Source organism: uncultured Desulfobulbus sp. (assembly GCF_963662935.2).
GTDB lineage: Bacteria > Desulfobacterota > Desulfobulbia > Desulfobulbales > Desulfobulbaceae > Desulfobulbus.
Window position 1 is genome coordinate 1,787,659 of the sequence record NZ_CAXXTL010000002.1, and the last position, 461,373, is coordinate 2,249,031.

Annotated in this window: 397 protein-coding genes, 8 tRNA genes, 2 other RNA genes, 7 pseudogenes and 3 riboswitches (2 of these 417 cut by a window edge); of the genes and pseudogenes, 165 read left to right on the plus strand and 249 right to left on the minus strand. The window is 55.3% G+C overall.

Features of this window, described 5'->3' with window-relative positions:
* From folK to ACHZCX_RS12235, 13 genes are all read left to right on the plus strand, one after another.
* Positions 1 to 388 carry the 3' portion of a 2-amino-4-hydroxy-6-hydroxymethyldihydropteridine diphosphokinase gene (gene folK, locus ACHZCX_RS12175; protein WP_319587498.1) on the plus strand. The gene continues 212 nt to the left of window position 1, outside the view, so 388 of the gene's 600 nt are visible here — the last part of the coding sequence; the start codon falls outside the window, past its left edge; its stop codon occupies positions 386 to 388.
* Between the two features lie 115 nt (positions 389 to 503).
* Positions 504 to 770, plus strand: coding sequence for a YHS domain-containing protein (locus ACHZCX_RS12180; protein ID WP_319587499.1), 267 nt, complete (start codon positions 504 to 506; stop codon positions 768 to 770).
* Positions 767 to 1,411 carry a fructose-6-phosphate aldolase gene (gene fsa / locus ACHZCX_RS12185; protein WP_319587500.1) on the plus strand — a complete coding sequence of 215 codons (645 nt, stop codon included), beginning with the start codon at positions 767 to 769 and terminating at the stop codon, positions 1,409 to 1,411. The genes ACHZCX_RS12180 and fsa overlap by 4 nt, the downstream gene beginning before the upstream one ends.
* A 13-nt stretch (positions 1,412 to 1,424) precedes the next feature.
* The gene (locus tag ACHZCX_RS12190) at positions 1,425 to 2,150 is read left to right on the plus strand and encodes a lytic transglycosylase domain-containing protein (protein WP_319587501.1); all 726 of its coding nucleotides are present in this window, start codon (positions 1,425 to 1,427) and stop codon (positions 2,148 to 2,150) included.
* On the plus strand, positions 2,147 to 2,719 hold the full coding sequence (pgsA, locus tag ACHZCX_RS12195) for a CDP-diacylglycerol--glycerol-3-phosphate 3-phosphatidyltransferase (RefSeq protein WP_319587502.1): 573 nt from the start codon (positions 2,147 to 2,149) through the stop codon (positions 2,717 to 2,719). The genes ACHZCX_RS12190 and pgsA overlap by 4 nt, the downstream gene beginning before the upstream one ends.
* Positions 2,720 to 3,347: 628 nt before the next feature.
* Entirely contained in the window at positions 3,348 to 4,394 is a 1,047-nt protein-coding gene (gene pilM, locus ACHZCX_RS12200; protein WP_319587503.1) for a type IV pilus assembly protein PilM, read from the plus strand.
* A gap of 4 nt (positions 4,395 to 4,398) precedes the next feature.
* Complete coding sequence (locus ACHZCX_RS12205) at positions 4,399 to 4,950, plus strand: PilN domain-containing protein (RefSeq protein WP_319587504.1); 552 nt, start codon at positions 4,399 to 4,401, stop codon at positions 4,948 to 4,950.
* A 33-nt stretch (positions 4,951 to 4,983) separates the two neighbouring features.
* Positions 4,984 to 5,607: a type 4a pilus biogenesis protein PilO gene (locus ACHZCX_RS12210; RefSeq protein WP_319587505.1), complete on the plus strand. Its 624-nt coding sequence runs from the start codon at positions 4,984 to 4,986 to the stop codon at positions 5,605 to 5,607.
* A gap of 51 nt (positions 5,608 to 5,658) precedes the next feature.
* On the plus strand, positions 5,659 to 6,162 hold the full coding sequence (locus ACHZCX_RS12215) for a pilus assembly protein PilP (RefSeq protein WP_319587506.1): 504 nt from the start codon (positions 5,659 to 5,661) through the stop codon (positions 6,160 to 6,162).
* Positions 6,162 to 7,760 carry an AMIN domain-containing protein gene (locus tag ACHZCX_RS12220; protein WP_319587507.1) on the plus strand — a complete coding sequence of 533 codons (1,599 nt, stop codon included), beginning with the start codon at positions 6,162 to 6,164 and terminating at the stop codon, positions 7,758 to 7,760. Before ACHZCX_RS12215 ends, ACHZCX_RS12220 begins: the two co-directional genes overlap by 1 nt.
* Before the next feature lie 34 nt (positions 7,761 to 7,794).
* Positions 7,795 to 9,537: a pilus (MSHA type) biogenesis protein MshL gene (gene mshL, locus ACHZCX_RS12225; RefSeq protein ID WP_319587508.1), complete on the plus strand. Its 1,743-nt coding sequence runs from the start codon at positions 7,795 to 7,797 to the stop codon at positions 9,535 to 9,537.
* Positions 9,538 to 9,582: 45 nt separating this feature from the next.
* A complete protein-coding gene (locus tag ACHZCX_RS12230; RefSeq protein ID WP_319587509.1) occupies positions 9,583 to 11,058 on the plus strand; it encodes an OmpA family protein in 1,476 nt (491 codons plus the stop codon).
* 417 nt (positions 11,059 to 11,475) lie between these two features.
* Entirely contained in the window at positions 11,476 to 12,477 is a 1,002-nt protein-coding gene (locus ACHZCX_RS12235; protein WP_319588734.1) for an IS630 family transposase, read from the plus strand.
* A 154-nt stretch (positions 12,478 to 12,631) separates the two neighbouring features.
* Here ACHZCX_RS12235 and ACHZCX_RS12240 read toward each other — a convergent pair whose 3' ends face one another.
* Positions 12,632 to 13,186 carry an integrase core domain-containing protein gene (locus ACHZCX_RS12240; protein ID WP_319587510.1) on the minus strand — a complete coding sequence of 185 codons (555 nt, stop codon included), beginning with the start codon at positions 13,184 to 13,186 and terminating at the stop codon, positions 12,632 to 12,634.
* A gap of 277 nt (positions 13,187 to 13,463) precedes the next feature.
* Between ACHZCX_RS12240 and ACHZCX_RS12245 the strand changes: the two genes are divergently transcribed.
* The 3 genes from ACHZCX_RS12245 to ACHZCX_RS12255 are packed head-to-tail and all read left to right on the plus strand — an operon-like array spanning position 13,464 to position 21,331.
* The gene (locus tag ACHZCX_RS12245) at positions 13,464 to 13,664 is read left to right on the plus strand and encodes a hypothetical protein (RefSeq protein ID WP_319587511.1); all 201 of its coding nucleotides are present in this window, start codon (positions 13,464 to 13,466) and stop codon (positions 13,662 to 13,664) included.
* A 42-nt stretch (positions 13,665 to 13,706) separates the two neighbouring features.
* Positions 13,707 to 14,846 (plus strand): HD domain-containing phosphohydrolase, encoded by a 1,140-nt coding sequence (locus ACHZCX_RS12250; RefSeq protein ID WP_319587512.1) that lies wholly within the window; start codon positions 13,707 to 13,709, stop codon positions 14,844 to 14,846.
* Complete coding sequence (locus ACHZCX_RS12255; protein WP_319587513.1) at positions 14,843 to 21,331, plus strand: PAS domain S-box protein; 6,489 nt, start codon at positions 14,843 to 14,845, stop codon at positions 21,329 to 21,331. Before ACHZCX_RS12250 ends, ACHZCX_RS12255 begins: the two co-directional genes overlap by 4 nt.
* A gap of 47 nt (positions 21,332 to 21,378) precedes the next feature.
* Here the strand turns inward: ACHZCX_RS12255 and ACHZCX_RS12260 are convergent, their stop codons facing one another.
* Together ACHZCX_RS12260 and ACHZCX_RS12265 are read right to left on the minus strand one after the other, a co-directional pair.
* Positions 21,379 to 22,572 carry a response regulator gene (locus ACHZCX_RS12260; protein WP_319587514.1) on the minus strand — a complete coding sequence of 398 codons (1,194 nt, stop codon included), beginning with the start codon at positions 22,570 to 22,572 and terminating at the stop codon, positions 21,379 to 21,381.
* Between the two features lie 136 nt (positions 22,573 to 22,708).
* Entirely contained in the window at positions 22,709 to 22,954 is a 246-nt protein-coding gene (locus ACHZCX_RS12265; protein WP_319587515.1) for a hypothetical protein, read from the minus strand.
* 1,049 nt (positions 22,955 to 24,003) lie between these two features.
* Between ACHZCX_RS12265 and ACHZCX_RS12270 the strand changes: the two genes are divergently transcribed.
* The 5 genes from ACHZCX_RS12270 to ACHZCX_RS12290 all read left to right on the plus strand — a co-directional run bounded on the left by ACHZCX_RS12270 (position 24,004) and on the right by ACHZCX_RS12290 (position 26,569).
* Complete coding sequence (locus ACHZCX_RS12270) at positions 24,004 to 24,228, plus strand: helix-turn-helix transcriptional regulator (protein ID WP_394708830.1); 225 nt, start codon at positions 24,004 to 24,006, stop codon at positions 24,226 to 24,228.
* A 7-nt stretch (positions 24,229 to 24,235) separates the two neighbouring features.
* Positions 24,236 to 25,021 carry a phage replisome organizer N-terminal domain-containing protein gene (locus ACHZCX_RS12275; RefSeq protein ID WP_319587517.1) on the plus strand — a complete coding sequence of 262 codons (786 nt, stop codon included), beginning with the start codon at positions 24,236 to 24,238 and terminating at the stop codon, positions 25,019 to 25,021.
* Complete coding sequence (locus ACHZCX_RS12280) at positions 25,008 to 25,193, plus strand: hypothetical protein (protein WP_319587518.1); 186 nt, start codon at positions 25,008 to 25,010, stop codon at positions 25,191 to 25,193. The genes ACHZCX_RS12275 and ACHZCX_RS12280 overlap by 14 nt, the downstream gene beginning before the upstream one ends.
* 226 nt (positions 25,194 to 25,419) lie before the next feature.
* Entirely contained in the window at positions 25,420 to 25,698 is a 279-nt protein-coding gene (locus ACHZCX_RS12285) for a hypothetical protein (RefSeq protein WP_319587519.1), read from the plus strand.
* Entirely contained in the window at positions 25,664 to 26,569 is a 906-nt protein-coding gene (locus tag ACHZCX_RS12290; protein ID WP_319587520.1) for a hypothetical protein, read from the plus strand. The genes ACHZCX_RS12285 and ACHZCX_RS12290 overlap by 35 nt, the downstream gene beginning before the upstream one ends.
* Positions 26,570 to 27,054: 485 nt before the next feature.
* Here the strand turns inward: ACHZCX_RS12290 and ACHZCX_RS12295 are convergent, their stop codons facing one another.
* From ACHZCX_RS12295 to ACHZCX_RS12340, 10 genes are all read right to left on the minus strand, one after another.
* Complete coding sequence (locus ACHZCX_RS12295) at positions 27,055 to 28,308, minus strand: integrase arm-type DNA-binding domain-containing protein (protein WP_319587521.1); 1,254 nt, start codon at positions 28,306 to 28,308, stop codon at positions 27,055 to 27,057.
* A 275-nt stretch (positions 28,309 to 28,583) separates the two neighbouring features.
* Positions 28,584 to 28,660, minus strand: a tRNA-Met gene (locus ACHZCX_RS12300).
* 194 nt (positions 28,661 to 28,854) lie between these two features.
* The gene (gene groL, locus ACHZCX_RS12305; RefSeq protein ID WP_319587522.1) at positions 28,855 to 30,504 is read right to left on the minus strand and encodes a chaperonin GroEL; all 1,650 of its coding nucleotides are present in this window, start codon (positions 30,502 to 30,504) and stop codon (positions 28,855 to 28,857) included.
* 43 nt (positions 30,505 to 30,547) lie between these two features.
* Complete coding sequence (gene groES, locus ACHZCX_RS12310; RefSeq protein ID WP_319587523.1) at positions 30,548 to 30,838, minus strand: co-chaperone GroES; 291 nt, start codon at positions 30,836 to 30,838, stop codon at positions 30,548 to 30,550.
* A gap of 252 nt (positions 30,839 to 31,090) precedes the next feature.
* Positions 31,091 to 32,176, minus strand: a complete 1,086-nt coding sequence (locus ACHZCX_RS12315) for a branched-chain amino acid aminotransferase (protein WP_319587524.1) — start codon at positions 32,174 to 32,176, stop codon at positions 31,091 to 31,093.
* Positions 32,177 to 32,607: 431 nt separating this feature from the next.
* Complete coding sequence (locus tag ACHZCX_RS12320; protein ID WP_319587525.1) at positions 32,608 to 33,000, minus strand: hypothetical protein; 393 nt, start codon at positions 32,998 to 33,000, stop codon at positions 32,608 to 32,610.
* 96 nt (positions 33,001 to 33,096) lie between these two features.
* Entirely contained in the window at positions 33,097 to 33,786 is a 690-nt protein-coding gene (gene aqpZ, locus ACHZCX_RS12325) for an aquaporin Z (RefSeq protein ID WP_319587526.1), read from the minus strand.
* A 146-nt stretch (positions 33,787 to 33,932) separates the two neighbouring features.
* On the minus strand, positions 33,933 to 34,856 hold the full coding sequence (locus ACHZCX_RS12330; protein ID WP_319587527.1) for a deoxyribonuclease IV: 924 nt from the start codon (positions 34,854 to 34,856) through the stop codon (positions 33,933 to 33,935).
* Positions 34,819 to 35,571: a 5'/3'-nucleotidase SurE gene (gene surE, locus ACHZCX_RS12335; protein WP_319587528.1), complete on the minus strand. Its 753-nt coding sequence runs from the start codon at positions 35,569 to 35,571 to the stop codon at positions 34,819 to 34,821. Before surE ends, ACHZCX_RS12330 begins: the two co-directional genes overlap by 38 nt.
* A 4-nt stretch (positions 35,572 to 35,575) precedes the next feature.
* Positions 35,576 to 36,310, minus strand: coding sequence for a DUF1499 domain-containing protein (locus ACHZCX_RS12340; RefSeq protein WP_319587529.1), 735 nt, complete (start codon positions 36,308 to 36,310; stop codon positions 35,576 to 35,578).
* A gap of 210 nt (positions 36,311 to 36,520) precedes the next feature.
* Here ACHZCX_RS12340 and ACHZCX_RS12345 point away from each other — a divergent pair, with 210 nt between their 5' ends.
* Complete coding sequence (locus ACHZCX_RS12345) at positions 36,521 to 37,783, plus strand: HD domain-containing phosphohydrolase (RefSeq protein WP_319587530.1); 1,263 nt, start codon at positions 36,521 to 36,523, stop codon at positions 37,781 to 37,783.
* A gap of 40 nt (positions 37,784 to 37,823) precedes the next feature.
* Here ACHZCX_RS12345 and ACHZCX_RS12350 read toward each other — a convergent pair whose 3' ends face one another.
* The gene (locus tag ACHZCX_RS12350) at positions 37,824 to 39,632 is read right to left on the minus strand and encodes a M48 family metalloprotease (protein WP_319587531.1); all 1,809 of its coding nucleotides are present in this window, start codon (positions 39,630 to 39,632) and stop codon (positions 37,824 to 37,826) included.
* A 230-nt stretch (positions 39,633 to 39,862) separates the two neighbouring features.
* On the opposite strand from ACHZCX_RS12350, the gene ACHZCX_RS12355 reads away from it, so the two are divergent.
* From ACHZCX_RS12355 to ACHZCX_RS12385, 7 genes are all read left to right on the plus strand, one after another.
* Positions 39,863 to 39,939 (plus strand) — tRNA-Ile (locus ACHZCX_RS12355).
* Between the two features lie 185 nt (positions 39,940 to 40,124).
* Positions 40,125 to 40,928: a Nif3-like dinuclear metal center hexameric protein gene (locus tag ACHZCX_RS12360; RefSeq protein WP_319587532.1), complete on the plus strand. Its 804-nt coding sequence runs from the start codon at positions 40,125 to 40,127 to the stop codon at positions 40,926 to 40,928.
* Positions 40,929 to 41,055: 127 nt separating this feature from the next.
* The gene (locus ACHZCX_RS12365; protein WP_319587533.1) at positions 41,056 to 41,784 is read left to right on the plus strand and encodes a C4-type zinc ribbon domain-containing protein; all 729 of its coding nucleotides are present in this window, start codon (positions 41,056 to 41,058) and stop codon (positions 41,782 to 41,784) included.
* Positions 41,774 to 42,397 carry a ribonuclease HI family protein gene (locus ACHZCX_RS12370; protein ID WP_319587534.1) on the plus strand — a complete coding sequence of 208 codons (624 nt, stop codon included), beginning with the start codon at positions 41,774 to 41,776 and terminating at the stop codon, positions 42,395 to 42,397. Before ACHZCX_RS12365 ends, ACHZCX_RS12370 begins: the two co-directional genes overlap by 11 nt.
* Positions 42,398 to 42,436: 39 nt before the next feature.
* Positions 42,437 to 42,806, plus strand: an RNA gene (rnpB, locus tag ACHZCX_RS12375) — RNase P RNA component class A.
* 12 nt (positions 42,807 to 42,818) lie between these two features.
* Positions 42,819 to 44,024 (plus strand): 2-C-methyl-D-erythritol 4-phosphate cytidylyltransferase, encoded by a 1,206-nt coding sequence (ispD, locus tag ACHZCX_RS12380; protein WP_319587535.1) that lies wholly within the window; start codon positions 42,819 to 42,821, stop codon positions 44,022 to 44,024.
* Positions 44,011 to 45,156, plus strand: coding sequence for a M20/M25/M40 family metallo-hydrolase (locus tag ACHZCX_RS12385; RefSeq protein WP_319587536.1), 1,146 nt, complete (start codon positions 44,011 to 44,013; stop codon positions 45,154 to 45,156). The genes ispD and ACHZCX_RS12385 overlap by 14 nt, the downstream gene beginning before the upstream one ends.
* A gap of 13 nt (positions 45,157 to 45,169) precedes the next feature.
* On the opposite strand, the gene selD is transcribed toward ACHZCX_RS12385, so the two are convergent.
* The gene (gene selD, locus ACHZCX_RS12390) at positions 45,170 to 46,234 is read right to left on the minus strand and encodes a selenide, water dikinase SelD (RefSeq protein ID WP_319587537.1); all 1,065 of its coding nucleotides are present in this window, start codon (positions 46,232 to 46,234) and stop codon (positions 45,170 to 45,172) included.
* A 206-nt stretch (positions 46,235 to 46,440) separates the two neighbouring features.
* Between selD and purF the strand changes: the two genes are divergently transcribed.
* From purF to ACHZCX_RS12415, 5 genes are all read left to right on the plus strand, one after another.
* Complete coding sequence (gene purF / locus ACHZCX_RS12395) at positions 46,441 to 47,871, plus strand: amidophosphoribosyltransferase (RefSeq protein WP_319587538.1); 1,431 nt, start codon at positions 46,441 to 46,443, stop codon at positions 47,869 to 47,871.
* A gap of 21 nt (positions 47,872 to 47,892) precedes the next feature.
* Complete coding sequence (locus tag ACHZCX_RS12400) at positions 47,893 to 48,087, plus strand: ferredoxin (protein WP_319587539.1); 195 nt, start codon at positions 47,893 to 47,895, stop codon at positions 48,085 to 48,087.
* 132 nt (positions 48,088 to 48,219) lie between these two features.
* Positions 48,220 to 49,299 carry a hypothetical protein gene (locus ACHZCX_RS12405; protein ID WP_319587540.1) on the plus strand — a complete coding sequence of 360 codons (1,080 nt, stop codon included), beginning with the start codon at positions 48,220 to 48,222 and terminating at the stop codon, positions 49,297 to 49,299.
* Positions 49,296 to 51,857, plus strand: coding sequence for a cytochrome ubiquinol oxidase subunit I (locus tag ACHZCX_RS12410; protein ID WP_319587541.1), 2,562 nt, complete (start codon positions 49,296 to 49,298; stop codon positions 51,855 to 51,857). Before ACHZCX_RS12405 ends, ACHZCX_RS12410 begins: the two co-directional genes overlap by 4 nt.
* 66 nt (positions 51,858 to 51,923) lie before the next feature.
* Positions 51,924 to 52,517, plus strand: a complete 594-nt coding sequence (locus tag ACHZCX_RS12415; protein WP_319587542.1) for an NnrU family protein — start codon at positions 51,924 to 51,926, stop codon at positions 52,515 to 52,517.
* A gap of 48 nt (positions 52,518 to 52,565) precedes the next feature.
* Here ACHZCX_RS12415 and ACHZCX_RS12420 read toward each other — a convergent pair whose 3' ends face one another.
* The 7 genes from ACHZCX_RS12420 to ACHZCX_RS12450 form a co-directional block, all read right to left on the minus strand.
* The gene (locus tag ACHZCX_RS12420) at positions 52,566 to 53,861 is read right to left on the minus strand and encodes an outer membrane protein transport protein (protein ID WP_319587543.1); all 1,296 of its coding nucleotides are present in this window, start codon (positions 53,859 to 53,861) and stop codon (positions 52,566 to 52,568) included.
* Between the two features lie 648 nt (positions 53,862 to 54,509).
* Positions 54,510 to 54,595: transfer RNA gene (locus ACHZCX_RS12425), tRNA-Leu, on the minus strand.
* A gap of 8 nt (positions 54,596 to 54,603) precedes the next feature.
* Positions 54,604 to 54,978 (minus strand): preprotein translocase subunit SecG, encoded by a 375-nt coding sequence (gene secG / locus ACHZCX_RS12430; RefSeq protein WP_319587544.1) that lies wholly within the window; start codon positions 54,976 to 54,978, stop codon positions 54,604 to 54,606.
* Positions 54,975 to 55,730, minus strand: a complete 756-nt coding sequence (tpiA, locus tag ACHZCX_RS12435; RefSeq protein ID WP_319587545.1) for a triose-phosphate isomerase — start codon at positions 55,728 to 55,730, stop codon at positions 54,975 to 54,977. Before tpiA ends, secG begins: the two co-directional genes overlap by 4 nt.
* Before the next feature lie 63 nt (positions 55,731 to 55,793).
* The gene (locus ACHZCX_RS12440; RefSeq protein WP_319587546.1) at positions 55,794 to 56,969 is read right to left on the minus strand and encodes a phosphoglycerate kinase; all 1,176 of its coding nucleotides are present in this window, start codon (positions 56,967 to 56,969) and stop codon (positions 55,794 to 55,796) included.
* Positions 56,966 to 57,424 (minus strand): ribosomal protein S18-alanine N-acetyltransferase, encoded by a 459-nt coding sequence (gene rimI / locus ACHZCX_RS12445; protein ID WP_319587547.1) that lies wholly within the window; start codon positions 57,422 to 57,424, stop codon positions 56,966 to 56,968. The genes ACHZCX_RS12440 and rimI overlap by 4 nt, the downstream gene beginning before the upstream one ends.
* On the minus strand, positions 57,421 to 58,641 hold the full coding sequence (locus tag ACHZCX_RS12450; RefSeq protein ID WP_319587548.1) for a glyceraldehyde 3-phosphate dehydrogenase NAD-binding domain-containing protein: 1,221 nt from the start codon (positions 58,639 to 58,641) through the stop codon (positions 57,421 to 57,423). Before ACHZCX_RS12450 ends, rimI begins: the two co-directional genes overlap by 4 nt.
* A gap of 302 nt (positions 58,642 to 58,943) precedes the next feature.
* Between ACHZCX_RS12450 and sfsA the strand changes: the two genes are divergently transcribed.
* Entirely contained in the window at positions 58,944 to 59,642 is a 699-nt protein-coding gene (gene sfsA, locus ACHZCX_RS12455) for a DNA/RNA nuclease SfsA (RefSeq protein ID WP_319587549.1), read from the plus strand.
* Positions 59,643 to 59,659: 17 nt separating this feature from the next.
* Positions 59,660 to 60,349, plus strand: a complete 690-nt coding sequence (queC, locus tag ACHZCX_RS12460) for a 7-cyano-7-deazaguanine synthase QueC (RefSeq protein WP_319587550.1) — start codon at positions 59,660 to 59,662, stop codon at positions 60,347 to 60,349.
* A gap of 21 nt (positions 60,350 to 60,370) precedes the next feature.
* Here the strand turns inward: queC and ACHZCX_RS12465 are convergent, their stop codons facing one another.
* Genes ACHZCX_RS12465 through lepB form a run of 3 tightly spaced genes read right to left on the minus strand, consistent with a single transcriptional unit; the run spans position 60,371 to position 63,301 of the window.
* Entirely contained in the window at positions 60,371 to 61,645 is a 1,275-nt protein-coding gene (locus ACHZCX_RS12465; RefSeq protein WP_319587551.1) for a dihydroorotase, read from the minus strand.
* A gap of 58 nt (positions 61,646 to 61,703) precedes the next feature.
* A complete protein-coding gene (locus ACHZCX_RS12470) occupies positions 61,704 to 62,636 on the minus strand; it encodes an aspartate carbamoyltransferase catalytic subunit (protein WP_319587552.1) in 933 nt (310 codons plus the stop codon).
* A gap of 14 nt (positions 62,637 to 62,650) precedes the next feature.
* Positions 62,651 to 63,301 (minus strand): signal peptidase I, encoded by a 651-nt coding sequence (gene lepB, locus ACHZCX_RS12475; protein WP_319587553.1) that lies wholly within the window; start codon positions 63,299 to 63,301, stop codon positions 62,651 to 62,653.
* Positions 63,302 to 63,496: 195 nt separating this feature from the next.
* Here lepB and ACHZCX_RS12480 point away from each other — a divergent pair, with 195 nt between their 5' ends.
* Both ACHZCX_RS12480 and ACHZCX_RS12485 read left to right on the plus strand, forming a co-directional pair.
* Complete coding sequence (locus ACHZCX_RS12480) at positions 63,497 to 65,383, plus strand: 5'-nucleotidase C-terminal domain-containing protein (RefSeq protein ID WP_319587554.1); 1,887 nt, start codon at positions 63,497 to 63,499, stop codon at positions 65,381 to 65,383.
* A 35-nt stretch (positions 65,384 to 65,418) separates the two neighbouring features.
* A complete protein-coding gene (locus ACHZCX_RS12485; RefSeq protein ID WP_319587555.1) occupies positions 65,419 to 66,060 on the plus strand; it encodes a hypothetical protein in 642 nt (213 codons plus the stop codon).
* 40 nt (positions 66,061 to 66,100) lie between these two features.
* On the opposite strand, the gene ACHZCX_RS12490 is transcribed toward ACHZCX_RS12485, so the two are convergent.
* The 19 genes from ACHZCX_RS12490 to ACHZCX_RS12580 all read right to left on the minus strand — a co-directional run bounded on the left by ACHZCX_RS12490 (position 66,101) and on the right by ACHZCX_RS12580 (position 87,997).
* Positions 66,101 to 67,324, minus strand: coding sequence for an EAL domain-containing protein (locus tag ACHZCX_RS12490; protein ID WP_319587556.1), 1,224 nt, complete (start codon positions 67,322 to 67,324; stop codon positions 66,101 to 66,103).
* A gap of 385 nt (positions 67,325 to 67,709) precedes the next feature.
* Positions 67,710 to 68,219: an NADH-quinone oxidoreductase subunit B family protein gene (locus ACHZCX_RS12495; RefSeq protein WP_394708788.1), complete on the minus strand. Its 510-nt coding sequence runs from the start codon at positions 68,217 to 68,219 to the stop codon at positions 67,710 to 67,712.
* Positions 68,220 to 68,344: 125 nt separating this feature from the next.
* Entirely contained in the window at positions 68,345 to 69,952 is a 1,608-nt protein-coding gene (locus ACHZCX_RS12500) for an NADH-quinone oxidoreductase subunit C (RefSeq protein WP_319587558.1), read from the minus strand.
* Complete coding sequence (locus ACHZCX_RS12505) at positions 69,949 to 71,415, minus strand: hydrogenase 4 subunit F (RefSeq protein ID WP_319587559.1); 1,467 nt, start codon at positions 71,413 to 71,415, stop codon at positions 69,949 to 69,951. Before ACHZCX_RS12505 ends, ACHZCX_RS12500 begins: the two co-directional genes overlap by 4 nt.
* Entirely contained in the window at positions 71,412 to 72,089 is a 678-nt protein-coding gene (locus tag ACHZCX_RS12510) for a formate hydrogenlyase (RefSeq protein WP_319587560.1), read from the minus strand. Before ACHZCX_RS12510 ends, ACHZCX_RS12505 begins: the two co-directional genes overlap by 4 nt.
* 1 nt (position 72,090) lies before the next feature.
* A complete protein-coding gene (locus tag ACHZCX_RS12515; RefSeq protein WP_319587561.1) occupies positions 72,091 to 73,035 on the minus strand; it encodes an NADH-quinone oxidoreductase subunit H in 945 nt (314 codons plus the stop codon).
* The gene (hyfB, locus tag ACHZCX_RS12520; protein ID WP_319587562.1) at positions 73,032 to 75,050 is read right to left on the minus strand and encodes a hydrogenase 4 subunit B; all 2,019 of its coding nucleotides are present in this window, start codon (positions 75,048 to 75,050) and stop codon (positions 73,032 to 73,034) included. Before hyfB ends, ACHZCX_RS12515 begins: the two co-directional genes overlap by 4 nt.
* A 695-nt stretch (positions 75,051 to 75,745) precedes the next feature.
* The gene (locus ACHZCX_RS12525; protein ID WP_319587563.1) at positions 75,746 to 75,976 is read right to left on the minus strand and encodes a hypothetical protein; all 231 of its coding nucleotides are present in this window, start codon (positions 75,974 to 75,976) and stop codon (positions 75,746 to 75,748) included.
* A 296-nt stretch (positions 75,977 to 76,272) separates the two neighbouring features.
* Positions 76,273 to 77,679, minus strand: a complete 1,407-nt coding sequence (locus ACHZCX_RS12530; RefSeq protein WP_319587564.1) for a sigma-54 dependent transcriptional regulator — start codon at positions 77,677 to 77,679, stop codon at positions 76,273 to 76,275.
* Positions 77,680 to 78,037: 358 nt separating this feature from the next.
* On the minus strand, positions 78,038 to 79,696 hold the full coding sequence (locus tag ACHZCX_RS12535; protein ID WP_319587565.1) for a DEAD/DEAH box helicase: 1,659 nt from the start codon (positions 79,694 to 79,696) through the stop codon (positions 78,038 to 78,040).
* Between the two features lie 337 nt (positions 79,697 to 80,033).
* Positions 80,034 to 80,801, minus strand: coding sequence for an NAD-dependent deacylase (locus ACHZCX_RS12540; protein WP_319587566.1), 768 nt, complete (start codon positions 80,799 to 80,801; stop codon positions 80,034 to 80,036).
* A 55-nt stretch (positions 80,802 to 80,856) separates the two neighbouring features.
* Positions 80,857 to 81,387, minus strand: coding sequence for a hypothetical protein (locus tag ACHZCX_RS12545; protein ID WP_319587567.1), 531 nt, complete (start codon positions 81,385 to 81,387; stop codon positions 80,857 to 80,859).
* A gap of 171 nt (positions 81,388 to 81,558) precedes the next feature.
* Complete coding sequence (locus ACHZCX_RS12550; RefSeq protein ID WP_319587568.1) at positions 81,559 to 82,437, minus strand: TIGR02285 family protein; 879 nt, start codon at positions 82,435 to 82,437, stop codon at positions 81,559 to 81,561.
* A gap of 208 nt (positions 82,438 to 82,645) precedes the next feature.
* Positions 82,646 to 83,803, minus strand: a complete 1,158-nt coding sequence (locus tag ACHZCX_RS12555) for a hypothetical protein (protein WP_319587569.1) — start codon at positions 83,801 to 83,803, stop codon at positions 82,646 to 82,648.
* Positions 83,804 to 83,807: 4 nt separating this feature from the next.
* Positions 83,808 to 85,205 (minus strand): TIGR01777 family oxidoreductase, encoded by a 1,398-nt coding sequence (locus ACHZCX_RS12560; protein ID WP_319587570.1) that lies wholly within the window; start codon positions 85,203 to 85,205, stop codon positions 83,808 to 83,810.
* Complete coding sequence (locus ACHZCX_RS12565; RefSeq protein WP_319587571.1) at positions 85,198 to 86,100, minus strand: TIGR01777 family oxidoreductase; 903 nt, start codon at positions 86,098 to 86,100, stop codon at positions 85,198 to 85,200. Before ACHZCX_RS12565 ends, ACHZCX_RS12560 begins: the two co-directional genes overlap by 8 nt.
* A gap of 124 nt (positions 86,101 to 86,224) precedes the next feature.
* Positions 86,225 to 86,998: an RMD1 family protein gene (locus ACHZCX_RS12570; RefSeq protein WP_319587572.1), complete on the minus strand. Its 774-nt coding sequence runs from the start codon at positions 86,996 to 86,998 to the stop codon at positions 86,225 to 86,227.
* Between the two features lie 83 nt (positions 86,999 to 87,081).
* Entirely contained in the window at positions 87,082 to 87,516 is a 435-nt protein-coding gene (locus ACHZCX_RS12575; RefSeq protein ID WP_319587573.1) for a hypothetical protein, read from the minus strand.
* Positions 87,517 to 87,751: 235 nt separating this feature from the next.
* A complete protein-coding gene (locus ACHZCX_RS12580) occupies positions 87,752 to 87,997 on the minus strand; it encodes a hypothetical protein (protein WP_319587574.1) in 246 nt (81 codons plus the stop codon).
* Positions 87,998 to 88,226: 229 nt separating this feature from the next.
* On the opposite strand from ACHZCX_RS12580, the gene ACHZCX_RS12585 reads away from it, so the two are divergent.
* Together ACHZCX_RS12585 and panB are read left to right on the plus strand one after the other, a co-directional pair.
* A complete protein-coding gene (locus ACHZCX_RS12585; RefSeq protein ID WP_319587575.1) occupies positions 88,227 to 89,153 on the plus strand; it encodes a 2-dehydropantoate 2-reductase in 927 nt (308 codons plus the stop codon).
* Between the two features lie 35 nt (positions 89,154 to 89,188).
* Entirely contained in the window at positions 89,189 to 90,031 is an 843-nt protein-coding gene (gene panB / locus ACHZCX_RS12590; RefSeq protein WP_319587576.1) for a 3-methyl-2-oxobutanoate hydroxymethyltransferase, read from the plus strand.
* A gap of 91 nt (positions 90,032 to 90,122) precedes the next feature.
* On the opposite strand, the gene ACHZCX_RS12595 is transcribed toward panB, so the two are convergent.
* From ACHZCX_RS12595 to ACHZCX_RS12605, 3 genes are all read right to left on the minus strand, one after another.
* On the minus strand, positions 90,123 to 90,530 hold the full coding sequence (locus ACHZCX_RS12595; protein WP_319587577.1) for a hypothetical protein: 408 nt from the start codon (positions 90,528 to 90,530) through the stop codon (positions 90,123 to 90,125).
* A 260-nt stretch (positions 90,531 to 90,790) separates the two neighbouring features.
* The gene (locus tag ACHZCX_RS12600; protein WP_319587578.1) at positions 90,791 to 91,057 is read right to left on the minus strand and encodes an alpha/beta hydrolase; all 267 of its coding nucleotides are present in this window, start codon (positions 91,055 to 91,057) and stop codon (positions 90,791 to 90,793) included.
* Between the two features lie 170 nt (positions 91,058 to 91,227).
* The gene (locus ACHZCX_RS12605; protein WP_319587579.1) at positions 91,228 to 91,842 is read right to left on the minus strand and encodes a cold shock and DUF1294 domain-containing protein; all 615 of its coding nucleotides are present in this window, start codon (positions 91,840 to 91,842) and stop codon (positions 91,228 to 91,230) included.
* Positions 91,843 to 92,041: 199 nt separating this feature from the next.
* Positions 92,042 to 92,252, plus strand: a riboswitch (cobalamin riboswitch).
* Between the two features lie 91 nt (positions 92,253 to 92,343).
* Between ACHZCX_RS12605 and thiC the strand changes: the two genes are divergently transcribed.
* The 3 genes from thiC to ACHZCX_RS12620 all read left to right on the plus strand — a co-directional run bounded on the left by thiC (position 92,344) and on the right by ACHZCX_RS12620 (position 95,914).
* Positions 92,344 to 93,663, plus strand: coding sequence for a phosphomethylpyrimidine synthase ThiC (thiC, locus tag ACHZCX_RS12610; RefSeq protein ID WP_319587580.1), 1,320 nt, complete (start codon positions 92,344 to 92,346; stop codon positions 93,661 to 93,663).
* Between the two features lie 80 nt (positions 93,664 to 93,743).
* Positions 93,744 to 94,808, plus strand: coding sequence for a nicotinate-nucleotide--dimethylbenzimidazole phosphoribosyltransferase (gene cobT / locus ACHZCX_RS12615; protein WP_319587581.1), 1,065 nt, complete (start codon positions 93,744 to 93,746; stop codon positions 94,806 to 94,808).
* A complete protein-coding gene (locus ACHZCX_RS12620; RefSeq protein ID WP_319587582.1) occupies positions 94,805 to 95,914 on the plus strand; it encodes a methyltransferase in 1,110 nt (369 codons plus the stop codon). The genes cobT and ACHZCX_RS12620 overlap by 4 nt, the downstream gene beginning before the upstream one ends.
* Here ACHZCX_RS12620 and ACHZCX_RS12625 read toward each other — a convergent pair.
* The 3 genes from ACHZCX_RS12625 to ACHZCX_RS12635 form a co-directional block, all read right to left on the minus strand.
* Positions 95,911 to 96,288 (minus strand): cupin domain-containing protein, encoded by a 378-nt coding sequence (locus ACHZCX_RS12625; protein ID WP_319587583.1) that lies wholly within the window; start codon positions 96,286 to 96,288, stop codon positions 95,911 to 95,913. The two genes, ACHZCX_RS12620 and ACHZCX_RS12625, sit on opposite strands and share 4 nt — an antisense overlap.
* 98 nt (positions 96,289 to 96,386) lie before the next feature.
* Positions 96,387 to 96,542 (minus strand): hypothetical protein, encoded by a 156-nt coding sequence (locus ACHZCX_RS12630; RefSeq protein WP_319587584.1) that lies wholly within the window; start codon positions 96,540 to 96,542, stop codon positions 96,387 to 96,389.
* A gap of 19 nt (positions 96,543 to 96,561) precedes the next feature.
* Positions 96,562 to 97,035: a helix-turn-helix domain-containing protein gene (locus ACHZCX_RS12635; protein WP_319587585.1), complete on the minus strand. Its 474-nt coding sequence runs from the start codon at positions 97,033 to 97,035 to the stop codon at positions 96,562 to 96,564.
* Positions 97,036 to 97,552: 517 nt separating this feature from the next.
* On the opposite strand from ACHZCX_RS12635, the gene ACHZCX_RS12640 reads away from it, so the two are divergent.
* Entirely contained in the window at positions 97,553 to 99,997 is a 2,445-nt protein-coding gene (locus tag ACHZCX_RS12640) for a cache domain-containing protein (protein WP_319587586.1), read from the plus strand.
* 18 nt (positions 99,998 to 100,015) lie between these two features.
* Here ACHZCX_RS12640 and ACHZCX_RS12645 read toward each other — a convergent pair whose 3' ends face one another.
* Both ACHZCX_RS12645 and ACHZCX_RS12650 read right to left on the minus strand, forming a co-directional pair.
* A complete protein-coding gene (locus ACHZCX_RS12645) occupies positions 100,016 to 101,845 on the minus strand; it encodes an ATP-binding protein (protein WP_319587587.1) in 1,830 nt (609 codons plus the stop codon).
* Positions 101,846 to 101,930: 85 nt separating this feature from the next.
* Positions 101,931 to 102,626 carry a response regulator transcription factor gene (locus ACHZCX_RS12650; RefSeq protein ID WP_319587588.1) on the minus strand — a complete coding sequence of 232 codons (696 nt, stop codon included), beginning with the start codon at positions 102,624 to 102,626 and terminating at the stop codon, positions 101,931 to 101,933.
* Positions 102,627 to 102,816: 190 nt separating this feature from the next.
* On the opposite strand from ACHZCX_RS12650, the gene phoU reads away from it, so the two are divergent.
* On the plus strand, positions 102,817 to 103,491 hold the full coding sequence (gene phoU, locus ACHZCX_RS12655; protein ID WP_319587589.1) for a phosphate signaling complex protein PhoU: 675 nt from the start codon (positions 102,817 to 102,819) through the stop codon (positions 103,489 to 103,491).
* Positions 103,492 to 103,570: 79 nt separating this feature from the next.
* Here phoU and ACHZCX_RS12660 read toward each other — a convergent pair whose 3' ends face one another.
* The 3 genes from ACHZCX_RS12660 to ACHZCX_RS12670 form a co-directional block, all read right to left on the minus strand.
* Positions 103,571 to 104,701: an ATP-dependent 6-phosphofructokinase gene (locus ACHZCX_RS12660; protein WP_319587590.1), complete on the minus strand. Its 1,131-nt coding sequence runs from the start codon at positions 104,699 to 104,701 to the stop codon at positions 103,571 to 103,573.
* Between the two features lie 124 nt (positions 104,702 to 104,825).
* Positions 104,826 to 106,088 (minus strand): Nramp family divalent metal transporter, encoded by a 1,263-nt coding sequence (locus ACHZCX_RS12665; protein ID WP_319587591.1) that lies wholly within the window; start codon positions 106,086 to 106,088, stop codon positions 104,826 to 104,828.
* Positions 106,089 to 106,204: 116 nt separating this feature from the next.
* Positions 106,205 to 106,342: a hypothetical protein gene (locus ACHZCX_RS12670; RefSeq protein WP_319587592.1), complete on the minus strand. Its 138-nt coding sequence runs from the start codon at positions 106,340 to 106,342 to the stop codon at positions 106,205 to 106,207.
* Between ACHZCX_RS12670 and pstC the strand changes: the two genes are divergently transcribed.
* The 4 genes from pstC to pstB all read left to right on the plus strand — a co-directional run bounded on the left by pstC (position 106,341) and on the right by pstB (position 111,267).
* Entirely contained in the window at positions 106,341 to 107,726 is a 1,386-nt protein-coding gene (gene pstC, locus ACHZCX_RS12675) for a phosphate ABC transporter permease subunit PstC (RefSeq protein ID WP_319587593.1), read from the plus strand. The genes ACHZCX_RS12670 and pstC overlap by 2 nt on opposite strands.
* A gap of 12 nt (positions 107,727 to 107,738) precedes the next feature.
* Positions 107,739 to 109,013 carry a phosphate ABC transporter permease PstA gene (gene pstA, locus ACHZCX_RS12680; RefSeq protein WP_319587594.1) on the plus strand — a complete coding sequence of 425 codons (1,275 nt, stop codon included), beginning with the start codon at positions 107,739 to 107,741 and terminating at the stop codon, positions 109,011 to 109,013.
* 94 nt (positions 109,014 to 109,107) lie between these two features.
* On the plus strand, positions 109,108 to 110,166 hold the full coding sequence (locus ACHZCX_RS12685; protein WP_319587595.1) for a PstS family phosphate ABC transporter substrate-binding protein: 1,059 nt from the start codon (positions 109,108 to 109,110) through the stop codon (positions 110,164 to 110,166).
* Positions 110,167 to 110,418: 252 nt separating this feature from the next.
* A complete protein-coding gene (gene pstB, locus ACHZCX_RS12690) occupies positions 110,419 to 111,267 on the plus strand; it encodes a phosphate ABC transporter ATP-binding protein PstB (protein WP_394708831.1) in 849 nt (282 codons plus the stop codon).
* 110 nt (positions 111,268 to 111,377) lie between these two features.
* Here pstB and ACHZCX_RS12695 read toward each other — a convergent pair whose 3' ends face one another.
* The 5 genes from ACHZCX_RS12695 to ACHZCX_RS12715 form a co-directional block, all read right to left on the minus strand.
* Positions 111,378 to 112,352 (minus strand): hypothetical protein, encoded by a 975-nt coding sequence (locus ACHZCX_RS12695; protein ID WP_319587596.1) that lies wholly within the window; start codon positions 112,350 to 112,352, stop codon positions 111,378 to 111,380.
* Positions 112,353 to 112,431: 79 nt separating this feature from the next.
* Complete coding sequence (cbiB, locus tag ACHZCX_RS12700; RefSeq protein WP_319587597.1) at positions 112,432 to 113,403, minus strand: adenosylcobinamide-phosphate synthase CbiB; 972 nt, start codon at positions 113,401 to 113,403, stop codon at positions 112,432 to 112,434.
* A 1-nt stretch (position 113,404) separates the two neighbouring features.
* Entirely contained in the window at positions 113,405 to 114,487 is a 1,083-nt protein-coding gene (locus ACHZCX_RS12705; protein ID WP_319587598.1) for an aminotransferase class I/II-fold pyridoxal phosphate-dependent enzyme, read from the minus strand.
* Positions 114,484 to 115,995: a cobyric acid synthase gene (locus ACHZCX_RS12710; RefSeq protein WP_319587599.1), complete on the minus strand. Its 1,512-nt coding sequence runs from the start codon at positions 115,993 to 115,995 to the stop codon at positions 114,484 to 114,486. Before ACHZCX_RS12710 ends, ACHZCX_RS12705 begins: the two co-directional genes overlap by 4 nt.
* Positions 115,996 to 116,063: 68 nt before the next feature.
* Entirely contained in the window at positions 116,064 to 116,579 is a 516-nt protein-coding gene (locus ACHZCX_RS12715) for a cob(I)yrinic acid a,c-diamide adenosyltransferase (RefSeq protein ID WP_394708789.1), read from the minus strand.
* A gap of 783 nt (positions 116,580 to 117,362) precedes the next feature.
* On the opposite strand from ACHZCX_RS12715, the gene dnaA reads away from it, so the two are divergent.
* A complete protein-coding gene (gene dnaA / locus ACHZCX_RS12720) occupies positions 117,363 to 118,679 on the plus strand; it encodes a chromosomal replication initiator protein DnaA (RefSeq protein WP_319587600.1) in 1,317 nt (438 codons plus the stop codon).
* A gap of 46 nt (positions 118,680 to 118,725) precedes the next feature.
* Here the strand turns inward: dnaA and hemG are convergent, their stop codons facing one another.
* On the minus strand, positions 118,726 to 120,129 hold the full coding sequence (gene hemG, locus ACHZCX_RS12725; RefSeq protein ID WP_319587601.1) for a protoporphyrinogen oxidase: 1,404 nt from the start codon (positions 120,127 to 120,129) through the stop codon (positions 118,726 to 118,728).
* Between the two features lie 183 nt (positions 120,130 to 120,312).
* Between hemG and htpG the strand changes: the two genes are divergently transcribed.
* From htpG to ssrA, 6 genes are all read left to right on the plus strand, one after another.
* Entirely contained in the window at positions 120,313 to 122,205 is a 1,893-nt protein-coding gene (gene htpG, locus ACHZCX_RS12730) for a molecular chaperone HtpG (protein WP_319587602.1), read from the plus strand.
* Between the two features lie 189 nt (positions 122,206 to 122,394).
* Positions 122,395 to 122,772, plus strand: coding sequence for a hypothetical protein (locus ACHZCX_RS12735; protein WP_319587603.1), 378 nt, complete (start codon positions 122,395 to 122,397; stop codon positions 122,770 to 122,772).
* Between the two features lie 35 nt (positions 122,773 to 122,807).
* On the plus strand, positions 122,808 to 123,422 hold the full coding sequence (locus ACHZCX_RS12740; RefSeq protein ID WP_394708832.1) for a protein-L-isoaspartate(D-aspartate) O-methyltransferase: 615 nt from the start codon (positions 122,808 to 122,810) through the stop codon (positions 123,420 to 123,422).
* A 276-nt stretch (positions 123,423 to 123,698) separates the two neighbouring features.
* On the plus strand, positions 123,699 to 125,525 hold the full coding sequence (locus ACHZCX_RS12745) for a GspE/PulE family protein (RefSeq protein WP_319587605.1): 1,827 nt from the start codon (positions 123,699 to 123,701) through the stop codon (positions 125,523 to 125,525).
* Between the two features lie 74 nt (positions 125,526 to 125,599).
* Positions 125,600 to 126,055, plus strand: coding sequence for an SsrA-binding protein SmpB (smpB, locus tag ACHZCX_RS12750; protein WP_319587606.1), 456 nt, complete (start codon positions 125,600 to 125,602; stop codon positions 126,053 to 126,055).
* 44 nt (positions 126,056 to 126,099) lie between these two features.
* Positions 126,100 to 126,457: a transfer-messenger RNA gene (gene ssrA / locus ACHZCX_RS12755) on the plus strand.
* 10 nt (positions 126,458 to 126,467) lie between these two features.
* Here the strand turns inward: ssrA and ACHZCX_RS12760 are convergent.
* The 13 genes from ACHZCX_RS12760 to ACHZCX_RS12820 form a co-directional block, all read right to left on the minus strand.
* Positions 126,468 to 127,643, minus strand: a complete 1,176-nt coding sequence (locus ACHZCX_RS12760; protein ID WP_394708790.1) for a tyrosine-type recombinase/integrase — start codon at positions 127,641 to 127,643, stop codon at positions 126,468 to 126,470.
* Positions 127,644 to 127,696: 53 nt separating this feature from the next.
* Entirely contained in the window at positions 127,697 to 127,864 is a 168-nt protein-coding gene (locus tag ACHZCX_RS12765; protein ID WP_319587608.1) for a hypothetical protein, read from the minus strand.
* Complete coding sequence (locus ACHZCX_RS12770) at positions 127,861 to 128,121, minus strand: hypothetical protein (RefSeq protein ID WP_319587609.1); 261 nt, start codon at positions 128,119 to 128,121, stop codon at positions 127,861 to 127,863. The genes ACHZCX_RS12765 and ACHZCX_RS12770 overlap by 4 nt, the downstream gene beginning before the upstream one ends.
* A gap of 34 nt (positions 128,122 to 128,155) precedes the next feature.
* Positions 128,156 to 129,610 carry a hypothetical protein gene (locus ACHZCX_RS12775; protein ID WP_319587610.1) on the minus strand — a complete coding sequence of 485 codons (1,455 nt, stop codon included), beginning with the start codon at positions 129,608 to 129,610 and terminating at the stop codon, positions 128,156 to 128,158.
* Positions 129,611 to 130,405: 795 nt separating this feature from the next.
* Positions 130,406 to 131,026 (minus strand): hypothetical protein, encoded by a 621-nt coding sequence (locus tag ACHZCX_RS12780; protein WP_319587611.1) that lies wholly within the window; start codon positions 131,024 to 131,026, stop codon positions 130,406 to 130,408.
* Entirely contained in the window at positions 131,023 to 131,898 is an 876-nt protein-coding gene (locus ACHZCX_RS12785; protein ID WP_319587612.1) for a zonular occludens toxin domain-containing protein, read from the minus strand. The genes ACHZCX_RS12780 and ACHZCX_RS12785 overlap by 4 nt, the downstream gene beginning before the upstream one ends.
* A gap of 2 nt (positions 131,899 to 131,900) precedes the next feature.
* Complete coding sequence (locus ACHZCX_RS12790) at positions 131,901 to 132,236, minus strand: hypothetical protein (protein ID WP_319586006.1); 336 nt, start codon at positions 132,234 to 132,236, stop codon at positions 131,901 to 131,903.
* 2 nt (positions 132,237 to 132,238) lie between these two features.
* On the minus strand, positions 132,239 to 133,615 hold the full coding sequence (locus ACHZCX_RS12795; RefSeq protein ID WP_319586005.1) for a hypothetical protein: 1,377 nt from the start codon (positions 133,613 to 133,615) through the stop codon (positions 132,239 to 132,241).
* Positions 133,612 to 133,965 carry a hypothetical protein gene (locus ACHZCX_RS12800; RefSeq protein ID WP_319586004.1) on the minus strand — a complete coding sequence of 118 codons (354 nt, stop codon included), beginning with the start codon at positions 133,963 to 133,965 and terminating at the stop codon, positions 133,612 to 133,614. Before ACHZCX_RS12800 ends, ACHZCX_RS12795 begins: the two co-directional genes overlap by 4 nt.
* Positions 133,966 to 134,062: 97 nt before the next feature.
* On the minus strand, positions 134,063 to 134,203 hold the full coding sequence (locus ACHZCX_RS12805; RefSeq protein ID WP_319586003.1) for a hypothetical protein: 141 nt from the start codon (positions 134,201 to 134,203) through the stop codon (positions 134,063 to 134,065).
* Positions 134,200 to 134,331, minus strand: coding sequence for a hypothetical protein (locus ACHZCX_RS12810; RefSeq protein ID WP_319586002.1), 132 nt, complete (start codon positions 134,329 to 134,331; stop codon positions 134,200 to 134,202). The genes ACHZCX_RS12805 and ACHZCX_RS12810 overlap by 4 nt, the downstream gene beginning before the upstream one ends.
* 117 nt (positions 134,332 to 134,448) lie before the next feature.
* Positions 134,449 to 134,883, minus strand: coding sequence for a hypothetical protein (locus tag ACHZCX_RS12815; RefSeq protein WP_319586001.1), 435 nt, complete (start codon positions 134,881 to 134,883; stop codon positions 134,449 to 134,451).
* A 47-nt stretch (positions 134,884 to 134,930) separates the two neighbouring features.
* Positions 134,931 to 135,074, minus strand: a complete 144-nt coding sequence (locus ACHZCX_RS12820; protein WP_319586000.1) for a hypothetical protein — start codon at positions 135,072 to 135,074, stop codon at positions 134,931 to 134,933.
* Positions 135,075 to 135,176: 102 nt separating this feature from the next.
* Here ACHZCX_RS12820 and ACHZCX_RS12825 point away from each other — a divergent pair, with 102 nt between their 5' ends.
* Together ACHZCX_RS12825 and ACHZCX_RS12830 are read left to right on the plus strand one after the other, a co-directional pair.
* Complete coding sequence (locus ACHZCX_RS12825; RefSeq protein WP_319585208.1) at positions 135,177 to 135,503, plus strand: transposase; 327 nt, start codon at positions 135,177 to 135,179, stop codon at positions 135,501 to 135,503.
* A 74-nt stretch (positions 135,504 to 135,577) separates the two neighbouring features.
* The gene (locus ACHZCX_RS12830; protein WP_319585350.1) at positions 135,578 to 136,519 is read left to right on the plus strand and encodes an IS3 family transposase; all 942 of its coding nucleotides are present in this window, start codon (positions 135,578 to 135,580) and stop codon (positions 136,517 to 136,519) included.
* A gap of 216 nt (positions 136,520 to 136,735) precedes the next feature.
* Here the strand turns inward: ACHZCX_RS12830 and ACHZCX_RS12835 are convergent, their stop codons facing one another.
* The 4 genes from ACHZCX_RS12835 to ACHZCX_RS12850 all read right to left on the minus strand — a co-directional run bounded on the left by ACHZCX_RS12835 (position 136,736) and on the right by ACHZCX_RS12850 (position 137,960).
* Complete coding sequence (locus tag ACHZCX_RS12835; protein ID WP_319585998.1) at positions 136,736 to 136,876, minus strand: hypothetical protein; 141 nt, start codon at positions 136,874 to 136,876, stop codon at positions 136,736 to 136,738.
* Positions 136,877 to 136,998: 122 nt separating this feature from the next.
* The gene (locus ACHZCX_RS12840; RefSeq protein ID WP_319585997.1) at positions 136,999 to 137,298 is read right to left on the minus strand and encodes a hypothetical protein; all 300 of its coding nucleotides are present in this window, start codon (positions 137,296 to 137,298) and stop codon (positions 136,999 to 137,001) included.
* A gap of 225 nt (positions 137,299 to 137,523) precedes the next feature.
* Positions 137,524 to 137,730 (minus strand): hypothetical protein, encoded by a 207-nt coding sequence (locus ACHZCX_RS12845; protein WP_319587613.1) that lies wholly within the window; start codon positions 137,728 to 137,730, stop codon positions 137,524 to 137,526.
* Positions 137,727 to 137,960 carry a hypothetical protein gene (locus ACHZCX_RS12850; protein ID WP_319587614.1) on the minus strand — a complete coding sequence of 78 codons (234 nt, stop codon included), beginning with the start codon at positions 137,958 to 137,960 and terminating at the stop codon, positions 137,727 to 137,729. Before ACHZCX_RS12850 ends, ACHZCX_RS12845 begins: the two co-directional genes overlap by 4 nt.
* Positions 137,961 to 138,064: 104 nt before the next feature.
* Between ACHZCX_RS12850 and ACHZCX_RS12855 the strand changes: the two genes are divergently transcribed.
* From ACHZCX_RS12855 to ACHZCX_RS12930, 16 genes and pseudogenes are all read left to right on the plus strand, one after another.
* Positions 138,065 to 138,490 carry a helix-turn-helix transcriptional regulator gene (locus tag ACHZCX_RS12855; RefSeq protein ID WP_319587615.1) on the plus strand — a complete coding sequence of 142 codons (426 nt, stop codon included), beginning with the start codon at positions 138,065 to 138,067 and terminating at the stop codon, positions 138,488 to 138,490.
* 92 nt (positions 138,491 to 138,582) lie between these two features.
* A pseudogene (locus tag ACHZCX_RS12860) lies at positions 138,583 to 138,762 on the plus strand (hypothetical protein); the annotation flags it as partial.
* 806 nt (positions 138,763 to 139,568) lie between these two features.
* Positions 139,569 to 139,880 (plus strand): transposase, encoded by a 312-nt coding sequence (locus ACHZCX_RS12865; RefSeq protein ID WP_319587616.1) that lies wholly within the window; start codon positions 139,569 to 139,571, stop codon positions 139,878 to 139,880.
* Positions 139,881 to 140,031: 151 nt separating this feature from the next.
* The gene (locus tag ACHZCX_RS12870; RefSeq protein WP_319587617.1) at positions 140,032 to 141,006 is read left to right on the plus strand and encodes a glycosyltransferase family 2 protein; all 975 of its coding nucleotides are present in this window, start codon (positions 140,032 to 140,034) and stop codon (positions 141,004 to 141,006) included.
* Positions 141,003 to 141,329, plus strand: a complete 327-nt coding sequence (locus ACHZCX_RS12875; protein ID WP_319587618.1) for a hypothetical protein — start codon at positions 141,003 to 141,005, stop codon at positions 141,327 to 141,329. Before ACHZCX_RS12870 ends, ACHZCX_RS12875 begins: the two co-directional genes overlap by 4 nt.
* Positions 141,326 to 142,102, plus strand: coding sequence for a class I SAM-dependent methyltransferase (locus ACHZCX_RS12880; protein WP_319587619.1), 777 nt, complete (start codon positions 141,326 to 141,328; stop codon positions 142,100 to 142,102). Before ACHZCX_RS12875 ends, ACHZCX_RS12880 begins: the two co-directional genes overlap by 4 nt.
* Positions 142,099 to 143,715 carry a hypothetical protein gene (locus tag ACHZCX_RS12885; protein ID WP_319587620.1) on the plus strand — a complete coding sequence of 539 codons (1,617 nt, stop codon included), beginning with the start codon at positions 142,099 to 142,101 and terminating at the stop codon, positions 143,713 to 143,715. The genes ACHZCX_RS12880 and ACHZCX_RS12885 overlap by 4 nt, the downstream gene beginning before the upstream one ends.
* A gap of 629 nt (positions 143,716 to 144,344) precedes the next feature.
* Positions 144,345 to 145,448, plus strand: a complete 1,104-nt coding sequence (locus tag ACHZCX_RS12890; RefSeq protein WP_319587621.1) for a carboxypeptidase-like regulatory domain-containing protein — start codon at positions 144,345 to 144,347, stop codon at positions 145,446 to 145,448.
* 255 nt (positions 145,449 to 145,703) lie between these two features.
* Positions 145,704 to 146,228: an N-acetyltransferase gene (locus tag ACHZCX_RS12895; protein WP_319587622.1), complete on the plus strand. Its 525-nt coding sequence runs from the start codon at positions 145,704 to 145,706 to the stop codon at positions 146,226 to 146,228.
* 48 nt (positions 146,229 to 146,276) lie between these two features.
* Entirely contained in the window at positions 146,277 to 146,789 is a 513-nt protein-coding gene (locus tag ACHZCX_RS12900) for an NAD(P)H-dependent oxidoreductase (RefSeq protein WP_319587623.1), read from the plus strand.
* The gene (locus ACHZCX_RS12905) at positions 146,786 to 147,460 is read left to right on the plus strand and encodes a methyltransferase domain-containing protein (RefSeq protein WP_319587624.1); all 675 of its coding nucleotides are present in this window, start codon (positions 146,786 to 146,788) and stop codon (positions 147,458 to 147,460) included. The genes ACHZCX_RS12900 and ACHZCX_RS12905 overlap by 4 nt, the downstream gene beginning before the upstream one ends.
* Before the next feature lie 278 nt (positions 147,461 to 147,738).
* Positions 147,739 to 148,991 (plus strand): annotated as a pseudogene (locus tag ACHZCX_RS12910) (MFS transporter).
* Between the two features lie 49 nt (positions 148,992 to 149,040).
* Entirely contained in the window at positions 149,041 to 149,733 is a 693-nt protein-coding gene (locus ACHZCX_RS12915; protein ID WP_319587626.1) for a hypothetical protein, read from the plus strand.
* Between the two features lie 11 nt (positions 149,734 to 149,744).
* Entirely contained in the window at positions 149,745 to 150,743 is a 999-nt protein-coding gene (locus ACHZCX_RS12920; RefSeq protein WP_319587627.1) for a GGGtGRT protein, read from the plus strand.
* 51 nt (positions 150,744 to 150,794) lie between these two features.
* Positions 150,795 to 151,343, plus strand: coding sequence for an ankyrin repeat domain-containing protein (locus tag ACHZCX_RS12925; RefSeq protein WP_319587628.1), 549 nt, complete (start codon positions 150,795 to 150,797; stop codon positions 151,341 to 151,343).
* 230 nt (positions 151,344 to 151,573) lie between these two features.
* Complete coding sequence (locus ACHZCX_RS12930) at positions 151,574 to 152,413, plus strand: HDOD domain-containing protein (protein ID WP_319587629.1); 840 nt, start codon at positions 151,574 to 151,576, stop codon at positions 152,411 to 152,413.
* 470 nt (positions 152,414 to 152,883) lie between these two features.
* Here ACHZCX_RS12930 and ACHZCX_RS12935 read toward each other — a convergent pair whose 3' ends face one another.
* The 5 genes from ACHZCX_RS12935 to ACHZCX_RS12955 form a co-directional block, all read right to left on the minus strand.
* The gene (locus tag ACHZCX_RS12935) at positions 152,884 to 153,105 is read right to left on the minus strand and encodes a hypothetical protein (protein WP_394708791.1); all 222 of its coding nucleotides are present in this window, start codon (positions 153,103 to 153,105) and stop codon (positions 152,884 to 152,886) included.
* A 285-nt stretch (positions 153,106 to 153,390) separates the two neighbouring features.
* Positions 153,391 to 154,329, minus strand: coding sequence for a tetratricopeptide repeat protein (locus ACHZCX_RS12940; RefSeq protein ID WP_319587631.1), 939 nt, complete (start codon positions 154,327 to 154,329; stop codon positions 153,391 to 153,393).
* Positions 154,330 to 154,677: 348 nt separating this feature from the next.
* Positions 154,678 to 155,499, minus strand: coding sequence for a polysaccharide deacetylase family protein (locus ACHZCX_RS12945; protein WP_319587632.1), 822 nt, complete (start codon positions 155,497 to 155,499; stop codon positions 154,678 to 154,680).
* The gene (locus ACHZCX_RS12950) at positions 155,496 to 158,567 is read right to left on the minus strand and encodes a methyltransferase domain-containing protein (protein ID WP_319587633.1); all 3,072 of its coding nucleotides are present in this window, start codon (positions 158,565 to 158,567) and stop codon (positions 155,496 to 155,498) included. Before ACHZCX_RS12950 ends, ACHZCX_RS12945 begins: the two co-directional genes overlap by 4 nt.
* Positions 158,564 to 159,301: a hypothetical protein gene (locus ACHZCX_RS12955; protein WP_319587634.1), complete on the minus strand. Its 738-nt coding sequence runs from the start codon at positions 159,299 to 159,301 to the stop codon at positions 158,564 to 158,566. The genes ACHZCX_RS12950 and ACHZCX_RS12955 overlap by 4 nt, the downstream gene beginning before the upstream one ends.
* A 104-nt stretch (positions 159,302 to 159,405) precedes the next feature.
* Here ACHZCX_RS12955 and ACHZCX_RS12960 point away from each other — a divergent pair, with 104 nt between their 5' ends.
* Positions 159,406 to 159,795: a hypothetical protein gene (locus tag ACHZCX_RS12960; protein ID WP_319587635.1), complete on the plus strand. Its 390-nt coding sequence runs from the start codon at positions 159,406 to 159,408 to the stop codon at positions 159,793 to 159,795.
* 614 nt (positions 159,796 to 160,409) lie between these two features.
* Positions 160,410 to 161,639, plus strand: a complete 1,230-nt coding sequence (locus tag ACHZCX_RS12965; RefSeq protein WP_319585207.1) for an ISL3 family transposase — start codon at positions 160,410 to 160,412, stop codon at positions 161,637 to 161,639.
* Between the two features lie 81 nt (positions 161,640 to 161,720).
* Here ACHZCX_RS12965 and ACHZCX_RS12970 read toward each other — a convergent pair whose 3' ends face one another.
* The 11 genes from ACHZCX_RS12970 to ACHZCX_RS13020 form a co-directional block, all read right to left on the minus strand.
* On the minus strand, positions 161,721 to 162,590 hold the full coding sequence (locus tag ACHZCX_RS12970) for a polyketide synthase dehydratase domain-containing protein (protein ID WP_319587636.1): 870 nt from the start codon (positions 162,588 to 162,590) through the stop codon (positions 161,721 to 161,723).
* Positions 162,569 to 163,045 (minus strand): thioesterase family protein, encoded by a 477-nt coding sequence (locus tag ACHZCX_RS12975; RefSeq protein WP_319587637.1) that lies wholly within the window; start codon positions 163,043 to 163,045, stop codon positions 162,569 to 162,571. The genes ACHZCX_RS12970 and ACHZCX_RS12975 overlap by 22 nt, the downstream gene beginning before the upstream one ends.
* Positions 163,045 to 164,310 carry a beta-ketoacyl-[acyl-carrier-protein] synthase family protein gene (locus ACHZCX_RS12980; RefSeq protein ID WP_319587638.1) on the minus strand — a complete coding sequence of 422 codons (1,266 nt, stop codon included), beginning with the start codon at positions 164,308 to 164,310 and terminating at the stop codon, positions 163,045 to 163,047. Before ACHZCX_RS12980 ends, ACHZCX_RS12975 begins: the two co-directional genes overlap by 1 nt.
* 31 nt (positions 164,311 to 164,341) lie before the next feature.
* Positions 164,342 to 165,592, minus strand: a complete 1,251-nt coding sequence (locus ACHZCX_RS12985; RefSeq protein ID WP_319587639.1) for a beta-ketoacyl-[acyl-carrier-protein] synthase family protein — start codon at positions 165,590 to 165,592, stop codon at positions 164,342 to 164,344.
* A gap of 14 nt (positions 165,593 to 165,606) precedes the next feature.
* A complete protein-coding gene (locus ACHZCX_RS12990; protein ID WP_319587640.1) occupies positions 165,607 to 166,605 on the minus strand; it encodes a radical SAM protein in 999 nt (332 codons plus the stop codon).
* Between the two features lie 17 nt (positions 166,606 to 166,622).
* Positions 166,623 to 167,690 carry a radical SAM protein gene (locus tag ACHZCX_RS12995; protein ID WP_319587641.1) on the minus strand — a complete coding sequence of 356 codons (1,068 nt, stop codon included), beginning with the start codon at positions 167,688 to 167,690 and terminating at the stop codon, positions 166,623 to 166,625.
* Positions 167,691 to 167,957: a phosphopantetheine-binding protein gene (locus tag ACHZCX_RS13000; RefSeq protein ID WP_319587642.1), complete on the minus strand. Its 267-nt coding sequence runs from the start codon at positions 167,955 to 167,957 to the stop codon at positions 167,691 to 167,693.
* Positions 167,954 to 168,316: a hypothetical protein gene (locus ACHZCX_RS13005; RefSeq protein ID WP_319587643.1), complete on the minus strand. Its 363-nt coding sequence runs from the start codon at positions 168,314 to 168,316 to the stop codon at positions 167,954 to 167,956. The genes ACHZCX_RS13000 and ACHZCX_RS13005 overlap by 4 nt, the downstream gene beginning before the upstream one ends.
* A gap of 147 nt (positions 168,317 to 168,463) precedes the next feature.
* The gene (locus ACHZCX_RS13010) at positions 168,464 to 169,810 is read right to left on the minus strand and encodes a lipid biosynthesis B12-binding/radical SAM protein (protein WP_319587644.1); all 1,347 of its coding nucleotides are present in this window, start codon (positions 169,808 to 169,810) and stop codon (positions 168,464 to 168,466) included.
* A complete protein-coding gene (locus ACHZCX_RS13015; RefSeq protein ID WP_319587645.1) occupies positions 169,807 to 171,969 on the minus strand; it encodes a beta-ketoacyl synthase N-terminal-like domain-containing protein in 2,163 nt (720 codons plus the stop codon). Before ACHZCX_RS13015 ends, ACHZCX_RS13010 begins: the two co-directional genes overlap by 4 nt.
* Positions 171,966 to 172,232 (minus strand): phosphopantetheine-binding protein, encoded by a 267-nt coding sequence (locus ACHZCX_RS13020; RefSeq protein WP_319587646.1) that lies wholly within the window; start codon positions 172,230 to 172,232, stop codon positions 171,966 to 171,968. The genes ACHZCX_RS13015 and ACHZCX_RS13020 overlap by 4 nt, the downstream gene beginning before the upstream one ends.
* Before the next feature lie 233 nt (positions 172,233 to 172,465).
* On the opposite strand from ACHZCX_RS13020, the gene ACHZCX_RS13025 reads away from it, so the two are divergent.
* The 14 genes from ACHZCX_RS13025 to ACHZCX_RS13090 all read left to right on the plus strand — a co-directional run bounded on the left by ACHZCX_RS13025 (position 172,466) and on the right by ACHZCX_RS13090 (position 185,942).
* Positions 172,466 to 172,900, plus strand: coding sequence for a hypothetical protein (locus ACHZCX_RS13025; RefSeq protein WP_319587647.1), 435 nt, complete (start codon positions 172,466 to 172,468; stop codon positions 172,898 to 172,900).
* A gap of 9 nt (positions 172,901 to 172,909) precedes the next feature.
* Positions 172,910 to 173,653, plus strand: coding sequence for a 3-oxoacyl-ACP reductase FabG (gene fabG / locus ACHZCX_RS13030; protein WP_319587648.1), 744 nt, complete (start codon positions 172,910 to 172,912; stop codon positions 173,651 to 173,653).
* The gene (locus ACHZCX_RS13035; RefSeq protein WP_319587649.1) at positions 173,650 to 174,246 is read left to right on the plus strand and encodes an outer membrane lipoprotein carrier protein LolA; all 597 of its coding nucleotides are present in this window, start codon (positions 173,650 to 173,652) and stop codon (positions 174,244 to 174,246) included. Before fabG ends, ACHZCX_RS13035 begins: the two co-directional genes overlap by 4 nt.
* Positions 174,243 to 174,965 carry a hypothetical protein gene (locus tag ACHZCX_RS13040; RefSeq protein WP_319587650.1) on the plus strand — a complete coding sequence of 241 codons (723 nt, stop codon included), beginning with the start codon at positions 174,243 to 174,245 and terminating at the stop codon, positions 174,963 to 174,965. Before ACHZCX_RS13035 ends, ACHZCX_RS13040 begins: the two co-directional genes overlap by 4 nt.
* A 7-nt stretch (positions 174,966 to 174,972) precedes the next feature.
* The gene (locus ACHZCX_RS13045; protein WP_319587651.1) at positions 174,973 to 176,241 is read left to right on the plus strand and encodes a radical SAM protein; all 1,269 of its coding nucleotides are present in this window, start codon (positions 174,973 to 174,975) and stop codon (positions 176,239 to 176,241) included.
* Positions 176,238 to 177,608 (plus strand): fatty acid--CoA ligase family protein, encoded by a 1,371-nt coding sequence (locus tag ACHZCX_RS13050; protein ID WP_319587652.1) that lies wholly within the window; start codon positions 176,238 to 176,240, stop codon positions 177,606 to 177,608. The genes ACHZCX_RS13045 and ACHZCX_RS13050 overlap by 4 nt, the downstream gene beginning before the upstream one ends.
* The gene (locus ACHZCX_RS13055) at positions 177,605 to 179,317 is read left to right on the plus strand and encodes a DegV family protein (RefSeq protein ID WP_319587653.1); all 1,713 of its coding nucleotides are present in this window, start codon (positions 177,605 to 177,607) and stop codon (positions 179,315 to 179,317) included. The genes ACHZCX_RS13050 and ACHZCX_RS13055 overlap by 4 nt, the downstream gene beginning before the upstream one ends.
* 1 nt (position 179,318) lies before the next feature.
* Positions 179,319 to 180,020: a glycosyltransferase family 2 protein gene (locus ACHZCX_RS13060; protein ID WP_319587654.1), complete on the plus strand. Its 702-nt coding sequence runs from the start codon at positions 179,319 to 179,321 to the stop codon at positions 180,018 to 180,020.
* Entirely contained in the window at positions 180,017 to 180,913 is an 897-nt protein-coding gene (locus tag ACHZCX_RS13065; protein ID WP_319587655.1) for a lysophospholipid acyltransferase family protein, read from the plus strand. The genes ACHZCX_RS13060 and ACHZCX_RS13065 overlap by 4 nt, the downstream gene beginning before the upstream one ends.
* A 132-nt stretch (positions 180,914 to 181,045) precedes the next feature.
* Positions 181,046 to 181,303: a phosphopantetheine-binding protein gene (locus tag ACHZCX_RS13070; protein ID WP_319587656.1), complete on the plus strand. Its 258-nt coding sequence runs from the start codon at positions 181,046 to 181,048 to the stop codon at positions 181,301 to 181,303.
* 16 nt (positions 181,304 to 181,319) lie between these two features.
* Positions 181,320 to 182,564 (plus strand): beta-ketoacyl synthase N-terminal-like domain-containing protein, encoded by a 1,245-nt coding sequence (locus ACHZCX_RS13075; RefSeq protein WP_319587657.1) that lies wholly within the window; start codon positions 181,320 to 181,322, stop codon positions 182,562 to 182,564.
* 27 nt (positions 182,565 to 182,591) lie between these two features.
* Positions 182,592 to 183,389 (plus strand): lysophospholipid acyltransferase family protein, encoded by a 798-nt coding sequence (locus ACHZCX_RS13080; protein ID WP_319587658.1) that lies wholly within the window; start codon positions 182,592 to 182,594, stop codon positions 183,387 to 183,389.
* Positions 183,386 to 184,876, plus strand: a complete 1,491-nt coding sequence (locus ACHZCX_RS13085) for a B12-binding domain-containing radical SAM protein (RefSeq protein WP_319587659.1) — start codon at positions 183,386 to 183,388, stop codon at positions 184,874 to 184,876. The genes ACHZCX_RS13080 and ACHZCX_RS13085 overlap by 4 nt, the downstream gene beginning before the upstream one ends.
* A gap of 4 nt (positions 184,877 to 184,880) precedes the next feature.
* Positions 184,881 to 185,942 (plus strand): radical SAM/SPASM domain-containing protein, encoded by a 1,062-nt coding sequence (locus ACHZCX_RS13090; RefSeq protein WP_319587660.1) that lies wholly within the window; start codon positions 184,881 to 184,883, stop codon positions 185,940 to 185,942.
* Positions 185,943 to 186,112: 170 nt separating this feature from the next.
* Here ACHZCX_RS13090 and ACHZCX_RS13095 read toward each other — a convergent pair whose 3' ends face one another.
* Positions 186,113 to 186,946, minus strand: a complete 834-nt coding sequence (locus ACHZCX_RS13095) for a cytidylate kinase family protein (RefSeq protein WP_319587661.1) — start codon at positions 186,944 to 186,946, stop codon at positions 186,113 to 186,115.
* A 140-nt stretch (positions 186,947 to 187,086) separates the two neighbouring features.
* Between ACHZCX_RS13095 and ACHZCX_RS13100 the strand changes: the two genes are divergently transcribed.
* The 4 genes from ACHZCX_RS13100 to ACHZCX_RS13115 all read left to right on the plus strand — a co-directional run bounded on the left by ACHZCX_RS13100 (position 187,087) and on the right by ACHZCX_RS13115 (position 189,689).
* The gene (locus tag ACHZCX_RS13100; protein WP_319587662.1) at positions 187,087 to 187,359 is read left to right on the plus strand and encodes a hypothetical protein; all 273 of its coding nucleotides are present in this window, start codon (positions 187,087 to 187,089) and stop codon (positions 187,357 to 187,359) included.
* Positions 187,356 to 188,102, plus strand: coding sequence for a DUF6125 family protein (locus ACHZCX_RS13105; RefSeq protein ID WP_319587663.1), 747 nt, complete (start codon positions 187,356 to 187,358; stop codon positions 188,100 to 188,102). Before ACHZCX_RS13100 ends, ACHZCX_RS13105 begins: the two co-directional genes overlap by 4 nt.
* A 297-nt stretch (positions 188,103 to 188,399) precedes the next feature.
* Positions 188,400 to 189,092, plus strand: a complete 693-nt coding sequence (locus ACHZCX_RS13110) for an Abi-alpha family protein (RefSeq protein WP_319587664.1) — start codon at positions 188,400 to 188,402, stop codon at positions 189,090 to 189,092.
* Between the two features lie 402 nt (positions 189,093 to 189,494).
* Positions 189,495 to 189,689: a hypothetical protein gene (locus tag ACHZCX_RS13115; protein ID WP_319585256.1), complete on the plus strand. Its 195-nt coding sequence runs from the start codon at positions 189,495 to 189,497 to the stop codon at positions 189,687 to 189,689.
* Positions 189,690 to 189,714: 25 nt separating this feature from the next.
* Here ACHZCX_RS13115 and ACHZCX_RS13120 read toward each other — a convergent pair whose 3' ends face one another.
* Positions 189,715 to 190,758, minus strand: coding sequence for an IS110 family transposase (locus ACHZCX_RS13120; protein WP_319585255.1), 1,044 nt, complete (start codon positions 190,756 to 190,758; stop codon positions 189,715 to 189,717).
* Positions 190,759 to 190,924: 166 nt separating this feature from the next.
* On the opposite strand from ACHZCX_RS13120, the gene ACHZCX_RS13125 reads away from it, so the two are divergent.
* Both ACHZCX_RS13125 and ACHZCX_RS13130 read left to right on the plus strand, forming a co-directional pair.
* Positions 190,925 to 191,500, plus strand: a complete 576-nt coding sequence (locus ACHZCX_RS13125; protein WP_319587665.1) for a hypothetical protein — start codon at positions 190,925 to 190,927, stop codon at positions 191,498 to 191,500.
* A gap of 188 nt (positions 191,501 to 191,688) precedes the next feature.
* On the plus strand, positions 191,689 to 192,072 hold the full coding sequence (locus tag ACHZCX_RS13130) for a tautomerase family protein (protein ID WP_319587666.1): 384 nt from the start codon (positions 191,689 to 191,691) through the stop codon (positions 192,070 to 192,072).
* A gap of 192 nt (positions 192,073 to 192,264) precedes the next feature.
* On the opposite strand, the gene ACHZCX_RS13135 is transcribed toward ACHZCX_RS13130, so the two are convergent.
* Entirely contained in the window at positions 192,265 to 192,567 is a 303-nt protein-coding gene (locus tag ACHZCX_RS13135) for a hypothetical protein (protein ID WP_319587667.1), read from the minus strand.
* Positions 192,568 to 192,604: 37 nt separating this feature from the next.
* The gene (locus tag ACHZCX_RS13140) at positions 192,605 to 192,802 is read right to left on the minus strand and encodes a hypothetical protein (RefSeq protein ID WP_319587668.1); all 198 of its coding nucleotides are present in this window, start codon (positions 192,800 to 192,802) and stop codon (positions 192,605 to 192,607) included.
* A gap of 66 nt (positions 192,803 to 192,868) precedes the next feature.
* Here ACHZCX_RS13140 and ACHZCX_RS13145 point away from each other — a divergent pair, with 66 nt between their 5' ends.
* Complete coding sequence (locus tag ACHZCX_RS13145; protein ID WP_319587669.1) at positions 192,869 to 193,120, plus strand: hypothetical protein; 252 nt, start codon at positions 192,869 to 192,871, stop codon at positions 193,118 to 193,120.
* Between the two features lie 39 nt (positions 193,121 to 193,159).
* Here ACHZCX_RS13145 and ACHZCX_RS13150 read toward each other — a convergent pair whose 3' ends face one another.
* From ACHZCX_RS13150 to ACHZCX_RS13235, 18 genes are all read right to left on the minus strand, one after another.
* A complete protein-coding gene (locus ACHZCX_RS13150) occupies positions 193,160 to 194,620 on the minus strand; it encodes a hypothetical protein (protein WP_319587670.1) in 1,461 nt (486 codons plus the stop codon).
* A gap of 76 nt (positions 194,621 to 194,696) precedes the next feature.
* Positions 194,697 to 195,950 (minus strand): polysulfide reductase, encoded by a 1,254-nt coding sequence (locus ACHZCX_RS13155; RefSeq protein ID WP_319587671.1) that lies wholly within the window; start codon positions 195,948 to 195,950, stop codon positions 194,697 to 194,699.
* Between the two features lie 3 nt (positions 195,951 to 195,953).
* Positions 195,954 to 196,880 (minus strand): 4Fe-4S dicluster domain-containing protein, encoded by a 927-nt coding sequence (locus ACHZCX_RS13160; RefSeq protein WP_319587672.1) that lies wholly within the window; start codon positions 196,878 to 196,880, stop codon positions 195,954 to 195,956.
* 42 nt (positions 196,881 to 196,922) lie between these two features.
* Positions 196,923 to 197,471 (minus strand): cytochrome c3 family protein, encoded by a 549-nt coding sequence (locus ACHZCX_RS13165; protein ID WP_319587673.1) that lies wholly within the window; start codon positions 197,469 to 197,471, stop codon positions 196,923 to 196,925.
* Positions 197,468 to 199,324 (minus strand): ATP-dependent zinc metalloprotease FtsH, encoded by a 1,857-nt coding sequence (gene ftsH / locus ACHZCX_RS13170; protein ID WP_319587674.1) that lies wholly within the window; start codon positions 199,322 to 199,324, stop codon positions 197,468 to 197,470. The genes ACHZCX_RS13165 and ftsH overlap by 4 nt, the downstream gene beginning before the upstream one ends.
* Positions 199,321 to 200,250, minus strand: coding sequence for a transposase (locus ACHZCX_RS13175; RefSeq protein WP_319587675.1), 930 nt, complete (start codon positions 200,248 to 200,250; stop codon positions 199,321 to 199,323). Before ACHZCX_RS13175 ends, ftsH begins: the two co-directional genes overlap by 4 nt.
* 345 nt (positions 200,251 to 200,595) lie before the next feature.
* Positions 200,596 to 202,401, minus strand: coding sequence for a sigma 54-interacting transcriptional regulator (locus ACHZCX_RS13180; RefSeq protein ID WP_319587676.1), 1,806 nt, complete (start codon positions 202,399 to 202,401; stop codon positions 200,596 to 200,598).
* Entirely contained in the window at positions 202,398 to 203,174 is a 777-nt protein-coding gene (locus ACHZCX_RS13185; protein WP_319587677.1) for a PAS domain-containing protein, read from the minus strand. Before ACHZCX_RS13185 ends, ACHZCX_RS13180 begins: the two co-directional genes overlap by 4 nt.
* Positions 203,175 to 205,190: a PAS domain S-box protein gene (locus ACHZCX_RS13190; protein ID WP_319587678.1), complete on the minus strand. Its 2,016-nt coding sequence runs from the start codon at positions 205,188 to 205,190 to the stop codon at positions 203,175 to 203,177.
* A gap of 225 nt (positions 205,191 to 205,415) precedes the next feature.
* A complete protein-coding gene (tsaA, locus tag ACHZCX_RS13195) occupies positions 205,416 to 205,931 on the minus strand; it encodes a tRNA (N6-threonylcarbamoyladenosine(37)-N6)-methyltransferase TrmO (protein WP_319587679.1) in 516 nt (171 codons plus the stop codon).
* Positions 205,932 to 205,960: 29 nt separating this feature from the next.
* Entirely contained in the window at positions 205,961 to 207,661 is a 1,701-nt protein-coding gene (locus ACHZCX_RS13200) for an FAD-dependent oxidoreductase (RefSeq protein WP_319587680.1), read from the minus strand.
* A gap of 270 nt (positions 207,662 to 207,931) precedes the next feature.
* Positions 207,932 to 208,291: a NifB/NifX family molybdenum-iron cluster-binding protein gene (locus ACHZCX_RS13205; protein ID WP_319587681.1), complete on the minus strand. Its 360-nt coding sequence runs from the start codon at positions 208,289 to 208,291 to the stop codon at positions 207,932 to 207,934.
* Between the two features lie 24 nt (positions 208,292 to 208,315).
* Positions 208,316 to 208,687, minus strand: a complete 372-nt coding sequence (locus ACHZCX_RS13210) for a NifB/NifX family molybdenum-iron cluster-binding protein (protein WP_319587682.1) — start codon at positions 208,685 to 208,687, stop codon at positions 208,316 to 208,318.
* A 14-nt stretch (positions 208,688 to 208,701) separates the two neighbouring features.
* A complete protein-coding gene (locus ACHZCX_RS13215) occupies positions 208,702 to 209,607 on the minus strand; it encodes a 4Fe-4S binding protein (protein WP_319587683.1) in 906 nt (301 codons plus the stop codon).
* Positions 209,595 to 210,458, minus strand: a complete 864-nt coding sequence (locus ACHZCX_RS13220; RefSeq protein WP_319587684.1) for an ATP-binding protein — start codon at positions 210,456 to 210,458, stop codon at positions 209,595 to 209,597. Before ACHZCX_RS13220 ends, ACHZCX_RS13215 begins: the two co-directional genes overlap by 13 nt.
* The gene (locus ACHZCX_RS13225) at positions 210,455 to 210,853 is read right to left on the minus strand and encodes a response regulator (RefSeq protein WP_319587685.1); all 399 of its coding nucleotides are present in this window, start codon (positions 210,851 to 210,853) and stop codon (positions 210,455 to 210,457) included. Before ACHZCX_RS13225 ends, ACHZCX_RS13220 begins: the two co-directional genes overlap by 4 nt.
* 326 nt (positions 210,854 to 211,179) lie before the next feature.
* On the minus strand, positions 211,180 to 211,704 hold the full coding sequence (locus ACHZCX_RS13230; protein WP_319587686.1) for a NifB/NifX family molybdenum-iron cluster-binding protein: 525 nt from the start codon (positions 211,702 to 211,704) through the stop codon (positions 211,180 to 211,182).
* 174 nt (positions 211,705 to 211,878) lie between these two features.
* A complete protein-coding gene (locus ACHZCX_RS13235) occupies positions 211,879 to 213,267 on the minus strand; it encodes a sigma 54-interacting transcriptional regulator (RefSeq protein ID WP_319587687.1) in 1,389 nt (462 codons plus the stop codon).
* Between the two features lie 401 nt (positions 213,268 to 213,668).
* On the opposite strand from ACHZCX_RS13235, the gene ACHZCX_RS13240 reads away from it, so the two are divergent.
* From ACHZCX_RS13240 to ACHZCX_RS13250, 3 genes are all read left to right on the plus strand, one after another.
* Entirely contained in the window at positions 213,669 to 216,410 is a 2,742-nt protein-coding gene (locus ACHZCX_RS13240; RefSeq protein ID WP_319587688.1) for a hypothetical protein, read from the plus strand.
* Positions 216,411 to 216,436: 26 nt separating this feature from the next.
* A complete protein-coding gene (locus tag ACHZCX_RS13245; protein WP_319587689.1) occupies positions 216,437 to 217,648 on the plus strand; it encodes a hypothetical protein in 1,212 nt (403 codons plus the stop codon).
* Between the two features lie 81 nt (positions 217,649 to 217,729).
* A complete protein-coding gene (locus ACHZCX_RS13250) occupies positions 217,730 to 219,211 on the plus strand; it encodes an alpha-amylase family glycosyl hydrolase (protein ID WP_319587690.1) in 1,482 nt (493 codons plus the stop codon).
* 112 nt (positions 219,212 to 219,323) lie between these two features.
* Here the strand turns inward: ACHZCX_RS13250 and ACHZCX_RS13255 are convergent, their stop codons facing one another.
* The 31 genes from ACHZCX_RS13255 to ACHZCX_RS13405 all read right to left on the minus strand — a co-directional run bounded on the left by ACHZCX_RS13255 (position 219,324) and on the right by ACHZCX_RS13405 (position 263,755).
* Positions 219,324 to 220,403 (minus strand): transporter, encoded by a 1,080-nt coding sequence (locus ACHZCX_RS13255; protein ID WP_319587691.1) that lies wholly within the window; start codon positions 220,401 to 220,403, stop codon positions 219,324 to 219,326.
* Positions 220,404 to 220,568: 165 nt separating this feature from the next.
* The gene (gene pta / locus ACHZCX_RS13260) at positions 220,569 to 222,674 is read right to left on the minus strand and encodes a phosphate acetyltransferase (RefSeq protein ID WP_319587692.1); all 2,106 of its coding nucleotides are present in this window, start codon (positions 222,672 to 222,674) and stop codon (positions 220,569 to 220,571) included.
* 35 nt (positions 222,675 to 222,709) lie between these two features.
* On the minus strand, positions 222,710 to 224,035 hold the full coding sequence (locus ACHZCX_RS13265) for a DUF2254 domain-containing protein (RefSeq protein WP_394708833.1): 1,326 nt from the start codon (positions 224,033 to 224,035) through the stop codon (positions 222,710 to 222,712).
* 169 nt (positions 224,036 to 224,204) lie between these two features.
* The gene (locus tag ACHZCX_RS13270) at positions 224,205 to 225,803 is read right to left on the minus strand and encodes a TrkA C-terminal domain-containing protein (RefSeq protein ID WP_319587694.1); all 1,599 of its coding nucleotides are present in this window, start codon (positions 225,801 to 225,803) and stop codon (positions 224,205 to 224,207) included.
* Between the two features lie 115 nt (positions 225,804 to 225,918).
* A complete protein-coding gene (aspA, locus tag ACHZCX_RS13275) occupies positions 225,919 to 227,796 on the minus strand; it encodes an aspartate ammonia-lyase (protein ID WP_319587695.1) in 1,878 nt (625 codons plus the stop codon).
* Positions 227,797 to 227,825: 29 nt separating this feature from the next.
* Complete coding sequence (locus ACHZCX_RS13280) at positions 227,826 to 229,133, minus strand: anaerobic C4-dicarboxylate transporter (RefSeq protein ID WP_319587696.1); 1,308 nt, start codon at positions 229,131 to 229,133, stop codon at positions 227,826 to 227,828.
* A 105-nt stretch (positions 229,134 to 229,238) separates the two neighbouring features.
* Positions 229,239 to 229,760: a hypothetical protein gene (locus ACHZCX_RS13285; protein ID WP_319587697.1), complete on the minus strand. Its 522-nt coding sequence runs from the start codon at positions 229,758 to 229,760 to the stop codon at positions 229,239 to 229,241.
* Positions 229,761 to 229,858: 98 nt separating this feature from the next.
* A complete protein-coding gene (locus ACHZCX_RS13290) occupies positions 229,859 to 231,274 on the minus strand; it encodes a DASS family sodium-coupled anion symporter (protein WP_319587698.1) in 1,416 nt (471 codons plus the stop codon).
* Entirely contained in the window at positions 231,271 to 231,846 is a 576-nt protein-coding gene (locus tag ACHZCX_RS13295; RefSeq protein ID WP_319587699.1) for a hypothetical protein, read from the minus strand. Before ACHZCX_RS13295 ends, ACHZCX_RS13290 begins: the two co-directional genes overlap by 4 nt.
* A gap of 126 nt (positions 231,847 to 231,972) precedes the next feature.
* Positions 231,973 to 232,659 (minus strand): potassium channel family protein, encoded by a 687-nt coding sequence (locus ACHZCX_RS13300; RefSeq protein WP_319587700.1) that lies wholly within the window; start codon positions 232,657 to 232,659, stop codon positions 231,973 to 231,975.
* Between the two features lie 163 nt (positions 232,660 to 232,822).
* On the minus strand, positions 232,823 to 234,514 hold the full coding sequence (locus tag ACHZCX_RS13305; RefSeq protein WP_319587701.1) for a SulP family inorganic anion transporter: 1,692 nt from the start codon (positions 234,512 to 234,514) through the stop codon (positions 232,823 to 232,825).
* Positions 234,515 to 234,680: 166 nt separating this feature from the next.
* The gene (locus ACHZCX_RS13310) at positions 234,681 to 235,682 is read right to left on the minus strand and encodes a hypothetical protein (RefSeq protein WP_319587702.1); all 1,002 of its coding nucleotides are present in this window, start codon (positions 235,680 to 235,682) and stop codon (positions 234,681 to 234,683) included.
* Positions 235,683 to 235,715: 33 nt separating this feature from the next.
* A complete protein-coding gene (locus ACHZCX_RS13315) occupies positions 235,716 to 238,250 on the minus strand; it encodes a glycogen/starch/alpha-glucan phosphorylase (protein ID WP_319587703.1) in 2,535 nt (844 codons plus the stop codon).
* 79 nt (positions 238,251 to 238,329) lie between these two features.
* Entirely contained in the window at positions 238,330 to 239,142 is an 813-nt protein-coding gene (gene ppk2, locus ACHZCX_RS13320; RefSeq protein ID WP_319587704.1) for a polyphosphate kinase 2, read from the minus strand.
* A gap of 66 nt (positions 239,143 to 239,208) precedes the next feature.
* Entirely contained in the window at positions 239,209 to 240,303 is a 1,095-nt protein-coding gene (ydiK, locus tag ACHZCX_RS13325) for an AI-2E family transporter YdiK (RefSeq protein ID WP_319587705.1), read from the minus strand.
* Between the two features lie 101 nt (positions 240,304 to 240,404).
* Positions 240,405 to 240,899 carry a rhodanese-like domain-containing protein gene (locus ACHZCX_RS13330; RefSeq protein ID WP_319587706.1) on the minus strand — a complete coding sequence of 165 codons (495 nt, stop codon included), beginning with the start codon at positions 240,897 to 240,899 and terminating at the stop codon, positions 240,405 to 240,407.
* 47 nt (positions 240,900 to 240,946) lie between these two features.
* Positions 240,947 to 242,371, minus strand: a complete 1,425-nt coding sequence (locus ACHZCX_RS13335; protein ID WP_319587707.1) for an efflux transporter outer membrane subunit — start codon at positions 242,369 to 242,371, stop codon at positions 240,947 to 240,949.
* Entirely contained in the window at positions 242,364 to 245,540 is a 3,177-nt protein-coding gene (locus ACHZCX_RS13340; protein WP_319587708.1) for a multidrug efflux RND transporter permease subunit, read from the minus strand. The genes ACHZCX_RS13335 and ACHZCX_RS13340 overlap by 8 nt, the downstream gene beginning before the upstream one ends.
* Positions 245,541 to 245,546: 6 nt before the next feature.
* Positions 245,547 to 246,752 (minus strand): efflux RND transporter periplasmic adaptor subunit, encoded by a 1,206-nt coding sequence (locus ACHZCX_RS13345; protein ID WP_319587709.1) that lies wholly within the window; start codon positions 246,750 to 246,752, stop codon positions 245,547 to 245,549.
* Between the two features lie 152 nt (positions 246,753 to 246,904).
* A complete protein-coding gene (locus ACHZCX_RS13350; protein ID WP_319587710.1) occupies positions 246,905 to 249,364 on the minus strand; it encodes a hypothetical protein in 2,460 nt (819 codons plus the stop codon).
* 303 nt (positions 249,365 to 249,667) lie between these two features.
* A complete protein-coding gene (locus ACHZCX_RS13355) occupies positions 249,668 to 250,231 on the minus strand; it encodes a hypothetical protein (protein WP_319587711.1) in 564 nt (187 codons plus the stop codon).
* Between the two features lie 259 nt (positions 250,232 to 250,490).
* Positions 250,491 to 253,967, minus strand: coding sequence for a mechanosensitive ion channel domain-containing protein (locus ACHZCX_RS13360; protein WP_319587712.1), 3,477 nt, complete (start codon positions 253,965 to 253,967; stop codon positions 250,491 to 250,493).
* A 78-nt stretch (positions 253,968 to 254,045) separates the two neighbouring features.
* Entirely contained in the window at positions 254,046 to 255,908 is a 1,863-nt protein-coding gene (locus ACHZCX_RS13365) for a hypothetical protein (protein WP_319587713.1), read from the minus strand.
* Positions 255,909 to 256,048: 140 nt separating this feature from the next.
* The gene (locus ACHZCX_RS13370) at positions 256,049 to 256,891 is read right to left on the minus strand and encodes a MipA/OmpV family protein (RefSeq protein ID WP_319587714.1); all 843 of its coding nucleotides are present in this window, start codon (positions 256,889 to 256,891) and stop codon (positions 256,049 to 256,051) included.
* Positions 256,892 to 256,950: 59 nt separating this feature from the next.
* Positions 256,951 to 257,958: a DUF4105 domain-containing protein gene (locus tag ACHZCX_RS13375; RefSeq protein ID WP_319587715.1), complete on the minus strand. Its 1,008-nt coding sequence runs from the start codon at positions 257,956 to 257,958 to the stop codon at positions 256,951 to 256,953.
* A 179-nt stretch (positions 257,959 to 258,137) separates the two neighbouring features.
* On the minus strand, positions 258,138 to 258,812 hold the full coding sequence (locus tag ACHZCX_RS13380) for a DUF3313 domain-containing protein (protein ID WP_319587716.1): 675 nt from the start codon (positions 258,810 to 258,812) through the stop codon (positions 258,138 to 258,140).
* 39 nt (positions 258,813 to 258,851) lie between these two features.
* Complete coding sequence (locus ACHZCX_RS13385; RefSeq protein ID WP_319587717.1) at positions 258,852 to 259,409, minus strand: lipid-binding SYLF domain-containing protein; 558 nt, start codon at positions 259,407 to 259,409, stop codon at positions 258,852 to 258,854.
* A gap of 332 nt (positions 259,410 to 259,741) precedes the next feature.
* Entirely contained in the window at positions 259,742 to 260,089 is a 348-nt protein-coding gene (locus ACHZCX_RS13390; protein WP_319587718.1) for a hypothetical protein, read from the minus strand.
* 129 nt (positions 260,090 to 260,218) lie between these two features.
* Positions 260,219 to 262,273, minus strand: a complete 2,055-nt coding sequence (locus ACHZCX_RS13395) for a sigma 54-interacting transcriptional regulator (protein ID WP_394708792.1) — start codon at positions 262,271 to 262,273, stop codon at positions 260,219 to 260,221.
* Positions 262,274 to 262,535: 262 nt separating this feature from the next.
* Positions 262,536 to 263,114: a hypothetical protein gene (locus ACHZCX_RS13400; RefSeq protein WP_319587720.1), complete on the minus strand. Its 579-nt coding sequence runs from the start codon at positions 263,112 to 263,114 to the stop codon at positions 262,536 to 262,538.
* Between the two features lie 551 nt (positions 263,115 to 263,665).
* Positions 263,666 to 263,755: transfer RNA gene (locus ACHZCX_RS13405), tRNA-Ser, on the minus strand.
* Positions 263,756 to 263,874: 119 nt separating this feature from the next.
* On the opposite strand from ACHZCX_RS13405, the gene ACHZCX_RS13410 reads away from it, so the two are divergent.
* From ACHZCX_RS13410 to ACHZCX_RS13440, 7 genes are all read left to right on the plus strand, one after another.
* Entirely contained in the window at positions 263,875 to 264,393 is a 519-nt protein-coding gene (locus ACHZCX_RS13410; protein WP_319587721.1) for an LEA type 2 family protein, read from the plus strand.
* A gap of 233 nt (positions 264,394 to 264,626) precedes the next feature.
* A complete protein-coding gene (gene amrA / locus ACHZCX_RS13415) occupies positions 264,627 to 265,217 on the plus strand; it encodes an AmmeMemoRadiSam system protein A (RefSeq protein WP_319587722.1) in 591 nt (196 codons plus the stop codon).
* Positions 265,214 to 265,837 carry a hypothetical protein gene (locus tag ACHZCX_RS13420; protein ID WP_319587723.1) on the plus strand — a complete coding sequence of 208 codons (624 nt, stop codon included), beginning with the start codon at positions 265,214 to 265,216 and terminating at the stop codon, positions 265,835 to 265,837. The genes amrA and ACHZCX_RS13420 overlap by 4 nt, the downstream gene beginning before the upstream one ends.
* A 21-nt stretch (positions 265,838 to 265,858) precedes the next feature.
* Positions 265,859 to 266,827: a biotin synthase BioB gene (gene bioB / locus ACHZCX_RS13425; RefSeq protein ID WP_319587724.1), complete on the plus strand. Its 969-nt coding sequence runs from the start codon at positions 265,859 to 265,861 to the stop codon at positions 266,825 to 266,827.
* Between the two features lie 4 nt (positions 266,828 to 266,831).
* Positions 266,832 to 268,115: an adenosylmethionine--8-amino-7-oxononanoate transaminase gene (bioA, locus tag ACHZCX_RS13430; protein ID WP_319587725.1), complete on the plus strand. Its 1,284-nt coding sequence runs from the start codon at positions 266,832 to 266,834 to the stop codon at positions 268,113 to 268,115.
* 95 nt (positions 268,116 to 268,210) lie between these two features.
* Entirely contained in the window at positions 268,211 to 269,425 is a 1,215-nt protein-coding gene (locus ACHZCX_RS13435) for an AI-2E family transporter (RefSeq protein ID WP_319587726.1), read from the plus strand.
* A 134-nt stretch (positions 269,426 to 269,559) separates the two neighbouring features.
* Positions 269,560 to 270,738, plus strand: a complete 1,179-nt coding sequence (locus ACHZCX_RS13440) for a citrate/2-methylcitrate synthase (RefSeq protein WP_319587727.1) — start codon at positions 269,560 to 269,562, stop codon at positions 270,736 to 270,738.
* A 36-nt stretch (positions 270,739 to 270,774) separates the two neighbouring features.
* Here the strand turns inward: ACHZCX_RS13440 and ACHZCX_RS13445 are convergent, their stop codons facing one another.
* Positions 270,775 to 272,496: a cache domain-containing protein gene (locus ACHZCX_RS13445; RefSeq protein ID WP_319587728.1), complete on the minus strand. Its 1,722-nt coding sequence runs from the start codon at positions 272,494 to 272,496 to the stop codon at positions 270,775 to 270,777.
* Between the two features lie 274 nt (positions 272,497 to 272,770).
* Positions 272,771 to 272,951: riboswitch (cobalamin riboswitch) on the plus strand.
* A gap of 421 nt (positions 272,952 to 273,372) precedes the next feature.
* On the opposite strand from ACHZCX_RS13445, the gene ACHZCX_RS13450 reads away from it, so the two are divergent.
* From ACHZCX_RS13450 to ACHZCX_RS13470, 5 genes are all read left to right on the plus strand, one after another.
* The gene (locus ACHZCX_RS13450) at positions 273,373 to 274,272 is read left to right on the plus strand and encodes a sirohydrochlorin cobaltochelatase (RefSeq protein WP_319587729.1); all 900 of its coding nucleotides are present in this window, start codon (positions 273,373 to 273,375) and stop codon (positions 274,270 to 274,272) included.
* Positions 274,273 to 274,501: 229 nt separating this feature from the next.
* Positions 274,502 to 276,562: a serine protein kinase PrkA gene (locus ACHZCX_RS13455; protein WP_394708834.1), complete on the plus strand. Its 2,061-nt coding sequence runs from the start codon at positions 274,502 to 274,504 to the stop codon at positions 276,560 to 276,562.
* 46 nt (positions 276,563 to 276,608) lie between these two features.
* A complete protein-coding gene (locus tag ACHZCX_RS13460) occupies positions 276,609 to 277,997 on the plus strand; it encodes a DUF444 family protein (RefSeq protein WP_319587731.1) in 1,389 nt (462 codons plus the stop codon).
* A 32-nt stretch (positions 277,998 to 278,029) separates the two neighbouring features.
* The gene (locus tag ACHZCX_RS13465; RefSeq protein WP_319587732.1) at positions 278,030 to 279,664 is read left to right on the plus strand and encodes a SpoVR family protein; all 1,635 of its coding nucleotides are present in this window, start codon (positions 278,030 to 278,032) and stop codon (positions 279,662 to 279,664) included.
* A gap of 33 nt (positions 279,665 to 279,697) precedes the next feature.
* The gene (locus ACHZCX_RS13470) at positions 279,698 to 282,007 is read left to right on the plus strand and encodes a serine protein kinase PrkA (protein WP_319587733.1); all 2,310 of its coding nucleotides are present in this window, start codon (positions 279,698 to 279,700) and stop codon (positions 282,005 to 282,007) included.
* A gap of 35 nt (positions 282,008 to 282,042) precedes the next feature.
* On the opposite strand, the gene ACHZCX_RS13475 is transcribed toward ACHZCX_RS13470, so the two are convergent.
* From ACHZCX_RS13475 to ACHZCX_RS13505, 7 genes are all read right to left on the minus strand, one after another.
* Complete coding sequence (locus ACHZCX_RS13475; RefSeq protein WP_319587734.1) at positions 282,043 to 284,520, minus strand: bifunctional aconitate hydratase 2/2-methylisocitrate dehydratase; 2,478 nt, start codon at positions 284,518 to 284,520, stop codon at positions 282,043 to 282,045.
* A 176-nt stretch (positions 284,521 to 284,696) separates the two neighbouring features.
* Entirely contained in the window at positions 284,697 to 285,629 is a 933-nt protein-coding gene (locus ACHZCX_RS13480; protein WP_319587735.1) for a transporter, read from the minus strand.
* An 86-nt stretch (positions 285,630 to 285,715) separates the two neighbouring features.
* A complete protein-coding gene (gene aroA / locus ACHZCX_RS13485; RefSeq protein ID WP_319587736.1) occupies positions 285,716 to 286,993 on the minus strand; it encodes a 3-phosphoshikimate 1-carboxyvinyltransferase in 1,278 nt (425 codons plus the stop codon).
* Positions 286,994 to 287,018: 25 nt separating this feature from the next.
* Complete coding sequence (locus tag ACHZCX_RS13490) at positions 287,019 to 287,852, minus strand: shikimate dehydrogenase (protein ID WP_319587737.1); 834 nt, start codon at positions 287,850 to 287,852, stop codon at positions 287,019 to 287,021.
* Complete coding sequence (aroD, locus tag ACHZCX_RS13495; RefSeq protein WP_319587738.1) at positions 287,849 to 288,544, minus strand: type I 3-dehydroquinate dehydratase; 696 nt, start codon at positions 288,542 to 288,544, stop codon at positions 287,849 to 287,851. The genes ACHZCX_RS13490 and aroD overlap by 4 nt, the downstream gene beginning before the upstream one ends.
* Before the next feature lie 2 nt (positions 288,545 to 288,546).
* Positions 288,547 to 289,488: a dihydroorotate dehydrogenase gene (locus tag ACHZCX_RS13500; protein ID WP_319587739.1), complete on the minus strand. Its 942-nt coding sequence runs from the start codon at positions 289,486 to 289,488 to the stop codon at positions 288,547 to 288,549.
* A complete protein-coding gene (locus ACHZCX_RS13505) occupies positions 289,476 to 290,252 on the minus strand; it encodes a dihydroorotate dehydrogenase electron transfer subunit (protein WP_319587740.1) in 777 nt (258 codons plus the stop codon). Before ACHZCX_RS13505 ends, ACHZCX_RS13500 begins: the two co-directional genes overlap by 13 nt.
* 67 nt (positions 290,253 to 290,319) lie before the next feature.
* On the opposite strand from ACHZCX_RS13505, the gene ACHZCX_RS13510 reads away from it, so the two are divergent.
* Positions 290,320 to 291,105 (plus strand): prepilin peptidase, encoded by a 786-nt coding sequence (locus tag ACHZCX_RS13510; protein WP_319587741.1) that lies wholly within the window; start codon positions 290,320 to 290,322, stop codon positions 291,103 to 291,105.
* A 60-nt stretch (positions 291,106 to 291,165) separates the two neighbouring features.
* Here the strand turns inward: ACHZCX_RS13510 and dsrP are convergent, their stop codons facing one another.
* From dsrP to ACHZCX_RS13655, 29 genes are all read right to left on the minus strand, one after another.
* A complete protein-coding gene (gene dsrP, locus ACHZCX_RS13515; RefSeq protein WP_319587742.1) occupies positions 291,166 to 292,338 on the minus strand; it encodes a sulfate reduction electron transfer complex DsrMKJOP subunit DsrP in 1,173 nt (390 codons plus the stop codon).
* A 7-nt stretch (positions 292,339 to 292,345) separates the two neighbouring features.
* Entirely contained in the window at positions 292,346 to 293,179 is an 834-nt protein-coding gene (gene dsrO, locus ACHZCX_RS13520) for a sulfate reduction electron transfer complex DsrMKJOP subunit DsrO (protein ID WP_319587743.1), read from the minus strand.
* Positions 293,180 to 293,202: 23 nt separating this feature from the next.
* Complete coding sequence (gene dsrJ / locus ACHZCX_RS13525; RefSeq protein ID WP_319587744.1) at positions 293,203 to 293,577, minus strand: sulfate reduction electron transfer complex DsrMKJOP subunit DsrJ; 375 nt, start codon at positions 293,575 to 293,577, stop codon at positions 293,203 to 293,205.
* 27 nt (positions 293,578 to 293,604) lie between these two features.
* A complete protein-coding gene (gene dsrK, locus ACHZCX_RS13530) occupies positions 293,605 to 295,236 on the minus strand; it encodes a sulfate reduction electron transfer complex DsrMKJOP subunit DsrK (protein WP_319587745.1) in 1,632 nt (543 codons plus the stop codon).
* Positions 295,237 to 295,269: 33 nt separating this feature from the next.
* Positions 295,270 to 296,289, minus strand: coding sequence for a sulfate reduction electron transfer complex DsrMKJOP subunit DsrM (gene dsrM / locus ACHZCX_RS13535; protein WP_319587746.1), 1,020 nt, complete (start codon positions 296,287 to 296,289; stop codon positions 295,270 to 295,272).
* A gap of 99 nt (positions 296,290 to 296,388) precedes the next feature.
* Entirely contained in the window at positions 296,389 to 296,934 is a 546-nt protein-coding gene (locus ACHZCX_RS13540; protein WP_319587747.1) for an RsbRD N-terminal domain-containing protein, read from the minus strand.
* 159 nt (positions 296,935 to 297,093) lie between these two features.
* The gene (locus tag ACHZCX_RS13545) at positions 297,094 to 299,238 is read right to left on the minus strand and encodes a carboxy terminal-processing peptidase (RefSeq protein ID WP_319587748.1); all 2,145 of its coding nucleotides are present in this window, start codon (positions 299,236 to 299,238) and stop codon (positions 297,094 to 297,096) included.
* 72 nt (positions 299,239 to 299,310) lie between these two features.
* A complete protein-coding gene (yedF, locus tag ACHZCX_RS13550) occupies positions 299,311 to 299,925 on the minus strand; it encodes a sulfurtransferase-like selenium metabolism protein YedF (protein WP_319587749.1) in 615 nt (204 codons plus the stop codon).
* A 53-nt stretch (positions 299,926 to 299,978) separates the two neighbouring features.
* Complete coding sequence (locus ACHZCX_RS13555; RefSeq protein ID WP_319587750.1) at positions 299,979 to 300,902, minus strand: MBL fold metallo-hydrolase; 924 nt, start codon at positions 300,900 to 300,902, stop codon at positions 299,979 to 299,981.
* Positions 300,903 to 300,939: 37 nt separating this feature from the next.
* Complete coding sequence (locus tag ACHZCX_RS13560; protein ID WP_319587751.1) at positions 300,940 to 301,797, minus strand: HDOD domain-containing protein; 858 nt, start codon at positions 301,795 to 301,797, stop codon at positions 300,940 to 300,942.
* A 116-nt stretch (positions 301,798 to 301,913) separates the two neighbouring features.
* A complete protein-coding gene (locus ACHZCX_RS13565; RefSeq protein WP_319587752.1) occupies positions 301,914 to 302,105 on the minus strand; it encodes a hypothetical protein in 192 nt (63 codons plus the stop codon).
* Positions 302,092 to 302,853 carry a phosphoribosylformimino-5-aminoimidazole carboxamide ribotide isomerase gene (hisA, locus tag ACHZCX_RS13570; protein WP_319587753.1) on the minus strand — a complete coding sequence of 254 codons (762 nt, stop codon included), beginning with the start codon at positions 302,851 to 302,853 and terminating at the stop codon, positions 302,092 to 302,094. The genes ACHZCX_RS13565 and hisA overlap by 14 nt, the downstream gene beginning before the upstream one ends.
* 64 nt (positions 302,854 to 302,917) lie before the next feature.
* Positions 302,918 to 303,613: a hypothetical protein gene (locus ACHZCX_RS13575; RefSeq protein ID WP_319587754.1), complete on the minus strand. Its 696-nt coding sequence runs from the start codon at positions 303,611 to 303,613 to the stop codon at positions 302,918 to 302,920.
* A 60-nt stretch (positions 303,614 to 303,673) separates the two neighbouring features.
* On the minus strand, positions 303,674 to 305,758 hold the full coding sequence (gene fusA / locus ACHZCX_RS13580) for an elongation factor G (RefSeq protein ID WP_319587755.1): 2,085 nt from the start codon (positions 305,756 to 305,758) through the stop codon (positions 303,674 to 303,676).
* Between the two features lie 413 nt (positions 305,759 to 306,171).
* Positions 306,172 to 306,858 (minus strand): carbonic anhydrase, encoded by a 687-nt coding sequence (locus tag ACHZCX_RS13585; protein ID WP_319587756.1) that lies wholly within the window; start codon positions 306,856 to 306,858, stop codon positions 306,172 to 306,174.
* A gap of 92 nt (positions 306,859 to 306,950) precedes the next feature.
* The gene (gene cobJ, locus ACHZCX_RS13590; protein ID WP_319587757.1) at positions 306,951 to 307,721 is read right to left on the minus strand and encodes a precorrin-3B C(17)-methyltransferase; all 771 of its coding nucleotides are present in this window, start codon (positions 307,719 to 307,721) and stop codon (positions 306,951 to 306,953) included.
* A complete protein-coding gene (locus ACHZCX_RS13595; protein ID WP_319587758.1) occupies positions 307,718 to 308,746 on the minus strand; it encodes a cobalamin biosynthesis protein in 1,029 nt (342 codons plus the stop codon). The genes cobJ and ACHZCX_RS13595 overlap by 4 nt, the downstream gene beginning before the upstream one ends.
* Positions 308,746 to 309,525, minus strand: coding sequence for a precorrin-4 C(11)-methyltransferase (gene cobM, locus ACHZCX_RS13600; RefSeq protein WP_319587759.1), 780 nt, complete (start codon positions 309,523 to 309,525; stop codon positions 308,746 to 308,748). Before cobM ends, ACHZCX_RS13595 begins: the two co-directional genes overlap by 1 nt.
* On the minus strand, positions 309,500 to 310,288 hold the full coding sequence (gene cobI, locus ACHZCX_RS13605) for a precorrin-2 C(20)-methyltransferase (protein WP_319587760.1): 789 nt from the start codon (positions 310,286 to 310,288) through the stop codon (positions 309,500 to 309,502). The genes cobM and cobI overlap by 26 nt, the downstream gene beginning before the upstream one ends.
* Positions 310,285 to 311,493, minus strand: a complete 1,209-nt coding sequence (gene cbiE, locus ACHZCX_RS13610) for a precorrin-6y C5,15-methyltransferase (decarboxylating) subunit CbiE (RefSeq protein WP_319587761.1) — start codon at positions 311,491 to 311,493, stop codon at positions 310,285 to 310,287. Before cbiE ends, cobI begins: the two co-directional genes overlap by 4 nt.
* A complete protein-coding gene (locus tag ACHZCX_RS13615) occupies positions 311,480 to 312,574 on the minus strand; it encodes a cobalt-precorrin-5B (C(1))-methyltransferase (protein WP_319587762.1) in 1,095 nt (364 codons plus the stop codon). Before ACHZCX_RS13615 ends, cbiE begins: the two co-directional genes overlap by 14 nt.
* A 7-nt stretch (positions 312,575 to 312,581) precedes the next feature.
* Positions 312,582 to 313,202, minus strand: coding sequence for a precorrin-8X methylmutase (locus ACHZCX_RS13620; protein WP_319587763.1), 621 nt, complete (start codon positions 313,200 to 313,202; stop codon positions 312,582 to 312,584).
* 9 nt (positions 313,203 to 313,211) lie between these two features.
* The gene (locus ACHZCX_RS13625; RefSeq protein ID WP_319587764.1) at positions 313,212 to 314,558 is read right to left on the minus strand and encodes a cobyrinate a,c-diamide synthase; all 1,347 of its coding nucleotides are present in this window, start codon (positions 314,556 to 314,558) and stop codon (positions 313,212 to 313,214) included.
* On the minus strand, positions 314,555 to 315,475 hold the full coding sequence (locus tag ACHZCX_RS13630; protein ID WP_319587765.1) for an ABC transporter substrate-binding protein: 921 nt from the start codon (positions 315,473 to 315,475) through the stop codon (positions 314,555 to 314,557). The genes ACHZCX_RS13625 and ACHZCX_RS13630 overlap by 4 nt, the downstream gene beginning before the upstream one ends.
* A gap of 19 nt (positions 315,476 to 315,494) precedes the next feature.
* Complete coding sequence (locus ACHZCX_RS13635) at positions 315,495 to 316,313, minus strand: heme ABC transporter ATP-binding protein (protein ID WP_319587766.1); 819 nt, start codon at positions 316,311 to 316,313, stop codon at positions 315,495 to 315,497.
* Positions 316,294 to 317,334 (minus strand): iron ABC transporter permease, encoded by a 1,041-nt coding sequence (locus ACHZCX_RS13640; protein WP_319587767.1) that lies wholly within the window; start codon positions 317,332 to 317,334, stop codon positions 316,294 to 316,296. Before ACHZCX_RS13640 ends, ACHZCX_RS13635 begins: the two co-directional genes overlap by 20 nt.
* Positions 317,334 to 318,236, minus strand: a complete 903-nt coding sequence (locus ACHZCX_RS13645; protein WP_319587768.1) for a sirohydrochlorin cobaltochelatase — start codon at positions 318,234 to 318,236, stop codon at positions 317,334 to 317,336. Before ACHZCX_RS13645 ends, ACHZCX_RS13640 begins: the two co-directional genes overlap by 1 nt.
* A 171-nt stretch (positions 318,237 to 318,407) precedes the next feature.
* A riboswitch (cobalamin riboswitch) is annotated at positions 318,408 to 318,596 on the minus strand.
* A gap of 83 nt (positions 318,597 to 318,679) precedes the next feature.
* Positions 318,680 to 319,522, minus strand: a complete 843-nt coding sequence (locus ACHZCX_RS13650) for a hypothetical protein (protein ID WP_319587769.1) — start codon at positions 319,520 to 319,522, stop codon at positions 318,680 to 318,682.
* Complete coding sequence (locus ACHZCX_RS13655) at positions 319,519 to 320,967, minus strand: pyridoxal-dependent decarboxylase (RefSeq protein ID WP_319587770.1); 1,449 nt, start codon at positions 320,965 to 320,967, stop codon at positions 319,519 to 319,521. Before ACHZCX_RS13655 ends, ACHZCX_RS13650 begins: the two co-directional genes overlap by 4 nt.
* A gap of 181 nt (positions 320,968 to 321,148) precedes the next feature.
* Between ACHZCX_RS13655 and ACHZCX_RS13660 the strand changes: the two genes are divergently transcribed.
* A complete protein-coding gene (locus ACHZCX_RS13660; protein WP_319587771.1) occupies positions 321,149 to 321,316 on the plus strand; it encodes a hypothetical protein in 168 nt (55 codons plus the stop codon).
* Positions 321,317 to 321,427: 111 nt separating this feature from the next.
* Here ACHZCX_RS13660 and ACHZCX_RS13665 read toward each other — a convergent pair whose 3' ends face one another.
* From ACHZCX_RS13665 to ACHZCX_RS13680, 4 genes are all read right to left on the minus strand, one after another.
* Positions 321,428 to 322,042: a DUF4388 domain-containing protein gene (locus ACHZCX_RS13665; RefSeq protein WP_319587772.1), complete on the minus strand. Its 615-nt coding sequence runs from the start codon at positions 322,040 to 322,042 to the stop codon at positions 321,428 to 321,430.
* Positions 322,043 to 322,218: 176 nt separating this feature from the next.
* Complete coding sequence (locus ACHZCX_RS13670) at positions 322,219 to 323,412, minus strand: Xaa-Pro peptidase family protein (protein ID WP_319587773.1); 1,194 nt, start codon at positions 323,410 to 323,412, stop codon at positions 322,219 to 322,221.
* 174 nt (positions 323,413 to 323,586) lie between these two features.
* The gene (nspC, locus tag ACHZCX_RS13675; protein WP_319587774.1) at positions 323,587 to 324,771 is read right to left on the minus strand and encodes a carboxynorspermidine decarboxylase; all 1,185 of its coding nucleotides are present in this window, start codon (positions 324,769 to 324,771) and stop codon (positions 323,587 to 323,589) included.
* A complete protein-coding gene (locus ACHZCX_RS13680; RefSeq protein WP_319587775.1) occupies positions 324,768 to 325,958 on the minus strand; it encodes a saccharopine dehydrogenase family protein in 1,191 nt (396 codons plus the stop codon). The genes nspC and ACHZCX_RS13680 overlap by 4 nt, the downstream gene beginning before the upstream one ends.
* Positions 325,959 to 325,971: 13 nt before the next feature.
* Between ACHZCX_RS13680 and ACHZCX_RS13685 the strand changes: the two genes are divergently transcribed.
* Positions 325,972 to 326,103 carry a hypothetical protein gene (locus ACHZCX_RS13685; protein ID WP_319587776.1) on the plus strand — a complete coding sequence of 44 codons (132 nt, stop codon included), beginning with the start codon at positions 325,972 to 325,974 and terminating at the stop codon, positions 326,101 to 326,103.
* Positions 326,104 to 326,127: 24 nt separating this feature from the next.
* Here ACHZCX_RS13685 and ACHZCX_RS13690 read toward each other — a convergent pair whose 3' ends face one another.
* From ACHZCX_RS13690 to ACHZCX_RS13710, 5 genes are all read right to left on the minus strand, one after another.
* Positions 326,128 to 326,448, minus strand: a complete 321-nt coding sequence (locus ACHZCX_RS13690) for a GIY-YIG nuclease family protein (protein WP_319587777.1) — start codon at positions 326,446 to 326,448, stop codon at positions 326,128 to 326,130.
* A 263-nt stretch (positions 326,449 to 326,711) separates the two neighbouring features.
* Positions 326,712 to 327,125 (minus strand): hypothetical protein, encoded by a 414-nt coding sequence (locus ACHZCX_RS13695; protein WP_319587778.1) that lies wholly within the window; start codon positions 327,123 to 327,125, stop codon positions 326,712 to 326,714.
* A gap of 59 nt (positions 327,126 to 327,184) precedes the next feature.
* Positions 327,185 to 329,086 carry a biosynthetic arginine decarboxylase gene (gene speA, locus ACHZCX_RS13700; RefSeq protein ID WP_394708835.1) on the minus strand — a complete coding sequence of 634 codons (1,902 nt, stop codon included), beginning with the start codon at positions 329,084 to 329,086 and terminating at the stop codon, positions 327,185 to 327,187.
* A gap of 117 nt (positions 329,087 to 329,203) precedes the next feature.
* Positions 329,204 to 330,337 carry a DUF2786 domain-containing protein gene (locus ACHZCX_RS13705; protein WP_319587780.1) on the minus strand — a complete coding sequence of 378 codons (1,134 nt, stop codon included), beginning with the start codon at positions 330,335 to 330,337 and terminating at the stop codon, positions 329,204 to 329,206.
* Positions 330,321 to 331,574, minus strand: coding sequence for a M48 family metallopeptidase (locus ACHZCX_RS13710; protein ID WP_319587781.1), 1,254 nt, complete (start codon positions 331,572 to 331,574; stop codon positions 330,321 to 330,323). Before ACHZCX_RS13710 ends, ACHZCX_RS13705 begins: the two co-directional genes overlap by 17 nt.
* Positions 331,575 to 331,831: 257 nt before the next feature.
* On the opposite strand from ACHZCX_RS13710, the gene ACHZCX_RS13715 reads away from it, so the two are divergent.
* Entirely contained in the window at positions 331,832 to 332,515 is a 684-nt protein-coding gene (locus tag ACHZCX_RS13715) for an arginine N-succinyltransferase (RefSeq protein WP_319587782.1), read from the plus strand.
* A 20-nt stretch (positions 332,516 to 332,535) separates the two neighbouring features.
* Here ACHZCX_RS13715 and ACHZCX_RS13720 read toward each other — a convergent pair whose 3' ends face one another.
* The 11 genes from ACHZCX_RS13720 to ACHZCX_RS13770 all read right to left on the minus strand — a co-directional run bounded on the left by ACHZCX_RS13720 (position 332,536) and on the right by ACHZCX_RS13770 (position 344,312).
* Positions 332,536 to 333,384: a DUF1186 domain-containing protein gene (locus ACHZCX_RS13720; RefSeq protein WP_319587783.1), complete on the minus strand. Its 849-nt coding sequence runs from the start codon at positions 333,382 to 333,384 to the stop codon at positions 332,536 to 332,538.
* Between the two features lie 110 nt (positions 333,385 to 333,494).
* Positions 333,495 to 334,160 (minus strand): YkgJ family cysteine cluster protein, encoded by a 666-nt coding sequence (locus ACHZCX_RS13725; protein ID WP_319587784.1) that lies wholly within the window; start codon positions 334,158 to 334,160, stop codon positions 333,495 to 333,497.
* Positions 334,157 to 334,588: an MOSC domain-containing protein gene (locus ACHZCX_RS13730; protein ID WP_319587785.1), complete on the minus strand. Its 432-nt coding sequence runs from the start codon at positions 334,586 to 334,588 to the stop codon at positions 334,157 to 334,159. The genes ACHZCX_RS13725 and ACHZCX_RS13730 overlap by 4 nt, the downstream gene beginning before the upstream one ends.
* 104 nt (positions 334,589 to 334,692) lie before the next feature.
* Positions 334,693 to 335,787, minus strand: coding sequence for a RelA/SpoT domain-containing protein (locus ACHZCX_RS13735; RefSeq protein ID WP_394708793.1), 1,095 nt, complete (start codon positions 335,785 to 335,787; stop codon positions 334,693 to 334,695).
* Positions 335,788 to 335,952: 165 nt separating this feature from the next.
* Positions 335,953 to 336,873, minus strand: a complete 921-nt coding sequence (gene cysK, locus ACHZCX_RS13740; RefSeq protein WP_319587787.1) for a cysteine synthase A — start codon at positions 336,871 to 336,873, stop codon at positions 335,953 to 335,955.
* Positions 336,870 to 337,871 carry a serine acetyltransferase gene (locus tag ACHZCX_RS13745; protein WP_319587788.1) on the minus strand — a complete coding sequence of 334 codons (1,002 nt, stop codon included), beginning with the start codon at positions 337,869 to 337,871 and terminating at the stop codon, positions 336,870 to 336,872. Before ACHZCX_RS13745 ends, cysK begins: the two co-directional genes overlap by 4 nt.
* Positions 337,868 to 338,503, minus strand: coding sequence for a methionine biosynthesis protein MetW (gene metW, locus ACHZCX_RS13750; protein ID WP_319587789.1), 636 nt, complete (start codon positions 338,501 to 338,503; stop codon positions 337,868 to 337,870). The genes ACHZCX_RS13745 and metW overlap by 4 nt, the downstream gene beginning before the upstream one ends.
* Positions 338,487 to 339,641 carry a homoserine O-acetyltransferase gene (locus tag ACHZCX_RS13755; protein WP_319587790.1) on the minus strand — a complete coding sequence of 385 codons (1,155 nt, stop codon included), beginning with the start codon at positions 339,639 to 339,641 and terminating at the stop codon, positions 338,487 to 338,489. The genes metW and ACHZCX_RS13755 overlap by 17 nt, the downstream gene beginning before the upstream one ends.
* Before the next feature lie 177 nt (positions 339,642 to 339,818).
* Positions 339,819 to 341,081, minus strand: coding sequence for a BPSS1780 family membrane protein (locus tag ACHZCX_RS13760; RefSeq protein WP_319587791.1), 1,263 nt, complete (start codon positions 341,079 to 341,081; stop codon positions 339,819 to 339,821).
* 421 nt (positions 341,082 to 341,502) lie between these two features.
* On the minus strand, positions 341,503 to 343,188 hold the full coding sequence (ettA, locus tag ACHZCX_RS13765) for an energy-dependent translational throttle protein EttA (protein ID WP_319587792.1): 1,686 nt from the start codon (positions 343,186 to 343,188) through the stop codon (positions 341,503 to 341,505).
* Between the two features lie 206 nt (positions 343,189 to 343,394).
* The gene (locus tag ACHZCX_RS13770) at positions 343,395 to 344,312 is read right to left on the minus strand and encodes a DMT family transporter (RefSeq protein ID WP_319587793.1); all 918 of its coding nucleotides are present in this window, start codon (positions 344,310 to 344,312) and stop codon (positions 343,395 to 343,397) included.
* Between the two features lie 111 nt (positions 344,313 to 344,423).
* Here ACHZCX_RS13770 and ACHZCX_RS13775 point away from each other — a divergent pair, with 111 nt between their 5' ends.
* The gene (locus tag ACHZCX_RS13775) at positions 344,424 to 344,951 is read left to right on the plus strand and encodes a hypothetical protein (protein WP_319587794.1); all 528 of its coding nucleotides are present in this window, start codon (positions 344,424 to 344,426) and stop codon (positions 344,949 to 344,951) included.
* Between the two features lie 220 nt (positions 344,952 to 345,171).
* On the plus strand, positions 345,172 to 347,442 hold the full coding sequence (locus tag ACHZCX_RS13780; RefSeq protein ID WP_319587795.1) for a hypothetical protein: 2,271 nt from the start codon (positions 345,172 to 345,174) through the stop codon (positions 347,440 to 347,442).
* A gap of 249 nt (positions 347,443 to 347,691) precedes the next feature.
* On the opposite strand, the gene pyk is transcribed toward ACHZCX_RS13780, so the two are convergent.
* Entirely contained in the window at positions 347,692 to 349,482 is a 1,791-nt protein-coding gene (gene pyk, locus ACHZCX_RS13785; protein WP_319587796.1) for a pyruvate kinase, read from the minus strand.
* A 174-nt stretch (positions 349,483 to 349,656) separates the two neighbouring features.
* On the opposite strand from pyk, the gene ACHZCX_RS13790 reads away from it, so the two are divergent.
* Positions 349,657 to 349,956 (plus strand): MTH1187 family thiamine-binding protein, encoded by a 300-nt coding sequence (locus ACHZCX_RS13790; protein ID WP_319587797.1) that lies wholly within the window; start codon positions 349,657 to 349,659, stop codon positions 349,954 to 349,956.
* A 263-nt stretch (positions 349,957 to 350,219) separates the two neighbouring features.
* On the opposite strand, the gene ACHZCX_RS13795 is transcribed toward ACHZCX_RS13790, so the two are convergent.
* Positions 350,220 to 351,350 carry a calcium:proton antiporter gene (locus ACHZCX_RS13795; RefSeq protein ID WP_319587798.1) on the minus strand — a complete coding sequence of 377 codons (1,131 nt, stop codon included), beginning with the start codon at positions 351,348 to 351,350 and terminating at the stop codon, positions 350,220 to 350,222.
* Between the two features lie 22 nt (positions 351,351 to 351,372).
* Positions 351,373 to 352,329: an ATP-binding protein gene (locus tag ACHZCX_RS13800; protein ID WP_319587799.1), complete on the minus strand. Its 957-nt coding sequence runs from the start codon at positions 352,327 to 352,329 to the stop codon at positions 351,373 to 351,375.
* Between the two features lie 189 nt (positions 352,330 to 352,518).
* Here ACHZCX_RS13800 and ACHZCX_RS13805 point away from each other — a divergent pair, with 189 nt between their 5' ends.
* Complete coding sequence (locus ACHZCX_RS13805) at positions 352,519 to 353,013, plus strand: hypothetical protein (RefSeq protein ID WP_319587800.1); 495 nt, start codon at positions 352,519 to 352,521, stop codon at positions 353,011 to 353,013.
* A 32-nt stretch (positions 353,014 to 353,045) separates the two neighbouring features.
* Here the strand turns inward: ACHZCX_RS13805 and ACHZCX_RS13810 are convergent, their stop codons facing one another.
* The 5 genes from ACHZCX_RS13810 to ACHZCX_RS13830 all read right to left on the minus strand — a co-directional run bounded on the left by ACHZCX_RS13810 (position 353,046) and on the right by ACHZCX_RS13830 (position 359,671).
* Positions 353,046 to 353,882 carry an OmpA family protein gene (locus ACHZCX_RS13810; RefSeq protein WP_319587801.1) on the minus strand — a complete coding sequence of 279 codons (837 nt, stop codon included), beginning with the start codon at positions 353,880 to 353,882 and terminating at the stop codon, positions 353,046 to 353,048.
* Positions 353,883 to 354,060: 178 nt separating this feature from the next.
* Positions 354,061 to 355,236, minus strand: a complete 1,176-nt coding sequence (locus tag ACHZCX_RS13815; protein ID WP_319587802.1) for an MltA domain-containing protein — start codon at positions 355,234 to 355,236, stop codon at positions 354,061 to 354,063.
* Positions 355,237 to 355,268: 32 nt separating this feature from the next.
* The gene (locus tag ACHZCX_RS13820) at positions 355,269 to 356,336 is read right to left on the minus strand and encodes a lytic murein transglycosylase (RefSeq protein WP_319587803.1); all 1,068 of its coding nucleotides are present in this window, start codon (positions 356,334 to 356,336) and stop codon (positions 355,269 to 355,271) included.
* On the minus strand, positions 356,333 to 357,319 hold the full coding sequence (locus ACHZCX_RS13825) for an acetyltransferase (RefSeq protein WP_319587804.1): 987 nt from the start codon (positions 357,317 to 357,319) through the stop codon (positions 356,333 to 356,335). The genes ACHZCX_RS13820 and ACHZCX_RS13825 overlap by 4 nt, the downstream gene beginning before the upstream one ends.
* Before the next feature lie 36 nt (positions 357,320 to 357,355).
* Entirely contained in the window at positions 357,356 to 359,671 is a 2,316-nt protein-coding gene (locus ACHZCX_RS13830; protein ID WP_319587805.1) for an LPS assembly protein LptD, read from the minus strand.
* A 319-nt stretch (positions 359,672 to 359,990) separates the two neighbouring features.
* Between ACHZCX_RS13830 and ACHZCX_RS13835 the strand changes: the two genes are divergently transcribed.
* The 3 genes from ACHZCX_RS13835 (at position 359,991) to ACHZCX_RS13845 (ending at position 363,493) form a co-directional block, all read left to right on the plus strand.
* A complete protein-coding gene (locus tag ACHZCX_RS13835; protein WP_319587806.1) occupies positions 359,991 to 360,974 on the plus strand; it encodes a radical SAM protein in 984 nt (327 codons plus the stop codon).
* 92 nt (positions 360,975 to 361,066) lie between these two features.
* Positions 361,067 to 363,289, plus strand: a complete 2,223-nt coding sequence (locus tag ACHZCX_RS13840) for an Rne/Rng family ribonuclease (protein WP_319587807.1) — start codon at positions 361,067 to 361,069, stop codon at positions 363,287 to 363,289.
* Between the two features lie 127 nt (positions 363,290 to 363,416).
* Positions 363,417 to 363,493 (plus strand) — tRNA-Arg (locus ACHZCX_RS13845).
* A 502-nt stretch (positions 363,494 to 363,995) separates the two neighbouring features.
* On the opposite strand, the gene ACHZCX_RS13850 is transcribed toward ACHZCX_RS13845, so the two are convergent.
* The 3 genes from ACHZCX_RS13850 to ACHZCX_RS13860 form a co-directional block, all read right to left on the minus strand.
* A complete protein-coding gene (locus ACHZCX_RS13850; protein ID WP_319585388.1) occupies positions 363,996 to 364,901 on the minus strand; it encodes a tyrosine-type recombinase/integrase in 906 nt (301 codons plus the stop codon).
* Positions 364,828 to 366,009 carry a tyrosine-type recombinase/integrase gene (locus ACHZCX_RS13855; RefSeq protein ID WP_319585389.1) on the minus strand — a complete coding sequence of 394 codons (1,182 nt, stop codon included), beginning with the start codon at positions 366,007 to 366,009 and terminating at the stop codon, positions 364,828 to 364,830. Before ACHZCX_RS13855 ends, ACHZCX_RS13850 begins: the two co-directional genes overlap by 74 nt.
* Before the next feature lie 183 nt (positions 366,010 to 366,192).
* Entirely contained in the window at positions 366,193 to 367,011 is an 819-nt protein-coding gene (locus tag ACHZCX_RS13860; protein WP_319587808.1) for a hypothetical protein, read from the minus strand.
* 179 nt (positions 367,012 to 367,190) lie between these two features.
* On the opposite strand from ACHZCX_RS13860, the gene ACHZCX_RS13865 reads away from it, so the two are divergent.
* The gene (locus ACHZCX_RS13865) at positions 367,191 to 368,234 is read left to right on the plus strand and encodes an IS110 family transposase (RefSeq protein WP_319585255.1); all 1,044 of its coding nucleotides are present in this window, start codon (positions 367,191 to 367,193) and stop codon (positions 368,232 to 368,234) included.
* Positions 368,235 to 368,259: 25 nt separating this feature from the next.
* Here the strand turns inward: ACHZCX_RS13865 and ACHZCX_RS13870 are convergent, their stop codons facing one another.
* The 13 genes and pseudogenes from ACHZCX_RS13870 to ACHZCX_RS13930 all read right to left on the minus strand — a co-directional run bounded on the left by ACHZCX_RS13870 (position 368,260) and on the right by ACHZCX_RS13930 (position 385,330).
* A complete protein-coding gene (locus tag ACHZCX_RS13870) occupies positions 368,260 to 368,454 on the minus strand; it encodes a hypothetical protein (protein WP_319585256.1) in 195 nt (64 codons plus the stop codon).
* A gap of 332 nt (positions 368,455 to 368,786) precedes the next feature.
* Complete coding sequence (locus tag ACHZCX_RS13875) at positions 368,787 to 369,773, minus strand: hypothetical protein (protein ID WP_319587809.1); 987 nt, start codon at positions 369,771 to 369,773, stop codon at positions 368,787 to 368,789.
* Positions 369,774 to 370,072: 299 nt separating this feature from the next.
* Positions 370,073 to 373,301 (minus strand): annotated as a pseudogene (locus tag ACHZCX_RS13880) (type I restriction endonuclease subunit R).
* Positions 373,298 to 374,230 (minus strand): annotated as a pseudogene (locus tag ACHZCX_RS13885) (restriction endonuclease subunit S); the annotation flags it as partial. The pseudogenes ACHZCX_RS13880 and ACHZCX_RS13885, both read right to left, overlap by 4 nt.
* A gap of 80 nt (positions 374,231 to 374,310) precedes the next feature.
* Positions 374,311 to 375,458 (minus strand): IS3 family transposase gene (locus ACHZCX_RS13890; protein ID WP_319585211.1). Its coding sequence is split into 2 segments (ribosomal slippage): positions 374,311 to 375,200 and positions 375,200 to 375,458, totalling 1,149 coding nucleotides; the frame shifts between segments, so codons are not numbered across the junction.
* A gap of 512 nt (positions 375,459 to 375,970) precedes the next feature.
* Entirely contained in the window at positions 375,971 to 377,530 is a 1,560-nt protein-coding gene (locus ACHZCX_RS13895; RefSeq protein ID WP_319587812.1) for a class I SAM-dependent DNA methyltransferase, read from the minus strand.
* A gap of 456 nt (positions 377,531 to 377,986) precedes the next feature.
* Positions 377,987 to 378,337 carry a hypothetical protein gene (locus ACHZCX_RS13900; RefSeq protein WP_319587813.1) on the minus strand — a complete coding sequence of 117 codons (351 nt, stop codon included), beginning with the start codon at positions 378,335 to 378,337 and terminating at the stop codon, positions 377,987 to 377,989.
* 68 nt (positions 378,338 to 378,405) lie between these two features.
* A complete protein-coding gene (locus ACHZCX_RS13905; protein WP_319587814.1) occupies positions 378,406 to 379,449 on the minus strand; it encodes an SEC-C metal-binding domain-containing protein in 1,044 nt (347 codons plus the stop codon).
* On the minus strand, positions 379,427 to 379,630 hold the full coding sequence (locus ACHZCX_RS13910; protein ID WP_319587815.1) for a hypothetical protein: 204 nt from the start codon (positions 379,628 to 379,630) through the stop codon (positions 379,427 to 379,429). Before ACHZCX_RS13910 ends, ACHZCX_RS13905 begins: the two co-directional genes overlap by 23 nt.
* Before the next feature lie 42 nt (positions 379,631 to 379,672).
* Positions 379,673 to 379,960, minus strand: coding sequence for an HU family DNA-binding protein (locus ACHZCX_RS13915; protein WP_319587816.1), 288 nt, complete (start codon positions 379,958 to 379,960; stop codon positions 379,673 to 379,675).
* Positions 379,961 to 380,305: 345 nt separating this feature from the next.
* Positions 380,306 to 382,705 (minus strand): ABC transporter substrate-binding protein, encoded by a 2,400-nt coding sequence (locus ACHZCX_RS13920; RefSeq protein WP_319587817.1) that lies wholly within the window; start codon positions 382,703 to 382,705, stop codon positions 380,306 to 380,308.
* A gap of 6 nt (positions 382,706 to 382,711) precedes the next feature.
* On the minus strand, positions 382,712 to 383,602 hold the full coding sequence (locus tag ACHZCX_RS13925) for a GGDEF domain-containing protein (RefSeq protein WP_319587818.1): 891 nt from the start codon (positions 383,600 to 383,602) through the stop codon (positions 382,712 to 382,714).
* Between the two features lie 591 nt (positions 383,603 to 384,193).
* Entirely contained in the window at positions 384,194 to 385,330 is a 1,137-nt protein-coding gene (locus ACHZCX_RS13930) for an IS4 family transposase (protein ID WP_319587819.1), read from the minus strand.
* A gap of 306 nt (positions 385,331 to 385,636) precedes the next feature.
* On the opposite strand from ACHZCX_RS13930, the gene ACHZCX_RS13935 reads away from it, so the two are divergent.
* The 3 genes and pseudogenes from ACHZCX_RS13935 to ACHZCX_RS13945 all read left to right on the plus strand — a co-directional run bounded on the left by ACHZCX_RS13935 (position 385,637) and on the right by ACHZCX_RS13945 (position 390,677).
* The gene (locus ACHZCX_RS13935) at positions 385,637 to 386,797 is read left to right on the plus strand and encodes a Fic family protein (RefSeq protein WP_319587820.1); all 1,161 of its coding nucleotides are present in this window, start codon (positions 385,637 to 385,639) and stop codon (positions 386,795 to 386,797) included.
* Positions 386,798 to 386,938: 141 nt separating this feature from the next.
* Positions 386,939 to 389,040: pseudogene (locus ACHZCX_RS13940) on the plus strand (DUF262 domain-containing protein).
* Between the two features lie 69 nt (positions 389,041 to 389,109).
* Positions 389,110 to 390,677, plus strand: a pseudogene (locus tag ACHZCX_RS13945) (type I restriction-modification system subunit M).
* Between the two features lie 469 nt (positions 390,678 to 391,146).
* Here the strand turns inward: ACHZCX_RS13945 and ACHZCX_RS13950 are convergent.
* Positions 391,147 to 392,283 (minus strand): IS4 family transposase, encoded by a 1,137-nt coding sequence (locus ACHZCX_RS13950; RefSeq protein ID WP_319587822.1) that lies wholly within the window; start codon positions 392,281 to 392,283, stop codon positions 391,147 to 391,149.
* A 62-nt stretch (positions 392,284 to 392,345) separates the two neighbouring features.
* Between ACHZCX_RS13950 and istA the strand changes: the two are divergent.
* Together istA and istB are read left to right on the plus strand one after the other, a co-directional pair.
* Positions 392,346 to 393,853 (plus strand): annotated as a pseudogene (gene istA, locus ACHZCX_RS13955) (IS21 family transposase).
* A complete protein-coding gene (gene istB / locus ACHZCX_RS13960; RefSeq protein ID WP_319587823.1) occupies positions 393,840 to 394,568 on the plus strand; it encodes an IS21-like element helper ATPase IstB in 729 nt (242 codons plus the stop codon). Before istA ends, istB begins: the two are co-directional and overlap by 14 nt.
* A 464-nt stretch (positions 394,569 to 395,032) precedes the next feature.
* On the opposite strand, the gene ACHZCX_RS13965 is transcribed toward istB, so the two are convergent.
* The 3 genes from ACHZCX_RS13965 to ACHZCX_RS13975 form a co-directional block, all read right to left on the minus strand.
* Positions 395,033 to 395,446, minus strand: coding sequence for an IS3 family transposase (locus ACHZCX_RS13965; RefSeq protein ID WP_319587824.1), 414 nt, complete (start codon positions 395,444 to 395,446; stop codon positions 395,033 to 395,035).
* A complete protein-coding gene (locus tag ACHZCX_RS13970; protein ID WP_319587825.1) occupies positions 395,443 to 395,733 on the minus strand; it encodes a transposase in 291 nt (96 codons plus the stop codon). The genes ACHZCX_RS13965 and ACHZCX_RS13970 overlap by 4 nt, the downstream gene beginning before the upstream one ends.
* Positions 395,734 to 395,892: 159 nt before the next feature.
* The gene (locus ACHZCX_RS13975; protein WP_319587826.1) at positions 395,893 to 397,620 is read right to left on the minus strand and encodes a hypothetical protein; all 1,728 of its coding nucleotides are present in this window, start codon (positions 397,618 to 397,620) and stop codon (positions 395,893 to 395,895) included.
* Positions 397,621 to 398,534: 914 nt separating this feature from the next.
* Between ACHZCX_RS13975 and ACHZCX_RS13980 the strand changes: the two genes are divergently transcribed.
* Positions 398,535 to 398,927 (plus strand): hypothetical protein, encoded by a 393-nt coding sequence (locus ACHZCX_RS13980; protein WP_319587827.1) that lies wholly within the window; start codon positions 398,535 to 398,537, stop codon positions 398,925 to 398,927.
* A 226-nt stretch (positions 398,928 to 399,153) separates the two neighbouring features.
* Positions 399,154 to 399,933 carry an enoyl-CoA hydratase-related protein gene (locus ACHZCX_RS13985; RefSeq protein WP_319587828.1) on the plus strand — a complete coding sequence of 260 codons (780 nt, stop codon included), beginning with the start codon at positions 399,154 to 399,156 and terminating at the stop codon, positions 399,931 to 399,933.
* 37 nt (positions 399,934 to 399,970) lie between these two features.
* Here the strand turns inward: ACHZCX_RS13985 and ACHZCX_RS13990 are convergent, their stop codons facing one another.
* Both ACHZCX_RS13990 and ACHZCX_RS13995 read right to left on the minus strand, forming a co-directional pair.
* Positions 399,971 to 400,207, minus strand: a complete 237-nt coding sequence (locus ACHZCX_RS13990; RefSeq protein ID WP_319587829.1) for a hypothetical protein — start codon at positions 400,205 to 400,207, stop codon at positions 399,971 to 399,973.
* Between the two features lie 73 nt (positions 400,208 to 400,280).
* Positions 400,281 to 400,356 (minus strand) — tRNA-Lys (locus ACHZCX_RS13995).
* A gap of 254 nt (positions 400,357 to 400,610) precedes the next feature.
* Between ACHZCX_RS13995 and ACHZCX_RS14000 the strand changes: the two genes are divergently transcribed.
* From ACHZCX_RS14000 to thpR, 7 genes are all read left to right on the plus strand, one after another.
* A complete protein-coding gene (locus tag ACHZCX_RS14000; RefSeq protein ID WP_319587830.1) occupies positions 400,611 to 401,504 on the plus strand; it encodes a hemolysin family protein in 894 nt (297 codons plus the stop codon).
* Positions 401,488 to 403,080 carry an apolipoprotein N-acyltransferase gene (gene lnt / locus ACHZCX_RS14005; protein ID WP_319587831.1) on the plus strand — a complete coding sequence of 531 codons (1,593 nt, stop codon included), beginning with the start codon at positions 401,488 to 401,490 and terminating at the stop codon, positions 403,078 to 403,080. Before ACHZCX_RS14000 ends, lnt begins: the two co-directional genes overlap by 17 nt.
* A gap of 232 nt (positions 403,081 to 403,312) precedes the next feature.
* Positions 403,313 to 404,423 (plus strand): peptide chain release factor 2 gene (gene prfB / locus ACHZCX_RS14010; protein ID WP_319587832.1). Its coding sequence is split into 2 segments (ribosomal slippage): positions 403,313 to 403,396 and positions 403,398 to 404,423, totalling 1,110 coding nucleotides; the frame shifts between segments, so codons are not numbered across the junction.
* A gap of 21 nt (positions 404,424 to 404,444) precedes the next feature.
* Positions 404,445 to 405,521, plus strand: a complete 1,077-nt coding sequence (locus tag ACHZCX_RS14015; RefSeq protein ID WP_319587833.1) for a deoxyguanosinetriphosphate triphosphohydrolase — start codon at positions 404,445 to 404,447, stop codon at positions 405,519 to 405,521.
* A gap of 55 nt (positions 405,522 to 405,576) precedes the next feature.
* The gene (locus ACHZCX_RS14020; protein ID WP_319587834.1) at positions 405,577 to 408,261 is read left to right on the plus strand and encodes a valine--tRNA ligase; all 2,685 of its coding nucleotides are present in this window, start codon (positions 405,577 to 405,579) and stop codon (positions 408,259 to 408,261) included.
* A gap of 1 nt (position 408,262) precedes the next feature.
* Complete coding sequence (gene nadC / locus ACHZCX_RS14025; protein ID WP_319587835.1) at positions 408,263 to 409,099, plus strand: carboxylating nicotinate-nucleotide diphosphorylase; 837 nt, start codon at positions 408,263 to 408,265, stop codon at positions 409,097 to 409,099.
* 154 nt (positions 409,100 to 409,253) lie between these two features.
* Positions 409,254 to 409,796, plus strand: coding sequence for an RNA 2',3'-cyclic phosphodiesterase (gene thpR / locus ACHZCX_RS14030; protein WP_319587836.1), 543 nt, complete (start codon positions 409,254 to 409,256; stop codon positions 409,794 to 409,796).
* Positions 409,797 to 409,854: 58 nt separating this feature from the next.
* Here the strand turns inward: thpR and ACHZCX_RS14035 are convergent.
* Positions 409,855 to 409,929: transfer RNA gene (locus tag ACHZCX_RS14035), tRNA-Cys, on the minus strand.
* A gap of 56 nt (positions 409,930 to 409,985) precedes the next feature.
* On the opposite strand from ACHZCX_RS14035, the gene rnc reads away from it, so the two are divergent.
* The 16 genes from rnc to ACHZCX_RS14115 all read left to right on the plus strand — a co-directional run bounded on the left by rnc (position 409,986) and on the right by ACHZCX_RS14115 (position 427,680).
* Positions 409,986 to 410,714 carry a ribonuclease III gene (rnc, locus tag ACHZCX_RS14040; protein WP_319587837.1) on the plus strand — a complete coding sequence of 243 codons (729 nt, stop codon included), beginning with the start codon at positions 409,986 to 409,988 and terminating at the stop codon, positions 410,712 to 410,714.
* A gap of 23 nt (positions 410,715 to 410,737) precedes the next feature.
* Positions 410,738 to 411,868 carry a radical SAM protein gene (locus tag ACHZCX_RS14045; RefSeq protein WP_319587838.1) on the plus strand — a complete coding sequence of 377 codons (1,131 nt, stop codon included), beginning with the start codon at positions 410,738 to 410,740 and terminating at the stop codon, positions 411,866 to 411,868.
* A gap of 12 nt (positions 411,869 to 411,880) precedes the next feature.
* On the plus strand, positions 411,881 to 413,875 hold the full coding sequence (locus ACHZCX_RS14050) for an ATP-binding cassette domain-containing protein (protein WP_319587839.1): 1,995 nt from the start codon (positions 411,881 to 411,883) through the stop codon (positions 413,873 to 413,875).
* A gap of 68 nt (positions 413,876 to 413,943) precedes the next feature.
* Complete coding sequence (locus tag ACHZCX_RS14055; RefSeq protein ID WP_319587840.1) at positions 413,944 to 415,665, plus strand: DUF3352 domain-containing protein; 1,722 nt, start codon at positions 413,944 to 413,946, stop codon at positions 415,663 to 415,665.
* A 293-nt stretch (positions 415,666 to 415,958) separates the two neighbouring features.
* Entirely contained in the window at positions 415,959 to 417,770 is a 1,812-nt protein-coding gene (gene iorA, locus ACHZCX_RS14060; protein ID WP_319587841.1) for an indolepyruvate ferredoxin oxidoreductase subunit alpha, read from the plus strand.
* Positions 417,770 to 418,354, plus strand: a complete 585-nt coding sequence (locus ACHZCX_RS14065; protein WP_319587842.1) for an indolepyruvate oxidoreductase subunit beta — start codon at positions 417,770 to 417,772, stop codon at positions 418,352 to 418,354. Before iorA ends, ACHZCX_RS14065 begins: the two co-directional genes overlap by 1 nt.
* A 31-nt stretch (positions 418,355 to 418,385) precedes the next feature.
* Positions 418,386 to 419,687, plus strand: a complete 1,302-nt coding sequence (locus tag ACHZCX_RS14070; RefSeq protein ID WP_319587843.1) for a phenylacetate--CoA ligase — start codon at positions 418,386 to 418,388, stop codon at positions 419,685 to 419,687.
* A 99-nt stretch (positions 419,688 to 419,786) separates the two neighbouring features.
* Positions 419,787 to 420,218 (plus strand): ACT domain-containing protein, encoded by a 432-nt coding sequence (locus ACHZCX_RS14075; RefSeq protein WP_319587844.1) that lies wholly within the window; start codon positions 419,787 to 419,789, stop codon positions 420,216 to 420,218.
* A 94-nt stretch (positions 420,219 to 420,312) separates the two neighbouring features.
* Positions 420,313 to 421,461, plus strand: coding sequence for an ABC transporter substrate-binding protein (locus ACHZCX_RS14080; RefSeq protein WP_319587845.1), 1,149 nt, complete (start codon positions 420,313 to 420,315; stop codon positions 421,459 to 421,461).
* Between the two features lie 50 nt (positions 421,462 to 421,511).
* Complete coding sequence (locus ACHZCX_RS14085; protein ID WP_319587846.1) at positions 421,512 to 422,402, plus strand: branched-chain amino acid ABC transporter permease; 891 nt, start codon at positions 421,512 to 421,514, stop codon at positions 422,400 to 422,402.
* Positions 422,402 to 423,484, plus strand: coding sequence for a branched-chain amino acid ABC transporter permease (locus ACHZCX_RS14090; RefSeq protein WP_319587847.1), 1,083 nt, complete (start codon positions 422,402 to 422,404; stop codon positions 423,482 to 423,484). The genes ACHZCX_RS14085 and ACHZCX_RS14090 overlap by 1 nt, the downstream gene beginning before the upstream one ends.
* 59 nt (positions 423,485 to 423,543) lie before the next feature.
* Positions 423,544 to 424,305, plus strand: a complete 762-nt coding sequence (locus tag ACHZCX_RS14095) for an ABC transporter ATP-binding protein (protein WP_394708836.1) — start codon at positions 423,544 to 423,546, stop codon at positions 424,303 to 424,305.
* A gap of 43 nt (positions 424,306 to 424,348) precedes the next feature.
* Positions 424,349 to 425,074, plus strand: a complete 726-nt coding sequence (locus tag ACHZCX_RS14100) for an ABC transporter ATP-binding protein (RefSeq protein ID WP_319587849.1) — start codon at positions 424,349 to 424,351, stop codon at positions 425,072 to 425,074.
* Between the two features lie 77 nt (positions 425,075 to 425,151).
* Complete coding sequence (locus ACHZCX_RS14105; RefSeq protein ID WP_319587850.1) at positions 425,152 to 426,450, plus strand: phenylacetate--CoA ligase; 1,299 nt, start codon at positions 425,152 to 425,154, stop codon at positions 426,448 to 426,450.
* A gap of 237 nt (positions 426,451 to 426,687) precedes the next feature.
* Entirely contained in the window at positions 426,688 to 427,416 is a 729-nt protein-coding gene (locus tag ACHZCX_RS14110) for an FKBP-type peptidyl-prolyl cis-trans isomerase (RefSeq protein WP_319587851.1), read from the plus strand.
* 111 nt (positions 427,417 to 427,527) lie between these two features.
* Positions 427,528 to 427,680 (plus strand): hypothetical protein, encoded by a 153-nt coding sequence (locus ACHZCX_RS14115; RefSeq protein ID WP_319587852.1) that lies wholly within the window; start codon positions 427,528 to 427,530, stop codon positions 427,678 to 427,680.
* A 69-nt stretch (positions 427,681 to 427,749) separates the two neighbouring features.
* Here ACHZCX_RS14115 and ACHZCX_RS14120 read toward each other — a convergent pair whose 3' ends face one another.
* The 3 genes from ACHZCX_RS14120 to ACHZCX_RS14130 are packed head-to-tail and all read right to left on the minus strand — an operon-like array spanning position 427,750 to position 430,264.
* Positions 427,750 to 428,430 carry an ATPase gene (locus tag ACHZCX_RS14120; protein ID WP_319587853.1) on the minus strand — a complete coding sequence of 227 codons (681 nt, stop codon included), beginning with the start codon at positions 428,428 to 428,430 and terminating at the stop codon, positions 427,750 to 427,752.
* The gene (locus ACHZCX_RS14125) at positions 428,430 to 429,185 is read right to left on the minus strand and encodes a hypothetical protein (RefSeq protein WP_319587854.1); all 756 of its coding nucleotides are present in this window, start codon (positions 429,183 to 429,185) and stop codon (positions 428,430 to 428,432) included. The genes ACHZCX_RS14120 and ACHZCX_RS14125 overlap by 1 nt, the downstream gene beginning before the upstream one ends.
* Positions 429,185 to 430,264: an LptF/LptG family permease gene (locus tag ACHZCX_RS14130; RefSeq protein WP_319587855.1), complete on the minus strand. Its 1,080-nt coding sequence runs from the start codon at positions 430,262 to 430,264 to the stop codon at positions 429,185 to 429,187. The genes ACHZCX_RS14125 and ACHZCX_RS14130 overlap by 1 nt, the downstream gene beginning before the upstream one ends.
* A gap of 437 nt (positions 430,265 to 430,701) precedes the next feature.
* Here ACHZCX_RS14130 and ACHZCX_RS14135 point away from each other — a divergent pair, with 437 nt between their 5' ends.
* From ACHZCX_RS14135 to ACHZCX_RS14155, 5 genes are all read left to right on the plus strand, one after another.
* Complete coding sequence (locus tag ACHZCX_RS14135) at positions 430,702 to 431,733, plus strand: DHH family phosphoesterase (protein ID WP_319587856.1); 1,032 nt, start codon at positions 430,702 to 430,704, stop codon at positions 431,731 to 431,733.
* A gap of 186 nt (positions 431,734 to 431,919) precedes the next feature.
* Positions 431,920 to 433,173 carry a sugar phosphate nucleotidyltransferase gene (locus tag ACHZCX_RS14140; RefSeq protein WP_319587857.1) on the plus strand — a complete coding sequence of 418 codons (1,254 nt, stop codon included), beginning with the start codon at positions 431,920 to 431,922 and terminating at the stop codon, positions 433,171 to 433,173.
* Positions 433,170 to 434,438 carry a sugar phosphate nucleotidyltransferase gene (locus ACHZCX_RS14145; protein ID WP_319587858.1) on the plus strand — a complete coding sequence of 423 codons (1,269 nt, stop codon included), beginning with the start codon at positions 433,170 to 433,172 and terminating at the stop codon, positions 434,436 to 434,438. The genes ACHZCX_RS14140 and ACHZCX_RS14145 overlap by 4 nt, the downstream gene beginning before the upstream one ends.
* 143 nt (positions 434,439 to 434,581) lie before the next feature.
* A tRNA-Arg gene (locus tag ACHZCX_RS14150) sits at positions 434,582 to 434,658 on the plus strand.
* A 137-nt stretch (positions 434,659 to 434,795) separates the two neighbouring features.
* Positions 434,796 to 435,845, plus strand: coding sequence for a site-specific integrase (locus tag ACHZCX_RS14155; protein ID WP_319587859.1), 1,050 nt, complete (start codon positions 434,796 to 434,798; stop codon positions 435,843 to 435,845).
* A 3-nt stretch (positions 435,846 to 435,848) separates the two neighbouring features.
* On the opposite strand, the gene ACHZCX_RS14160 is transcribed toward ACHZCX_RS14155, so the two are convergent.
* From ACHZCX_RS14160 to ACHZCX_RS14185, 6 genes are all read right to left on the minus strand, one after another.
* Positions 435,849 to 436,121 carry an HU family DNA-binding protein gene (locus ACHZCX_RS14160; protein WP_319587860.1) on the minus strand — a complete coding sequence of 91 codons (273 nt, stop codon included), beginning with the start codon at positions 436,119 to 436,121 and terminating at the stop codon, positions 435,849 to 435,851.
* A 96-nt stretch (positions 436,122 to 436,217) separates the two neighbouring features.
* Positions 436,218 to 436,619, minus strand: a complete 402-nt coding sequence (locus ACHZCX_RS14165; protein WP_319587861.1) for a recombinase — start codon at positions 436,617 to 436,619, stop codon at positions 436,218 to 436,220.
* 113 nt (positions 436,620 to 436,732) lie between these two features.
* Positions 436,733 to 437,449, minus strand: a complete 717-nt coding sequence (locus ACHZCX_RS14170) for a hypothetical protein (RefSeq protein WP_319587862.1) — start codon at positions 437,447 to 437,449, stop codon at positions 436,733 to 436,735.
* The gene (locus tag ACHZCX_RS14175) at positions 437,449 to 438,867 is read right to left on the minus strand and encodes an HD domain-containing protein (RefSeq protein WP_319587863.1); all 1,419 of its coding nucleotides are present in this window, start codon (positions 438,865 to 438,867) and stop codon (positions 437,449 to 437,451) included. The genes ACHZCX_RS14170 and ACHZCX_RS14175 overlap by 1 nt, the downstream gene beginning before the upstream one ends.
* Positions 438,867 to 440,237 carry a TraM recognition domain-containing protein gene (locus ACHZCX_RS14180; RefSeq protein ID WP_319587864.1) on the minus strand — a complete coding sequence of 457 codons (1,371 nt, stop codon included), beginning with the start codon at positions 440,235 to 440,237 and terminating at the stop codon, positions 438,867 to 438,869. The genes ACHZCX_RS14175 and ACHZCX_RS14180 overlap by 1 nt, the downstream gene beginning before the upstream one ends.
* Positions 440,234 to 440,974 carry a hypothetical protein gene (locus tag ACHZCX_RS14185; protein ID WP_319587865.1) on the minus strand — a complete coding sequence of 247 codons (741 nt, stop codon included), beginning with the start codon at positions 440,972 to 440,974 and terminating at the stop codon, positions 440,234 to 440,236. The genes ACHZCX_RS14180 and ACHZCX_RS14185 overlap by 4 nt, the downstream gene beginning before the upstream one ends.
* Positions 440,975 to 441,962: 988 nt before the next feature.
* Here ACHZCX_RS14185 and ACHZCX_RS14190 point away from each other — a divergent pair.
* Together ACHZCX_RS14190 and ACHZCX_RS14195 are read left to right on the plus strand one after the other, a co-directional pair.
* Positions 441,963 to 443,414 (plus strand): hypothetical protein, encoded by a 1,452-nt coding sequence (locus ACHZCX_RS14190; RefSeq protein WP_319587866.1) that lies wholly within the window; start codon positions 441,963 to 441,965, stop codon positions 443,412 to 443,414.
* Position 443,415: 1 nt separating this feature from the next.
* On the plus strand, positions 443,416 to 444,171 hold the full coding sequence (locus ACHZCX_RS14195) for a hypothetical protein (RefSeq protein WP_319587867.1): 756 nt from the start codon (positions 443,416 to 443,418) through the stop codon (positions 444,169 to 444,171).
* Positions 444,172 to 444,379: 208 nt separating this feature from the next.
* Here the strand turns inward: ACHZCX_RS14195 and ACHZCX_RS14200 are convergent, their stop codons facing one another.
* The gene (locus tag ACHZCX_RS14200) at positions 444,380 to 448,756 is read right to left on the minus strand and encodes an NACHT domain-containing protein (RefSeq protein ID WP_319587868.1); all 4,377 of its coding nucleotides are present in this window, start codon (positions 448,754 to 448,756) and stop codon (positions 444,380 to 444,382) included.
* Positions 448,757 to 448,954: 198 nt separating this feature from the next.
* Positions 448,955 to 450,010, minus strand: a complete 1,056-nt coding sequence (locus ACHZCX_RS14205; RefSeq protein WP_319587869.1) for a tetratricopeptide repeat protein — start codon at positions 450,008 to 450,010, stop codon at positions 448,955 to 448,957.
* A 562-nt stretch (positions 450,011 to 450,572) separates the two neighbouring features.
* Between ACHZCX_RS14205 and ACHZCX_RS14210 the strand changes: the two genes are divergently transcribed.
* On the plus strand, positions 450,573 to 452,021 hold the full coding sequence (locus tag ACHZCX_RS14210) for an ATP-binding protein (protein ID WP_319587870.1): 1,449 nt from the start codon (positions 450,573 to 450,575) through the stop codon (positions 452,019 to 452,021).
* Between the two features lie 81 nt (positions 452,022 to 452,102).
* Complete coding sequence (locus ACHZCX_RS14215; protein ID WP_319587871.1) at positions 452,103 to 454,331, plus strand: hypothetical protein; 2,229 nt, start codon at positions 452,103 to 452,105, stop codon at positions 454,329 to 454,331.
* A gap of 37 nt (positions 454,332 to 454,368) precedes the next feature.
* On the opposite strand, the gene ACHZCX_RS14220 is transcribed toward ACHZCX_RS14215, so the two are convergent.
* From ACHZCX_RS14220 to ACHZCX_RS14230, 3 genes are all read right to left on the minus strand, one after another.
* A complete protein-coding gene (locus ACHZCX_RS14220) occupies positions 454,369 to 456,336 on the minus strand; it encodes a hypothetical protein (RefSeq protein ID WP_319587872.1) in 1,968 nt (655 codons plus the stop codon).
* Entirely contained in the window at positions 456,333 to 457,964 is a 1,632-nt protein-coding gene (gene csx30, locus ACHZCX_RS14225) for a type III-E CRISPR-associated protein Csx30 (RefSeq protein WP_319587873.1), read from the minus strand. The genes ACHZCX_RS14220 and csx30 overlap by 4 nt, the downstream gene beginning before the upstream one ends.
* A 409-nt stretch (positions 457,965 to 458,373) precedes the next feature.
* Positions 458,374 to 459,582, minus strand: a complete 1,209-nt coding sequence (locus ACHZCX_RS14230; RefSeq protein WP_319587874.1) for a hypothetical protein — start codon at positions 459,580 to 459,582, stop codon at positions 458,374 to 458,376.
* A 613-nt stretch (positions 459,583 to 460,195) separates the two neighbouring features.
* Here ACHZCX_RS14230 and ACHZCX_RS14235 point away from each other — a divergent pair.
* Together ACHZCX_RS14235 and ACHZCX_RS14240 are read left to right on the plus strand one after the other, a co-directional pair.
* Positions 460,196 to 460,426 carry a hypothetical protein gene (locus tag ACHZCX_RS14235; RefSeq protein WP_319587875.1) on the plus strand — a complete coding sequence of 77 codons (231 nt, stop codon included), beginning with the start codon at positions 460,196 to 460,198 and terminating at the stop codon, positions 460,424 to 460,426.
* Positions 460,427 to 460,428: 2 nt separating this feature from the next.
* Positions 460,429 to 461,373: the 5' end (the start) of a hypothetical protein gene (locus tag ACHZCX_RS14240; protein ID WP_319587876.1), read on the plus strand. Its footprint extends 1,575 nt past the window's final position; only the first 945 of its 2,520 coding nucleotides appear in the window; it begins with the start codon at positions 460,429 to 460,431; its stop codon lies beyond the right edge, outside the window.

Sequence of the window (461,373 nt, forward strand, 5' to 3'; positions counted from 1 at the left end):
TCACTGGTTTGTCAATGCGGCTGCTCTTATCCGGACACGATTGACGCCCTATTCTCTGCTGCACCTGTTGCAAGCAATCGAGGCGCGGTACGGTCGTACTCGATTGCCACAAGTTCACGGTTGCCAGGATCGGACCCTTGACCTCGATATCCTCCTCTACGATGAGCTTGTCCTTCATGACGATCATTTGATTATCCCGCACCCGCGAATGGAACGGCGGCTTTTTGTCCTCGCACCTTTGACGGAAATAGCCGGCAATCGAAGCCATCCCCTCAGCAGGAAAACGATGAGCGCACTCTGTGCTGATCTTAAAAAAAATGTTGGGAATCAAATTGTTGAGAAGTTATCTTGGGATAAGTGCCTTCCCGGTGCTTCACCGAAGAAGTGACAAAAAAAGGCACTTGCTCGGAACAATCAATTAGACATTTGTTTTGCCACGTATATAATGACAACATGCTGAGAAGGGATAAGAATTCGCAATCGACGATGGATTTTCAGTACGTATGACTCCATTCCGTCTGTTGATATTAGCCATTCTTTTCTATCTTGGCTGGCGCATGCTTCGTGGGTTGTTTGTAAAAAATCAAAACGAAGCAAGCACAGAAAGCGATTCTGACCCACAGGATGTGTTGGTCGAGGATCCTGTCTGCCATGTACTGATCCCGAAACACCAGGCCCTGCAACTACGAAGGGATGGGGTTACCTACTATTTCTGCAGTGATAAGTGCTGTGATCAATTTGCCGGGAAACCGGAGAAAGGAGAATTATGAAATTTTTTATCGACACCGCCAATATCGACGAAATCAAAAAAGGACTGGCGCTTGGTATGGTCGATGGCGTCACCACCAATCCTTCGCTGGTCGCCAAAGAACCTCGCCCCTTTGTGGAGATCTTGGAAGATATCTGCAAACTGGTCGATGGGCCTGTTAGCGCCGAGGTCATAAGCCTTGACGCGGATGGTATGGTGAAAGAGGCCCGCGAGCTGGTGAAAATCGCCGATAATATCGTCGTTAAGATACCGATGATTGAGGAAGGATTAAAGGCGGTAAAACAACTGACCGCTGAGGGCATCAAGACCAACGTGACCCTGATTTTTTCGGTTTCCCAAGCCCTCCTGGCGGCTAAGGCAGGAGCGACCTACGTCAGCCCTTTTGTCGGCCGTCTCGATGACATTTCGGTAAACGGTCTTGATCTGGTTGCCGATATAATGACTATACTGCGCAACTATGGCTTCGCCACCGAGGTTATTGTCGCCTCGGTTCGTAGCCCCATGCATGTGGTCGAGTCGGCCTTACTCGGGGCGGACATCGCAACTCTCCCGTATAAAGTGATTGCCCAGTTGGCCAAGCATCCGCTGACCGATATTGGTATGCAGCAATTTCTTGCCGATTGGGAAAAACGTCAAAAATAAAACAGGGAATGCTATGCTTTCTCGCCTCCTTCAGATAGGTGTTCTCCTTCTGGCGATTTCACTACCGGTTTCGGCTGGTGCGGCCATGTATGCCTATGTCGATGCCCGGGGAATTTGCCATTACACCAACGTCCCGGGTGACGGGCGGTACAAGCTGAACGAGCGGGCGCCACGACGGCTGGGGTCGCCGGAAGATCAACTGATCAGGACCATTACCCGACGTTCGAGTAGCGGGCTTTCACCAGGGGTAACGAACAGCAGCTATTACCGTGGGGGGTACTCTGCCTTCATGAACGCACCCCAAACTCTTAACCGGTACATCCAGGTGGCAGCCATGAACCACCAAGTTGATCCGCTTCTGATCAAAGCCGTCATTAAGGCGGAATCCAATTTCGACCCTAATGCCATTTCACCGAAAGGTGCCCAGGGATTGATGCAGTTGATGCCGGGAACCGCCAAGGATCTTGCAGTCATCGACCCTTTTGATCCCCTCCAGAACATCAACGGGGGCACCAAGTACCTTAGATATCTACTTGACAATTTTAATGGAAATGTGGAATTAAGCTTGGCGGCATATAATGCCGGTCCGGGCAATGTCGCTCCGTATGGAGTCATCCCCCGTATCCCCGAAACCCAAAATTATGTTGCTAAGGTCATGGAGACTTATCGCTCGTACCGCAGCGGCAGGCCTTCGCTTCCTCCGAATATCAATGTCCGGCAAATGGTAACCGTCAATTGAACCGCAGTTCCAAAATTCTTAATCTACCTAATCTTATCACAGGTAGCCGGTTTATTCTCTCCGGCGGCCTGATGCTACTCCTGCTTCAGGAGCAAACCACCCGTATGAGTTTAATCGCCTGGCTGGTTTTTTCAATTGCAGCCGGGTCTGACTGGATCGATGGCTATTTCGCTCGGAAGTACAAAGCAGTAACCGTCTTGGGTCAATTGATGGATCCTTTGGCCGATAAGGTCTTGGTGACGACAGCGCTGATCATGCTCATCCCCACCGGTAAAATGCCCGCCTGGGTAGCCCTGATCATTCTTTGTCGTGAGATTGTGGTCACGGGGCTGCGCGGCGTCGCCTCCTCGTCAGGTATTGTTGTCGATGCCAGCAGTTTAGGCAAATGGAAATCCACCATCCAGTACATAGGCTTGGGCACCTTGATTTTTCCTCTCGGCGTTCTGCCTATTTCTAATTTACACCAGATGGGCCTCGCCATTGTCTATGTTGCCCTAGTGCTGACTGTTTGGTCCGGTGTCGATTACTTTTACAAACTCCGGCGGATTTTTTTGGAAGACGAATGCTAGTGAGTGTTGTTGACGCCGCAAGTCAACGGGCCCAAGTTTCGATGTCAAGCGGATTGCCCTGCGCGAAACATGAGCATCTGTCTTTTGGAAAGTTTCGAGAGACTGATCTGAGTTTGCCTTGTGAGTATAAAGTCTAGAAAAAATTATAAAGATGTGGCGCGAAAATTTATCAGTGAATTCATGTGGTTGTTCGGATTGCGACTGGCGACAGCTCGTGAGATATTGGCTAGTCATGTGAAAAGCCAATAAAAAATTTGTTCTCAACTTGACAAAGAAAGTGTTTTGTGTGCTTAATACTATGAAGGAATAAAAAATACGTTTAATTCCTGCTAGTAGTCACCTAGCGTATTCATCATTTTGAATGAGTCTTTAGTTGCTTTAAATTTTTACAGGATAAGCAGATTGCAGTACTTGGAGTGATTTGGACGTGAAATGTCCCAATGTCTTGTGGATCCTTTATGGACTAATTTGACATTACCTGCGGTTCCAGGCTGGAATGTCCCTGGCATCAATCGTTTTTAGATTAAATGTTTTTTTAAGTATATTGTTGATTGCAAGCTAAAGTCTCTTGCTCTCCAAAACAAATGGATACGTTTTGGCAAATACCCAACGGTGAACTTGTAGAAAAATGGTTAAGAAAGACAGTTTAATAACAGGCGTTGATATCGGCTCTCACGCAATAAAAGTGTGTCAACTGCAAAAATATGGAACTACGTATAAACTTATAGCAGTTGGATCAGCCGCGTTACCTACAGGAGCTGTGGAAGATGGGGTTCTTCAAGAACCTTTAGAGGTTAGTAAAGTTTTATCTGCTTTGTTAAAAAATCTTAAAATAAAAAATAAAAAAATAGGAATTTCAATTTCTGGTTATTCTGTCATTGTTAAAAAAATTAATTTAGAGGAAATGGAAGATGATGCTTTAGCCAAATATATCAGCGCTGAGGCTGAGCAGTATATTCCATTTGATTTAGATGATGTTTATATCGATTTCCAAAAGCTACCCAGCAAGAAAGAAGGTACTGATAGGTGCGATATAATGTTGGTTGCGGCAAAAAAAGAAGTCGTCAATGACTATCTTGACATGTTGAATGAACTTAAATTGAATACCGTTCTTGTCGATGTCGACGGATTTGCGTTGGAAAATATTTGGGAAACAGTTTCGGGGCGGACTGAAAATGTCGCTTTAGTCGATATTGGAGCTTCAAAAATGAATATCAATATAATTTCTGAAGGGGTATCGGTATTGGCGCGAGATGTCGTTGTCGGGAGTGAGCAGTTGACTGATCAGTTGGCAAATGCTCTCAGTATCGATTATCTCCAGGCAGAAAAAATAAAACTCGGCATTGTATCTTTAGAGGAGCATAAAGAAACTGTCGAAAATATTTTTAATCAAACCTGTACCCAATGGGTCCTGGAAATAAAAAAGGCCATAGATCTTTATTTAGCGAATAATCCCGATCAGCCTTTACAATCCATAATTCTTAGCGGCGGGGGGGCCAAGGTAAATGGCCTAAAAGAGTATATAGCTAAGGAAACAGGGCTAGATGTTATTGCTTTTAACCCATTCACTACGATGATTATTGATAATAAAAAATTGGATGAACATTATCTTGCCACGGTAGCCCCAGAGATGGCTATCGCAACAGGCCTCGCAATTCGATCAGCCTCATTTTGAAATTATGATACATATCAATCTCCTGCCAGTTCGCGAAATCAAGCGACGAAAAAAGGTTAAAAGCGAGATCGTCATTGCGACTTTAGCCTTTCTTTCCCTTTTAGGTATTTTTTTAGTAATCGAGATTTTGCAGTTAAGTGCGATAGAAAAGTTAAAAGATGAAGATAAAAAATTAATTGCAGAGAAACAGCAGTATACTAAAATTATTGATGAAATTAAGAAAATGGAGGAGGAGAAAAAATTACTTCTCACTAGAGTAGAGATAATAAATCAGTTAAAGCAGTCTTCTTCACTCACGGTACATGTCTTAGATGAAATAGCGAATTTGACTCCTCCTGGTAGATTGTGGCTGAAAAGTTTATCTCAAGTAGAAAGTCAACTCGTTTTGACCGGTATGGCTCTCGATGATCAAACAGTCGCCAAGTATATGGATGATTTGGAAGGGTCAGACTACATCCAAAATGTTAGTTTGGCCAGTTCAGCGATGGAGGTTTTCGCCGAACGCAACCTGAAAGTGTTTTCTATCTCCGGGCAAGTGGCTATGCCTAAAAGATAAATCTGGCCATCTTTCCCGTGTTAGGACAATTTTATGAACTATAGTCCCAAAAAAACGAAGTTCGATATTTTTATCGATGAAAAATATTCGTCCATTAGTAATAGGAATAAATTTTTAGGTATTTTTCTGTTTACAGTGGCGTTGATCGGACTTTTTTACCTGCTTCTTTTCAAAGCAAACTATGATGATATTAATAAGCTTACCTCGCAAGTTAATGCCACCAACGAAGATTTGAAAAAAGTGAGAAAAGCAGCTAGGAATTTACCTGTACATCAAAAGGAATTAGAAGAGGCCAGAAGTCAATTCGAAACAACTTCGATATTGTTGCCAAAAAGTCAAGAAATTCCTAATTTATTGAGAAATATATCTGACCTCGGGAGAAACGCAGGACTAGATTTTATCTCTTTCGTTCCCGGTCAAGAAATACCAAAAGATTTTTATGCGGAAATACCGGTTGATATAAAAATAAAGGGCCCATATCACAATCTAGGCTTATTTCTTGATAAAGTCAGTAAATTGGAACGGATAGTGACTGTAAATAATATTAAAACAGAAAAGGTTGAGCAGGATAAGAACGAAATACTTCTTCATTCGAATTGCAGGCTGATAACTTATCGATTTACGAATGTAAAGCTCGAACAGCCAAAAAAGCCCTAACCTTAGGTGAGTAACTTGTTAAAAGATATCTACATTCCAGCGGTGTGAAAAATGGACAAAGCGGGAATCTATAAATGCCTCTTTTTTTCTATAACGTTTACGTTAGTTACTACGTATTCCTTTTCTCAAGAGGTTAAGCCGCAACCTGCAGACAAAAATTCCCTGCAATTGAATGGTGACATTTATTCATATAACGCAGAAGGACGCTTTGATCCTTTTAAACCATTTGTTGCTCCTAAATCTTCCTCGCCAACTCAGCAAGATCCTAACGAAATTATAGATGATGGAAATGAGTTGAATGGAATGCAATTATTCGAACCCGGACAATTAACACTTGTAGGTGTTATGCTTTCATCAAGGGAACCAATTGCCTTGGTTGAGGATCAAACTCGAAAAGGTTATGTCTTGAAATTAGGAAATTTAATTGGGAAAAGAGGCGTTGTTTCTTCAATTGATCCTCGACAAGTGGTAGTCACAGAGACCGCTAGGACACGTTCTGGAAAAGAAATGAAAAGTACAACTACAATGAGAATTAAGAAAGAGGGAGATAAATAATGTTCCTTAAAATTTTCCCATTAATCCGAAAAAATATAATTATTAGTCTATTATTATTCGGATTGTTAATTATTGATTCTCATTTTATTGAGGCAAGCGATAATAAAGCTGAAATATCGTCTGTGTTAATGGAAGAGACCGACAAAAAAATTGAAATTAGCATAACGGGAAAAAGTCAAATTGTCTCAACTGTATACGCTCTCCCTAATCCTGAGAGAATTGTGGTCGATTTGGCAGATGCAGCGGTATCTAAAGATTTCATGAATAAGGTTAATTCTAGCATTGTTCAGCTGCAAACAAAAGTTATTGAAGATGCAAAACCTTCCATACTTAGGCTTGAATTCACATTAAATGATAAACTCTCGTATGAATCTAAGAAAATAGAAAACGATATAAAAATAATTATTAATAAAAAATCAGGCATCGACGACAAGGTAACAGATTCATCCAAAAATAGCAGTAGTGAAAATACAGATAAGAATAGCTCCTCTGCTTCAAAGGATGAAAACAATCTGAATAAATCAAAAGATCAACGCGCTAAAGATAAAATAGGAAACGCTATTGTAGCCCAAAAGAATTTAGAGACGCAATTACCCGATATAAATCCGCTTGCCTCCACATTGTCTCCGAAGGCCAAGGAACTGCAAATGCAGGATGCCTTCAATTTCTCTGGTTACAATAAAGAGAGAATTACCGTTGAATTTCAAAAAATGGACTTGCATAATGTGTTCAATTTCCTTCGTCAAGTCAGCGGGGTTAATATAGTTGTCGATGAATCCGTCCAGGGTTCCCTTACCTTGGTACTTGATGATGTTCCCTGGGACTTCGCCCTTGATATAATATTAAACCTCAAGGATTTAGAGAAAGAAGAAAAATTTAACACTCTAGTTATTTATCCTAAGAACAAAGGTTTTAAATGGCCAGATCAGGCTCAAAATAATCTCAGTTTTCAAGCGGATTCCCAGGTGGTTGAAAAAGAGACTTTGCTCATTAAGCAACTCGACCGACAGCCGGTTGAATCTGCTGAAGCAAGGCAACACATCGTAGCGGCAAAAGAAGCGGAAAAGTCAGAAAATTTTGAAATAGCTGTTCAATTCTACGAAAAAGCACTCGATAAATGGCCGGAAAATAGCAAGTTGGCAAATAAAATATCCTCTATTTACCTAGTTCAATTACGTCAGAATGCTAAGGCGCTATATTATGCAAAAATTTCGTTAGAAAAAGATCATAATAATGCCAATGCATCCCTCAACGCGGCCATAGCCTCAGCGAACATGCAAGATAAACAAAAGGCAGAAGCTTATTTTAATCAATGCACTAAGGCAAAAAAACCTTCCAAGGAAGCCTTGTTGAGTTACGCTATCTTCAAAGAAGAGCAACAAATGTATAATGAATCCCTTCAAATTCTCGAAAGACATGACTCCCTGTATGGTGAAGATTTAAATAGCTTGATATCTGTGGCACGACTCTACGATAAAATGGGCAAACAGCAATTGGCCACGGAGAAATATCAAAAAGTTTTGTTGTCAGGTTTTAACCTTCCCCCAGATTTGGCTAAATACATAAAAGGGCGTGTTGCACTTAAACAGGCGATGTGATTACACGTTTATGACAGTACCTGAGGAATACTCTATGACAAAAACAGCGAATTTCGTGGTGGCCATATTTGCAGCCTTCCTGCTACTCACAATCAGCTCCTGTGGCACAAAGAAGGAGACAAAGGCACATGTTGAATCTGACAAAACAGTTTCGACTGGTGGAGCTTCTGGGGTTCAAACGCCACCTCAACCGGCTCAGCTCCCTGTCCGATATCAAACACCTGGTTATATCACGACGAATGTGTCTAGTGATGATGGTTTGGGCGGAACCACGAGCGAATATCAAATTAAAGTTGGTGCCACTATCAGATCAACAAGTGGCCCTCAACCTTTGTGGGAAGTTATAAAACGGCTTGTTAACTTAAAAGGCATGACCGTGAGTTGGGCCAATGATGTTGATCAAACAACTCCTGTCGATGTTGATATATCCGCTACTGATAATTTCTATGACGCAATCGCCAATCTGCTACGGCAGGCTGATTATTTTCATGAAGTAAAAGATAAAAATATTATTGTCCGGAATAAAGCTACCAAAGTCTACCAATTAGGTATCCCGGCCATGCAAGGGGGGTATACCTCGACGGTAGGCGGCAACTTTTTATCCAATAAAGATGCAGCTTCAGGGACGGAAGGTTCGGTTAAAATTACCAGCGCCGATAATAAATTTGACATTTGGCTAAATGTTGAAGCTAACTTGAAAGTCATCCTTCAAACCCTAGAGGCTGAAAGAAAAGAAAGTGTTGCTCAGGCTACATCAGAATCTAACATTGGCGGGAAACCTACTGAAAATGCTAGCGTTAAGGGTGTGGCTAATAAGGTAGCAGATGTGAAAAATAAAAGTGACGAAAAAGAGAAACCCCAGCGGTCTAACAATACAGCACGAGATGGGTCCACCTTTATTATCGACAAGAGCGTCGGCCTTATAACTGTTACTGCAAAGCCTAATACACTTAAGGCCGTCGATGACTATATTAATAATCTAAAAAAACAACTCTATAAACAGGTAAACATCGAAGCAAAAATCATTGAGGTTTTTCTGCAAGATAATTCTAAAATCGGTCTTGATTGGAGCAGTGTCCTTAAAGATAAATCTGTTCTTGGCACAGTTTCATTTGGAAATGCAGGGCAAGTTTACCCGCATAATAATAACAATCCAACGAACTATGCCAATACCTTTGTCAGTAGGGTCATGATACCTGATATTTCCTTTGAGGTTTTTTTGAATGCCTTGAACGAACAGGGAGATAGCCACGTTTTAGCTAATCCCAAACTTACTGTGCTCAACGGCCAGCCTGCAATTATCAGTGTTGGCAAGGATGTCGCCTACGTCAAACAAGTAACCGCTGAAACAGACTCTGAAACAAACACTGTTACATACTCAGCCGAGGTTGGGAATGTGGTGCAGGGTATTGCCTTAGGTGTGATGGCTACCATACGTGACGATAAAACAGTTGTTTTGCACCTGACACCTATCACCACCGATCTCGAGAATCTCACCGCCGAAGGTGATATACCTGTCACCACTGTTGGCGTAGGACCCGGGGCCGTTCAACTTGGACTTCCCAAAGTAAAGGTTCGTGAAATGTCCACCATGGTTGAAGTGCAGAATGGTGAAATGTTGATTATTGGTGGCCTGATAGACAGTATTGAGGGAAAAACAGGGGCTTTTGCTCCAGGGCTTGGAAGTATCCCTGTGGTTAAATACCTTTTTGGAGTTGAAGAAAAAACTTTGCAGAAACGTGAGCTTGTCATCCTGCTTACCCCGAAAATTATCTAGATTGAGAAACCTTTGATGCCCCTCAGAACAAACAGGAGAAATGGTATGAAATACAGCCGCCATCTGCTCATCGGCTTACTAGCGCTTTTTCTTGGTGGTTGCGGTACTACCGTTCACGAATCACTGAAAGTGCAACACTCTGGCAAGTATACAATCGGGTCAGATAAATCAGTTGTTATCCTTCCTTTCGCCGACTACAGTAATGCTGATAAACTGGAAACTGCCTATCGACGAAATCTATTTGTCAGCGAAAATGTGACTGATCAATTCTCTAAATACGGTTTTCATCTCCCTGTTCAGGAAGATGTCTTTCTTTATTTAGTCGATCAGAAGATTATTAATGTCGTAACTTCTGGTAAGAAAAGGGCCCAATCTCTTGAAGACGAGTTGAACAATGATTGGTCTGACCCAATGAAAAAGATTTTGCAGCATAATATCGACCTCGCCCAAAATACTGGAACTCAAAACAGTGAAAATGATTATCCCGGAACACACGGGTTGACCCAGCAGGAAGTGGTCAAAATCGGGCGGCATTTTTCCGCAGATTACATTGTGCGCGGCCAAATTATTCAATACAAAGACCGCCAAGATCCTACGTGGAATCCACTAAAAAAAGGTCTCCTAACCTTTGTAACTGGCGTAAATAGTAAAATTGCTTTTGGTCAGGCTGAATCCGAGAAATATGATGAGTTGAACAGTACAATCGCAGGCGCTGCGGCAGGAGCTACCATTTCCGCTTTAACAGACGGAGACCTTAACCATGCCATTGGCTGGGGCGCGGCCGGTGCGGTTCTTGGTAATGTGGCGCATCACTCAGGAAGAATTCCTCAGGCAGTTGTTCAATTGCGCGTTTGGGTCCAGGATGCCTACACAGGCAACGTTGTCTGGACGAATCGAGTCGATGTTAAAGTATCGCCGGAATCAGTTTTAGCGGATTACCAATATGACGCTCTTTTTGAGAAAGCCACGGAAAAAGCCATTACTACTTTAATCGATGATTTTGCCCAAGTAGTCTATAATGTCCCCCCGCCAGGGACACTTCCACCAGCAGTTCCAACTACAAATCCCATAACCACCGTAGCGCCCGATACCGACATGGACGGAGTGCCTGACGTCGCCGACCATTGCCCGAATACTCGTGCCGGAGTACCGGTCAACGCACTCGGATGTCCGGTCACAGAAAATCTTATTCTCGAAGGCGTGAACTTCAAGTCAGGTTCAGCCTTGCTCACTCAGGAGTCTCAGCGAACACTGGATAGAACTGCTTCCGCCCTCATCCATGCACCTCATGTCAAGGTCGAGGTGGCCGGTTACACCGATAGCGTCGGTGATGCCAAGAGCAATCAGGATCTCAGCTCTGAGCGTTCACTGGCCGTACTCCATTATTTAACAAGCAAAGGCGTTGCCGCCTCACAACTTACATCGAAGGGATATGGAGAGGAATATCCGATTGCCAGCAATTCCACCCCCGCTGGTCGACAGAAAAACAGAAGAACAGAACTGCATCCAATAACAAAATAAATCGGGTATCTTTCGCTTGATAAATAAAGCCCTGTCACCATTGGTGACGGGGCTTTATTTGTTTGCCTTAGTTCAGCTATTCCCATTATGGCCATCGGTGGAGAAGACACCGTGAAATTGGTCTGTTGCGTTAGGATAATTCAACCATCCAAAGCTAGCTAACGCCATTTTTTGCATATTATATCCTAACTCCCTTCGTCTGTTTTTGCCCCATTTGCTGCACTCTGGGCGCACCTGTCCGTTTCCCTCGTCCGGACAACTCGCGCAAGGGTTTGTTCTTTGATATTTTATCTTGAAGGTCTAGTGTCCTGTGCGGTTAATTGGGCATATTTATCAACTTATGTGTTTTAGTGCGTCATGCCACGCACACATGAAAACTACACAATTAATGAAGACGAGCAGCGGAGCCTCTAAGCCCTGCTGCGTTCACCTAAAACATCGCAAAGCCTTGTATTCCGTGCGGAGATCATCCTGCTGACGGCTTCTGGAAAGACAGTTAAGGAAGTGGCAAGCCAGCTCGGGACCACTGCACTGACTGTCTACCGCTGGAGGAAGCGATTCAAAGACCAAGGCCTCACGGGCCTTCAGGATCGTTTTCGAAGTGGTCAGCCCAAGAAGCTTCCCAAAGAAGAAGTCAAGGAAGTGCTGAGAATGACCGTGGAATGCATTCCTCGAGAGGCGACTCATTGGAGTGTCCGCCTCATGGCGAAAGCGGCTCATGTCACCACCTGGCAAGTGCGGGAAATATGGAAGGCTGCCGACTTAAAACCCCATCGGCTCAAGACATTCAAAATCAGTAATGATCCACACTTTGCTGAAAAGGTTATAGATGTCGTTGGGCTGTACATGAATCCTCCTGAAAATGCGGTTGTTTTATCCGTTGACGAAAAAACTCAAATTCAGGCATTAGATCGAACCCAACCGATGCTCCCGTTGCGGCCAGGCCAAATTGAACGTCGGACACATGATTATAAGCGAAACGGGACCACCAGCCTTTACGCTGCCTATGACATTGTAACCGGTAAGGTTATTGGGAGGACAACGGCACGGCACAGGGCAAAAGAATTTCTCGATTTTCTTCGGCAAATAAAAAAAGCAATGCCGTCAGATGTTGACCTCCACGTTATTCTGGACAACAGCAGTACACACAAAACAGCTGAAGTGAAAAAGTGGCTCAAGACCAATCCCCGCTTCAAAATGCATTTCACCCCAACCAGCGCATCATGGCTTAATGCTGTAGAAGGCTGGTTTGGACAGCTGGAACGCCGTTCTCTTTATCGCGGAGTTTTTACCAGTGTCAAAGAACTGAGAAACGAAATCCACCGTTTCATAAGCCCTCATAATTCAAAGACGGCAAAACCTTTCAAGTGGACAAAAAGCGCCGATGGTATCCTTGATAAAGTGGAAAGAGCAAAATAATCATTAAACAACGAGACTAACCGCACGGGACACTAGCCGGTTGCCTGAATCATTCCTCCAAAGGCACGATGTATCCCGCTCGGCCATAGCCCATCACACGGAAGATCGTCTCCATCGAATCAACCAGTGTTCCGTCTCAGTTAGAAATGGACATTTAGGCTGTTTGCATTAAGGGGGTATAGGTGTTCGTGTTGTCTTCCCTTGGGCTGATTGGCCCGTAGGCACGAAGTCGTTTTTTCTTTCTCAGCTCCCTGGCCTTTTCCAGTTTTTGGTCTCGCTCTTCGAATATTTTCTGGTCTCTGCCATTCAATTTGTCCATCTGCGCGATATAACCGATAGAGCTGTGCAGTCCGACCTTGTTGTAGTGATTGATGAATCCTTCAACCATTCGTCGGGCATCGTCAAGGGAAAGCGGGACACCGGGCCGAATACATTCCCCCTTGATGGTAGCATGGAACCGTTCCAATTTGTCGTTGGACTGGGGATAGTGCGGCGATGCCCGCACACGCGTCATTCCCGAGATGCGGATGAATTCTTTGAAATTTTTGGCAATAAATTGTGGCTCGTTGTCAGAAATGATCCTTGGACGGGCTTCGGGAAATCTCTCCTTGGCGCGTTGCAGGATGATCTCCACATCCATTTCCGTCATCTGTTCCCTGATCTCCCAATGGACAATGAAACGACTGCATCCATCGAGAATGCTGCACAAATAATCAGCAATGTCCGGTAAGATTTTGCAAGGAGGAGCCGGGCAAAAAAAGTTACATAACAAGCTGAATTTTTTTGACAAATCAACGAGGTGCCGTCGCGGCCTGTTTTTATAGATATCCCCTCATTGCAGGGAGTTATGAAAATGGCGCCACGCCCGTTCAAGTCAGGAAAGTTAACCGCTCACAGCTATAAACGCTTCTGCTCTCCATTACATTTGGCCCTGGAGCGCATTCCAAAAATCAAATCCCGGAGTAATAGACCGCTGCAAATGGAATTTGAAGACCAGCGGTCCAGGCCATCAAGTTGGGGGCTGCCTATTCCTGGAAAAACCCTGCCTCGCGGCTCTGCTGCGACAGATACTGGCCCACAACTGCCTCGGCTGCGGACAGCAGACTGAAACCACAACCAAACCGCCGGCCAAACAGACCTTTGCCTATCCCAATCTGGTGGGGAGTCCCCTGCCATGCAGCAACTAAAGGCGCTGATTGTCCGTATCTTCACCCAATGTGAGTCGTATTATGGAAAAAGCGATTGTTTTGATTGTTGATGATGAGCCGATCAATATCGAAGTGCTCGATGGTCTGCTCAACTCTTTTTACAGCGTTCGCGCCTGCAAATCAGGTGAGCAGGTCTTGGGCGCCATGAACCGGGCGCCGTTGCCGGATTTAATTCTGATGGATGTGATGATGCCGGGCATGGATGGTTATTCGGTGCTCAAGCAGTTGCGTCAGAATATGAAAACAGCCGAAATCCCCGTCATGTTCATCACAGCCCGGGGCGAGGAGCATGACGAGGAATACGGCCTTCGCCTTGGCGCGGTGGACTATATCACCAAGCCGATCAAACCCGCCGTGGTTCTTTCGCGGGTGCAAGCGCATCTTGAAGTGAAAAAAAGCAGGGATCGCCTAAAAGACCAGAACGCCTGGCTTGAAACCGAAGTGCAGAAGCGGATGACAGATAATCAACTCATCCAGGATGTCAGTTTGACAGCCATGGCGCAACTGGCGGAAACGCGTGATTCTGATTTAGGCAATCATATCGCCCGAACGCAAGCGTATGTTGAGGCACTGGCGCGCCAGTTGCAAACGCACCCGGTATATGGATTGGAATTGAGTAAAGTGATGCTCAATCGTATCGTAAAAGCCTCCCCCCTCCACGATATTGGCAAAATCGGTATTCCCGACCATATTTTATTGAAGCCAGGCAAGTTCACCGCCGAAGAATGGGCTGTTATGCAAACTCATTGTCGTATCGGGGGCAATGCCCTGGCCAGAGCCATGGAAACCACACTCAGCCGTCATCCCGCAAACTCCACAGCAATCAAACCGGAAGCACTTACCTTTTTGGAGGTGGCGCGTGATATAGCCTATTGCCATCATGAAAAATGGGATGGCACCGGGTATCCCGAAGGCATTGCAGGAACCACTATTCCCCTCGCCGCCCGGCTCATGGCCGTTGCCGATGTCTTTGACGCGCTCACCACGCCTCGTGTGTACAAGGAACCCTGGCCAACGGAAAAAGCTGTCAACCTGATTCACTCACAGCAGGGGACGCACTTCGATCCGGTCGTGGTGGAGGCCTTTGCGGCAGTCCTTGATGATTTTCTCAAGATACAAAAACGCCTCGAAGATCCCCCGCTGCAGGAGCAACAAGCATGAACAGCAGCGCTTCTTCTCCTTGTCCGGCGGATATGGCCGCATATCATCTGTTTTTTGAACAAAATCCCGCTCCGATGTTTCTCTGCGAGTCGGCTGGAGCCACTATCATCGCGGCCAACGCCGCCTTGACCGGTCTTCTAGGTTATAGTGACCAAGAAATCCAGGGCATGCCGGCTTCACGGCTCTTTGTTGATCCCAATTGGCAGCGCTTTGTTGCGCAATCCGGCAGTACCACCGGCCCGGTTTCGTGCCCTGGCGTCTGGCCGCTGCAACGGCGGGATGGCTCGATCGCGCATGTCATGATTCATTCGCAAGACATAGACTATGCAGGTCAAGCATGCCTGCTGGCGGTTCTCAATGATGTCTCCGCTCTGCGCCAGTCCAATAATATTGCCTCGCACCAGGACCAGCTCTTTGACTCACTCTTCGAACTGTTGCCTGATTTTTATTTTATTGTTGATTCACGAGGCGTTCTCCTCAATTACCGGGGGTCTCAGGGCGCCAATCTATATTTGCCACCCGAGCAGTTTCTGCAGAAAAAAATAACCGATGTTCTGCCCCCCGATGTAGCCAGTCTGTTCAGTCAACACCTAACACTGACAAGGGATTCAACAACGCCGGTGAGCTTTGAATACTCCCTGCCCATGCCACAAGGAACCTGCTATTTCGAGGCCCGGATTTGTTCTATCCAGTATACGGATACCTTTCTCATTGTCGTCCGCGATAATACCACGCGGCACCAGGCATTGCGTGCCCTTCAGGAAAGCGAAGCCCGATACCGCCAGCTGTTGGATGGCGCACCCTTTCCGATGGTGATCAGCACCATCCGCAATGGGGAAGTTCGCTATGCCAACCGCCGGGCCCAAGCGCTCCTGGGCTTGACCGGAGAACAGCACGAAGACCGTCGGTCGATCCGTTTTTATCTGCACCCTGAAGACCGGGAACGTCTCATCGCGATGCTGCGTGAAGAGGGCAATGTCCATGACCAGGAGGTGCCGATGCTCGACGGTCAGGGCCGGCCGTATTGGGCCCTGCTGTCGATGTCGTCGCTTGATGATGGAGATGAGCAAATGGCGCTAATTGCCATCAATGACATCACGGAGCGAAAGCAAACAGAAGAAGCGCTGCGCAGAAGCAACCGGGCATTGAATGCCTTTCTAGGCAGCAGCAATGCTGCGGTGAAAGCCTGCGACGAATCTTCATACATCAGCAGCATCTGTCGCATTCTCGTTGAGACCTGCGGCTACGAAATGGCCTGGATCGGGTATGCCCAACCCGATTACCAGGTCCGCCCCGTTGGTCACTGGGGTGACGATGACGGGTACCTTGAGCATATCACGGTCACTTGGGATGACAGCGCCACCGGCCGTGGCCCCACTGGCATGGCCATTCGAACGGGCAAACCCCAAATTGCCCGGTTTGTCGATGAGGGTGAAGAGCTGCAACCCTGGCGGGATTCCGCCATACAGCGCCAGTTTCAGAGCAGCCTGGCCTTGCCTTTGATTGACGGCAACGGCCAGAATTACGGGGCGTTGAATATTTATGCCAAAGAAGAGGATGCCTTTGACCTCAGCGAATTGCAGCTGTTGTCACAATTCAGTCTTGAGCTGGTCTTTGGCATCAAGGCCTTACGCGAACAAGCCCGCCGCAAAGAAATGGAAGAAGCGCTCCGGGGCAGCGAAGAGCGTTTGCGCACCATTGCCGACAACACCTACGACTGGGAATACTGGCGCGCTCCGGATGGCGCGCTGCTTTGGATATCTCCGGCCTGTACTGCCGTTACCGGATATTCCGCGCTGGAATTCCAGAACGATTTCGATGGACTGCTGAGCCGTATCATCCACCCGGAAGATAAACAGCTTTGGCTGGAGCATTATCAGGCCCCCCTAGACATGAGCTCGCAGCACCAGGAGATGGATTTCCGCATGGTGAAGACCAATGGCGAGATTATTTGGGTGTGCCATACCTGTAAGCCGATTTTCAGCGCGGATGGCCGCTATCTTGGGTTGCGGGGCTGCAACCGTGACGTTACCAACCATAAGCTGGCGGAAATGGCCCTGGCGGAAGAACGCTGGAAACTGCAGGAGCGGGTCAAGGAACAGCGTTGTCTGTATGAAATCTTGGTCGCCACCGGCAACACCGATTTACCCATGGATACCCTGCTGGGCAATATCGTTCAGCTCATTCCTTCCGGCTGGCAGTATCCTGAAATTGCGGCAGCGCGGATCGAATGGGATGACCGCTGTTACGATTCACCCGGTTTTCAAGAGACGCCGTGGATATTGCAGGCGGAGCGCCAAACCGAAGACGGCGAGTTGCTTCGTCTCGCCGTAGTCTATCGTGAACAACGTTCGGAGATTGATACTGGCGCCTTTCTTCAAGAAGAACGCGCCCTGATAGACAGCATTCTCGAACGCCTGCTCTTGCTCATTGTCCGTCGCCGTGCCCTGGTAGCGCTCAGTGAACGCGAGGCCCTAGTGGAAACCATGTTCCAGCAGACTACCGATGCCATCGCCTTATTTGATGTTGCCATCGGCCGCTTCATCAGTTTTAATGAGGCCGCCCATCAAGGGCTGGGCTACAATCGCGAAGAGTTCGCGCACCTGTCGATCGAGGCCATCCAAACCGAACACTCGCTCGAAATCATCAAGGCCAATATCGATCAGGTGCTTGCTGGAGCAACGGTGGCTTTTGTAACTACCCATCGGCGTAAAAGCGGCGAACGGCAGGAAGCCGCTGTTACCCTGAAGCAAGTGTACCATAACGGCCGACCGCTGATTTGCAGCACGTGGCGCGACGTGACCGAACAAAAAGCGCATGAGCGAGAGCAGGCCGCCCATACCGAACGGCTCCGGCAGTATAACGATATCATCCGGACAATGAATCAGTCCGAAGCGGGACGAAACGGCAACATTGAACAGTTCTCGCGGGAAATTAACGAACTCGTAGGAGAAACCTTACAAATCAACCGTCTCTCAATCTGGCTTTTTAACGAAGAGGAGACTCTGCTGGTCTGCCAGGATTTGTACGAGTTCAAAGACAAGCGGCACTCCTCCGGGGCGATCTTGGATGAAAAGGAATACGGCCCGGAATTCCAGGCGCTCAAGAGTAATCGCTATGTGGATGCCAACGATGCCCACCGCGATCCACGCACCGCCGGTTATGTGGAAACCTATCTCAAGCCGACTGGAATCACCGCCATGCTCGATTGCGCTATTTTGTCCGGCAGCCGCAATATCGGGACGATCTGCTTTGAATATGTCAATCAGGCGCATACGTGGACCAGCGATGAGATTACCTTTGGCTGCCAGGTTGCTGATCACGTCGCGCTGGCCATTGTCAATGGGCAGCGGGTGGATGGCCTAAAGGCGCTCCGGGAAAGTGAGAATTTTCTCAGCATCCTCATTGAATCCATACCCGTGCCTGTCTTTTATAAAGATACCAAGGGCCGGTATATAAGCTGCAACACCGCGTATGAACTTTTTTACGGGATTGCCAAAGAGGAGCTGATTGGCAAAAGCGTATTTAATATCAGCCCCCCCGAACTGGCTGAAATATACCATGCCAAGGATGTGGAACTCCTGGCAAGCGGCGGGCCCCAGCGCTACGAGGCCCAGGTGCGTACCTGGAACGGCAGCCTGCGCGAGGTCATCTTTCACAAAGCCGCCTATAAGGACCGTAGCGGTGAGATGCTCGGCATTGTTGGTGCTCTTTTGGACATCACCGATCGAAAACAGGCGGAAGACGCTTTGCGGGAAAACGAGGCGCGGTTGCGCAGTATCACCGAAAATGCCCAGGACGCCATTATCATGATGGGGCCGACCGGGGAGGTCACCTTCTGGAACCCGGCAGCCGAACGTATCCTCGGCTATTCAGCGGATGAAGCGTTTGGGCGACCGGTACATACGCTCCTGGCGCCTGCACGGTATCATGGCGCCAAGAGCGAGGCGATGCGTTGGTTCAGCGAAAGCGGTCAAGGCAAGGCGGTGGGAAAAACAGTCCAGCTGCAGGCCCTTCGCAAGGATGGCGAGGAAATTGAAATAGCACTTTCACTCTCTGCCCTTGTCCTCGGCGGCGCCTGGCATTCGGTGGGAATCATGCGCGACATCACCGCCCAGATCGAGACGGAACGGGAGTTGTCGGAATACAGGACGCATCTGGAGAAACTTGTGCAAGTGCGGACAGCCGAACTCGAAGCAGCCAAACTGGCCGCCGAGACGGCCAATACTGCCAAGAGCGCGTTTTTGTCGAATATGAGCCACGAGATTCGTACCCCGATGAACGCGATCATCGGGTATACCCATTTGCTCAAGATGGACTCCCTCACAAAGCGTCAGACGAGCCAGCTGGAACGGTTGTCCACTTCAGCCCAGCACCTCCTGCAAATCATCAACGATATCCTTGATCTTTCAAAAATAGAGGCATGCAAGATCCGTTTGGATGTCCACGATTTCGAACCCGCGCGGGTGATAGACCATGTCTGTTCCACCGTGGCCGATACCGTGCTCCTCAAGGGACTGAATCTGCTGGTCGATCTTGATCATCTGCCTCTGGTGCTGCGCGGCGACAGCCTCCGGCTCACCCAGATTCTACTCAACCTGGTCAGTAACGCGGTCAAGTTTACCGAGAACGGGACCATTCGTCTCCTTGGGCAGATTCTGGAACAGGATGATCAACAAGGGGTATTTCGTTTCGTGGTGCAGGACAGCGGCATCGGCATCTCTCCCGAGCAGATGGAGCGTTTGTTTCATGCCTTCGAACAGGCCGACAGTTCCACCACCCGACGCTTTGGCGGAACGGGCCTAGGGCTTGCTATCAGCAAGAAACTCGCCGAGCTGATGGGAGGCTGCATTGGCGTGGAAAGCCAGATAGGCAGGGGCAGCCGCTTCTGGATCGACCTGCCCTTTGCCATTTCCAAAATGTTGCCAAAATCGGGGGTACCCCGGGAGCCACTGAGGGGCATGCGGGTCTTGGTTATTGATGATTCGGAAGATGCGCGGAATATTCTTGTGAACATGCTTGCCGAACTTGGCTTGCAAGTGCAGGCTGTCAAGTCTGGCGAAGAAGGGGTTGCTGCTGCCTTGGCGGCCAAACAGGCTCAGGCGCCCTATGAGCTGATCGTGGTGGATTGGAAAATGCCTGGTATCGACGGCGTCGAAACCGCAAAAATTCTCCAGGCGGTCCAGAGCGAAAGACCAGCCATATTTCTCATGGTGACTTCCTTCCGCGATCAGATGTCCCAGGTAGAGGCGATACAAGCCGGTATTAGCAAAATCATCAATAAACCCGTTACCCCATCGATCCTTCATGACGCCTTGTCTGAGCTGCTGTATCGCCGGCACGGGCACGGGCACGAGCTGCCAGAACTTCAACCCAGGGTGAATAGCCGGGAGCTGGAAAAACGGCAGGGCGCCCGTATCTTGGTTGTCGAGGATAACGCCATCAACCAGGAAGTGACCTGCCAATTGCTCGAGGCTGTCGGCATGCGGAGCACCGTTGCCGGCAACGGACAACTGGCCGTTGAAATGGCTGATTCAGACGCATTTGACCTTGTGCTTATGGATTTGCAAATGCCCTTGATGGGCGGTATCGAGGCAACCATGCAGATTCGGCAGCTCCCCTCCTGCCAGGAGCTGCCGATTCTGGCCATGACAGCCAACGCCTTCAATGAAGACCGGGAGGCCTGTCTGCAGGCCGGGATGAACGACCATTTGGCCAAGCCGGTTGAACCTGAACAGCTCTATGCGAAATTGGTGCAATGGCTCCCAGTGCTTTGCAGGGTGGATGAAGCCAGTAGAGAAATTAATGAAAAGAATGAAGTTGCAGAAAGAAATGGTGATTTTGAATTGCTCGCCGCCCTGCAGAAGATTGAAGGAGTTGAAACACTCATTATCCTGCGCTCCCTGAATGGAAGCCTTACCCGCTATCTGAACCTGTTGGAACGTTTTGTCGAGGATCACGGCAATGACACCGTGAAAATGGAGCAACAGCTGGCGATTGGCGATTTTGCAGCCATCCGCCAGATCGCCCACTGCCTCAAAGGGGTTGCGGGGACCCTCGGTCTGGTCAAGATTCAACAGCTGGCGGCAGTTTCTGAACAACAAGCGCAGATGAATGATCAAGGCGAGGAGAGTGAGTTTGACCTGACCGCGCTCAGGCAAGAGTTGCCCCAGCTCGCTGCAGCGCTCAAAAGAGTACTGGCTGACCGGGCTGGTGATGTGCAGTCGCCGCCAGAGAAGAAGGCGGTGACTTGGGCGCAGGCGCAAGAGGTCGTGGATAAACTGGAGGTACTGCTTGTCAACGATGACACGGGAGCCATCACCCAATACCGGGAGGCGAAAGAGATGATCACCGGTCTGTTGGGAGAAGATGCGCGCAAACTGGAACGGCAGATTCAGAATTACGATTTCACCGAAGCCCTGGTTACGCTCCAAATAGCCCGTCTCGACGCAACCAAGGAAGCGGCTGACGACAAAGAATCCTGAGCCGGATGTGCCCTCTCGCGCAAAGCTGCACTCCTCCGGCAACAGGGCTATAGCGGCAGTTCATCCATCAGCGAAAAGCTGGACAGATCCTGGCAGGGAACCAGCACTTCCAAAAAGTCTTCAAACTGGCCGGTGGCAGCCGCGCGTTGCAAAGCGCCGACCATTGGTTCGGAAAGTTCAGTTCCGGCGGAGAGGAGCAATTTCCCCATGGTGGAGAGTGCATCTTTGGTGAGAATATAACCAGGCTTGAGCATGTGTGCCGAGATACGACGCCATTCCATGCCCTGGGCATTGGCCTGTAGCCCCTCTTCGAGAGCGGCAACGAGATTCTCGCCATAGGCCCGTTTATTCGCCCTTAACCGACCCAGTGCCAGCTTCGGATCCAGACCGCTGCTTAGTGCGCTGTCGTAGGCCATAACCATCCGGAGAATGCTGGTTCCTTGGCGGATAACATCATGATCCAGCCCCGTTAACTCCAGAGCAGGTGCGTCGCCTTCTGTCTGACTGGCAATAATGGCGGCCACGTTTTCAAGCTGCGGAATACGGGCCACGTATTGGCAAGCCACTTTAGGGTGGGCCGCGATGAGCAGTTGCTCTTCTTCCGGGAGTTGCTCACTCCGTACTGCCTTTTCCAACACCTCCGGTGCAATAGTCAGACACCCTATTTGCGAGAGCATGGCAGCCAGTTGAAATTGCCAGAAATCCTGCTGTTCCAGGCGTGGTTTGAGGAGTTTAACATACAAACTGAGTCGGGTTGCCCTGTTGTAAGCGACGGGATTGGCAAGGCTGAGGAGATCGGTGAGCAGGCTGGTAGTACCGGCCAAGGTTTGCTGCAGGGTCGCGCGCAGCCGCATTTCGGTGGCTTTTAAGCGCAGATGGGTGGCGACCCGGGCTTGAACGATTGGTGGGGAAACGGGTTTGACGATGTAATCCACGCCACCTGCTTCAAAGCCCCGCTGCTCATCAACCTGATCGCCGAGAGCAGTGACAAAGATCACAGGAATCCCCTGAAGCAACGAATGCTCCTTAAGCCGCCGGCACACCTCAAAACCATCCATGCCCGGCATCATCACATCAAGGAGTATCAGATCGGGCGGCGACTCTTCGGCTTTTTTCAGGGCACGCTCCCCGCTTTTAACAGCTAGAACGGCATAATCATATTGTAAAATTTCTGTCAGCAGATGAATATTCGCCGCTTCGTCGTCGACCACCAGGATCGTCGCTTGCCTCTTTTCAATCATAATTTTCTTCCTCCGGTACGAGGCGTACTTTATACAATAACCATGAGCCTGACACCCCCGAAATTATCGCATTCTATTTATGGCAATTCTATTTGTTCAGCGCTTCGGCGGACAATAGTCAAACCCCACTCTCTCACTAAACTCCTCCATAAAGGCTGAGAACTCTTGCACCGCCTTTTGAGCATTGCCCATGAGCTCCAACTTCCTGCTCCGGGATGCCACCAATTTCTTTCCAGTGCGCTTTCAGATGATCGTAGGCCAAGTCGAACTGCACCACCAAATGCAGCATCTGTTTGGCCAGCGGAGAACGGACATCGATGAGCTTGGCGGTGGGGGTTCGCCTGCCGTTCTTTTTGATCACTTTTGCTTGCTTTTGTGCCATGGTAAGAACCTCCAATGGGGTGTGTAGTGTGGATCGTTTGTGCTGCCGGATGGCAAGCGGTATGCAGGGGAGCCGATAGCGTATCGGTTGGGTATCGTTTTGATCTGTCAACGTTAAATGCAATTAACCCTCTTGACAACCAGGCTGGGTACATCTATTTTATGCGCGTATTCCCGATTCCGCCCGAGACGGTGAGACTACAGGCAATCGAATAACAACAGATACTATCACATACGCAGTCCGGAGAACCCTGCCCGGTTCCCGGACGAAGAACCGCTGATCCGTGCCAGGGTAGCACTGCACAGGATCTCCCCCGACCATTGCCGGCGTTGCTCCGCTGGCATCCGGTCGGGACCAGAAATCGGACCCGTTGAGAGCACATCAAGGCAACGATGGTTCGTTCTCGTGGCCTTAGGCCAACTCCACCGCCCCATGCACAGCAGGCGATGGAGGAAGAGAACGCCGGTTGCTCTGCTTGGCAGAGCAACTCAAGTGTTCCGTGAATGCGGGGCACAGGCCACCACCATACGAGAAAATGCCAGGTCACCTGCCCGCATGGAGGCAGCGCATTCCTCAATCGTCCACCCGCACCGCTGACCGCTGCATTGGACATCGAAACCACGATCAGGTCGTCACGGATTCCTTTCCGTTCAGGCTCGGTTTGCCCGCACACCCTCGTGCAACAGGCCGCCAGATGAGCTCCAGGAAAAATTTGCCCTCACGACCGCCATCCATCCAGAGCCAGGAACGTTCAGCACCCTCTTTTTCCTTTTTCCAGGGGTGCTGACATCCAGCAGCTTCATGTAAGAGATTTTTTCGCCCTTTTTGGGCTTTCCACCGCCTCGAGATGAAAACCGGACGGCCGGTTTTCTTACGGAATCCTCATTAGTTATTCAAGAGGAGCAATCCGTTATGGCACGTTCTACAAAAATATTTCGCATGCGCTGCGTGACACCGTTGTGCACGTATCGCCAACACCATGACACCGCCTTCGCGGGGGTGATCCCAGCTTCCTGTTGTCTGACCAAAAGGAGGGCGCCATGGAACTGATGCCAAGGAGCACCCTGCCGGAAACCGGCTTTCTGCGCCTGCCCCAGATTGTCGGTGATTCCAAGGCCCAGCCTCCGGTCCCTGCGCTGATCCCGGTGTCGAGAAGCACCTGGTGGGCCGGGGTCAAATCAGGCCGTTGCCCTCGCCCGGTCAAACTCGGGCCGCGCATCACAGCCTGGCGGGTGGAGGATATCCGTCGGCTCATCCAGGACACCGTGCTGTGAGGTGGCTATGGAATGGGTCAAAGTGAGGTGCGACATCTTTGAACACCGCAAGATCAAACTGATCCGCAAGGGACCCAAGGGTGATACCCTGGTGCTGCTCTGGGTGATGCTGATTGCCGAGGCAGGCAAGTGCAGCCGGGGTGGGGCGCTCATGATCTCCGAGAACAATCCCTATACGACCGAGACCTTGAGCCTGCTGTTGGCGATGCCCGAATCAATCATCGAACAGGGTCTGGACCTGTTTACCCGGTTGGAGATGATCGAGCGGGATGCGGTCATCCGGATTCGCAACTGGCGCAAGTACCAGAGCGAGGACAAGCTGGAGATCCGCAGAGAGAAGGACCGGCTCCGCCAACAGCGGCACCGGGAAAAAGAACCCGAGGTGTCACCATCGGTGTCACGTGACAGTCACGCTTATCCGTCACGTGATGTCACGCCTGAGAACAGAACAGAGAAGAACAGAGTAGAGAAGACAACAACAGAGGGAGTGCGTCTGTTGTTGTCACAGACACCATTGTCAAACATCTCTGATCAGGAACTGGGTGGACTGATGCAACGTCACGGTCCGGGACGTTTACGGCAGGCGGCCGATGTCGCGGCGGAAACCTGGCGACGTGACCGGGGAGAGATCCGCAATCCTGGTGGCTACCTCAACACCCTCTGCGAGTCCTTGGTTATCCCCGACTGGTATGTGCCTCCTGATGAACGGCAAAAACGTGCCCAGGAGACCCGGAGACGGCAGGAAATGCAGACTGCCGGGCTGGGTGGTTCAACAGAAGATGGAAGAGCTTGAGAATAAAGCTCGTGACGAACTGTGGCAGAGCCTGAGTGACACCGAGCGTGACCAGTTTTGCACCGTTGCCAGAGATGAGTATCCTTTCGACACTCATGCCCCGGAGGGTGTGGTCCAGATCCTAGCCAAGATGAAAGCCTGGGAGGCCCGGCAGGTGAGCGGCTGCTCCTGAGAGTGTGGCAACCGTGCCCTGCACGGCTGCAATGCAACAGGCGCGGATATCCCTGATGGTTGCAGCGCTGACCAACAGAAGACTGTTTGTCACCTGCTGCTGCCGGCCACTGTGAAAACCGATGCCCGGATTTCCGCGCTGTGTCAGCAGGCGCCGACACAGCGCGGAACCCGCACCCCAGCACCGCTTTGCCGCGCCGGGCGCGACAAAGCTCGGAGGACGAACCATGGAAACACATGACGAGACATTTGATGCGCAGACCGAGGTCGCGCGCATTCGCAGCCGCCGGGCAGTGGCCAGGCGGAAACACTACCGCAAAAGCCGCCTGGACCGGTACCGGGCAGAACTGGTGGCCATGCGTCGGGCCGGCGCCTCCTGCGCCGATCTGGCCGAGTGGCTGCGCATCCATCGCTGCCGTATCCACCGCAGCTCGATTGACCGCTACCTCAAACGCTTGCCGGAGTTGCACCGTGCCGAGTTTCCGCTCCTCGAAGGCCCAGGCTGAACATGCCGTCTCCCGCAAGATTGCCCTGGGGACCGGCAGGCATGATCACCAGAACGACGGTCGGATTCACAGTCTGGGTACGGCCCGTGGTTATGAGCAGGCCCTCAAGGGCTTTGCCGATTATCTCCGCCAGCATCGGCTGGGGGATCTGCGCAGCGCCAGCGAGGAGGAGGCCCGGCACTATCTGGCCGAGCGCTCCCAATTGGTTGGTCAAAAGACCCTCGACCTGGACCGCCAGGCGATCCAGATTCATCTGGGTCAGAAGTTGGAAATCGTCTGCAGCAGCAAAGAGAGCACCCTCTCCACCCGGAGCTATACCCCGGCCCAGATGGAGCGGATCGCGCATGCCCAGAGCGGGGCCAACAGTCTGGCCACGCGTTTGGCCTATTATGCCGGGTTGCGAGCGAATGAGCTGCTCACCCTGCGGCCGGCTGGTGAACAATCTACCTCCGGTTATCGCCAGTGGAGTACAGAGCGGTTCACCGGCCGGGATGGAGATCGCTACACCGTTGTCGGCAAGGGTGGTTTGGTACGCGAGGTGGTGTTGTCCGGGGAGTTGGTCACGGCCTTGGAAGCCAGGAGGTTGGCGGAGCCTCGCCTGGTGATCGACCGGGGTGTGCACTATAGCCAGCACTACGATATCGGCGGCGGCCGGACCTGGGGTCAGAGTTTCTCTTCTGCCAGCAAACGCGAGTTGGGCTTTTCCAACGGTGGCCATGGTCTGCGCCACAGTTACGCCCAGGAGCGCAAGATCGAATCCCAGCAGCGGGAGCTGTTCAATGCCAGGGCCAAGATGAAGCGGCTTGCGGGAAAACAGAGAAGAAAACCGGTTGACCAGGCACCTTGGCCCGAATACAGTGATGATATGTAGCGCACCGTGGCGCTTTGTCTGATGACACACGGATCGGCCCGCAGGGCCGGACCTCATGTGGCAGATCTGCATCTGACCTGATCGGCGCAGAGGCGCACAGGCCAGCAGCGGTGAACAGTCCCACGCTGAAATCTTGGGAGCGAATCGGGAAGGTGACTTCTCGCGGTGTTTCAGATTATAACCATCGGCCACGGCATCAATTGACCGTTTGGCAATCTAACGCGACGCGGACATTGAGCATGCACAGTGAAAGGCCTCCTCGGGTGGAGGCCTTTGGTGTTTCAGGGCTTAGAGAAAGGCTTCAGGTAGCATGGCTGCGGCAAAGCCGCAAGGCCAAGCCCTGCGGGTGCTCGCTCACTCGCAGCCTTGCCCCTTTCCCCCAGCCACGCTCCACCTCCAGGTGGCGAAGGCGGAGAGGCGCTCACTCCGGCGGGGCCCAGGATGAACAGGCTTATATCACTAAGGTAACTCAACACCACCTATTCTCATCGGATACCCACAATTTCCCCATCTTGGATAATCAAAGGGCGTTTTTCACTCTTGAGAGAGTCAAGATAATCAGCCCATGCCTGCATCATTTTTCGACGATCTTGCAAATACTCCGCATGGTTGTAGACTGCTCTGATTCTATTTCGATCACCGTGGGAGAGTTGTTTTTCAATGAGGTGCGACGGGAAACCCATCTCATGAAGCCGTGTTGAGGCCATATGACGAAAGCCATGGACCGTAATTTCGTCACCGGTATATCCCATTTGGCGCAATGCATTTGTCAATGTGGCATCACTTATTGGACGATCCTTATTTCGCAACCCGGGGAAGAGATAACGACATTGGCCGGTGAGCATCTGTAATTCATTCAATATATCAATCGCCTGCCAACAAAGGGGAACAATATGGGCCACCTCCCCCCGCCTCGCTTCTTTTTCTTGCTGGCTTCGTTTCATACGATCAATGGTAATTCGCCATTCTGCCAGGGCGATATTGAATTCTGACCATTCAGCTTTGCGGAGTTCACCTGGGCGCAGGAATAAGAGTGGTGCAAGTTGCAACGCACAGCGAGTAATGAATGATCCGGGATAACGTTCAATCGCATCCAGCAGATGACCTATTTGCACGGGATCAGTTATTGATGCCATCCGTTTACTGATGGCTGGCGGAATGGCCCCTTTCAGATCAGCTGCACAATTCCTTTCGGCTCTACCCGTTTGAACGGCAAAGCGAAGAACCTGTCCGCATAATTCAAGAGCTCGATGGGCTGTTTCGATGTGTCCTTTTGCCTCAATCTTGCGGATCGCGCCTAAGATCTCAGGGGCAGTGATCTCATGGACTGGTCGTCTTCCAATCCATGAAAATAAATAAAGCTCCAACCTACCAAGCAATTTCTTGCGATGAGACTCGGACCAGGATGGCGAAAAGATAGCATGCCATTCTCGGGCAACCGCCTCAAAACTATCGCCACCCTGCTCTGAAGACTTGGCAGCTTTTCGTGCTTCACCGGGGTCTAGTCCATTGGCCAGTTGCTTTCGAGCTTCAACATGCCGTATTCGTGCCTCTTTCAACGAAATTTCGGGGTAAGCACCAAGCGCGATTTGCTTCTCTTTCCCGCCAAAACGATACTTGTAACGCCAGAGTTTTCCGCCACTGGGTGTGACTTCGAGGTAAAGCCCACCACCATCGAATAATCTCTGGTTCCGTATCCCTGGTTTAATGTTGCGAACACTGATATCTGACAATGGCATGGGGGCATCTCCTTTTATCGTCATAGACAAGATGCCCCCGGGTGTTCAGGAGGGAAGGAACACCACGCAACCTCTGCGATGGTTCAACAACATACTGTATTCTCATCACATTCAGATGAAAAAACTGTCTCCTGGGGGCATCGCCAACAGCAAGAAAGGCCGATGCCCCCAGATGTCAATGGATTTCTCCAGATCTCTATGGACAACAAAAAAACCCGCAATCCTTGCAGAATTGCGGGTTTATATATGTCGCCGGATGTCTCCGGACTTCGAAATGGTGGCGATGCAGGGACTTGAACCCCGGACACCACGGATATGAGCCGTGCGCTCTGACCAACTGAGCTACATCGCCGTATCTGAAAAAGCCGGTAGGCTTGAACCGCACTAATATTCAAAATTTATCGTTGTTTGTCAACAACAATTCTTATGCCTGCCACCGATGCCGCTAGTTTCTCATGCATAAGAAAAGAGCCCTTTCCCTTGAAAAATCGACGGGAAAGGGCTCTAAGGTCCAGCAAAAAATTCAGCGCTGAACAGCAGGTTGGCTTACATCATGCCGCCCATGCCGCCCATGCCGCCCATGCCGCCTGGAGGCATACCGCCACCACCGCCCTTATCTTCATCAGGCATCTCAGCGATCATGCATTCAGTGGTAAGCAACAGGCCGGAAACAGAAGCTGCGTTCTGTAGTGCGTATCGGGTGACTTTGGCTGGATCGATAACACCCGCTTCGATCAAGTCTTCGTATTTCTCAGTGGCAGCGTTGAAACCCATGGGGCCTTCCAAATTCTTGACGTGCTCGACGATGACCGAACCCTCACGGCCCGCATTGGCGGCAATCTGACGTACCGGCTCTTCAAGCGCACGGCGGATAATGTTGATCCCAAGAGCCTGCTCACCTTCGAGCTTGAGGGTATCCAGCACCTTGAGGCAGCGCAGGTAGGCAACGCCGCCGCCGGGGACAACACCCTCTTCAACTGCTGCGCGAGTGGCATTGAGTGCATCCTCAACGCGAGCCTTCTTCTCCTTCATTTCTACTTCAGTCGCGGCACCAACATTGATGACGGCAACACCGCCGATCAGTTTGGCCAAACGCTCCTGCAACTTCTCACGATCGTAATCAGAGGTGGTGTCCTCAACCTGAGCACGGATCTGCTTAACGCGGGCAGCCAGCTTCTCTTTGTCGCCAGCGCCGTCGATGATGGTGGTGTTGTCCTTGTCAATCACGATACGCTTGGCGTTACCGAGATCGTTGACGGTGATGTTCTCCAACTTGATACCAAGGTCTTCGGTGATAACTTGGCCACCGGTGAGAGTGGCGATATCTTCAAGCATCGCCTTGCGACGATCACCAAAACCAGGTGCCTTAACAGCGGCAACATTTAGGGTGCCGCGCAGCTTGTTGACAACCAAGGTTGCCAAAGCCTCACCGTCGACATCTTCGGCGATGATAAACAGCGGCTTGCCCATTTTGGCAACGGACTCGAGGATCGGCAGCAAGTCTTTCATGCTGGAGATCTTCTTTTCGTTGATCAGGATCAGCGGCTCGTCCATGCTGACTTCCATCCGCTCCGGATCGGTCACAAAATAGGGAGAAAGGTAACCGCGGTCAAACTGCATACCTTCAACCACATCCAACGAGGTCTCCATGGATTTTGCTTCTTCCACGGTGATAACACCCTCTTTACCAACCTTGTCCATGGCCTCGGCAATGATATTGCCGATGGTCTCGTCATTGTTGGCGGAGATGGTGCCGACCTGGGCGATTTCCTTCTGCTCCTTAGTAGGGCTGGCGATTTTGCCAAGTTCGGCAACTACGGCGGCCACGGAGGCGTCAATGCCGCGCTTGATCTCCATTGGATTGTTACCGGCGGCAACCAGCTTGGCTCCCTCGGTGTAGATGGCCTGGGCAAGCACGGTGGCGGTGGTGGTACCGTCGCCGGCAACATCAGAGGTCTTGGAAGCAACTTCCTTGACCATCTGGGCGCCCATATTCTCAAACTTGTCCTTCAGCTCGATCTCTTTGGCAACGGTGACGCCATCCTTGGTGATGACGGGTGCACCAAAGGATTTCTCGATCAGAACATTGCGGCCCTTGGGTCCAAGGGTCACTTTGACAGCATTAGCCAAGGTGTTGACACCAGCCAGCATTTTCTCACGGGCCTTATCACCATATTTCAATTCTTTTGAAGCCATTATTTCTATCTCCTAATAAACGAATGGATTGATATCTATTTTTTTACGCCTGAATAACACCAAGGATATCATCCTCGCGCATAATAAGAAAATCTTCGCCGTCCAGTTTTACCTCGGTGCCGCCGTATTTGGAAAATAGCACGCGATCACCGACCGCAACATCCATAGCGACGCGCTCGGCATTGTCATTCAACTTGCCGGGACCAACAGCGACGATCTCGCCCTCAGCCGGTTTTTCTTTGGCTGAGTCGGGGATAATGATGCCGCCAGCGGTTTTTGCCTCTCCTTCCAGTCTCTTGACCAAAATACGGTCATTCAATGGCCGAATTTTCATGGACATTCCTCCTGTCTAATTTTTTTATAGGTAGTAAACGAAAAGCGTTTGAGCCGATGGGGGTAGTTTGCTAGTCCGACGGTCGGCACAAACCGCATTTATTGGACGAAAACGAAGCTTCTGTCTTCAAACTGCGCAAAACAATAGGTTCCCTTCTTGAAAAATCAAGGGCAGGGCGATTGAAAAAAATAATCACCCAACCAGCTGAAATAACAATATTAAGCGGGGAGATGCTGAATTATTTGTTTCCGTTCACCCCACCCGGACACGCCATTTGTGAGCGTCTTCCAGGTAACCGAACTGAATGGCCTGCAACTCTTCAAATAGCCTTTTGGCTAAATCTCCGGTTGCGCCGCCATTGATTTTGAGGTGCTGCTCGCGGTAACACAATTCACCGACAGGAGAGATGACCGCGGCCGTACCGGTGCCAAAACTTTCTGTCAGCGATCCGTCTTTGCCGGCGGCCACCACCTCGTCGATGGTGATGCGGCGTTCACTTACCCGATAGCCCCAGTCGCGCCCCAGTTGCAGGACAGAATCCCTGGTAATACCGGGCAGAATTGAACCTTCCAGCGGCGGGGTGATTAACTCGTTATTAATCAGGAAGAAGATATTGGAGGTGCCGACCTCCTCAACATACCGCCGCTCGACCGCGTCCAGCCACAAAACCTGGGTGTAGCCCTTCTTGTGGGCCTCGACTTGGGCCTTAACGCTGGCCGCATAATTGCCGGCGGTTTTGGCGTTGCCGACGCCGCCCGGCACTGCCCGTACATACTTATCCTCAACATAAATCCTGGTAGGGCTGAAGCCCTCGGCGTAGTAGGCTCCGACCGGACAGCAGATAATGAAAAACAGGTACTCCTCCGCCGGACGAAGGCCCAATGCAGGTTCGGTGGCTATCATGGTAGGCCGGATGTAGAGTGTTGCTCCCGGTGTCTTGGGCACCCATTCTTGATCGAGGTAGACCATGGCGCGCAGAGCCTGGAGAACACGCTCCTGGGGAAAACGGGGCATGCACATCCGCTCGGCGGACTGGTTCATGCGGGTGAAATTATCCTGGGGTCGGAAGAGAAAAATTTGATCGTCCTTGCCGCGATAAGCCTTCATGCCCTCAAAAATAGCCTGACCGTAGTGGAACACCATGGCGGCAGGGTCCATTTCGAAGGACTGGTAGGGCTCGATGGTGGCACCGCGCCAACCATCCTGACGGTTCCAGCGCATGGTGAACATGTGATCGGTAAAAAACTGGCCGAATCCCAATGTGCTCTGGTCCGGTTTTGGTTTCAGTTGATCGGCCGATGCCTTTTGCAGCGTTACTTCAAGATCCTGGTTGAACATCTTTCCACCCTGTTCTCGCCGGTTTCATGCAAACCGGTTTCCATTTATCGTGAGAATATATCTGCAGTGACCCTGCAATGAACGCAAGGCCTAGCTGAGACTTTTCCGGCACACCTTATCTTCAACACCCCCGGATCATCCGGCAATACCGACGCTGTCGCCTACAATGCAAAACACAACAGCTTTGCGAGGATAATATATTGCCCGCCCAGACACAAGCAGTACTCAAAATTTTCAGCGTAAATTTCGGCTGAAGAGGTTGAGTCGCACAAGAGGGAGAGGAGAATCTAACCGGTGGATGTGCAGAGAACAACGAGCAAAAAACTGCTGCAGGGATGTTTTCAGAAATAAAGGAGGGGCGTTGAGGGACCGGGGCAAGGCAGAGTTTGCCTGCCCAAGATCATCAAAAAGACTGCCGCCCGGCCCGTCTCTCAGCGTATTCCTTCGAAAGAAGATTGACCGCCCAGCCACTCGCGTATATCCGCCCGGCTGCTGAAATTTTGCAGATCAATCCCTGCCTGCCCGGCGGCCCGCTCCAGGTACCGCCGTTTTTTCTCCTCGCCCCGGGAAAGAATGAGGATCTGAACATCACGACAAACAGTGGCCTGCCGAAAATTCTCCACCAGACGGTAGAGATTGAACAGAGAAAAACCATGATTCAGTCGGGTAGCCCGCAAATCGATCACAAGCCGGAAAGCCAAACTACTGGTGATGTGCCCCAAGGTGATCTGCATCAGATCGCAGGCCTTATCGTTGCACAGTTCTCCCGTGGCTATAATCTCCAGCACGCCGTTCTCGGGGTAATGCAGGATTTTTGTTTTCATGATCGATCGTGGTGTTGAAAAAGCACCGCCGACGGCAGGCAAGGAGAGAGGCCTTGTGCAGCCTGCCGCCGACGGAACTGGAGCAACCTGTTTACCTTACTCTTCGGTTGCGCCGATGAAGCGATAGATCACCGCACCCAGAACAGCGCCGACCATTGGGGCCACCCAAAACAGCCACAACTGGGCAAGTGCCCAGTCGCCGACATACAAGGCCACGCCCAGACTCCGGGCCGGGTTAACCGAGGTGTTGGTGACCGGAATACTGATCAGATGGATCAAGGTCAGGCAAAGACCAATGGCAATCGGCGCCATGCCCTGCGGCGCCCGCTGATCGGTGGCGCCGAGAATGACCAGGAGAAACATCATGGTCAAGACAACTTCGGTAATCAGGGCGGACAGCAGAGAGTAGCCGCCCGGCGAGTGGGCACCATAGCCATTGGAGGCAAACCCGGCCGCCAGATCAAATCCCGCTTTGCCGCTGGCAATAAGATAGAGAACCCCACCAGCGAGAATACCGCCCACCACTTGGGCGGCGATGTAGGGCAGCAATTGGCTTGCCGGAAATCTGCCGCCAGCCCATAATCCCACCGATACCGCTGGGTTCAGATGGCAACCCGAGATATGGCCGATGGCATATGCCATGGTCAACACGGTGAGGCCAAAAGCCAGGGAAACCCCCAGCAACCCGATGCCGACTTCGGGAAAAGCCGCCGAAAGAACAGCACTGCCGCAACCGCCGAAGACCAACCAAAATGTACCGAAAGTTTCCGCAACATACCTCTTCATACGCTTTTCCTCCTTTCCAAGATGTTCTTGATAATGAAACGAACACAATGTGGCTTAAATAACCAGGAACCATTCGGAAGTACAGTAAATTTACGGTAAACTCTACAAGGAAAATCAGCAAAACGGCTATTCCCAAGGAAGGGCGGTCAGGTCACAAGGCTCCGCAAGCGCTGGAGATTTTCAACATCCTCGGCCAAATCATCGCCCTTATCGGTTTCCAGCGTCATGGGGTGGTTGCAAAAACGGGGATCGGTGAGCAGGCAACGAAAGCCTTCCAACCCGATCTGCCCGGCGCCGATGTGCTCGTGCCGGTCGACCCGGCTGCCGCAGCCTTTTTTGGAATCGTTGAGATGGAAGAAATGGACGCGATCGCAGCCGATGTGCTGTTCCAGTTGAGTAAAGGTCTGCCCATATCCCGCCGCACTGCCCAGGTCATAGCCGGCAGCAAAGATGTGGCAGGTGTCGACACAGACCCCGATATGTTCCGGATACCGGCTTTGCCCCAGCAGCCAACCCAGCTCCTCGAACCGGCTGCCCAGCGAGGTTCCTTGACCCGCCGTGGTTTCCAACAAAATTTTAAGATTGGAATCAAGGGCGCCCGAACGCTCAAGTGCCAGATCCAGATTGCGTGCCACCTCGTCCAGCCCTGCTTCTATCCCGGCGCCGCCATGACTCCCGGGATGAATCACCACAAAGGCAATGCCCAACCGCAGGCAGCGTTGCAGCTCCTCAACAAAGGCCGCCACCGATTTCACTGCCTTTTCCTGTTCCGATGCAGCCAGATTGATCAGATAGGAAGCGTGGGCTGCCACCGGCATCCCGCCGCTCTGCCGCCATTTTTCAGTAAATAACCGAATATCCTCCGCGCCGAGCTGTGGAGCACGCCACTGTCGTTGGTTGGCGGTGAAGATCTGCAGCGCCTCGCCACCGACCTGATTGATCCGGTCAAAGGCCAGGTGCAGGCCGCCGGCTATGGACTGATGGGCGCCAAGCAGCGGCATCACTGAACCCGGCGAGGACGTGCGTTCATCATCACATCTTCCATTGCTGCTCCAGGTATTCCAGGCCATCGTGGTTGGTCAGGTCGAGCTGAATCGGGGTGACCGAAATAAAACCGCTGCGCACCGCCTGCTCGTCGGTGTCGTCGCCGCCGGACCAGTGCACAGTGCCGCCGCCGATCCAGTAATGCTTGCGTCCCCAGGGATCAAAGGTCTCTTGGATAGCGTCCCGATAGAGCCTGCGACCTTGGCAGGTAAAGCGGATGCCCCGAATTTCGCCGGCGGTCAGTTGCGGAATATTGATATTGAGCAGGGATTTGGGCGGCAGATTCATGGTCAGGGCCATGGAGGCCAGTTTCCAGGCAACCGCCGCCGTCACCTCGAAATCGTAGGGCGGCGTCCCACTCAGGGAGAAGGCCAGTGAGGGGATACCGTACATAGTCCCTTCAATGGCCGCCGAAACCGTGCCCGAATAACTGATATCGTCGCCCAAATTGGCGCCGGGGTTGATCCCGGACACCAGCAGATCGGGCTTGCGGCGCAGAATCTTATTGATAGCGATGGTGACGCAGTCGGTGGGAGTGCCGTCTATGGTGTGGATGTGTTCATCCAACTGCACCACCCGCAGCGGCCGGTTCATGGTCAAGGAATGGCTGACCGCCGAGTTGTCTCGTTCGGGGGCAACAATCACCGCCTCACCAAGTGAACTGACCGCCTCGTGCAGCGCCCGGATGCCCGGCGCATAAACGCCGTCGTCGTTGGTGACCAAGATAAGGGGTTTGTGCATACGCTTATTCTTTTGACCGAATGCTGTTGAATGTGCGCCTGAAAGCTCTGATCCGATCGGCATTGACGCCCAGATCGCTGATCCCGGCACGGGAAGCAGAGCGGAGATCGATCCGGCTGCCATTGCCGGTGGGGGCGATACGGATGATGATGTCATCGGTGAAGCCGAATATGAGGGTCTGATCCACCGCCTCGATCAATCCCTGCTCCCTCTCTTGCCCGATAACCCGCCAGCGCAGCTTTTCAGCCGTAGCGAGACTTTGAGCGAAGGTTTCTGCCGGCAGCAGTGGTGTTTCGATTGGTTTGATGTCGGGATAGGCGTGTTGTTGCCGGTCAGCCACCGTTTTACCCGGATAGTCGATGCTGTTGTCTTCGGCCTGGCGCAGTGTTTGGGCTGCACGAAAGACGGGCGGGTTGTCGGTGTCGGTGGTGATGTCGTGGATCAACGGTGCCTTTGCCCCCTGCACGCCCAGCAGCAGGACACTGATCAGGGCCGGCAAGGAAAGAGCAGCGGAGAACAGGCAGTTTTTGCCGCCGCCCCGCCGCCCCGCGCGCAGCAGCACGAACAGCACCAGCAAGCTGAAAAAACCGGTCAGCACCAGGCCGCCCACGGCCGTGGCCACCATCATTATTGCCGGTCGCCAGGGCAGGAGCGAGACCCTGAAGCCGAAAACTGCCGCCAAAGCTATTACTAGCCAGAAAAACTGCACTTTCGGCAGCCAATGGGTCCGGTTCTTCATCAATCATCCCTCTCCGGCCAAACGATTCGTGGCACCACGCACCACCGTCTTCCGTGGCGGGCGGTGCTCGGAAAAAAACGGCCATGCCTTGAACCCAAGGCCGCTTCCACGTATAATTGCCCTGTCGACGTTTCTCGTCGTTGTTTCGAGGGCCATCCTCCGTCGAGATCAAGTGTGGCCCAAACATACTCTTCCCAACAGGCAGCGACTATGAATAATAGCAAAGGTTCACTCATCCTGAAAGCACTTTCCCCCGCCGCCGACGAGGCGCAACTCACTGCTTACCTGGAAAAACGGGCCAAAAGCATTCCTCCGGAGCAAATCCCCGCCCTGCTGAAAAATCTGCCGGTGATCCTGAGCCGCAATGTAGCCGAGGAAACCGGACTACTGGTCATTCGCCGGCTGGAAGAACTGGGGGCTGAGGCCTTGTTCATCCCCACCCAGGATGGAACCAACGACGAAAAGGCCCTTGAAACGCCCACCGAACCTCTCGATATAGCCGCCCTCATGCGAGCCAGGCGGAAGAACTCACGAAAAAGCAAAGGACTCAAACGATCCTTCAAGCAAATCAACAAGGAAATCTGGATCATCCTCTCCATGCTCGGGGTTGCCTGGATGTTTAACTATACCGTCGCTTCGCAGTACCTGCTCCTTGGCTTCTATACTCTGCCAGCAGTCATTTCAGCCTATTTATTCGGTCGCCGGCAGGCGGTGCTGACCGCCTTTGCCAGCATCCTCCTCGTTGGCCTGGTTAGTTATTACAATCCAGGCCGTTTCGAGCAATTCAATCTGGCAGGGGTCGGCGGCGTCAATCAGTGGTATCACATCATTTCCTGGGGCTGCATCCTGCTGGTCACCGCCTATACCATGGGGACCCTGTATGAACGCAATAGAAACAAAATGCGGGAACTGCGGCAAACTTATCGGGGTCTGCTGACCATCCTTCGTCAGCTTATCGCCCAGGATGAAGAGGAGGAAAATCATTGCTTTCGCGTCTCTATCTACGCGACCCGGATAGCCATGTACATGGGGCTGGAAAAGGACGAAATCGAAGATATCCGTTCAGCTGCGCTCATGCACGATCTCGGCAAGTTACAGGTCAGTCGCAGCATCCTCCGCAAGGCGGTTTCGCTCAATCAAGACGATCAATCACTTCCCAGCGGCACAATATCGTATGAACCCCTTCTTCGCGGTCCTTTGGGTGGGGTGCTCCCCATGCTGCTCGGACACCATGAGCAATTTGAAAGCAACGGCGACCTGGCACCCGTTCCCATGGGAGCCCGCATCCTGGCTGTTGCCGATGTCTATGACGACCTTACCGTCGACAGTCCCCACCGAAAGGCGCTCCCGCCCGAGGAGGCAAAAGAAACAATTGCGGCTGGTGCTGGCACCAAATTCGACCCGGAGGTTGTCAAGGCCTTCGTCACCGCATTCAACCGGATGGAAATGGAGTTGCCCAATATCATGCTGTAAAAAATGGCATCCTCGTAGCCTGTCACCTCACAGCCGCGTGTCACTCCTTGTTTTTCCATCGCTGTTCCCTGAACTTCTCCAGTTGCCCCTGATAGTAGGCGCGATTGTCCGGATCAAGGCGCATTGCCCTGAACTCCGTGGCCACAGCCTCCTCGACTAATCCATTGGCCCAGTATGCGTTGGCCAAGGTGTCGAGGATATAACCGCTTTCCTTGAGAAGAATGGCGGTCCGTGCCAGAGTCAGGGCGCGCTCCGGGTTGCGGATGGTCTTTTCCTGGGCGGTGAGCAGCAACCAGGCAAGGTTGTTGTTGACCTCGGCGTTCATTGGCGTGAGCTGCAAAGCCTTTTCATAGGCATCCATCGCCTTTTGCTCCATCTTGCGGCTTTGCAGGAAGTCGCCGAGATATATCAACCAGAGACTGTTTTCCGGTTCCTGCCGGACCTTCTGCAACAGGACTGCCTCGGCATACTTGGTTTCATATCCTTCTGAGAGTGCGCTGGCGTCAATCCGGTGCAAGGCCAGAAGAGAAAGGCCGATGCAGGCACAGTAGAAAAAAAGACTGAATCGCAATGAGCGCTGATGACGTCCGATCAGGCTTCGGTCCTTTTCGCATTGCTTGAGGAAATCGATCCGCTCGCCGATACCAAAATGATGCCAATTTTTCTCGTCCCGGTCGCCGCCGCTGAACAGTGCTATTTTCTCAAACGACCGGATCAAGGGCCAGCTGGTCCCCAAGGCGCGAAAGACGTAGGTATCGGCCTGTCGCTCGAAGTTGCGAATAAAATAACCAAAAACAAAACGGAAATAGACCAGCATCACCAGCAAAAGCGGAGCGGTTGCGAGGACACCCAACACATTCTCCGGCGCAAAGGGCAGGTGGGGCAGGAGGCGGTAAAACAAATCGCTGGAAAGGATCAGATGGGGGAGGGGCCTGGCCACCGCTCCGGCGAGTAGGCTAAAGCCAAGGAACAAAACGACATAGAGCACCAGGTGCAGATGTTTGACATGGCCAATCTCGTGCGCCAGGACGCTGTCTAATTCCTCCTCGGTTAGAGTCTCCAGGAGTGCGGGCGTAACCATCAGGTAGCGCAGCTTCGGGACAATCCCCATGATGCCAGCGGTCAGAACCTGTCCCTCGAAAAGCGGCCAGGAGTAGATTTCGGACCGGAAGCCTTGAGCTTGACAGAACGCTAAAAGCCGATCCCGCACCGGCCCGGGGGGCAGGGGCGTGCAGCCCCAGAGGGAACGAACCAGGGGTGGAAAGGCCAAAATGAGAAAAAAGAGGAAAAAGGCATAAAGGGCAAGGTCGCCCCAGGGGGAACGCAACAGCTTGGACAACCCTGGAAAAGGCAGGGCCTGGAGGCCATCGAACACCAGAGAAAGTGTCAACCAGGGCAGAACAATGGGCAGGTTGGCCTTAAAATTGGAGCGAACAAAGGCAAAGGGAGTATATGGACGCTGAAAAATCTGCTGGTAGCGGCGCCGGGCCACCCACCACATCAGGATCAGCAGGAGGAAAAAAGAACCGAGACCGGCGATGTCGGCCAAGACCGGCAAACGGCCACCAAGGGACAGGGGGGCCAAGTAATATTTCAGATCCAGAAGATAGACAAACCCCACAAACAGCAGCACCGCCAAGATCGACAGCCTTTTCTCCACAGAAAAATAGCTTGTCGGCCCGGAAGCGGACCGGGTGAACATCCGGGAGGCAATTCGGGCGAACCCCCAGGTCATCGCGACAAAAGCAACTAGGGCCCAGAGAGGCGCCAGAACCGGTTTGGTCACGGGGGTGTTGGTGGAGAAAACGAAGATAACCACCAAAAAATAAATGAGATTATTATACAACATAAGAGTACCTGCCCATCATCTTGTTCATGGTCACCGCTTTTTGATGCCGGGAGCCCGTGTGAAGGTGGAATAAATGCATTGCAAACGTATGCACGCCTTTGTCAACGCGCCAGAATCGTTTATGGTTTTGCCTCCTTTTCTTGGCCAGAGCCCCGATTTTCCGGAATATTGCGAAAAATTGTTGACCTTTTTCGATTCCTTGTTAATATATTACGTTTACCGTATCGTCCGGGCCTATAGCTCAGTTGGCTAGAGCCACCGGCTCATAACCGGTCGGTCCCTGGTTCGAGTCCAGGTGGGCCCACCATTTTTCAGGATGGACGGATCGAGTATACCTCGGCCCCCCCCTATCCACTCCAATTGCCTGACATTGAAAACATTGAGCAGTTATCGGCAACCATTGTTGAAGCAACAGCGGGGCATTGAAAAAAATGCCTAAGAAGAGGTACATCTCCCAAAAGATGTGCCTCTTTTTCTTTATTGAGTAACAGCGTGCCTATAGTTCGAGATTTTCTTACAATTCTGCAGCACATTACCCCGGATTACTTAGCCGAGGAGTGGGACAATGTCGGTCTTCTGGTCGGCGATCCGCAACAGCCGGTGCGCCGCGTCCTTATGGCGCTTGATCCCACCTGCGCCCTGATCGATCAGGCCCGCAACGGGCAATACGACTTGATTATCACCCACCACCCCATCATTTTTCGGCCCCTGAAAGCAATCCGTACCGACACCCCAGCGGGCAGATTCATCACCACAGCCGCCTGCGGCCACATGAGTGTTATCGCTTGCCATACCAACCTTGATTCGATCCAAGGGGGCGTCAGCGATCATCTTGCTCAGGCTTTGGGCCTGGTGGATTCTAAACCCCTTGTCCCTTCCCGCAAGGGTTGTGATCTTGATTGCGGCCTCGGCCGTCTCGGCATCTATCCCGCACCGATAACTGCCGATGCTTTTCTTGCCAGAATCCGGCAGACCTGCGCCCCGCCGTGGATATTGGAAGCCGGGCCGCGACCCGACCGGGTGGCGACCGTCGCTGTCTGCGGTGGCTCCTGCTCCGACCTTGCCGAAATCGCCTTTGACCTGGGAGCGGACGTCTATCTTACCGCCGAGGTCAAGCACTCCGTGGCCTGCTGGGCAGCGGACGCTGGCCTATGGCTGCTGGACGCCGGTCATTTTGCCACCGAGAGCCCGGCTATGATTCTTTTCAGAGATACCCTACGACAACAAGCCACCGACCGCGAGTGGAATGTGGTTATCGACACGGCAACCCAGTTACCGCCCCTCCGGCTGACATGAACCGTCCATCGAGACCATCCGCACACGCGCCGATCAAGCCGCAACACCCGGCCCTCAAGCCGACTCTTTGTTATACCCCCCCTCTCACCTTTTTTAACACTAGACATACCGATCGAGGAGCTCATCATTGAAAGAGGAAATACTCAAACTTATCAAGCTGCAGGCAATCGACAGTGAAATTGCCGGGTTCGACCACACCATCGCCAAACATCAGGCGCTTGTTGCCGGTCGCGAACAGGCGATAGCCGAAAAGCAGGAGGCTATTGCCAATTTCCGCACCAAGATCGAGCTGCTCAATCAGAAGCAGGTTGAAACCAAGGCCGAGCACGACGATGCTGGAGCGCGGGTCAAAGACCGGCAGAACAAAATGATGCAGGTCCAGACCAGCCGGGAGCACCAGGCGCTGCTCAAGGAAATTGAGGAAAACAAGCGACTGGTGAAGGAAACGGAAGAGCGTCTTCTCCAGTTCATCGAGCAGATCGAGCTGTTGGAAAAAGAAGTCGATACCTTGGATAATCTCTGCGCCGGTGAGCAACAGTTGCTGGCGGAAGAGATCGAAAACGTCGACAAGGAAATCAAGCGGATCGATGTGGCGAAAAAATCTGTAATCAGCCAACGCGAGGTCGAGGCGTCGTTGCTGCAAGGCCCCTACCTCAAGCGGTACACCATGCTCCTGACCAGACGCGACGGCTTGGCTGTGGTGGCGGTCAACGAAAATGTCTGTCAGGGCTGTTACATGGCTTTACCGCCGCAGCAGGTCATCGAAGTGCGCAAGGCGGAGACATTCAACCTCTGCCCGACCTGCCAACGCATCCTCTATTACAAGGATTCCGAGGAAACCGCTGTTGACAAATAAGCTGCCGACGCGGGATCAGGTCCTGCAGCGGCTGGCGGAACAGCTCGACGATACCACTTTGGAGCGCATCTTTCCCGGTCAGTGTCCCGACAGTATCCGGCAGATCGCTATTGGCACCCCGTCAGGAAAAAATATTGCGATTGATCGTTTCCCGCCGCCTCCTGCTCCAACGCCCCTGGCGAATGCTCAGGAAGGGCCATCGCCGAGCGGCCGGTGCCGCCTCTTCACCGACGGCGCCTCCCGCGGCAATCCCGGTCAAGCCGGGGCTGGCGCAGTGCTTCTGACCGAAAACGGGGAGGAACTGGCGACCCGTTCGGTCTACCTTGGCACCTGCACCAATAATGTCGCCGAATACAAGGCATTGCTCATCGGCCTGGAGGAAGCCCTGCGGCAGGGATGCTCCGAGCTTACCATCGCGCTTGATTCAGAACTGATCGTCCGTCAGATTCAAGGGCGGTACAAGGTGAAAAACGAGGGCCTCTTGCCCCTGTTCCAGCAGGTGCGGGAACGACTGGCACGGTTCGGGAAATGGTCGGTCACCCATGTGCCGCGGGCGCAGAATGCTCGCGCTGACCAGCTGGCCAACCAAGGTATTGATCAGAAAGACCGTTAAAGGGTTGGGCGTGTTCCTTTAACAGGTCGTCACAAGGTAAGGGGTGAATGCATGATCGCTCCGGCGTAAACCGGAGAGGAAAGTCCGAACACCATAGGGCGCGGTGGTTCCTAACGCGAACCTCGGGTAACCGAGGGAAAGTGCCACAGAAAATACACCGCCGATGGGACGCGCAAGCGTTCACAGGTAAGGTTGAAATGGCGAGGTAAGAGCTCACCGCCCCCATGGTGACATGGGGGGCAGGGTAAACCCCACCGGGTGCAAGACCAAATAGGGAGGCGTTTGAGGGCGGTCCGCCTGAAGCCTCCGGGTAGGTTGCACGAGGTACCGGGTGACCGGTATCCCAGTTAAATGATCATGGTCCGTCCTCGGACGGAAACAGAATTCGGCTTATAATTCACCCCTTTTTTCTCACGCACACGTGCCCAGCAATACTCTTCAACTTCCACCGGCCGGGGTCATCATTCCGGCCGGCGGCATCGGCGCCCGCTTCGGCCCGGCCCTGCCTAAGCAATTCCTTGATTTGGCCGGTTTGCCCATCCTTGTTCGTACCTGTCGGGCTTTCCTCGACCTGGAAGCCATCCGCTGCCTGGTGGTGGCCGCTCCCGCCGATTTCGTGCAGCACACCATCGATCTGCTCCACACCCATTTGCCCTCAAGTCAAACGGACCGGCTCCACATCACCACCGGTGGCGCGACCCGTCAGGATTCGGTGCGGGCCGGACTGCGCAAGCTGCCCGCCGAGATTGACTTGGTCCTCGTGCATGACGCCGCCCGACCGCTGGTGGATCGGGCAACCATCCTTCGCTGCCTTCATGGGGCCTCGCAATTCGGGGCGGTGATTGCGGCCGTGCCGGTCAAGGATACCCTGAAAAAGGTTTCTTCTTCCGGAATAATCGAAAAAACCATTGACCGCTCCGGTCTCTGGCAGGCCCAGACGCCGCAGGCCGCGCAAAGGCCGCTCCTGGAGACGGCCTTTGCCGAGGCGGAACGCACACACTTCATCGGCACCGACGAGGCCTCACTGCTCGAGGCCGCCGGGATTCCGGTACGGGTGGTCGAAGGGAGCGAGCGCAATTGCAAGATCACCCGACCCGAAGATTTGCAGGTGTCTTTTGCCCTGCTGACCAAGGAACGAACCATGAAAATAGGACACGGTTTTGATGCCCACCGGTTGGTTGCCGGCCGCAAGTTGATTCTCGGCGGGGTGACCATCGACTTTGAGCAGGGGTTGGACGGTCATTCCGATGCCGATGTTGTGGCCCATGCCCTGACCGACGCCCTGCTCGGCGCACTGGGCGAAGGTGATATCGGCCGCCACTTCCCCGACTCCGACCAGCAATACAAGGGCATCGACAGCCTGCTGCTGCTCACCCAGGTGTGCCAGCTCATGGCAGCGCGACATTATCGCCTGGGCAATGCCGATCTCACCATCGTCTGCCAACGCCCTAAACTGGCACCGCATCTTGCAGCGATGCAGGCCAACCTCGCCCGCTGTTGCCAGGTTGCGCCGGAGGCCATCAACGTCAAAGCCACCACCACCGAAAAAATGGGATACACCGGACGGGGCGAGGGCATCGCCGCCCACGCCGTTGTCCTTGTGAGGTCAGATCATGGAAGTAAATAGAGAACGACTGGCAGCCAATTTCACCGAGCTCTGCGAAATCGACAGCCCTTCCCGCCGGGAAGGCCCCATCTCGCAACGTTTGCAGCAGATTTTCCGCGAACTCGGCGCGCTGGAAATTATTGAAGACGATTCGAACGGCCGCACCGGTTCGGAATGCGGCAACCTGGTTATCCGTTTTGCCGGCGACCTTGACGTCGCGCCGATCTTTTTCAGTTGCCACATGGACACGGTGCAACCAGCCGAGGGCGTCCGGGTCAAACGGATCGGTGATCTTTTCACCAGCGCCGGCGACACCATCCTGGGCAGCGACGACAAATCCGGGATTGCTGCCTGCATCGAGGCGATGCAGCTCCTGCGGGAAACAAAACGGGCCCATCGCCCGGTAGAGTTCGTCATCACCACCTGCGAGGAGATCGGTCTCGTTGGCGCCAAGGCCCTGGACCCGAACCTGGTCCAGGCCAAAGAGGGATATGCCCTTGATTCCAGCGGTTTTGCCCGAGTGATCACCCACGCACCGGCCGCCAACCGATTGACCATCACCGTCAATGGCGTTGCCGCCCATGCCGGACTCCATCCGGAATGGGGTGTGAGCGCCCTCATCCTCGCCGCCCAGGCCCTGGCCAAGGTCCCCAATGGACGCCTCGACGAAGAAACCACCGCCAATTTCGGCACCATCAACGGTGGTGCCGCCTCGAACATCGTTCCGGAAATGGTGGTGATCAAAGGCGAGGTACGCAGTCATTCGATGGAAAAACTGGAGCGCGTCACTGGAGAAATCCGGGAGATCTTCAAGAGTACGGTGGCCGCCTGGACCGACCCAACCGGTTCGGCCAAGGGAATGCCTTCGGTGAGTGTAGAGGTCCGTCAGGATTTCCCGATAATGCAACTCTTTCGGGAAGACCAAGTGCTCCGGCGGGTGGAAGCGGCGGCCCGATCAATCGGCATGGAGTTGACTTATGAAAAGGCGGGGGGGGGGAGTGATGCCAATATTTTCAATGGCCACGGTCTAGCCACGGCGATTATCGCCACCGGCATGACCAATGTTCACTCCACCCGCGAACAGGTGGAGCTGCAAGACATGGTTGATTTGACCCGGCTCTTGATTGCCCTGATGACCGAGGAGTCCTGCTGAGGGCTTTTTGCCCTCAACCGATAAAGAGCAGTCCCGGATCAGCCCTCCGCACCTCGCCGATAATCCGGCACTCCGGCACATAGCCCCGGTGTCCGAGCATTGCGCACAGCTGTTCCGCCACATCCCGCTCCATGGCCAACAGCAGGCCGCCCGAGGTCTGCGGATCGTAGCCGATCATTTCCAGAGAATCCATTTCAGGCAGCCCGGAGCGAACCCACTGACTGTAAAAGCTTCGATTGCGGTAGGCGCCCTCAGGGATGATCCCCATATCGGCAAAATCGCGCACCTCCGGCAGAATCGGCAATTCCGCCTTGTCAACATGGATGGACACACCGGAGGCCTCGGCCATCTCATGGAGGTGGCCAAAGAGACCAAATCCGGTGATGTCGGTGCACCCGTGCACGCCTCCCCGCATCCCCTCGTTCTCGTTGAGAATTTCCATGGGCATCCGGTTGAGGGTCGCCATCAATTCCACCAATTGCCGCTGCATTTCCGCCCCGGCCAGACCGCCTTTGATGGCCGTTGACAAGATACCCGTTCCCAAGGGTTTGGTGAGCAGCAGCACATCACCCGCCCTGGCTCCGCCATTCAGCAGCACCCGGTCCGGATGCACCAACCCGGTCACCGACAGACCGTATTTCAATTCCTGGTCCTCGATGGAATGGCCGCCAACCAGGAGTGCCCCCGCTTCCCGGATCTTTGCCAAGCCGCCTTCCACCACCTGCCGGAACACCGATGAATCCATGGACTTAGCTGGGCAGGCCAGAATATTCATGCACAAGAGCGGCCTGCCGCCCATAGCGTAGACATCCGATAAAGAATTGGCGGCGGCAATCCGCCCGAAATCATGAGGGTCATCGACTATGGGCGTGAAAAAATCCAGGGTCTGGATCAGGGCGGTGGTGTCGTTGAGACGATAAACCCCGGCGTCGTCGCAGGTCTCCGTCCCCACAAGCAGATTGGGATCACGCGGCAGGTCAAGTCCACACAGTATCCGGCCCAGGTCCCCCGGGCCCAATTTGGCGGCTCAGCCCGCAGCCTTGACGGTAGCGGTCAATTTGATGGATGTGGAGTTCACTCTCTTTCGCCTGGAAAAGATGGGTCGGTTGCCCTCGATGCAATATTCTGCGAGAATACCCGATATTTTGTTGAAAAAAAACGTGTAATCTGGTTGTACATAATCTTCTTAAAGATCGCTGGATCGACAAAAGTACAGGCACAAGGAAATGTTCTTTGTGCCTTTCGATTTTTTGGCGCATCCTGACAATATTGTAGGCAAAGGATATGAACACGTACGTACCGGAACAGAAACTCGCGGTAAAACCCAGGCATGAATGTGGTATCTGCGGGGTTTTTGGTCACCAGGATGCCGCCAAGCTCGTGTATTTTGGCCTCTACGCCCTCCAGCACCGCGGCCAGGAAAGCGCCGGCATTGTGGCTGGAGACGGCAAAAAAGTCTTGATCCACAAGGAAATGGGACTGGTTGCCGATGTCTTCAACGAACGCACCCTGCAACGTCTTCCCGGCCATCTGGCCACTGGTCATGTCCGCTATTCCACCACCGGCGAATCGAACATCATCAACACCCAACCCTTTTTAGCCACCCACAAGGGATTGCCGATCAGCGTCGCCCACAACGGCAATCTGGTCAATTCCATTGCCCTGCGGCAGCACCTGGAGCAGCAGGGTTCGATCTTCCAGACCACCATGGATAGCGAAATCGTCATCCATCTGATGGCTCGCCACATGGACCGGGGGCTGCAGGAAGCGATCAAAACCACCTTCTCCTGTATCCAGGGGGCGTACTCGCTTTTACTCATGACCCCGGATACCATGATTGCCGTCCGCGATCCCAACGGCTTCCGGCCGCTCTGCCTCGGCGTACTCGACAACGGCGCCTATGTGGTGGCCTCCGAGACCTGCGCCCTGGATCTGATTGAGGCTGAATATCTGCGAGAGGTCGAACCGGGCGAGGTGCTGATCATCAACGAACAGGGCCTGACCTCTCTTTTCCCCTGGGCCCCGGCGCAGAAAAGTTACTGCATCTTCGAGCATGTGTATTTCGCCCGGCCCGACAGCGATGTCTTTGGCTTCAACGTCTATGCCGCCCGCAAGCGGATGGGTGAGATCCTGGCCACGGAGGCCAAGATCGAGGCTGATTTCGTCATGCCCTTTCCCGATTCCGGTAATTACGCGGCCATCGGCTATTCCAAGGCCTCGGGCATCCCCCTGGAGATGGGGATGATCCGCAACCACTACGTCGGCCGCACTTTCATCCAGCCGACCCAGTCGATGCGCGATTTTTCCGTCCGGGTCAAGCTCAACCCGGTCCGGTCGCTGTTGAAAGGGAAGCGGGTGATTATTGTCGAGGATTCGATCATCCGGGGCACCACCGGCCGCAGCCGGGTCAAGTCGCTCCGCCAGGCTGGAGCAGCGGAGATCCACATGGTGGTCAGTTGTCCGCCCACCCGTCATGCCTGTTACTACGGCATTGACTTCCCGTGCAGCGCCCAGTTAGTCGCTACCGGCAACACCGTTGAGGGCATCCGGGATTATCTGGGGCTGGATTCCCTCACCTATCTCAGCGTCGAGGGGATGGTGGAGGCCACCGGCCTGACCAGCGACCATTTTTGCCTGGCCTGCTTCACCGGCGAATACCCGATTGAGCCGGACAAAAATTTCACCAAGGAAGCTTTTTCCGGGTGCGGCTGCTGAGTTTCTCCCCCACATCCACCGATGAACGCCATCATTATTGACAGCTACCGTTGCAGCGGTTGTGCGACCTGTTGCGAAATGTGTCCCGATGTTTTTCTCCTTGATCCGCTGACCGGCAAGGCCGAATTGATCGACCCCGACCAAGAGATAACTGCGGCTATTCTTCAGGCTGCGGCCTTTTGTCCGGAAAAATGTATTCTTTTCCCTGATGAATAGGAAAAAGCCTCTATAATACGTCGCATTCCATTCTTTCTGCCCTTCATCGTTCCTTCGATCCCGGCGGTCGAGACGCGTACTTCTCTGCCCGGTCCCGAAATCGGTGACTCCTAAGCACCAAAGGAAGCCTGCATGGATCCCGCCGCGCTCATCCCCACCCCGGATGCCATCCCTGTTTCCTGGGGCTGGTTCCAGTGTTTTTTGCTCCTTACCTTTTTCCTTCATATCCTCCTGATGAACGTGATGTTCGGCACTGCCTTCATCGCTTTTGTCAGCCACTTCCGCCATAATGCCCAAACAGCACCCTGCACCGAGGTCGTCTCCGGCAACCTGCCCTTTACCATCGCTTTTGCCGTCAATTTCGGAGTGGCACCGCTGCTTTTTGTTCAGGTCTTGTACGGTCACCTCATCTATGCCAGTTCTATTCTCATGGCGGTCTTCTGGTTGTCGATAATCGCCCTGCTTGCCGGTGCCTATGCTCTGGCCTATGTCTATAAATACCGGTATGCGCATCTGGGGAGCGGTCGACTTCTGGTCTCCGGTCTGATCACCCTCCTGCTGCTGGTTATTGCCTTTTTCTTTGCCAACAACCTCAGCTTGATGCAGACGCCAACGAACTGGAGCCGCTATTTCGACCACCCCCTGGGCCTTCTACTCAGCCTCGACGACCCCATGCTTCTGCCCCGTTATCTCCACTTCATGGTGTCTGCGGTGGCTGTCGGCGGCTTGGCCATCGCCCTCTCTTTTCACTGGAAACAAAAGAAGGGTGATCAGACCGCTGGCCCTTGGGTGGCATACGGTTGCCGCTGGTTCAGTTATGCGACAATGCTCAATCTTGCCGTCGGACTCTGGTTTCTTGCGGCCCTGCCCAAAGAAATACTCACCACCTCAACCACCACCAGCCTGCTCCTGCTGATGACTTTGGGTGGGGGCATCGTGCTTGCCGTGCCGGCTATCATCCTTGGATTGTCCGCCCGTGTCATGCCGGCGATCTCGTGCACTCTGGGTACGATAGCCCTGATGATCCTGGCCCGCAGCCTGCTGCGCACTGCCCTGCTGGCCCCCTGGTTTTCGGTCTCGCAATTGCCTGTCAGTCCAGCGTACTCGCCCCTTTTCTTCTTCCTCTTCTTTCTGGTGGCAGGGCTGGCCTTGATCGCCTGGATGATACGGTTCGTCCGTAGTTCCTGTGCAGAGGGCGATGTGCACCTATGAACTACCCGGTCTGGCAGCTCGACTTTTTCGGCGGCGGATTTTTGGTCGTCCTGATTGCTGTCTTCCACGTCTATATCTCCCATTTCGCAGTGGGCGGCGGACTTTTCCTGGTCCTGGCCGAACGCAAAGCCCATCGGGAAAACAATCCGGACATCCTGGCATATGTCCGCAAACATGCCCGCTTCTTCCTCCTGATCACCATGGTGGCCGGCTCCATGAGCGGTGTGGGCATCTGGTTCATCATCTCCCTGCTCAACCCTGCGGCCACCTCGATCCTGATCCATACCTTTGTCTTCGCCTGGGCCTCGGAATGGGTTTTCTTTCTCATCGAGATCGTGTCCCTCTTTCTCTATTACTACACCTTCGGCCGGATGGACCACCGCCGGCACCAACTGATCGGCTGGATCTATTTTGGCTCGGCCTGGATGTCGCTCTTTCTTATCAACGGCATCATCGGCTTCATGCTCACCCCCGGAAACTGGCTCCAGGATTCCAGCTTCTGGTCGGGATTTTTTAATCCAAGCTTCTGGCCTTCGCTTTTTTTCCGTACTTTTTTTGCCCTGATCATCGCCGGACTATTCGGCCTGGTGACCGCGACCTGGCTTAAGGATGCCCACCTGCGGACCACCATGGTCCGCTTCTGCGCCCGCTGGCTGCTGCTGCCCTTTCTGTTTTTTGTCGCCTCCGGATATTGGTACCGGGCCGCGCTGCCGCCCGAATTGCAAGAAATGATCTTTGCCCGTATGCCTTCGATGCGGCTCTTCGTCGACGGTTTTTTCCTTTGCTCACCGGTCCTGGTGCTTGGCGGCCTGCTGCTGGCCATTCGTTTGCCGGCAGGTTTGAGCAGATCGCTGGCCGTTCTGCTCCTGCTTCTCGGCCAGATCTACATGGGCTGTTTCGAATTCATCCGCGAGGGAGGCCGGCGTCCCTATATCATCCGTGATTTCATGTATTCGACTTCCATCCTCAAAAAAGATGCGACCCGCTACCAATCTGAAGGTCTCTTGAGGACAGCCAAGTGGTCGCGTAACCAGGAAATCACCGAAACCAACAAGCTAGCGTCTGGCCGGGAGCTGTATAATCTGCTCTGTCTGTCCTGCCACGCCATCGACGGGCCCATGCGTGACATCAAAAAACTGACCGCGCCTTATACTCCGAGCGGCCTTGACGCCATGATCAGCGGTCTACATATCTTCCATCCCGCCATGCCACCCTTCAACGGATCGGTCAAGGAACGTGGAGCACTGGCCTCTTTTATCGCTCACGGCCTCAATGGCCGCAGTGATCCCATCCCGGTGCAGCTTGCGGAAAAAAAGGTTGAGATCCCGGCCTTTGATCCCAAGACTGATCAATTTGTCCTCCTTGCCTGGAGTCCCCTTGGCATGCACTCCGTTGCCGAGGTCAAGGGTTTGCTGTCGCTTCTTCCACCAGGCAATACCCTTCAAGCACAATTAATCCAACGGGGCGAGACTCCGGAAATCGTTAATCAAGGCGTCACCCTCAGCTATAAAGTGGAGGATGGGTTTGCTGGTGCAGATGAAAAAACAGCGCTCTCCGGCGTTCTGATGCCGGAAGAGGATGTATTTACAACCGAAGAAAGAGCCCTGCTTTTCATCTCAAAACACGGGTTCGATCCCTACCCGGTGGTCACCATCGAAGCGAGGGACGAAAACGATGTTCTCCTGGCCACAACCAAGGTGGTAGCGCCTGTCCCCATGGAGATGGGCTGCAGCAACTGCCACGGCGGCTCCGGACGGTTGAATGATCAGGCTGGCTTGAGTCGAGAAACGGCACTGAACATTCTCGCGACCCATGACCGTTTCAGTGCCACCGCTCTGCTGTCCGCCGCCCAAAGCGGTAAGGCGATTAGGTGCCAATCCTGCCATGCCGATCCACTGTTCCGAGCCGAAGGCGACAAGGCCAGGCTCAATCTTTCTGCATCGATCCACGGATTTCACGCCAACTATCTCCGGGGGAGAGCGGCTGAGGCCTGCGCTCTCTGTCATCCCTCCTCTCCTACGGTTGCCACCAGCGGCCTGCGCGATATTCATGCCACTGTCGGCTTGGACTGCACCAATTGCCATGGCGGCATCGAAGATCACGCCTTGGGCCTGTTGCGACATGAGCAGCAAGAGGGCAAGGGCCAAGTCAACGCACTCATGGTGCATCTGACACCCAGCATTTCGAAAGGTTTAGACAAAATAGCGCCACGCAAGCCTTGGATCAATCAACCCGACTGCCTTCACTGTCATGTCGATTACCAGCCCCCTGAGACCGACACGGTCACTCACACCTGGACCAAAGATGAGCAGAGTCTCTACAGTCACCGCACCGACGAGAGCGGCCGCCTGTTCTGCGCGGCCTGTCACTCCAGCCCGCATGCGCTCTACCCGGCGGAAAACCCCTACGGCGCACAGCTGAATACCCTGCAGCCTCTCCAGTATCAACAAAACCCCTTGCCCTTGAGTTCAAACCGCAACTGCGCGGTTTGCCATACAGTGGCAATGGAGGATGAAATGCACCACACTAATATTCTGCGGGATTTTCGTAATGAGTAGGCTGGGTGGGTTGAAAAATCGAAAAAAGAACCAGGTGACGAATGCCCCTGGGAGCGAGCAACGGCAATGCTCCTGTTGATGAGTCTTTGGCTGGGTTGGTGCACCTTGCATAGCCTGCTGATCTCCACCTGTGTTAAGCGATGGTTTGATCATCGGGGAGGCCTTTGGCTCGGGCTTTACCGGCTCGGCTATGTCTGCTTTTCTCTTTGCACTCTTCTGCCGCTGCTCTGGTTCACGGCCACCCTGCCGCAACAACCATTCGGCGTGCCCCCCAGTTGGCTGCGAGGCGTTCAATGGATGCTCTTGCTCTATGCCCTGTTGCTGTTCGTTGGCGGTCTGCGTGTCTATGACCTGCAGACCTTCCTCGGCCTCCGCCAGTGGCGCGATTATCGGACCGGCCATACAAGCTTCCCACCGGGATTCAGGAAGACCGGTATCCTCCGCTATGTCCGCCACCCCTGGTACAGTGGCGGCATAGCTCTGCTCTGGTCGTTGCCGGCACTCACCGATGTCACCCTTGTCACGAGGTCTATTCTCTCCGCCTACTTGATCGTTGGCGCCCTGCTCGAAGAGAGGAAACTGCGGAAAAGTTTAGGCGAGCCCTACCTGTCTTACTGCCGGGAGGTGCCGATGCTTTTACCCTGGAAATTCGGGCGCTGAGCAACGCATTGCTTCATCTCAGAAAAGCATCTCGCGAATTGAACTCGATCAAAAGGTGGTAATCACACCAAGGATCAGCGCATGAGCGCCGCCCTCGGTAAACTTGCCGTCAATGCCTGAGGTATTGGCATCAGTATCAGCGCTCACCGAACGGCTGCGAGTACGATGGTACATGTAGGATAAGCCCCATTCCGTCGCAGCCGAAGACCGGTAACGGAGACCTGTGCAATAGATCATCGCGTCAGCATCCGGTAACTCAAAGCCCAAAGTGTTGCCAGGAACCGGTGTCCGGTCATAGGCAAAACCAAAGGTGGTGGTCCAGCGATCATTCCAGTCATAGGTGAGACCGATTCGATAGGCATCGGTATCGTCCCAGTTTTTACTGACAACGTTGTCAAAAACAGCAAATGGCGGGGACTGGAAACTTCGGTCGTAGACGAAATCCAATTCTTTGAAGGAAGACCAAAAAGTTCGATCCCAGGCCAGTTCAACAGTCAGTCGATCAAAGGTGTAAGAAGTCGCTAAACTGAGGACCGCAGGCAACGGTATCCCGACATCGCCGCTGCCTGAATAGGTGGCTACTGGCATGGCCCCAGCCGTAGCCTGAAACTCGCTGTCGCCACTCAGGTCCAGGCTGACTTCAGAACGATAGGTGGCGGCTATAGACCATTGCTTGATCGGCCTTAGAGAAAACGCCAGATTATAGCCAAGTTGTGTGTCGGTTCCTTCCGAAGAACGATGCAGGGTGACGGGTGATGGTGGAACCCCTATTTCGTTTTCCACTTCACCTTTACCGTACACTACTCGTAGCCCACCACCAATACTGAGCCAATCGCTGGTTTCATATGCGAACGAAGGATTTGCTTCTATCGTGAACAAGGAGAATTTTTCAGCGTAAGCCCGAGGGAATGGCTGTTTCCATTGCTTAGACAACCCAAAGGGATAGGTCAGGGAAAACCCGTACCGTAAGTTACCGTAATGTGGGGAAGTCAAGTGGAGCAGCGGCATGTAAAAGAGCTCACGCTCCGAAGTGCCGTTCAGTAGCGCTCCCCGATTATCCTCATATTCAATACTAGGTAATTGTAGGAACGTTAAAGATGTTTCCACCTGCCATTGATTCGGCAGAAAGCTGATGTTGGCGGGGTTATAGTAGCTAGAATCAGGCCCTGGTGTAAACGCTGTGTGCGCCCCGGACAAGCCAACGGCCCCCAGTGATTGATTGGTAATACGGAAACCTGATGCTGCAGTTATTGCTGGTTGCCAGAGGATCAAAAGTATTACAATACTTATAACTGCCCATCTTCTTCGATCCTGCGCTGGGCTACCGTTCGCTGTAATCACCATACCTTCTCTCCTGTCTCTATCAGGTCAGCAATTGGCCCTCTTTACCGATTAATTATATCATCGATAAGAAAAAGAAAGATAGGGCTCAGGGGGGAAATTTTGTTGGCCAGAAGAGAAAGTAGAGTTTGATTAATCCATAGCCAACACGGCAAAATGTGTTCCGCCTCTGTTGGAACGGGGGGGCAGAGTTGTGTGTCACAGCTCACTCGTTTTCGAGGCAGCGATTTCTTTTTACTGTTTAATTTCGACAGCAGAATCAATGCCATTGGGACTTGTTTTCGGGATATGTCTCCATGGCCATTCTTTTTTCGAAACCACTGAACCGATATTTGAAGCGCCAGAGCTTACCGCTGGTTTCCTCTTACCAAGAGCATGAGTCCATCAGTGTCATACAAGGCATAGTTCTTGGCGGCGGGTTTGGCAGTTTTTAACTACTGGTTCAGATAACGGGACAATCCGTTTAGGCAGAATGGCTGGCTCCGTTTTTGGTGATACGCTATTTTGGGGTTTAGGGATATATCCCCCAAAGTATCCCCAAAGGTTGAGGATTTTAGCGTATCAAAACGGATGTGCTCGGACAACAAAAAAAGAAAAAGCCCAGTGAAACTGGGCTTTCAGTACTGCGCCGGACTTATCCGGATATTTATTTGGTGCCGAAGGCGAGACTCGAACTCGCACGACCGTGGGCCGCTACCCCCTCAAGATAGTGTGTCTACCAATTCCACCACTTCGGCACTCAATTTCATTGAGGACTGGATTTTTCTTTCGTCCCCTTGGGTATTTCTTTTTCAGGTACAGGCGAGGTGGGCATCGGCACGGCAACCGGAGGCTGTTGTGTTGGTGCTTGTTGTTCCTGTACCTTGACGTCACTCATGACCGAGCCTGAACTTTTGTGGGCAGAAAGATAGGCCAGGGTAATTGAGGTCCCCATAAAAACAATGGCGGCGAGGGTCGTAATCTTGTTCAGGAGAGGCATGGGGCCCTCGGCGCCGAACAGCGACTGGCTTGAACCACCAAAAGATGCGCCAACGTCCGCACCTTTTCCATGCTGCAACAAAACGATGCAGATGAGAAACAGGCAGACAATGGTATGGGCTACAATAATTAAGGTTATCATCTAAATCGAACGATCCGGTCAAACGATTCGGCTTTCAATGCGGCGCCGCCGACAAGCGCACCGTCTATATCCGGTTGCGCCATCAAGTTGTCAATATTATCAAATTTAACCGAGCCACCATACAGTATTCGAGTGGCATCGGCAATATTTTTCTCGTACAAGTTTGCCAGTAATTGCCGCAGGAATGCATGGACTTCCTGGGCCTGCTCCTTGGAGGCTGTTTTTCCTGTTCCGATGGCCCATACCGGCTCGTAAGCGAGCACTACCTGCGCCATTTGTTCGTTGCTGACCTTGTTCAACCCATGCCGCAACTGTTTTTCCAGAACCGAAAAGGTATTGCCGGCTTCACGGTCGGCCAAGGTCTCGCCGATGCACAGGATGGGCTGAATGCCCCCATTCAAGGCTCCATGCATCCGGCGGTTGATCATGGCGTCGTCCTCGCCGAAGATCTGCCGCCGCTCGGAATGGCCGATTATGGCCAGGTTGACCCCCAGATCCTTGAGCATGACCGGAGATATCTCCCCGGTGTACGCCCCCTCCTTTTCCCAGGCAATATTCTGGGCGCCAATCAGAAGGGGACTTCCTTTGACAGCGGTGCAGACTGAGGCGAGCGAGGTGAAGGCGGGGGCAATCATGACGTCGCGGTCCGGGCAAGCCGCGCAAGATTCAGCAACAGCTTGCGCCAACCGCACGGACTCGGCAAGGGTCAAATGCATTTTCCAGTTTCCTGCTATGAATGGTCGCCTCTTCATGGAAGTCTCCTTGTCGTGCGATGAGGATTGGAGGGATGCTGCTGCATTGTTTCGGCTCCAGGATTATTCCAGGGCCTTGATTCCAGGCAGGATCTTGCCTTCCATCAGTTCCAGGAAGGCGCCGCCGCCTGTCGACATGTAGGAAATATTCTCGGCTTCTCCGGAAAGGGTGATGGCGGCATTGGAGTCGCCGCCGCCGGTAACGCTCAGGGCATGGGAGGCCGCCACCGTATGGGCGAGGGCCATGGTGCCACGGGCAAAGGCGTTCATTTCAAAGGCGCCCATGGGACCGTTCCAGACGATGGTTTTGGCATCGGCCAACACCTCGTTGAAACAGATGACCGAGGCGGGGCCGATGTCAAGGGCCATCCAATTTTCCGGTATATCCTGGATGGTGACCTGCTTGCAGACCGCATCCGGGGCAAAACGGTCGGCGGCAATCACATCGACCGGCAGGTATATTTTGATCTGTTTTTCCTTGGCGCGGTGCAGCAGATCGGCGGCGGTGGTCAGGAGGTCATCCTCCACTTTGGAGGTGCCCACCGCATAGCCCTGGCTTTTCAGAAAGGTGTTGGCCATGGCGCCGCCGATAATCATCTTGTCGACCCGTTCCAGCATGTTCTGCAGGGCCTCCAGCTTTCCCGAAACCTTTGCGCCGCCGACAATGGCCACCAGCGGCCGTTGCGGGTCGTCGAAGGAGCGGTGGAAGTATTCCATTTCTTTTTGCAGGAGAAATCCGGCTGTTTTCTCTTTGACGTACGCGGTGACTCCGACCACCGAAGCATGGGCGCGATGAGATACGGCAAAGGCATCGTTAACGTAGACATCGGCCAGCGCGGCCAGTTGCCGGGAGAACTCGGGATCGTTTTTCTCTTCCTGCGGATGGTAGCGAAGGTTCTCCAGCATTAGGATCTCGCCATCCTTCAGCGACTCAACCGCAGCCGCGACTTCCGGTCCGATGCAGTCGGCGGCAAGCGGCACCGGCTGACCCAGCAGTTTGGCTGTGTAGGCCGCCACCGGCGCCAAAGAATATTTCTCCACCCGCTGCCCTTTCGGCCGTCCCATGTGGGTGCAGAGGATGACCCGTGCCTTTTGTTCCAACAGATATTGCAGAGTCGGGAGAACCGTCTTGATGCGCAGGTCGTCGGTGATATCCCCCGCCTCGTTCATGGGGACGTTAAAATCGACCCGCACCAGTACTCTTTTTCCTGCGAGGGTAATATCCCGTAGTGTTTTCATGATGCATCACGCTCCTTGTCGAGGAAATGTCTGCACATCAGCAGGGCATCCTCAACCGGTTGACTGTAGTAGTGTTTTCGTGTTCCCACGTTGAGGAAACCGGTCTTTTCATAGAGATGGAGCGCCGCCTTGTTGGAGCTTCGCACTTCAAGAAAGCAGGTTGCGTACCCCTGGCGGGAAAAACCGGTAAACGCATGGCTGAGCAGGGCAGCGGCCACACCCTGGCGTCGGCATTCAGGAGTGACGACCAGGTGCAGCAGCTCGCATTCCGGGAGACAGGTTCTGAAAAAGGCGTAGCCGCAGATCTGCTGGTCGCATTCCGCCACCAACGCAACACCGTTGCCAACCTCTGTTTCCGCCCGCAACTGTGCTTCGCTCCAGGGAGCGGGCATGGCCGCTCGCTCGATCCGGAGTACTGTGGGCAGATCGAAATGCTGTAAAGGCCGGACAATCACACCATCCGTTCGGCCACCGAGACCGTCAATTCGCCGAGCATGTTGGTGTAGCTGCCCAACTCATTGTCATACCAGCCGTAAATGACCGCTTGGGTGAGCGGCACCTCGAGGATGGGCGGGGTGGAACCGGCATCAAACTTAAAATTTTTCAGATTTTGCAGGTTGACCCGGATGGAGGCTGTTCGGGTATGGATTTCAGTGGATTCGATCACCACCGCCGCCTTGGGCATGCCGAGGATATCGGAAGAGACATTCTGCTCAGTTGAATAGACCAGATATGGGCTGGTTTTGGCATATTCCTCATAGATCGAATTGAGCAGGGTGCGTTTTATCGGGTTGTCGAGCTCATCCTGCAGGTTGAGCACCAGGACGATCAGAGAGCCGGACGAAGTCGGGATGCGCACCGATTCAGCGATGAAACCGATGGATTTCATCTCCGGAATCACCAGCCCCAGGGCCTTGGCGGCACCGGTGGTGGTGAGGATGATGTTGTTGAGGATGGAGCGATTTTTGCGCAGATCGGCGGCGCCGGCTCCTGGCAAACGATCCAGGACCTGCTGGGAGCCGGTGGCGGCATGCACCGTGACCATGGAGGCGGACAGCATCCGGTCGGCGCCGAAGTGATCGAGCAACGGCTTGATCATATAGGACAGGCAGGTGGTGGTGCAGGAAGCGGCGGAAATGATGCTGTGGCGGGCTGGATCGTAATCGTCGTCGTTGATGCCCATGACCGTGGTCACGGCATCTTCGGGCATGTCCAGACCCTTAGCCTGAATCTTAAAAGGAGCAGACACCAGGACCTTTTCCGCGCCGGCCTGGAGGTGGCCGCGGACCGACCCCTTGCCCTCGGCGGGATCGGCGGTGGGATCCTTGAAGACGCCGGTGGTGTCGACCACCAGCCGCACCTGGTTGGCCTGCCAATCGATATCCTTCGGATTCCGGGCCTTGCGAAGGAAGGTGACCGGTGTGCCGTTGATGGTCATCGAGCCCTTCTCTTCATTGAGGTTTTCGATCACCCGGCCACCCTTGCAGCCGTGGAGGTAGTGGCTGAGCCGGCCGTAGGTGGAGTCCTTCTCGATGGAGGCGGCAATATCCTCAAGCCCCGAACCGACATTTCTGCCCAGATTGACGACGATTTCAGAAAAAAATTGGCGGGAGACCTGATTCCACAACGACAACTTACCGATTCGTCCAAGACCATTCAGTCCGAGTTTCATAAGGCGATTCTCCTTTGCGGTTGGATTATGGGAGAGAACTTGTTATATGCCGAAAAAGATTGGGTCTTGCGCGTCCGGCTGAACGGTCCGGGCAAGATATTTTTTCTTCAAGAAAACCGTCTAAGTATAACAAAAAACGAGGAAGTCGAAAGCATAACCTTGCGGCGGCGCTGAAAGCCCTCTTTTTCTCTGTCGAGCCGTCTGGTGAGCAAAGCTCTCAAGTGCTATAAAATACATGAGTTGCGCAAGAAATACCAGTCTCACACCGCTGTCTTCCAAGTTTTTCCCCCTTTGAATCCGCCATGCTCCTCCCGACTCTCTGTCAAACCGGAATCCTGGTCAAACGGTACCAGCGTTTTCTCGCCGACGTGCTCCTGGAGGACGGGCAAACGCTGACAGTGCATTGTCCCAATTCCGGTTCCATGCGCGGCTGCTCAACGCCGGGCAGCGAGGTGGTGATCAGCCGTTCCGACAACTCCAAACGCAAATATGCTTGGACGCTGGAAATGGTGCGGGAGCAGGGCGTCTGGATCGGCGTCCATACCGGGCGCACCAATCATCTTGTCCGGGAAGGATTGGAGAGCGGGGTGATCGACGATTTCGGCAGCATCCGGATGATCACCCCGGAGGTGGTTGTGTCCGAAAAAAGCCGGCTGGACTTTCTTTTGGAAACCGAGCAGGGCAGGGTCTACCTAGAAGTGAAAAACTGTTCGCTGGTGGAAAACGGCATCGCCTTTTTTCCCGATGCGGTCACCACACGCGGGGCTAAGCACATCCACGAGCTGGTCCGGCTGGCCGAGGCCGGATTCGGGGCGGCCGTACTGTTTTGCGTCCAGCGCGGCGATGCCGACCGGTGTAAGCCGGCAGCCCATATTGACCGGGTCTACGCCGAGACCGTTGCCTGGGCGATGAGTCAAGGAGTGCGGTTTTTAGCCTACCGGGCAGATGTCCAGCCCCAGGCAATCCGCATCAGTCAAAAAATGCCTTTTTCCCTTTTCTGAGGTCCAACGGAGTGATCATGAACGAACAACAAGCAGTGGTGCTCCTCAGCGGCGGCCTTGATTCCACCACGGTCCTGGCCATTGCCCAATCCCAAGGATTTGTCTGCAACTGCCTCAGTTTTCAATACGGTCAACGGCAATCAATTGAGCTGGAGCGTGCCCGGATAATCTGCCGCAACGCCGGGGTTGCCGGCCATCTGGTGCTCCGGGTCGATCTCGATGCCATCGGCGGTTCGGCTCTGACCACGGATATGGCGGTCCCCAAGGATCGGCCGTTCAACGAAATGGAACAGGAGATCCCCGTCACCTATGTCCCCGGCCGCAACATCCTCTTTCTGGCGCATGCCCTTTCCTGGGCCGAGGTGTTGGGGGCCGCCGATATTTTCCTGGGGATTAACGCGGTTGACTACAGCGGCTATCCGGATTGCCGGCCCGAGTTCCTCCGGGCCTTTGAGCAGATGGCTAATCTGGGCACCAAGGCGGGCGTAACCGGTAAGCCTTTTCGCTTTCATGCGCCGCTCATCCATCTGCGCAAGCAAGAGATTATTGTGCAGGGGCTGGCCTTGGGAGTGGACTATGGTTTAACCCACAGTTGCTACGATCCGGTCGGTGAAAAGGCCTGCGGCCGTTGTGATGCCTGCCGACTGCGGCTGCAAGGATTCCGCGAAGCCGGCTTGATTGATCCGGCCCCCTACGTCAACGGGTAATTTTTGAGATTTTAGGAGGATTCAGGCAAGCAGGTTGTGGCGGATGGCGCCGCCAACCATGGTCAGTACGGCTCGGCCTTGCAGGGGCCAGCCCAGGAAGGGGGTGTTGCGGCTTTTGGAGACTACCTGATCGGTGGAATAGAGAAACTCCCGCTCCGGGTCGATCAGGGTGATGTCCGCTGCCCCCCCCGGACTGAGCGTCCCGCCCGGAATGCCGAGGATACCCGCTGGATTGACTGCCATCAGCGCAACCAGCCGTTGTGCGTCGAACACCTTGTCGCGCACCAGGGCAAGCGCCAGGGGCAGGGCGGTTTCGAGGCCAATGATACCGTTGGCCGCTGCGTCGAACTCCAGTTCTTTTTCCAGAATGGAATGGGGGGCATGGTCGGTGGCGATTGCGTCCAGAGTGCCGTCGGCCAGGGCGGCCTTGATCGCTTCCCGGTCCGCCTCCGAGCGCAGGGGCGGATTCATCTTGGTATTGGTGTCGTAGCCAAGTACGGCCTCGTCGGTGAGGGTAAAGTAGTGCGGCGCGGTTTCCGCAGTCACCCGCACTCCCCGGGCTTTTGCCGCCCGGATGAGGTCTATGGCCATGGCTGTACTCACATGGGCGATGTGCACCTTGGTGCCGGTAAATTCGGCCAGGGCAATCTCCCGGTAGACCATGACCGATTCGGCGGCGGTGGGAATGCCTTTGAGCCCAAGCCGGGTCGACACCGGTCCCTCGTTCATAACCCCGGTGCTCAGGGCGGCTTCTTCACTGTGCGAGATCACGGTCAGGCCGAAATCCGAGGCATATTCCAGGGCCCGGCGCATCAACTGACTGTCGCGGACTGGGCGGCCGTCATCGGTGACGGCCACAACCCCGGCTGCTTGCATCTCGCCGAATTCGGCCAACTGGTGACCCTCGCTGCCCTGGCTGATGGCCCCCACCGGATAGACCCGGACAGCGGCTTCAGCTGCCCGGTCAAGGATCAAGGCAGTGACGGCGGCGCAATCGTTCACCGGCTTGGTGTTGGGCATGCAGGCTACGCCGGTGAACCCGCCGCTGGCTGCCGCTCGTGCACCCGAGAGAATATCTTCCTTGTACTCATCGCCCGGTTCACGCAGGTGGACATGCATATCGATCAGACCCGGAACCACCCAGCAGCCTTGGGCGTCGATTTCCTGGGTGTCAGCGGGGATGGGCTGGCCCGGTTCGGCGATGCGGCCGTCGATCACCAGCAGGTCGGCGATGCCATCAATCTTGTTGGCTGGATCGATAATCCGGCCGTTTTTAATGCGCCAGGTCGTGTTCATCGGCAGCGAGCCTCGAAAAAACAGGAAAGAGTGAGCAGCCGGCAGGACGATGTATCCGTCATGCGTTCCCCATGACCAGATACAGCAGGGCCATGCGCACCGCCACCCCGTTGGTCACCTGGTCGAGGATAACGGACTGGGGGCCGTCGGCGACATCGGGATTGAGCTCCACGCCCCGGTTGACCGGGCCGGGATGCATCACCAGGGCGTCCGGTTTGGCCAGCGTCAGCACCGAACGGGAGATGCCGAACCGGCGTGAATATTCGCGCAAGGAGGGCAGCAGGGGATCGTTTTGCCGTTCACGCTGGATACGCAGGGTCATGACCACGTCAGCTTCAGCGACCGCCTCCTCCAGCGAAGTGCAGACCTTGGCGCCCAGGTGTTCGATGCCCTTGGGAATCAGGGTGGCCGGGCCATAGACGTACACCTCGGAGCCCATGCGGGTGAAGCCGACGATATCGGAATGGGCGACCCGGCTGTGAGCGATGTCGCCAATGATGGCGATTTTGAGGCCGCTTAAGGTCCCCCGGTGCTCCTTGACCGTCATCAGATCGAGCAGGCCTTGCGAAGGATGTTCGTGGGCGCCATCACCGGCATTGATCACCGCAGCCTGGACATGATGGCTCAACAAGAGCGGTGCGCCGGAGCAGGCGTGGCGGATGATGATGATGTCCGGATGCATGGCAGAGATGTTGCGGGCGGTGTCGATCAGGGTCTCGCCCTTTGTGGTGCTGCTGGTTGAGGCGTTGATGTTGAAGGTGTCGGCGCTCATTCGCTTGGCGGCGACCTCGAAGGAGAGGCGGGTGCGGGTCGAGGGTTCAAAAAAAAGGTTGATGATGGTGTGGCCGCGCAGGGTGGGCACCTTCTTGATGGGCCGGGCCGAGATCTCCTTAAACGAGTCGGCTGTACTGAGGATATGGGTGATATCCTCGCTGGAGAGTTGTTCCATGCCCAGAATGTGGCGGTGCGCAAAGGTGTTGCCGGTTGCCATGCTGCCTCCGGTGATCAATGAACGAGATCGCCAAGCCGACCCCAGCGGATGGAGCGATACAGGTCCAGGGAGAAAAAAGATTGATGCACATCCCAGGACCAGTAAATGATCCAGGCCTTGCCCCGGACCGCCTTGAGGTCGACAAAGCCCCAGAAACGGCCATCGCTGGAATTGTCCCGGTTATCCCCCATGGCGAAGAACTTGCCTGCAGGCACCGTCACCGGGCCAAAATTGTCGCGGGTATCGACGCTGGCCGGGTGGATCATGGGATCACTGAACACCCCGTGCCGATCTTCAAAGGGCTTGCCGTTGATGAAGATTTTCTTGTCGCGGATCTCGACGATATCGCCTGCGACCGCAATGACCCGTTTGATGTAATCCTGATCCGGGTTTTTGGGATACTGAAAGACGACGATGTCGTTGGGTTTAGGATCGCTGATGGGAATCAGGGTCGCCCCGGTGAACGGCATTTTTACACCGTAGATGAACTTGCTCACCAGGATGTGGTCGCCGATCTGCAGAGTCGGCAGCATCGAGCCGGAGGGGATCTTGAAGGCCTGGATGATGAAGGTGCGAATGACCAGGGCAAGGAGAACGGCGACGATGATCGCCTCGATGTTCTCCCGGATAACGGATTTTTTAGTCTGCTGAAGGGTGTCTGCCACGAAAGTTCCTGTAAGTAGAGGGCAAGGTTAAAAAAAATTAGCCAAGGCTACCCGATGGGCCGGTAAAATTCAAGCAGGTTTTATCGGTCCCCTCCGCTAAATTCCGGTAGGGCTTTGGCTGGATTCAGGTATATACTACCCGTATTTGAAACAAGACCAATATCTTGACTTTATTCTCGTCTCCAGGGAGTGACCATGCGCGTGACCACTAAGGCAGTTGCCCTCGTTCTGACCTTGACCCTTGCTGGCTGCGGCGGCACAAAGCAGCAACAGACTGCTGAAAACGCAACCAACGCCTCGCAACCGATGCAACTGACCCTGCTGCACATCAACGATCACCATTCGCACCTCGATGCGGAGAACATCACCCTGCAGTTGGCCACCGGCAGCGGTAAACGTGAGCCGGTCACGGTGGAGCGGGGCGGTTTTCCCCGGGTGACCGGAGCCATCAAGGCCATGGAAAAAGAGGCCGTTAATGTGATTAAAATCCACAGCGGCGACGCCAGCACCGGCGATCTCTATTATACCCTCAACGAGGGCAAGGCCGATGCTGACCTCATGAATACGGTCTGCTTCGACACCTTCACCCTGGGCAACCATGAATTCGACAACACCGACGCCGGCGTCAAGAAATTCATGGGCTTTCTGCACGCCGGAAGCTGCAAGACGGCAGTGTTGAGCGCCAATGTCCGTTTTGGCCCCAGTTCACCCATGTTCGCCACCAAGGCCCCGGAGACCGTCCTGCCTTCGGTAGTGCTGGAGCGCGGCGGCCAAAAAATAGGGGTAATCGGCCTGACTGTGGCCGGCAAAGCTAAAAATTCCTCTCGGCCCAACAGTGACACCACCTTTATCGACGAGGCCACGGCGGCACAGGCGGAGATCGATCGCCTCCAGGCCCAGGGCATCAACAAGATCATCCTTTCTACCCACATTGGCTACCCGGCAGACCAGGCCCTGGTGAAAAAACTCAGCGGCGTCGATGTGGTGGTGGGCGGCGATTCCCATTCCCTGCTCGGTCCAGCGATTTTGAAAGACTACGGCATCTCGCCCGAAGGTCCTTACCCGACCCGGAGTACCGATAAGGATGGCAAACCGGTCTGCATTACCCAGGCCTGGCAGTACGGTTACGTGGTCGGTGAGACGCGGGTTTCCTTCGATGCCCAAGGTGAGCTCAGCGGTTGCGAGGGCACTCCTTGGGTACTGATTGGCGATGATTTTCGCCGGGACGACAATTCGGCATTACGTCCGGAGGAGATCGCCAACGTGCATGCCGAAATCGCCGCCGGTCAGGTGCTGCGGATCACCACTCCGGATCCTCAGGCTGCAGCCTTGCTGGCACCTTACAAAAAGCAAAAGGAGGCCATGGGAGCCACCGTCGTCGCCACCTCTTCGGACAACCTCTGCCTGCGCCGGGTACCGGGTAGCAAGCGCGACACCTCTCGTTCCTCCTTGGGCGATGTTTGCAACAGCAATGACCGGGTCAATGGGCATGGCGGCGATATCCAGCAGATCGTGGCCGAGGCCTTTCTCCAGCAGGGCAAGGCTTTCTTCGGTGCCGACCTCTCTCTCCAGAATGGTGGTGGTGTCCGGGTCGATCTCGCGGCGGGCAAGATCACGGTGAAAGATGTGTATACGGTTTTGCCGTTTAAAAACACCCTGGTGCAGCTCAATGCGACCGGAGCGGAAATCAAAGCTGCCCTGGAGGATGCGGTTGAAGGCGTGGTCGGACCGACACTCAACACCGGTTGCTACCCCTATGCCGGCGGCCTGCGGTGGTGGCTGGATCTGAATAAACCCAAAGGTTCGCGGCTTTCCCATCTGGAAATTAGAACGGCAAACGGCGCCTACCAACCCTTTGACCTCCGCAAAACCTACAAGGTGGCCACCATCTCTTTTCTTGCCGACGGCAATGACTCCTTCACCGCATTAAAAAATATCACCGGCGAGCGGCGCATCGACGTTGGTCTTGATTATGCCGAAGCTTTTTTGCGGTATATTGAAAAGCTGCCGGGTGAGGACAAGGTGGTCAAGCCCCTGCCGGTCACGGATTACAGCACCCAACGGTTTGTTGATGCCCCATGACGGCTCGCTCCATCCGCTCAATAGGGATGATGTCTGTGTCTAGAAAAATCCGCCGCACCAAACCCGGAGGGGTTCTGTCCGCCGGCAGCCGTCTTGGTTCTTTTTTCTGCACATGGGCGCTTGTGCTGCTGTGGCCTGCTTTTGCGCAGGCCTATCAGGAACGGTTGATCCTTACCGTGACAGAGGGTGATTGTTCGCTGCGGGTTGAAGCGGACGAGCAATCACAGACCTTGCGCCTCCGCCTTCTTCCCGAATCCCCCAGGTGTCACTTCACCAAAACCACCATGCAGAGGATCCTCAAGGAGGTCTTCTCAAAAACAGACCCGCCGAAGTTGGAAGGGGTCTATGTTTCGCTCTTTCTCGGTCGATTGGTGGAATATCCGTGGTTGTCGGAACAGCTTGCGCTCTCAGCCTCCCGCGATCCCCATTGGGATAAAGAAAAGGGGCGGCCTCGATCCCTGAATCCCAATGCTTATGTCAAGGAAAGGCTCTCGAAAAAGGAGGTGACTGATCAGTTCGACGAAACCTTCGGCGAGAGCGGTTATCGGGTGGTGGCGGTGGCGGTGGAAAAGGTGCTGGTCGGCCGTCGTGGCGATGTGCCTGTGCATGCCGGGACAAAGTTTTCGGGAAAAGCGCCTTACGATGCCATGGTCTGGCTGGTCCTTGGGAGGATGTAGCCAGGGAGCCTTTGTGGCAAACACTTCTCCGGCAAAGCCTTTAGGACAGATTGGAGTCGAAAAGATCCGCCCAGGCCAAGGCCTTGAAGTAGCCGTTGATTATGGCTTCCGGGGTAATGCTGAGCACCTTGAGATGCTCGGCGCAGGCTTGAAACTCACCTTTTTCATAGGCGATCACCGCCTGGAGATAAGGCGCAAGCGGACCCTTTCTCTCGTTGAGGGCATTCTTGAGTTCATCGGTGAGGGGCATTTTTTCTGTGAGTTCGGCCATGGGGATGTCGAGCATGGCATCCAGCATGGAAAACAGGCCAAGGAGAAAGAGTTGGGATCCCTCAATCGCGTTGTTGCCGGATTCACCCAGTAGCTGGCACAGTTGCGCCCGGACCATGGACAGGCGCATCAGTTCCGAGGGCTTGCCTTTGGAGATTTCGGAGGTGGCGGCCAGGGAGACAAACTGCCGGGCCCCGTATTCGCCGAGATAGGTCAGGGCGTACCGAACGGAGGTCACCTTACGGACCAGCGAATAGAACACTGAGTTGATGTAGCGCAAGAGTTTGTACGAAAGCGAGACGTCCGGCGCGATCAGACCCTCGATTTTTTTCAGATCAATCTCCGGTCGGCAGACTTCGGCCAACAAATTGAGCAGAACGATTTGCGAGGATTCGATCGTTTTGTTCTTGAGCACTTCCGGCTTATTCAGGAAATAACCCTGGAAATAGTCGAATCCGAGCCCTAGGGCCAGTTGGAACTCCTCGTGATTTTCTATCTTTTCTGCCAGCCAGGCAATCCCGGAATAGTGCTGCATCCGGGCCATATTTTCTGCCAATTTGTTCCGATTAATCGCTTGAAAATCGACCTTGACGATATGGACCCAGGGGATCAACAGTTCGGATTGTTCGTTGAAATCGAAATCGTCTAGGGCCAGCGTATATCCCAGATCTTTCAGTTCCCGGCAGGCGGAAAAAATTTCTGGGGAAGGCAGGGTCGACTCAAGGATTTCAATGATACAGCGTTTCTGCGGCAGTTGAGTGGGCGTTCTCTGGAGGAGGTGGTTCTGGGGGAAGTTGATCAGGGCTTTTTGGCTGCCGGTAATGGTGTCCAGTCCGATATTGAAGAGGACGTGGGCCAGGACGGTATGGGTGGCCTCGTCGCTCCCCATATCCGAGGGGAAGAAATTGTCCATACTGGACCGGTAAAGCACCTCATAGGCAAAGAGGCGCTTCTGTCGGTCCAGTATGGGTTGTCTCGCAATGTAAACATCCATTATTCTGTTCTTTTTTCGTTTTGAAAAAATGTGCAAACAGAAAGATGTGTCCGGGGAGTATTTTCGGACACTCAATGAGATCTTTATCAGGGTATCGCAACCTTACCAAAGGAGAAAGACTTTTTCCCCAAAAGAGAAAATTGTTTGCAATCCCTTGATCAAGGGCGGTCGAAATGGGTGGCTTGCTGCTGGCAGGAACTGCAGCAACACGGGAACAGAGTGATTTTTTTGTGGTGTTAGAGTGCGTGGCGCAGAGCTTCTGATCTTGTAGAAGGCCGGCAGGGCCTACAGGGCGCGTGCAGGGCGGTGGGGGGGCGCCCACCAAGGAACAGGTCACCCCCTGCCGGAGAACAAGCCATTTTCCCAGGTTTGTTCGCTCCCCAGATTAATATCGCTGGAGCACTTCGAGAATACCCAGAAGCAGGTGGAGTGGAGTTGGGGGGCAACCGCGAATGACTGCGTCCACCGGAATCACGTTGGCAACCGCCCCGCAGCTGGCATACGAAACACCAAACTCTCCCCCATCCGCCGCACAATCGCCCATGGCGATAACGATTTTGGGGTCAGGCATGGCATCGTGGGTGCGTTGAAGGGCAGCTTGCATATGGCGCGAGACCGGCCCAGTGACCAGCAGCAGATCTGCGTGACGTGGAGAGGCGACAAAATGGATGCCAAACCGCTCTATGTCGTAAAAACTGTTGTTCACCGCATGCATTTCCAGCTCGCAACCGTTGCAGGAGCCCGCATCCACCATGCGGATCGCCAGGCTTTTGCCAAAGATGCGGGCAATCTCTTGTTGACACGCTGTGCCGAGTTGCACCGTAGTTGTGTCGCGGACAGGAAGTTTCTCTGTCAAACAACCAGTTTTAAAGCTTTTACCAAGAACGCTGAACATTGCAATGTACCTGAAGATCAAACGTGTTGAAGAGACGAAAGGGAAGAGCCACACCCTGGACGCTGCTCTCTTAGCCGTATTTTGATTGCGACCAAAAAGATGACCATATTCTTCTTGGGTGTTTTCTACAGATCATGTCCGGAATAGGAGCCGTTGACTGATTTGTTGCAGAGTGGAAAATCAGGCACTATTTCACCCAGAATCAGGACCTCAAGCGCCGGCCAATTCAGCCAGCTTGGATCGCGGGGAAAATATCTCGAAACAATGCCGCCTTCTTCCAGGCGAACATAGGCAATGATCTCCCCCCGCCAACCTTCAATGCATCCCACCCCACAGCAGGTTGCCGGTATTGGCGGCAAAGCCCTGCAGATGTCCCCTGCCGGTAGATGTGCTAAAAAAGTATCCAACAGGTCCAGGGAAACAAGGATTTCGCCGCCACGAACATGCACCCGGTTGGAGGAGGCTCCTCCGGACGAAAAGGGGACGGCGACCGTCACGTTTTCATAGGGGGCATAGGGAGCATCCCGGCGCAGGTCCCAGCACTCCCCGCTGGCTCGGGCGACAAAGCCAAGAGCGCCCAGGGTTCGAGCCTTGTCGAGGGATAAAATACCTGTTGTGCGCAAACGATCTTGTAATGAAGGGTATTCGTACAGCAAGGGGAGTAAGTCATCCAATTCATGACGTAACTGCTCGTTGGCCTGCTGCAGGAGACTGATTTGCTCGGGTCCGATGTCACGTGTCACACCGCCGGGTATGACGACGTCCATTAACAGACGATGACCAAAGACTGCGGCATTGTGCCTTTGCCAGAGTTCACGGAGACGGCTGAAATGAACGTGGGCAAATGCAAAACCGACATCGTTGCAGCAGGCTCCCATGTCTCCGAGATGATTGGCTACCCGCTCCCTTTCCGCTAAAATGGCTCGAATCACCACAGCCCGCCGGGGCACGGGAAGGCCGATAGCGTGTTCACCGGCTTGGCAGGCCGCCCAAGCATGGGCGACGGTGCTGTCGCCTGAGACTCGGGCGGCCAGGCGGACAAGACCAGCGCTATCCCGGCCTTCGGCACATTTTTCGATGCCTTTATGGACGTAGCCAAGATGCTCTTCAAGGCTGAGAATCGCTTCCCCCATTGCTTGAAAACGAAAATGGCCAGGTTCAATGATCCCGGCATGAACCGGACCAACCGGTATTTCGTAGACACCTTCGCCTTCGGCTGGAATAAAAGGATACTCGCAATCAGGTGGCGTCTGCTCCGGCGCGGTTCCCGCCAGCGGGAAATCCTTGCGCAAGGGATACTGGCCGGCATCCCAGGCCTGGTGACGCATCCAGCGGCGTGGATCAGGATGGTCAGTGAAACGCATGCCGAACATTTCCTGCAGATAGCGTTCAGGTCGGTTGGCGGCGGGAAAAGAAGGGGTTTGCGAAGGAAGCTCTCCCTGGATGTCGGGGATGGTGGTTTGAAGCAGAAGATGTCCATCTTGACCCGCCAGCAGTGCGAAGATGTTGATCTCCGGAGGCCGATGTTCTCCCCAACAGGCACACCAGCGCACATGGTTTGCCGCAGCTACCGCGGCGGCTTTTCCCCAGAAACGGGCCTCAATCGCCAACGCCCGGACCGGGCCTTGTATCTCGGGCAGCTCTCGTACGGGAATACCGGCTTGCTCAAGCAGCAAGGGAAGAGAATCGACCGGAGGGGCTGCGAGTTGTCCCTGGTGGATCGTGGAATTCATAAGACCCCCTTGCCGATGATCATGATGGTTGCCTGATTGAGCCAGTCGGCCAAGACCGTGGGGATCGATATGCCGAGCCAGATGACCAGGGCCAGGTGGAGGACAACCGGCCACATGTTGGCGGTCACAGGTTGCTGGCCAGGCGGAGGTTCGCCAAACACCATGGGCTGAAGATTGCGAAACAATCCGGCAAAGGCGATGGCCAAGCCAATGAGCAGGGGCGGGACCAGCCAGGGGTAGCTTTTAATGGTGGCGGTAAACAGCAGAAATTCACTGGTGAAGACCCCAAAGGGAGGGAAGCCGGCGATCGCACAGGTTCCAATCAGAAAACCCCATCCAACAAAGGGCTGGGTGCGAATCAGGCCACGTATCTGACCTATTGCCTGGGTGCCTGCAATATGAGCAGCATGGCCGACGGTGATAAAAATCGCTGATTTTGTCAGCGAATGAACAATCATATGCAAGAGCGCGCCAAAGGTGGCCAGGGGCCCGCCGATACCAAAGGCAAAGGTCATTAACCCCATATGTTCAATGGAAGAATAACTGAACATCCGCTTGACGTCTGTTTGGCGATGGAGCAAGAGCCCGGCCACGGAAAAGGAGAGCATGCCAAAACCCATCATCAGATTTCCGGCCAGATGATTGCCCAGCGCTGGATCGACCAGCATTTTAAAGCGGACAATGGCATAGAGGGCAATGTTGAGCAGCAAGCCTGAGAGAATAGCTGACATAGGGGTTGGTCCTTCCGAGTGGGCATCGGGCAGCCAGTTGTGCAAGGGAACCAGCCCAACTTTGGTACCATAGCCGACCAGAAGGAAAACAAAGGCCAGGGCCATGACACCCGAATCCATCTGGCTGGCATGTTCCTGCAGCACTGTCCAGAGCAAGCCCTCATTTTTTCCGGGGATAGTCTTTGCCGCGGCAAAATAGACAAGGATCGTGCCAAACAAAGCCTGGGAAATGCCGACACCGCAAATAATGAAATATTTCCATCCGGCTTCAATGGATTCGCGGGTCCGATACAGGCTGACCAAGAGGACTGTTGCCAGGGTTGCCCCTTCAATCGAGACCCAGAGCACCCCGAGATTATTGGTCGACAGGGCTATGAGCATGGTGAAGAGAAAGCCTTGATACATGGAATAATACAGTCGCATCCGGCCGTCATCCACCCGTCCGATCTTCAGCTCATGAGCCATATAGGGCCCTGAGAAAACGGCGGTTGTCATGCCGACAAAGGCATTGAGCACAATGAGATAGACGTTGAACGCGTCAATGTAGAAGAGCTTGCCGGTGGACAGGATCGGGCCATGCTCGAATATAGTAATGGCCAAAAACAAGGCTGCGGCAAAGGTGATGCTGCTGATCACCAGGTTCACTCCTCCGGCACAGCGCCAATGGCCGATGCAGCCCAGCAAAAGAATCCCCACAAGAGGAAAAAGTAAGGTCAAGCCCAGAGCGATCATTTTTCGACCTCTGTCAGACGATTGAGGCGATCGGTATCAAGACTGCCTATTTCTGTGCGAATGTGGAAGAAGAAGACACCAAAGAGGATAGCGGCAACCAACACGTCAAAGGCTATCCCCAGCTCCACGACCATCGGCATACCGTTGGTGGAGACCAAAGCCGCAAAGAACAGGCCGTTTTCCATAGACATGAAGCCAACGACCTGGGTGACCGCCTTGCGCCGGGAAATGACGATCAACATACCGATCAAGACAACCGCCAGGGAAATGGCGATCGTGTTCCGGGTTGCCAAGAGGGACAACGCCCGAATCGGCAAGGCAACATAGTAGCTGAAGAGCACCAGACCAGTGCCGAACAGCATAATCAAAAAAGGGTTGCCCAGGACCTCGACCTCCCGGCGGACATCAAGATCAATGACCAGGCGGCGCAACCGGATGGGAATAAAGAAAACCTTGAGGAATAAGGTCAAAGCGGCAGAGATGAGGAGATGGTATTCCCCGGAAATAACCGCCATGAGCACTGTGGTAAAAAAAAGCAGCAAGCCTTGCATGGCAAAGGTGTTGATCAGACTGTCAAGTCGCACTTGTGCCAGCATGATGAAAGAGGTCAGCAGGATCAAGGCAGCCAGGGTCAAGACCAGCTGTTCCGGGAGTGATAAGGTGTTGATCAGCATTTCAGCGCACCTCGAGGACAATGTGGCTCATCATGCCGAGCAAAGAAAGAATAAACGCCAATCCCAGAAAATGGGGCGCCCGAAAGAGCCGCATTTTGGCTTGCGCAGTTTCGGCAATCGCCAAAAAATATCCCAGCACCAGCAGCTTACAGATGATGCTGTACACACCGAACGCGATTGCCCCTGGCTCAAGGGTCATGGCCACTCCCCACGGCACGATAAAATTAGCAATCAAGACCGCATAGAGGGTGAGCTTGAGCATGGCGGCCCATTCCATCAAGGCCAGATGGCGACCGCTGTATTCAAGAATCATGGCTTCATGGATCATGGTCAATTCAAGATGGGTGGCGGGGTTGTCGATGGGTATGCGGCCAGTTTCAGCAAGCGCCACCAGGATGAAGCCCATCGAGGAAAAGATGAGTGAGGGGTACAAGACAAATTGCGATTGGGCGAGGTGTGAGATGACCGTTGATAAGTTGGTACTGGAAGCGTTCATGGCCAGGGTGAAAAAGGCCATCAGCAGCGCCGGTTCCGCAAGTGATGAAATCGTTACTTCTCGAGACGAGCCCATGCCGCCGAAAGCTGTGCCGACATCCATGCCCGCTAAGGACAGAAAAAAGCGGGTCAGGGCGAGAAACCCGACCAGCACGATGACATCCGCCAGGGCTGCCGTCGGGATTTGGACGGAAAAGACCGGCACAATAGAGGCCGCCACCACCGTGACACTGAAAACTATATAGGGAGCCACCCGAAAAATAGGCGATGCCGACTCTGCCAGGACCACTTGCTTTCTGGAGAGCCGCAGCAGATCTCGATAGGGCTGCCAAGGGGGCGGTCCCTGTCGATTCTGCAGTTTGCATTTGAGCCATTTGACCCAACCCGCCATGAATGGAGCAAATAAAACCACGCAGAGGGTTTGCAGAAGAGCAAATATCCAGCCTGTCATACGATCACCCACAGCAGGAACAGTAAGGTAAAAAAGGAATAGGAGAGATAGACACGAAGATTGCCTCCTTGGAGAAGAGAGGCCCGCTTCGCCAGGTGGAGGATGAGTTTGCCGATGGGGACATAGATGACCAGCCAGGCCCAGTCATGGATCTTCAAAAAGTATCGTGGCCCCTTGCCGTGATGCCCTGGTTCAACCTTTTCATCAATGAACCAGACATACGAAAATATTCGCCGGATCGGCATGGCAAAGGCCGAGGCAGTGTATTGCATCCGAGGGGTCAGGGGCCCGAAGCCGCAATCCCAGGCTGGAGCAATGCGTATCCGATTGTCACGTCGTAGGGGATGCAGGAAAAAATAAACAATCAGCCAACTCGCCAAGAGTCCAAAAAGGATAGCGAGCGCACCGTACGAGGCGGTCTGTTTACCAATTGGAGTCAGCCATAACCAGCCATCGCCAGCAGCCTTGGACAAGCCGGTACCGATAAGATTTTCCGCAATGACATTGATTGCACTGACCGTCCAGGTGGGAAAGATGCCAAAAATCAGGCAACAGAGGGCAAGAATGCCTTGCGCAAACTGCATGCCCAAAGGCGCTTCCTGTGCCTCTGCCGCTTGAGAACTCCGGGGTAGTCCAAGGAAAACAACACCATAGACCTTGACGAAGCAGGCTGTTGCCAGGGCTCCGGTCAGGGCCAGCATAGCCGAGGCGACCGGCAACATTGCGCCAAGAATGCCGCTCCGCAGAATCGGCCCCTGCAGGGCAGCCTGATAGGTCAACCATTCCGAGACAAACCCATTAAAAGGCGGGAGGGCGGAGATGCTGATGCAGCCGACCAGAAAGCAGACAGCCGTCACCGGCATTTTCTTGATCAGCCCGCCCATCTTTTCCATATCGTGCTGATGGCTCTGCTGCAGGACCGCACCGGCGCCGAAAAAGAGTAAACTCTTGAAAAGGGCATGGTTTAAACAATGATAGAGGGCAGCGATCAAAGCGAGAGCGGCAACCTCCATGTGGCCGGTGGCATGGAAGATCATCGAGATGCCAAGGCCTATGTAGATAATCCCGATATTTTCCACGCTGTGGTAGGCCAGCAGACGCTTGAGGTCGTGCTGCATGAGGGCATACAACACCCCCAAGACGGCTGAAGCTGCTCCGATCAGCAAAACCAGGACGCCCCATTGCCAATGCATAACGCCTAACAGATCGTAGACAAAACGAATGAATCCATAGATCGCCACTTTAAGCATCACACCGGACATGAGGGCGGAGATATGTGATGGGGCCACCGGATGAGCTTGCGGAAGCCAGACATGCAAAGGAACGATGCCGGCTTTCATGCCAAAGCCGATAAAGGCCAGCAAGAATGCGATGGTCGCCCAGGTCGGGCTCAATTGAGCCTTCGCCATTGAGGCAAAGCTGAAACTGTCAGAAAATCCGGCAAGGACACCATAGGCAAGCAAAATAAAGGCGCCGCCCACGACCGCCATCAGCAGATAGAGAAAGGCAGCGTTGCGATTCTCAGCTTTGTCATGCTGGTAGGCGACGAGAAAATAACTGGCAACCGACATGATCTCCCAGGCGATCATGAAAGAAAATGCATCCGCCGCCAGCAACACCAGCAACATCCCGCCCACAAAAAGGCCGGTGAACAATGTCAAAGTACCGATTGGATGTGGGCCGCCAATATGTTCCCGGATGTAGGTGGGGCCATAGCAGGCCGCTGTAAAAGTAATGAAGCCGACAATAAAGAAGAAAAAGCCGGAGAGAGGATCGATGCGTAAAAAGATATGCAGCCAAGGGAGGCCGATCGGAAGGACGATCTGCTCAGCATGGTTGGTGAGCAGTGCCATAGCTCCTGCCCAAGCAGATGCAAGGCCTGAAAGGCCAAGCAAAAGAAAGGATATTCTGACAAGGAGATACGGCTGCCGATAAAAGACTAAAGGGACTATTGCTGAAAGAAAAGATAAAAAAATCGCCGATTGAGCAATAGTTAATGACATATTTGAATCCATGGTGATGGGGCTTTGAATGATTCTGTAAGCAGTTCTTTCTTGGAATCGCCGAACAAATGGAAAAGCGGTTTAAGGTTGCCTTCTGGTTTTTGGTTGGTCGAAGTCGATAGTTTGATGAGAGTGTTCATGGTCAAACGGGAGTACTTACAAAATGAAAAATCATACTGCAACAAGTCCATTTTCTTAGGAAATCAAACAAATCGATCTGTCTTCAACGAGGGGTCGACCCGACCGGCAAGGTGTTTTTGTAGCTGGCTGAACAGACGAACCTTCTTGCAAGGGAACGGCTCGGGCACAGCAAAATCTTCGACGGAATAAGAAGAGCAAAACAGAGGGCCGACATTGAATATCCGTCGAAAAGAGCCTGTCAGTTAGGGGGGAATACCGCTCTTCCAGCAATGGTCCAGCCGGAGTCCTGCCAGTGCATGGCATCGCGGAAAACGATGCAAGACGACATGGTTTGCATACAATGGAAAGATAGAGCCATGGTGAAAGGGGACAACAGGCGGGTTAAGCAGAAAAATAAGCTGGCAGATTCAGGGTAACCGGGCCGGAGACCCCCCGGACTCGTCCTGTGGGGGAATGCTGTTCCCAGCACAGGAAAACGAAGCTATGCATCGTTGCGAAACGGTGGGACTAAGGGGCAGGTCGGGGGATGACAGCATCACCTGAGCCCACCGGTTCTCAACAATGCTTCATTTTTCAAAGGAAAAACCGTACCATGGAACCTGGTTGTCCTCGGGACCGGCCGGGTCGACGATTTGACTGTCTCTTATTTTTTCCCGCATGCTTTGTTGCCAGGAGAGGGCCTCTCTCTTGGTGGGAAAAGGACCGACCGCAGTGAGTGGGGCGGCGTGCAGCCCCAAGTTTTCGTAAAGTTTGTCCACCTTATCCTGATGTTGATGGATTCCGATCATAATGGTCATGGAACACTCTTCGTCGTTTGTTAGGGTGTTGGGAGAATTGTGGTTAACCAGACTATTTATGCATTCGACGTGCCAATGCGCCGCTGCTTCCCTGGATGAAAAATCCTGCAGGCAAGGGGAAGAGTGCTCGGGCAAGTCTCTTGAAAAAAGAGTGCGTATCCAGGGTGATACGAAAAGGGTTGTTGTGGGAACCGGTAGGAAAGAGCACTGCTGCTTTTCTTGTTGTTGCTGAGAGAACGAGGTTGTTATTCGGGGCAAGACGCCCCAGTGGGGCATTCTGCCCCGGACGGTAATGACTATGCACCAAAGGGGCCGGGAAACAGGAGTGGCAAAGGAGTCTCTGGATCGTGTTGGTTGTGCAGTTTCCGATAGAGGGTCTTACGATCAACTTGCAGAATCTGGGCGGCAAGGGTCCGGTTTCCCCCAACCATAGCAAGGACATGATGCATGTAGCGGTGCATCATCTCCGCCATGGGAACCAGCTCGCCTGGCCCGGGCATGCCCAGGATCGGTCCGGTTTGATCGGTCTGGAAGGTGAGGATTTTTTCGGGGAGATCGTCTGGAATGATTTTACGATGATTGGTCAATGTGACCGCATGTTCCATGGCGTTGCGTAACTCCCTGACATTGCCGGGCCATCGGTAGGCCAGCAGCTTTTGGGCCGTGGCATTGGTCATGCCGATGATGCTCTTGCCCTGCCGGGAGGCATACAGTTCAATATATTTTTCGGCCAGAAGAAGGATGTCCATGCCCCGGGTCCGCAGGGGAGGCACCTTCACGGTAATGACATTGAGCCTGTAGAGTAGGTCTTCGCGAAAGCTCCCCTCGGCCACGGCTGCCTCGAGATCGCGATTGGTGATGGCGATCACCCTGACATTGAAGGATTTTTCGACACTGCTCCCCACCGGTCTGACACTGTGCTCTTCGAGTACTCTTAGGAGTTTGGGCTGCAGTGAGAGTGGCAGTTCACCTATTTCGTCAAGCAGGATCGTGCCTCCATCCGCTGCCAGAAAGAGGCCTTTGTGCTCCGCGTTGGCACTGGTAAAAGCCCCCTTAACATGGCCGAATAATTCACTTTCCAGCAGGGCCTCAGGCATCGCCGAGCAATTGATCGCAATCAACGGCTGCTTGTCGCGGCGGCTGTATTTGTGAATGGCCCGGGCCGCTAATTCCTTACCCGAACCGCTTTCGCCGGCGAGCAGGACAGAGGCCTCGGAGTCAGCGATCCGCATCAGTTTTGAGAACATGGCCTGCATGACCTGACTCTCGCCGATGAGTTCGTCGAAAGATCGTGTCTGCTCCAGCGCCTGACTGAGTTTTTTGACGCTCTCCTGCAGTCTGCGGTGATTGACTGCGCGGGTTAGGACCAATTCGAGGTGATTGATCTCAAAAGGCTTGGTGATGAAGTCGTAGGCGCCCGCCCGAATCGCGGCAATGGCTGCTTCCATGCTGCCAAAAGCCGTCATGATGACCACCGGAATTTCAGGCCATTGGGTCGATATTTTCCGGCACAGCTCTATGCCGTTGAGGTCGGGCAGGTTGATGGCGGTCAGGATGACGTCGACAGTCTCGCTGGTGGCTGCCGCGAGACCATGGTGGCCGTAGTTGTGCACCGAAACAATGAACCCGAGCCGTGACAGCCGCATCTGCAGCACCTGGGCTAACTCTTGGTCATCTTCGATTATAAGAATTCTTCCATTCATTTCGCAGTGCACTGATTGAATGACAGGATTGTCAATTTTTCAGTTGACCATCCTGTGGCCTTCTGTTCGAGCGCGAGGTGCCAGGCGTATAAAGGGAGCGGCGGCACATTGCATGCTCATTCTGAGGAGCCAATGAAGCGGTATTTTTGCTTTTGGGCATGACAAACAAAGGGGCCGAGAAAAGTGGTTGCTTTCCGCTCGCGAGACGTCGATGTGTCCATGAACGTCTCGCGAGCGGTAAGGCGGTTTCCTGTTGAACGGGGAAAGCCATGTGAAGACGGGATAATCTTTTAGGTCAAAGAGGGCTCATTGTTCCAGAAAAAGAGCGGACTGGTTCGAGATTGGGTCCTCGCCCGGTTCAGGCCCGTTCGAGGTTGAATGTCCGGCGGCCGATCCGGTAGGCGCCGTTTTTTGAGAGCAAGCGGCCGACCAGTTGTTCCGGCACATCGACCAAGGTGTGGTTTGATTCCAGCCGGATCTTGCCCAATTGGCTGGCGGCAACGCCTGAAAAATGGGCCAATGAGGCCACCACATGGTTGACGCTGATGCCGTCGGCCCGGCCGGCGTCGAGCTTGAGCGGCACCATGTCTTTGTCCCGATCCGACCCCCGCCGGGCTCCTTGACTTGGTCCAGCTGGACCACCGCGCCGTGGGAAGCGTTCGGTTTTACGATCCCGCGGGTTAAATTGTTCTTCCTTGATGGGAGTGATGGAATCGATGGGGCGTTTTTTCTCATCCCCTCTCGCCAGTTTCAAGGCAGCAGCGGCAACGTCTTCCGGCGAATGTCCGGTCAATACCAGCATATCCACCACCTCCCGTTCCCGGCGGCAGCGGCCTCGTTTAATCCAGACCTCCAACTGTTCCATCAGCAGGGCCTGACGGTGATTCTCGATCTGCTGGATGGTCGGCAACTCGGCCTGCTTCAACTTAAACCGGGTGTAGTCCTCAATTCGGCGGAGCTGCCAGCGGTCCTTGGGCGACAGCAGAGAGATGGCGATACCCTCCCTTCCAGCCCGGCCGGTTCGGCCGACTCGGTGGACATAAACCTCGGGGTCATCGGGTAGGTCGAAATTGAAGACGTGGGAGATGTCGTCGATGTCCAATCCACGGGCGGCGACATCGGTGGCCACCAGAACCTTGACCTGACCGTTACGGTACCGGGTGAGCACCTGGATGCGGGCATCCTGGCTGAGGTCGCCGTTGAGCGGTTCGGCGGCAAAACCACGTGAGGTCAACTGGTTGGCCAGTTCGCCGGTGCCGAGGCGGGTGCGGACGAAGATCAAGGCGCTGTCGATGGTCTCCATTTCAAACAGCCGGGTCAGGGCGGCGACCTTGTCCTGCTGGTTGACCAGGTAATAGCGCTGCTCAATGGTGGCGCCGGTCAGTTGTTTGGGGGTGATGGAAACGGTTTCGGGATTGCGCAGGTAGCGGGCGGACAGTCCTTGGACCCGCTTGGAGATGGTGGCGGAAAAAAGCATGGTCTGCCGCTCGGTGGGGATGCGGTCGAGGATCAGTTCGATATCCTCGATGAATCCCATGCTCAGCATCTCGTCGGCCTCATCGAGGACCACGGTCTGGACCGTGCCCAGATCGAGAGAGCCCTGCTTGACCAGGTCGAGCAGGCGGCCGGGGGTGCCGACGATCACCTCAACACCCTGGCGCAGGCTGCGGAGCTGTTGCTGATAGGACTGGCCGCCATAAAGGGCAAGCACGGTAATGCCTCGCTGTTGGCCGTAACGGCCAATGGCCGCAGCAACCTGGATGGCCAGTTCGCGGGTAGGGGCGAGAACCAGTGCCTGGACGCCTTTTTGCCGGGGAGTGACCCGTTGCAGCAGCGGCAGGCCAAAGGCGGCGGTTTTGCCGGTACCGGTTTGCGCTTGGCCGATCAGGTCTCGGCCATTGAGCAGCAGGGGAATGGCGGCGAGCTGAATGGGGGTTGGTTCGGTGAATCCGAGTTCGGTTGCGGTCTGCAAGAGATCGGGATGCAGGCCGAATTGGGCGAAGGTCTCTGTTGTCATCAGGCTACTCCTTGAGAGTGGCAATGTCTTGATAATCCTGGGGTGGGTCCTGCCTTGCGGCAATTGTCCCTGTTGTCCGTTAACAGATGACCCCGTCCAGAATGTAAGAGCCTGACTGTCAAACCTGACCAATGCCTGTTCCCGCTGCACAAAGAGCCGGGAAAAGAAGCATGTGGCCGACTACAACAAAAAACGCCTGACCGAAATTGATCAGGCAACCATCTTGGAATGTTCAAAACTTGAGTGGGTAACGCGTTGGTACGTTATCAGGGCAACTTATACAGCATATCGCCGACAAACGCAAGACCTCCTCGGGAATCGGGACAGCAGGGGAGGCTCACCTTTTCCGGCAGGCCTTGGTCAGCATCGGCAGGGTTTGAACGACATCGCCTTGAAAAAAGAAATCGCCGGGCCGGGCGGTTCCGGAGAGGGCCGGTTCCCGGTTGAATTCAAAGATACGGCCACCGTTCTGCCGGACCATCGAGGGGAGGCTGGCCGCCGGAAAAACCTGGGCTGAGGTGCCGATGACCAGCAGCAGGTCGCAACCGGCGATGAAGTGGTTGATCGCATTGATGTCGCGAACCGATTCGCCGAAGAGCACCACATTGGGTTTGAGGGGAAAGCCGCAGTGCTGGCAACGTGGCACCCCCGTGGTCTGCAGGAGGTCTTCAGTGATCGGCTGGAGATCGCCGCATTGCAGGCATTGGAGATGCTGATGGTCGCCGTGGATTTCAAAGACTCGTCTGCTGCCGGCCTGCTGGTGCAAATTGTCGATATTCTGGGTGACGATGCCCTGCAGCTGGCCTTGCCGTTCGAGTTCAGCCAGGGCGCGGTGGGCGGCATTGGGCTGCTTGCCGGTTAAAACCTTGCCGAGTGCCCGAAAGAGTTCCCAGGCTTTGGCCGGATCATGGTAAAAGACCTCAAGGGTGGCATACTCTTCCGGGGAAAAGACGGTCCACAATCCGCCCGGACTGCGAAAATCAGGGATGCCGCTCCCCACCGAGATGCCCGCCCCGGTCAGGGCTGCCGGCTTCTTTGCCGAGCACAAGAGATGGGCCGCCTCGGCATAAGCTTGATCGCTAGTCCCTTGAGCGATGACTCGCATGGTTATTCCATGGCCAGACGAATTCGTTTTCCTGACCCGAAGAGGCGGGTGCTGCTCAGTGGAGAATCGTTGTTCCCGGGTGCGGCTGCTGGCGCGGGAAGGCGTCAACGTCGATGAAGGCCCCGCCGATGCGGCTGCCCCGATCGTAATGGCGGACATTGATGATCCGCTCAATCTCATACGGGGAATCAATATCCGGGCGGTAGCAGACAATGAGCCGGTCGTCCTGCTTGATCGGCACCTCCTCTGCTATCTGCAACAGTATACCACCGGTTGATTGGTCGGCGATGACGCATTGCCGGGCCCGAGCCCTCGGCGTGGAAATAGCGCGGAAGCTTCCGGTAATGCTGGTTTTTTTACGGTAGTCCTGGCGAAATTCAAGGTCAACTTCAAAGGTTTCGGCACAGGCGCAACTCACCTGCAGCGAGTGCTTTTTCCCCTGGAGGCTGGCAACGGAGAAGGTTTCAATCCTGCCGCAGGTCCGGCATCTGATGGTGACCATCTCTTTCCGGTTGACGAAATATTTTTGCTTCTTTTGGGTTTTCATGGACTGGCCGCTTGATTTTTGCTGGATAGGGAGTGTCATCGGGGCGCCCTCAAAAATATTTTTAACGCAATCCTGGCTTGGAAAGCAGAACCTGTCATGTGTAAACAATAGGTCGTTTCTACCTTTTTTGTCGAGATAATTTTGAGGGAAAGAGCCGGTTTCGATCCTCCGGAACTGCCCCAACACGGTTCGGTTCCTTGAGGGAATCGGTTATTGGGTCGTTTCCAGAAAAACGTCCTTGTACACTCTCCGATAATTCTCGATGGAATTGGGGTCGAGCCACCGCTCATAAGCCGTTTGGTAGCGTTCGGTGGGCCGCTGTTTGAGCAGTATATTATTTATTTTGTCGATAATGGCCCTGCCCCAGGCATTTTTCGAGCAACCCACCGAACTCATCCAACCCTCGTAGCCGTTTTGATTTTCTTCGATGGTCAGGGTCATCAGCTGATCTCTGATACCCAACTGCTCCGCCTGGTAGAGCGCTTCCTCGGGCAGGCCAATAATGGCGTCGAGTCGTCCCTTCAGGAGCATCTTGAACAGGTTGAGCGACAGTTCCTGACCTGTACTTTCGAGGATGTTGCCGCTTCCCTTGTGTTTTTTGAGGATGTCATCGGTGGTGGCACCGTAGGAGCGATCTTTGCTCATACCCACCATCAGGTTTTTGTCGTTCAGAATTTCTGTGAGTTGCACACTGGTTCGGTTGCCGAAGCGGGACAGTCCATCCTTTTTAATGATGAGGACCGGTGGCAGGGTGAGAAAACTTGGCATGGAGAAATACATGAATTCTTCTCGTTCCGGAGTCCTGTACAGGCCGACGCTGCAGACTTTTTCGCCCTGTTTGAATTTATAGAAATGACGGGTAATGTTGGTCGTTATGGTGTCGTGCTCGTAGTCGGTCAACCCTTGCTGGATGATGTCGGTGATGATGTCGCCGTACCCTTGATCTTGTTGCCCACCACTTTGGACGAAAAACGGCGGCATGGCGGCCTCCATCCAGGTCACCACTTCCTTGGCCTTTGCTGGCACGGGGACATTCAGGATCAGTAGGGTGAGGACGGCTATGCTGAGCAGGAAGGGGTGAAACAGCATCAGGTAGCTCCAAAACATTGACGAAGAGAGCGGCGTGGTCGATGACCGGGCAAGATTGCCCCCAAACGATCAAAAATAAAGATTGTCTGCTTTCTGTAACGAATTGCCGGGCACCCTGTCAAGGGGATATCGTAAGGCTGAGAGTGCTTGCGGCGCAAGGGTTTAACTACCGTTGCCGCAGGTTGCCGGATTTACCGGAGAACCTTTTTTATAGGGGCTCGGCAGGAGGTGCAACAGGATGCAGGCTGGCGTCCTGGACAGCAGTCAGTTCCTTATCGACCGTACTCTGGTTGAAAAACATCAGGATGAGCAGCCCGGTGTAGGCCACGACGGCAAGTACGGCAAACACAGGCAGGAAATAACCAAGCGGGCAGAGCAGGAGCACCGTCAGCCAGTGGAGCAGGATGATCTTGCTCGAATGGAGCTGGAGGGGAAAGTCGCCGTGGCGGCTGATCACCACCAGGCCGCTGAGATTCCAGCCGTAGAGGGCGGTGAAGGCATGGAGGCGGAGCAAGGGGTGGCTGATTTCAGGGGTGTAATAGCTGGAAAAAGAAAGGAGGATGTAGGCGATGCCGGTGATCGAGGTGATCAGCAGAAAGAGAATGCCCGAGGTGAGAAAGGCCTTCTGCTGCAATTGGATGCCTTCGTGCCAGTACAGAAAGAAGATGAGGGTCACGGTCGCAAACAGCAGGCTGGCAATGGCAACCTGGGAGGCAAAAAGTCCGGCGAGGATGAACAGAAAAAAGACAATCACCCCCAGGTTGATGATCCAGAAGGCTGCCTCCTTGAGCACTGCGGTCAGGCGGATCGACTCCTGTTTCATCAGGGAGAAGATCACCGACATGGAGATCAGCGAGATGGGGAAGGAGAAGCCGAGGAAGAAGGTGTCGAGCCTCAGCTTCTCAAGGGTGAACCACTGGAGATAGACCGAGTTGAGGATCACCGGACAGGAAAAGGTCAGTCCCAGGGAGAGGCACAACAAGGCCGCCTGATGAAATTTGCGGGGGACCGGTTCCCGGAAGGCAAAGAGGGCGTGGGGAAAGCGGCTGCCGAAGTGGTCGATGCGCACCGCCTCGACCAGATGGGCCAGGGCCAGCGGAATCAGCATGGCCGGTACGTACCAATGGAGGAAAGCGCAGAGGGCAAAGGCAATGGCCAGTACCAGAAAGAGCATGCCTCGGCGTGACAGGGTGGTGCCGCCCTCTGTGAAATAAATTAGCAGGGTGCCGCCGCTGCACAGGTTGAAGAGAAAGATGTGCAACCGCTCGAAATTAAGAGTCGCCGGGGGAACCAGGTGATGGAGAAAACCGCAGGCCAGGGCCGTGGTCATCATGACCAGAAGAATCGTTTTGAGTTTCCAGCTCATGCGTTCAACACTCCGGACCGTTGTTTTCAAATCTGCCAAGAAGATGGCGCAAGGCCTGCTCCAAATCGGCATGACGAAAGGTGTAGCCGGATTGTTGCAGCTTATCGGTCGCCACCCGGCACCCGCCCAGTAATACCTCGGAGGCCATCTGGCCATAGAGGGTTTGCAGCAGACTGGCGGGAATCGGGGGCAGGAGAGGGCGGCGCAACACCTGAGCCAGGGTTCGCATCAACTGGCTGTTGGTTGCCGGCTGCGGGGCGGCGATATTAACCGGCCCGGTGAGCGTGTCGCAGGTCAGGGCGTGGAGCACGACGCCGACCATGTCGTTGATCCCGATCCAGCTGATGTATTGATCGCCAGCGCCGAACCGGCTAGAAAAACCGATGGCCGAGGTGGCCAGGAGCCGCTGCAGAGCACCACCCTGGGGACTGAGCACCACGCCGATACGCAGGAAGACGGTGCGGATTCCGGCCTCTTCGGCGGGACGGGCCGAATGTTCCCAGAGGGTGCAGACATCGGAGATGAAATCCGTTCCGGCACGATCCTCCTCGCGCATGCAGCAATCCAGGCAGTTGCCGTAGAAACCGACCGCCGAGGCGCTGAGAAACACCTTGGGCTGCACCGGCAGGCCGGCGAGGGTGCGGGCGATCAGGCCGGTTCCCTGCACCCGGCTGTCGATCACCCGCTTTTTTTTGTCCAAGGTCCAACGGCCGTCGCCGATGTTGTCGCCGGCCAGATGGATGACCCCGTCAAAGGCGGGTAGGCCGGCAAGGTTGAGTTGATCGCGTTCCGGGTTCCAGTAGATTTCCCGCCTGCTTCGATCGGGTGGCCTTCGCACCAGGGTCCAGACCTCGTGGCCGCCGGTGGTCAGCAGAGGGCGAAGCGCCGAGCCGAGCACGCCGCTGGCGCCGCTGATGAGCACCCGCAACGGCCTTGAGCTGCATCGTTGATGTAGGGCGATATCGTCGCGCAGGGTAGCGTGACGGTAGCGGAAAACCCGCGTCAGGGTACGGTCAACCAGACCAGTTGCTAACCCGGGTAGGATGGCCTGGCCGGGCAGGGCATAGTCGATTTGGTCTTCCAGTAGAGCCCCGTTGGGGGTGTCGGCAAAGCGGTGGGTGTGGGTCCAGCGCGCAAAGGGGCCGCGGTCCTGGATATCCCGGAACATCAGGCCTGGAAGGTTTTCGATATGGCGGGCATGCCACTGGTACGGGATGGGACCGGCGTGCATGGCCAGCACCACCCTGCCGCCGGGGTCGATCCCGCCGGAACGCGCTGCCACCCTGGTTTGTTCCCATGGGGGGATTAGGCGTTCCAGGGCGCCAGGCCGACGGTGCCAATCATAGAGTTCGTTGGCTAAACAGGGAAAGAGCGACGAGTAAGTAAACTGCGAATCAGTCACCGACAATCTCCCCCAGGGCCGATTGCAGTTCCGGATAGGTGAACAGGTAACCGCTCTCGGTCAGCGCTTGTGGTATAACCTTCTGGCCCTGGAGCAGGGAGCGGCCGAATTCGCCCAGCACCAGCTTCATGACAAAGGCCGGGGTCGGCAGACAGGCGGGGCGGTGAAGTGCGGCACCCAGCTGGCGGGCAAACTCCTTTTGCCGGACCGGTTGCGGCGCGGTGAAGTTGAAGGCCCCTCGGCATTCTTCGGCGGTGAGGAGAAAGAGGATCGCCCCGACCAGATCGTCGAGGTGAATCCAGGGAAACCACTGGCTGCCGCTGCCGATCGGCCCGCCCAATCCGAACTGGAACGGAGTCTTCATCGTGGCGATCGCGCCCCCCCCCTTGCCTAGGACCACGCCAAACCGCATCAGCACCACGCGGGCCCCTTTTTCAGCAGCCTTGCCGGCCTCGGACTCCCAATCGCGGCAGACCCGGGCCAGGAAATCCTCACCGGGACCGCTGGCTTCGGTTTTTTCGATCTCGCCGCCATCGCCGTAAAAACCGGCGGCCGAGGTGCTCAACAGCACCGCCTCGGTCGTCGCCGGCAGGGCGGCCACCAGGTTTCTGGTGGTGAGGATGCGGCTGTCGTACATGGCTTTTTTGTAATGCTCGGTCCAAAGATTAAAAACCGACCGTCCGGCCAGATTGATCAGGGCGTCCTGTGCCGCCACCCGCTGCTGCCAGTCACCGGGGCGGGTGGTGTCGGCGGCAACATAGGAAAGCTGCGGGTGCGGTGCGAGACGGCAACGGCTGCTGCTGCCAATGACGGTGACCTGATGTCCCATCTCTAAGAGCCGGGTGCTGAGGGCAGAACCGACAAAACCGGTGCCGCCGGTGATCAGAATCTTCATGGGGTCCTCCTATCAAGGGTAGGATGGGGGCTAGCATTATCGTTGTTTACAAAAATAAACATCCCGAGGCAGGAGAGCAAAAGGAACGACCTGGCCACTGTTTCAAGTGTACAGGTTGTTGCCATTATTTGACGAAAAAAAGACCGATCTCGATGGCGATCAGGATGATAATAATCCACTCGAGCATGCTCGAATGGCTGTGTTTTTGCTCATCGGCCATCATCTCCAGCAGTTCCTGGATGACCTCCAGCCGGTTTTTCAGGACCGTGGCCCGGGGGGCGATCTCCAGGTAGCGGGAGAGCGCCAGGTAATAATGTTCCAGCTCCGGATATTCCCAGATGAACTCAGGGGTGTCCAGCAGGTTGAACTGGAGGATGATGTGGGATTTTTCTAGGTAGACCCGGCCCCGTTCCCTGGCCAGCTTGGTCCGGGACAGCGCGATCGATCCCTTCTTTGCCAGTGCTTCGGGGATGTACTTGGTTTTTTTGATCGTTTCCTCGATCGAGGACTCGAAGGAGGCGAGCTTGGTCGACTGCGCCAGGGCGTGGCTGAGCGACAGGCAGGTCAGCTCAGAGATGTCGTCGACATCGATCAGGTCGTTGCGGATGCGGATCCCCCCCTCGCTGCTGGTCCGATACTCCAACTCCTCCTCGACGAAGGTTTCCAGGGGGTTGGTCGCATATTTGAGCACCTGGTCAATGAGGCGTTTCTCCGATTCGTAATCGTACTGGAACAAGACGCAGACCCCGTAATCAAAGAGGAAGGCGCGGACGCCCTCGTCCGGGGTGAGGGCAATAACGTTGCGCATCCGCGTGGCGTGGGTCTGGTGGGAGAGAAACTCGTAGAGGGCATCGAACTGGAATCGTTCGGCCAGGCACAGGGCTCGAATATTATGCATAGTTGCGGCTGTTGGCGACTGTTAGCGATGAGGCCTCGAGAGACTGGCCGGCGGGGGAGAGCCGGCGAGAAGCCGATGAAGGACTACTCCGACCCGTTGCTGAGAGGTTTTTTCTCGCTCTTCAGTTCCGGGTGATATTTTTCGATGCAGTCCGGGCAGATGCCGTGGGTAAACTCGGTTTTGGAGCGTTCCTGGACAAAGTGCTTGATGTCCTTCCAGAACTCCGGGTCCATCCGGATTTTTTTGCACGAAGCGCAGATCGGCAGGATGCTTTCCAGGTAGCTGACCCGCAGAAGTAATTTATAGGTGTGGCGAATGATCAGCGCCCCGACGGCGGCGATGATGATGCTCTCGAATAAGGATTCCCGCCAATTGATCGGGGTTGCGGGCCCGCCCAGGAGGACATAGGGGATGTCGAGGATTTCATCCAGCCAGGAGAGTGCAATGACAAATGATATGGCCATTGTCTCGTACCAGGCGACCTTCTTGGCGATCATGTTTGTTTGGGGCTGTTCCATGGCAAAAACCTCTGTGCGTTTGTCACTCTCGGACGAATTGAACGATGGCCTCTGTGGCCTCAGGTGGCCGATGGCGATTGTTTCGATGGTTCTCTCACTGGCCTTGGAAAAATACCAGCATCATACCGCGTTTAGGTCGCGAGGCACAGGGGAAAAACACCCATGCTTCCCTGGTTTTGCCTGCTCATTTGCCGGGCTTTGAGGAACAGTCTGCACTGCCTCGTGCGGCTCCAGATTATTGAAAATCAACGTGGCTGATGACGATGCGGGATGCATCCAGAGGGATGACCTCGGGTTCGATCCGTTCCAGTTCCTCGACGTTCCAAGCGCCGTTCCGTGCCAAGAGCGTCAGGGCTTTCGCCTTGGACGGCGCCAGCACGGTAACGTCGGCCTGGAGGTAATTTTCTTTGTGGATATGCGGCTCATCGAGCATCGACCAACTGGAAAAGCGCTTGCTGTGACGCCAGATAAAAAGGTGCATCGTCTTTCTCCAAAAGGGGTGGGTGGCGGAACCTTCACCACGGCAATGGCCGAACTGTACCCTTTTGGACCCGTCGGCTCAAGCCCTTGCTTTCTTCCAGACGGGGAAAGCGTTCGGCGTTGACCTTTTTTGTCGATGGTTTATAACTGACGCCAGTGGTTTTCCCCGCAACTGACCGCAGGAAAAGGCCCGGCAGCTCTGCCGGCCAAAAGGAGAGGCAAGTGGTGATATGGAGATACTGATTCTTGGTGCCGGGGCGATGGGCAGTCTGTTCGGGGCCCTGCTGGCGCCGCTTGCGGAGGTGTGCCTCTTCACCACCAATGCGGGTCATGCTCGAGCCATCAACCGGGACGGGTTGACCTTCACCGGCATGGACGGCACGGTGCGCCGCTTCGGGATCAAGGCGCTGACCGATGGCTCGCACTACGGCGGGAAGGCCGACCTGATCCTGTTGTGCACCAAGGCCCGGTCCACTGGCGAGGCGGCTGAAACGGCTCAAAGGCTGGTGGCCGAGGATGGCCTGGTGCTCACCCTGCAAAACGGGCTCGGCAATCTGGAACGGATCGTCGCCGTGGTCGGCGCGCAACGGGCCGCTGCCGGCACCACCGCCCAGGCGGCCACCCTGCTGGCGCCCGGCCATGTCCGCCATGCCGGCCGTGGACCGACTGTTCTGGCAGCCGACCTCGGACAGCTTCCCGCTATCACCGCCATAGCCGAGCTGTTCAACCGGGCTGGCATTGACACGCAGATCGTTGAGGATAGCAATGCCCTCCTTTGGTCCAAACTGATCGTCAATGTCGGCATCAATGCCCTCACCGCCCTGCTGCGGGTGTCCAACGGCGTTCTCGCTCAGGTCCCGGAGTGCGAACGGCTCATGGCTCAGGCCGTGGACGAGGCGGTGGCGGTCGCCCGGGCATTGCGTATTGATCTCCCCTGCGAGACGCAGCAGGAGCGGGTCCGGCAGGTCTGTGCGCAGACCAGCACCAACCGGGCCTCCATGCTCCAGGATATCCTCCGGGGCGCACCCACCGAGATCGATGTCATCAACGGCGCTGTCGTCGCCAAGGGGTTTGAGGCCGGCGTGCCCACCCCGGTCAACCTGCTGCTCACCCAACTGGTCAAGGCCCTGGAGGCCACCGCCTCCCATCGGATTTAACCCTTTCGGCTGCCATCTCTTCCCAAGGAGAACCCATGCAACAGAAAAAAGTGACCATCCCGGACATCAGGAACCGCAAGAACGGCATCCCCCTTTCGGTCATGACCGCCTACGATTATCCCTGGGCCAAGATGGTGGATGCAGCCGGGATTGATATCGTCTTGGTGGGCGACAGTCTGGGCATGGTGGTGCTGGGGCATCCCGATACGGTCTCGGTCACCATGGACGAGATGATTCACCACACCAAGGCAGTGGTGCGCGGCGTCGAACGGGCCTTGGTGGTCACCGACATGCCCTTTGGCTCCTACAACAGCTCGATTCCGGCGGCGATCAACAATGCCACCCGCATCCTCAAGGAGGGCCACGCCGACGCGGTCAAGCTCGAGGGCGGTGTTTCCATGGCCGAGACGGTTGCCGCCATCGTCAGGGCCGGTATTCCGGTGCAGGGCCATATCGGCCTGACTCCGCAGACCGCCACCAGCCTCGGCGGTTTCAAGGTCCAAGGGAAGAGCGCCCAGGCGGCTAAGCAGCTGATCGAGGATGCCCAGGCCCTGGAAGAGGCTGGCTGCTTTTCCATCGTTCTCGAGGCGATTCCGGCACCCCTGGCTGACCACATCACCAGGGAGATCACCATTCCCACCATCGGCATCGGCGCCGGCCCCGGCTGCGACGGCCAGGTCTTGGTGATCCACGACTTGGTCGGACTTTACGATCGTTTCACCCCCAAATTCGTCAAGCAGTATGCCAAGATTAACGAACCCATCGCCGCCGCTCTGGCCCAATACAAGGCCGAGGTCGAGAGCCGTGCCTTCCCCGCCGAAGCCCACAGCTTCACCATGAAATCCGAGGAGATGGATAAACTGCTGCAGTTGTATTGAGTGTCAGGGAAAGAGGGAATGCGATTTCTTCACGCTCCCACCTAGAGCGGTTGGGGGCGTGAAGAAATTAGGGGGAATGAAAAAACGGCGGCTATTGACCGCCTTCCTTGATTGTGGGCTCGATCCCTTCCGCGCGCAACGCCGCGACGATGGCATCGGTGAGTTGCACGTCCAGATCCGGGATCTCCACCCCTTTGAGGCACTGACTTAACGTGAGATTCTGCATTATAGAAATGTGCCAGGCCACCGGCGTCCCCTTGTAGCCCTCGCCCTCCTCGGCTTCGCAACCGCAGCCGATCATGAATTCCGCATCGCCTTCAAGGTATTCGATAAACCAGCCCCAATCTTCACCGGTGGGGTAGCGGGTGGCAAAGCCAGCTTTTGCCAACGCCAGAGACAGCCAACTGGCCAGCTCAAACCCGTACGCGCCGGGATTCACCTGGCACGATTCAGGCAAGTAGGGAAGAAACCGGGTTGACGAAAATTCGATGCGCGACATGGTTACTCCACAAGAGAGGCTGAGGGAATCGGCTCTCACCGGTTGGCGCTGTTGCCCTAACCGACAATGCACCCAATCGGACCGTACTCTCCACTCCTTACCACGACAGCAAGCCGCCCCGCCATGACAAAAGATATCTTGGCGTGCTGCCGGGATAAGACGGATGATCCGGCGAACGCTGGTCAGGTTCAAACAAGGTTGATGTGGATAGCCGCCTGCCCGTGAGGTCCGTTGCAAGGCAAGGGCGGTTTGATATCGACTTAAAGGAGCGAGAGCACTGCTGCCGCAAAGGCGAGCGGCTCTTCCTGGGGCAGATTGTGGCCCGCCACCGGAATCAACCGGCGCTCATAGGCGGATCTAAAAAATCGGTGGTGCTCCTCGGAACCGGCGGCGGGGAGGACGCCGTTTTCACTGCCGTGCAGGACGATGGCCGGCACGGGTATCCGCGGCAGATCGATCAACCGCCGTTCGGTTGCCTCAAAGGCGGGGTCGCCGTTCACCAGGCGGAGAGAAAGCAGGTGGGCCACTCTCCGCATAGGCGATGTTGAGGGAGTCTGTTTTTATGTGCTTGATCATTGTTCCTCCTCCATGCACCGTCAAATTATTGTGCCGGTTGGTTGTCCCGTGACTTCCAGAGCTAGAGAAACAACGGGGACGTCTGACCTAATCAAATCGCTCACATTCGATTTCCGTTGAATTAGAGCCCCAACAGGAGTGAATGAAGGAAATGTTTGCCGGCTGGAGAGAGCAGCGCTGCCAGCATAGTCGCGTTGAGAACGACTGTTGCCCAGAAGATTACTTGGAACGATTGTTTTTTCGATTTGTGGCGCAGAAGTCGTTGCGCAATTATGGCACCAGGCCATCCGCCAAGGATGCTGAGCGTATGTAGACGGATTTCTGAGGTCCTCCAATCATTGAACTCAGCCGCCGACTTGTCAAATCGGTACACGATGAAGGTCAGCAAGCTGGCACAGATATATACGCCCAGAACCGGCAGTAGCAACAAGTCGCGAACAACCAAGCCAGTGATTGCCGTTAAAAAGAGAATTGCCAAGATCACAAGCAGCACGTCTACAACTATCGCGTTCCTTCGCGGATCACTCTCCCCTTGAAAAAGCACATTCTCGGCCCATGTTTTCCCGCCAACCGTCGAAACGATCTCAAAAGTGACGATCTCGCCGACAGTCGGCATTCGGGATCGTTGTGACAGGCCATTTTTATGGACGAAAATATCAGGGCCGCCGCCATTGGGGGTTATGAATCCGAACGCTTTCTCTGCTTTCCACTTTGCTATTTTTCCTTGAATTCGCATGTTGGTTCGCTTGGTTATTATTGGGCGCAACTACTTTGGCTGTCCTGATTTTGCCGGAAGGGAACTTTTAGCCTGATTAGAATAAGCTATTTTAAAACATACTACGACATCCTGATCCATTCAAATGAGAACTCCATCGCACCTCCTCCAGAGGAAGAAAAAAAACCTCGTTTTCGAGATTGTTTTTTTGATCTTGAATATGGTAGTTTGCCGCACCTGTTGAAGCAGGCACAGATACAGACAGTTCTATAAACGGAACACGGTGCAAATCCGTGACGGTCCCGCCGCTGTAACCGGAATAAGGGGTCGCACTCCTTGCGAGGAAGCCACTGATCATCCTTGATGATCGGGAAGGCGCGATCTGGCAGTATCCGGAAGTCAGAAGACGTATAGATCAGTTCGACTTGGGAACGCGATGGCAAAGGGTTTCAAAAGGATACTCCCCTTTTGAAGCCCTTTACTTTTTTCCGCTTACAGACTGTCGCAACGTACGGAGGATACATGAAAACCCAAATTGAGTATGCACGCGAACACACCCTGACCCCGCAGATGAAAACCGTGGCCCGGGATGAAGGCCTGAGCACGGAATACATCCGGGAAAAGGTGGCGGCCGGCGAGATTGTCATCGCCAACAATCCGCGCCGCCCCGGCCAAAAAGTGATCGGCATCGGCACAGGATTGCGGACCAAGGTCAACGCCTCCATCGGCACCTCGTCGGACATCTGCAACCTGGAGGCGGAAATCCGCAAAGCCCAAATTGCCGAGGAAGAGGGGGCCGACACCCTGATGGAACTCTCCGTTGGCGGCGATCTGGACCGCATCCGCCGCGAGGTCCTGGCCCATACCCGCCTGCCGGTGGGCAATGTGCCGCTCTATCAGGCCTTCAAAGAGACCGCCCGCAAGTACAAAGATCCCTGCAAGCTCGATCCGGAATTCCTCTTCGAGCTGATTGAGCGCCAACTGGCTGACGGCCTCAGTTTCATGGCCATCCATTGCGGCATCAACCAATACACCATCGAGCGGTTGCGTAAACAGGGTTTTCGCTACGGTGGGTTGGCCTCCAAGGGCGGCACCTTCATGGTGGCGTGGATGGACGCCACCGGCCAGGAAAACCCACTCTATGCCCAGTTCGACCGGGTCTGCGGCCTGATGAAAAAATACGATGCGGTCCTTTCGCTGGGCAACGGCATCCGCGCCGGGGCCATCCACGATAGCCACGACCGGGCCCAGATGGCGGAGATGATCATCAACTGCGAACTGGCGGAACTTGGCCGGGAGATGGGCTGTCAGATGATGGTCGAAGGGCCGGGCCATGTGCCGCTCGATGAAATCGCCGCCAATATCCAACTGGAAAAACGGATGAGCGGCAATGCCCCCTACTATGTGCTCGGGCCTCTGCCCATGGACAGCGGTGCCGGGTACGATCACATCGTTGCCGCCATCGGTGCGGCCAATTCAGCCCGGCATGGGGCGGATCTGGTCTGCTATATCACCCCGGCCGAACACCTGGCCCTGCCCAATGAGGACGATGTCCGCGAAGGCGTGCGCGCCACTCGGCTGGCGGTCCGCGTCGGCGATATCGCCAAGTATCCGGAGCGGCGCGACAATGAAAAACAGGCCGCCATGGCGCGGCGGGACATGCGCTGGCAGGATTTGGAGAAATATCTGCTGTTCCCGGAAAAAGCCAAGCAAATCAGAGAAGAACGCGCCCCCGAGGCCAACGACACCTGCACCATGTGCGGCGATTTCTGCGCCATGAAAAAGGGGATGGAGGTCTTCCGCCAGGATATCAGCGGCGACAAGATTTCCGTCCCCGGTTGAGCGCGGCTTGAGCGTAGTGCACCCATCGGCCCACACCACCCAATCAAACACCGAATATAATCCACCACCAAGGCATCGATATGCAACTCGTCCAGCAGACCATCAACGCTATCCGTCCTCCGGACACCACCATCCACCAGGCAGCCTTGCAACGGCTCGCCGACCAGGCCCGGCCCCAGGGGAGCCTGGGCATCCTTGAGCCGTTGGCCGCCCGGTTGGCGGGCATTGCCGGCACGCTCGATGTCCGGTTTCGCAAAAAAATGATTGTCACCTGCGCCGGCGATCACGGCGTGGTCGAGGAGGGGGTCAGCCTCTTTCCCCAGGAAGTGACACCGCAGATGGTCTACAATTTTGTCCAGGGCGGCGCTTCGGTGAGTGTCCTCGCCGCCCATTCGGGGGCCGAGGTGCGGGTCGCCGACCTGGGGGTGAACCATGATTTTCCTCCGGACCTGCCTATCTTTCATCGCAAGATCGGCAAGGGGACAGCCAATTTTACCAAGACACCGGCCATGAGCCGGGCTGACGCGATTCGTTCGGTGGCGGCGGGGATTGAGATTGTCAATCAGCTGGTGGACCGGGAATCCCTGGACCTGCTCGGCACCGGCGACATGGGCATCGGCAACACCAGCCCTTCTTCGGCGATCATCGCCGCCTTCTCGGGCCTGCCGGTACGCACCGTCACCGGCCGGGGAACCGGTATCGATGAGGCCATGCTGCAGAATAAGATCGCGGTGATTGAGCGGGCGCTCGCCCTGCATCACCCCGATCCCACCGACGCCTTGGATGTGCTGGCCAAGGTCGGCGGCTTTGAAATCGGCGGTCTGGCCGGGCTGGTGATCGGTGCAGCCGCCCGTGGCATTCCGGTGCTCTGCGATGGGCTGATTTCCACTGCTGGTGCCTTGATCGCCTGCGAACTCGCCCCTGCGGCCAAGGCCTACCTCTTTGCCAGCCACAACTCGGTGGAGATCGGTCACCGCTGCATGCTGGAACGGATGGGCCTCACGCCTCTGCTCAATCTCGATTTTCGGCTGGGCGAGGGCACCGGCGCGGCGGTGGCCATGCATCTGCTCGATGCCGCCACTCGGGTGCTGGCCGACATCAAAACTTTTGCCGAGGTGGGCATCCGCAACGCCCAGGAGGGATGATGCAGGCGGAGGACCGCGGCTCGCCGTTTCTCGCTTTTTCCGATCTGCTGACCGGATACCGGGGCTCCGCTGTTCTGATGCTGGCCCATGAATCTGGACTGTTTGACCTCCTTGCTTCCCAGGGCGGTTTCGCCGAGGAGATCTGCGCCGCTATCGGCTGGGATCTCGAATATGGCCGCCGCTTCCTCGACTGCCTTTGCCAGTTGGGGTTCTTGGGCAAAGAGGAGAACCGCTACGGCCTGAGCCCAGAGGCCAAGCCCTACCTGGAGCGCCATTCACCCCACTCGCTGCGACGGACATTGGACTTTGAACAGCAACTGCGCCTGTCCTGGAGTCAATTGGACGCTACCCTGAAAACAGGCGGCCGGATCTTTGCCGCCGGCGACAAGTCCCCGGAAGAACTGCACCAGGCCCGAATCCGTTATCTCGGAGCCATGGATGAAGCTGCCGGCGTGCGCGCCGCGGAAGTGTGGCAGTGCTGCCCCGGCCTGCCGCCGTCTGGGATAATGCTTGATCTCGGGGCGGGCTCGGGCGCGTTTATCGCCGAGTTCCTGCGGCGCAACCCCGAGTGGTCGGCGATTTTCTGCGACCTGCCGGAGATCATCGCCTCGGAAGAACTCCATCGCCGTTTGACCCCCTGGCGTGAGCGGGTCACCTGGTGCGGCTGCAATCTGCTGGACAAGGAATCCTCGGATTTGGACCGCATCCCGGACCGGGACTGTGACCTGGTGTTGCTTTCCAATGTCCTCCACTGCCAGGGGACAGAGGAGAGCCTCCTAATACTCCGCAAGGCGGTGAGCAAAACCTCAGCCCAGGGGCTGCTGATAGTCCACGATTTCTTTGCCGATACCGATTGGCGCGGGGCGCTGTACGATCTGCACATGATGCTCAATACCTACAACGGCAAAACTCATCGCCAGGACGACATCATTGATGCCGCCAGCCGATGCGGACTGGGTAGCCACCGGACGCGACAGTTGCCGTCGGGATCGACCCTGCTGGCCTTTGCCCGCGCCGAAGAACCGCTGCGCAGATTTGATCCAGCCACAACTCCTGCAAACATGGGCGCTGAACCCCTTGCTATTCACCCCGATTCCAGGGGCTAAGGCCTTTCCGCATTCCCTTGGCGTGTACCAGTTGTTTCCAGGTCACGGTAAGCAGTCAGGGTAAAGCGCGGCGTGCAGACGACCAGAAAAAGCAGATCACGCGATCCGGTGTTGGTAATCCGCTGCCGGCAGCCGGGCGGGATCTGCACCACCTCGCCAGGGAGCACCACCCTCGGCGCCTCGCCACCGATCTCAACCAGACCACTGCCCTCAACCATCACATACCGTTCCTGGATGGCCTCAAGACAATGCCAGCGGGTGGTGTGGCCCGGTTCCACCCGGGCACGGGCCACGGACACCGCCGGATCATCCGCGCTGTTGTGCAGTTCGGTGATGAAACAACCTTCCTCAAAGTAATACTCGCCGTGTGTCATGGTTCTGCTCCAAAGTTTGCTCGTGGCTTTCAGTCAAGGGCCAGGAGAAGGCCGAAGACCGCCAGCATGGCCCCGGCCAATTTTTCGATCCTGAATATTCAGGCGGCCACCCGATAGAGGATCTCTCCCCGTTCGACCGCGCCGATACTGAAGCTGCGATGCATGGGCGGTGTGTAGGTGCGGGTGCTGTCCTGTGAGGTCCGGCATTCGAAAAACGGAAGCCGGGAATCAGTAAAGAAACGTTCCTCGTGCATGGAAGACCCTCCTTCCTGGTTACAGAGGGCGCCCTAAACGCTTTTCGACCTGCCGTCGTTCCCATTGCGGGCCAAGAAAACTTTGGGGTTTGAAGACACGGGCGGCATGCATCAGCAGGCCCAGTCCCCAGCCTCCCATCACCCAATATATCCACATCCGATGGGGGGTCAGAATGAGATTGACGGCCAGCAGTCCCAGAACGATGAAGATGTATCGCAACAGGTGCAGGTAAAACCCCCGAAGTTTTCGCACATAAGCAAAGGCGTCTTCTTCCTGCGTGTCATTGAGGGAATCGGTTGCGGTTGTCATGGTGCGCTCCGGATGAAGGGTTGAAGAATCTACTTCGAAGACGGCGGCCAGACATTTGAGCGATTCGATGCTGGCCGGATTGCCAGCTTCAAGGCGCTGAATGGTTCTGACACTCAATCCGCTGGCGTCGGCAAGTTGCTGCTGCGACCAGTCATGCTGCAAACGCAATTTTTGAATCGACATGTTGCCCTCTTTGTTGTGGTGATGCCCGCACTATGACCTGCACCTTGATAATTTACCACGACAACAAGCCGCCACGCCACGACAAAGACACGCCACGATTCTGCCGCAAGGCATGCAGCTTCTCGGAATTATGCATGAATGTGAAGAGGTGGCGCACGGGAACGAAGAATGTCAAAGCCTGTTCCCCCATGTCCCGGAAATGCAGCTTGGAGGAAAGAATGGACCGCGGGTGGACCAATACAAAGGCCGGTGCACCGCCGATCTCCCTGGTGCTTGAAAACAGGACGTGTTGAGCAGCAGGGGGCAGGAGGATGCGATTTCTTAAGGGTGACAGTCCCTTGAGAGGAACTGCGGTAAAATTCGAGACCAGTCGAAAAAGATTGACGGCGATGCTCTCCGGCCTCTTTAATGGAGAAAGAAAACTGTTATTTTTCCTGATGCATGACCTCTCGGGATCCAACCCAGGAAAGTGCGTCGCCTCTCATCAGTCCAATCGGATCAAACCGCTCTGAGGAGTATGCATCTTTTCAACAATCTTCATAAAACCTTGCTTTGGAGCATGGTCACCGTGGCGTTCCTGTCGGTCGGACTGGTCGCCGCCCTGTCGATTGTGCAGGAATACCGGCGGTTCGAGGTGGAGTCGCGTGAATTAAAAGAGGAGTATCTGGCCGGGCAGAAGGCCTTGGTCAAGCAGGAGGTTGACCGGGTTGTCGACTATATCGAATACCAGCGTTCCACCACCGAACACAGCCTCAAGAAAGAACTCCAGGCTCAGGTCGAGCGCGGCCACGCCATTGCCGATAACATCTACAACCGCTACCAGCAGAGCAAGAGCGAGGAGGAGGTCAAAGGGCTCATCAGGGAGGCCCTGCGTCCGGTTCGCTTTCACGACAACCGCGGCTATTATTTTATATATGACATGCAGGGCAACAATGTCCTTCTGCCCTTGTCACCTCAGCTTGAGGGAAAAAATCTTTGGGACCTGCAGGACAGCCAGGGCCAATACACCATTCGTCGGATGGTGGAGATGGTCCGGGAGCAGGGTGAGGGTTTTCTCGAATGGTACTGGTACAAACCCGGTGAAACCAAGGAGATGGCGAAGAAGATCGGCTACGTCAAGGTTTTTGCCCCTTTCAATTGGTGGATCGGCACCGGTGAATATGTCGAGGATGTAGAACAGGAAATTCAGCAGCAGTCCCTGGCCCGTATCAACACCATCCGCTACGGTAAGGACGGCTACATTTTTGTCTATGATTTCGAGGCCACAACCCTGGCCCATTATAAACCAGAAAATATTGGGTTGAATCAGTGGAACTTCCGCGATCCCAACGGGGTTCCGGTGCTGCAGGAGCTGATCCGGCGCAGTCAAGTAGAAGACGGAGTTTTTCTCGAATACGTCGCTACTATCCGCCCGCAGACCGGAGTGCCGGCGGCCAAGATGACCTATGCCCGGGCGATCAAGGAGTGGCGCTGGATGGTCGGAACCGGCGTTTATATCGACGAGATCAACGAAATTTTGGCGCAGAAAAAGGCCGCCCTTGAAAGCAAGATCGTCCGCAGTCTCGGCTGGATCGTGGGCACCCTGCTGCTCTGCCTGCTGTGCATTGTTGTTCTCTCCCGCTATATTTCCGGCAAGATTGCCGCCAACCTCAAAGGGTTCACCGCCTTCTTCGAACGGGCCGCCACCGGGTCAAGCATGGTCGACGAGCGGGCCATCCATTTTGCCGAATTCAAGGGGCTGGCCCAGGCCGCCAATCAGATGATTGATGAGCGCAACAGGGCGGCCGAGGCCATCGACACGCTCAAGGAACAACTCAACAACAGCCGCAAGATGGAGGCCTTGGGCATGCTTGCTGGGGGCGTGGCCCACGATCTCAACAATGTCCTCTCAGCCATTGTCGGCTACCCGGATCTGATGCTGGCGAGTCTGCCCGCCAATAGTCCGCAACGCCGCTATATCGAGATTATGCGTGATTCCGGCCTTAAGGCCAGCGAAATCGTCCAGGATCTGCTGACTCTGGCCCGTCGAGGGGTAATGCAGCCGGTGGTGCTCAACCTCAATACGCTCATCGAGCGCTACCTGGCTTCCCCCGAACACCTCAAGCTGCGGACCCATAATCCCGATATCAGATTTGAGACAGCCTTTGCTCCTGATCTGCTGCGGATAAAGGGATCCTCGGTGCATCTGCAGAAAACCCTCATGAACCTGGTCATCAATGCCGTCGAGGCCCAACCGGGAGGCGGCGTGATTCGTCTGGCCACGGAAAATCGGTACATCGACCAGCCTTTGCCGGGATGCGAACAGATCAAGGAGGGCGATTATGTGACGCTTGTCGTGGGTGATGAGGGAGTAGGCATCGCCGAGAGCGATCTTGCTCATATTTTCGAGCCCTTCTTCTCAAAAAAGAAGCTGGGACGGAGCGGTACCGGCCTGGGAATGACTGTGGTCTGGGGCACGGTCCAGGATCACGGCGGCCACATCAGCGTCTCTTCGGAGGAGGGTAAGGGAACCCTCTTTGAGCTCTATTTTCCCGCCACCCGTGAGGAGACGGTGGAGGAAGGTCCGGCGGCCGATCCGGCCGAGTATCAGGGCAACGGCGAAACCCTGCTGCTGGTCGATGATGTTCGTGAACAGCGGGAACTGGCCCAGGCCATACTCGATCTGTTGGGCTACCGGGTTGAGACGGCTGCCAGCGGCGAAGAGGCCCTGGCGTATCTGGCCGAACATCCGGTTGATCTCCTTCTGCTTGACATGATCATGGCTCCGGGAATCGACGGTCTGGAAACCTATGAGCGGGCCCTGGCCCTCTCTCCCGGCCAGCGGGCGATTATCGTCAGCGGCTACGCCGAGACCGACCGGGTGCAGAAGGCCATGGAACTGGGGGCCCGGCGCTATGTCAAAAAGCCCTACACCATCCAGTCGTTGGCCAAGGCGGTGCGGGAAGCACTGCAATCCCCCTGAACCATCGCAAGAAGGGGCTCAGTCGGCTCCATCCTCCTGTTGTTCCCGCGGCGCTGCCGGCAGGGTGATGGTGAAGGTCGATCCCTTGCCGGGAACACTTTCCACCTCCACCGTGCCGTTGTGGAGATGGGCGATGTGCTTGACGATTGCCAGTCCGAGGCCGGTGCCGCCTTGGTCACGGCCTCGGGCCTTATCACAGCGGTAAAACCGCTCGAATAGCCGGGGCAGGTGCTCTTTGCCGATACCGGGGCCGTTGTCGATGACGCTGATATGGACAAAGGCCTCGCCGTGCCTGTTCCTGCTGCCGTGGCAGCGCAGGGTGACGAGCGAGCCGCTGGGGCTGTAGGCCAGGGCGTTTTTCAGCAGGTTGATCACCGCCTGCTCCACCAGCGGCAGGTTCATCGGCGCATAGAGCGCATCGTCACAATCCACCTGAACAATAATCTCCTTCTCGTCGGCCAGAACCGCACAGGTCTGAAGCGCGTTCTCCAGGACCGCCCCGGCCTCGCCCGTCATCAGGGTAATCTCCTCTTTTTTTTCCCGGTCCTCGATGCGGGAAAGCGTCAACAGATCATCGACAATTGCATCCAGCCGGTTGGCCTGACGGATGACAATACCGAGGAAGCGGCGGGCATTGTCCTGGTCGTCGAGCGCCCCGTCGAGCAGGGTCTCGACATAACCCTTAATTGCGGTAATCGGCGTCTTCAGTTCATGCGAGACATTGGCGACAAAGTCCTGGCGAATATTCTCCAACCGGTTGAGCTTCGTCAGATCGTTCATCACCAGCAGCATGCCCATGCTTTTGTTGTCCTCGTCGCGCAGGGGCACAGCGTGGGTCTGGAGCAGGATTGGATCGGCGCCGTTGAACAGGGTGACTTTCTGTTCCTGCGGGGCGTTATGGGTCAGGGTGAAATCGATCATTTCCAGGAGGTAGGCGTTGCGGATGACCCCTTCGACCGCCTTGCCCTTGACCACCTCCGAGGGCAGGGTGAACAGCGCTGCGGCCGCCTGATTCATGCGGATGATTCGTTTGTCGGCGTCGATGGCCACCACCGAATCGGCCATGCTGGAAAAAACCGCCTCCAGTTCGTTGCGCTGCTGGATGATGATGCGGATGCGGCGGTTGATCTGCTCGGCCATCTCGTTGATCGAGGCGGCCAGGCCGGCCATTTCCACGGACATGTGCTCGCTGTTGATCTTGACCAGTTGGTCGATGCGGCCCTTGGTTAACTGTTCGGCGCCCCGTTTCATCTCCTCCAGGGGCCGGCTGATCCGGCGGGCGGAATAGAGGGAGAGCAGGACGGCCAGGCCAATGACGGCCAGACAGATTCCGAGCATTTTCTTGTGCAGCAGGGCGAGCATGGTCTCGACCGGAGTGACAGCGATGGCCAGACGCAGGGCACCGCGATGCTCGTCGGCGCCGAGTTTGACCGGTATGGCGGCATAGAGCATGGATTCACCCAAGGTCCGGCTGTGGCGCAGCGCATAACCGGTCTCCCCGGTCAGGGCCGGGGCAACCTCCGGCCGCTGGGCGTGATTGTCCATGAGGGCGTGGTCTTCATTGGAGTCGGCCAGAACCACACCGCCCGCGTCAACGACCGTAATCCGGGTCGCGGCCCGTCTCCCGGTCTGCCGGACGAATTCCTGAAAGGGCCGTTCCTCGCCCCGGCTGAGCACCGCGACGGTCGGTCCGATCAGGAGCGCCCGCTCGCGGATCTCCTCCTTGAGGTGATCGATATAAAAATCGCGGCCGGTGGTGGTTGCCAGCCAGACGACCAGCAGCATGGAGACGAGGGTGATGCCAACGCAGGCAGGAAAGATCTGCCAGAAAAGACGAATGTTTCGCATGGGGTTTCTCGGTCAGGAGTCAGTGATGAGGCCAGTGCTCCCGGAATGGGTGGTTAAAGCGGTTGGGCAGAGCTGATCGGGTGAGCTATTCCCGGATCCGGTAGCCGATGCCCCGCACCGTTTCGATGCAGGCCCCGGCGTCTCCCAGCTTCTTGCGCAGGCCGAAGATCTGCACGTCCACGGCCCTGGGAGTGATGCTGTAGTCGTAGCCCCGGATCTGGTCGATGATCTGCTGGCGGGAAAAGACCCAACCCGGCCGGCCGGCCAACAGCTCTAAAATGGTGAATTCCGAGGCGGTGAGATGGACCTCCTCACCGTCCACCCGCACTTCATGCCGGCCGGGGTGAATGTCCATGCCGTTGCGGCTGATGAGCCCAGCGGTGCTGTCCGGTTCGCTCTCCGGCTCGGGGGTCCGGCGCAGGGCCGCCTCAATGCGGGCGATCAGCACCCGGGGGCTGAAGGGTTTGGTGACGTAGTCATCGGCCCCGCACTCCAGACCGCCGACGATGTCGTCCTCCTCGCTTTTGGCGGTGAGCATGATGATCGGCAACCCCTTGGTCGCTTCCTGGTTGCGCACCGCCCGGCAGACCTCGTTGCCGTCCTTGCCGGGCAGCATCAGGTCGAGCACCATGGCATCGACCGGCTCCCGGCTGAGCAACTGCAAGGCCTCCTCGCCGGTATCGGCGCAGGTGACGTTAAATCCGGACTTGATCAGATTGTAACTGACCAGCTGTTGGATGTCGGTGTCGTCCTCGACAACCAGGATGCGTTGTTTCTTCACTGTGCTCTCCCGCAGTCATGTCTGCATGATGTTTCATGCTACTGTTATGCAGCCCCGCCAGTGTTGCAACAGAAAAGAAAAAAGCTAACGCTATCCTAACGGGTTTCTAATCGAGCGATAATGTGGGAAGGGTATATGTAGGATTGTTGCCTTATCTTCGCACGCCAAGAACACAAACCGGAGGAATCCTGTGAGCAGACATATGTATTTCCATCGCGAGATCGACGATTTGAAAAAGACGATCCTTAAGCTGGGCACCCTGGTGGAGGACCGTCTGCGCCGGGCCTGCTCCATTCTGGAAACCAGAAACGAGGACCAGGCCCAGGCGCTCATAACCGCTGATTGGGAGATCGACGACATGGAGATCCGGGTGGAAGAGGAGTGCCTGAAGATCCTTGCCCTGCATCAGCCGGTGGCCCGCGACTTGCGCCTGATCGTCATGATCATCAAAATAAACAACGAGTTGGAGCGGATCGCCGATATTGCAGTCAACATCGCCAAACGGGTGGTCACCATCAACAAATGCAGCCCGCCTGGTTCTGTGTTTCTCCTCGACTATCAGCCCATGGCCGCCAAGGTCCTGGAGATGATCAAGGCCAGCCTGGACGCCCTGGTAACCGAGGATGCGGCCCTGGCCCGCCAGATTTTCCTCATGGATGACGAGGTCAACAGGTTGCGCGATGCAGCCTATACAGCCGTGATTGCGGAGATCGGCCGTCACGGCGACAACGCCGCCTGCCTGGTCAACATCTACCTGATTGCCCGTCATCTCGAGCGGATCGGCGACCGGGCTATGAATATCGCCGAAGAGATCATCTATCTGGTGGAAGGCGAGATCGTCCGCAGCAGCGAAGATCCGCAGTGAACGATGAGGATGGGCAGGTTGAGGATTTCAGTCTGTTAGACCTCCCACAGCACAGACTGCAGTTTGACCACCTGCACACCTAATAAATATGATTACCCAGGCAGGTGCCGGTTTCCAGGGCAGCCCGGAGCCAGGGGTGATCAAGCGGCACGACCTTGCGTTTGCCGATCACCTCGGCAAGGTCCACGAGTTCCGTTGACTCGCCCTTGACCGCCACCATGCAGCCGAACCGTTGATCGTCGACGGCGGCAGCGCAGGCCGATCCCAACCGGGTGGCGAGGATGCGGTCGGCGGCTGTGGGCGTGCCGCCGCGCTGGAGGTGGCCCAGGATGGTCACCCTGCTTTCCAGGCCAGTGAGCGCCTCCAACTGCGCCGAAAGACGGAGTGTGTTGGTGGCTTGGTGGGCCAGGAACGCCTCCAGGGTTGCAGCAGCCTTTTTTTGTTTTTTCTCTTCCTTGGCCGCCATTTTTTTCTCAGTGAGCCGGGTCAGCTCCAAGGTGTCCTCCTGAGACAGCGCGCCCTCGGAGACGGCGACAATGCTGAAATTTTTGCCCCGGTGCCGACGCCTTCGAATAGCGTCGGCTACCTGATTGACGTCGTAGGGGATCTCGGGGATAAGGATGACGTCGGCGCCGCCGGCCAATCCCGCACCCAGTCCCAGCCAGCCGGTGTTGTGGCCCATGATCTCGACCACAATGATCCGGTGGTGGCTGTGAGCGGTGGAGTGGAGGCGGTCGATGGCGTCGGTGGCGATTGACAGGGCGGTGTCAAAACCGAAGGTGATGTCGGTCATGGCGACATCGTTGTCGATGGTCTTGGGCAGGGTGAGGATGTTCATGCCCGCCTGGGCGAGCCGATAAGCATTTTTCTGGGTGCCGCCGCCGCCGATGCAGATCAGGGCCTCGAGGTTATGGCGTTTATAATTGTCGATCATCACTTCGGTCATGTCCTGCACCTTGGAGCCGACCGGCATTTTGTGCGGCTTGTCCCGGCTGGTGCCGAGGATGGTCCCGCCCAGGGTGAGAATGCCCGACAGCATATCGCCTTCGAGCAGAACGGTGCGGTTCTCCATGAGGCCGCGAAAGCCGTCGCGGAAGCCAATCACCTGCATGTTGTAGGCGTGGAGGGCGCTCTTGCTGATGGCCCGGATGGCCGCATTGAGGCCGGGACTGTCACCGCCCGCAGTCAACACACCGATACATTTTCCCATGTCCTCTCCTGTGAAAGGGTGGAGTTTTTAAGTTGGCCGAGAGCAAGCAACCTCTCTCGCGCCGGCCGTTGTTTGTTCTTGGTTGCATCGTTGATCGAGTCTGGGTGAAACCACAGTTTCCGGATCAAAAGAAGCTGATAAACAGGAGCACATTCAATCCGGAGACCACCGCGGCAATCGTCCACAGCATGATCTTGGTCAACAGCGGGTTGACATGCTTCCCCATCACCTGCGGCGAGGAGGTCAGGTAAATCTGCATGCAGATGGTGAGCGGCAGTTGGATGCTCAACACCATCTGGGAAACAATCAAGGCCTTGAAGGCATTGTTGACCAGCAGCAGCAGCAAAAACGCCCCGATGAGCGAGATGAAGACTCCGAGCCGCGAGTGGGTGTCCTTGATGTCATAGGGTTCATCATAGATTCCGGCAAAAATCGAACCGCCGGCAATGGCGGAAGTCACGGTCGAGGCGCCGCCGGCAAAGAGCAGGGCAACGGCAAAAACCACCGCCGCATTGTTGCCGAGAAGCGGTGTCAGGAGGCTTTGGGCCTGCTGCAGTTCACTGACCGGGGTGTGGGTTGTGAAAAAAGTGGTGGCCGCAAGGAGGATGATGGCGCTGTTGATCGCCCAGCCGACGAGCATGCTCAATAAGGTGTCGAACAACTCATAATCCAGCTGTTTTTTGATCACCGCCTCATTTTCTAGATTCCATTGCCGGCTCTGGATGATTTCGCTGTGGAGAAAAAGATTATGGGGCATGACCACTGCGCCGAGGACACTCATGATGATCATAATGCTGCCCTTGGGGAAACTGGGGGTGATCCAGGCGATGCCGGCGCTGGCCCAATCGATATTGACCAAAGTCAATTCATAGAGAAAGGAGAGACCAATGACGGAAACAAAGCCGATGATAATTTTTTCAACGGCGCGGTACGAGTTGGTGAACAGCATGATGGCCACAAAGCAGACCACGAGAAAAGCCCCGGCCGGCATGGGGATGTTGCACAGCATGTTCAAGGCAATGGCCCCGCCCAGTATTTCCGCCAGCGAAGTGGAGATCGAGGCCAGCATTGCCGAGCCGAGGACGATCCGGCTTATCCATGGCGGTGCGTATTTATTGGTTGCTTCCGAGAGGCAGAGACCGGAAACAATCCCCAGGTGGGCGACGTTATGCTGCAGGACAATCAGCATCACGGTGGAGAGGGTCACCATCCACAGCAATTCGTAACCGTATTCGGCACCGGCGGCAATGTTGGAGGCCCAATTGCCCGGATCGATAAAGCCGACGGTGACCAGCAATCCGGGGCCGATATAGCGGAGGATCTGCAGGGCGCCGTAGGTCGGCTTGTGATGGCGGCGCAGATCAGCCCAAAAAGAGCGCAGATTCAAGGAACACCTCGTGTGATCTTCTGTGGAACGGGTTGTCCCAGTGGCCTCGCTTACGCGATGTTTCAGGGAGAAGTCGCTTGTCCTCCTCTCTCCTAATATTCTTTCTTAATCCTTTCTTAACCATATTGCGCCAACCGGCGCAAGAATCCTAACACAATCCTCATCAAGGCCGAACCGGCCTTTAATATAGCATCGATAACGTAGAGATCCAATGCAGGCGAGATGATCTCGCCGCCAATTTGTGGAGCATCCATGCCGCCTTTGCTGCTTATTTCTGTGGTTCTTGTTCTATCCACGCTTGCCTACTGGCAGGGTCGTCGGCGAGCCTTTGCCCTCGCAACCCAGCCTTCGGCTGGGAAAATGCATTCCCGGCCTGGCTATTACGGCATGCTTGCCGCTCTGTGGTGCGCCCTACCGGCACTTGCCATCGTCGCCGTCTGGCAGATGGCCGCCGATCCTCTGCTCACCCAGATGGCCATCAAGGGCGTTGCGGCGACCAAGGGGAACCTCAGTCCCGATCAGTTGAATCTCCTGGTCAACGACATGCGCAACCTGGTGGGCGGCAATGTGATGGCCCGTGCGGTTGATCCCCTGCTTCAGGCCGCCGCTGACCAGTATACCGGTATGCTCCGGATCAGCAACATCGCCCTGGCGGTGGTGGCCCTGGCAACGGCCCTGGTGGCGGCTTACCTGGTGCTTGCCAAGATCCGGCCGACGCTGCGGGCACGCAACCAGGTCGAACTCGCCATTGAGATTATCCTGACGCTCTGTTCCACCTTCGCGGTTTTTGTAACCATCGGCATTATCCTGTCGGTGCTGTTTGAGTCGATCCGCTTCTTTCAGCAGGTGCCATTTTTCGATTTTCTGTTTGGCCTCAAATGGAGCCCGCAGATGGCGATGCGGGCCGATCAGGTCGGCAGTTCCGGCAGCTTCGGCGCTGTTCCTGTTTTGGCCGGCACCTTTCTCATTTCCGGTATCGCCATGGCCATCGCCGTGCCCTTTGGTCTGATGTCGGCTATCTATCTTTCCGAATACGCCGGACCTAAATTCCGCGCCATTGTCAAACCTCTGTTGGAGATCCTCGCCGGGGTGCCCACCGTGGTCTACGGATTTTTTGCCGCCCTGGTGGTGGCTCCGTTCATCCGCGACATGGGCGCGATGGCCGGTCTGTCGGTCTCTTCCGAGAGTGCCCTGGCCGCCGGTCTGGTCATGGGCATTATGATCATCCCCTTTGTCTCGTCGCTCTCCGACGACGTCATTAATGCCGTCCCCCAATCCATGCGCGACGGCTCCTACGGGTTAGGCGCCACCAAGAGCGAGACGATCAAACTGGTCATCCTGCCCGCCGCTCTGCCGGGCATCGTCGGTTCGATCTTGCTGGCGGTGTCGCGGGCAATTGGTGAAACCATGATTGTGGTCATGGCCGCCGGCATGGCTGCCAACCTGACCGCCAACCCCCTGCAGGCGGTGACCACGGTGACTGTGCAGATCGTTACCCTCCTGGTCGGTGACCAGGAGTTCGACAGTCCCAAGACGCTCGCCGCCTTTGCCCTGGGCATGCTGCTTTTTGTCGTCACCCTGGTGCTCAACGTCATCGCCCTCTATGTGGTGCGCAAATACCGTGAAGAATACGAATAAAGGAAGACCCCAATGAACAAGGAACATAAAATTTCCACCATGGACCGGGTCAACGTCGGCCTGGCCGCGCGTTACCGCAAGGAAAAGCGGTTCCGGCTGTTCGGCCTTTCGGCCATAGTCGTCAGCTTGCTGTTCCTGGTGCTGCTGCTCGGCTCGATTGCTGCCAAGGGCTATACCGCCTTTCGCCAGACTCAGGTTCTGCTTGACATCCATTTTGATCCGGCCGTGCTTGATGTCAACAATCTCGCCACCGCCGACTATGCCGCCTTGGTGCGGAGCGCGATCTTCGCCCTGTTTCCCGAGGTCGACAGTCGTCAGGACAAGCGCCTCCTCGGTAAACTCATCAGTACTGGTGCTGCCTATACGATTCAGGAGATGGTGATGAATAAACCGGAACTGATCGGCTCCACCAAAGCGATCTGGGTCCTGGCCGACGATACAGTCGACATGTTCGTCAAGGGCTACTTTCCCCGTGACGTTCCTGAATCCGAGCGGCAGATCAGCGACAAGCAGATGGTTTGGATCGATCAGCTGACAGCCGCAGGCCGGGTGGCGGGCAAGTTCAACACCACTTTCTTCTTGGCGGGTGACTCGCGCGAACCCGAACTGGCCGGTATCCGGGGCGCGGCCATGGGCTCGATGTTCACCCTGATCGTCACCCTGCTGCTCAGTTTCCCCATCGGTGTAGCGGCGGCGGTCTATCTTGAGGAGTTCGCACCGAAAAACCGTTGGACCGACCTGGTCGAGGTCAACATCAACAACCTGGCCGCCATTCCTTCGATTGTTTTCGGTCTGTTGGGGCTGGCGGTCTTTCTCAACTTCATGAATCTACCCCGTTCGGCCTCCCTGGTTGGTGGCCTGGTGCTGACCCTGATGACGCTGCCTACCATCATTATTGCCAGCCGGGCCTCGCTTAAGTCGGTGCCGCCTTCCATCCGGGAAGCGGCGCTGGGCGTCGGGGCCTCGAAGATGCAGACGATCACCCATCATATCCTGCCGCTGGCCATGCCCGGCATGATGACCGGCACGATCATCGGCATGGCCCGGGCCTTGGGGGAGACCGCGCCGCTGCTGATGATCGGCATGGTGGCCTTCATTGTCGATGTCCCCCATGGGTTTAACGATCCGGCTACCGTCCTGCCGGTGCAGATCTATCTCTGGGCCGATAGCCCGGAACGGGCCTTTGTCGAACGGACCTCGGCGGCAATCATGGTTTTGCTCCTCCTGTTGCTGACCATGAACGCCGCTGCGGTCTTTTTGCGCAACAAGTTTGAACGCCGCTGGTAACGCAATCGGAACGGTTTGCTTACAGAAAGCTAACAGAACGGATGTACTGTTTTTCTCATACACATTCAGATTATTTATTTAAGGAGATTTTCCCATGCAGAAATTAGGATTCACCCTGGCAGCCGCCTCATTGCTGATTGCCGCCGCCACTACCACTCAGGCCGCCGATGGCCGCGATTACATTTCGATTGTCGGCTCCTCCACTGTGTACCCCTTTTCGACTGCCGTCGCCGAGCAGTTCGGTAAAACCACCAAGTTCAAGACCCCCAAAATCGAGTCCACCGGCACCGGCGGCGGTTTCAAGCTGTTCTGCGCCGGTGCGGGTGTCGATAGCCCGGACATCAGCAATGCTTCACGGCAGATCAAAAAAACGGAAATGGAGACCTGCAGCAAAAACGGCGTGACTGAGATTGTTGAGGTAAAAGTCGGATATGACGGCATCGTGCTTGCCAACAGCAAGAAGGCCCCGCAGATAAATATAAGCCGCAAGGAGATCTTCCTGGCCTTGGCCAAGGAAGTCCCGAGCCCGGATGGCGGCGACAAACTGGTCCCCAATCCCTATAAAACATGGAAGGATGTGAACGCCAAGCTGCCCGCGGACAAGATCGAGGTCCTTGGTCCGCCCCCGACCTCCGGTACCCGCGATGCCTTTGTTGAAATGGTGATGGATGAAGGATGCAGCGCGTTTGAGTCGATCAAGGCGATGAAAAAGACGGATGAGAAGAAGTTTAAGGCTGTCTGCGGGACTGTTCGCGAAGACGGCGCTTACATCGAAGCCGGCGAGAATGACAATCTGATCATTCAGAAGCTGGAAGCCAATCCGAAAAGCTTTGGTATCTTCGGCTTCAGCTTCCTGGATCAGAATGGCGACAAGGTGCAGGGCTCGGTCATCGATGGCGAGACCCCCAAATTTGAGACAATCGCCTCCGGCAAATACCCGGTCTCCCGGCCGCTGTTCATTTATGTGAAAAAAGGCCATGTCGGCGTTATCCCCGGTATTGCCGAGTATCTGGCCGAGTTCACCAGCGAGAAGGCTTGGGGTGAAGAAGGGTATCTTGCCGAGAAGGGCCTGATCCCTTCACCGAAGGATGAGCGGAAAACTGTAGCAGCCGATGCCAAAGCCCTGAAGGTTTTGGTGAATAATCAGTTCTAAACAACCCAGACGTCCGCGAGTTCCTGGATAGATCTCAACCACTCCGGACGACGGCACACCGTGTCCGGCTACGGTGCACAGCACAAAAGGGGCAGGCGGGAATGTACCCGACTGCCCCTGTAGGCACTCAGGGCCAGAGGCCTGGAAAGGGAAGAACAATGTCTGTCTGAGCGAGAACAGCAAGGCTCAAGCGGTGGGAGGGGAACGATGGCAACAGCAATGGGCACGGTTTTGGACATGCGGGATGCACTGATGGAGAAAAATGAGGCGGAGGCCACTCCGACGGCCAAGACGCGCAAGGTGGACCGCGATCAACGGACGACCGTGGGGCTTCCCTTTGTCGAAGAACCCCGGATGGTCTGCCGCGAGGTCAACGTCTTCTACGGCGACAAGCACGCCATCAAAAATGTCAGCATTGATGTCGGCAAGAACGAGGTCTTGGCCATGATCGGCCCCTCGGGCTGCGGTAAGTCGACCTTTCTCCGCTGCCTCAACCGGATGAACGATACGGTGGCCAGTTGCCGGGTCACCGGTGAGATCCTCCTGGATGAACTCAATATCTACGATAAAAAAGTGGACGTGGTACCGTTGCGGGCCCAGGTGGGCATGGTCTTTCAAAAACCCAACCCCTTTCCCAAATCGATCTTCGATAACGTCGCCTATGGCCCCAAGATCCACGGCCTAGTCAACAATAAAACCGAACTCCAGGATATTGTGGAGAGTTCACTCAAAAAAGCGGGTTTGTGGAACGAGGTCAACGATCGCCTCGACCAGCCGGGCACCGGTCTTTCCGGAGGTCAGCAGCAGCGGTTGTGCATCGCCCGGGCGATTGCCGTGCGGCCTGAGGTTATCCTCATGGACGAGCCCTGTTCCGCCCTTGATCCCATTGCCACCGCTACCATCGAGGACCTGATCACCGAGCTCAAAGAGCAGTACACCATCGTCATTGTCACCCATAACATGCAGCAGGCGGCGCGGGTTTCCCAGCGCACTGCCTACTTCCATCTGGGTGATCTGGTCGAGGTCGGTTCCACCGACCGCATCTTCACCAACCCCCGCCACCAGTTGACCGAGGATTATATCACGGGCCGATTTGGTTGATCTGAAATTGTCCCCACGTTGTTTTTTGTGCCGATCCCGCCTTTGAGTGAGATCGGCATTTTTTTAGCGAATTGAAGCGGACACCCAGCACCCCTGAAACTATTTCATTGTCAAGGTTTCACCTGACCAATCCGCACATCCCATTTGACCGTGGTGATATAGGGATTTCCCTTGGCGTCTTTGAGGGGGATGTTTTTTGAGCCCGCCAGTTTGGTTGCCTTGGGGTTTTTGTCCCCGGTCGGAATGTCCTGCTGAAAAGGGATCGACTTGATGGTCATCAGTTCCTTAAAGGGCTTGAATGGTTCATCGTCCTTTTTGGGTGGATCGCAACTGCATATCGTTTTCCACAAGGTGTAGAGTTCGGCGTTGACCTCCACATCCTTGACTGTCAGGTGGAGCACCCAGCCACCCGCCTGCCATTCGACCCAGGCACGGCCGTCACTGCCGACCAGGTTCTTTTCGGCCTTGCCTTGCTGGTATCCTCCGTTGACCGTGTAGATCGTGTACTCCCCGGTTCGTGTCACCTCGCCGTCTGTTGGCCCGCTTGGCGTCCTGCAATAGACCGGCTGCCTGGCGTAGCTCTCAGTTGTTTGCGCATACTCATAGTTGAGCGTACCCACCGCGTTGGACTCTCCGTTCCTCTTTTCCGTCGGAACAAGGTTGACCACCGCACGGTAGTCGGTGGATTCCTTGAAGGTTGATCGGGTCAGCCCTTTGCCGGGTCTCGGCAGGGACCAGTTGATGGCGTGCTCGGTTTCCTGCTCTTCCTTGGGAGGGGTGACGACCAATTTCCAGGTCAAGGTCACCTGGCCGGTCCAGTTGATCGGCGGCAGCGATGGCAGGTCCGGTGGGGCATCAGGCTGCAAGGGCGCCAGTTCTGGTGAAGGCTCCGGCGTCAGGGGAGCGAGTTCGGGCTGATCGGCAGCGGGCTTTGGTTGCATGCCTTTCATCGCCTCGGCCCATTTTTGTTGGATGTCGTTATCGGCGTTCCCTTGGACGCCGGCATCTGCTGCCGAGACGAGACTTGCGCCTAGGAAAAAAAGGCAGGCCACCAGGAAAAGCGTTTGCGCCGGATGTTTTGTCATGTCGAGGCTCCCCAGAACTGCAAAAGAGGTGATGGACCGGTTGGCGGGCTTTGCCTTTCCGGAGGAACAGGAAGGGCGTTTACAACAGCGGCCACATCGACGCTATCCAGGCGCCAAGACAACCGAGCAAGGAAGTGAGGGTCATCAGGCGGCAGGCCAGTTTGATGTGGTGGATGCCGACCGTCCCCAAGGCCTTGCCGATGAAGGGTTTGTCGACAAGGACACCGTGGTAGAAGTTGGGGCCGTTTAGGCGCACCCCCAGGGCACCGGCAAAGGCCGCCTCCGGATAGCCGGCATTGGGGCTGGCATGGTGCGACCCTTCGTGCCAGGCCGTGCTCAGGGCGTGCTTGCTGGTAAGGCCCGTCATCAGCCGGGCGGCAAGGGCGATCACCAACACGGACAGCCGGGACGGGAGGAAATTGGCGACGTCGTCGATGCGGGCGGCTGCCCGGCCGAACAGCAGGTAGCGCGGATTCTTGTAGCCGACCATCGAATCGAGGGTGTTGATCATCTTATAGGCGATGGCCAGGGGCGCTCCGCCGATGGCGGCGAAAAAGAGCGGCGACAGGACTCCGTCGACCACGTTTTCGGCCACCGTTTCCACCGTTGCCCGGGCAATGTCGTCGGCCTGATACCGCTCGACATCGCGGCCGACAATCATCGCCACCTGGGCCCGGGCCCGGTCCACCTCGCCCGCCGTCAGGAGTGCGTGGATCTCCATCCCGGCCTGGGCAAGCGATCGGGCGGACAAACAGTAAAAAAGCAGCAGGGTCTCGATGGCAAAGCCACATAGGCCATGGACCTGATAGGCCAGGCGGACGGTGAGGGCGGCAAGCCCCCAACAGCCGAGGATCAGGGACAGGGCAAAGAGCAGTCCGGCCAGCCGCTCGTTGGGTATGCGTGCACGGAAAAAAGGCTCAGCCTTCTCGATGGCGCGGCCCATCCAGCGGACCGGGTGGGGCAGGACACGGGGATCACCAAGCACCGCATCGAGAGCAAAGGCTGCCGGCAGTGCCAGCCAGGGCAGCAGGTCGAGCAAGGCGGAGGGCATGTCAGGCCTCCCCGCCGACGGCGGCCAGCAGGTGGTTGCTCACGGCCTCGTTGGTGGCCCCATCCTTAAGGGCGATGCGGATATACCGCTCACTGAGGCCGTGGAAGTTGGCGCAGTTGCGGATGAGAAAGCGCTGCTCGGCCAGGGCCCGGCAGACACCGGAGGCGGTGCCGCCCTCGGGCAGGCCGATGAGGAAATAGGAGGTCATGCTCGGATACAGGGTCAGGGAGCCGCCATGCAGACGCCGGCAGAGGAGATCGCGTTCCCGATCGAGAAAGGTGCGGGTGTCGGTGATGAAGCGCGCTACCGCCTCCCGGTTGGCCCCGAGAAAGCAGACCGCTTCCTGGGCCAGGCTGTTGACGCACCAGGGCTGCATGTAGCGGCGGAAACGGTCGACAACGGGAGGATTGGCCACCAGGAATCCGGCCCGCAGGCCCGGCATGCCGAAGATCTTCGACACCGACCAGAGAACAACAACATTATCGAGGCTGTTGGTACTCATGCTGTGGTTTCGATCCGCCGGCACAAAGGGCAGGTAGGATTCGTCGATGATGAAGCGGACCTCCGGATGGGTGCGGCAGAGGTGGAGGAGACCGGCATGGGGGATCAACTGGCCGGTGGGATTGTTGGGATTGCAGACAAACACCGTGTCGTAGCCTACAAGCGCCGCTTCCAGCCGTTCCAGGTTGGGGGCAAAGCCGTCAGTTGGTCCGGCCAGGAAAAAATCGGGTTCGATGTTGTGCACCCGGCAGCCGTCGGTATAGTCGGCATAGGTGGGGCCGACGATCAGCACCCGCCGGGAGGCCAGGGCAGCGCAGGCGGTATAGATGAACTGGGTGGTGCCGCCGCCGGCTAGGACCCGCTCCGTCGCAACACCGAGCAGGGCGGCAATGGCCTGAATCGCGGCGCGGCCATCGACCTCGGGCAGAACCCGGATTCGGTCCAACCGTTCCTTGAGATGCTCGATCAATCCGGGCAGGGCACCGAGCGGATTGATGTTGCTGCTCATGTCGATGATCTCCTCCGGTTGGCAGCCCACCTGCTGGGCCACTGCGAAGACGTTGCCCCCGTGCCCCTGGATCATCGCATCTTCTCCCGCAATGCCTGCGGCAGCAGGGCCGTGATGGCATTGATATCGAGATGTTGGGCCGCATGCTCGGCCAACTGCTCGTAGGCCTGGTCGCGGGCCACCGGGCCATGCAGCCGGTCGACGGTGACGCCGTCAAGGCCAATGCCGGCCAGCCAATGGCGGGTGATGGCCGGGGTGTCGAACAGCCCGTGCATATAGGAGCCGATCACCCGGCCGTCGTCGCTGACGCAGCCGTCGGTGTCAACGCAGGCCACGCTGTTGCGGCGCTGGACGGTCACAAGGGTTTGCCCCTGGGGCGGATCGGTCCGGCCCATGTGGATCTCGTAGCCGGTGGCAGCGATGCCATTCCAGGTAAAATCAGTCAAGGTGGTGGTTTTTGGGGCCTTGAGCACGGTTTCCACCGGCAAGAGGCCAAGGCCAGCGGTCGAACCGGGTGCGCCTTCGATGCCATCGGGGTCACGGACCCAGGTGCCGAGCATCTGGTAGCCGCCGCAGATGCCGAGCAGATGACCGCCATCAGCCGCATAGCGCAGCAGATGATCCCGCCAGCCGCTGCTTTCCAGCCATTGCAGATCGGCACAGGTGCTCTTGGAACCTGGCAGGATGACGGCGCTCAGGTGCTTCACGTCCTGGGGCTGTTGGAGATAGACCAGGCGACAGCCGGTCAGCTTGGCCAAGGGATCAAAATCGGTGAAATTGGAGATATGGGGCAGGCGAATGACCCCGATGACCGGTTCGGTGCTGTCTGCCGGGTGCACAGGCCGGGGGCTCTCGATCACCACCGCATCCTCGGCCTCGATATGGAAGTGCTTGTACCAGGGGAGAACACCATAGACCGGCTTGCCGGTCCGCTCCTCAATCCAGTCAATGCCCGGTTGAAAGAGGGTGATGTCGCCGCGGAAGCGGTTGATGACAAAACCCCGAATCTGGGTCTGCTGCACGGGCGACACACAGGCCAGGGTGCCGACGATCTGGGCGAAGACGCCGCCGCGATCGATGTCGGCAACCAGCACCACCGGCGCTTCCGCATAAGCGGCCATCCGCAGGTTAACGATGTCGCTTGCCATCAGGTTGACCTCGGCGCAGGAACCGGCTCCTTCCAAAATAATAAGGTCATGGGCGCTGCGCAGACGGTCAAGCGCCGCACAGCTCTCGCCGAAGAGATACTCTTTTTTGGTGTAATACGCCTGCGAGGAGGCGTCCATCCAGGCGACGCCGTTGAGCACCACCTGGGAGCCGACGTCGCTGACCGGTTTGAGCAGCACCGGATTCATGTCGCAATGGGGAGCGACCCGGGCCGCCTCGGCCTGGACGATCTGGGCCCGGCCCATCTCCGCCCCCTCGGGCGTGACTCCGGAGTTGTTCGACATGTTCTGGGCCTTGAACGGGGCCACCCGGAGTCCCCGGTTGGCAAAAATCCGGCACAGGGCGGTGGCGACAATGGACTTGCCCACATCCGAACCGGTCCCGAGCACGGCCAGACAGGCTGCTTTTTTCGACATAGTTTCCTCCGGAGCCTCTGCTGCCCTGACGTTATTGCAGGGCCTCTTCAGGCTTCCAACAGTGTTCTTCAGCTTTCCATGCCCTTGCGGGCGAGTACGCCTTGGTCGTAATAGTGTTTGATCGCCCGCATCTCGGTGACCAGGTCGGCTCGCGCGATAACCGATGGTGGCGCCCCCCGGCCAGTGAGCACCAGTTCCACCGTTTTCGGCCGCCGCGCCATCAGGGCGAGGAGATCGTCTTCGCTGAGCAGGCCCAAGGCACAGGCCACATTGATTTCATCGGCGATAACTAGATCAAAGGCTCCGGACGCAAGTCTTTCACCGATGGTTGCCAGGGCCTGGCGGGCGGCATCGATGTCGGCTTGGTCGGACGCGCTCAGCAGGCAGCAGCCCTGGCCGAACTGCTCAATGGTGATGTAATCGCTCAGGCGGCGCAGGGTGCGGAGTTCGCTGTAGTCGGCGTTTTTGATGAACTGGCCGATATATACCTTGAGACCAGCACCCGCAGCCCGCAGGGCCAGCCCCAGGGCGGCAGTGGTCTTGCCCTTGCCGTCCCCGGTGTACACCTGCACGAAACCCTGCATTGCTTCTATCTCCCCAACATGGCGTTCAACAACGACAAGAGGCCCTCACGGATAACGCCGCCTCAGGCCGGAGAGAGCACAGGGGAGGCGCGGCCGCGGAACCAGGAGCAAACGTTGACTAATAGATAATCAGAGGGGAACAGTCAACAGCTTTTCACCGATCCGGAGGGGCGCGCAGACGCAATGCTTCGGGCCGACCAGCTGCCCGGTCAATCCTCGCCCATGTTGAACACTCGCCCCGACCCGCCCTTTCTCCAGAGAGAGAAGAAGATAGGCTCCGGGTTTGCGGCGATTAAAAAAATAGGAATCGCTTTCTTGTTGTTTTTATTGATAAAAATAAAGAGGAAAATGTCAAAGATTTTTTATTTTGCTTGGTCTTGGCCGAAACCATGGAGTGAAAAGGGGTTAAAGAGTTCAAGCGCCTGGTAAGATGAAATTAGAGGATAATCGAGATTCGTGGAGTAAAATGGAGTATTTCCGAGTTCGTTGTTTGTTGAGAACCTGTTGATAACTTTTCGATTACGCAACTAACTTATTGATTTAATATAAATTTTTACAATTTCATTCAAAATGAACGCTTTTGTTGAGGGTTGCGTGTATGCCGCCTTGGAAAGTCTAATGGCGGCAAGGGGTTTTTCCCTGTGCATAATCATCTTGTTTGCATCTTGAAATCGACCCAAACCGCTTTTGACCGGCGGCCGGTTTTTCAGTAGATCAAACCCCATTCATCTGGCCGAGCTTTGGCCTTCGAGAAGAAAAGCGTGTCAACCGAGGAAACGTCTTATGATGTGGAATGCGATCAAAACATCCCTGCACACCGCCTTGTCTGAAAGTGAATTTGGTCTGTGGATCAAACCGCTGGAGTGTCGACGGCAGGAAGGACAGGTGCTGGAGCTTGCCGGCCCTGACCGATTTTTTTGCGCTTGGGTTGAAGATCGCTATCTGGACCTCATCCGCCATAAGGCGCAGGAATTGGGTCAGATTGGAGAGGTTCGTCTGAAAGTTGCGGAACATCGGCCGCTGCCTTTTGAAAGCGACAAAACCGGCCAGCTGCGGATTCCCGGCACCGCCTGTGCACCCCGTTTGCGCTCGCTCCATCCCGCCTTCACCTTTGAGCAGTTCATGGTCGGCGAATCGAATCTGTTGGCCCGCTCCGCCTGCAAGGCCCTGGCCACCGGCGATTCTACCTTCGGCAATTGCCTGTTCATGAATAGCACCACCGGACTGGGCAAAAGCCACCTGACCCAGGCCGTGGTCCATCAAGTGCTGCAGTCCGCTCCTTCCACCCGCCTGCACTATCTGACCGCCCAACAGTTTTCCGCGGAGATGGTCAAGAATATTCGAACCAACTCCATGGAGCAGTTTTCGAAAAAATATGTCAACAATTGCGATATGTTGCTGGTGGAGGACGTGCACACCCTGACCGGCAAGAACAAAACCCAGGAGGAGCTCAACACCATTCTCGACTATCTGATCAAGTCGGGACGACGGGTGATCCTGACCTCGGCCGTTGACCCGCGTAAGCTGGCGGGCATTGACGACGACTTTCGCAGCCGCATGACCTCGGGCCTGGTGACCGGCATCGAATCACCCGACCACGAGACCAGGGCCCGGATCATCCGCCATAAAATGCGCCAGCACGGCTTGGCGGCGGACGAGAATCTGGTCGGTTATATCGCGGAGAATCTGCGCGGCGACATCCGGCGGATGGAGAGCGCTGTTATCGGGATCAAGGCTAAATCTTGCCTGTGCAAGACCCCGCCGGATCTTGCCATGGTCCGGGAGGTGATTTTCGGTCTGATCGGCGCCGTGGTCGAGATCACCGGCGAATCCATCCGCGATCTCATCGGCTGCCAGTTCCGGGTCAGTGTCGAAGATCTGCAGTCACGGTCGCGCAAACGGGCCGTTACCTTCCCCCGGCAGGTGGCCATGTACCTCACCCGGAAGTACACCGACAAATCTCTGGCCGACATTGGCAACATGTACAACCGGGACCATTCCACAGTCCTCCACGCCATCAAGACTATCACCCGGGACATGTCCCAGCAGACCTCGGTGCGGGAACAGGTGGAACTGCTCTGCACCAAGATCAAAAAATAAGTCCTCTTCAGCGCGGACCCTTTCCCTCGGCGGAGAGTGCCGTGCTTCAGAAATAGACGCCCTTTACCTCGGGTCCTCCCTGGCCCGCGCTCTGGGTGCAAATCATGCCGGCAATATGCCGGGCTTCCTTAATCATGTCATTGAGACCGATCCCTTTCCAGCCAAAGCCGCAGAGATGGAGATCGGCATGCGCCGCTTGGAGAGTGTGCCGCCAGGCCAACAGCCCGGTGTACCCCTCTTCCAGCTGGGGAATGCCGCACCGGGGCCTGAGGACAGCGGTAAAACTGGGCGGCGGCAGCTCCATCAACCGGCTGAGATCAGCGCAGACCGACTCGATGAGTTGTGCATCGCTCAATTCCAGCCGTTCCGGATGACGGCGGCCGCCGACCAGGGCCTCCAGCAGCTGGTGACCGGCCGGGGCGCGGCCGGGAAACATGTGCGAGGAAAAAAGGGCGCCAAGCGCAAAACGCTGCTCCCGTTCCGGCGCCAGATAGCCAAAGCCAAAAGGGATGCGGGCCCGGTGGTCGAAACCGAGCAGCACCGAGAGGATACGGGCCTCGGGGATGGCGGGCAGCGGCGGCGGCAGGGAAGGCAGCGCCTTGGCCAGGAGGTCCAGGCACCGGTTCACCGGCAGGGCCAGGATCAGGTGGCGGCAGAATCTCTCGTCCTGTTCGCTCCGCACCCTCCAGCCTTCCTCCTCCCGGATCACGCTGTGGACGGGATTGCCGTAAACGACCTCGCCTTTTTCCGCAAAACCAGCCGCCAGCCGTTGGGGCAGCCTGGCCATGCCGCGGTTGAAACTGGTCATGGCCGGCATGCCTTTTTTTCCTACCTTTTTTTCTTTTCCAGACCGCATTGTGTTGAAGACCCCACGGATTACCGATCCGTGCGCTTGCTCTAATTGCCGCACACCCGGCATGACCGCGTCGATCTTCAACCGTTCAATATCACCGGCATAGGTGCCGGTAAACACCGCGTCGGCAAAGGGCAGCAGGGCCGTGCCGAAACGATGGGCCACCCACTGGGCCACCGAGGGCTCACCGCCGAGGGGTTTTTGCCAGAGATCGGCCAATACGCGCAGTTTGGCGCTCCAGGGGATAAGGGGCTCGCGCAGGATCTTCAGCGGTTGTTGCGGGATGCACTGCAGGCGGCCTTCCAGGCAGACATAGCGGACAAATTTTGCCAGCGGCGCAGTGGTCACCTCTCCCTCCAGCCCGGCCAGCCGGATCAGGCGGCGGCTTTCCTCGCAGTTATCGAGAAAACCGTGCGGTCCCCATTCGGCTAGATAGCCGGCTTCGCTGTAGGTGGAGATGGCGCCGCCCGGCTCGGGCGATTGCTCAAGGATGAGGAGGTTCAGTTCCGGTCGCAATTCGCGGAGAAAGGCGGCGGCACTCAGACCGGAGATGCCGGCGCCGACGATGCAGACGTCATGGTAGCTCAATGATTTCATGGGGTTTTGTGAAGGTGTTTGTTGCTTTGCAGCGATCTGGGGTTGTCTTGACAGTCGATCAATCGTGCTTACCATTTTGCCCGGATAAAGGAAAGACCCTTTATCTCCCTGGTATTGTCAGGAAATTTGTAAATTTTTGGATCAGAAAACTCCAACACACCCCCTATTGAGAGGAAGAGCCCCATGACAGAAGCACAGGTTGAAACCAAGCATTTTCAGGCGGAGACCAGAAAGGTCCTGGATATTGTCATCAACTCACTCTACACCGAGCGCGACATTTTTGTCCGTGAGTTGGTTTCCAATGCTGCCGACGCCCTGGAAAAATTTCGCCACCAGAGCCTGATTGAAAAAGTCGAGTTCGATGCCCACGTCCCCCTGGAAATCACCATCGATTGCGACGATAAAAAACATACCCTTACCATTGCCGATACCGGCATCGGTATGACCAAGGAAGAGCTGGAAACCAATCTGGGCACCATCGCCCATTCCGGATCGCAGCATTTCTTTGAGCAGTTGGCCGAGGCCGCCCAAAAAGATGTCAACCTCATCGGCCAGTTCGGCGTCGGTTTCTATTCGGCGTTCATGGCGGCAAAAACCGTGAAAGTGCAGACCCGTTCCTGGAACGGTGGCGACGGTTGGGAATGGGCCTCTGACGGCGGCGGCACCTATACCATCAGCCCCTGTCCCGGATTGCACCGCGGCACCAAGATCATTCTCGAACTGAAAGACGACGCCCAGACCTACGGTTCCAAATTCACCATCGAGCGGATTATCCAGCAGTATTCCACCTTTGTCCCTTTTCCGGTCAAGGTCGAGGGCAAGAAGGTCAATACGGTCCAGGCCATCTGGACCCGGTCCAAGGCTGAAATCACCGAAGAGGAGTACAATGAATTTTACAAGTTCATCGGTACTGCCGCCGACGAGCCGCTGTACCGCCTGCACTTTTCCGCCGATGCGCCGCTGGCCATCAATGCCCTGGTCTATGTGCCCAAGGAGAATTTCGAGGTCCTGGGCATGGGCCGGATGCAGCCCGGCGTCAATCTCTACTGCCAGAAGGTGCTGATCGATCAGCACAGTGAAAATATTCTGCCCGAATGGCTACGCTTTCTCAAGGGAGTGGTCGATTCCGAGGACCTGCCGCTCAACATCTCCCGCCAGTCGTTGCAGGACAACGCCCTGGTGGGCAAGCTGCGCAAGGTGGTCACCAAGAGGGTGATCAAATTCTTCGGCGAGGAGGCGGAACGCGATAGCGACAAATATCTCGAATTCTGGAAGACCTTTGGCATCTTCATCAAAGAAGGCGTGACCTCGGATTACGAACACCGAAACGAATTGGCCAAATTGCTCCGCTTCGAATCCTCGGCCAGCGAACCGGGCACGATGATATCGCTTGATGAATATGTCGGCCGGATGAAAGAGGGACAGGAGAAGATCTACTATATTAATGGCCCGAGCCGGATCGCGGTCGAGTACGGTCCCTATGTCGAGATGTTCAAGAAACGCGGCGTCGAGATTTTTTACACTCTGGAGCCGATCGATGACTTTGTCCTCAACCATCTGGGCGAGTACAGCGGCAAGAAGCTGGTCTCCGCTGACCGCGCCGACCTGAGCCTGCCCGAATCGACCGAGAACGTAAGTGAAACCGAGACCGCGGAGAGCGGCGAGCCTCTTGGGGGTGCGGTGGTGACCTCACTCTGCCGCTGGATGAAGGAGGTGCTCGGTGAGCGCATTCAGGAGGTCAAGGCCTCCAGTCGTCTGGTGGACAGCCCGGCAATGATCGTCAATGTTGACGGCTACATGACCTCCTCCATGGAGCGAATCCTCAAGGCCTCAGGTCAGGCCGAGACCTTCGGTATGGGGTCGAAAAAGGATATGGAGATTAACACCGCCAGTCAACTGATCAAGAAGTTGGCGAATTTACGCGAGAGCGATGCTGACTTTGCCAAGGATGTGGTTGAGCAACTGTACGACAACGCCATGATCCAGGCCGGCCTGCTGGTCGACCCGATGGCGATGGTGCAGCGCAACTACCGTATCCTCGAGCGGGCGGCTGGCGAATCATCAACCGCAGGCTGATCCGGAGCGTCCGCAGTCCCTTTGACCGGCGCAAAGGTCCACCCTCAACAACCGCGTGGCGTCTAACGCGTCGGTTTTTGGTGGGATTTCTGCAGGGGGCGAGAGTCTGATCTTGAAAAAAGGTTGTGTTCACGATATATGAACACAACCTTTTTTTATTTTGCATGGATTGTTCCTGGAGGGAAATTGATGCGTTCAACCCTGTTTGTGCTTTTTCTTGGGCTTTTATTGCTTGGCGGTTGTCACTCCAAGCAGGTACGGCATCTTGCCTCCGACGCCGCTCTGATCAAACCGGGGCAAACAACAGTCAAAGAGGTGCAGAAGTATCTAGGGGAACCTGACGGCCGGCGGGAGGTTGCGCCCGGGGTCAGCGAATTTGTCTATTATCAGGATCGGCCGGGCATGTTCGGCGGTATGCCGGTTCTTGGCTCCATGACCGGGCCGTCCGGATATGAAATGATCGTTGTCACCATCGACAAGGATGTGGTGACTAACTGCGAGTTCCGCAACTTCAGCCAGTCCGATCGCAAGTGGGCAGAGGATTTCACCTGGGAAGAGGTCAAGTGAGCCCACTTTCCACCTTTGATATCAACCGGGAGCGGATGATTGAGGAGCAGTTGGTCGCTCGAGGCATCACCGATCAGCGGGTGCTTGAGGCCATGCGGACCGTTCCCCGGCACCTGTTCGTCGAGGATGCGATCCAGGCCCATGCCTACGGTGATTTTCCTCTGCCAATCGGCAACGGCCAGACAATTTCCCAGCCCTACATCGTTGCCCTGATGACCCAGGCCATGGCGTTGAAAGGAACGGAGAAGGTGCTGGAGATCGGCACCGGCTCGGGGTATCAGGCCGCCCTCCTTTCCCGCCTCTGTGAGCGGGTGTTTACGGTGGAGCGCATCGACGGTTTGGTGGGCCGGGCGCGCAAGGTCTTTGACCGGCTCCGGTGCCATAATATCATCTCGCGCATTGATGACGGAACCGGGGGCTGGCCGTCGGAGGCCCCCTTTGACCGTATCATGGTGACCGCCGGTGGGCCGCGCATCCCTGAGCCTCTGCTGGCCCAGCTTGCCGATCCTGGACGGCTGGTCATGCCGGTGGGCAACCAGGGGGTGCAGGAACTTCAGGTTGTTGATAAAGAAAACGGCGAAATTACCATTCGTACCCTTGAGCAGGTTCGCTTTGTCGATCTTATCGGCGCACACGGCTGGCCCAACTGAACTCGGCGGGTTCAGCCCGTGTCTTGCTGGTCGCGGCCTTGCCGGGCACATTCGGTGTCCCCGTTCAGTCTTGCATCAATTGGTGGTTCAATAGAAAACTCCCTTCTCTTTTTTGTCCTGTTCACCGACGTTTTGCCCTCATTGAACCCCTGTTTTACTGCACCCCCTGTCCTGGTTATTCTGGGGGCAGTGCTCTGTGCTAAATGGGGGGAACGGAAGGCAGGCTCTTTTTGGTAAACGGTCAACTCCACGCCCTGCAGGAGGAATGCTCCAATCATGCCGTTTTTAAATAGTGACGCCTTACTGGATCTGCTCGTTAAGGAGCAGGTGCTGACCGCTGAACAGCGGCAGTTCATTGTTCTTCAGAAAGGAAAACAGCGGCAAAAACTGCTCAAGCAGTTAGGTGGCCGTCGCCAGGACGATGAACAGAAATCAGACAGGGGATTTCCTGACCTGGTGGATGTCATTGTTTCCCTGGAACTGGAGACCAAGCTTGCCAAGGGACCGCTGACCGAAGAGGTGATCATGCGGGCCGTCGGCCGGGGGCTGAAGATCCCCTTCAAAAAGCTCGATCCCCTGGAGCTGGACATGGACACCGTCACCAAGACGATCCCCCGCTCCTTTGCCGTCAACCACCTGATCCTGCCCATCGAGCTGAACAACGGCATCCTCGATGTGGTGACCTATCACCCGGACAATCACCATGTGCTCGAAGATATCGAGCGGGCCAATCAGGTGAAAGTCCGGCCCTATCTGTCAACCCGCACCGATATCAAAAAAATTCTGGCCGAGTTTTTCGGCTTTCAGCGATCGATTACCGCCGCTGAATCCCAGTTTGGTGACAACGGCGTTTCGACCACTGTCGACATCGGCAACCTCGAACAGTATGTGCGTCTGTCTTCAACCAAGGAACTGAGTTCCACCGACCAGCACATCAAGGCGGCGGTCAACCACCTGTTCAGTTACGCCCTAGAGCAGCGGGCCAGCGATATCCATATCGAGCCCAAACGGGATGTGTGTCTGGTGCGGTTCCGTATCGATGGGGTCCTGCACACCATCTACAAGCTGCCCAAGGCGGTTCATTCGGCCATCACCTCACGAATCAAGAGTTTGGGCCGGCTGGATATTGCCGAAAAGCGGCGGCCCCAGGACGGCCGGATCAAGATTGGTCGGAAGGAAGAGGGCCGCGAGGCAGAAGTTCGCGTCTCCACCGTCCCAGTTGCCTTCGGCGAAAAGACGGTCATGCGGATCCTCAATCCGGATGTGATCTTCCAGCAACTGGACAACCTCGGATTTTCTCGGCGGGACCGGGCGGTCTACAATAGCTTCATGACCGCCGCCCATGGCATCGTTCTGGTCACCGGCCCCACCGGCAGCGGCAAATCGACCACGCTCTATTCCACCCTCAAGCAAATCGCCTCGCCGGAAATAAACATCGTCACCGTCGAGGACCCGGTGGAGATGGTGCATGAGGAGTTTAACCAGATCGCGGTGCAATCGCAGATCGATGTCACCTTCTCCACCATCCTGCGCAATATCCTCCGACAGGATCCGGACATCATCATGATCGGTGAGATCCGCGATCTGGAAACCGCCACCCATGCGGTGCAGGCGGCCCTCACCGGACATCTGGTCTTTTCCACCCTGCACACCAACGACGCGGTGTCGACCATCATCCGCCTTGAGGACCTAGGGCTCGAGCCCTTTCTCATCGCCTCAACCATGCTCGGAGCCTTGGCCCAGCGGCTGGTGCGGCGCAACTGCCCCCATTGCATCGAGCCCTATACGGTCGATGCCGCAGGCTTGCGTAAACTCGGCTTTCCAGTCTTGGGCCGCGAAACGGTGGAGCTGAAAAAGGGCAAGGGCTGTCTCCATTGCCGCAACACCGGCTATCTTGGCCGTCTTGGCATCTTTGAGATTTTTCCCATGTCGGAGCAGTTGAAAAAATTGATCGCCGCCAAGGCCAACGACTCGGATTTGCGGCAGGTGGCCATCCGCGAGGGCATGACCACCCTGCGGGAAGATGCCTGGCGTAAGGTCCAGGCTGGGCTGACCACGGTGGAAGAAGCTCTGCGGGTGACCGGAGAAACAGACGCGGGGTGATTTTTCCCCTGGCGTTCCGGCAAACACGACCTATAGTGGCGGCATAACCGGCAACCAGGAGCGACGCGCAGGCAATGGCACAGAAGATTGTCAGTAAAAACAAGAAGGCCTATCACGATTACCATATCGACCAGACCCTCGAGGCGGGCATTGTGCTTAGTGGCCCGGAGGTCAAGTCGCTGCGGGCGGGCAAGGTGAACCTCCGCGACGGCTATGCCCTGCTCAAGGACGGCGAGGTTTTTCTCTTCAATGTTCATATTTCAACCTATTCCTTTGCTACCCACATCAACCAGGAACCGTTGCGGGTGCGCAAACTGCTGCTGCATCGCCGTGAGATCCGTAAGCTGATCGGCAAGTTGCACGAGAAAGGCATTGCGTTGATCCCGCTCAAGATATACTTTATTGAAAACGGGAAAGCCAAGGTGGAACTGGCCCTGGCCCGAGGCAAAAAACTCTACGACAAACGGGCTGCCCTCAAAGAGAAGGATTCCAACCGCGAAATGGAACGGACCATGCGGCGCGATGACTGATTTTTTGAGACAACCTGCTCAACACAACCTTTACACCCAAGTATGGGGGCGAAACGGATTCGACGGGGATATTGAAGCTTAATGTTGCATGCCGAGTTTCTGTCAGCTCGTAAAAATGACGGAACTAAATATAATCGCAGACGATTATAACTACGCACTGGCAGCGTAAGCTGCTGTGCCGTTCCACCGGCCTTCGCCTGTAAGGCCGGATTCGGGGCGTCGACTCAACAGGCTGGTTGTTCGCGCGCGCCTGGGGTGCGGACAATAAGATTCTTCAGGCTGGCATCCGAATATCCCGGTTCCGGGTGAGAAGCGGATGCGAGAAACAATCCTGGAACTAAGCATGTAGAGACATAGGGGGAGAATTTTCGGACCCGGGTTCAACTCCCGGCGCCTCCACCATTTTTTAGTATTAATTTCGATAAGATACGATTTTAGCGGGATGCCTTTTGGTATCCCGCTCGTATCCCGCATCGGTCAGGCTGTATACCTCTATCGCATCCTGGCTATTCCGCTGAAAATACCTTTCAAAAGCCTTATTCGTTGAATGCATAGTGCCGGCCTTAATTTGTTCCGGCGATAGGCGGTCTTTCAAGGCTGTGGCTGAACTATGCCGGGTGCCGCCGTACAAATCGACGCCTTCAATCCCAAGATTATCACAAGCCCTTTTCCACCATTTATATAGATATTTCTCGCCAAAAGGTTGGCCTGGCTGACAACCGGAAACGCCTTTGACATGCCGAAAGAAAGCCAAAGTGGGCAAACCAACGGGAAATTCATTGACCAATTTCCGATCTGTATCGAGCATCGGAACAATTTTTTCTTTACCTTCCTTCGTGTGGCGAACAATGAAAGCACCTATACGGGTGTTGACATCCTGTTCTTGCATTTTCAGCAGTTCCCCAGGGCGAATGGCAATATAGGTGCAAAGCCATTTGATACCTAACCAGACACGCGGATTTATGTGATAGCTGAGTCGGTACACTTCATCAAGAATGGCTATCTGCGTTTCCTTGTCGATAATTTTCCGATATCCGAGGTTGAATTTCACGACCGGGAAATCAGGAAATTGTGCGGCGGTAATAACCTGTCGGTGCAGAAGCCATTTCCAGAAGGTATGGAGACATGATCGAATGTTCGATTTCGTCTTGTTGCTGACCGGACGGGAGAAAAGAAAGTCCTCGATGTCAGCAAAACCGATTTCTTTTATGTTTTTGTTCGACCAGGAAGACATGGCCGAAAGCATGAAACGTTCGAGGCTGTCAAAAGATGACGGTTTGACCTCTTGTTTTTTGATCGGCAACCATTGTTCAGCAAGAGTGGTAAAACCGAGAGGATTACCAGATTGATAATCCCGATGATCATAGGTTCCACGATCAACTTCGTAGCGCAATCCAATCAAAAAGCGTTCTGCATTTTCAAAGGTAGAAAAGCGCCGCCGCACCTTTCTGCCAAATTGAACAACAAATTCGCCATGCGCGCGCTGATCCGGATGAATAGGACAGATTAAACCACCGGATTTGACCGTATATTGAAAGCTGGTCCCGCATAGAGAGCACTTTTGATATGAATAAATTCCGCCACGCATACAAAGCGTGATAGAGGAATTTTTACGAAGTGTCAACAACGGGCCTCAATATTTCAGAAGCCCGGCAAGCGCAGTTGCCGTTTGTCGGTGGGCTGGTCCTGCTCTCGGCAGGCGGCTTTCATGCGCCGGGCGCGTTCGTTCACATGGCGCATATATTCAGCGCCCATGGGCTTATCGCCCAAAATACCGCGCCGGGGTGTTTTGAAAATGGAAGATTTCATAGATCGTCTGTCAGTTCGCGGATATCAGCTTTGCCTTCTTTATAATTATCCATGTATTTTACGCGTACTTCGCAGCTCATGAATTCAGTCGAAAAAGAGAGGATCATGCATCGTCTTCCAACATTCTTTTTTCGATTTTTGTTGAGAGGCGCAATTCTATAGATGCGGCCTAAATGAATCTCAGTTGTTTGGCCGTTTCTTGTTACGACCTTGTGCGTTTCTGCATCAAGAACATGATAAATTTCACGTACTGGCATGTTGACCTCATATTACGTTGAAAAATAGGAAGGACTACCCGGCCAAGGTGGCCCTGAATTCGTTGCGTTTGGTTATCATCTTTTCTTTGAAAGCCTGTTCATCCTCAAAGAGTTGGTGGAGATCTTCTTCGATCAGGTCTTTGCAGAGATGGACGATCTTGTCGATGTCGTCGGGCTCGACTTCCAGGGAGGCGCAAACAGACATGAGGATTCCACGCGCCTGTTTGCGGAGCATGACAATATCTTTGTGTTTCACTGGGTGGGTGCGGACGTAGCCAAACACCCCGGACCAGACCACGGCCTGGACCTTCTCCCAAAATTCAGAGACTTTCGATTTCGATTGGTTGTGGTTCCGGTTGACCGGGTTTTCGGTATGGCGAGTCCATTCAGTGGTGAGATAGCGCCAAAGAGAACTGAGGGTATGCACCAGGTCGAAGACGGTATCAATGCGCTTGCCTTCATCGTTTGCGAAGAGCCGGAGCTTGGGCCGTCTGATTTGATACTCGACGCGGGTCACGGCCTGGGCATCGTAGCGATCCACGCCCCATATTTCGGAGAAAATTTGCTGCTTGTGGGTAGCCCTGGTGCGCTTGAGTTCGGTCACCTTGTCATAGACCCGAAGCATCATGTCACCGCTGCCGATGTTGAGGCCAGAAAACTTGCGGTTGGTATAGTGCCGATCAAAAGCAAGCTCATCCGGCTCGGGCTCTTCATTGCGCTGGCGGACCTTGATGCCGTCATAGTCGCTATCGTTACGTGCAAGGGCGATCCAATTCGTTCGATTGTCAAGCGTGGTTGCTTTAATATCAGTGCCTACAAAATCGGCAGTTAGATGCACCTCGGAGACTCGTTCTTTGACGATGGTACCGCCGTAGCCGGCAAGGAAGGATTTCACTCGCTCATAGATGGAATAGAACCCCGGCGACCAGCAGGAAAGGGAGCCTATTTCCAACCGGCAGTTGGGGATTTGCCCGTCTGACTTGCGTTTGTTGAACATCAGGGTGATGTCACCGGACTTAAGCCGGAAGCTGTACATCTTGGCACCAGCCCGGTAGAGGTTCCAGTCAAAGCCGTTTTCCTTAAACACCGGGATGCAGTCTTTCTCTGTGTCCTGGACTTGCTTTTTCATGAAATCGAGGATACCGAGAAAGCTGGCTATCTGTGGGTTCCATGACACCCAAAAAGACACTTTTAAAAAATCCAGACCCCTAGAAACCCGGTAGGGGGCAGTCTGTACTACTGGCAAACCACTTGTTAATCGGGCTTGTGGATCGAGGCAGGCGGCCAAGTCCTCGGTAGTGCGGACCTGAATACGCCGGGCGTCCTTGTGCAGAAGAAGCGGGTACCGGTGATTGTACCGGTGATCAGCAAAGGGAATGCCGGTCAATGGATCAGGCTCAGCTGGAGGCATGGGTAAATCGAATGTGGTACCCTGGATGATGCTGCGGAGTTTTTGAGACAGAAAGCTGTTGGAGCGACGGGAAGTCATGAGCAGTATTTCTCCATTGGAACATGAAAAGCTGATTGATATTGTTTTGACCTGAAACCCTTCTCGCAGAAGCGAATTCGAGAAAAGTCGTTAATTATCAGGATGATAATGCGATTTAATTACTTGACCGACTAAGCAAAATGTCTAACAATTAGGCAGCTCGTCAATGAGATGCCTCTCCCATTGATCGAGTAAAACCCTTTGTCGCGAAGGTACTCACCGCACGGCAAAGGGTTTTTTCTGAAATAGCCTTGCAGAGCCTTTTTGTCCGACCTATTATTGAAGCAAGACTTCTTTCCATATTGAGTCTCCTTTCCCCTTTGTTGTGCCTACTCCCCCTTGGCACAGCAAAGGGGTTTTCTTTTTTAGAGGGGCGGCGCGGTGCCCCCTCATGTGAAGATCAGACCAGCCGACAGAAACCAGACACACTTGCAAGATGGATGAAAAGGCACGTGCACCCCTGTAGCGCTCTGCTGAAAATCATGTCCAACGTCACAAGCCAGGTTTTAGGTGAAACTATTAAACAACGAGGGGATTTCTGACCGGCACGCGCCGCCCCTGATTTCCGCCTGCGGCGAACAGATCAAGAGCGCGTTCCGCCGCGAACCGGCGAGTCGGTACAGAAGAAGCCCCTAGTGCTCCCCTTGGTTGCTTGTAAGACGACGAAAAAAGGGCCGCTAAGCTTGAGGGCACGCTTCCCCCTTTTTTCGTTTTGCAAGACCAGGTTTTTTCCTGCTTTGCAGAACAACAGGCAACTGCAGCGCGGCTTTCCGGCCGCCGCGTCGCGGCCGTGTCTCAGATCTTGCCATCGGGTTTCCCATCTGTTGAATTGAGCTGGTCAGCCACGGTCTTCGGGATCAGCGCGTACCAGTGGCCGCCATCGTATTTGACCTGATGAGGAAAGGAGTCTTGGGGGTAGATGGTGGAGCCGAGGAGGAAGAAGGTGCCCCGGCTGGAGGTGGCGAAATCCAGTTTGAAGGGAACCCGGATATCTTCGGCCCGTTCGATGGTAAAGACGGTCTTTTCGTCGGTGGTGGATTTCAGCACCAGGTCGGCGGAAGCCAGAGCATGGGCAAAGGAGTCGAACAGCTTCTCGCGGGGGATGTTGTATTCGATCCAGGAAACGGTTTTTTCTCCGGCGCCGTTAAGAATGAACCCCTTTCCGGTCTGGTTGGTGACAAACAGCACCACATCTGAGAGCGGCACCTTGTCAAAATCAACTGAAACCGGACCGTCTTTCTTGGCCACCGGAGGCGCTGGATTGTCCACAGGCTCGGCAGCTTCGGTTTTTGCCGGTTGACTGACCGCTGGTCGAAGCTCTTTTAACGGTTCGGAAGAGCAGCCGGACAAACCAAAGACCAACGCCCCGGCCAGGAGCATGGAGGCAAAGAAGAGAAACGAGGGGAAGGCTTTCATGGAGTCTCCTTTTTCCGGTTGGTGAAAACGACCTGGCCGCCGCGATCCATGGGCATGATCGAATCGAGCCGGACGGCAGCGGGGGAACTTTTTGATGTGCTTGCTACGGGTTGCTTGCCTTTGCGCTGCTCATAGGAGGCCATGGCCTGCTTGGAGCCGAACAGGTCGCCGGTGCCGAGGCTGGACTTGGCAAAGAGCATGTACAGGGTGAAAAAAAGGACAATGGGGATAGCAAAGAACACCGGATGCTTGAGCACGTTGACATGCTGCATGATCCCCAGCTCCTTGACATCACTGGCGACGTAGGACTTATAGCAAAGGAACACCTTGGCGTTATAGGTCCGCACCGACTTCTTGAGCGGAGAACCGTTGGTGTCGCCGCCGCCGTAGGAAGAGCAGAGGTATTTCCGTTGAATCGCACTGCCGAAGAAATTGACCTTGCGATAAACATAGGTCCATTCCAAGAGTGACCGAACGGCGGAATCAATCCGTTCCACCGCCTGAGAGATCAGCACCACATCAAAACCGTTGTGCCGGTGGGTCGAGGCCCAGGAAGCAAAGGCGTTGTTCTTGGCGCTCGCCCATTCCCTGGAACCGAAAACCTTCTGGACTTCATCGAGCACAATTAATGATCCCGGCTGCACATGCATCCAGAAATCAGCCACCTGGTTTTCTTCGAGAAAATGCAGCTGTTTGACCAAGGCAAGATCAGAAAGCCCGCAATAGCTCTTGATCATCTCCAGACATTCCGGATCGGACATGCCGTCGATGTTGGTATAGACCACTCGGCCCCATTGCAGGTTATCGGTGATTTTCTTCACCGCTTCGTAAGTCTTGCCTGAGCCGGGAGTTCCGGCAAATCCGATAATCATGGTTACACCCTGGTTGCCCAACTCGGGATGAGATTAAGAGCCAACCGGATCAGGTAGGCAGCGCCAAGAATGGCAAAGCATTGAGGCAGCCCCACGGCATTGATCAGCCAAATGAGTTGCGTCGGCAGATGGGACCAGGTGGCCGCGTAGTTGAACAGGATCGAAGAGAGATCAACGGCGGCCAGGGCGGTTTCAACCACCGAGAGCAGCCCGTCGAAGATGGTAAAGACCACGAACTGGAGCAGAAGGATGAAGCCATCGAGAATCCAGAGAAACCCGGTTTCCACCCATCCCCAGAACGTCCGCAGCCAACCGATAATGACGCCGAATCCGCTCATATCTACCTCTTCATGATCACGGCCCGGATCGACAGGAAGCCGAAGCAGGCCAGAAGGATGGTCTTAAGAACAGCCAGGCCAGTGGAAAGGGTTTGACTCAGGTCGATGGTATGGTGGCCGTACTGTCCGGCTTCGATTTCGTAGACCGGGGAACCGCCACCGGGCAGGGAGTTGAAGAAGCTGGAAGAGAACGAGAAGAGGCCCGAGGATTTAACGGTGTTGAGGAACGAGGTGAACCGTTCCGGAATGTCAAAGTTGCCGGGATCGTAAGCATCTTCAAAAGCGGCGGAAGTTACGGCGGGAAACGTTTCAGCTTGTGGCACTTCTGTTTCTTCGGCTGGATTTTGAGCAGCATCGGCAGCGGCGGCGGCAGCTTGGGCAGCAGTAACGGCGGCTTGTTGGGCAGCAATCTGGGCGGCTGCATCGGTGGGATTAGCAGCAGCAACAGCTTGAGCGGCAACAGCGGCAGCGTTAGCCACGGCGGCGGTGTTCTGGGCTAAGAGGTCGTTAATTTCGGCCTGCGTGATTTTCGGAGTAGTGGTAGCGGAAACGGCAACAGGTGGAGCCTCTTCAGCGGTGGTGACGTCGTTTATAGAAGCGGCTCGAATAGCAGCTTGAACACCAGATGCAATAGCTGGAGTCGGGGCGGCTAGTACGTTATTTTTAAGATTGGCATAATCAACCGCACCAGCTTCAGGTAAAATAGTGGGCTCGGCTGTAGTTGTTACAAGGTTACAGACGTCAACATAAAAGCGATTATCAGCCCACCAAGGACCAATGCGGTAAAGTTGCGTTGAAGTATATGCGTAATAATAGCCGTCTGAACCGTTAATAACAGGGTGCCCTGTAAAAGCAGCCATTCCAGATAGGGATTCTTTAAAACCAGTACCAACAAAAGTAGTGGCAAGGCGGAAAGACTGATTGCTCAATTCAATAACAGCATCAACATGAAACTGAGTTGATGGGTAGATAGAAGGGCCAGTATTAGCTTCGACAGCGTCTTGCAAAGCAGGTGCAGCACCTGGATTACCACGAACATAATCAATCAGATCACCAACAGAAATCCCAAGAGAAGCATTTTTGCCAAGATAACTGGAAGATATTGAAGGGAAAGAAGCAGCAGTCACAAGAGCCATAGGGCCAACGGCTAGATATGACGGCTGAAAAAGTTTATCGGCGGCAGAAGCAACCGCGCCAGCAGTGGCGGAAACATATTCCGGCATCTGACCAGTTTTGACATAATATTGACCGGTAGAAGCGGCAAGCATAGAGGCACCGACAGCAGCAGCGCCAACAATGGCGAGGGCAGTACCTGCATGGGACCGAGCCGGAAGCATGACAAGCGAACAAATGATAAAGAGCAGGATGAACCGTTTCATTTCCCCGGCTCCCGCTTCTCGGTGTTGCGGTCTGCTGCCTTCACCACCTGTTGCCCAAACGCATCATCGCCGCACTGGCAGCGGTAACGTTGCGACTCGGGGTTGAACCCTTGACCCAGGCAGAGGAAGCGGAACAGGTCGCCCCGGTTGCTGCAGGACTTCTCGCAAACGCTCAGGTATTCGCCGCAGGATTTGGCCGGTTCAATATGCTTGGGGTATTCTGTGCTCCGGATGGTAGGAAAGCCGTTGGTTTGCGCCGGCAGGCCGCCGCCGTGAGCGTTGTTGAGGTGAGTGCCGGTAATAAAAAAAATCAGGTAGACGCCGAGGGCGTAGAAGAGCAGGAGTTTCATAGCAGTATCCTTTTCAAAAGGCCGATGAGGAAACAGAGGCCGATAAAGGCGATCAGTAAGGCCCAGCGCCGGATCAGGGGGAAAGACGGAATCTGGTTCATTGTGGTGCCTTCTTGAGCATTCGGTTGATCAGGAAGCCGCAGGCAATCAGCAAGGCGATCCCGGCAAAGGGTGCGGCCAGTTGCAACAACTCGGAGAACAGGGCAGCGGCATCAAAGCCTTCAGGCAGCTGGATCATTGGTCCCACCTCGTATGCGCGGCAATCACAAAGGCGATGGCGCAGAGCGCCCCCAGGCCAAACGACATGATATCCCCGAGCTGCAGGGTGATATTCTCCAGGATGGTGGTGAGTTCGGCGGCGGTCATCCCAGGTTCCCCACGCCGCGAATAAGCGAAAACACGTAGCTAACCACGAGGCCAGCGATCCAGCCGATCAGCACCAGGCCAAGCCCCATACCGTAGGCGGTAAGATTAAGTGTCATGTCAGCGCCTCATGGCGTTATCAAGTTCCTGGTAACGATCCTCGGACAGTTCCACCCCGTCCCGTTCCCAGGTGTTTTGTTTCTGGTCATAGATGGAGATTTCGCTTTCCGGCAGGCTGTCCGCGCCGCGATAGGCCAGATCAAGCTCATACTGGCGCAAAGGTGAGATTTCGATATCCTGGCGTTCGGATACGGGGCTGTTGTAGACAGTCGGAGCGGCGGGCAGAGATTTGAACCGGATATCGTGGTAGATTTCCCGAGCCCGTTGAGAGGAAGCCACCGGAGAAAGCAAGACATCCTTGAGCAGATCCAAGGCCATGAGGATGAACGAGCAGACCACCATGCCGAGAAACAAGGTCTGCAGATCCGTGATCAAGCCGCCCGTCAAGCGACCGACAGCTTCAATCAGATAGGACATGGGATCGACTTGCGGCATGGTTTTAGTCCAGGAAAATGGGGAGGGGAAACCCCTCCCCGGGTTGATCAGGCGCCTTTACCAGCGTGCATGGTGCGCTTCACATAGGCATAGCCGAGGAAGAGCAGGCCGATGCCGATAAAGCCGATCAGCAGGGTGGAAACGTTGGTGGTAACTCCGGTGATGTTGACTGCGTCGAAAAGTGCTTGCATGGTTTTCTCCTTATGCTTGCGGTTTGACCTTGTTTAGCGGATGACCCTCATTGTCTTGGTTCAACGGGAATAGGACTTTTGAGCTGTTCATGATAAACCATTATGAACGGAGGAAAGTCCATGCGAAAGAAACGTCACAACTACAGCCCTGAAGAGAAGGTAATCATCCTCAAGCGCCACCTGGTTGGCCGGGAAACGGTATCGGATCTCTGCGATGAATACCAACTGCAGCCGAATACATTCTACGGTTGGCAAAAGCAGTTTTTCGAAAAGGGAGCTGCTGCTTTTGCCCTAGAAAACAAAGACTCCAAGAAGGTACAAGAACAACGAATCCATCAGCTTGAAGATAAATTGCGTCGGAAACATGAAGTTCTTTCCGAGTTGCTGGAGGAGCATATCCAGTTAAAAAAAGAACTTGGGGAGCTCTGAATGGTAGCTGGGTTCCTCATGATACACGTGATACCGTTGTTGATTTCAGCAAGCATTGGAGCAAGAAAGCTGAAGTGGCCCTGCAAGAGATCATCGCTTGGCTGGCCGTTTCCAGGAGCAAGTTTTATGCATGGATCAAGCGGTACGGCAAGGCCAACGAACATAATGGGCTGATCCCCCGGGATTTCTGGCTTGAACCTTGGGAACGGGCAGCGATCGTCAATTTTGCTGTCAACAATCCCCTTGAGGGGTATCGGCGGTTGACGTTTATGCTACTGGATCAGGACATCGTTGCCGTCAGCCCCAGCAGCACCTGGCGAGTTCTAGGCCAGGCAGGGTTGCTGCAGAAATGGAACCGGAAGAAAAGCCTCAAGGGCACCGGCTTTGTGCAACCGCTCAGGCCCCATGACCATTGGCATGTGGACATTTCTTATATCAACATCTGCGGCACATTTTATTATTTGTGCAGCATTCTCGATGGATGCAGTCGTTTCATTGTCCACTGGGAGATCAGGGAACAGATGACGGAAATGGATGTGGAGATCATCCTGCAACGCGCCAAGGAGCACTTTCCCGAAGCCCGGCCAAGGATCATTTCAGATAACGGGCCACAATTTATTGCCAAGGATTTCAAAGAATTCATCCGTATCTCGGGAATGACGCATGTGCGGACATCGCCATATTATCCGCAGTCCAACGGCAAATTGGAACGGTTCCACGCAACCATCAAGGGGGAATGTATTCGTCCCGGTGTCCCGCTTTCCCTTGACGATGCCCGAAGAATGGTTGAAGGGTTTATCCATCACTACAACAACGTCAGGTTGCACAGCGCCATCGGATATATCGCGCCGATGGACAAATTGAACGGCAGAGAACAGGAAATATTCAAAGAGCGAGACAAAAAACTGGAAAAAGCCCGGGAACTGAGAAAGAAAAAACGACTTCGTGCCTACGGGCCAATCACCCCAAGGGGAGATAATACGGCTCCCCATAACCCCTTAATGCAAACAGCTTGAATGTCCATTTCCAACTGAGGCGGAACATCATCAGCATGGCAAGGCCGAAAATGATAAGCGCAAGGCCAAGAATACCGCCTACCGAGACGAGCATATCTGCCCTTACACCATCAAAAAATGTGGAACTGATAATCGGTGTCCAAGTCATTATCAGTGCCTCCCAAGGGGTGATTGACAACAAGAGCGAGCACCCCAAAACCCGCTCATTTTTTGTATTCAGTCGCTCAGTACGGGGAACAGGTAATTGCCGATCTCTTGGGCCTGCTCCCTGGTGATTATTCCGGCAGCGACGCACCGGCACAGGCGCTCCCCTCTTTCGCTATACGTCAGGGAAAAAGAGGTGCTTGGTTCATCCATCTGCCCGGAGGCTCCGCAATGAGCGGCGGGGCAATGGCCTTCCATGGAGTTCCGCCCGGCACCGGCAGACGCCGGAAGCCGGTCGGCTCTCCATGGGTTCGAACATTGGGCACGTCTGGTCATCAGACCGCCCACAGGTAATGGGGATAGTGCCAGCGGCCTTTGTTATCCTTCCACGGGCGGCACTGGACCTCGACTTCAATGGACAGATCCTCGTTCGGCATCCCGAGTTTGGACTTAGACATGATGCAGTATTTGATCGGATGGGAATGAGGGTCCGGGGCCGGAGTGGTGAAGATGGTTTCGATGATCGGGAAATTATCCTTATCGGTGCCCACCTGTTGTGACTCCTTGATACGGCCCGAGAGCCAGAGGGTTCCTGGTTTTGCGGTATTTTTGTCGGCTGTTTTTTCTGGTGACATGGTTTGTTTCTCCTTCTTTTTCTTTGGATTTTGGTGAGTTGTTCGTTTATACCTTAGTGGACTGTGGCACTTTCTCGCCGGGGTTCATGTCGTTGCAGTTTGATGCTGCAGAAGCAGGTCCAGCACTGGAGATAGGTCTCGTGTTCGCCTTCCGGTGTTTGGGTCACAGTGACTTCGAACGGCCTGCCGCAGGTGCTACACAGCATATCTGAGATGTCACGGAGTTCAGGGCCGCTTGTTTTCATGGTTGCGCAGTCGGATGGTGAGGTTGCGGTCAGTGGCGCGGAATTTGGATTCAACTAAAATGTAATTTTGACTCTGTATGAGAAGGACAGTCTTTATTTCGAGCTGAGTTATCTTGTTTGAGTTTGCGGTTTTCATTTCAAGGCCTTGGTATTGGTTCGCGTTGCGGTGAGGAGCGGTTTGTTTCATGGGGTTGGGCTCTGCCTGTTTAATGATGCGGCCCAGGTATCTGGGACTAATTCGCACAGCTTGAAGGTGGTGAGAGGGATCAGGGCGAACGCGGATGAGCATTGTTTGCACTCGTAAACAAGCTCGTAGCCTGGTTTGATAGAACGCACAGAAGGCGATGAAAACTCGCCTTGGCATTTCGGGCAGCAGGTGGAGGAGAGGAAATCGTAGGTTTGAGCGATCTTTTTCATGACTCTCCTGGGGTTCCTCGGGTTTGGTTTACGTTTGTGATAGAAGAGATCGAGTTAAAACAGTAAATGTTTGTATGCATACATTAAACAAATTGAATGTTGGCATGTCAACAAAAAATAACGAAAAAATAGCTGAAATTGGAGCAAGAATAAGATTATTCCGAAAAGGAAAAAATCTTACCCTCGTCCAGTTCGCAGATTTGATTGGAATTTCACACGGTTCACTTTCGAGCCTTGAAAATAACAGGTCAAAACCTGCAGCGGAAACACTTTCAAACTTATGTCTGTATACAGACATTGATATTGAATGGTTATTGACTGGCGAGAGCAAGGAGAGGGGGAGTGAAAGAAAAAGTGAAACCTTTTTTTCTCAACTTCAGGATTGGGGAAAAGAAATGGCTGGTTCAGAAAATATCGATTGGATGAAGCGACAGATCGAGGCGCAGTTCCCAGCATTCAAAAAATGGAAGGAAGCAAAGGAAGAATCAGAAAGGGGTGAAGATATCTTTCCATCGTCCAAGGTAGCATGATAAAATTTTAATTAGAAATCAATTAGTTGAATGTGTCCACGTTGTGGCATTTCTTTAAGGTTGAAGGTATTGCAATCATTGGGGTGAGCAAACGTAAGCTGACCAAAACCAAAGGCGCTTTACCGAATCAAGACAGCCTGTTGAAACTGCTCTATATGGGGATTCAGAATGCCAGCAAGAAATGGACGATACCAATCCACAACTGGTCACTGACAATTTCTCAGTTGGCGATATTTTTTGAGGGAAGGTTGGATAAGGAATTGAAACTCTGATAGGTATACTGGCTGTTGAAAAAGATGATTCTTTCAAATCCGCTCCAGCAAAAGCCAACTCCTCCGACGAGCAAGCTTGCAGGACCATTCTCGGAGCTGGCTTCCGCTTCCGCTCTTTTGGGTGGCAGATCGAAAATCGCAAACCCTGACACAGAACTCTGAACACTCCCCGGCTTTCTGGTAAATTGGAATCAAGAGGCAGGGCTATTATTGAGAGACAGTATCTCGCATGCGGGATCGTTTATTGACACTTAGTAAAAGACATTATATATAATGAAGACTTAAAAAGTCTCAATGCCAATATCAAAACTCAATATATTGCAGCAAAATTCACGTTGCGCTACTGCATAAGGTGTATACGCGTTTAGTCTCCGACTTTTTGCGGGACCATCATATATGGTTGTGACAAATAATGATCGGAAATAACTCGGTGCTAGAGTACCCCTTGGTAAGGAGGAAGTCATCAACTCAATCCCGATCGTGGGTTCCAATGCTTAGCATCTAGTTTCTTAATCCCCCATTAATCCACCCCTATCATGTTTGGAGTTATGACTTTGTCATGGCACGAACGTGCAATGGCAGTGCACTGCCATTGCTCAACATCATAAATAAATTACACAAGAGGTGCCTGTGCATCAAGGTGGCCCGGAAGATAATCGCATCCGTTCGCATAGTTAATTAGGGCATCGCAAGCCAGTGCCGCAAGCAATCCGTTCAATGGAATAATATTTTGGCAGTATAAAAAACTTTGAACCTGTCTTGGTTCAACGGGAATAGGACTTTTGAACTGTTTATGATAAACCATCATGAACGGAGGAAAGTCCATGCGAAAGAAGCGTTACAATTACAGTTCTGAAGAGAAGGTGATCATCCTCAAGCGCCACCTGGTTGGCCGTGAAACGGTATCGGATCTTTGCGATGAATATCAACTGCAGCCGAATAGATTCCATGATTGGCAAAAGCAGTTTTTCGAAAAAGGAGCAGCTGCCTTTGCTGCGGAGAACAAAAACTCCAAGAAGGTGGAGGAACAGCGCATCCACCAGCTTGAAGAAGAAATTGCATCGGAAACACAAGGTGTTGACGTTCATGATGCTCGATCAGGACATCGTTGCCGTTAGCCCCAGCAGCACTTGGCGAGTTCTTGGTCAAGCAGGGTTGTTGCAGAAATGGAATTTCCAACTGAGGCGGAACAACAGGTACCAGTAAAAAAACCTGGTAGTTGCCAGGTTAAATCGTAACTAATGCAGTATGATTCAGAGGTTTGCTTTGATGTCTATTGACCCCGCTTTTCCTTGCACAGCACCAGTTCTTGCTATTGTTATTCCTTGTTTCAACGAACAAGAATCTATTCCAGGTACACTGTTGTCTCTTTTGGGAGTTCTGGATAAACTGGTATCAATAGGAAGAATAACGACTGAAAGTTTTCTCTATTTTGTTGATGACGGCAGTACTGATAATACTTGGTATTTGTTGTCCTCAATACACAAGAAAGAGCATCGTGTAAGGTGCCTGAAGCTTTCCAGGAATTTTGGTCATCAGACTGCATTGATAGCCGGTCTCATCTCAGTTAAAAACAAATGCGACATTTCCATATCTATTGATGCAGACCTTCAACAAGATCCGAATGTAATGGATAAGTTTATTGAGTCGTACTTAAATGGTGCTGACATTGTGTTCGGTGTGCGAAACAACAGGGTTGCTGATGGAATTTTCAAAAGAATTACCGCCTTGGCTTTTTATCGGATAATGTCTATCATGGGAGTAACTATTATCAAAAATCATGCAGACTACCGATTGTTGAGCAAACGCGCGCTTGAAGCGTTAACAGCTCACAACGAGCCTAATTTATTTCTTAGAGCTATATGTGTCCAGTTGGGTTTCAAAACTGGAACCGTTTATTTTGACGTTGTTGAGCGCAATGCAGGGGTGAGTAAGTACTCTTTACGGAAAATGCTCAAGCTTGCGGTGAATGGTATAACTTCTTTCAGTATATTTCCTTTGCGAATAATTGCTATACTAGGCGTCCTCATATTTGGACTCACTGCACTGATGGCTATTTATGTTATTTGTCGAACACTTCTAGTTGGCGACACAGTTCCTGGCTGGGCATCCACGACATTGCCTATCTATTTCTTAGGAGGTGTTCAAGTCTTGTGCATTGGAATTATAGGGGAGTATCTGGCGGAGGTAGTAAATGCGGTTAAGCAGCGACCACGTTTCATCATTGAGACAGAGTTATTTTGAAAGCAATCTCCGGTGGTCTTTTATTTTTTGTATATGTTCCTGTTAGTTGTTTTGGACTGTACCTATTGAAGACAGCACTATCTTTGACATCACCCTGTTTCATAACAGGAGCAGCCTTATATGGATTTGGTGCGGTTATCTGGCTATTAATCTTGAAAGTTTATCCCCTTTCCATAGCGTTTCCAATAGCATCAGGTGCGTTAATGATAGGAACAACTTTGATTGGATTTTTCATTCTCAACGAATCCATTTCTTGGCAACATCTGCTTGGAATTGGGTTGATTATCTTGGGCATTGGACTACTTGCAATGAAAATACAATGACGGACTTTGTTGAGCAACAACGCGAACACTTTAATGAAATATCCAAACGCTACGCTGAAGCTAGAAAGCATCCTAATCATCTCCTGTTAAAAGATTTGATGTGGTCTGAATTTTTCAAAAATGTTGAATTTTCAGCGCCTACCGGTATGAAGGTGCTTGAACCAATGTGCGGCATGAGTGAGGGTTTGCAGATAATTAAGCGATATGTTCAAAAGGATATTGAATACTCTGGATTTGATTATAGCGACCAAATGGTCAAAATCGCGAGACGGGAGAATCCTCAATCTTGCATTGAGTTGCGTGACGCCACTTCCTACGATAGTGGAACCGAAAATTTTGACTGGATTATATTAATTGGGGGGCTGCATCATGTTTTTGCTAAGGCAGCTATTGTCGTTCAGAGATTGGCGCTCGCGCTATCTAAAGGAGGCTATTTCTTAAACTTTGAGCCAACGCATAACTGCTTGCTTACACGTCGGGCGAGGGCTCTTGTTTATAACAAGAATACACTTTTCGATCAGGAAACGGAGAAGGGGTTCGAATTAAAAAACCTCGACTTAATATTTGAACAAGCAGGATTTGAAAAAATTAAACAGATGTACCCTGGCTTACTTTCATATATTTTGTACTACAATCCAGATGCCTTTCCGTTATTAAACATAGGTGGAACAGCGTTCATTCATTCAGTGTTCGCTATCGACAAAGTTTTTTGGCGCACTTGGTTGGCAAAAAAACTTTCATTTGCTACCATAACACTATGGCGCCGTAAATGAATTGGTTCTTTGCACAACTTGCACGACATTCGGGTCCTGTTATATGTTACACTGTCGCAATTTTCATCGCCGCTTATAGTTGGTGGCCACTTTTTAGTGCACGATGGTCAATTATTGATGATCATGGAATAGTTTCTGCTATTGGCCCCGGAGACCATTTTTCGTTATCTGATATTCCAACCGCCTTAAGTAAAACGGAATTGTCGTCTTCATCAGAGTTGCCCCGTTTTCGCCCTAGTTATTACACCCTTCATTTTATTGAGACAGCGTTGTGGGGCGCAGTTCCCCAATATTGGTATGCCGCGAGAATTACATTAGCTGTCATTTTTGCAATATCTTTGACTTGGTTTTGCCTTTGCTTCACTGGCCCCGTTCTTACTTTGAATTTTCTGGTGTTTGTGCTATCCCGTCCTTATTGGTCGGACATTTTTGCGCGACTTGGTCCAGCGGAAACATATGCGGTCCTTGGGTTATGTTTAGTTGGGATCGGATTGGTTAAGGGAATTAGGCGAGGTTGGAATGTTTGGGCATGTACCACTTTGGCGCTAGGAATCATTATTGCTGCAGGAAGTAAGGAGAACTTCTTATTTTTGGCTATTTTTCCTTTATGGTTGTTGGGATCAAAAACCACTCAACTCTCTCATATGAAAAAAGGATTATTTGTTGCAGTGCTTTCTTTTATTATATGGATAACCCTTACTGTTTTGAATCGACTTAGTATTACCGGACGAGATGTCTATGCCCAAGATATCTCTTTTGGTTCTCGTAGCGAGTTAATTAAAAATTTTCTAATGAGAACGGATGTTTTGATATGGCTTGGGGTTATTGTTATTATCGGATTTTTCACGATTTTGGTACGGATTTATAATCGAAACAAACTTGACAAACCTCTTATAATATTAAAATTGCAGTTTGATCGTGAGGTACTGGTTCTTTTGGGGTTACTTGCCATCTTTGCTAGTCAGTATATATTCTACGCTGGATTATGGCCTGAAACTAATACTCCCAGGTACCTATTTCCAGGAATTCTTGCCGAGCAGATGGCTATGCTTATAGGTGTAGTGTCATTTGTTAAATTAGTCCGCTTTAGCGATCCAAAGGGTTTCTGGTTGTGGAGGCTGTCCGTACTTGCTACGATCTGTTTTGTTCGAATATTTATTCCAGACATTGAGAGGAACCACCAAACCGCAGAGATAGTAAAGATTGCAACTACTACTTTTACTAACAAGCTGAATGAAGGGGTGTTATTTCTTAATAAAAATCAGTTCGCTGTCGTGGTCCTTAACTCACATAACTTCATCGACTATGAGCCAATCTTTTCCATGCAGAGTTTCCTTCGGGCGGCAGGAATAACAGCGCCTATTTCAATAAAAATGAACAGTTACTCTTCTGCGAGTTATCCCCAAGATTCTCTCGCGGCTAAATTAGCTTGGACTATAGAAGATATGCAAAACGGGAGAAAATATAGGCGTGATGGAAAAGAATATCCAGAGCATATGCGCAACCTTTTCACCCCTTTTCAAAATTTAGATCTATCAAAAGGTTGTTATTCGTTCGGAATGAGTGGTCCCTCTTCTTTAGAATGTAAGCAAGGGGTGGTGATTTACCCTTAATTACTCCATACTTTCTCGGCATCACAGATGGGGAGTTCCGGGGACATGATATCTAATTCTTGATTTCTCAGGTGTCCCGCAAGTATCCCGGTATACGCTGCACGCTTTGAAAACAGATCCAGGTACCGGGTTCAACTCCCGGCGCCGCAATCGATTTCTTCAATGAAGACAGTCGATTGCCGTTTTCTTTTTCCTTGACATTCGATCAGACTATCGAATAGTCCATAAGGTGTCATCGTCCACTCCTTGGAATATTCACAAGGTTCCATAGCTGATTATTTTTGGGTCCCCTCTTCTCCCTCCTCCAACTGCAAGGATGAGTTTTCATGTCGCAAACGGCAATTCATTATCTCTCCTCGCTGTGCTCGTCGAAATGACAGAAAGAGACTTTTTACGAAACCATCAAATTTGGAATCTTGGATATCAATCTTACCTTGAGCTCCAAGAAAAAATTTTTGAATTTATTGATAAAATAGTCCTCAACCTCCGTCCGGACAAAAAAATAAACTTCTACAGGAATGGCAGAAAGCCAATCCTAAGCAAGAAGAAATCTCCTATTCTGATTTTCAAGGCGCGTATATGTCAAAATTGGTTTTTTATTCACTCATGATACAACCGGGCAATTTTAAATGGCTTCCGTAATAGAACAAATAGGCACACCTCTTCAGCTAACGGCCCTGTTCCTTCTGCTTGTCTTCGGCGTGTTACGGCTTTTGGTACGCTCGGGAAAATGGACTCCCTCTGCGTCGACCAATCGTCTCGTCATCAACCGTATCTTCCAAACTGCAATCGTGGCATTAGTCGCTGGTGTGCTCACCTCCACGCTCGGACCATCGTTTGATCGCTGGATGAACGGTGGTGAAATATTCCATGGGGCGGTTCTGTCCACGACGGGCGACCCCATCGCCGGCGCAACCATCAACCTGATAACCATTGCGACTGTTACGACGAATGGCGTTGGTCAATTCGACATTACTGTGCCTCCCGATAGGGTCCTCAAGGAATACAAACTTCAGATCAAGGCGCCCAGCTATGAGACACCGGCTGTCATGACCAAAAGCGCCGCGGACATGAAGAATGTTGAGATACGCTTGACGTCGGCTCCTCCTGAACTAGTCAAGGCCCTCGCGTCGCCCCTGTTCGTTGGTCAATATTTTGGAAATCCTTTCGTTCTGGTGTCATTGCGGGTCGAGAATGCAGGCACATCAATGACAACGATCAATGAAATACGTGGTACCTTAGTGGGCAAGGATGCTTCGTTCGTCTTGTCGCCAGCCTTTTGGACAATTGTTGGTCCGCTTGGCCCGTTTGCCCCTGTAATGGGGCCGTTCCCCATTTCTGCCGGAGCCAAGCTGGATATTCGGGTTGTGATGATGCCGGGTATGAATTTCGCCACTCTCTACAGTATGGTTGGCGCGCTGCCGGAATACAAGCTACAGCCGCCCTGCGTGCAGAAATTCAATGGCTCGGTTGATCCCATGACCGCTGACGCATACGAAAATTCCAAGGCGTTTGCTGACGAACGTTTCGCCTGGCGCGAAGGCGACTGGCATTTGAAGGTTGACGTGGTTGCAGAGAATCAAGCTCGGACTTTTCAGCGCGATTTCAACCTATCTAGTGTCGACGTCGATCATCTTCGTGCGTCCATTGCCCTGCTGAGGCAGTGCTTATCGGCAACTGCGGCTGCGCCGCTGGCGCAAGACAGCGGTATGGCCAATTTTTTGGAAAAATAAAGAGGTGAGTCAATTTTTTTATCAGAAGCAGATGGATTTTGCTTAGGGCTTGAAAAGCCAGGGGCACGATGTCGAATACCAAAGATGAAATCACTTGGGCTGTCTTTCCTGTAAAGAGGCACAGCGATTCAATCGGACATCACCGAAACCAGTAGTGCTCGCTTTCTTCTTGATGCAGAATTGCCCCACTCTGGTATTGGTCACGGGAACTGATCGAAGCGTACACTCGACTCAATGAATGAAAGAGGTGAACGAGTGCAACCTAACATTGTCATCAGAGACGAAGTCGATACCGATGCGGCCGTTATTGCCGAGGTGACTGTCGCTGCCTTCAAGACTCTGGAAATTAGCCGCCATACGGAGCAGTTCATCCTCGATGCCTTGCGCACAGCCAAGGCACTTACCGTATCGCTTGTCGCGGAATTGGAGGGAAAAATTGTCGGCCATGTTGCCTTTTCTCCGGTGACCATCTCGGACAATACGCCGAACTGGTATGGCCTTGGACCTGTCTCTGTGCTCCCGGAGTATCAACGGCAAGGTATAGGCACAGCTTTAATCCGCGAAGGCCTGTCACGACTGAGCAAGCTGAACGCCTCAGGCTGCTGCCTGGTGGGGCATCCGGAGTATTACCGGCGGTTCGGGTTCGAGAACAGAGCAGGGCTGGTCCTTGAGGGTGTTCCGCCGGAGGTCTTTTTCGCCTTGCCTTTGATCGTGCCCCCTCCTCAGGGGTTTGTTCATTTTCATGAGGCCTTCATGGCGGATGGTTCTCAGCAGGCTTGAGCAGCGTGGGTCCACCATGAGCACTCTCAAACATAGAGCCGATTTGCATTGAAGACAAAAAAGAATATCCTGGTCATCTACCACTCACAGAGTGGGACCATGGAACTCATGGCCAATCGATTTGCTCAGAGCGCTGCTCAGGAGGAGGAAGTTGACGTCGTCCTCAAAAAAGCAGGAAACGCCAACCTTGACGATCTGTTGCGCTGCAATGCCATCGCCATAGGTTCTCCTGAATATTTTGGGACCATGGCCGGCATGATCAAAGATTTCTTTGATCGCACTTTTGCATCCGCACAGGACAAGACCATCGGATTACCGTTTGTCCTTTTTGTCTGCGCAGGCAATGACGGGCGAGGTGCCATCACCCAAATCGAAAGAATTGTGGCCGGTTACAAATGGAGAAAGGTTTTGGAACACAGCAGGATCGCCGGAACTCCCACGGAAAGTGATCTCCTGGCAATTGAAGACCTTGGCCATACTTTGGAATTTTCTAAATTGAATACAGAGCTTCTTGTTGCACGTAGCCGCAACGCCTCCTCTCATTTTCCGTCCGAACGATGAAAACCGCTCTCTTTGACACCTGGACAGATAAATATGACGCCTGGTTTGAAACCCCAACAGGCCGGTTTGTCAGGCAATATGAATCAGCCCTTTTGCTGGAATTTTTAAATCCCCTCCCTGATGACAGCATTCTGGACGTGGGATGCGGAACGGGTATTTTCACCCAAGATGTCTTGAGCTGCGGGGCCAAAGTAACTGGCATTGATTTGTCTGTCCCCATGCTGGAAAGAGCTCTGATTCGTGCCGGGAATGCCAGTTATTCCGGTCTCTGTGCTGACATGAACGCATTACCGTTTCCCGACAACTGTTTTGATAAAGTGTACTCCATGACAGCGATTGAATTTGCGGATGACGCTGGACGGGTGCTTGCTGAATGTAATCGCGTCACCAGGAGGGGAGGATGGATAGTTGTAACCACCCTCAACAGTCTGAGCCCTTTGGCAGAACAAAGAACAAAGAAAGCCCAAAACGGCCATGATCTCTTTCAACAGATCTGCTTCAGATCTCCAGATGATATGCGTTTGCTCGTTCCTGAAAAGAGTAGGTGCAAAACTGCGATCCACTTTCAGAAAAATGATCCAGTCTCGCGTATTCCTGAATTAGAAAGAATCGGAAGAGAAAATAACCTGGAAACCGGCGCTTTTCTCGCCGTTCAATGGAACAAGGCTTGAAGCGTCGTTGGAAGTGACGTAGCAGTATTTTAGCCTTCACCTTCAAGCCCGGTCATCTTCGACCGGGCTTTTCTTTTCCAATCGGCAACCTGTCAACCTTGTCTTTTTTGGTTCTTCCTTGGTGGCCTGGGAATCCTTCCGTTGACAGGCTTCTATTTTGTTACGTATAACTCTAAAATATGTTGCCCTATGGGGAGAGTAATAATATTACTCTGAACCCATATAACCTCCCAACTCAACAGATCTTTTTCGATCCTTTCGATCGTTGAGGGGTTAAAATGAATACGCCCATCGAAACCTCCACCGAGACAGCAACCAGGACCCAAGCCGTTCAACCACAAGGTTGGTTGAATCGAACCGTGGTGGGTACCGGAATCGCCAGTGCCCTAGGCGATTTCTGCTATGAAACTACCACGTTCAACCTGCCGGGGATTATTGCCGTCCTCGGCCTGCCGGCGGCGGTGCTGGGGACCATTGAGGGGATTGCCGATGCTGTGGCCAGCTTCACCAAGATGCTCTCCGGTTACATTGCTGACAAGCTTGGGCATCGTAAACTGCTTGTCATTGTCGGGTATAGCCTGACACCCATCGGTCAGATGCTGATCGCCTTAGCAGCTGGCTGGCCTCTGATTCTTTCTGGCCCGATTGTCTCCTGGTTCGGCAAGGGATTACGCGGCCCACTGCGGGATGCAATTGTCATTCAGGCGGTAAGTCCGGAGACCCGGGGGCGGGCCTTTGGCTTTCATAGAGCCATGGACACTATCGGCGCGGTCCTTGGACCGATGCTGGGAGTTGCCCTGTTGGGGTGGGCCCAGGGCTGGAATGGGCATGACACGTCTTTTGCTTTCCGCTTCGTTCTCTGGTTCTTGGTGATCCCCGGTCTGCTTGCGATCCTGTCCTTTTTTATCATGGTGCAGGACCCGGAGCATTCGCCCAATCCGGCACTTAAATTCTTCCATTCCCTGCTTGACCTGCCGTTGTGTTTTAAACGCTACCTCGTCGCAGTGGGACTTTTCAGTGTCGGCGACTTCTCGCACAGCCTGCTGATCCTCGCCGCGTCCATGGGAGTCGTTCAGGCTACCCAGGTAGCTGGTCTGCTGTATGTCTGGCGTAATATAGTGCAGGTGGCGGTATCCTTTCCCATCGGCATGCTGGCTGATCGTTTCGGTCACTTGTCGACGTTGGTCATCGGCTATGCACTGGGTGCGTTCACAGCTGTCCTGACGGCCTTGGCTTGTTTACTTCAAATTGAAAGCGTTTCTTTTATGGGCGTTATCTTTTTCATAGCCGGGCATTACATGGCCGTGCAAGAAGCGCTGGAATCAACGGTCACCGCAGAGATGGTCAGTCAAGACACGCTGACCATGAGTATCGGGGCGCTCGGCACCGTCAACGGCACAGCCAAATTTGTTTCCAGTCAATGGTAGGCGTGCTGTGGACAGTTATTTCGTCGGTATTCAGCTTTGCACTTGCTGCCCTGCTTATGACCGCTGGTACAGTTGTCTTGCTGTGGACTGAGAGAAAAGAGTAGGATTGGTTGTCAAGATGCCAAATGTTTTCAAAAAAAATAGGGAGGCTCTATGTTCTATTCCGCAGAAGTTGACCACATGACCTGTGTGGCCAAAGGGCCAAATCATGGCCCCGCGCCCATCCCCCAGGAAGGGCGGTGGACCCAGGCCAAGGAGATCAAGGATATCGCCGGCCTGACCCACGGTGTGGGCTGGTGTGCGCCCCAGCAGGGAGCCTGCAAGCTCACCCTGAACATCAAGGACGGCATCATCGAGGAGGCCCTGGTCGAGGTGATTGGCTGCTCGGGCATGACCCACTCGGCGGCCATGGCGGCGGAGATCCTGCCCGGGAAAACCATTCTTGAGGCACTCAACACCGATCTGGTGTGCGACGCCATCAACACTGCCATGCGCGAACTGTTTTTGCAGATCGTCTACGGCCGCTCCCAGACCGCCTTTTCCGAGGGCGGGTTGCCCATCGGCGCCGGACTGGAGGATTTGGGCAAGGGGCTGCGCAGCCAGGTAGGCACCATGTACGGTACCAAGGCTAAAGGTGTGCGCTACCTGGAAATGGCGGAAGGGTATGTGACCCGACTCGCCTTGGATGCCAACGACGAGGTCATCGGCTACGAGTTCGTCCATCTCGGCAAGATGATGGAGATGATTCAACAGGGCACCAGCGCCGATGTGGCACTGATCAATGCCACCGGCAGCTATGGCCGCTTTGCCGAGGCGGTCCGGACCATCAATCCCCGGCACGAATAAGGAGACCGATCATGGCCCTTTTTGAAGGATACGAAAGAAGAATAGAGAAAATCAACACGGTACTGGCGCAGTGGGGCATTGCTTCCCTTGAAGAGGCTCGGGCGCTGTGTGAGGCCAAAGGCGTCGATGTCCATTCTATCGTCAAGGACATCCAGCCGATCTGCTTCGAGAACGCCTGCTGGGCGTATACCCTGGGGGCGGCTATAGCCCGTAAAAAAGGAGAGAGCAAGGCGATGGACATCGCCCGTACTCTGGGCGAGGGCCTCCAAGCCTTTTGCATTCCCGGTTCGGTTGCCGAGGAGCGCAAGGTGGGCATCGGGCACGGCAACCTGGCCTCCATGCTGCTTTCCGAGGCAACCAAATGCTTCGCCTTCCTCGCTGGACACGAGTCCTTTGCCGCCGCCGAAGGTGCGATCGGTCTGGCCCGCTCGGCTAACAAGGCCCGTACCGAACCATTGCGGGTGATCCTCAACGGGTTGGGCAAGGATGCCGCTCAGATCATCTCCCGGATCAATGGCTTCACCTATGTGCAAACCCAATTCGATTATGCCACCGGCACGCTGAGTGTTGTTCGCGAAATCGCCTACTCCTCCGAGGAACGGGGCAAGGTGCGCTGTTACGGCGCCGATGACGTTCGTGAAGGGGTGGCTATCAACCACCTTGAGGAGGTAGATGTCTCCATCACCGGCAACTCCACCAATCCGACCCGTTTTCAGCATCCGGTGGCCGGCACGTACAAGAAGGAGTGCATCGAGCGGGGCAAGAAGTACTTTTCCGTGGCTTCCGGCGGCGGTACGGGCCGCACTCTGCATCCCGACAACATGGCCGCCGGCCCGGCCTCCTATGGCATGACTGACACCCTTGGGCGAATGCATTCCGACGCCCAGTTTGCCGGTTCCTCCTCGGTTCCCGCCCATGTGGAAATGATGGGCTTTATCGGTATGGGTAATAATCCCATGGTGGGCGCCTCGGTCGCGGTCGCCGTGGCTTTGGCTGCCGCCTCCGCATGAACAATGCAAAATCAACTGTAGAGAAAAAATTAACCCCACATTGGATGAATTTTGTTCACCATCACCTCATTGAATCCAACTCGTACTATGAAAAATTTCTTGGAGAGATATTTTTTAAAAATTTACAAACAAATAGCATTCCTGATTATTTCGGTTTCTATCGTTTCCTGTTTTCGTCCCGCTACACCTGACGATGATCTGGCGAGCGCAATACTCCTCGGTGATATTGTTGCGGTTCAACAAGCACTGGATCGCGGTGCGAATGTCACGAGGGTCTATCAAGACGGGACGACACCACTGATATCTGCGTGCAGAGAGGTCAAGAATTACCATGGCGAAGCTGGTGCGGAGGTGACTGTTAGTGTGAAAGCGGATCTCAAAAGTTCTCAGACCAGCATGAACGTCAAAGCTCATGATGTCCATGCTTCTCACTCCTCGCAAACAGTGAAAGGCAATCGGGAGATTGTGGAACTCCTCATTGCAAGAGGAGCGGATGTGCATGCAAAGGATAAGGAAGGTCATACGGCTCTTATTCTCGCGATCCGGAATAATATGCCCGAGATCGCAGGAATTCTCCGGAAAGCAGGAGCTAAGGAATAAGCGATTGCAAGTGAAGTTCAGCAGATATGGTCCTTAATTCCAATTTTAAAAACCCTGGCAATTCGTTGTTTTTTCAAAAATTTTCTCTAATCTCATGGGACCTGACAGCTGCTCATATTAGAAGTGGCAGAGTTTATCCTCCAGGTACGCATTTGCCGGATGAGTCATAATTTTTATAGGCGCGGTTGCCTTAGGGGGTGCGCGCCAAAGGTTAAAAGGAAGGGAGCCAGATGAAAAATCAGGAAATATTTTTAAATCGCCTCAATAAACTTCTGGAATCTGATCAAGGCACCTTACCTGTCTTTAGTGCTGTATCCCTGAAGATCCAACTTGAACTCATTAAAGATCACCCTGATCTTAAAGTTATAGAAAAATTCATTATTGAGGATCAATCGCTTTCCAGTACTGTTTTAAGAATAGCTAATTCTGTAAAATACTGCGGATTGATCGAAACAACGACTGTCAAATCGGCCATTGTCAGGCTTGGTATGGCTGAGATCATGCAAATCGTCTGCACTGACATCAATAACAAAATGTTCAGTTCTCAAGATGATGCGATTGATGCCATCATGAGAAGATTGTGGCAACATTCAGTTGGCTGCGCTTTTTCTGCAGGTATTCTAGCAAATACGCTCTCTTGCGGCGTCTTGCAAGACGAGGCTTTTTCCGCAGGGCTTTTTCATGACATTGGTAAATTGTTCATTCTCAAAATTATCGATGATAAAAAAAATAATAAATATTTAGGGGTTGTCGATGATTATATGCTTGAAGTTATAGAATCGCTCCATGCAAAACAGGGCTATCGGCTGATGATTCGAATGAAATTGCCGAGAATGTATGCTGTTGTTGCTCGTGACCATCACCTGCATAAATACGACAGGGACAATCCCCTCCTCGTGTTGGTCAAATTGGCCAACAACATCTGCCATCAACTTGGGATCGGGCTTGTCGCCAACCCTTCTCTTGACATAATGACGACCGAAGAAGCGGCCTTGCTCAACTTGACAGAACCGATTTTGGAAAAATTAAGAAAATTCTTGATGAATAACCCCAATTTTGCGGGCTCATAAGCAATGAGAATGCAAGGATGGAATTGGGGAATGGAAACTGAGGAAACTCGATTCTGCGAGGTGGGCGCGAGTTCAATTGCCTTGGGCAAAAAATAAGGGGGCGAGGGGCTTTTTGGGTGGCGGATCTATGGTGTTTATTCCAGCTTGTCATATAAAGGCCACAGCCGGAAAAATCTGTGGCTGGATGGGAGAGAGTGCTGCACAAGACTGAACCTTGTTCGCCGGCATGGCCGGCTCCTACAAGCAAACTCGATACCCTTGGGGTAGGAGCGGGCCATGCCCGCGATGTGAATCCTGAATTGTTGCGTCTACTTGGGTGTCATTTCGACCGAACGGGAGAAATCCCGAGATTCCTCACATCCGTTCGGATTGACAAATTCAAGGATTGTGACCGCGTGAAAAAGACAAGCTGACTCGAACATCTTCAATGCAACTGCAAATAAAAAAAATCAAAGTCCGAAAGAGCCACTTCACCGGTTACCCTTTTCTTTGATATTCGGCTCCGGTTCGCAGTCAAAATGACCTAAGGGGCGTTTAAAGGTGTACGTTGCCGGAGAGGCGACCAGGCTGTCCCAGGACTCCTGTGTATTGCCGCCAAGCGCTGCAAATGGAGAGGAAACCACAAAAAGAGCGAATCCCGTGACCGTTGCGACCGCTCCAACCGGTCTGGCGAGTGTGGCATCAGCAATCATCAGCCCTCCGTCCTTTTGAGACTTCGTTTCATAATCCCTGGCCCAAACAGGTGTCCCCAAAAAAACAGTGGCAAAAACAGTCAATAAGAAAAATGCTTGGATGCTCTTGCTGCAGTCGTGCATTGAATCTCTCCTCCCTTGAGTTTGAAAAATTCTTTCACACCGCTGGCGTGGTTCAATGCCGGTTGAGTGCTGCTCTAAAATATACTGAGTTGGAGAGAGAAATCGAGACTTTTTAATCGACTGGCTGGAAAGTGCTCTGGCAGCGGTCTCTTTCTTAACGTTTCAGTTTTCCTCATCCGCTTCATTGTCTTCTGTATACGCTTTGCTCTCTTTATAGGCCGCTAATCGCACCTGTGCCCGTCGACTTGCGTCGTGCTTCTCGGCTTCACCCAGTTTCGCATTGGCCTGGAGCATGGAATCGGATTTTGTGGCCGCCTCAATCGCTTTCTCAAATTCATTGTTCCGCGCATACGCAGCAGCCAGTGCCGCCCAGCTTGCGAAATGGTTTGGATCTTTCTCCGTGGCTTTGTGGGCATAGGCGACCGCTTTTTTTCCATCGACATACTGCTTCTCTTGACAGGTGGCATACAGGTAGGCCAGATGAACCCATCCGCTCACATTGCCTTTTTCCGCGGCTTTAGAGTACCAATCGATGGCCTGGCGGTAATCCCTGGAGACCCCTTGGCCGGTTTTATACAGATAGGCAATAGAAGCGGGGGCATAGATGTTTCCAGCCCTGTCCGCCATGTTCAATAATTCTAAGGCTTTGTTGTAATCTTTGGGCACCCCTCGGCCCAGCCGGTAGAGCCGGGCAAGCAAGGTGGCGGCATTCGCATCCCCTTTTGCCAGCGACTTCTCGGCCCATTCGACGGTTTTCGTATACTCTTGCGGAACGCCTATCCCTTTGTAATAGAACCAGGCCAGCATGTATTGGGAACCAGCATATCCCCCTTCAGCTGACTTCAGCATCCATTCCGCCGCCTTGCTGTAATCCTCGGGAACACCATTGCCTTCAAGATACAACTGGGCCAGCTGGCCTTGTGCTTTCGCATCGTGGTTATCAGCTCTTTCGCGCAACATCGGCAGGGCTTCATCGTATTTTTTTTCAGCAATCAGCTGATAGGGCAAGGCTTCCTCCTGTTGCGCTCTGGCATCGGCCGCTTGTGCCGTTGCGGCCGAGCTTCCATCCGGTTGAGCCGCAGCGCCGCCGGATTGCGTCAAGGCGTTCCCGGCGGTCACCATCTGGGCCGCAGAGATGGCATAGGGGACAGCGGCGGTGCACCCATTGAGGGCGCAAGCGGCAACTGCGATCAATAGACACCGGCAAGTGTGAAGAAAGCGTTCCCCCAGCCCTTCATTTATTCTCATGATTTCAATGCTGTAAAAGGGTATTTCAGGATGTGCGGGGTGTTGTTTTCTCATTTGGATATCATCGACTATTTAGAGACGTTGCCTTTCTTGTATTCGGCAGTGTTTTCAGTGAAAGAGAGCAGTCTTGTTCCTGGGCTCGCAGGGGGGGGGGCTGCGCCATGAGCAAGTGTGGGGATGAATATAGCAGGTTTCAGGCGGTCAGTCCGGTTGTTTTTCCCCTGAAATCATCACCGGCTGGTCGATGAGGGTGGCGAGCGGGACCACCTGGTCCGCTTGAGACAAGCGTGCAAAGAGGCGATGAAGTTCTTGGGGCCAGTTGATTTTCGCCTTTTCATCCTGGGGTGGATTGTCGTGGAGCAGCAAAATGTCCCCCGGTTGCAGCTGCCTGAGGACTCTGGAGGCCAAGTTGTGGACATTCCGGTTGCCCCGGTCAAAGATCCGGCAACTGAAGGTGAGAGTTTGCAGCCCCAGAGAAGTAAGAGCCGGTTGGAGCCGGGGACTGGTGATGCCGATTGGCGGCCGGAAAAGCAGTGGGCGGATCCCTAACTTGGCGAGCACCTCCTGGGTAGCCCGGATATCTTCTTCCAGGGCTCTGCAGCTCCGCAGCATGAGCAGGTTGTCATGGCGAAAAGAGTGGTTGCCGATGGTGTGGCCGTGGGCGAGAATGGCCGCAATCAACTCCGGATGGGCGGCGGCCTGCCTGCCGATCACAAAGAAGGTGGCCGGCAGCCGGTATTGGGCCAGCAGCTCCAGCAGTACGGGGGTGGAGGCGGGAAAAGGGCCATCGTCGAAGGTGAGGGCTATCCCCGTGGCGCCTTGCTTCCCCCTGGAAATCACCGGCAGGAAAAAGGACCAGCGGGGAAGAAAGGGTGCGGCCAGGCAAGCGAGGAGAAAGAGAGCCAGGGGCACGGTGGCGATTTGCGGGATGGTGCTGCACCCGAGGAAGCCAGCTGACAAGAAGGCGAGGCAGCCCGTCTTTTCGGCTAAACTGAGACTACGACACCAGGTGAACCCGATCATTGGGCTGTTGCTCCAGCCTTGCGGCCGACCATCCAGAAGAGTTCACTGTTGATTGCGGCGTCCAATCTGAGATCAACAAACCCTGATTCGGCCATCATCTGATTCAGGTCTTCAGGACTGCGGTACCAGGGACGCCTGCCTCTGATCCGAACCCGCCAATCCTCAAGATACCAGCATTTCGAACGTTTTCCCTGCGGCTGGACCACAAAGCGCACAAGCAACATGCCGCCTGCGGCCAGCAGCTCCCGACTGCGCTTCAGGGTGGCCGCCAATTGTTGCTCATCGAGATAATGCGACATATCCAGGAGCAGGACGACATCAACCGGTTGCTCCAGATCGGGTAGATCCGGCGCCGCCCCCACGATCATCTGCCCCCGGTCTCCGGCCGCCCGGCTCGCCACCCGGACCCGATCCGGATCCGGATCGACCCCGATCACCGTGGTTCCCGGCAGGTGTTCCAGACACCAGCAGGCCGGGACGCCGTAGCCGCAGCCGATATCGAGAATCGTCTTGATTGCCGTGCACTCGGCCAACCAGTGCGGCAGCTCGCTGAACAGGGGATCGAATTTGAGCTTGAACCGGGCGAACATCCGGGGATAGGCCTCCAGCAGCCGGTAACGGTGCAGGATGCGTTGCGTTATGGTTCCGGTCGGTACGGCCGTGTTGCTGTCCTGCCGGAAATTGGCGCGTAATAGGGGCGGGAGAAGCAGAAAGGTGCCGAGCAGGGAATAGCCGATGCCGAGCAGCGAGGTGATGCCCACGCTCTTTAAGGTGGCGTGTTGGGCAAAGCAGAGCACACCGAAGCCGATCAAAGTCGAGGCGGCGGCCATGAGCACCGCGCTGCGCACCAGGACATGGCCTGGGTGGTCGATAGTTCCATACCATTGACAACCCCGGACCGTGAAAATAGCATAGTCGTCCCCCATGCCGAGGATGACCACAGAGAGCATCAGGCCTGGGATATCCAAGGGATGGCCGATGAGTTTCAGGGTGCCCAGCGTGCAGATATAGGCAAAAACCAGGGGCGTCAAGGTGATCAGAGTCAACCGCCAGTTGAGGAACTGGACAAACAACAGCAGGGTCACCATGGCCGTGATAATGACCAGCAAGGTGGCGAAGGTGGAAAAAAGAATCTCCCCTAGGCGAGTGGAAAAATAGTTGGCGTCGAACACCTTGTTGCCTTTGCCGTAGGATGCAAGAAAACCGGGGGCATCGTAGTTTTTGCCAGGGGTTACGGTAATGAATTGAATAAGTTGACCGTTTTCCTTGGCGGTGATGCCCAGCAGTTTGCTGTACCTGTCATCAAGAACAGGTGTCGCTTGGGTGAGAGCGGGGTCGATCAGGGCAAAAAAGGGGGCAAAGGCATCGGCCGTAAAGCCGAGGGCTGTTCCTTCCCGGACCAACTCATTTTTTACCTGCGCCACCCGTTCGACTGTCCAGAACTCTCGCCAGGCGGTGAGATTGTCCCGGCTACGGTCCTGTCCGGGAAAAAGCATGGACGGCACAAACACCGATTGAATCCGGCCGAGCTGCACATCCTTTTCCACCTGCGCCAGCAATTGATCGTTGTGCGCTTGCAGGTCCGCCATGGAAGCGGCCGTGGTCATCAGGTAGACCTTGGCGCCGACATCGCCCCAAATCTTGGTGAACACCCGGTCCTCGGCCTGGGTCTTTTCGCTGACCGTGTTCATCTCGCTGAGACTGATACGGAATTCGGGCTTGGCAAAAAACAGCAGCACCAGGGCCAGGACCAGGGCTGCAATCGCCCCGGGCTTGCCGGTGTTGAAGAGCCGGTCGGCAAGCAGATGCAGGGGCAAAACGCGGTTGCCGCCCGCGGGCATGACCGGAAATATTTTTGGAAAAAGAGTGTGGATAAACAGGTAGGTGAATACAAAGCCAAGGGCGGTGAATTGTCCCAGCTCGGTAAACACCGGAAAATCGCTCAGGCTGAGCACCAGAAACGCGCCGATGGTCGTAACCATGGCCATGCCCCCACCAATGGATTTTGCCTCTCTGGCCGCATGCTCGCCTCGGGTTGCATGGGGCCGATCGAGAAACAGCAGGTAGGTGATGCTGTGGTCGTCCATGATCGAGATGAGAGCACCCGAGAAGCCGAGCACCATGATTGAGATGGAGGAGTGGAACAGGGAATAGACGAACAACGCCATCGCGGTTCCAGCCACGGCCGGCAGGAGGGACAGGAGACCGATCAGAGGGCGGGGAAAGGCGAACAGCAGCAGCAGGGCGATGCCGGCCGTGGTGAGACCCAGGGCCAGCTGGACATCGTGGCGGATAATGGCTTCATTGTCCAGGGCGGCCCGAAAGGCGCCGGCCGGGGTGAGGGTGACCTGGATGCCTGAAGGCGCATAGTGCTGAGCAAGTTCAGCGCCGACTGCGGCAAAGAGATCGGCCAGTTTTCGGGCCGTGTCTCCATCGGTTCCGGCGGCGGCCGGGCGGCCGGTGACCAGGAGATGCTGTCCATCCTGAGAAAGGAGGTGGCCCTTGTAGACAGTGGCCTGTTGCGACGGCGCCAGATGGATCAGCTTGGCTAGGACCGGATCCTTGAACCCGAGGGGATCGGGACCGATAAAGGCCGACTGGCCGATGCCGTCCATGCCGGTCATGCCCGCCATCAGGCTCTCCAGCCGTTGCCGGATGGCGCTGCCCTGCAAACGGGGGGCGATCGTGTTCTCCAGCTCCTCGCGGGAAAAGAGCAGGGGCAGTTCACTAACCACCCGGTGCGCCAGTTCCGGTACCAGGGCACCGACATCAGCCATTCCCACCTCGGCAAAAAGATCGCTGGTCCGCATGGCTTCCTGCAGGCGTTCACCGCAGGCCACCAGAATATCCGGGGCTTTCTTGTCGATCATCACATCAACCGCCACCTGATCGTGGATGGGATGGTTGCGAAAGATCTCCAGCGCATCGGTAATGACCTGCTCATGCGCCGGCAGGGTTTTGACCACATCCGTATCGATGTGCAGCCGCTTGAGTCCCATAAAGCCAAAGACGCAGACCGCAACGCCGACAAGGAGGAGGAGGGGGTAGTTGATGGAAGAGGATTTCATTGCCGGGCAAAAAGGAAGAGGGCGATGGCAGTCGCTGCAACCGCGAGGTGCAGGGCTAAGATCAGCCCCTTGTTATTGTGATAGATTTCATTGTATCGTTGGATGATCGAGAGTCCGCCGCACAGAGTACGCAGCTTGTCGAGCCAGACGGTTTTGTTGTCGCTGCTGGTCAGCCTTTGGAAGGCGCACATGGGCCGGAGGGCGAAATACCGCGCATCACAGCTCTGCAGCAGTCCGTCAAAGGGGATGCCTCGCCATTGCTCGCGGACGATCCGTTCGGCAAAGGCGCGGTTGACGGCATAGGCATGGGCGAGACAGCGATACTGCACCTGGACCACGGCTCTCTGGCCGATTTGCCGGCTGCCGTTGGTGAGGCACCCAAGGAAAAAGGCGTCCCAGGCGCTGGTAGCCTGGAGAAAAAGGCAGGCCTGGTGGAGCCGTTCTGCACTGAAGTCGCGAAAGAACACGTCATCCTCAAACACCAGGATATGTCGGGCACCAGCCTCCAGGCCAAGGGACAGGCAGCGCAAGTGCGACTGATAAATTCCCCGTTCCGGATTCGCCTCGTCCTTGATGACCACGATAAATTCCATTCGTTGGTCCAAACCGGCCAGGGCAAACTGATTTTTGGCCTCCCGCATCCTGTCGGGGCGGCTCTCCAGGGTGATGCAGTATATTTTGTCAAAGAAGTTCCAGCCGAGGCGCTGGCTTATCGTATCCCGATCTGCTCCCATGTTGCTTCCCCGGCCCCGGTAGTTTACAATAGACTCCTGTGCCCTGCGGAGAGTCCGAACGGTTGTTCTCTCCTCCCCAAGTTTTAACTATCCAACACGAATACGTGAAACAACTCTGCAAAAAAATTATTTTATATTTTGCGGCAACAGCCTTTGTGCGGACAGCTCTTGCCGAGAAGGCCGATCTGTCTGCCTTTCGGGAAAAGCCCACGCCAATGGTGCTGGCCGGCGTTTTTGCCATCGGCTTCAGCTTTTTGCTCGGCTGGCCGGCCATCGCCGCCTTGGGACTGCTTTCGCTCAAGCTGCAGACCCCGTGGATTGTGGTGATCGGCGGTCCGCTGACCTACGGTCTGTCCCATCTGGTTTTTCTGCTGGGCATGTATCTTTCCGGCGCGGTCTATTCGCTGATTTTCTGCCGCTGGCTTGTCCGGGTGATCATGGAACGCTGCCTGGTCTGGGCTGTGCCGGAGCGGCGTCCCGACCTCTCCCGCTGAGGCGCTTACGCTGCCACCTTTTACCCTCCTGTTAAGTGTGAAGAATTTAATAATGTCATTGTTGACAAGCAGGAAAATAAACAGGGACTTGGTCGCCCTCGCGGTCAGTACGATATTATTATCTTTTTCTTTTGTGTTGTTTTCAGATCTATTTCTGTTTTCAAAATTTGTAACTGTTCCGCAGTGGGTCAACAACTTGCCAAAACCATTTCGTTATTTCGATTTTCCGGGATTCACGAACTCTTTTACATTTACATGCCTGCTACCATCTGTATCCCTCCTAAGAGGGAAATATGACTCATTTAAAATTATATTAAAAGCAGTATTAATGTCGCCATTAATAGTTGTTGCTGTTTATTCAATAAAAATCATTAATGTAATAACCGATCCAAGGGATATTTTAAATATACCTTTTCAATACTTTTTTATAATAATTTTTAATTGTACAATACCAATAATTGCAGTATTTATATTATTGCTTGTATATAATGAATTGAAAGAAATCCGGTTCCCCGCACGAAACGGTGCGTAAAACAGCTTAACAAATTTAAAAGCATGAGTTCTTTTAGGTAGATAAAGGCCGGCCAGCCAATAATCTATCTACAGAGGAACTCATGCTTGTTGAACAGATAATCAAACAGACGGTTGATTTGCAAGGTTTTCGAGTACATACGGTCACCAAAGACTCCGATGGAATAATCGCTGAAATTCGTCCTGATGCCCGCCACAGGGTGCGATGCGGGTCATGCGGACATCCTGCCGTCTACCGGGATCGGCGAGAGGTGCGATTCTTTCGCCACGTGCCTCTGTGGAATATACCTGTCTGGGTCAAATATGTACCTCGTCGGGTGTCTTGTTCTCGATGTGGAGGCGTCCGCACGGAGAAACTTCCCTGGGTGACGGGCAAGCAACGCTTTACTCTTGCCTACAGTTGCTACCTGGCCAAATGGGCCGAGATGCTGCCCTGGTACTCTGTCGCCAAACTGTTCAGTTGTGCCTGGGGTACGGTTGCCACAGCAGTCAAAAGCGTAGTGAAATATGGCATGGAGCATCGCGATCTCAGCGGCATTACGCATATTGGTATTGATGAGATTTCGCGGAAAAAAGGTCATGTCTACCTCACCAATGTGTACGATCTCCGCTCAAAAACCTTGATCTGGAGCGGGGTTGAAAGAACCAAAGATACCTTGCGCAGCTTTTTCAACTACCTCGGGCCAGAGCGGACAAACAAACTCCAGGGCATCTGTTGCGATATGTGGAAGCCCTATGTCGAGGTGATCAAGGAATGTGCTCCGCAGGCAACTCTTGTTTTTGATAAATTTCATATCGTTCGCCACCTGATGGAAGCGGTTGATCAAGTCCGGCGAGATGAGATCCGAGAAAAAGGAAAGGAACACAAGGAGCTCATGAAGGACAGCCGGTATATCTGGCTTAAGAATCCTTGGAACCTTACGCCGAAGCAAAGGATCAGACTCAGCAGCCTTGAGCATATGAATCTGAAGATCAACAGGGCCTATCTCCTCAAAGAGCGCTTTCGAGATTTATGGTCCTATAAGACAAAAACCTGGGCCAGGAAACACTTGAAGCAGTGGTTTTGGTGGGCAACGCATTCTCGCCTGGAACCCTTACGCGAGTTTGCCTGGATGGTCCGACGCCATGAAGAAAACATCCTGACCTGGTTCCACATGCCCATCAGCAACGGCACTGTCGAAGGGCTCAACAATAAAGCCAAAGTCGTCAGCCACAAGGCCTATGGGTTCAGAACAGCTGACCTCTTTATCTGCAACCTCTACCACTGTATGGGCAACTTACCGGCCATACCGCTCATGCACCGTTTCATGTGAGGAACCAGAAATCCTAACAAAAAAGTCAAACTGACTGGAAATAGCCTCGTTCATAAAATGGGCAATTCGTCGGCCGGCAGGTTATTTCACCGTTGGAATTGTCTTGAACCACGCCGGCGGTTTGATCCGGCCGTGGCTCACATCCCGCATCCGCAATCCCTTGACCGTTTCCCGCATCTGTTCCAACTCGTCGAAGATACAGATCTCGTACATCAGTTCATCCTCGGTGCGCGCTTGCAGTCGTGCCTGGATGTGATACCGATCACCCGGCCTGGTCGGTTTGGCGATGTGCCTTTCGGCAAAACCCACCGGAAAGGGGATGAAATCGACCAGCCGCTGGCCATGGACGCAGGCCGCATGCATGGCCCCGTCGAGCGGAAAGGGCGAACCGAGCGGATGGGTTGCTGATTGCTCCAGTTCGGGAGCCCACAGGGTGCCCCAAGCGGACTCGACCTCGAGGAAAAGCCGATCATGCAGGGTACGGTAGGCTGGTCCAAAGGGGACCAGCTCCCGATACACCTCCTCGGCGGATACTTCCATCCCGGCACCGGTGCAAGGGCCCGCCGCCCCTTTCTCCGCTCCCTTGGCGTGCGCTGCCTCGGCGGCAAAGGTCAGTTCGCAGTGGGTAGTCATCCGGGCCAGGGTCTTCAACTGGGTCCGGGTCAGGAGCCGGGCGCAGACCTCTCCCTTTTCTCCCCTCTCCAGCTCAACCACAGCGTCAAGCCTGGCGGCGTCCGGCGGAATTTCGAGCAATTTGGCAAACCGGCCCGCTTGCATGTTCCGGACATCGAGATGCGGATACACGGCCTTGACGGTCGCGGCCAGCAGCTGCATCGCCTCAACCGCAGCCAAAATGACTCGGCCGCCAAAGCAATGATCCTTATACCAGGGCCGGACCGGTATTGAAATCTCGGTGCGCTCGCCGGCCATCAAGTGGGAAACTGGTTCCACAGGGCCACGGTTTTCGCATCGATCTCCACCGGGATATGGTTGGTGTTCACCGCACAATGGCGGGTCATGCCGGTGCAGGCGATTTCACCGTTATCCGCCCTGGTGATCAGGTAATCGAACTGGACTTTGACCAGTTCCAGCCGGGCCAGGCGCGTATGGATATACATCAGGTCGTCGTAGAAAAGCGGCGAGTGGTAATTGAGCTCCGTCTTGATGATCGGGTAGATATAACCGCTTTCTTCAATCTCTTTGTACGGATAGTTGGACTCCCGCATGAGTGAGGCCCGGCCGAACTCAAAATAGCGCAGATAATTGGCGTGATAGACCACCTGGGAACGGTCCGTGTCCACATACAGGGTCCGGAGTTCGCAGCGGTGCCAGACCAGACCGGTTTTCGTGTCACGCACATAGGAGGGTCGGTCAAGGGGTTCCGGGACAAAAGGTTTGGGGCGCATTACAGACCTCTGAAAACGATGCAGCAGTTGGTGCCGCCAAAGCCAAACGAGTTGGAAAGAAAGAATTCGTGGGCATGGCGGCGGCTGTGGTTGGGGACCACATCCAGGTCGGCGAGGGCGGGGTCGGGGAGATGATTGACCGTCGGCAGCACGAGACCCTGGTGCATGGCCTCGATGCCGAGCGCAGCCTCAATGGCGGCCGAGGCGCCGAGGCTGTGGCCGACCTGGGATTTGTTGGCCGATATCGGAATACGCGGCAAGCGGTTGCCGAACACCGCCCGCATGCATGCAGCCTCGGTGGTGTCTCCGGTGGGCGTGGAGGTGCCGTGGGCGTTGATGGCGCCGATATCCTCCGGGGTGATTTCGGCATCCGCAATGGCATCCCGCATGGCTTGGGAGACCGTCAGCTCGTTGGGCCGGGTGAAGTGGTGGGCATCGGAATTCCAGCCAATTCCCGCTACCTCGGCTCGGGGGAGCAGGCCGTGGGCGCGGGCCGCCTCTTCGGCAGCCAGGACCACCACTCCCGCGCCTTCGGCGAGGACAAAACCCTTGCGGTCGATGCTGAACGGCCGGGAGGCCTGGGTGGGATCGGCAAAGGAGCGATCCTTGGGCCCGACCTTGATGGTGGCCAGCATATTGGCAAAGCCGAGGATGATTTCAGGCGTCAGGCAGGTCTCGGCGCCACCGGCCAGGGCAAAGTCGCAATCGCCGTCACGGATCATCCGGGCGCCGATGCCGATGGCATGGTTGCCCGAGGCGCAGGCCCCCTGGGGCGAGAAGATCGGTCCGGTGAAACCGAGCAGCATGCCTGCCTTGCCGGCGGGAAGATTGGCGCAGAGGTTGGGCAGTAGGTAGGGGCTGACCTTGAGCGGTCCGAGCCGGGTGTAATTGTCCATGGCGATCCGGTAAGCGTCCGAACCGTTGAGGGCTGAGCCGATCAGACAGGCGGTGCGCGGCCCGGTCTGCCCGTTGATCTCCAACCCGGCGTGTTCCAAGGCCTGGCGGCAGATTTCCATGGTCAGGAAGACGAAATCCGCATTCCACAGCGAGGCATCTTTGCGGCTCACGTAGGGAAAGCTGCCCGGATCCCAGTCCGGGATCTCGCCGACCACCTGGCTGCGGGTTTCCACCGTGCACCGGGTCAGCCGGCGAAAGCCTGCCTTGCCCGCTGCGGCCCCTTCCCAGGTGGTGGCAAAGGTGTTGCCCAGGGCGGTGGCGGCGCCGTAGCCAAGAACCACGACCTTTCTGTTGAGTGGCGCCTTCATTGCTGCTGGTTATTCTCCCTTTTGGTTGTTCTCAGTTGACTCTTCTGAAGACGGCGCAGGCGTTGCAGCCGCCGAACCCGAAGGCGTTTTTGAGGACATGCTCCTGGACAAGCGTTCGTGCTCCCTCGGCGACGCAATCCAGCGCCATCTCGGGATCGGGCTGATAATTGATGGTCGGCAGGATGATCTCTTCCTCCATGCCGCGCAGGGCCAGGATGGTTTCCAGGGCGCTGGAGGCCCCCATGGCGTGCCCCATCAGGGATTTGTTGGCGCTCACCGGCGGCAGGTCACCGGAAAAAACCGCCTGCAGGGCATCGAATTCGACGCGGTCACCCCCTCGGGTGGAGGTGGCATGGGCGTTGACAGCGGCAATGTCCCCGGCCGCGACGCCAGCATCGCGCAGGGCATCAACCATGCACTGGCGGACGGTGTCCACGGCGGGCATGACAAAATGATGGGCATCCGAGGTCATGCCCCAGCCGGCCAGTTCGACAGTGTAGTGCAGACCGTGGGCAGCGGCAAACTCCCTGGTGGCGAGAATGATCGCCCCGGCCCCCTCGGCAATGACAAAGCCGCGCCGGTCGATGGAGAAAGGGCGGCTGGCCGTGGCTGGTGGCTCGTTCTCCTGGCCTTTTTGGGGATGAAAGGCGCCGTTCATGGTGGCGAATCCAGCAACGATCGGTTCGACCAGGGCGCAGTCCACCGCCCCGCAGATGGCGACATCGGCCCGGTTCTGGGCCATCAGCAAGGCGCCGATCAGGATCGAGGTCAGGCCGGTGGCGCAGGCGGTGATGGTGGAGAGGATCGGGCCCTTGGCCCCGGTCAACATGGCTATCTTGCCGCCGACCATATTGATGCAGGAATTGGGATTGGCGTAGGGGTGGGGCAGGCGGTTCTCCGTCTGCAGCTTCCGGTCCGCTGCCAGAACGGCGTCGAGGCCGCCGACCGCCGAGCTGTAGGTCACCGCCACCCGAGGGGCTAAATCCGCACTGATCTCAATGCCGCTTCGCTTCAGAGCCCGGGCCACCGATAGCATGCCGTATTTGAACACCGGTGAATGCCAGGCTGCCTGGTGGCGGGCAGTGAGAAAGGGGTAGTCTTCCTGATCGATATCCGGCACCTGGCCGGCAATGCGCACCGGAAAGCCGTCGCGCAACGGAAAACGGGTCAAGGGACCGATGCCGCTTTGCCCTGCCAGCGCACGTTGCCATTGCAGACCGAGGTCACTGCCCAACGGCGAAATGGCGTCGTAGCCAACAATGACTGCGTTCTTTCCATCCATGAACGGCAAGCGGGCTACCAGGGGATAAACCGATACAATTTGGCGAACATCTCATAGACCTCGATCCAGTTTTGCAGATCCTCAGGCGTGTTCATGTGGGCCCGCTTGTTGACCATCACCCAGCTCATATGGGCGGCACCGTCCTTGCAGGTCGAGCAGTCGCGCGTCTCGGAGGTGCAGCAGCGGTGCATGGTCTTGAGGTCCGAGGCCCAGCGGATAAAGTTGGTCAACCGTTTGGGGCGCGGATTGCGTTTATCGATCGGTTCGGTGACCGAGGGGCACTCCGTCCAGCCGAAGGTGCGGTCGCACATCCTGCCGGTGGTGATGATCCGGTGATAGTATTTCGAGGAGATCACCGTTGCGGGATAACTGTCCAGCATCTGGTCCATCTCCACCCGGACGGCGATCAATTCGTCGGGCTGCCAGGAAAAACCGTCCACGGCTTCGTCGTTGGAGAGCAGCTGCATGTGGACCTTCAGCCCCACATCCTGAATATTGCGGATGATCGTTGCCATCTTGCCCAACTGTTTGGGGGTGATGGTGTAGAGATAATAGGCGTTGGGATCGCCTGCATAATTGGCGCTGGAGATGCCGAAGGTATCCTTGCCCCGCAGAGTGATTTCGTCAACCGCGTCGCCCCACAGACTTATACCGACCATCAGGTCCGGAAACCGGTCGCGGTCCACCTTGATGATGCCGTTGGTGGCGCAGAAGGTGGGCAGGCGCCGATAAAAGGCCTCGATCCGGTCGGGGCAGAGGGTGGGTTCACCGCCGATGAGGATGGCCAGATTGACACCCCGGGCCATCTCGGCCTCGACAAAGGCGTGCCATTTGGCCACATCCTTTTCTTCGGCTGCGGCCTTGTGCTCGTTTGAGGAAAAGAAGAAGCAGCCCTTGCAGCGCAGGTTACACCGGTCGGTCACATCATAGATGGAGCTGCGGATATTGAGTTTGGAGATTTTTTTGTAGCGTGCGTACCAATGGGCATCAAGCAGGGAACTGACTGTTTTCATGGCGATAGACTTTACCTCTATTGGCCGTCTGGGGGAGGGGCGACGGAATGGTCACAGAGATTGGGCCCTTTTTCATATCCCCGTACCCAGACGGCCAGGTAGGTGTCGACATAGTCGAGCCAGGCGGAAAAGGTCTCCGGGTCGGTGGCGTGCCGATACATCCGAGCCGTCACCACCGCGCTGCCGGCAGCGTAGTGGCGGCAATCGGCGCAATCGGTGTCCGGCACGCAGCAGGCAGCGTCGCGGTCCCACTGCAGATCGGTCCGGTATTGCCGAAACGACCGGCCAAGGCCGATGGCCGTCGACGGGTTCATTCGCGGATAAGGGCAGGAATACAGGGCATGCAGCCCCAGTTCATGGGTGTGGGCGACGATGTTATAAGCGGAGAACAGCACGGACTGGGGATAGCCGGTCAGCAGGCTGGCTATCATCTCCCCCGTTTGGGCCAGGCTCTGCCGCGTGTGGCGCAGGGGGCCGTCATAGCCGACGGGCGCGGAAAACATGTTGAAGGTGATCTGCTGGCCGCTCTCCGCCAGCATGCCGGTCACTTCCGCGGCCTGGGCGATGTTGTCCGGGGTGAAGGTGTAGACAAAAACCGCCCGGGGGTCGCCCTGGTAGTTGGCCATCTGGCGGGCCAGCATGTCGTCGGCCTTCCTAATCGCCCTGCTGGTGGCATCGTTGCCCCAGACCGAGATGTGAATCCGGTAGTCGATCTCGCGGGAAATCGGCTTGAGGCCGTTGGTGGCGATGGCTCCGAGGGGGATGGTCTCGGCGCAGACCCGGCAGAGCTGCGGGACCAGCGACGGCTCGGCGCCGGCTAGGACCGCAAAGGTGATGCCCCGCTCCTTCTCTGATGTCATCAACTGCCGCCAGGCGGATTCGTCCCCGTTTTCGGCTGCAAACTGCTTTTCGCCGTTGAAATAATAACACCCATCGCAGCGGATATTGCAGCGATGGGTCATGTCATAGGTGGATTCCCGGAGGAAGAAATACCGGCGCACCTTCTCCCATCGCTCGCGGATGGCGGGAATGGCAATGATGTCACCGAATTTCCAGCCGCCTTCCCGTATCGCCTGACCACTCATTTATTCGCCGCTGTTCTGCTTCTCGGCAATGTATTCGCCGATGATCCGGATGGTGGTCAGCTTGGGATAATCGTCCTCATCGATCCGGACACCGAATTCGTCGCGAATCACCAGGGCGATGGTGGCCAGGTCCATGCTGTCGATCCCCACCTCGTCCACCAGGTCGAGATCGGCGTCAAAGGTTTCCGGGGTCACATCTTCCAGTTTGAGCTCATTGATGATGATTTCGGCGATGCGGCGAATGGTTTGATCGATATCGTTGGTCATGGGCATTCTATGTGCTGTTGATGGTCAAGGGACATCATGCCGGAGCAGACGTCCTGCGTTTCATGGGTTATGCGAAAAGAGTAGAGGCCGGTGGTGTTGGTGGCTGTGGCGAGGATTTCGAGGTGTTCGCCGGGTTTGACGATCTTCTTGAATTTTACCCTGGTCAAGCGGTTGATCCACAGACTCTCTTGCCGTGCGCGGGCAATGACATCGGCGACCATCTTCAGCTGGGCAATACCCGGCACAATAGGGTGATCGGGAAAATGACCGGAAAACCATGGGGAGTCGTCATTGACGGTCACATGGGCCCGTATGTCATGGGGTGCAGGCATCTCTAAATCAAGGAGCGAATACCACATGTTATCGTTTTCTGTCCAGGTAAAATATTGAGATTGTGTCGTCAGCTGGCTCTGGGAACCGGGAAAAGAGCGAGGTGCAGGTCTGGCGTTTGCTCTTTCTCGGTCCCGCGCATTGTCTTTTGTTGTTGCGCGTAAAAGGCAGCCCGGCTATCGCGCTAAATACTCCCAGAGAGGGCCGGTCAATCCCCGTTGGTGCAGGTTGTGAAGCACCGTTGCGGTGTCCGTCCCGCCCGAACCGATCACCCAGTTGCCCCGCCCGGCGGCCCGGTTCCTGACCAGGGTCGCGATTGCCTCCCGGTCGATGGCGTCGGGCTGATAGAACACCGGTTGCAGCAGGTCGGTCTGGTGATCGATTTTTCCCTCGGCCAGCGCCAAATCATACAGGCCGGTGCCGGGATAGATCCTGATGCCGATGAAAAAAAAGAAGACGGTTTTGTCGAGCTGCTCCATCCGGTCCAGGCTTGCGGCAACGGTCGCTGCCGATTCCCCCGGCCCACCGAGGAGGAAATAATGGGCTACATGGAGACCGGCAGCGCGCGCCTGCCGGTGGGCCATCAGCACATCCGGCGAGCGAAAAGGTTTCCGGTACGCCAGGAGCATCGAATCGGCCAACGATTCGGTGCCGAACTCCACGTGCCGGCAACCGGCCGCCGCCATCGTCTGAAAATAGCCAGGCGGCGGGGTGATTGGGGCAAAAAAAGCCCCCCAGGGGATGGACAGGCCCGCCTCCCGCATGGCCCTGGCGACGGCCAGGCTGTGGTCGACATCTGAATTAAAGGCGGAATCGGTGATAAACAGATATTTGGCCCCGGCAGCCTGCAGCTGCAAGGCTGTTTGGGCCACCTCAGCCGGTTCCGCCAGGCGATGGGCCCTGCCTTCAATGCGTGGATAGGGGCAATAGAGGCAGCGAAACGAGCAGCCGCGCTTGGTTTGCAGGTTGAGCATGCCGCCGTTCTCCACATAATACCTGACCTGCCGGGCATCCTGTGGCAACCGACGGCTCAGTTCCCCCGGCCACGGTGGCGGCGGGGTGGCGGCAGCGCCGGCAACCAGCACCCCCGGAATCCCGGCCGGATCGTGCTGGTGTGCCAGTGCCTCAACCAGCAGGCCGAAACGCTCGCCCTCGCCGATGATTCCATAATCAACTCCCAGTAGGGCGAAAATCTGCTCCGGCATGATGGTAAAGCCGCAGCCGCCGCAGACCAGGACCGCAGAGGAGCGTTGCCGAAGCCAAACCACCAACTCCTGATACCCGGTGAGGAAGAACAGCGGGTCGCCGGCGTCGGTGTTGTCGATATTGCGGCAGGCCAGGCCGATGATCTCGGGGGCAAAATCAGCGAGCAGAGCGGCTAGGGCCGGTCGGTCCACAATCTGCAGGTCCGCGATCCGCACCTCATGCCCGGCGGCAATCGACCCGGCCACGTAATCCAGGCCAAGGGGATAGACCGGATAGGGTGCGGTCAGGGTGTTGGGCGAAATCAGCAGGATTCTCACGGCCGGGAAAACTCAATGGCCGTGAGGCAGGTGCCGGTTCCGAGGACGAGCAGCTTTTCACCCGGTTGCAGGGGAAGGTCGTTGCCGCCGATTAGAGCGCCGGGGATGCAACCAGCCTCGATACAGGAAACGGCTATGACCGCAGCCACGGCTGAGGCTGAGGCGAATTCGCCGGTGAAGGCGCGATAAGGGCAGACCGGCAACTCCTTGCCGATGCGGCCGAGAAAAGTGTCCAGCTGGCTGTTGCCTTGGGCGCGCATGGCGGTCGGTATCCCGGCAAACACGGCGGCGTAGCTCTGGCAAATGGCTGCGGCTCCGCCCAGGGCCTTGATCAGCCGCTCCGGGAGATCATCGCCGGCGCCTCGGCCGTAGAAGGCCATGCGCACCAGGCATCGCGCTCCCTTGGGGTCGCGATTGACGTACAGCGCTCCGCCGCCGTCGGCCAGCGGCCCCCCCTCAATGGACGGGTCCAGCAGGGGCGAGAAGGAGGCATGGCCCTCGTCGGCGCCGAGCAGCAGGGCCGACTGATCGGCCTCGGCCAGCAGTGTTTGCGCGGCCAGCAAGGCCTGCTCAAAGGAGTAATCACCGCCGCTGGCGGTGACGTTGGCGCCGGTGGCCTGGAAAAGGATCGCCACCTGGCTGGCCGGCCCGTTATGAACCGAACCGACAAAATCAATCGGGCTGGGAAATTGTTCGGTGGATTCGGTCAACCGGTGGAGGAAATCCCAGGTTTCCGAGAGCGCTCCCCAGCCGGTCCCCATGAAGATGGCCGAGGGGTGTTCTTTGCCGCAGGTATCGGCATGGGTCTCGCCGGCCAGCAACAGGGCAAGACGGGCCAGCCGCTTGAGCCGGCGGATGAGTTTGGCGGGCAGGCGGCTGGCCAACTTCTCCGGGGTCAACATTCCTGCCACCGGGGCTCCGCAACGCAACTGGTCGATGGTCGCCTGGGTGAGGCCGGCGCCGGTCAGACAGGCGATGCCATGGATGGCGAGCAGGTCGCCTTTTTCTTTGTTCGGAACGCTTACCGCGATATCGGGGCGGGCGATGACCAAGCAGCCGTTGTTGCCGCCAAAGCCGAAGGAGTTGGAGAGCACGGTGGCGACCGCTTGATCGGCGCACACCGCTTGGGGCGTAAGCTTGAGGGCCAGGTCCGGCTGACGGCAGCCGACAGTGCCGGGCACCAGGCCACGGGACACGGCCAGGCAGGAGATCACGGCCTCGAGGGCCCCCGAGGCAGCCAGGCTATGGCCGGTGGCCCCTTTGATCGAGGAAAGCGCGGGCGGTGAGGGGAAGAGCGAGACAATGGCCCTGGCTTCGGCCAGATCGTTGTCGGGAGTGCCGGTGCCATGCAGGCTGATGTAGTCGATGGCCGACGGCGGCAAGCCTGCGTCCTTCAGGGCCGCTGCCATGGCCTGGTGCGCTCCTTTGCCTTCGGGATGGGGCGCTGTCGGGTGATGGGCATCGCAGGAGAGGCCCGCGCCGAGCAGAATGGCCAGGGGCTGGGCGGGCCGTTCGGTGGTCAGCAGGAGCATGCCTGCCCCTTCGGCCACCGCCAAGCCCTGACGGGAGACATCCAGGGGCCGGCAACCATTGCGGTCGACCAGTTGGAGGGAATGAAACCCGAAATAGGTCAGACGGCTGAGCGAATCGACCCCGCCCGCGAGAATGCTTCGCATCCGGCCGCTCCGCAGCAGGTTCAGGGCCAGGGCAATGGCCACCGCCCCTGAGGAGCAGGCGGTGGAGACGGTCAGGGCCGGGCCGGTACAGTGGCAGAGTTCGGCAATATCCTCGGCCACGCTCAACAGACCGTGGCAGCGATACATTGCCTTGTTGCGCTCACCCGCCCGCAGGAGCTGTTCCGTGGTCAGGATGCCGCCGGTGGTGCAGCCGAGAATGATCGCGTCGGGCGGATCCGGGCGACCGACCAAGGCCATTTGCGCCGCTTGGCGTGCCAGCCGGTGCGTCCTCGGCGGCAGCAGGGCGCTGTCCCTGTCCGCGACCTGGCCGACCGGCAGAGAAGCCCCCTGCAGCAGAGGAAAGACCTCCAGAGGACTGAGGGCGGATCGGTTTGCCCGCAGGGCCGCTTCCGTGGCCGCGAGGCCGCTGCCGAGAGGGCTGACAATCCCGGCTGCAGCGATATAGACCGGGCCTTGGATCAACCAGCCCCTCCCGGCCTATTCGCCTGGATATACGCCGCCAGAGAGACCAGGGAAGCAAAAACCTTCTCGCCGACTTCCTGGCTGTTGATCACCACTCCGTAGTCTTTTTCCACCATGACGACCATTTCGAGGACGTCGATGGAATCGATACCGAGATCGCCCCCCACCAGTTGGGCGCTGGCATCGAATTGTTCGGGAGTGACATCGGCCAGGTTGAGCAGGTCAATAAGTTTGCCCTTCAGTTCTTTGATCAATTCGTTCATCGCTGTTCCACGTGTTCAAGCCTTGGTGAACAAAGGTCTTCTGCAGAGAAGAAGGCCGGCGGTTGCTGAAAAATAATGCAAGGAAAGAAAAAACGGCTAGTATAGTCTTTTTTCCGCATTTGTCATTAAGACAGCGTTGCCGATCTCTGGGAAAAGAATGGTTTTTTACCCGTTTTGGCCGCACCGGACAAGGCAAGCCGCCCGCTGCACCCTGTCAAGCCTTCGAAGACTGCATGAGCGCCATTGAACTTGCCCATCTGACCATTGAGGACCTGCTCCCGCACCGGGAGGGGATGCTGCTCATCGGCGAGGTGCTCGAGGTGAGCGTCCTGCATGCCGTGACCCTGAGCACGGTGCGGCCCACCTGGCCCCTGGCCGACGCGTACGGCGTCGAGTCGTTGATCTGTGTCGAACTTGCCGCCCAGACCGCCGGGGTGTGCAACGGCTGGGAGCGAATCCAGACCCAAGGCCGGGACTCCGATCAGATGGGCTGGCTGGTGGCGGTTAAACGGGCGGATTTCTGCATCAGCCACCTGCCCTTGGGGAGCACGATCAAGGCCAGGGCGGAAAACACCCTCATTTTTGATAAATTTCGAGAAGTTACCAGTCAACTCCACCATGACGACCAGCTCATCGCTTCGGTGGTTCTGCAACTGTATCAGGCCTGAGGCACGCACATGACAACCGAAGCGACGGACAAGCAACAGGTGGCGATTGTCACCGGCGGCAGCGGCGGGATCGGCAGAGCCATCTGTACCGAACTGGGCAGGAGCGGCTGTTATCTGGTCGTCAACTACATGCGCAACCGGGAGGGCGCGGAGCAGACCCTGGCCGAGGTGCTGGCTGCCGGCGGCAGCGGCGAGATTTGCCAATTTGACGTCCGTGACCGGGAGACGACGGAAGCGGTTGTCCTGGAGATCGCCAACCGGCTGGGCACCATCGGCATCCTGGTCAACAATGCCGGCACCCTTGCCGACGGGTTGTTCATGATGATGCCGCCGGACAACTGGCACCGGGTGATCGAGACCAGTCTGCACGGTTTTTACAACATGACCCGCCCGGTACTCGAGCAGATGGTGCGGGCCCGGCGGGGATCGATTGTCTCCATCTCGTCGGCAGCCTCCCTGATGCCCAACCGGGGGCAGGCCAACTATGCCGCCGCCAAGGCCGGGCTCAACGCCGCCAGCAAAACGGTGGCCACGGAGGTGGCGCGCCTGGGCATCCGGGTCAATGTGGTGGCGCCGGGATTGATTGAGACCGATATGATCGCCAAGGCTCCCAAGGAACACATCAAGGGGTTGATCCCCATGGCCCGGATCGGCCGGCCGGAAGAGGTGGCCAGCGTGGTGGCTTTTCTCTGTTCCGAGGCCGCCTCCTACGTCACCGGTCAGGTGATCTCGGTCAACGGCGGCATGCTGTGAGAACGCACGCCTTTCTCTGCCTGCTGCTTAGCCTCTTTCTGGGAACGACCCCTGTGTGGGGGAATCCAACCGGAGGCCCTGCCGTCCGTCTGCGCTCGGTGCAGGCCGATTTCACCCAGGAAAAACATCTCAAAATCCTCGCCCGGCCGCTGGTTTCCCAGGGGATATTTGCCTTTCAGACCCCCCAGTCCCTGCGCTGGGAATACCTGCGCCCTCTGCATTCCATTTTGCTGCTCCATGAGGGCCGGATGCGCAAGCTGATTGAGCGCGAGGGCGGGTTCGAGCAGGACAACGGTGCCGGTATCGATGCCATGCGGGTCGTTCTCCAGGATATCGGCAGTTGGCTCGATGGCCGCTTCGCCGACAATCCGCTGTTCCAAGTCACCCGGGCAGGCGAACGCACCGTGGTCCTCACCCCCAAGGAGCAGGGGCTGCAGGCCGTGATCAGCCGAATTGAACTCCAGCTGGGGCCGGAGGAAGGAGTGATGGAACAGGTGACCATCTTCGAGGGCCCGGAATCCTTCACCCGGCTGCGCTTTACCAATACGGTGCTCAACCGGGAGATTCCGGCCGGGACCTTTACCCAACCATGAAGCGCTTGCTGTTCCTCGGTTTGAGCCTTTGTCTCCTTTCCGCCTGTGCCATGGGCAAGAGAGAACTGCTGCCGAAACTGGCACGAGCCCCCGGCGCGTCCGAAGCCCTGCAACGCTGCGCCGCCCTCTTTCCCCAGGGAAGGTGGCAATTCGTCCATGCCATTGCCTTTCGCATGGCCGATGGCACCAGCGGTAATGCCCTGGGGGTTTTGGTCCTCGATGGCCAGGCAATCAAATCCGCCCTGATGACCGTGGAGGGGCTGACGCTGTTTGAGGCTCGTTCATCCGCAGCCGGGGAGTTGGAGGTGCTGCGGGCCCTGCCTCCCTTTGACAACCGGGAGTTCGCGAGCGGGCTGATGCGCGATGTCCGGACTCTTTTCCAACCGCCGCCGGGGCTTGGCCAATACGGAATGCTCGCCGACGGCACCCCGGTCTGCCGCTACAACGGCGGCCAGGTGCTGACCGATATCCTGCCCCAGGCGGACGGGTGCTGGCAACTGCACACCTACAGCGAGCACACCAGCCTGCGCACCGACGGCTGCCAGCCGGCTGATCCCCGCCGCGAACAGCGCCGAACCCGCACTGTCAACGCTGGGTCCTGCGGTCCCGTGGGGTCGGTCGTCCTGCCCCATACCCTTGAACTGACCGGGGCCGGACCCGCCGGTTATACCCTCAATCTGCGCCTGGTCAGCGCCGAGCCCCTGCCTGCTTCCCCCTGAATCCGCCATGAAATTCCGCCTGATCTACCCCAAGTGGCCGAAACTGGCCCGGCAGACCGAATTCCACTTGCCGCCCCACGGCCCAGTGGTCTTTGCCGCCACCCTGCCCGATTACGTCGTGGTGGACTTTATCGACGAGAACCTGGAAACCATCGATTTCGACGAACCGGTTGATTTTGTCGGCATCTCGATGATGCTGACCGTGCAGGTGCAGCGGGGCTGGGAGATCGCCGACCGCTATCGCGCCCAGGGGGTCAAGGTCCTGTTCGGCGGCATCGCCACCATGCTCCATGCCGAGGAAACCATGGCCCACGCCGATGCGGTCTTCCTCGGCGAGGCCGAGGGGAGAATGGAACAGGTCTTTGCCGATTTCCGTCAAGGCGCCCTCCAGCCCTGCTACAATTTTCAGGGCGAGCGGCCCGATATCGCCTTGGTGGGCACGGCCCGCCGCGACATCCTCAACCGCTCGCTCTACAATCACAAGGGCGTGCAGATGGTCGATCTGGTCCATGCCTCGCGCGGCTGCCGCTTCAACTGCTATCCCTGCGCGGTCGCCTATCTGGGAGGGCGGGAATTCCGGCCTCGTCCCATCGACCGGACCATCGCCGAGATGGCGACTATCGACAATAACCGCCTGTTCCTGGTCGATAACTCACTGGCCCAGGACACTGCCTGGGAGATGGAGCTGTTCCGGGAGATGATCCCGCTGAAGAAAAAATGGTGCTGCCACCCCATCGAGGACAAGCCCGAGGTCCTGGATCTCGCGGCCCAGGCCGGGGCCTGGTACGTCTATCAGGCGGTGTTCGACACCTCGGACTACATCCGGGAGCGGATCAAACGGTACCACGACCACGGCATCGGCGTGGAAGGCACGATCCTGCTCGGACTCGATAGCCACACCGAGGATTCGATCAAGCGGCTGATTGATTTTCTGCTGGAGATCGAGCTGGATCTGGCCGAGTTCACGGTCCTTGCCCCCTTTCCCCACACCAAGGCCTTCGACGAACTGCAGCAGCAAAACCGCATCCTCTCCCGCAACTGGGATGACTATTCGGCGGATAAGGTCGTGTTTCAACCCAAGCATATGCGTCCGGAACGGTTGCAGGAATTGCTGGAGTATGCCTGGACAACCTTTTATCAGGACGAGTCGCAGAATATCAAGATGGCCAAACTCTTTCAGCAGGTGGTGCGCAAAGAGATGGCCGACAACACCTTCAAACCGCGCAACCGGGAGTTGGTCCGGCAGACCTTCGGCAGGGAGCAGGCAGGACGATGAAACCAGCCGCTGTCCCCAAGAGTCTGGAGCCGATGGTCGCGGCCCTGCTGAACGCGCCCCCCTTCGCGGCGCAGGAGTTCATCTCCGGAGGGGCAACCTTTGGCGAGGTCCATGGGACGGCTGCCTGGCTACGGCATCGCCTTGCCGGCCTTGGACCTCGGGGGACGGTGTGCCTGGCCACCGACGACCGATCCCTGATCGCCGCCGCCCTGCTGGCCTCGCTGGCTGGGGGGCCGGTGCTGCTGCTGCCCTACAGCTTGTCCATCCAGGCCCTGACCGGGATGCAGCAGGCCACCGGATGCACCGCCGCCCTCACCGATCGTCCCCGTGATTTTCCCGCGAATTTCGAGGTCATCCAGCCCTCATGGGGTGACTCGAATGCCGGGCTGAGCCCCTCAATCGTTCAGCCCGAAGAGGAACTGCTTCGCCTCTATACCGGCGGCTCCACCGGCACCCCGCAGCTCTGGTCCAAAACCGGGACCAACCTTTTTGCCGAGGCCCTTTTCCTGGCCGCCCATTTCGGCGTTTCCCCGCGGGACCGGATCGCGGCGACTATTTCCCCTTCTCACATCTACGGACTGCTCTACTCGGTGCTCTTGCCCCTGGTGTCCGGAGCGACGGTCCTGGCGGCAACGCCCTCTTTCCCCGAGGAGATCAGCCGGATCGTGCGGGACCAGGAGGCGACCATCCTGGTCAGCGTTCCGGCCCATTACCGGGCCCTCCGTGGGAAGGCCTCGTTGGGGGCCTCGCTGCGCCTGGCCTTTTCTTCGGCCGGCATGCTTGATGTCGAGGATAACAGCGAGTTCTGCCACCATAATCAAGCCGGAATAGTTGAGGTCTACGGTTCCACCGAAACCGGCGGCATTGGATTGCGCAACCGTTCTCAAAACGAGGTGGGGTTCACACCGTACCCAACCGTTGATTGGCAGATCAGAGACGAGCGGCTGCATATCCGCTCGCCCTATCTTTCCCCTGGTCTGCCGCGGGATGCGGAGGACTACTTTTGCACCGGTGACCGGGCCGAACCCTGCGGATCAACCGGCTTCCAGCTGAAGGGAAGGGCCGATTCGATCACCAAGGTGGCGGGCAAACGGGTCGACCTCGAGGAGATCCGGGAGCTGATCAAGGCGCAGCCCGGCGTCACCGACTGTTTGGTCCTGGCCCTGGCGGAAACCAGCGGCCGCGAACACCGCATTGTCGCCCTGGTGGAAGGGCGGGCCGTGGATCCAGAGGCAATCCGAAAAACCCTAGCTGTGCGCTTTGAACCCTATGCCCTGCCGCGCGCCATCAAGGTGATTGATCGCCTGCCGCTCAAGGACAACGGCAAGGTCGACCGGGCCGCCATTCTTCGCCTGTTTGCCGCATGAGTACGCTGGCCGAGGGTTTTGCCGCAGGCTACGCATGTTTGAGCGCCTGGGCCGACCTGCTCGACCGGATCAATGTCTTTCCCGTGGCCGACGGCGATACCGGCGCTAATCTCCGCATCAGTCTGGCCCCCCTGCGCATCTGCGGCCAAGACCAGGCCATGACGGCCAGCCAGATGGTCCGCTGTGCCACCGGCAACTCCGGCAACATCGCCGCCGCCTTTTTCAGTGGACTGCTGGCGGCGCAATGTGTTGACGATCTGGCACCTCAGGCGGCCGAGGGCCGGATGAGGGCCCGGCGGGCGGTGGCCGACCCCAAGGACGGCACCATGCTCAGTGTTTTCGACAGCCTGAGTGAGATTTTGGCCTGCTGTGTACCGTTCACCCTCTCCTCCTGCGAGATCATTCTTGCCGACCTGCAACAGACGGTCCTGACAACCGCCCAGACCCTGCCCGATTGCCGCTCGGCCGGGGTTGTCGATGCCGGGGCCTTGGGCATGTATATCTTTTTTGACGGCTTTTTCCGGACTGTGACCGGACAGGGCGGAAAAAGTCCCTCGCTTTTTGCCCTCTTTCCCGGCCGGCTTGCGGTGGTGGCCGATTTTCAACCGCCGACCACTGAGGCCTATTGCGTCGATGCGATCCTCCAATCGGCAGACGGCTCTCTCCTCAGCCAAGCAGCCGTGGCCGAACTGGGCGAGAGCGTGGTCATCGTCCCCGAACACTCACGGCTGAAGATCCATATTCATACCGCTGACCCGCGCCAACTGCGCGTCCGGCTTGCCGACCTGGGTGAGGTGGTCGGCTGGTCGGACGAACCCCTGGCTATCTCTAGCGAGGGCAGGGGGCTTGACCCTGTCCCCAGGGGCTGCCTGCACATCATGACCGATGCGGCCGGTTCCATTCCTCGCGACCTGGCCCGGCACCACCGGATAACCCTGCTGGACAGCTATATCCTCAGCGGCGATATGGCCCGCCCCGAGACGCTCTGCGCCCCGGAGACGATCTATGCGCTGATGCGCCAGGGGCACCGGGTGACCACGGCCCAAGCCTCGCTGGCTGAACGGCATCAACACTATCAGAGCGTCTGCGAGGAGTATGGCCGGACCCTGTATCTCTGCGTCGGTTCGGCCTTTACTGGCAATTTTGGCGCGGCCGTGAGTTGGCAACGGGAACAGGATACCAACAATCTCCTGGAGGTGATCGACACCGGCGCGGCCTCGGGTCGGTTGGCCCTTATTGCTCTGCTCGCCAGCCGCTTGGCAGCACGGACGGAGAATGCGGAGGCGGTCATGACCCTTGCCCGGAATCTGGTCGAGACCTGCCGGGAATACATTTTCATCGATACCCTGCGCTATCTGGTTGCCGGTGGCCGGGTTTCAAAGGCGGGCGGTTTTTTCGGCGATCTGCTGCATCTCAAGCCGGTGATCAGCCCGGCCAGGGAGGGGGTTCGCAGGGTGGGAATGGTCCGCAACCGCGAGGCCCAGTTAGACTTTGCCCTGGATAAAGCGGGCACGGAGATCGAGGTCCCCAGCCGCGCCGTGCTCCTGCTGCAGTATTCCGACAACCAAGCTTGGGTCAGCGAGGTGGCGAGGCCGCAGCTGCTGGCGTTCCTGCCCGACGCGGAGATCCTCGTGGTCCCCCTTTCCCTGACCTCCGGAGTCCACATGGGGCCGGGAGCCTGGTCCCTGGCCTTTGCCGAGGCAGCCTGAGATGCGCGCGGCTGTTCTTATCCCGGTCTACAACCACGAGGCCGGGGTCGGCGAGGTGATCAACACCGCGCGGCACCTCGGGCTGCCGATTTTTGTGGTCGACGACGGCTCCACCGACACCACCCCGGCGGTTCTGGCAACCCAGGCAGGAATCACCGTGCTCCGCCACCCGGTCAACCGGGGCAAGGGCGCGGCCCTGCTCACCGGCTTTGCCGCTGCCGCTTCAACCTGTGACTGGGCCCTGACCATTGATGCCGATGGCCAGCATAATCCGGCGGACGGCCAGGCTTTGCTGGCCATCGCCCGGCAAGGCGAACGGGTGCTGGTGGTGGGAAAACGCCAGGGCATGGTTGGGGAAAACGTGCCCTGGACTAGCCGTTTCGGCCGCGGGTTTTCCAACTTCTGGGTCTGGGCCTCGGGCGGACCCTGGATTGCCGATTCCCAGTCTGGGTTCCGTCTCTATCCCCTGCCCGAAACCCTGGAGTTGGGTGTCCGGGCCCGAAGATATCAGTTCGAGGTCGAGGTTCTGGTTCGGGCCCGGCAGAGCGGCCTCGCCATTGTCGAGGTGCCGGTGTCGGTCGTCTACCAGCCCAAGGGGGTTCGGGTCAGTCATTTCCGCCCCTGGCCCGACTTTCTCCGTAATTCGGCCACCTTTTGCCGGCTGATCTGCTCACGCCTTTTTCGGCGGGATCGCCGGCGATGACCATCGATTACCACGCTATCCTGGTGCGGGCTGCCCGCCTGCTCGGCCCTTGGCTCTTTGCCCTGGTCGCCCGGATCATCGCCACCGGCTATTTCCTCTGTTCCCGCCGGGTCAAGGAAAGCCGCCGTCTGTACGCCGCTCTCTTTCCCCATCGGAGCAGCGGCTATCACCTCTGGTGCACCTTCCTGCAGTATCAGAACTTCACCACTATTCATTTTGACCGGTTTCTTGGCAACCAGGGTCGTGCGCCGGAGTTTGCCTGCCAGGGAGAGGAGGGGTTGCAGACCCGGCTCGACCAGGGCGGAGCCATCCTGCTCATGTCCCACCTGGGGAACTGGGAGATGGCGGCCCGGCTGCTGATGCAGCAGCGCCGGGACCTGCACTTGCTGCTCTACATGGGTGTGAAGGAGAAAGAGGGGGTGGAGCGGACCCAGAAGGAGGAACTGCAACGGGCCGGGGTCAGGATCATCGGCGTCGATCAGGGCCTGGCCTCACCCTTTGCGGCGGTTGAAGGCGTGCGGGTGCTGCAGAGCGGCGGGCTGGTGTCGATGACCGGAGATGTGGTCTGGCGGCCGGATCAGCGCCGGATTGCCGTGACCTTTCTCGGTGGCCTCGCCTTCGTTCCGGAGGCCCCCTTTATCTTTGCCCTGGTGTCCGGCGCCCCGATTTTCGTTTTTTTTGCCTTTCGCACCGGGAACAACCGTTATCAGTTCACCTTTTCCGAGCCGATATGGATCAAATCCGCCGGGAGAAGGGAGCGGCAAGCGGCCCTTGCCGAGGCTGCCCAGCATTATGCCGACCTGCTGGAGGAGGCGCTGCGTGCCCACCCCTTTGAGTGGTACCATTTCAATCGCTTTCTGCATCCTCCTGCTCAGGAGTCGGAAAGGGTATAATCCGCCGGGAAAGGGGCCTTTGGGGGCCGCTTTTGCGCGCAATATTTTCTTTTCCTTTTACCGGAAAGAAGGGTAGTATCTCAAGTTTTTTGAGATCTTAGCTCCCCTGACCCGCTACCACAACGACCTGCCATGACCAGAGATGCACTGCAAGAAAAAATCCTGACCATCCTTGTTCAGGATTTTGAGTTCCAGCAACCAGGCCTGGACGATAATCTCCGCGACGACCACGGCTTTGACAGTATCGATGCCATTGAACTGCTCGGTAAGATTGAACGCATCCTCGGCGTCTCCCTGACCCGGGAGGAGAAGGAAAAGGCCATGGAAATCAGGACGATCAACGATATCCTCGATTACCTGGAAACGATCCAACAGGGTCGCGCCCAGTAACCCGCCCTCAAAACCGATGAAGCGCCGCGTCGTCATTACCGCCTGTTCCGCAATCACCCCTATCGGGTACGGTAAGAAGGACATCGTTGACAGCCTCCAGCAGGGCCGATCAGGAGTCAAACCCCTGCGTGACGACGGTCTCCTGACCGGCCATATCCACTCTCGGGTATTCGGCACCGTCGATTATCCCATTGCCTACGAATTCACCCGCTCGCAGCGCAAAACCATGGGGCCGGTGGCCTATTACGCCTGTCAGGTGGCAAGGGATGTCCTGGCCGAATCCGGTCTTTCCCCGGACTTCATCAGCTCGGGACGGCTCGGGGTGGCCTTTGGTTCCACTCACGGCAGCCCCACGGTGCAGCGGGAGATTTACAAGACCTTTTTCCAAAACCTGGATACGGAATTTTCCTCCATCGGCGCGGTCGATTATCTCCGCTCCATGGTCCACACCACCGCCGTCAACATCACCCGGATGTTCGGCATCACCGGCCGGGTGATCGCCTCTTCCACCGCCTGCACCACCAGCAGTCAGGCCATTGGCTTCGGCTACGAGATGGTCAAGTACGGCATGCAGGACGCCATGCTCTGCGGCGGCGCCGACGAGTACGACACCACCACCGTGGCGGTGTTCGACAATCTGCTGGCCTGCTCGGTCGGCTACAACGACCGGCCCGAATGCACCCCCCGGCCTTTTGACAGAAAACGCGACGGCCTGGTGGTCGGCGAGGGCGGCGGCGCGGTCCTGCTCGAGGAATACGAGGCCGCCAAGAAACGGGGCGCCCCGATTCTGGCCGAGGTTATCGGTTTTGCCTGCAATAACAACGGTGGCGATTTGATCCTGCCCAATCTCCAGGGCATCACATCCACCCTGCGCTTGGCTCTTGCCGATGCGGCGATCAATCCAGAGGCGGTCGAGTACATCTGTGCCCATGCCACGGCCACCAAGATGGGGGACATCATCGAATCCCAGGCCATTGAGGCGGTCTACGGCCTTGGACCCCACGTGACCGGCCTGAAAAGCTACACCGGCCACACCATGGGGACCTGCGGGGTGATCGAGCTGATCATGACCCTCTATATGATGGCGGAAGGGTTTCTGGCCCCCACGCTCAATCTGGAAGAGGTGGATCCCCGCTGCGGCATGGTCCGCCATACCCCAGGAGTGATTGAGGCTAAGACGAAAATTGCCTCGGTCCAGAATTTCGCCTTCGGTGGGGTCAACACCTGCCTGCTGGTCAAAAACGGCCGCGAGGCGCTCTAGGCTGTGCGGGGCAGGGGGGCGGACAGGTTGCTCGATATAGGGGTCACCCTGACCTGCTGGCTCTACTTCACCCTGGGTTTTCTCATCTTTTTTTCCCCTCTCTACATCGTCGCCGCCCTTTTTTCCTCCTCTAAAGAAGAGGCCTTCCAGCGCTACAATCGGGCCTTTTACCGGGGGTTCTTTGCCCTCTTGCGAACCCTTGCCCCCCGGCAGCATTGGGTTATCGACGAGCGCATCCAAGCCCTCCGTTCCTCGGTGATCGTCTGCAACCATCGCTCCTACCTGGACCCGCTGCTGCTGATCGCCCTGCTGCACCGCTCCAAAACCGTGGTCAAATCGATCTTTTTCACCCTGCCCATCTTTGGCTGGGTGATCCGCATTGCCGGCTATCTGCCGGCCACGGCCACGGGCCGGTTCGCCGGGATGATGCTCGCCCAGATGGCTACCATGGAGGCCTATCTCGCCGGCGGCGGCAATCTCTTTGTCTTCCCCGAAGGGACCCGGATCCGGGACGGCAGCATCGGTGCCCTCAATCAGGGGGCCTTGAAAATTGCCCGCCAATGCCGCGCCCCGGTGCATATCCTCTGCCTGCACAATACCGACCGGCTCTTTGCTCCGGGAACCTTTGTTTTTTCCACCCGCGAGCCCAGGGAGATTAGCATCCGTCTGGTCGAGACGATTGCCTCCGGTGAGCCCCAACCCCGTCTGGCCGACCTCAGCCATCGTGTCCGCGAGGTTTTGGAGCGCTGCCGATCGGAGGCCGTGCCAGGCAATGAAACCCATTCGTACCGTTCCCCCAATCATCCGTCGGAGATCGAACAATGAAGGTTCTGCTCATATCCATGCCGGACGTGGTGCCGATCATAATCCATGAAACCGCGGTGCACATGCCCAATCACGGCATCGCCTCGGTCGGCGGCAACATCGACGACGACCACCAGGTCTTTCTGATCGATCTGATCCGCAAGCGCCGTTCGATCAAGAAATACCTCACCAAGATGGTGGGCCGCATCCAGCCGGACCTGATCGGGCTCTCGGCCATGGCCTGGCAGTACGACACCTGCATCAAAATCGCCCATCTGCTCAAGGAGATCCGGCCGCAGGTCAAGATCGTCATCGGCGGCTATCATGCCACCCTGATGGCGGAAGAGATCGCGGAGTCGCCCGAGTCCCAATGGATTGATTTCATTATCCGGGGCGAGGGCGAGGAGTGCTGCCGGCGGTTGGTGAATGCTTTGGCTGGGCGCGATGACCTCACCGCCATACCGGGGCTCTCCTATAAACGGGACGGCATCTTCGTCCACAATCCCCGGGGCGAGAACCTGGATCTCAGCACCCTTAAACTGCCTATCCGCGACCAGCGCCGCCTGACCTGGGGCTACCACATCATCTATTCCAAGATCGAATTGATGGAGACCTCCCGGGGCTGCACCCGCTCCTGCAATTTCTGCAGCATGAAGCACATGTACGGCCGGACCTTCCGCACTTACCCGATCAGCCGGGTGCTGGAAGATCTCGACGATATCTATTTTAAACGCAAGACCAAGTGGGTGTTCATCACCGACGACAACATGGTACTCAATCCCGGCCGGGTGGTGGAACTCTGCGACGCCATTATTGCCCGCAAGTACCAGGGGCTCAATCTGGTGGTGCAGGCGGACTGCATCTCCATGGCCACCAACGAACCCATGGTGGCCAAGATGGCCCAGGCCGGGTTCCGCTCCGTTTTCCTCGGCATTGAAAACGGCTCAAAAAAGAATCTGAGCGACGCCGGCAAGGGCGACATCGTGGCCGCCTCACGAAAGGCAACTGAAAACTGCCATAAATACGGGATGATGGTGATTGGTGGGCTCATCTTCGGTTTTCCCGAGGACGATGCGGACTCGATCCGGGAAAATTATGAGTTTTTTGTCAGCATTGGCGCCGACGCCTCCTACTGCCAGATCCTCACCCCCTATCCCAAAACCGGGATGCGGCAGAATCTCCTGGAGCAAGGCTTGATCGACAATCAGGAAGATTACAAGAAATACAGCGGCCTCTGGGCCAATGTGCGTACCAAGTACCTGACGGCGGCCCAGTTGCAGTACCAGTTCTGGTTGCAACGCCAGGAGGTGCTTGGCTGGTGGAACCCGCCTGCTCCGGCCCGCAAGCAGGGACGGCTCTGGACCTCGATCTGGCGTTTTGCCTTCAAGCCCTTTCTCAAGCTGCACTACTGGCGGATCATGCGCAAAGGGGGATGGGAAGGGCGCTATCAACGGGAGGTGCAGCGCTGGGAACGGATCAACACCTTCAAAGATCTCGCGGGGTATTGACCGGATGCAGCTCTATAATCTGGAATTCACCGAGGAAGAGATCCGGGTGGCGGCAGCGGCCGATCGGTTGCTGTCCATGGAGATCGAATTCAGCCGGGCCTGCAATTTCCGCTGCGCCTACTGCTATCTGGCCGACCGAACGGCCAGCGCGGGCGAACTCTCGCGGGCGGAAATCAAGGATGTCATCCTCCAGGCGAAGGAATTGGGGGCCCGCAAGATTATCATCCTTGGAGGCGAGCCCTCCATATATCCGCATCTGGTGGAGATGCTCCGCTATCTCGGCAGCCTGGGGCTGCAAATCGAGATCTTCACCAACGGCACCGGCGTGACCGAAGAACTGGCCGAGGTGCTGGCCGAGGAAAAGGCGCGGGTGGTGGTCAAGATGAACTCCCTCGATCCGAGCGTCCAGGATCGGCTGGCCGGGAAGAAAGGGGCCTTTGCCATCATCGGCCAGGCACTGGAGCATCTCCGCCGGGCGGGCTATCCCTCGGATGATTTATTTCTCGCTGCCAGCACCATTATTTGCCGCCAGAATCTGGCAGAATTGCCGGATCTGTGGCATTGGTTGCGCACACGCAGCATTGAACCCTATTTTGAGATCCTCACCCCCCAGGCCAATGCCCTGGAAAATACCTGGCTCGGGGTCGAGGCGGCGGAACTCCGCGAGCTCTTTGTCCAGCTTTCCACCATGGACCGCGAACGCTTCGGCCGCATCTGGGAACCGCAGCCCCCGCTGGTGGGCAACCGGTGCATGCGGCATCAGGTTTCCTGCGTGGTTACCGCCAACGGGGAGGTCATGCCCTGTGTGGGCGTCACTATCGCCTTGGAGAACATCCGCAACCAGCGGTTGGCCGATATTCTCAAAAACAGCGAGGTGGTCAGGAATCTGAAGAATTACCGGGAGATGATCAAAGGGGCCTGCGGCAGTTGCGAAAAAAGTGGTGAGTGCTACGGCTGCCGGGGCGCGGCCTACCAGCTGACCGGCGACTATCTGGCCTCCGACCCGACCTGCTGGCGTCACGGTTCGGGCAAGGTGGACGGGTGCGAAGCATGCGACCACCTCTGATGCTTTCAACTCTCCAAGTTCGGTTTAATTATTGTATATTGATGAACTCGTAAAAAGGGAAAACACTCGGTTGTGTCATTTCGAGCGTAGCGAGAAATCTCTAGAATTATCATGAGATTTCTCCTCGCTGTGCTCGTCGAAATGACATGAATCGACTTTTTGCGAAACCATCATATATTGAGAAACGGGTTGATGTGGTCTTGTTTGTCATCTGTTTTTTCGGCAAATTTAATTTCATTCACTCCATCTATTTCTCTTATCAGAGATTCTATTTTTTCCCTGATCGACTTGTCGGTTCGCAAGACTTCCCCGATGTTGGAAAGAGTGACAATGCCATTGCTGACTTCAACCTCTATCAGGAATGAAAAGTTAACAAGCATTGCATGGATTTTGGCACATAACAGTTTGTCGTTGATAATTCTTTGTGATTCAGTCGTTGTTTGGAATGCAGGCATTATAGAGGCTTGGATAATTAATTCGACAGCGTTATCAACGCTCAATCGATCAACAAGAAGAACCATGTCATAAAGGCGGCTGTCCCAGGTGTCGGTGCCATACAGCTTCAATCCCCATCGACGGCGCTCTTCATCGTCTTTTCTTAAAACATCCTGGGCTTCCTTTTGTGAAATTTCATCACGTTTCATGATTTCTTTCACCCGGTCTTCAATATTGGCCAAAATTCTCACCTTGAGAACATGGGGAATATTGCGAAGAAAGTACTGCCCTGCAAGACCATGGTAAATGACATTATCCTTTTGAACGTGCTTCAGGAGCGCATATTGGTAATAGCTGATGTACCGTTCTTTTCCATGTCGAAAACGATCCAGAATAGACGGTGAATCATGGATAGCTCGCACCAGGCTTATTTCGGGAATATTGAACTCCTCTGAAGTTTCGAGGAGGATTTCGCGAGAAACACAGTCATAATTTAGTTTTTCAGCCAGTTTTTCAGCAACTTCTTTCCCTCGGCTGTATGAGCCTCGAGATATAGTAATTATCGGCATACGAAGTAACCCCTTGAAATTTTTGGAATGGAGAGCGTTGGGCACGGGCTGAGTGCTCGCTCGGTTAACGCTGAGCAGGTGCTCAGTTTGTGTCAGTATACACCATTCTCCGGGGAAAGGGCAGTCGATAGAGGCAATAAATGTTGTTTTCACCGGCTGAGCCCATTCAATTCGATCCTGGAAGCCAGTGGGGCGATGGGCTGCTGTTGATCATCCTTGGCCTTCTGTCACTGGCAGGGATTGGCGAGGCGGACTTTCAAAAAGCCTGTCGCGTCGGGCCGGCTAATCTCCCGGTTTTGCCGGAGAAGAGACAGGATGCGGATGCGTTCAACCTGCAAATCCTGTACTATCGTTTTTTGAGTGTAGAGGTGAATGCCAATGGATCGCAAGCAACCAAGGAGGAAAAAAAATGAGCAGTGGCAAAGAGATGCTTGATCAGGCCGATAATGACATGCTGGTCCGAATCGTGATGGACGCCTTCCGCCGGACTATTGTCCATTACGGGGCCTGGTTTGCCGAGGTGGAACATCAGGTTGGACTGGAAAAAGCCCTGGCAGTGGAGGACGATGTCTGGCAGGCGAGTGTGGGCAATCAGGTGGATCGTTTGGGGAAAACGCTCGATTTTCCGACCGAGAACGGCATCCCCGCAGTTCTCAAGACGTTGCCGCGCGAGGTGTTGACCGACCTGATTGAAAAGTTGAGCATCAATTGGCTGGCTAATGACGGCATCTGGTTTCAGGCGGTGGAAAAACGGTTCGGCATGGGCGATGCCAAGCGGTGCAACGATACCTGCTGGACACGCTTCTCCCCTTTCGAGGCGGCCCGGATCAAGAAACTGCTCGACCTGCCCGACAAGGGCGGCATTCCTGCCTTGAAAAAGGCGCTGGCCCTGCGGATGTACGCCTATATCAACGAACAGTCGATTGAAGAGGTCGACGACAACTGCATCATCTTCTACATGAACAACTGCCGCGTCCAGGCGGCTCGCAAGCGCAAGGGGCTGGCCGATTATCCCTGTAAGTCCGCCGGCATGGTGGAGTATCCCACCTTTGCCCAAACCATCGACTCCCGCATCACCACCGAATGCGTCGGCTGTCCGCCCGATGCCCACCCTGAAGAGTGGTTCTGCGCCTGGAAATTTACCCTTAAGGAGTGAGGTTGTCTGAAACAAAAGGGCAATGCAGCCCCGAACTGGTATTCATGCAATCACCGGCGATCAGTGGCGCAGCGACGACTTATTTGAGCAACACATTGGCGGTTGGTGCTGCCGCCGGTTGCCGGGCTACTTCTCAAGATTCCCTTTTGACTTTGTCATATCACCGGAAACTTTGGCCAGTCTTGGATTAACGCTTTGATTGAGCATTGATTTGCGATGTTTTCTCGCTTAAACTTGGCTGGTTATTTTCAACGTATTTTTACCTATCAATACTGTTAGGTCTCTAAAAAGGAAACCATGATGAACGATGACGATAAAAGCATAGATCTGATTGGTTTAGGTAAATTAGCAAAAGCAATACCGGAATCTGTATACACAAAAACAACTGATACAACCATAAAAACATTTGAAAAGATAATTGCACCTATAACTGAAACCACTTCCGGTCTCGGTAGATATATTAAGCAGAAGTTTGATAATATGGTTGAGATTGAAAGGTCGCTCCTTGAGTACTCTCTAGAAAAAGCTAAAAATAAGCTTGAGAGAAAAGGGTTAAAACCGAGTTCGGTTTCTAGCCCTAGATCCACGGTACGAATAGTTGAAGAGTTGTCAAAAGAGACAGATTTTCTACTAAATGAAATGTGGACAAATTTGCTTTGTACTGAAATTACTAGTGGTAAATCTCATCCTTTTTTTATAAATGTGCTATCGTCATTAAGTAAAGACGAAGCAATATTGCTACAAGATCTTAAATCATTTAATGAAATCGGAGAGTTTAAAAACAATATTTTAATGCTACCTAGAAGTATTAGATATTACATTCTTGAAGATGGAGGTGCGGAAAGAGAATGGAATATGCCTAGTGCCTTATTGCTGGAGTATGGTTTGGCAAGCACTATCGTGCCTAAATCACATCAAAAAGGAGGAAAAACGGTTCTATTGTATCGCACTGAATTAGGCGATGAATTTCTAAAAGCTGTTACTGAATAAAATAAATTATTTGACTTAACACTTAGAAGGCCCCCGGTTGTCAACGGATAAAGGTATCCGGGAGCGATGAACTTATCACTCTGTGGTCGGTACAATCCGACCAATTGCCCGATGAAGCGCGCCCTGACTTGGGTTTCATATTCGACGACAGAGTGACTCTGCGCCAAACACTTATCGAGGATCAACCACTTTGCCAGTTAAGACGATGCTGGCAAGAGCAACGAGCGAATGGAACCCGGTCGAGAATGGGCCACTCTCTTGCTCGTCGGAGACCGGGTTCCATTCGCGGGCTCGCCGGGAACGAAGGCCGGGTGATTGCGGCAAGGATTTTGTTGTCGCGTCCTAGAAACAATCGCGTACCCTCGTGCCGTCCCATTCAAAACGGCTTGGTCATGCGGCGGCATGCCAGAGTTAGAGCCGGGCTCGGGTGAGGGGCAGAACCACATCAACAAGCAGATGTTCAACGAGCGGGACGGACGGCCAATCAAGCCTTCTGGCTGCGGTGCAACCGGCAGACCATGGCCCATAATGCTGACGGCAGACGGAGGATATGCTCCGGAGGGCCATGCGGATATGCTCGAAAAAAGCTCCAGTTAGGTGTCGGGCTCGCCCGTCCCCTCGATTAGACGGCCAGGAACGTATGCATGTTGAACCCCTGCCGGTTTTTCAGCATGAAATAGACCGCTCGGCCGAGCTTGTGCGCCAGGATGGAAAGCGCCTTGCCTTTGCCGTGTTTCCGCACCAGCTTGTCGTGGAATTGCCGGCCCGGTTCGTTGCTTTTGAGGAACAGTTGCGCAGCCAAGGAAAAGGCCCAGCGGAGATGGGCGTTGCCGATCTTCTTGCCGCCACTGCCGTATTTCTTGCCGTTGGATTCCTTGGAGCAGGTGACCAGGCGGCAATAGGAGGCGAAATCCTGAACCCTGGGAAAGCGGCTGATGTCCTCGATCTCATAGAGCAGATTGAGGGCATTGATCCGGCCCACGCCGGGGATGCTCTTCAAGAGGGCATAAGCAGTCGGGTCATGCTCCTTTGCGTGGGCAATGATGTCCTGTTCGAGGACGGCCAACACCCGGTCATAGGCGTCGATCATGTCGAGATTGGCGGCCATGGACATGCACACCGAGGGATCGTCGAACCGATCCAGCAAGCCTTCCCGGTTTTGCGGTTTGGCGATCCGGCCCAGAGGCACCTGCAGGTTGTACTGGCTGGCGGTATTCTGGGTGTGGGCAAAGAGCTCGGCCCGCTTGCGCATGAGATGGTTGCGCCGGCGCATCAGGTCCCGAGTGGCACGCATCCGCTGGGGATACACGTAGGCCATGGGAATGAGGCCGCCCCTGAGCAAGGCAGCGATCTTCTGGGAGTCAATCTTGTCGTTCTTGCTTTTGCCGCCGTGGATGGCTCGCATGTAGAGCGCATGACCGAGGATAAAGGGGATGTTTTCCGTGGCGCAGAGATCGGCCAGCCAGTACCAGGAGAACATGCACTCGGCGCACACCACCAGATCGTCCCGATAGGGGGCGATGGTTTTGAGGAAGGTTTCCGGCTCGGTCTTGATGTTGCGATGGAGCAGGATGTCCCCTTCCTGGCTGAGGATGCACAGGTACATTTTGTTGGTGTGCAGGTCGATTCCACAGTAATGCTTGTGTTGCTTGGTGTACAATCGCATGAGAAGGCCTCCTTGCTAAGGGTTGCTGATACCCCCATTATAGCGGAATAGTCCGCCGGGTGCTCAGGGGGCCTTCTCTAGTATCAAGCCAATAAATACGGACCCGCAAACAGCGCGCGGGCCGGTTATCGCAACGTTGAGTTACTCGTCATTTAGGAGACCGCAGATGACTGAAGCGCCATGGAATACTCTTGAGATAGCTAAATTGGCGGTCGGTGTTCTGACGCCAGTCTCGGTCGCGATCCTTGCTTGGTTTTTCAATAGACGAATGAAGAGACTTGACCTGATTCAGTGGTCAAATCAAAAGCTCATTGAGAAGAGAATCGCCGTCTACGACTTGGTTGCGCCCCAGCTAAATCTCCTGTTGTGCTTCTTTACCTGGGTGGGCTACTGGAAAGAAATATCCCCACAAAATGCCATTCAGTCGAAACGCGACCTCGACAAAGCATTCAACATCTATCGGCATCTTTTCGAAGCGGACGTCTATGAAGCATACCAGTCGTATGTACATCTGCTTTTCGAAACCTTTATAGGTCCAGGGCATGATGCTCGTTTGCGTACGAAAGTAAAAGGAGTCGATGGCGACCGACAGTATGATGGAAGCTATGAATGGAAGGCTGAATGGAATGACCAGTTCTCCAACCTCGATACGATCCCATCGAAGAACGAAATCCAAAGAGCATATGGCGCTCTTATGTCCTCCTTAACGCGCGCCCTTGGAATTCAATCCAACGACACTTAATCGGGTGAAGGGGAGAGATGGCAGGCAGATCTTACCCATTGAACAATTCGGGGCGTAACGTTCAGGAGGCCTCCGGTTGAACAGGCAAAGGTGTCCGAGGGCGATGAAATCATCACTTTGCGGCTGCGTTTTCAAAGATGGTTTTTTTTCTCCTTAGATCAGTAATTTATAAATAATTGGGTGTGATTATGCCTTTTGTCCAAATTTCGCTGGTGCGCGGGAAATCCGTGGTGCACATTGCCGCTCTTTCCGAGTCGGTGCATCAGGCGCTGATGGAGGAATTCAACGTGCCGGCGCTTGATAAGTTTCAGGTGGTGCATGAGGTCGAACCGCACCAGCTTGTTTTTCCGTCAAGCTATCTTGAAATTCCCCATACCGAAGACATCGTCTATATCCATATCACCTGTAAAGAGGGTCGCACCGTTGAAATGAAGCGTCGCCTCTATCGCAAGATCGCCTCCCTGATCGCATCAAGGACCGGATTGGCGGAAGATGATGTCGTGATCGTCCTCGCCGAAAATGCGGCGGAGAACTGGTCCTTCGGCCGTGGCAAGGCGCAACTTATTGAATAAAAGGGAAGGTAGTGAAAGTAGGGAGCCCCCCATTTTCCCCTTGAGGCCATAATCTCCCAGGGCGTGGCTGGATCGGGCCTCATGAATGGGTTGCAGCGAATCAAACCACAAAAAAAAAGCCCCCTCCCCGGCAATCCGGGGAGGGGGCTTTCGTGTTTTTCAATGCCGCTGCGCGCCGGGGCGGATATTCCCTTACTTACTCACCGACACCGTTCTCTTCTCCTTGTTGACGTACTTGAAGAAGACCGGGAAGGCGACGAAGAAGGCGACACAGATCAGGTATTCAACACCCTTGATGTGCGAGTAATAGTCGACCAGGGTGTGCAGGGGTTTCATCATGCCGGTGGCCAGCATGTATTGTCGTGCCAGTTCGCCGAACTGCCAGTTGACCTGATGCAGGGCGCCGACAAAGGCGGCTGAAACCCAGAGTCCCACCAGGGCTCCAAACCCCAGCATGATGACCGTTACCCGTTTACTGCTGTTGCTGTTGGACATTGCTGTACTCCTCTTTTTTCTCTATTTATTCAATGGGTTAGAAGCCGATAATGGTGCTGATGTAGCCCTTGATCAAATTGCCGAAGCCGCCGCTGGCCAGACCGCCGATCAGGCAGGCCGTCGCCCAGAGGCCGATCAGGCCGGCCATGGTCATGACAACCCGGATGGTGAATTTGGATGTTTCCTGGGCAACATCGGTCTTGGTCTCGTTCTTGTTGATGATTTGAGTGGTCATGGTGTCCTCCTTATGTGATCTGGTTTACAGAGTTTCCGTTGCTTTGCCTTTGGAGTTGCACCCTTGATGCCAGAGGAGGAACGAAGAGAAAAGAAAGAAGGATTTGTTTCTAATTCATTGATATTCAACGATGTTTTGATCGAAATAGTTTTTGGCGAAGAGGTGGTGCCGCGCCACGAAACCGTGGTGCGGTACCACGGCAACCACAGCTTCGTGGCGCAGGGAGGGCGAAGGTGTGGCGGGTGCGGCACGCTAGTGTTGCGAAGTGTGACGGACAGGTTAAGCGGCGCCCCTGCAGGCAATTGGCAGGTCGGATAGCCGCACCAGTGTGGCGCGTTGTCGAGCGGGAAAGGGGATTCAGGCGACGGAAATGCGGTGCGGCAGGTCAATGAGGAGCCGTTCCCCCTCGGGGGTCGCCTCAATGGCGAGTGCGGCCTGGTGCATCTGCAACAGGTGTGTGCAGAAGGTCCGTGAGGGCCAAACCGATCCGGCGCTGTCTTCGTCCCAGGCGGCGGCGCTGTTAGTGAGCACGAGGCCGAGGCGGCGGGGCTCTCCAGAATGCATCCGGCACTCCACGCTCAACCGCTTTTCGGTCTGTGCGCCGGCGGCTTCGCGGCTGAGGGCACGGCGGCCTTGTTGCAGCAGGGTGAGCAACACCAGCCAAAGATCACCGGCGGCAACCGTTACCTCATGGCGGCATTCGATGGGCAGGCTGAGGACGATGGACTCGGCTCGCAACGGTTTGTCGAGGACCAGCGTCAGCATCCGAAACAGGGAGGCCAAGGAAATGCTTGATCCGCCACGGGCGGGCTGCCACTGACTGATTCGCTGGAGAGCTGCAACCAGTTCGGCGGTCTTCTTTTCTTCTTGAATGAGCGATTGATACAGACCGGCGGCCTGGTGCCTGTTGTCGCCCTGTTCGTCAATATCAATCAGGGTCTGGGTGTAATTGATCACCCCATTGATGCGATTGGTCAGTTCGCTGGCCAGTTCCGCGCCTATACAGCCGGTGACAGCGTACCGGTAACGCAGCGCTTCCCGCTGGAGGAGACCGGGATCGGTGAGATCAGCGTCTCCCTTCCCCTTTTGCGGTCCCCCCGTCCCGTCGAGCAAACCGTTGATCCGCCTGGTCAGGGTTTGCAGGGAACATTCAAGTTCACCCCCCTCCTTGCTTTCGCCTTCCGCTTCGGTCAACCGGCAGAGGTTGAGCATCGGGGTAGCCAAATGACGGTTGAGCAGATACAGCAGGGTGCAGGACAGGACCACGATCAGGCCCAGGGCGCCAACGATAATCCGGTGTAATCCGAGCAGGATGGTCTGGTTGTGGTCACTCAGTGAAAATCGGAACTGCTGGAGACCGATATTGGTGTTGTTCAGGGAGCGGACCAGTTCCGCCGTCTCCTTGGTTTTTTCTTGCCGCTGCTCCTGAATGGCACGCAGTTGGACTTCCAGGCCGACGAGATCGACCCGGGTGGGCAAGGACCCTTTCAACCCTTCGGGGACGAGGATGTTGCCTGTCAACCCCTCCACTTCTTTTTCCAGATGCTGCAGTTCGCCGTTGAAGGCACGCAGGTTGATATCCTTGCCCGCGAGCAACGATTCATTCAGGTGCTCCTTGATCGCAGTGAACTGGAACAGCAGGCGGTCACTGCTGGTCACCGCATCCCGGCACTGGTGATATAACAAGTACTGGCGGACGCCGAGGACGAGGACGAGCGCGAGAAAAACCAGAACCGTGGTGGTGATGGCGGAAAAAAGCCGGTTGAGCGGCCAATGCGACCATCGGGAAAAGGTTGGGCTTTGGGTTCGAACGGTCACTGCTCACCTCCGGGGTGGTTACGGGTTCCGGCGTGGAAAGAGGACGGGGGGGTGCCGGAACCCGCAACCGGACGCATTATTTCTCACCCTGCCACTGATAGAGAATCGGCAGCCGGTAGAGGATAAAGCGGTAAACGATGAAATAGAGGGCAAAGATGGTGATGGTGACCCAGACCTCTTTCCAGTGCGGAATTTCCTGGTAGAGCTGCCAGTTAAAGCAGATCAGGGCGGTGTTGAGCCGATTCCAGACGATGCCGAGCACGCTGATCAGTGCGGCCCACCGGACCATGCCCACCATCCGGTTTTTGACTCCAACCGCAAACATGATCATCGGCAGGACCACCGCCACCGCCATTTCCAGGAGAAAATACTGGCCCCAGCCGGTGAGCAGATGAGCCCAATCGTTGTCATGGGCAACGCCGACCATCTTGATCACCAGATAGGTGATAAGGGCGTAGGCGCAGCCCTTGCCCAGGCCAAGGGTCAGTTCATCGACGCTGTCGAGAAAACGCTTGTCGCAACGCCAGGCCATGTATTTTTTGCACAGGGTGCTGGCCACAATGACCATTGAGAGTCCGGCAAAGATGGCGGAGCAGAAAAAATGGATCCACATAAAGTTAGCGGAAAACCAGAGTGGATGGACTTTGGAAGGCGCATAGGTGAACAACGCCCCCAGGGCGCCCTGATGCAGGGTGGAAAGGATGATGCCGGAGATGGTCAGGCCGACGGCGATGGACTTGATGAACCGTTTGCCCTTGAGCCAGCCGATCCATTCAAAATAGGCCGAAGACACCTCCGCCACCTGCACCGAGAGGTAGGTGGCCACATGCCAGGCAACGAGGAAGAGAACCGCCGCCGGTCCCAGAGAGACAACCATCGGATAGTACAGGCGCCAGGGCATACCCAGGTCGACCTCCAAGTAAACAACGGCAAAGAAGTAGCCCAGCAGTCCGTTGAGTAGGGCCAACCGTTCGATGGGCACGAAATCCTTGCGGCCGAAGATCTCCACCGTGGTGCCGAGCAGGAATCCCGAGGCCGACAGCGGCACCATGCCAAAGAGGCCGAAACCAAGGAACAACCCCCAGGGATAGTCGTTGGAGGCATGGGTCACCGTGGCCAGACCGAAGAAATAGCGCTGGAGGATGATCGGTACGCCAATGGCGAAGATGAAGATCAGGGCCCAATTGACCGGGTTGCGCAGAAATTGGGCCTTGTACTCCTCAAAGCTCAAACCCAGCCACAGTTTTTCCTTGATGCTCCAGGTGCCTCCGCTCGGATTAATATGGGAGGCAATCGGAATTTCTTGCTTGTTGTTGATAAAGGCGTTCATGGTTCAGACCTCCCCCTCGTTCTTTTTCTGTTGTTCCAACTTGTCTTTCCTGGTCGCCAGCAGGTGGAATCCGGCAAACAGGGCCGGCCAGACGGTCAGCACCATGGGGACGATCGACAGGAAATCTTTGACGTAGTTGAGAATCGGTTCCTTGGGCACGCTGGTGTCAAAACCGACCTGCTCAAAGGGTGCGGGTGAAATATACATCCAGGCCGTCCCGCCGGCCTCGTGCTCGCCGTAGATGTGGTCGACATAGGCGCCGGGGTTTTCACGGATGCGTTGTTTACCCACGGCCAACAGGTCGGTGCGGCGGCCGAAGGTCAGGGCCTCCTGCGGGCAGGCCTCGACGCAGGCGGGCGGCAGTCCCTTGGTCAGGCGGGTCTCATGGCAGAAGACGCACTTCATGATCCGGGGATGAAAGGCGCTGGAGTAGCGGAAGGCCGGAATGTAGAAGGGGCAGGCGACCATGCAGGTTCGGCAGCCGACGCAGACGTCAACATTATAGATGACCGCGCCCTCCGGGGTCTTGGTGTAGGCATTGACGAAGCAGGAGGTCAGACAGGCAGGTTCCTGGCAGTGATTGCATTGGATTTTGCGAAACAGCGGGTGCTCCCGGCCGGGGATCTCATAGCGGTTGACGATGGTGTAGCTGGTCTCGTCGGTGCGCCGCTTCTGGCCGTGGTGCATTTCGTCGAACACCGAGAAATCGTTGAAGGGTTTTTCCGGGGCAGGCAGGTTTTGTTCCTTGTTGCAGGCTGCCTCACAGCTGCGGCAGCCGACGCAGCGGGACAGGTCGACCAGCACTCCCATGGAGTCGGGGTACCCTTCAAAGGTCGCGGCCTCTGTTGTTTTTGCCAGGGAGATCGTCGCCGCAGCAGAGGCGGCAAGGCTGCCCTGCAGAAACCCTCTCCGGTTGATCAGTTTCTTCATTATCGTTCACCTTTGTGGTTGATATTCAGGGGATGGGCGCGATCAGCGGGCATGGCTGTCTTTGGTCCCAGCCTTGGCCGGGTTGGCCTTGCCCTCTGCCTGGTCGCCAAGATGGAAAAACTGTTTGCCCGTGTCGGTGAGGGCATGACACCCTTCACAGTTGGAAGGCGCATTTTTTTTCACATGGCAGGGCACGCAGTTGAGATGATAGGCTCCCTTCAAACCGGGTTTGTCGATATGATAGAGATTGGGGTTGCCGGCGGCAGCGGTCACCTGCTCGGGATAAAACTGCTTCTGGGTATGGCAATCCTTGCAAGAAACAGTACTGGCCTCCGGCGAGTTGGCATGGCAACGGATGCAGTTGGGGTCCATGTCTTCCTGTCCGGTGGTGTGGTGATGGCAATCCTTGCACCGGGCGAGCTTTGCATGGTGTTTGTGACTGAATTCGACCGGCTTGTACAGGTTGGTCAAGGTGTTGATGGTCACCGTTTCCGGCGCATCCATCTGGTCCATGGCCAGGCCGGGCGTTGTCAGTGTCCCGACCAGCAGTACGACCGCGGCTGCGAGCGCGGCCTTGGGGTTAATGTTCATGAGAAAACCTCCGTCTGTTCATGAGTGTTGGTGCTGTCATTCTTTCCTCCATTTTCCGTCAATAAGCGTTCAATATCCCGTTCCTTCAGGTACCTGCGATAGACAATGTCGACTTCTTCGGCGTCCATGGTTTCGTTGAGCAGTAGGGCCTCGGCGAATTTATGGAGAAATCGGTTGTGCTTTTTCAAAACATCCGCGGCCTGGTCGTAACAACCACCGATCAGGTGTTTGATTTCGTGATCGATGCGTCGGGCGATCATCTCGCTGTGCGGCTTGACCTTGCCGCTCTCGCCGAGAAATCCCTCGCTGCCTCTGATGTAGGCAATGGGACCGATGGCCGGACTCATCCCCCACTCACAAACCAGCCGGGCGGCAATCTCCGTGGCCTGGAGGATGTCATTGCTCGCGCCGGTGGTCAAACGGTTGAAAACCAGCGTCTCCGCCGCCCGGCCGCCCATGAGGATGGCAATCCGGTTGAGGAGGTATTCGCGGGAATAGGTGTGGCGTTCGTCCAGGGCGACCTGCTGGGTCAGTCCCATGGCTCTTCCTCGAGGGATAATCGTAATCTTGTGCAGGGGGTCGGTTTCCTCAAGCAGCAGGCCGACTATGGCGTGACCCGCTTCATGGTAGGCGGTGAGACGGCGGTCCTTTTCGCTGACCACGATGCTCTTGCGCTCCAGGCCCATGACGATCTTGTCCTTGGCTTCCTCAAAATCGGTCATCTCAACGGCAGCCTTGTTGCGTTTGGCTGCCGTCAGGGCAGCTTCGTTGACCAAGTTGGCGATTTCGGCGCCGCTAAAGCCCGGAATGGAGCGAGCGATGGCAGCGAGATCGATTTCAGGGATGGCGATGATTTTTTTGGCGTGGACCTCCAGGATTTTGAGACGTCCCTTGACGTCGGGCAGGGAGATGGTGATCTGGCGGTCGAATCGGCCGGGACGCAGCAGGGCGGGATCGAGGATGTCGGGCCGGTTGGTCGCGGCGATCATGATGATCGTTTTCTCGGAATCGAAACCGTCCATCTCTACCAGCAGGGCGTTGAGGGTCTGTTCGCGTTCATCGCTGGCGCCACTGTTCTGGCCGCCGGAGCGGCGACCACCGATGGCGTCGATCTCATCAATGAAAATGAGGCAGGGGGCGCTTTTCTTGGCCTCCGCGAACAGCTCGCGTACCCGCGAGGCCCCGACGCCAGCGAAAATCTCGACGAAATCCGAGCCGCCCATGGAGAAAAAGGCCACCGAGGCCTCGCCGGCAATGGCCTTGGCAAGCAGGGTCTTACCGGTTCCGGGTGCGCCCTGCAGCAGGACGCCCTTAGGGATGCGGCCACCCAGACGGCTATGTTTTGCAGGGTTCTTGAGGAATTCGACAATCTCCTGCAGTTCTTCCTTGGCCTCGGTGATCCCGGCTACATCGGCAAAGGTGATGCGTTCGCTTTTGACCGGGGTAAAACGGGAGCCGCGGCCTGCGCCAAAGTTGCCCTGCGAGGGTTTCTTGCTGAAGATGAGCCAACCGCCAAGGATGAGCAGGAAAGGCAACAGGGTCTTGAGTCCATCGGCAACCCCCGAAGTGACCTCGGCCTCACCGGTAATGGCCACCTCTTTTTCCAGGAGCAGGGGCACCAGGGCCCCCACATCCGGAACAAAGGTGCCGAAGGGCCGGCTGGCGCTGTCTTCGCCGGTGAGTGCCTGGCCCCGGAAATGGACCTTGGCGATCGTGCCCTGCCGCAGTTCAGCGAGGAATTCGGTGTAAGCGCGTTGCGGGGGTGTGGTTTCCCGGAGATAGACGTTGTAGCCGAAAACGCCGATGGCAGTGAGGGCCAGCAGCAGCAGGCCGAGTTGAACCGGGTTTCTCATGGCCGCTTCTCCGAAAGTTGCGAGGGTGCAGCTGCTTGCACCGCATGACGGTACTGCTCTATCGATTCGCTCAGCACGCCGCCAACGAGGGCTTTGAACACCGCCAGATGGTCGGGCAGGAGCGAGGCGTTATTGCGAAAACAGAATTCATCAAGGTAGAGCTGGAGGTGCTTGACGGTGACACCGCCTCGGTGCACGGTGTGGAGGCAGCTTTCAAAGCTGCGGTTTAATTCGCTGATGCGTGTGGATTGCCCGGACTGTGCCGGCATGACAGAGTAGCTGCCGCCAGATTCGAGCAGGGTGAGAAGGCGTTGGTCAGCGATGAGCAGGGAGCTGTTTTCCAGGACATTCTCCTGGAGAAAGAGCATCAAGGTTTTTTCATTTAACGCAGCGATATGCCGCATGCGGATTCGGCCGGTGATACCGAGGGCCAGCACAATCTCCGCCGCCGTCAGCACCAGGGCCCGTTCCTTGCGCTCATGAGCCGGCGCCACCGGTCCGCATCCGATTTCCACCACGCGCCGGCACCGGACGACATCCGCCTTGCCCATGGCCAGACGAAGTTTCTGCAGCCAGGTCCAGGCAGTCTGATAACAGGAGACGCCGAGCAGACGCTGCAATTCCTTGGCGCTGACGTCGAAATGAGATGCACTGAACCACCAGATAGCCAGCAGCCATTCCTTGAGCGGCTTCTTGGCGCCGTGCATCAGGGTGCCGGTGGTTAGGGAGCTGCGGTTGCCGCAATGCGGGCAGATAAGATAGCGGCGGGGCGTGAAGTGCGGGTGTCGGGTACGGCAGAAAGGACAGGAAAAGCCCTGGGGCCAGCGCAATGGAAAAAGGAACCCGACACAGGCCTCTTCCGTGGGGAAAAGACGATGGAAGGTGTGCAGGGTGGTGATCTGGTTTTCGGTGCCGGGGTTTTCCATGATTGTTGTCCAAGACCTTAAGGGATGAACTTATCCACTTCGCTACGGACATTTGCATAGGAGGTGCCACACTGCACCGAATCGGTGCGGCATTGTCTGGAATGTAACTATCTCATTGTTTTTAAAGTTAAAATATTTAAGTTGGTCCGTTTTGTTCTAAGACGGTCACCTGGGCGGTGAAGGCGAATATCTGCCGGGTTGATTATTTTTCTTTTTAAAAACAGCTGGTTGTGGTGGCGCGGGCTTGAGGGGTTGGAAAAGAAAGAAAAAAGCGAGTTGGGAGAAGGGGAAACCACGGAATCGTGGCATTACCACAGTTCCGTGGCCACGGAACTGTGGTACGGTTTAAAGGTCGGTCTGGGAGATGTCGAGGCGCAGCTCCCGAATCTTGCGGTACAGGGTGGTCCGGTCGATGCCCAGCAGACGGGCGGCTTTGGCCTTGTTGCCGCCGGCCTTCCGCAGGGCTTGGAAGATACGTTCGGTGGGCGAGAGATCCGGCAGCGGAGCGGCTGGTGAAGGTGGGGCTGCTATTCGAGCCCGTTCGCCGCCCTCGTCAGGGGCTGGCTGAGCCTCCGTCGGACGGTAACCGGAGATCTCCAGCGACAGTTCATCGGTGGCGATGGTTGTCCCCTGACAGAGGACGCAGGCGCGTTCGATGACATGTTCGAGTTCGCGCACATTGCCTGGCCAGGGGTAGGCAAGCAGCAGTTGCCTGGCCTGGTCCGAGATGCCGCCGATATTTTTGCCCACCTTGGGGGCAATTTTGCCGATGAAGTGGTCGGTCAGCAAGAGGATGTCCTCTCCCCGCTCCCTGAGCGGCGGGAGGATGACATCAATCACCCGCAACCGGAAATAGAGGTCCTCGCGAAAGGCGCCGGAGCGGACTTTTTCCTTGAGATTGACGTTGGTGGCCGTGATCACCCGGACATCGACCCGCAACGGCGTATCCTGACCCACGGGATAAAAGGTGCTTTCCTGGAGAAAACGGAGTAGCCGCAACTGCATCATCGGCGAGATGTCGCCGATCTCATCGAGAAACAGGGTGCCGCCGTCGGCCTGGAGGATGCGGCCCATGCGATCACGGTCGGCGCCGGTGAACGAGCCCTTGCGATGGCCAAAGAGTTCGCTCTCCAGCAGGGTTTCGGGGATGGCGGTGCAGTCCACTTTGATCAGCGGCCGGTTTTTGCGGTGGCTCTCCTGATGGAGAGCTTCGGCGGCCAGTTCCTTGCCCGTCCCCGATTCACCGGTGATCAGGACGGTCAGGTCGACCCGGCCGACATTCTCGATCAGGGTATAGACTGCCTGCATGGCGTCGCTGGCGCCGAGAAAGCGGTGGAACCTCTGCCGCCGGTTCGTCTGGCGGGGTTCAGGACTGGTCAGGTCACGCAGCACCATGACTGCTCCTTCCGAGCCACCGGCCCCGTCCTTGAGCGGCGCCGTGCAGACGCTGAGCACCTTTTTCTGCTGGTCAGCCCCCCGGCATTCGAAGAGACGCGGGCTGCTCTCCTGGCCGGTTTTCAGGACCTGAAGCAGATCCTTTTTCAACGGTACAAAGGCCTCCTGCCCACAGAGAGGGATGATGCTCCGCTGCTCGACCAGGCCGGGGTGCAGCTCATTGAACAATAACCGGGCTGCCGGATTCATCTCCATGATGTCCAGATTATGGTCCACAGTGACGATGCCGTCGGTCACGCTCTTGAACACGGTTTCCAGAAAGGCCCGGTAACGTTCCCGTTCCCGCTCCGCCCGCCGCTGCCCCTGTTCCAGTTGATACTGCCGCAGCGCCAGCCGGGCGGCCTTCAGCAGTGCCTCCTTGTCCACCGGCTTGGGAATGTAGTCGAAGGCCCCGAGGCGCACCGCCTCGGCCGCGGTCTCCACCGTTGGATAACCGGTGATCATCACCACCGGACAGGTGAGCCCCAGTTCCCGGACCCGTTTGAGCACATCAATGCCGGTATGGCCGCCGAGAACGATATCACTGATGATCAGATCAAAACGGCGGTCATTGATCTCCTGCAGGGCCTCCTCAAAGGTGGCCGCGGTGATCACCGGCGCATACCCCTGGTTCTGCAGGAAAAACTGGAAAGTGTTGCGCAGACTTTCCTCGTCGTCGATCACCAGGATGGCGGTGCCCTGTTCAAGGTCGTTCACGATGCTTCTCCCGGTGACAGAGGTTGACGAAAGGTGGTCAGGTCGCGGAAAACGACCACCGCGCCGGTGAGACGACGGTTTTCCAGGATAGGGGTGCTGATGTATTCCACCGGAAAACTGGCTCCGTCCCGCTTCCAGAAGACCTCGTCGGCACCGAAATGGACCTTGCCGTCACGATAGGCCTGATGGATCGGGCATTGGCTGACCGGGTAGGGCTCACCGCCGGCGCGGGTGTGATGGATGAGGGCATGATGGGCCTGGCCGACCAGGTCGTCCTGCTCCCACCCAAGCATCAGGGCGGCGGCCTTATTGACAAAGGTCACCTTGCCGTCAATGTCGAGGCCGAAAATGCCCTCGCCGGCGGATTCCAGAATCAGCTCCATCCGCCGTTTAATCCGCTTGGTTTCGGTCTCGGCCTGAATACGCTCGGCAATCTCACGGTTGAGCGAGGCATTGGCCACCGAAATCTCGAAGGTGCGGCGCTCCACCCGCTGTTCAAAATCATCCCTGGCTACGGCGAGTTCGCGGTTGGCCTCGGTCAACTGCCGCTCCAGATCCCCAAGGGCGCGGCTGAGTCCGCTCACCCGAGCATGCACCAGAGCCGCAACCACGAGAAAGAGCCCTGCCATGACCACAAAGGAGAGCAGGGCAAAAGGCCACTGCTTGAGATCCTCGGGCCCGATCAGCATTTGCCGGTCCATGAGGAGCAAGAGAATGGCGGCCACGAGAAAAAGCACCCCCATTTGCCCGATCAGTCTGGTGTGTTCCGGCATTTATTTCGTGCTCCCCTCTGCCACCGGCAGATCGATGGTGACGGTGGTCCATTTGCCCCACTGACTCTGAATGCGAAAATGGCCCTTGTTCTCGCGGACCAGACTGTGGCTGATGCTTAAGCCCAGCCCGGTGCCTTCACCTTTTGATTTGGTGGAAAAGAAGGGGTCCATCAGCCGGTCCATCAGGTCGTGTTCGATGCCGGTGCCGTAGTCGGTAATAGTGGTGCGGACGAACTGCCGTTTGCTGTGGTTGAGAGGGAAGGCCGCGATGGCGATCAATTTATCGATATGGGCCGTGGGGTAGCGCTCGTTGAGGGCGTATCGGGCATTGCTGAAGATATTGAGAAAGACCTGCTGGATCTGCTGCGGATTACAATAGACCGGCGGCAGACCATCGGCGTATTCCTGGGATAGGGTGATCCCGTCGATCACGTATTGATGCTGGATCAATTCGATGCAATGGCGAAACAGGGTGGCCACGTCCACCAGTTCCGGCGACTCTTCCCGTTTGCGCGAAAAGTCGAGCAGATTCTTGGTGATGCCGGCAATTCGCTGCCCCTCCTTAATGATCGAGCGGAGGAACTGGGCGTTGTGCTCGATCTGATTGGAATCGATGAGGATCTGGGCGTAGTTGATGATGCCGTTGATCGGGTTGTTGATCTCATGGGCCACACCGGCGGCGAGTTCACCCACGGCAGCCAGCTGGGCGGCGCGGAAGGCCTCGGCTTTCAAGAGTTGCTCTTCGGTCAAGTCGCGGGCGAGCAGCAGGGCGGCCCCGGATTTACCGTCGTACTGGTGCAGCGGGCTGACCGTGAGTAGAAAATTACCGCGCAAGCCATGCAGCTCGGTCTCAAAGATCCGGCTCTTTTTCTGGCCGAGCAGTACCTCCAAGGGGCAGATGGCCCCCGGCCGGCGGCCGCCATGGAGGATTTCGCAGACGCCATGACCGACGATCTCTTCCCGAGGTTTTCGTGCGGCCACCACGGTTGCCGGGTTGACGTCGAGGATGATCCCCTGTTCAGAGACGATCAGGGCAGGGTCCTGGACCGAGGTGAAAATGTTTTCCCATTTGGCCAGGGCATGGCTGAGCGCCTGGTCGGCCGCCAGTTTGTCGGTGACGTCGATACCGAACAGCACCAGGCCCACCCGGCCCTGCTCGATGTCCGGACGAATGGAACCGTGCCACTCGATGGTCCGCTTGTCGCCGCTCCGGGTCTGCAGTTCGGCCAGGAAATTCATTTCCGACTGGCCGCCCTTGAGTCCACGCGACAGCCTCTTTTGGCATTCGGCCCGCTTGTCCGGGCTGATGAGGACATCAACCCAGTATTTGCCTTTGACCTCGGCTTCGCTGTAGCCGGTGACATCCTGGGCCGTGGGGTTGAAGGAGAGAATTTCGCCGCAATGGGAGAGGGAGATCAAGAGAGCCTGCACCGTCTGCACGATTTCGCAGTTGAAGTCTTGCTCAAGGCGCAGGTGGTGCGAGGTGTGGCGCTGGGAAAGGGCGCGGGAGATAACAGCAACCACATTGGCGATAAAATCGAGTTCGATGCCGGTAAAACCGTCTTCCCGGATGGAGTGGATGGTCAGAACCCCATATTTCTGCCGGTCATGAACCAGGGGCCAGGAACTGTAGGAGCGGCTGCCGGTCACGGTGGAGAGAGGGCTCAGGATCGCCGAATCGCTGTTGGTCGCAAGGCTGGCAATGACCGGCTCGTTCTTGGCCAAGGCAGCGCTCAGGGTGATCGAGGCCTCCTTTACCAGTTGGGCCACCAGTCCCCGGCACTGCCGCACGGGAAGGCCGTCCTCGACCACGGTAGTAACCGGAGTGATCACGCCCCTCTTGTCCTCCCGGCCGACCCAGATCAGGCAGTATTCAGGGTCCTGGAGAAGCAGTCGGCAGCAGCTGGTGAGAAACACGGTCTCGTCAGCGACGGAATCGACCTGCAGCTCGCCGATTTCCCGCAGCAGTTTGTAGCGCTGCACATAGAGTGCTATTCTTTTTGCTTCTTGATCCATGACAGCTGTGTATCGGTTTGCCGTTGCGGTTATTTTTACCACAGTTTCGCGGTATCCAACGGGGAGATGCCACACCAGCACCACATATGTGTGGTGAAAATACAGCAAAAATGTCGTTTCACCTCTCGTTAATGCAACGGTTATGCCGAGGCAGGCCAAAGGGCAGGAATACTTTTCAAAGGGAAAGGGCAGGGGGGACTGTGAGCAGTTGCGGGCCTGATCACATTACCCTCCCGAATCAAGGCTCTCGGCTCGTTTATACTCTCGGCGGCCAAGGTGTTGCGCCGTTTCCTCGTCAACCTGATCCTGCCACCCATTGCTGGAAGTTTCCAGCCGGTCGAATTTAGCCGTGTAGGGCTTGATGTCGATTAACGGGGTGCCGTCAAGGATGTCCACCCCATCGAGGAGGAGCACATTGCCTTCGCGGCCGACGAGTTCAACGATGCTCAGGCCGATGCCATTGGGACGGCATGGTGCCCGGGTCGAAAAAACGCCTCTGGCACAGTCCTGAAGAAACGGCTTGACGATCAGTTGCACCGCTCCTGCCTGGTTGAAATGGAAGATCAGGTAGATGTGCGAAAAACCATCCAGGTCGCGCAGGCCTTCGGCAAATTCCGGAAATATCTCCGCCCGTCCTTTACACCCCTTGGCATACACCGGTTGGATGGGGGTTTGTTGGGCAACCACATGCTCACTGCGAATCACGCCAATTGGAATGAAGGGGATGGTTTCTCTGTTCATGTTCCCTGACCTTTTCTCGTTGCGAGCCCTTATTTTTTGCGTGGATACGGCCAAGCCATGATGCCGCCTTCCATGACTTTGACATTGGTGTAGCCGTAGGCCCGGAGGATGGTTTCCGCTTCGTACCCGCGCAGCGAAATCTTGCAGAAGCAGATGATCTCGGCGTTTTTATCCGCCGGCAGTTCAGCCAGCCGTGAGCGCAGGGCACCTATGGGTATGAGGTGCTCGCCAATGCCGAGATGCATCTCCTCGAATTCGGCCGGACTGCGGCCATCGAGGAAAAAGGGTTTGTCACCGCGCTGGATTTTTTCCCACACCTCGGTGACTGAAATTCCGGTCATCCGCCTCTTGAGCTTATTTTGCATGATATGGGCAGCGGTGATGAAATGATCAATGGCCAGGGAAAAGGGCGGGGCATAGGGGAGATCGGCATTGATCAGATCTTCGACGGTCAGCTTGCCCAGAATGGCCATGGCCGCAGTGGCCACCTGCTTGCTGACATCACCGGGGCCGACGCACTGATAGCCGAGCAACCGTTGGTCCTTGGTGCTGACCAGCATCTTTGACACCAGCAGTTTAGCGCCCATGAATCCCGGTTTGTCGGGGCTGGCGTTGACCACGCTCTGATAGCCGGTCAGGCCCATCCGCTCGGCCGCCTTGATGGAAAGTCCGGTGGATCCGGCGGCAAAATCAAAAATCTTGCAGATGCCGGTATGGTAGGTGCCGGGAAAGGTGACGCAGTTGCCGCTGATCGCATTTTCTCCGGCGACCCGGCCTTCGAGATTGGCCAGATCACCCATGGGCGCAAAGACCGGCTCCCCGCTGATCCGGCTGGGAATCTCAACGCAGTCGCCGGCAGCATAAATATCCGGATCCGAGGTCTGCATGGAGGGGTTGACCGTAATGCCGCCGAATGTACCGGTTGCCAGCCCGGCAGCAGTGGCGAGTGCGCTGTTGGGGCGAACGCCGATCGCCATGACCGCCAGTTCGCAGTCGATCACCGTGTCGTCTGCGAGCTGGACCCCGGTGAGTTTGCCGTCTTTGCCGACGAAGGCTTTGACGCCCTTGCTGGTGAAGATTTTCACCCCTTTGGCCTGCATATGATTTTCAACTAACTTGGCCAAGTCCCAGTCCAGGAAGGTCAGTACCTGGTCGAGCGCTTCCACCACCGTGACTTTGATGCCGGCAAGCTGCAGGGCCTCGCAGGTCTCGACCCCGATCAGGCCGCCGCCGATCACCACCGCCTGTTTGACCTTTTTTTCATCGCAGATCCGGCGCAGGTAATCGGTATCGGCCATGGTCAGGAGGTTGGTGATGCCGTCGAGGTCGATACCGGGGATGGGCGGCATGTTGGGCCGTGCCCCGGTGCTGATGATCAGCTTGTCGTATCCGAGGGTCAGTTCGTTGCCGGTCTTCAGCTCACGGCAGACGACCTTTTTTGCTTGCCGATCAATGGCCACCACCTCGGTTTCCACCAAGGCCTTGATGGCCTTGGCCTTGTCGAAGAAGACCGGGTCACGGACGATCCCTGCAGGGGTGCAGAGCAAGAGGTTGCGGTCATTGAACAGACCGCCGACATAATAGGGATAGCCGCACGAGGCCATGGAGAGATCGGGCGACTTCTGGATAAGGGTAATCTCGGCGAATTCATCGAGCCGTCTGGCCTTGGCGGCTGCCTTGGCGCCTGCCGCCGAACCCCCGATGACAACAATTTTCTTTTTTGGTTCCACGAGTACTCTCCTTAGGGTTGAGCCTTATGCAAAATGAACGGGTACAGAGTGCGTCATTTCGACCGGAGGGAGAAATCTCATTGCCTTGAAGGCTGAGATTTCTCGCTAACGCTCGAAATGACGACATGAATTACCTCAGCCTCCCGAGAAACGTGTGGGAGGTGCGGTGTGATTTTGTCATTTTTAAAAGACTCGGTTGTAAAAAAAAGACAGACCTTGTTGCTGGCCTGTCTCTCCGGACTTCTTCAATGGGCCTGCGGCAATGACGGTTTACCAGTGCGCCTCTTTGTTGGCGGCGGTGGCATAGATCACCTTGCCTTCTTTGAGGGCCCTGACCGCGTCCCGAACCTTGCCGGTGACATCGTTGACCACTTTAACCCCGGCCGCTTCCAAAGTGGTGAAGGCTTTGGGGCCACAGTAACCGGTCATGAGCACGGTCGCCCCCTTATCGCTGACCATGGTGGCCGCCTGGATGCCCGCGCCTTTGAACGCATTGACGTTGTCGCTGTTGTCGACCACTTCAAAGGCCCAGGTGTCGGTGTCGACGATCAGGATATACGGCGCCCGGCCGAAGCGGGGGTCGACTTCACTGTCCAGCAACGTTCCTTTGGATGTGACTGCTACTTTCATGGTGCTCCCCCTCTGTCTGTCCCATTAATGACCGCCGCCGCAGACCTGATCGTTGCTGATTATCTGCAACTTGCCGGCGACAAAATCTTCGACCACCGGCCGGATTTCCTGGCGGACGCCGTCGTGATACACCTCGATGCCGACCTGTTTGAACCCCATCAGGGGTCGCATGCCAATGCCGCCAACCACCAGAGCGTTGACGCCAGCCTCGGCCAGCAGATTGACCGGCACCATGCAGCCGCCCTGAACATGCTCTTTATTGGCCAGGATCGATACCTGCTTGATCTGTCCGTCTTCCACGTCAATGCAGGTAAAGACATCGCAGTGCCCGAAATGGCCTGCCCGCATGCCGTCCAAACCGCCTTTTCCCTCGGAGGGGATCGCTACTCGTACCATTTTTTTCTCCATTATTATTGAATCGTTGCTTTGAAATCCACTATCCCCAGAGGATTCATGGAAGGTGAGGTGATAATTTTGGTCCAGATTTCCCGGACCAGTTGATGGGTCGGGGTTTCTTGGCCAAACTCGAACAGGGTCTTGCCCGCCACCATCGAATGGGTGAAGACAGGATCAAACGGCACCCGGCCAAGCAGGGCGACATTGCGTTGAGCGGCCATCTGTTCAATGGCCTCGGTCATCTCGATGTTGAGATCGAACTTGTTGACGCAGACCATGCCCGGCACCCGGAAATGGGCGGCGAGATCGATCACCCGTTCCATATCGTGGATGCCGGAGACCGTGGGTTCAACCACGATCACCAGGGCCGTAGCCCCGCCGATGGCTGCGATCACCGGACAGCCGATGCCGGGAGGGCCGTCGGTGAGGATCAGATCACTGCCCCGTTCTTCGGCCAGTTGCCGGGCTTCTTTGCGCACCAGGCTGACCAGCTTGCCCGAATTCTCCTCGGCAATGCCCAGGCGGGCATGGACCATGGGGCCAAAACGGGTGTCCGAGAGATACCATTCGCCGCAGCACTGCACCGGAAAGTCAATGGCCTGAACCGGGCAGAAATCGACGCAGACGCCACAGCCTTCGCACCGGATGGGATCGACCTCGTACTGTTCGATGATGGCTCCGAAGCGGCAGAGGGTCCGACAGGTTCCGCATCCGGTGCAAAGCTCTGGCTTGATCTGGGCCTTGCTGCCGCCCATGAAGTCGGTCCGTTTTTGTATCTCCGGCTGCATCAGCAGGTGGAGATCGGCGGCGTCGACGTCGGCGTCGCAGAGCACGCTGTTGTTGGCCAAAGCGGCGAACGCGGCGGTCAGGCTGGTTTTGCCGGTACCGCCCTTGCCGCTGATAATTACTATTTCACGCATACGGCCGCCTTGCTCCCTTGGACGAGGGTTTCGATGGTGCGGTAGAGTTCGATGAACCGCGGCTGCCACTCAGGCAGTTCCTCAACAATCATCTTGCCTCGGGAATAAGCCACGGCAATTCGCCGGTCAAAGGGGATGGTCAGGAGCAGCGGCAAACCCTCGCTTCTGGCATAGGCAAAGACCTGGTCGTCGCCGATGTCGGCCCGGTTGACCACCAGCCCTGCGGGGATGCCGAGCAACTTGACCGCCTCCACCGCCAGTTTGAGATCGTGCAGGCCAAAGGGGGTGGGCTCGGTGACCAGGAGGACAAAATCCGTACCGTTCATGGCGGCGATCACCGGGCAGGAGGTGCCGGGAGGGGCGTCGATGAGGGTAATCCGATCAGGATCCGCAGCCGCCCGCACCCGTTTGATCAGGGGCGGGGACATGGCCTCGCCCACCCGCAACTGGCCATTGATAAAGCCGATGCCGTCGCGGTTGCCAAAGTTGAGCGTTCCCAGTTCGCGGCCGGTCTCGGTGATCGCTCCCTCCGGGCAGACCAGCATGCAGCCGCCGCAGCTGTGGCAGAGTTCAGCAAAGACCAGCACCCGCTTGCCCACCACCGCCAGGGCGTTGAAGCGGCAGATGTCCGAGCATTTTTTGCAGAAGGTGCATTTGCTTTCATCCACCAGCGGGATGGGTGTCTCCACCCGCTCGGTCCGCGTGATCACGGGTTGTAAAAAGAGATGGGCGTTGGGTTCCTCGACGTCGCAGTCAAGCAGTTCCACTCTGTCGCCAAGCGCCATCGCCATGTTGGTGGCCACGGTGGTCTTGCCGGTGCCGCCCTTGCCGCTGGCCACGCTGATCATCATGACGTGGCCTTTGGTGTGGCGGGTTGCAGCAGAAGACTGATCTTGGCCAGTATGGCCAGCAGGGCCTCGGCATCCTTTTTACCCGGATGAGGCGGCAGTTGCATCAAGACCCCCAACCCCTCGGTGGCTTCATGGAAATCCTCGTCCGCCAGCGAGCTGACAATGGTGGTGTTGGCCAGCGGGTTGACCATGACCAGTTGCTTGACAAATTCGATGCCGCTCATATCATCCAGTTGTTCGTCGACGATCACAAGATCAAGACGTTTGTCCTTGAGCTGCTTGAGTCCGGCGTTGCCGGTCGAGACCGGCAACAGTTCAACCTCCTGCTCGCGCCGCAGACGGGCGACCAGGTCGGAAAAACGTGAAAAATCTTTGGCTATAAAGACGATGGTCACAGTGCCTCTCTGAAAAAACCGGCTGCCGTTTCCGGCAGCCGGTGGTGTTGGTTGGTGTGAAAAACGTGGCTTCCTCGGATCGCTTAGCGGTTGCCTTGCCCTCGACCGCCACGTCCGCCCTTACCCATTCCTTGTCCTTTACCCAAGCCTTGCCCCTGGCCTCCACCAGCTGGTTGCTGAGTTTGGTCAATGGTGGTCTCTGTGTTCACACCTTTTTGCCGGCAATTGCCTTGGCCTCTGCCAATCGGTCCGGTTCCAGTGGGACCTTTTCCATCCATTCCAGGCATATGCATACCTCCATTCTTGTCTTATCTTTCCAGCGGTGTTCAGTCCTGCTTCACTACCGCCCCGGACGTTTCCGGAGAGGCGCTCCCGCTTTCGCTTGCTGTGCTATTCTCGCTCATGTCCATCCGGCCAGCCCGGCCTTTGCCCTGGTTGGCAGGGGCAAGACCTATTTCCCGGCCTCGTCGGATCTTGCCGCGACAACAGATGTTCTTGCCGCACCCCGGCATTCTGAATTCAGCGCCGAAGGGTCGCCCCTGGAGATAATGGTCCAGAACCGCCCGGGCATCACCGGCGATGAAAGGAATCAACTCGACCCCGGCGGCTTCGATCATGGCGGCCGGTCCTTCCGAGACCGCACCGCAGATAATCAGCATCACCTGCTGAGTCCGCAGCATCTGCACCAGTTCCAGCAACCGCTCGGGATCAAAGGTGAGCTGCGAGGTGGAGACCAGGGTGTTGCCGTCGGTCTCGGCGATCAACAGGGTTCGCGCCGAGTCGAACACCGGCGAGACCCGATGTCCCCAGAGGGTCACTGCTATTTTTTGCCCCGCACCATGGTGTCTCATGCTTTTGTGACCTGCATGAGCTGTGCCATGATTCAAAGGGGGTGCGCTTTGGTTTGAATATGTTGAAATGATGGGATTATTTTTTGAAAAAAGGCGGGGTGGCTTGGCGGGGAGAGTCGCGGCGATGGGATTGTTGCGACCCTGTGCGACTGAATGGAGGTGCGGTTATGCGACTCAATCGGGCTTGGAACCGGCGCTGCGACCGTCGATTTCGGGCAATTCAATCTTCCATTTCTTCAGCTTGCGAAACAGGGTGCTCTTGTGCATGCCCAGTTCTCGGGCTGTGGCCAGCCGGTTATAGCCGTTCCGTGCCAGGGTGTCGCGGATGGCCTCCGCCTCGGTGGCCCGGTGGAGGCCGCGAAGAGCGGAAGAGGGTGCGGTTGTGGGCGGGACCAGGGTGTTCAGGTGGCCCGGCAGGTGGTGGAGGCCAATTCGCCCCTGGGAACAGAGGATAAAGGCGTGCTCGATGATGTTTTCCAACTCACGGATGTTGCCGGGGTAGTCGTGCGCCATCAACCGCTCCAGGGCTTCGGATTCGATGCCGCTCACCGCCTTGCCCCGCAACCGGTTCATTTTGTCGATGAACCGCTCGACGAGCAGCGGGATATCTTCCTTGCGCTGCCGCAAGGGCGGCAGCAGCAGGCGGACAATGTTGATCCGGTAAAAGAGGTCGCGGCGAAAAGTTTCTTGTTCGAGCAGGGCCTCAAGGTCACGGTTGGTGGCGGCCAGGATGCGGACATTGACCCGCTCTTTTTTGACGCCGCCCAGAGGCTGGAATTCCTGTTTTTCCAGCACCCGCAACAGTTTTACCTGAAAAGCCGGGCTGGTTTCGCCAAGTTCGTCGAGCAGGATGGTGCCGCCGTCGGCCAGGTGGAAATAGCCGGGCTTATCGTGCGCTGCGTTGGTGAAGGCCCCGGCTTTGTATCCGAACAGCTCGGATTCGAGCAGGGTGTCGGGCAGGGCGCCGCAGTTGATAGCGATAAAAGGCTTGTCCCGTCGGGCAGAGAGATCGTGCAGGGACCGGGCCATGATCTCCTTGCCGGTGCCGGTTTCCCCCTCGATCAGCACCGTGGAGTCGCTTTCGGCAATCTGCGGCAGCACCGCAAAAATCTTCTTCATCAAGCGGCTGCGGCTGACCATGTCGCCCTGGCGGAAACTGCCGCTCAGCTCGCGGCGCAGTTCCTCCACCACCGTATTGTCGCGGAAGGTCTCCACGCCGCCGAGAATCTCGCCCGACTCGTTACGCAGCGGTGCGGTGGAGACGCTGATTGGGACGCGCTTCTTGTCGCTGGTAATGATGGAGGTTGAACTGCTGACAAAGGAGCGTCCCTCTTTCATCGTCCGCCGCAGGGCGCAGTCGCCCTCGCACATGTTGGAGCGGAAGACCTCCCAGCAAAAGCGGCCAATGGCCTCCTGGCGGGGGACGCCGGTGATCTCCTCGGCCGCCCGGTTGAACGACATGATCCGCCATTCGTGGTCCACCGTGAACACGCCGTCGGAGATGCTTTCGAGGATGATGTCGGTGACGCCCGCTGTTGGCAGCATCTTTTTTTGTAGAGTCATTTTTTTCCAGAGCTTGTGTTGTCCGAAACCGCAGCATTGTAATGAGTAAGCAGCCGGAAAGCCAATGGCAATCCTGGACTCACCGGTTTCTTCACCCTAAAGGGGACGCAAGACTTGGGGAATGATTGAGCAGACCGGAGAATTACCTTAAGTTAAACCCCAGGCTTTGCAGGTGGTTACTCTTGGAAACGGCAAATAAAATTGTTGCATCATGGCCTCGATAATCGCATTGTTAATTTAGGTAATAAACTTGGAGCGAGTCACTCAGCTCCAACCCCTTCCGTCAGCCACGATACAAAAAAAATCTCTAGATCGCCCCCGAAACAGCACTCGGCAGGTGTGACCCTATTGCATGTTGATTGAGCGAAATAAGTGAAGAATTCCACAAGGAGGAAAAACTTATGGCAAAGTCAAAGAGCATCGACGTCACGGAACAAAAACGGTTGAACGAGGCCCGAGAGGCGGGCATCCCCTGGAAGAAATGGGGGCCCTATCTCAGCGAGCGGCAGTGGGGCACGGTTCGCGAGGACTACAGCCAGGACGGCAATGCTTGGGCCTATTTTTCCCATGATCAGTCGCGCTCACGGGCCTACCGGTGGGGCGAGGATGGCCTGGGCGGCATCAGCGACGACAAGCAGCGGTTATGCTTTGCTCTGGCCCTGTGGAACGAGCGCGACCCCATTCTCAAGGAGCGGCTGTTTGGCCTCACCAACAGTGAGGGCAACCACGGTGAGGATGTCAAGGAGTACTACTTTTACCTCGACAGCACGCCCACCCACTCCTACATGCAGTACCTCTACAAATATCCCCAAAAGGCGTTTCCCTATCAGGACCTGATCGAGAAGAACCGGGCGAGGTCGCGGGAAGAGATGGAGTACGAACTGCTCGACACCGGCATCTTCGACGACGATCGCTACTTTGATGTGTTCGTGGAATACGCCAAGGAAGGCCCGGAGGATGTGTGCATCCGGATCACCGTCCATAATCGTGGCCCGGAAACGGCGCGGCTGCACCTGCTGCCGACTCTCTGGTTCCGCAACAATTGGTCCTGGGGCGAAGACAATCCCAAGCCTTCCCTGCACGAGATTTCTCCGGGCGTCATCCAAACCGCCCACCATGAATTGGGCGAATCTTTTTTGTATTGCGACGGCGCCCCGGAGCTCTTGTTCACCGAGAATGAGAGCAATAGCCAGCGCCTCTGGAGCCAGCCTAACAGTTCATCCTACGTTAAAGATGGATTTCACTCCGCGCTCATCTCGGGACAGGAGGATGCGGTCAATCCCGCCAAAACCGGCACCAAGGCCGCGGCCCATTACGTGCTCGAAGTGGAAGGCGGCGGCAGCCAAACCGTCCGCCTGCGCCTCGCCGCCGCCCCATTGGCAAAGCCCTTCAACGGCTTTGAACGGATCTTCAAGGCCCGGATCGCCGATGCCGACGAGTTCTACCAGCGGATCACGCCGGAGTCGCTCAGCGAAGACCAGCGGCGGGTGCACCGCCAGGCCCTGGCCGGGATGCTCTGGGGTAAGCAGTATTACTATTTTGACCTGGAGCAGTGGTTGATGGAACACAAGAGCCATCCTCTGCTCGAATCGGCCCGCAAGGATGTGCGCAACACCGAGTGGTTCCACATGCTCAACGCCGATGTCATCTCCATGCCCGACAAGTGGGAGTATCCGTGGTATGCGGCTTGGGATCTGGCCTTCCACACGGTGGCCCTGTCGCTGGTGGACTTTGATTTCGCCAAGGAACAGCTGCTGCTGATGCTGCGCAGCCTCTATTTTCACCCCAACGGCCAGATTCCCGCCTACGAGTGGAACTTCAGCGACGTCAATCCGCCGGTGCATGCCTGGGCCACCCTCTGGCTGTACAAATACGAGCAGTCCCTGGGCCGGGCGGACCTGCGGTTTCTGGAGCGCTCCTTTCAGGGGTTGATGCTCAACTTCAACTGGTGGGTGAACCGCAAGGACCCGGCCGGGCGCAATGTCTTTGCCGGCGGCTTTCTCGGTCTGGACAACATCGGCGTCTTCGACCGCAGCGCCCAGTTGCCCACCGGCGGCTCCCTGGAACAGGCGGACGGCACGGCCTGGATGGCGTTCTACTGCCAGAACATGCTCGAGATGGCCCTGATCCTGACCGATTACGACCCGATCTACGAGGAGGTTGCTTTCAAATTCGTCCAACATTTCATGTGGATTGCCTATGCCATGGACCGCATCGGCGAACATCACGATGAGATGTGGGACGAAGAGGACGGATTCTACTATGATCTGCTCCGCTTGCCAGGCGGAGAGGCCATGCGGTTGCAGGTGCGGTCGCTGGTGGGGTTGCTGCCGCTCTGCGCTTCCACGGTGTTTGAGGCGGATTCGGTGACCCGTCATCCGAAATTGATGGAGATGATCGCCCAGTTCCGGCAGCGCCACCCTGAACTGACTTCCCATGTGGCTCCGACCGACCAGGGATTCAGTGGGTACAAAGGCCGAAAGCTGCTGTCGATCCTCAGCAAGAAAAAGCTGGAACGGGTGCTCGGCTACATGCTCGACGAACAGGAATTTCTGGGACCGCATGGCATCCGTTCGCTTTCGCGCCATCATCAGGAGCATCCGTTCAGCTTCTGGGTCGGTCACGAGGAGTACAAGGTGCGGTATCTGCCGGCCGAATCGAACACCGGCATGTTCGGTGGCAACTCCAACTGGCGGGGGCCGGTGTGGATGCCGGTCAATGCGCTGATCATTCGGGCGTTGATCAATCTGTACAATTTTTACGGCGATGCGTTCAAGGTGGAGTGCCCGACCGGGTCCGGCCGGTTCATGAACCTGTTTGAGGTCGCCCAGGAGATCACCCGCCGTCTGACCTCCACCTTCCTGCGCGATGCCAATGGAAAACGGCCAGTCTACGGTGGTTCGGCCAAGTTCCAGGACGATCCGCACTGGCGTGATCTGATCCTGTTCTACGAGTATTTTCACGGCGACAACGGGGCCGGGCTCGGCGCCAGCCACCAAACGGGCTGGACCGGCCTGGTCGCCCCCCTTCTCGATATTTTTGGGCGCCTTGACGCCAAGTCCGCGTTGGAGGTCGACCGGGGGCATATTTTTGAGCGGTTGGTGAAGGAGCAGGTGGGCGGAAAACCGGAAGGAAGTAAGTGACGAAAGCAAGTGACGAGGAGCTGCTCATGAAAAACACCACAAGGCCCAGTGATATTTTGCACCGGGATCATCCGGACTTTTCGCTCGTTTTGGGCGGACCGCTCTTCCAACTCCTGCGGCGGACCCACCTGACCGATGATGCCCTGTTACTGCTGCGCCAACGCATCCTCTTCATTTCGCTCTTTTGCTGGCTGCCCCTTTTGGCGCTCTCTGCTTTGGAAAGCACGATGATGGGAGGGAAGGTGGCCATGCCCTTTCTCTGGGATGTAGAGGTGCATGTCCGTTTATTGGTGGTGGTGCCCCTCTTCATCGCTGCCGAGATGGTGGTGCACCGGCGCATGCGTCCCCTGGTGCACCAATTCCTCGAACGAAACGTTATTCCCGTCGAGGCTATGGAGCAGTTTGATACCGCCATTGTTTCGGCAACGCGGCTGCGCAACTCGGTGCTCGCCGAAGTGCTGCTGATTGTTTTTGTGTATGGGGTAGGCATTCTGTTCATCTGGCGGCATTACATAATGGTTGTCGACACAGCCACCTGGTACGCGCAACCGTCCGGCGAGGGGATGAAATTTTCGTTTGCTGGCATCTGGTATGTCTACGCCAGCATCCCGATCTTCCAGTTCTTGCTGGGGCGCTGGTATTTTCGACTGTTCATCTGGATGCGTTTTCTCTGGCAGGTGTCGCGCATCGAGTTGAGTCTGGTCCCCACCCATCCGGACCGTTTCGGCGGCATTGGATTTCTGGCCAACACGGCTTACGCCTTCATGCCGGTGCTGATGGCCCACGGCGCCTTGCTCGCCGGAAATCTCGCCAACCGCATTTTCCATCTTGGGGCTGCCCTGCCGGATTTCAAGATGGAGATCCTGCTTCTCGTCACACTGCTCCTGGCCATTGTGCTAGGCCCGCTGCTGGTGTTCGCGCCGCAGCTGGCCCAGGCGAAAAGGACAGGAATGCGAGAGTACGGTGCCCTGGCCGAGCGATATGTGCGCGAATTCGACGCCAAATGGCTGCGCGGCGGTGCCCCTGACGATGAGCCGCTGGTGGGCAGTGGTGATATCCAATCCCTGGCCGACCTGGGCAACAGTTACGAGGTCGTCCGCAGTATGCGCATCGTGCCGGTGACCAGGGATACAATTCTCCAACTCGCCGCTGCGACCCTTGTTCCGTTTCTGCCGCTCATGCTGACCATGATGCCATTGGAAGAACTGCTGAAAAAGTTGTTCGGCATCCTCTTTTAAATTTTTTTGGTTAGGGGGCAAGGACCCTGTCCCCCGATATAATAATTCAGAGGAATAATGACCCAAAAGCAAGGAGGGAACATGGCCGCTCATTCTCCATCGCTTTACCAGATCAACACCCGCGTCTGGCTGACGGAACTCTCTCATGCGCTCGGTAGGCGCGCGACCCTGGACGATATTGCGGACGCCGAACTGGATCGCCTTGCCGCACAGGGGTTTGATTGGATCTGGCTGCTGAGCGTCTGGCAGACCGGCCCGCTCGCGCAGGCGATCTCTCGGTCCAATCACCAGTGGGGCCGCGAGTTTGCCGAAACCTTGCCGGATCTCAAGGACGAAGACATCGGCGGCTCCGGGTTTGCCATCCAAGGCTACACTGTGCATCGCGATCTGGGCGGCGACGCGGCGCTGGCCCGTTTGCGGCAGCGGCTGCAGCAACGCGGCCTCAAGCTGATGCTCGACTTCGTCCCCAACCACATGGCTCCGGATCACCCCTGGGTCGACGAACACCCCGAGTATTTTGTCCGGGGCAGTGAGGAGGATCTGGCCCACGCGCCGCACAACTACTGCCGGGTGCAGACCAGCAACGGACCGCTGGTGCTGGCTTACGGCCGGGACCCCTACTTTGACGGCTGGCCCGACACCCTGCAGCTCAACTACGGCAATCCGGATCTGCAGCAGGCGATGATCGGCGAGCTGGAACGTATCGCCGGGCAATGCGACGGTGTGCGCTGCGATATGGCTATGCTGATCCTGCCGGAGGTCTTTGCCCGGACCTGGGGCATCGCGGCCCCGCCCTTCTGGCCGACGGCCACGCAACAGGTCCGTGAGCGGGTTCCAGGCTTCTGCTTCATGGCCGAGGTCTACTGGGATCTGGAATGGGCGCTGCAGCAGCAGGGATTTGATTACACCTACGACAAACGGTTGTACGACCGCCTTCGCGAGGGGCATGTCCGTCCGGTCCGCGAGCATTTTCACGCTGATCTTGATTTTCAGCACAAGTCGGCCCGCTTTCTGGAAAACCACGACGAACCGAGGGCGGCTGCAACCTTTCCGCCCGAAGTCCATGAGGCGGCAGCGGTCATCACCTTTCTCTCACCCGGCCTACGCTTCTTCCATCAGGGGCAATTCGAGGGGCGCACGAAACGCATCTCGCCCCACCTGGTGCGAGGTCCGGAGGAACCGGTCAACCAGCGGATGGCACAGTTCTACAACCGGCTGCTGGCCGTCCTGCGTCAAGCGGTCGTGCGCGAAGGTTGCTGGCAATTGCTCGAATGCAGGCCTGCCTGGGACGGCAACTGGACCTCCGACTGCTTCATCGCCTCTTCCTGGACGGGTAAGGTGGGCGAGAAGTGCCTAATAGCGGTCAACTATTCGGACCATCAGAGCCAGTGTTACCTGACGATGCCGTGGGAGGCACGGGCAGGGCAGTTGTGGCAACTACGCGACCAGATGGGAACGGCTCTTTTTGATCGGAACGGGGATGAGCTGGCCGCACGAGGTCTGTATCTGGACATGCCGGCCTGGGCCTATCATGTTTTTGAAATACACACGATCGGAACTTAAGTCGACATCGGCACGAGAGAGAAGGCGAAGGGTGCTCAGCGCTGGCGAGCAGGTGAAGGGTTGTTGCGTCTATTTTCCGGTTGCGGAAGGAACTTTCGGGCTTCCTCGGCCGTTACAGGCCCTGGCCCCAGCGGTATTGCCAGAGAATGCCAGCCAGGTCGAAATCGCTCCCTGTCTTGGTGGCTACGCCGGTGCTGGCGTACAGTTTGATCGAGTTGTTCCGGTTCACGGGTAAAGCAAGGGTAGCGCCCGCCCGCGAATTGCTTGCCCCATCATCGCTCCGCACCTCGTCAAGAGTCGTCCGCCCACCGTAATCATACGTCCCGCTCAGGGCCGCCCAAATGCCATGGCTAAAGTTGTAGGTTAGGTGGAGTTGGGAGGTGACGAGGGGATCCTGCTCAAGCGTCTTGCCGCCGAAGTACTCCTCATTGGTAGAAAAAAAAGTCACTCCAGTGGAAAGTTCGAGGGCAACTGGCCCCCACGCTTTGGAGATGCCAAGGTCGGGTTTGACAGACCATCGATGATTGCCAAGATTCACCAGTTTGTCATTATCATACTGGCCGAGGGGTGCGGACACCTGAACGCTTGCTCCGATGATGAGATCCTGCTGGTAGTTGGCGAATTCCTGCAGAGACAGAGCCGGGGCTCCGTAGAAATTGACTGAGTAGCGGAAGCGCGGGTCATTGAACCCGGAAACCTTGCGTTCACGCGGTTGATTTGCAACCATCGCGGTTCCTGACAGGTCGGAATACGGTAGGATGACATCAAACTTCCCCGCTTTGCCCCACACGTCTAAGGTCCGCGCATACGCCAGAACGCCAGAATGCATCGTGAGTTGTGCATCCTTGACGGGAGATGAAGCAGCCGTTGACAAACCACCATCCGAATAGACATAGCCAGCAAGCAAAAAATTGATTCCAACCGGCGTGTTGACATAGGCCCTTGGTTCAATTTCGCCCGCTGCTGCTTGTGCGGAAGCGAGCATGATCGCCATCACTGCTGACCATGCGCTGAGACGGGCAATGGTCACCCGAATACAACGGTTTTGGTTTGCCCAGTTTGAACACAGCAAGGCGCCTTGCCGATGAACAGGCAGCGGAATCGTTCCCTGATCCCTTTCTTCCATGGGTCGTACGTGATATCGGTCCGAAAGAATGAATGCCAAAATATCCCGCCACGCGTTGTTTTTCATATAAGTTGCGCTCGTAGCCTCAAGAAGTTGGCAGGGTAGCTTTATCTCAAGTGCCTGTGCACGGTGAGACTTCTTGAAGAGCCTTTCGAAAAAGGGGAGCTTGAGTCGCACGGGTACATTGAGCGCACGAGGGTGTGAATTGAGGAGATTGAGGGTTGAGGGCGTTCAAGTTGTTGCCCCCTCCAAGTCGGCTTGTGCCATGATCGCGGTGACCGCAACCGTGTTGACAATGTCGGTCAGGGTGCAACCGCGACTGAGATCATTGACCGGCTTCCTCAGCCCCTGGAGAACCGGACCAATGGCCACCGCCCCGGCCGAGCGTTGCACGGCTTTGTAGAGGTTGTTGCCGGTGTTAAGGTCAGGGAAGATAAATACTGTGGCTCTGCCGGCAACTTCGCTGTCGGGCATCTTGGTTTTGGCCACCTCGGCATCGACCGCCGCATCGTATTGAATCGGACCCTCTATTTTCAAATCGGGTCGGGCTTTTCTTACCATCTCGGTGGCCTGCCGAACCTTGTCCACGTCTTCACCCGTACCCGAGGTGCCGCTGGAATAGGAACACATGGCCACCAAGGGTTCAATTCCGAAATTGCGCGCTGTTTCGGCTGAACTGATGGCGATGTCGGCCAGTTGCGAGGCGTCCGGATCGGGGTTAACGGCACAATCTCCGTACACCAGCACCCGGTCCGCCAGGCACATCAGAAAAACGCTGGAAACAGTCGCGCATCCTGGCTTGGTTTTGATGATCTGAAGACTCGGCCGGATGGTGTTGGCGGTGGAATGCACCGCTCCGGAGACCATCCCGTCGGCATACCCCTTGAACACCATCATGGTGGCGAAATAGCTGGGGTCAAGCATGGTGTCGCGGGCCATTTCCGCATTGACGCCTTTTTCTTTGCGCAATTGCCAATAGGTTTCGCTGAATTCGTCGAGCCACTGGGAATGGATCGGATCAACAAATCGGGCACCGGTGAGATCCAGACCCAAGATGGCAATCTTCCTTTCGATTTCGGCGGCATCTCCCAGCAGGGTGAGGTCGCAGACCTTACGCCGCAGCAGAATTTCCGAGGCCCTCAGGATGCGCTCCTCCGTGCCTTCAGCCAGAACGATATGCCGCGGCGTGGCCTTGGCCCGCTCGATCAGCTGATACTGGAACATGATTGGCGTCACCTTTTCGGATTTGATCTGCACAATCTGCTCTTCAAGGGCCTTGACGTTGATGTGGGATTCGAAAAGCCCTAACGCCAGAGCGATTTTACGGTCATTGCCCGGGGTGATCACGGGACGCACATTCTGGATCTTCACGGCCGTGGCAAAGGTATCTTCAGCCACGCTCATGACGGGCAGGGACGGCTTGGGCAGCCGTGCAAGCAGCCCCAGAATCTGCGGCGGCGGCTCGACACCGCCGGTGAGCACAAGACCTGCAACCGAGGGACAGTTGGGAAAGTAGGGGGTTGCCAGGCAGCCGATCTGGATGTCGACGCGATCCCCGGGTGTGATCACCAGCGTGCCCTCCCTGATATATTCGAGGAAGAGTGGCAGCTGCATCGCCGCCACCTTGTAGTCGAGCGCCACCCGGTCCAGGCCTTCTCCGTCGCCGCTCAACAGGTGCGCATCAAGGGCCCTGAGAATGTCGCCAACCGTCGGCTTTTCCAGATTCGGGTCGGCCGGCAAAAGAAAAACCTGTTTGTCGCCGGTTTGGCCAGCTGCAAATGCGGCTGCAACGCTTTCCAGCTGTACGGGCTCGATCCGATTGACACAGGTGGCTAACACTGTGCAATTATGTTCTTCAAAGGCACCGCGGGCAACACGCACTACATCTGGAAGCTTAGCTGGAGATTTCCCTTGCCCGTTGATGACAATCATCACCGGAGCACCGAGATTGCTGGCCACATCGGCATTGAAGTCAAACTCCAGGGAACTCGCCACCCCGGAATAATCGGATCCCTCGCACAGCACAAACCGGCATTGACTTTCCAGTCGTTTATATTTGCTGACAATGGTGTCGAGCAGTTCCGTGTACTGCCCCTTGGCGATCATTTCCCGCGCTTGGTCGAGCGTGCAGCCATAGGTGTCGGCATAGGAGAGCGCAGGATTATAGCGGCTCAGGATGAGCTGAATATCGTTGTCGGGCGGATCACTCGCGATGATCACCGGCCGGAAAAATCCGACAGTGCGGATGTGGCGGATGAGTGTTTCCATCACCCCGAGCACCAAAGTGAGCTTGCCGCTTTCCGCTTCCATTGCAGTGATATACAGGTTGTTTGCCATGGCGTTCTCCTTTCAAGTAAGCGTTCAATTCTCTGTTACACTGCTGGCGCATCGGTCACCGCTTGCATGCCTACCGATCCCCCCAATCCTTGCGAATCAGCTATCCGGGCAAGCATCCGGTCCTCGGCAAAGGCATACTGCCCATCTATCGTGCGATCCAGGAACTCCAATTGCCGTTGCAATTCTGCGTGGCGATGCGGTGGCAATGTGTACATGAGATTTTCCAACATCGAGCGCATTCGTCGCATGACCTGGATGCTGCCCGCACCGTAATGCCTTATTTCGGTACAGGAAAGGTGCACAAAGTCTTCCCAGTTAGGGGTCCGGAAAATGAGCCGCAGCTCGCCGGCCGGATCGCGGAGCTCTTCGCGGCTGACATGCCGCAACCCAACCCGCCGAAGCAGCCGATGCAGCTGGTCGATGGCGAGCACTGCTGTCGTCGGATCATTAATGGCCGGTGACAATGCTTTGATCGCGATATCGACCAGAATGCGGAAAGCAAAGGCCGGATCGTGCTCGAGCGTACGCTCGGTGCCAAAGGCGACTGCTGCCTGCAGATGATGGTCGTCGATGGTGTTGGCGCCGCCATGCAAATGAAAAAGAGGCTCGTCCACCGAGACGAAGTCGCCGACTTGGGGTACGAATTCGATAACTCCGCCGGCGCGCTGTGCTTGCGTGACCAGTCCATCAAGATTCACAGCAAGCACGATTCCCGAAGTGCCCTTGTGGGCGATGCTTCGGTGTGGGGGCGCAGTTGGGCAGGACGGGTTGATCGCTTGCGGCCCTTTGGTTGACTCGGGATAGATGGTCTGGATGACCGCGAGCCCGAACATCCCCACCCGATGCACGATGCTGACGGGACGTAGAAAACGAGCGGCATAGTCGATTAGATACAGAAATACCACAATCGAGATCAACCCAAATGCAGCTGCAATGAAGGTGTTGAATTGGTGGACGGTTTCGCTGCCCATTTTGGTCAACGCCCTCAGGGCAAACAGCATGGTGAAGACAAAATAGCCGACGGTAAACCGGATGGCGTTGTCACGGAGCAGCGTAGTTGCAATAATCCGCGGCGTATACTGGCCGCCAGCGACCTGAATCGCGACAAGCAGAGAACCGAATGTGAAGACGAGAAACGAAAGGTTTATTGTGACTATCGTCTCAAGAGTCGTTCGTGCACCTGACATGGATAATGCCAAAAATGCTGTTGTTTCGTCGATCCGTCCGGTCCGTAGCATCCAGCCGCCGATGCCGTGGGTGATACGGCTGGCTACCCAGTACAATAACATGGAGACAAAAGGCACGAACCACAACGAAGCTCTGATATAACTCTTCAAACAGTACCATCGGTTCCATTGCATCTGCTTTCCTCCGTTAATACCTGCAGTCGCCGCATTGAAAATTTTGTCTTTTCCCTTCAGCATGAGGGAAACCATTTAAACTTTGAGCCTCTTTTGCAAGAGGCTCCTTTGATATGTTATTTGATCCTTTTCGGTACTGTTCTGTCCGAAAACGGTGCATCTCATTGTGTCAAGGCAGGGGGACGGAACCGCTGGACATGGCCAACATCACCTGCACCACGATTATTTTTAATATGGTCCCCACTCCGGGAAAGATCATCGCATAGCCGATATCGGCTTTGCCGGTCGGCGCCAATTGACTGGCATAGGCGAGAATAGCCGGGTTGCCGGTTGCGCCGCTGGCGATGCCGAGCACATCGTCAAAATTCATCCCCAACACATAATACCCGATCAGCAACACGGTCAGGACAACAGTCAGGAGGACGACCATGCCGGCAAGCAGCATGTAGAGACCGGAACCGCCGATGTTCTGGACAAAGGGGGCACCGGAGGACAAACCGACGCCGGCAAGAAACAGGGTCAGACCAAGATTGCGTAAAATGATATTGGCAACCACCGGCATCCGCCAGTTTAATGGACCGAGGCGGCCGATATAGCCAAGAATTAGGGACATGACCAGTGGTCCTCCGGCAGCGCCCAGCTTGACACTGCCAATGACCGGGACAGGGATAGGGATCAGCCCGATCAGCCCGCCAGCGACCAGCCCGAGCGCAAGAGAAACAAAACTGAATTCCGTTTCCGCCTTGATCGAGTCTCCAAAAAATCGACTCACAATGCCGCGCTGCGCCGATTCGACAACCACCCCCAGTTGATCACCGTATTCAATCTGCATCTCAGGTTTGGGGAGCAGATCGACATCACCGCGTCGCACCTGAATAACCTTGATTGATACGTCCTTGGGAAAAGGTAGATCAGTGAGCCGCATGCCGATAAAGCCAGGTTTGGAGACGAAAACACGCATGTAATCCAAATGACGACGGTCATCTCGCGCCTCTCCGACTTCTCCTGCCTTAAGTTCTGCCAAGACTTCGGGGAAACCGACAACCGAAAGAAAATCGTCAGCCTGCAATACCATGGTCGGTTCCGGAAGCATATTCATCCCGTTTCGCCGCACCATGAGGAGGTCGACGCCTTCGGGTGCCAGGGCAAGGAGTTCGGCGACCGTTTTACCGGTCAGTCCTCGATCACCGACCCGGGCTTCGGCAGTCACGAGACGGCTGGGGGGTGGCACTTCGATCTTCGGCCGGAACACCAATTTTGCCAGATAAAAACAGAGAATAGGGCCAAAGACACCGAACGGATAGGCGATGGCATAGCCGACAGCCGGATTCTTGCTGCCGGAGGCTTCCATCGCCGCCTGGAGCGTGGCGGTGCTGGTCAGTGATCCGGCGAACATGCCAGCGACAAAGTCGGACCCGAAGTTAAAAAGTCGCGCCATGGCCATAGCCGCCGCGCAGCCCATAAGCACGGCAAAGGTCGCAAGGAGGTTGGCTTTGATTCCCAGCGGGCTCATCAACCCTTTGAAGAAATCCTTGCCGTATTGAATACCAATGCCATAGAGAAAGAGCACCAAGCCAATTGTTCCCACCAGGCCCGGCGGTGCTGCCTTCGGAGCGATCGCTCCAACACCGAGACCGACGAAGAGGACGGCGCCGATGCCCAGCGATAACCCGCCAATTTTAATCTGGCCAACGGCGTAGCCCAGGCCGATGACCAGAAAAAGCGCAATAAACGGCTGGGAATTGAGAAAAATGCCTATGTTTTCCATGGGGTTGCTCCTTGTCGAGTATTCCTTTCTTGTCCCATCACCAATTGAAAGACAAGCGTTAAAATGTTCCTTTATCTTCGGTGGTTTGATGTTCGTCGTCGGATGAACCAGTTTTCTAGTCAGCTTGACTGTTTGGTATTTCTCGAGGATCGGTCATGTTTTCCGGCCGCAGCATGTCATCCAATTGTTCTTGGGAAAGAAGACCTTTTTCAAGCAGAAGAGTATAGACGCTGCCGCCTGTTTTCAGGGCTTCCTTTGCAATAGCGGCGGACTGCTCGTACCCGATGACCGGGACCATGGCGGTCACCAAGCCGATGCTGTTTTCCACATATTTGCGGCAGATGGCGCGATTTGCTTCCAAGCCGGTGATGCAGCGGGAAACAAGGGTGACGCAGGCGTTTTTCAGGATCATCATTCCATGCAGCAGGTCATAGGCGATGATCGGTTCCGCCATACACAACTCCAGTTCGCTGGCCTCGGCGGCCATCGAAACCACCGCATCATACCCCATAACCTGATAGCAGATCTGGTTGACCACTTCAGGGATGACCGGGTTGACTTTACCGGGCATGATGGAGGAGCCGGGTTGCATGGGCGGTAGGTTGATTTCGCCCAGACCGCACCGGGGACCGGAAGACAACCAGCGAAGGTCATTGCATATTTTGGAGATCTGCACGGCAGCCCGTTTCAGCGAAGCGGACATCTGCACAAAGGCGCCGGCGTTCTGGGTCGCTTCCACCAGATTGCGCGCCCGGCGCAGCTCAAACCCGCTGACCTCCACCAATTTTTTGGTGACCAGATCAGCATACCCGGGAGGGCTGTTGATGCCGGTGCCAATCGCTGTGGCCCCCATGTTGATATCCATCAGTTCGTCCGCGCCCCGCTCTACCGCCCGGATGGCGCTGCTGATCATGACGGCATAGGCGCTGAACTCCTGGCCCAGGGTCATGGGGACAGCATCCTGGTTTTCGGTGCGGCCCATTTTCAGCACATCGCTGAACTCTTCGGCTTTCTTTTCCAGTGCCTGTTGCAGTTCCCGCATGGCTCGGGTGAGGTTACGGTTGGCGAGCAACACCGCCAGCTTGATCGCGGTGGGGTAGGCATCGTTGGTCGACTGGGAACAGTTGACATGATCGTTGGGGTGCAAATAGGTATACTCCCCTTTGTTATGGCCCATCAGTTCGAGGCCGCGGTTGGCAATAACCTCGTTGGCGTTCATGTTGGTGGAGGTTCCCGCTCCCCCCTGGAACATGTCGACGGTGAAATGTTCATGCAGCCTGCCTTTAAGCAGTTCGTCGCAAGAATCGCAGATGGCCCACATCTTGGCGTCATCCAGTCGTCCTAATTCATGATTGGCCATGGCCGCGGCCTTTTTCACCATGGCCAACCCTTCTATCAGGTGTTCAAAATTGCGGACAAAAACTCCTGATATCGCAAAGTTTTCCATGGCACGGAGTGTTTGGACGCCATAATAGGCCTGATTGGAAATTTCCCGCTGCCCCAGTGAATCATGCTCCAGGCGAAAGCCGCTTATCTGCCCGGATTCTTCTTTGTTCTGGTACAACTGATCCGAGAGCAGCCGCATCCTCCGGTTGATGTTCACCGCGACCCTGGAAACGATCCGATAATAGATCTCGGGATTTTTGGTGCGATACAAACTCAGCTTGTCCCGGGAAATCTGCCAGACGGTCGCCCCGTTGCGGGTGAAAGCGCCGTTTGCATGGGCATCGTCATCGAGGAACAACCCTTCGCTGATCAGGGAACCCTCCATCATGGTGGCAAGGTGACGCGAGGATCCGTGCAAACCGCGTACGATTTCGATTTCTCCCTCAAGGAGCATGCCGGCCCATTGTCGTGGCGTGGACTCCTGGAAAAGCCACTCGTTGGCTGCGTATTTGTGTTCGGTTCCTTCGGCTAAGAAAGCGCTGAGATCTTCGACGCTGATACCGGAGACTTGGGCGGCCTGTTCAATTTTCTTTCGTTCAATCTGCATAACGGTTCTCCTATGAGAAGGTTGAGGCATTAGAGGACAACGCCGGCAAAGACATAACCAAGAACGACCGCGAAGAAGATGGTCAGCGTTCCAGGGAGCAGGAATGAGTGATCGAAGACATATTTGCCGATCCGGGTTGAACCGGTATCGTCGAATTCAACCGCCGCCAGCAGCGAGGGATAGGTGGGAAGGACGAAAAGAGCACTGACAGCGGGAAAGGCGGCAATCGCCGCACCCGCACTTACCCCGAGGGCCAGGGCCACGGGCATCAGAGCCTTGGTGGTCGCTGCTTGGGAATAGAGCAGCATGGCGGCAAAAAACAGGATGATAGCCAGCATCCACGGCTTGGCGGCCAGGAGACTGCCGGCAAACACATTGATCTCCTCGATGTGGGCGGTGACAAAGGTTGTGCCGAGCCAGGCCACACCCAGGACGCAAATACAGGCGCTCATGCCCGATTTGAAGGTGCCGGCATTGAGGATATTTTTGGCATTTATTTTACACAGTAAGGTGATCAGAGATGCAGCGGCCAACATGAAGCTGATGATGGCGTGATCCCGCGCCAGAACGGGCTGTTTGATCAACCCCAGGGTTGGGCTGATGGCGGTTGCATAGAAGACGACGCAGACAATGGCGATGCAGAAAATGAGCACGGAGCGTTTTGCTCCGGCGGGTAGCGCTTTTTTTTCCGTTGTTTCGTCGGATTGCTTGATCAGCCCCTTGGCCAGCCGTTCCTGATAGACAGGATCATCTTTCAGTTCCTTGCCCATGAAATTGGTGAAGACTGCGGCCAGCATGACGGCAAGAAAACTGCTGGGAATGGCAATGAGCAGGAGCTGGATGTAATCGACCCCCTTTTTTTCCAGCTCGGAGGCAAAAAAGACGACTGCTGCGGAAATGGGGGAGGCGGTAATGGCAATCTGCGAGGCGACCGTGGCGATGGACAGTGGCCGCGAGGGCCGTATTCCCGCTCGTTTGGCAACCTCGGCAATGACCGGCAGCGTCATGAAGGCGGTATGGCCGGTACCGGCAAGCATCGTCATGGCATAAGTGACCATCGGTGCCAGGAAGGTGATGTATTTAGGATTACTTTTCAAGACTTTCTCGGCAAGCTGGACAAGATAGTCCAGGCCTCCCGCCTCCTGCATGGCGGCGATGGCGGCGATAACCCCCATGATAATCAGGATGACGTCAGTCGGAATAGCCCCCGGTTTTATACCGAAAACTAGAGCAAGCACCAGGACGCCGAAGCCGCCGGCAAATCCGATCCCAATGCTGCCCAATCTCGCCCCCAGCCAGATAAAAAACAGAACCACCAGCAACTCAATAATCCACATACCTTTTCTCCTTGCTCAACAGCATGTTTGGGCACAAAGAATCAATGGAATCTTTAAACCTCGACGAGTTCCCTGACACAATAGTTGTGCTTATGCGGGCAGGGTTCATGGGACCTGATACGAGCCCTTGACATCCTGAGAAAAGCCGCCGATGCCGGATTCGTCATCTGCCTGCGCAAACGACATCGAGGACCAGGTGAAATGCAGATATCCGGTGATGCCGTCCAATGACCCGGTGCCCCCGACAATATTGCCGGTGACGCGGCTTCCTTTCTCCATCCGGGTGCCTTGCAGGGTCAGATAGATTTCTTCTCCGTCCAAATTCCGCCAGACACAGCGGATGTCGCTGCCGGTCGAGAAATCGGCAAGGCCGATGCAATTGGCCCAAAAATCCTTCTCCTTGCCGATTTTGTTATCTTTCAGGCTGACATGGCCGGACAGTTTAAAGAGTGCCGTTTCCCTGTTCTTGCCCAGGGGAAGGATCTCTTTCGAGCCATTTGCCACCCAGGAACCGGAAAAGATCCCCTTCTCCCCGGCATGACTGGTCGGAACCAGTGGTTCAGACAGGGGGATCTGCCCGATAAACACTGCGAGCAGGGTAGCGACTATTGTTGCCTTCACATCCATACGGCCTCCCTCTACGAGTCAATTGTGATTCGATGTTGAAAAAGATGCCTCTTGTAAAATTAGGTCAGATCGTTGCGGACAGACTCTATGCGTTGGGCTTATCTGCCGACCCAGAGTATCCACGGCGTTCCGATGAAAAGGAACACCAGCATGCAGAAAAGGGTCGTCAAAAGCCCCATGCGATACAGTTCACCCTGAGTCAGGTAGTTACTGGCAACAAAAATGACGTTCTGGCTGCCGCCCTGCGGAGTCAATGTCGAAAAATAACTGCTGGCAAACAGCAACGCAAACCCCATCAGGTGCACGGGTACACCGGTCTGGACACCGACATCGAGGAAGACGCCGAGCAGCGCAAGGACCTGCGCCGACTGGCTGACAAACATGTAATGCATCGCAATGTAGAGCAGCAGGAGGACGACATAGGCGATCGGCCAGGAAACGCCACCGAGCATCGAGGCCAGCCGTTCCCCGACATAGCCCATGAACCCCATCTCGTTGAGTTGTCCGCTCAGGGTAAAAAGCACCGCCAACCAGAGAAAAGTCGCCAGCGGGCTGCCCTGCAAGTAGATGTCGTCGAGCGTCAGAACCTGGGTTGCCAGCAGGGTGCCGAGACCGGCGATGGCCACTGCGGTGAGGCTCAGATTGAGGGTTCCTGCCAATATCCAGGCCAGGATCATGAGTCCGAAGACCATCGCGGTTATCCACTCGTCGCGCGACAGAGGGCCCATGGTGCGGAGCGCCTCGCGGGCAGCGTGCGGGGCCTCAGGCGTTTCGTTGACGCCCGGCGGAAATGCTCGAAAGAGCATGAGCGGCAACAGGCCAATTGTGATCAGGGTCGGGATGGAGGCATAAAGCAGCCATGAGCCGAAATTGACATGCAGGCCGAATTGTGCCGCCAGCGTGACGCCGATCGGATTGGCCGAGGTGGCTGTCAGCCACAGGGCCGAGGAAACGCTGAGACTGGCCATGCCGCAGAACATCAGGTAACCGCCCAGGCGACGCTTGCTTTCTTCTTCGGGAACCGAACCGCTGCTCTGGGCAAGGGCCAGGATGATCGGGTACAAAACCCCTCCACGGGCCGTGTTGCTCGGGAAGCCGGGTGCAATCAAGGCGTCGGTAATGAAGATGCTGTATGCCAAGCCCAGGGTTGATTTTCCGAACATACTCACCACACGCAGACTGATCCGCTTCCCCAATCCGCACTTGACCACTGCCTGGGCGACGAGAAAAGCGATGATGACCAGAAGCACGCTGGCATTGGCAAAACCACCGAAGGCCTTGGCCGGATCGAGCGTCTCGGTGAGCACCGCAATCGCGCCGGCCAGCAGTGCCGAAGTCAGCAGCGGCAACGCGTTGACAATGACCGCGAAAATTGCGGCAGCAAAAATCGCAAACAGGTGCCACGCTTCACGAGTCAGTCCCTCGGGGATCGGTGCGAACCAGATGCCAAGAGCCAGGACAAAGGGGGCCAACACTCGCACAGTTTGCCGTAATCCTTTCTCAGTCGCGTTCATTGCGGGCCCCCTGTCGCTGGCGGAAGTGTATTCAGCGTGCCCAGGCGAGCCCACCCTTTCAGGTCAACGACCCGTCCACTCGCTTCACCGTCCTCGTTCTCGATCAAGGTCTGCCACCTAAATGAGTATTCGCCGCTCACTCCGGCAAAGCGACCTGTGCCGCCGATAAACCTGCCATCGATCAGCTTGCCGGGGTTGATCGCTTCTCCTCGCAATACGCTGAAGACCTTGTCGCCACGATCGTCTGTCCACACACTGCGCCCCTGCATGCCGCTCTCGCTGTCGGTAAAACCAATCACCTCAGCCTTGAATCCTGTTGTTAGCCGTTGAGGTCCGGTCAGCAGCAGCGAACCGGTGAACTTGAAAATCGCCGCCTGACGCTCCGGGCCGAATTGCAGCGATTGGCGGTTTCCCGTTGCAGACCAAGTGCCGGTGAAATGACGGACCTCCCCGGGGGGCGAGAAAATCGGTGGCGAGGGCGGAGGGTGATCGCAGGCAGTGGCCAATAGCATGACGAGAATTGCCAATCCACGCCAGTAATGACTAAAAGACGGCCATCGTCGACAACGCATATGCATATCTCCTGCGCATAAGGATCTGGAAAACAGGCTTTCCTCTTTTTCACCGGAAGTGGATACGTACGAATGCATTTCAGTAAAAGTACTCTCTCACCCCGGCAATTCGGGGTGGAATTTTTTTTATCCTCTTTCGTGCTCGATTTGCAGAGACACCAGTCGGGCGATCAGAATGGCCGGATACAGGGTGCCGATAACGGCTTCGAGCATGACCAGCGATCGGGCTAAAGGATGCACGGCGGAAATATCACCAAAGCCCACGGTGGTCAGGGTAACGAGGCTGAAATACATGAAGACGTCAGCGAGCTGGTGCCCATGCTGAATCAAGGCTGGATTGGCGGCATGCACGAACGATCCGGGAATCAAAAAGTCGCACAAACGATAGAGGGTGGCAAAAAAGTACCCGATCAATAAATAGGCTGCAATCGCCCCACGGACGCGATGCCCTGACACTGTGCCCTCTTCATAGACCTTTTGCAGGACAACAGCCGTAAAGCATGCGGCAAAACAGATTGCAAGCACGTTGTCGACGACCAGAATCAGAGGAGAGGGCGTAATCAGCACGAGCCAACGGACAGTCAAGGTACCGGCGACCAAGCCTGAGGCGAGCCATCGGGCCAGGCGATGCTGGGTGACGGTCAGAAGTCCTGTCAGGAGGAAGAGCGAACCCACAACCCCGTTCATCATATACAGGAAAAATCGGTCGCTTGTTTCCAAGGGGGCGACAACGAAGATCTGAATAACGAGAAGCACCAAAAAAATACTGAGGCTTTTTTCTTCTGTCCAGAGGGAGAGCATTCGACGCATCATGTGGTGACCGGTTTCCTTGGCAGGTGGTTCTCGATAAGATTGTGTATGGCCCTGGGGCTCTTGCCTCCCCTCACGTTGACCGGGTCAACGAAGGGTTGGTCGCTAATACATCGCAACTATCTACAACGATATCAACAAAAAGGTCTGGCCTAAACAATCCTGATTAGGAGGCGGCACGCTCGGTCGCGCTGCTTGCCCCTGCCTGCAGGGCCTGGAAACGTTCGATCGCGGCGCGAGCGTTGAAGAGCAGACGGTCGCGGCCGAGGCGCTCAGCCAGTCCTGCTTTGCGCACGACCTCGAGTACGCCTGGGTTCAGCGCCGCCAGCCACAGGGTCACCCCGCGCTCAGCAAAACGGGTCTCACCCTCCATGAGCATCTGCAGCGCCGAGTATTCGATATCCGGCACTCTGCTCATATCCAGAGCCACCACCTGCGGCTGATATTGTTCAATCAATGCTTTGATCTGTTCCCCCACATAGGGCGCATTGACAAAATAGATGCGCCCTTCCGGCCGCACGATCAATAGGCCGTCGAAGGTTTCGTCATCCGGGTGCTCCGGCGATAACGGCCGCAGCACGTCAGCCCCGCGCTTCCGGCCGATGATCGAGACACGGGGTTGAGCAGTCTGGCTGGACAGGCCGATCAGGGAGAGAACAATCGCCACCACGATGCCTTTGAGGGTGCCGAAGAGCAAGACCCCGAGACAGGCGGTGATTGCCCAGCGGAACTCCATCGTCCGCACCTTGAGGATGGCGCGAAATTCTGCCGGTTGGATCAAGCCGACCGAGTAGACGATCACCACCGCCGCTAGGGTGGCATGCGGCAGCAGACCGAGCAGAGGGGCGAGCAGGAGCATGGTCGCCGCTGCGGCTCCAGCGGTGATCAGGGAGGCTTTCTGCGACTGCCCACCGGCGGCACGCACTACTGCGGTCTGCGAAGTGCCGCCGCCGGCCGGCATGGCACCGAAGAACGCTCCTCCCAGATTGGCAGCGCCGGTGGCGAGTAACTCACGGTTGGCGTTGATCTGCGGCTCTCCAGGACCGGCAAAGGCACGTCCTGCCGCGATTGATTCGGTGAAGCTCATCAGCGCGATACCGAGCGCGCCTGGCAGCAATTGCTCGACCAGCACTAGGTCGGGCAGGGTCAGGGAGGGGAGTCCCTGCGGGATCAGACCGACAATCGCCACACCCTGCGTTTTCAGGCCAAAAAACCACGAGGCGGCAATGCCGCCGCCCACGGCGACCAGCGGCGCCGGAGAATGCGGCCACAAACGTTCCATCCCGATCAGCACCGCCAGCGTTGCCCCTGCCACCGCCAGCGTGAGCAGGGAAGAGTGAGGCACCTGAGCGGCGACGCTGAGCAAATCGTGGAAAAATCCTTGCTTGACGATATGGACCCCCATCAGTTTCGGCACCTGGTCCAGGACGATCACGATGCCGATCCCAGCTTTAAAACCGGTCAAGACCGGGGTGGAAATGAAATTGGCGACAAACCCAAGCCGCAACAGGGAGGCCAGCAGCAGGATCACGCCCACTAGTCCGGTCAGGGTCGCACCGGCAACCATCAACCGTGCTGGGTCGCCGTCCGGCACCACCACACTGAGTTGCACCCCTGCAAGAATGGCGAGCGTGGTGGTGGAACTGACACTGAGCACACGGGAGGAGCCGAGCAAGGCATAGATCACCATCGGCAGCAAGGCGGTGTAAAGACCGACGGCCACGGGCAGGCCGGCGACGGTGGCGTAGGCCATGGCCTTGGGCAGCACGACTGCAGCCGCAGTCAGACCGGCGATCACGTCGAGTTTGAGTGTTTGGGGAGAGAGAAGGGCCGAGGCGCCAGGCGGATCTTGTTTCATACAGGGTGCCTCCTGAGACCGCACGTTTTCTGGTTGTCGTTAGGGATCATGGCAAGGGGGAGAGATGTTGAGGTTTGCTGGCGAAGCGGCACAACGCTGATCCGCTTTTTTGTGGTTTCAGGTGCCTTTGAGCCAGAGCCTGAAGGGGTACCGGCCAAGTGGTTGGTCAGGAACTGGTTGCCCCGAGAGCAAAGCTCACCAGTACAGCCGAGCGCCGAAATTCCTCCTGCAGCGAAAACTCCGCCAGGGTGATGTCGTTGCCATCACTACCTGGCCCATCGTCGACGCGAACACCCATCCAATTGAGGCGAAAGAACTGATTGTGCACCTCCAGGATGTCACCTGGTTTGCGCATGATAGCTTCCAGGTAGCCGAGTGACTGCTCTGGGGTGGCAATGTGCTCCCGCAGTCGCTCAAGTTCCTCTTCCACTTCAGCCAGAGCTTTTTCAGCCTTGCGCAGCTCCTCCCAGTTCACCGGATCGCGGGAGGCAAACATCTCCCGGACATGGTTTTTGCCGCCGAGGATCTTCTGGATCCCCTTGAGGTATTCCTTTTTTCCCTGTAACTCGGCTTTTCGTGACCGCAGGGTGGTGATCTGTTCCATGGCAACTGTGGCCAGCACTTCAAGCCCCCGATTGACGATGCCGGCCTTGGTCAGGGCGAGATCAGCGGCCGGCGCAACAATCCGATGATCAAAAAAACTGACCGCCTGCTGCCGCACATCCCGGACCAGCATTTCCCCTTCCTGCTGATGACCGAAAATGGTTTTCTCCTGTTGCGTCATGGTCAGCAACGCCACCACCTCGCCTGTCTGCCCCCGTTTGCGCAGGGCATTGACGTCCGGACTCAGGCGAAGCACCTCCTCAAGTTCATCGGGCGAGGCAAAGAGGGCCTTGACCAAGGGGTCGTCATAATACCGATTTTTGTCCAACACCACTGGCCCGGGAATCGCATCGATCAGAGCTTGGCAGTACTCCATGGATCCGGCTATAGGCTCATGGAGCACCTTGCGATAGCCTTTGGCCTGTCGAATAACCGGATCGGCAATCTGGACGACATAATCCGTGATTTGCCGGACGTGACTCTCCTGCTCCCCGCGATCTTGGTAGTGTTGCCAGATATGTCCGAGCCAGCCACCGAGCCGATCCCTGCCGTTTTGCCATTTCATAACTCCTCCATCAGCATGATTGCCGCTTGCTCTCTATTGGGATGATGAGGTCATGAAGGGGGCGCCGTGCTGCGGGAAAACGATGCCCTCCTTGGGCAGACACTCCCACTTGAGGTCAACGGGAGCCCCTTTGACCTGCCATATTTTTTCACAGTATTCTGTAATCGCACGGTCCGAGGAAAACTTGCCCATGCGACTGACATTGAGGATAGACATCCTGGTCCATTGTTCTTGGTCGAGAAAGACCGCCCCCACCCGCTGCTGACAGTCGATGTACGCTTGATAATCGGCAAAAACCATGTAGGGGTCATGGTTGAGGAGAGAATCGACCAAAGGGCGGAACAGTTCCCTGTCGCCATGGGAAAAATGGCCGGTGGCGATCAGGTTAACCGCAGCCCGCAGATTCTCGTTTTCATCAAAGATCGATCGGGGATGGTAGCCAGCATCCCAGAGCGCCTGCACCTCTTCGACATTCATGCCGAAAAGGAAAAAATTCTCGTCGCCGACCTCTTCCCTGATCTCGACGTTGGCGCCGTCCAGGGTGCCGATGGTCAGAGCGCCGTTCATGGAAAACTTCATGTTGCCGGTCCCTGAGGCCTCCTTGCCGGCCAAGGAGATCTGTTCGCTCAGGTCTGCCATGGGATACACAAAGTGACCGATCTGTACGTTGAAATTGGGGACAAACAGGATCTGGAGACGCCCATTGACTTCGGGATCGCCGTTGACCACTTCGGCCACCGAGTTGATCAGCTTGATGATCAACTTGGCCATGAAGTAACCCGGGGCGGCCTTGCCTCCAAAAACAAAAACGCGCGGCGGTATGTCGAGCCTTGGGTTGTTTTTGAGTTGATGGTACAGGGTGATGATGTGCAGTAGATTGAGATGCTGGCGCTTGTATTCGTGGATCCGTTTGACCTGGACGTCAAACATGGCCTCGGGGTTGAACAGGATGCAGGAATCCTGGGCATAAAAGGAACAGACCTTGTGTTTATTGGCCAGTTTAACCTGCCGCCATTGCTCGCGGAAGGCAGGATCGTCAACCAGGGCTTCGAGATCGCGCAGCTGGTCTAAATTGGTGATCCAGCTTTCGCCTATGGCGGAGGCGATCAACTCGCTCAGGCCCGGGTTACTGAGCGCTATCCAACGCCGGGGCGTGACTCCGTTGGTGATGTTCACCAGTTTCTCCGGCCAGAGGCGGTGGAAATCGGTCAGGGTATATTCTTTGAGCAGCCTGGTGTGCAGTTCGGCCACCCCATTGATTTTGTGGCTGCCGATGCAGGCAAGGTTGGCCATGCGCACAGACCGCTCACCGGATTCATCGATGATCGACAGGCGGCGGACGATCTCTTCATCACCCGGGAACTGGCAGCGAACCTGATCAAGGAAGCGGTGGTTGATTTCAAGGATTATTTCCAGATGTCTTGGCAACAGCTCGCCCAGCAGGCTGACCGGCCATTTCTCCATCGCCTCGGGCAGCAGGGTGTGATTGGTATAGGCAAAGGTAGCGGCGGTGATTTTCCAGGCCGGGGTCCAGTCGTAATGATGGACATCAATCAGCAGCCGCATCAGTTCGGGAATGGCGATGGCCGGGTGGGTATCGTTGAGCTGGACCGCAAAATGGCGATGGAAGGTATCGAGATTTGCATTTTGGAGAAGATGAAGCCGTATCATGTCGTGCATGGAACAGGCGACAAAAAAATACTGTTGCCGCAGCCGGAGCACCTTGCCCTGAAACTGTTCGTCATTGGGATACAGGACCTTGGTGATGTTTTCGGCCAGAACCTTCTCTTCCACCGCCCCGAAATAATCGCCGACGTTGAACTCTTTGAAGTCGAAACTCTTGGGAGCCTCGGCACTCCACAGTCTGAGGATATTGACTGTGTTGACCTTGTATCCGGGAATGGGGGTGTCGTAGGGGATACCTTTAACGACCCGCCCCGGATGCCAGTGGACACGGTAACAGCCCCGGTCGTCGGTAGTAGCGGTGGTGTGGCCCCCGAATCCGACTGCCACGGTAAAATCGGCTTTCTTGAACTCCCACGGGTTGCCCGGTTGCAGCCATCGATCGCTCAATTCCTTTTGCCACCCATTCTCGAACGCCTGGTCGAACATGCCGAACTCATAGCGGATGCCGTAGCCTATGGCCGGAATTTCCAGACTGGCCAGGGAATCAAGGTAACAGGCGGCCAGCCGGCCTAGGCCACCATTGCCCAGGCCGGGCTCTTCCTCGTGGTCGATGATCTGTTGCAGATCCAAACCGGTTTCCCCGGTCGCCTGAACAAATGCATCATGCAGACCGAGGTTGATTAGATTGTTGAGCAGATGTGGCCCCATAAGAAATTCGGCCGAGAGATAGCAGATTATTCTGCCCCGGCTTTCGCGAAGCGCCGCCATGGAATTGATGAACAACCGCTGCATCCGGTCACGAAGGGTGTAACTCACCGCCAGATAGTAATCGTTCAGCGAGGCATTGAGCGGAAGCACGCCCTGTTGGAAAAACAGTTTGTAGGCAAAGGCGCGCTTAAGTTTGTCAACGGTTTCACGTTCGATTGCGTTCTTCTTTGGCATGCTGTCCCTCCGAGTATCACTGGACCAGGTTTTTTGAATGCATCCCCTGTGGGCAACACCATATGAATCTGCCAGTCTGTCAGTATTTCTCCGGAATGAATTTAAAGGGATACTCCTTTTCCTGGTATTTTTTGCCAATTTTGCGTTTCGGCAATTCTATCTTTCCTCCTTTCAATTCCTTATATTCGACGGACCCGAGAATATGACTGATGATGTTCAGCCTCGCCCGCTTCTTGTCGTCCGATCGGACTGTCGACCACGGCGCCCAAGGGGTATCGGTTGCGGCAAACATCTCGTCTCGGGCCCGCGTATACTCATCCCACTTGTCATAGGATTTGAGATCCATCGGCGAGAGTTTCCACACCTTCCGGGGGTCGTCGATCCGGGCCGTCAATCGCTTGGTCTGTTCCTCCGGGCTGACCTCCAGCCAATATTTGAGCAGGATAATCCCAGATTCCAGCATCATTTTTTCAAAGGCGGGCACCACCTCCAGAAAACGTTTGGCTTTGTCCTCGGTGCAAAACCCCATCACCCGCTCCACCCCGGCCCGGTTGTACCAGCTGCGGTCAAAAATGACGATTTCACCGGCGGCAGGAAAATGGGGAATATACCGTTGGGCATACATTTGTGATTGTTCTCGTTCCGTTGGAGTGGGAAGGGCGACGACGCGAAAAATCCGCGGACTGACCCGCTCGGTGAGTGCCTTGATGGTGCCGCCCTTGCCCGCGCCATCTCGTCCTTCAAAGACAATGCAGACCTTCAACCCCTTATGCAGAACCCATTGCTGCAGTTTGACCAGTTCCCCGTGCAGCTTGGCCAATTCCTTATCATACATCTTATTGTCGAATTTTTTGCCGCCAATCTCCTGTTCACTCTTTTTTACCTTACTCATCGCTGACCTCCTTTTGGGTTTGATCGATAGGGTGATGATATGGATATAAAATGAACGCTGCTTGAGTTATGGGGACGCCATATTCTCTTGACGGGTATCATCCTCATGCCTTCCCGTCCCATTGATCCAGGCAAGGAGCAAGGTATAGGTTACGGCGAGCACCACTGGACCAATGAAAAGCCCAATGATGCCAAAGGCGACAAGGCCGCCGATGACACCGGTAATAATGAGAATGAGGGGGAGATCGGCCCCTCTCTTGATGAGGAACGGACGCAAAAAATTGTCGCTGATTGCCACCAGGACCGACCAGACCAGGAGAATGGTTGCCCAGGTGTTCTCGCCGCTCCAGTACAGCCAGATCACGGACGGAAAAAGCACCAGACCTGGGCCGACCTGGGCGATGCAGAGCATCATCATCACGGCTATCAGCAGGGTGACGGCCGGGACTCCGGCTACAATAAGGCCCAATCCGCCGAGTGCGGATTGAAAAATTGCGGTGCCGACGATGCCCAAGGCAACGCTGCGAATGGCCGCTGCCGAGAGTACTGCTGCTTCCAGGCCGCGATTACCGGCGAGCCTTTGCGCAAAACGGCAGACCAGATCCGCTGCTTTTTCGCCTTGGGCAAAAAGGACCGCCGAAAGAATGATCATCAAACAGAAATGCAGGACCAGCATGCCGATGGTACCGACTTGGGCCACAAACCATTTTAAGGTCTCATTGATATAGGGCGACAGTTTTGCGTAGAGTTCCTGCGGCCCGATTGCCGCGAGGTGCTGCCAACGCTCAGTCAGGGTCGTGGAAACCAGAGGAATCTTTTCGAACCAGGCGGGGGGCGAGCCGATACGGAGCGTTTTCAAAGAGTCGAACAGGCCAACCACTTCACCTGTTCTCTCCAAAATCGTCAGAATGGCAAACGATAAAGGGAGAACGAGGATCAGGAGCAGAAGCAACGACATGACCAGAACAGCTACCCACCGCCTGTTCCAGCATCTCTTTTGGACCATCAGCATGAAGGGCCAGGTGGCCACCACAATCATGACCGCCCAGCTCAGAGAGAAGAGAAAAGGACGTAAGATCCACAGACTGGAGGCGATGAGCAGGCCAATGAAGAGCACCGCCAAGGTGGATCGGGTTACTTCAGCGGGATGTTTCGTACTCATGTCGCTCCTGACTCGAGATTGTTTTGAGTAAACTCCTCCCGGCGCCAGGGGAACGTTCTTTCGTTGGAATCGCTTTCCCAGGCGTTATCCTCGCTGCCCATCTATCTTTTTGCAGGTATGATGACGACGTCCTCGTCGGTGATGGAGGTCTTGATCGGATATCCTGCCTGCACCCAGGCAACCCCGCCGGTGTTCACTGCAACCGCGTTTTTATAGCCTAATTCATTGAGCAGCTTGGTTGCCAGCGCGGCCCGTGCTCCTGTCTTGCAATAGACGAAGATCTTTTCTTCTTTATTGGGCACAACCGTCCAGATGGAAAATTCCAACAGTCCTCTGGGTACATTGATCGCTTCGGGAATATGGGCTACCTCATACTCGTTGGGTTCACGGACATCGAGAATGACCATCTCTTTCCCGCTGTCAATGGCGTCCTTGAGGTCTTTGATGGTCACCTGCTGGGTGGTTGCGCGTGCCTTGTCAACCCACTCTTTTACCGGTGAGGTCATCCACTTGGGTTGTGGGGCAGTCTCTGCGGCTACACAGGTAGTGGCAATCATGGAAAAAACAAAAACTGCTGCCAGGATACATTTCTTCATGGAGTTCTCCCGTCTGTCAAAAGAGGTTTTTGCGGACTGTCTACGCCTTATGGTTTGACTTTGGGCTGGGCCACTTGTTCGGCTCCCTCGATCCAGCCTCCGCCCATTGCTTTGTAAAGATTGATCAGGGCAAGATAAAGAGCCCCCTGGGTCTGGGTATAGGACAATTCGGCATTGAACAGGCTCCGTTCGGCATCAAGGACCGTCAAAAAGTCGGTATAACCGTTGTCATAGCGCATTCGGGCAATACCCGCATATTGACGCAGGGAATCGACCTGGTTCTTCTGGGCGGCAAGCTGTTTGGCAGTCTGGGCCCGATTGGTCAAGGCATCGTCGACCTCACTGAAGGCGTTCTGGATGGTTTGCTGATAGCTGATGAGCGCCTGCTGCTGAATAGCTTCGGCTTCCCGCACGCTGCCGGCAATCTTGCCGGCGGTAAAAATGGGCATGGTGATGGGAGCACTGTACTGCCAGACTTTTGACGGTCCTTTGAACAGATTGCTCAGGTCACCGCTGGCCGACCCGTAGGCGCCGGTCAGCGAAATAGTCGGGAAATACGCTGCCTTGGCAACACCGATCTGGGCATTGGCGGCGATCAGGGTTTGTTCCGCCTGACGAATGTCAGGGCGCCGTTCCAACAGATCCGAAGGCATTCCGGCAACGATTGCGGGCAGCGACAGGGTGTCAATGGTTTTCCCTCGTAGAACCGGACCCGGGTTGCGGCCAAGGAGGACGCTCAACCCGTTTTCCTGCTGGGTGACCGCCTTTTCCAGGCCAGGAATACTGGCCAGAGCCTCTTCGTACTGGGATCGGTTCTGGCTCAATTCAAGGTCGGAGATAACTCCGCCTTTGAACCGTTCCTGGAATAGATTATAGGATTTCCCCCGGCTTTGAGCAGTCTGTGTGCTGATCTCCAGTTGGCGGTCCAGATCGCGCAGGTTGATATAGGCAGAGGCGACGCTGCTAACCAGGGAGAGAATGACCCCCCGGCGCGCCTCTTCGGTTGCCAGGAGCTGGGCTTGGGCAGACTCGTTACTGCGACGAATCCGGCCCCAGAGATCAATCTCCCAGCTGGCATTCAAAGTGGCCGAATATGTCTCGGTGTCAGTCTGATAGCCGGTTGCGGGTCTGTTGTCCCCAGTTTTCGTGACTTGTTCACGGGTGTATTGGCCAGCCGCGCCCACCTGGGGAAAGAGACCGGAACGGACGATGCCGTAACGACCGGCATATTCCTCAATCCGGGCTGCGGCAATCATGAGATCCTTGTTTTCCCGGAGGGCGGTGGTGATCAGGTTATTGAGTATAGGGTCGTTGAACTGCGCCCACCAGGCAGTTTGGGCCAGGTCCTTTGCTTCTTTTTCACTCAGCCGCCAGCCGGTGGGAACATCAACCGCCGGTCGCTTGTAATCAGGCCCAACCGTACAACTTCCGGCGAGCAAGGCCAACATGATGACGAGAATAACATTACGCATGATGATCGTCCTCCTTCCCTATGGTTTTCAGGGATGACGAGCCGGGGGGGGCGGACGTTGCATGTTTCTTTCCCCCTATTTTTTCGACCACATAAAAGGTGACCGGAATGAGGAAGATAGCGATGAAGGAGGCCGCCAACATCCCGAAGATAACGGTGTACCCCATTACTTGACGGCTGATGGCTCCGGCCCCGCTGGCGATGGCCAGAGGCACGCAGCCGAGGATGAAGGCGAATGAGGTCATGAGGATGGGCCGGAGCCGGAGCCTCGCCCCCTCAAGGGTGGCCTCGACCAGCGGTTTCCCTTTCTCATACTCCATCTTGGCGAACTCAACGATCAGGATGGCGTTCTTGGCTGCCAGACCGATGAGCATGACCAGACCGATTTGAGCGTAGATGTTGTTCTCAAACGAACCGAAGAGTAAGCCAGCAAAGGCGCCTAATATGGCGACAGGGGTGGCGAGGAGGACCGAGAACGGCAGTGACCAGCTCTCGTACTGGGCTGCCAGAATCAGGAAGACGCAGAAGAACGAGAAGGCGAAGATCGCCATCGGCGACACACCCTTCTGGGCCTTCTTTTCCTGGAACGACATCCCGCTGTAATCAAAGCCCATTTCCGACGGCATGGTCTCGGCAAAGACCTCCTCCAAAGCCTGCATGGCTTGCGCCGAACTGAATCCTGAGGCTGCCGTGGCATTGATCTGGACCGAGCGGTAGAGGTTGAAGCGCGTGGTGAATTCCGGGCCGGTGATGCTGCGGACGGAGGTCAGCGCCGAGAGGGGCACTGATTTTCCATCCTTGTTGCGCACATAAAACTGGCCGATGTTGTCGATATTGGTCCGGTACTCCCCTTCCGCCTGGATATACGTCTGCCACTGGCGGCCGTACTTGTTGAAGTAGTTGATGAAACCGCTCCCCATGAAGCTCTGCAGGACCTTGTAGACGTCGCTGATCTCAACACCCTGCTTCAGCACCTTATCCCGGTCCACATCCACGAACAGCTGCGGAACGCTGGGGAGGAAGGTGGTGGTGACCCGGCCCAGTTCAGGCCTTTTTCTGGCCGCTTCGATGAATTTCTGCGTATTCTCGGCCAGGAAGGCGACGTCCTTGCCAGCCTTGTCCTGCAGCATGAAGGTGGCCCCGCCCGAGGTGCCGATACCCATGATGGCGGGTGGCGGGAACGGGAAGCCAATGGCGCCCGGAAGCCCGCCCATCGTTTTCGTCAGAGAGGCCTTGATCGCCTCGTACTGTTCCTCCGGAGCCTTGCGTGCCTTCCATTCCTTCAGGGAAATGAAGAAAAAGGCGCTGTAGGTATTGGAGACCTGGCTGAGCATGCTGTAGCCGACTACCGTTGAGCAGTACTCGACCCCCGGCGTCTTCATGATGATCTCTTCGGCCTGACGAGCCACTTCACTGGTCCGCTGCAGCGAAGCCGAGTTGGGGAGCTGGATTGCGGCGAAGATAAAGCCCTGGTCTTCGTCGGGAAGGAAGCCGGTTGGAATGGACTTGCCCGCCAAACCGGTGAGGATGGTCACGCCGACGAGGAGAAGCAGGCTCGTCTTGCTCTTTCTGACGGCCGCGCCGCAGATTGAAACATAGCCGTCAGTGGCCCGGCCGAAAACCCGGTTAAACCAATCATAGAAATTCTGCAGCGGGCCGGTACCCCTGACTTTTGGCTTGAGCAGCAGTGCGCACAGAGCCGGTGAGAGGGTGAGGGCGTTAAAGGCGGAGATGATGACTGAAACAGCAATGGTTACAGCAAACTGCTGGTAGAGCTGGCCGGTGATGCCAGGTATGAAGGCCGTCGGCACAAAGACCGCCGTCAGAATGATGGCGATGGCGACGACCGGGCCGGAGACCTCCTCCATGGCCCTGAAGGTCGCATCCTTGGGGGACATGCCATGTTCGATATGGTGCTCCACCGCTTCCACCACAACAATGGCGTCATCGACGACCAGGCCGATGGCCAGCACCATCCCGAAGAGAGAGAGGGTATTGATGGAGAAGCCAAGCAGGGGGAAAAGCGCGAAGGTCCCTACCAGCGACACCGGTACTGCCAGGAGCGGGATGAGGGTGGCCCGCCACCCCTGGAGGAAGATGAAGACCACCAGAATGACCAGCACCAGCGCCTCGAAGAAGGTGCTCTTGATTTCCTTGATGCCTTCGGTAACCGCCAGGGTGGTATCCAGCGCCACCGTGTATTCCAGGTCTGGCGGAAAATTCTTGCTCAACTCCGCCATCAGCTTTTTGGCGCCGTTGGCTGATTCAAGGGCGTTGGTCCCCGGCATCTGGTAGAGGGCGACAAGGGCGCAGGGCTTGCCGTTGAGACGCCCTTCCTGTTTGTAGTTCTGCGCCCCAAGTTCGATGCGGGCCACGTCCTTGACCCGGACGAGGGAACCGTCCGGATTGGCGCGCAGCACGATATTGCCGAACTCTTCCTCGCTCTGCAGACGTCCCTGGGCACGAACGGTGTACGTGAACTCCTGCCCATCCGGCACCGGCTGGCTCCCGACCTGTCCGGCAGGGTTGACGGTGTTCTGGGCTTTGACTGCGTTGATGATCTCGGGGATGGTGATGTTGAGCTTGGCCAACTGGTCCGGTCGAACCCAGATGCGCATGGCGTATTGGCCGGCGCCGAAGACCGAAACGCTGGCAATCCCTTTGATGCGGGTCATCTGGTCGTTGATGTTGATGAAGGAGTAGTTGGCCAGGAAGACGTTGTCGTAGGTGCCGTTGGGTGAGGAGAGTGCGAACATCAGCATCGGTGCCGAAGTTGACTTCGCCACGGTGACCCCGTAGTTGTTAACATCGGAAGGCAATTGCGATGAGGCTTGATTCTGGCGCATCTGGGCGAGAATCTGGTCGGTGTTGGCGTCGGTACCCAGTTCGAAGTAGTTGTAGAGAGTCATGGAACCGTCGTTGCCGTTGACGGAGTACATGTACTCCAAATTATCAACGCCAGACATCTGCTGCTCAATGGGGGTAGCCACCGACTGCTCCACGGTAACGGCATCGGCCCCAGTGTAGACGGCATTCACCTGGATCGCCGGCGGGACAATGTTGGGAAACTGGGCGATGGGCAGTCCCAGCATGGCCACAGCGCCAAGGATGACCATGAAGATCGAGATCACCATGGCCACAATAGGGCGATTAATAAAGAATTTTGACATGGTTGGCTACCTCTTCTCTGCTGGCGTGGCTGCCTTTGTGGCCGCTGCCTTTGCGGCCGCTTCCGGATTGAAGGGCTGCGGGTTGACTACCATGGCTGGTTTTACCTTCTGAATCCCCTCGGCAATCACGCTTTCTCCGGGTTTCAGCCCTTCACTGATAATCCAGTCGGAGCCTATCCGCTCTCCGACCTTCACCATGCGTATATCAACCTTGTTGTCGCTTCCCACCACGGCCACCAGGTATTTCCCTTGGACATCCCCCACAGCCCGCTGAGGAATCAAGAGTGCCCCCTTTCTGACCTCCATCAACGCCCGGATCAGGCCAAAACCGCCGGGACGCAGGATGTTTCCTGGATTGGGGAAAAGGGAACCAACCTTGAGGGTGCCGGTGCCGGCATTGATCTGCCGGTCGGCTAGGGCGAACTTACCCTTATCAGGATAGGTACTGCCATCGGCAAGGATCAATTCAAGGGCGATGTTCTCCACCTGCTGAGACTTCTCCCTTAGCCCAAGATACTCCCGCTCACTGATGTTGATGTACGCCTTGATCGGGTTGACAGTGGAAACAGAGGTCAGTTCCTCGCTCATGCTCGGGCCGACCAGATTGCCCAACTGGGTTTTGGCGATGCCGGCAATGCCGTCAACCGGCGAGGTGATTTTAGTGAATTCAAGGTTCAGTTGGGCCTCTTCAATGCTCGCCTGGGCAGCCTCGACAGAGGCCTTGGCGGAAAGCTCCATGCCGACCGCATCATCAAGGTCCTTCTGGCTGACCGCGTTCTTTTCCGCCAAAGGTCGGATGCGCGCCAGGTTGGCCTTGGCGGTATCGTGGCGCGCCTTCTGCTGGGAGAGCAGGGCCTTGGCCTGGTTCAGGGCAGCCTGGAAAGTGCGCGGATCGATCTCGAAAAGGACCTGCCCTTTCTTCACTTGCTCACCTTCACGGTAATTCTGGCTGATCAGGTAGCCAGCGACCTGGGGGCGGATAACCGCATTGATCGAACCATCAAGGATACCGACCCACTCGTTATAGATGGGGATATCCTTCTGCACCACCGCTACCACTTCAACCGTTGGCGTCTGCGGGGCTTTGGCTTTTTCTTCCTTTCGGCACCCTCCTGCAGTCAGCAAGAGAGATCCCATGCCCATCATTACCAAGAGCGCTGCCGCACGCCTGATACGATGCGAAAATTGAACATTTTTTTGTGTGTGCCCCATAACCCCTCCTGTTGAACAAATATGACCCATTAAAAGCAGTCTATTCGCAATTATCTGACAGCACCAGGTACCTTTGGCAAGACTGGTGGTTTTTTCGCTTACTCACAAGCCGATGCAAATCATCGGCTTGTCTCTCCTTTTCCGACAGTTGATTATCTCCTCCCGCCGCCTGACCGGCCGCCGCCGCCACCAGCTCTGCCGCCACCCCCGCCACCGCTAGCTCTGCTGCCGCCAGATCTGCCGCCGCTCATGCTTGGTTGCGCCTGGGCACGGCTGGACTGGTTGAACTGGCCGCCGCCCCGTGAGCCGGACTGCGATCCAAAACTGGATCTTTCTTGGCTCAACTGGTTGCCGCGTGAGCGCGCCTGAGCTTGCGAATCCAGGTCACGTGTACTGGGGCTGAACTGGCTGCTGCGGGACGAAGGCTGGACCTGTGGTCGATTGCTGGGCTGGGAAATATTCGTTCGCGGTTGCGCCTGTGCACGATCGGTTTGCCCTAGGTTTGCCCGCGATTGCGTTTGCGGCTGTACGTTGCTGGCTCTGGACTGCGATCTGTCCACCGACTCCCAGCCCTTCCCGGTATTGGAACTCCAGTCGCCGTTGCTGTCTCTTTTATAGACATTGCCGTCTTTACCAGCATAGACATTGCCGTTTTTTCCTTTGACCACAGCGCCTTGGCTATTTTGGGTATCCCAGGCAACGGCACCTGAGCCCCTGTTGGTCTGCGCCCCGGCAACGGTTCCATAGTCGTTGCTCCGGTAGCCGCCACGTACAGCTGTCCCGGTACTGGGGTTATAGGCTGCCCCTCTGCCGGCCGAGCCATAGGCCGTATCAACGCGGGCGCCAGCGGCCCGAGCGCCTGTGTAAGGATTATAGGCCCTTCCCACCGCAGCGCTGCCGCCGGGGCCACTGACGTAGGCACCCCGGGCATAGGTCCCGGTGTTCGGGTTATAGGCCGTGGCGACCCCTCCGCTTCTGTAAGGACCGTATTGAGGATAGGGCGGTCGGTAATACCCGCCATAGCCATAGCCATATCTGGCGCCATAGCCGTACGAATAGGGCGTGGGGTAATGGTAATCATGATAGTTGTTGCTGATGATCGCGCCCATAACCATGCCGGCGCCGAACATCAGCACCCCGTTTGCCGCCACGTATTCGCCGCTATAGCCGGCGGTCTGGGTATAGACCACCGTGGTCGGCGTGCTGCTTTGCACGGTCACGTAGGTCACGTTGTGCGCGGGGTGCGAGGAGGGAATGGTGTAGATGGCCGCCGGCACATTGGTGCAGTAGGCCCAGGGACCACTGGGGTTGTTGCTGGAATACCAGACCCCCTGCTCGCAACAGTAGTACGCTCCGTTGACGAGAAAGACCGCGTTGGCGGTGTTGGTGGCATACTGGACAGTAGTCGATGGGATGGCCTGAAATTTTGGTTCCCCGTTATAAGCCACCTTCACCTGTGGGGGCGTATTGACGTCGAGAACAGTGTTATTGGGCACGGAGGCCAGCAAAACAGCATCCTTCGCCTCAGTCGTACCCGGTACCGAGGCTTTGACGAAAGCGGCAGGGTCGTTATCCGGTATCTTGGCAAAATCCGCAGGCAGATCAGTACTTGCGCTCGCCCATGGACCTTCCAGGCTGGTGGCGCGGAACCATCGCCCAGCAGTCAGAAAGTACTGCTTGCCATCTCCTGCATTGTAGAACACCACGCTTTCGGTATTGGTCATTCGCAGCAGTGAGGTGCCGGGGATGGGGCTGAATTTGGGCTCACCCTGAGTCAGAATCAGTTCCGCAGGTTCTGTGCTGACCAGGACAACCGGAGGATTTTTCTCCGGCTTGCCAGGTATCCGTTTGCGCACATCGGCCCAGTTGTCGTCGTTGGGCAGGGAAGACATGCCAGCCGGAAGCGTTGTGGTCGAATCCCAAGGCCCCTTGACCAGATCCCTGGTGGTGAGCCAGCTTTCCTGGTTAAGGAGATAATACCGTTGGGTGACGGAATCGTAAAAGATATCCCAGTTGGTGTTGGCGACAAACATCAGATCCTTTTGGTTGGCATCAACAGCTTGCAGCTGTGGTTCGCCCTGCAACAGAACGAGGATGGCGGGCTTGTTGCTGGAAAAGATTTTGGGCGGATCCAGATTCAATTCGACCGCAGGCTGCTGCCGCTGCTGGGCTGGATCGACATAGGCCAGGATGCGGTCCAGCGAGACAGTCATTGCCTGCCCGAAGGGATGAATTTCCTCAACGGCATTGCGCAGAGCCGCCGCTTCCGCATCCGTGGTGTTCGGGAACCGCAGCTCCCGTTTCTTGGGCATGACCGCTACGACCCGGGCGGCCTGATCGACCACGGTCTCCGCATCCCATTCGGCAACACCGAAGGTTTCTTTTTTCGATTTTCCGTCTTTCACGGCAATGGCGAACCGGGCGTGGAGATTTTTATAGTCCTGCCAGGAATCGACCTGGGGTTGATAGATGGTCAGTTCTTTGCCGTTTTTCTTGATGACCCGTGGCCAGCCGGGATCACCTGGGGGCGAAGGAGTCGAGGGAGCGGCCCATGATGCTCCGGCGATCATGAGCAACAGAATCAAAGGGATGAGAATGTTATGCGCTTTCATCTGGTTTCTCCTTGCTGGCTGCTGAAAAAGTGTTGCTCCACCTACAATACGATGAATCGTGATTTGATTCGTACACACTGAGCTCCGAAGGCCTGATGGACGGCTGTCTGGAAGTGGGCCCTTTTCAGACAGTCAACTGTGGGGTCAGGCTCCCAGAAAAAGGCCGATTTCGATAACAGAATCGTCACTCAATAAACAGAGAGGTCACTGTCTCCTCGTAGCCCAGATTCGCCAAGGAGACAGTGACTTGAGAAAACTCTAGCAGACTCCCGTTGCATCAACCACAAGAGTTTTCTTCGTTGTTTATTTTGCTGGCCTGACGGCGATTGCCAGTGCTTCGGTATAGGTGATCACAATTGTGTCGCCGACCTTGACCTTGTCCAGGTTAGCGGGATCCTGCACCTTGACAACCACGACGTCGCCATCGGGCCCCTTGAGCATTGCGGTCTCTTTCACCTTGTCGAGCTCGAGAATGGTGGCGGTCACGGTCGTCTCGGTTCCCTCGACATATCCCGGCTTATTGCCCGGTTTCGCTCTGCCGACCATGCCTTTCACCTCATCCTTGACTTCGCCGGGTTTGGCCATCCGTACCGCCAGGGATTCGTAATAATCCAGCGTCACCTTATCACCCACACGGACCTGGGGCAGATTGACCACCTCCTTGCCGACATGCACCTTGCGAATGTTGCCCTCGGAACCCCGGATGGTGACTATTCGTTTGGTCAGATCGACCTTTTCGACGGTTGCGGTCACTGATGCCACACTGGATCGTTCCACGTTCAGTTCTTTCTTGGGTGCGGTCTCGGCACACGCACAGAGACTTACAGCCACGGCCAGCGCCAGCAATACTCCTTTGCAGTTTTTCATCCTTTTCTCCTTGAAATGTGAATAATTAAAGCCGGTTGTTCCGACATACCTCTGTTATGGCCGCCTTGTTTCTTGGGTAGTTTACTCAATCACTTAAACCGTTGCCCCTTTTTCAAAATGACCAGATCATTGATTTGATCTGGTCATCAAAAAAACAGATGAGATGTTTTTTGTTGTCATTTCGAATGGTAGCGAGAAATCTCGTGCTTTGAAACAAGAAATTTTCCCCGTTGGTCGAAATGACATAGTGCGCAGACGTTCATTTCGCAAGAGGCTCCGTTGTCCCTTCTTCCTTCGCCACTGGCGCAACTGGGTCCACAGCCCCGCCTTCCTCCCGCACCACTCTGATTGCAAGGGGCTTGCTCGCATCGAGATGCACATCACGCTGCGGGAAGGCCATGGAGATCTCCGCTTCCCGGAAAAGCTGGTCGATCACTTGATGAAGGGCGCTTTTGGCCGGAACACGGTCATCCACCGAACCGATGAAGCAGCGCAGGGTCAGCAGCAGGGCATTATCTCCAAAACTGTCAAAGGTGACCACCGGTTTGGGATCATCAAGGATCAGGGAATTATCTTGAGCAGCCTGGAGCATCAAGTTCATGGCCCCTTGGACATCGCTGCCATAGGCAATGCCCACCGGCAGCAGCAGGCGGATCACCGGATCGGAGAGCGACCAGTTGAGCAGGCGGCCGGAAATGAATTCCTTGTTGGGGACGAGCAATTCTTTGCGGTCAAAATCTCGGATGGTGGTGGCACGGATACGGATACGGGTGACTACACCGTCGGTCGTGCCGATGGTGACCACATCGCCCACCCGGATGGGACGCTCGAACAAAATAATGAGACCGCTGATGAAGTTGGCGACGATTTCCTGCAAGCCAAAACCGATACCCACGCCCAGGGCGGCCACTAGCCATTGGATCTGCGACCAGCTGAACCCAAGGAGGCTGACCAGAGCCGAAAAACCAACGCCGCCGATAACATAGCGGGACAGAGTGGTGACAGTGTAGCGGCTGCCGGGTGTCATATCCAGGTGCTGGAGCAGGACAATTTTCAGCAGGGAGGGAAAATGGCGAGTTGCAGTCAAGGTGACGAAGCCGATCAGGATTGCCAAGCCGACATCCGCCACGGTAACGGGGACGATGGTGGCCTGACCGTTGATCTGTGCGGTATATCCCCAGAGGGTGAACTCGTTGAAAATGCGCAGCGCCGGTAACACTTCGGCCCAAACCGCCCATAACCCGGCACAAAAGGCAATGACCGCCACGGTGTTCAGCAGTTTGCGGCTCTCCGCGCTCAGTTCAACCAGATCCTCTGCCGGTTCCTCGATCGGGCCGGATTTTTTATCGCCGGCGAGTTGCTCCTTTTCCTGATCCGCAGTTGCCTGAGAGCGGAGGTTCAAGGCCTTCTGCAGGGCAAGCCGTCGGCTGGACTGGATCAGCCATCGCTCGATGAGCTGATGGCAGACGGCAAGCCCAAAGGTCACCCAAACACTATTGATAAGGCATTTTAACAGGGCGCCCACTGCAAAAACATATCCTGCCAGGACCAATCCGATCATCACCACGGGGATGAGCATGAGGAGATAAAAAATGACCGGATAGAAGCGGACCATGAACCGGTTGGCATGTTCTGCCAAAAAACGTTGCCACACCCCGGTCTTGGGATGGAGCGCACGATAGAAAAAGAAGGCGAGCAGGGCTAGGGAAGCGATAAAGGTGAGTCGCCCCAAGGTATGGCTGCCGCCGGCCCGAAAATTGGCGAAAAAGGCTATTTGGGTGATAAAGATGGCGGGCAAAAAGGTGACCATCAATAATCCCGCCTCTCGGCGCAGTAGACTGAGCGTCGTTTTTTGCCAATGAAAAAAGCCGGCAGCCAACCCTTTCGGCGCCATCAGGATGCGCAGGACCCGCAGGAGATAAAAACGGTAGGATAGGGCGATCAGGCCTATGGCCACAGCCTGGGAAAAATCCGTTGCTTCTTCCTGGATGTTCATCTGCCAACTAAGGGTCATAAGCAGCAGCGGCCCCGGCAGGGCGAGCAGCAAGGATAATCCAAACGCCTGCAGTGGTAGGCTGAAGGTATAGGAGGCTGGATTGCCGGCTAGGTGGACAGCGGTTTCCAGCTGCGCCAGGAGACGGCTTTTGCCCCAGAGCAAGGCAATGGTTATCATGCCCGCCAGGATGAAGATCGGCGATGGCACCACCTGACTGGTCAGCAGTTTGCCGGTGGCCAGCCATGGACCGGGAGCGATGAAAACAGCCGCGTCGTGCGGCAAATTCTGGAGATCCTTGAAATGCATCGACGGCGTGCTCCGCATCCACAGCAGCCGTTCCGCCAGAAAGCTGTCAAAGGCGACCACAGCTTTGAGGAGACTGCGCTGGAAGACTTCGAGCTCGGCAAGCAGGCTCAGGTAAGCCTGATTGGAGGTGATAATCTTGTCGAGGAGGTCCCTTCGGCTGGTGAGGAGCGGGCGCAGTTCGGTGGCAATCGCTTCCAACTCATCCGGCGGTGCGCCGGCTGTGAGTTCTGCCACGTACCCCTCCATATCGTCGAGCTGTTTGCGTTCCTCTCGATATTGCACTTGGAGTAAACCGGTTTCGGCGATGGCCACTTCATTGTTGGCCGTCTTTTTCCGCAGGAGTCGTGCATCAGGTAGCGTCCGCCGCAGTTCGTGCAACAGGAGACCTATGGCTTGGTTTAGGCCAGCCAATTCAATCTTCTGTTTGGTGTTTCTGAAGTTTTCTTCGATTTTTTTCAGGTCTTTTTCGAGCGACTCCTTTTCAGTGCCCGCTTGTTCCAGGGCGGTGGTCACTTTTTGCAGTGCATCGCCCAACACGGTGTTCGCCGCCGCTGCCTGTTGCAGGACGGGAGGGCTGCCCGCTACCTGCCGCATCGCCTCCTTGGCCTGGCCCATGCTCAGGGTCGCTTCATCTTGGCGTTTGCGGTTGACCTTTGCCTCCAGGCGTAGCATTCGGGAGCGGGCTCCCTCCAGACGTCCCGTTGCTGCCTCCCGTTGGGCGTTCGCCAGTTCAACCAGCATGGGCATGCTCACCAGTTCCTGGTTGAGCATGCGGGTTTCGCTATGCAGCGCCTGCATCTGGGTCTGCTGCATCCAGCGCCGTGCTTCCGTTATTTGCGGGGATTCGGCTTCAGGTGCCACTCCTTTGAGGGCCGCGGCCAGATTTCCTTCATATTCCTTAATTTCAGCAAGCCGCTGACCGGCCTTGACCGGTCGTTCGTTCTGGATGGCGAGCTGACGGGTCAGGGTCGCTAGGTCTGCCTCTATCTCAGTGTGGTTGGCTCGGGCCAAAAGGAGTTGCTGCTCGATCTCCTTGAGCGGGACCTTGGCAAGGTCATCCTCCTGTTCTTGCGGTGCAGGCTGATGGGCGAGCTTGTCGATCCCTTCCCGAATTTTTTTGATATCGGCGGGCGCTGTCTCAATGGTTTGGACATACTTGTTGGCCTGGGCTTCCTGGGATGCGGCAGTCTCCAGATTTTCTAGGCTTTTACGGTAGTATTCAAGGAGTTGTTTTTTGGTATTCTCATCGATACCGGTCGCTTTCGTGATTTCCTCGGTTTTGGCTTTGAGAAGTGCAGGGGAAACGGGCAATTGGGTATCCGCGAGCGGTTCGGAAACCTTTACCGCCCATCCCTTCTGCACGGGTGCCAAGAGAAGGAACACCACCAGGGGCAGCTGAGTAAGAAAGCGAAGGAAGTGCCCTGAAATCTTCAAATGGGTTGTATCCTTACAGGCTAGGCCCATAAAGGCCAGACCGAAGAGTGTTGGGAAAAGTTGGCCGGATGAGAACAATCAACGTACCTTCTCCGGTTGTTTTTCATTCTGCTTGAGATGTTCCAGAAGAATGCGGCGAACCTCTTCGATAACCAGGGGATTGCCCTGGCTTGAGTGGCCGGATCGCACCAGAAATTCGGACTCCACATACTCCACATGGGCGCTGGTGTATTTGACCACACCGTCGTCACCTGCCGGCGGTTTATCATCACCATCGATGGCAACGATGGAATGGGCTTTAATCCCTGGGGCGGTGGGGATGTCCGCCAAAGCCTTGATCGTTGGGTTATCGGGCGACATGGCGTCAAGGCTGGTGGTGGCGATGAACTGCTGCGCCTGGACCTCAGAGATGCCCAGGTTGGCAACGGTTTTCACCAGGTTAGCCGTTGATTGGAGCACCCCTTGGGGTAAAGTGATCATTTTAAGGACAAGGGTACGGACCCAGTTCTTGGAGAGAAAACTACCCCGGTGGGGGGTCGAGATGAAGATCACGCGTTTGACAAAGGGCAACGCTGTAAAGACAGCCTCTTTTTCGATACGATCCCGATCTTCGTCCGTCACCTTGAGTTCCGCCAGCGATTTGCCGGTCACCATCCGCACAAAGGCCTCCCCGGTATCGGTGGCAGTCAGCTTGGTGAGCAGCCCCCCCTGGCTGTGGCCGATGACGACCATTCGGTGGAGAGCGGTATTGGTCCCCTCGGGGTCAACTTTCTGCACCTGTGCGCTCAGGGCCTCTCTCAGTTCGTTCGCCGAGATGCCGATCCGTTTGCCGCTGTCGTAAAAAAAATTCCAGATCTGGTAGTTCCGGTTGATGACGGGATCGGCCCGGAGCGTATTGACCATTTCCGCCCAGGCAACAGGACTGCTGAAGGTGCCGTGCACCAGGACGATGGGGATCTTGTCCGGCTCATACGGCTGCATATAGAAGACGCCGGTTTTAATAAAACTCGTCCCGTACAGAAACTCGTTCAAGCCGAGCCCCTGGACATACGGTTGATCGATCGTATAGGCGAGTTGGGCGGTCACATCCCGCTCCAGGGGAATTTTGGTGTCGCCGACCACGATCTCGGTTTGGTCGTAGGCGGAGTACAGTTCCAAGGTGCCGGTGCAGGTCCCTGCCTCAATCTCCTTCAATCGGCAGTTAAACCGCAAAAAGAGGGTTCCGGGGCTGGTTCGGTACATGGGGGCTCCGTCCGGCTTTTTTTCCACCGCAATGATGGGCGCCCCCAGCCCAGCCTCCCGGTTTCTCCGGCTAAGTCCCCTGACCCCGAAGCGGTCCGTGGCGACAAATTTCTCGAAATGGTCCAGCTCCTGGTGGAATTTTTTGGTGTCAAGTGCAAAGCTAAAACGGCCAACCGGCAGTTCCACCTTGGCGGGAGCTACTTGCAGATTGCCGTCGGCATCGGCCAAAGCTTCAGCCAGGGCGCCGTTATACAGGTCACAGGCAATCCGGAATCGCCGTTCAAAGGGGTTGGGAGGTTCCAGCCATTCTTTCCCGAGTAGATAGAAATAGGCATAAATTGCCGAGGCAAAGAAGTGGGGATGCGACTTGTTGATCCCGTCCTGCCGGTAGCGCATGCCGATGAAATAATTGAGTTCAGCCAGGGCAAAGAGCAGGTCGTTGCGGTAATCTTTTTCTGCCTCGTGATGGAGAAAGGTGAGGACCTGCTGGGGGTCCTCGTGAAAGGCCTGGACCAGGTTGAAACGGATCAAGACATCGCGGGAAAACCGGCTGTAGTCGTCGGCGTTGATGGCGCTGACATTGATCTGGGCATAGGATTCGCGGGGGTCGTTTCGGTCTACCCCCACCGTGGTGGCACAGCCGGTCATGCCCAGGGTGATCAGGACGAGCAAGAGAAGCAGGCCGCTTCGGCACAACAAGGATATCCCCTCTTTTTCAGGCCACAATGCACCGGAGACGCACCGTAAACGGTGACTCAGTGGCACGAATAATAAGGAGATACCCTTCATGTTGACTCCTGCAGATGTTTCGTTTGGCGAAGAAGAATTTGGCAGTCAGGTTACCACATAATGTAGCCGACACCGATGCCGCCGACCCACTGGGTCGAATCTCCCCGCTGGTCGACAATCGGGCTGTCTGCGGGGTCACCGGCGATGGAAGAGGCGCGCACGCCCACACTCATCAGCCAGTTTTTACTGAGATAGAAATTGGCTCCCACCAGGGCGTAGTATTCGTTCATCCCGCCGTCAGCGGTAAAAAAAGGCAAGCCGGAGGTGCCCACGTTCTCGGCGTTCACCCCAAAGTAGTGATCGGAGTATTTGTCATCCTGGTAGGCGATGCCAGCGCTGAAATTCAGGTCCACGGGTTTGGCCACCGGCTGCCAATAGCGGGCATTCAGATTGGCGCGGAATCCGTCGCTTTCACCCCCGACATCCTGGTACACTTTGGCTCCGACAATGAACCGCTGGCGTTTGTCACGAGCATTGGTCCAGACAATGTCGGCAAAAGCGCCCAATTCCAGCGTGCCGTCAATTTCCTCCATTTGGCTGACCAGCGGGTCATCGACGTTATCGTCACGGCCGAATCGGTAATTGGCCAAGGGGCCAAAGCGAAACATGTCGTCGTCAAGGATGTTGACGGTCAGTTCGTTGGCGATGAGTTGGACATACCGCTCCTGTCCCTTGAAGGTATAGCGGAAAAAGGGGGCTGCGCCCATGATGTAATCATCGGAGCCAACGTAATCGGGCACCATGCCTACGCCTAGGCCGAAAACGATGGGAGTGTTCTCGAGGTCGAGATCCATGAAATCGGCGGCATCGGCCGGTTGACAAGGAAGGATCGCGGCAGAACCGGCTAGGGCACCCGCCAATGCCAGTGCCTTGATGTTGAATGTTTTTTTCATTGTTTGCTCCTTTTTTTAAGGGTGGAAATGATGTTGGTCGTGGTGCGCAAGTTCTTCTCTTATTGGGTGTTGGTTGGTGGTAACAGGTTCATACCCGGCAGTCCTTCGCGGATGCGCAGGGAAAAATTGGGATTCTGGTCGGCCGCCTTGGCCTTGGGATTGATGATGCTTCGTTGTTTCAGTTCAGCAAAGGGCAGCGAGGTGTCCAGCGTCCCTTTTTCATAGGCCATTTCATCGGCATAGCCGTTGGCCAAAAGCCGCCAATCCCAGGAAACCTTGCGGAAGTAAGGCCGGGTATGGCCGCGCAGCACGGAGGTGCAGTTGGTGAGCAGGGCATTGTACCATTCCGGCCTGTCATGCAACTGGTTGATGGCGCGCAGGTAATCGAGGAATACCTCGCGAAATAAGTGTTTATCGCCCTGGATTCGGTACAGATACGCCGTTTCTCCCTGGCGGTAATTCGTCCGCAGCCGGACCACGTCCCGCTCGTCCGCCACCACATAGGTCAGCTCATACTGCCGAAAAAAGCCTCGGAGGGTGGAGTAGCCCTCGCCCAGTTCTTTCCGGGCCTCGATGGAGATGGCGACATAGTCCTGGTTGTTGAAACCGAAACTGAGCATGGTGTGGACCACACTTCCCAAACCCCAATCCACCAGATAGAGGTCAATACTGGTCAATGCATTGAGGTCAAAGGTTTTATCGTAGTGGTGCACGGTGAAGTCGGTTTCAGCGTGATAGTCACAGTTGCGGATATTGTGGATGGTAACCTTGTCGCCCTCGATGGTGGCCGAGGGCAACAGGGCCAGATCCGGCTGCCATTTGCGATCATTAGAGGGCTTTTGCAGGAGAAAGAAGACTAGGGGGACGGAGAAAAGTGCGGCAAAGAGGATCGCTGCCTTTTTCCAGGTGCGGGCGAGCAGAAAAATCGCAAGCGAGGCCTGGGCAAAACCAGCCGCCGCCACTGTGGGCCAAGGGGCGGGTAGCGGCGAGTAGTACAGGGATGCGCTCCCCCAGGCCACCAGGGGGAGCGCAAAAATCAGGGTAATGAAAGGGTGCCGGTCATGCATTGGGTTTATGCTTCTCACTCATTGAAGAACCGACCATCTGAGAGTGCTGAATGCTTTTTCTCAAAACGGAAAGGTTGCCATTCCGGCAGGCGATAAGCCGGAATCCAGAGAGGAGCCCGCACCATCTGGATTCCCGGTTGTTGTTTTCGGGAGGACAACCCGTTGCATAACTTTATTGGTCATTTACTCTCGCCATGAGCCTTGTCCAAGGTTACCCGCAGCCTTTTGGCCCAAAACTCAAAAGCCTCCTTGGTGGCACCGAGCTTGCTGAAGCCACTCATCTTCGAGCCGTTGAAGGTGTCAATGCCGGCGGCCAGCCGCTCGTTGGTCATGGAATCAAGAAATTCCACTTCCATGCTCGCACCGCCCACTCCCGAATAAGAGCCTGTCGTTGCTTTTTTGGCGACGCTGACCGCCAGTCCGATCGGCAGCACTGTGGTCACACCGTTCATGGCCGGGTTGCTCGTCTCCACATCGGTGATAGCCAGCCGAACCCGCAGGACATCATTTCCCGGCTCGGAAACCAAGGGATAGGCAGTGCCCATGGCCTCGAAGACAGCCTTGTGAAAGGTGTCAGACAATTCCTTCAGTTCACTGGCCTGCAGTCCTTGGCTGGCGGCATCTTTTTTGAGGAAGAACTTTGCCTCGTCCAGCATCACTCTCTTGTATTTTTTTAGATCCATCCCCGGCTTGGTATAGACTTGGTCAATGCCGTCAGACGGTCCGGCTTGGAACTGAGGATTCCCTTGGAGGAAACCAGTGGTGGTGTCCTTGGGTGCAGCAGCGCAGCCCTGAAGGAAAACACCTGCCAGTAAAATCACCAGACCCTTTGTCATGGATTGCATTGTGTTCATCGCGTCTTTTCCTCAAATTTTAGTTGTGATGGAGTCTTCTTACTTATCCGGTGTGATCTGGGTAATTTTGCTGCCCTGGATGCCGAGTCCGGCCATCAGCCCTTTTTGCTGGAAAATGAAGGCGTAAATTCCGGATTTGACCGTAGTGGTAGTGAGTGAACGAGCGACCCCTTCATCGACGACAACAACACTGGGGCCCACACCGATTTCCCATCCCTTGCTGTTTTTGAGGTATTGAATCCCTTCGTTGTCCAGGAAGAACAGGGCATAGCCATAGGACTGCGCCCCTGCCTGCAAGCCGTAGGATGCAGCCACTGTTCTGTAGTAGCCGGTCGTTTTGCCGCCGACCCGGAGCGCGCCCTCGCCGTATTGACCGCCAACGATCAACCCCGCTTTGATAATATCGGGAAACACCAGGACGCCTTTGGCGATCTTGGCCAGGTTTTTTGCAGCCGGGGTGGTCCGGTACAAGGTCTGCAAAGCACTGTCGACGTCACGATTGATTTCTCCGGCCGTGGCGGCTTGCGACGTCCGGGGCAGGGCCAGGACGAAAATTGCCAGCAACAACGACATTGATACCTGCAGTGTTCTCTTCATGATGTCTCCTTCCTTTCGTGATTCCATGTGTCTGCTCCTTTTTGGGTGAGGATAATTGCTTGAATAACCTGTTCCCTGATTCAAACTAAAAAAATGCATATCGACAATCTAAAAGTAGGATAAAAATATAATTTCAAAAGAAAATGACGTAATTTTGATGGTACCTGATTGGGTCTGGGCTTCACCCTGGCTCAGGGTGAGAATTGTCTTCTTTCAAAGAGCTGAGCCGCCCTGGTTGCCCAAGTCTCTCCGGAACTGCGGCGGGGACGATATTTCGTCCATTTCGGCGTGGTCGGCGTGATCAGCCCATAAAGGATGCGGACATCCACACTTCATGGCCATTCGATTGTCTCCGCATTCATCGGATGCAGCCGGACGTTTTCAATCAGATTCAGCCCGCCGATGCCGCTGATTGTATAAAATTCGACCGTCGGCGGTATCCGTGAAAGCTCCATCGCCTCCAGCACCCGGCAGTACAGGTGTGAACGCAGATGCCTGTCCAGAGCTTCGCGTGTACGCCATCGCTCCATATAACAGATTGATTTGCCCATCCCTGCTGTGAAGAGGCAGCCCTGGCAATCGGCGTTGGCTGCGATCAAGCCCTGTATCGAATCCAGCACGTCGATGACCTTGGATTCATTTTCCGGCAAGGGATGTATGGTGATGAGGGAAAGGAGCATGCCGGAACGGCTGCACAAAACGCTCCAGTTTAAGGTTTTGCGGGTGGGTTATTATCCATCTGATTTGATGGTGTTTTTGTTGTCGAAGGGAAGGGGTGGGGCGTTTGTCTTTTGGCTGGGGGCGAAATGTCAACCATTTGAAGGTGAAATATCGACCCTTGGGGCTGTGGGGGTGTAGATGATGTCAAGTTTACGCATACGTGAATACAGCGTGGACGGATTGAGCCCAAGCAGTTCAGCGGCCCCTCCTTTTCCTTTGATTTTGCCATGCGTGGCCACGAGGGTTTGCTGGATGTGCTGACGCTCAACCTCCTCGAGAGTCATGATGGAAGGGGGCTGGGGGCGAGCTGGGGCAAGGTCCAATTGCGAGACATCAAGCGCATTTCCTTGACTGGTAATCATGGCCCGTTCGACAACATTGCGCAGTTCGCGGACGTTTCCCGGCCAGGAGTAGGCCATGAGCATATCCATGTCCCGGCTGGTAATCCGGGTGATCTTCCGGCCCATCTTCTGGTCAAACTCGCTCACAAACTTCCAAACCAACATCGGGATATCCTCCACCCGATCCCGGAGCGGTGGCACCTGGATGGGGAAGACGTTCAGGCGATAAAAAAGATCGCGGCGAAACCGGCCCTGCTCCACTTCTTCGATAAGGTTGCGGTTGGTGGCGGCGATTACCCGCACATCGACCTTGATGCTGAGTGGACTGCCGAGTCGTTCGAATGTCCCTGTCTGCAGCACCCGAAGCAGCTTGGCTTGCGTTTCAAGTGGCATTTCGGCGATCTCGTCGAGTAGCAAGGTGGAGCCATGGGCAAGCTCGAATCGCCCCGCCTGCCGGCTGAGCGCACCGGTAAAGGCGCCCTTCTCCCGACCGAAAAGCTCACTCTCAATGAGCGCCGAGGGCAGGGCGGCACAGTTGACCGTGATCATCAAGCGTTTGTTTCGGTCGCTGAGTTGATGGATGGCCTGGGCAACCAGTTCCTTGCCGGTGCCCGTTTCTCCTTGAATGAGGACCGTGCTGCCGGTTTTGGCGACCAGTTCGATTAGTACCTTGATGCCCTGCATGGCCGCACTGCTGCCGAGTGAACGATGCCTTTCCGCGGAGAGTCCTGCCTCCGATCGCAGCAGGGTGTTCTCCTGTTCGAGCAGTTCGCGCAGGTGATTGATTTCTCGCACCTGTTCGCGCAGTTTTTGCTCCATCTGTTTACGTTCGGTAATCTCCACTGTCACGCCTGCCAACATCTTCGCCGCGCCTGCCCCATTATGCCGCACGCGGCCACGAGATATCAGCCAGCGCATGGCCCCATCGGGTTGGGGGACCCGGTATTCCACCTGTGATTCCAGCCCGAGGCTCTGCGCTCTCCCGACAGCCTCGGTGACTAGGCTGCGGTCCTCGGGGTGGATCCTTTCGAGCAAACTGGAGTAGGTTATTGGTTCCTCATGGGTAAAGTCAAACAGCTCCCTGGCACTGTTGGTTGTCCAGATATTTCCCGTGACCAGGTCAATCTCCCAAAGCCCGGCACCGGCGGAAGCGGCCGCCACATCGAGACGTGCCTGAGAAATTTCCAAGGATTTGAGAATATCGCGTCGCTCCAGGGCGCTGACAAATATCTCCCCCAGGAGCCGCAGCGAGGCAATGAAAGGTTCTGGCCAAAAGCATTCTTCCTTGAGTGAGTGCACGACGATGATGTGGTGCACCCGTTGATCAATAGACAGCGGGATGGCCAGTGCGGACTTGACTCCAAGTTGAATAAATAGGCGTCGATCCGCCTCCGCCTCCGCCGGCATGGAGTCAACACTGTACTTGGCCACTGTTCTGCCGTGAATGACGAGTTGTTGATATGTCCAAGGGGCCAATTCCGCCAAATTAACCTCACGGGAAACCATCTCGACACCTTGATCGTGCCAGGCATAGGAAAGGACAACGTGGCAGTGTTCTTTCGAGACGTGGAGCAGGGCTCCACGCCCCAGTCCTAGCAACTGGAGGATTTCCTGAAGTGAATTCTGGATGACCTCGTCGAGAGTTTCGGATGAAGCTTTCAGGATACGGGCAGAGACGGTGGGAATGAGCGCGTCCAGTTGATGGAAGTCGATTGAGGCCGCATGTGTGTGGTTGGAGCCGTGACTCTCGGGGCCTTTCTGGGTCCCGAGATCAACATCTACGGTCAGCTGGGAATGGTTCAAGGCTTCATTCATAAATATTTTTTATGCGTTTGTGTGCGAGTAGTCTCCTGGTGTGCCAGTCATTTGTATTGTGTGCCACAATGATGTAGTAACAGCAAAAGCACCTGGATTCAAGGGGGACTACGTTACACGCTGCCGGACAACAAAAAACCCGCAATCCTTGAAGGAAAACGAATTTGAAATGAACGGTATGAGATGTTTTTGGTGGAAGAGGTCCTTTGGGCAAGGGGCAATATATCAATGATTTTGCGATTAACAAAAGTTACAAGCCATCTGTCTCGCTCCTCTCCTCTTTTCCAAGATATTGATCGGCAAAATTCTTGTCGAAATAAGATATTGAATGGTCGATAATGCCGGTATTCCCTGATAATTTATGCAGTATAATGGTTTTGTCTTCGCTCCAGTATGATTCTAAAATGAGGTGACCCATTGATATGGCATTGCCATGATACCCCTTTTTTTCTTTATATAATTCATTGATCCATATCACATTTCTTTTGTCTGGTTTTCCATATTTCAAGTCAAGCGACTCGCTTATTCTGTCATAATCGTTTAGATAAACGTTGTTGTTAACATTGTTTGTTGTAAATTTGTATATCCCTATTGTTAGTTTGTTGTCTTTAAATATATAAATTATGTCAACAGGTCTGTTTGCAACTTTACCTCTGAAGGTGATGCTTTCGTTTTTAGTATATAAAGGAAATATTTTTTCTAATGATTCTACTTGTTTTTTAGAAATTCCCCATTCAGCATCTCTGAAATCTGATGCGAAGCATGGCGATATGAATAATGTTGCAATGAATTTTAGTATGATTAATTTAAAAATTGTATTTATTGGCATGAGTTAATTGTGAGATTGGTTAACTTTTTTAGTATTTATTCAAGTGATATGCGTTGAGAAGAAAAATTATTGGACACCTATGTTCGAAATTTCAGATGAATAAGCCCGGATTGTTTTTCCCCAGAGGCGACCTCAACGTTCGGTGATTGAAGTGTTTGCTGACTTTTTAACAAGATAACCACCTTGTTGCCTCATGGGTACCCAGACCTTGATAAGATTAAGTTTTTTGTAAAAAGATTACTGTTTCCCGATCTTGAGCTGGGTTATATGTTCCTGAAAACGGCAGGCTGAAACTCCAAACTTCAGCTTTATATGACAGAAATCGACTTTTTAACCCATTTGACCACTTGACCCTGGTAAGGAGAGAGAGCAGATCCAGAGAAGGATCGCTAAAGGAAAATGGCATTCCAGTGCCAGTCTCACCTCGTGTCTCGAACGGCGTGAGGGTGGGAAATGGGGCAGTTTTTCAGGCTAAAATTGAAGAGCGTAGGCAGAACCTTAAAAAAATAGCCGTAACCATTTGTAATGGTTACGGCTATGATGTTTTGGTATGGCGGAGAAGCAGGGATTCGAACCCTGGGTGGGGTTACCCCCACAACGGTTTTCGAGACCGTCCCGTTCAACCGCTCCGGCACTTCTCCGCGTCGCGGCATTGATACTGTTTTCTGGCGAGAACGTCAACAGTTCCATAGAGCTGTTGACTTTGTCAGGGCCCGTGGTTAAGAATGAGCCAACGTTATTTTCACCGCAAGGAGCGGCCATGCGTATTCCTGGACTGCAGGCAAAAACTCTCGGAGTTCTGTTTCTTTTCTGCACCCTTTTGCTCTTGAACGGCTGTGCGTCGATGTATGGTTTGAAGGAAGATCCCAAGATTTCCATAGCCGACATCCGTATCCAGGATGTCAAGGCAATGGAGGGTGTTTTCCTCATTAAATTGCGGGTGTTGAATCCAAACGATGTTCCCCTTGACCTCCATGGCATCAACTGCGACCTGGAGATCAATAAACGCCATTTCGCCAGCGGCATCGGCGACAGCAACCAGAGCGTTCCGGCCTTTGGCACCGCCGTCATTCCGGTCGAGGTCTACGCCTCGGTGCTCGACATGGTCGCCTCGTTTGCTGACTTGCTCCATTCAGCGGGCAAGAAGCCTTCCAAGGACAATCCAGTTCCCTACATCCTGCAGGGAACTGTTCGGGTCGGCATCCACGGATTCAAAAAGGAAGTGCCCTTCAAATCCTCGGGGGAACTGTCCCTCAAGGGGCTGACCCAGCCCCGGTGATTCCGGGTGCTGTCGGATGTGGTTCCGGTTGCTACCATGAAACCCTTTGGCCATCGCCTGGCTCCGATTTCAGGAGCGCCTCCCTATCCGTTGTTTGACAGGTTGCAGCGGACAGCCTTGCCTGTAGACCGCTTACGCTTGTCATGCCTCTCTTCTGTCACAATAATATTGACAGGATCAAACCGTGCAATAGAGTACACTCCTTTTTCATGACGGAACCAACAGCAAACGCAATGCTTACCCCGCAGCAGGGACAGATACTCGTCCGCCTAGCGCGACAGCAGGTTGAGCAGCATTTAGGGGTCAAGCCGGATCGACCGGTCACGGTTGAGGAACTGGAAGCGGCGGCTTTTCACCACAGGCAAGGTGTTTTCGTTACCTTGCATAAACAGCGTGACTTGCGGGGCTGCATCGGCAGTCTTGCTGCCGTGGAGAGTATCGTTGACGGTATCAAACGCAACGCTCTTAACGCCGCCTTCAACGATTACCGTTTTAAACCGCTGACTGTGGGCGAGTTGCCCGCTCTCCATGTGGAGATCTCGGTGCTGACCGATCCCGAGCCGCTCAATTACGAAAACGCTGAACATTTACTTGAGCTACTCCGTCCTGGAAGAGACGGAGTGATCCTCAAAGGGCCTAGAGGGGAGAGTGCCACCTTTCTCCCCCAGGTGTGGCAACAACTCCCCACGCCCGAGCAGTTTCTCGGGCATCTCTGTCGCAAGGCTGGCCTGGCCGAAGGGGCCTGGCGTTCAGGAACGCTCGAGATCTTGATTTATCAGGTGCAATCCTTTGAAGAATCCCGCTCCGGCGGGAAGGAATTATGAAAGAACTGTTTCTCCCGCCGGAACTCTCCTGTGAGCTCGGCGAAATTTACGACTCCATGGCCACGGCCTACGATGTGGTTGCCCAGGCTATTCCCCTGACCTGCGAGGGGTGCCCGGACAATTGCTGCGACTCCTATTTCCTCCACCACACCTACAGTGAATGGGCCTACCTCTGGGAGGGCATCCGGGCATTGGACGATGCCCGTCTGGACCGGATCATTCAACGGGCCCGGGATTATGTGGCGCAGAGCCGGTTCCTCATCGCCAAGGGGGAACGGCCACAGATCATGTGCCCGCTCAATGAGTCCGGGCTCTGCGGCCTCTATTCCCACCGGTTGATGATCTGCCGGACCCACGGCGTGCCGGCGACCCTGACCCGGCCGGACGGCCAGCTCCTACGTTTCCCCGGCTGTTTTCGCTGCCAGGAGATTGTCCAATCCAGCCATGCCCAGGAAACCGAGGCCCCGGCCATGGACCGGACCATTCTTTACAAACGGCTGGCCCAGTTGGAGTCCCGTTTTCTCGGTGAGCGGCGTGGGCTGCTGCCCAAGATCAAGTTGACCATCGCCGAGATGATCGTGGGCGGGCCACCCAAAGACATCAAAACTAACCGGGGCTAACCCGCCTCTGCTCAAAGAATCATGGATACCATTGTACAGCAAGCGCAACAAAGAATTCTCGCGGGTGAACAGATCGATCGGCCAACGGCTCTGCGGCTGCTTGATGGCGATAAAGAAGAACTCTGGCAGGCGGCAGATGGCATCCGGGGGCACTTCTTGGGTGATCATTTTGACCTCTGCTCGATTATCAACGCCAAAAGCGGTAACTGCACCGAGAATTGCCAGTTCTGCGCCCAGTCGGCCCGGCACCATACCGGCATCGATTCCTACCAGGCAATCGCTGAAGCGGAGGCCCTGGCCCAGGCCAAGGATAACGACGACCATGGTGTCCACCGCATCTCGCTGGTGACTAGCGGCCGCAGTCTGTCGCCGGAGACCTTGGCGGAGCTGACCCGGCTCTACGCAAAAATGGCCGAAACCACCTCGATGCTGTTCTGTGCCTCCGCCGGTTTTCTTAACGATGAAATCGCCACCGACCTGTATGCTGCAGGCGTCCGCCGCTACCACTGCAACTTGGAGGCGAGTAAGAATTTTTTCCCCAAGGTCTGCACCACCCATACCTGGGAGGAAAAGGTCGAAACCCTCAATCTGGCCCGCCGCACCGGCATGTCGCTTTGCTCCGGCGGCATCATTGGCATGGGCGAGTCCATGGAAGACCGCATCGACATGGCCTTCGAGCTGCGCGAACTCGGCGTCAAATCGATTCCAATCAACATCCTCACCGCCATTGCCGGTACGCCGCTGGCCGAGCTGCCCCCCCTCACACGGGACGAGGTCTTGACTACGGTGGCCCTGTTTCGCTTGATCAACCCGGATGCGGTCATCCGCATGGCCGGGGGGCGGCAGCAACTGGGCGATGAGCAGTATCAGTGCTTTGCAGCCGGGGCCAATGGCGCCATTGTCGGTAACTATCTGACCACCACCGGTTCCGGCATCGCCGAGGATCTCCGGCACCTCTCGGCCATGGGCTTCACCTTCGAGCGCGGATAAGCCCATGCCGGCCGACCACCTGCTTCGTTTCGACCGGGACCATCTCTGGCATCCCTACACCTCCACCACCAAACCTCTGCCGGTCTATCCAGTGGCCTCTGCCGCCGGTGTTCGCATCCGGCTGACGGATGGCCGGGAATTGATCGACGGGATGTCGTCCTGGTGGTGCGCCATCCATGGCTACAGTCATCCGGTGCTGAATCAGGCGATCCGCGAGCAAAGCGATCGGATGGCGCATATCATGTTTGGCGGCCTTACCCACGAGCCGGCGGTGGAACTGGCCCGCCTACTGGTGCAACTGACACCTGAGCCACTCGACAAGGTCTTTCTCTGCGATTCCGGGTCGGTGAGCGTCGAGGTGGCCCTGAAAATGGCCCTTCAGTACCAGCAGGCAGCCGGCCGGCCCGAAAAACACCGGCTGTTGACGGTGCGCGGCGGCTACCATGGTGACACCTTTCATGCCATGTCGGTCTGCGACCCGGTCACCGGCATGCACACCCTGTTCGAGCGATCCCTGCCGCAACAGCTCTTTGCCCCCCGGCCCGCCTGCCGGTTTGACGGTGATTGGGATGAGGGCGACTTGGCAGCTATGGAGCAGTTGCTGGCCGACCATCACCAGGAGACGGCGGCGGTGATTATCGAGCCGATCGTCCAGGGTGCGGGGGGCATGTGGTTCTATCACCCCGAGTACATCCGTGGCCTGCGGCGGTTGTGCGATCAATACAATGTTCTCTTGATTTTTGACGAGATCGCCACCGGTTTCGGCCGCACCGGCAGGCTTTTTGCCGCCGAGCATGCCGGGGTTGCTCCGGACATTATGTGTGTCGGCAAAGCAATTACCGGCGGCACCATGACCCTAGCTGCTACCCTGGCCACCACCGAGGTGGCGACCACCATTTCCAGCGCCCCGCCGGGTGTCTTCATGCACGGCCCGACCTTCATGGGCAATCCGCTCGCCTGCCATGTCGCCTGCGCATCGATCCGGCTGCTGCTGGCCACCTCCTGGCAAGAGCGGGTGGCTCGCATTGCTCTCCAGTTGACGGAAGAACTGAAACCGGCACAAGATCTGCCCACCGTTGCCGATGTCCGGGTATTGGGAGCCATCGGCGTGATCGAGACAAAAGAACCGGTGGACATGGCCGTACTCCAGCGATTTTTTGTCGACCAGGGTGTTTGGATCCGCCCCTTTGGCCGTCTGCTCTACCTGATGCCGCCCTTTATCATCGAACCGCCAGAGCTCTCGCATCTGACCTCGGCCCTGGTCCGAGCGGCGGCCCTCGTCCATTGACAGGAAATGACGGTTCTTGAACGCTTGCCTGTTGTCCTGGTGACGGCGAACACAAAAAGCACCCCCACCAGCCCCACCCTCCTCTAGGTAAACCGATGAAACGGGAATTGATCAATAAAAGTGTACTCCTGGTCCTGGTGCTGCTCATCTCGGCCCTTTTCCTCGATATGATCCGGCAGTTTCTCATGCCGATGTTCATGGCCGGCATTTTTTCCGCCATCCTCAGTCCGGCCCACCGCTGGTTGACTGCCAAGATCGGTGGCCGGGATAATCTGGCTTCGATTCTGGTCATCATCGGCATCGTCGTCCTGGTGCTGGCGCCGCTCTCCATCCTGATCGGCGTGGTGGTCGCCCAGGCGATCAGCGTCAGCCAGTCGGTCACGCCCTGGGTCCAATCGTTCATCAACGAGCCGACCGCGATCACCGCCTACATGGAGAAATTTCCCTATTACAAGGAAATCCTGCCCTACCGCGCGGTGATCATCGAAAAGGCCGGTATGGTGGTCGGCAATATTTCCACCTTCCTGATCAACAGCCTCTCCGAAGTGACCATGCTGACCGTCAATGCGGTGTTCAGCAGCGTCATCATGCTTTATGTGATGTTCTATTTTCTCACCATGGGCGAGGTCTTGCTTGTCAAAATTCTCTATTTTCTGCCCCTGCACGACCGTGACGAACGCCGCCTGCTGCACCGTTTCACCTCGGTGACCAAGGCCACCCTCAAGGGTACGCTGATCATCGGAGCGATTCAGGGGTTCATCTGCGGTCTGGCCTTTGCCTTTGCCGGCATTCAGGGGCCGGTGTTCTGGGGCACGGTCATGGCTGTGATGTCGATCATTCCCGCCTTCGGCACGGCCATTGTCTGGGTTCCCGCCCTAATCATCCTGGCGCTCAAAGGGGAGTTTCTCGGCGTGGGCATCCTCGCGGTCCTCTGCGGTGCGGTGGCCGGCAATCTCGACAATATTCTGCGCCCCCGCCTGGTCGGCAAGGACACCGAAATGCACGACCTGTTCGTGCTTTTTGGCACCCTGGGTGGCATTAGTCTGTTCGGTATCCTGGGGATCATCCTTGGCCCGATTGTCGCCGCCTTGTTCATCACCATCTGGGAGATCTATGGCAAGGCCTTCGAGGCTTATCTTCCCGATGTTGGACCTCTGTTTAACCGCGGTAAGCTGGAGGAATCCGAACCAGTTCCCCCCAGAGCTGTCGGCGGATCCGCAGGCGTCCCGGAGAGCGGCTTAACGGCAGTGGACGATCCAACCCAGGAACAGGCACTAAAAAGCGACGACGAAACCGGGAAAATGGGTTGAACTTCCTCATTTTCTTCATTAAGACTCATCACCCTCTCCGAATGGGCCAGGGACGGAAGCCGCTTCCGCCAAAGCCGGAAAGGGCCGGTTTATGATTTTTTAGTCATATGATAACAAATGGTTGGGAGTAAACAATGAGCGAGGAAATCCGTGTGAAAAATACCGGTTTGCGCGGGGTGACCGTGGCCGATTCCGCAGTCAGTTTTATTGATGGTGAAAAAGGGGTGCTGATCTACCGGGGCTATCGCATCGAGGATCTTGCCGACCGCTCCACCTTCATGGAAACCGTCTATCTGCTGCTGTTTGGCATTCTGCCCTCTATCGAGCATCTGGAAGCCTTCACCCAACAGGTCAAGGGCCTGCGGCAGGTGCCCGAGTATGTCTTCGAGTCCATGCGTCATTGGCCGAAGAACGCCCGCCCCATGGATGTGCTGCAGGCCTGTGTGCCGTTGCTTTCGATGAAAGAGACGCACAGCGACGCCATGGACCGCCCGACCTGCATTAACCGCTCCATCGCGCTGATCGCCCAGATGCCGACCCTGGTGGCCGCCTGGCACCGTATCCGTACCAACCAGCCAATCCTGGCACCCGATCCTTCCCTGGATCACGCCGCCAACTTTCTCTGGATGCTGCAGGGGAAAAAGCCCGATGCAGCCACGGCTCGCGACCTTGACGTTTGCTTGATCCTGCACGCTGACCATACCTTCAACGCCTCGACCTTTGCCGCCCGCGAGGTGGTTTCCACTCGGGCCAGTCTCTATGCCGGAGTATCCGCCGCCTTGGGAGCGTTGTCCGGCAGCCTGCATGGCGGTGCCAACGCCAAGGTCATGGAAATGCTGCTGAAGCTGGAAAACGAACCGGATATCGAAGGTTGGGTGACGGCCCAGTTGCAGCGGGGCGAGGTGATCATGGGTATGGGGCATGCCATCTATAAAACCGGCGATCCCCGGGCAGTGTATCTGAAAAAGATGGGGCAGCGGCTAGGCGAGCAGACCGGCGGCAAATGGGCGGCCATTTCGCAAAAAATCGAGGAGACTGCTCTCGCTATCTTCGCCAGCCAAGGCAAGACCACCATCCTGCCCAACGTCGATTTCAACTCCGCCCCGGTGTACTATCTGATGGGTATTCCCATGGATCTGATGACTCCGATTTTTGCCATCTCCCGGGTAGCCGGCTGGTGCGCCCACATCATCGAGGAGCAGTTCGCCGACGTCCAGGGGAAACCGGCGCTCTACCGCCCCCAGGCTCAATATGTGGGTGAATACTGCGGCCTGATGGGCTGTGAATACTCGCCGATGGACAAACGGAAATAAGGGAAAATCCACCGGCTCCCAGAGTCGGCGGAGCGATTACCAGGCGACCGCGCTCAGGTCCACCCTCTTCTCTGCGATCAGGCGCAGACAGGCGTCGACGCTCTCGGCATGATAGAGAACTCCCCGGCCGGAACGGATCTCGTCTTGGGCCGTGTCCAACCCGAGTGAGGGACGGTAAGGCCTGTGGGAACTCATGGCCTCGACCACGTCGGCCACGGTCAGGATCTTGGCCTCCAGCAGGAGTTCTTTGTCGGTGAGCCCCCGGGGATAACCGGATCCGTCGAGATGCTCATGATGCTGATAAACAATCTCAGCCACCGGCCAGGGGAAGGGGATGTTTTTCAGAATATCGTAACCCACCTCGGTATGGCACCTGATAATGGCTCGTTCTTGAGCAGAGAGCCGGGCCGGTTTGGCGAGGTATTCCGAGGGTAGGGAAATCTTGCCGATGTCATGGAGCAGGGCGGCGAAGTGGAGCCCCTCAAGCTGTTTTTCCGGCAACCCCAGTTCCTTGGCAATGGCGCAGGCCAGCATGTCCACCCGCATCTGATGACCGGCGGTGTAGGGATCCCGCTTCTCAGCTGCCATCGCCAGCGATTTGACCGTTTCTTCCAAACTGGTGTGGAGTTCGTCCCTACTCTTCTTGAGGGCTTCAAGGGCGCTTTTGCGCTCGGAAATATCACGGGCGATTCCCCGGTATCCCAGAAATTCACCGCTGTCGCTGAACACCGGCACCCCGTTTTTCTCGATGACCAGCACCCGCCCGTCCCGTGCCTGACAGATGGTTTCAAAGTCGCTGAACGGTTTGTGGGAGTCGATGAGTTTTTTGAAAATCCGGCTGGTTCGCTCCACCTCCTTGATCGCGATCAAATCCACCAGATGCTTGCCGATGATTTCCTCCGGTTCAAAACCGAGCAGGTCACGCACCTTGGGACTGCAATAGGTGTATATCCCCTGGGGATTGATCTCCCAGATCCAGTCGCTGGTGGTTTCCACCAGGGAGCGGAACCGCTCGTTGCTTTCTTCCAGCGCCCTCAGCAGACTTTCCCTTTCCTCCGAGATGATGCGCCGAACCCGATCCGCCAGGACCGTGTGGCGGATGATGTAAAACGCCAGAAAAGAAACAAAGAGAAGGATGACGGTGGCGATGGCATTGAGTTGTTTGGCGATCAGGCCGATCTCTACGTTGACGTCCTCAACGTAGAGGCCGGTGCCGATGATCCAGCCCCAGGGTTCGAAGCCTCTGACATAGGAGAGTTTGGGGACTATTTTGGTGGGGTCGTCCTGCCACTGAAAGCGGTAATCGACATAGCCCGCCCCCTGGGCCTTCACCACCTTGACGAATTCTTCCAGCAGATTTTTTCCTTTGGGATAACGGACGTCGGGGACTGCCTCGCCATGGAGATCGGGCCGGTAGGGATGAACAACGATCAGGGCCTGCATATCGTTGACCCAGAAATAATCTTTGTTCTCCGGCCCGTACCGAAGATCTCGAATAATACCCAGGGCTGTTTGCTGGGCTTTTTCCCGAGTCATCTGGCCGGTCCGTTCCATTTTTTCGTAGGAAGAGACCATGTCCCAGACGATGGTGTTCAACTCCCGCAGCATCTCCCGTTTTTTTGTCAGGAGATTGTCCTTGAGGGAGGGGAGGATGATGACAAAGGTAGCGGTAACGAACAGAGCAATGGTGAGCAGGGCCGGGAGGGCGATCCTGATGGAAATGGCGTGGGCAAATCTTCGTTTTTTAATCTTTTCCATGCACGGTACAGGCTTATGCTCTCATGATTGGCGATAAAAGGGAAGGTGGCGATCGGCGGCCGCTGCGAAAGAATTCTTGCCCCGTTTCGAACGTTGTCTGCACCGGCGGGACCGCATTCAAAATCACCATTTCTTGTAGCACCATAACGATTACCGCTGAGATCAGCAAGGATTCTTGCTCGCTTTTACCCGCAAGCCATTGGCACTTTAGAGCGGCTAAGGCTTCCACTCCCCGTCTGAAAATTCGACTTGACTTTCCCGGTCTGATCAGGTTTTTTAAAGGCAGGTTTCAGGTTCCTTTCGAGGAATAATTGGGAACTCCGTGGAAATCGGAGACGGGCCCGCCGCTGTAACCGGGGACGAACACCGCAAAGATGTCACTGGCCAAGGTCGGGAAGACGCGGTGGGAGGATGAACCGGGAGTCAGAATACCTGCCTGAAACGTGACAGCCTCCCTCCGCGGATCAGGGGGACGGCGCCGATACGTGGATAAACTAGGGCATCCCCGAATCATTGAAGAATGATCCGGGGATTTTTTTTGTCTGCGGTTACGGCTGCAATCCCGGATCAATACGGTGGAAAGCTTGGCAACACTCCCAGAGTGAGGCCTGCCTTTCCTCGGAAGAACGGCTCTTTTTTCTGTTGGTGCAGCTTTTCAGGAGAAGAGGGTCTGACGGTTTGCCATGTCCGGGATGTCCGGCAGTGAGACTGTTTGCCGACGGGATCACTGCCGTATCTCCCCAGCCCCTTGCTTGCTGTCCGGATACTTTCAGGAGGTGCCGGAGTCGTTCGACCCGCCGTCGTTTTCACGGTCAAAAGCCGGGATGGTCCTGGCTGTGCCCATGTTCTTCAGACTTTTCGAGGAGGTCGTCCACAATGTTTCATCGCGCCCAACATCTGCTGCTTATTCTGACATTTATGCTCATCACTCCCTTGGCCTGCTGGGCCGGCGAGGCTGCCCACGGTCCTCAAGCCAAGGCCGGCAAGGGACCAGCCATCCTGCTGGTCACCTTCGGCACCAGCGTTCCCAGTGGCCAAGCGGCTTTTGTCAACATCGAGCAGCAGGTGAAGAAAGCCTACCCTAATACGGAGATCCGTTGGGCCTACACCTCGCAAATTATCCGCAAAAAACTGGCCAAGCAAGGAACAGTCCTCGATTCTCCGGAAATCGCGCTGGCCAAGCTGATGGACCAGGGGTATACCCGGGTCGTGATGCAATCGCTACACATGATTCCAGGTGCCGAGTTCCACGAAATCTATACCAACGGCAAACTCTTTGGTCAGATGGCTGGGGGCTTTGACAAGGTGATGGTGGCCTATCCGCTCTTGTCCAGCGATGAGGCCATGGAAAAGACCTTGCAAATAGTGGCCACCACGATTGTGCCCAAGGAGCGTCAGGCTAATGAGGCTGTGGTGCTCATGGGACACGGCACCCATCATCCCAGTGACGCCATCTACTCGGCCTTGATGCTGAAGGCCCAGAAGATGGACGCCAATATGTATGTCGGCACGGTGGAGGGCCACCCTTCTTTTGACGAGGTTAAAGAGGCATTGGTTAAGAAAGGGATCAAAAAAGCCTACCTTGTCCCCCTGATGACTGTAGCCGGCGATCACGCTATGAACGACATGGCTGGCGACGAACCCGATTCCTGGAAAAGTCAGTTGACCAAAGCGGGCATTGAGAGCGTGCCCGTGCTCAAGGGGTTGGCCGAGTTCGACCCGATCGTTGATCTCTGGCTGGAAAATCTGAAAACAGCCATGCAGCATGTGCAATAGGCACGATTAAGGCATCAAATTCTCTGAGGCAGTCCCATCGTTTCGTTGAACTGCCTCTTTATTTTTCAGTTTTTCAAGGAGACCCGCCGCACTCCTCCGCCCCTTTTTCTCACCGCCGATAAAGCAGTGACAGTTACAATAACTCCTTGAATTTCGTCAAAGTTACAGCGATAATAAAGATATAATCCGCTGTGGCCAACATATCCATACCTCGTCAAGGAGGCGCATGATGACCGACCCCAAGAACAATTCCCTTCATCACCACATTCTTGCTGTCAAAAAAGGTGAGCGTGTCTTTGAAAACGCCTTTCAGAGCGTCAGTCGGATGATTCTGGACAAGGACATTAACAAGGTGACGGTCAATGGGAAGAGTACCTTTGACTTCACCATCTTTCGCGAGGGCAAGAAACACATCATCGGCATGTACGACGAGATCAACTCCTTTGTCTCGTTCGTCAAGGATGCCTCCCAGGGCGGCTCGTCCAAGGAAATGGCCTTTGTTTTAGTGGGAGAGCCCGGCAACGGCAAGACCTTTTTGGTTGAGTACCTGTGCAGCCTATACCGCGATTTCCTCTCCCTGCCGAAAAACAAAAAATATTCTTTCCGTTTCACCAATCTCGACCGGATCGGCACTTACGGCGGCATTAAGGCGATTGAATCGCAGACCTATGAGGATCCGATGGTCCTGGCGCTGAACCTATTTGACACCCGCGCCGAAACCACCAATTACCTGGCCAAGAAATGGAAGGTCAGTGACAAGGTCCTGGCCCAATGGGCCGATAATTATCGGCCGTTGGGCGCCTGCTCCGCTTATATCTGGAACGATATCAGGATGATGACCAATGGCGATATCGAGGAGATGCTCAAATGCATCGAGCTGGTACCGGTGCCGTTGATCGAGAGCCTGGGGACGGTTACCGGCAAGTACCCGGCCAAGGACAAGATCACCTCATCGGCGGTCGACCTCCTGGGCGAAGAATCGATTCAACGGCTGCTGCACATCAGCGATACCAATAACCCCTTTCGTTTCGACCTGCGGCGGGGCGCTCTGGCCCGGGTAGCCGGCGGCGGTATCCATTTCAGCGACGAGATTTACAAGAACAAGAAAGATCTGGTGCAGGTCTATCTCGGCATCATTCAGAACCGGACCATCGAGATTGACGGCTACAAGTGGCCGATCGACACCTTGATCGTCGCCACCAGCAATAATGCCGAATTCAACCGCTTTCTTGCCGAAAAGGAGGAGGCGCCGATCATCGACCGCTGCCGGATCTGTTATGTCTCCCACAACACCAACTACCGCCAGCAGCATGCCCTGACCAGCTACGCCATCGGCAACGAGTCCAAGACCACCCTGACCGGCGACACCATGCACCAGGACCCGAACCTCAACTACGCCGCCTCGGTGGCCGTGGTCCTGACCCGGCTGCCTCGCTCGGAGAAATTGACACCGATCGAGACCATGAAGCTTGCCGCCGGCGAGGTGGCGGGTGAAAAGAGCCTCAAAACGCTCTCTGAGGTGATCGACACCCTCAATCAGGAACACGACATCACCAAACGGTTCGGCCAGAAGGGGCTCGGCCAGCGCAACCTGGGCCGCTCGATGCAATTGATGCTGGAGAGCTCGGAGACCAACGAAGGCCGCTGCATGTTCGCTTACGACGTGTTCACCGCACTTGAGCGGGTGATTCTCGACTATGTCTCCGAGGTTGCCGATCGGGCCAAGTTCCTCGATGATCTCAAGATCGCCAAGGGGCTCTACCGCGAGCGGATTATGACCGAGATGTTCAACGCTTATATGGACGAACCGTTGGCTATCCGCAAGGACGTAATCAACTACGTCAACATGATTATCGGCATCGATGCCGAGAATTTAGGCGCGGACCGAATGTGGAAATATAAAAATCCGCAGACCGGCGAACTCCTGGCCCTCAAGATTGATGAGCGCTACATCGATTCGGTCGAGGCCTGTCTGGGCTTGAAGATCCGCGAGCAGAAGGACTCGTTCCGCACCTCGATCCGCAAAATCTACGGGCAGAAAATCTCGGTTAACCCGGACTATGATTTCATGGATAACCTCGAGCTGGTTAAGGCGGTGACCGATGTCCGGCTCAAGTCCGACATCGCCGGGGCCGGAAGCCTGATCGGGGCCCTAGCCAACCGGACCAACGAAGAAAATCAGAAACTCTACGACCGGATGATCGACACCATGCTGCACAAACTTGGCTACTGCCTCACCTGTGCCCAGAAGACCATCGAATATTTCTGCACCCAGGTTGATGAAAACTGAGGTGCGAGGCTGGGCGGGCTCAACGGATCGAATGGTGGAGACGGCGATGGACAGGTTGCGAGAGCTGTATCACAGGCTTGAGGCCAGAGGGTTGACGGAGACGCAGCGGCGGGTCATCGAACGGGAACTGGCGATGGCAGAGCAGGTTGGCGACCCGAAGCGCGCCCATCTGTTCACCCCACCCCCGGTGACTCGCTCCCTGTACAGCTACAACGATCCGGAAATCTTCGCGCAAGGGCAGCCCTCGCCCGTGCTGTCGATGGTGGCGGCTCAGTCCCTGGATCATCTACTCCAGCGGGACCTGCAGCGGGAAAAGGACGGTTTTCCCCGCAAGATCCGGGTGGGCAAGCTGGTCAAGCCGGGGCGGGACGGTGACGACAAGGTGGTGGTCATCCCGACCACGGTGGAGGAAAAACTGATTCACGACCGGATCTCCGAGGAAGAGGAAGGCGAAGGCGGAGAAGGCCAGGAACCGGGCGAAGGCGGAGTTGGCGAGGGCGAAGAGGGCGAGCTCATCGGCGAGCAGCCGGTGCGCGAAGAGCAGGGCGGCGGCAGCGGCTCCGGACAGGGGCAGGGCGGCACCCATGAGCTGGAATCCACGGTCTACGACCTGGGCCGTATTCTCACCGAGCAGTTTGCCCTGCCCAATCTGCGCGACAAGGGGAAGAAGCGGTCCCTGACCCGCTTTGCCTACGATCTCACCGATAGAAACCGGGGCTTTGGCCAGATTCTGGATAAAAAGGCAACCTTGAAGCGGGTGATCCAAACCAATATTGCCCTGGGGCGCGTGCAGGCTGGGGCCCAGGTTGATACCCGCAACCTCATGGTCTCGCCCCGCGACCGGATCTACCGCATCCTGTCCAAGGAAAAGGACTATGAATCCCAGGCCGTGGTCTTTTTCGTTCGCGACTACTCCGGTTCCATGGCTGGCAAGCCGACCGAGCTGGTGGTCAACCAGCATGTGCTGATCTACGCCTGGCTGAGCTACCAGTACCAGAATCAGGTGGAAACCCGCTTCGTCCTCCATGACACCGAGGCGCGGGAGGTCGAGAATTTCCAGGCCTACTACTCGATGCAGGTCGCCGGCGGTACCCAGGTGGCCTCGGCCTATCGGCTGGTTAACCAGATCGTTGCCGAGGAAGAGCTGGATCGCGACTACTCCATCTATGTCTTTCACGGCACCGATGGCGACGACTGGGACACCTACGGCGAGGAGTCCCTGCCTGAGTTGGAGAAGATGCTGATCTATGCCAGCCGGGTCGGCATCACCATTGCCGAAAACGGTTTGGAGGGGACCCGCCGCAGCGAGGTGGAGAAATATCTCAGCAAATCGGGCCTTCTGGAGAGCAAAAAAGAGCTGCTCCGACTCGATGTGATGGCCAAGGAGAGCACTGAAACGCGGGTCATTGAGGGGATTAAGCGTCTGATTTCTTAACAAGAGGCGGTGCGCCCGCTCCGGTGGGGATTATGGAACTGATCAGTCAGCATGCCAAACGAATCATGGAAGGTTGCAAGGAGCGCGCCCGGCAGGCCGGTCTGCGCTTTGAGGACGAGACCCTGGAGTACATCGTCACCAACCGCGACCTGGTCGAACTGAGCCCGAAAATCATGATTCCCACCTTGTACGACTACTGGGTGCAGGAGGTCGAGGTGCTCGGGGGGCAGGGCCGCTACGAACTCTACCCCAACAACCCCTACGAGACGGTCATCAACACCCGGCCGCCCATCTCCTACTACAACGACAACAATCCCGACTGGCTCAACGTGATGATTTTCTATCACGTGATCGGCCACATTGATTTTTTTCAGAACAACCTCTTTTTTCGCCACACCTGGAACTATGATTTCACCGGCCGGGCCCTGGCCGACAAGCGCCTCTTTGCCAAGCTGCGTTCGGAGAAGGGGCGCTGGGTCGATTATGTGATCGAATTTGCCCGCACCATCGACAATCTGGTGGGCTATTTCGACCTGCTGGCGGAGAGCGGTGAGCACACCGGCGAACGCAGCCTCAGCCTGCTCGATTACTACTTCGACATCTTTCTCCAGCGAGGGCCAAAACCGGCGGTGAGCACCTATTCTCGGGAGATCGACCGTTACAACCGGATGCTGAAGGAACATCCTGAGGACGGGGAGACGCGCTTTCTCAAAAGCGTCACTGAAAAGCACGCTGAACTTGAGGCCCTGTATACCAAAAAAGCGAAGGAGAAAAAGACCGTCGGCCGGACCGATCTCCTCCGCTTCCTCATGGAATATTCGCCTTTCCTCAATCGGGAGGAAAACCGCTGGATGTTGATGGTCCTCGAGGTTATCCGCTCGACCTCGCTCTACTTCCAGCCGCAGATCCGCACCAAAATCCTCAACGAGGGCTGGGCCTCCTACTGGCACGAGACCCTCTTTTTGGGCGATGACCGGATCAAGGGCCATGAGGTCGACTACGCCATCGTCAACGCCAAGGTGACCTCCATGCCTCGGGTCGGTCTCAACCCCTATGCCCTGGGCATGCGCCTTTTCCAGTATCTGGAAGAGCAGGCCGACAAAGGGCGTACCGGGCTGGACTATTACCAGACCGTCGATCGCCGGGAGCGGCAGCACTTCGATCGGGCGACGGGCCAAGGGCGGGACTACATCCGCCACATTCGCGAGAACTACTGCGATTCGATGTTCATCAACAGCTTTATCGACCAGGATTTTATCGACCAGCACCGCTTATTCGTGGTCGGCAAACGCATGAACAAAGAACGGATGACCTGGCAATACTTTGTCCGCAGCCGCAAAGCCGCCGATTACAAACAGATGGTGGCTGACTCCCTCTATCATCCGCCCCGCATCGAGGTGGCGGTGACTGAAAGCAACATTCTCGAGCTCAATCATATCTTTGAAGGCAAGCCTTTGCTGCGCGATTTTATTCAGGGGGTCATGCTCGGGGTGGAATATCTCTGGGGGGGTGAAGTTCATCTGCAGACCAGTGTGCCCGTGCCGATCAAGGCCGGTCGGGATGGAGACGGTCAGGCCAAGGAAGAGACGCCGAAACGGACCATTAACTGGAAACGATTCCGCTACACCATGAAAGACCGGACCCTCTCACGGGCGCTGGTTGAATGATGCCGGGGCAACTCGAGAAGGAGAGGTGAATGGATGGGTGCATTAAGTAAGGCCTTGCAGACCCTCGCACAACACAAGGGAAACCGGAATCGGCAGTCCGAGCTGTCGTTTACCGATTTTTTGGCCGAGGTGGTCCAGCAGCCCGAGCGCAACCTTCGCAATGTCACCCAGGTCTACGCCGACATGGTGCATTACTTTGTTCGCGATGGCTTTGACGAGTACCGGAATGATCCGGAATCGATCAACTATCTGCACTACGATTGCAGTCAGCTCTTTGTCGAGGGTTCGGATCGGCCGTTTTTTGCCGATCGCCTCTTTGCCAACCGGCTGATCCGCCATGTGGAGTCGCTTTCAGTCGGTGATCAGCAGAACAAAATCTATATTTTCGACGGGCCGCACGGCAGCGGTAAGTCCACCTTTCTCAACAACCTGTTGCTCAAATTCGAACAGTATGCCAATACCCCCGAGGGGACCAGGTTCGAGGTAGTCTGGCGGTTAAAGGCCCCCAGCCTGGCCGGCGGGGTCCACAGTGTGGCGACCCTTGCCGGTAAATTGTCTCAGTTGTTGGGCGAAGAAGGGCAAAGCGGTACAGAAGGCGCTGCCATAGCCAGCGTCAAGAACGACATTGAAACGGGATCATGGTTTACTTTGCCCTGCCCCAGCCACGACCATCCCCTGCTCATCATTCCCAAGGAAATTCGCCGGCAGTTTCTCGATGAGCTCCTGGAAAACGACCAGTTTAAAGCCCACCTCTTTCATGAAAAAAAATACGAGTGGGTCTTCCGCGACGAACCCTGCACCATCTGCCTCTCGCTCTACCAGGAATTGCTGCAGAAAGAGGGCGACCCCCTCAAGGTCCTGGAATACATTCTTGCCCGCCCTTTTGTCTTTAACCGGCGGCTGGGAGCCGGCATTTCGGTCTTCAATCCCGGCGATCGTCGCTCGCAACGCAATGTCCACGGGGACGAGGAGGTGCAGCGCACCCTCAACCTCCTGTTTTCACCCGGCAGCAAGGTGCCCTATCTCTATTCCAACTACGCCAAAAGCAACAACGGCATTTATGCCTTGATGGACGTCAAGTCGCACAACACCGAACGGTTGATGGATCTGCACAACATCATCAGCGACGGGGTACACAAGGTCGAGCATGTTGAGGAACGGATCAACTCCCTGTTTTTTGCCCTGATGAATCCGGAGGACAAGAAGGTGCTGACCGATCTGGCGGCCTTCTCCGACCGGATCGAGTATGTGAATATCCCTTATGTTCTCGATATTAAAACTGAAGTTGAAATATATCGAGAGGTCTTTGGTGCCCAGATCAACGACAGCTTTCTCCCCCGGGTCCTGCACAATTTTGCCAGGGTGATCATCGCCACCCGCCTGCGGAGCAAGTCCGACGCCATGCTCGAGTGGATCCAGGATCCCGACAAGTATGAACTCTACTGCGACCGGAATCTGCAGCTCTTGAAGATGGAAATTTTCACCGGGTTTATTCCGGCCTGGCTGGGCGAGGAGGAAGTAGAGCGTTTCACCTCCAAGCGTCGGCTGAAAATTATTGCCGAATCCGAAAAAGATGGCTGGAAAGGACTGTCCGGCCGCGATTCGATCCGGATGTTCAACGAATTCTATTCGATGTACGCCCGGGAAGACAAGCTGATCGACATGTCGATACTCGGTGTCTTTTTTCGCAAATATTGCAAGAAAGACAAGGAAATACTCCCCCTGGGCTTCCTCGACTCCCTGTTGCGGATGTACAACTATGCCGTCCTCCAGTCGGTCAAGGAGTCCTTGTACTATTACAACGAGGAGCAGATCGCCAAGGATATTCAGAATTACATGTTTGCGGTCAATTTTGAACCGGGCACCGTTGAGTCCTGCCGGTTCACTGGGGATCGGCTGGAGATTACCGAAGCCTTCTTCCAGCGGGTTGAGTCCCGGCTGATGGTGTCCGCCGCCGAAGCAGCCAACTTCCGCATCGGCGTCCAGAAGACCTATACCAGCAGCACCCTGACCCAGGAAATCCTCCGCGATAACAAGCTGGTCACCGAAACGGCCCTCTACCTCCACCTCCACGAGCGCTACATCCACAACCTCAAGGAAAAGGTGCTGGAGCCTTTCCTGGAGAACGAGAATTTCCGCCGGGCGATCAAAGAGTTCGATCAGGAATCGTTTAAAACCTACGACAAGAAGATCCAGGGTGATGTCAAATTCATGATGAAGAATCTCCAAAAAAAATTCGGGTACACCCGCCAGGGCGCCAAGGAGATCTGCATCTATGTCATCGACAACAATTTAGCCAAAGTATTCTCCAGCCAACTGACCGTCGGCCAATTGACCCCCTGAAACCGGAACCGGTCAAGGCGCGCGGTCCCTCCCAACTATCTCTCGGAGAGCAGCCCTTTTTTTCCAAGGAACGCAAAATAGTCGGCCACCGTGGGCAATGCGCCTGTCAGGGCGCTGAGCGCCGTCACTTCGGTGGAACCGAGATAGACTTGGGCTCCGTCACCGAGGCGGTTGTTGAAGTTGCGGGTCGAGGTGGACATCACCGTGGCACCCGGCCTGACCCGAGCCTGATTGCCCATGCACAGGCTGCAGCCGGGAATCTCCACCCGGCCGCCGACCTGGGCAAAGACACTCAAGCCCCCTTCTTGCTGAATGACGTCCCGGTCCATGCGGGTCGAAGGCGCGATCCACAGACGGCTGGTTGCATAGGGTTCATCGCGCAGTAATCGGGCTGCCACCTGCAAATGATCGAGATGGGTCATGCAGGAGCCGATAAAGGCCTCGTCAATGGCGGTCCCTGCCACTTCACTCAAGGGGCGGACATCATCGGGATCGTTGGGACAGGCCAGCAGCGGCTCGGTGATGCTGGCCAGATCGATCTCGATCACTGCCTTATACTCCGCCCCTTCGTCCCGGCGGAGCAACTCGGGTTTGGCCAGCCAGGCCTCAAGGGCTGCTATCCTGCGCTCCAGGGCTTCTCGATCCTCGTATCCCTCGGCTATCAAGTCCCGCAGGAGGGCCACATTGCGCTCGACATTGGCCGTCACCGCCCCAACCGACAGCTTGACCGTGCAGGCGGCAGCACTGCGCTCGGCCGAAGCGTCGCTCAACTCAAAGGCCTCCTCCACACTGAGATCGTCCACGCCTTCAATTTCCAGGATCGTCCCAGCAAAGACATTCTTCTTCCCCTTCTTGGCCACGGTCAGCAAACCTTGCTGGATGGCTGCGTAGGGGATGGCATTGACCATATCGCGCACCGTGATGCCCGGTTTTCGTTGGCCATGAAAACGGATCAGCACCGACTCGGGCATCTCCAGGGGCATGAAACCGAGCGCTGCGGCAAAGGCCACCAGACCCGAACCGGCCGGGAAGGAGATGCCCAGGGGGAAACGGGTGTGGGAATCGCCGCCGGTGCCGACAGTGTCGGGAACGAGCATCTTGTTGAGCCAGGAATGGATAACGCCGTCGCCCGGCTTCAGCGCCACCCCGCCGCATTCCGTCGTCGTCTCGGTCATGGTCCGCCAGCGGTCGAGATCCGAGGCCTTGGGGTAGGCGGCGGTATGGCAGAACGACTGCATGAACAAGTCGGCCTTGAACCGCAGGCAGGCCAGCTCATCGATTTCCTGCATGGTCATGGGGCCGGTGGTGTCCTGGGAGCCGACGGTGGTCATGCGGGGTTCGCAGACCGTGCCTGGTGCAACCCCGGTAACATCGCAGGCGCGGCCGACCATCTTCTGGGCCAGGGTGTAGGCTTGGTCGGCCTTGGGTGCGGGATTGGCTGTTTCCTTGAAAATCGTCGGGAAGGGCAGATCCAGGGCCTCGCAGGCCCAGCGGGTGAGGTTGCGGCCGATGATCAGATTGAGGCGGCCGCCGGCACGGTATTCGTCGAGCAGGGTCACCGGCGCCGCTTCCATGGGGATGAGGCTGCCGTTGTGATCATGCAAGGTCCACTCCCGAAGGTTGAGTGCTAGTCGATCGCCGGTATGCAGTCGGGTAACATCGCACTCGATGGCCAGCACTCCGGCATCGCGGGCGGTGGCATAAAAGATGGGGGCAATGGTGCCGCCAAGTACTAGACCGCCCCGGCGTTTGTTGGGGGTGTGGGGGATGTCTTCGCCCAACAGCCAACTTACCGAATTGATCGCCGATTTTCGTGACGAGCCGGTGCCAACCACGTCACCGGCAAAGGCCATGGTCTTCCCCTGCGAGCGGAGCGCGGCAATGGCGCTGATCCCCCCGGGAAAGCGGGTGGTGCCGAAAAAGGCGGCGTGCAGGGGGATGTCGGCGCGGGACTGGGCCTGATTGCCAGGAGAAAAGTCGTCGGTGTTGATCTCGCCTTCGACTTTGTACACGGTGCAGACAATCTGCTCCGGCAACTCCGGGCTGCGGGTGAACCACTCGGCTGCGGCCCAGGATTCGAGCACGCCGCGTGCGGCCGGGTTCTGTTCGGCCAGTTCGACCACCTGATCAAAGGCCTCATAAATTTTCGTCAGCCCTTTCAGGGCCTCGGCTGCTGGTTGAGCCAAGGGGCCGATTTGCAGCAGGCGGAGCAGGGCCGCGACGTTGTAGCCGCCCCCCATCTGGGCCAGCATATCGATGGCCGCCTCGGGGGGGAAATCCTCGACGACGACCTCGCCCTGGGCTACCTGCTCCAGCCATTCGGCCTTGACCGCCGCTGCCTTGCTCACTCCCGGCTCCACCCGATCGGCCAGCAAGGCGAGGAGCGTAGGTCTCTCCGCATCTCCTTGGGTCAACAACTCAGTGAGTTCCTTGGTCTGGCCGGCGGTCAGGGGCAGGGGCGGCACCCCGAGCAGGGTACGTTCGGCGGCATTTGTTCTATACTGTTCCAGCATGGTTTTTCCTTTGGCCAAAATGTGCGTGCAGATGAAAACGCCAGCACTCCCTAAGATAAGGAGCGCTGGCGATGGTCACCATTGAGAAATGGAGTGCAAGGAGGTCAACGATCCCGTTGCCCGGTGTTCTGGTCAGCACGGAAAGAGGGCGAAGCCATTCAACGGAGGCTCCCCTCTTACCAGGATTTGGTCAGGGTGGCGACAAATCGCGAATCTTCCGGACCGTTTTCAACCCCGTATTCCTGCAGGTACCGCAGGTTCACCTGAAACAGCATCGGCAAATAAAAAAGGTTGATTTCGGCGCCGACGGCATGAGCCTGTTTATGCTGGTCCGCCACAATGCCGGCCTGGAGAAGATCGTCACTGTCGTCCGAAATCTGCCAGTAGGATGCGCCGGTCAGGCCGGGGCGGATCATCCAGGTGTTATTGACCTGAAATTCTTTGCCGACGCCGTATTCGGCGACAAACTCGGAACCGGGCGTAACATTGGTATCCTCCTGTTCGCTGTTGATCAGGGTTCGGGTCAGGACGCTGGCAGACCAGGTCTTTTTGTCGTCAAAATAATAGGTGCCCCCCAGGGTCAGCCTGCCGGACCAATACCCCAGTCCCGGTGAAGCGGGTTCGTTGCCTTCAAAGTGGCCGGTGGGGACAATCACCGCCAGGGCAAAGGAGGCATCCCAGCGTGGCTGGTGCCAGGCCAGAGCGAAAGGCTCGATCTCCATGTCACCGACGGTGAACGAGTGGCTGTCCGAGAACGGGCCAAAGGTGAAATCCGTATCGACTAAGGGAACGACAATGTCGTAGAAATAATCGGCGCCGAGAATCTTGATATTGGTTACATGGATGATCCGCTGCACCGAGGCGAAGACGTCGAGATCGAAGTTCCCGGGAACGGTGTTGCCGCTGTTATCTTTGAGTTCGTTGGGGCTGTACCAGAAGTTGTACATCCGGTAGTGCCAGCCCGGAGGTGGAGGCGTTGCCCCCATCACCCCTTCAACGCCATAGGTGTAATGTGATCCCGAGGTAGCCGCGTTGCCAGACGAGAACATCCCCAACAGCAACACCAGACAACCGGCAAGCGCCCCAACCCATTTTCTGTTCCGCAACATCTTTCCCCCCTCTTTTTCGTTTGTCGTATGCGGGCAACGCCTCCCATTGGCGTTGACCGGTAATCTACTCTCGTACAGGCCAACAATCAGATGGTCATCTGCCCGAAACGCTCCCAAAAATCGGGAAAGGATTTGACCACGCATTGCTCCTCGCTGATGGTAACGCCGGGAATACGGAGACCGGCAACCGCAAAACTCATGGCCATGCGGTGATCGTTGTAGGTGGCAATGACAGCGCCGTGCAAATTGCTGCCGCCTTGTTTGCCGTGAATAATCATCCGCGCCGGCTCTTCTTCCACCTCGGCGCCCAGTTTGCGCAGCTCGCTGACCACGGCCGACAGCCGGTCGCATTCCTTGATCCGCAGATGGGCGATGTTGTTGATGATCGTGGTCCCCTCGGCAAAGGCGGCGACCACCGCCAGGGTCGGCGCCACATCGGGCATATCACCCATGTCCAGTTCGATCCCTTCGAGTGTTTCGGGCCCGATCACGGTGATGCCCGCGCCGGTCTGCTCGATCCGGCAGCCCATGCGCGCCAGATAGGGCAGAAGTTTGGCGTCACCCTGCAGGGAGGGAACGGGCACATTGGCGACCGTGACCTGTCCGCCAGTGATGGCGGCGGCTGCCCAGAAATAGGAGGCGCCCGAGGCGTCCCCTTCAATGGCATAGGTGCCGCCCTGGTACTGGCCCTGGGGAATCCGGAACGCGTTCAAGGCAGGCGCGGCTTCGACCCGGATGCCGAAATCGGCCATCACTGCCAGGGTCATCTCGACATAGGGTTTGGAGAAGATGTCACCCCGGACCTCCAACTCCGCCGGTGTTGCGGCATAGGGGGCCACCAGGAGCAGAGAGGACAGGTATTGGCTCGATTTGCCTTCCGGGAGAATGGTGCGGCCACCGGCCAATCCTTTGGCCTCAAGAGTCAGGGGCGGGCAACCGGTGCCGGCATCGCTTTCTATGGCCACCTGCCAGCCGCGCAGGGCCTCCATCAGGGGGAGGATTGGCCGTTGGGCCATGCGCTTGCTGCCGGTGATGTGAAAGCGGCCATGGCCGAGTGCCGCCACTGAGGTGAGAAACCGGGTGGCGGTACCATTGTTGCCCAGGAAAATGTCGCCGGCCGGTTCAGCGATCCGGCCACCGCTGCCTTGCACCAGCCAACAATGGGGATCACTGTCGTCGCAGACCACGCCCATGGCCCGCAGGGCCTCCATGGTGAAATGGGTGTCTTCGCTGGCCAGCGGTCCGAGCAATTGGGAAGGGCCTTCGGCCAAGGCGGCGGCAATCAGGGCTCGCTGGGTCAGGCTCTTGGAACCGGGAACGGTGACAACGGCATTGAGGGTGGCAACAGGGGTAATGGTGATCATAGGGCTCAGCTTTCCGGGGAAACGATTAGGAGGGTCTCGACAGCAATTCGGCCATCAGGGCCTGACGCATGACCGCGTGGGGAGCTGCAAGATTGGTCCAGAGGGTGAACTGGGCCGCCCCCTGGTACTGGAGCATTTGCAGACCATCGATGGTTCTGCATCCTCGGTCGGCGGCCTCGTGCAGCAACCGCGTCCTGAGTGGTGCGTAGACGATATCCATGACCACAGGAAAGCGGGACAGCAGTTCCGGCTGGATCGGTATTCCATCGGCATGGGGAGCCATGCCCACCGAGGTGGTGTTAACCAGGGCGTCGGCATGGACCGTTGCCAGTTCTCCAGGGGCAAGAAAAGGGCAGTTGAGTTGGGCAGCGAGTTCCCGCCCCTTGGCCTCGGTGCGATTGGTGAGCAGTACCCTGGCCCCGGCCTCAATCAGACCAAAACCCACAGCCCGGGCCGCCCCGCCGGCGCCAATGATCAGCACCGTACTCCCGTTAAGGTCGATTTCTTCAGCCAGGGCCTGATTGGATCCCAGCCAGTCGGTATTGAAGCCCTTGCATTGGATCCCCTTGACAGTCCGTTCGAACAGCAAGGTGTTGACGGCGCCGATCTTGCGGGCGACCGAATCAATAGTGTCGAGAAAATCCATGATCGCCACCTTGAAAGGAACGGTAACGGAAACACCGATAAAGCCAAGACTGCGCAGGCCGCGAAAGCCGTCGGCCAAATCGCTTGGCCGCATCGGTACGTAGACGCCATTGACGCCAAGCGCGGCAAAGGCGGCATTGTGCATGGCCGGACTGAGAGAGTGCTCGACCGGATTACCGATGATGCCGAAGAGTTGGGTGTGACCGGTGATCATGGGTTTTGCTCAAGCAGAGAAAGCAGGGTGTAGAGGTTCTGTACCGTTATTTGGCCAGGGGCCGTGGCCTGTTCTGGGGAAAGAGCGGCATAGGTCATGAATCCGCCGAGATAGAGGGTGGCCAGGCGGCTGATGGCGCCGTGAGCGCCCATGGCAAAGGCGCTTAAGGGAAAGTGGGCGGCCATGGCCACTTCCTGCAGGGAGAGAATGCGGAGGGCATCTTCGGGTGATGCGGCGGTGGTCACTATCTTGCCAATGTCAGCGCCGCTGCTGGTCATTTGCTGCAAGGTTGCCCGGAGGTGTTCGGCGTTTGGCGTTCCCTGAAAGTCGTGGTTGGAAATGATTACCTGGGCGCCGTGTTTTTTAGCCTTCCGCTGAATCCTGGCTCGTAAGTCCGGAGCAGCGAGCAGCTCGATATCGACATAACGGGCGCCCCATTGGAGAGCTTGGCAGAGCAGATCGATTCTTTCTTTCTCGCTCCCGGTGAACCGTCCACCTTCCCAGGTGGGCCGATTCGTCACCAGAACGGGTTTCGGGAGGGAAGCGATGCAGCTGGCAATCCGAGGATCGCGCAGGCCGTCGAGCCGGATTTCGATTACATCGGCCAGTGCGGCTACAGATGACACCGCCGCCAGGATATCGGTGCTCTCCCCGGCCATGACCGAGGCGCAAATCAGACCACGGGTGACCATGCTTAAGACCTTAGACGAAGGGAACCGACGATGGCCCGGACCGAAGATTCTCCCTGCTGCCGGAGGTAATCCTCAATCCCGGTCACGATCTGTTCGGTGGCCGCTGGATTGTAGAAATTGGCAGTCCCTACTTGAATGGCTGTGGCACCGGCGATCAAAAATTCAATTGCGTCCTCGGCCGTGCCGATGCCGCCAATACCAATGACGGGAATAGCAACCGCCGAGGCCACCTGCCAGACCATGCGCAGCGCAACCGGCTTGATCGCTGGACCTGAGAGGCCGCCGATAATATTGGCCAGCTTCGGCCGCCGGGTTTTCGCGTCGATGGCCATACCGATAAGGGTGTTGATCAGAGAAATGGCATCGGCCCCGCTTGCTTCTACCGCCCGAGCCATGGTCGCAATATCAGTGACGTTGGGCGACAGCTTGACGATTATCGGCAGGTTGGTTTCCTGCTTCACCGCCCGGGTGACGGCTGCCGCCATCTCCGGCACCGTGCCAAAGGCGACGCCGCCTTTTTTGACATTGGGGCAGGAGATGTTGATTTCCAGGGCGTCTATTCCCGAAACAGCGGACAGTTTGCCAGCAAGAAGGGCATATTCCTCAATGGAATCACCCAGGATGTTAACAACAATTCGGCAGCCGCAGGTTCGCAGGTAGGGCATCTTTTCGGAAATGAACCGTTTGACTCCGACATTTTCGAGGCCAATGGCGTTGAGCATGCCGCAGGGCGTCTCAACAATACGCGGTGGCGGGTTGCCGGGCCGAGGTTCAATGGAAATTCCCTTCACCACTACGGCGCCCAACCGGTTGAGATGGACCAGGTTGGCAAACTCGGCGGCATAACCAAAGGTGCCCGAAGCCGTCATCACCGGATTATCCAGGATAAGTGCACCTATAGAGACAGTTAGATCAATAGGGGTGGTATGATTTAGCGTTTCCATGCCACCTCCTCAGCGTTGAAGACCGGCCCGTGTTTGCAGACATGCTTATAAAGAGTATCTGCCCCATGGATAGTGCACCCGAGGCAGGCACCAAGGCCGCAGGCCATGTGCGCTTCCAGCGAGGCTTCACAGGCCACTTGGGCCGTCTTACATAACTCAGCCACCGTTGCCATCATCGCATGCGGACCACACACATATACTTTTCTAATGTGTGCAAGATGGGGTGCAAGCAGATCGGTGACCAGGCCATGGTGGCCCAGAGAACCGTCGTCGGTGGCTGTTTCTACGCGGCAGCCAAGGGCCTCGAACTCTGAGGCGAGTTGCGTCAGTTCATCCCCGGTCCGAGAACCGAGAAGTATCGTGCAGGCCTGGTCGCTGCGGTGCCATCGATCAGCGAGAAAGAGTAAGGGGGCAATACCGATGCCGCCGCCCACAAAGCAAACCGAATCTGCCAGCACGGGTCCAAATCCTCGACCCAGCGGCCCGATGAGACTGAGTGCCTGTCCCGGACGCAACTCGGAGAGCAGTCTCGTACCCCGGCCGACTACCTTGAACAGCAGTTGAATCTGCTCCGCTCCGATGCGCCGGTGAATGGAAAAAGGACGGCGAAGTAATGGATCAAGGGATGGTCCGCAGGTAACCATGACAAACTGGCCAGGTTTAGCAGCTGCAGCGATCAGGGGGGTATGCAGGGTGAGCCGATGAAAGGAATCGGTCAGCGGCTCGACTGCGTGGACAATGGAATTTTCCTGGTGCTCAGACATAGAAAGCGATACAAAGAATCACAGAGGATGGGAGTTATTTTCTTCAATCAACAGGTGGTTATCAACAATGGAAATGTCTTTGCTCATCTTGGCCGCAGTTTTTGGTGCCGTGGTCGGATCGTTTCTCAACGTGGTTATTTTGCGCCTGCCAAAGGAGGATGCCTCCATCGTTTTCCCGGCCTCGCATTGTCCCCAATGCCTGCAGCCGTTAAACTGGTATGAAAACATTCCACTTCTCAGTTACTTGGCTCTCCGTGGCAAATGCCGAACCTGCAAGGTTGCCATTTCCTGGCAGTATCCGCTGGTTGAGCTCTCGATGGCCGTGCTTTCGGCTTTTTTATACCATCGTTTGGGGCTGGGTTTTGAGCTCTTTTTCTATTTTGCCTTTTTTGCTGCCCTGCTGGTTATCATATTTATCGACATCCATCATCAAATAATTCCCGACTGCATCAGTCTCCCCGGCATTCTTATTGGTTTTGCCGGTTCGTTTTTCAATGGGTTGGTCACCTGGCAGCAATCAGCGTTGGGCCTGTTGTTAGGGGGTGGTTTGTTGTATGCAGTGGCCTATACCTATTATGCGGTGACCAAAAGGGAAGGGATGGGTGGGGGAGATATTAAACTGCTGGCGATGATTGGCGCTTTCCTCGGCTGGCAAAGTTTGCTGTATGTGGTGTTTTCCAGTTCTTTGGCAGGCGCTTTGGTCGGCGTTGTCGTGATGTTCAAACAAGGGAAAAAGGGACAAACCAGAATTCCTTACGGCCCGTTTCTTGCCTTAAGCGCTATGTCCTATCTTCTTTTTCAGCAGCAGATCGATTACCTCTGGCGCCTGTATCTCTCCGCCAGCGGTCTTTAATGTGAAGACAAAAAAAAAACCCCCGATTACTCGGGGGCTTTTTTCAAGGCACGGTATTAATCAGGCTTCTATTTCGTGTTCTACGCCGATGGCAATCTTGTACAGGATGGTCAGGATGAAAAATCCAGTGGCCCAGATACCGATGGTGATGAAGAGTTCGTTAATCGTCGGATAATACTCCACGATTTCTTCGGTCGGGGTCGGGACAAAACCGCCAAGCACAAAGCCGATGCCTTTATCCAACCAGAAGGCGAAGAATATGGAGGCGCAGCCGATACCAAGCCAGAGATCGCTCTGCTTTCTGGTGTACGGATGGATGAGCAAGGATATTCCGACCAAGAAGAGGACGATAAAGCCCCACATGAACGGTACCAGGTTATTATACACATGGCCATGATGCTCCAGGCCGAAGAACAGATACTGCAGGGTGTGCATGTGGCCGGGAATGTTGGAGTAAAAACCAACAAAGAACTCCAGACCGACAAAGAACATGTTGGCAAGAGCCGCATAAATGATGATGGTCACCATTTTATTGATCGCCTCTTTGCCGGCATCGAAATTGGCCACACGCTTCAAGATCATAGCTAAAACTACGATCAGCGCAGGACCGGCGGCAAAGGCTGAGGCGAGAAAGCGGGGTGCAATGATGGCGGACAGCCAAAAGTGCCGACCGGGAAGACCGCAATAGAGCATAGCGGTGACCGTATGAATGGAGAACGCAAAGGGAATGGAGAGATAGACAAAAAAGTAGATCCATTTGGGCGGATGGACGCCTTTGCGTTCAGCCGTCAGGATCACCCAGCCACAGAGGGCGTTGAGGATCAAATAGCCCCAAAGGACACACATATCCCAAAAAAGCATGGAGCCTGGGGTGGGGTAGAGCATGACGTTGAGGCCGCGTAAGGGTTGCCCCAAGTCAGCCATAATGAACATCAGGCACATCAGCAGTGAGGAAATAGCCAGAAATTCACCCAAAATAGTGATGCGACCAAAAGCCTTGTAATTATGGATATAGTAAGGCAGGACCAGCATGACACCTCCGGCGGCCACGCCGACCAAGAAGGTGAATTGGGAAATGTAGAGTCCCCAGGAAACATCACGGCTCATGCCGGTGAGTCCTAATCCATAAAAATACTGTCTAAGGTAACAGACAGCTGCGATGGCAATAAAAAAGCCGAGAAAGGCCAGCCACATCCAGTAATAATTGTTTCCTTTTAATGCTTTTTCAAACATGGCTGCCTCATACAATATAAAAGACTGAAGGAATGGTGCCGAGAGCAGGATTGCGCTGAATCGTATGATTTTCCTTCAGCATTTTTCTGATCTCGGAATTGGGATCGTTAAGATTACCAAAAACAATCGCCTTGCTCTCTCCGCACGCCTCGACACAGGCGGGTTGTTTTCCAGCACCGACCCGCTCATCGCAAAAGTTGCATTTTTCAACGACGCCGCGCATTCTTCGCGGATACACATGGTTGGCGTCTTTTACAAACGCCTCAGGATCACGCCAATTGAAACTGCGGCTTCCGTAGGGACAGGCGGCCATGCAGAAGCGACAGCCGATGCAACGATGGTAATCCATCATGACGATGCCGTCTTTATTCCTAAAAGTCGCTTTGGTGGGGCAGGCCCGCACACAAGGCGGCTTATCGCAATGGTTGCAAAGTATGGGAAGCTGGTGCTTGGCAGTGGCCTCGTCCCTATACAAGTTGGTGTTGGTCGGAAAGGCATTGTCAAAATTGGTCATCCAGATCCATTTGATCTCGTCTTTCTTGTCGGGAAACTGCGGCACGTTATGAACCGAATGACAGGCCGTAACCGCTTTTTCTCCTAGACTGGGATCCTGCTGGAATTTTTTGATGTCAATAATCATGCCGTAGCGGTTCACGCTCGGATCTTGCTGCTCGCCATGTCCTTGCGTGGCCTTGGCCTGATCCACATTATGCCCGGCTTCGGCAGCGGCTTGAGCGAGACTCGCTCCGCCGACCAACCGATCAACGACAGCGGTACCGCCAAGGCCAGCCAGTGTTGAAATACCGGCGACCTTGAGGAAATTTCTTCTATTCTTGTCCATGTCTCTATCTCCTCCTTCGCCGTTCACTCAACAGGAGCTATGTGGCAATCCCAACAATAGGGTTTAACTGATGCATACGTGTGGCAGGTGTCACAAAATTGCTTCTTACTCGTGTGACACTTCATACAGGTCATCATCAGACTTTTCTGATATTTCTTGCCTTCCAGCTCGAAAGTACCACGATCACCGGTCCGCAAGACATCATCCCGCCAAGTGTTCAACAATTTCATGTGCTCGGCGCGAATCTCGGCCGCCGGCAGAACACAGGTTTTGGCATCCTTGGGCAACACGGGTTTTGGTGGTTCAGTCCCAGCGCCGCTGCGGTTGTACCAGATGGGTATGGTAATAAACAGGACGAAAATTATCAGTCCCGGGATTATTTTACCGCTATCATACATCGCTCTTCCTCCCTTCCTGCCGGTCAGTTAAACCAAGGTCCTGAGCCCTTCGGTCAGGTCTTGTCGTTGTTCACCTTCGATCACCAATGCGTTGCCGACAAGTTCACTTAAACCGGCCACCTGCACTTCGGGGACCCAGTAGTTCATGAGAGTTGTCAGGGTCGCCCTGTCGATCGCGCATACACAGCCGAGCGTGTTGACGCCGTGTTTATCATGGACATGCTTCACTGCATTTGCTCGCGGCAAGCCGGAGCGCATCCGGATTTCCATGATCTCGTCGGTATTGAGTGCCGTTCCCGACCCGCAGCAGAAGGTCTTCTCGCGGATGGTGTTTTCAGGCATTTCCACCCAGTTTTCCACCACATGGTCAAGCACATATCGCGGTTCGTCGAGCAATCCCATGGCTCGCGCCGGATTACAGGAATCGTGGAAGGTGGCCTTGATGTGCGCATTTCGGCTCTTGTCGAGCTTGATCTTGTTATTTTTGATCAGATCAGCGGTAAACTCAGAGATATGGACCATTTTGGTGGAACGGGCATTCTCGAAGACGGTGCCGGTGATCGGCGAACGCGGGACTTCAAGGAAGTCTGTCGGGCCGTTCATGGTATCCATGTACTGATGGAGCACCCGCCACATGTGACCGCATTCACCGCCCAAAATCCATTTGACCCCAAGCCGTTTAGCTTCGGCATAGATTTTGCCGTTCAGTTTCTTCATCAGCTCGTTATTGGTGAACAAGCCGAAGTTGCCACCTTCCGAGGCGTAGGTGGACCAGGTATAATCTAATCCGATTGCTTCAAAGAGGAGCAGGTATCCCATGCAGGTGAAGATGCCTGGCTCGGCAAAAACATCGGCGGATGGGGTGACAAAGAGCACTTCTGCACCTTTGCGATTGAAGGTCGGATTGACCCGAATCCCAGTCAGGTTCTCGATATCATCGCAGAGAAATTCGACATTGCCCTTGAAGGCCTGAGGCGTCAGGCCCATGTGGTTACCCGTTCGATTTGAATTCGAAGCCGGCTCCATCGCCCAGTTGATGCCGATACCGACCAGATGCAGCAGTTCGCGCAACATCATGGTGATTTCGGCGGTATCAATACCATACGGACAGAAAACCGAACAACGTCGACATTCTGTACACTGGTAGGCGTACATGAACCATTCCTTCAGTACCCCAACGGTCATTTCACGTCCGCCAACCAATTTGCCGAGGATTTTACCAGCGCGGGTAAAATTCTGACGATAGACGGAGCGTAACAACTCCGCTCGCAGAACCGGCATGTTCTTGGGGTCGCCGGTTCCGAGGAAGAAATGACATTTGTCTGCGCAGGCGCCGCAACGGACGCAGCAATCCATGAAAATTTTCAGAGAGCGGAATTTGTCCAGCCGATCCGCTATACCCTGCAGGATGATATCCTTCCAGTTGTCGGGAAGTTTCCAATCATCGTCCTCGGGGTTCCATTCGCGTGCGTTGGGAAAGCTGAGTCCCTGCTGACTATCCAAATATCTAAGCTTTTCAGGCTTAGTCGGGTAGGCGTAATTTCCAGGCTTGAATACTACAGGAACATCCATCCAATCTTTGGTTGGTATGGAGCCTGTCATCAGCGAAGGTCCTTCGGCAACGCTCCGTGCCAATATATCTACCTTTACTACTGCCATTGCTCTGTCCTTATACTCTTGAATTATCCAGCGTTAGTCATTAGCCTGCGGCGGCAAATCTTTTTCGACGGGAATGCCTTGCTCGATCATGTCCGCGCGGAACTCATCCTCGTAACCCGCATAGGAGTGCGGTCTGATCTCCGGGTTCCAGGGGTTGATGTGGCGGGTCATTCTCGAATCGTTTGCCATGTTTCGGGTCGGACTGAGAAAAACACCGCCCATATGCATGAGCTTGCTGAAAGGAAAGTAGGCAAGCAGAGTGCACACCAAAAAGAGGTGAACATAGAACAGCGAACTGATTTCAGTGACAATGGTCGGCGAAAAGGTAGCCAGGCCGACCGCCAGTTGTTTGATGGCGTTGATGTCCACATTGGTTCGCAGGAAAAAGCGCATCAACACGCCAGTGATCACTATCCCAAGGATGAGGAAGAGCGGGAAGTAATCGTTGACCAGAGAGATGTAGCGCACCTGGGGATTCATCAGACGACGGCCGAAGAGAAAGAGCAGGCCCAGCACGATGGTGACGTCCGTGGTATACATGGTCGGAGCACCGATCTGCAGGAGCGAGTCGCCGGTTTCCACAAGTGAGACAACCCATGGCACTGGATTAAGGAACAGGCGCATGTGGCGGACGACGATCACCAGAAAACTGTAATGGAACAGGATGCCAAAGAGCCACAGCCACTTACTTGACTCGTAGGTCAATTTCGGCCCGTCATAGACGGTGGCCTTAGTGTTGCGCCAGAGGGAGCGAAAGAGAAAGATCTCAAGAAACATCCTGGCCGCAACCTGAGCAGTATTAACCGGGGCCTCGAGTTTGTCATGCTTGATCCAGGGCAGTGAGTAGCCCTGGCCGCAGGTGGTGGGAATTTTAAACGGAACCGGCGATTTGGCCCAATGGATTATCCGGTAACAAAAACCGCCTAAGAACAGCGCCATGGCCAGATAGGGGATAGCAACACCAAAGAGGTATTGCATTCCCGGTATCTGCACCGCAATCAGCGCAATCAACACCAGGGCAATAACTGCCGCCAAAGGGAAGGCGTACTTCATCGATCACTCCTTCACATTCAAGTTTAACTATAACTCTACAAAGTTACGATAAAAGCCGGAATTCTGCTTCGATCTCCTACCTTGAAGCCATCCGGCCGTTCACACGTTCTCAATCTTCTTGCTGCCGCCGTTTTGCATCTCCTGCCGCAGCACCGCAGAGGGGCAAGCCGCATCGGTGAGGATGGAGCTGCCGCTTTTCAATTCGCGGATGCGGTTTTGGTACAACTGCTCCCGGCATTTGCTGTAGACATTGAAGGCGGTCAATGCCATCCGGTCTATTTCACAGTCCAAGCCATTAAGTGCCTGCAGCAGGGGCTGGGTGTTTTTATCGCCGGAAAACACCTGCTTGACCACCCATTTTAATTCAAGGAAGGGGGCCAATGCCTGCGCTGGCGTAAAATCCTGGACTGCTCGAATCCGAACCACCTGATCTAAGGGGCTCGCGAATGCCTGAATCTCTGCCTTGGCGACTAACAACTCAAAGAGGGTCGTCAGCCCGGCGGATATATTGCTGCCCACTGGATTGGCAAACGGATCCTTCGAGCTTTTGAAAAAACCAGGCGAGGCGTAGCTGTCGAGTGTCCGCTCGATCCACAAGGTGAGGATCTCTTTTTTCTTGTTCGCTAGCGCTTCAGTCAATTCCATTGCATGTCGTCTCGGTCAACCTGTAAATCGTCACTTCCTGGTTTTGGCGACCAGCGTAATTCTTTCAGTATATCAACAATCTTTCGCCCATTAAAAATGAATGACGATTCATGCATCGCATGCTCTAGCATGATTGCTGATTTGTTTCAAGATAAAAGTTTATGGCGTACCACCAACCACTCTGCCGCCGGTGCGGCTTTCTTTCATCAGAAACAACGCAACCTGGATGAACGGATCCGTGGCAACCTGTTCGTCAAGTTTCTTTTCCTCGCCGGGGGTAGCCCCGTCATCACCATCCTCTTGCAATAGGCCGGCTGCTTTAGCCTCCTTTCGCGTAGCTTTCACCTCTTCGCGATCCTTCCACATGCCGTCGAGAAAGACCGCTACGTTGGTTTGCTTCGCCCGGATTTTAGCTTTCTGCGTCTCTTCCTTTATTTTTTGAAAAGCAGCATTGTTGTCGACCCATTGTTTTCCCGCCAACCTCACCTGGTCAGTGGAAAAACGATCCCCTCGCCATTTGCTATAGTCGACACGGTCTACCTGATCCCAGGGAAGGGAATAATCCATGTATTTTTCACCGCTCTCCAGGTAATCAAACATTGAGGGGACCACCAGATCTGGTTCAACTCCCTTGTACTGGGTGGACCCCCCATTGACCCTGTAGAATTTTTGGATGGTCAGCTTCAGTGCGCCCAAATCATCATATTTTTGCAGATGGAGGAGGGGCAGATTTTTATTCATATCCATCATCGCCTGGACCGTGCCCTTGCCGTGGGTATGTTCGCCGCCGACAATAAACGCCCGCCCGTAATCTTGCAGAGCTGCGGCAAGAATTTCCGATGCAGATGCGCTGAATTGATTCACCAGGACAATCAGCGGACCGCTATAGGCAACATCGGTATCCTCGTCTTCCAGGACGCGAATTCCCCCCTGGGAATCTTTGACTTGGACGACCGGCCCACCGGGAAGAAAGAGACCCGATATTTGGACCGCATCAGTCAGGGCCCCACCGCCATTATTGCGCAGATCGAGAATGAGGCCGCTGATCTTTTGTTTTTTCAGTTTGACGAGTTCCGCCATGGTGTCGTCACTGACGTTGCGGGTTTCCTTGCCATTGCTCTGCGCGGCGAAATCTCGGTAAAAACTGGGGATACGCAGATAGCCAATGGCGGTTTTACCGTTTTTCACCACCGTGGACTTGACGTAGGTTTCCTCGATCTGCACCACATCGCGAATGATAGGGATGATGCGTTTTAAGCCATCGGGTTTTTGCACAGTCAAGCGCACTTCGGTGCCCTTGGTGCCCCGGATGAGGCTGACTGCTTCACGGATTCGCATTTCCGAAATATCGACCGGCTCGCCGTTCTTCTCGGCAACGGCTAGGATTGTATCCTCGGCCTGCAGCTGTCCCTGCTTCTCTGCCGCACTGCCGGGGATAATCCGAATTACTTTGATCAGGCCATCGTCCTCCCGAAGCAGTGCCCCGATCCCTTCGAGGGAGCCGCTCATCTGGATGTCGAAATCTTCCTTGGAGGTGGGGGGCATGTAGTCGGAGTGCGGGTCAAGAGACCGGGCCACCGCATCAAAATAACGATCATAATGATCCTGCCGGGACTGTTGCTCCAGCCGGTTGAGGGCTCGCCGGGTGCTTTCGCGGACCTTTTTGACGGCCTCCTTTAACTCTGTGGGATGGTTCTTCGGATGGATGTTTTTCAACAAATCCGGCTGCTGTTTGCCCTTGGTCTCGAGGAGGTCAAAATAGGAGTCGAGGACCTGCATTTTTAGGGAGAGTCGCCAGCGCTCCTTCAATTTTTCGGCATTTTCGGCAAATTCTATCTTTTTGGGTTCAACTTCGAGGTATTCTTTGTTGTCAAAATCAAACCCTTGGTCAAGGATCGGATCGATGAATTTTGCGACCTGACTGATCCGGTCGTTGAGCAGGGTCATGCCGGCGTCGGCAAGGACCACCTTGCCCCGGCTCAATTCGTCGTCAATATGGGTGGCAAAGGCATTGAGTTGTTTGACGTCAGCCTGAAGAAGAAATCGTTTTCTTGGGTCAAGTTGGCGGAGATACAGGTCGAAGGCCTTGCGGGAGAGCTTGTCGTCCAGGGGTTCATGGCTGAAATGCTGGGCCGGGAGCTGTTGACTGAGCATCAAAGAAATCAGTTCGTTGCGGTCGGCGTTGAATTCATCGGGAGCTGCCTTTTTGGCGAGGCCATCCGTGGTAAGCAGCAGCAGGAGCAGGATGGAGGCGGCGGTGGCGCAAAAAAGGCGCCGGGCGGAAAAGGGCGTGTGTTGTGTCATAGTGATCGGGGTTCGAGGTCCGGAGGCAAGAAGGCTGTGGTCTGAGGAAAAAGGGAGCCGGGGCAAGGTTTATCAGTAGGGGCTGACGATCTTATCGGCGCTGGCCATTGAGTGCATAATATCGTACATATTAGAGATTTGACCGACCTGAATGGCGGACTTCAATTTGTAAAAGTCCAGGCAGGTGCCACAGGCGAGAATAGAGACCCCTTGATCCTGCAGCTTTCTCAGGGCGTCAAGGGCACCGGAAACGGCGGTCACCAGTTTGACACCACTGTTATAAAAAAGAATTTTTTCAGGTAAGGGGCTGACATCCTTGATGGTCTGGATGTAGGTCTGGAGCAGGGCCCAACCCAGTTCTTCACTGCCCCGGCCCATGGAATCCGACGCGATAACATAGATCATTCTAGGCGTGGCCGGGACATCGCAGCGGTACTCGCTTACGTCAAAGGGATGCTCCTCCGGATGGGCCGTTACTGTTATGGTGACGGCAAAGCAACCGCCGGGACGATCCGTACTCGTCGCTTCATGCCCCTGACTCCGGGCAAACCGGGTGACGTTATTTTTAGAGGCTTCGTTATCGACCAGGATTTCGATATGGCTTGCACCTTGCGCAAGGGCGTCCTTGGTGCGCAGGACCGGCTGGGGACAGGGAAGCCCGATACAGTCAAGGGTGATCTGGGGCATGTTTGACTCCTTTGCCGGCGCACTCGCGGGGCTGCAGACGATGTAACGGGCAGTTAAAGAATGATTTCCTGACCTTCTCGAGCAAAGAAAATCTGCAGGGGGTCACTTTTTTCGGCGGTGCAGTAGATTGTCGCCATCTCGTCAAGCTGATCGTCGCTGCGTTCCGGATCGTGATGGAAAAGGGCTAGTTGTTTCACTCCCGCTTTTTTGGCGGCGGTTATGGCATCCTCAATCGGGGTGTGGCCCCAGCCAATCTTGCCCTTTTCGTATTCTTGCCGGGTGTATTGAGCATCATGCACCAGCAGATCGGCCCCTTTAAAGAAGGTTTCCAGGACCTGATTCTGTTCCTGGGCCGCTTCTTCGCCTTCCAAGGCCATCAGTTCGTCGTAGGAAGGATTGTTGGGGTCGGTGACAAAGAGGTTGCGGAAAGGTTCGGTGTCATAGGATGTGCAAAAAACAGCGCCGCGAAAGCTGAAGCGGTAGCCCAGCGCGGTGATGGGATGATTGATGATTGTGGTCGACAAGGTGATGCCGTCGCCGAGGTCAATCATCGGTTCTTCCTTCAGCCGCTGATAGTCGATGGTGCTGGCCAGTTCACCCATGTTGACGGGAAAATAGCGGTATTTCATCTGTCCACCGACCACCGCCTCCAGTGGCTCTTCCTCATAAGTCACCGGCCCGAAGACTTTGATGCGGGTACCTGGAATATAGACGGGCACAAAAAAGGGAAAGCCCATAATGTGGTCCCAATGGGTGTGGGACAGGTAGATCTCGGTGTGAATGGGGCCCTTGGGGAGATCGTTGGCCAGCATGAAGTTGGCCAGATCGCGAATACCGGAACCTGCGTCAATGATGATATGCCGATTCACTTCCGGGAAACGCAGCTCGATGCAGGCGGTATTGCCACCGTATTTCATGGTTTTGGGCCCCGGACAGGGAATGGACCCGCGCACTCCCCAAAATTTTACTTTGATCATGCGGTTATCCTATGTGGGTTTGAGTTGAGGACATCAATCAGACCTTGAGAAAGATTTCCGCCTTCTTGATTTCCGCATCAACCGCTTCGCTCAGGCTCATAACGGTCTTCCACTGCAGGTCGCACATATCGAGGAGCGAGGCTAATTGGTTCTCGTTGGAAAACCTGTTGCCGGCATAGCCAATATCAAACAAACAGATGTAAAAGTCAGCTAGAGCCACCGTGGCTACCAAGGCCTGATGTTCCGGTTGGGCAAGCTCCGGCGAGTGGTGGTGACAAATGGCGTCGGTGATGACGGCATTGAGCTTCCATTTGGAAGCAATCATCTCTCCAACCTCTTCATGGTCGATTTCCAGGAATTTTTTCTCCAGTATAATCAACGCTTGCTGTTCTATTTTAGCCTGGGTCAGGACCTCGGTGTATTCGTCACCAAAGGGAATCTTGCCGAGATCGTGCAACAGCCCGGCGACAAAATACTCCTCCCGCTCAGCCAGCGGAACGCCGCGTTCGGCGGCCAGGAGTTTGGCCAGAACCCCTACACCGATGGAATGCTCCCAGAAGTCCTTGATGGGCAGGGCCTTGGATTTCTTGGCCTGGCCGACGCAGCGAATGATGGCGGTCGACAGGGCCAGATTTTTGACGGTGTTCAGTCCCAGCATGATGATGGCCCGGGTCAGCGAAGTGACCTTATTCATCAGGGAATAGTAGGCCGAATTAATCAGCTTGAGGACTTGTCCGGTCAAAACCGGGTCAAGAGAAATGACCTTGTTGAGATCGTTGGGAGCAGTGTCCGGCCGGCTGCAGATCTCTAGAACCTTGCCGACCGTCGTGGAGAGGCTCGGCATTTTATCAACAAAAACACGGATTTTGTCCAGTTTTGTTTTTCGATCATTCATCAAGACGACAGAGGGCTCGGTGGGTTGGCAGGAAACGCCGGTTCATTCACAATCCGGCTATAATAAATGAAGGAAGGGGGGAGGTCAAGCAGAGGGTGTGATTTTTCCCGGGTCGATTAACACCCGTGTTTTTTTAAAAAATTGCTGACCACCTCTTCCATGAGTTGCAATTGAGTCTGACCGGTTTCATTGATCCGGATCCACAGGCAGCGCTGAAAGGCCCGGTACAGATCCTCGGGGATCTGTAAGCGTAACTCGATCAGGGACTGAGGAACCGGCTGGTCAGCGGGCTGCTCAGTTTCGGGCATGGTAGGCTACGACGTCCTGGTAACGGAGACCTGAACCGCCAAAGATATCAAGGGCGGAGCCGACGGTCACATCGATGCGCCCTTTGCCGCTGGTGCGGATGCATTCGAGATCGGCCAGCGACGAGACTCCACCGGCATAGGTTGTGGGCACGGGAACGGATGTTGCCAGTAGTTCGAGCAGTCTGGTGTCAATGCCCATGCATTTGCCTTCAACATCAACGGCGTGGATCAGAAACTCATCGCAAAAGGCAGCCAACTCTTCAAGCACTGCCGGGCTGATCCGCAAACTGGTGAATTTTTGCCAGCGATCGGTGACTACATAGTACCCGTCCTCACGCCAGCGGCAACTCAGGTCGAGCACCAACCGCTCCTTGCCGACCAGGAGGGTCAGGTTGTTGAGCCGTTCTTTATCAAGGAGACCGTCATGGAAGACATGGGAGGTGACGATGAGATGGGAAGCCCCTTGGTCCAGCCAGAAGAGGGCGTTGTCTCCGGTAATGCCGCCGCCCACCTGCATCCCACCGGGCCACGCATCGAGCGCTTCACGGGCTGCGGCCTCGTTGCCGGAACCGAGCATGATGATGTGACCGCCGCGGAGATTGTCCTGGCGATACATGTGGGCGTAATGGGAGGGCGGAAGTTCAGAGGAAAAATTCGTTTGCAGAGTGGCTTGATCGCTGGCCAGAGTGGAGCCGACAATCTGTTTCACTCTGCCTTGGTGCAGATCTATGCAGGGCCGGAAACGCATCACGCTCTTTCCAAAAAGAAAAGGGCTGCCGGCGATAGCCGACAGCCCTAAAGACACTGAGGAGTTACATTTCTTTGACCATCATCGTGGTCGGGTCGAGGCGCAATCCCTTGCCGCCTGACACCTGCTCACCGTAGTTGCGGATGATGTCGAGCTGGATGGTGGCATCGGACTCCGGCTTCAGCAGGATGATCATGTCAAAGAGGTCATCGATCTCATGGCAGGGAGCCGGTACGCCGGTCGGCGATACCCGGGGATCGCCGCGGTGGCAGGTGGCCGAGAACCAGGCCTGCATATCCATATTCTCCATGAGATTTTTAATGTCTTCCAGGGATTCGCGGTCCGTCTTTTCAAAATCGAAGCCGTCGACGATCAGGCAATTCGGCCGGAAGATATCCTGCAGCACCAAATCGTTCAACCGTTCTTCCAGTCTGGAGCGAGTAAAGGCCGCGATCTTGAAGGTCATGATCATCCGGTGGCGGGCCACCATGTCGATGAGTTCATGCGGCCGGGTGACACTGTGCTCCTGGAGGATAAACTGGAGGATGTCGTCGTACCAGGTCTTTGTTTTTTCGATGGATTCACCGATGCTGACATGGATGACGCGCTTGCCCCGAAGGATGGAGTCGAGAGCGATCTGCACCAGTAAAGCGGTCTTGCCGAGACCGGCCCTGGCCATGACCAAACCCATCTGATTGTTTTCCCTGCCCATATTCAGAACCCGCAAAGGGTTCTGCTGTACCAGCGGTTCGTATCCCATAATTGTACCTCGTTCCGGTTAATGCTCTCGTTCTGTCCGTTTCAACCGACTGGACGCTGTTCACGCATCTTTTTTGGTCGCGGCAAAAGCCTTGATCAATTCGTCAGCCACGCTTCTTGGCACCTGCTTGTAGGTGGCGAATTCCATGGTGAATTCTGCCTTGCCTTGGGTCAGGGAGCGGAGGGTGGTGGAATAACCGAACATCTCGGCCAGCGGCATCTCGGCCTCGACCACGGTATAATTGCCCTCTTCAAAGGTACCAATGATGACACCTCGGCGCTGATTGAGGCTGCCCATGACCGCACCCTGAAACTCGGAAGGACCTTCCACCGCCACCTTCATGATCGGCTCCATGATCAGCGGAATGGCTTTGGCGTATCCCTGTTTGAAACCGCCGATGGCAGCCAGCTGGAAGGCGATGTCCGAGGAGTCGACCGCATGGTAGCTGCCGTCGGTGATGCCCAGGCGGACACCGGTGATCGGGGATCCGGTCAGGGTGCCTTTCTCCAGGGATTTTTGGAAACCCTTGTCGCACGAGCTGATGAACTCCCGCGGAATCACGCCGCCGACGATCTTGTCGACAAATTCGTATTCACCCTCTTCCAAGGGTTCGATAAAACCTGCCACCCGGCCATACTGACCGGAACCGCCGGTCTGCTTTTTGTGGGTGTAGTCGAACTCGGCTCGCTGGGTAATGGTTTCACGGTAGGCAACCTGCGGTGCCCCGACCTCTACCTCGGCTTTGTACTCCCGCTTCATGCGCTCGATGTAGACTTCAAGGTGCAGCTCGCCCATGCCGGAGATGATGGTTTCGCTGGTCTCGTGATCGACAAATGTCTTGAAGGTGGGGTCTTCTTTCGTGAACCGGTTCAAGGCCTTGGACATATTGATTTGCGCCTTGTTGTCGATCGGTTTGATCGCGAGTGAAATAACCGGGGCCGGGACATGCATCGAGCTCATGGACCAGTTCAGGCCAGGGCTGCAAAAGGTGTCGCCGGAGGCGCAGTCAATGCCGAACAGGGCGACGATATCACCGGAACCGGCACCCTCGATCTCTTCCATCTCGTTGGCATGCATGCGAACCAGACGGCCGACCTTGAATTTTTTGCCGGTGCGGCTGTTAATAATGGTGTCGCCCTTTTGAATCATGCCCTGGTAGGTACGGATGTAGGTCAACTGTCCGTAGCGGCCATCCTCAAGCTTAAAGGCGAGGGCCACCAGCGGGTCCTCTGAATTGTTGCTAACCACTACCTCGTTCTCGTTCTGATCGAGATCCAGGGCGGTGTTCTCAACATCAGTCGGACAGGGCAGGTAGGCGGTGACCGCATCAAGGAGCAATTGCACCCCTTTATTCTTATATGCGGAGCCGATCATCACCGGAGTCAGCTCGAGGCTCAGGGTGCCGCGGCGAATGGCGTCGTGGACCAGGGCCTCGGGAATGTCAGTCTCCTCCAGCATGGCTTCCATCAGCTCGTCGGAGAACATGGACACGGCGTCAAGCAACTCTTCGCGCTTGGCATCGGCCTCATCCTGCAACTCGGCGGGAATCGGTTCGTAACGAATGTTTTCGCCCTGATCGCCGTCAAAATAGACGGCCTTCATGCAGACCAGGTCAATCATGCCCTGTAAGTCACTTTCCAGACCGATGGGGAGCTGGATCATAACCGCGTTCAGGTCCAGCTTGTCACGCAGCTGCTGGGTGACCCGAAAAGGATTGGCGCCGGTACGATCGCATTTGTTGATGAAGGCGATGCGAGGAACCTTGTAGCGGGTCATCTGCCGGTTGACGGTGATGGATTGCGACTGCACGCCGCCCACCGAGCAGAGGATCAACACCGCCCCGTCAAGAACACGCAGGGCGCGTTCAACCTCGATGGTGAAATCGACGTGGCCGGGCGTATCAATGATGTTGATGTCGCTCCCTTTCCAAGAGCAATAGGTGGCAGCGGACTGGATGGTGATACCACGTTCTTTTTCCAGTTCCATGGAGTCCATGGTCGCCCCGACACCGTCTTTGCCACGAACCTCGTGGATGGCATGAATGCGCTGGGTGTAAAACAGAACTCGCTCGGTCAGCGTGGTTTTTCCCGAGTCAATATGGGCGCTGATACCGATATTCCGTACGTTTCCTAAATCTTTTTTCATAACGCGTTCCTCAATTCCCGCTTTCAGGTCGCTCTTGCTCTGGTCTGTTGCGTTCTTATGGGGTTGTTGACATCTGTTCGTAAATAAAAAAAGGAGTTACAGCAGTTCTGCAACTCCATGCTCAATGCGGTGATGGTGTTGGCTGGAAGGTGGGGGAAAAGGATGATTCCTTAACTACTCAGATGAATGTTCACCCGTAAACCTGTGCTTACTGCTCTGCAAGAGATTCGCTTGTACACCTTACTTTAGTAAAGCTGCTTTTTATAACGCAAGGGCAGGTACGAGTCAACCATTTTTTTGGCACTTTTTAAATCGTCAGGCAAGCAAGAGTGTCAATTCAACGTGTAACCATCGAAAAATACCAGTTCGAAAAGCCCCAGGCACCAGCGGCTTTTCGAGCATTTCCCCTTCTGCTAATCTAGCATTACGACTTCGCCATGATCAATATGGTATTTAGCGGCAACGATCAGCAACTTGTCCGAATCGACAAGATGTTTCAGCACCCCGGATTTATTGATAAGGGTGGCTTTGACCAGCGCAATGTTCGTATCGACCACCGCCTCGACGAACTGGGCATTGTCCTTCTCGGAAATTTTCCCTGCGTCCTTAGTTTTTATCAGGGCGGGCTGGATGGCCTGGACAATCGCCCCGATATTCCCTTCGCCTTTTCCTTGTAAATCCACCGTTGCTTTGACTGCGCCGCATTTTTCGTGCCCAAGAATCACAACCAGCGGAGTGCCAAGGTGCTCGGCGGCGTATTCAATGCTGCCCAGGATAATCGGATCAGTGACATTGCCGGCAACCCTGATTACGAATAGCTCTCCGATTCCCGTGTCGAACAGGAGTTCCGGTGGCAGTCTTGAATCGGAACATGTCAGAATGATCGCATACGGCTTCTGGCCAGTAGCAAGCATTTTGACGACCTCCATGCTGTCGCCGGTATGCAGGTGCGCACCGGAAATAAAACGAACATTGCCGGCTTTCAATTTTGCTAGCGCCTCTTGATACGAGATCGAAGGGGCTCCTGTTGAGGCGATCGCTCCCCCGACAGACAGTATGAAGAATGCAACAATGACTGATAATCTCTTGGTGAAATTCATTTCATGCCTCCTGTTTAATTGAATAATCTCAGTGAAAAAGATGGCGAGCACCCGTGTTGTTTACCCCTTAAGCGACCTTGGTAATCTGAGTCTCACAACCCATATTTCTTGCTGTACCCCCGTGGCGTTACCATCTTGTCCCGCCAGACAAAGGTCTGGGAGTTGCCGATGATCACCGTGGTCTGCATGCCGATTTCCTCATCGAGCATGTTCGCAAGTGTGGTCAGGCGGACGGTCTCGTGCTCGCGGGTGGCGCCGCTGACGATACCCACCGGGGTGTCGGAGGAGCGATGCGTGAGCATAATTTCACGAGTGCGAACGATCTGATCGGTCCGCTTTTTGGATCTGGGATTGTAGATCACCACCACGAAATCGGCCGGGGCCACGGCCTCGAGGCGACGCTCGATCATCTCCCAGGGGGTCATCAGGTCGGAGAGGCTGATAGCGGCAAAATCGTGCATCAGGGGGGCGCCGAGGATGGCGGCGCAGGAGTTGAGGGCGGCGATGCCGGGAATGATGTCAATCGGCGCCTTGGCGTTCATGGATTTGGCCAGCTCAAAGACCAGCCCGGCCATGGCGTAGATACCGGGGTCGCCGCCGCAGACCAGCGCCACCCGGCGGCCTTCTTCGGTCAGTTCCAGGGCCTTGCGGCAACGGTCGATCTCCTGCATCATTGACGACGAGATCACCTCGCTGGCCGGGTTGAGACAGTCCCGGACCAGGTCGAGATAGGTGCGATAACCGACCACAATTTCGGCTTGCTCCAGAGCGGTGCGGGCCCGGGGGGCCATGAGATCGATTGCGCCGGGGCCGATCCCCACCACCACCAAAGAACCGTTTCTGTTGTCCTGTCCTGTTGTCATTGTGCTGTTCTTCCTAGTGTTGTGATTGCGAGGGGATCGGCGATCTCCGCAACGGCGGTGGTTACGTCCGTCCATTTCATTTTGGCGACCAGCAGGGTGCTGCCTGGTCCTGCACTGAGGAGGGCCGCCGGTTCGGCCACGCCCTTGGCCCCGGTGGCGCGCTGCACCGCGGCGGAGGCGATGATGCCTTCGACCTGGTTGAGTTGGTCCTTGCTGTAAAAATCGATGGTCCAATTCTGCTGGCGGGCAAAGTCGAGTAAACCTGCTTCATCCTGCTTGAGATCGATCGAGGCTAGGCGGGCAATGGCCTGGGGCGCCAGGTGATGCTGCAGGCAGGTCTTTTCCACGGCGCCAGCGATGGCCGAAGCCGATGTCCCCCGATTACAGCCGATACCAACGACCAGGGCCTGGGGATGCAGCAGGGCTCCACGAGCGGCTCCCTCTATCCGGCTGTCGATGACCAGGTCAGCCGCAGCTCGTTCGGCCACCGGATGGAGATCAGGCGGCAGGTCCGGGAGGAGATATCGGCTCCAGAGGGTGAGTGAGCCGTGATCCACCAGTCGCCCCATAGCCTTGGTGAAAGCGGCCTTGTCGCTGGGCGTCAAATCCCAATCCCGGCACCATAGGTCCAGGGGGGTGCGGCCCAGGACGTCTGAGGCGGTGGTGAGTACGGCCTGTCCGCCGGTTGCGGCAGCCACCAGGTGCGCTAGGTCATTGGCGCCGCCGAGGTGACCGGAGAGCAGGGAAACTGCAAAGCGACCACTCTCATCGCAGACCACGATGGCCGGGTCCCGGTATTTGTCCTGCAGCAGCGGGGCAATGGTGCGGACCACGATGCCGGTGGCCATGATGCAGACGATCTCCCCGTATTCCCGCCAGACCCGGTTCACCACCTCGGTCAGTCGTCCTTTACAGGCAAAGAAGTCAGCGTCCAGCGAAGCAGCCAGCCTCTGGCCTAATACACAGCCTCCACGGCTCAGTGCAAGGACGGCAAAGCGCCGTTTCTCCCCGGACCTCTCCGCCATCAGCGATATTCGTGGCTGAAAGCCGCGTCATAGAGTTTCGAGGCGTTCCGGCTGTCCTCGGCCAGGGCCGGACCGACGATGATCATCGCCGTCTTTTTGATCTGCGAATCGTGGATTTTGGCGGTGATGTCGGCCAGGGTGCCCCGGAGAATCTGCTGATCCGGCCAACTGGCCCGTTCGACCACGGCAATCGGCGTCTGCGGCGGATAGCCGCCGGCGGTCAGATCCTCGACCACCCGGGCCATCATCGACACGCTGAGAAAAATGCACATGGTCGCCTGGGCGCGCGCCAGATTGCGCAGCGATTCCGGCTCCGGAACGGGCGTGCGGCCCGCCTGACGGGTGAAGATCACCGTCTGGGTGACCTCGGGTACGGTCAGCTCTTTTTTCAGAGCAGCGGCGGCGGCAAAGGCGGAGCTGACCCCCGGCACCACCTCGTAGGGAATGTCGAATTGATCCAGCCACTGCATCTGCTCGCGGATCGCCCCGTAGATGGCCGGGTCGCCGGTGTGCAGGCGCACCACCAGCAGGCCGTCGCGGTAGCCCTGGGCGAGTACCTGCATGATGGCTTCGAGATCCATGGCGGCGCTATCGTGGCAGACGGCCGTAATCCCGTCGAGCAGGGCGACGTTGACCAGACTGCCGGCATAGACCACCACATCGGCCGAATCCAGCAGGCGGCGGCCTTTGAGGGTAATCAGTTCCGGGTCGCCGGGTCCGGCGCCGAGGAAGACGACGGGATGGAGGGCTGCCTCAGGCGGCGATTTCGATGGTTCCATTGGACACCTGTACCTTTTTTTTGCGGATCACCATTGTGGAGAAGTAGTGGAGCTTTCGGCCTCTGGCCTCGCGGATGTCCGTGTAGACCCGTTCGCCCGGCATGCCCGAGCGCTCGGTCAGCACCGCGCAGTCGGTGAGCCTCAGTTCCTCGAGGAGGTCGATCAGGGCATCGATTCGCCGGTGGACCTTCATCAGCACCACTGCGTCCAGGTTGGTGAGGATGCCGCGCAGCCGGTCGTCTTCAAAGGCAGCGGGGACCACGGCCAGGACATCGTCGCCCAGGGCCAGGGGGCTGGCCTGGGAGGCGGCGCAGGCGGCCATGGCGGTGATGCCGGGGACCACGGTCACCGGGACCTGCGGCCGCTGTTCCTGAATCATGGCCAGAAGATAAAAGGCGGTGGAGTAGAGCGTGGCGTCGCCCAAGGTCGGAAAGGCCACGTCCTCGCCCCGGTCGAGATGCTTGATCACCTCGTCGGCTGATTTCCGCCAAGCCTGGAGCAACTGGTCGTCGGTTTCCTGGCCAAGAAAGACTTTCTTCATGGGGAAACAGAGCGAAAGGATGGTGCGGTCGTTGTCCGGAACCATCTGGCCGGCGATCTGCTGGGCGCTGCTGAGGCCGTTTTCCTTGGCCGTGGGCACCGCCCAGACCCTGGCTTTGGTCAGGATGCGCACCGCCTTGTAGGTCATGAGTTCCGGGTCACCGGGACCCACACCGACCAGGTAGAGGTGGCCGGGCTGCGATGAGGAATTGTCACTGCTCATTTGTCGCCTGTGATAAGGGTTATGGGGTTGAAGACATGGGGTTCGCCGTCGGGATACTGCCGGCGGGTCACGGTGAGGGTGCTGCTTGCCACCCTCAGGCCCAGCCGTTGCAGGCTGGTCAGGGCAGTGGCCTCGGTTTGGGCCAGCACGGCATTGATCACGATCCGGCCGCCCGCGGCCAATCGACCCACCGCCGCCTCGATGATAGCCTCCAGTTGCTTGCCGCTGCCGCCGATGAAGATGCGGTCAGGGGGGGGCAGGCCGATCAGGGCCTCCGGGGCTTGGCCGCTCACCAGATGGATGGTGTAGGCGCCGTATTGCCGGATATTGGCACGGATGTTCGCCTGTTCCTCGGGTTTCTTTTCGATGGTGTGGATCGACAGTCCCGGACAGAGCCGGGCTGCCTCCAGGGAGACTGAGCCCGAGCCGCCGCCGATATCCCAGAGAACGCCGGTTGCCGGCAGCCGCAGCCGGTGGAGGGTGGCGGCGCGGACCTCGTCTTTGGTGATCAGGCTCCGGGAATGCTGGATCTCGTCTTCCCTGAGGCCGAAGCGGATTCCCAATGGTTGGTCCGGTTGTTCCACCAGCACCATGTTCAGCGGGGAAAAGCGGTCGGCGGCGATTTCGTGCAGGCTGCCGCTGGTCAACCGCTCATCGGCCAAGCCCAGATTCTCCGCCACCCGGATGCGGAGACCGGCAATGCGCTCGTGGTCCTCGCAGGCCTCCAGGGCCGCCAAGAGCCGGGCTGCCACCTGGTCCGGGCTGTTGCGGTTGTCGGTGAACAGGATTGCGCGATGATGGCGGAGCACCCGGCCAGGCATATCGTCGCCGTTTCGGCCATGAAGGCTGACCACGGCTAGGTCGTCCCAGGGGGTATGGAAACGGGCGCAGGCCAGTTGGACAGCGGACAGGGCTGGGTGAATGCGGAGCCGTTCCGGCCCGAAACGGCTGATCAGGGTGCGGCCGATGCCGTAGAACAGGGGGTCGCCGCTGGCGAGGATGGCGACATCGCCGCCGGCAAGGGCTTCTTCCACGGTGTTCAGCATGGCAGCCAGCGGAGCAATATCAATCAGGGGGCAGCTTAACCCCGCCACCAAGGGGCGATAGCGACGGGAGACGGCAATGGCGGCGCAGCGGCGCAGCAGGGGCCATTGCTCGGCGGTTAAGGACCGGCCACTGATGCCGATCAGTTCAATCCGCGACATGCACCACTCCTTTTTCCGATGTGACCAGATACACCTGTACCGGCAGGCCGGACCAACGTTCCGCCTGTTCCCTGGCCTTGCGGCAGACCGCCGCGATCAGATCGTCGCGCTGCATTGTTTTGAGTCGGTCATAAATCTCCCGGGCTGTATTGGCGGTGCGAAATTCGAGGGCTGCTTGTTGCTCCAGGCCGAGATCGGCCAGCAGATCGGCCGCCTGCCGGGTCTCCAGGGCGCCGTTGCGTACATGGGTCTGGGGCACAGCCAAGGCCGCCTTGATCAGTTTGGCCCACATCCCGGCCAGATGGAGATGACTGAACCCCTGCCGCTTGGCGGCCTCCAGGGCATAGAGCAGGTAATCGCCCATCATGACCTGGGCCTCCTCCGGCAGACGGAGCCGGTCCTGCACCGCTGCCTCCGAGGTCCGGCCGGTGGCCAGGATAACCTGGGTCAGCCCGGCGGCTCGGGCCACCTGCATTGAGGCCTCGATGGTGTCGGTCCAGGCCTTGGCCGAGACCGGCCGGACAATGCCGGTGGTGCCGAGGATGGACAGGCCGCCAATCACCCCCAGCCGCCGGTTGAGAGTTTTCTCCGCCAGGGCCTCGCCGTCACGGACAAAAATCTGGACTTCCAAGGCCGCATCACTTCTATCGCCTTCCTCTAGGGCCTCGGCTACTGCTGCCCGGATCATCCGCCGAGGCACCGGATTGATCGCCGGTTCGCCTACGGCCACCGGCAAGCCGGGCTTGGTGACCAAGCCAACACCGGGCCCGTTGACCAGGACAATCTTCTCTTCCCGCCCGCCATCAAGCCAGCGTACCGTGGCCCCGACCTCGGCGCCGTTGGTGACATCCGGATCGTCACCTGCATCCTTGACTACCGTGGCCATGGCCTGTTGAGCGGTGCCGCCGAAACGGCAGAGGGCAAAGCGGTGGCGCGAATCGTCGGGAAAAGGGATCTCGACTGCTCCAGGATTCTCCCGGCCCAGCAGGCAGAGCACCGCCGCCTTGGCTGCAGCTGCCGCGCAGGCCCCGGTGGTGTAGCCGCTGCGCAGGGCTCTTTTTCCCCTTGCTTGCTGCCCCATCGCGTCCTTAGGCCAACCGCAGCAGGGCGTTGACTGCCGCCACGGCGACCGGTGTGCCGCCCTTGCGTCCCAAGGCGGTGATGAAGGGATAGTTTTTTTGCGCCAGCAACTCCTTGGACTCGCTCGCATTGACAAAGCCCACCGGCACGCCGATCACCAGATTCGGGGCAAAGAGTCCCTGCTCGATCAACTCCATCACTTTGAGCAGGGCCGTGGGGGCGTTACCGATGGCAACAATGCCGATGTTGTCGGCAATGCTGCGGGCCATGGCGGCATCGGATCGGGTGGTGCCGTTCTGTTTGGCCATGGCCACGGTGTCCGCCTCCGCCACCCGACAGATCACCCGGCCACCGAAGCGGGTCAGGAGTGCGGCGGAGATGCCGCTGGCCGCCATGTTGACGTCCACCAGGATGTTCTTTCCGGCCCGGATGGCGGCCAGGCCCGTCGTTACGGCCTGGGGGTGGAAGCGCAGGTTCTCGGCGAAACTGAAGTCGCCGGTGGCGTGGATGGTGCGGCGGACCACGGCAAATTCCTCGGGTGAAAATGCGGTGGGCCCGAGTTCGCGCTCGATGATGCGGAAACTTTCTGCTTCTATTTCCTGAGGGGCGATCTGTTGTAAGGTAACCATGATGTGTTCTCAGCGTGGTTGTCGGCAGGTTTGGACAAAACGGACCGCAGCCTCGGGGGTGCGGCCCCAGTGCAGATGGATGTAGCCTGCCAGGGTGTTGTGAAGGAGGTGCCCCTCGTGCCGTCCGTCCTCGAGACGGAAGGCGGATGCAACTTCAGGGTGGCCCTCCTCGATGGTCGAGTAGTGGAATTCGTGGCCGTGGAGCACGGCGCTCTTAGGTGCAAGCAAACAATCCTGTTCCACAAGCGGTTGTCGGTAGCCGAGGCTGTGCAACCGGCTTTGCATCCGCGCTTGAAAGGGGTAGAGGCCGGCCATGGGAAAGGGTTGGCCTTTCAAGTCAATAATCGAGCGGCAGAGATACATGAAGCCACCGCATTCGGCATAAACCGGGCGACCGCATTCGGCAAAGGCGCGGATCTGTTGGAGCATTTTTTTATTACCACTCAACTGGCCGGCATGGAGTTCGGGATAACCGCCGCCGAGATAGAGGCCCTGCAGTTTCTGAGGAAGGTTTTTATCCTCTAGGGGGCTGAAAAAAATCAACTCAGCGCCGGCCGCACGCAGCAGGTCGAGGTTGTCCTCGTAATAAAAACAGAAGGCTGCGTCTCTGGCCACCCCGAGGCGAACCGTTTCGGCCGAGGCCGCCGGGGGGTGGTTCGTGTCTGCCGGGGGCGATTCCCGGTGCTCGCCGGCAATCCGGAGCAACAGGTCAAGGTCAAGGTGTTCTTCCGTCAGCAATGCCAGCTGGTCCAGTCCCTCGCCCCGGAGCGGGTGTTCCTCGCCCATATGCAGGCCGAGGTGGCGGGAGGGGATGCAGACCTCCTCCCGGCGCGGCAGAAAACCGATGATCGGAACCTTGCAGTGGTCCTGGATGGCCTTGATCACCATGGCCCGATGCTTGTCCGAGCCAATCCGGTTGCAGATAACCCCGGACAGGTGCAGTTGGGGATCAAGGGTGGAAAAGCCATGGACCACGGCGGCAACGCTCTCCGCCGCCGAGCGGACGTCGATCACCAGAATGACCGGCAGTTCCAGGGTCTTGGCCAGGGTGGCTGCCGAGCCCTCGCCGCCGTCAAAGAGGCCCATGACCCCTTCGACCACCGCACAGCCGGAGGCTGGGTTGTGACGGGCAAAGGTCTGGCGGACAAAATCGGCCCCGCACATGCGGACATCAAGGTTGCGCGACACCCGGCCGGTCACCATCCGGTGCAGGCTTGGGTCGATGAAGTCCGGGCCGCATTTAAAGGGCTGAACCATGAGCCCTCGCCGGGCCAGGGCGGCCATGATCCCCAGGGTGACCGTGGTCTTGCCGCATCCGGAATGGGTGCCAGCGATGAGCAGGGCGGGCGGGCTCATAGTTGGGTGATACCCTCCTGGCCATAATCCGGATAGAGCAGTGAGCGGACAAAGGCAATGCCGTCGATTAACCCCAGGGTCGGCCGCGAGACCATCTCCTCGTCAACCAGAAAGACCTGGTTTTCGCGTACGGCCTTGATCACCCCAAATCCCGGCTCCTTGACAATATCGTCAACGCTCACCGGATTCATTCGGCCGCTCTGGGCCAGGAAGAGGTCGATCTGGTCGGCCTTGGCCAGGATGCGCTCTTTGCCATAGGCAGCGATATTGGTCTCGCGCACCTGTTCGGCATCACTGGCGATGTTGATGCCGCCGGCCGATTCCAGGGCAAACATGGCAATGGCGTTGGGGGCAAAGGTCTTCATCTGTTTGTGAATCGCCTCAAAGTAGACGTGTTTACGTTTTTCTTTGGGAATCTGTAGCAATGAGGCCGTGATGGCAGCCAACCGTTTGCCGAAGGTTTCGATCATGACCTTGGCTTGCGGTTCCCGGCCGGTGAGTTTGCCCAGGGCCTCCCAGTAGGGGAAGAGTTCATTCGCCTCACTCGGTTGGAGGGAGATGACACGAACGTTGTTCTTTTCCAGGATGCGCACCAGATTGGGGTAGCCCCGGCTGATCATCGGCCGGATCAGGACCAGATCGGGTTTGAGGGCTAGCAACCGTTCGGGGTCATCTTGGAATTGGACGCGGGGCAGGTGGGGCAATTGGGTGTCGCTGGGTCCGCAGGCAATGATTTCCTTGTTCAGCCCGAGTTCGAGCAGATTGGTGGTATGAGCCGGGTACAGGGAGATGATCCTTTGAAAAGGCTGGGAAAAGACCAGGGTCCGTTTCTCGCTGTCGGTGATGGACGCGGCCGAGGCAATGGAGGTAAGCAGGAGAACGAGACACTGGATGAGAAGAAGAACTTTAAGGCGCATGATACCGTATTGCTGGGGTTTAAGGGTGAGCCGGCAGCCTGAAACTCACCTGCCGGCTGTTGGTAAAGGTATTGGTGGTTACTTCGGCCTCGACGCCGTAGACCGCCTCAATATTTTCCGGGGTCAGCACCTCCTCGGTGGGCCCCTGGCAGACCACCTGCCCCTGTTTGAGGAAGACCAGCTGGTCGCAGAAGAAGGAGGCCAGGTTGAGATCGTGCATCACTGCCACCACCTGCATGCCCTGCTGCTCGAAACGGCTGCGGATGAGGTGGAGGATCTCCAGGCTGTGGTGGATGTCGAGGTTGGAGGTGGCCTCGTCGAGCAGGAGGACCGCAGGCTTCTGAGCCAGGGCACGGGCCACGGCCACCCGCTGCTTTTCGCCGCCGGAAAGCCGGGTCACCGGCCGATCGGCCAGGGCAGTAATGCCGGTGATCTCCAACACCTCGTCGATCAGGTCCTGGTCCTCTTTGTTGGGAGTGGCAAAACGATGGAGGTGCGGATGCAGCCCCATTTCCACCACCTCGCGGACCGAAAAACTGAAGCGGACCATGAAGTCCTGGGGCACCAGGGCCAGGAGCCGGGCCAGTTGTTTTTTCGGCCAGGTTTGTACCGGACGGTCCATGAACGCAATCGACCCGGACTGCGGCGTCTGCAGGCCGCCCATCAGATCAAGGAGCGTGGTCTTGCCGCTGCCGTTGGGGCCCAGGATACCGTAGCAGCAGCCCCGGCGGAGTTCAAGATTGACATCGCGCACAACCTGCGTGCCGTTATAGCCAAAGCTGACCTCGGTCAGTGACCAGAGGCGGTCGCTCTGTTGTTCAGAAAGCGCTCTTGCCATCCTGTTGCCGTTTTTTAAAGAGAATGCAGAAGAAGGGGCCGCCCAAAAGCGCGGTGAGTACGCCGATCGGTACCTCGACCGGCAGGACCGCCCGGGTCAGGGTGTCGGCGACCAGCAAGAGCAGGCCGCCGGTAAAAAAGGAGAGCGGGACCAGTAAACGGTTGTCCGGACCGACCAGGTGGCGCAGCATGTGCGGCACGATCAGGCCGACAAAGCCGATGATGCCGGAGACCGAAACCGCAATTGCAGTCATCAGGGTGCTGACCGTGAGCAGGAGAGTGCGCAGCCGGACCGTATTGACGCCGAGCGAGGTGGCGGCCCGATCGCCGGTGGCCATGATGTTGAGGTCGCGGCTGTAAAAAACCGCGGTCATGGTCCCGAAGAGGGCCGTGGGCACCAGCAGGAGAATGTTTTGCCAGGAGGCCCCGGCAAGGCTGCCCATCAGCCAGAAGATGATCAGCCCCACCTGCTCGTCAGCGAGGAATTTGAGAAAACCGATGGCCGCAGACAAGATGGCGGCAACAATGACCCCTGCGAGAATCAGGCTGGTGGAGGAGAGCCGCTTGTCGCCGGAGGCCAGAAAGAGGACCACGGCCAGGGTGCCGACGCCGCCGCCGAAGGCAAAGACCGGAATGGTCACGCCGGACGGCAGGGCCAGGCCGAAAATCTGCAAGACAATCACCAGGGAGGCACCGAAGGCAGCGCCGGTGGAGATCCCCAGGGTGTAGGAGTCGGCCAGGGGATTGAGCAGAATTGCCTGAAAGACCGCGCCGCTCACCCCGAGCAGACCGCCGACCAGGACCGAGGCCAGGATCCGGGGCATACGCACGTCGGCGACCACCGTGGCGGCAACCGGGTCGATGCCCACGGGCAGGGGTTGACTGCTCAGTTTGGCAAAAAGAATGAGAATGACATCGGGGATCGACACCTGGAGGAAGCCCAGGGTGGCCGAAAGGGCCACGGCAAACACCATGGCTCCGCAGAGTGGCAGCAACCAGGTAATGGCGCTCTTGCCGTTCATCAGTCCAGCTCCACTCCCGCATCGGCAGCGGCTTCGGCGGCATGCGCGACAAAAATCTGCACCAGCGGCGTTTCTTCGCCCAAGCCTTTGATCACCGGGATCACCTCGAAACCCTCCCTGGTGAGGATCGATTGCCAGGAGTCTTCCTCCGGGCTGACCAGGTCGCGGGTGGCATGTTCGCCGGCGACGATGAGAAAGGGCTTTAGCATCACCCGGCGTACCCCGTGCAGCCGCAGGCTCTCGACCACCTCATCAAGGCTGGGGAATCCTTCGACCGTGGCAATCAGGGTCAGCACCCCGGGGTAGAACTGCCGCATGCGGGCCGCAAATTCCAGGTAGAGGCCGCCGGAGGGGAAATACTGGTTGCCGTGGCCCATGTAGACCAAGGCCGCATCGTGGCTTTTTGCCAGGGCCGCGTCTTCAGCCAGGGCCTGGGCAACGATGCGGATGTCGTCGGCATAGGCGCGGTGGAGGCTGTAGGCTCCAAGCAGGGGCCGGCCGAGGGCGATTGTTTTAAAGGGCCGCCAACGCGGCTTCATGGTACGGATTGAGGCCAGGCCGCGGACATAGGCCGCCAGATCGTGAAACTCCTCGGCTGGGGCAACGTGGGTTGGCTGGACGATCAGGGTGTCAAACCCTTGATCCTGGAGATTGGCTATGGCGGCGAGGATGCCCTGAATGGCAAGGATATCCTGGGGGATATCGGGATGCGCCTGCAGGTAGGCCGGGTCGGTGGCGCGCTTGCGCCAGATGCGGCGGATCTGGTTGGAGGTGAAGGCCAGGCGCACCGGGGTCTGGGGATACGCAGTTTCCATGGCGGTCTTGATGGTCAGCAGCCCCTTGAGGGCCGCTTCCACCGTGGTTCCGAACATGGCCAGCACAATCGCCTTCCTCTGTTGCACCAACGCCTCCCTCGGTTGACGGAAAAAAGGTTGCCGGGCGATGTGTCCTCGCGCCCCTGTTTTCCCTGGGTTTCCGGTCCGGAAATAAAAAAATCCCGGACCAATGATCTTGATCCAGGATGTCCCTTGTTTACCGCTGGAGTCTGTCGTCCGAGCTTGCAGCCGGCAAGGTCGGGGTCTTACTGTTCAGGCAGGTCTTCTGACTTCCGGATCACTCTCCTTCCGCGCCTTCCCGTTGTCAGCAACAACAGTGGCCATCATGCGGAATTTGTCCCCGGGTACAGCGGTGGGCCCGTTCCGGTCTTGAACCGGATTCCCTTTTCATCCGTTGATACGGACACCTGAACACAGTGCGGCCCATGGTACCTGCCGCTCCCGATGAAGTCAAGCCGTGAATCGCTGTCAATCTGGAAAACACGGGGAACAGCGTTCCCACGGAGGACTCAGGCGTTGTTGCCTTCGGTAAAGTGGCGAGGAGAGCTGTTCACCAAGGCGGGCAACAGGGTTTGCACCTCAAGGGTGGTCCATTCCGGATGACCGGAGAGGGTGGCCACGTTGATCTGATTGAGTCCTCGGGCTATCTCCTCGTAGCTCTTTCCTTTGGACCGCAGCCGCTGGATCGAAGCCGAGAGCTGGTCGCGGCTGAATACCTTTTTTTCCCTACCGAGTTTCTGTAAAGTCTGCTTGTTCTCTGCCGGAGGGGGTGTTTCAGGCATTTCCAGGGTCAGGCCGTTGTGCGGCAATTCAACCGCCTCGTAGAGGTCGAATATCTGATCCTCCGGGAGCGTGTTTTTGTCGTGCGCGCTTTCGGCAGGAGTTGGAATGTCGGCGGTGACAACGGTGGGCATGGGTTTGTATTCCAGTTGCAAGCCGACCATCAGCCGCATGAGGTCGTCGATCTGCCGGTCGCGGCGCGCCAGCTGCTCCCGCATGTCTTCCAGTTGATCGCGGAGCAGTTCGATCTGCTCCTTGTAGGCAAGCAGCAGATCGTTTAAAAAGCCGTCGTGCTGGCTGGTTTGTGCCTGCCGCCCGGCGATTCCGGCTGCTTTGGTCTCGCCCGTAGCCATCTCTTCGCCGTCGCGAGCATAGGTAGCGAGCAGCTGCCTTCCCTGGTCCCACCGTTCCAGGTCGGCGTAACGGAAGCGGACCTCCTGCTTGCCGGTCACCGGGTTAAGGATCAGTTTGTAAGGTAGACCTCTTTTCCGGTACCGGCTGATGGATTTGGTCGATACATTGAGAAAATCGGCCGCTTCTTTCTGGGTTACCATGTAATCATTGTCACTCATGCCTGTCTCGTCGTTGATGGGTGATTCCGGCTGTTGCTCTCGGCCAGCAATTCCCGGCCAGTGGCAATGACCGCCTGGAAAAAGTCGTCGATCTGGGGTTTGCCGATGGTGATGTTGGTGATCAGCAGCCGCAGGACCAGTTGGTTGTTGACGAAACCGGTGCCGACCAGGCTGCGGCCGGTGCGGTGCATGCGCTCCCGCAGCTCCAGGTTGAAGGGTTCGACAGGGATATCGGCGGGGGGACGAAAACGGAAACAAATGTTGAACGATTCGCGGGGCACGACCATCTCAAGTTCGTTCGCCTGATGCACCTGTTCCTCGGCATATTGACACAGTTCCAGATAATTTTCCACCCTTTCGGCCAGCCCGGCCTGACCGTAGAATTTCCAGTCGAGGAACCACTTGAGGCTGTCGACCCGCCGGCCGCATTGCAGGGATTGGGTGCCGAGGTCGCGGATTTCACCGTCCTCGCCTTCGCGGAAGATGTAACTCTCGTCGCCGGCGCTGCAGACCTCTCGGAGAATATCGGGGCGATGGTTGAACAGCAGCACGTTGCACATCAGGGCCGTACCCAGCATTTTGTGAAAATCCAGGGTGAAGGAATCGGCCTGTTCGAGATCTGGCAGGTACTGTTGCCGGAGTCGATCGCTGAAGATCACCGCCCCGCCCCAGGCGCCGTCGACATGCAGCCAGAAATTGTACCGGTCGCGCAGGGTCAGCAGCGGCGGCAAGGGATCGTAGGAGCCTCGCACCGTGGTTCCGGCTGTGGCGGCGACAAAAAAGGGCAGGCCGCCCGAAGCGGTGACCTCGGCGAGCCGTTGCTCCAAGGCGGGTACGATCAACCGGCCATGGTCGTCCACCGGAACTTTGATCAGGTGCTCGGCACCCAGGCCGAGGATATTGGCGGCCCGGTCCATGGAGTAGTGGGCGTCGGCGTTGACAAAGGCAAACAGTTCCTGCCTGCCGAAGAGACCTCGTTGTTTGGCCTCCGGGTACACACTGTTACGGGCGGCCATCATGGCGATCATATTGGCGTTGCTCGAACCGGTTGTCATCTGGCCGGTTCCGTGGTCAAAACCAACCAGCTCCAGCATGGTCCGCAGCAGGTATTTTTCCATGAGGGTCGACACCGGGGCGGTCTCATAGGTGCAGGCCGAGGTGTTGGTGATGGCGGTGATCATCTCGCCGATCACCGAGGGCAGGTTGGCCCCGGACCACATCCGGTTGACGTAACCGGGATGACCGGTTTTGACGGCGTGGGCCAGGTACAGCTCCACCCAGGTGAACAACTCCTCCCAGTTGCCCAGACCCCGATCTTCCTCGAGGTGCAGCACCCGGCGCAAGTCGCTGGGGTCGAGATATTCGACAAACGGACCGGTCTCCCGTTGCTGGTGGTAACGGGTGATGATCTGCAATAACCGCTCGAAGATTTTATCCTGCTCCATACGTCCTGTGAATACTCCCTGTGGTCAGTACAGATTCAAATCAACCGCGGATTGAGAGTGCCCGGTAGGATGATCTGCTGCCGGGAAGAACTCTCGCTCTTTTTGCTTCTCTTGCAAAGCCGTTTCCCGGAAATTCGGCAAGGGGCGACGAGTGCGCTGCTGTTATGCCGGAGATTCGGAAATGGGACAAAATCGTTTGCTCTATACTACAGGGGAGGCGGATAATCGAACAGAAAGTGGTGGGAGGCAGGTAAGAATGGCAGGGGATCGGATGGTCAGCTGGGCAACGGCTTTAAATGTAAGGTTTTTTGTTTTTTTTGAGGGGAGGCTTTCAGCAAAAGAACCCTGATTGTGTTGCCGACAGTGAGTGCGGCTGCCAAAGGCAAGCGGCGCCTTTCATGGTGCCGGGTTCGGCTGATCCCTGGTTGTAAAAGTACACGATACCTGAAGAAATGAGGTCTTATTCCTCCTCATCCTCCCCGCCCAGGGTGGCTTGATCGATGCGCAACATGCCCTCAAGCAGGAGGTGATCGATGCGGGCATATAGCTTCACCGCATCCGCAGCCGGAATCTGATTCGGATAGAACCGGAAGATGCCTTCGTTCCAGGAAAGTGCCTCGAAAAAGGCATCCTTGACCTGGCGCAACAGGGTTTTGTCGAGACCGTCGGGTTTTATGTACTCCTGTTCCAGGAGAATCTGGCCAAACCGCTTGGGTGAGTCGGTCTGCTCGTGCAGGAGCAGGCATTGCTGCAGTTGCTCCTCGGTGATTACCTGTGACTCGACGAGGATCTGGCCGATCTTGCGCTGGTTGACCTGCAGGAGCCCATGGATCAGCACGCCTTTGCGAAAATAAAAGCTGCCGCAATTGGTGGGCGCCTGGATCTCAAGCATGCCACTCAGGGCGGCGAAATCAAAAAGCTGAAAGATGTTTTCGATGGCGATGGCGGCAATATTGCCTTCCAGCGCGGCGAGAGCGACGGAGGGGCCCGAGTCCGCGTGCTTGTCGTGTTGGAGGGGCATCAGGGCGGTTTTTTTGGTTTGCGGTCCAAAAAAAGTGCTGAGAATCAATTTCATGTGCGCGTTTGTAGTGTCTGGGAATGGATACAGTCAGGATAGGTTAAGATTCGCGCAAAACCGGAAAGGAGTCAAGAAGTATTCTCTTTTTCTGCAGACAGCCAGGAACGACAGCACCAAAAAGGGGCGACGAATCCATGGCCGTCGCCCCCAACTTCGGGAATAGAAAAAGAACGTTACACTCCGATGATCTCCTCGGGAGCATGGGTCAGGACCTGCGGCCCGTCTGCCTTGAGCACGTAGGTGTTCTCGATACCGATGGCCCCTTCCGGAAACACGAATTTTGGTTCAAGCGCAAAGGTCATGCCCACTGCCAGCGGCATCTTGACGCCCTTGGCAAAGATCGGATACTCGTCGAGTTCCAGGCCCACCCCGTGACCAATGAAGCGGACCCGGTCGTTGCCGATGCCCATGAAATGCTCCTGCAGGCCGATGGCTTCGGCCAGTTCCGCCGATTTGGTGTAGACATCCTCGCAGATCACGCCCGGCTTGATCATGGCCACGATGGCCTCCTGAATCTTCAGGGCAGCCGCGTGCGCCTGCCTCAATTGTTCCGAGATCTCGCCGATGACGAACATCCGTGCTCCGTCGGCGGTGTAGCCGTTAATCACGCAGGTATAGTCGATGTAGACGACCTCACCCTGGCTGATGGTTTTCCAGCCGGCGCCGTGCGGATTGTTGGCCGGGGTCAGGCCGCACCCGCCCACCGGGCCGTCGAAATAGGAGGGGACCGCGCCGCTGGCGCCGGTAGTCACATTGCCCATGAAGAAGTCCTGATTGAAGGCGCGCATCTTGCTGCAGCCACCGTAGCCGCGCCGCCGCATCCCGGCCTCGAACAGGCTGGCGAGCTCGATTTCGGTCATGCCTTCATGGAGCATGGCGGGCACATCGGCAAAGACCTGATCAAGAACGCCGCAGGCCCTCTGCAGCAGGTCGATCTCGTGTTCCGATTTGATGGTCCGGATTCGCTTGAGCGCATCCGAGATATCGGTGAAGTTGGAATCCTTGAATATTTTGTTATAAAACTGCCAGGTATTATAGGGGATGACGTCCAGTTCCAGGCCGAGCGTGTCCAGGTTGAATCCTTTCTCCTTGAGGATATCGGGGATCATTTTTAGGCTCTTGACATCCATGATCTCCTCAATGGGCGACTCCTTGCAGGCGCGCTCAAAGCTCTTGCGCACCATGAGAATGGGCTTGCCGGAGCGGGGAATGAAGAGATGGCTGCTTTGAGAGGTACCGCTGAGATAGAACAGGTTAGTGTGGTGGATGATCAGGGCGCCATCGATGCCCAGTTGTTCCAGAGTGTTCTGAAAGGTCTGGATGCGTGTGTCAACTTCACTTTTCGGCGTGTAGAGCATATCCGTCATGAATTCCTCCCCTGTGCGTGAGTTTGAAACAAGGTACCGGTTTGACTGCAAAGTTGCCGGCAACCGTATTCAACAAAAAACGATCTGTCAATGGCAAGTCGGCGCGATGGGGAGCTTCGATGGAGAGGGACGGGCGTGGTGGGAGGGGCCGTGCTCCGCAGACCGGCAAGCTGCTCAGCTCAGCCGGTTTTTGAAATCCTCGTAGCCAAACCGGCGCACCAGGGTCAGCACGTCGTTTTCCGGCCGGTAGAGGATGATTGCGGGCAGTTGGACGCCGTTGAAGGTGTTGGTCTTCACCATAGTGTAGATGGCCATGTCGGTGAACACCAGCCGGTCGCCGGCAACCAGCGGCGCATTAAAGGAATACTCGCCGGCAACATCACCGGCCAGGCAGGAGAGACCGCCGATGCGGCAGGTCCAGGCCTTCTCGCCCGGCTCACCCGAGCCGATGATATGCGGCCGGTAGGGCATCTCCAGGACATCGGGCATATGGGCCGGCACTGAGGCATCGATGATCGCCACCGGCAGATCGGCCTGGACGACATCGAGCACCGTGGCCACCAGATAGCCGGTGTTGAGGGCGACGGCTTCGCCCGGTTCCAAGTAGGCTTGCACCCCCCATCGAGATTGGAAGTGGTTGACGATGTCGATGAGCAACTCCAGGTCATAGCCCTCGCGGGTGATGTGATGGCCGCCGCCGAAATTGACGTAGTGCATTTGCGGCAGGACATCGCCAAAGGTCCGCTCCACTGCGGTGACGGTCCGCTCCAGGCAGTCGGCGTCCTGTTCGCAGAGGTTGTGCCAGTGCAGGCCGCTGATGCCCTCGAGCATGTCGGTGCGAAAATCGGCCCGCCGGATGCCCAGCCGGGAACCAGGCGCGCAGGGGTCATAGATGGGGACCGCTCCTTCCGAATGCTCGGGATTAATCCGCAGGCCGAATTCCAGTGTCCGCCCTGCCGCCTTGGCCGTTTTTTCGGCAAGTCCTCGAAACCGTTGCCACTGTGCAAAGGAATTGAACACCAGATGATCACTGGTCGCGGCCAGCTTTTCGATATCCGAGGCCGAATAGGCGGCGGCAAAGCTGTGGACCTCGCGGCCGAATTCTTCGCGGCCCAGCCGCGCCTCATGGGGCGAACTGCAGCAGACCCCGTCCAAGGTCTCCCGCAGCAGCGGAAAGACGCTGAACAGGGCAAAGCATTTCAGGGCCAGCAGGATTTTGCAGCCGGTCTGTTCTTTGACCCTGGCCAAAATGGCGAGGTTGTCGCGCAGCAGTCCCTCGTCGACCACGAAGGCGGGAGTCACCACCTGCGCCGGGTCGAATCGGCAGGCGAAACGGCCGTTGCAGCGAGGTTCGGTCACAGCTCAACGACCTGCCAGGGGAGACCATATTTGTTCAGCGCTTCCATGAAGGGATCGGGATCGAACTCCTCCATGTTCCACACGCCAGCTCGCTTCCACAACCCCTGGAGCATCATCTTGGCGCCGATCATCGCTGGTACGCCCGTGGTGTAGGAGATGGCCTGGGAGCCGACCTCGCGGTAGGCATCTTCGTGGCTGCAGATGTTGTAGATGTAGAGCTGTTTTTCCTTGCCGTCTTTGACGCCCTTGAACACGCAGCCGATACAGGTGCGGCCATGGGTCAGGGGGCCGAGCGAGGCCGGTTCAGGCAGCACCGCCTTGAGGAACTTGAGGGGGACCACTTCGGTGTCGTTGTAGTTGACCGGGTCGATCCGGGTCATGCCGACATTCTCCAGCACCCGCAGGTGGGTGAGGTAGTTCTCGGAAAAAGTCATCCAGAAACGCGCCCGCTTGAGGCCGTGGATGTTCTGCACCAGGGATTCCAGCTCCTCGTGGTACATGAGGAAGCACTTTTTGGGGCCGATGCCCTCGGGGAAATCGTAGTTCATCGACCAGCTGAGCGGATCGGTCTCCACCCACTCGCCGTGTTCCCAGTAGCGGCCGCGCTGGGTGATCTCGCGGATGTTGATCTCTGGATTGAAGTTGGTGGCAAAATGCTGGCCATGGTCGCCGGCGTTGCAGTCGATGATGTCCAGGGTGTGAATCTCGTCGAAATGGTGTTTTTGGGCCCAGGCGCAGAAGACATTGGTGACGCCGGGGTCAAAGCCGGAGCCGAGCAGGGCCATGAGCTTGGCCTTCTCGAACCGCTCCTTATAGGCCCACTGCCATTTGTACTCGAACTTGGCCAGATCCGGCGGCTCGTAGTTGGCGGTGTCAAGGTAATCCACCCCGGTTGCAAGGCAGGCGTCCATCAGCGGCAGATCCTGGTAGGGCAGGGCGACGTTGAGCACCAGGTCCGGCTTGATCCGCTGGATCAGGGCCACGGTCTCTTCCACATTATCGGCATCGACTTTCTCGACGGTCACGGTGACGCTGGTGCGTTCCTTGACCGATTGGGCAATGGCCTCGCATTTCGAGACGGTGCGGCTGGCCAGGGTGATTTTGCTAAACACCTCGCTGGCTTGGGCGCATTTATGAACGACAACGCTGCCGACACCGCCGGCGCCGATGATGAGGACGTGAGACATGGGAGGGCTCCTTATGGTTAAAAAACTTAAAGAACAATTGAACCGTTGCCACGAAGTTGAAAGCGGCTGTTGGCAGTGGATGGCGGAGATTTCTCCCTGCGGTCGAAATGACAGCTATATCCAAGCCAATTTCTCGACAACATGACCATTTTGCCTTCTTCCGAAGGCGTCATTTTTTGTCATCTCGACCGCAGGGAGAGATCTCAAACCACCCATCACTCAAATCTTGCCATGCAGGGTTGACGGCAACAACCAATAGGTTTTTCTTCTCTCTTCGCCACTTCTTGATCTCTTTTTCCCTGGCTATTGCGATGAGAACATCCTGCGTTTCCTCGAAATAGACCAGTCTGTTGACGTTGTATTTCTCGGTAAAACCTGCAACCTGCTTTGTCTTGTGCTCATACACACGTCGTTTGAGATTGTTGGTCATGCCGACGTACATAACCTTGTTGTTTTGGTTCGTTAGCAGGTAGATGTAAAAGCTGGGCATGTCGGTTTAGAGATTTCTCCCTGCGGTCGAAATGACAGCACAAAAAAGGTGCGAGGTAATAAAGGCCAATTCCTAAACCCGCACTTGGCGACCCCCTTTTCGGTCATCTCGACCGCAGGGAGAGATCTCCAAGCCACCCATAGTTCAAATCCTTCCATTCGGGATTGACGCTGGCCTAAATGGAGTGCAACGATACCTCAGCTACTCCCGGATTTCGCTGCGCTTCATCCAGGCTACATGCTGTTTTCCTTAACAAAGCGTGTTCACTGTCCGAGTTGAGATAATCCGAATGTCTTGATTGTCGATGAGCCGTCGCTGTACTTCTCATATATTGTCAGTGAATTACCGCTAGACGTGAAGGTGTCAGATTCATCTTGTGGATCTGTGCGCCACCGCCCGGTGTCCGATGCCCAGATGACTCGGTCTCCCTCGATCTTGCAACGATATGTCCATTTCGAACCATCGTTCTTTCGAATGTAATGAAGATAAGTTACCGCATCTTCGACTTTTGTAATTGTCATTGTCGATGGATCTCGGCCCATTAGGGTGCCAATGGCAGCTTTGCAAATCAGCTGCTGAGAGAATGAAGCTTTCTCCTCAGCGTGGATAGAAAGACTCACATAGTTTATGGGAAGGCATAGGGCAATTGCTGCCACAATTTTATTGAAGAAACGCATGAATTCCTCCTGTGAGAGCTAACATATCTAACAATCTACAGTCTAATCAACCTTTCGTTTTACCTCTCAAAATACGTATACCCCCGCAATCCCGCCTCATAAGCCTCGACGATCTCCCGCCGTTCCTGGGCGCTGATCTTGCCGGAACGCACCGCCTGTTCCGCAGTCTCGCGGAAGCGGACAAAGAGCCGCTTGGGATCGTACTGCACATAGGACAACACCTCGGCCACCGTATCCCCTTCCTGTTCGCTGACGAATTCGTACTCGCCATTCTCCTGGATACGGATGGTGACCACATTGGTATCGCCCAGCAGGTTGTGCAGGTCGCCCAGGGTCTCCTGATAGGCGCCGACCAGGAAGGCGCCGAGGTAGTACTCCTCGTAGGGTTTGAGCTCATGCAGGGGCAGGTAGCGCTTCACCCCCCGCTTGTCGATGAACTGGTCGATTTTGCCGTCGCAGTCGCAGGTGATGTCGGCGAGGATGCCCTTGCGGTGCGGTTCCTCGTTGAGCCGGTGGATCGGCATGATCGGAAACAACTGGCCAATAGCCCAGGCATCGGGCAGGGACTGGAAGACGCTGAAATTGCAGTAATAAAAATCCGACAGTACCCGGTCGAGGTCGATCAGTTCGGTGCTGGGGTTTTTCAGTTCCTTGGAGAGCCGGCTGATCTCGTTGATCGTGGTCCAGAACAGCTGTTCGGCGAGCGACCGTTCGCGCAGGCTGATCTGGCCGTTCTGGAAGAGCCGCCGGGTCTCGTCGCGGTAGAAGATGGCGTCGTTGAACACCTCCTGGATGTTGCGCACGGTCAGATCCTTGAGAGCCTGCGTCATGTATTCCAACTGGGGCGGGCAGCCCTCGGGCAGCTTCTCGGGCAGGGGATCGGCCTGAAACTGGGTAACATCAAGGATGTTGAACAGCAGGATCGAATAGTAGGCGACCAGGGCCCGGCCCGATTCGGTGATGATGATCGGGTGGGGTATGTTTTCAGCTTCCAGCGAGGTCATCACCGCTTCGATGATGTCGGTGCAGTATTCCTTGAGGGTGTAGTTGCGGCTGGAGAGAAAATTGGATTGCGAACCGTCGTAATCCACGGCTAGGCCGCCGCCGAGATCGAGGTATTCGACCTGGGCGCCTTCTTTGACCAGGCCGGCATAGACCCGGCAGGCCTCGTTGACCGCGGTGCGGATCTCGCGGATGTTGGAGATCTGGGAGCCCAGGTGGTAATGGACCAGCTTGAGGCAGTCGAGCATACCCGCTTCGGTCAACAGGTCCACGGCCTGGATGATCTGGCTGGTGTTGAGCCCGAAGATCGAGCGCTCACCGCCGGATTCGGACCAGTGGCCGCCAGCCTGGGCCGAGAGCTTGATCCGGATGCCGAGGATGGGTTTGGCATTCAACGCCTTGGAGCGTTCGATGATCAGCGGCAGCTCGTCGGGCATCTCCACCACCAGGATGCAGGTGAAGCCGATCTTGGTGGCATAGAGGCCGAGATCGATGAATTCTTCGTCCTTGTAGCCGTTGCAGATCAGCGCCGCTTTTTTATCGCGCATCATCCCCATGGCGGCGATCAGTTCCGCCTTGGAACCCGCCTCGAGGCCATGATGGTAACGGGAGCCGAATTGGGTGATCTTTTCAACCACCTGCTTCTGCTGGTTGACCTTGATCGGATACGCCCCCATGAAGGTCCCGGTGTAGCCCAGCTCCTCCATGGCGGAACGGAAGGTCTCATTGAGGCTGGTGATCTGGGCATCGAGGATATTCTCGATCCGCAGCAGCACCGGCATGTCGAAGCCGCGTTCCCGGATGCCGCTGGAAATGGCGGCAATGCTCACCGCCCGGTCGGTCGCGCCGGGCTCAGGCATGACCATCATGTCGCCGTTTTCGGCGATGAAAAAAAAGCCGCCACCCCATTCGGTCACCCCGTAGAGGTCTGACGACTTGTTAATATTCCAGCGTTCCATGGTATAGTTCACCAATACTCTTCCTCCTTCAACAAGATACAGCTCTTCTTATAATAAACGCCGAGTGCCGGGTCAAGGCCACCGGTTCTTCCTCACGCAAATCGAACAATAATGCCCTTAATCCAAGAGGCGGGTGGTTGTGCCGCCGTCCATGGGGCGGTGCAGGGTGATCTCCCGGCCGGTGGCGACCGCCTGGTTATACGCTTCGCCATGCATCATGGTGGACTTGCCGCGCATCTGCCGCAAACGGGGGAAGCGGAAGGCGACAAAATCCTCCAGCCGCTGCTGCGCCCGGAGTGCCGGCAGGTCGGAGGCAGGGGCCGATTTTTGGCTGGGTCGAGCTGTAGCGTTGCGGGAACGCTCCAGGGTTTGCCGGAATCCGGCCAGCAGACCGAGCAGATAGCTTTTTTTGGCGATGCGGCCGTTGACGGTAAAACCGCGCCGGTTTCGTTCCCACAGGGTCTGCAACCGGTTTTCGAGGAAATGGTAACAGTGCTCGGCAATCGCCACCTCTTCCTCGCGCCCGAGGAGCTCGATGGTTTTAAACGATTGGTTGGCCAGCGGATCGTAAAGCGAGGCGCAGATCACCCGCACCCCAAAGCCGGTTTCGAGCAGGGCGCAGATCGACTTGCGATGCACCGGCAAGGTCCGGCCGCCGGTGTTAATAGTCCGGTGCACCAGCCCCAGGTCTTCGGCCAGGGCATCGAAATCGAGCCGGTAGCGGGTCAGCAGTTCTCCCGCCCGCTGCACGGCGAGCGCGGCTTCGTGCTCGTTGTCCGAGCTGCCCAGGGCCAGCAGTTTACGCACCTTGTCGATGATCTGCCGTCCCTGCTCGGTGGCTGTCGATCCCTGCGCTAGGTCGGCGATGCCTTCCTCGAGATCGGCGCTGGCCCGGTGAAAAGGAGCGTCCAGGCCCAGCCGGGTGCAGGCCTCGCGGAAAAGCGGCCCGTGGCCCGCATCCTCCCGGCGATGGATTTCGCTGCAGATCTGATGGGCCATCTCGTGTTTGAGCACCTGGATTGTCAGGTTCCAGGGATGGGCGCTGATCAGAAAATGGCTGAGGCTTAAACGCCGATCAGTCGACGACCAACTGCCCATCTGTTTCCAGTTTCTGCTGATGGCCAGAATCGGCGGCTGGAGGCGGACCCCGTACTGGTAGCAGATGTCGTTATATTCCCGCGCCAACTGGCTTAGCCAGGCGGTATGGAGCCGGCTGTCGAGGAGTTCCATGGTTTCAGTGCCCTGCCGCACCGGTTTCCAGTCGGCGCAGGGCCTCGATCCGGGCAAGAATCGGCGGGTGGCTGTAATTGAGGAAGACATGCAGCGGATGCGGGGTCAGGTTGCTCAGATTGCTGACGCTGAGCTTCTTCAAACCGCTGATCAGCGCCTCGCCATCAGCACCGGTCTGGGCGGCAAAGCGATCGGCCTGGTATTCGTTGCGCCGGGAGAAAGCGTGAAAGCCGATGGCCAGGAGGGTGGAAATCGGGGCGTAGAGGAAACCAAAGAAGACCAGCCCGGCATAGATCGAAAGATGTTCCATGCCAAAGGCCGCGAACAGGCCCTGGTTGCCGAGAAAGAGCGAGAGGATGAAAAACAGCAACCCCATCTGCAGGATGGAAAGCACCATCGTCACCGGGATGTGTTTGAGCTTGTAGTGGCCCATTTCATGGGCGAGCACGGCGACGATCTCGCTGGTGGCCAGTTTGTCCATCAGGGTGTCGAAAAAAACGATGCGGCGGAAGCGGCCGAATCCGGTGAAAAAGGCATTGGCCCGGGTGGAACGCTTGGAGCCGTCCATGGTGTAGATACCCTGGAGGGCAAACCGTTGCGCGGCGGCGTAGCGGGTGATGGCCTCCTTGAGTTCGCCATCGGCCAGGGGGACGAACTTATTGAACAGCGGCATGATCACCACTGGAGCAAGAAATTGCACCACCAGGATGAACGCCACCGCAGCAATCCAGCAATACAGCCAGGCGAGCGGGCCACTGGTCTCAAAAAACCAGAGGATGGCAGCCAGCAAGGGGCCGCCGAGCACTATGGCCAGCAAGAGTGCCTTGAGACCATCAAGGATGAAGGTGGCGACCGTGGTGGTGTTGAAGCCAAAGCGCTGCTCGATGACAAAGGTCGAGTAGACGGAAAAGGGCAGGTTGAGCGCGGTCGAGAGCAGGGCTAGCAGGCCGGTGAAGATGAGCCCGGTGGGAATGGACGAGAGGCCGAAGCTGCGGGCAACGAGATCGATGAGATTGAACCCGCCAGCGAGAATGAACACCAGGGTCAGGCTCAGGCTCACCGTCGACTGGATCAGGGCAAAGCGCGTGGTCACTCGGGTGTATTCCTGGGAGCGGGCGTATTCTTCCTGGCCGTAGACCCCGGTAAACTCGGCTGGCAACTCGGGGCTGAGCGAGCGGAGATTGAGCAGGGCCACCGTCAGATCGATCAGGTAGCCCAGGAGCAGAATGGTCAGAATAAAAAGGAGATATCCGTTCATCGTGATCAGGATTCCATGGGTTGCAAGAGTTTGTGTTTATGGAGTGCGATGCACTTACAGGAGATTGCAAGGCGGTGCAAGTCAATAATGGTGGACGCGCCGTATCGTTTTGTTTTTTTGTTTGTTTGCGGCAAGTTTTGCGCCGATCTGGCATCGTGTTTGCTCGCTCCCCGTTGTCTGCGACCCTGCGAGGTTTGACAGGAGGGGGGAGGTCGCGTATAGAAGATAAAACGGCTTAGATCAGGAGGAAAGGCGTCATGGAAACAAACAAGGAAAAAACAGGGTTGTCCGCTGCCAAAGTGGCTGGCATTGTCGTGGCCGCCATGCTGCTCACCATGGTGGGCACCCTGTTCATTGTCAAGAACTGGCTTTTTCCCAGTCCCTTTGAACCGGTGGTCCTCAGTCAAGCGGAAGAGCAGCGGCTGGAGCGCAAGCTGGAGCGGTTTGAGCAGATCGGCGGCCGGACGCACCGGGTACCTCCTGGCCAACCAGGGGCGATGCCGACCGAGGAGGATCTGAAGCCGGAACCCTACAGCGAGGAAGGCGCTTCCCGCGAGATTCGCCTGAGCGAACGGGAGATCAACGCGATGATCGGCCAGAACATCGATCTGGCGCGCAAAATGGTGGTCGATTTTTCCAACGACCTGGTCAGCGTTAAGTTGTTGATCCCCGTGGATCCGGATTTCCCCATCATGGGCGGCAAGACGCTGAAGGTCAAGGCCGGGGCTGAACTCGCCTTTCGTGGGAGCCGGCCAGTGGTCATCCTGCGCGGCATCTCGGTGATGGGGGTGCCCTTGCCCAACGCCTGGCTCGGCGGCTTGAAAAATATCGACCTGGTTGAGGTCTTTGGCGCCGAACCCGGATTCTGGAAGGGATTTTCCGACGGCGTTGCCGCCATCGAGGTTCGGGATGGGAGCCTGCAGATTGTGCTGAAGGAGTAGCCGACTCAGCCTGTCCGGCCCTATTTTTTCGGCTTTTTCTTGGCTTTGTTCTTGGAACTGCCTGATTTTTTCTTGTCTTTGGGCGTGTTCTTTTTCACCGGGGGCTGCTCGTAGTCTTCGTGATTAAACTCGGCAAACCAGGAGATGTAAGCGTGGACATCAACGGGCATCCGCGCCTTGACCCAGGCCTGGAGCGACTCCATGGCCACTTCCCTGCTCAGATCGTTGGCCACCTCAACATTCCCCAAACCGATAAAAGTGGTCGACACGATGCCGTCTGCAAAGGCCTTGCGGATGATCTCCATCGACTCCCCCGGATGGAGATCGCAAAGCGTTGCCGCCAGGTTGCCCCAGAAATAGGACTCGCGATCAGCCTCTTCGCCGGTGAACAGCCCCTGGAAAAATCCCACCACCTCGTCCCGTCTGGCCGGATCAAAGGCCACCACATACGACAGGGCCTCCATGGCCGCACAGCGCACATATTGATCAATCTCCCGATTAGCGACCAGACCCTTGATTCCCTCAATTTCACCGTTGCAGGTCCGGTAGAGCAGGGTCGGCAGGGTTTCGGTGGTCATGTCGCCCCAGAGGTCGATCAACTGCTCCTCGGCAATGGAGAAAGCGCGGATGAACAGCTGATGGGCGGCTGGCTCGCTAAAGTGCGACAGCAGGGTGGCTGCATAGACATGGCCGTTATGTTCCTCCAAGACCTGGCGCAGCGGGTTTTCGGCAACCGATTCGATGATCTTGAGCAAGTGCGGGGTCAGCGCCTCCTGATGCTTGAGGGCAGCGTCCACCTCGTCACGCAGGTAGATGCTGCTCAACTGGTCGAACTTGGCAAGAAGGGTCTGGATATCGGGAGCACTCATACTGCGTACCTCGGAGAGAAAAAGGGAAGTTGGCCAAAAAGGTGCGGCACTCTATATTTTTTTGCCCCTGCAGTCAATGGAATGCTGCCGGCGGCGGCAACGCGATGGGGCTAACGGCCCTGGACGTTCAGGCGGAGGCCGGACGGGGTTTCGATGGCGTGCAATCCCAGAGGAAGCAGCAGTTGAAAGAGCGGCCGGCCGAAATAGAACAGCTCTTGGGCCAGGGAGAGTTGGAACTCGTCGGCGACCCGGGAACGAAAGGTCAGATCGCGGTTCACGACCGCTTCGAGCTCTAGCAGCAGGGTTGCGGGTGTCTCGGCCCGTTCCAGATCCCGGCTGATGGTTTGCATGTCCGGGCAGGGACACAACTGTTCATGCTGATGTGCCAGCGGCAACAGGGGATCGTCCGGGGCGATGCAGTCAAAACGGGTCAGGAGGTCCTGTCCGGCTATGGCCAGCAGCGGCCCGGTGTCCGTGCAGTCAAGTAAACCGCAGGCCATCGGCCGGTGGGCATACCGCCGGCATCCCTTTGTGATTTCGTCGTAAAAGGCACAGCACCAGGTCCCGTTTTGCCCCTTGAGTTTGAGAAATTCATGGGGGACAGGTTCGGGACGGTCGGCCAGGGGCTGGAAGGCCAACTCGCCCCGGCGTACCGTGATCAGGTCGTCCAGATTGAGCCGGCCCGCCCGGAGGAGTTCCACATCCGGGCCATGCAGGGCCGGGCCGCCCTGTTGGCAGCAGGTGCCGCAGCGTTTGCAGGTCTCGGAATCGCTCACGGCAGGATATCCAGGCTGTCGCCCCGGCGGAGCGTGCCGGGCACGATTACCTTGGTGAAGATGCCCTCGCGCGGCATGATGCAGTCACCGACCTGCTTGAAGATGGCGCAGCCGTGGTGACATTTTTTGCCGATTTGGGTGACTTCGAGCACCACCTGGCCATTGCCCAGTCGGGTGCCGAGGGGCAGTTTGGCCAACTCGAGCCCCTCGGTGGTAATGTTCTCGGCAAAGGCGCCGGGTTCGAGTTCCAGCCCCTTGGCCCGCATGAAATCGATCGATTCCTCGGCCAGCAGACTGACCTGACGGTGCCAGTCACCGGCGTGGGCATCGCCCACCATGCCGTGATCGACCTGCAGTTCAATACTCTCCACCGGTTCCTTGTTGACGCCTTTTTCCCGACTGATATTGAGTGAGATTATTTTTCCCATGTCTATTTGTCTGTAGGTTGTGAGTTTGCTCGTTGTAGTCCGGATGCAGTGCAACGAAATCCGGGGGAATTATCGTGACGTCTTATTGTGCTCCCGGATTACGCTTAGGCCCCATCCGGGCTACTTGCTGGCTTTTTTATGTTCAGAGCTTTCAATACAGCATTTTTTTCTATCATTTTAACGCCTGACATAATTCGACATCCATTTTCTACCAAGCTGATGAAGTCCTGCGCATCAGAGAAATAGTTTTTAAAAGCAAAGCGTACCTCTTCAGATGTATCTGCCTTAACAAGAACAATGTCCTTACCTGGATGCTCTTTTTCTAACTGAAATAATGCTCGAAGAGCCTCAGGTGCGTCACGATATGTTTTTATATCCAACTCACCAGATGGCGAGAATATAAGGATTGAGTTTCGGTTAGTGCTTACAATGGTGTCAGCTGAGTTTAGCCCTTGAAGCGTTTTTAATAACTTCAACTCTTTGTCCAATTCGAGAAAATCTTTCACAACTTCACTGTTGTCTTTTTGTGGAAAGGGCCCATTTTTTTCTTCAAATGCTCTGGCAAGAATTTCACTCGCAAGTGCCATGGCGACTTGATACCGTGTGTCACCTTCTTGAAATTTAGGTTGGCTTTCTGTGATAAATCCAATTACTTCAACTGCTGTGGCCCACGCATGCTGTATCTTTGTCCGATATTGGATCTCTACCATCAGCCCTTTTAGATGACGCCCGTTTATTGAATTCACGTCATAGACATATACGTCATGAATTCCTCGATATCCTGTTGCCTTTGGATTTTTTATATAATCATATTTATCAATTTCATTACGCCTTTCGTGATGAAATCGGGCCTTGTGAAGGTTTTTACGAAAATCGTATAGATCCTGTGTGTCTGAAAAAATTAAACGACAACCGGCCACGTCATCCATTCGTGCCAGTTGCATTGATGGAAATCTGTCCAATTTGTCAAAAATCGTAGACCGCCTTTTGTGCCTTTGAGCAACGACAATGTCTTTCCCACGAGTTCTGGTGCGTAGAATTGCTTGAAACGTATTCAAAACTGCACGATGAGCAGCACGCCATTCTTCGACAACAAGCAAATCATCTGTCGTTATGTTTTCGGAGCGGATATTATTCCCGGCAAGATTCACACGGGATTTGGAACCACCTGGAAAGGTTATATTAATAGACTGATTCAATGTTACGCCTCAGTGTTGCAAGTTGAACTATATTATTTTTTGAATGCAGCTTTTCAAGTGTCTTGCTTATTCTTCTCAGGATATTGGGAAGAATAAGTAAAGTATTAATAAACAGCGATAAATGCCTGTACAGGCATGCTAAAAGTACACAATCCTTCCAACCTGTTAAGCCATCAAATCCGTGCTCAGATACCGCTCACCCGTATCTGGCAGGATGACCACGATCCGTTTTCCTTGAAACTCGGTCCTGACGACAAGCCGCAGGGCTGCCGCTAAGGCCGCTCCGCAGGAGATGCCGCAGAGGATGCCTTCGGTTTTAGCCAGGATTTGTGCCTGCCCGATCGCCTCCTCGTTGTCGACTGTCAGGATCTCATCAATCACTGACCGGTCGAGGTTGTCCGGGACAAAACCGGCGCCGATCCCCTGGATTTTGTGGGGTCCGGGTGTACCACCCGAGAGCACCGGTGAGGCCGTCGGTTCCACGGCCACGATATGCAGCCCCGGATTGTGCTCCTTGAGATAGCCGCCGGCACCGCTGATGGTGCCGCCGGTGCCGACGCCGGCAACAAAGGCGTCGATCCTCCCCTCGCATTGCTGCCAGATCTCCGGACCGGTGGTCCGGCGGTGCATCGCCGGATTGGCCGGATTGGCGAACTGATCCGGCATCCAGGAACCTGGCGTCTGCTGTTGGATCTCCCGTGCCCTGGCGATCGCCCCCTTCATCCCCTCCGCCGCTGGTGTCAGCACCAATTCCGCCCCCAAATGAATCAGCAGTTTGCGCCGTTCGATGCTCATGCTCTCCGGCATGGTCAAGATCAGTTTATACCCTCGGCTGGCACTGACAAAGGCGAGGCCGATGCCGGTGTTGCCGCTGGTGGGTTCAACGATGGTGCCGCCGGGTTGGAGAATGCCTCGCTGTTGGGCGTCGTCGACCATGGCCACGGCCACCCGGTCCTTGATGCTGCCCAAAGGGTTCATCGATTCCACCTTGGCCAGCAGTTCAGCGCCGGTTGCCAATCGCCGCAGGCGAACCAGCGGGGTGGAGCCGATTGCCTGGGTGAAATCGGTGCAGATGGTTGTGTTCATTTCTTTCCTCCTTCTTCCGGGCCAAAATAGACCAGGGGTGGCGGTGCCAGCATCACCCGGGTGTCCGGGCCCACCGATTCGGTCAACCAGACGTTGCCGCCGATGATCGAACGGGCCCCGACCACGGTTTCGCCTCCGAGGATGGTGGCGTTGGCGTAGATAATGACGTCATCCTCGATGGTGGGATGGCGCTTGACGTTGCGCAGCCGTTCACCGGCATCCTTGGGCAGGGACAGGGCGCCAAGGGTGACGCCCTGGTAGAGGCGCACCTGGTTGCCGATGGTGGTGGTGGCGCCGATGACCACGCCAGAGCCGTGATCGATGAAGAAATGGGAGCCGATGGTGGCCTCGGGATTGATGTCGATGGCGGTGCGGTGGTAGGCGTGTTCGCTCATTATTCGGGGAACGAGTGGCACCTCCAGTTCATGGAGCCGATGGGCCAGGCGGTAGATCAAGGTGGCGAAGAGGCCGGGATAACTGAAGATGACTTCATCCGAGTTGGCGGCCGCTGGATCGCCGGTCAGGGTGGCCTCGATGTCGGTCTCCAGCAGATTGCGAATCTCCGGCAGACTATCGATCAGCGCGGCGGCAATTTCGTAACTGCGTTCGCTGCAGAGGGTGCAGGCCTGGTTGTGGCGGAAACAGTCGTGGCGGATGGCCGAGCTGATCTGGCTGGCCAGGTTCTCGTAGAATAGGCTGAGCTGCTGCCCCAGGTGATATTCCAGGTTCTCTGGCCGCAGGATGACCGGCGAGAAAAAACCGGGAAAGAGGATGCGCTGTACCTGCTCGATCAGATCGATCACCTCGCTCTTCGACGGAATCGGCACCGGTTCGATATGGCTGGCCCAGCGCCCGCTTTTGAAGCCATCGGCCAGGGCCGCCACCGCTGCGGGGATCGGATTGCGCACCCGCTCCGCCGTGACCGTCTCAGTTTTGCAACTGCCGGCTAAGACTTCTTTTTTGCCCATAATCAATTCACTTGGTTGCATGAGGTTCATGGTACGCGCTCCAGCATCATGATGCCGTAGGTGGCCCGCAGATTTTTGAAAGTTCGGACAATATTGCCCTTGTAGTCGTGGTGGTGGGTGTTGATCGCCACTTCCCGCACCGTCCGCACCCCGAAGAGTCGCAGGAACCGCTTGAAATCTTTAATGGAAATGACGCGGATATTCGGGGTGTTGTACCATTCATAGGGCAATTGGTCGGTAACCGGGGCCATGCCGGTCAAGAGGATCTGCAACCGGGCCGACCAGTGGGCGAAATTGGGAAAACTGACGATTACCCGCTTGCCGATCCACAGCAGGTCGATGAGTAGTTCCTTGGGATCGCTGATCTGCTGCAGGGTCTGGCTGAGGATAACCACGTCGAAACGTCCTTCCGGGTAGTCGCTGACCTCTTTGCTGAAATCACCCTGGAGCACGGTCAGGCCGCGCTCGATGCAGCGGGCCGCTTTTTCCTCGGAGAATTCAATGCCGGTGCCTTTGATCTGCTTGTGTTGTTTAAGGTATTCAAGGAGATCACCGTTGCCGCAGCCCAGATCCAGCACCCTTGAGCCCGGTTCGATCCAGGAGGCGATGACCTGAAGGTCGAAGCGCATGGTCCCCAAATCCTGGTTATAGACAGTGCTCATGGTACACCCGATCAAGAAAACCGCTGATCAGACCGTCCAGCCGCTTGTTCGGCATGAGGAAGGCGTCGTGGCCCCACTGGGCCTCGATTTCACAGAAACTGACATCGCCGCCGTTTTTCTTCAGGGCGGAGACGATATCCCGCGACTGGTAGGTGGGGTAGAGCCAGTCCGAGGTAAAGGAGACCACCAGGAAGGAAACGTTTTCCAGGGCCTCGTTGATCAGCAGGTTACCGCCGCCCCGTTCCAGGTCAAAATAATCGGCGGCCTTAGTGATGTACAGGAGCGAGTTGGCATCGAAGCGGTTAACGAATTTTTTGCCCTGGTGATGGAGATAACTCTCCACCTGGAAATCACCGGTAAAGTCAAAGGAGAGGGCGCTGCGGTGCAGGCGGCGGCCGAATTTTTCGCGCATCGCCTCATCGGAGAGATAGGTGACATGGCCGATCATTCGCGCCACTGCCAGGCCATGCGTTGGTCCCGGACCATCGTAATAATCGCCGTTGTTCCACTCAGGGTCGGCCATGATCGCCTGCCGGGCCACCTCGTTGAAGGCAATGGCCTGGGCAGAATGCCGGGTGGTGGTGGCCAGAGGGATGGCCGAGATCACCATCTCCGGGTAGTCGGCGCACCAGCGCAGGACCTGCATGCCGCCCACTGAACCGCCGATCAGCGACATCAGCCGGGGGATTCCCAGGTGATCGATCAGCTGTTTCTGGGCATGGACCATGTCCTTGATGGTCACCATGGGAAAGGCGAGGCCGTAGGGCTTGCCGGTCTCCGGATTGATCGACGAGGGCCCGGTGGAGCCGGAGCAGCCGCCGAGGATGTTGGAACAGATGACAAAATAGCGGTTGGTGTCCACCGGTTTGCCCGGCCCGACCATGTTGTCCCACCAGCCGGGCCGCTCGTCGTCCTCTTTGAGATACCCCGCCACATGCGAGTCGCCGGAGAACGCATGGAGGATAAGGATGGCGTTGGTCCGCTCGGCGTTGAGTTCGCCTAGGGTCTCGTAGGTCAGGGTGATCGGGCCCAGGCGGGCGCCGCAGTCCAGCACCATCTCGTGTGGCGGTGGGGCAAAGGTGAAAGACTTGCGCTCAATCAGCAGGGGTTTGGCAGCGATCCCGTCAACGCTGGTCATCGCTGTCTTGCTCCGTATACCTCGCGGTCGGCTGCTGATTTGATCCCACAAAGTGGGAGTGATTCTGGGGGCAGAAAATGCGTTTCATGGGGGCAGTTATAAGCACAGGCAGGGGGATACGCTACAAGAAAGTACGCCGGGACGCAAATGATTGCTCGCGTCCCGGAGGTTGGTGCGTCAGTGGTCCGAGGGGAAGATGTCGCGAAATCCGGTGTAGTAGGAAAGGGTGGTGACGGCCATTGCCGGCAGGCCAGCCAGTGGAATAAGCAGGATGATGAGAAAGATCATAGTCATGCTATTTCCTGAACTGAAAACCCCCACACCACCTGCTACCACCCCAAAGAGTATCGAAGCCACTACCCCGAGCAGGAAAAAAACGAGACTGTACATGAGAAAGGCCGGCCAGTTTTTCAGCGTTGCCCGCAGGCTGAGCTTGAGGCTGTCCCAAGCCGGGAGGTCCTCCAGCGCCACCAAGCAGGGAGCAAACCAGAAAGCCATAATGACCGGTGTAACGAGCAGAAGAAACACGAGGCTTCCGAGCAGCATTGCTGGCAGATTTTGCCCAACCATAGCGGCGGTCTGCTGTGCATCTCTGCCCATCATCGGACCCCAAAACCCTACGCCGACAAAAAGAAACATGAGCGCGCCGAGGAGAAAAAAGAAGAGAAGAGAGAAGAATCCGATCAGAAGCAGCTGATTGCGGTTGCGCGAGAATCCTTGGAAAAGGGTTGTTATTTGAAAATCGTCGTCTTGGCTTTGCAGCTGAGCAGCAATCATCAACCCACCGGTTAAAACAGGGCTAACCAGGCACGAAAGTAGGCTGCCCAAATACGGAATCATGGAAAGAGGGAACAGAACAAGGGCATAGACGAGCAGTATTCCCATCCAACGCCATGGTGCCTGCAGGAACAGGGCGATCGCTGCTTTGATCCACAACCAGCCGTGTGCTGCTGGCACCTGAATCGGTTGGATGGTGTACGAAAACACCTTGGCATTGTCATCGCGCCGGTCGGAACGGGCCGAAGCGGAGGTGCGCTTTTCCTGCTTCTCTTCGGTTCGGCGGGAGCCCATTGCCGGGGTGTTCGAGACAGGTTCTGGAGGTCTGATCTCGGATGGGGGCGGGGGTGGCGGTTGTTCAGGTTCTTGTTGCCTCTCTTGAGTGTTTTTCTCGAGTTCCAATCGGGAGTCATCGATTGTAGGCGGTTCGATCTGGCAAGGCTGCAGCTCAACTGCCACCCCGATGGCAGTCAGCGCGGCCCGGTATTGTTCCCCCACCTCGGGACTGACGCTCTTTTTGACGATCGTCGGCTGGCCTGCATTCAGCAGCAGCTCGACCTTGGCACGGTCCAGGCGGGTCAAGGCCGCCAGTTTCTGGGCAGCCGTCTCAAAATCGGTTCCAGGCAGCAATTTCCCGGTCAGTACGACATTGATGGTTTCCATGCAACACTCCTGCATATTGGTGGATTAGTTGCCGGCGATCACTCCTGATCATTTCTGGGCAATCGGGCAATCGGGCAATCGGGCAACAGGCCACGGGCATAAAAATAGGCCTGCGGAGTCTGGGTAAGCAGGCCAGATGGAAGAATTGTTTGGGTGAAAAAGGTATTGCATCCGTTTCCGGCGAGGCGTATTCGTGCGTCCTGGCCATGAAAGAGGATGTATTTTTGTATGAAATTGACGGGTTAAAGTCAAAGGTTAAGATGCGGTTGCGGCGAGAAGCCTTGCGCCGCAAGGTGTTCGAGGGATTAATTTTTTTTTGTCTTTTGCGGGGAGTTCTATTACGAAGAGGGCCCTGCTTGACCGTGCGGCCTGAATAGGGGTGGACGGTCAAGCAGGGAGGGGTGCGGAGCAGCGTTCTTTCTTATTCCCTGGTCAACTGCCGGTATCGGATGCGGTGCGGCTGGTCGGCGTCGGCACCCTTGCGGCTCTTGTAGTCGCGTTCGTAGTCGGAGTAGTTACCCTCGAACCAGACCACTTCGGAGTTGCCCTCAAAGGCCATGATATGGGTGGCTATGCGGTCGAGGAACCAGCGATCATGGCTGATAATCACGGCGCAGCCGGCGAAGCTTTCCAGGGCCTCTTCCAGGGCGCGCATGGTGTTGATGTCGAGATCGTTGGTTGGCTCGTCGAGCAGCAGCACGTTGCCGCCCTCTTTGAGCATGCGGGCCAGATGCACCCGGTTGCGCTGACCGCCGGAAATCTCGCCTACCCTGTTTTGCTGATCGCTGCCGGTGAAGTTGAATTTAGCCACATAGGCGCGGGCATTGACCTCGCGGGTGCCGAGCCAGATGGTTTCCTGGCCCTCGGAGATGACCTGGAAGATGGTTTGCTTGGGATCAAGCGAATCCCGATTCTGGTCGACATAGGCCAGCTTGACCGTCTCGCCGATGCGGATGGTGCCCGAATCCGGCTGTTCCTGGCCGGTGATCATCCGGAACAGGGTGGTCTTGCCAGCGCCGTTGGGTCCGATAATGCCGATAATGCCGCCGGGCGGCAGCGAGAAGTTGATCTTGTCCATCAGCAAGCGGCCGTCATAGGCCTTGCTCAGGTTGTCGGCCTCGATGACCAGCTTGCCCAGGCGTGGTCCCGGCGGGATATAGATCTCCATGTCACCAGCCGCCTTCTCGCTCTGCTGGCTGAGCAGATTTTCGTAGGCGGTGATGCGGGCCTTGGATTTTGATCTTCGGGCCTTGGGGCTCAGGCGGATCCACTCCAACTCGCGCTGCAGGGTACGCTGCCGCTCGCTCTCCTTCTTTTCCTCCAGGGCCAGCCGTTTTTGCTTCTGCTCCAGCCAGGAAGAATAGTTGCCCTTCCAGGGGATGCCCTGGCCGCGATCGAGCTCAAGAATCCAGCCAGCGACGTTGTCGAGGAAGTAGCGGTCATGGGTGACGGCGATGACGGTGCCCGCATACTTCTGCAGGTGCTGCTCCAGCCAGGAAACCGATTCCGCGTCCAGGTGGTTGGTCGGCTCGTCCAAGAGCAGGATATCTGGGTTTTTCAGCAGGATGCGGCAGAGGGCCACCCGTCGTTTTTCACCACCGGAGAGTACGCCGGTTTTCATTTCCGGGGGCGGGCAGCGCAGTGCCTCCATGGCCATCTCCAGGCGCGAATCGAGGTTCCAGGCATCGGTGGCGTCGAGCTTGTCCTGCACCTGGGCTTGCCGATCCAACAGCGCCTGCATGGCGTCGTCATCCATGGGTTCGGCAAATTTTTCGTTGATGGTGTTGAACTCACCCAGCAAATCAACTGTGGCCTGGGCACCCTCTTCGACGATCTCGCGCACGGTTTTTTCCGGGTCAAGCGTCGGTTCCTGGGGCAGGTAATCAACGGTGAACCCTTCCGAGAGGATGGTCTTGCCGTCGTACTCTGTTTCGATGCCGGCCAGGATACGGAGCAGCGTACTCTTGCCCGAGCCGTTGAGGCCCAGCACCCCGATCTTGGCCCCGTAAAAATAGGACAGGGAGATATCCTTGAGGATCTGCTTCTGGTTGTATTTCTTGCTGACTTTGATCATCGAGTAGATGATCTTGTTCGGTTCGTTGGCCATAGTTTATTGCATCCTCTCTGTGGGCAAATACGGTAAAAACGTCCCGGCCTTGCGCCGGACGTCCGTGGCTGCTGCTCTAGTGTGGCGGTGGCGAGAACGTGCCATCCGGATAGAAATCAACATATAGTACCCGCAAAGAATCGATCCGGCAATTCTTCTCAAGCGGGGAAAGTATGGGTGCCAATGAGCGATGTCAACGCACCTCTTCAGGGTTGGGTGCCGCTCGGGTTCTTCTCCTCGCCCATCAGCATCGGGCACAACTGGGACAGCAGCATGCCTGCGAGCATGAGGCCGCAGCCGGTCAGGGCTCGGCCGGAAAGCATTTCGTCCAGCAGCAGCCAACCCCCGAGGGCGGCAAAGGGCGATTCCAGGCTGAGCAGAATGGCGGCATGCGATGGGTGGGCCTTGCGCTGCACCACCACCTGGAGGGTGTAACCCGCACCCACCGAGCAGACCCCGCCGTAGAGGATCGGCACGGCCGCATCCATGATCGCCTGCAGGGTGATGGTTTCGACCAGGAATCCGGTCAGCAGGCTTAGGGCGCCGCAGACGAAAAATTGGGTCATGGCCAGCCGCACCGGGACAGTCCGGGGCGAAAGAAAGGAGAGCACCAAAACATGCCCGGCCCAGAAGAGGGCGCCGATCAACTCCAGCAGGTCGCCTGGCTCAATCCGGAAATCATCGGTGACGCTGAGCAGATAGAGGCCAACAGCGGCGGCCACGGCGCCGATCCAAGTTCCAGTTGTGGTCCGCTGCCGGAGAAAAAGACCGATCATCGGCACCAGCACGACATAGAGGCCGGTGATGAATCCGGCCTTGCCAGCCGTGGTATATTGCAGACCGACCTGCTGCAGGGTGGCGGCGATAAAGAGGACGACGCCGGCAAGCGATCCGGCCTTGATCAGAGGAATCTGTCGGTTCTTTTGCACCATGGAGACCGAAGTCCGGCGCAGCGCCAGAGGCAGCAAGCAGAGGCCGCCGAGGAGGAAGCGGATGCCGTTGAACGCATAGGGGCCGAGGTGTTCCATGCCGACCCGCTGGGCGACAAAGCCAAGGCCCCAGATGAGGGCAACCAGCAGCAGGAGCAGGTCGGCCTGGCCGCTATGGTGCTTTTCTCCTTGCATTCTTCCTGATGTCCTGTTTTTGTTGAGGAAAACAATTGGTCTTGAGAAAGGAAAAAAGAAGAGCGGTCTTCCCTTCCCCGGGAAAAAAAGAACCTTTTGCGGAGCGTGTAAATGTCGAAAACAGTTCGTTTTATTCTGCTGGCGGCGATTCTGGTCGCCGTCTCGGGTTGCGGCGTCAAGAAGAGTGTCCAAAAGCTTGCCGGCTTAGTCGGCGACGACCCGACCGTGTACAGCGGGGCAATGTATCCGGCCACTAGTAAAATTGCCATTGCTTTTCAACCGGCCCAGGTGGGCAAGTCCTGCCGGGTCTTTGCCCAGTCGCTGGTGCAGTTTCCGGCCAACCAGACGGGCAAGGATATTGAGAGCGCCGTCCTTGCCGAGGCAGGGAAGCGGGGGAGCGATCAGGTGCTGATCGGTCGGACGCGGCAGGGCGAGGATGATGACGGCTTGCAGTTTCTCTACTACGGGCCGGCTCAAGAGTATCTTTGCGCCGATCAATGCGGCGGCTGGAAGTTCGGCTACGGCCTCTGGGAGAAGCAGGGGCAATGGGTGACCGCCGGCTACGCCGAATGGGGCAAGGTCGGCGTTCGCTTTGAAACGCCGTTGGTCATGCAGATAGCCCTATTGCGCTGCCAGTAAATTGCTTTTGTTCTTTTGCCCAAAGTGGGCGTTCCGTCTCCGCAAGATCGGCCCAAGCCCCTGTTCACAAGAATCCTTTTGCGACAGAGGCTTGGGCCGATCCCCCTCGCCGCATCAAAAAGTTTACCGGAAATTTGATGGATTTTCTCTGTCATATCCGGTAACTCTGCACAAAGTGTTATTTTATCGGCCATATCTTTCAGCCAAAGGAGGCTTTCCCATGGAACGTATCGCAAAGGCAGCGCATCGCTGGCGGTTCTGCCGTCTGGGTGGATTTGATCAGGTGCGGCTGGAAACAGCCGAGGACATCCAGCACCTGGCGGAATTGGATCAGAAACTGTGGGCCGCACTCAGCTGCCCGGTCAACGGTCTGGAATTCGATGCCCAAACCCTGGCCATGCTCGACAGCGATGGTGACGGCCGGGTTCGGGTTCAGGAGGTGCTGACCGCGGTTGATTGGACCTGCTCGGTGCTTAACACCCTCGACACCCTGCTGGCCGGTTCCGGCGAATTGCCGCTGCGGACCATCGACGAGAGCCATCCGGAAGGCCAGCAACTGCTGGCTTCGGCCCGGCAACTCCTGGCTTATCTCGGCAAGCCCGAAGCCGAAAGCGTCTCCATGGAGGATGTTGCCGACACCGCCTCGTTGCTCCACGAGTCCGCATTCAATGGTGACGGCATCATTCCTGTGCATGCGGCGGAGGATGAGGAAACCAGGGCACTGATCGAGGAGATCATGGCCTGCGTCGGCAGCGACGAGGACCGCAGTGGCTTTCCCGGTATTTCCCGGGAGCGGATCGCGACTTTTTTTGCAGCGGCCGAGGTGTATGCCCAGTGGTGGGAGCAGGCCAAAAGCGACCCGGCGATCCTGCCCTTTGGCGAGGCGACCCTTGCGGCAGCCTCAGTCTATGGGCTTTTAAAAAACAAGGTCGACGATTATTTCACCCGCTGCGGCCTGGCCGCTTTCGATCCCAAGGCCGAGGAACCCCTCAACCCTTCCATCGCCACCTACGAAACCCTGGCCAGCCAGGATCTGACCGCGGCAACCGTCGAGGTGGAACGCTTTCCCCTGGCGCACATCGCAGCGGGCCGTTCCCTGCCCTTGAAGGAGGGGATCAATCCGGCCTGGGCCGATGCCGTGGAGCAGTTGACGCAACTGGTGGTCAAGCCGCTGTTCGGCGCGGTAGAGTATCTGGACGTGGCCCAGTGGCGACAAATCAAGACAACCTTGGCCCCTTTTGAGGCCTGGCAGGCCGATAAGGCCGGAGGCGAGGTCGAAGCCCTGGGACTGGAACGGATTCAGGCAATTCTTCAGGGGACTGGCCGGGAACGGCTTGAGCAGCTCGTTGACCAGGACCTGCAACTGACTGATCAGGTTGAGACCATCGTCAAGGTGGTCCGGCTGGTCCATTTCAACCGCGATCTGTACCGGTTGCTCAATAACTTTGTCGCTTTCCGCGATTTTTATGCCCAGGGGCGCAAGGCCATCTTTCAGGCCGGTACCCTGTTCATTGACGGCCGGGCCTGTGAACTCTGCGTCCGGGTGGAGAGCGTCGAGGCCCACAGTCCGCTGGCCAATCTGAGCCGGACATACCTGGCCTACTGTGACTGCAAGCGTCGCAGCAGCGGCGAAAGCATGCTCATCGCCGTCGCCTTCACCGGCGGTGATTCCGATAACCTGATGGTTGGGCGCAACGGCGTCTTTTACGACACCAAAGGCAACGATTGGGATGCCACCATCGTCAAGATTATCGACCACCCAATCAGTGTTTCTCAGGCTTTCTGGGCGCCGTACAAACGTATTGCCCGCATGATCGGCCAACAGATTGAGAAGTTTGCCGCTGCTAAAGACAAAGCGGTGGACAGTCACGCCAGCACCGGGGTAGCCGATGCCGGCACCAAGGCCGCCGCCGGGGCGCCGCCAGCGGTTCCTTTTGATGTGGGCAAATTTGCGGGTATCTTCGCCGCGATCGGTCTGGCCATAGGTGCCATCGGCACGGCCATTGCCTCGATCCTCGGCGGATTCATGGGCCTGCCTCTCTGGGAGATGCCCCTGGCCCTTGGCGGCATTATTCTCGCCATTTCCGGCCCTTCCATGCTGATCGCTTTTCTCAAGCTGCGTCAACGCAACCTCGGTCCGATCTTGGATGCCAACGGTTGGGCGGTCAACACCAAGGCCGCCATCAACATCCCGTTTGGTTCAACGCTGACCAAGATGGCCGAGTTGCCCAAAGGCGCGGAGCGAAGTCTGGTCGATCCCTTTGCCGAGAAAAAGACGCCATGGAAACGGTGGGTTTTCCTCCTGGTCTTGCTCACCGCTCTTGGCTTTGCCTGGAATAAGGGCTACATTCAGCATCTGGGCAAGCAGCTGCAACCGCTCCTGACCGGCCAGAAGGACAAGGCCCCGGAACAAGCCCCCGCACCCGAAAAGGGCAAGGCGCCGGAGCAGGCCCCTGCTCCCGAAAAGAAAGCCGAACCAGCCGCCAAATAATGCGGATGAAAATTTTTCGGGCGTGGATATTTCACACGTTCACGGTTTCTCTCTTGGTCATTCCGAACGTATGTGAGGAATCTCGGGATTTCTCCCGTGCGGTCGATGACGGGCCGGGGAGGGGCAACTTGAAAACCGGCAGGGGTACGCCAGGGGAGGAAAAAACAACAACGCCGGATCAGCCATGATCCGGCGTTGTTGTTGGTGGGGAGGGGTGAGGGAAAACGAAGGGCAGGCTGCGGGCTCGCCTCACTCCTTTTCGACCCGGATCACCTGGACCGAGGCCATTTGGCGGACGCCGCGGCGGGTCACCCTAGCACCCTCGACCACGGCGATACTCTCACCGGCATGGATGTAGCCCCGCTCCCTGGCCAGGGCAATGGAGCGCAGGACCATCTCCGCGCGGTCCAGCTCGTCCTTGATGATCAGCGGGATGATATTGTTGTAGAGGCCGGAATGCCGGGCGACATGGAGCGATTTGGTCACCAGCAGGATCGGCACCTTGCGGCTCCACTTGGAGAGGATCGGGTAGATGGTGCCGTCCGGATCGAGCAGCAGGGTCGCGGTGGTCGCGCTGAGATTGGCCACCACCGACAGAGCCGGGTAGACGGCCGCATCCTTCTCTAATTCCCGGAATTGCTCGGCGCTGGGCTGGGTGTGCCGCTCTTCCTCGCAGATGATCGAGGCCATGGTGCGCACGACGTTGACCGGATCGACACCGGTGGCGGTCTCTTGGCTGAGCATCACCGCATCGGTGCCTTCCTTGATCGCCATGCTGACGTCGGTGACCTCGGCGCGGGTCGGCCGGGCGTTGGTGGTCATGGAGTCGAGCATCTGGGTGGCGGTGATCACCGGGGTGTTCAGCTCCCAGCACAACTGGATGATCCGTTCCTGAATGCGGGGCACCCTGGCCGCCGGCAGCTCTACTCCCATGTCGCCGCGGGCAATCATGATGGCATCGGCCACCTCAACGATTTCCCGGATGTTCTGCACCGCCTCCGGTTTCTCGATCTTGGCCACCACCTTGATATTGCGCTTGCCTGCGGCCTTGATGTATTTCTTGATCCGCCAGATATCCTCGGCGCTGCGCACAAACGACAGCGCCACATAATCAATGGAATGGTCGAGGCCCCAATCGAGGTCCTGCCAGTCCTTGTCGGTAATGCTGGGCAGCGACAGGGCGGTCTGCGGCAGGTTGATGCCCTTGCTCGACTTCAGCGTGCCGCCGACAATCACCTCGCAGTGGACCTCGTCCGCCCCCTCCTTGAGTACTCGCAACTCGAGCAGGCCGTCGTCGAGCAGTACCGGTTCGCCGACCTTCAGATCGGCAAGGATGTCCGGGGTGATGGTCGAGATCCGGTCGACGGTGCCCTCCATCGGTTCGGCCTGAATGACCAGCACCTCGCCGGTCAGCAGCCGGATGGCGCCGTCCTGCATCGGGCCGGTGCGGATCTTGGGGCCGCAGAGATCCTGGAGCACGGCCATCGGTTTTTCCCAGGTCTTTTCCGCCTCGCGCACCGCCAGCAGAGTAGCCTCGTGCGCTGCATAGGTGCCATGCGAGAAGTTGAGGCGGGCCACGTCCATCCCGGCAAGAATCATTTTGCCAAGTATTTCCGGCGTGTTGCTTGCCGGGCCGATAGTGCAGACAATCTTGGCTTTTTTGTTGACACTGGTGTGGGTCTGGCGGGGGATGCTGGCCAGTTGCTTGAACAGGGCATCGAAATCAAAGGGTTTGGCGAGCACACCCAGGACATTGGGGTAGTTGTCCAGCCGTTTGAGGACCTCCCGGTCGTCATGCGCTGAGGTGATGATCAGGATGGGCAGGTAAGGGCAGACCACTTCGATGGCCTCGATGAACTTGAAGCCATCCCAGTGCGGCATATTGATGTCGCTGAGGATGATGTCATAGGCATTGGCAGTGGCCAGCTGGAACCCCTGGTGGCCGTTGTCGGCGGTATCGACCGTGAATCCGCCCTGTTCCAGGCGGGATCGCAGCAGGTGCTGGGTGGGTTTGGAATCTTCAAGAACAAGAATACGCATGGCAACCTCGCGGGTGGATTTCCTGGTTGTCTTCGGTGACTCTCTGTAGCATAGTGGAAAAAGGTGAAAAGAGGCAAAGGGAAATCAATAGATTGCATGAGGATGGGCGGATTTCCCAACTTTTTATAATGTTGTCGGCAAGGTTCGATCCTGCCGAATGTTCAGGAAGAATATATGCAAGTGATTCTGGATTTGTGTCTTGTGCCGCTGGGCGTCGGTGTTTCTGTGTCCACCTATGTGGCCGAATGCCACCGGGTGTTGCAAGAGGCTGGGTTGCAATCGCAGCTGCACGCCTACGGCACCAACATCGAGGGTGAGTGGGATGCGGTCATGGCGGCGGTCAAGCGCTGCCACGAGCGGGTCCACGAGATGGGGGCGCCGCGCATCACCACGACGATCAAGCTCGGTACCCGTACCGACCGCGATCAGAGCATGGCCGACAAGGTGCGGAGCGTGGAACAGAAGCTGGGGTGAACATTTGATGACGCCGAGCGTCGAAGGCAGGTTTTAACACTGAGCGTGGGAACAAGAAGAACCCGATCGCAGGGGGAGAGTTCCGTAGCCGGGATGCAGAGCAACGTCATCCGGGGCGCGCCTGATGTCAGCTTGTTTCCTCGGATTACGCTCGCTTCATCCGGGCTACTTGCTATCAGCATGTTTAAGAGAATGGAAGAGGTGCAAGGTCGGGCGAACGGGCAACCCGCTCGCTCCTTCATCCAGAGTAGCCCTTCTTTAGTTTAGTCAAAAATCATCACTAGATAGGCGGCAAAAAGAATCAGATGCACCACACCATGGACGATATTGGTCTTGGTGCATGAAAATGTGACAACAGAGACGCCAAGTGTCGTCAATAACAAGAGTGAATCTACCGGAGAAAGTCCAAGCACAATCTTGTTCCCCGTAACCAGACCAATGCAGAGGACTGCTGGCACGGTCATGCCGATGGTTGCCAAAGCTGAGCCCAAGCATACGTTGACGGAACGCTGCAGGTAATTGTCGCGCGCTGAGCGGATAGCGGCCAGTCCTTCTGGCGCCAGCACCAAAAGGGCGATCAGGACACCGCCAAGAGCAGCCGGCGTCTTGAGCACCGCCACCTGAAAATCGATAATTATAGCCATGCTCTTTGAGAGCAGCACAATGGGCAGCATATTGGCCAGCAGCATGAGGCTGTGATACGGCAGTGAGCGGATGATAAGATCCTCGTGGCCATGATCGCTGTGCGGTGTGTTTTCAGCCGCAATGAAAAAACCTTGGTGGCGCATGGTTTGTATAACCAAAAAAACAACATAGAGCGCAAGGGATGAAGCCACCTGGAAGATCATCTGCATGAACGACAGCGTTCCCGGCTCGGTCGACACCGTGTAGTTTGGCAGCAGTAGATTCAGAATGGCCAGGGGGAGGAGAACAACCAAAAACATATTGGCCCCCTGTAAATTGTGCTCTTGCTCCAGATGAAACAAGCCTCCAACCAGCAATGAGGTACCAATCAGGCCATTAAGCACAATCATCAACACCGCAAACATCATATCTCGCCCGAGGGCTGGGTTGGTGTTCCCTGTCAGCATGACCGCAGAAATCATGATAACCTCAATCGTTATGACGGATAAGGTCAGAATCAACGTGCCGTAGGGCTCACCGAGTTTCACGGCAAGGCAGTCCGCATGGGCCACTACTCTGAAGGAAAGCCAGAGCATGACCGGAAACAGCCAGACGAATAAGGCCAAGGGGGTGAGCCATCCTGACAAATTCGATAGGCAAGTACTCCCTGCGGTTAGGAAAAAAGCAAGCGTCGCAAGCCCAGTGAGAAATCCTGCTTCTTCCTTGAGTAAAACAACCAGGTAGTGTGCATTGGTTCTGAGAGCATTCATCGCTGCGGCGCCTTTGTGGTCATTATTTACTCGATTTCAGGTGGCGAATCACCTGGCCTGTAGTCAATCTGATATTGGACGGCCCACTACGAATGTAGAATTCTTCGTCCTTGTTTACTTTAAGAAAAACCGGATCCAGGGCCTTGCTGCAATGCACCACGACGAGAGTCTGGCCATCAACCTGGTATATACCGAACTGGATATACTTGGAATACTCCGGCCCGATATGTTGATGGATCAGATTTTTGCAATGCAAGAGGCACTTGTCGTCGTTGTGAAAAGAATCTGATGATAATCCTAGGAATTCACCCTTGTCATTCACCCCGATGAGCAAGGTGCCGCCTTGACTGTTTAAAAAGGCCACAATCGCCTTGAGCCAGGAAATCTCTATTTCTTTTCCGGGTTTGCCGGTAGCCAGATTCATGCGCATGGTGGATTTGAATTCCACCTCAGGTCCCTCTCCTTTTTCAACCAATGCTTTGAGCTGATCGGCTGTAGGTCGCGCTCCCGCTGCACTGAATCCACCATGGGTGATATATGGTTTGGTCATCTTCCAGCCGGCAGCGAGGCCGGTGATGAGGATGGCGCCTATCAAAGTAAAAAGCAGCCATTGGCGGTCAGCGGTTGCACCGACAATAGCGCGTTCAGGAATGAGCACGCCAAGGTAGAAAACGGAAATTTTAGTGGCAAGGGGGTGGAACCCCGCCCAAAGGGTTTCTCCGCCATACTGGACGGGAAAGGGTGAATCCACAGCCCACCCCCTTTTTTCCCACTCGCTCAGGGCAAGCGAGATGCTAGCCTTGGGTGAGGCGGCCTGGTCTGGCTCGCCGAGGACGGCAAAGGAATTCTGTTCGCGTTCCAGCAAAAAGACGCGGGCTCCTGGGGCGAGGGCAAGGGCATCGACAAAGGCAATGATATCTTGAAGGAGAATATCAAGGGCGCAAACCATATTGGTTGTCTGGTTCTGCCAGCGAATCATGCCGGTGACTCCCATCTGTCCGGTGTTCCAAAAAGGGTACGGCGCTACCCAGGTTGGAACATTTGCAGGCGTTTGCCAAGCTTCCTGAAACCAGGGCCGCGCCCGTAGGTCATACGCCGAAGTCTCTCGGGTAATTTGTGGAGCAGGATCGGTATCTGACCATTTCCTTGAGCTAACAAGCTTGTCAGGGTGGGGCTGGATAAAAGCGGAGGACACCCAATCCCGACCAGTGTGGTTGAGTTTGTAATACGAGCCTTGCTGGTCGGCTATCAGCAAGGTGTGGAAGGTTGGGAACTCTTCAAGGACAGGGACGAACCAGTTGTCGAGACGTTCATGACTGCCATCGTTCAACGTGTTGTTTTCGGCCCATTTGGTGATGATCCGCAGAACATGTTCTCCGTTTTGGAAAAATCTGACCAGCTCTTTTTCCGCTTTGGTTGCGCCTTGATTAAGAAGCGAGACAGCAACATGTTGGCGCATCATCCAATTAAACCCATAGAAGGCACTCAGGCAGACAGCCAGAATGAACGCAACCAGCAGCGTCAAATTGCGGAAAACGATTCTATGTGCGCGTGTTGTTGGTGTCATTTTGTTCTGGCCTTTGGCGGTCCTTTAGTAAGTACCTTTGGTGTGTCGGCTTGTTTCCCCCGGATTACGTTGTGCTTCGTCCTGGCTCCTTGTTGAGCAGTGTTTCCCGGTGTATGGAACATGTCCGGCTATTGTTTCACCAGTTCAACTCGCCGGTTTTTGGCCCGGCCCTCCTCGTTGTCATTGGAGGCCATCGGCGAGAACAGACCGCAGCCATACGCCTTCAGGCGAGCAGCGGCAATGCCGTGGGTGCGGATCAGTGCCTGGGCCACCGCCTCGGCCCGATCCTGCGAGAGTTTGAGGTTGCCTTCCACGCCGCCGACATTGTCCGTGTGGCCGACCACATATATTTTCAGGTCGGCATCCGCCTTGAGCAGCTTGGCCACTTCCTCGATGGCTTGCGCCGATTCCGGTTTGATAGTGGCTTTAGCGGTGTCGAAATAGATGCCGTAGATCGCTGCATGTCCCGTGGCGCGAATGTCGTTGGCGAACACTTCGGCATTGGCCACCACTTCCTGCTCCATGAGCTTCTTGTCTACGGTTGTCAGCCGGTACATGTTGTTGTAGCTCCTGACCTCGACCCAGGTTTCCTTGCCATCCTTTTGGACCACGATGGTCGAGCATTTGTTGAAGTTATCGTCGAAAACGACAGTGCCGCCGATCTTCTTCAGTGCATCCTGGATATTCCTGCGGATTTTTAACTCTCCGGGCTCAACTGCGCCTTTATTGAGCTTGTATTCGAGGTAATATTTGTGCCCTTCGACGACAACATGCTTTTTCTCCTGGTCGTTGAACCGATAACTGTCGAAATCGTAGTATTTGTAGTCTGTAATGTGGAAGTCGGGCATCCTTGTGAGCAGGGGGTGATCCTTGCTCCCTTTAAAATCGGCCTCAGCCGCCAGAGAGGAAGCGGTACAGGACAGCACCAACAACAGGATGAGAAGGACGATTTTGCCAGGGTTCATAGAATACCTCCGAGTTGTATGGGGTTGATGATTATGCTCCAGTGAGCAGTTCGGTTTCTCCACTTATTGGGCACGGGTGCTCCGTCTTCACCGTCTACGAGTTCAGGGAATATGAAATATGCTTTCAGGCTTGGACAACCAGAAAACTCTACAATTCTCCTTCTTCTTTGGCACTCGATTATTCTCGAATCTCCTCCTTCAGCAACAGTAAGTAAGCCATCCCATCCTCCTTCATCTGCCCTGCTTCCTGTCCCGCCTGTTCTCCCGTCCCCCAAAAAACATCAATCCGTCCGGGCCCAGTCAGGGCAGCGCCGGTATCCTGGACGGTGACCAATCGCCGCATTCGCTTCCATTCTGCCAATTGCCCTTCAATCATGATCGGTCTGCGGCAGTCGAGAAAGACCAGGGAACCCGGAGGGTAGGAGCGCTGATCAGCGGCAATGGAGCGGCCAGGAGTCAACTCCTGACCCAAATTGCCGATTGCCGGCCCTGGCGGGCTCCAGTGGAAGAAGATGAACGAATCGTTCTGGTGGAGGATCAGATCCCGTTCGGCGGGATGCTGGTCGATGTAGTGCCGGATGCTGTCCATGGTGACGTCAGCCAACTGCATCCGTCCGGTATCAACCAGATATTTACCAATGCTGCGGTATTCTCGGCCGTTATTGACGGCATAATGCACCCCGCGCACGGAACCGTCGACCAGGCGGATGATGCCCGACCCCTGGACGTGGAGGATGAAAGCGTCGAAAGGGTCCTTGAGCCAGACCAGTTCCTGGCCGTGCAAAAGTTGCCCCTGCTCGATTTCCTGGCGCGACCAGTAAGGGGCGATTATTCCTTTATCCTTGCGCCCCAGAACCTTTTTCTTGCTGCCTTCCTGGCGGATCAGGAGGTCGTCCGGAATCCGGTAGAGGGGAAACAGGTAGGGTGGTTGCTGCTTGAGGCTGCCGGGGAAAATCGGCTGGTAATACCCGGTGATCAGCATCCGTTTGGGAGCTGCCTCCTGCGGTTTGTTGATCTGTATAATCTCGTAATCCCGGTTGAGCCGCCTGTTAATCTCTTCCGGGGAGGGGTGGGATTGGACAAGCTGTTGCAGGTGGTGGGCTGAGTCGATCAACCGCTGCACCGGCACCATCTGCCCGGCAATTGCATAGCGGTTGCTGGCGGGTACATTGTGCAGATAGGCGAGACTCCTGGTCAAGGCTGCTGCCAGGTTCTGCAGCGCCATGTCATCTTCAAAAAACGGGGTTTCGGCGGGAGAAACAGCGGCGCTGGGGGAGGCTTGAGCGACGACCGCCAGGAGCAGGACAAACCAAGCCCCTACGAAGAGGCGTATCCGGCTCTTCCAGGCGATCATGGCCTTAGTGCGAAAGTTTGGTCATGGGCGGATCAGCGGGCAAAGGCCTCGGCCAGTTCGGTGACAGCCATGGCATAGCGGTTGGAGTGGTTCCATTCGGTGATGTCCTGAAAATTGGGATAACCAGCCACGTAGCGTTTGGTATGCGTGCCGCCGGGCTCGAGTTCCAGGCCGATGATGGTGACTGGTTTGTTCTGTGGCGACATGGGAAGGGAGGGGTTCTGGGCCCGCCGAACGAGATCAAGCGCTATCCGTTCCTTGCGGCCCTTCTGCTCCGCCGCCACCAGCTGCGGATCGTTGAGCGTATTGCCCAATTCGGCATAGACCGGTCCGTCAAGGGTCCAAATGTAGCGTTTCAGATAGTTGGCAATGGAGGCCAGTACATCCGGGACAGAGGCCCAGACATCGCGCTTGTTGTCGCCGTCGAAACTGACCGCGTACTGCCGAAAGGAGGAAGGGATAAACTGGGTTTGGCCAAAGGCACCTGCATAGGAGCCCTTGACGCTTTGGGGATCCATGCCGTTTTCCCGGCAAAGGAGGAGGAAATCGATCAACTGTGTGCGGAAGAAATCGGATCGGCGGGGATAGGCGTCGAACAGGGTGTTGAGCGTCTGGAGGACATTAAAGTTGCCCTGGCGTATCCCGTAGCGGGTCTCCACGCCCCAGATCGCCACCACCACTTCCCGGTCGACACCGAAGGTCACCTCGATCCGATCAAGCAGGGCCTTGTGCTGCTGTAATTTCATCTTGCCGTCCCGGATGTTGTCCGGGGTGAGGAAGAGCGGCGCAAATTGGTAGTAGGGTTTCGCTTCCCACTGTTTATCCATGAGCACGAGGATTTGCCGGTTGATGGTCTGGCCCTGGAAAATAGATTGCAGCTCATCCGGGGTGAACTGATGCTTTTGGGTGAGTTCGGCAAAGAGCAGGCGATATTTTTCTTGCTCGAGATCGATCGCCTGGCCGTCCTGAACGAGATCTGCCGCCAGAGGTCCGGCCGCCGCCGGAGTGGAATGAAGCAGAACAATACCGATCAGCAAATAATAGAGAAGAAGATGTGGAAAGAGAGCGAACAGCTGCCTTGAGAGAAGAGGGGTGTTCATCGGCACGCTGTCGGAGATGTTGCGGGAGTAAAATGGCGGGCAAAGGCGGAGAGAAAGGATTCCAGCTCCTGCTTGGGCAGGTGGTTGATGCCGGCTGCCGCCGCCCGGCCGCCTCCGGTGGAGAATTGACGGCAAAGCGCGTCGGCCCCCTGGCGGGTTGTGAGGGGGGCGCGAACACTGACTAAAAAGCTGCCGTCGGGGTTGGTGAGTAAAGCGGCATGGGCCATCTCGGGCTGATCACGGGAGAGCCGGTTGGCAAAGACACCGACAACCCTCTTGGCCCAGGCGGCTTCCGGCAGCAGGAAAACGCGGCCGCCGGCAAAGGTTCTATCCGGGAGAAGGTTGGCCGCCTTGGTCATGTCGTCCTCGTACCCTTGCCGAAGCTGTACCAGCAGGGGCGAATCGCGATAAAAATCAAAGGGGTCGGTAAACTGGTGGACCTCAACAAATAGGTCGGCGGGGTGGATCAGCAGATCTTTCACCTCCATCCCGTAGCCGTTGTAGTTGAGGAGCATCCCGATTTCCTTGAGGATTTGTTTTTTACTCTCACCCAAACCGATGCTGTCTGCATACTGGACCGCTACCTCGTCCAGATTGTCGCCAAAGGCCCCTGCAATGGCCCATGGACGAAATGCACCCGACAGCAAGCGGTCGATGATGAGAGAAGTGCAGACGAGAGGCGAGGGGTCGATATGTGCCTCGAGCGCCTCGGAGGTGGGGATGGGACCGCTGTAATGGTGATCGGCATAGAAAATGCGGTTGCCCTGGGTCAGCAAGTGTTCCAGCGCGGTCCGGTTCCGGTCGAGCGAAATGTCGAGCACGGTAATCCGGCTCTTTGTAGTGTCGCCGAGCCGGTCAAGGAGAGTGATATCTCGTTTGACGCCGGTGATCAGGCGTGCAGCCGGTTGCGGCTCTCGCAGGCGGAGTTGCTGCAGGGCGCAAATGCCGTCGGCATCGCCGTTGAAAACATCGATACTGTTCATGGCGGATGGGGGGCAGCGGGCCGAGACGGTGCCGTCTTACTTGCCGGGCAGGTCAAAGCCTAGGGGGTTGCCAATGTTGGCAAGGCGAAAGGTAATCATGAAAGTCTGGTCACCTGGAGTGGAATTGGAGGAGAGTTCCACCGACCAGCAGGGCTGATTAAACCGCAGACGGGCGATTTCTTCGATGGTCTCGCTCTGCTCAATGGCTCGTTCCAGGCTGTAGCCGGCGGCAAAATTGTACGGCAGCAGATACCAGAAGGTGCCTCTGACCGAATTGACATCGGTGAGTTCGTTGTAGCGGTAGTCCAGGGAGAATCTGTCGCCCTTGTCGCTGTAATAATCACCGTCGAGGGAATGGAGGAAAGCGCCGTCGCCGTAGATGTCGATATTGGTGGTGTATTTCAGCCGCATTTGCTGGAGGGGGTAGAACCCGGTTTCGACAATAACCGGGGTCAGGGGGGTGTCGCTTTCTTCGCTGCGCAGATCATAGCCTTGTTTGGCCTTGAGGAAGGCGTATTCGCGTTCAAATTCCCGGCCTTTATGTTCGCCAAAGATGGAGAAGAAATTATTGATGCCGTAGTAGACGGTGTTTTCCTCCTCAAGTTCATCGACAATGTCGAACTGGGGGAGAAGTTTTTGGTCCGGTATCGAAGTGTGGACGTAGGAGACAAAAGGACGCAGGGTGTGGCTTAAAGCGTTGACCTCGCCCATGCTGAAGGCGAAATCACGCATCAAGGTGGTGCCGATTTCTCCATTAAGCAGAGAGAGGAAGCGGTTCTCTGAATCGTTATCTTCCCAGTCGGAGGCGCCGTTGTCGTCGATCATGTAGGCGGTGTTGCGAATGCCGCCGGTGATGTTGGCCTCGACATAGGGGCTCACGGGAATGCCGGCGGTCACCGTCGGCATGAGATCAATCCGCTGGGCGTTCACCCCTTTGTCCCGCCAGAAATTGGTGTAGTTGGCATCCCAGGCGAAATCTGGACCGCTGATCGCGGCGATGGGGACCAGGCCCGAGTAGGTCAGAGAGGGTAGGGTCCAGGCGCGCGAAGGGTTGTTGGCGGTATAAATCTGTTCGGTGATGTCGTTGACTGCCAAGGCTTCGCCCAAGAGCGCGGTGCCGTTCTGCCAGGAGCGCAGGGTGACCAGGCTATTCTCGCGATACTTGTTGGTTTTGTCGATGAACCCGCGGCCGAACACCTCGGCGAATTTATCCTGGCTGGCGTTGAATCCGGTGGATCCGGTGTTGAATTCCCTGAGGTAATCGAGGTCGGAAGCGACATCCAGGTCCATCCGGGTGGTCCAGTCCCCGAAGTTTTGGTCGGCCTTGCCACGGATCCAGTAACGCTCCGAATTGGTATGGGTGAATTGGCCGTCCTGATAGTAGTCAACTTCGGAAGGATCGGACAACTTATCGTCCAGATAGTTGCCCATCAGCATGCCCTTGCTTTCCTCGTCGAACACATAGCGGTATTCGGCCCCGGCCATTGTCCCCCGGTTGGCATAGTAACGGGGATAGAGGGTCAGGTCGGTGCTTGGTGAGAGGTTGAGGAAAAAGGGTGTTTCCAGGCTGAAGCCGTCCCGATCGGAAAACGAAAAGGACGGAAAGAGAAAACCGGTCTGGCGCTGCCGTTTTGCCGGCAACAGCATGACTGGGATATACAACACCGGCACATCCTTGATGCGGAAGGTGGCATGCTCAAGATAGGCATAGCCGCCATCGGTGATTTCCACCTCGCTGGCGGCAAAGCTCCAGGGGGCGGTTTCTCCCGGTTGCAGCTTGCAGGTGACGACCCAGCCATCTTGGATATGATAAGTGAGGTCACCGGTTTTCTCGATGACCTTGCCCTCGAAATGCATATCTTTTTGCTGCCGGATAACGGTGGAATTTTCAAAAGAACCGGTGCTCTTTTCCAGGTCGATGCTGCCGGAATCCGCTGTTAATTGATCGGTGCCAATATCGATGAGCAGATGGCCCTTGGCCGTCAGCAGGCCGCGAGTGATGTCGTAGGAAACCCAGTCGGCCTTGACCGTGGTCACGGTTTTTAATTCGGTCGCCGGTTTGGCTGCCGAGCCGCCGTCTGTCTTCTTGGTGGGCTCATCCTCTAGGAGGCCGCTCCATTGCGAGGGTTTGGGAGGTGGGGCGGAAGCAACCGGTTCTTTCTTTTCCAGAACGACATTGCCCTCGGCTATGATAGTGGGCGGATTTTCGTGCCGGGTCAACTTGTCGGCGGTCATTTCCCATTGCCGGGCGTCCACTGAAACAGCGTTTGCCGGATGCGGAAACAGAAGCAGGCCTATGCTCGACAGGAAACACAGTACAAGGATCAGGGAGGATGGAATGGAGGGCTTCACCTCGATCGGCTCCTTCGGGAATATATGAAAACAGGAGTCAAGGTGCGCCGGCGTTCACCGTGGATTCGGTGGAACGGCGCCTCAACTGGTTGGAGCGATTAAAAAAATGGGACACAGCTCATCATCGGCAACAGGCTCGAATGTACGTGTCGACATGGGTTGTGTCAAGCGAAAAGTCGTAGATTTGGCTTGCGCCACCGGGGAAATTAGTTTAAGTATCGCCAGTCGAAATGATACCTAATGACTTGATTTTCCAAAACTTGCCCCAGCTTTCTTTGTTTGAGCTTTTCGCAGCAGCATCAACCGTTCGCAACGCTGTATGAAATGTATCTTCGGCCCGGTGAATTCCAGGCGACTCGGCCGTTCTCTCGGCATCGACCTTTTTTCGAGAAAAATTTGTAATCTCAACTGCGTCTACTGCGAGGTGGGACGGACGGTTAGCCCTGTAAGCCGGCGCGGAGGTTATTCCTCCACCCAGAGCATACTCGAGGAGATCGACGACTATTGTGGCGATGCCCAACGGTTGACGGAAGTTGATGTGCTCACAGTGACCGCCAAGGGCGAACCGACCCTGCACAGCGATCTGGGTGATATTCTCCGTCATATTAAAGGGAGAGTCGAAAAACCGCTGGCTGTTCTCACCAACGGCACTACCCTGATGGACAGTGATGTGCGTCAAGCGCTCATGGCGGCCGATATTGTTGTTCCCTCGCTTGATGCTGCCCGGCGGGAGAGCTTCCTCAAGGTTGACCGGCCGGTCGAAGGCATTGATCTGGAAGAGGTCATCCAGGGACTGACCCTCTTTTCCCACGCGTATGCGGGAAAAATTTGGCTGGAAATTCTTCTGGTTCGGGAGATGAACGATGCGCCCGAAGATATCGATGCCCTGATGACGGTTATCAGGCGAATGCGGATCGATAGAATACAACTCAATACGGTTGTGCGCCCTCCGGCGGAGGATTTTGCCCGACCGTTGAGCAGGGACAGGCTGACTGAAATCGCCTATCTCCTGCACAAAGAATTAGCTCTGCCCGTTGATTTGCCGTTTGCCCCGGCGGATGAACAGACGCAGGCGCAACCCTCCAACATGGCAATGACGACCGATTCGGCGTCGCTGGCCAGGATCATGGACGAAGTAAGACAAATGGTGCAGCGGCGACCGAGTACCGCCGCTGATATAGACCGGACATTCCACCTCGGTGGGCCGGAAAAAGTTGAGCAACTGCTTGAGCCGTTGGTGCTCTCCGGGATCTTGCAACAGCAGGATCACGGGAGCAACCGGTATTACCACCTGGCATCGTGAAGGCGCGGGCGTTTTACGCGTTGTCGCCGGTGCTGGAAGAGTGATCACCAGGAGGCTGAGTTGCTAAAAAAGAATTTACCTAAAGGATACGAATGACTGAAAATGATCAAAACGAAAAAGTAGAAAAAGTGCTGCCCGTGCGCAAGGCTAAAACCGGCGCCTGGTGGAAAAGTGTGCCCCAGGCTGTTGCGGAAGCTCCAGCCGTGCCGGCCGAGCCCCTAGCCACCGGTGTTCCGGTAAAAGCTGAAGAAGGGGCGTCAGAGGATAGTGCTTCTCCTCCTTCCCCTCGCAAGCCCTTGCGAGAAAGGGTACGGGAGACCGCTCCACCAGCGGACGAGCTGCCGGTGGAAGCAGCACCTGCCGCCCAAGAGGAGGCGCAGGTGATTGCAGACGGTGTTGCCACCGATCCGGCGGAAGAACCTGGTCCTCTCAAGAAAAGGCGGTCCCGCAGAGGCGGAAAAAAACGGGCCAAGCCGACGGAAGCCCTTCTGGCCATGGAAGAGGTGCCCACGGATGGAGTCGCCGATCCGCAAGGGGACGATGAAGCTGCCCCGGGGAATGAGGCGCCGGTAGTCGAAAACGGTGTTGCCGCCGATTCGGCAGAAGAGCCTGTTGCACCAAAGAAAAGGCGATCTCGCAGGGGCGGGAAAAAACGCTCCAAACAGTCCGAAACTCCTCTGGCCCAGGACGAGGGGGGAGGGGATGGGGCAACTCCCGCAGAATTGCTTTCTGATACGGAGGATGACGACGATGACGACCAGGTGGTCGACGATACATCGGAGGTCCCGAGCAAGGCGGTAAGCTATAAGCTGCTGATCAACGCCGAGGAGCCGGAGGAGTGCCGGATCGCCCTTGTGGAGGATGGCCGCCTCGAATCCTTCCATGTCACCACCATTGATCGTGAGCCGACCAAAAATAACATCTATAAAGGTCGCATTGTCTCCATTGAGGCCAATCTGCAGGCAGCCTTTGTCGATATTGGCACCGGCCGCAACGGTTTTCTTCCGGTCAACGAGATTCATCCTGAATATTATCGCCAGGATGTCAACGAGCGAACTCGCAATTTGATCGCCCAGCAGCAGTGGAAAAAACTCAAGATTGAAGAGGTGATGCAGAAAGGGCAGGAGGTGCTGGTCCAGGTGGTGAAGGAAGTGACCGGCAACAAAGGGGCTAACATGACCACATTCTTGTCCCTTCCCGGCCGTTGCCTGGTGTTGATGCCAGGAAGCGACAGTGCCGGGATATCCCGGAAAATCGTTGGCGAGGAGCGGCGGGCCAACCTGCGCGAGATCATGAGTGAGTTTGAGATACCCGAGGGCATAGGGTATATTATCAGGACCGCTAGCGCCGAGATCACCCATGCCGTTCTGGAAAAGGACCTGAACACCCAGCTCGAACTCTGGGAGGAGATTAAACGACGCGGCCAGACCATGGAGGCGCCGGCCTTGGTCTATGAGGAGCAGGACACGGTTGTTCGCTTCCTTCGGGACCATTTTTTTCATGAAATCAGCGAGATCACCGTCGATACCGAGGAGTCGCTCAACAACGTCAACGCTTTTATCGAGTTGTTGCCGGCCAAGCAACGGAAGGTGAAGGTGCGGCTGCATAGCGGCACCAAGCCTATCTTCAACCAGTACAACATCGAAGAGCAAATCGAGTCGATTTACAAACCGCAGGTGGCCTTGCCGTCCGGCGGTTCGATTGTGATCGACCCCACCGAGGCCTTGGTGGCCATCGATGTTAACTCCGGCCGCACCTCGAAAAATGCCGATTTTGATGAGACGATTTTTCTCGCCAACATGGAAGCGGCCTCCGAACTGGCCCGGCAGCTCAGGCTGCGGGATCTGGGCGGTCTAATCGTGGTCGATTTCATTGACATGCGAAATAAAAAGCATATCCGGGATGTGGAGCGGCAGGTGAAAATCAGCATGAAGCGTGACAAAGCCAAGGTCGACATCAGCAAGATCTCCCGCTTCGGCCTAATGCAGATCTCGCGGCAAAAGATGGGCGCCCCGATCGAAAAGGGCAGTTATCTGACCTGTGAATATTGTCAGGGGCGGGGAGTGGTGCGATCCGTTGAAACCCTGGCCCTGTATTATCTGCGCCGCATCCAGACCGGCATTAGCCGGAAGAAAGTAGCCCGAGTCGATTGTCGTCTCCCTCTTGATGTCGCCCAGTACCTGCTGAATAAAAAACGGGCCGAGCTGGCGGATCTTGAGGCCAAGCACAAAGCAAAGATCGACATCATTCCTCGAGTCGAGATGAAACCGGCGGATAGTCAGATAGATTTTCTGGAAACAGAATCAGCCCGTTAAGAAATTGCTGGTGTGGAGGGTGTGTTTTTCCCCGCAAAGAGCCGGAAAAAAGGGTGAGGCCATCAAGGCAACAGAAGAAATAACTTGTATACAAGCATGCTTCAGAGTATATGAGGAGACCAATTTTGCGCCTGTAGCTCAGCTGGATAGAGCGTCGGACTACGAATCCGTAGGTCGGGAGTTCGAATCTCTCCAGGCGCACCAGTAAATCAAGGGTTTAGAGACTTTCTCTAAACCCTTTTTTTTCGTTCTCCGGTCGCCCTCCGGTTCGCGCTTGAGATTCCTTTTCCGAACAGGGTTTTTTCTACCCGAATTTTCCCCCCTTATTTCGGCGCACATTTCGAGGCTCGCGCTTGATATGAGTGCTGTATTCAAAACTGACATTACCATGGTGAGGACGAGAGTGTTGTCACTCGGGTCATCCCAAACTCAGCTATGGGCTTCACGAACGAGGGGTAGGGCTTTTGGATTTCCTCAGAGAACGAGTCCGAGCGGCAGCTGAGTTGAGTCATGATTCACAGTCTATATACGTAACAGATCCTATTTTTCCTTTTAGATTAATCTGTTACTTGCGTCTATTCTCTACCCTTCACATATGATCTGTCAAGATTATTTGCCACCTCGATGGTAGCTCTGTCAAAGTCTGATTCCGAGAATGGGCCTCTACTTATTGCTCGTCGGAGGAATTGGGCTTTGGCAGAGCGGATTATGACCTCGAACTCTCTTCTAGCGGATTGCCCAAAGCCCTTTCAGTGATCACTTCCATGGCTGTGAAGTAATCTTGCTGTACTTTCAGATTTGACAACTTACTGTAACGCTGAGTGGTTTTGATCTTAGTATGACCTAGAATTTCCTGAATGCTCACCAAGTCTGCGTCGGCATTGAGAAGCTGTGTTGCCATAGTATGCCGAAACCTGTGACAGGTAACAGGAATCTCACTAATTTTTGCGTAGTATTCTACTCGTTTCTGTATCGCGCGAACCGATATGGGCTTGCCACGACACCGACCTTTTTCAGCCAGGAATATTCGACTTTCCTTTGTCACAGACCTGTGTTGCAAATAGACCGCCAAAGCACTAGCTGCATCGTTACTGATGAAAACTATCCGATCTTTTGCGCCCTTACCATTTCTGACCATTATCCGGCTGCGTCTGTAATCAATGCAATCGAGAGATAAATTCGCAATTTCGTTAACCCGTAAACCACAACGGAGCATCAGCATAAAAATTGCAAAATCCCGCTTATTGGAAACGAATCTAAAAAATCCCTCTACCTCATTATCGGTTAAATATCTGGGAAGCGGTCGTGATTCCTTGAGCAGGAGACCTCCGATAACTGGATTTTCTAGGATGATATTCTCCTCATCTACCAGATAATCATAAAACAGCCGGATACTCGACAGGTGACAGTTGATGGTACGTGGGGCTACACGTTTTTCAAGCAAGTAGTCAATATACAATCTAATCTCCGCCACAGTCGTCAATTCAACAGCCGTTGAAACCCAACTGAAAAATCGCTGCAAGCGGTGAAGATAGTTTTTAATCGTGAGAGGAGAAAAATTTTTTCTCTTCAAATACTGCCTGTAATTCAGGATTGACTCTGTCATATTCATGGCGACCTCCCTGCTCAATAACTGCCATAGCTTTGAAGTAGGCTTCTTCCTGTGTAAAGTTCGATATCCTTGCATATCGCAGTGTCATGTCAATGTTCAGATGCCCCAGAAGTTGCTGTAAAACTTCCACTCGTAATCCAGCATTCAGCATATTAGTTGCGTAGGTATGTCGCAAAGAATGGAGGCTGTACCCTTTGTGTTCAAGTCCGGCTTTGTGAATAACGCTTTTCATCATCTTCCGCGCTCCTGCATAGGACAGTGATTTCCCCTTGTAACCGTAGAAAAGGTATTCATTAGCCGGGTCTCTGATCGACAGCCACGCGTTCAGTGCCTTCTCTGCTGTGTTGCCGTAATAGACAACCCTACCGTGTAAATTTTTCTCGCCGACGTACAATAAAATTTTTCGTTCTGATTGTACGATATCTGGCAACCGGAGGTTGAGGAGCTCGCCTATTCGCATCCCTGTATGAAGGAGTAAAAGGATAAGAGCTCGATCCCTGGTGTTAGTTACAGTTTGGAGAATTTTGTCCACATCTTCTGCTGGAATTGCTTTGGGGAGAATCTCTGGCAGTCGCAACCGGATCTTTTTCAGCAGTATATCTGCGGGAAGTATATCGTTTCTGACCAGATAATTGAGGAAGGAATATACCGTATGCAGGTGCTGACGGACTGAGTTGATCTTTAACCCACGCTCCTGCTCCCGCTCGACGTATTGAGCAATATCTTTCCTGCTGATCTGCTCAATATGGTGCCGTCCTAACCCATTGAAAAACAACAAAAAGGAATAAAGAGTCCTGCCTGTCTGCCTGATCGAGGATATCGAGTGATTACTACGGTATTTGCTGTAAAGATACGAAACGACGTACTCAAAACCAGGGAGGCTACTTGCTTCTAATCTGTCTGCAGCCCTGTTGAGTGCTCTCCGTCTTTCACTGGGTTGGTGAAAATAGAGAGCGCCGGCGCTAGGAAAGGAGAATGTTTGTAATGATTCAGCTTCAAAAATGGGGCTATCCTGAAGCGGAATGAATAAAGAATGGTTGGTTGAGTAAACCGAACTAAGCCATTCAGTGGGGTAATAATTGTTCGAAAAATCGAGTGAATTGGCCATCACATCCTCCTTCTCTCTTCGAAAAAACAGGATTTTGACAACCGTATTTTATCACTTTCTCGGTCTCAATTTTATTACGTATATACTGGAGAAATGTTGACTTCTAACGTATGGATAACCAGCCGGCGTGATAGGGTGCCACCTTTCAGGACACGGCTAATTCCGGTCCGGTTTATTCGCTAGTTAGCCCTTCTTCTTGTCATCTGCGATAGCTTTGTTCGCGACATTCCATATCTGATCAACAATCTCCGGGAATAGGACACCAATTTCTTTCGTGCTCTCTCGGTAGTAGTCGAGTATCGCGTCTGTCTCGTCGGGCAACTGCAAGTCGTTGCGTATTGCGACAATGGCATGTGCGGTCTTCGCAACAAGATCGATGAGCTCCTTGACCGAATCCTTCTGGAGTCGCTGCAAGACCTGATTCTTCAGGTTCTGCTTTCGATCTTGCTCTGGAAACAACTCCTCAAGACGATCCTGATTCAAGCGGAACCGCTGATTGTAAATCGCGAAGCTCTTCCTATCTTCTCCCTGAGCCAGCAGACTCTCCATGTGCCGATTGATCTGCATATTCTCGGCGTTCAGTTGCTCTATAGACTGTGCGAGATACTGCAGGTCCGTCGCGAGGGTGACTTCTTCCACCTTGGTCACCATCAGTCGCGATAGACCGAGCGCCAACTGCTTAGCCGCAGCACCAACTGAAATGATCACTTCCTTGTTGGCGATCAGATCCTTCGCAGACAAAGCACGTTGGGCCTCTTGCGACAAGGTCAGCGAAGACAACTTGTCTGGCGCAGTTTGCGGAACCGCCACGATGAGCGCACTCGCTTCGGTGAAGGCGCCGACGAGCGGTAGGTAGAGCTCCCGCTTCAGTTCCAACTCCCGGGCGAGCTTGCGCTCGACGCGGTCGCGTCGCCACCGCCGCCACTCTCCGAAGTGGGCTGAAAGTAGTCCGACAACGACGCCAGCTAAACCAATCCATGCAGCATCAAGTGGCTCTGCCATGTTTCCTTTCCGGGCTAACGGTGAGATAACCTGCCGGCCGGGGGATTGCCCACCTTTTAAGAACGCGGCTATTTCCGGTCAGGTTTATTGACTTGATACTAGAGAAGGCCCCCTGAGCACCCGGCGGACTATTCCGCTATAATGGGGGTATCAGCAACCCTTAGCAAGGAGGCCTTCTCATGCGATTGTACACCAAGCAACACAAGCATTACTGTGGAATCGACCTGCACACCAACAAAATGTACCTGTGCATCCTCAGCCAGGAAGGGGACATCCTGCTCCATCGCAACATCAAGACCGAGCCGGAAACCTTCCTCAAAACCATCGCCCCCTATCGGGATGATCTGGTGGTGTGCGCCGAGTGCATGTTCTCCTGGTACTGGCTGGCCGATCTCTGCGCCACGGAAAACATCCCCTTTATCCTCGGTCATGCGCTCTACATGCGAGCCATCCACGGCGGCAAAAGCAAGAACGACAAGATTGACTCCCAGAAGATCGCTGCCTTGCTCAGGGGCGGCCTCATTCCCATGGCCTACGTGTATCCCCAGCGGATGCGTGCCACTCGGGACCTGATGCGCCGGCGCAACCATCTCATGCGCAAGCGGGCCGAGCTCTTTGCCCACACCCAGAATACCGCCAGCCAGTACAACCTGCAGGTGCCTCTGGGTCGGATCGCCAAACCGCAAAACCGGGAAGGCTTGCTGGATCGGTTCGACGATCCCTCGGTGTGCATGTCCATGGCCGCCAATCTCGACATGATCGACGCCTATGACCGGGTGTTGGCCGTCCTCGAACAGGACATCATTGCCCACGCAAAGGAGCATGACCCGACTGCTTATGCCCTCTTGAAGAGCATCCCCGGCGTGGGCCGGATCAATGCCCTCAATCTGCTCTATGAGATCGAGGACATCAGCCGCTTTCCCAGGGTTCAGGATTTCGCCTCCTATTGCCGCCTGGTCACCTGCTCCAAGGAATCCAACGGCAAGAAATACGGCAGTGGCGGCAAGAAGATCGGCAACGCCCATCTCCGCTGGGCCTTTTCCTTGGCTGCGCAACTGTTCCTCAAAAGCAACGAACCGGGCCGGCAATTCCACGACAAGCTGGTGCGGAAACACGGCAAAGGCAAGGCGCTTTCCATCCTGGCGCACAAGCTCGGCCGAGCGGTCTATTTCATGCTGAAAAACCGGCAGGGGTTCAACATGCATACGTTCCTGGCCGTCTAATCGAGGGGACGGGCGAGCCCGACACCTAACTGGAGCTTTTTTCGAGCATATCCGCATGGCCCTCCGGAGCATATCCTCCGTCTGCCGTCAGCATTATGGGCCATGGTCTGCCGGTTGCACCGCAGCCAGAAGGCTTGATTGGCCGTCCGTCCCGCTCGTTGAACATCTGCTTGTTGATGTGGTTCTGCCCCTCACCCGAGCCCGGCTCTAACTCTGGCATGCCGCCGCATGACCAAGCCGTTTTGAATGGGACGGCACGAGGGTACGCGATTGTTTCTAGGACGCGACAACAAAATCCTTGCCGCAATCACCCGGCCTTCGTTCCCGGCGAGCCCGCGAATGGAACCCGGTCTCCGACGAGCAAGAGAGTGGCCCATTCTCGACCGGGTTCCATTCGCTCGTTGCTCTTGCCAGCATCGTCTTAACTGGCAAAGTGGTTGATCCTCGATAAGTGTTTGGCGCAGAGTCACTCTGTCGTCGAATATGAAACCCAAGTCAGGGCGCGCTTCATCGGGCAATTGGTCGGATTGTACCGACCACAGAGTGATAAGTTCATCGCTCCCGGATACCTTTATCCGTTGACAACCGGGGGCCTTCTAAGGGTTGGGCATCTTCATATTCTTTCGGCACACCTATTGAAATGCGTCCATTCTCATCCGATTCTATTTTAATCTTATTTCCAATAGTTAACCGTGTTGAGCCGATTGATTCATGTTGACTCAGCAGGTCAAAGAGACCTGAAGCATCCTTTCTAATAGAATTTCTCCTTATTTCTTCAGCCTCGGCTCTTGTTTTTTCAGCTTGTGCCAACAATAGCTCCGCTTCAGCTTCTATCTTTACACACTCAGCCGTTTTCTTTTTCCACTCGGGAATTATGAATATTATTTTTTCAACTAATGTAGTTACATCTTTTAGGTTTGATGCGATCCAAGCGCCGAGAGAACCCACTCGAACTTCGCTAATGCGACCGTCTCTTATAGGGGATATGTTTTGTAGAGCCTCAAGCAAACGTCCTGAAAACTCAAATGCTTTGACGGCATCAAGATTCTTGGAAAAAAGTTCAATAGAGATCGATTCATTTAAGTTTATATATCGTTTGTATGTAGGTGTTAACAGAGACTTTTCCTGCCTTTCAATATACTCAAGAGCTCCAATGAATCGCGCTTTGATTAGTTGAACTTGGTCAAGGTCTCGCGAATACAGCAGAATGGAATATTTTGACGCTATATCAAACGGAACATCTTCAAGCTCTTCGGATAAAATAATCGTTGGTATGCCCCATGCGTGCGCCATCCCGAGTTCGTAGAGAACATTTCGGTTTCTCGTTCCAACATCGCAAACAAAAAGATCTGCAAATCGAATGTTTCTCACTATAGAATCATAAAGAGAAACGCCTGGGATAGATTCCTTAGAATCAATAACGTTCCATTTCATATCATGCAATGTCGGCATGATCGCATCTTGAAGTAACCATTCTATTCTTTTTGCTCGCCATGGAATCGAGATGAAACAGGTTTTTTTTGTGTTTGAGTTAACCATATTGTTTGAATTTCCTTTTTTCGCCCAACAGTGTTATTAAGCAAATTTTCCGAATTTTTAACTAGCGGGAGTCAATCAATAAAACAACATAATTCCAACACCCTGATTGGTTGAGCAACATACATTGTATCAATATGACAAAGTGAAAAGACAAACTGCTCTTTCCCCGCGAGGCAGGAAAATCGGGCAACATTTTTCCTGATTATCTCTGGTTGAGCAAGTAAACATACTTCAGGGATACCTGAACCTGGCAACGTCGCAGGCCACCAGCACTGAAGGCAGTAGGTGCATCGACAAGATTATCCCCTCATTCCAACACGATTCTTCTTAAAATTCTCCGCCTGTTCAAAAATCTCCTTATACACCTCATCCCTGTCCACCGGTGGATAGTCATTTTCAGCCAGTAGGATAATAAGGTCCACCTTCAGTTCAGCCTTGATGTCGTTGCGTTGGCTCCAGTCGGTGTATTTGGCCTTGTCGTCGACAATGACCTTCACTTTTTTGGCGAGATCGAGGAGCTTCTCCTCGGGGTAGACAAAATCGTACTTAACGGTCAACGCTTTGAGGATGTCGTAGAAGGCCTTTTCTTCAAAGTCAATGCCCAGGTCGGCGTAGGAGTCTTTCTCCTTTTTTATGGCGTGGTACAGGTCGATGATCTCGTCGGTGAAGTCTTCCAGCACCTCGCTTCTAAGAATATCCTGCTCACTCCGATCGTTGTATCGGTCCACCAGGGCCTTGAACTGTTTAGAAAAATCAACCCCCTTGAGTTTGTTGACCTTCTTGAACGCCTCAATCGCCTTGGCCAGCAACTGCTGGAGCAGCTTGATTTTGGTGTTCGGCAGCTTGATCTTTTCGATTTTGGCCATGTAGTCGGGGTCGAAGAGATCGACCTCGGCGGTATCTCCTTGGCCCATCTTGAAGATTTCCTCAACTCCGTCACTCTGCAAGGCCTCGGCTACCATTTTCTGCACCCTGGCGTTCATTTGCACGAGGTCAGGGGCATTACCCTTGGTGAGTTTAAAGACAATGGATCGGACCGCTAGGTAAAAATGGACAAGGTCCCGCTCGTCCTGGGTAAAGGCATCGCTGCCGACGCAGATGTCATAGGCCGCCTTCATCCGTTTGGCCAGGTACATAAAGCGTTTTTCAAACTCCTCGGTAATCTGCGCATACTCCGCCGCCATGTTGAGGCAATGCAGTTGCTGGATGGGCAGACCGGAAAAATAGGGGCTGGTATCAAACTTGTGGAAGATCGCCCGCATTAGGTCCAGATGGTCTTTGACCACCACAATGGATTGCTTGATCTCCTCAAAGTTTTCGGTGTCGGCCTGGGCGTATTGCGCCAGCGCCAGGTTCATCTGCTTTTTGATGCCGATGTAATCGATGATCAGCCCTTTTTCTTTCTGCTGATACTTGCGGTTCACCCGCGAGATGGTCTGGATCAGGTTGTGCCGCTTGACCGGTTTGTCGATGTACATGCTGTCGAGGAAGGGCACATCAAAGCCGGTCAGCCACATATCCACCACAATGGCGATTTTGAAATTCGACTTGGCGGTCTTGAACTGCCGGTCCAATTCCTTGCGATAGTCCTTGGTCCCCAGCATGTCGTACAAGGTCTTTTCATCATCCGGGCCACGGGTCATCACCAGTTTGATGCGCTCCATGGGCATAATCCGTTGCTTCTCCTGCTCGGTCAGCTCCACCCCGTCGGCACAGACCCGCACTTCAGCCCACTCGGGGCGCAGCGCAATCACTTCCTTGTAGAAATTATAGGCGATGGGCCGGTTACTGCTCACAAACATCGCCTTGCCGGCCACCGTCGCCCCTTCTTTGACACGCGCTTCATAATGGTCGACAAAGTCCGCGGCCAAAGCCTTGAGCCGGTCCGGATCGCCGAGGATGGCGTTCATCTGTAGGTTGGCCCGTTTGCTCGCATCGATGGCGTAGTCGCTAGCCCCGTCATCGGCACATCGGGCGTAGTAGTCTTCGATCTCCTCCAGCTTACTGCCGTCGAGCAGCACCTTGGCAGCCCGCCCCTCGTAGACAATGCGCACCGTGATCTCATCGGCCACCGATTCGGTCATGGTGTAGGCATCCACCACCGGGCCGAAAACATCCAGGGTCGCATCGATCGGCGTGCCGGTGAAGCCCACATAGGTGGCGTTGGGCAGCGAGTCGTGCAGATACTTAGCAAAGCCGAAGGTCCGCACCACCCCCTCTTCGGTGATGCGCACCTTCTGGTCCAAATTCACCTGGCTGCGGTGGGCCTCATCCGAGATGCAGATCACGTTGTTGCGCTCGGTCAGCAGCTCCGTGTCCTCGGTAAACTTATGGATGGTGGCAAGAAAGACCCCGCCACTGTTGCGCCCCTTCAACAGCTCGCGCAGCTGGGTGCGGCTCTCCACGCTGACCACCGACTCATCACCGATATAACCCTTGCCATTGGTAAATAAGCCGGACAACTGGTCGTCCAGATCGGTGCGATCGGTGATCAGGACAATGGTCGGGCTGGCAAGCGCCACGCTCTTCATCAGCAGCCGCGTCAAAAACAGCATGGTAAAGCTCTTGCCGCAGCCCGTGGCCCCAAAATAGGTACCGCCCTTGCCATCACCCTCGGGCCGCATGTGTGCCACGATGTTTCGATAGAGCTTGGTGGCCGCGTAGTATTGCGGATACCGGCAGAGGATTTTCTCCTCCCGCCGCGAGGTGTCGGGCAGGTAGACGAAATTGCGGAGCACGTCGCAGAGGCGGGTCGGATGAAACAACCCCTTGAGCATCGAATAGAGCGAGTTGATCCCGTCTTTTTCGATCAGGTCGCCGCCGTCGGTCTTGCGCCAGGCGTAAAAGAATTCATAGGGCGCGAAGAACGACCCCGCCTTATTGTTAACCCCGTCGCTGATCACGCAGAACCCGTTGTATTTGAACAGCTCCGGGATGTCGCGCTGGTAGCGCACTGTCAGTTGTTTAAAGGCATCGTGGATGGTGGCCATCCTCACGGATGGCGCTTTTAAACTCAAACACCACCAGCGGCAGCCCGTTGATGTAGAGAATCCCATCCGGTATCCGCTTCTCAGAGCCGACGATCTCCAGTTGGTTCACCAGCTTGAAGAGGTTGCTGCTGGTTCGGTAAACCGCCTCCTCCTCCGCCGTGACCCAAGGCACCTCGCCCGCCTTTGGTTGCCGAAACGCGGCCAAGTCGGAATAGTCAATCAGTTGCACGTAGAGGTCTTTCTGGTCGCGATCTTCCCGTTTGAGCAGAAAGCCATCTGCGACCAGCTTCATGATCGCCTTGTTGCTCTCGTAGAGATCCGCTGCCGAGTAGGCCTCCAACTGGTGAATGATCGACTCGATTTCACCCGGCGTGATGGCGTCCGCCGCATACTGCCTGGCCAGGAAGGCCCGCAGGTCGGTCTTGATCAACACCTCCTCGGGTTGACGCGCAATTGTTTCACCCAGCACATGCGGATACCCGTCCTCCTTGAGGAGTTCGATGATCGCGGTTTCGAGCTGGGCTTCGGTGAATTTCATGCCAGCGCTTCTTCAGCAAGTTTTTCAGCGTCAGGGATGCGAAGTTCGCCGGAGATGAGCTTGGGGAGGAGGGTGTCGCGGAGGTTTTTTAGGGTGCTAGACTGGCTACTATTCATTTCGCACTTAATTGCCCATTCAGCTAGTAGCGCTTCAGCTTGCTCTTGTGTTGATGATGTGGGGACGATCACAGGCATAACCGATAAATCAGCACGGCTAAGTTCTGTTTGCCCTGTACTTCCGTGTCCCATTGCTTCGATTTGCGGTTCAATCGAAATCATCATCCTTCCAAATATATATGGCATATATTGCGCTGGGTCAGATCGGACGACAGTTACGTGCGAATCCGTGACTGTGGGTTCGTCTAAACTAAGCACTTGAGCCATCCGCCCCAGGGTGCCGACTCCTGTTGAATTAATTAGTAAATCGCCGATTTGAAGATGACGGCCATCAACTTTTTTCTTTGTTGTGTCGTGGAGACGGGCGTTTGAAAAAATTACAGAATGATCTCTTATACAGCGTTGATTGATGACTCTTACTCCAGCTTCTTCAGTGTATTTAGGAGATATGCCGCGTCGTAGCTCAGTTGTAATTATCCCTAACGCTTTCACTTCCCACCCCTCCGGAATCCAGCCCATTTCTTCGGCGAGTTGGAAGGCGGCGGGGAATTGCTTAGCGGCCTCGCGATTGGCGGTGCCATCGGCGAGGGCTTGGCGGCGGACTTCGGCGCGCTCGGCGAGTTCCTCGGGGATCGGATTGCCGGTTTTGATGGCATTGTCGATAACAGGGTCAAAATCCACAAACCAGCTTTTGAAGAGCGCTTGCGCCATTCCTTCCAGCGTCTCATTCATCCACCGATTCAACTCAATCTTGTCATCCAATGATCCCAAAATATGGGCAATCGCTTTTTGCTGGGGGAGAGGCGGCAGGGTAAGCTTGAGGTGGTCGGGGTTTGTGAGACATCCTGAGGTGTGAAATAAGCAATGTTGCTTTTATTATACAGTTACAGGCCTCAGGCTGCCTTGCTCAATTGTTCGATTCGTTTTGAATAAGCCTCATTTGGAGTCTGCTTGTCAAGTGACGAATGTTTTCTTTTCTCATTATACCAGCCGAACCAGGAAGTCAGATCCTTGACAAGCTCAGTTCCCGTTTCGTATGACTTCAGGTAGATCCTTTCGTATTTCAGGGTGCGCCAAAGTCGCTCGATAAAGATATTGTCCTTGAATCGTCCTTTGCCGTCCATGCTGATTTTGACGTTCCAGGCCTTGAGGACTGAGGTGAACGCTTCGCTGGTGAATTGGCACCCCTGATCAGTATTGAATATCTCAGGAGCGCCATATTTAAAGAGAGCCTCTTTCAAAGCCTCAACGCAAAATCTGGTGTCCAGAGTGTTGGATAGTCGCCAGGCGAGAACCTTTCTGGTGGCCCAATCCATGATCGCGATCAGGTACATGAAACCCCGAGCCATAGGGATGTAGGTGATGTCAGTCGCCCACACCTGATCGGGCCTGTCAATGGTCACTCCCCGGAGCAGATAGGGATAGACCGGATGCTTCGGCTGTCGCCTGCTGGTGCCCGGCTTGGGAGCTAAAGACTCGATGCCCATGACCCGCATTAAGCGACGGACACGACCTCTTCCCACCACGAGTTCGGGAGTTGTGAGGTGATCAGCAAAGGAACGGCTCCCCATCCAGGGGTGCTCAATATAGAGTTTGTCTATCCGGGCCATCAGTTCCAAATCACCAACACGTAGACCGAAGCCAAGGCCGCGGTAATAGTTGGAACGAGGCAGTCCGAAAAGCTGGCAGCAACGCTGAACAGAAACTTCAGGATGTCCCATAGCGATCACCTGTTGTTTCTGCGCCCGGCCAAGTTCAGACCGGGCAGATTGGCTAAAAAATCGTTCTCAACCTTGAGCTTGCCGATCTGACGGTGGAGCTCGGCCACTTCGGCCTCATGGTTGACTTCTTTCTTCTTGCCCTTGCCAAAAAGCTCAGAAGCGTTCTTGGTCAGATCCTGCTTCCAGCGGGTGATCTGGGTCGGGTGAACCCGGTACTCAGTAGCCAGTTCAGCCAGAGTCTTGGACTCCGACAGTGCGGCCAGGGCTACTGTGGCCTTAAATTCTGCGCTGTGACGTGGACGATGAGGTGGGTTTGACATTGAACTTCTCCTTGCAAAATAGGTTGGTTCATTGCTTATACACCTGTCTCAATAATCGGCACCTCTTCAGCTTAAGTCTCCCTATCATATCATTGTTGAGACTTGCTCGTGTAGACATTGTCGAGAATGCAGTAAGCTCAAGCCTAAAACCTGGACTACGTAGAAAATATCCTACGTACTCTGGATAAAGTGGAATGTCTGTATATGGTCTTAGGCGCTTACAAAATCCATTAAAGGTAGCATCAGGGTAGTCTTTTCGAGCTACGCTACTCATGCCAAGTTCGTTCATTGTTTCGCTTGTCCGAGTTAGAAAAACGTCGCCTCTTTTGATTGAACAAGTATTGCGTTCTTTGTCATTTGACCTAACCAACTCAGTAAGCCCGTCGGGTAGGAAGAAGTTATAAAATACATCCTTGAAGGATAAGAATGGATACCCTTCGCCAAAGTCTTTAGCAGGTTTAGAAAGACCAGAACTCACTCTGTACAAATCAGTAAGGCTGTATTCTTTCCAATCACTCCCCATAACCCAATCCCTCCAAGTTCTTCCGAATCACCACATCAAGTCTTGCCGATTCCTCCATCTGCCTATAAAGCGCCTGGCTCATCTCGGTCATCTTGGTCTCAAAGGGAATGCCGTCGTCCTCAACGTCTGCCGCGCCCACATACCGCCCAGGGGTGAGCACGAAATCGTGTTTGCGCATCTCATCGAGCGTGGCCGACTTGCAATACCCAGCTTGATCTTCATACACTCCGTCCTTGGCCTCGCCGCGCCAGGCGTGGTAGCTCCTGGCAATGGTGGCAATGTCGTCGGCGTCGAGTTCCTTTTGGGTGCGACTGATCATCGAGCCCATTTTACGAGCATCAATAAAAAGGGTCTCGCCCTCACGGTTGCGGTAGCCGCGTTCGCTGTCAGCCTTCTTGGATTTGCTCAGGAACCAGAGGCAGACCGGTATCTGGGTGGTGTAGAAAAGTTGGCCCGGCAGGGCAATCATGCAGTCCACCAGGTCGTTCTCCACCAGTTTCTGACGGATCGTGCCTTCGCCGGTGGTGTTGGTCGACATCGAGCCGTTGGCGAGCACAAAACCGGCCACGCCATGCTCGGAGAGCTTGGACACCATGTGGAGAATCCATGCGTAGTTGGCATTGCCGGTGGGCGGGGTCTCGTAGCCGCTCCAGCGAGGGTCGTGAACCAACTCGTTGGCGGCCCGCCAGTCCTTCATGTTGAAGGGCGGATTGGCCATGATGTAGTCGGCCTTCAAATCGGGGTGCTGGTCCTTGAAGAAGCTGTCCGCCGGGACCTCGCCGAGGTTGGCCGAGAGCCCGCGCACCGCCAGGTTCATCTTGGCTAGCTTGTAGGTGGTGGCGGTGTACTCCTGGCCGTAGACCGAGATGTCCTTGGTGTTGCCGTGGTGGCTCCGGACAAACTTGAGAGACTGCACGAACATGCCACCCGAGCCGCAGCAGGGGTCGTAGATCTTGCCCTTGTAGGGCTCGATCATTTCCGCGATCAGGTTGACCACGCACTTGGGCGTATAGAACTCACCCCCCAGCTTGCCCTCGGAGGCGGCAAACTTGCCGAGGAAATACTCGTACACCCGGCCAACCGTGTCTTCCTCCGCATCCGCCACGGTGTCGATGTTGTTGATCGCATCGATCAGGGCCGAGAGCTTGCTGCCGTCTAGGCCAAGGCGGGAGAAATAGTTGTCCGGCAAAGCGCCCTTGAGCGAGACATTGCTTTTTTCCACAGCCGTCAGGGCCGAGTCGATCCGGATGGCGATGTCGTCCTGCTTGGCGTATTGCTGAATATGGCTCCAGCGCGAGGTCTCCGGCAGATAAAAAATATTCTTCATGGTGTAGAACTCCACCATGTCGGTGTATTTTTCCTTGCCCTCGGCGATCAGTTCCGCCCGCCGCTCCTCGAACTTGTCGGAGACGAACTTGAGAAAGATCAAACTCAAGACAACATGCTTGTATTCGGAAGACTCAACACTACCCCGCAACCTGTTGGCTGAATCCCATAGGGACTCTTCAAAGCCTTTCTCGTTTTTCGAGGCTACTTCTTTCTTGGCCATTAATATTCCTTAAAATTCTTTAAGTTGCTCAATGTTCTGATTCTTGATTTGATCATGCATTAACGAATGATAGCCGGAAATCGAATATAATCAACGTGCTCCTGTTGGGTTTCAAATCATTCTTACAGGCTACCTATAGAAAGTTTCCACAACTTGAGGGGGTAGATTTGGCTCGTAAATGAAGTGACCTAGTTTTTACTACCACCCAGTCTTTGATTCGGCAATCATTTGAAATGATTAAAATTCATAGGGGTAATTACCGGGCCACAATGTGGTGCCTGTGGTAACGCTGGCTATATCTCGGGGGCACTTCACACAAATCAGATCTATATGTGAAATAGGGTGGGTTTGGTGGACTTGGTGGAATTGATTGGCTGGCGGGGAAGGGAAGGCTGACAAAATGGCACACCCTCTCCCGGGAAAGAATCAGAGATTCAGTGTAACGTATTACTTTATTTAATCTATTTTCTTTTCGGCTATTATTTTATCGACCGCTGTTAGCATTCTCAAAGCCTCGGATCTCTGAGAAGCGGGAATGTCCACGTACACCTTGAGCAATTCCTTATATTCGTCCATCTTTTCCAAAAGCCCAATTCCAGAACTAAAATCATTTAGCTCCGATTCCTTGTCTTCTTCAATCGGTTCAGACAGTATGCCTGGGAAATCGATTTCTAGCGTCTGAAGCATATTGAGATATTCAATGACGTTACCGTATTCTTCGGGTGGAGTTTTACAGAATAAGGCCGCAAATCCTCCGTATTTTTCATCATATAAGTTCATCTTTGCCGCGAAGGCTTTCTTTGTCATATCTGTCAGTAAATACTCAAATAATTCTTGTGTGGGTGGCGTTGGAGGTGATTTTCAGCGTCGAGAATTTACCGAGAAAACTGAATGGCACTACCTATTTCAAATCGCAGTAAGGCATCAAGGAGACCTGTCGCGCGAACCTGATACTCGCGCTTGTAGGGTGTATCAGAAACCGATTTGAGCTCAACTAATCCGAAGAAATCAGCAAACCGCTCAAGCGAGCGTAGGATATAAATACGGCGAAAGGTTTCTTCCGGCTTTTCATTGATTTTTTCTTCTACATCCTTCAGGGATAAGGGGAAAGCCTGGATGAAGCAATCCGCATAATGTGCAGCTGGTCGCCAATCGGTTCCGTATATATGCAGCAGATAGAGCGTGAAGAGGAAGGATTGCTGAATAATTCCCAGCGATTCATACCCATCAAGAAAACCCCAATTGAATTTACGGGTATAGGCATTGAAAAGCAGAGGGTAGAGTTTTTTCATCCCTCCTGAATCAAAGGCTTTATTGCATTTATTGGTCAGGAACAGTCTGCCTTTGGTTACGCGGAACAGACCGCCAAGTTGGGCCGTGAGCCGGATGGCGTTCAGCCCCTCAAAGTGTTCCTCTGACCGTATTTTGATCGAGGGTAAGTATCGGTCATCATAGTGTTCAAGATAACGAGCGGCAATCTCCTGGCAAAGTTTCAGGCTCAGGTTCTTTTTGGCAGTCAATTTCACGCCATCCTCGCCAATCCTTTCCACCAGGCTGGAAAGAAGGAGGGCAGCCTTACTTTCAGGTTCCGTTGCTATTTGGTCGGAATACCTGACGAGATCCGGTGACTCAAAGGGAAAATGAAGAAATCGGTGCATTTGCTCGGAAGAGAGACCGTGGAAATCTTCAATCGGCGTTGAGTTTTTTTGCCGGTTGAAATCGCTGAGCACAGCCTGCAGTTCTTCCATCGATCCAAACTGCTGACCACCGATTAGATTATGGATGTCTTCCTTCAAATCCTGCAGCGGATCGAGGTTCTTTTTATCCATACAGCACTTCTTGAACTTTATACCGCTGCCACAGGGACATGGGTCGTTTCTATTTACTTTCAAAGCATCAACGCTCACCGATGAATTCAATATTTTCCATATTTTTCGTTGCTTTAATGATGCTCTGACATTGGTTTTCGGCATCCATGTCACTTTTTGCCACAATGGAGCGAACAACGGTTTTATCGTCTCTTTTAATAAACGAATACTGGCCGCCACCGACACCTTCCAATAACCAATCTCTCCATTGATGAATGACTTTTATCTTCATCTGTAACCTCCGGCAGGCTGTTGTTCCTCAGTAATCAAGAAGTCATTTCTCTCGGTTTGCATCTATCGACTCTCGCAGTTCCTTGCCGACTTTAAAAAAAGGCAATTTTTTAGGCTTTACCAATATCGGAGCGCCAGTCTTGGGATTTCTTCCGGTATACGTTTCATAATCCTTCACTGTGAAGCTTCCGAAACCGCGCAGTTCGATATTGTCGCCTCGCACTAGCGTCTCGATCATTGTATCCAGAATCGTATTGACAATGGATGCAGCTGTTTTGGTAGGCAGGCCTTGATCTTGAGCGAGTGCTTCTATCAATTCTGATTTTTTCATAAGGCGCCTCGGAGATTTTGATAACTATGAAATATTTAATTATATTAAATCAAACAGATATAAAATAACCTGATTTCTTTCCCAAGAGAAGGAAAATCAGAAAATCAACGCAAACAGGAAGTAGGTAAATATTACAAGCCCTGATTTACTAGGGCCTACCTCGGCAATTCGGTGGGCTTGGTGGAATCGGTGGTATTGGCTGGCTGGTGGGGCAGGGGAGGAGAGGTTGGCAAAACGGTACGCCCTCTCCCTCAATTGACCGCGTACTCCTTTTTATGGTCGTTTTAAAATAATATTAGAAGGTTGGGTGCACCTTGGCCACCCTAACGGGTTACTCGAGGTGCTTTAAATTCCCAGTGCCTCTTCGGCCTTTTTTCGAGCGGTGATATCGACGTGTGCGGCTAACCAGTTGTCCTCACCAATGCGACCGACAGACAGAAGCATTGTCAGACGTTTGCCGTTTTTGCACACATACTCTTCTTCCACCGCCCGAATGGCACCTTTGATGCGATCGGGATTTTCGAAGGCGGTTTGCCAGCAGGCCACGGAACGGGCGAGTTGCTCCTGATCGGTAAATACCAGGGCCCGAAAGTCATCCAGGGTTTTCACTTCGTTGATGCTGTAGCCGTATGTTTCTTTAAAACTGCGATTGAAGTACTCGAAAACCAACTCCCCATTTTTCTTAACGATCCAAATCAAAGGGATAGGGGCTGCATCGAAAAGCTGCAAAAAACGCTTCTCCTGTGCGAGTTCGCTTTCGGTAATATCCTGAATGATCCCTTTTAAACGCAAAGGGGTGCCAAATTCAGCCGTGCTGACCTGACCCAAATTACGGATAATCTTTACTCGCCCATCGGGCATAAGCAAACGATGCTTTAAATCATAAGGAATGCGGCTTTTACGCAATGTATTGAAGGCTTGGACGGTCATATCACGGTCTTCCGGATAAACCAGTTCAAAGAATTTTTCAGGCGAGGCATTGAATTGCTTTGGGTCGATCTCAAAAATTCTGAATATTTCATCTGACCAGTAGGACTGGCTGGTAGCAGTTTCGAAACGCCAGTTGCCAATACCGCCGAGCTGTTGCGCGTTCTTAAGATCCATTTCGCTTTCGAGCAGTTGTTCTTCCGCCAGCTTGCGATCTGTGATGTCAATCAAAGTAGAGAGTTCGGCAGGTTCACCATGAAATATCACTTTGGCGGACAAACTCTTTACCCACCGCAATGAACCTTCTTTGGTCAACAGCCTGTACTCGGTTTTGGCAACCGATTCACCCAGCGGATTGGCTGCTGTGCGCTCAATAGCGTCATTTCGCGGTTCGAGCTCAATTATATCCAACGCGTTCATCCCTAGTAATTCTTCATTTGAATACCCAGTGATGGTACTCATCGCCGGATTAACGAACAAAAAACATCCATCGCGTAATACAAGGATACCGGCTGCGGATGAATCCGTGAGCGTTTGGAAGAGGGTTTCGCTGGCAACAAGCTCGCTTTGACTGCTCCGCAATCGCCGACGGTTGGCACGAATGATGTACAGCGATACCCAGATAACAATGAAAAGGCAGGCCAGCGTAACGGCGAGATAGATGTACAGATTACGCTGATTGGCCGCTGGAGTGGGGTCATAGAGAAATCCACCCAATTCGAAATCCGCTGGCAGCATGCCGAGTTCGGCATAGACCTCGGCCATATGTTGCCAACGGCCGGGATACATGTAGCCTATCTGAACCTGATTGGCCTTGATAAGCGTAATTGTCTCGGTCGCGTCAAATCGCAGCGCTTCAATAGACCTCGCGGTTGAATACTTATCCAGAATCATCCGGACAACCTCCTCCGGATGTGCAACTGCATACTCCCAGCCACGCAGGCTGGCCTGACGAAAAGCTTTGACTCTATTTAAGTTGTCATGCAATTCCTTTTCGGAGGTGAAAAGGTTGTCACCGTAGAAATCGATTCCGCCCATCCGAGGACTGAAAAGTAAATACTCGAATCCCGCCTGTTGGAGGGCAAAGGGCTCGTTGCCCACATAGCTCGCCAGCGCGTCAGTGTTACCATTGATCAGATCTTGAATATTGAAGGTTTGATCTTGTTTTGTGATGCGATCAAGGGGGATACCTTCGCGTTGGAGATAGGCTAGCAGTTCAGCGCCATGAGGTCCCACCATGACCCGCTTCCCTGCCAGATCGTGAACAGTATGAATGCCGTTCTCGCCGCCTCGGGTTGCCAGGACGTAGGGAGAGTGTTGGAAAATAACTGCCAGTGCCACCACAGATGCACCTTTCTGCCTTTCGAGGAGCAGTTGGCTCGTCCCCACACCGAACTGAGCTTTTCCCGAAGTCACTTCATCGACAACATTCTGATTCGGCTTAGCCTCCATGATGGTGACTTCCAGGCCCGCATCCCGGTAATAGCCGAGTTCTCGGGCCGCATAGTAGCCTGCAAACTGAAAGCTGTGTGTCCGTCTCAGTTGCAAGGTTACGGAATCGAATGCTTGGGCCGGTGAGACTATCAGAAGAAAATGAGCAAGGAAGACAAGAGCGGTAAGGGATATTCGCATGGAATAAGGGGAACCAATGAATTTATAGTCAGCAAGGAGAGTTACGTGTGGCAACACCTCTAATATCCCGCCAGCCATAAGCTCCACTGCATTCCAATCACGTTTTTTAAATTGCTTTGTGGTTATCACTTTTGCAACTGTTTGCCAAGATGGTAGGTTTACCCATAGGCGGGTATCCCAGTGCATGCATTGTCAGCCTGCTCTTCGCTCGCCAGAATCTCGAAACAGCACAACTCGAGTTTCTGTTCCCTTGGCCTTATACATTGCTGTATCCGCATTTTTGAATAGAATGTCAGCCGTTTCTCCATCTGCAGGATATATGGCAATACCGATACTGGCTTTTATAGAAAGTACAGTCCCCTTAAAATCGCAGGCTTCAGCAATCCGATTTATCATTTTCTCTGCAAGGCTAGTCACCTCGGCTTCTTGCTTGACTTCCAACAACAGGCACACAAATTCGTCTCCTCCCCAGCGACTGACCATGTCTTCATCGCGGACAGAAGACTGTAAACGATTTGCCACCATCACCAGCACCTTGTCCCCCAGGTCATGACCATAAGAGTCGTTAATACTCTTGAATTTGTCGATATCAATAAAGAGGACGGCGAGTCCCCAACCGTGCCGTTTTGCCTGGATTAATCCGTGGTCTAGCCTCTGTTCAAATGACACTCGGTTCGGAAGGCCAGTGAGTGCGTCCTGAAGCGCAATTTGTTGAGCTTCTTCCTCTTTCACCTGGGATTTCAACAAATCGTCGCGCACTTCGGCCAAGTCGGTCTTCGTATTGGCGAGTTCGGATTCTATGGCTATCCGCTCAGTCATTTCTTTGGCGAGTTTGACGTTAACCAATTTCAAATCGCCTGCGGCTTTCTCAACCTTCTGTTCAACGTCTTCATTTTGAGTGAGGGCCTGTTTCATAACCTGAACAGGGACTTTATCTTGATTTAGAACTTCATTTACCAATGTGAGTTCACTGGCAGCTTTCTTGAGAGTTTCTTTGATTTTCTCGTTTGTTTTTAGCACGCGTCCAAGGGAAGCTCTCTTGGCGGATATTTTCTTCTTCAAATCTTTAGATTTTGATTTCACAAGTACCTCTCATTGCATAGAGCGAGCTAAAGTGCAGGAAACGGTTGGCCGAGGCGACGTGATGGTATTATTTAATAATACGCCTCGTCCGCAGAATTTGTGGGTAGCTCTTTGAAAATAAGCCCCAGAACCTGAGCCCCGCCGGAGGTGAAGGTGTGGGGCGCCTGCCGCCCCGTCACCCTTGCCACTTTCAGGATGAGCGTGGAGGCTCGGCTCTGTCAAGGCTGTGCGCACAGCGCACACCCGCAGGGCTTGGCCTTGATAGAGTCGGGGCTCCATGCTATTGCCAATGTCCTGTTGCGGGTTTTCAGAAAAAGCATCCTGTCTTACCTTGCCGGGGAAAGTTTCTTCCAAAAACTCCTCAGCTTAGCTCAGACAGGATGCACATTAAGACTATCTTGAACCGTATCGAAAAACAACCGGGTTTTATCTATGACACCTGTAGTTGGCGCGACTCCGGGCCACGAGTTATGATCGAAAGTGGTGTTTGAGGGAGCCATAAAAAACAAATGACGTATCCTGTTGAAATGAGTTCGCCAAAACTTAATTCCAACAAAAAAGGATACGTCATGAGTAAGACCCATTGCTGTCTTATAGATTTTCCCACAATAAAATCTGCGGAGAAACAGTACGTTGAGCAACGGTTGGTTTAAAAAGTTCGATTAAATTCCTCTTGGTGAAGAGGTTGAGCTGCAGCACCCGGAGGATCTGCTGCATGGAACTACTCAATTTTGCTTTAAAATTGAGATAAGCGACCAAGAGGTACACGCATAGGGCTATCCACACCTGGGTCAACACTGCGTTGCTGGATGTTCCCAGAAAAGTTTTGATCTTCAGATTCTGCTTGATCCACTTGAAGAACAGCTCGATCTGCCAGCGCTCCTTATAAATAGCTGCGATCTCCTTGGCTTTCAGGTGGTGGGCATTGGTGACAAAGCGATATTCGACACCGGTTTCCGCATCGGTGTACGCGACCAAGCGAAGCGGCTCCTTGACGCCCTTGAGCCGGATGGACTGGTCATTGGTGATGCCGGGGCTTTTACGTCCAGCCCGTTTGAGCAGGTATTCGACATCGGCGTTGCTTTTCAGGCGGGTGACAAAGAAAATGGAGTTTATGGTCAGGTCATTATACCATGCGTAATCGGTGAAGCCGCGATCAAAGCAGACAAAGGATCCCTTGGGAAGTTTGAGGGTTTTGGCCCAGTTGATCTCATGCACCTTGCCGCTGGTCATGTCCATGAACGCGGGGATAAAGCCATCGGCATCCAGCCCCATGTGCAACTTGATGGCCCCTTTTTTCTGCCGAAACTCGGCCCATGGAAACACGGACAGGCAGAGATTGATCACCGTGGTGTCCAAGAGGTAGAGTTTGCCCTGGAAGGAAAACTTGTGTTTGGGAGCAGCCAGTTGGCATCGGCTCAACAGTCGGGTGAAGAGCGTCTGATAGAGGGTGGCAGGCTGTTCGGCATTCACCCGTGCCAGTGTCGCTTTGGAAGTTTTTTTCATGCCGAGGTGATAGAGACGTTGATCTTGCGCCTTCAGGTTGTCGGTGATATCCCGGAGACTTCTTCTGCCGGACATCTGCCCGATCAGCAGAGCCAAGAACTGACTCCACCGGTTGTAGGAGCGGAACTTCTGTCCCGCATGATGTACTTTGGCAAGAGCATCGAATTCATATCTCGGTACAAGTGCAATCAGTTGCTTCAGCGCGGTATCGCTATGGGCCATGGCTCGGATCTCCTTGGTTTGTATGATCTTTTTCGCAAAATCATTATACCCCAAAGAGCTCTCTGAGCCTCTTTTTATTGATCATTTATGAGACAGCAGTGAGCCGTTATATTCTCCGTATACCTTAGTGGTCGATGTTCTCGCTTTCTGCAATTCATACACTCTCTAGGGCATGAACCGGCAATTTAACCGGCAATAATCTTATGAGTTGCGATTTCAACTAATTGATATATAGTTGATAAAATGAATAAGCATTCCGGCAATTGGTAAAGGGGCGCGATGGCAGCGATAGAAAGCATAGGATTAATGGAACCGATGCTCCCACTTGACGGTGAGCGCAAACTAGAGGACCTTGCCATTGATCTGGCCACAAAGGCCTCGGGACTGGCAAGCCAATTACCCCCGACTGTTCGGTTGGGTGTGGGCGACCTTGTGCGCTCGATGAACTGTTATTATTCCAACCTCATTGAAGGGCACGACACTCACCCCCGCGACATTGACCGCGCTCTGGCCCATGCCGATTATTCGGCTGATCCACAGAAAAGGGCGCTTCAGCATGAAGCCGTGGCCCATATCGAGGTGCAACGGCTCATCGATCATCGCTTAGATTTGCAAATCGAGACAACCAGCACTGAATACATTACTTGGCTGCACCGTGAGTTTTGCCGCAGGCTACCGGAGGAGCTCCTTTGGGTCGAGAATCCGGACACTGGCGAACGTCTGCGCATTGTTGCGGGAGAACTGAGAAAAGGGTGGGTACAAGTTGGTAGGCATATTCCGCCGGAAGCCGAAGGGTTGCCCCGTTTCTTGAAAAGATTTGAAGAAGCCTACAGCACAGACAAGCTATCTCGCGTTCGCCAGATCATAGCCCTTGGTGCGGCGCATCACCGGTTACTGTGGATTCACCCCTTTTATGACGGCAACGGGCGCGTGACGCGCTTAATGTCGCATGCCTCGCTTCTACGTTGCGGCGTAGGAAGCAGCTTGTGGTCTGCGGCGCGGGGATTGGCGCGGAATGTTCAGGAGTATAAAGCTTTGCTGATGGCCGCTGATGAACCAAGGCGTGGCGATCTTGATGGACGCGGGACGTTGTCGACACAAGCCCTCACAGCTTTCTGCGCGTTTTTCATGACCATCTGCATTGACCAAGTTGAGTTCATGGCCTCGCTGCTGGAACCAAACGACCTTTTGCGCCGGATGCGCTTGCATGTCGAGGAGGAGATGCAGGCCGGAAAACTGCCCAAAGGTTCCTTTCTCATCCTTCGCGAAGCCGTGCTGGCTGGCGAAGTGCCGCGTGGCCGCACCCCAGAAATCACTGGCTATGGTGAGCGCATGGCCCGCAATGTTGTTTCCGATCTCACCAAAAAAGGCTACCTGAAATCCGAAAGCTCCCGCGCGCCCCTCGTGCTGGCTTTCCCGATTGATGCGGTTGAGAGGTGGTTCCCAAGGCTGTATCCTGCCACATAACCAAGCCACGCCGGTTCTCTTTGATCCAGCGTTTAAAAACCGAAACAAAAAAAGGTTTTGCCTGTTCAAAATTATGGAGAGTAGTATTCTCCACCGACCTTATTACTTGTGTTTGGAAGATCTTTTGGAAGGAGAGTCAAAGTGAAAGCGACCGAAGCCAAGCTGCTGAGCTTTCTGCAGAAGGCCCCACAATTCATCATCCCGATCTATCAGCGCACATTCTTGGACCGAGAAACAATGCCTCCAACTCTGGAGTGATGTTTTACGCGCAGGCTCGAACGACGCTATCACGGTTCATTTTGTCGGCTCTATCGTGTATGTGGAGCAGGGGTTATCAACGGTCAGCCTTCATGCCCCGCTGCTCGTCATTGATGGCCAGCAACGCCTTGCAACGGTATCGTTGCTGATAGAAGCCTTGGCTCGCGCACTGGGAGACAGCGAGCCCGTGGATGGGTTTTCCGCCACAGCACTACGCGAGCACTACCTGACCAACCGCCACGGAAAGGAAGATCGCTTTTTCAAATTGCTACTCTCGCAGACCGACAGCGCTTCCCTCAAGGCAATCATCAGAAACAGTGAAGAGCCCAAGGAACCCTCGTTGCGGATTACGCATAACTTCGAATTGTTCACCACTCTTTTAGCAGACCAAAAGGGCGACCTCGCTCCAATCTGTCTCGGCCTTGCTAAGCTGATTGTCGTGGACGTTGCCCTCAGCCGCGATCAAGATAACCCTCAGCTCATCTTTGAGAGCATGAACTCTACCGGCAAGGAATTGAGCCAAGCCGATCTCATCCGCAACTTCATTCTTATGGGCCTTGAGTCAGCCCTCCAGAACAGTCTTTACGAAGACTTTTGGCGGCCAATGGAGCAGGCTTTCGGACAAGAGGCTTATGGCACCCAATTTGACAGTTTTATGCGCCACTACCTCACCGTCAGAACGGGTGACATCCCGCGTGAGCGGGACGTGTACGAAGCCTTCAAAGACTACTCCCGCACAAAACCAGTCATCGAGGCCGGAATCCAAAATCTCGTTAAGGACATCCGTGACTTCGCCCGTTACTTTTGCGCCATGGCGCTAGGGGCAGAAAAAGACGCCATCCTTAAACTAGCTTTCCATGATCTCCGCGAACTGAAAGTTGAGGTAGCCTACCCCCTTCCTGCTTGAGTTGTATAACGACTACGCGAACAACCTCCTTAGCGCTGCTGACTTCACCGCTTCGGTACGAATGATCGAGACGTATGTGTTCCGCCGCGCCATCTGCACCATCCCTACCAACTCGATGAACAAAACCTTTGCCACCTTTGGCAAGGCGCTGAAAAAGGATCGCTACCTTGAAAGCATCAAGGCACACTTCCTTCTGTTGCCTTCTTATCGCCGGTTCCCGAGTGATGACGAGTTCCGCCGCGATCTGCACACCCGCGATCTCTACAATTTTAGAAGCCGGAGCTACTGGTTACGACGACTGGAAAACTCCGGACGCAAGGAACGCGTAGCTGTTGATGAATACACAATCGAACATATCCTCCCACAAAACCCCAATCTCTCGGCGGCATGGAGACAGGCATTAGGCACGGAATGGGAACGGGTGCAGCAACAATGGCTGCATACACTCGGTAATCTTACCCTTACAGGCTACAACGCCGAATATAGCGACCGTCCCTTTGCCGAGAAACGTGACATGAGCGGTGGCTTTAAGGAAAGCCCGCTCAAGCTCAACGCGGGGCTGGGGCTGCTGGAAACATGGGATGAAACAGCCATACAGGAACGCGCCAGTCGGCTTGCCGATCAGGCTATCACGGTCTGGGGCTCCCCCAAACTTGATGACGCGACTTTGAAAACCTATCAGCCGGTAAAGGAAAAAGCTGCCGGTGACTACACCATCGACGATCATCCCTACCTTTCCGCTAACGGCTTGCGGGATGTGTTCGAGGCTTTCCGCAAGGAAGTGCTCGCTCTCGATCCCTGTGTGAACGAGGAATTTTTGAAACTGTATGTGGCCTATAAAGCCGAGACAAACTTTGTGGATGCCGTGCCACAAACTAAACGACTGAGGTTGAGCCTTAACATGCCTTTCCCCGAGATCAACGATCCCAAAGGCAACTGCAAGGATGTCACGGGCCTTGGCCGCTGGGGAAACGGCGACGTTGAGGTAGAACTCAAATCGATTGACGAGCTGCCCTACATCATGGGCCTTGTGCGTCAGTCCTTCGAGCGCCAGATGGGTGACGGGGGCGGGGCTTGAGGAACTTTAAAAAAGTGAACATCACGATCTAATCTGGATCGTGCTCAACCTTTGATACTAGACCTTCGCATGATTGAAGATATTAAAAAAACACTCTGGGCAACCGCTGACAAGCTGCGTGCAAATATGGATGCCGCCGAATATAAGCACATCGTTCTCGGCCTCATTTTCGTTAAATACATCTCTGACACATTCCAGACCCGCCGTGAGGAGCTGATGCATCGCTTTGCCGATGCGGACGACGACTACTTCCTACCAGATTCGACTCCCGCTTTGCTGGCCGAAGAGCTAGAAGACCGCGACTACTACAAAGAAGTCAATGTGTTCTGGGTACCTGAAACGGCACGTTGGGAAAGCTTGCGCGCCCAGGCCAAGCAGGCCGACATCGGCAAGCGTATCGATGATGCCCTGTCCTTGATCGAAACCGAAAATCCCAAGCTCAAGGGCATTCTCGACAAACGCTATGCCCGCGTGCAACTGCCAGATGGCAAACTAGGTGAACTAGTCGACCTCGTATCGCAAATTGGCTTCGGTGAATCGAGCGACACGGCCAAAAATCATGCCCGCGATCTGCTTGGCCAGGTCTATGAATATTTCCTCGGCCAATTCGCCAGCGCAGAAGGCAAGCGCGGTGGGCAGTTCTGCACGCCCGCCTCTATTGTCAAAACATTGGTCGCGGTGCTCGCACCACACCATGGACAAGTCTATGACCCCTGCTGTGGCTCTGGTGGTATGTTTGTGCAGTCGGAAAGATTTGTCGAGGCCCACGGCGGCAAGATTGGCGATGTTTCCATCTATGGCCAAGAAGCCAACCCCACCACATGGCGACTGGCGGCTATGAACCTTGCCATTCGCGGCATCGATTTCAATCTGGGCAAAGAACCCGCCGATACCTTCGTGCGCAATCAGCACCCTGATCTGCGTGCCGATTTTGTGCTCGCTAATCCTCCCTTCAATATTTCCGATTGGTGGCATGGCAGTCTGGAGGGCGACCCACGTTGGGTCTATGGCACGCCGCCACAGGGCAATCCAACTACGCCTGGCTGCAACACATGCTACACCACCTCAAGCCCACGGGCAGGGCGGGTATCGTGCTCGCCAATGGCTCCATGTCGTCAAGTCAGAACAGCGAAGGCGACATCCGCCGTGCCATGGTCGATGCTGATAAAGTCGAGGTCATGATAGCGCTGCCCGGTCAACTGTTCTTCAACACCCAAATCCCGGCCTGCCTGTGGTTCTTGGTTAAGGAAAAGCGCGCAAGGCAAGGTGAAGTTTTGTTCATCGATGCCCGCAAGCTCGGTAGCATGATCAGCCGCGTACAATGCGAGTTTACCGATGAAGTCATCTCAATGATCGCCAGTACCGTTGCCGCCTGGCGAGGCGAGAGCACGCCAAGTGAGGACTATATCGATGTCGCAGGCTACTGCAGAAGCGTCACTTTGGCAGAAATTGCCGAACATGGCCACGTCCTCACACCTGGTCGCTATGTCGGCGCGGAAGCCATTGAAGATGATGACGTTGGTTTTGCCGAGAAATTGCTAAAACTCACCGAAACACTGGGCGAGCAAATGGCAAAAGGTGCGGAACTGGATCAACTGATACGCCAGAAGTTGGGGGGGCTGGGGTATGAGTTCTGAATCATCATTGACCCTTCGTGATTTTGTCTGTTTGCAGCGAGGAACCACGTACAAAGGCAAGTTGCTTGACCTACCTGGCCCTGTTCTGCTTGGATTGGCATCAATTCAGCCGAATGGTGGTTTTCGGAGAGGTTCATTCAAAACATACGGCGGAGAATCTCCATAAAAAATCACTCTCAAATCCGGTGAAATTTATGTGTCACTCAAAGATGTTACCCAGTCTGGAGATTTACTAGGTTCTGTTGCTCGTGTTCCAGTAGATATCAAGCTAGGTCGGCTTACCCAGGACACGGTGAAATTAGACTTTAATGGGAAACCTATTTCTAAAAGTTACATTTATTGGCTTTTGAGAACCCCGCTGTATCGAGAGTACTGTCGTGCGCGTGGAACGGGGACTACTACGTTAGGCCTTAGTCGCGAGGATTTTCTTAATTTTCCAGTACAAGCACCAGCCGACACTATTGCTGTCTTATAGATTTTCCCACAATAAAATCTGCGGAGAAACAGTACGTTGAGCAACGGTTGGTTTAAAAAGTTCGATTAAATTCCTCTTGGTGAAGAGGTTGAGCTGCAGCACCCGGAGGATCTGCTGCATGGAACTACTCAATTTTGCTTTAAAATTGAGATAAGCGACCAAGAGGTACACGCATAGGGCTATCCACACCTGGGTCAACACTGCGTTGCTGGATGTTCCCAGAAAAGTTTTGATCTTCAGATTCTGCTTGATCCACTTGAAGAACAGCTCGATCTGCCAGCGCTCCTTATAAATAGCTGCGATCTCCTTGGCTTTCAGGTGGTGGGCATTGGTGACAAAGCGATATTCGACACCGGTTTCCGCATCGGTGTACGCGACCAAGCGAAGCGGCTCCTTGACGCCCTTGAGCCGGATGGACTGGTCATTGGTGATGCCGGGGCTTTTACGTCCAGCCCGTTTGAGCAGGTATTCGACATCGGCGTTGCTTTTCAGGCGGGTGACAAAGAAAATAGAATTTATGGTCAGGTCATTATACCATGCGTAATCGGTGAAGCCGCGATCAAAGCAGACAAAGGATCCCTTGGGAAGGGTAAGGGTTTTGGCCCAGTTGATCTCATGCACCTTGCCGCTGGTCATGTCCATGAACGCGGGGATAAAGCCATCGGCATCCAGCCCCATGTGCAACTTGATGGCCCCTTTTTTCTGCCGAAACTCGGCCCATGGAAACACGGACAGGCAGAGATTGATCACCGTGGTGTCCAAGAGGTAGAGTTTGCCCTGGAAGGAAAACTTGTGTTTGGGAGCAGCCAGTTGGCATCGGCTCAACAGTCGGGTGAAGAGCGTCTGATAGAGGGTGGCAGGCTGTTCGGCATTCACCCGTGCCAGTGTCGCTTTGGAAGTTTTTTTCATGCCGAGGTGATAGAGACGTTGATCTTGCGCCTTCAGGTTATCGGTGATGTCCCGGAGACTTCTTCTGCCGGACATCTGCCCGATCAGCAGAGCCAGGAACTGACTCCACCGGTTGTAGGAGCGGAACTTCTGTCCTGCATGATGTACTTTGGCAAGAGCATCGAATTCATATCTCGGTACAAGTGCAATCAGTTGCTTCAGCGCGGTATCGCTATGGGCCATGGCTCGGATCTCCTTGGTTTGTATGATCTTTTTCGCAAAATCATTATACCCCAAAGAGCTCTCTGAGCCTCTTTTTATTGATCATTTATGAGACAGCCGTGGTCGACGGAAAGAGTCTTAAGGAGATCAGCCGATTGTTGCGGCTGTCACGGAACACGGTGCGGAAAGTGATCCGGAGTGGCGCAACCGAACACCGGTACCAGCGCACTGTTCAACCGCAGCCTCGCCTTGGCGAGCATAGAAGACGTCTGGAAGCGCTGCTTGAGGTTGATTGGGCACGGCCGAAGAAACGCCGCCTGACAAGCCGCCGGCTCATGGAATTGCTGCAAGCCGAGGGGTATGGCGGGGGATATGACAGCATCCAGCGTTTTGTGAAGAAGTGGCGCGAGGAGAATGGACGAGGTTCGGGGGCTGGATTTATCCCCTTGAGTTTTGGTCCTGGCGAGGCCTACCAGTTTGACTGGAGCCATGAATGGGTCGTTTTTGACGGGGTGGTGCAGAAGGCGAAGGTGGCCCATTTCCGGTTATGCCGGAGCCGGCATTTTTTTGTGGTGGCTTACCCCCGCGAGAGCATGGAGATGGTGCTCGATGCCCATAACCGTGCCTTTGCCTTTTTTGGAGGCAGTTGCCGGCGGGGGATTTACGACAACATGCCGACCGCAGTGGACCAAGTGCTCCCAGGCAAGGCGCGAGTGTTCAACCGCCGGTTTTTGCAGTTTGCAGCCACTATCTGGTGGAGCCCGTGGCCTGCACGCCTGGTTCCGGTTGGGAAAAGGGGCAGGTTGAGCGCCAGGTGAAGAGCATCCGGGAATGGTTGTTCACTCCCCGTCCCCGGTTCAAGGGTTTTGAGGAACTCAACGCCTGGCTTGCCGATCAGTGCCGAACGATCAGCCAGAAGCGCCCTCATCCCGAGGAGAAAGAGCGGACCATATGGGAGGTGTTCGAGGAAGAGCAAGCCAGCCTGGTGGCGGCCAGTTCTCCCTTTGACGGGTATGCAGAAAAGGAGTGCCGGGTTTCCCGAACCGGGTTGGTCAGTTATGACCGCAATCACTACAGCGCGGAGAGCAAGGTGGCTGGCCAGACGGCCACAGTCCGGGCCAGCGCCGGTCTGATTCGAGTGATCAAGAACGGCGAGGTGGTTGGCGAGCATATCCGGCAATTTGGCCGGGACAAGACAATCTATGATCCCTGGCACTATCTCGGCATTCTTGAGCACAAGCCCGGGGCCCTGCGCGACGGTGCTCCATTCAAGGACTGGGAACTGCCTTCCAGCCTGCAGCAGGTTCAACGAAGGTTGCTTGCCTGTGCTGGCGGCGACCGGGAGTTTGTCGCCCTTCTCTGCGCTGCCCGAACCCATGGGCTTGCGGTGGTTGAACGGGCATGCCGCAAAGCCTTGGTGGATGCCACGGTTCGCGGGGAAGTGATCCTCAACCTGATTGCTCGGGACCTGGACCCGCCGGCTGTGGATCCGATCTCAACTCCGGAGCGCCTCTGCCTGAAGGAAGAGCCGGTTGCCGACTGCGCTCGGTACGATGCGCTGCGGCAGGAGGTGGGTCATGCAGCGCCATGAACTCATCGACCAACTCAAGGCGTTGAAACTCTATGGCATGGCCGGTGCCTTTGACGAAATAGTCACCCAAGGCATCCGGCGGCAGTTGACTGCTCAGGAGATCCTTGGCCACCTGTGCCAGGCCGAGGCTGCCGAGAGGAGGGCCAGGTCCATCCGCTATCAGATGGGATCTGCCCGTTTCCCGGTCTCCAAGGATCTGGACAGCTTCCGTTTCACCGATTCCCCGGTCAACGAGCCCTTGATCCGGGACGTGTACGGCGGCGGCTTTCTCCGGCAAGCCAGGAACCTGATTTTGATCGGCGGTACCGGAACCGGCAAGACCCACCTGGCCATCGCCATCGCCTCCCACTGCGTCAAGCTGGGGCAAAGGGCACGTTTCTTCAGTGTCGTTGATTTGGTCAATCAATTGGAGCGGGAAAAGGAGTTGGGCAAATCCGGCGTCCTTGCCAGCCGTCTCGTCAGAGTGGAATGCGTCGTGCTCGATGAATTGGGGTATCTCCCTTTTTCCAAGGCTGGGGGTGCGTTGCTCTTCCACCTGATCAGTACCCTGTATGAACGGACCTCGCTCATCGTGACCACCAACCTGAGCTTCGGCGAATGGTCACAGGTGTTTGGCGATGCCAAAATGACCACCGCACTGCTCGATCGTCTGACGCACCATTGCGATATTATCGAGACCGGTAACGAGAGCTACCGCTACAAAAACAGAGAATAAAGACATCGGATGGGACCCGCTCAAGCTTTTTTCTTCCGCTCCGACGAGCAACACTCTGGCCCATTCTCGCTCCAGAAAAAAGCTTGAGCTCCTTTGGTTGCCAGACCAATAGACAAGGGAAGATGAAAACACTTTTTTATTATTTCAGGGGGTCAATTTTGGACGCTGAAAGGGGGGCATTTTTCAAAGCTGATTGACACCTTGGCGTTGTGCTCGACCATGAAGTCGACAAGTGGCCTTGACGTTGGCTCCTCAATTTTCAGGAGTATTCCCCCCTTTGGGGGGCTGGTTCTCGCCCAACAAGGTGAAAACTTATCTGATCGATTCTTTGGGCGGATGGAAGTTTTGACTTTGCAAAGAGGCGGCACTGGCCGTGACTGGAGATAATCCAAACCTCCTTGATTCCGCCGGGAGCTTGAAGGGTGCGGTGTTTTGCCGCACCCCTTTCGTCTTAGTCGGGGCTCCTAAAACTCCGGACCCCATGCAATGAGGTCGCGAAACGCTACCCCATCATGTTCACACAAAAAAAGGGGGGTAGGGGCGACAGGAAATGTATGCTTGCTATCGGTTGTGGCCTTGAACTTTTTCCGTTGTTTTGCTGCAACGCCAGCCAGCTTCATCAAAGTTCCGGCCTTATGCTTGCCGCAATGAAACCCAAGAGCATTCAGCTCCTGAGCCATCCTTCGGCTGCCGTACGTTGCTTTCGATTCCTGATGAATGGAACGAACCCTGGGAATCAGCTGGGATCGCTCCTTCTCCCTGGCCGATGTTTCACGCTTATTCCAGTGGTAATAACCGCTACGGCTCACCTGCATGACTTTACACAGCAAAAACAAAGGGAACGCCTTCTTCTCGATATCGATGAAGGAAAATCTCAAACCAATTCTTTCGCGAAGAAGGCTGCTGCCTTTTTTAGAATCTCTCGCTCCATTCGAAGACGCTCATTTTCTCGCCTCAACTGCTTAAGTCCTGCTTGCAACTGAACCGTGCTGGTCGTAACGGGGGGTACATCCGGTGATTTCCCTTTAACCCACCGTCGAAGTTGAGTGGCATGGATGCCCAGATTCCTGGCCGCTTCGGAAATCTTGTATCCTTGTTCCGTGACCAGTTTGACGGCCCCTTCCTTGAATTCGTCTGTGAATTTTCTGCGTACTGTTTTTTTCATGTGAACACCTCCTCAGAGCAGATTGAACGCTCTTAACTTTGTGTCCACTTTTTCTGTACCACCTCATTATTGGCTGGCCGGCCTTTATCTACCTAAAATAACTCATCATTTTTAATTTGTTAAGCTGTTTTAACGCACCGTTTCGTGCGGGGAACCCTTTTAAATTTCCGTCACGATAAGGTTGGTTTCCCCATACGCACGTTTCATTTCGAGGTTTATCCCGTAGCCATTGGTGCCAAGACCCTGGGCGACAAGGTGGAATCCATACGCCATTGTTGCACAGTGGATTGTTGTGGTTGAACGCAAGGCAAGAGTAAATATCTCCAACTCGTTAATAACACCGTTCCAAATCGCGTTTGCATCAGGCCGATGAGCAGTGACTGATTCGCCGGCTGTTTCTGCATATCTTCCACGGTTGCCCCAGATCTGGAGATAATTCATGTGCCCTTGCGCATGGTGCGCCGTGACTCTGAAGGTAATTGTACGATCTGACGTCAGCAGGAGATCGCCACAGGTGGTTGCCGCAGGTGAGCTAACGTCGAGGTAGGCATCTGGTTTACTATTGTCAATTCGTACCATCGGCATCTCCTGCTGAGCTACCTGTACATTTGATACATTAAACCCGGTAATGCGGAGCTTGTAATACCCGTCAACACAATTAAACGTGTTCCACGCGGCCTTAAAAGAGTGTTCAAGCCACATGTTTTCAGGTTCAATGTCGATATTGCGGAACTTTCCATCGGGCAGGACAAGTGATTCGACAACCCAGCGATGCGTGGTGTCGTTCCATTTTAAATTAGAGAGTGAATCGGCTAACCGTTGCCAGGTTTCCCCGTCGAGCGCATTTCCTGCGTTATCGGTCTTAAGCGTTTCCACCAGATAGGAAGTAACCGCATGTGAAGCAGCAAAAAGACCATAGATCCGCAAGGTGGCACAAAATGGATGACACGCAAAAGTCCCACAAGGATCGCCGACCTGGGCGAAGGCATATCCGCCTACAATCCGCGTTGTGTCAACCGGCAGGAGTCCGATGGTGTGAAACCTGAATCCAGTTGAAGGTGCGCTTCCCGCACTCCCCGGAATAACGGCACAGTCGGCAGGGATGATATAATCACGATGGAAATCCGTCCCAATATTCCAGTCGAATTCGGTCATGGGCGCTTCGTAAATTCTTGTCCATGTGCCATTGATAAACTGAGAAAAGCGCGCTCTGATATCAGGTTTGTAATCAAAAGTTGGATTCAATCCTGGCAGTTTGGGCTTAAACGGGCTGAACTCTTCCTCACGGGCAACTATCGTCCCTGGTTTTTTCCAGAGCATTCCGAACTTGAATGAAAATGTATAGGCTCCTGTTGCATCGGAATAAGCGCTTCCCAGGAAATCATCGCGCCGCAGAATTTCTGGATACCTTGGAAGCCCAGGTTCTGGAAGAAAATCAATGCGGTCTTTAATGGAATCAACTTCGTAAAAATCGATTCTGCAACCAGCCAATGAGGCGAAGTAGGTTGGGTGTTGAAGATATAATGAACCATGAATTGTGTATTTTTGGGTTCGCCTGATAACCTCGTCGAGGAAGAATTTCGGCAGCGATGCATTGAGCGAAATTTCATAAAGATCCTTTTTTTTACTTTTTATGCTCGCCTGTGGAACCGAACGCCTGATCGCCATGGTTCCGGCTTCTTCTGCCTTTACCGATGCGGGGTAGAACGCAAGCTCTAGCCCTACCGGGAGTTCTGCCGCATCAAGGGTAAAATTGTAGGCACCATTTTCATCAAGTGGGCCCTCTCCCAGAAGCTTCCCTTTTGAAAAAATACCGGCATTGAACATTCCACGGTTAAACTCTGTGGCTCCGACCTTATCGATACTTCCTTTAACCTGTAGCTTCATATTCCCTCTCATAGAAAGTTGTGTGAGATGAGTATAGGGAGAGACCAGCAAGGCCGTCCCAACTCTCGTCGAATAGCCTTAGCTTTTCGCTTCCTCTTCCGGCCATCAGTTGCAAAATTTCTCAGATTTAAAATGCGACAATTTTGGGGGTAATTTGCCAAAAATATTGCACAGAATTCGAGAAGTTTGGTTTTCTTGAAACAAGATTTGTTTCAACTTCCAGGTCTACTTCTTATTTTAATGACATTTCAAGGATGACTGGGTACTCGATTTGTTGTGACCACTTTTCCTGTTGGTTTATTCGCTGCATTGCCTACATCAGTTGGATAGTGAATTTCACTCTAGACAGTGTGAATGGTATTCAAATGAACGTTTTTCAAAAGTATGAGTCACAGGCCAAGCCTGTCGGGAGATTCTGTAGGCTCTGATCTGATCCGTCAGCACAACTTGCAAGGGTTCAGGCTGACGATGTTAAAGATATCAAAACCGAAACCGGCCACTCATTTCACAAAAATATTCAATTTCATTCATGCTCAATAGAGCAATAAAAGACAATAAGGAAAAATTGAATATATTATGGATATAAAATGTATGCACATAGGGGTCAGTTGCGAGCGCTACTGATTTCCAGGCTTGATTGTAAACGAGGGCGGTGCCCTTGTCTCGGGCGCGCTTCTTTCCGTGATTGTGGTGCCAATTATTGCCTTGGGAATCCCCCTTTTGGGAAGAGTAGGTGCAAGCATGCTGTTCATGGAGTTCTGCGGTTGAAACCCTTTTTTTGTGCCTTTGTCCAAAATGTCAGGCAGGAAAGCGAGCGGTGAGAATTTGCCTTCTTTTTTTTTCTAAAAAATGGTATTTGAAAGATGTGTTATATTAAATGGTTACGATTAATTGAAGGCAGCGGCGAGTGCGCCATGAAAACGAATATAATTAAATTTCCGTCGAAGCTTGACAACTTCCCGTTTTTCAAAGACATCCTTGAAAATGGCTACCATGTTTTCAGCCAAGAGAACGCGAAGCTGCCGGATTATTACCCGAACAAGTTTCCTGATTACCCTGGTGTCAATCTCCAAAATCTGTATATCGGCGATGTGATCACCATCCGTGTCTTTTTCCGAATAGGCTCCGGGAAAAATGTTCGCGCCGATGGCGGCTATTTGGATTTAGAGGTAGAGCACATTGAGGGGGACACCGTGTTCGGTGTGATTTTGACGGAACTGCCCAAAGGATTTCCCCTGCAAAAAGGAGACTCTCTCGAAATTTATCAAGATGAAATTCTGTATAAAGCGCAAATGACGGAACACTGAATATTCAGGCATGAGTGGATTTTCCAGTGCAATATGTCATGATCACGTCGAGGAGCTGATGGAGGCGGACAATTCCAGTTGGAGGGGGTGATGGGTTGTTTTGCATCTGCCTCCGCACCGAAGGAGGGCGTTGGCAAAACATGGCTGTAATGGGGGGCATGTTCGTCAGCCAAGGCAATTTTCCAAAGGAATCAGCGTACAATTCAAATTTGATTAGGAGGGGAACATGTCCTACACGCATCTCATTGTTGAAGTTGGGGAAGGTTTTGTCGGTGTCATTTCCCTGAATCGCCCGGAGCAGTTGAACACCTTCAACAGTCTGCTGGCTGAGGAGCTCACCGCTGCCCTGCTGGCCATGGATGCCGACCCGATGGTCCGGGTTGTGATCATCAAAGGCGCGGGCAAGGCTTTTTGCGCCGGCATCGATATCACCGAATTGGCTGACAAAACCGCCATGGAGTATCAGCAGTGGATCGAGCACATGGAGCAGCCGCTGGTGGCTATTTCCCGAATGAAGAAACCGGTGATTGCGCAGGTCCATGGGGTAGCCGCAGCTAATGGTATGGGCTTGGTTGCAGCTGCTGATCTGGCGATTGCGGCAACCAACACCAAGATGGGGTTGACCGCTATCAACGTGGGCTTGAATTGCGTTGGCCCGATCATCCCGGTGGCCCGGTGCGTGGGTCGGAAAAAAGCGCTGGAACTCCTCCTTTATGGTGAACTGATCAAGGCACCGGAGGCACAGGCCCTGGGATTACTCAATCGGGTGGTGGACAAAGAGGTCTTGGAAACGGAAGCGAGAACCTGGGCGGAGACCTTGGCCAAAAAGAGCCCTCTGGCCGTCCAGATTGCCAAGAAGGCTTTTTATACCTCGGAAGACATGGACTATCACCGGCAGTTTGATCTGATGAACGAAGCCTTTGCTCGTCTCTGCACAACCCGGGACGCCAAAGAAGGGGTCCAGGCCTTTTTGGAAAAACGGATACCGCGCTGGCAGGAACGATAGCCCTATGCGCTTTGTCCGGAGAGATCTTCTGCTCTAGTTACGCGAGGAACGAGTTGATTTCATCGTAGGTGATGATCTGGATCTCCGCCTCCATATTGAGTGAGCGAACTCGGGTCGGCGGGGTGTCACTCTGCCGTATCGGCAGCAGTTGGGGTTTGTTCTCATCAACGAAGACAATGATGGCCGGAGCCCGGACCGTATCTTCCAGGCGATAGCCCAAGAGTTTGGTGGTGTGTTGGTCAACGATAACCGTATCGCCTTGAATTGTTACCATAATGTTTTCCGGATTGATTGATCGGCAAAAAAAAACGGATGACAGCAGGTGCGCTGTAATCCGTTGATTATATTGGTGGGCCGTCGCGGATTCGAACCGCGGACCAATTGATTAAGAGTCAACTGCTCTACCAGCTGAGCTAACGGCCCAAATCGAAGTGTGAAAAAAAGGGGCGCACGACACCCGCAGGGCGAAGATCGCGAGCGCATCTAATAGCATACCCTCATGCCAGCGTCAAGAGGAAGCTGGGATAAAACTGCATCCGTGCCGTTTCTTGCGTCTGCCGAGAGAGGCCTGGAGCCTTCCGGGAAAACCTGTTGAAATATCTCTTGACTTTAAGTGCTGTTAGCCTACTTTCATAGCATTCGTTTTTTCTTCAAACCCAAGGAGAGTCTATTTTTGTATGGAAACTGTGGAGCCGTCGCCGGCGAGTCCGGCGCCTTCTGAAGAGGAGCCCCCTGGTAAGTCGTTTTTTGAAAAGGTAAAATCCGCCCTCGGCTTCCGTGGAGCGCCTGACACCACCGAGGAGCTGGAACATGAAATCCAGGAACTGCTGGAGGAGGGCGAGGAGCAGGGCCTGATCTCCGTTCATGAGGAACGGCTGATCAATTCGATTTTTGATTTTCGGGAGACCATTGCTTCCGAGATCATGACCCCTTCGGCGGAGATGGTTTGCGCCGACTTGAAGACCTCCGTGCCGGAACTGATCCGGTTGATCAATGAGGAAGGTTACACCCGCATCCCCATCTATCAGGGGACTCCTGACCAGATCGTCGGCATCCTCCATGCCAAGGATCTGCTGCGCATCTGTGCCCTCGGCCCCAACGCCCCGGTCGATCTCAAGGAATTCCTCAATCCGGCGACCTTTATTCCCGAGTCCAAGCCGATCACCGAGCTGCTGCGCGAATTTCAGTCGAAAAAGATCCATTTAGCCATCGTGGTTGACGAGTTCGGCGGGGTGCGTGGTCTGGTGACCTTCGAGGACGTGATCGAGGAGATCGTCGGCGAAATCGATGATGAGCACGACGACGAAGAAAGCGAGCTGCGGGTGGTGGACGAACGCACGGTGATTGTTGACGCCAAGATCGACATCGAAGAGGTGGAGGCCCATTTCCGCCTGAGCCTCCCGGAGGGGCCCTATGAATCGGTGGGCGGATTCATCACCCATCGCCTGGGCAAGGTACCCCAATCTGGTGTTGTCGTCCAGGAGAGCGGGCTATCCTTCAAGGTGCTCGGGGCCGACCCGCGTCGCATCAAAAGCCTGCGTATTGTTCGCAACGATGAGACACAGCCTTAAGGCTGACGGCAAGGTGGCGCTGTTGCTGTGCGCCATCGCTTCTGCCGGTCTGCTCGCCCTGGCCATGCCGGGCCGAATCGGCTGGTGGCCGCTTTTATTTGTCGCTTTGGCGCCCCTCTTGCTGCAGGTCCTGAATGCCCGGCCTGGCCGCAGCGCCTTGGGCGGCTTTGTCTTTGGCCTGGTCTATAACCTGGCCTTGCTCTATTGGATACTGATTGTCCTTGGCCGCTACGGTGGGTTGCCGTTGTGGATTTCCCTGCCCGCCCTGGTTCTGCTGGCCGCCTACATGGCCTGTTTCCCTGCGGTTTTCTGTGGCCTGCTTAGCCTGCTGGCTGGTCGCTTCCAGTGCCGGGGGCGCTCGGTGGCGATCCTGGTTTGGAGTGCGCCGGTGCTTTGGGTCGGGCTCGATTATCTGCGCAGCCTCCTCTTCAGCGGGTTTCCCTGGATGGATCTCGGCTATGGCCTGTTCAGTCAACCCGTGCTGATTCAGGCGGCCGATCTCGGTGGCCATCATCTGATCACCTTCAGCCTGGTACTGTGCAATGGGCTGGTGGTTGGCGTCGTCGACCGGCAGCGCCGCGGTGTCCGGGGGAATCTCCGCCTGGAACGCGGGCTGCTCCTGGCAGCCCTTGCTTTTCTCGGGTTGATCGGTGGCTCTTCGTGGTTCCGCTACCAGGAGGTCAGCTCGATTACCGCTCGATCAATGCAGGCCAAGGTGGCTGTGGTTCAGGGCAATGTCGATCAGGCGATTAAATGGTCGCCGGCCACCAAGGAGGCCACGGTCGCCACCTATCTCAAGCTCTCGCGACAGGTGGTGCGGGAGGCCGGTACCGAGTTGGTCATCTGGCCGGAAACGGCTCTGCCCTTCTATCCGCAGAAAGACGCTTTAATCAATCGGGTCACCGACTTCACCACGACCAATAACACCTGGATCCTCACCGGTGCCCCTTTGTACACGATCACGTCGCAGGCAGGCGGCAGCGATCTGGTCCGCTATTATAACGGTGCTGTTCTCCTCGGCCCCGGCGGCCGGGTCGGCGGCCAGTATGCCAAGCAGCATCTCGTGCCTTTTGGCGAATATGTGCCGTTGCGCCGGTTTTTGCCTTTCCTGGCGCCGCTGGTGGAAAGCATCGGCGATTTTTCCGTCGGCGCTGAAAAGGGGCCGCTGGTGCTGGGGGCGATGAAGCTGGGTATGCTGATCTGCTACGAATCGATTTTTCCCGACATCGCCCGGGAGAGCGTGGACCGCGGCGCCAACCTGCTGGTCAATGTCACCAACGACGCCTGGTACGGCCGGTCGAGCGCCCCGTATCAGTCCATGGCCATGGCGGTGTTCCGGGCGGTGGAGAACAAGCGGACGCTGATCCGCGCCGCCAATACCGGTATCAGCGGTTTTGTCGACCCCTTGGGGCGAATCACCGCGCACACTGAAATCTTCACCGAGGCAGCACTTTCCGCCCTGGTGCCGATGCTTGAGCTGACCACGGTGTTCACTCGGGGAGGTTACCGATTCGGCACCGTCTGCGCCGTCCTTATGCCGCTGCTGGTGGTTTTTCGTCCGAGGCGCAAAGAATGACGGATGCACGGAAAAGACCGCCCTCCTGTCGCCGTTTGGCGTCTCCCGTTCCGCTTTTCACCCGTTTCCCCGCCTTTCTTCCTTGAGACTTGCAGTAATTCTGTTTATTATAAAACCCTTTCGTAGAGACGGCTTGGTCGGTCGAAAACACACGACCGGTTGAGCCGTTTGTGTTTCGATACTGGCGAGACGCCTAAGGCGAACTCGTTTATTTTTTTCAGTGAGGTAGATCATGGCCGATGTAACCGAATCAGCGGAATCAAAGCAGTTGCTCGACAGCCTCAAAGGCAGAATGCTCGTGCTCAAGGAGCATCTTTGACTTAGAGGGCAAACGAGAACAAGTTGAACTGCTGGAGCGGCAGACCGTCAGCCCCAATTTCTGGGACAACCAAGCCGAAGCCAAGCGGGTGCAGCGCCTCCTGGGTCAGTTGCAGGATCTGATCGGCGTCTGGGAGAAGAATTTCGGCGACCTCGAGGACGCCGAAATGCTGCTTGATCTGGCCAAGGAAGAGAATGACGAGGACACCTATCAGGAAGTCGTTTCTGGTCTGGACAGCCTGCGCCAACGCATCGATCTGGTCGAGCTGGAGTGCATGTTCAGCGGTGAGCACGACACCAATAACGCCATCCTGACCATCCACGCCGGTGCCGGCGGCACCGAGGCCCAGGACTGGGTCGGCATTCTGCTGCGGATGTATCTGCGCTGGGCGGAAGCCAAAGGATTCAAGGCCGATATCCTCGACTTGCTGCCCGGCGACGAGGCCGGCACCAAGAGTGTCACCATCATGGTCAAAGGCAAGTATGCTTACGGCTATCTGCGCTCCGAGGTCGGCATCCACCGGCTGGTGCGGATCTCGCCCTTTGATGCCAGCGGCCGGCGGCATACTTCGTTTGCCTCGGTGATGGTCATGCCCGAACTGGACGACGACGTTGCCATCGAAATCAACGATAAGGATTTGCGCATCGACACCTACCGGGCCAGCGGTTCGGGCGGTCAGCATGTCAACAAGACCGATTCGGCCATCCGCATTACCCATTTCCCCTCGGGAATCGTGGTCCAGTGCCAGAACGAACGCTCCCAGCACAGCAATAAGGCGACGGCCATGAAGATGCTGATGGCGCGGTTGTTTGAGCGGGAGAAAGAAGAAAAGCAACGCACCCAGGAAAACATCCAGGGCGACAAAAAAGAGATCGCCTGGGGCAGCCAGATCCGCTCCTACGTATTGCAACCTTACCGGCTGATCAAGGATCACCGGACCAACACCGAGGAGGGCAACGTCGATGCGGTCCTCGATGGCCGGCTCGATTCATTCATCAAAGCCTATCTCCTCTGGCAGCCCTGAGGTCGCCGGGTGGTGTTGCGCATGGAAAGCACGATCCGCGAGCAGTTGGAGGCGCAGGAAAAACAGACCCTCTCACCCTTTGCCTGCTTGAGCAGCCGGTCGAGGGGGCGTTTGTCCGGGGGGGAGGAACCCTGCCATCTGCGCACCGCCTTCCAGCGCGACCGGGACCGGATTATCCACTCCAAGACCTTCCGCCGGCTGAAGCACAAGACCCAGGTCTTTCTCGCCCCGGCCGGTGATCATTACCGCACCCGCCTCACCCATGTGCTGGAGGTGTCGCAGATCGCCCGGACTATGGCGGTCTGCCTGCGGCTCAACGAGTATCTGACCGAGGCCATTGCGCTCGGGCACGATCTTGGCCATACGCCCTTTGGCCATGCCGGCGAGTTCAGTTTGAATCTGTTGCACCCCAAGGGGTTCAAACATTACCGCCAGAGTCTGCGGATTGTTGATTTCCTTGAAAATGGCGGTCGCGGTCTCAATCTCACCTGGGAGGTCCGCAACGGCATTCTCAAGCATTCCAAGGGATACGGCGAGATTCTGCCCGACGACACCACGGAGTTGGCCGCCACTTTGGAGGGCCAACTGGTGCGGGTGGCCGACATCATGGCCTACGTCAATCATGACATGGACGACGCCCTGCGGGCCGACATGCTCCATGACGATGACCTGCCCAAGCATCTGCGTGAGGTTTTGGGCGACCGTTCCTCCCAGCGGATCAACGCCATGGTCGGTGATCTGGTCACCACCACCCTTGCCCGCAACGACGGCCGGCTCCATCTGAGTGCGCGGATGAATGACACCATCACTGATTTGCGCACCTTTCTCTACGACAACGTCTACCGCAACTGCCGGGTCCACAATGAGTTTGAAAAGGCGCAGCGGATCATTCGCGATCTCTACGGTTTTTTCCTCGAGCACGACTTCCCGGAAGACGGCATCGGTTCTTGCTGTCGCCTCCGGCATCCGGTGCAGTCGGTCGAGGAGGAGCAGCAGCGGCACCGCCGGGTTTGCGATTTTATCGCCGGCATGACCGATCGCTATGCCCTGACCCTCTATTCGCAGATTTTCATGCCGAAACCCTGGAGCGTGCTCTAGGGCATGATTTCCGTTCCCAACCCCTCGCCTGCAAGTGCGGCATCACAACGACCCTATGAAAGCGACCGATAAACAAAGCCCCGAGAAATACGATCTGCCCAAGACCTATGAATTCACCGAGGTCGAACGGCGCTGGTACACCCACTGGCTGGAGGAGAAAACCTTCAGCGCCCGGATGGAGGAGGGCAAGCCCTCGTTTGCCATCGTCATCCCGCCGCCTAACGTCACCGGAGTCTTGCATATCGGCCACGCCCTCAACAATACCCTCCAGGATCTCCTCATCCGCTACCACCGGATGAAGGGCGACAACACCCTCTGGGTGCCGGGGACCGATCATGCCGGCATCGCCACCCAGAACGTGGTCGAACGGCAGTTAGCCACCGAGAAGCTGACCCGCCACGATCTTGGCCGGGAGAAATTCATTGAGCGGGTCTGGGCCTGGCGGGAAGAAAAAGGCGGCACCATCATCAACCAGCTCAAACGGATGGGCGCCTCCTGCGATTGGGACCGGGAGCGGTTCACCATGGACGAGGGCTTGTCCCAGGCGGTGCGCGAGGTCTTTGTCCGCCTGTACAAGGAAGGGCTGATCTACAAAGGCGATTACATCGTCAATTGGTGCCCGCGCTGCCATACAGCGCTGGCCGACGACGAGGTCGAGCATGACCCGACTGACGGCAAACTCTATCACATCCGCTACCCCTATGCCGACGGCTCGGGCTCGGTGGTGGTGGCCACCACCAGGCCGGAGACCATGTTGGGCGACACGGCGGTGGCGGTCCACCCCGAGGACGAACGCTACCAGCATTTGAACACCATCGGCATTAGCTTGCCGCTCACCGGCCGGACCATCCCGGTGGTTTTTGATCACCATGTGCAGCGGGAATTCGGCACCGGGGCGCTCAAGGTCACCCCGGCCCACGACCGCGACGACTACGAGATCGGCTTGCGCCATGATCTGCCCCGCCTCAAGGTGATGGATGATTTTGGGGTGATGAACGAGGCTGCCGGCAAGTACGCGGGACTCGATCGTTTCGCCTGCCGCAAACAGGTGGTCAAGGATCTCGAAGAACAAGGTTTTCTCGATAAAATCGAACCTTATCAGCATGCAGTGGGCAAGTGTTACCGTTGCACCACCGTGGTCGAGCCCACCACCTCCAAGCAGTGGTTCGTCAGTGTCCGGCCCCTGGCCGATAAGGCGGTGGCTGCAGTCCGGGAGGGGCGGATCAATATCTATCCCAACACCTGGCACCGCACCTTCTACGCCTGGATGGACAACATCCGCGACTGGTGCATCTCCCGTCAGATCTGGTGGGGCCATCGCATCCCAGCCTGGACCTGTGCGGCTTGCGGTGAGGTGATCGTTGCGGTCAGCGATCCCGACGTCTGCCCCGCCTGCGGCAGCACCAACCTGCACCAGGAGACCGACGTGCTCGACACCTGGTTCAGTTCGGCCCTCTGGCCCTTCTCCACGCTCGGCTGGCCGGAAAAGACCAAAGAGCTCGACTTTTTCTACCCCACCTCGGTCCTGATCACCAGCTTCGACATCCTCTTCTTCTGGGTGGCCCGGATGATGATGATGGGGCTGCACATCATGGACGAAATTCCCTTCCATGATGTCTACCTTCATGCCCTGGTGCGCGACAAGTTCGGCAAGAAGATGTCCAAGTCCACCGGCAACGTCATCGATCCCTTAGTGATGATCGAGCAGTACGGCACCGACGCCTTCCGTTTCACCCTCACTGCTTTTGCCGCCCAGGGGCGGGAGATCCGCATGGATGAGGAGCGGATCGACGGCTACCGCCGCTTCATCAACAAGCTATGGAACGCGGCCCGTTTTGCCCAGATGCATCTCAAGGAAGCCGACCCGGCGATTACTGCCATGACGGCGGACCCCAAAGGCCTGGCCCTGGCGCACCGCTGGATCCTCAGCCGGATGAACGCCACCATCAAGGATGTGCGGGCCGCGCTGGACGGCTACAACTTCAACGAGGTGGCCTCGGCCAATTATCAGTTCGTCTGGCACGAATTCTGCGACTGGTACCTGGAATGGATCAAGGCCGACCTGTTCAGTCAAGATGTCCAGGCTCAGCAGCAGGCCAAAGCGGTCCTGCTCACCGTGCTTGAAAACATCCTCAAGCTGATGCACCCGATTACGCCTTTTGTGACCGAGGAGATCTGGGGCCAGTTGCCCGGAAACCGCAGCTCGATCATGATCGAGCCCTTTCCCGAACCGATCGCGGCCTGGGAGGATGCGGAGGCCGAAAGGGTGATGAACCTGCTGATGGGGGTCATTTCGGGCCTGCGCACCATCCGCACCGAGGCGGAGGTCCACCCGAGCGCCAAGATCGAGGCAATCCTCATCTGTCCGGATGCGGCTAAACGCCAGATCCTGGCCGACTATGCCCCCGGCATCCAGGCTATGGTTCGGGCTGGTTCCCTGCACATTGAAGCCGCCGGCATCGTCCCCGACGACGCCGGCCATGCCTTGGTGCAGGAGGTCGAATTGGTGGTGCCCCTCAAGGGCCTGATTGATGTCGCCGGCGAGTTGGAGAAGTTGGCCCGGGAGCAGGGAAAGCTGGAGAAGGAACTGGAACGGATTGTCGGCAAACTGGGCAACGAAAAATTCATGAGCAACGCCCCCGAGTCGGTGGTGGCCAAGGAGCGGGAGAAGGAGGCCGAAATTCGTGCCCGCTTGGCTAAAACCATCGAGTCGACCGAGCGGATGCGGAAACTGGGCTGATATGGATACCTTTCTCTTGGATACCATCCTCCGGGCCTTTCTGGCGGAAGATCTGGAGCACGGCGACATCACCACCGAGGCTCTCTTCACTCCGGAAGATAGGGCACGAGCAGTCTTCATCGCCCGGCACCCCATGGTCGTCGTTGGTATGGCAACCGTTGCCGCCCGGGTTTTTCAGCTGCTGGACCCGACCGTTTCCTGCACCGGGGCCATGGCTGACGGCAGCCGGGTCAAGGCCGGGGCTGAACTGCTGACCCTCAGCGGCGCGACCCGGATCTTGCTGCGGGCTGAGCGGGTGGCACTCAACCTGGTGCAGCGGCTCTGCGGCATCGCTACCCTGACCGCGTCCTTTGCTGATCAGGTGGCGGGCACGAAGGCGAAAATTGTCGACACCCGCAAGACCACGCCGGGACTGCGCATGCTGGAAAAATATGCGGTCCGCTCCAGCGGCGGCTACAACCACCGGTACAGCCTGAGCGACGGCGTCCTGATCAAGGACAACCATATCGCCGCTTGCGGCTCGATTACCCAAGCGGTGCAACGGGTGCGCTCGCGGGTACCCCATACTATTAATGTTGAGGTCGAGACCGATACGCTCGCGCAGGTCGAGGAATGTCTGGCTTGCGGCGTTGGGGTGATCATGCTCGACAACATGGATCTGGTCACCATGCGCCAGGCGGTGGAACTGATTAACGGTCGGGCCCTGATCGAGGCCTCGGGCGGGGTCAATCTGCAAACCGTGCGCGGCATTGCCGAAACCGGAGTCGACATCATCTCCGTCGGCGCTCTGACCCATTCGGCCAAGGCCTGCGATATTGGCATGGACTGGAGGAACTGAGTCGACCTGCACCACCATCTCTGCCTTTTGTGTCTTTTCGAACAGAGGGAAAAATCTTTGTGGGTGTAAGGCAACTACGCGAGATCTCTCCCTGCGGTCGAGATGACAGACCCGCGTGCATAAACGGCATGGAGAAATACAGGGGAGGTGGGGTATGAATAAACGGCTCTTTGTCGCCATCGATCCTCCGGCGGAGATTCGTGAACAGCTGGTCGGCATCTGCTGCGGCCTGCCGGATGCCCGCTGGATTCCACCCGAACAATTGCATCTCACCCTTTGTTTTATCGGTGAGGTCAGTGGATCGGCCTTCCTCGATATCCGCGAAGCCTTGGCAGAGATTCAGGGCGCCCCCTTCACCCTGCGGCTGCAGGGGGTCGGCTTTTTTCCACCGCGTGGCCTGCCTCGGGTGATCTGGGCCGGGATCGAACGGAGCGAACCCTTGCTGGTGCTCCAGCGCAAGATCACCACTCGACTCTTTCAACTCGGAGTGGAACCGGAAAATCGAAAATTTTCTCCCCATATCACTCTGGCCCGGCTTCACCAGACCTCGGCGACCAGGGTCGGCAAATACATGGGGATTCAGGGCTTGCTGGTCAGCGAACCGTTTGTTGTGGACAGTTTTTTGCTCTATTCGAGTATCTTGGGCCGCAAGGGAGCGAGCCACACGGTTGAACAGGAGTACCACTTGGGGAGATGAGGGGCGGCGGCAAACAAAAAAAGCGGTCACAGAAAACTCTGTGACCGCTTGCATTGTCTGGAGGCGACGAGCGGATTTGAACCGCTGAGTAATGGTTTTGCAGACCACTGCCTTACCACTTGGCTACGTCGCCCTAATGTGCGGCACTTATACCATAGATTTTATTTTTGACAAGGAGAAATCAAAACCATGGGAACCACGCTCGCGGCCCTGATTCAGGACCATGAGGAAGAGTTGCAGGAGCTGCAGGAACGGATCGGCTACCGGTTCCGCGACCTGCGACTGCTGCAACTCTCTCTCATTCACAGTTCTTTTGCCTTTGAACGGCTCGATGATGGCCGGCACAATGAAACCCAGGAATTCCTAGGGGATGCGGTTCTCGATCTCATCGTGGGCTATGTGCTCTTTATGCGATTTCCGGAGATGCGGGAAGGCAAGCTGACCCGCATCCGTTCAGCCCTGGTCAACGAGAACGGCTTGGCCGAACGGGCCCGGGAGATTGAGCTCGGCAAGTATATCCTCCTGGGTAAAGGGGAGAACGCCTGTCATGGTCGGGATAAGTCTTCGATCCTCTCCTGTGCGTATGAGGCCCTGGTGGGGGCGATCTTTCTTGATGGTGGCTACGATGAGGCCCTGGTCTTTGTCCGCCGCTTTTTTGAGCCCCATATCGAGCAACATCAGGAGCGACTGGTCAGTGCCGATGCCAAGAGTTCGTTACAGGAATTGCTGCAGGAACGTTTCAACGCCGGTCCGGAATATGTGCTGGTGGATGAGGAGGGGCCCGCTCACGCCCGTCTCTTTTCGATAGCTGTGCAATTTCAGGGAGAGGAACTGGGGACGGGGATGGCCTCCAGCAAAAAGGAGGCTGAACAGCAGGCCGCTCGCATCGCCCTCGCCCATCTGCGACGAAAGGGTTAACCTCCGACGCATTCGCAACGCCTATGTCTCTGGTTATCCCAATTTTTATCCCCCATGAGGGGTGTCCTCATAATTGCCTCTTCTGCAACCAGCACAGCATCAGCGGTCATGTGGCTGCCCCCGTGACCGGGGCGGAGGTCGGAGAGACCATCCGCACCTGGCTGGCGCGGGCCAGGCCGGCGAACCGGGGGCAGGTCCAGGTCGCCTTTTACGGCGGCAGTTTCACCGGGTTGCCCTCGACCCGGCAGACGGAATTGCTGGCAGCGGTCCAGCCCTTTTACCAGCAGGGCCTGGTACGGGAGATCCGGCTCTCCACCCGGCCCGATTACATCGATCGCGACCGGCTCGATCTGCTCTGTCACCACGGGGTTTCAATCATCGAACTCGGGGTCCAGTCCTGCGATGACGGGGTGCTGCGCCGGGCTGGCCGGGGACATAATCGAGCAGACATTGAGCAGGCCGTCCGTCTGATCCGGGAGCGCAATATCCGTCTCGGTATCCAGTTGATGCTCGGCCTGCCCGAAGACCACTTTCGCACCCTGCGCAGCACTGTGGAGACGGTTATTCGCCTACGGCCCGATTTTGTCCGCCTCTACCCGGTGCTGGTTCTGCGCGGCAGCGGCCTGGAGGAATTGTACCACCGGGGAGGATACCGGCTGCTCAGTCTCGGGAGGGCGGTTGTTCTCGCCGCCTTTATGAAAAAACGGTTTGACGATCAGGGGATCAGGGTGGTACGGATGGGCCTGCAACCCTCGACTGATTTGGAGCAGTCTCTGGTGGCCGGTCCCTATCACCCGGCCTTTGGTGAGCTGGTTCAGTCCCGGCTGATGCTGCAGCGCACACGGCAGGCGCTGGCGGGAGTGCCGGGGACAGACCCTGTGACCCTGGTGATCGCCGCCCGCGATCAGTCCATTTTTCGCGGCCTTCGCTCCGCCAACCTGGTGCGCTTACGCCAATTGGGCCTGCTTGATCGCTTTTCTCTGCGGGTTGATCCCGAACAACCGCGCCAGACCCTGCGGATTGTTGGAACTGACTGGGCGGCAGGGACACAAACTCCTCCTGGCCAACCGCTTGACGCATTACCTTCCCCTTCTTTTTTAACCGAAAACGACAAGTCTACAGGTCAACGAACTGCATCTTTCAACCAGAGATAAAACGCCCCACCCATGCTCAGCATTAACAACCTTAGCCTGCAATACGGCAATAAACATATTTTCCGGGATGTCTCGGCTCAGATTCACACCGGAGACCGGGTCGGACTGGCCGGGGTGAACGGCTCGGGCAAATCCACCCTGCTTAAGATCATGTGCGGTGAACACGAGGTCGATCCGGGGATCGTCAGCCGGGCCTCCTGGTTTTCCGTGGCCTATCTGCCGCAGGAGGTCAGCATTGAATTGGGCAGCCGCAGTCTTTTTGCCGAGGCGGAATCGGCCTTTGACGTGGTCCTGGCCCAGCAGGAAGAATTGGAGCGGGTGAGCGAAGAGCTGGCCCTGATGGATCCGGACAACAAGGCGATCGATGCGCTGCTGGTGCGGCAGGGGGACCTGCAGCATGCCCTTGATGGCAGCGATGTCTTCCGTATCCGGCCGCAGGTCGAGCGTGTCCTGTTCGGTCTGGGCTTTTCCGCCGCTGACCTGGATCAGGAGGTGGCGAGCTTCTCCGGCGGCTGGATCATGCGGCTGCTGCTGGCCAAGCTGCTCTTGAAGAAGCCCTCGCTGATGCTGCTGGACGAGCCGACCAACCACTTGGATCTGGATTCGCTCACCTGGCTGGAGGATTTTCTCCTGCAGTATCAGGGAGCGATGATCATCATCTCCCATGATCGGGCCTTCCTCGACCGGGTGACCTCGATCACCTGGGAGTTGAGCCTGGGCAAACTTTCGGTGTTTCGCGGCAACTACTCCCATTACCTGGTGGAAAAGGCGCAGCGGCTGGAACTGGAACGGTCCGCCTACGACAATCAACAGGCCATGATCCGTCAGTCCGAGCAGTTCATCACCCGTTTTCGGGCGAAATCGACCAAGTCGCGGCAGGTGCAGAGCCGGGTCAAGCAACTGGATAAGCTGGAAAGGCTCGAACTCTCCGAGACCGATCGCACCATCCGCTTCTCCTTTCCGCCGGCAGTCCCCTCAGGCCGCGATGTCCTTACCCTGCAGGGGGTACACAAGCAGTATCACGGCAAAAAAGTTTTCGATAATGTCAGCTTTTCCCTGCAGCGCGGCGACAAGCTGGCGGTGGTCGGCGTCAACGGCGCCGGCAAGACCACCTTGCTCAAGATCATGGCGGGGCTGGTCCCGGCCGAAGGGACGATCAAGCCGGGCCACAATGTCATTCTTTCCTATTTTGGCCAGCATCAGGCCCAGGAATTGCCCGGCGACATGACCATCCTGGACACCGTCTATCACACCGCGGTGGACATGACCATCACCAAGGTCCGCTCGCTGCTCGGCGCCTTTCTCTTCAGTGGCGATGAGGTGGAAAAGCAGGTGCGGGTGTTGTCGGGCGGGGAAAAATCGCGGGTGGCCCTGGCGAAAATGCTGGTGCGGCCGGCCAACCTGATGCTGCTCGACGAGCCGACCAACCATCTGGACATGAGTTCCCAGGAAATCCTGCAGGAGGCCATGGCCCAGTACGAGGGTACGATTATTGTCGTTTCCCATAACCGCTTTTTCGTTAATTCCTTTGTCAACAAGGTCCTGGAAATCAGGGGCGGTAAGGCGACGATCCATGAGGGCAACATCGACGACTACCTCGAATGGCGGCGCAAAGCGGAGGGGCAAGCGGTCTCCGGTGTTCAACCGATGAAGAGCGAGGCGGCCTTGAGTAAGGCGGAGACCTTCGACGAGGGGCAAGGCGCGGACAGAAAAAGCCAACGCAAGCAGCGAGCCTTGGAGCGGCAGGTGCTCAATAAAAAAATCGGGCCGTGGAAGAAAAAGAGCGAGGAGGCGGAACGGGAAATCGAGAAGCAGGAAAGCCGTAAGGTCGAGCTCGAAGCCCTGATGGCCGATCCCGAACTCTACGGCGACCAGGAACAATGGGGCGCTGTCAGCAAGGAATACGGCCAGGTGGGACGGCATTTGGAGCGCGCGTATCAGAAATGGGAAGAGGCGCAGCAGGCCATCGAAGCCATTGAAAAGGAAACAGCGGGGATGGACGACTGATCACCCCGAGCCGCCCTCTTGTACAGACTACGGACGACAAAGTATCATCACCTAACCGGAGCAGTTCAATGAAGAAAATTGCAGTCATTCTCCTCTGCCTTGTGGCCGTCGGCGGCGCTGGGTTGTATCTCCTGATGCACAAAAAGGCGACGGCCAACCAGTATGCCCGCTATCTGCCCCAGGATGTGGTCGGTGCGGTTAATCTGACGCATATGAACACCCTTGCCGATACCTTTGCCGCCACCGCCCTGGGCCGGTTTCTCGCCAAGGACACCATTCACGCCATCGTTCAGGAGATGGGGGGCCAGCCGAAGGAAACTGCCGAGTATGACCGGATGTATGATTCCGTGAATGAGGTGACGAGTAATCCAGCCTTCCGGGCCGTGTTCGGTGATGACACCACCCTGGCCCTGCTGCAGCCCGACCGGAAGGGCCTGGCGCAAAATCCGGCCGAGACCCTGCGGCAATCCCTGGTGGTGGTGGCCCAGACCTCGGCAGCCGGGGCCCTTGACCTGCTAAGCCGCCTGATCAAGGACGCCAGCGTCAGCCGGGAGACAGTGGACGGGCTCGAGCTGGTCAAGATCACCGTGGAGAAGAATCAGGTGATTTATGGCTACGCCGAGGGCAAAACCGTGGTGCTTGCCTTTGCCCCAGCCGCGGTCAAGGTGTGCGTTGCCGCCGCCAAGTCGGGCACTTCCTTGGAGAAAGCGCCTCTGTTCAAAGAGGCGCTCGCCTTCTGGCAGCCCTATCCCGATGCCGCAACCTACACGCGGATGTATCTCAACTTGGCTGGAGTAGCCGACCTCCTCAAAACATCAACTGTTCTCGAGGTGAAGGAAAGCGGCGAGATCCTCCAGGGGGTGGGTTCCATGTTTTCGGTCACCTACGGAACCGAGCAGGGGTTGGAGAGCCGGGGCCGCTCCAGCTACCGCTACGACCAGCTGCATGCGTTGGTGAAGAGCGCGGTCGACGCCGCTGCGGCTGGGGCGAATCAGTCCTTGCACCTGCTGAAAGAACGGACGCTGGCATACAATTGGGCCTCGTCGCTGCGGCCGGAAATGATCGTCAAGGCCATGGCGACCAACGACAAAGACTATCGTGAGCTGGATAGCGAGGTTCGGAAAAATCTGGGTGTTTCCCTTGACGAGATGGGACGGGCCTTTGGTCCCCAGTACGGAGGTGTCCTCGACGATATCGTTCGCACCGCGCTGTTTCCCGCACCGAAGTTGACCCTGTTTGTGGGGATCCGGGACCGCAAGATTGCCGAAACCGCTTTGACCGGATTGCGCCGGGTTATCGCGGGGAGCGGCATGGCCAGCGAGGAGCAGGAACAGTTGGCGGGGCAGACCCTGTATTGTTGGCCGGTGTTACCCGATGAGGCCGCTCAGCCCGCAGTCGTGCTCACCGATTCCATGCTCTACCTGGCCACCAGCAAGCAGGCCTTGAAGGATATCCTCAATTCCAAGGCGGCCCCCAATGTCCTGGCCGCTCCGGTGGCCGAGCAGTTGGGCGCGGAACTGGGCGGCCGGGTGGCTCAGGCCAATTTCGGCAGCTTTGTCCTGTATCCCCAGCGGATGGCCCGTCAGACCGGCGAGACCATCGATTGGCTGGCCGGCATTCTGGCCACTACGAAGAATATCTCCGTCTCCCGATTGAATCGCGAGCTGATGCAGTTGATGCAAGCAACCGAGTTGATGGCCGCAACCTCTCACCTGGGCAAAGAGCAGGCGGAGTGGACGATGACCGTGCGTCAGGCGTCGGTCCAGCCGGCGGGGAACAGTGCCAAATAAAGCCGTTTGACGCCTGTCGTCGGCTGGCAACGGGGGGTGGATCTCAGCGTACCGATCAAAGAGGGAGCCGACGCGGGAGCCTCTGGTTTCCGAGTTGTTGAACAAGCGGAAATAGGGGAAAAACTCTTGCCTAACCGGCTCCATTCAAGGTATGGATGCTCCCTGATGAAACGAGTGATAAGTAGGTCGGGCAGGAAACGGAGCGAACAATCCTGTCCGGTCCGGTTGTCTGGAGACGCATCCTGAAACAGCATTTTGATCGCCTTCGGGCGGGCAAGAAGAGGAGGAATGACGTGGCGTTTGATAAGGAAACAAAGTTGTGGCTTTCCGGAAACGAGGCGATCGCCTTGGGCGCCTGGGAAGCCGGCGTTCGCGTGGCCTCGGGCTATCCGGGCACGCCGTCGACGGAGATCATGGGTAATTTGGCTCGCTATGAGGGTGTTTATGCCGAATGGGCCCCCAATGAGAAGGTAGGGCTGGAAGTGGCCATCGGCGCTTCCTTTGCCGGGGCCCGGGCTTTGGCGACCATGAAGCATGTCGGTCTCAACGTGGCCGCCGATCCCCTGTTCACCGCTGCCTATACCGGTGTGCGCGGCGGGCTGGTGATCCTCAACGCCGACGATCCACAGATGCACAGCTCCCAGAACGAGCAGGACAACCGCAACTACGCCTTTGCCGCCAAGCTGCCTTTGCTTGAGCCCTCCGATCCCGCCGAGGCCAAGGAGATGATGGCACGCGCCTATGCCCTCAGCGAGCAGTTGGATACCCCGGTGATCGTTCGCATCACCACGCGCATCGCCCACGTCAAGGGGGTGGTCGAGAAGGGCCAGCGACAGGAGGTTCCCGAGCCGTCGATGGAAAAGTCACCGGCCAAGATGGTCATGCTCCCCGGCAATGCCCGGGTGCGGCGGGTGGCTGTGGAAAAACGAATGGCCGCTGCCCGCGAGTTGGCCGAGACCCTGCCGGAAAACCGGATTGAACCGGGCACAGGGCCGCGCGGCTTTATCACCTCCGGTGTTCCCTACAACTACGTCAAGGAGGTCTTTCCCCATGCCCCGGTACTCAAGCTGGGCATGGTCTGGCCTCTGCCGGAGCGGATGATCCGCGAATTTGCGGCCTCGGTCGACGAGCTGATTGTGGTCGAGGAACTCGACCCCTTCATCGAGACCCATCTCAAGGCCATGGGCATTGCCTGTCGCGGCAAGGATCTCATTCCTAATCAGGGCGAGCTGAATTCGTTCATCGTCCGCAAGGCGATCGAGCCGGAATCGATCGGCGAGCTGTTCGCACCGCTGGAGCTGCCGATGCGGCCGCCGAACATGTGCGCCGGCTGCCCGCATCGCGGCTTGTTCTACGGGTTGTCCAAGATGAAGGATGTCTTTGTTTCCGGTGATATCGGCTGCTATACCCTGGGTTTTCTGCCGCCGCTCTCCGCCATGGACGCCTGCGTCTGCATGGGCGCATCCATCACCATGGCCCACGGCATGTCCAAGGCCTTGGGCAAGAAGGGGGAGGGCAAGATCGTCGCCGTGCTCGGCGATTCCACCTTTATGCACTCGGGCATGACCGGCCTCTTGAACGCGGTCTACAACAATTCGTATGCCTCGGTGATCATCCTCGACAACCGGACCACCGCTATGACCGGCCACCAGGAGAACCCGGCCTCGGGCCGGACCATCCTCGGCGACCCGGCCCCGGCCCTGGATCTCGAACAGCTCTGTCGCGCCCTGGGAGTTAAACGGGTGGTGGTGGTCAATCCGCATGATGTCGAGGCGACCCGCAAGGTGTTGAAGGAGGAGATCGCCGCGCCTGAGCCGTCGGTTATCATCAGCCGCGCCCCCTGTGTGCTGCTGCCGGAAGAGGTCAAACGGAAAAAACCGGTCTACTTCACCAATCTCGATAACTGCACCGGCTGTTCCCTCTGTGTGCAGATGGGCTGTCCGGCCATCAGCTGGACGCCGTTGACCCCGGAGGAGGCCATGGCGCGAGGGTATCGCGAAAAACAGAAGGGCTTTGCCCGGATCGCCGAGGTGCAGTGCGCCGGCTGCGGCCAATGCGCTGCGGTCTGCAAGTTCGAAGCGATCACCAGAAAGGAGGCCAAATAATGAAACAGAGCGGCAATATTCTCTTTTCCGGTGTGGGCGGGCAGGGCATCCTGCTGGCCAGCGAATTGACGGCCCATGCGCAGCTGGCCGCCGGGTTTGACGTCAAAAAGAGCGAGGTCCACGGTATGGCGCAGCGCGGCGGTTCGGTTGAGGCCCATCTGCGCTACGGCGAGAAGGTCTATTCTCCCTTGATCGAGCCGGGTACCGCCGATATCCTGGTGGCCTTCGAGATTTTGGAGGCGGTCCGCTATCTGCCCTACCTGCACAAGGACAGTGCCGTGGTGGTTAATACCCAGAAAATCCTGCCGCCTTCGGTGGCTCTGGGTAAGGCAACCTATCCCGAGAACATTCTTGATGAACTGAAAAACCGCCACATCAATGTGGTGGCCATCGACGCCTTTGCCGTGGCCGAGTCGGTGGGCGAGTTGCGTACTGCCAACGTCGCCATGGTCGGGGCCATGTCCAATTTTCTTGCGGTCAGCCCCGATGTTTTTCTCCAGGTGATCGACAATACTGTCAAAGAGCAGTTCCGCGAGGTCAACAAAAAGGCCTTTGCCGCCGGCCGGGCTGCGGTGTACGCCTGAGCCGCCGCCAATTGCATAAAGAGGTGAAACGATGATGTGGGTTGAAGAAATTGAAACGCTGCCCAGGTCTGGCCTGGAATCGATCCAGCTCAAGCGGCTGCAGACCCTGGTCCATCGGATGTACGACAAAGTGCGGCCCTACCGGGCCAAGATGGAAGCGGCCGGGGTCAAGCCCGGTGACATCCGATCCCTAAGTGACCTGCGCCATCTGCCCTACACCACTAAGGACGATCTGCGCGACAACTACCCCTTCGGGCTCTTTGCCACCCCGATGGACGATGTCATCCGGGTGCATGCCTCCTCCGGGACGACCGGCAAGTCGACGGTGGTCGGCTATACCCAGGCGGACATCGACCTTTGGGCCTCGGTTATGGCCCGCTGCCTGACCATGGCCGGGGTGACCCGGGGCGACATGGTGCATAACGCCTACGGGTATGGTCTGTTTACCGGCGGTCTCGGCGCCCATTACGGCATCGAAGCCCTCGGGGCCACGGTTATTCCGGTTTCCGGCGGCAACTCGCGACGGCAGATCACCATCATGCGCGATTTTGGCTCCACCGTGCTCCTCTCCACCCCTTCCTATGCCCTTAACCTCGCCGACGCCATGCTCGACGCCGGGGTCTCGCCCGAGGAGCTGAAACTGCGGGTCGGCATCCACGGAGCCGAACCCTGGAGCGAGAATATGCGTGAGGAGGTCGAGCGCAAGCTGGGAATCAGGGCGGTGGACATCTACGGCCTGTCGGAGATCATCGGTCCTGGCGTGGCCATGGAGTGTCTCCATTCCACCCACGGCATGCACATCCTCGAGGACAATTTCCTGCCCGAGATTATCGACCCGGACACCCTGGAGCCGCTGCCTTACGGCGAGCGAGGAGAGTTGGTGTTCACCACTTTGACCAAGGAGGCCTTCCCCCTGATCCGCTACCGGACCAAGGACATCTCCCGGCTTTTTCTCGAGCCTTGCGGTTGCGGTCGCACCCTGATCCGGATGGAGAAGGTCACCGGGCGAACCGACGATATGCTGATCATCCGCGGGGTCAATGTTTTCCCCTCCCAAGTGGAGCACGTCCTGGTTGGTGTCGAAGGCGTCGAGCCGCATTACCAGATTGAGGTGACCCGCGAGGGCAGTCTCGATGTCATGTCGGTCCTGGTTGAGGTCAGCGAGGATATTTTCTCCGATGAAATCAAAGTGCTGGAAAAATTGAGCAAAAAGATTCAGGCAGAGATCAAGGACATGCTCGGCGTCACCTGCAAGGTGAAACTGGTGGAGCCCCGTTCCATCCAGCGCTCCGAAGGCAAGGCGCAACGGGTCATCGATAAACGGAAAATATAGGAGTTTAGGTCGTTTAGACTGTAGTCTATTAGGGTTATAGTTTGTAGTTCCAAAAAGACTTACTAGCTACAGACTATCCACCTCAACAAGGAGGGTCTCATGCGTGTAGAACAGATTGCGGTTTTTCTCGAAAATAAATCCGGTCGTCTGGCGGAAATTACCCGGATCCTGGCGGAGAACGACATCAATATCCGGGCTCTTTCCGTGGCCGATACTGCCGACTTCGGCATCCTGCGTCTGATTGTCGACAAGGTCGACCTGGCCAAGGAGGCCTTGCGCGCTGGTGGTTTTACCGTCGGTAAGACCAATGTGATTGCGGTCGAGGTGCCGGATCGTTCCGGCGGACTGGCCAGTGTGCTCAAAGTGGTCAACGAAGTCGGGCTGAACGTCGAATACATGTACGCCTTTGTCAACAAGAGCGGGGCCAACGCGGTTTTGATTTTTCGCTTCGACGAGATGGATAAGGCGATAGAAATTTTGCAGGAGAGGGGGTTCACCCTGCTGACCGGCGCCCAAATCTGCGCCCTTTAGCGGTACGGCCACCCCGCGGCATCACCACGACCGGCGGCGCGGCTTTTTCTATTTGATGTGCACAATTAAAAATGGGGGAAACATGAAAAGCAGTATGAAACGATGGGCACTAGGGTGTGCCTCCGCTGCTCTTGTGCTGGCTGCGACGCTCTCCGGTGCGACCGCTGGAACCATCAAGGTGGGAGCGATTTTCGCCGTGACCGGACCGGCTTCCTTTCTCGGTGGTCCCGAGGCCCGGAGCGCGGAGATGGTGGTGGAGAAGATCAATAAGGCGGGCGGCATCAACGGTGACACCATCGAGCTGATCGTCAAGGATTCTGCTGGCAGCTCAGAAAAGGCCGTCTCCTTCGCCAAGCAGTTGATCGAGGAGGACAAGGTAGTGGCGATCATCGGCCCGTCCACCTCCGGCGAGTCCATGGCCGTGAAAAAAGTTGCCGAGGACGGCAAAACAGTGCTTATTTCCTGTGCCGCTGCCGAGGTGATTGTCAATCCGGTGGCCGGTTACGTCTTTAAAACCCCGCAAAAAGATTCGTTTGCCGCCCAGATGATCTTTGAAGAAATGCAACGGCTCAAGATCGACACCATTGCCATTGCCTCCGGCAACGACGGCTTCGGCAAGGCCGGCAAGGAGCAGTTGGAGAAAATGGCGCCTGCCTTCGGCATCAAGGTGGTGGCCTCCGAAACCTATGACAGCAAGGCCACCGACCTCAGCGCCCTGGTGGCCAAATTGAAAGCCGACGCCTCCATTCAGGCCGTCATCAACTGGTCGGTGGTGCCCGCGCAGGCGATCATCGCCAAAAATATGCGTCAGGCCGGCTGGCAGGCGCCGCTTTTCCAGAGTCATGGCTTTGGCAACATTGAATACGCCAAAGCCGCCGGAGCCGCTGCCGAGGGCATCATCTTTCCCTGCGGCCGCCTGCTGGTGGTCGATACCCTGCCCGCCAGCCATCCCCAGAAGGCTCTGCTCAGCCAGTACAAGAACGAATATGAGGCCAAGTACAAAGAAGACGCCTCCGCCTTCGGCGGCTATGCCTTTGACGCCATCAACATGGTGGCGGCCGCGATCAAGCAGGGCGGCAATGACCGGGCCAAGGTGCGCGACGCGGTGGAGGGGTTGAAGAACTTTGCCGGAGTCGGCGGTATCTTCACCTTTTCCCCCCAGGACCACAACGGACTCACCATTGATTCCTTTGCCATGCTGACGGTCAAGGACGGCAAATTCATCCTCTATCAGAAGCAGTGAAGTCTGCCTCGGCGGGTATCGGTTGATACCCGCCGGGTCCCTTGGTACTCATGAGTCTGGATCTTTTTTTTCAATACCTCTTTGCCGGCATCACCTACGGCTCGATTTACGCCATCGTCGCCATTGGTTTCAACATCATCTACAACACTACGGGCATTATCAATTTTGCCCAGGGTGAGTTTGTGATGCTGGGCGGTATGCTCTCCATTTCCCTGATGCAATTCATGCCGCTGGGCTATGCGATTGCGGCGGCGGTGCTGATTACCATGGGGATCGGTGCGGCCATCGAGATGCTGTTCATCCGCTGGCTGGAAAGCCCGTCGGTCTTGCGGATGGTCATCATCACCATCGGCATTTCGATCCTGCTGCGCGAGCTAGCCCTGCACGTCTGGGGCGAGTCCATCCGCAGCCTGCCCTATTTTTACGGCAACGAGATCACCACCTTTTCCGTGGGCAGCGTCCACATTTCGCCTCAGGTGGTCTGGGTGATCGTGGCCTGTTCGGTGATGATGGGGGGGCTGAGCCTCTTTTTCAAGTCCACGCCGGTTGGCCGGGAGATGCGGGCCTGCGCCGCCAATCGGACGGCGGCCTTGCTCTGCGGCATCAACACCCGTAACATGGTGACGCTGTCGTTCATGCTCAGCGCCGGCATCGGCGCCCTGGCTGGCTGTGTGATGTCACCGATCACCTATACCCAATATGATTCCGGCACCTCGCTGGCAATCAAGGGGTTTACCGTGGCCATTCTCGGAGGCTTGGGCAACTCCATGGCGGCGGTGGCGGCCGGTATCCTCCTTGGGATTCTCGAGGCGTTTTCCGTTTCCGTGGTCCCGCTTGCCTTTCAGGACGCCATCTCGATTACCATTCTTTTGATCATTTTATTCGTCAAACCCCATGGACTGTTTGGCTCCAGTGAAGCGGCGCGGTTGAAGGATTTCTGATGAAGACCCGGAAAAATTGCTCCTTGGCCGCACTGTGCCTGGTGATGGTCGGGCTGCACCTGCTGACCGTGCTCACCGGGACCCAATTCTATCTGACCCAACTGACCATGGCCGCTTATTACGGCCTGGTGGTTATTGGCCTCGGGGTGCTGATGGGTTATGCCGGCCAAATTTCCATTGGGCACGCCGGGTTTTTCGCCATTGGCGGCTACTTGGCCGCAGCCCTGACCACCCGCAACCTGATGATGTGGCAAGACGTCTGGGCGGTCCAGTGGTTGGGCAGTCTTGGTCTGCTTGTAACCGGCCAGGATATTTACGGTGCACGCCTGTTGACGGTGTCGCCTTGGGCCGCTTGTGTGCTCGCGATTGCGGTCGCGGCCTTGGTCGCCCTGGTCATCGGTGGTCCGGTGTTGAAACTCAAGGGCCATTATCTGGCCATGGCCACCTTGGGCTTTGGCACCATTATTTACCGGATCTTTCTGGCCTCCCCCTATTTCGGTGAGGCCGACGGCATCTCCGAGGTGCCCGGATTCACCCTGCTGCCGGCCTTGGGCAGCTTTGGCCCACTGGTGATCAGTGGCGACGCCGATCACCGGGTACTCAACTTCTATCTGGCTTGGTCCGTCCTTATTTTGGGGATGGGACTGTTGCTCAATTTGATAGGTTCCCGGGTCGGCCGGGCTCTCCGCTCCCTGCACAGCTCAGAAGAGGCGGCCGAGGCCTGTGGCGTTGAAACCGCCCGCTTCAAACTTCGGGTTTTTGTCCTCAGCGCGGTCTATGCCTCCGTCGCCGGGGTGCTGCTCACCCATTTCAACGGCGGCATCGGGCCAAGCGAGGCCTCGGTGATGAAGTCGGTGCGCTACGTTGCTCTGGTGGCGGTGGGCGGCATGATCAATCTCTGGGGCGCACTGATCATGGGAGTAGGGTTGACCTTCCTCTCCCTGCGTGGCGTGTTCGGCGTCTATGACGACGCGGTGTTCGGCCTGATTCTGATCTTTGTCATGCTCTTTGCGCCCGAGGGTATTTTGAGCCTGCGTTTGAAGCCGGCCCTTCGACGGCTTTTCCTGGGGCCACAATCATGAACGGATCAAGCAGCGAGGCTCAGCAGCGCGATATGGCCGCCCCGGTCCCGCAACCCGCCATGCTCGAACTGAACGGGGTGCATAAACGCTTCGGTGGCCTGCACGCGGTCAACAACGTCAGTTTCAAGGTGGCGCCAGGCAATATCAAGGCGGTGATTGGCCCCAACGGCGCCGGCAAGACCACCTTGTTCAATCTGATTGCCGGCAATCTGCCGGTCAGCGCAGGGGCCATCACCTTCCACGGCAGGGAAATCCAGGGAAAGAAGACGCACCAGATCGCCCGCCTCGGTATGGCCCGGACCTTCCAGAATATCAAGCTCTTTCACGGCATGACCGCCCTGGATTGCGTCATGGTGGGGCGGCACGTGCAAAGCCGGAGCGGATTTTTTGCCGGGATGTTCAACCTGCCGTCAACTTGGAAAGAAGAGCGGGCCAACCGCGAGCGCTCGATGGAGCTGCTTGAACTCTTGCAGATCGCCGATTTAGCTGATATCGAGGCCACCAGTCTTGCCTTTGGGCAGCAGCGGGCGGTGGAGATGGCCCGGGCCCTGGCCGCCGAGCCGCAGCTGCTTTTGCTTGATGAACCGGCAGCCGGCCTCAATATCTATGAAACCGCCGAGGTGGCCCGGCTCATCTGCATGATCCGGGACATGGGCATCACGGTGCTTTTGGTCGAGCACGACATGTCCCTGGTAATGGATATCTCCGATGAGATCGTGGTGCTGAGTTTCGGCAGCAAAATAGCCGAGGATACGCCGCCCAATATCCAGAAAAATGCCGAAGTCATCAAAATTTATCTGGGAGAGGATGACGAGAGCTGAACACCGGCTTCGTCAACGTACCTTCCGCGGACACACGTGTTGCATGCTGAAGATTCGCAATCTTGATGCCGGCTACGGCAAATTACGGGTGCTGAAGAACATCTCCCTCCATGTCGACGGCGGTGAGATCGTCACCATGATCGGCGCCAATGGAGCGGGCAAAACGACCCTGCTGCATACCATCATTGGCCTGATCAAACCGATGAAGGGGGAGATCGGGTTCTTGGGGCAATCCTGTACCCGGGCTACGGTGGGCCGGATTGTTGCTTCCGGCTGCGCCTTGGTCCCCGAGGGACGGCAGGTCTTTGCCCCAATGTCGGTGGAGGAAAACCTGCTGCTCGGCGGCTATGTCCTGCAAAAGGAGCAGGGCCGGGCCGCAGTGCTCAAGGAGTTGGAACATCAGTACGAGCTGTTTCCCATCCTCCGGGAGCGGCGGCGGCAACTGGCAGGCACCCTGTCGGGCGGCGAACAGCAGATGCTGGCCATGGGCCGGGCTTTGATGTCCAAACCGCGGCTGGTGATGATGGATGAGCCGTCCACCGGTTTGGCTCCCTTGATCGTCCGTGATATTTTTCAGATCATCCGCCGGATCAGGCAGGAGGGCAACACGGTGTTGTTGATCGAGCAGAACGCCAAGGCCGCCCTGGGCATTGCCGATCGCGGCTATGTACTTGAGGTCGGCAAGGTCATCGTGCAAGGGCCAGCCCTGGATCTCCTGGCCAATTCCGATGTGCAGCGAGCGTATCTGGGGCGGGAAAAAATCGCCTGACCGCAGGGACGGGACAATGCGGCGTCCGGCCTGGAGCCAGTTGCCGTCTTTACATTATTTCAACACAGTGACAGCAAATGTATTGGGAAGCGGAAAGAGAATGCATGACCAGGGAGGATCTGGAACAGCTCCAGTTGGAGCGGTTGCAGTCCACGCTGTATCGGGTGGGCACCCATGTCCCCTTTTATAAAAAGAAGTTCGAACAGCTTAAGTTCAACTACGACGACATCCGGACCCTGGACGACCTGCGCCGGCTGCCGTTCACCGTCAAACAGGACCTGCGCGATAATTATCCCTACGGTTTGTTTGCCGTGCCGCTGCGCGACGTGGTCCGGGTGCATTCCTCGTCCGGTACCTCCGGCCAGGCGACCGTGGTCGGCTACACCCGCAACGATATCAAGACCTGGTCAAACCTGGTCGCCCGGGTCATTACCGCCGCCGGGGTCACCAAGAACGACGTCATCCAGATCGCCTTTGGCTACGGTCTGTTCACCGGCGGCTTCGGCCTTCACTACGGCGCCGAGCTGATCGGCACCTCGGTCATCCCGATTTCCGCCGGCAATACCAAGCGGCAGATCCAGATTATGCAGGATTTCAAGACCACTGCCCTGGTCTGCACTCCCTCCTATGCCTTGGTCATGGCCGACACGATGATGGAGATGGGCATCAATCCCAACGGGTTGTCGCTACGCTACGGCCTGTTTGGCGGTGAGCCCTGGTCCGAGGCCATGCGTCATGAGATCAATCAGAAACTTGGCATCATCGCCACCGACAACTATGGCCTCTCCGAGGTCATGGGGCCGGGAGTTGCCGGTGAATGCCAGCAGTGCAACGGCCTCCACATCAACGAGGATCATTTTATCCTTGAGATCCTCGACCCGGCCACGCTCGAGCCGGTGCCGGAAGGCGAGATAGGGGAACTGGTGATCACCACCCTGACCAAGGAGGCCTTTCCCATGATCCGCTACCGGACCAGGGATCTGACCCGGTTCCTCACCGAGCCTTGCCCCTGCGGCCGCACCCTGAAGCGGATGGAGCGAGTGATGGGGCGGACCGATGACATGCTGATCATCAAGGGCGTCAACGTCTTCCCCATTCAGATCGAAAAGGTGTTGTTTGAAGTGGAGGAGACCGAACCCCACTATCAGATCATTGTCGAGCGGGAAAACCATGCCGACAAGATCACGGTGTTGGTCGAGGTGATGGAATCGATCTTTTTTGACGAGATGAAGAAACAGCGTATGGTCATTGACCGCATCAAAAGCCGTCTTGCGACGGAAGTGGGCGTGAACGTGGACGTCAAACTGGTCGAGGAGAAGACCCTGGAGCGATCCGAAGGCAAGGCCAAGCGGGTTATCGATAGAAGAAAACTCTAAAATTTCGCTACTGGTTGCAAAAAGAGTGGACACCGAACGCAAAAGGGTGATTACTTAGTAAGTAATATCCAAAGAGCGCTAGCCCGCGTAAGCGCTACGGCAGGGCGGAGAGCGGTTTCAATCCACCCGTTTTTTTTTATATAGGCTCAATTTGGCGAACCGGGCCGGTGTACCTGACTTTAGGTCGGCCGATGGACGCCTTTTTATTCCCTCAAGCACTTTAACAAGGAGAAATGTATGAAATTGTATGTGTCTGGCTTGCTTGCCCTGCTGTTTACGGCAGGGACGGCTATCGCGGCTGATCAGCCGGCTGAGCTGAAAACGGACGAGCAAAAACTGAGTTATGCCATGGGCCTTGATCTTGGCGAATATTTCAAGGGCCTGGAAGAAAAATTTGACCTGAATGTCCTGCAGGCGGGCATCAATGATGGGTATAACGGCAATAAACCGTTGCTGACCCCCGAGGACGCCGCCGCGATTCAGCAGACGTTTGCCAAACGTCAGCAGGAAAAACAGATGCAGAAGACCGTGGCTATGGTGCAGAAGAACCGCAAGGCTGCCGAGGAGTTCCTGAAGGCGAACAAGGGCAAGGAAGGGGTGGTCGAAACCAAATCCGGTTTGCAGTATAAGGTGGTCAAAAAAGGCCAAGGCGCTAAGCCGACCCCGACCGATACCGTCAAAGTTCAGTATAAGGGAACCCTGCTTGATGGTAAAGAGTTCGATAGCTCCTACAAGCGCAACGAACCGGCCGTCTTTCAGGTGAATCAGGTGATTGCCGGTTGGCAGGAAGCTATGCCGCTGATGGAAACCGGCTCCACCCTTGAGCTGTATATTCCACCGGACCTTGCCTATGGTGACCGGGGAGCCCCTCCAGTGATCGAGCCCGGCTCCATGCTGGTGTTCCAGGTTGAATTGCTTGAGATCCAGCCGCCGGTGAAGGAAAAAGAGAAAGAGAAAAAAGAATAGGGTTCCTTCTCAGCCCTTGACGCCGGTCATAACTTGTAGCTTTGAACCTGTTTTTTACCGGCCCGGAACAGCGGGTATTTTCTCATCCTTGGTTTTAGCAGGAGGCGTACCATGGGCAAAGACAAGAAAAAAAAGGACAAATGCTGCGAAAGTTACCTGAAAAAAGGAAAGATGTGTTCCAGTTGTCCTTTGAAAGACAAGGAAAACGAAAAGTCGAAGAAAAAGGATAAAAAGAAAGAGAAGAAAAAAGACAAGAAAAAGTAAGAATCCTTTTCTCCTCTCTTCTTTTGGTTGTTTGAATCCGGTCATCGCCCTGCGATGGCCGGATTTTTTTTATTCTGCTTCCCGGAGAGGACGGGTCACAAACGGGTGTTCCTGCAGTGTCGCCTGCAACCCTTCCAACAGGACAAATCGCCCCAGCGGATGGACCCGGCAGGGGAAGCTGGCGACAAAGAGCGGATTGGCGCAGAGGCCGCCGGAGAGAAACACTTCCTCGGGCTCATGGGCAAAGCGGTGGGCGTTGAGGGCAATGCCGCGCACAAACTTGGCCACGGCCTCGGCCTCGGAGGCTCCGGAAACAACGGCGTCGAAGATATGGCTCATGCCGAGGACACCGCAGGTGATGGAAAAGCCGGTGGCTGGTGGCGGGATGGCGGCGTAGTCGAGCTGGTAATAGGTTGAGAGCAGCTCAATGGTGAACCCCATGGAGGCGCCGCATTCGGCATTCCAGCCCATATCTGCCACCTCGCCGCCACGAAAACGGACAAACTTGATATCGCGGCTGCCGCAATCCAGGAGAACAAAGTCGGCGCGGTCGACCAAGTGTCTTCCACCCCTGGCCAGAGCGGTCAGTTCATTGATGCTCTTCCGGCTTCTGAGGGCAGCGTTGTGACCGGTGGCCAGGTCGGCCTGGAATTGGCGATCAAGTGCCCGGGTGGCGACAATTCTGGGCGGGCCCTCTTCGTTTGTGTCCAGGATTTTGCAGTACGAGGTCCCAAAATCGGCCAGCAGCATCAGGCGTGATCCCCGTTGTCCGGCTCAATGCCGGAGAGTTCAAGGAAGGCTTCGATCTTGGCGCGGGTGGAACTGCCGGCGCTGACGTCACAGTCAACCGCAATGGCCCGGGGATGCTGAGCTGCCAGATGTTTGGCAAGTGCTGATTTAGCGCAGAAGGACTGGGAAAAGAAAACGGTGGGGATGGTGGGGTCAAACAGACGTTCCAAGGCAAGGTCAGCCGGGGTCTTGTTTTCCATGCACCGGGTCCAGCCAAAGACATGGGTGGTGGCAGGGAAAGGTGACAGGAGCGAGAAATCCCTGGGTGGGACTCCCCAAAAGCCGCAACTCGGTTGGCACCGTTCCATTGCCGCAAAGGGCAGGGCTGATTGCACCCCTCTGGTGATCCGGGTGAACTTCTCCATCAACGGTAAACGGCTGGTGCAGAGCGGATGGCCAAAGGCGAGGGTATCTTGGTTGCGGGTGCGGATGACCGGTACGCTGAGCATGTCCCCCAGGATTTCCGAGACGTGGAGCGCACAGTCACATTTTCCCGGCCCAACGTCGATATAGACCAAGTCCAGCGGCAGATGCAAACAGTTGAGGACCACGGTGCGCAGGATGGCGCAGTAGACCCGGGGGATGCGGGAGGCGGTCTGGTCGATGGGAGCCCGGACTTGCGGTTCGTCAAGATCAACGATGACATCGCCCGCGCGGTTGATCTCCTCGATGACGGCGAGCGGTGGAACCCCGACAATGCCGATACGCCGGGGCATCAGGTATCCTCACGCACCAGCAGAAAAAGACCGAGGCATCCGACCACCAGATGCACGGACAGGGCTGCGGCCAAGGGCGGGAGATAGCTGGCTTTTGCCAACGATTGCAAGGTGGTGTAGAGACCCCAACAGGCAAAGGCCATTGCGCAACTCACCGGAATGGCCAGCGACAGGTCTCGACCCCATTTGCGGTAGACTATGAGAAGGAGAGGCAAACCCAGCAGGAGCAGGGGCAGGCCGAGGAAGGTGTAGGAGATTCTGCCGTAAAATTCAGCCCAGGCCTTGTTGCTTTCTTGATCGGAGCGGGTGTTTTTTGTTTCTTTATACAGCTCAACCAGCGAGAGTTCCATTGACCGGTAGGCCGGCACAAAAAAATCCTCAGGCTGCTCGGGAAGATCGAAATGCCGGTCCTTGAACAATTGGGTGGTAAAGCGATTGCCGGCGGCATCCTGGAGCTGGCCATTGTGGAGCGTCCAGACTCCTTTCTCCCAAACCGCTGTTTCCGCTGCGATCAAGGAGCGGGTTTCGTAGGTCGTGTTCCAGGTGGTGTAGGAGAAATTGTTGAAAACATTTTTTTGGGGATCTGGGCGGGCAAAAGAATAAAAACCATCGTGGCCCCGGTAGTAATAACGGCCACTGCGGTAAATCCCCAGCGGCACCTTGCCCTTGACCTCTCGGTTCCAGATGTGGTTGGTGGCGGCGATGGTCTTAGGCAGCACCAATTGGGCCATGGCGAGAAAAAGCAGGATGCACACCATGGCCGCGCCGATGATCGGGCGGGTGATTTTTTTAAGCGGGATGCCGCAGGCCTTGAGGGCGATGAGCTCGTTGCTGTGATTGAGGACACCGAGGGTGACGACGCCGGCGAGAAGAATGCAGACCGGACTCATCATATCGATGATGAAAGGGATATTGAGGAGGAAAAACTTGGCGATCAGTTCAACGGATTTACCTTTTTCGAGGAAATTGTCGATTTTCTCAAAAAAATCGATCAGCAGGTAGATGCTGATGAAGCTGGCCATGATCAACCCGAGATTACGGATAAAATGGGCAAGGATGTAACGGTAGAGCAGTATCATGGATCGGGTTTTTCTCTGGATTGTCGACGCTGTGAGGTGAACGGCGCGTCTGGTGGTGCGGTCCTGTGCTGGCCACACCCTGTGTACGCGGCTGATTACTTGCCCCTGTAGTAATCCCTTGGCCGGTTTCAGTCAAGGGATACGGCGCCTCCGGAATCGCCCTCTGAATACCTAACTTCCGGAAAGACGGCGCTTGCACTTATGACGGTCTCTGTGTAAGTTGTCACGTCCGTGTTCTTCATTTATTGTCATCTGAGACAGGCAATGCAGAGGAAGTGCTTACCTGAAGTCTCTGTTCATCCGATGAGTCGTATCATCAACCCGCACAATTGGTTTGGGTCGGGATCGAACAGCGGGCCGTTCGTTTTTGGCGGATAAGACCCTTTTTACTGTGTTTGCTTCAAGAGACGGTGGTGTTTTTCTTCTGATCTTTGTCTATGCAGAAACGACTCGAAAAAATTGCTGATAACAACATAACCCGCAGCGCCAGCAAGAATTCGGCTGTGGCCCGCCTCAACGGGCTCTGGGCCATCTTCGAGCGGAGCGACAACGTCCTGATCGTCATCAGTGCCGACCCCGACGCCATTGCTTCGGCCATGGCGCTCAAGCGTCTGCTCAGCTATCGGGTACACAGTGTCACCATCGGCTATCCTAATGAAATTCGCCGCCTCAATAACCTGACCATGGTGGAGCGCCTGAAGATCCCCATCGAGCGGCTCCACACCCTGTCGATGAAGGATTATAACAAGAAAATTCTCCTCGATTCCCAGCCCAATCACCTAGCCTGTTTCGAAAAGATGACCTTTAACGCGGTGATCGATCATCACCCGGTCACCACCGGTTGGGATGCAGCCTTCATTGATATCCGCCCCGAATATGGAGCTGTTGCCTCCATGATGGTTGAATATCTTCGGGCCGCCGGCATCAAGCCTTCTGTTGCCCTGGCCACGGCCCTGTTTTATGGGGTTAAGGTGGATACTCAGAATTTCCAGAAACAGAATATGCAGGTCTCGGACAGCATCTGTTTCAGGTACCTGTTCAGCATCGCCAACCTCAACCTGGTGCGGAAGTTTGAACTCACCGAGTTGCGTCGCTCGGAACTCCGCTATTTTCGGACAGCCCTCAATGAAGTCAAGGCGAGCAACCGCCGGGCCTATGTCCATCTTGGCAAGGTCAGCACCCCTGATATCCTGGTGATTATTGCTGATTTCTTCAACCGAGTGGAAGGTTTTGACTGGGTTGTTGTTTCCGGCATCCACGGGGAGAAGCTGGTGGTTATCTTCCGTTGTGACGGCTATCGCAAGAACGCCGGGAAACTCGCCAAGACGACCTTCGGCCGCTTCGGCCCCGCAGGCGGCCACAGGGAAGCAGCACGAGCGGAATCTCCCTTGAAGAACCTGCCGTTGCGTGAGAATCAGGAATTCACCACCAAAACCCTCATTCGCCTCACCACCCAGCACATCAAATAATCGTCCTGCCACTGGTCGACGGCTCTTTCCGGACTGCCGGTTTTGCCATGAGCGTGTGAGATATTGCTTGCACCTTTTAAGGGGTTAGGCATATTATGCGAGGCAGACCTCTTCTCCTTATGGCGCCTTGAGGCAAGCCTCTGCCCCAGAGGGACGGGCGCCGATACTCCATCTGCACGGTGTTCTATGTACAAACCCCCGACCTTGGCAATGATCCTGGCAGGTGGCCGCGTCGATGAACTGGGTGTGCTGACTCATTACCGGCCAAAATCTGCGGTTCCCTTCGGCGGCTTTGCCCGGGTGATTGATTTTCCCCTTTCCAATCTGCTTCACTCCGGCATCGAGCGTATCGCCATTCTCAGCCAGTACCGCTCCTACTCCCTGATCAACCACATCGGCACCGGCGCTGCCTGGGACATGATCGGCCGTAATCGAGGCATTTCCATCCTGCCGCCCTTTAAGGATTACGATAATCCCCATTGGTATCGGGGTTCTGCCGACGCGGTCTATCAAAATATCGATTATATGCAGTATTATGGGCCTTCGGTGATCCTCATTCTTTCCGGTGACCATATCTACCAGATGGATTACCGCAAGATGATTCGCTACCATAACGAACAGGACGCCGATCTGACCGCTGCCTTCATCAAGGTGCCGCTGGAATCGGCCTCACGCTTCGGGGTGGCGGAGATCGCCAACGACTTCGACGACGGTGGCCGCATGCTCTCCTACGAGGAGAAGCCGGCGGCTCCCAAGGGACAGTGGGCCTCGCTTACGGTGTTCTGTTTTCGCCCCTCGGTCCTTTTTGAGGTCCTGAAAAAGAACCAGGAAAATACCTCCTATGAATTTGGCCGTGACATCATCCCCATGATGATGCGTGAAAAATATAAGGTGCATGGCTATAAGTTCCGGGGCTACTGGGGCTATACCAAGACCATCGACGAGTACTGGCAGACCTCAATGGATCTCCTCGGACCAGAACCCAAGATCGATCTCGAGGCCTGGGGGATCCGCACCAATCTGGCCCATCGCAATATTGCCGACCGGCAGCCGGTGAAGATCGGCGTACACGGCAGCTTGGACAATTCCATGGCCTACAACGGCTGCATCATCGAGGGAACAGTGCGCAACTCGATCCTCTTCCCCGGTGTCCGGGTCATGGCCGGGGCTGAGGTCAATGACTCTATCCTCTTTTTCGATAACACTGTCCATCAGGGCGTTCGCCTTAACCGGGTGGTCAGTGACGTCAACACGATATTTAACCGCAACGTCCGGGTCGGTGCTCCGATTTGCGAAAAACCGAGCCGGGTCAGCGTTATTGGCTGGAACAACAACGTGCCGGAGGGCTTTCATATCGGTTGCGGCTGCCGGGTGGCCCCACGGATCGCGGCGGAAAAATGGCCCAAGGATAAACTTGACGACGGGGAGGAACTGCAATGAGAGAAAGCGGTGATGCCCTCGTTCTCCTCTTGGCCGGCGGGATCGGTAGCCGGTTGAATCTCTTGGTGGAACACCGAGCCAAGCCGGCGGTCCCGTTCGGTGGTATTTATCGAATCATCGATTTCAGCTTGTCCAATGTAATGAATTCCGGCCTGACTCGAGTGGGGGTGCTCACCCAGTACAAGCCCCTGTCGCTCATGGCCCATATCGGCGATGGCGCGGCCTGGGATTTCACCGGCCGGACGCGAGGAATCAAGATCCTGCCGCCTCGGACGGGAGAACGCGATTCTGACTGGTACAAGGGGACTGCGGACGCTATCCGCCAGAATATCGATTTCATCCTTGCCAACCCATCGGAACAGGTGGTGATACTCTCCGGCGACCACATTTATCACATGGATTTTGACGCCATGCTCTCCTATCACCAGCATAAAAAGGCGGATGTGACCATCGGCATGATGGTCGTGCCCAAACGCGATATCCACCAATTCGGCGCCGGGATTATCGACCACGAAAATCGGATTGTCGACTGGGAGGAGAAACCCAAGGTGCCGAGGACCAATCTTGCCTCCATGGGCATTTATGTCTTTGACACCAAGTATTTGCTTCGCACCTTGGGACTCGACCGAAAGGAGGTCGATTTCGGTATGGACATCATTCCGCGGGCCATCAACGAGGACCGGGTCTATGCCTACCCGTTCTACGGATATTGGCGTGATGTCGGCACGATTCAATCGTATTGGGAAACCAATATGGACATCATCCGGGAAAATTCCGGCATCTCGCCGGAAGAGTGGGAAATCCGGCCCAATCCTGAATACAGCGGCCGCCCCATGGACTATGCTCCGGCACGATTCCTGCCCGGCAGCAAGGTGGCCTCGTCGATGATCTCCTCCGGTTCCGTTATCGAGGGCACGGTGATTAATTCCGTCCTTTCCCCTGGAGTTCGGGTAAAAAAGGGGGCGGTAGTGACCAATTCGGTCATTTTTGAAGATGGCGTCATTGAGGAAAATGCGGTGGTTGATCTGGCGATTCTGGACAAACGTGCTCAGGTCGGGCCGGGAGCCGTGGTCGGGCAGGGCGACAATTTAACCTTAGCCAATAAACAGTTTCCCAAACACCTCTATACAGGTATCTCTTTGGTTGGAAAGGAGGCTAAAATTCCTGCCGGGGCGAAGGTCGGCCGTAATTGCATCGTCAACTTCGGTTACAGCGAGGACGCTTTCAACAGAAACAATGCTCTTGCCGACGGCGAATCGGCCTGATGCGGCGTTTGGACGAGGATCGAGCAAGAAGTGCTTGCAAGGGAATGGTTAACTGAGTATTTTCTTCGCCCTAAACAGGGCGTTGATCAGTGGCATTATAAATGCTGGGAATGCTCTTGACCGGGAAGGGAAAATTTAAAAACGCTCCAGTAGCTCAGGTGGATAGAGCTCAGGATTCCTAATCCTGGTGCCGCAGGTTCGAATCCTGCCTGGAGCACCAATAATCAAAGGCCAAAAGCTCAATAATACAGAGCTTTTGGCCTTTTCTTTTTGATTGCATTTTAGCTGCGCTTAGCTTATTTTGACTTGAATGAGCAGTGTTTTGCTAAAAATTGCGCCCAAAATTGCGCCCAAAAAATGGCCACTATCACAAAGCGAAAAAGAAAGAAAGGTACGGTGTATAAGGCGGAGGTCAGGCTACAAGGTCATCCCTGTCTTTCACAGACCTTTGATCGCCTGTCAGACGCTCAACGTTGGGTAGAGGAAACGGAGGTAATTATTCGATCTGGGGGGAGTGTGAATGAAGTCTTGCCAGAGGATGTGACCTTTTCTTCAGCGCTCGATCGTTACGAATTAGAAATTTCTAGCCGAAAAAGGCCCAATACAAAAGCCCGTGAAATAACATCTGCCAATCGGTTGAGGGAGGCCTTTGCCGGATTAAAATTAAAAGAGATTACATCGGCACTGGTTGCCTCTTTTCGTGATAAGCGGCTAAAGACCGTGGGACCATCGACTGTTCAAAAAGATCTTGCCTTGTTGTCGCATCTTTACACGATTGCAAATGCAGAATGGGCTTTAGATATAAAGAATCCGGTTGCCACTATTCGCAAGCCCGCCAAACCTGATAGCAGATTGCGACTTCTCAGTAAAGATGAGGCAAGGCATTTGCTTGAAGTCTCAAAGAAAAGTCGAAACAGTAAATTATTTCATTATCTTCAACTGCTTCTTCATACTGGAATGAGACCTTCTGAAGGAGCAGGTTTGACATGGAAACAAATAGATGTTGACGCAAGGATCATTGATCTGACCATTACAAAAACTAAACCACGTAGAGTTCCTTTGACGGTGAAAGCTGTTGAACTGCTCCTTGATATAATGCCGGAACAATACGATGGAAAACAGTTTGTTTTTCTTCCTTCCAATTGTTCTGAAACTATTCTAAGACGGCCAAACCTCTTTTTTCGAAGATCTTTTGATAATGCTGTGAAAAAAGCAAGCATCGAAGATTTTCACATGCATGATTTAAGGCATACCGCTGCCAGTTATTTGCTGATGGCTGGAGTTGATTTGCGCACTCTTGCTGACATCCTAGGTCACAGCACGATGCAAATGGTGCAAAGGTATACCCACCTTCTTGATGACCATAAATTGAGAGCGATTGACCGAATCGAACAGTTAGGCCAATAATTTTTATTTAACGCTATCAATCAACTTGCTCCCCGCCTTGAACTTCACCACCATTTTGGCGGGGATGGTGATCGTCTCCCCCGATTTCGGATTCCGTCCTTCCCGAGCGGCACGTTCGGAGGTAGAGAATGTGCCAAATCCGACCAAGGTGACCTTGTCACCGGTCTTCATCGCCTCTGCGATGGCAGAAAAGACGCTGTTCACCACCTGCTCGGCGGCTGATTTACTCAAGGCGCTTTCCTTGGCGACCTTGTCGATCAACTCGGTTTTGTTCATGATTGCTCCATGTAGATGGGAATTAGAAAAACCTTTTCATGGCTTGCGAGACAGGAGACCTTGCCCACCAAGGCAAAGTGCAATTGCCTTGGTGGGTCATGCATCGGCCGAGGCCGAACTTTTTTCGCCTCCCGAATTCTCTTCGTTCTTCTCCTGGTCTGCAAGCAGTTTTAAATAATCTTTGATTTCGTCGGGGGGATAGTAGCGGAACTTGACCTTTCGACTGAGCCGTGCGGTGAAATCAGAGAAGGCCATCACGATTTCTCGTCCCTCTTCCATCAAAGCAGCACCTTCCTCGTAAGTGATGCCGCCCATCTCTCCCAGCCTTCCCTTGAAATTGGCATAGGCCATGTCAAACTGCCGCAGGATGCTGAACATGGTTGAGCCAATCGGCGAGTTGACCCGCATGACCCGGGAGCCTTTTTCCTTGACCAGATTGATCTTCCTCTCCTCAATCTCCTGCCAAGAGGGACGCTGTTTTTTCTCTTCGTGTTCCATGGTTGAACCTCCAGTGATGGTTGATATGAAAGTGTTGGTTCCGGCGGCGATACCATGCCGGGGAACGGACCTTGTATTCGGTGTGGCCGGCCAATGTGGACCAGCCATGCTGGTTAAGCAGAAATACGCTGTATGTTGCGCTTGACCCGGTGGCGATGCCAGCAGTCAAGCAGATAGACCGATCCGTAGGGAAACACCGCCGCCAGCACCATGAGCAGGCTGCTCTTGGTGGCCAGGGGCACCAGGTGCGGCTTGATGGCAAAGAAGCCGTGGTATATTTCGTGAGCCTTTGCACCGAATTGGCTCGCCAGTCGGCCAATATTCTCCGGGGTGCTCAGACGGAACAGGACCAGATAGATGACATAGACCAGAAAAGCCTTGAGCAGCAGGGAGAGTGCCCGGCCGGTGAGCAGAGAGTTGACCGCCTTGCGGGTGATGTTGCCGACAAAGTAGCGGCTAATGTAGCTGCACATCAGGGTGTTGATGATCAGGGGCAGATAGGGGATGCAGCCGAACAGCAGATGGCTAAACCAGTCGAGATGGAGGAAGACAAAGGGGAACAGGTAAAAGTGGAACACCGGAAACAGCAGCACCAGGGCAATGCCCTCGTTGAATCCGCTTTTTAGGCCGATCTTGAAGAAATCGATGGTCCGCTCCAGGGTAAGGAACTCGGCCGGAATGTTCTGCCCCTTGCTCTCGATCACATAGAACTGCTGGATCTCGGAGATGGCACTGAGCAGGTTTACCGGCTTGTAGATCCGGCCGCTATCGGTGGTGATGATCTGGGCATTGGTGTCGTTTGCCCCTTTGGCTTCCCGTTCCTTGGCCATCAGCTCACCTGGTCGCTGCCGGTATGGGGACTGACCTTGAGGATGTCGCGGAGCAGGTCCGGCTTGGCCCGTTCCATCTCAGCAATGGAACCAAAGGCCTCGGCATGGAAGGGCGTGTAGTATCCCCGCATCTCCTTACTGTGCTTCCTGGTCACCATGAAATACCCGCCGAAATAGGCGGCCTTGATCAAACCGGTCGCAATGACCTCGTGCTCCTGGCGCAGGTGCTGAACAACGGTGAACAGCACCTGCCGCATGGTGGGATCATCCTGAGCCATGGTGGCGATTTCCATGCAGCCGGCCTCTTGGGCCTGCTTACGGGCCACCTCTTCCAGGGCCTTGACCTGGAAATAGACCAGGCCATCGGCCATGGTGAAGGCCAGAAACCGCCGTCCCTCAACCCGGTTGATGTAGGGTTTGAGCATGGCCAGATAGCCGGCGGCATCGAACCAGGCTGAGATGTCCATCCGCTGGGGCGGTGCCACCTCTTCCCGGCTTGGCGCAGGATCGATGGTCTCGCCGTAGATGTCCGCCTGCACCCGTTGCACCGCTTCCCGGGTTGACGGGTGCGTCGGCTTCTCTGTTGCTGCCTCCTCGTGCGACTCCTTAATTTCCTCGGTTGCCTTCACTTCCACCCACCGCTCCAACTCCTGTTGCCGGGCCTGTTGATCGGCTTTCTTAAGGGTCTTGCCCAGCAGACCCTCGGGCAGCTTGTGGTGCAGCTTTATGGCCCGAAGGATGTCCTCCTTGCGGGAGAGTTCCTTGAATCCAGGGAGAGCCGAGACAATGGCGCCGGCGGCCAGGGGATGTTCGCCCAGGGCATAGAGCGAACCCCGCGCTGATTTGAGCTTGCCCAGGTCATGACCCAGGGCGGCCACCATGGTATCCGGAATCACATGCCAGGCCTGATGGTCCGAGAGCAGTTTGACCACCTGTTGGGCTACGTTGAGGGAATGGTCGAGCAGGGTGGTCTTGGCCAGAATCCGATAGGTGTTCTGCTCCCAGGCGGCTTCCACATCCCCCTGGACATCGACCACCGAAGGGCACTGCCCCTCACGGTCGAGCAGGCGAACAATCTCCAAGCACACCGCCCGCTGCCCGGGTGCCTGGTTGAAAAAGGACCAGGTCCGCAACTGGCCGGCAAAGGAGCGGGAACGCGGGTGTACCAGCTCAACCTTCTCAATCCCTTCAGCGATCACCTGCTCGTTCCGCCAGAGATGGGCCAGCTCCGAGATATGCTTCACCCCCTCTATCCGGGTGGAGGTTTTGGGCCGGACCCACCGCTGCGAGAGGGCGCTCAGGGTCATCTGTTCCAGGAGCGAGGGTTCCTGCTCCTCACTTCGCAGCACCAGGACGCCGGCCACGCCGACCAGCACCAGCGCACCCCCCAGGATGACCATCGGCCAGATGCCCAGCATCAACCGCTCTTCGGCTTGTCTTTGATGATCGTCTCCCCGGCCAGATCCGGGAAGACCACCTTGAGCCTGCCTTTCTCGACGTCGGCAGTCACCCCCTTGTAGGTGCCGGAGTAGGTGATGAGGAAGAGTTCGCGGGGTTTCATCTTGAGGATCTCGCTCGGCTTGATCCGCACCTCTTCGGTCTCGCGGATGGCAATATTGCCCCCCAGGGAGATGATCGGGGAAAACCGCTTCTCTTCGCCCAAGTGCTCGGAGACGTAGTTGGCGGTGCTGGGATCCGGCACCCGCATGAACAACTTGGTGTTGCAGTTGTCGAGGATGGTGTTGGCCCGATCCTCGCCCACCTCGGCATACAATTGGCTGATCGATTGACAGTAGCCGTGGATGAACACCCCGGCCCCGCCGGCCTTGGCAAAGAGATCCTCGATCCCCTGGTAGAGCACCGACTGGGCCTCGTCGATATGGAGCACCAAAGACGGCGTCACATTCCTGCCCGAGGAATAGACCCTCCCGACAAAGGCCTGGATCATGGAGATGATCACCTTGCCAGCGGTATAGGCCGCCCGCTTGGTCAACAGTGAGCCCAACTGCACCACCAGGATGATGCCCTTGCCTTCCTCCAGCCGTTGAATGAATCGGTTTTCGTCGGCCTTACCGATGATCTTGCCGACATTGCCCGAGGTCAACTCGGTGAGCGCCACCCGCAGCGAGCTGGCCACCTTGGAATAGTAGTCCGCCGGAGTCGAGAGGATCTTCTGAATGTCCAGGGAGAGCTGTTTGGCCTCCGGATTGTCGATATAATCGATCTTCTCCTTCAACTGCTCCAGGTCCTGATGGCTGATGTGGTTCTTGATGTCATTGAGGTTAAATGTTGGCTTTGTTCCAGCCTGCTCGGCCAGTAGAATGAGCGCCTGAACCACCACCAGGCTGACCTCGTAGGCCACACCGAAAAAATAGGGTTCTCGGCCGATGGCCACCCCGGCGGTGATATGGGCCACCAGTTCCTCGGGCATGTAGTAGGAGGACAAGGGGTCGAGGATGGCGCTGTACTGGGGAAAGATCGGGGTGATCAGCATCAGGTCGTCGAGCCGGTCGGTCTCATGGGCCAGTTGGGTGATCTTGGAGAACAGCTCGATATCGCCCTTGGGATCAATGGCCACCACCGAATAGCCTTTGCAGATATCCTGCTCGATGATGTGCTCCATGATCCGGGTCTTGCCAACGCGAGTCGTGCCGAAGCACCAAAAATGACCCTTACGATGGCTGTCGGGGAAGCCCAAGTCCATGACCGTCTGCGGATGTTCGAGATGCACGCCTTGTCCGATATGGGTCCAGGGCACCTTCGGCTCTGCCTGTTCTGGTGATTTCATGGCAAGGCCTTGACGATCCGGACCTCGATCCGTTCCCGCAGTTCCCGGTCCACGGCGATAATCACCTCGCGTGGAATCCTTTTTGTGGTCAGAACAATGCTCTTGTGACCGACGTATCGTTTTAGGCAACGGAAGTGAAACCGATGATCCGCATCGCCCAGATGATGGCGGAGCAGATTTTCGGCCAGGGTCTTGGAGACACGGTCCAGGACGACTTTGGTGCGAGGGGTGCCGTTCACCAGCACCGGTTCGATCCGGCGCAGATGAAAGGCCCGGCGATGTCCGGGTTGAAAGCGGCCGGCATACCGTTCATGCAGGCCGATCCGGTTGAGGGGACAGGTGGCGATGATTGGTTCGTCCGGAATGATCTCGGTTTCAACCAGGAGATGGTCACCGGCCTTGTTACGTATCACCTCGCCCCAAAGCAGGCGCCTCTCAAACCCCTTGAGCTGGCGGACCTGCTTGATGACTGCGGCCGTGGCCAGGTGGTCCTCCAGGAAGGACATGAATTGATTGCGGGAGAGGACGGCGGGAAGATCGAGGATCTTTTGAACAGGGAGCCCATCTTTTGTACTGTAAGCGACGATCACCAGGCGCATCTCCTCCCGGAGGAAGACCATGACTTCCTGTCGGTGCAACTGGGAAAGGAACAGAGCAAAGGCAGATTCAACTTCCTGAATGACTTCGGCGGTGGAAAGGGCGTACCGACTGGCGAGTGACAAAATGATAGACTGCATGCGTGATCATCTCCCTGGTGAGAATGGAAAAGGCGACCGTTCCAATCGGTCTCTCTTCTTTTTTCAGGGGTGATGACATCGCACCCGCAGCGTGACATCGTTTTGGGGCAGTGGAATAGGAAAATTGGGGGCGTTTCAGAGGAAGACTGAAACAATATTCACCTGGTAATGACGGGAGAAGAGACGCTCAAGCGGTTGTATTTAAGACGAATTTAACTGCTGGCATCCTCTGGAAAAGTTTCCAGCTGCAATGGACTTCATTTTTTCCAACAATGCGATTTGGTAAGAGGATATTGGTTGTTTGGAAAGAAGCGGCGTTCTCTGATTTCTCTAAAGAGCCATCTTCCAGGCTGTTTGCCTCTTTTGCCTCGATTCAAAAAAAATCGTCCGATGCAAGGTCACGTTGCACTAGGAGATTATGGCCGACGATTTAAGGGATCCACCTCCATGCAGTTGGGTGACGTAGCCTTGGCTATGGTGATTGCCTTTCTTCTGGTGCGTTGTTGATTGCTTCCACCAACCGTTCAACATTCTTATCCAACAACAGATAATCGAAAAAATCTGTCACGATTCGTAACCCGCAAACGACTTATCCAGTACCAACACTTCAATCAGGGCGGTGCGGCATACATTGTTGATTAACAGCAGAACCCACTGCCTGCCGCAAGGCGGGCCGGGCGGACGGCGCCTGGGAACAGAAGCCGAATTTTCCCATTCTTCAGGAACGCGAACAAACGAAGCACACTGCTTCCTGATTCTTTCGCTGGCCCATCAATTCGCTGATCGTTCGCCCCGTAACGATCCTTTTCATTCTTGCTACAAAGCACCAAAACAATGGTCTTCGCATCCCAATATTTTTTTTGTAATGGACGGTCTCCCCTTATATGGATTGTTTCGAAAAAATTGTCACATCTTCGATCAGTCTTGCGACTCAACAACTGACAGCAAGCCCACAGTCACCAAGCACACTCAAACTGGAGGTAGCCATATGAAGAATGACAAGTCCATCTTAGGATACAAACAGGCTCCCGGATGCAAGACCTGGCAGGTTATCCCGAACCTCTCCCTCGATAAGGTCGAGCAGGCCACCCAACCGAAAGCAAACGGCCTCCAGGACGGCAGCCAGAACTATCCACCCGCAGGTTATACGGATCGGGCGGAAACAGAGAATCGTGTCATCTATCAGGCCGAGGAATACCTTGCGAACGTGAACGATCACGCCAACAAGGAAATGACCGACATCGATCGGAAGATCCAGGAAACCGCCGTGACCAGGGAAGACACCTTCTCCGATTTAACAGCATCGGCGGACAAGGAGTTCCAGCACTACCTCCTCCAAGTGCAACCCGAGTTGCAGCGACTGCGGGTGGAAGAGCGGCAGCAACTTCGCTATTTCAAGCTGTTCAAGGCCAAAAACCGCTTGGAACGGCTCGCCTCCTATCCGGAAAGCCGTTGGTTCAACTTCGCAGTGCTTGCCTTCTGCGTTCTGTGCGAGTGCGTAGCCAACATGTACTTCTTTGCCGCCGGCAGCCAACTGGGCCTATTGGGAGGCTTTTCCCAGGCTTTCATCATTTCCGTCTGCAATGTCGGGGTGTCCTTTTACGTCGGCCGCTTTGCACTGCCCAACATATGCCACATCAACTGGCTGCGAAAGGTATTTGGAGTACTCGCTTTCATCTGCTGGTGCATTGGAATCTTCGCCTACCATCTGGTAGTGGCCCACTACCGCGACATGCTTGCCGTGGATGCCTCCAGGGCGCTCACCGGTGCCGTGGCCAAATGTATGGCTGATCCGTTGGGTCTGCAATCGTTGGACAGCGTGCTGGTGCTGGTTATCGGATGGTTCATCTCCATCGTTACCATCATTGATGGCTTCAAATTTGACGACCGTTATCCAGGCTTCGGCGAAGAGGATCGCAAATACCAGCAGAAACGCCTGGCCTACGAGGCAAAGGAGAAGGAAGTGCGGGATCGCATGGCCGACAGCATTCATCAGGCGGAAAAGCAGGTCGCTGAACGCTTGCAACAGCATGAGCATAACCATGCAAGAACCAGCGATCTGTACACCGGGGCGACTTCGGTGGTCGATCATTTCAGCAATGTCTACAACCAGGTCGACGAGATCGTCAATGCCGCAATCAGTAAATACCGCACGGCTAACCGTCAGATCCGCACCGATGCCGATCCGGCCTCCTTTGCCACCATGCCCAAGGTGAAAAGGCTGATCGAGGTGGAGAAATTCCACCGGCAACTGGATCAGTTCAAAGCGGTCAAGGATACCTCCTCCGGGCTACTGGAACAAAACCGCAGGCATGCGGCCATGGTTCAGACTGCCCTGGCAGGAAGCGCTGCTTCCCTGATCGAACGCATGGACCGTTTAGCCGAAGATGTGAGCACCAAGGCCGAGAAAGAGATCAGTATCATCAACCAGGAGGTGTGAAATGACCAGGAAAGACAAACAGGGTATTGGCATTCTTGCTGGAGTCGTGACCATTTTTCTTTCCCTGTTCGTGGCGGTGTATTGGCTCAAGGCCTCATCGGACCAGTACGACCACGACAAGCTCTGCCGCAACGACGGCGACTATCCGCGACTCAATGTGCTGATCGACAAAACCGACCCTTGGAACAAGCAGGACCAGCAACGGCTCGCCGCCCTGATCCGCCGCATCAAGGAACAGCTCGCTACCAACGAGCGTCTCTCCATCTTCGTGCTTGACGAAACCGGTACCTATTCGCCAACCCCTGTGTTTGATATGTGCAACCCCGGCCGGGGCAACCAGGCTAACAACCTCTACCAGAACCCCCGCATGGTACAACAACGGTTCGATGAACAGTTCCAGGCCCCTCTCGAGACAGCCCTGGCTAAACTGCTCCAGCCCGGTGTGGCACCCCAATCGCCGATCCTGGAAAGCATCATTGCCCTCAAAGGGTCAAATAAACAGCCCGAGCGGATGATCGTTGTGTCCGATATGCTGCAGAATTCCGAAAACCTCTCTTTTTATCGGAGGGACAGCCGCAGTCTGGTGAAACAGGAGAACAATCAGGTCTGCCAGATCCCGAGTCTGTACGAGAGCATTGAGGTGCATGTGGTCAACCGGCCGACTGTTGCTGGAGCTAGCCGTCAGCAGGTGCGGAATTTCTGGCAAGGATGCCTGCGTCGGTTGGCTGAACAAGACCCGGCCTGGCAGGGATTGTGAGCAGCTATGACGAAAGATGTGTAGCGGAAGGGTTCTGTTGTATCTTGACTGAATGGTTGCATCGAAACAATCTGTGACGGTTTTGATGGAGGGGACAGTTAATGCTGACCACCTGTTTCAACTGTCAATCGGTATACGATATCATAGTTGAGACAAGCCTTTAGCGATTTTTCCTTCCTTACACCGACATTCTATCCGTTACAGGAAGTTAACCAATTGAATCTACAACAGGAAAAACGGTCATATTATTAATAGATTTTACGTAGAGCAAATGACGTTGTGGGGAATAGGCCAAACAGAGTGGTTTATTCTCAAGAAAACCAGTTTTCAGCACTTGTCCTTCTTTACCTGGTTCCATATTCAAAATATAAATAGTCTTATTAAAATAATCTATAGATGCCAAGCTATCATTTGGCAACTCGGCCACATCCGCGATATGATCTAGAGGGGTCTCCAAGACCCTGCTCGAACCAGACTGCACATCCCAGATACGAATAGTATTGTCTCCAATGCCAGACATCAACCGTCCGTCGGAGAGCACAGCTAAGTATATAACAGGGTTTTCTGAATATCCTAGAATTTTTCCTTCTCCACTTTCTACATCCCAGACACAGATAGCATTTGAAGTCGGTTCATTTTCTCGTCCATATAAATTGCAAACAGCTGCCAGCAGGCCGTTTGGTAAAATTATCAATTTTTCGAACCCTATAGCTCCAGGTATAGGTTCTGGATTGTTTAAAAAGTTCAAGTAATCACATTTGCCAGAGGTAATATCCCATATTTTTATTGTATTATATGACTCACCCCCACATGCTAGCCGACCGTCAGGAAGCACGACTAGTTCCTTAATGAAAGCTCCGCCGTCCCTGTCCAAATCAGAGACTATCCAATTGCTTCCAGCCTGCATGTCCCAAATATGAATCCAATCATTTAAAAATTCCAAAGTGGCAACGCGCCCATCATTTAGAGCGGCTATGCCATAAATCAATTCTTCACTTTGCCCTATTATTTTAACAGTCCTAGTTTGCCCATCATAGGTTCCAATTTGATTGGAATAATCAGAAAATACGAGGTCGCCATTGGGCATTACGTCCATTAGCTTGATTTTAAGTCCCTGAACCCCATCCATAACACGATTTTCGCCCGATGCCACATTCCAAATGCGGATGGTTCCGTGCCGGTCCCCTGAAGCGATGTGGCGTCCATCAGGAAGGGCAACCAAAGAAGTTATACGACCTTTATCCTCTTTGTAAATTTGAACGTTTCCCGTCTCTACATTCCAAATGCGGATGGTTTCGTTTAGGTTTCCAGATGAAGCGAAGTGACGGTTGTCAGGCAAGGCAGCAAAACAAGTTATTCTAGTAGAATTCCCCCTAAAAAATTGAGATCTTTTTGTGTTCATGTCTAATAATTCCAAGGCGAATTCTCCAGGTCCTTCTCTAAAAACTAAAACAAACTGGTTGTCGGGCAAGGAAGCAAGATAATGACAATTCTCATGCATAACATCGCTACTACCGGTTTCTAAATTCCACCTATGTAATGTGTTGTTTTCAACCGAATAAAGAATACCTTCGCTCGACACAACAAGCATTGCAATGCTATTATTACACGTCGCAATCATACGGTGCCGACCTGTTTCTATATCCCAGATGCGGATGGTTTTATCGTCGCTCGCAGAAACTAGACTACCGTCGTGAAGTACAGCTAAGCTAGTTACTGGCGCCTCATGTCCTTCTAAGCTCCAACTATTACCAGTCTCCGTGTTCCAGATACGGAGAGTTACATCTTTGCCCCCAGAAGCTAAGTAACCGTCGGGCAACAAGGCTAAGCAATTTATTTCATCATCTACATTAAAAATCAGGCAGTCACCCGTTTGCACATCCCAGATACGGAGAGTTGTGTCTTTACTCCCGGAAGCAAAGCGGTTACCAGGAAGAGCAACCATGCAAGTTATCTCATTTGAATGGCCTTGAACCCTATTTCCATAACCATTATTGGGAATTAGGAGGTTTTTTCTAGTTTGTAACTGGGGCCAAAACGTGCAAAGTGCTGGACAGGCGCGAAGCATCTCCGCCAGCATTTGAGGATTTTTTTCCAAGTGCAGTCGCCAATCTTGGAGGAATCGGTTCAATGGAGCAAGTCGCTCAGTAGATATTCTTCCGAATTTATGTTCATATTTAATAAGGATGGTCACATCTAACCAATCAGAAAGCCATGTAGTGTCCGCTATATGGAAAGCTACTTTTTGCATCCACTCAGGAAAAAAATCAGACTGTAAAAGCTGATCAAAATATATACCTGCGGATTCGCCAGCAAATAAAATAAGATATATTAGTTCTTGATAGAGATAACTATGCCGTTTATCTAGATTGTCTGAACGGAGGGCGTAAAGTTCCTCTTTGGCTAACGATTTCAATCTAGATTTAGTGGCATCTATATCCTCTTGACGCATAAAATTAATAAAGGCTCTCTTGTGAGCTACCTTACTGAAGGAAAACCCCTCTCCCTCCACCTGTACCAGCTTGATGGTATGTTGCAGATCAGCGAGCGCCAGACGGATAGTCAGGCTCTCGTTATGTTCGAGGAGTCCGGGCGGGTAGGCCTGAAAGGCCTGTTTTTTGCGGCCGCGGAAATCTTCTTTGGAATCAGGATCTTCCAGTTCTAGAACCCATTGGAGGATGACCAGGGGAATGGGTCGGTGGATTGCAGCCAGCAGACAAAGCAAATCGGTGAGAAAAGTAGTATAGGGAATAGCACTGGTGAACCGCTGCCATGCTTGCTCACCCCGGCGCAGCCCAAAGACATCACGGAGGCGGCCCGGATCAGTGTGTTGGGCAAAGAGCCAGGAGAATTTTTCACTGGGACTGTCGGGCAATTCTTGCCAAGTGGCGGCATCAACCGTTGCTGCCACGCCGGCCAGTTTGTTATTGAGAGCGCGGCCAAGCAACATGAGCATCTCGGGATCGTGCAGACCGCTGTCCAGTCGAGATCGCTGCAGCGCCTCATCGATTAGGTGCGGCTGGGCATCGAGCAGATGGACGGGCAATTGCCAGCCGAACAGGCGTACCGCCTCGGCCTGATCAAGACCGTCGAGTGCAATTAATTGGCAATCGCTGTGCAGTCGTTGCAAAGAAGACCGCGGCTGACTGCTCAATACCCAGGCCACCTGACCTTGACCCATATGGATCAACTGCAGCAATGCCTGCACCAGGGAGTGGTCTTTTTCCTGCTGTTCGTCCAGATTCTCGTCCAGGCCGTCGACAAAGAGAATCAACCTGCGGTCCTCCATCTTTTCCCGCAAGGCTTTGATCACCGCCTGGAGATACTCCAATTCCAGTACACAGGTTGCCGCCCCCTCGCGGAACGGTGGCCTATCGACAGCGGGCAGCCCCGCCTGTTCCTGGATTTGGCGGCGCAAGCCGATCAGCACGGCCTCGGTGGCGTACCGATCTCGACCCTGGGTGCGATCGATGGCATAATAACAGCAGGGATCTTCCATGGCGCAGTCGAGAAAGGTGCGAGCCATGAGCAGGCTCTTGCCCATTCCGCTTGCCCCCTGAAGATAGACATGGTGGCCGTCGGCAATGGCTTGACGGATCAGGCCACCCAGATCAAACCCGTCGCTAACCGGCGGCACAAAGTTTTCTAAAGCATCCCGAAGAAGTTGCGGCACTAGTTCCTCGGGCGGCCGTACCGGACGGAAAAGAGTTGCATTGTCGTTGGCCAACAAGGCTTCTATTCTGTTTAACTTCAGTAACACAGCTTGGCTGCTTTTTCTGCGCTCGCACTGGCGCAGGTAATCAAAAGCTTTCTCCCGATCAAAATTACCGTTGTTGTTGAATGCGAGACGAATGGGAACCTTCACTACAAAATCGTTTTTTATAGTCTCGGTAACAACAACCACATCGGATGAGGGCACGACGATCAAAGCGGCCACCGTCAGTACGCGCTCATCCGCCATGCGGCAGGGAATCAGCTTGATTACCGGAACAAGGGTCTCCACATAAGTCCCGACAAATTCGACGGCAATGTTCTGCTGGATTATCTGCTTATTTCCATCTTTGGAGGGAACTAACTTCTTCTCTAGATACGAATGCTTTTCGTTGACTTTGGGGAAAAGGATATCCTGCAGTTGTCGTATGTAATTGTCTTCATCGATTCGACCGTTTACCAAGCCGATCCTGTCGGGTTCAACACCGGTAATCTCGAAATGCATTTCTGTGTCATCGCCAATCAATGAGGCGACGGGGATGCTGACGGAACCTGGATTCTCGTGGCTTTGCTTCGTTTCCGCAACACCAAGGAGTAATAGCCCTCCCTCGGCGTTGGCAAAGGCGATGATGCTTTCAATAACCCGGTAAGCAAGAATACTATTGGCGGGTTTACTGCTGTGATAGGGGGCTTTCTCGGTATCTTTTGCTTTGAGGTCTTTACACTTATCCTCCCAATCGGGGGCGTAATGAAGAAACGCTTTGCACTCGAAGTGCTTGTCTTCGGATTTTCTGCTGCCAAGGAATTGCCGAAGATCGGCTTCCATCCACGGGGCATAAACGTCGGCGGGCAAGGGAAAGGCAATAGCGGGCATAAACGCCTCTCTTTTTTGAAGAAGTGATCAACAAAAGAATCCTATGAAATTCCGTCATAATAGACGAGATTATAGCACGAGGCAAGGTTAGCGCGAGCTATTCAGCATCGGACTTTCCTGTAAAAAGACAGGCAAGCGAGGTTTGATATCCCCGCTTGCCTGGTTCGTAACGTTTAAGTTTAAGCCTGTTAGATTAGATCAATTGGTTGTATCTTTTTTTTCCAGTTTGTATTTTGCATAGGTTTTCCCAGATTTGTAATAATTCAGGATGTCATCACAGTCTTTATTGTCTCCTGTTTTTTTCATAGTGCATGATTCTTGTTTATTCATTACAGCTTTATCGAAATTACCATTCTCTGCATATGCAGCAGCAAGTGTGTTAAGAAAATAATATTCTTTCTTCTCATTTTTTATACTCTCCATCAATTCGAGTGATTTCTTTGGATTTCTCAATTTGTCGCTTTTTGTGGTAGCATAGAACCACGCGTAGGCGTTGGTGACATATTTTCCATGCTCAGGATGATATGATACTGATTTGTCAAGATATTTTTTTGCATCATCCATATTCTCATCGTTTATTAATGATATATAACCTAACATAAAATTGACATACGCCATCTGGCCACGGTCAGTCGATTCATTTAACTTTGATAAAGATTCTCGCAGCAAAACAGCTGATTCGGCATATTTATCCTGGGCTAATTTAGCTGCTCCAAGGTCGCATAACAACTCTCCTTGCCTTCCATCTATATTGATAGCTCTTTCAGCGTATTGAACAGCATCTTCATAATTACCCATAAGCCTGGAAGTTCTTGACATGATCGACAAAATCTTTGAATTTTTTTCATTTCCGTTATCAAGAACATGTTTAAATTTATCATGAGCCTTGACTAAATAAACATCATCTTTGTCCTTATCGAAATACATTTTGAAATATATTTGACCCAACAATACATGATAATCATTATGGTCGCTCCATAACTTTATTGATTCATTGATACTTTCTTCAGCCATTGTGTACTGATTATTATTATAATAAGATGTAGCCTTTTTATAATATTCTTCAGCTTTTTTCTTATCCGATTCACTTATGTTGCTAGCTATACCAGCTGCAGCTCCGGCATATTGGAGCCCTCCAATAGCCATCTGCGTTGCATATAACGCTCCTTCTGTGCATCCTGCCAATAATGACGTGCAAAGCAAACCAACAACGATAAACATACAATTATTGCTACCAACATACTTTTTTTTCATTGATCCTGTCTCCTTTTGATAAAATTGAGTTTTTTACACGAGTTCCTTTCGCAGGAGAATCGCCTGTATTTTTTTTGTCGTTCCTCAGCGTGAATATGGGACTATTTTCTCAAATATTTTTCGTTTTTTGGCGAACCGATATTCGAAGACAGCCTACAGGCATACATTTGCCTGTTATTACAGGAAATAATCGAAACAGGGCTTCATTTTCCATATTCCCTAATGACCAGATGGAAGGCGACTGACGTGACGTGAAGTTGTTTTTTGCCGAACGAGTATAAAAGTCGTTGAAAAAAGGAGGGGCATCTGCTTGCTTACAGCTTGGTTACCGAAGCTCGCAAATTTTCATGCTTTAACGTGAGTAGCTTGGCGAAAGCCGTAAGCTCTTCGTCATCCAAGGATTTCGGGAAATTCTGAATAGTCCCACTAGCAAGGCAATGGTACTGATATACGGGCTCATCGCCATTTGGAGTGGAATCCAAACCGGAGAAGCCACCTTTGCTGATTCTGAATTGCTGATCCTGAACGATTGAATTTCGTCAACATTTCGAGGAAATCTACTTTGAAAAACAGGGAATTTGAGCTAGCGCTAGATCTTACGCAACAAATTAAGAATGAAACAAAAGCATTTTTCAAAGAGGGAAAAAACCAGACAGAAAGCATAATTCTTGAATACAAGGCTTCCTTTGCCTATGACACGGCCCTGGCGCTTTGTCCTTTTTGTTCGAGTGACAAAAAAAATCTTCTCAATGATGCTTTATCGTTACGCATACTCGAAACAATAATTGGCTTTGCAAATACCAGTGGAGGGCTGCTGATAATTGGTGTTGCCGAAAAAAAAGGAAGGATTGTTGACCGGAAACACCAAGAAATATGCACCGAGAAATACAAAGAGCACACTCAAAAGCCTCGTTGTTTTCAAATGGGAGAGCCACTCGCTTGCCCAGAAATAGGTCCCTTGCAAATTGCTGGAATCGATTGTGAACTCGAAGTACGAGGAGGTGATTTCGACTCTTTTCAGCGAATGATTATGGATAGATTTTCACTGGGATCGGGAAATCACGCTCGCATAGGAATTCCCTTTAGGCCTTCTTTGTATCCATGCAACACAGAGGTGCTAAATAAACTGGTCATGCCATCCATCAGTCCCGACACCCTCATAAAAGACATATTTTGCATTAATTATGAAGATGGTATATCGAAGCAGCTTTGCGGAATTTTAGTAGAACCAGCATCCGCCCCCGTGACGCTCAACATTCGCGAAGAAGGATCGCATACAGTAAAAAGTGTATTCCCTTTTCGTGTGCCTGGAAAAACTTATGTCGAAGACGATTTAACAAAAGTTACCGATTACATCAGAAAACGATTTCATAATAATTTTGAAGAATCTTTCTATGAAAAATTAGAAAAACTGTTTGATGAAAAACTGAATAATTCGAAAATAACCACAGGCAATAAATGTGAGATTTATCCATGGAAAGCTTTCATCGCTGAAGGAAAGGCAGTTGCACTGAAAAGCGGTGTAGCATCCACTCTAAATAAATTGAACGGATGCTCAAAGACGTGGTTTTCAGGTGATATGACTGTAATTCTAGGAGCAGGTGAAATCAGGAATAAAAAGAATGCAGGAAGAACAACCGGAACATGGAGCATACAAATAGACTCGGAATATTTGGATAACTATCAGAAAGGTTATCTAGTGATAGGGTGCCTCCGATTTTTCGGCGGACTTCATTCTGCTCATTACGGAGCCAAAGTTGAAGTGCTTGTGAACGATAAATACATCGATGGATTCAGCTTGATGGTCAAGCCACCTGAGCATACAGATTATTTCCATCGAATTCCCCATGCCAACCTTCCTGACATATGGCCATTAACAGCCTGCAGAACTCTTTACACGTGGCCACTTCACAAAAATTCTCTTAATTTGAACGGGTTGCAAAATATAACCGTGACAATAGATAAAGAAGTGAGTTGGGATATTGATTATGTGGCAATTATATCATCATGAAACAGTTATGAATTGACGATGGAGCAAAAAGCAGACACAATTTTTTATAAATTATAAATAATCATTGATTGATTAAACTTTATGAATCCAAATCTCACATCTCAAAAAGAGGTTAAGTCAATTTTTAATCCTTTTATTAATTATTTTTCATCAAGTGATGATCCAAATAAAGATACTGTAAAATTATTGGAAATAAAGCACAATCTTGACAAAAAAATACCAGTATTAATTTCCTTTAGTAAAAAATATTTACAAAAAGATATAAAAAAATATATAGAAGGAAATTTTTCGTCTTATGTAGGGAGGTACTACGGGAGTAATATAACCCGCGTTCTTGGCGATGTTGTTCATGGAAAAATGTTGCGCAACTGCGTTTTGTTGAGCAAAAATCTCATCGATAAACAAGTAGATCAAAAAAAATGGCATGAGGCTTATACTACCGTAGTCACCTTCCTTCGCCCGAAGATATGTCAATATGAATTGAACGATTGGGTCTTGGTCGTAGACGAATCTGGAAACTTATTGGATCATCATAGTCCAGCACAAGATAAATCCAATCCCTCGGTTATGATAGCGGTGCTGATACCGCCCCAATCCAACCTCCCTTTTTGCCCCATTGGATATCATGGCGCCCAAAGTGCCCCGGCCACCTCAAGGCAACTCCGGAATAATCTGATAGAAAATGAGGAAATCGCCATATTATCCTGGAAATACAATCAAGCTGATCCTTACAGGATAAAGGTTAATGCAAAAGAAGGTCTGCATTTGCAAATGTGGTTACATGCATTAACGCTCAGCCTTGAGTACATTGCTCAGAAAAGTCATTTAGGACCGAAAACGGTATGGATTTACATTGAGAATGTCCTCCCCTACGAGGCTCATTCTCAAGTGCTCATTGGTGACATACGGCGATTGCTCGACAGTGTTCATAAGAGAAAAGGTTGGTGTAACCTCACTGTCATGGGACCAACAATTGTACGCAAAGACGAGCATCCCTGGCTCGGCTATGCAGATTGCCTTGGGCGTGTCTTCGATACGTATCCTAGCCATAACTCTTTTTCCGAACTGGAGTTATTTGAGCAGATCAAGAACCGAAAAAACACCTTTAGTTTTCCTTATACCCAAAAAGTGCTCCAAGAGATACACAGCCTCATAGAGGCATCGTATAGATCCCCGGATTCGACGCTTCGCTCCCTGGCTAATCTGGACGAAGAAACTTTTAGAACTTACGGTTCATTGCTGCTACCAGTGACCATTGAGTGCCTTAACCGGATTACTCCACCGGAAAAAGAGTCATTGATAAAACATCTCAATGAAAACCTCACCGATAAACCTCGCTGCTACTATGCATCCAGCATTATTTCCCGGGAATTGCATAAAGACGGTACACCTCTGACCGAAACCATGGCAGCCATAGCCGAGATGAATCAGTTTTTGGCCTGTAACAGAACGGGTGACGTGGAGCAGGCTGTACGACTTAACCAATATTTCCTCACCAATAATATCGACTCAGTGAGCCGGCCCCTTGCTTACCGCTTTATCGCCAACGTCATCGATTGTGGACAAAACAAATTGGAATTTGACGAAACTGAGCAACTAGGAGAAAAATACCGCGAACAATGTATGAGTATGTGCAAGGATATTGAAACGGCTGCTCATTGCCTTGGTGGTCACATGCAGACTCTCGCACACATAGGCAAAACTACTGAGGCACTGAAACTGTGGGGAAAAATCTATCCCTTGCAATCATCAATTGCAGCGCGAGTCCGTTATCTTGCCTATAAAATCCATTTACTTTATGACCTTGAAAAATACGAAACCGCCGTTAATCTGGCCAAGGATATCCCCGCCATTTCCGGCGTTCCAACACTATCCGATGCCTCTTACGACAACCCTTATCTCGCTGTGGCGCTCCTAAAATTATATAAAACGAAGCCATTTCTTGACGAAGATACTCTGATTTTTATCACGCAGCGAATACCTGTGCCAAAATCGTTTCCCGGGATGCTCCTTCTCTTCTGGCAAGTGCAAATTGAGCACAACAAGCAACAAATTAGTAAAGACAAACTAACAGATCTAAAGTCCCACTTTGCTCAAAAGCAACCTTGCGAAGCACTGGAGTTGATTGCAGCCTGTCTCGAAGCTCAGCTGGCAATGGATGGAATTATAGATAACATTGCGCATGATGAAATTTTTACTCAACATGTTGCTTCGTTTTCATGCAATGTGAGAAAGCGCCTAAACTCTTTCCCTGTAAAGCTCCAAGAAAAACTTGGCTACCTCAACCCCCTTCGGTTTAATTTCAGGTGACAAGCAGAATTATCCAGCTGTAACATCATCCTTTCCGTCAATGATAGTGGATAAGCTCGCAAAGCCGATCGGCCGCTTCTCTGTTTCCCTGTTCAAGCTTATCCAGACAAGAAGATAGTCTGTGCTTCCACCCTGGAAACCCTCTCTCTTCCATGCTCGCACACCATTCCCTCAACACACGGAGGGGGTCTGTCCAGGGTTGATTGTACAACAGATCCTGATAAACCCGATACACTTGCAGGAACATAAAAAAGAGGGATTCGTAATCCGAATACTTTTCCGAGCGTTTCTGCAGTCGCTTAACCAGGTTGTCACAATACCTTATGCGTGCAGGCAAGCCATGTTGCTCATTTCTGGCGCAACTCAGCAGGGCGAAATACCAGGCGTGATCCCAATCTCCTTTCCAGGGTGGGTTATCGGGCAGATCGAAGCTACGCCCCTGCAGACGGGCCAATTCTGCCGAAAAATGGAGGCAAAAGGTCAGGTGTGACTGCCGGGCACGCCGGTCATCGCAAGGAGCGAAATCCCCTTGGCTCTCGGCAAGAAGTGAAGACGCCCTAGCAAGATCATGCTGCCCCTGTGCCCCATAGTTTGATCGAGCACGCGCAAGAAGGGCATGGATGAGATAATTACGATCACGCCCCGAATCGCTTGCCCTGCCAAGGTCGGCCAAGCGCACAGATTCTTCTCCTGCGGCTATGGCTTCATCATACCGTTCTTCCAGGCGTAGCAATTGGCATTTGCTGCCCCAATAGGCGACTCGTTTGGCGACTGGAAGTGCTCCTAGGTGAGGCGTCAATTCGTCCAGCACTGTTGTAGCCAAATCCGAATCAAGGGCGTCCACCGCCAGTACTCCGGCAGAGGTTCCCAGGTCGCAACGGTCGGTCAGGCCGAAAAGATCAGGATGATCGCGCAACAGACGGCTACAGCTGTTCAAGTGTTCATTTGCCTGAATAAAACTGCCCCTGTGAGCAAGCATCTGGCCAGCATGACGATGTAGCTGAAAGCGATAAATCGGGCTGCCGACATGGGGCAGCAGCCAGTTCACCATTCCCGAGACATCTCCAAAACGAACGGAACGGACATACCTGGTCATCGTCACCAGAAGTTTGTCAATCTCACCGGCATGAACGGGACCAGACAGCTTGCTCAGAGGATCGGCAAGTTCGGGAAGGCACAGAAGTTCATTGATTGAATCTGCCTTAAATACAGTCACTTTGCTCAACAAATCAGAATCAATTTCCTCAATCTGGGATTGTTGGAGAATTGCTGGAAGTCCCGTTCCATATTCACGGACAAAGCCCTCTAATTTTTCCTGGACATGCTGCACTGCACCGAACGTATTTCTATCACCTCTCAACACACCGGTCGCAAATATCGGACCATTGCCGAAAGGAAGCACAGCTGATGACGAGAGGGTATCCTGGGAAAAAGACAAAGCCCTCAGTACCGCAATGATCATGGGGACATGCAAACTTTGACCATCAATAGCATCCAAGTGGATCGGGCAGAGAATTTTCAGGCTAAAAGATTGACGCCAGCGCAAGGGGATGAACTCACGCCTTAGATCTTTCCAGGCATTCTCAACAATTTTCAGCAAGGCAATGAAGGGTGGATCAGCGACTGTGCCTTGAAAAAAATTAAACTTCCCGAAAGCATCGGAAATTTGCCAGTCATCGGTGGGTGCAATACCTAAGGGAACCATGAGCCCCTTGTTGAAAATGTTTTGCCAGACCGGAAAAACATGATTGACCTGAAACAGTCTTTCTTTTGGAGGAGCATTCGTGCCGTAGATCGATTGCAATGATATCTCCGCAGGCGAAGAACCATCGGGGTGAAAATGTCCCTGAAAAGGGGACAGAGATGTATGGCCAAGCACTTCCTTGGCAAGCTCATTTCGGTAAGGCTCATCATCAACGATTATCCTTTCCAGCAGTTCTTTAAAAAAAACTGGATTAGAACGGGAAAAAGTATGAATGAGTAATTCGTGGCTTTTGTAGTTCATAAAGATTTGTCCTCATGAAGAACGATAATGCGCAATTCTCCATTCTTTTCTTGCAAATAGTGAAACTCTGCTGAGAATCTCTTTGTTGCAAAATCGAGAGAAAACAAAAAAGCGGGATAGAGCTCCCCATCCACCACCATTCCGCAGGAATATTCCAAGGGTGTTTCCATATCAGAAGGAAAATCTATTTCTCCTGTACAGGATAAAAGATCTGCTTTTGGTCTAGTTAGTTCCAAATTATAAATAGGAAAATTCTGAACAGAAGAAATTGATTGATCAACAATTCCAAGGGCAAGACATTCTGCTCCTCCTGAATCGGCAGCCGCCATGCCGAAAGGATGTGGGAATGCTGTCAGCAGCAGACTTTCAGCTATAGAGATAAATTCTATCTTTATAGCTGTTGGCTTCCATTCTCTTAATTTCGAGAACAGGTCTTGCACAGTCTCAAACACGGAAAAAACAGTTTTTTCCGTCAGATTACGAATTGCCTGATGAAAAGCCCCAACTTGATCTGGAATTGGTTTTTCTAGGAATGTTGCGGCAACCTGGAGGGAGGCGGTCCACTCGGATACAGACATATCAATCAGGTCTCGGCCTTTAAGTCGGTTATCACTCCATTCCTGCAGGCATCGGCCAAGACTATGTGGCGAAAGGGTGGGTTTTGTCTTCAACCAGTTGCTTATTTTTTTAAACAATTCGATACGTTCTTTATCACTCAGATCAGGACCAAGCATACCGCCTAGTAGAAGTCGTTCATAGCGGTCTTGTTCATTTTCTAATTGCCTATTAAGAAATGCGCATGCCGTAGCTTGAGCCCCTTTCTCTCTGACAATTTTCGGCAAGGCAACCTCGTCAATGAAATTTGTAAGTGCTGTCAAACCAAGAAATATATTTGAGGATAGAGCCTTGGCCATCTTCTCCTTCAATAGGGCCTGATCCGCGAGGAACTGATAAAAACTGGGGTCTTGTCGAATCGCCTTGAACAGTACTTTTATCCTATCTTGAGGAATTTCCAGTGCGGAAAAATCGAGTCTGTCGGCTGCATCGCGCCAGACGTCGACCAATCTTTCTAATGTGTATTCAGGCAAATCGACCCAAGAATCGATACCGTACCAAGGAAACAAATACTGTTGCCGTTTTGGAATGGATTCTAGCATGTGTTGGCGTCGTCTATTGAGAGGAATGAATCGATGATAAAAAATAGTGTAGCCACCAAGAGCCTCTAATGTAATACGCCGGCAGCGCTGCTTGTATTTATTGTCGAGTTCTAGCACTAAGAGATTCTTTGGGTACGACAGAAACTCATTGAGGTCTGCCGCCTCGTCAAAAATTCTAAATGCCGCCATTACTGTGCCAGCCGTTTCGTCGTCTATCTGCAACGAGAACATGCCATCCAAGTATTCTTTGGCCAGTTTCAACTCTTCTTTGAATAGGGTTAACCCCTCTTTAAGTTCCTTGCCGAACTCTATACGCCTTTGTGTTTCACGCCATTGTTCCAGCAGAATCGGTCGGCTGGGGACCTCATCCATTGTCCTCACAAAATGTTTCGCCTGAGTCAATAAACCGTCAAAACTAACAGAATAACAAGGCAGACCGGTTTTGATCGTATCAATCTGATTTCTGAACATTTCTCTAAATTCCAAGTGGATATTAAAATCCCGGGTTATTTCTAAAGCTCCGGAATGCGCAACTGGTGCTGTGCAACCAAAGATACCAAACTCTTGTTATTCATCCGTTAATAAAGGGGTGATTCTAGTCATCGCTTCTGAGTCCAAACGTCGACATTCTGAAAAAACTTTCAAAGCACCTCGACTAAATGCGTCTCATGTATCCCATAGTATTCTGCTATTAGAAGACAATCTTTGTCTCTTTTGTCGGCGTCCACTAAATAAATGTGACGTTTTTTATGGATGCAATCTGGCGCCATCTTTATCCACAAAATTGCTGAATGTTGCATTCCCAATATTTTAATGGCTATAGGGGCATTTTTTCCAATTTCTCAAATTGTTACAGAAAATCATAGCTAGATTTGTCATATTAACCACCAAGACACATCCCCAGGTACCGATAAACGTCCCCCTCTTCCCGACATCGAAGGTAGCGTCTTTTAGCAGCATCCCTACTGATGCCAAGAAGCCTGGCGAGCTGCTCATAAATACGTTCTTGTTTGATTTCTCCATTTTCATGATAGAAATCATTTGAATTGAAATCTCGGAATAGCTCTTGTTCGATCGTTAAAGCATAATAAAAAATAGCGGCACATTTTTTCAGTACATCTTTAGTAAACATTTGCTCGAAACAGTCTTCAAAATCATTTTCCAATTCTCGATTGGCAATCGACTGCTTTCTCTTTGGATCGGGTAGAGCATGAATCACATCTTCTCTCTCTTCCCCTTCTTCTTTCTCCACATCGCCACTTCCGTTTGATAGTTGAATATTCAAGTATTGCCGGATCATTCCGTTGATTCTAGCGACAATATCTGCGGCGGAAATGTCATTATTTATCCAACACAAGACACCAGATACATCAAAAACAACACTTTTTACATTTTCTATCAATTTATTACTATATGATAATCTATTATCAAAACCATCTTTTCCATTAATTTTACAATCAATCCCACATCCAACAACAATAATTACAATGTTAAATATTTTTGATATGGTATTCAACATTTCCTCATTACGGATATCAACAACCTTGATCGATGGAGACTTGCCAGAAACTTTGTTGCTACGAACCTTATGCAAGGTCGGTATATATGCAGTTATAAATTTTCTATTCATTAATTCATCATTATTTACAAGAACATTACATCCTTCGAGACGAAACATTATTTCCTTTAACTGAATACGCCGTACATCATAGGTTCTTGATATATCTAGTTCCTTTTTCAGAACAATACTATGAATCCATGCCTTAAAGTCATGGCGTTGCTGGTCTGGTTTGTATATTTTTTCGATCGCAATTAAAGCGACTTTCATAGGGGTAAGCTGATCCCGAGTGTCACCATCTATTCCCCTGTAATCTTGAGTTATTTTTTCATCCGAATCACAGCGCCTTATCTCTTTAGCCTGTTTTGTCTTAAAATTATCTTGTATCCCCTGAATATATTCGCAAAATTGCCTGCAATCATTAGGAGTTAAAGGACAATCTCGGCATCGATCATGTCCCTTGCTTACCGTACAATTGAACTTAAGGAAACGGGGGGTCATGGGCTGGTGGTTATCGGTGCTGAGATACATTTCCTACAACTCCTGATCGGGACATATTTGGAGGGAGCTATAGCAGATTCTGGGATCTGCCAAAGGGGCAGGCAACTGCACTATTACAAATGTCATCAATATAAACGAGAGACATGAAGAACTGAATGATTTTTTAATAAGATGACAAACTTCTCGCAGGAAGAAGACTTGGCATTGCCATAGGCAATCTGACAGGTCAAACACACTCAAACGAGAAAAACAGGGTCAAGAACTATTACACGTGCATCAGTCGGGGGAGAGAGGCCATGCAAAAGGCATCCAACCAGGCCGCACATGACCGCGACAATCCATGGACCGGCAGATAATTATTCAAGAAGGCCGGGGAATGGTATGGGATCACCAGTGAACCCAAAACACGCGTGACTTTACAAAAGTACAAAATCTCAAACATATCAGCCGAGGCCGTAGGGGACACCGAAGGTGTGTCAATCTTTCTGTAAAATAATCTCACCCAAGATATCAGTCGCTTCTACGTCTCCCCTTAGAAGCTGACTGTCCGCTTGTTCCGCGTTTGTTCAGATTAGATTTGTTGTCACAAATCTATCGCTCCAAACGACATGCTCTACGAACCCTGACCAAGGAGGAAAGACGCATGGACCGGTGGACGGAAAAAATCCTCGACAAGAACCAGGCAAGGGAAGAAAGTTCGACTCAGCCGGTCAAGGAGGAGACTCTTCAATGGGGCCTCGCCAGACTCGCCGAACTGGAAAAGCGATTCGGGATCACGAACCCTTCCCTCGTGGCGAAGGCTCTCGGCATTTCCGCCCTCTTAACGGCTACGCTCATCCACATCAAAATGTCCTCTAGGAATCACAGGAGTTGATTATGGGAACCAACAACTTTCTTCCCGCAGTAATTGATGTCGCTGAAGCAGATGGTGTCCGCGCATCTGCCGCGATCAAGCTGGCCTCGGCTCAGAGCATCAGACTTCGCAAAAATTACGACAAAGTAAACAAAAAAGAAATCGAGCTTTCACCTTTTCTCAAACATCGCCATATCCTTCAGGCCTTAGCTGCATGGCCCGATACAATAACCATTTCTCTGAATCTACTGACCCAGCCTGAGCCCGCCTTTCCTTTAAGCGGCAAAATAGAGGCCGCCATTGTCGCTACCACCTCCGGGATCGACAAGGAAACCGTTATTGCTGACCTCCTGAGCCGGTGTGCCAATCTCCATGCCCTGCTGACAACCTTTCTCGATAAAGCGGAATTCGAAGTAATTACATGCGAATCTGAACTGTTGCGATGGATAAAGCCATTGCAACCATCCTCGGTGTTTTTAATCGACCGTTTTCGAGAATCACTCACCCTCACCACCACACCCTCAGCGAAGCAACGCAAAATGGAAGGAAATCCGGTGGGGTTTTTGGCATCGGCGGCCCGACAGGAGCAACAAAAAGCGGGGCAAGAAAGAATTGACTACCTCTTCCCCTGGTACCAAGAACGGTTTTGCGACTTGGCCGAGGTTGTCGAGGCATTGCTCTTTCATCCATCCCCGGTTTGGCTCCATATACGGCTTCGCCCAGCTCACGCCACCGACGAAGAAATGAAAAAACTTGAGGAATCCCTCACTTTATGCGAGGAATTACTTAGTGGTGCGCATGCAGCAGAATCCATCCTCTCTCTCCAAGCACGGGCGCTCAGAGAAGCCCTTTCTGATCGAATCTGGCAAAAAGACCGGCAACTCTTCCAAGGAGCATGTTTTCTCTGTTCTGAATCGGCCATCGACGAGGCCTTGGTGACGGCGGTGGCCAGCGAGATTTCCTCTGTG

Coding starts and splice junctions, on each gene's coding strand:
- ACHZCX_RS12180 (WP_319587499.1), top strand. CDS start 504: ATGACTCCATTCCGTCTGTTGATATTAGCCATTCTTTTCTATCTTGGC.
- fsa (WP_319587500.1), top strand. CDS start 767: ATGAAATTTTTTATCGACACCGCCAATATCGACGAAATCAAAAAAGGA.
- ACHZCX_RS12190 (WP_319587501.1), top strand. CDS start 1,425: ATGCTTTCTCGCCTCCTTCAGATAGGTGTTCTCCTTCTGGCGATTTCA.
- pilM (WP_319587503.1), top strand. CDS start 3,348: ATGGTTAAGAAAGACAGTTTAATAACAGGCGTTGATATCGGCTCTCAC.
- ACHZCX_RS12205 (WP_319587504.1), top strand. CDS start 4,399: ATGATACATATCAATCTCCTGCCAGTTCGCGAAATCAAGCGACGAAAA.
- ACHZCX_RS12210 (WP_319587505.1), top strand. CDS start 4,984: ATGAACTATAGTCCCAAAAAAACGAAGTTCGATATTTTTATCGATGAA.
- ACHZCX_RS12215 (WP_319587506.1), top strand. CDS start 5,659: ATGGACAAAGCGGGAATCTATAAATGCCTCTTTTTTTCTATAACGTTT.
- ACHZCX_RS12220 (WP_319587507.1), top strand. CDS start 6,162: ATGTTCCTTAAAATTTTCCCATTAATCCGAAAAAATATAATTATTAGT.
- mshL (WP_319587508.1), top strand. CDS start 7,795: ATGACAAAAACAGCGAATTTCGTGGTGGCCATATTTGCAGCCTTCCTG.
- ACHZCX_RS12230 (WP_319587509.1), top strand. CDS start 9,583: ATGAAATACAGCCGCCATCTGCTCATCGGCTTACTAGCGCTTTTTCTT.
- ACHZCX_RS12250 (WP_319587512.1), top strand. CDS start 13,707: ATGGAAAAAGCGATTGTTTTGATTGTTGATGATGAGCCGATCAATATC.
- ACHZCX_RS12255 (WP_319587513.1), top strand. CDS start 14,843: ATGAACAGCAGCGCTTCTTCTCCTTGTCCGGCGGATATGGCCGCATAT.
- ACHZCX_RS12260 (WP_319587514.1), bottom strand. CDS start 22,572: ATGATTGAAAAGAGGCAAGCGACGATCCTGGTGGTCGACGACGAAGCG.
- ACHZCX_RS12265 (WP_319587515.1), bottom strand. CDS start 22,954: ATGGCACAAAAGCAAGCAAAAGTGATCAAAAAGAACGGCAGGCGAACC.
- ACHZCX_RS12270 (WP_394708830.1), top strand. CDS start 24,004: ATGCCAAGGAGCACCCTGCCGGAAACCGGCTTTCTGCGCCTGCCCCAG.
- ACHZCX_RS12275 (WP_319587517.1), top strand. CDS start 24,236: ATGGAATGGGTCAAAGTGAGGTGCGACATCTTTGAACACCGCAAGATC.
- ACHZCX_RS12280 (WP_319587518.1), top strand. CDS start 25,008: ATGGAAGAGCTTGAGAATAAAGCTCGTGACGAACTGTGGCAGAGCCTG.
- ACHZCX_RS12285 (WP_319587519.1), top strand. CDS start 25,420: ATGGAAACACATGACGAGACATTTGATGCGCAGACCGAGGTCGCGCGC.
- ACHZCX_RS12295 (WP_319587521.1), bottom strand. CDS start 28,308: ATGCCATTGTCAGATATCAGTGTTCGCAACATTAAACCAGGGATACGG.
- groL (WP_319587522.1), bottom strand. CDS start 30,504: ATGGCTTCAAAAGAATTGAAATATGGTGATAAGGCCCGTGAGAAAATG.
- groES (WP_319587523.1), bottom strand. CDS start 30,838: ATGAAAATTCGGCCATTGAATGACCGTATTTTGGTCAAGAGACTGGAA.
- ACHZCX_RS12315 (WP_319587524.1), bottom strand. CDS start 32,176: ATGTTCAACCAGGATCTTGAAGTAACGCTGCAAAAGGCATCGGCCGAT.
- ACHZCX_RS12320 (WP_319587525.1), bottom strand. CDS start 33,000: ATGAAAACAAAAATCCTGCATTACCCCGAGAACGGCGTGCTGGAGATT.
- aqpZ (WP_319587526.1), bottom strand. CDS start 33,786: ATGAAGAGGTATGTTGCGGAAACTTTCGGTACATTTTGGTTGGTCTTC.
- ACHZCX_RS12330 (WP_319587527.1), bottom strand. CDS start 34,856: ATGGCCTGGAATACCTGGAGCAGCAATGGAAGATGTGATGATGAACGC.
- surE (WP_319587528.1), bottom strand. CDS start 35,571: ATGCACAAACCCCTTATCTTGGTCACCAACGACGACGGCGTTTATGCG.
- ACHZCX_RS12340 (WP_319587529.1), bottom strand. CDS start 36,310: ATGAAGAACCGGACCCATTGGCTGCCGAAAGTGCAGTTTTTCTGGCTA.
- ACHZCX_RS12345 (WP_319587530.1), top strand. CDS start 36,521: ATGAATAATAGCAAAGGTTCACTCATCCTGAAAGCACTTTCCCCCGCC.
- ACHZCX_RS12350 (WP_319587531.1), bottom strand. CDS start 39,632: ATGTTGTATAATAATCTCATTTATTTTTTGGTGGTTATCTTCGTTTTC.
- ACHZCX_RS12385 (WP_319587536.1), top strand. CDS start 44,011: ATGGAAGTAAATAGAGAACGACTGGCAGCCAATTTCACCGAGCTCTGC.
- purF (WP_319587538.1), top strand. CDS start 46,441: ATGAACACGTACGTACCGGAACAGAAACTCGCGGTAAAACCCAGGCAT.
- ACHZCX_RS12400 (WP_319587539.1), top strand. CDS start 47,893: ATGAACGCCATCATTATTGACAGCTACCGTTGCAGCGGTTGTGCGACC.
- ACHZCX_RS12405 (WP_319587540.1), top strand. CDS start 48,220: ATGGATCCCGCCGCGCTCATCCCCACCCCGGATGCCATCCCTGTTTCC.
- ACHZCX_RS12410 (WP_319587541.1), top strand. CDS start 49,296: ATGAACTACCCGGTCTGGCAGCTCGACTTTTTCGGCGGCGGATTTTTG.
- ACHZCX_RS12415 (WP_319587542.1), top strand. CDS start 51,924: ATGCTCCTGTTGATGAGTCTTTGGCTGGGTTGGTGCACCTTGCATAGC.
- ACHZCX_RS12420 (WP_319587543.1), bottom strand. CDS start 53,861: ATGGTGATTACAGCGAACGGTAGCCCAGCGCAGGATCGAAGAAGATGG.
- secG (WP_319587544.1), bottom strand. CDS start 54,978: ATGATAACCTTAATTATTGTAGCCCATACCATTGTCTGCCTGTTTCTC.
- tpiA (WP_319587545.1), bottom strand. CDS start 55,730: ATGAAGAGGCGACCATTCATAGCAGGAAACTGGAAAATGCATTTGACC.
- ACHZCX_RS12440 (WP_319587546.1), bottom strand. CDS start 56,969: ATGAAAACACTACGGGATATTACCCTCGCAGGAAAAAGAGTACTGGTG.
- ACHZCX_RS12450 (WP_319587548.1), bottom strand. CDS start 58,641: ATGAAACTCGGACTGAATGGTCTTGGACGAATCGGTAAGTTGTCGTTG.
- sfsA (WP_319587549.1), top strand. CDS start 58,944: ATGCTCCTCCCGACTCTCTGTCAAACCGGAATCCTGGTCAAACGGTAC.
- queC (WP_319587550.1), top strand. CDS start 59,660: ATGAACGAACAACAAGCAGTGGTGCTCCTCAGCGGCGGCCTTGATTCC.
- ACHZCX_RS12465 (WP_319587551.1), bottom strand. CDS start 61,645: ATGAACACGACCTGGCGCATTAAAAACGGCCGGATTATCGATCCAGCC.
- ACHZCX_RS12470 (WP_319587552.1), bottom strand. CDS start 62,636: ATGGCAACCGGCAACACCTTTGCGCACCGCCACATTCTGGGCATGGAA.
- ACHZCX_RS12480 (WP_319587554.1), top strand. CDS start 63,497: ATGCGCGTGACCACTAAGGCAGTTGCCCTCGTTCTGACCTTGACCCTT.
- ACHZCX_RS12490 (WP_319587556.1), bottom strand. CDS start 67,324: ATGGATGTTTACATTGCGAGACAACCCATACTGGACCGACAGAAGCGC.
- ACHZCX_RS12495 (WP_394708788.1), bottom strand. CDS start 68,219: ATGTTCAGCGTTCTTGGTAAAAGCTTTAAAACTGGTTGTTTGACAGAG.
- ACHZCX_RS12500 (WP_319587558.1), bottom strand. CDS start 69,952: ATGAATTCCACGATCCACCAGGGACAACTCGCAGCCCCTCCGGTCGAT.
- ACHZCX_RS12505 (WP_319587559.1), bottom strand. CDS start 71,415: ATGATCGCTCTGGGCTTGACCTTACTTTTTCCTCTTGTGGGGATTCTT.
- ACHZCX_RS12510 (WP_319587560.1), bottom strand. CDS start 72,089: ATGCTGATCAACACCTTATCACTCCCGGAACAGCTGGTCTTGACCCTG.
- ACHZCX_RS12515 (WP_319587561.1), bottom strand. CDS start 73,035: ATGACAGGCTGGATATTTGCTCTTCTGCAAACCCTCTGCGTGGTTTTA.
- hyfB (WP_319587562.1), bottom strand. CDS start 75,050: ATGGATTCAAATATGTCATTAACTATTGCTCAATCGGCGATTTTTTTA.
- ACHZCX_RS12525 (WP_319587563.1), bottom strand. CDS start 75,976: ATGACCATTATGATCGGAATCCATCAACATCAGGATAAGGTGGACAAA.
- ACHZCX_RS12530 (WP_319587564.1), bottom strand. CDS start 77,679: ATGAATGGAAGAATTCTTATAATCGAAGATGACCAAGAGTTAGCCCAG.
- ACHZCX_RS12535 (WP_319587565.1), bottom strand. CDS start 79,696: ATGACAACAGAGACCTTCGCCCAATTCGGCCTGCATCCCGATCTCTTG.
- ACHZCX_RS12540 (WP_319587566.1), bottom strand. CDS start 80,801: ATGCGAGTCATCGCTCAAGGGACTAGCGATCAAGCTTATGCCGAGGCG.
- ACHZCX_RS12545 (WP_319587567.1), bottom strand. CDS start 81,387: ATGACACTCCCTATCCAGCAAAAATCAAGCGGCCAGTCCATGAAAACC.
- ACHZCX_RS12550 (WP_319587568.1), bottom strand. CDS start 82,437: ATGCTGTTTCACCCCTTCCTGCTCAGCATAGCCGTCCTCACCCTACTG.
- ACHZCX_RS12555 (WP_319587569.1), bottom strand. CDS start 83,803: ATGAGCTGGAAACTCAAAACGATTCTTCTGGTCATGATGACCACGGCC.
- ACHZCX_RS12565 (WP_319587571.1), bottom strand. CDS start 86,100: ATGAAGATTCTGATCACCGGCGGCACCGGTTTTGTCGGTTCTGCCCTC.
- ACHZCX_RS12570 (WP_319587572.1), bottom strand. CDS start 86,998: ATGCATAATATTCGAGCCCTGTGCCTGGCCGAACGATTCCAGTTCGAT.
- ACHZCX_RS12575 (WP_319587573.1), bottom strand. CDS start 87,516: ATGGAACAGCCCCAAACAAACATGATCGCCAAGAAGGTCGCCTGGTAC.
- ACHZCX_RS12580 (WP_319587574.1), bottom strand. CDS start 87,997: ATGCACCTTTTTATCTGGCGTCACAGCAAGCGCTTTTCCAGTTGGTCG.
- ACHZCX_RS12585 (WP_319587575.1), top strand. CDS start 88,227: ATGGAGATACTGATTCTTGGTGCCGGGGCGATGGGCAGTCTGTTCGGG.
- panB (WP_319587576.1), top strand. CDS start 89,189: ATGCAACAGAAAAAAGTGACCATCCCGGACATCAGGAACCGCAAGAAC.
- ACHZCX_RS12595 (WP_319587577.1), bottom strand. CDS start 90,530: ATGTCGCGCATCGAATTTTCGTCAACCCGGTTTCTTCCCTACTTGCCT.
- ACHZCX_RS12605 (WP_319587579.1), bottom strand. CDS start 91,842: ATGCGAATTCAAGGAAAAATAGCAAAGTGGAAAGCAGAGAAAGCGTTC.
- thiC (WP_319587580.1), top strand. CDS start 92,344: ATGAAAACCCAAATTGAGTATGCACGCGAACACACCCTGACCCCGCAG.
- cobT (WP_319587581.1), top strand. CDS start 93,744: ATGCAACTCGTCCAGCAGACCATCAACGCTATCCGTCCTCCGGACACC.
- ACHZCX_RS12620 (WP_319587582.1), top strand. CDS start 94,805: ATGATGCAGGCGGAGGACCGCGGCTCGCCGTTTCTCGCTTTTTCCGAT.
- ACHZCX_RS12625 (WP_319587583.1), bottom strand. CDS start 96,288: ATGACACACGGCGAGTATTACTTTGAGGAAGGTTGTTTCATCACCGAA.
- ACHZCX_RS12630 (WP_319587584.1), bottom strand. CDS start 96,542: ATGCACGAGGAACGTTTCTTTACTGATTCCCGGCTTCCGTTTTTCGAA.
- ACHZCX_RS12635 (WP_319587585.1), bottom strand. CDS start 97,035: ATGTCGATTCAAAAATTGCGTTTGCAGCATGACTGGTCGCAGCAGCAA.
- ACHZCX_RS12640 (WP_319587586.1), top strand. CDS start 97,553: ATGCATCTTTTCAACAATCTTCATAAAACCTTGCTTTGGAGCATGGTC.
- ACHZCX_RS12645 (WP_319587587.1), bottom strand. CDS start 101,845: ATGCGAAACATTCGTCTTTTCTGGCAGATCTTTCCTGCCTGCGTTGGC.
- ACHZCX_RS12660 (WP_319587590.1), bottom strand. CDS start 104,701: ATGGGAAAATGTATCGGTGTGTTGACTGCGGGCGGTGACAGTCCCGGC.
- pstC (WP_319587593.1), top strand. CDS start 106,341: ATGCCGCCTTTGCTGCTTATTTCTGTGGTTCTTGTTCTATCCACGCTT.
- ACHZCX_RS12670 (WP_319587592.1), bottom strand. CDS start 106,342: ATGGATGCTCCACAAATTGGCGGCGAGATCATCTCGCCTGCATTGGAT.
- pstA (WP_319587594.1), top strand. CDS start 107,739: ATGAACAAGGAACATAAAATTTCCACCATGGACCGGGTCAACGTCGGC.
- ACHZCX_RS12685 (WP_319587595.1), top strand. CDS start 109,108: ATGCAGAAATTAGGATTCACCCTGGCAGCCGCCTCATTGCTGATTGCC.
- pstB (WP_394708831.1), top strand. CDS start 110,419: ATGGAGAAAAATGAGGCGGAGGCCACTCCGACGGCCAAGACGCGCAAG.
- ACHZCX_RS12695 (WP_319587596.1), bottom strand. CDS start 112,352: ATGACAAAACATCCGGCGCAAACGCTTTTCCTGGTGGCCTGCCTTTTT.
- cbiB (WP_319587597.1), bottom strand. CDS start 113,403: ATGCCCTCCGCCTTGCTCGACCTGCTGCCCTGGCTGGCACTGCCGGCA.
- ACHZCX_RS12705 (WP_319587598.1), bottom strand. CDS start 114,487: ATGATCCAGGGGCACGGGGGCAACGTCTTCGCAGTGGCCCAGCAGGTG.
- ACHZCX_RS12710 (WP_319587599.1), bottom strand. CDS start 115,995: ATGTCGAAAAAAGCAGCCTGTCTGGCCGTGCTCGGGACCGGTTCGGAT.
- ACHZCX_RS12715 (WP_394708789.1), bottom strand. CDS start 116,579: ATGCAGGGTTTCGTGCAGGTGTACACCGGGGACGGCAAGGGCAAGACC.
- dnaA (WP_319587600.1), top strand. CDS start 117,363: ATGATGTGGAATGCGATCAAAACATCCCTGCACACCGCCTTGTCTGAA.
- hemG (WP_319587601.1), bottom strand. CDS start 120,129: ATGAAATCATTGAGCTACCATGACGTCTGCATCGTCGGCGCCGGCATC.
- htpG (WP_319587602.1), top strand. CDS start 120,313: ATGACAGAAGCACAGGTTGAAACCAAGCATTTTCAGGCGGAGACCAGA.
- ACHZCX_RS12735 (WP_319587603.1), top strand. CDS start 122,395: ATGCGTTCAACCCTGTTTGTGCTTTTTCTTGGGCTTTTATTGCTTGGC.
- ACHZCX_RS12740 (WP_394708832.1), top strand. CDS start 122,808: ATGATTGAGGAGCAGTTGGTCGCTCGAGGCATCACCGATCAGCGGGTG.
- ACHZCX_RS12745 (WP_319587605.1), top strand. CDS start 123,699: ATGCCGTTTTTAAATAGTGACGCCTTACTGGATCTGCTCGTTAAGGAG.
- smpB (WP_319587606.1), top strand. CDS start 125,600: ATGGCACAGAAGATTGTCAGTAAAAACAAGAAGGCCTATCACGATTAC.
- ACHZCX_RS12760 (WP_394708790.1), bottom strand. CDS start 127,643: ATGCGTGGCGGAATTTATTCATATCAAAAGTGCTCTCTATGCGGGACC.
- ACHZCX_RS12765 (WP_319587608.1), bottom strand. CDS start 127,864: ATGAAATCTTCCATTTTCAAAACACCCCGGCGCGGTATTTTGGGCGAT.
- ACHZCX_RS12770 (WP_319587609.1), bottom strand. CDS start 128,121: ATGCCAGTACGTGAAATTTATCATGTTCTTGATGCAGAAACGCACAAG.
- ACHZCX_RS12775 (WP_319587610.1), bottom strand. CDS start 129,610: ATGACTTCCCGTCGCTCCAACAGCTTTCTGTCTCAAAAACTCCGCAGC.
- ACHZCX_RS12780 (WP_319587611.1), bottom strand. CDS start 131,026: ATGAAAGCCTTCCCCTCGTTTCTCTTCTTTGCCTCCATGCTCCTGGCC.
- ACHZCX_RS12785 (WP_319587612.1), bottom strand. CDS start 131,898: ATGATTATCGGATTTGCCGGAACTCCCGGCTCAGGCAAGACTTACGAA.
- ACHZCX_RS12790 (WP_319586006.1), bottom strand. CDS start 132,236: ATGAGCGGATTCGGCGTCATTATCGGTTGGCTGCGGACGTTCTGGGGA.
- ACHZCX_RS12795 (WP_319586005.1), bottom strand. CDS start 133,615: ATGAAACGGTTCATCCTGCTCTTTATCATTTGTTCGCTTGTCATGCTT.
- ACHZCX_RS12800 (WP_319586004.1), bottom strand. CDS start 133,965: ATGAAACTCCTGCTCTTCTACGCCCTCGGCGTCTACCTGATTTTTTTT.
- ACHZCX_RS12805 (WP_319586003.1), bottom strand. CDS start 134,203: ATGATCCAGCTGCCTGAAGGCTTTGATGCCGCTGCCCTGTTCTCCGAG.
- ACHZCX_RS12810 (WP_319586002.1), bottom strand. CDS start 134,331: ATGACCGCCGCCGAACTCACCACCATCCTGGAGAATATCACCCTGCAG.
- ACHZCX_RS12815 (WP_319586001.1), bottom strand. CDS start 134,883: ATGCCGCAAGTCGATCCCATGTCCTATCTGATTGAAGCTGTCGGTCGC.
- ACHZCX_RS12820 (WP_319586000.1), bottom strand. CDS start 135,074: ATGCAAGCACTTTTCGACGCAGTCAACATCACCGGAGTTACCACCAAC.
- ACHZCX_RS12825 (WP_319585208.1), top strand. CDS start 135,177: ATGAACGGAGGAAAGTCCATGCGAAAGAAACGTCACAACTACAGCCCT.
- ACHZCX_RS12835 (WP_319585998.1), bottom strand. CDS start 136,876: ATGGATGAACCAAGCACCTCTTTTTCCCTGACGTATAGCGAAAGAGGG.
- ACHZCX_RS12840 (WP_319585997.1), bottom strand. CDS start 137,298: ATGTCACCAGAAAAAACAGCCGACAAAAATACCGCAAAACCAGGAACC.
- ACHZCX_RS12845 (WP_319587613.1), bottom strand. CDS start 137,730: ATGAAACAAACCGCTCCTCACCGCAACGCGAACCAATACCAAGGCCTT.
- ACHZCX_RS12850 (WP_319587614.1), bottom strand. CDS start 137,960: ATGAAAAAGATCGCTCAAACCTACGATTTCCTCTCCTCCACCTGCTGC.
- ACHZCX_RS12855 (WP_319587615.1), top strand. CDS start 138,065: ATGTCAACAAAAAATAACGAAAAAATAGCTGAAATTGGAGCAAGAATA.
- ACHZCX_RS12865 (WP_319587616.1), top strand. CDS start 139,569: ATGAACGGAGGAAAGTCCATGCGAAAGAAGCGTTACAATTACAGTTCT.
- ACHZCX_RS12870 (WP_319587617.1), top strand. CDS start 140,032: ATGTCTATTGACCCCGCTTTTCCTTGCACAGCACCAGTTCTTGCTATT.
- ACHZCX_RS12880 (WP_319587619.1), top strand. CDS start 141,326: ATGACGGACTTTGTTGAGCAACAACGCGAACACTTTAATGAAATATCC.
- ACHZCX_RS12885 (WP_319587620.1), top strand. CDS start 142,099: ATGAATTGGTTCTTTGCACAACTTGCACGACATTCGGGTCCTGTTATA.
- ACHZCX_RS12890 (WP_319587621.1), top strand. CDS start 144,345: ATGGCTTCCGTAATAGAACAAATAGGCACACCTCTTCAGCTAACGGCC.
- ACHZCX_RS12905 (WP_319587624.1), top strand. CDS start 146,786: ATGAAAACCGCTCTCTTTGACACCTGGACAGATAAATATGACGCCTGG.
- ACHZCX_RS12915 (WP_319587626.1), top strand. CDS start 149,041: ATGTTCTATTCCGCAGAAGTTGACCACATGACCTGTGTGGCCAAAGGG.
- ACHZCX_RS12920 (WP_319587627.1), top strand. CDS start 149,745: ATGGCCCTTTTTGAAGGATACGAAAGAAGAATAGAGAAAATCAACACG.
- ACHZCX_RS12930 (WP_319587629.1), top strand. CDS start 151,574: ATGAAAAATCAGGAAATATTTTTAAATCGCCTCAATAAACTTCTGGAA.
- ACHZCX_RS12935 (WP_394708791.1), bottom strand. CDS start 153,105: ATGATTGCTGATGCCACACTCGCCAGACCGGTTGGAGCGGTCGCAACG.
- ACHZCX_RS12945 (WP_319587632.1), bottom strand. CDS start 155,499: ATGATCGGGTTCACCTGGTGTCGTAGTCTCAGTTTAGCCGAAAAGACG.
- ACHZCX_RS12950 (WP_319587633.1), bottom strand. CDS start 158,567: ATGAAATCCTCTTCCATCAACTACCCCCTCCTCCTCCTTGTCGGCGTT.
- ACHZCX_RS12955 (WP_319587634.1), bottom strand. CDS start 159,301: ATGGGAGCAGATCGGGATACGATAAGCCAGCGCCTCGGCTGGAACTTC.
- ACHZCX_RS12965 (WP_319585207.1), top strand. CDS start 160,410: ATGCTTGTTGAACAGATAATCAAACAGACGGTTGATTTGCAAGGTTTT.
- ACHZCX_RS12975 (WP_319587637.1), bottom strand. CDS start 163,045: ATGCGCCCCAAACCTTTTGTCCCGGAACCCCTTGACCGACCCTCCTAT.
- ACHZCX_RS12980 (WP_319587638.1), bottom strand. CDS start 164,310: ATGAAGGCGCCACTCAACAGAAAGGTCGTGGTTCTTGGCTACGGCGCC.
- ACHZCX_RS12985 (WP_319587639.1), bottom strand. CDS start 165,592: ATGGATGGAAAGAACGCAGTCATTGTTGGCTACGACGCCATTTCGCCG.
- ACHZCX_RS12990 (WP_319587640.1), bottom strand. CDS start 166,605: ATGAAAACAGTCAGTTCCCTGCTTGATGCCCATTGGTACGCACGCTAC.
- ACHZCX_RS12995 (WP_319587641.1), bottom strand. CDS start 167,690: ATGAGTGGTCAGGCGATACGGGAAGGCGGCTGGAAATTCGGTGACATC.
- ACHZCX_RS13000 (WP_319587642.1), bottom strand. CDS start 167,957: ATGACCAACGATATCGATCAAACCATTCGCCGCATCGCCGAAATCATC.
- ACHZCX_RS13005 (WP_319587643.1), bottom strand. CDS start 168,316: ATGTGGTATTCGCTCCTTGATTTAGAGATGCCTGCACCCCATGACATA.
- ACHZCX_RS13020 (WP_319587646.1), bottom strand. CDS start 172,232: ATGAACGAATTGATCAAAGAACTGAAGGGCAAACTTATTGACCTGCTC.
- ACHZCX_RS13025 (WP_319587647.1), top strand. CDS start 172,466: ATGAGCGCCATTGAACTTGCCCATCTGACCATTGAGGACCTGCTCCCG.
- fabG (WP_319587648.1), top strand. CDS start 172,910: ATGACAACCGAAGCGACGGACAAGCAACAGGTGGCGATTGTCACCGGC.
- ACHZCX_RS13040 (WP_319587650.1), top strand. CDS start 174,243: ATGAAGCGCTTGCTGTTCCTCGGTTTGAGCCTTTGTCTCCTTTCCGCC.
- ACHZCX_RS13045 (WP_319587651.1), top strand. CDS start 174,973: ATGAAATTCCGCCTGATCTACCCCAAGTGGCCGAAACTGGCCCGGCAG.
- ACHZCX_RS13050 (WP_319587652.1), top strand. CDS start 176,238: ATGAAACCAGCCGCTGTCCCCAAGAGTCTGGAGCCGATGGTCGCGGCC.
- ACHZCX_RS13055 (WP_319587653.1), top strand. CDS start 177,605: ATGAGTACGCTGGCCGAGGGTTTTGCCGCAGGCTACGCATGTTTGAGC.
- ACHZCX_RS13060 (WP_319587654.1), top strand. CDS start 179,319: ATGCGCGCGGCTGTTCTTATCCCGGTCTACAACCACGAGGCCGGGGTC.
- ACHZCX_RS13065 (WP_319587655.1), top strand. CDS start 180,017: ATGACCATCGATTACCACGCTATCCTGGTGCGGGCTGCCCGCCTGCTC.
- ACHZCX_RS13070 (WP_319587656.1), top strand. CDS start 181,046: ATGACCAGAGATGCACTGCAAGAAAAAATCCTGACCATCCTTGTTCAG.
- ACHZCX_RS13075 (WP_319587657.1), top strand. CDS start 181,320: ATGAAGCGCCGCGTCGTCATTACCGCCTGTTCCGCAATCACCCCTATC.
- ACHZCX_RS13085 (WP_319587659.1), top strand. CDS start 183,386: ATGAAGGTTCTGCTCATATCCATGCCGGACGTGGTGCCGATCATAATC.
- ACHZCX_RS13090 (WP_319587660.1), top strand. CDS start 184,881: ATGCAGCTCTATAATCTGGAATTCACCGAGGAAGAGATCCGGGTGGCG.
- ACHZCX_RS13095 (WP_319587661.1), bottom strand. CDS start 186,946: ATGCCGATAATTACTATATCTCGAGGCTCATACAGCCGAGGGAAAGAA.
- ACHZCX_RS13100 (WP_319587662.1), top strand. CDS start 187,087: ATGTTGTTTTCACCGGCTGAGCCCATTCAATTCGATCCTGGAAGCCAG.
- ACHZCX_RS13105 (WP_319587663.1), top strand. CDS start 187,356: ATGAGCAGTGGCAAAGAGATGCTTGATCAGGCCGATAATGACATGCTG.
- ACHZCX_RS13110 (WP_319587664.1), top strand. CDS start 188,400: ATGATGAACGATGACGATAAAAGCATAGATCTGATTGGTTTAGGTAAA.
- ACHZCX_RS13115 (WP_319585256.1), top strand. CDS start 189,495: ATGCCAGAGTTAGAGCCGGGCTCGGGTGAGGGGCAGAACCACATCAAC.
- ACHZCX_RS13120 (WP_319585255.1), bottom strand. CDS start 190,758: ATGCGATTGTACACCAAGCAACACAAGCATTACTGTGGAATCGACCTG.
- ACHZCX_RS13125 (WP_319587665.1), top strand. CDS start 190,925: ATGACTGAAGCGCCATGGAATACTCTTGAGATAGCTAAATTGGCGGTC.
- ACHZCX_RS13130 (WP_319587666.1), top strand. CDS start 191,689: ATGCCTTTTGTCCAAATTTCGCTGGTGCGCGGGAAATCCGTGGTGCAC.
- ACHZCX_RS13135 (WP_319587667.1), bottom strand. CDS start 192,567: ATGTCCAACAGCAACAGCAGTAAACGGGTAACGGTCATCATGCTGGGG.
- ACHZCX_RS13140 (WP_319587668.1), bottom strand. CDS start 192,802: ATGACCACTCAAATCATCAACAAGAACGAGACCAAGACCGATGTTGCC.
- ACHZCX_RS13145 (WP_319587669.1), top strand. CDS start 192,869: ATGCCAGAGGAGGAACGAAGAGAAAAGAAAGAAGGATTTGTTTCTAAT.
- ACHZCX_RS13155 (WP_319587671.1), bottom strand. CDS start 195,950: ATGAACGCCTTTATCAACAACAAGCAAGAAATTCCGATTGCCTCCCAT.
- ACHZCX_RS13160 (WP_319587672.1), bottom strand. CDS start 196,880: ATGAAGAAACTGATCAACCGGAGAGGGTTTCTGCAGGGCAGCCTTGCC.
- ACHZCX_RS13165 (WP_319587673.1), bottom strand. CDS start 197,471: ATGAACATTAACCCCAAGGCCGCGCTCGCAGCCGCGGTCGTACTGCTG.
- ftsH (WP_319587674.1), bottom strand. CDS start 199,324: ATGAGAAACCCGGTTCAACTCGGCCTGCTGCTGCTGGCCCTCACTGCC.
- ACHZCX_RS13175 (WP_319587675.1), bottom strand. CDS start 200,250: ATGGAAAACCCCGGCACCGAAAACCAGATCACCACCCTGCACACCTTC.
- ACHZCX_RS13185 (WP_319587677.1), bottom strand. CDS start 203,174: ATGCCGGAACACACCAGACTGATCGGGCAAATGGGGGTGCTTTTTCTC.
- ACHZCX_RS13190 (WP_319587678.1), bottom strand. CDS start 205,190: ATGGATCAAGAAGCAAAAAGAATAGCACTCTATGTGCAGCGCTACAAA.
- tsaA (WP_319587679.1), bottom strand. CDS start 205,931: ATGAACAGAGAAACCATCCCCTTCATTCCAATTGGCGTGATTCGCAGT.
- ACHZCX_RS13205 (WP_319587681.1), bottom strand. CDS start 208,291: ATGAAAGTAGCAGTCACATCCAAAGGAACGTTGCTGGACAGTGAAGTC.
- ACHZCX_RS13210 (WP_319587682.1), bottom strand. CDS start 208,687: ATGGTACGAGTAGCGATCCCCTCCGAGGGAAAAGGCGGTTTGGACGGC.
- ACHZCX_RS13215 (WP_319587683.1), bottom strand. CDS start 209,607: ATGCGTGAAATAGTAATTATCAGCGGCAAGGGCGGTACCGGCAAAACC.
- ACHZCX_RS13220 (WP_319587684.1), bottom strand. CDS start 210,458: ATGATGATCAGCGTGGCCAGCGGCAAGGGCGGCACCGGCAAGACCACC.
- ACHZCX_RS13230 (WP_319587686.1), bottom strand. CDS start 211,704: ATGAGACACCATGGTGCGGGGCAAAAAATAGCAGTGACCCTCTGGGGA.
- ACHZCX_RS13235 (WP_319587687.1), bottom strand. CDS start 213,267: ATGACTCTACAAAAAAAGATGCTGCCAACAGCGGGCGTCACCGACATC.
- ACHZCX_RS13240 (WP_319587688.1), top strand. CDS start 213,669: ATGGCAAAGTCAAAGAGCATCGACGTCACGGAACAAAAACGGTTGAAC.
- ACHZCX_RS13245 (WP_319587689.1), top strand. CDS start 216,437: ATGAAAAACACCACAAGGCCCAGTGATATTTTGCACCGGGATCATCCG.
- ACHZCX_RS13250 (WP_319587690.1), top strand. CDS start 217,730: ATGGCCGCTCATTCTCCATCGCTTTACCAGATCAACACCCGCGTCTGG.
- ACHZCX_RS13255 (WP_319587691.1), bottom strand. CDS start 220,403: ATGAAAAACAACGCGTGGCGGGATATTTTGGCATTCATTCTTTCGGAC.
- pta (WP_319587692.1), bottom strand. CDS start 222,674: ATGGCAAACAACCTGTATATCACTGCAATGGAAGCGGAAAGCGGCAAG.
- ACHZCX_RS13265 (WP_394708833.1), bottom strand. CDS start 224,035: ATGCAATGGAACCGATGGTACTGTTTGAAGAGTTATATCAGAGCTTCG.
- ACHZCX_RS13270 (WP_319587694.1), bottom strand. CDS start 225,803: ATGGAAAACATAGGCATTTTTCTCAATTCCCAGCCGTTTATTGCGCTT.
- aspA (WP_319587695.1), bottom strand. CDS start 227,796: ATGCAGATTGAACGAAAGAAAATTGAACAGGCCGCCCAAGTCTCCGGT.
- ACHZCX_RS13280 (WP_319587696.1), bottom strand. CDS start 229,133: ATGTGGATTATTGAGTTGCTGGTGGTTCTGTTTTTTATCTGGCTGGGG.
- ACHZCX_RS13285 (WP_319587697.1), bottom strand. CDS start 229,760: ATGGATGTGAAGGCAACAATAGTCGCTACCCTGCTCGCAGTGTTTATC.
- ACHZCX_RS13290 (WP_319587698.1), bottom strand. CDS start 231,274: ATGAACGCGACTGAGAAAGGATTACGGCAAACTGTGCGAGTGTTGGCC.
- ACHZCX_RS13295 (WP_319587699.1), bottom strand. CDS start 231,846: ATGCGTTGTCGACGATGGCCGTCTTTTAGTCATTACTGGCGTGGATTG.
- ACHZCX_RS13300 (WP_319587700.1), bottom strand. CDS start 232,659: ATGATGCGTCGAATGCTCTCCCTCTGGACAGAAGAAAAAAGCCTCAGT.
- ACHZCX_RS13305 (WP_319587701.1), bottom strand. CDS start 234,514: ATGAAACAAGATCCGCCTGGCGCCTCGGCCCTTCTCTCTCCCCAAACA.
- ACHZCX_RS13310 (WP_319587702.1), bottom strand. CDS start 235,682: ATGAAATGGCAAAACGGCAGGGATCGGCTCGGTGGCTGGCTCGGACAT.
- ACHZCX_RS13315 (WP_319587703.1), bottom strand. CDS start 238,250: ATGCCAAAGAAGAACGCAATCGAACGTGAAACCGTTGACAAACTTAAG.
- ppk2 (WP_319587704.1), bottom strand. CDS start 239,142: ATGAGTAAGGTAAAAAAGAGTGAACAGGAGATTGGCGGCAAAAAATTC.
- ydiK (WP_319587705.1), bottom strand. CDS start 240,303: ATGAGTACGAAACATCCCGCTGAAGTAACCCGATCCACCTTGGCGGTG.
- ACHZCX_RS13330 (WP_319587706.1), bottom strand. CDS start 240,899: ATGAAGAAATGTATCCTGGCAGCAGTTTTTGTTTTTTCCATGATTGCC.
- ACHZCX_RS13335 (WP_319587707.1), bottom strand. CDS start 242,371: ATGCGTAATGTTATTCTCGTCATCATGTTGGCCTTGCTCGCCGGAAGT.
- ACHZCX_RS13340 (WP_319587708.1), bottom strand. CDS start 245,540: ATGTCAAAATTCTTTATTAATCGCCCTATTGTGGCCATGGTGATCTCG.
- ACHZCX_RS13345 (WP_319587709.1), bottom strand. CDS start 246,752: ATGGGGCACACACAAAAAAATGTTCAATTTTCGCATCGTATCAGGCGT.
- ACHZCX_RS13350 (WP_319587710.1), bottom strand. CDS start 249,364: ATGAAAGCGCATAACATTCTCATCCCTTTGATTCTGTTGCTCATGATC.
- ACHZCX_RS13355 (WP_319587711.1), bottom strand. CDS start 250,231: ATGAAAAACTGCAAAGGAGTATTGCTGGCGCTGGCCGTGGCTGTAAGT.
- ACHZCX_RS13370 (WP_319587714.1), bottom strand. CDS start 256,891: ATGAAAAAAACATTCAACATCAAGGCACTGGCATTGGCGGGTGCCCTA.
- ACHZCX_RS13375 (WP_319587715.1), bottom strand. CDS start 257,958: ATGCATGACCGGCACCCTTTCATTACCCTGATTTTTGCGCTCCCCCTG.
- ACHZCX_RS13380 (WP_319587716.1), bottom strand. CDS start 258,812: ATGAACACAATGCAATCCATGACAAAGGGTCTGGTGATTTTACTGGCA.
- ACHZCX_RS13385 (WP_319587717.1), bottom strand. CDS start 259,409: ATGAAGAGAACACTGCAGGTATCAATGTCGTTGTTGCTGGCAATTTTC.
- ACHZCX_RS13390 (WP_319587718.1), bottom strand. CDS start 260,089: ATGCTCCTTTCCCTCATCACCATACATCCCTTGCCGGAAAATGAATCC.
- ACHZCX_RS13400 (WP_319587720.1), bottom strand. CDS start 263,114: ATGCCAATAAATACAATTTTTAAATTAATCATACTAAAATTCATTGCA.
- ACHZCX_RS13410 (WP_319587721.1), top strand. CDS start 263,875: ATGCGTATTCCTGGACTGCAGGCAAAAACTCTCGGAGTTCTGTTTCTT.
- amrA (WP_319587722.1), top strand. CDS start 264,627: ATGCTTACCCCGCAGCAGGGACAGATACTCGTCCGCCTAGCGCGACAG.
- ACHZCX_RS13420 (WP_319587723.1), top strand. CDS start 265,214: ATGAAAGAACTGTTTCTCCCGCCGGAACTCTCCTGTGAGCTCGGCGAA.
- bioB (WP_319587724.1), top strand. CDS start 265,859: ATGGATACCATTGTACAGCAAGCGCAACAAAGAATTCTCGCGGGTGAA.
- bioA (WP_319587725.1), top strand. CDS start 266,832: ATGCCGGCCGACCACCTGCTTCGTTTCGACCGGGACCATCTCTGGCAT.
- ACHZCX_RS13435 (WP_319587726.1), top strand. CDS start 268,211: ATGAAACGGGAATTGATCAATAAAAGTGTACTCCTGGTCCTGGTGCTG.
- ACHZCX_RS13440 (WP_319587727.1), top strand. CDS start 269,560: ATGAGCGAGGAAATCCGTGTGAAAAATACCGGTTTGCGCGGGGTGACC.
- ACHZCX_RS13445 (WP_319587728.1), bottom strand. CDS start 272,496: ATGGAAAAGATTAAAAAACGAAGATTTGCCCACGCCATTTCCATCAGG.
- ACHZCX_RS13450 (WP_319587729.1), top strand. CDS start 273,373: ATGTTTCATCGCGCCCAACATCTGCTGCTTATTCTGACATTTATGCTC.
- ACHZCX_RS13455 (WP_394708834.1), top strand. CDS start 274,502: ATGACCGACCCCAAGAACAATTCCCTTCATCACCACATTCTTGCTGTC.
- ACHZCX_RS13460 (WP_319587731.1), top strand. CDS start 276,609: ATGGACAGGTTGCGAGAGCTGTATCACAGGCTTGAGGCCAGAGGGTTG.
- ACHZCX_RS13465 (WP_319587732.1), top strand. CDS start 278,030: ATGGAACTGATCAGTCAGCATGCCAAACGAATCATGGAAGGTTGCAAG.
- ACHZCX_RS13470 (WP_319587733.1), top strand. CDS start 279,698: ATGGGTGCATTAAGTAAGGCCTTGCAGACCCTCGCACAACACAAGGGA.
- ACHZCX_RS13475 (WP_319587734.1), bottom strand. CDS start 284,520: ATGCTGGAACAGTATAGAACAAATGCCGCCGAACGTACCCTGCTCGGG.
- ACHZCX_RS13480 (WP_319587735.1), bottom strand. CDS start 285,629: ATGTTGCGGAACAGAAAATGGGTTGGGGCGCTTGCCGGTTGTCTGGTG.
- aroA (WP_319587736.1), bottom strand. CDS start 286,993: ATGATCACCATTACCCCTGTTGCCACCCTCAATGCCGTTGTCACCGTT.
- ACHZCX_RS13490 (WP_319587737.1), bottom strand. CDS start 287,852: ATGATCACCGGTCACACCCAACTCTTCGGCATCATCGGTAATCCGGTC.
- aroD (WP_319587738.1), bottom strand. CDS start 288,544: ATGGTCACCCGTGGTCTGATTTGCGCCTCGGTCATGGCCGGGGAGAGC.
- ACHZCX_RS13500 (WP_319587739.1), bottom strand. CDS start 289,488: ATGGAAACGCTAAATCATACCACCCCTATTGATCTAACTGTCTCTATA.
- ACHZCX_RS13505 (WP_319587740.1), bottom strand. CDS start 290,252: ATGTCTGAGCACCAGGAAAATTCCATTGTCCACGCAGTCGAGCCGCTG.
- ACHZCX_RS13510 (WP_319587741.1), top strand. CDS start 290,320: ATGGAAATGTCTTTGCTCATCTTGGCCGCAGTTTTTGGTGCCGTGGTC.
- dsrP (WP_319587742.1), bottom strand. CDS start 292,338: ATGTTTGAAAAAGCATTAAAAGGAAACAATTATTACTGGATGTGGCTG.
- dsrO (WP_319587743.1), bottom strand. CDS start 293,179: ATGGACAAGAATAGAAGAAATTTCCTCAAGGTCGCCGGTATTTCAACA.
- dsrJ (WP_319587744.1), bottom strand. CDS start 293,577: ATGTATGATAGCGGTAAAATAATCCCGGGACTGATAATTTTCGTCCTG.
- dsrK (WP_319587745.1), bottom strand. CDS start 295,236: ATGGCAGTAGTAAAGGTAGATATATTGGCACGGAGCGTTGCCGAAGGA.
- dsrM (WP_319587746.1), bottom strand. CDS start 296,289: ATGAAGTACGCCTTCCCTTTGGCGGCAGTTATTGCCCTGGTGTTGATT.
- ACHZCX_RS13540 (WP_319587747.1), bottom strand. CDS start 296,934: ATGGAATTGACTGAAGCGCTAGCGAACAAGAAAAAAGAGATCCTCACC.
- ACHZCX_RS13545 (WP_319587748.1), bottom strand. CDS start 299,238: ATGACACAACACACGCCCTTTTCCGCCCGGCGCCTTTTTTGCGCCACC.
- yedF (WP_319587749.1), bottom strand. CDS start 299,925: ATGCCCCAGATCACCCTTGACTGTATCGGGCTTCCCTGTCCCCAGCCG.
- ACHZCX_RS13555 (WP_319587750.1), bottom strand. CDS start 300,902: ATGATCAAAGTAAAATTTTGGGGAGTGCGCGGGTCCATTCCCTGTCCG.
- ACHZCX_RS13560 (WP_319587751.1), bottom strand. CDS start 301,797: ATGAATGATCGAAAAACAAAACTGGACAAAATCCGTGTTTTTGTTGAT.
- ACHZCX_RS13565 (WP_319587752.1), bottom strand. CDS start 302,105: ATGCCCGAAACTGAGCAGCCCGCTGACCAGCCGGTTCCTCAGTCCCTG.
- hisA (WP_319587753.1), bottom strand. CDS start 302,853: ATGCGTTTCCGGCCCTGCATAGATCTGCACCAAGGCAGAGTGAAACAG.
- ACHZCX_RS13575 (WP_319587754.1), bottom strand. CDS start 303,613: ATGGGATACGAACCGCTGGTACAGCAGAACCCTTTGCGGGTTCTGAAT.
- fusA (WP_319587755.1), bottom strand. CDS start 305,758: ATGAAAAAAGATTTAGGAAACGTACGGAATATCGGTATCAGCGCCCAT.
- ACHZCX_RS13585 (WP_319587756.1), bottom strand. CDS start 306,858: ATGAATTTCACCAAGAGATTATCAGTCATTGTTGCATTCTTCATACTG.
- cobJ (WP_319587757.1), bottom strand. CDS start 307,721: ATGACAACAGGACAGGACAACAGAAACGGTTCTTTGGTGGTGGTGGGG.
- ACHZCX_RS13595 (WP_319587758.1), bottom strand. CDS start 308,746: ATGGCGGAGAGGTCCGGGGAGAAACGGCGCTTTGCCGTCCTTGCACTG.
- cobM (WP_319587759.1), bottom strand. CDS start 309,525: ATGGAACCATCGAAATCGCCGCCTGAGGCAGCCCTCCATCCCGTCGTC.
- cobI (WP_319587760.1), bottom strand. CDS start 310,288: ATGAGCAGTGACAATTCCTCATCGCAGCCCGGCCACCTCTACCTGGTC.
- cbiE (WP_319587761.1), bottom strand. CDS start 311,493: ATGTCGCGGATTGAACTGATCGGCATCAGTGGCCGGTCCTTAACCGCC.
- ACHZCX_RS13615 (WP_319587762.1), bottom strand. CDS start 312,574: ATGGGGCAGCAAGCAAGGGGAAAAAGAGCCCTGCGCAGCGGCTACACC.
- ACHZCX_RS13620 (WP_319587763.1), bottom strand. CDS start 313,202: ATGGTTACCTTACAACAGATCGCCCCTCAGGAAATAGAAGCAGAAAGT.
- ACHZCX_RS13625 (WP_319587764.1), bottom strand. CDS start 314,558: ATGAGCCCGCCCGCCCTGCTCATCGCTGGCACCCATTCCGGATGCGGC.
- ACHZCX_RS13630 (WP_319587765.1), bottom strand. CDS start 315,475: ATGCGCCTTAAAGTTCTTCTTCTCATCCAGTGTCTCGTTCTCCTGCTT.
- ACHZCX_RS13635 (WP_319587766.1), bottom strand. CDS start 316,313: ATGGCAAGAGCGCTTTCTGAACAACAGAGCGACCGCCTCTGGTCACTG.
- ACHZCX_RS13640 (WP_319587767.1), bottom strand. CDS start 317,334: ATGAACGGCAAGAGCGCCATTACCTGGTTGCTGCCACTCTGCGGAGCC.
- ACHZCX_RS13650 (WP_319587769.1), bottom strand. CDS start 319,522: ATGAGTGACAATGATTACATGGTAACCCAGAAAGAAGCGGCCGATTTT.
- ACHZCX_RS13655 (WP_319587770.1), bottom strand. CDS start 320,967: ATGGAGCAGGATAAAATCTTCGAGCGGTTATTGCAGATCATCACCCGT.
- ACHZCX_RS13660 (WP_319587771.1), top strand. CDS start 321,149: ATGGGACAAAATCGTTTGCTCTATACTACAGGGGAGGCGGATAATCGA.
- ACHZCX_RS13665 (WP_319587772.1), bottom strand. CDS start 322,042: ATGAAATTGATTCTCAGCACTTTTTTTGGACCGCAAACCAAAAAAACC.
- ACHZCX_RS13670 (WP_319587773.1), bottom strand. CDS start 323,412: ATGACGGATATGCTCTACACGCCGAAAAGTGAAGTTGACACACGCATC.
- ACHZCX_RS13680 (WP_319587775.1), bottom strand. CDS start 325,958: ATGTCTCACGTCCTCATCATCGGCGCCGGCGGTGTCGGCAGCGTTGTC.
- ACHZCX_RS13685 (WP_319587776.1), top strand. CDS start 325,972: ATGGTTAAAAAACTTAAAGAACAATTGAACCGTTGCCACGAAGTTGAA.
- ACHZCX_RS13690 (WP_319587777.1), bottom strand. CDS start 326,448: ATGCCCAGCTTTTACATCTACCTGCTAACGAACCAAAACAACAAGGTT.
- ACHZCX_RS13695 (WP_319587778.1), bottom strand. CDS start 327,125: ATGCGTTTCTTCAATAAAATTGTGGCAGCAATTGCCCTATGCCTTCCC.
- speA (WP_394708835.1), bottom strand. CDS start 329,086: ATGGAACGCTGGAATATTAACAAGTCGTCAGACCTCTACGGGGTGACC.
- ACHZCX_RS13710 (WP_319587781.1), bottom strand. CDS start 331,574: ATGAACGGATATCTCCTTTTTATTCTGACCATTCTGCTCCTGGGCTAC.
- ACHZCX_RS13715 (WP_319587782.1), top strand. CDS start 331,832: ATGGAAACAAACAAGGAAAAAACAGGGTTGTCCGCTGCCAAAGTGGCT.
- ACHZCX_RS13720 (WP_319587783.1), bottom strand. CDS start 333,384: ATGAGTGCTCCCGATATCCAGACCCTTCTTGCCAAGTTCGACCAGTTG.
- ACHZCX_RS13730 (WP_319587785.1), bottom strand. CDS start 334,588: ATGGGAAAAATAATCTCACTCAATATCAGTCGGGAAAAAGGCGTCAAC.
- cysK (WP_319587787.1), bottom strand. CDS start 336,873: ATGAACACAACCATCTGCACCGATTTCACCCAGGCAATCGGCTCCACC.
- ACHZCX_RS13745 (WP_319587788.1), bottom strand. CDS start 337,871: ATGAACCTCATGCAACCAAGTGAATTGATTATGGGCAAAAAAGAAGTC.
- metW (WP_319587789.1), bottom strand. CDS start 338,503: ATGAGCACTGTCTATAACCAGGATTTGGGGACCATGCGCTTCGACCTT.
- ACHZCX_RS13755 (WP_319587790.1), bottom strand. CDS start 339,641: ATGACCAGCGTTGACGGGATCGCTGCCAAACCCCTGCTGATTGAGCGC.
- ACHZCX_RS13760 (WP_319587791.1), bottom strand. CDS start 341,081: ATGGAAACCATCAATGTCGTACTGACCGGGAAATTGCTGCCTGGAACC.
- ettA (WP_319587792.1), bottom strand. CDS start 343,188: ATGGCCAACGAACCGAACAAGATCATCTACTCGATGATCAAAGTCAGC.
- ACHZCX_RS13770 (WP_319587793.1), bottom strand. CDS start 344,312: ATGCAAGGAGAAAAGCACCATAGCGGCCAGGCCGACCTGCTCCTGCTG.
- ACHZCX_RS13775 (WP_319587794.1), top strand. CDS start 344,424: ATGTCGAAAACAGTTCGTTTTATTCTGCTGGCGGCGATTCTGGTCGCC.
- ACHZCX_RS13780 (WP_319587795.1), top strand. CDS start 345,172: ATGGAACGTATCGCAAAGGCAGCGCATCGCTGGCGGTTCTGCCGTCTG.
- pyk (WP_319587796.1), bottom strand. CDS start 349,482: ATGCGTATTCTTGTTCTTGAAGATTCCAAACCCACCCAGCACCTGCTG.
- ACHZCX_RS13790 (WP_319587797.1), top strand. CDS start 349,657: ATGCAAGTGATTCTGGATTTGTGTCTTGTGCCGCTGGGCGTCGGTGTT.
- ACHZCX_RS13795 (WP_319587798.1), bottom strand. CDS start 351,350: ATGAATGCTCTCAGAACCAATGCACACTACCTGGTTGTTTTACTCAAG.
- ACHZCX_RS13800 (WP_319587799.1), bottom strand. CDS start 352,329: ATGATTCGCTGGCAGAACCAGACAACCAATATGGTTTGCGCCCTTGAT.
- ACHZCX_RS13810 (WP_319587801.1), bottom strand. CDS start 353,882: ATGAACCCTGGCAAAATCGTCCTTCTCATCCTGTTGTTGGTGCTGTCC.
- ACHZCX_RS13815 (WP_319587802.1), bottom strand. CDS start 355,236: ATGATCGCCTGGAAGAGCCGGATACGCCTCTTCGTAGGGGCTTGGTTT.
- ACHZCX_RS13820 (WP_319587803.1), bottom strand. CDS start 356,336: ATGAACACCCCTCTTCTCTCAAGGCAGCTGTTCGCTCTCTTTCCACAT.
- ACHZCX_RS13825 (WP_319587804.1), bottom strand. CDS start 357,319: ATGAACAGTATCGATGTTTTCAACGGCGATGCCGACGGCATTTGCGCC.
- ACHZCX_RS13835 (WP_319587806.1), top strand. CDS start 359,991: ATGAAATGTATCTTCGGCCCGGTGAATTCCAGGCGACTCGGCCGTTCT.
- ACHZCX_RS13840 (WP_319587807.1), top strand. CDS start 361,067: ATGACTGAAAATGATCAAAACGAAAAAGTAGAAAAAGTGCTGCCCGTG.
- ACHZCX_RS13850 (WP_319585388.1), bottom strand. CDS start 364,901: ATGAATATGACAGAGTCAATCCTGAATTACAGGCAGTATTTGAAGAGA.
- ACHZCX_RS13855 (WP_319585389.1), bottom strand. CDS start 366,009: ATGGCCAATTCACTCGATTTTTCGAACAATTATTACCCCACTGAATGG.
- ACHZCX_RS13860 (WP_319587808.1), bottom strand. CDS start 367,011: ATGGCAGAGCCACTTGATGCTGCATGGATTGGTTTAGCTGGCGTCGTT.
- ACHZCX_RS13865 (WP_319585255.1), top strand. CDS start 367,191: ATGCGATTGTACACCAAGCAACACAAGCATTACTGTGGAATCGACCTG.
- ACHZCX_RS13870 (WP_319585256.1), bottom strand. CDS start 368,454: ATGCCAGAGTTAGAGCCGGGCTCGGGTGAGGGGCAGAACCACATCAAC.
- ACHZCX_RS13875 (WP_319587809.1), bottom strand. CDS start 369,773: ATGGTTAACTCAAACACAAAAAAAACCTGTTTCATCTCGATTCCATGG.
- ACHZCX_RS13895 (WP_319587812.1), bottom strand. CDS start 377,530: ATGGCCAAGAAAGAAGTAGCCTCGAAAAACGAGAAAGGCTTTGAAGAG.
- ACHZCX_RS13900 (WP_319587813.1), bottom strand. CDS start 378,337: ATGACAAAGAAAGCCTTCGCGGCAAAGATGAACTTATATGATGAAAAA.
- ACHZCX_RS13910 (WP_319587815.1), bottom strand. CDS start 379,630: ATGAAGATAAAAGTCATTCATCAATGGAGAGATTGGTTATTGGAAGGT.
- ACHZCX_RS13915 (WP_319587816.1), bottom strand. CDS start 379,960: ATGAAAAAATCAGAATTGATAGAAGCACTCGCTCAAGATCAAGGCCTG.
- ACHZCX_RS13920 (WP_319587817.1), bottom strand. CDS start 382,705: ATGCACTGGGATACCCGCCTATGGGTAAACCTACCATCTTGGCAAACA.
- ACHZCX_RS13930 (WP_319587819.1), bottom strand. CDS start 385,330: ATGGCCCATAGCGATACCGCGCTGAAGCAACTGATTGCACTTGTACCG.
- ACHZCX_RS13935 (WP_319587820.1), top strand. CDS start 385,637: ATGGAACCGATGCTCCCACTTGACGGTGAGCGCAAACTAGAGGACCTT.
- ACHZCX_RS13950 (WP_319587822.1), bottom strand. CDS start 392,283: ATGGCCCATAGCGATACCGCGCTGAAGCAACTGATTGCACTTGTACCG.
- istB (WP_319587823.1), top strand. CDS start 393,840: ATGCAGCGCCATGAACTCATCGACCAACTCAAGGCGTTGAAACTCTAT.
- ACHZCX_RS13970 (WP_319587825.1), bottom strand. CDS start 395,733: ATGAAAAAAACAGTACGCAGAAAATTCACAGACGAATTCAAGGAAGGG.
- ACHZCX_RS13975 (WP_319587826.1), bottom strand. CDS start 397,620: ATGAAGCTACAGGTTAAAGGAAGTATCGATAAGGTCGGAGCCACAGAG.
- ACHZCX_RS13980 (WP_319587827.1), top strand. CDS start 398,535: ATGAAAACGAATATAATTAAATTTCCGTCGAAGCTTGACAACTTCCCG.
- ACHZCX_RS13985 (WP_319587828.1), top strand. CDS start 399,154: ATGTCCTACACGCATCTCATTGTTGAAGTTGGGGAAGGTTTTGTCGGT.
- ACHZCX_RS13990 (WP_319587829.1), bottom strand. CDS start 400,207: ATGGTAACAATTCAAGGCGATACGGTTATCGTTGACCAACACACCACC.
- ACHZCX_RS14000 (WP_319587830.1), top strand. CDS start 400,611: ATGGAAACTGTGGAGCCGTCGCCGGCGAGTCCGGCGCCTTCTGAAGAG.
- lnt (WP_319587831.1), top strand. CDS start 401,488: ATGAGACACAGCCTTAAGGCTGACGGCAAGGTGGCGCTGTTGCTGTGC.
- ACHZCX_RS14015 (WP_319587833.1), top strand. CDS start 404,445: ATGGAAAGCACGATCCGCGAGCAGTTGGAGGCGCAGGAAAAACAGACC.
- ACHZCX_RS14020 (WP_319587834.1), top strand. CDS start 405,577: ATGAAAGCGACCGATAAACAAAGCCCCGAGAAATACGATCTGCCCAAG.
- nadC (WP_319587835.1), top strand. CDS start 408,263: ATGGATACCTTTCTCTTGGATACCATCCTCCGGGCCTTTCTGGCGGAA.
- thpR (WP_319587836.1), top strand. CDS start 409,254: ATGAATAAACGGCTCTTTGTCGCCATCGATCCTCCGGCGGAGATTCGT.
- rnc (WP_319587837.1), top strand. CDS start 409,986: ATGGGAACCACGCTCGCGGCCCTGATTCAGGACCATGAGGAAGAGTTG.
- ACHZCX_RS14045 (WP_319587838.1), top strand. CDS start 410,738: ATGTCTCTGGTTATCCCAATTTTTATCCCCCATGAGGGGTGTCCTCAT.
- ACHZCX_RS14050 (WP_319587839.1), top strand. CDS start 411,881: ATGCTCAGCATTAACAACCTTAGCCTGCAATACGGCAATAAACATATT.
- ACHZCX_RS14055 (WP_319587840.1), top strand. CDS start 413,944: ATGAAGAAAATTGCAGTCATTCTCCTCTGCCTTGTGGCCGTCGGCGGC.
- ACHZCX_RS14065 (WP_319587842.1), top strand. CDS start 417,770: ATGAAACAGAGCGGCAATATTCTCTTTTCCGGTGTGGGCGGGCAGGGC.
- ACHZCX_RS14070 (WP_319587843.1), top strand. CDS start 418,386: ATGATGTGGGTTGAAGAAATTGAAACGCTGCCCAGGTCTGGCCTGGAA.
- ACHZCX_RS14075 (WP_319587844.1), top strand. CDS start 419,787: ATGCGTGTAGAACAGATTGCGGTTTTTCTCGAAAATAAATCCGGTCGT.
- ACHZCX_RS14080 (WP_319587845.1), top strand. CDS start 420,313: ATGAAACGATGGGCACTAGGGTGTGCCTCCGCTGCTCTTGTGCTGGCT.
- ACHZCX_RS14085 (WP_319587846.1), top strand. CDS start 421,512: ATGAGTCTGGATCTTTTTTTTCAATACCTCTTTGCCGGCATCACCTAC.
- ACHZCX_RS14090 (WP_319587847.1), top strand. CDS start 422,402: ATGAAGACCCGGAAAAATTGCTCCTTGGCCGCACTGTGCCTGGTGATG.
- ACHZCX_RS14095 (WP_394708836.1), top strand. CDS start 423,544: ATGCTCGAACTGAACGGGGTGCATAAACGCTTCGGTGGCCTGCACGCG.
- ACHZCX_RS14100 (WP_319587849.1), top strand. CDS start 424,349: ATGCTGAAGATTCGCAATCTTGATGCCGGCTACGGCAAATTACGGGTG.
- ACHZCX_RS14105 (WP_319587850.1), top strand. CDS start 425,152: ATGTATTGGGAAGCGGAAAGAGAATGCATGACCAGGGAGGATCTGGAA.
- ACHZCX_RS14110 (WP_319587851.1), top strand. CDS start 426,688: ATGAAATTGTATGTGTCTGGCTTGCTTGCCCTGCTGTTTACGGCAGGG.
- ACHZCX_RS14115 (WP_319587852.1), top strand. CDS start 427,528: ATGGGCAAAGACAAGAAAAAAAAGGACAAATGCTGCGAAAGTTACCTG.
- ACHZCX_RS14120 (WP_319587853.1), bottom strand. CDS start 428,430: ATGCTGCTGGCCGATTTTGGGACCTCGTACTGCAAAATCCTGGACACA.
- ACHZCX_RS14125 (WP_319587854.1), bottom strand. CDS start 429,185: ATGCCCCGGCGTATCGGCATTGTCGGGGTTCCACCGCTCGCCGTCATC.
- ACHZCX_RS14130 (WP_319587855.1), bottom strand. CDS start 430,264: ATGATACTGCTCTACCGTTACATCCTTGCCCATTTTATCCGTAATCTC.
- ACHZCX_RS14135 (WP_319587856.1), top strand. CDS start 430,702: ATGCAGAAACGACTCGAAAAAATTGCTGATAACAACATAACCCGCAGC.
- ACHZCX_RS14140 (WP_319587857.1), top strand. CDS start 431,920: ATGTACAAACCCCCGACCTTGGCAATGATCCTGGCAGGTGGCCGCGTC.
- ACHZCX_RS14145 (WP_319587858.1), top strand. CDS start 433,170: ATGAGAGAAAGCGGTGATGCCCTCGTTCTCCTCTTGGCCGGCGGGATC.
- ACHZCX_RS14155 (WP_319587859.1), top strand. CDS start 434,796: ATGGCCACTATCACAAAGCGAAAAAGAAAGAAAGGTACGGTGTATAAG.
- ACHZCX_RS14160 (WP_319587860.1), bottom strand. CDS start 436,121: ATGAACAAAACCGAGTTGATCGACAAGGTCGCCAAGGAAAGCGCCTTG.
- ACHZCX_RS14165 (WP_319587861.1), bottom strand. CDS start 436,619: ATGGAACACGAAGAGAAAAAACAGCGTCCCTCTTGGCAGGAGATTGAG.
- ACHZCX_RS14170 (WP_319587862.1), bottom strand. CDS start 437,449: ATGGCCAAGGAACGGGAAGCCAAAGGGGCAAACGACACCAATGCCCAG.
- ACHZCX_RS14175 (WP_319587863.1), bottom strand. CDS start 438,867: ATGCTGGGCATCTGGCCGATGGTCATCCTGGGGGGTGCGCTGGTGCTG.
- ACHZCX_RS14180 (WP_319587864.1), bottom strand. CDS start 440,237: ATGAAATCACCAGAACAGGCAGAGCCGAAGGTGCCCTGGACCCATATC.
- ACHZCX_RS14185 (WP_319587865.1), bottom strand. CDS start 440,974: ATGCAGTCTATCATTTTGTCACTCGCCAGTCGGTACGCCCTTTCCACC.
- ACHZCX_RS14190 (WP_319587866.1), top strand. CDS start 441,963: ATGAAGAATGACAAGTCCATCTTAGGATACAAACAGGCTCCCGGATGC.
- ACHZCX_RS14195 (WP_319587867.1), top strand. CDS start 443,416: ATGACCAGGAAAGACAAACAGGGTATTGGCATTCTTGCTGGAGTCGTG.
- ACHZCX_RS14200 (WP_319587868.1), bottom strand. CDS start 448,756: ATGCCCGCTATTGCCTTTCCCTTGCCCGCCGACGTTTATGCCCCGTGG.
- ACHZCX_RS14205 (WP_319587869.1), bottom strand. CDS start 450,010: ATGAAAAAAAAGTATGTTGGTAGCAATAATTGTATGTTTATCGTTGTT.
- ACHZCX_RS14215 (WP_319587871.1), top strand. CDS start 452,103: ATGAATCCAAATCTCACATCTCAAAAAGAGGTTAAGTCAATTTTTAAT.
- ACHZCX_RS14220 (WP_319587872.1), bottom strand. CDS start 456,336: ATGAACTACAAAAGCCACGAATTACTCATTCATACTTTTTCCCGTTCT.
- csx30 (WP_319587873.1), bottom strand. CDS start 457,964: ATGTTCAGAAATCAGATTGATACGATCAAAACCGGTCTGCCTTGTTAT.
- ACHZCX_RS14230 (WP_319587874.1), bottom strand. CDS start 459,582: ATGTATCTCAGCACCGATAACCACCAGCCCATGACCCCCCGTTTCCTT.
- ACHZCX_RS14235 (WP_319587875.1), top strand. CDS start 460,196: ATGGACCGGTGGACGGAAAAAATCCTCGACAAGAACCAGGCAAGGGAA.